This is a genomic window from Psychrobacter sp. DWR1-2-3 (genome assembly GCF_049896465.1).
GTDB lineage: Bacteria > Pseudomonadota > Gammaproteobacteria > Pseudomonadales > Moraxellaceae > Psychrobacter > Psychrobacter maritimus.
Map to the genome: position 1 here is coordinate 57,672 of NZ_JAFCUJ010000003.1, position 461,373 is coordinate 519,044.

Below are 461,373 nucleotides of genomic sequence, written 5' to 3' on the forward strand. Positions count from 1 at the left end.
TTCAAACCAACGTACTGGACGCTGACAGACGTATAGGTCAAGCTCTTGACGTAGCGCGACGTTTAGCGAACGCATACCGCCGCCAACTGGCGTGGTCAATGGACCTTTGATACTCACCACGTATTCGCGCAGAACCTCGAGCGTTTCGGTCGGTAGATATTCGCCATCATAAATTTTCGACGCTTTTTCGCCGCAATATACTTCCATCCAAACGATGGACTTTTTGCCTTGATAGGCTTTTGATACCGCGGCATCGACGACTTTAATCATCACCGGTGTGATATCCACACCGATACCATCACCTTCGATAAAGGGAATAATTGGATGATTGGGTACGTTTAGGGTTAAATCAGCATTAACGGTTACTTTTTCGCCGTCTCTTGGGACGATTACCTTTTCATATGGCATGGGTCAAACTCCTTGATTGTATTTTTATAGTAGATAGCTCAAGCATCGTTGGCATCATGGCATCATTGGCATTCCGTTATCTTCGCTAGCTATTTATGTTTTGCTTTTGGCTTTAGCTAAGCAGCAGCGTAGCGAGTTAAACGCTAATTATTTGAGCAGAACATGCTGAGCAGTACATATTGCGCAGAACGTACTCAGTAGAATATAGCTAAGCCGACATGCTTGGCGAGGTGATGTATAATAGTTTTAAGAGTAATATTTAAAGATATTGTTGATGATGTGATTAACACTTATTTTAATAATCATGGAAAAAATCAAAGCTACTGCAAAAATTGCTTGGTCATTTATCGACAAAATCAGATGTTATTACAATAAGTAAAATGACAAAAAAACTTTATAAAAAATTCATGAAATTTTTCAGATTTTGCGAATTAAGTCATACAAAAAACTGAAAGCTGCCTTAGCCATTGTACTAAGATAAAGCCTGCTTGATGATTTTTGTTTTGCATGAGCCATTTTTAGTTATCATTATGATAAATACCACAATCATAACATGGTTATTGATAATTATAAGAACAGCCTTACATTATGCTCATGTTGTATCAGAAGCTTACTCTTTTAATACTACTTCTATTTACCCTACATTCAGTTTTTTATCTTCGGGAAACGCTATTTTATGTCGACCTCCAGCCTGATTCTATTCAACAAGCCTTACGGAGTACAAAGTCAATTTCGTGATGACAGCAATAATGACCACAGTACCCTATCGCAGTATTTCACCGATAAATCCCTACGTGTTGCCGGTCGACTGGATGCCACCTCAGAAGGCTTGCTGATTTTGACCAGTGACGGACGGGTTAATAAAGCCATTACCCAGCCGCCTGCTGCCAAGAATTTTGCGCAAAATAAGCAAAAACAAGGTAAGACTTATTTGGTACAAGTAGAAGGTCTGGTAAGTGCTGACCAACTAAAGCAATTGGCTGCTGGAGTCCAGTTAAAAGATGGCAAAACCTTACCGGCAACGGCGCTACTGGTTGATGAAGCGGATTTACCGATTGCGCTATGGCAACGCGATCCACCTATTCGTGAGCGCAAAAGTGTGCCGACTTCATGGCTTATGCTGACCATCTATGAAGGTAAAAATCGCCAAGTCAGGCGTATGACCGCGCATGTAGGCTTACCTTGCTTGCGTCTTATTCGTTGGTCAGTGGCTGGATTCGAGCTTGGGTCGCTTGGCGTTGGTGAATTTGTGCGTATTCATTTAAGTCGTGAGCGTTGTCAGCAATTAGGCGTTATTGATTAGGGGTGTTAATAAGGTATTTAGCCTTATAGCTTGTTAATGCCTACTCACTTCAAGTACCTATTAATCAATTTTGCTATTGAGCTTGTTAAAGATATTACGACTTGTTAAACATAGCGTCTCGAATGAGCAAGGTTTATCTGCTAAGCTACAAAACCATGTTATCTTTGGGCGATATCTGTATTTAATATAGCGGATATCGCCTGCAGCTTGCTTATTGTTTGTCTGGTTTGTTATTTTTTATTGATAGTAAGGATATATCATGATTGCTTCTCGTCGTTTTACCTTGTTTGCCACTAGTATCTCTGCGGCGTTGCTGCTGAGTGCTTGCCAGCCCGCAACAGAGGATACCGAGGTAATACCGGCAGAAGAAGCAATAACAACCACGACTGAGCCGTCTGAAGCGGCTGACGATATGGACGCCCATGCTGGCCATGATATGTCTGAGAGTGGCGATGTAGTAGACGAAGCACAAATGACCGACATGCTAAAAGACTATACGAAGTCGATGACCAGTATGCATAATGAGATGATGGTTGGTATGGGTTATAACGATCCCGATACCGCCTTTGCCAAAGGGATGCTCGGTCACCATCGCGGCGCGGTCGATATGGCAAAGATTGAGCTGAAGTATGGGACCGATGAGACCATGCGCAAACTTGCCCAAGACATTATCGACTCACAGCAAATTGAAATCGATATCATGAATAAATGGCTGGCTAGCCACCCTGATGCGCCCAAACCCAAACCCAATACCGAGGCCATGCAAGCGGCTTATGCTAAAGGGATGAATACCATGCATAGTGATATGATGCTTGGTATTGCCGAACCTGAGGCTGATATGGCCTTTGCGCGCGGTATGCTGCCGCATCATATTGGCGCCGTAGATATGGCAAAAGTACAGCTTCAATACGGTACGGATGAAGAGATGCGCAAGTTAGCCCAAGACATTATCGATGCTCAGCAGCCTGAGATTGCGCTGATGCAAAATTGGATTACGGCTCATAAAGTTAGTCAGGCGACGGTTAATGATAATGCTGAAGCCGTTACTGAAGATGAAAAAGAGATTAAAGAGAATACTAAATCTTAAGGGTAAATATTTAGGGCAGTAACATTTTTACCTAATTTTTGCTGATAACGCTTTAAGCCTTAAAAACATAAAACCCTTGCTAAGCTGCGTCACTTAGCAAGGGTTTTTTAATATCTAAATGTCTAATCGCTTTTAACCTGCCTAGCTACTCTAGCTATTAATTTTTATAGCGCGCTATCGCATTAAGCCAAGCGTTTTCAGTATTTGCATAGTCTGCATATTCACCATCGTCTTCGCAGTCGGTACTAGTCCTTGCTAAACGTAAGCTGACGCTATGCGGAAATGCTTTTTCATTATCGTCATACGCGTCTTTATCAGCGAAATCAGATTTAGGCAAAACTTTCACCGTCATCAGCTCATCACGGCGAAATAAATGGCATTCCACAGCGCGCGTGGCCTTACTAAGCGTTGCTAATTGCTTAGTGTCTGCTTTGATACCATCGATTGCGACGACGACATCATGGGCTGAAATGCCAGCCTTAGCAGCGATACTGTCACGTGTCACGCGATTAACCTTAAGACCCAGTGGCGTCTCACTACAGCGCATGCCCCATGGCACATGTTTATCCGCAGTCTCTTTGGTATTAGGGTAGATTTTAATACCATTTGCTGTGAGCAGCGCCTCTAGGGGCAGCTCTTCAACGCCATTAACATAACGGCGCTCAAACTCTTCCCAATCGGCTAATGGCATAAACTGCCCGATAACTGCCCCCATATCAGCACTACTGATACCGATGCGCTTATTATCACTTTGCTTTGCTTGACTATAAAACGCTTTGACGACATCAAACAAACGATAACGACCAGCGCTTTTTTCTAGTAAGGTTAAATCTAAGCATAACGCCACCAAAGCACCTTTATTGTAATAGCTGATACCTGCATTACCAGTGTTTTCATCGTTGCGATAGAGCTTAATCCAAGCGTCAAAGCTCGACTCGGCAACGCTTTGATGCGCGCGCCCAGGGGTTTGGTAATAGCGATTGATTTGTTCGTCGAGTAATTTAAGATAGCTTGCCTTATCAATGACGCCTGACGCTTGCAAAATAAAATCATCGATATAAGAGGTAAAACCTTCAAACACCCATAGCAATGGCGTAAAGGCTTCGCGGCGCAAATCCACATCCAACATCACATCTGGACGGACAGTTTTCACCCACCACGCATGAAAGTATTCATGGCTGCATAAGCCCAAAAAGCGTTGATAATCGGTACTTGGTACTTTTGGCTCATCAGCATTGGGCAAATCGCGACGCGGGGTAATCAAACTGGTCGAATTGATATGCTCCAGACCACCGTAATCCTGACCACTGGCAAAGGTCATAAAGGTGTAATCATTAAATGGCGCATCGCCGAGCCAATCTAGATAAGTTTGACAGATTTGAGTGACGTCTTGCTGCAAGCGTCCCATATTGGCGCTATGCTTACCGGCAAGATAAAAATGATGGCCAATCGTCTGGTGCTTATCATCTTGAATAATAAAATCAAAGCTATCTTGTTCAGCAATCTCAAACGGATAATCGATAAGCTCGTGATAGCTGTCTGCTTGTAGAGTATATATTCGCTGTTTATCACCTTGTGATTGTACTGCCTCAAGTCCACAGGCCAAGCGCACATGACTGGCATCTTTGTCGGCTAAAAATACCGCTGGCACGATTAAATCAACCTCTACCGCTTTTTGCTCTTGTCCTTCAATCGCTAAAGCGAGCGAGGTAAAATTGCCATATAAACGCTGCTGGTCTACATACGCAGTACGTACGGATAAATCATAACAATACACTTCATAATGGACATGTATGCTCTGCCCTGCGCGCACTTGTGGCAGCTGCCAAGTATTTTTATCTATTTTTTGCGCGCGGTACGTGTTTGTTTTTTTATCAATGTCCGTGAGTTGACTATCTAATGTTTGATTGTTTAGAGTTTGGCTATCTAAAATCTCATAGTGCACCGCGGTGATATTACGGGCAAATTCGCGCATCAAATAACTACCCGGTATCCATGCTGGCAACCACAAACTTGGCGCGTCAGTATCAGCGGTAAAGGTCAGCGCTACATCGACCAAATGCTCTAAAAAGCGTGTAAAGTCGAATTGGTAAGAGATAGGAGCGGTTTGCTGATTTAGAGTGCTGCTCAAAGTACTATTAGGCAAAGCTTGAGAAGATGCAGTCATAATTGTTTCTTATCCTTATAATCGTCACTATTATTAGTCATTACTATTTATTCGCTACTATTATTATTGTTATGCTCGTCTCTATGGTAGGAGTCATTATGCAAAAACGCAACTGGCAAACCTTACGCTACTTATATTAAAGAGAGAAGAAATCGCTAAAGAGCGTAAAAATCATATTTATTTACATTAATTCGCCGATTAATTGGCATTTTTTATGCTTTTAACCTTGAAACCGATGGGAGGCATCGCAATTAAAGATGCTAACTGCTAAAGTTACCCTAATAAACTGATGATAATTGACTAATGACGTGGCTATTTGGCTGGCTGATTGGCTTTTTTAGGTTTATTCCAACCGTATTTAAATTTTAATATCGACATATTTAGGATAATTTATGACTACTATCGCAAAAGACACTGCCGTCAAGTTCAACTACACTCTAAAAGACGACGAAGGTAACATCCTTGACCAGTCTCCAGAAGGTCAACCGCTTGCTTATTTGCATGGCCATAGCAACATCATCCCAGGTCTTGAGCAACAACTAGAAGGCAAATCTGCTGGCGAAAGAGTCAATGCCGTTGTAGAGCCTGCTGATGGTTACGGCGAATACCAAGAACAAGCGGTACAACATGTACCACGTGAAAACTTCCAAGGCGTTGAAGATATCCAGCCTGGTATGCAATTTCAGTCAGAAGCTGGCGGTCAAGTTATGCTAGTGACCGTTACTGATGTAAACGACAAAGAAGTGACTGTTGATGCAAACCATCCATTGGCTGGTAAGCGTTTGACGTTTGACGTTGAAATCCAAGAAGTACGTGCAGCAACTGAAGACGAATTAAACCATGGCCATATCCATGGCGCTGGTGGCGTTGAGCACTAATCTCTTTTTGAGTTTAGCGTACCATCGTTAGTATGCTTAACATAGTTAGACGAATACTTAGTTATGAACGATGGTGTTTTCGTCTAACTAAAAAAGGTCAGTAGAGCAATCTACTGACCTTTTTTGTAAGCTGATTTTAACAAATTTTTGTCATACAAGTTTTCTGAAAAGACTATTCTTACAAGCATTATCGAGATTGCAGACGTAACAAAGCCGCATAACGACAAGCATTATGCGGCTTTTATCACTAACCATCCATGTTAATGTTATTAGATACTTAATCCCGGAGCATCTTATAACGTTCAGGCTTCCAGCCTTATCATCCCTAATCAGCAAACCACCTATCCCTGATGCGACCTTTAAGATACCAATCCCTAGTACCTATGAACCTTTTCGTTCAATCGTGCCGTACAGTTATAATCGCAGATTGACCCAAGGTTAGTAAGAGGTCTAAACGTCAATGCGTGTAAGCATATGCTTACACGCATTTTTAGTGATAACAGAGATAGCCTAAAGAATACTATTTACTATAACTTTTCTTCTGGGCTAGCGAGTACTTTTGCATCAGCGCTGAGCATGATATAAGCGGCTTCATTAATAAAGGCTTCGTCTTCAGGTAGCTCAGGGCGCTCACTTTCTTTCATCTGACTGCGCTCTTCAAATTTTGCATCCATCGCGGCTTGATAAGTATTCCAATTGGCATAAGGACGCTCACCTGTTGCGATAAGGCGCTTATTTTCAGCTTCCAATGAACGCTTCTCTATCAGCTGCATCTTGGCACGGCGGCTATTGATATCAAGAGGAATTGGTTTTTTCTCATCTTCCATATTGCGAATATCGTTTAGCGTTGATAAATAAACAAACTGCGGGTTTTTCTGCTGACGGATTTTTGATTGCTGGTTTAGCGTCGCTAACGTATTGGCAGAAAATTTACCTTCAGGCTTATAAGGCGCGGTTTTAATGGTATCCCACGGCAAAGCTTTTTTCTGTGCGCGCTCGCCAAAGGTCGCATCATCATAGATATTGACCAATTCAACATCAGGTACTACGCCTTTATTTTGCGTACTACCACCGGTGATACGATAGAATTTACGCTGCGTTAAGGTCGCTGAACCCAAAGCTAAGCTATCTAATTGAATTTGCGCCGAGCCTTTACCAGTCGTTGTACTACCGACAACTAGGCCACGACCATAATCCTGAATCGCTGCGGCAAAAATCTCACTGGCAGATGCCGATGCTAAGTTAGTAATAACGACCATCTTGCCATCATATAACTGCTCGCCGCCATCGTCATCACGATAGACTTGGATATTGCCGCGATTGTCGCGAATCTGGACCAGCGGACCGCTCTTGATAAAGAAGCCAAGCATCTTGGCAACTTCATCGAGCGAGCCGCCTGGATTGTTACGTAAATCAACCACTAGACCGTCGATATTTTTTTTATTCAACTCTTTAAGAGCTTTTTCTGTATCGACACTGACGCTACGGTACTCTTCGCCGTTACGACGGGCGCGATAGTTGAGATAAAAACTTGGTATCTCAAGGACGCCGATACGTTTGGGCGTTTTATCGATATTAGGGCGCTGAACTTCAACGACGCGCTGGGTGACGCCAGACTCTTCTTGTTGAATAATATCGCGAACTACGGTTACGTTACGGGCGCTAGCGTCTGGGGTGTTCGGTTGACGTACTTTAATAGTCACTGAAGTGCCGCGCTTACCACGAATCAAACCGACAATTTCACGCGTTGACCAGCCGACCACATCGGTCATGGTTTCGCCGTCTTTGGCGATACCGATAATCAAATCATTGGGTTTAATCTGACCTGATTTTGCCGCTGGACCACCGTCTACCAAGGTCACAATGCGAGTATAGTCTGGGTTTTTACGGTCAGGGCGAATAGAAACCCCAATGCCTTCTAATTGTAAACTGGACTGAATTTGCAGCTCATTGGCTTGAATCGGCGCATAATAATTACTGTGCGGATCATAAGTTAGCATCGCCGTATTCAAGATGGTTTCCATGATTTCGTCGTTTTTTAGACGGGTAAACTGCTCTTGCTGGCGTGATAAACGATTGAGCAAAATCTCACTTGGCGTGCGCTCATCATTACGCACCAAATCTTGTCCGCGCGTGATATCAGGATTGTCTAAAAAGACTTTTTCTTTCGCCTTTTCATCTTCTTGACCCAAAGTAATACTCATCAGCTGAAACTTTAACTGACGCGTCCAATAATCACGCTGCTCTTTTTTGGTTTTAAAATGACTCAGCTTTTCGCGGTCAAGTACAATGCTATCTTTACTGGTCAAATCAAGATTTGTGTTTAGCAGCTTCTTTGCCATGGCGAAGTATTCATTAGAGCGTTTACGATAGCGCTCAAAAACTTCTACGCCAGCAGATAAGTCGCCGCGTTTTAAGCGGGCACCAAATTCATCGGCATATTTTTTCTTAAATTCATCGACATCAGATTGCAAAAACAAGGTATGGTTTGGGTCAAGGCTATCGATATACATGGATAGAATCTCACTACCCGTTGCACTATCGAGCGGCTGATTGAGATAATGGCTACGATCTAGCAATGCCGCTACCTGACGGGTGGTGACCTGTTGCTCAGGAGTGGCTTTAAAGCCTTCAGTATTGCTATCAGCTACTGCGGTGCCATAGCTTTGGGTAAGAATAAGACCAGCGATACCCATTGACGCTGCACTGAGTAACCACTGTGCTGGTTGTTTTTTCATCATATATACCTAATTATTTTAAGTGAAAAGTATGCAAAATATGCTTAGTTGTTATTCATATTAAAAGTTATCTAATAAACGGCTATCCACAAATCTGACTGTTTTTAACTGTATTATATTTACCATTAAACCATGCGATACGCTAGCATTAAAAGCGCGCAAACACATGATAGTTATTTTAGTTTTATCGTTAAAAAATCAATCAATACTAGCATGGCTATAAATACGCTGCTGTCTCAAACTGTATAAATAATCTTACCCGCCATGGCGCTGTGGCGCTGTGTCTTATGAGCCAACGAACGAACTTTCTATCAAACCTATTTATTGCTCTAACTAAATAAATACTCATTAGCTCATCAACATAACTGTTTTAAATCAATTAAGCCGCGACATTATGCTCATCTTATAATAACTGTCATAATATAACCAACATGGCAATGAACAGCGATAGCGAATAATGACGATAAATCATGCAGCTCATGGCTTAGAGCTTCTTTGAGCTTAAATGTTTTTGACCATAAACGATAATATAACAAGGTATAGCCTAATAAGGATCACGCAATGTACGGCGTCTTAATGATTGATATCGATAGTACCGCACTGACCGCTGAAGATGTCAGTTTAATCAAACAAGCACAAGTCGGCGGGGTCATATTATTTGCCCGTAATGTGGCAGACGCGGCGCAAGTGCGCTCCTTATGTGACGATATACGCTATCACAATGCCGATATATTGATTGGCGTTGATCAAGAAGGTGGGCGCGTTGCTAGATTACGTAACGGTTTTACCCCATTGCCCGCGATGGGCAGACTTGGTGAGTTATTTAATCAAGACCCTAACCGCGCCCTGAGCCTTGCTTACGACTGCGGTTATTTGATGGCGGCCGAAGTATTGGCAGTCGGCATTGATTTAAGTTTTGCGCCCGTGCTCGATAGAGATGGTATCAGCCAAGTCATCGGCGACCGTAGCTTTCATCATGAGCCGCAAGCGATTATTGCCCTAGCCAGCCAGTTTATGCGCGGCATGAAAGACGCCGGTATGGCGACCACCGGTAAGCACTTTCCCGGCCATGGTGCCATCGCCCCTGATTCACATGTGGCAGAAGCCATCGATACGCGTAGCTTAGATGAGATTATGAATAGTGATATGCAGCCTTTTGCGCAGACACTACCTTGGCTTGATGCCTTAATGCCAGCGCATGTGATTTTCTCCCAAGTCGATAATAAACCCGCAGGATTTTCAAAAATTTGGCTCAAAGACATCATTCGTGATCAGCTTAATTTTGATGGGGTGTTATTTTCTGATGATTTATCGATGGCAGGCGCACAAGCAGCAGGCGATGTTAGCGCCCGTGTCAAAGCGGCGATTGAAGCAGGCTGCGATATTGCCTTGGTCTGTAATGACCGCGTTGCTGCTCACGATGCTGCCGCAGCAGCACAAGAGCTGCCCTATCCTGACCAAAAACGTATCAAGACCATGTGTGGACAGATACCTGTTTGGCAGGGCAATCTTGAGTCAACATGCCAGCAGTTTGATTATTGGCAACAAGCAAAAGATAACGTTTTACAGACTTTCTTTCCGGTTCAAACAGAAGTGCAAGCGGTTTTAAAAGACCCCACTGCTTATAAATAATGCAGCTAACAAAAAAATTGATTTAACAGAATAAAAAACCGCACCTTATGAAGATGCGGTTTTTTTGCTATTAAAGTCTTATTTAAAGCTTACTGGTTATCCATCAGCGCGTCTAAAATGATACTAATTACTGGTACTTGCTTGTGGGTCTAATGCCGTACCACGACTGGCATCATCAGCATCAGGCATTAAATCATCATTGTCACTGTCTAATGGATTTAAGTCCGGGTCAAGGGCACTGTTACTAATCGCCATGCCATCGTTTGCATTTGCTGTCTCATCATAGACCACAAACTCAATACGGCGGTTACGGAAACGACCTTGCTCAGTGGCGTTTTCAGCAATAGGATCAGTCTCACCCATACCTTTAGTCATCAGCTTAGTTGGATCAACGCCTTGCGCGACCAAATAATCTTTCATAGATTGAGCGCGCTCTTCTGACAGCTTCATATTGTAAGCCGCATCAGCAGTTTTGTCAGTATGACCAATAATCATCAACTTCATATCTGGTACTTGTTCCATCAATTTTACAGCGCGGTCTAATAGCGCTTTATTGGCATCAGGAATCACCGCTTTATCTACTTCAAAATTCACTACTTGTAGGCTGAGCGCACGAGCCACATCCTGAGGGTCAGGATTTTGGCCAAGGTTATCCATCGCTGCTTGAGAAGCTGTTAAGCTATTATCAATCTCAGCTTGGGCATCTAATGGCGCTTCTGGCTTGACGGTCATCGCTGGCGCAGCCGCTTGTAAATCTGCAACCAATTTATCTAATGCCGCAGCGTCAGGCGCATTAACGGTAATCGTATCGCCTTTGATTAACATGCTCGCATTCGGTACGTTTTTGACGATAGGTAATATAGACGCAAGCTGAGCGGCAGCAGGCATGTCAATTGAGAAGTTATCATCGACATCCGCACGGCAATTATTGGCTTCATCGCCAAATGTAGCGGTCAGAGCGTCCATGACATTGCCCTGTAGCGTCTCATTACCAACGTTCATACGGCAAGCGTATAGCTCACTGTTTTCACCAGTCGCAATACGCAATGACGCAGGTTCGATATCCGCAGCAACCACTGATTGCCCATCATCATTAACGGCTTGCTGCTCGGTAGCAACAGGCTTGCCGACTGGCTCAGGGTTGTCTTGGCAACCTCTTAGTAGCGCCCACGCCAACGCACCCAAGATAATCAAGCCAATAATCGGTAGCAGCGCTTTCATAAAGCTGCCTTTTTCTTCCTCTTCGCGGTGGATGGGCGCGGTAGTGACCGTATCAGACACGCGAGCGCCAGCAGGTGCAGCCGCAATCATACCAGCAGGTAAAATTGCACTCGCCCATGCCGGGATATGATGCTGATAACTGGCAAGATTGTCATTTAAAAACTGCGGTACAGGCGTCGTTCCTGCCAAGCTTTTGATTTCGTGATAGGCCAGTGGCGCGGCCATCGCAATTAAACCGCGCGCAGCAGTAGCGTCAACATTATGTTTACCAGCCAGCTCACGAGCGATTTGGTCACGGTGCGCGCCATCTGTCCATACCCGATCATAAAACCCTTGATCATCACGGGCGATATTTTCATTAGCAAAACGATTATAGGTATCGTTATCGGCTAGGCGCGCGGCAAAAATAGCATAGAACTGTTCAAGTAAATTTTTCTTAGCAGGAGTGCGGTCATCTCCTAGCACTGCTGGACTGACCGTCCGCGTTAAGTGACTGATAATATCCATAATGTCATTCCTCAATGAATTGTTATTTTAAATGGCTTGTTTTATATAGCGTGCATTCTCAAAAAGTAGAGCGTTGATATTGATATTTTATGGCTGCTATTTAATATGAGCTCATGCGATTAATATTAAGTTAATAGTATTAGATAGCAGCCGTAACTAGATTCAACTTTTGTTATTATAAAAGTATTAAGTATGTGTTCACAATCGACAGGCTGTTGTGCAATTGCTACGATAAGTAATGTTTCGGTTGTTACTCGTAACTGCAATGCTCAGAAAGTACAAATTACTAACATATGAACCGCTAATCGCTTAATTTTCAATGTAGTTGGTAAGTTAAATAGAAATTTGCATTCACTGTTTTAGGTATAGTCAGTTCAAAATAAAAACGATGCGTTAATAGTTATGGGCGACTGCTATAAATTTTCCTTGCTTGCTGTTATCACAGAGGCTACGAAAAATTCATCCCAGTCGCACTGTATCTGTTTTTCCAAATCTGTTTTTAAAGTTAATTCACTATAATACTTTTTTATTCTTATGCTCTTTATTTAGCGGCAAATAAAAAAGGAGTGCCGTCAATCATTGATACTACACTCCTTTTAGCTTTTTATTTTCTACGCGTTTATTATAAACATTCCATTTATCATCTGACTTGAGCAGGCTCCGCCACGATAACACTGTTTGCCATATCATCGACTTCCGATACTGAGAAAGGGCCTGGTGGTTGCTTTGATGCTGGGCGGTCGTTATTCATAGCAGCGTTATTGCTAGGTTGGTCATACATCGGCGGATTATTAAAGTCATTATTACGGCTAGGCGCTGGCATCACACTATCCCCCGTATCGTCGTCCGCTGCTTGGTAATCACTATTGCTGTTAACATTATCATTAATATTGCTATTCGCATCGTACTGATTATTGGTGCCATTCATAGCCGCCATATCAGCTGCTCCCATAGCGCTATCATTATTAGGTAGTAGTAGCGGCGCGTTACTATCAACCATCATCGCCGGTACCAAAGTACGGATATCGGTGGCCAATTTTTGCAGCTGCATACTATCTGGCGCCTCCAAAGTCATGCGGTCATTTTGCAGCTGTAAACGAGCAAATGGAGTCGCTCTTAATAAAGTCAAAATATTGGGTAGCGCCTCGATAGGCATATTGGCAATATTATTGGCCACGCCTTCTTGCACCGTAAACTGACACATCGCCGCCTGCTCACCGAAGCTACTATTAAGCGCTTGTTGCAGCGTACTTTGGAGCGCGGTATCACCGACAGAGGCGCTACAAGTATATAGATTGCCGCCATTATCGACGCCAACGATAAGCGCAACGGGCGTTGATACTTGCGCTGGCGGTTCAGCGACAGGTGGTATAACTGTGGGCGCTGTTACCACTGGCTCTACAGGCGGTGCGTTATTAGGCCTAATTAACAATGCCCATACCAGCCCAATCGCTGCCATTGCCGCCAATAATAAAAACACCCGAATCAATAAATCATTGCGTTGGTTGCGGGTACGTACTTTTTCTCGTTTTAGGCTGCTGTTTTCTTCTAGATGATGGGCTGCGGGATTGGCGTGGATAGCACCTGTATCGATAGCCGCTGTACTTAGACTGTTATCAAAACTTTCATTAGCAAGTTCTGTTGCCGTGTTCGGCTCTGTTATCAAGTTCGCAGAAGGGTTTGTCCTACTTGCTTCAGTGGCATCATGCTTATTTAATAAAACAGGCGTAGCAGCTATCTCAGTTAGCGTGCTTTGAGCATTAAACAATTCATCCTCAGCATGTTGCGCCGCGGTAATCACTGGTGCCGCCCATATCGGCAGATAATGGCGAAATGTAGGTTGCTGGCTTTGCAAAAATGCCGGCAAGAACTGCCCATTTGCCATTATTTTGAGCTCACGATAAACCAGCGGTGCAGCATTCATAATAAGCTTTTTGGTGGTGAGCTCATCAATATGATGAGTAGCCGCAAGCTCTTGAATAATAACTTGGCGCGCGTTCGGTGCTTGCCATAACTGCTCAAATAACGGCGTCTCTATCATATTTTCATTAGCAATCGGCTGATCATCACGCAGTAACTGCGAGTAAACTTGTGGCAACGCCAAACGCGCCGCCAAAATGGCATAAAACTGCTCTAATAAGCTGACATGGGACACATTACCATTATCAGCCTGATTAGTATGGTCGTCATTACTATAGCCACCCAACACCGCTGAGGTCACCGTTTGTTCTAATTGGTCGATAATATTCATAAATTATTGCCTCTGTCGGCGTTGATTTAGGTTGTATAACGGAGATGTATTTTTTTTAATTTAACTTTATATTCTAAAAATTGTGGGAAGCTGAACGCGTCACAAGCAATATTGGTATATAAATTGCCTATCATTTATAACTTTCATTACCTTTTAAATGACTATAAATTAAATAACAATGAATTTGACAACGCTTAATACGATAAACCTAAACGACTGCCAGACCTTTATTATTAATTTTTAGGTCTATTATTAACTATTATGTTTGGTCTTTATGCTGTCGTGAATCGTTACGGTCAGTATACGAAGCATTACTCATTCTGCCTGCTACGCTGTTATATTATTTAATATAAACGATTATTAAAGCACAATTTTGTCGTGTATTGGTTTTTTGCCTCGGCATCGCTGTTATTATTGCTAATATCATGCCTGAATGCTTTATCATTACTCATATTTAGTGGCTACTTATATTAGTAGCTATTTACCGTTTTAGCGTTATTATCATTAATAGTAGTTGTTATTGAGCCAAGACACTTGGGCTTTAAGCGTTACGATTTATATCATTGCCATCTATCAGGCTCGGCCTAAGGATTCCCCTTTGTTTAACCATACGACGCTTATTATTATCATCACCGTTATTGTCAGTTTATTGGCATGGCAAAACAAAGCCGTGTTTAATCGACTTATTTTCTATCCGCCAGCGGTGAAAAATGGTCAATGGGATCGCTTTGTGACGCATGGTTTTATTCATGCTGATGGGATGCATTTGCTGTTTAATATGTTTACCCTATACTTTTTTGGTCGGGCTATCGAAGGCTTATATCAGTCGTTTTTATTCGGTTATGGTTTCGTGGTTTTTTATGTGTTGGCTATCGTTGTCGCGATGGTTCCAAGCTATATTAAACATAAAGATAGTGCCAGCTACCTAAGCCTCGGGGCGTCAGGCGGTGTATCGGCGGTCTTATTTGCTTTTATTCTGCTGGCACCATGGGAAAAGATTTATCTATTTGCTGTTGTCCCTATCCCAGCGATATTATTTGCGGTCGCTTACGTCGCTTATAGTATTTATGCGGACAAACGTGGTGGCTCTAATATCAATCATATGGCACATATGTGGGGCGGCGCATTCGGGGTAATTGCGACGATTATTTTAGAACCTCAAGTATTACCGCACTTTTTAAATGCGCTCTTATCTCCTGGGTTTTAGAGGTGCTATTAAAACCAAGTCATAAAAAGCTCAGTGGTAAAATTAACAAATAAAAATAAAAGCTTAGTTCATTAACGCAGTTTAAATAGCCAAGTAATGCTTCATTTATATCGCTATTTAGATCGCTTGGTATTGCTTAGTATTGCTTAGTATCTTGCGCAAACTTATATTTAATAAAATATTTAAGAATTTGATAATTATTATGATTATAGATGTTATTGGTGATATTCACGGTTATGCTGACAAGTTGGTCGGACTCCTAAAGCAGTTAGGCTATGTTCATAATGGCACCTATTTTGTACCGCCAGCGGGTCATCGGGCGCTATTTATTGGTGATTTCATTGACCGTGGGCCGCAGCAAGTAGCTTCACTAGAGATAGTCTTTGCTATGCTAGATGCAGGCGTTGCCGATGCGGTGATGGGCAATCATGAATACAATGCGCTCACCTTTGCCATGCTTGACCCAGAGCAACCTGAGCGCTATTTACGCTCGCATAGCGATGTTCACGTGCGCCAGCATGAAACCTTTTTAGCCGAAGTCCCGTTTGGCTCAGAAGCGCATCAATATTGGTTGCAGCGCTTTTATGAGACTCCATTGTGGCTTGAGACTGAATACGCTTGCTTTGTACACGCTTGCTGGGATGTCGATAGCATGGCGGTATTAAAGCCGCTATTGACCGCCGATAATTGCTTGACGCCTGACGCCGTTGTCGCCACGGCGCAAAAGCATAGCCCTGCTTATGAAGCGCTTGAGCGCGTGCTAAAGGGCGTAGAAACGGCGTTACCCGATGGTTTAGTCATGGTCGATAAAGATGGGGCAGCGCGCTCGCAAGTACGCGTGCGTTGGTGGCTTGATGAGCTGAATAAACGTACTATTCATGAGATTGCCCGTGCGCCAAGCTCAGGATTGGCACAGATTCCAAGCGATGCCCTAGCAGAAAATATCGAATTTGCCCTTAAAACTCATAAACCGGTATTCGTCGGTCATTATTGGCTAACAGGCGCGCCGCAACCCCTTAGCCCGCAGGTTGCTTGTACCGATTATTCGGCAGCGATTGATAGCGGTTATTTAACCTGTTATCAGCTCGATACCGAGCAGCCATTACCACTAAAAGCCCATAACTTCGTACAGTATCGTCATGATGAAGACTCAAAGATAAAGGCATAAAAAAGATAAATGCATAAAATCAGCGTTATTTAGCCAGCTTTGCCATTAAACAGCAAACTTGGCTTTACGAAGGCAGCAAAACTTTTGTATGATGGTCCTTTTGAGGATATCAAAGCATGAGCACCACATCGGCTACCGTTACCCCTGTTGAGCAAAACAGCCCAATCACCTCTCCTGCTGGTCAGCCAAAAGTAGGTATTATCATGGGCTCGCAGTCTGACTGGGCAACCATGAGTGCCGCAGCGCAATTACTTGCCGACTTTGATATTGCCTTTGAATGTGAAGTGGTGTCAGCGCATCGTACCCCTGATAGATTGTTTGATTATGCCAAAAGCGCCAAAGGCAACGGCTTGCAGGTGATTATCGCTGGGGCTGGTGGTGCCGCGCATCTGCCCGGTATGTGTGCCAGTCAAACGCCGCTACCTGTCTTTGGTGTCCCTGTTAAATCATCAATGCTCAGTGGTTGGGATAGCTTACTTTCTATCGTACAAATGCCAAAAGGCGTGGCCGTTGGGACATTAGCGATTGGTGCAGCTGGCGCCTATAACGCTGCTCTCCTTGCTATTCAGGTGTTAGCATTGCATGATGAATCAATTGCGACTAAGCTGGATAATATGCGTCAAGCGCAAACCGATACCATTCTTGCCAGCCCAACACCCGGTATTATCAATCAATAAAGTAAGTAAACTCAGCCAGATGGCGTTAAGTTTTGACAAAAACACCCTTAGCAGAACTGCAATATTAACCAAGAGAAATTAAGCGCAATCATCTGGTTTTTAACTCTCAATATCAAACCTGAATACCAAATTAACGAGCAATGTTCTAAACTTGATATTTTTACTCAGATGCGTTCTACTAAATACAAGGTGCATACAGTGCACCTTTTCCTATTTTAATCGCATAAGTTTTATCCCGTAAATTTTAGATATTAGTACTCAAAATCCCTTATTCATTTTTAATGTAAAGAGCCTGCCATGACTACAGCGAACGCTTATCCTGTAACCCAAACCATTCGTACCATCGGTATTTTAGGCGGTGGTCAGCTTGGCATGATGCTCGCCGAAGCCGCCATGCCGCTCGGTTATCAGTGCGTATTTTTAGAAGACAATGCCGAATGTCCTGCCAGCCTATACGGAAAAGTTTTTCATAGCGAGCAATTAGAAGCATTTATTGCCGCAGCTAACGTCTTTACCTTAGAGTTTGAAAATACGCCTACTGCTACCGTTGAACAGCTAGCCAGCTTGTCAAAATCTGGCAGCAAGCAAGGCATGTTTCCGCCACCAATTGCCCTTGATATCGCCCAAGATCGCTTAAAAGAAAAAGGCATGTTTAATGAGCTTGATATCGCCACCGTACCATTTATGGCGGTTAATTCTGAAGCAGAATTAAAGCAAGCTTGCGACGAGCTAGGATTGCCTATCGTCCTAAAGACTAGCCGCGGTGGTTATGATGGTAAAGGTCAGTTTGTCATCAAAGAAGAAAGTGATATTACCGTTGCTTGGCATGAGCTTAAAGATGCAGTTAGTGGTAAAGGCGCACTAACGCCAACGTCTGCTCCCCTCATTGCAGAAGGCTTTATTAACTTTAGCCGTGAAGTATCTATCATTGCTGCACGCGCCCAAAACGGTCAAGTACGCTGCTATGATTTGGTCGAAAACCATCATCATAACGGTATATTGGCCAAAACGCGCGCGCCTGCCGTTGGTACTAGCCATTTGTTCCAACAAGCAACCGATGCCATTACCACTGTGATGAATCATTTAGGTTATGTTGGTGTGATGGCGCTTGAGCTATTTGTGACTAAAGATACGCGTGGTAACGACTATCTGCTGGCCAACGAGATTGCCCCACGCGTTCATAACTCTGGACATTGGAGTATCGAAGGCGCGATTACCAGTCAGTTTGAGAACCATATTCGCGCGGTGGTCAATCTACCCTTAGGCGATACCGATAACGTCCACCCAGCGATTATGCTGAATGTGTTGGGTCAATATCCTGATATCAGCGCGGTGCTCAATATCGATGGCGCCCATTATCATAGCTACCATAAGGCTGAGCGCGAGGATCGTAAAATTGCGCATATTACCTTGATGCCAAATGACGTTGCTGACTTAGATATTGCCCTCGCTAAGCTGGTTGCTGTCTTGCCTAATAAAGTCGGTCTTGATAAAAAGTTAGCGCCTATGGTTACCGAGAACCAAGCAAAAACACCAGAGCAAACAGCCAGCACGGAAACTGACCAAGCTGTAGAAGATGCTGCTATCAATGTTAAAGAGAGCCAACCAGAGGGTTTAGGAGATATAGACCAGCTATCAAACGACCAGCTATCAAATACAGATAAGGCTCAGAAATAATGCAGATTTGGGTAGATGCTGATTCGGTGCCTCTGATTGCCAAAGACTTGATTATCAAAACGGCTGAACGTACGCAAACCATGGCGATATTTGTCGCCAATCAGCCGATTAAACTGCGCAAATCACCGCTGCTCGTCATGACAGTGGTGCCATCAGGGTTTGATAAAGCCGATGATTATATCGTTGAGCAAATCCAGCCAGGCGATTTAGCCATCACTAGCGACATTCCCTTGGCCAATGATATTTTGGATAAAGGCGGTATGGTTTTAACCACCCGCGGTATGGTCTATGATAAAAATAACATCAAGCAAAAGCTTAATATGCGCGATTTTATGGATACCATGCGTGGCACGGGCGTGCTCGAGCTGCAAGAAATGAGTGGCCAGAAACCTTATGGCGACCGCGATAAAAAAGCCTTTGCCGATGGTCTTAATCGCTTAGTACGTTAATTTTCTTACGCATTATTGGACAGCTACCCTTTCTAACCCTTGTTATAACTTTCTTATTCTTATGAATAGCCGCTTTTATAAATAGCAATTTTTATAGAGAGCACCTTTATAAAGAACAGTTTTTATAAAGCACAGGCTTGCAAACCGTATACACTCCATAACCAAACACTATGCAAACGGCACGCTTCATAACGAAGTGTGCTCATCATTCTTGTTACGCTATATGCAGCTTTCAAAACAATCGGTTTTTGAATAATTGGTTTTTAAACAAATGATTTTTAAACGATAAATTTTAAAATAACGATAACGTATAGGAAACGTATATAAAAATAGGAATGAATATGAAAATTTTAGTGATTGGCGCCAGTGGTCGAGTGGGTACAGATTTGGTTAAGCAGCTATTAGCAAATAACCATCAAGTGATTGGCACCACCCGTCAGGAGGAAAAACTCTTTACTGATGATAATTACAGCCAATTAGATTTGGATATCACTGCTGAAAAAGACGCAATTCAACATCAAATTGAATCAGATATCGATGCCGTTTACTTTGTTGCTGGTTCAGGTGGTAAAGATGTCTTAGAAGTTGATTTACATGGTGCGGTCAAAACCATGCAGGCAACAGAAGATAAAGGTATTAAACGCTATATCATGCTTAGTACGGTGTTTTCATTAGACACTAGCAAATGGGACAATCCTGGTATTGCTGACTTAAAAGAATACTATATCTGTAAGCATTACGCCGATCAGTGGTTGGTTAATAACAGCAAACTTGATTATACTATCGTGCAAGCAGGTGCACTAAAAGAGCGTGAAGCAACGGGTAAAATCACTATTAATGATGACAATGCGGGTGAAAACTCAATTGCAGATGTGGCTACGACGTTGGCAGCTGTACTCAATGCTGATAATACCAATAAGAAAGTCTTTAGCATGCATAATGGCGAAACTACCATTGATGCAGCGCTTGCTAAACTGTAATAAACAAAAGTTATAACAAACAATATGCAGCTTTGCAGCATTATAAAAAGCCGTACAGAAATAGAAAAGCGCCTAAGCCTTCCGGTTTACGCGCTTTTTTCTGATAGATTGTTTAAAAATTAACGGTTACGTTAAACGATATCAAAGAGCAACTAAGCTAAGCCACTGGGAAAAGGAATCACATCCTCTAAGCTGCTAGCGCCTGTTATAACCATCAACAATCTATCAATACCGACTGCGATACCACTACAAGGTATTAAATCATCAGACGCTGCTAATAAATGCTCATCAATTGGCATTTGTGGCAAGTTATGATGCTGACGCAATTGATTGTCGCGCTCAAAGCGCGCTCTTAACGCCTGCCCATCTGCCAGCTCATCGTAAGCATTGGCAATCTCAATACCATTAATATAGAGCTCAAAGCGCTTAGCAACTGTATTACCGTCTTTATCCTTAGCCATTTTTGCCAATGCCGCCGTTGCAGGTGGATATTCTATAATCAGCGTCGGCAAATCATGACCCAAATTTGGCTCGACGGCATGACTAAATAGTAAATCTAACCAGCTTTGACGAATATCTTCTTCACTATTGGTGGCGCCATTTTCTGCACTATTAAAATCAAACCCTGTCGAACCCTTATCTTCTGCCACCGCTTGTAGCGCCGCAATACTGGCCGTTAACGGATGGATACCAACGAAATCCATAAAGGCATCGACGTAACGGTAATGACTCAGCACAATCGGATAACCGTAAAGCGCTTCAAGTAACTCGCCCAATTCAGCAGCCATATCATCTAAGCTGTAGTTCGGCTGATACCATTCGAGCATGGTGAATTCAATATTATGACGCACGCCTATCTCATTATCTCGAAATACCGGACAAATCTGATAAATGGGCACCTGCCAGCTGGCAAGTAGCCGCTTCATGGCGAACTCAGGCGACGTATGCAGATAATAGGTGCAAGGTTTATCTTGGTAAGTGACCTGCGCCGCTACTGACTGCAAAAAGGTATCAGTATTGCCTGCTTGCGATAACAAGGGCGTCTGTACTTCGAGCACGTGACGCGTGGCAAAAAACTGCCGAATAGCACTCATGAATTGCGCACGCTTTTGTGCCATTGATACGGTCATGGTCGGCGCATAGCTGGGTTTAGAAAAGAAATTACTTGCTTGAGTCATTATTATTTACTGCAACTTAAGGATAAAAAATAGATTTTAAAATGATGTTTTAAGTTTTAAGGCTGCCTGACTTTTAAAACCAGCTAACTTTTAAAAACGCCTAATTTTTACGATTGCCATTCACGGCGTAAATGATAATCTCGGCGCAATTGATCAAAGTCGGCGCCCTTTACTTGACCATCAGCTAACTTACTTCGCAGTGCAGCATCATCTTGCATGATATTATAAAATTTAATCAGTCTCTCAGGATGCGCCTTGAGCTCAGACCATAAAAACATATTGAGCGGCAATAGCGTATGCATAGACTGCGCCGGTGTGACCGCCAGTTTTTCACAAAGCGCATCATAGATAATTTGCGTACCACGCAGTTTACCTTCGACCGTGTAGCCTGCGATATGCGGTGTGGCAATCGCAAGTTTGGACAGTAAGCGCTCAGCAATCTCTGGCTCATGTTCAAACACATCGAGCACCACTTGGCGACCCGTACGTTCAATATCAGCTACTAAGTCATGCGCATTAATAACCGGTCCGCGCGCGCTATTGATTAATAATGTATCTGCAGGCATCACATCCAAGGCATTGTTATCGATTAAATACCGGGTTGGATAGTCGCTGCCATTAGGATTAGCATTATCTTTTTTATCGGTTAACGGCACATGCAAGCTGATTACATCACTTTGGCTAATTACCTGCCCAAAGCTGGCATTATTAATATTCGATGCAGGCAGCAGCGGATCGTAACCCCATACCTGCCAACCTAAATCATGAGCATATTGCGCAAGGGTGCTGCCAATATTACCCAGTCCGATAATGCCTAAGGTTACGGGCGGTATCGATGGCTGCCAATACTGCGGGCGTAAGGTTAAGGCCGCAGTTAGTACATATTGCGCAACCGAATGCTTACTACAGCCAGCGGCATTAGCAAAGGTTATATTGCGTGCTACCAAATAATCTTGATCGACATGATCGGTACCGATGGTCGCCGAACCAACAAACTTCACACTGTTATTATCTGCCAATAGTGACGCGCCTACTGGCGTCACCGAACGTATCAATAGTACATCAGGTTGCAACTCTGCGAGCAACTGGGCATTGATATCACGTCCAGCGACGGCAAAAATCTTCACCGTGCGCTTCGTCTCTTGCCCAAGCGTTGATGCATTAAAAAACTCATTAAGGCTGGCGATATTGCTATCAGCAACAATGGTCAGAGGACGCATATTATCGTTATTCGTAGTGCTGGCATTAGGCATCTTTAAATATCCCTATTTATAAAGGTTTCTTATCAACCATCGCATCATTAGGACAGTGTGTTTTTTATTATCAAACTCTATGCGCTTCTCTTTTTAACCTTCTGTTTGGTCAGTAGAAACGGTATTTTCGTCTTTATTTTGCTCAGGCATTTTTTTCTCCGTAGCTTTTTGCTCAGTAGCTTTAGGTTGCAGTGGACCGTCAACCAACATCCCTTCTTGCTGGGCAAACAACTCATTCTTATGCTGCGATATCCATTCACGCCATACGGCAAGGCCGATTGCCAATACCACAGGACCAATAAATAAACCAACAAAACCAAACGCGGTTAAACCGCCCAATACCCCGATAAAAATAATGATAAAAGGAATTTTGGTGGCGCCGCTAATGACGATAGGACGGATAAGGTTATCAACCCAACTGATAACCAGTATACCCCAAAGCGCTAAGCCAATCCCTTCTACGGTATGTCCTTGGCTCAATAACCAAATCGATACCGCGCCCCAAACAAATGGCGTACCAAAGGGAATTAAGGCAATGATAAAAGTCACAATGGTAAGTAAGATAGGACTTGGCGCGCCAGCGAAATAGTAACCAATACCCGCGAGCAATGCCTGCGCCAATGCAGTCAAGCCGATACCATAGACGACCGCGCGCGTGGTCGTACCGACCGAATCAATGTAACCATCGATACGATTGCCAATGATATTACGCAGCGCTTGACGGATTTGACGTACCAAACTGGTGCCATCGCGATAAAAGAAAAACAACGTCATCAACGCCATACCAAGTTTGGCCAAACCACTGAAGACGACATCAAAAGCGACTTTGCCATAATATAGATGCGACTGTACCCAAAGACGAAAAGCCTCTAGCGTCCCCTCAGGGTTTTTATTGATTCTCCATAGCACATCTTTGACTTGCTGACCGATGATGGGCAAATCTTTGACAGAATCAGGCACATCCAAATAGCCCACTTTGATGCGATAGACTAAATTACTAATAAGACTTAACGCTTCTTGCTGCAAAATAAAGATACCAACGACGAGCGGCACACCAATCATAAGCGTGATGCTCACCGTCATAATAGCGGCGCTAAAGTTTGAGCTGAATCGAACTCTTTGGTGAAAAAAATTATAAATAGGAAAAGTCACGTAGGCTAAAATCGCTGCCCATAGCGCTGGTACAATAAAAAACTGTACGACTTGGAAACATAATACGAACAGCACCACCAATAAGGTAATGGCCAATAAGCGCTGAATAAGAAATTCTTTTGTCCAGTTTTCAATCATAGCGTATAAACCAAGAGCAGGCAGCAAAAAGCCAATCCGGCTTTGCTGTAACGTTTATAAATAGGTGGATAAAAATCACAGAGCTTGTCCGTTCCCGAACATGTCTATTATTGGTATCCCTTAGCGAGTATGTTAAGTGGTAAATATTAGGTAATAATTAATATTGGATAATAAGTTTCGTCGTAACTGCAGCGTAAAAAAGTTGCTGTCAATAGCGCGCGCAATAGAGCTACCGTACCATACAGCACCTTTATAAACATCATATTTGGCAAGCAAAACAGCATTAATTTCTAAAAATAATCTTTGCTGATTAAAATAGCGTTAATTTGATATTTACCTGCGCTTAAATGAGGTAACCCGCCGACAGTAACGGTTTATTATGCAATAAAACAAACCCAATAAATAAGACTATGTTGTAATCTTTACTTACATTTATCTGTACGCATTATCAGTGAATATGGGTGCTTGCACGTAAAAATTCCCAAGCAGATTTATCCCTGTAGCATAACGGCTATCTAGCACCTTTTTAGTCAATTATGCTGTGATATCTTGCCAGCTAAATCACTGCTCAGTTCTATTAGTACGGACAATTGATGTTATACTAAAGGGATTAATCTGAACGCTCGAATGCTGTTAAGTTAGTATGACCTTATAGGTTTTTAGCATTATCAGCCTTGGCGTTTTGAAAATTACTTCTTGCAATCCTCATCTGCCACCCTACTCTAGACTGTCTTAATCACGGGTATTTAGAGCGGCGCTGCATATTTTGGTATTGTCGATAAGCATTATATTGATGCCTATCCAAGCTTGGCGCTCATTATTTCGACTCACTATTCAAGCGTCGTGTTTTGAGTGCCTGATTAAACACTTATATTTTGCGTTACTTTTATAAATTACTTTGATTTGGTTTTATTTGAAACCAAGACGGATTCAACACATTTACACAACCTATTGATAGGAACAATAACAATGTCAAGAGACACTGCAAAAGATACTGATAATCCCAATTCTACTGCCTCAAATGACGCCAATACGGCATCTAAACCACAAGACAGCGTGACTTTTGCGCTAGCGCAATCGCATTTTTTGGTTGGTGATATCACTGCTAACGCTGAAAAAATGCGCACGCTTGCACTACAAGCCCGTGAGCAAGGCGCTGATGTGATTATCTTCCCAGAGTTAGCATTATTGGGCTACCCACCACAAGATTTATTGCTACGTCCTAGCCTTTCAGGACGTATCAAAAGCGCGCTGTCGTCTTTAAGTGATATCGATGATATCGTGATGATTGTAGGCTATCCGCATGTTGACCATCATGGCACCTTTAACTCGGCTGCGATTTTGCATAATGGTCATCAGAAAGGCTTTTATCATAAACAAATCTTGCCAAATTATGGCGTATTTGATGAGCGCCGTTATTTTGATAAAGGTCGCAACCAAGTCTTGTTTGACTATAAAGGCATTACCATCGGTTTGCTTATCTGCGAAGATTTATGGGAAAAAGGTCCGATTGCCGAGCTTAAAAAACAAGGCGCTGACCTGATTGTGAGCTTAAACGCCTCACCGTTTGAGATTGAAAAACAAGACAACCGTAAAACCATGCTGGCCAAACGTAGTCGAGAAAATAACTTGCCTATCGTTTATCTAAACGCTGTTGGCGGTCAAGATGACTTGGTCTTTGACGGCGGCTCTATGGCGATTCAAGCCGATGGCAGCGTAGCTCACGAAGCCTCGCGCTTTATGAATCAGCTTATGCTAGCGACATTTAATGTAAAGACGGCAAAATTTGATACGCAAGCAAAAGCGCCTTTATCATTAAGCCGTGAGTCAGAGATGTACCAAGCGCTGGTCGTTGGTCTACGTGATTATGTCAATCTTTCAGGCTTTACTGGCATCATCGTTGGCTTATCAGGCGGTATCGATTCAGCCTTGACCTTGTGTATTGCCGTCGACGCTCTGGGCGCTGATAAAGTCTATGCGGTGATGATGCCGTACGAATACACTTCACAAATCAGCTTAGAAGATGCGCAAGCACAAGCACGTCGCTTAAATGTTTCTTATACCGTTTGCCCGATTTTTGATGCGGTTGAAGGTATCCGTCATACCTTAGCGCCACTATTTAACAAGTCACCTGCTGATACTACCGAAGAGAATATCCAAGCGCGCGCACGCGGTGTGGTGCTGATGGCATTGTCTAATAAATTTGGTCATTTGGTCATCACTACGGGTAATAAATCAGAGTTAGCGGTTGGTTATTCAACGTTATACGGTGACATGGCTGGCGGCTTTGATGTGCTAAAAGACGTTTATAAATCACAAGTTTATAAGCTTGCCAGCTACCGTAACCGCTTAGAAGATACGCCGGTTATCCCTGAGCGTGTGATTACGCGTCCGCCATCGGCTGAGCTGCGTCCTGATCAAAAAGACCAAGACAGCCTGCCTGATTATGACGTTTTAGATGGTATCTTAATGTCGTATATCGATGAAGATATGGGTTATCAAGATATCGTCGATAAAGGCTTTGATGCTGATTTGGTCGCCAAGGTTATCAAAATGGTTGATAACAGCGAGTATAAACGCTCGCAAGCACCGATTGGCACTAAGATTAGCCATAAAGCCTTTGGTCGCGAGCGTCGTTTCCCATTGGTGAATAAATGGTCAATAAAAGGCTAAGCTTTAACTACTGATTTATCATTACAACCTTTTAGATATGCCGTTGTTTTTTAGATTAACCTCTATTTAAATTACAAACTAAAAGGTTGGATAGATTTAAGTTTTTATATAACTTTATTCAAGTGTTTTATAATTAGCTGGGTGCTTACCCAGCTTTTTTAGTTTTTATTGATAAATAATCTTCGCTATCTGCTACTTGCCCCAAATTTTTATACATAATCTCTTACTTCACCTTATTCCAACTACTGTTTTTAATTTAGCTACCCTACCTATTTTTATCCGAGTCCGTCATGAGTTTGATCACCGCTACTATCTTCCTTCTTTTATTACTTACCTTGAGTGCCTTTGTCTCTGCCGCCGAGATTGCCATCGCTGCTGGTCGCAAGATTAAGCTCCAAATCATGGCAAAAGAAGGCGAAGTCCGCGCCCTTGATGTCCTGCATATGCAAGAAAATCCTGGTGGATTTATTACTGTGGTGCAAGTTGTTCTGAACGCCGTCGCCATTTCAGCCGGTGCGGTTGGTGAGTCAGCCATTAGCCCTTATTTGCAGCTGTTGATTAAGCATGAAGCGGCGGCATCTATTATCTCGTTCGTGCTTATTACCAGTTTATTTTCCTTACTTGCTGATTTGATGCCTAGGCGCTTGGCGATGTCTAATGCAGAAATCTTTGCTGTGCGACTGGTACGCCCTATGATGGCGTTGACTTTTATTTTTAAGCCGGTTATTTGGGTCTTTGATGGCGCTGCAAACCTTATCTTTGAGCTTTTTGACATATCAACCATTCGCCAAGATGACATTACTCCAGAAGATATCTATGCAGTAATGGACGCTGGCGCTGAAGCTGGTGTGCTCAAAAAACAAGAGCACCATTTGATCGAAAACATCTTTGAGATGCAAGAGCGTACCGTCACCTCAGTGATGAATCCGCGTGAGCATATCGTCTATTTTGATAGCAAGACCAGTACCGAAGAAGTGGTCGAGGTGATGATTGCGCAGCCGCATAATAAGTTTTTGGTCTGTGAGGAAGACGATTTAGAACAAATTATCGGTTATGTAGAGTCGCGCAGCTTTTTAGCCTTGGTACTTAACCAACAAGAGGTTAGCCTAACTGACAAAGCGCTATTAAAGCCGGCGTTATTTGTACCCGATACCTTGTCTTTGTTTGAAGTCTTAGAGATGTTTAAATCGACCGGCGCTGACTTTGCGGTTATCGTTAATGAATATGGCTTGGTGGTTGGCGTCATTACCCTACGCGATGTGATGAGTATTGTCATGGGTGAGCTGGTGACGGTTGAAGAGCAGCCTATCGTGCAGCGTACGGATAACTCTTGGCTTATCGATGGTATGACGCCGATTGAAGACGTCATTCGGGCGCTAGATATTGTTAATTTACCGCGCAGTCAGAACTATGAAACCATCAGCGGCTTTATGATGTATATGCTGCGCAAAATTCCTAAAAAAACCGATACCATCGAATATGCCAATTATCGTTTTGAGATTATCGCTACTGATAACCTTAAAATTACCCAGCTACTCGTCACCAAACTTGAAGAAACGGTGAAGTAAAAAAAGCAGTTCAAATTTGCTATTAATATGTGATGAATCAATTGAGTGTCAGCTTAGTAGTTTAATGCTTTAACAGTCAATTAATAACAAGCTCAAAATCAGGCACGCGCGCCAAATATTGCCGTGCCGACGCGCACCATAGTAGAGCCATTGGCAATGGCTTCACCCATGTCACCACTCATGCCCATGCTCAGCGTATCCCACTGCGGTAACTCTGGATGCTCAATCTTGATATCTTCAAATAACTGCTTGGTTCGAGCAAAGGCATCGGTGTTGGCTTTTGCCGGAATAATCATCAAACCACGTAATTGCAAACGCTCGTAATGTTTAATGGCAGATATCAATGCGGGCAATTCGGCTGGTAAACAGCCGGACTTACTGTCTTCATTATCGATATTAACTTGTATCAGCACATTAAGCGGCGGCAGCTCGGCTGGGCGTTGCTCATTAAGGCGCTTGGCAATAATCTCGCGCTCCAGCGTTTGCACCCAATCAAAATGCTCAGCAATATCACGGGTCTTATTACGCTGAATACTACCAATATAATGCCAAATGATAGATTCGCATTCTGGCTGTTCTCGCAAAACTTGTATTTTTTCAAGCGCTTCTTGCAGATAATTTTCACCAAAATCACGCTGCCCTTGCCGCACTAATGTCGCAACCATCTCAGCAGGCTTGGTTTTAGATACCGCCAGTAAAGTGACTTCATTATGCTGCCTTGGCGCTTGGGCACACGCCTGCGCCACCTGTTTATTAACCTGCTGCCAACTTTCAATTAGATTTATATTATTGACATCACTTTCTTCATTTTGCGTATCAAATGCAGTCACAACAGTAGGAATATTATTTTTATGGGTTTGCTTAGAGATATCGTTCATAAAAGGCTCACAGGGATAAAGGATGCTATAGTTAAGTCGTTATAAAATCGATACAGCCCATATCATGAAACAGTTTAGGTAGATTATTCTCCATCCACCCTTGGCGTAGAAACTTAGCCTGTGCCCACTTCTTCTCGATAGGGTTCAGATCAGGGCTGTACGGCGGTAGCCAAAGAATACGATGGCCATGTCTGTTGAGTAGCTTTTGAATACGTTTGCTTTTATGAAACCGAGCATTATCCATGACAATCACGCATTTAGTCTTGAGACTTGGAATAAGTGTGAACTTACACCAATCATAAAATATATTGCTATTGATATTCTGCTCAACGTACTCAAGCGCAAATAGCATTTTTTCATAGAGAGCTCCGATGACATTCGTACGCTTCTTTGCTTGCCAGTTGTGGCTATCGATACAGGGTTTACCAATCGGTGCATAGCCATGAGAACGAATGGTTTCAGCCTCAAAGCCGCTTTCATCCATATAGACAATGGGATAGCCTTGCTGCGTAAAGCGATCAAGCCTACTCTGGAATATCGCTCTTTTTATCGGACACGCTTTTGGATGTTCTAAGGTCTTTTTTTTGACTGATACCAAGACGCTTTAAAGCATTAAAGATACCCGTTTTACTACAGTTTAAGCGACGAGCTCTTTCATAGTTATAATCATCTGGGTATCTTTTTACGTCTTCAATCAAGGCGTCATCAGGTATTTTAGTCGGTGCTTTATTTCTGGTTGTTTTAGGCGCTAATTTCTTCTGCCAGCTGTGAATGGTGCTGGTGCTAAGTCCATAAAATAGCGCAGCTTCTCGTATGGTCATACCATCAGCTATGCTAGAAAGTACCTGTTTGCGATAGTCTATTGAATAAGTCATCGTTTATTTCATTAAATGCAATTGTTAATAGGATTGTATCGGTTTTATTTGGATTAGACTATATTGTCTTAGATCATTATTTTTATAAGTCATTTTAACTTTTGATAAATACTCTTTTAATAGAGAAATAATAAATCAATATTCGTAAAACAAAGAATTACTGAACTATTTTTGCATTTTATTTATATAGTAGATGGTTAAATAGCCATAGTCTTGTTATGATATTGTTACATGGTCTAACATTTACTACTAAAGACAGTAGTAATGGTAACAAATACAGCGAAGATCAACATATTTTTAAGATGATTGGCTTAGATGGCGTTATAGAATACGTATCCATTATACATTCTATACGCTTTTTGGCTCACCCTTATTTATTGATAGGAATATCCGATTATGGCTGAAAAGAATAATTTAAGCATTGAAGACTTGCTGCGCTTTACGGTCAAGCATAAAGCCTCAGATTTACATATTTCAGCCGGTATGCCAGCGATGATTCGTGTCGATGGTGAGATGACCCGTATCAATATGCCAGAGATGAGCCATCAGGTTGTGCATCAGCTTATTTATGACATCATGAATGATAAGCAGCGCGCCGACTTTGAAGAGTTTTTTGAGACCGATTTCTCTTTTGAGATTCCAAATTTAGCGCGCTTTCGTGTTAACGCTTTTAACCAAAATCGCGGTGCAGGCGCGGTCTTTCGTACCATTCCCTCTAAAGTCCTTACCATGGAAGACTTGGGTATGGGCGAGGTTTTCAAACGTGTGTCTGACTTTAAACGCGGCGTGGTATTGGTTACAGGTCCGACGGGTTCAGGGAAGTCTACCACGCTGGCGGCCATGATTGACTATATCAATGAAACGCGTAAAGAGCATATTTTAACCATTGAAGACCCGATTGAATTTGTCCACGAGTCTAAAAAGAGCTTGATTAACCAACGTGAAGTCCACCGCGATACTTTAGGTTTCGAGCCTGCGTTGCGTTCTGCGTTACGTGAAGATCCAGACGTTATCCTCGTTGGTGAGCTACGTGACCTTGAGACTATTCGCTTAGCCTTGACCGCCGCAGAAACAGGGCACTTAGTCTTTGGTACTTTGCACACTAGCTCAGCGGCAAAAACCATTGACCGTGTGATTGACGTCTTCCCTGCTGCTGAAAAAGACATGATTCGAGCGATGCTTTCAGAATCGTTGCAAGCGGTCATCTCACAGACTCTTTTGCGTCGTCAAACCGGCGGGCGAATTGCCGCGCATGAGATTATGCTAGGCACGCCTGCTATTCGTAACTTGATACGTGAAAATAAAATCGCCCAGATGTACTCCTCTATTCAGACGGGTGCTGGTGATGGCATGATTACCCTTGACCAAACACTTAAAAACCTTGTCTCAAAAGGTACTATTAGCAAAGATGTTGCACGTCCTTATGCCAAGCAGCCTGAGGCGTTTATTTAGTACTGTTTTTCAAAGTATTAAACCTTTATAGCACTAAGTTTTAATAACATTACAAATTGACAATCATAGATTTTTAATCTGCTTTATTCATTTTTAATGGTCGTTATTGGCAGTCTTTAAAAGTTTATTGAAGCACCTTTTAATCTATATATTCCAAGTGTAGGTACGTTATGGACATTGATAAACTTTTACAGTTAATGATCAATAAAAACGGCTCTGACCTTTTTATTACCGCTGACGTTGCGCCATCCATGAAAATTAATGGCAAAATTCTGCCCGTGGGCAAAACGCCATTAACGGCTGAGCAAACCATGAGATTGGTTAAAGGCGTGATGACGCCAAACCAACAAAAAGAATTCGACGAAACCAATGAGTGTCAGTTTGCGATTACAGACCAAGCTCAGCAAGCGCGTTTTCGGGTTAGTGCCTTTATACAGCGCGACATGGCGGGAATGATTTTACGGAAAATTGAGAATAAAATTCCGACGGTCGAAGAACTGCGCCTGCCACCAGCATTAAAAGAGCTGGCGATGAAAAAGCGCGGTATTATCTTGTTGGTTGGTGCAACGGGGACGGGTAAATCCACCACCCTTGCGGCAATGATTGGGCATCGTAACCAGAACTCACACGGTCATATTATTACCATCGAAGATCCTATCGAGTTTGTGCATAAGCATCGCGGTTGTATTATTACTCAGCGTGAAGTCGGTATCGATACCCACTCTTTTGAAGCGGGGCTGAAAAACACCTTACGCCAAGCGCCTGATGTTATTTTGATTGGCGAGATTCGTAACCGCGAGGTTATGAGCTACGCGATTCAATATGCTGAGACCGGACACTTGGTCTTTGCTACCTTACACGCCAATAACGCCAACCAAGCCATTGACCGTATTATTCACTTCTTTGAAACCAGTCGCCATAATCAGTTGTTTATGGATTTATCGCTGAACTTACAAGCCATTATCGCCCAGCAACTGATTCCAACGCCTGATGGCAAAGGACGACGCGCTGCTATTGAGATTTTATTAAACTCACAGCTGATTAGTGACTATATCCGTAAGGGTGAGGTTCATGAAATCAAAGATGTGATGACGCGCTCACGCGAGAGTGGTATGCAGACCTTTGACCAAGCGCTGTTTGATTTATATGAACAGGGCGAAATCACCTATAAAGAAGCCATTCTGCACGCCGACTCTCCTAATGATTTGCGCTTAAAAATCAAATTGAGCAATAAAAACGGTACTGCCAATTTAGATGAGGGCGCTGATAGTTTATCGCTTGATATTACTTAGTTTTATATTACTTAGCTTGATCCTACTTATTAATTTATTCAGTATTTTTCCATAAAAAAGCCCTCATCGAATGTGAGGGCTTTTTTATAGCTTTAAAATTAGCAGCATCAGCTATTTTTTTGAAACGCTTATTTTGCGTTGTCTTTACAAGCCTGGTTGTCACAAATACCGTAGAGCACTAAAGAATGACCAGATAATTTAAAGCCATGTTCTGCTGCTACTTTGGTCTGCTCTTCTTCGATGATTTCATTATGGAATTCGATAATCTTACCACAGACATCACAAACCAGATGGTCGTGATGCTCTTCTTGGGTAATCTCAAATACCGATAGATTGTTCTCAAAATTATGACGCTCAACGATACCCGCTTGCTCAAACTGCGTCAGCACGCGATAAACGGTGGCGAGACCCACATCCTCACCTTGCTCGATCAGCGCCTTGTACACCTCTTCTGCACTCATATGATGCAGCTCTGCGCTTTCAAGCAGCTCTAAAATTTTAATACGCGGTAACGTTACTTTCAAACCCGCTTTACGTAAGTCTTGATTGGTAAAAGAAGCCATAATATCCCTTCTGACTATGAAAGTCTTAGCAAATAAATTCAAAAAACACGAGTTAAAAATCATTAATCATGAGTAATAATAGCGGATAAAGAAATATCAGCCATAAAAACCTAGCCACTCTCAGGCGAATTTCTAGAGCAATTTTTTATAAAAATTTGATGCCAAGTCTATGAATTTAAAATATAAATAATAAATACCGCCAGATAGCGTTTGGTAAATAATGTCGTAAGTGGTAGGCAATTGCAAGTAAATGACGTATCATTTGTCCAAGATTGCCTGCAAGACCAGCCTTATCGGTTCTTAGCTGCGCCTAACCCATTTTTTATGAGTCATCTTACCATGATAAAGACATTGAATTTTCGTTCGTTAAGCTCTGCAAGCGCAGTACGCAAGATTGCCATTACCAGTATGCTTAGTGCCGCTGTCGCTATGTCTGGCTGCTCATTACTAAGTGTGTATAAGATTGATTTGCCACAAGGTACCGCTATTACCCAAACCCAAGCACAAAAACTACAAGTGGGTATGAATCAAAATCAGGTACTTTATATTCTTGGCAGTCCGGCAATTAAAGATACATTAGAGCCTAAGCGCTGGGATTATATTTACGATTATAAAGCAGGGACAGAAGGTCGCCGCAAAGGTATCGCCGATGTTAAAAATGCCAGCCAGCACTTAATTGTCTATTTTGATGATAATGGTATAGTAACTCGTATCGAAGGTATCGACAGCTTACCGGCATCGTAAATCTGTTCGCAGACCATAACGACTGGCTAGTAAATTATAGCGACTGACGGTTAACCCCGAGATTTATTTTTGCGCTGAGACATAGGATCAGCGCTTAAGCTGCGATATACCTCTACCCGATCAAAAGGCTGCAATATATAATTTAGCGGCTGTTTTTGCGCATATACCCCGACACGCCAACGCTTAGCCGTTGGCGTCGTCATATCAGCCACTTGTTCGCACCATATTGCCAGCTCTTCGAACTGTGTCAGCCAACCCACTTGCGCCAAAGCCTCATATAGAGTAGCACCTTGACTGAGTTTAACGGTTAGGTAGTGCTGACGCTCTGCTTCTTCGGCATACGCCAGATATACCGTCATCAAATTGCTCTGTTCAGACTGAGACATATTAATGTTAGCTTCACTGTTGCTAGCTGCATGATTATTAGCAGCATGGTTATTAGCAGCGTTCATTAGCTTAACCACTGCATTACCCAACCGATTAACGCTAATAGTAATGCCAATGGCACAATCAAGCGTATCGCAACCCGCCATAAGTTATAAAAAGCTTCATTGCCAAAGTTTAAAGACTTACGCAAATGGCTAATTTTCATTTGCCAACCGGCAAAAACTGACAGTAATAACACGGCGATACTACTGATAATCACCAAAATGCCAACCAGCCAATTGGTCGGTATCGCAACTACTAGCAGCAGGGCTATTACAAAGGTTAATAGCACACTGACCAATAAGCCAAATTTATACGCCAATTGCTGCGTGCTATAGTGTAGTAAGTAGCTGGCCACAAACAATACGCCGACCCAATAAAGTAACTGCCCAATCGGTGGCAATGCCATACCGCTGATAAATAAGGCGACAACACCAACCACCAGCTGTAATATCCAAATCGGTAGGACAAGCTTAGTTGCCCGATATTCTTGCGTAGCATGATGACGAGAAGGTTTTTGGGCGTTATGATTATCCACCCCTACCGCAGTAACGGCTTGCTTGCTGACTAAATGCTGACCAAACCAATATAAGCCAGTACCTGCACCCACACTGACTAATGCCAAGGCAACAGCGCGTGCCCACTCGCTTAAGCTGACATCGGTCATCGTAAAAGCAACATTTGGTAAACCGTTTGCTACTCCTAGTAGTAAGCCAATCAACATTAAGCCCAAGCCAATCGGTAAAGGAGCGACGCCCAGTAAGCTTAATAAGACAGCAATAACCATTAAGCCTGCCGCAATGGCAAAGCTTGGTACATCAGGCGCGCTATTTAATTCCGTTAGAGCGGCTAAAATACCAGTACTTGCACCAGATATGACCAGTGCTGCAATAATAATAGACACCAATGCGGCGAGCCAACCAAAACCGCGCCATAAAGAGCTGGCATCTGCCTCGCGCGTGAGCTTTTGCATACCCGCTAAAGGCGCCTCGGCACTACGATAGGCCAAGGCAATCTCAGCATACACGACCGGTAATGAGACCAGCACCATGGCTAACAGCCAAAGCAACCAAAAATCGATCTCACCTATAGATGCGGGTGCAAACCAACGAAACAGTAGTAGCGGTAGCAGCGCGGCGATAAAGTAAGAAGCATAGCGAATCATCATAATTTAAATCCAAGCGATTCAAAGTGAATAACATTTAATGATATAAAGCCCTGATAAGCGCCGATACTTTTTCTATTAGCTTTATATACAGGCGACTTATTTAATACAAGTTTTATAAAAGATTATGCAAATTATATAAGGACTGACAGTTATAAAAAAACCCCGAAATCGGGGTTTAATAGCTAAAGCATAACGGCTGCATGAAAGTACATAAGTTAGTATTTCATTTAAACATGCAACAAATTAGTGGATAGCACTCACATAATCTGACAAGATGCGAATATCGCGATCAGACAGTTTTGAAGCAACGGTTTGCATCATACCCATCTCGCCTTCTTTTGCCGCATCGTTGACACGTTTTTGCTCATCGCTGTCGATATCATCTACACGACCAGCCGCACGGAAAAGCTTTAATTGAGTGGCGATATATTCAGCATGCTGTCCACCTAAACGTGGAAATGCAGCCCAAGCGTTACCCGCTGCATCTGGACCATGACAACCTGCACAACCGATGACACCGCGTGTCTTATCGCCGCCTAAAAACAGCTTAGTCGCTTCTTGTGTGGTTGCAGGATTACCGAATGCTACACCCCAAGGTTTTTGGCTCGCATAATATCCTGACACGTTGGCCAAATCTTGCTGAGATAAATTGGCAACTTGTGATTGCATGATACCGTTTTTACGATAGCCCGATTTAAAATCAACCAATTGTTTGTATAAGTACTTCACGTTTTGACCGCCAAGATTTGGCTGGGCTGGTATAGGACTCACACCATTAACACCGTGACAAGCAGCACAAACCGTTTCGGCGACTTGTTTACCAGCGTTAAGATCATATTCAGGAACAGTGATAGCAGCTTGTACGCTGAAACTTGCAACACATAAGCTGGCGGCAGCGATTAACTTTTTCATTGATACAAATCCTACTAACTCGGCGTAAGCATTATCTAGCATGATTGTATTATTTAAAGACGAAAGATATACAGAGCCATCATTTAGCCAGCTAAGCCATATATTCTGCGGTCTTTATCACAAGCAGCCCGAAAGTACTTACTAATATCAGGGTTTATTTTGGATTATTATAGCAAGACTTTTTACTATTTGCCTACTTAATCGTAGCATTGGGGATTTTTTCTATTCATATCCTAATCACCTGCTTCATAAAAACAAAAAAGCGCAACAGGTTTAGCAACCTTGCGCCTTATATATTTTTATAAACAATGATTGATAGCTTTATAACTTAGGCATGACCTATACACAGGTTGAACGCTATTTACTCATATATTCGATAAGTTTACGGTAATCATCATCGCTGCAATCTGTGCACAATCCACCGGCGGGCATTTGAATCATGCCACTTTTCACCGATTTAATCAGCGCTGGCATGCCCTTTTGTTTGATGAGCTGTTGCCATTTGGCACTGTCGCCTTTTTTAATGGCATTGAGCGCGCCACTATCGTGACAAGCGGCACATGAGTTATTATAGGACGTTGCAATATCAGCCGCACTGGCAGTACTTAGCATTGCCGTACCAATTATGAGCGCGGTTGCCGTACTGGCTAATAAGCGATAGCTTTTGGCAACTGTTGTGGTGATTGAGAACATGGGACACCTCACATCGTTTTTCATTCGCTTAATCAATAATTTTATTAAACGTCTTTCATTCAATCTGTCTTACTAAAGATTGTAACAATATATGTCGTATTAATATATATAAATATAGTTTAGCTTTGTTAACGGCTGCTCATGAGGCAGAAGACTGCCCTAAGAGCCAATTTACTTAAAAGCTATTTTAAGACTATGTCGCCAATAGGTTGTAATTAATATAAGGGTAATGGCCGTTATTTCAATAACTAAGCGCCGTAATAGTATAGAATAGGCGGTATCCTAAAACCCTTATATGATTGAAGTCTTATTTTTGCAGCGCACCTATTCCATACGCTGCTGTAAGCACTACTTAATTCAAAAACTTTTATTACCGTATCCAATTTTTCAAGATTAATGAGTCACTTATGAGTACCCCGTTCAAAGATGTCGCCGCTGAACACGCGGATTTTAATACCAAAGCCCGTCAACGCATTCAGCAAACTGAATTTCTCATGTCTGCGCCAACTTTTCGCCTTTGTCCGCCTGATGTTGGGCTAGAGATTGCCTTTGCTGGACGTTCAAACGCTGGTAAATCGTCCGCTATTAATGCACTGACCAATCAGCGCCAATTGGCACGCTCGTCTAAAACGCCTGGCCGTACGCAGATGATTAACTTTTTCAGTATTGGCGATAGTGATAGACGTTTGGTTGATTTACCCGGTTACGGTTATGCGGCCGTACCGCTTGAGATGAAAAAAGAATGGCAGGTTGAGCTAGAGGAATATCTGGTATCACGCTCAAGCCTTGCAGGTTTGGTGCTGATGTCAGATATTCGTCATCCACTGAAGTTCTTTGATGAGCAAATGCTGCATTGGGCAAAAGATGGCGATCTGCCAGTGCATATCTTGCTGACTAAAGCCGATAAGCTTAAATATGGTGCTTCCAAAAACGCGCTACTGAATACCCGTAAGAGACTGAAGCAATTGAGCTTAAACTGTACCATTCAGCTATTTTCAGCGTTAAGAAAAGAAGGGCTTGATGAATTGGCCGGCGTCATGGGCAACTGGTATGAGTATCAGCTGGATGCTAATAAAATTATTGAATCCTCTTTTGCTTTGCTAGAAGGTGCTGAGCTAGAAGACGCGATTGCAAAGGACGCTGCTCAAACAGGCAATGTTGAGAAAGATAGTGCTAGAAAAGATAGTGCTGAACAAGATAATGTTGAAAAGGACAGTACTGAATAAGACGGCAAGTAAACCTCATGGTTTTCTTCGCCAGTCCTACTTTTTAACCAGTCACAGTTTTTAACCAGTCACAGTTTTTAACCAGTCACAGTTTTTAACCAGTCACAGTTTCAGCCAAAAAGGGTTTATCGCTAATAACGATAAACCCTTTTTGATTTTTATGACCCTCTTTTACCATTTAAACGAATGCTTATTTAAGCACACAATAGCTCAGCCAAGGCTTGCGGGGTATCCACTTGATAAGTTGGCTGCTCGGCAGCAAGCTCGCCACTCGACGCCGTACCATAATTGACCGCAATACTGGTCATGCCCAAACGGTTGGCCATTTGGATATCATAAATACTGTCGCCGATAAATACCGCCTGCGAGATTGGCTGCTTGGTATGGTCTAAAATATCACTGAGCATTTGTGGGTCAGGTTTTGAGCCTGACTCATCAGCGCAGCGCGTGATGGCAAAATAATGATGACTGTCAGAACCATCTAATACCCGATCTAAACCCTTTCTTTTCTTACCAGTGGCGACCGCCAGCTGCTTATCTTGCTGTTGCAAGGTTTGCAGCATAGTTTCGATAGGCGCAAAAAACGGCGTACGATGGCTGTTCGGAATATAATAATCCGCATAACTTTGCTGAATCGCTAGCTTCTGCGCAGCGGTTGCTTGCGGATATAAAATCTCAATACCATTCATTAGACTCAGGCCGATGATGTCTTTGACGGCCTGATCGGTGGTGGTAAAGCCATGCGCCTCGCCTGCCACATGCATTGACTCAACGATTAAGCCAATCGAATCCATCAAGGTGCCATCCCAATCAAAAATAATCAGCGTTTTATTGGCTAAGTGATGCTCGGCTGCTAATTTAGAAGTATTGGCTGTTGCTAATGTATGAGCGAGTGCTGCTGCTGTCATGAACTAACCCTTAACGATTCATCGTAAATGGCGGATATGAAAACGTCACGGTCACTTATTTGGATAAAACATGCCCTTATAAGTCACTGTGACGTTTGTGCTTCATACTGAATATTAATATAAAAACTGAGAATGGAATATCAGTCCTTTAAGCTTATTCAGGTAGTTTAATGTCTGCTGGTAACCAAGCTACCATCTCATCTGGTAATGGTGCGGTAATGGTCTCATAGCCGGGAATATCCAAACGCCACGCATGTAAGCACAGACGATGCACGCCAGACTTGTCATGCACGTTGTATTTATCATCACCTAAGATAGCATGACCAATATGTGCCAAATGCACGCGGATTTGATGAGTACGACCGGTCAGTGGCTTAGCTTCAATCAAGCTGACTGGCTGATTGGCCAGCATAAAACGACCATGAACGATAATATCTGTCTGACTTTCTTTAGCTTGGGCATCTTGTGCATCTACTTTTACGCGGCGCTCACCACTAGCCAGTGTATAGCGCAATAATGGCGCGTCGATACGCTGCTCGTTCAGTGCAGGCTGACCTTTGGCGATACATAGATAGTGTTTTTGGATGGTTTTGTCGACCAGATGCTGTTGCAGGGCTTTTAGCGCTGAGCGTTTCTTAGAAATCATCAGCAGACCTGAGGTATCTTTATCGATACGATGAATCAGCTCTAAGTACTTTTTGCCCGTCACTTCGCGCATGGCTTCAATAACGCCAAAATCTAAACCACTACCGCCATGAACGGCGATACCCGATGGTTTATTCAATACGATTAAACCTTCATCTTCGTAGACCACACGTGCCAATAAACTCTTGGCAAATTCGGTACTGATAATAGGTTTATCGCGGGTGGCTAGCTGGACAGGCGCAATACGCACCACGTCTTCACGCTGTAATCTGTCATGCGCTTTACAACGTTTATTATTGACGCGCACTTCATCAGAGCGAATCATTTTATAGATATGCGGTTTAGGCAAGCCCTTTAGACGATTGAGCAAAAAGTTGTCCAAGCGCTGATCATGCTGATGGCGAGTAACTTCAAGGTAGTTGACCTTTTCAAAGTTACTAATTTCGTCATCGGCACTTTGCGGGCGCGTTTTGCTATTAAAGATAGCCGGAGCTTCGTGGATAGGTTCGTCGTTTGTCATTTTGTCGTTTGTCATTTTTAGTTAGGTATTTACATAAAGATTTGCTATAGTTTAGCATGTTGAGCGCCAATTAAGCAGAGGCTGCGACAATAATTCATTGTTGTTACAGACAGTGTAGCGCCATTTTTACTGCTGGTCAGTACTGGTTAGTTAAGCGCTGCCTGCTATAAAATCTGCCAAGCTTGTGTGTTTCATCTGATTTTAAGGGTGTTATATCCCTTGATATACCCTATAATGCCCCATAAATTGTAAGAACAACGCTGACATTTATTAGTACAAAACAGTATTAGTACCAGATAAGTTATCAGCATAAGATTGTTTATCATTACAGAATATTGTGACATTAGACAAAATCGCTTTGATAGATTTTTAAAACATTTTTATCAAACGATAACAACATAACATTTACTCACTACCGCATAACCACGACTTGCCTTGATAACTATTTATGATCATACATAATTATTTATCATCCAGTCCTTTAGGCGCGCAGATGAGCAAGTATGGGTCGTTTAGAGCCAGAATCGAGCATCATTAACTGATTGTCGATAGCTGCCTGAGTATTGGTGGTCAAACAGAGGACGATAAGTAGAATAGACAAGAGACACCGTGCCGATAAGCCGGTCATTTATTCTGTTTGCCAAGTACGCCCCGCTGATGACGAAAGCAGCGCCACCTAGCTTTGAGATACCCCAGATATATTGACGTTATACCCAAAAGAACGATAAATAAAGAATGACCAATTGCTTCACCTAAAAGGATAACCGCTGCACGGCACTATTTTATACGATAACACTTATATAATAGTCCTTAATGACAGCGATATTATTGCTAGACCTTGATTGATTACTGTGACAGCACGATGCTTTTTTAGTACCTGTGACCTCTTGACTCTCAGTCACTATCCACTGCCACCCTTACAACGTGCGCTGCCTACAAAACTGGATAAGACGACTGATAATAAAAGACCACTAACTTGCTCCTGCATTAATCATTAGAACAAGCCTATTCATAATAACTCTATAGATAGATAGTAGCCTTACACCCTATCTTATCTATATGAATGTTACCGACATTAGCATACCTTATCGCTAATACATTTTAGGTCAAAAAGCGATTGCGAAAAGCCCGCGCGCTTAACTGCATTTATGATTTACGTTCTACCGCTCATTAACGTCTGCTCAGGCTAATTGTATTATTAGCCACACTTGCCACCCTGCCCTAAAGCCTGTCTCGTCGTTGTTCTGCGTACTCATAGGATATAAATATGAAACGCATTTTAATCAACGCCACTCAAAACGAAGAAATTCGTGTTGCCCTTTGTAAAGGCAATCATCTTTATGATTTCGATTTAGAAAACCGTACCCGCGAACAAAAAAAATCCAACATTTATAAAGGTCATGTGACCCGTGTCGAGCCTTCGCTTGAAGCGGTATTTGTCGAATATGGCTCACAGCGTCAAGGTTTCTTACCGATTCGTGAAATTTCTGCTGAATATTTAAGCGGCAATCCACGCGATGAAAACATCAAAAAACTGATCAAAGAAGGTGACGAGCTCATCGTCCAAGTTGAAAAAGAAGAGCGCGGTAATAAAGGCGCGGCTTTATCAACTTATGTGTCATTGGCTGGTCGTTATTTAGTGTTAATGCCAAACAACCCTCGTGGCGGCGGTATTTCACGTCAAATCTCGGGGAAATTGCGCGAAGATATGAAGCGTATGCTTGGCAGCTTAGATTTGCCAAAAGGCATGAGCGTTATCATTCGTACTGCTGGTATTGGCAAAACCCAAGAAGACTTGCAGCATGACTTAAACCACTTGCTTAATATCTGGCAAGCTATTCAAGAACAAAATCAAAAATATCCTTCACCGCGTTTGGTGCATCAAGAAGCTGGCGTCGTGACGCGCGCCGTGCGTGATTATCTACGTGATGATATTGCTGAGATTTGGATCGATAACGAAAACGCTTATATCGAAGCGGCAGGTTTTATCGACGCGGTGATGCCAAAACAAGCTGAAAAGCTACGTAAATACACCGATTATGAGCCAATGTTTTCACGCTTTAATATCGAAAAACAAATCGAAACGGCCTATCAGCGTGAAGTACGTTTGCCATCAGGTGGCTCAATCGTTATTGACCAGACTGAAGCCTTGGTGTCTATCGATATTAACTCCGCCAAGTCGACCAAAGGTTCAGACGTTGCTGAAACTGCTTATCATACCAACTTAGAAGCCGCCGATGAGATTGCTCGTCAATTGCGTCTACGTGATATGGGCGGCTTGATTGTCATTGATTTCATCGATATGAATGACAATAAGCATCAAAAAGAAGTTGAAAAACGTTTGGTTGATGCCACCAAATATGACCGTGCCCGCGTACAGTTCGGTGATATCTCTAAATTTGGTTTGATGGAAATGAGCCGTCAGCGTCTGCGTCCATCACTAGAAGAATCGACTGGTTATATTTGCCCACGCTGTCATGGCAATGGCATGATTCGTGATTTGCGCTCGCTGTCACTATCTATTATGCGTCAAATTGAGCAAATCGCCTTAAAAGAACGTCAAGGTGAAGTACAGGCAGAAGTACCGACTGATATCGCTGCTTTCTTATTAAATGAAAAGCGCGATGCCTTGGTTTACTTGGAACAAGACAGTGGTACGCGTATTACCATTTTGCCGCACGCGCATTTAGAATCGCCAAACTTTAAGCTGCACTTTAACCGTGACGGCTTTGCCCCATCAAGCTATGAGCGTATTACGGATACAGCCCAAGAACATAGCGATTTGGGTTATGAAGTTGACTGGCAAACCGCTGAAAAAGAGCGTCCTGAGCAGCAGCCGACGCGCCAGCCACGCCAAATAGCCGATAACAGCAGTAATAATAACGGTAATAACAGTCAAGCGAATACGAGCGCCAATACCCAGCAAAGTGCGCCGAGCCAGCAGCAGAGTACGACCAGTCATAGTAATGACCATCGTAGCAATACCAATGCTAGCAATGTTTCATCAGCGCGGGCGCCACAAACACAGCCACAAACACATCCACAAACACAAGCGCCGACACAAAGTGCACCGGCTGTTGCGGCTACAGCTGCGCCAGTAGCGACCCAAACTGCTCCTGTTGCTGCTGCCCAACCGCAAGCCGTTGCTTGGTTGTCTAATTTATTTGCGCAAGCACCGCAGGCACAGACCACTCATAGCGTCAGTAGTCGTGACGCCGCTGAAGCCATTGAAGCGCTGGTCAATACAGGCGCGCAAAGCTTAGGCTCGTTTGGGCAAGTTGATAACAGTGTGCTTACTGATAACAATCAAGCTACAGCTGCGCCGCAAGAGAGCAATCAACAAGCCAATAACCAGCCGTCAAACGCCAATCGTCAGCAGGCTGCTAACAACACAGCTGATGACAATAACGATGCTGAAGAAAGAAGAAGACGTAAGCCACGTAAATCACGCCCTTCTAAGACGCGCCAAAGAAAAGAGCCGTCAGATGAAACGAGTGATAACGTCGCTGGCGATACGACAGACAGCAGCATCAGTAGCGCTGATAACAAAGAATCGAACAGCCAAGATAAACGTCAGCAGGATAACAGACGTCCTAACGACCGTAATCGTAATAATCGTCAAGACAGCGCTCGCAATGGTAATGAGAGCAGCGAAAATAGCAAAGGCAATGAACGTCATGAGCGCACCGACGCTGACGACAAAAGCGCTAATGCTGCAGACGAGCAAACTCGTGCTAAGCGTAAATCAAATAGCCAACGTCACTCACGCGGCAAACTTCAGCGCGGTGAGACGTTAAGCGCTGATAATGCACAACAAAATGCTCAGCTAAGCACTAAAGAGGCTAATAATGGCAATGGTAGAAGTCAATCCAGCTCACGCCGCAACCAAGACCCTAACGAAGTTATATTACAGGTCAATGAAGCAGCCACGGAACTCAAATCGCCAGAAGTTGTACATTTATCCTTAGATGACAGTAAATCTGTAACAGCTACTCGCCAAGCGCCTGCAAAGCAAAACGCTGAGAAAGCTAGCAATGACGCTGATAAGCAGAAAGCACGTCAAGAAGACAGCACGCCGAAAAATGTAGACAAGCCGGAAGCTGTTGAGCAAAAGACTGACAGTCAAGCTACTAAAAACAGCCGTGAATCGGTTGATAACAGTGAAAAAAACAGTCAGCAAGTTGATATAGCTGAAGCTGTTAACAGTGATGCAGCTCATCTAAAAGAAGCAAAAATAGCAGAGCCAAAAGCAGACCAAGCACAACCAAGCGCTACTGAAGCTAAAGTGCAAGTGTCTAATACTAATTCTGTAGACGACAGTAAAGTCGCCGCTAAAAAAGGTGCTGCTGAAGAAGCAGGGACAGATGAGCAAGCAACGTCTAACAGCAGTGATGTTAAAACTGACCGTCCAGCTGAAAGTCAAAAGCCAGTAGACGCCATCGTTGAAAATAAAGCAGCTACAGAGAAAACTCAGGAAACCGCTTCTGATGTTGCCACTGATGCTAATTCTAAGGCTGACGATGATGCTAGCAATAGCAAGCAACCAGCGTTTGAGCTTAACCATGACGCCTTGTTTGCTAAACGCTATGTGACGGCCAATAAGTTTGGTCAAGCCAGCAATGACCCACGTCTGGTTCGTCGTCAGCAGGCTCAAGCACCGACAACTAAAACGTCGGTCGCTGAAATACCTCAGGCAAGTCAGCAAGACAAGCCAACCGCTGTAAATATGCCAGCTATCCGTGGTACGGTTGGTGAATTTATCCGTGCGACGCTACCAGAGGCGCAAGCGCGCTTAGCAGCAGAGGGCGTTATCAACTGCTTTAATGCAGCCATTGCCTTGCATGTTGAGCAAGCGCAAGCCGCTACTACTGACGAGGACAAGGTTAAAGTCGATAGCAGTAATGAGCCTAAAGTAGTGACTGGCGAAGCTGCCAATCAAGATTTCAACTTTAGCAACTATGGTTATCAACCTTTAGCAGCAGATTATATCGCCCGCTTTGAGAAGATGACGCAAGCGGTCAGTCAGTTTGCCGCCGCGCAAGGTAAAACAGCCGTTGAACCACGCGCTATTAGCAAACGGGCAAGCAACGACCCACGCGGTCAGCATCCTGACTATCAGGAACTAGCTGTAGTTACCACTTCTGAAGCGCCTGCAGATAACGCTTTAGCTGCCGACAGCGACGTCGATGCTCATGTAGATGCCCATAAAGTAGAAGCAACTGCGCTTGCAAATCAAGGTCAGACAGATGATGTCAGCGCCGATAGTGAGCAGCTGTTAAAGGTTGAGCAAGCACTAGAAGAAGGAAACGCGGAGCAATCTGAAGTTGAAGCAGCGAAGGCGGAAGATGTTAAAGCAGAAGATGCTGAGGTTAAAGATGCTGATTCTGAAACTACTGTTTCTGATGTTGAGCAAAGCGAAACTGAGCAAGCGCCTGAGGCAACTGAACAAGTATCAGAGCCTGCGACAAAAGAAGAAATTCAGGCGGCGAAATCAAAAACAACCATCGCCAGTTATAAAAATATGATTGAAAATGTGGCTGAGCAGTTGTTGCCACAAAAAGGCATGTTTAACTTAACCACGCCAAAAGTACCTAAAGCGCGCACGCGTAAGCCGAAGACTGAGCATAAGAAGCCAACGCAGGCGGAAAAATCAGAATCTGATGATACTGATAGCGAAAGCTAATCGCCTTTTATAAATAGTCTTTTATAAAATGTAAAAGCCCCAAAGTTGTTAGCAACTTTGGGGCTTTATCTTGTTCAATGTAGTTGTTTATCAATAGCGGTTTTTATCAACAGCGATTGTTATAAATACGGCTCTCTAATAGTCAGAACCTTGAAGACTCAGCGTTTTTGAGAATAAGCTTAATGTGCAGAAGTCGCGTCTTTATTGCGTATTTTGTTAATCACCGTCAACAAAGCAACGATAGCAGCACCAATAATAAAGCCGATAACACCATTTAATAACGCCGTGGTAAAGCTCTCAAAAATGCCCGTTAAATGGGCGATATCTTCAACTTCATGGTGTAAAAAATTAATACCGTGTACCAAGATACCACCACCGACTAAGAACATCGCCAAAGTACCAGCGATCGACAAAAACTTCATCAATTTAGGTGCTGCCGCAAATAAAACCTTACCGACTTTTTGAGTAAACTTGCCGTCTTTCTCCATCATATGTAGGCCCACGTCATCGATTTTAACGATACCGGCGACCAAACCATAAATACCAACGGTAATACCAATGGCTAAAATAGACAGCACTAAGCTGCGCTGTAACAAAGTAGCCGTTGCCGTCGCGCCTAACGCGATGACGATAATCTCTGCCGATAAAATAAAATCGGTACGTACCGCCCCTTTGATTTTTTCTTTTTCAAAGGCGACCAAATCGACCGTTTCATCGGCGTTGGCTTGTCGGCGTGCATTTTGTTCTTCATCATCAGGTATGGCATGCGGCCAAAATCGGTGAATGACTTTTTCAGCACCCTCATAAACCAAAAACAAGCCGCCACACATAAGCAAAAAGGTGATTAAAGGCGGATAAATGGCACTAATAAGAATTGCCGCTGGCACCAAAATAAGCTTATTGATAAATGAGCCTTTGGCGACCGCCCAAATTACTGGAAGCTCACGATTTGCTTTGACACCCGACACTTGCTCAGCGTTAAGCGCTAAATCGTCACCCAACACCCCCGCGGTTTTTTTGGCGGCGACCTTAGTCATGACCGACACGTCATCTAATATCACACTGATATCATCAAGTAGGGTTAATAAACTGGCACCTGCCATATGGGCTCCTTAGAAAATTAGAAAGAAAATTAGAAAAATTGTTTTAGTAAATGATTGAGATATAGTTTAATTAAGAGATAGCTTATAAGAAACGGTTATAAATAGTAGCCTACCTAGACATAAGCCGAGATGAAATAGTGCAAATGTATTTTATTTCTGCTCTTGTAACATTTATCTATAAATTGTAGATTTGACAATGCTAAAACTCACCTTTAGTGGTTATTTATAAAAATATGCTAATATGACAGCTATTGCCACTTATCTTTTATTATCAATAAATTGTATATCACCATTGCAATATATCGCCCTGATAACAAAATCCAGTGAATATGCGGCAAGCGTTTACATACTTTTTATTGCCCTTTACTGCCCTCTTTTTTATATCTATATCTTGCTTAGGCACGACTGCCTAAAGGAACACCCTATGTTTTTACCTTCTTTTTCTAAAACCACCGCTATTCGTGATACATTTTCTCGCAAGCCTTTATCTCGTATGATGATGGGTGCGTTGCTAGTCGTGGTTGCGGCGGGCTGCTCTAATAATGCGGCTGATGCAACCAGTAATACAGGCATCGTCAATAGTGCAGAAGCCAAAGTCAGTACCGCGCAGGTGGCAGCCGATAGCGATTCAGCAGTGGTAAAATCCTTACAAGCAAACTTAAAAGCTTCAGGCATTGAAGAAAACATTCTTTCAGCCGTACCAACGGACATGAAAGATATTTACTGGGTAACGGCATCGGGCTTACCGTCTTTCTTTACTGATAAATCTGGCAAACATATTATCCAAGGGCAAATTATCGCCGTTGGCGCAGAAGCACCGGTTGATATCAGTGGCGCTTTGGTTGCCAAAACCGCGCAAGAGGCGCTAAAAGCAGTCGACAAAAAAGACATGATTATTTATCCGGCTAAAGGCGAAACCAAATCTGTCGTGTATTCCTTTACCGATGCCGATTGTCCTTATTGCACCAAGCTCCATGAAGAGATAGATGACATCAATGCGCGTGGTATTGAAGTGCGTTATTTGGCATGGCCGCGCAGCGAAGGCAGTATTCCAAAGATGGAAGCCATCTGGTGTAGCGAAGACCGTAATGCGGCGATGGATCAGGCAAAAATGGGCGCTAACGTCCAAGCCCCTAGCTGTAATAGTCCGGTAAAATCGCAAATCGAGCTTGGTATGGCACTGGGCGTTCGTGGTACACCCGCTATCTTTACCGAGTCTGGACAACAAATCGGTGGTTATTTACCAGCTGCACAATTGGCACAAACAGCGATTGATGCCAGCTAGTCGTTTGCCCTGATATTATTGACTTTGGCGACAGTGAGTTTGGGTAGACGCCACAAGCGCTTGTCGGTATGATACGATAAAGCGCTTGGCGATATTAGTCGTATATTTTTACACCGTTCTTCCTTATATCAGCACTCTTTATATCAACCCTTTTATATCAGCGTTTTTATGTAAGAGCCTGTATAGAAGCATTCTTATCCAACTCTATAATCTCTTGAGGATACTGTGAGCAAATCCATCAAACTAGCGATACTTGGTCTCGGCACCGTCGGAACGGGCGTGATCAACCTAATCAATGATAATTTAGATGAGTTAAAACGCCGTAGCGGACGCGATATTGTGATTACCGAAGTCGGTACCCGTCGTCAGCGCGATGATATCGACCCTAACATTATTCAAAACAGTGACTTGATGGCAGCCGCTGCCAGTGACAATGTCGATATTGTCATCGAAGTGATTGGCGGTACGACGCTGGCTAAAGACGTGATTATGCATGCCATCAAAAACGGCAAACATGTGGTTACTGCCAATAAAGCGCTGCTCGCTGAACACGGTAATGAGATTTTTGCCTTTGCGGAAGCCCACAACGTCCATGTCGCTTATGAAGCAGCAGTGGCAGGCGGCATCCCAATTATTAAAGTCATGCGTGAAGGCCTTGCTGCCAATAAAATTGAGTGGTTAGCAGGTATCATTAATGGTACTGGCAACTTTATCATGACCGAAATGCGTGATAAAGGTCGCCCGTTTGCCGATGTATTGACCGAGGCGCAAGAGCTTGGCTATGCTGAAGCCGATCCGACTTTTGATGTTGAAGGCATTGATGCTGCTCATAAACTAGCGTTACTTGCTTCTATTGCCTTTGGGATTCCGCTACAGTTTGATAAAGTTTACTGTGAAGGTATTACTGCTATCACTTTACAGGACGTCAACTACGCTGAAGAGCTTGGCTATCGTATCAAGCATATAGGCTTTGCTGTACGCCGTGAAGGCGATGGCTCAGGTGACAATAGTACGGCTGGTATTGAGCTGCGCGTCCACCCGACGCTTATTCCACAAAATGCCCTACTTGCCAACGTCAATGGCGTCAAAAATGCGGTACTGGTCAACTCTCATCCGCTTGGACAAACGCTATATTGCGGCGATGGCGCAGGTGCCGGTGCAACCGCTTCTGCGGTGATGGCTGATGTGATGGATTTGGTTCGCGTTCTTGGTAGTAAAGATAGCAACAATGAAAGCACGAATGGTCATCATGTGCCACATCTAGCCTTTATCCCTGAGCAATTATCAGACACGCCTATCTTGCGCGCTGAGCAAATGATTACCGGTTATTATCTGCGTGTGCATGCGCATGACAATCCTGGGGTATTGGCTGATATCACGCGTATCTTAAGCGACGCGGGTATCAATATCGATGCGATTTTACAAAAACCTGCCCATAAACTTGGTCAAGTGCCGGTAATTATCTTGACGCTACCTGTGGTTGAAAGTCAGATGAATATTGCCATTGAAAAAATCGAAAAGCTCGATACTATTACTGATAAAGTAGTGCGTATCCGCTTAGATGAGCTGGCGTAATTTATCCAGCGCTTAAGCTGTATGACTCATTAAGCCAGACCGCTATTAGTACCTAAGCGGTTGGCTTTAGCTTAACTGTTTTATTTTAACTATGAAAAATAGCACTTTCGTTTCAAAACCTAAAAGGGAAGAAGAATAATGTCAAATGATGCAATTGTAATTTTAAACGGCGCACGTACTCCAATGGGTGGCTTTCAAGGCGCACTTAAAGACATGAGCGCCACAGAATTGGGCGCTGCTGCTATTAAAGCCGCTGTTGAGCGTTCAGGCGTAAGCGTTGATAATATTGATGAAGTCATCATGGGCTGTATCTTGACCGCCGGTCTTGGTCAAGGCCCTGCTCGTCAAGCCATGCGTAAAGCAGGTCTAAATGATGCTACTGGTGCCGTTACCATTAATAAACTTTGTGGTTCAGGTCTAAAAGCGGTTATGCAAGCGCACGATGGTATTAAAGCGGGCAGCTTTAACGTGGCAGTTGCAGGTGGCATGGAATCGATGACCAATGCTCCTTATATCATGCCAGGGTCGCGCGGCGGCTATCGCATGGGACATAAAGAAGTCAAAGACCATATGTTCTTAGACGGTCTAGAAGACGCTGAAACTGGTAAGCTGATGGGTCAATTTGCCCAAGAAATGGCCAATGAAAAAGGCTATACGCGTGAGCAAATGGATGATTTTGCCATTGAGTCGCTTAACCGTGCGTTGACAGCCATTAAAGATGGTCATTTTAAAGATGAAGTTACGCCAGTTACTTTCAAAACTCGTAAAGGCGAGCAAAGCGTCGATACTGATGAGCAGCCAGCCCTTGCCAATGCTGAACGTATTCCTACCCTACGCCCTGCCTTTGCTAAAGACGGTACGATTACCGCGGCAAATGCCAGCTCAATCTCAGACGGCGCTGCAGCTGTTGTGATGATGAAAGAGTCACAAGCAAAAGAGGAAGGCTTAGATTATCAAGCACGCATCGTAGCCGCTGCTTCTAATTCACGTCATCCAAGCGAATTTACCATTGCTCCAGTTGGCGCGATTGAAAAAGTATTGGACAAAGCCGGCTGGTCAGTTGCTGATGTCGACCTATGGGAAATCAACGAAGCGTTTGCGATGGTCACGATGGCTGCGATGGATGAGCTCAACATCGAACATGCTAAAGTCAACGTTGAAGGCGGCGCTTGTGCCCTTGGCCATCCAGTCGGCTGTTCAGGTGCGCGTATCTTAGTCACCCTTATCAACTCGCTAAAACGTACGGGCGGCAAAAAAGGCGTCGCAACCTTATGTATCGGTGGTGGTGAAGCCGTTGCTGTAGCAATTGAACTGGCTTAATTTTAGGCTATTTAACCTTTTAACTTCTTAAATTTTAGCGCCTTAAAAAATTTTAAGACTTTAATATTAAGTTAATAGTTCTAAGCATTAACTGATTTTCTTACTATTTAAAAGCCGCATGGCATTTGGCTATGCGGTTTTTTTATGCGTGAAATTTACAAATCACAGAAATTTGTTTATTGCTGTAATAAAGCCTTAACTTAAATTTATATAGTGATAGTGAGTTTTACAGCCTATTACACGCACTTACCTCAAGCGCACACTTTGCTACCTTGCTCATATATCTCATTGAAAATCGCACTGTTACGATATGAACAAGTTGATGGACAGGCTATTTACTAGAGTTGTTAATTAAATTAACAATTTAGCTATCCACTAGAGCCGTGTTGGCTTAAGACAACAACTTACCAGTTTCTCAGTAATGCGATTGTTTATCGCATTTTATTTTAAAAAAATAATTACTAATTTATTTAAATAAAATTTACTCATATAAAAGGAAGATAATAATGAGCCAACTAATTCGTTTAAGAGATATCCAAGCGACTCACCGCGACCTTATCGGTGATGACTATTATGACCCAACAGGCAAAACAGCCTATGGTGTTAATGAAGAAAAAATCGGTAAAATCGAAGGCGCTTTAGTAGAAGATACCACCGGTCGCATTCGTTATCTAATCGTTGACGCAGGCGGTTGGTTTAGCTCAAAAGAAGTATTGGTACCAGCAGGTTTAGCACGTATCGTTGGTGATGATGTATTTTTTGATAGCCTAACGCAAGCGCAAGTCGAAGCGATGGAAGTATACGATCACGACTATCAATACAGCTATAAAGAGCAGTATGAAAAAGATCGCCAATCATTTGTGGCTGATAGCATTCCAGAAGCTGAGCGTATGGAAATTGCAGACCATGCCTATAATGCCCCAAATACGTTAGAGCTATTAGAAGAGCGCTTGACAGTTAATAAAGACCGCATCGTAGCGGGTTTGGTAAAAGTCGGTAAGCACGTGGTGACCGAAGAGCGTAATATCGACGTCGAGCTAGAAGAAGAGCACGCTAATATCCAGCGTACCAATGTAGACCGCCCAACAGACCGCCGTATCGGCGATATTGATGGCAACCAAACCGTGGAAGTTGAGTTAGAAGCGGAACGTGCCCGCGTTAATAAAGAAACTTATGTCTCTGAAGAAGTAAATGTCGGTAAGACAACTGAGCGTCATACTGAAACGATTGCTGAAACCATTCAACGTGAAGAGTTAGATATCGATGGTGATGGTAACGTGGTTGACCGCGATGGTAATCTTTTTGACCGCGATGATATCACTGCTGAAGATGTACGCCGCGCTCGTGGTATGTAATAAGCAATTCTTTCGCATAGTTCCACCATCTTTGATAAGCAATTCTTCATAAGATGAATACATACTATGTGACCGTAATTAGCAGCTGAGTGTTATGCTCAGTAGATAAGACCAGAGCTCGCCTCTGGTCTTTTTTTATACCTATTTATTATATCTGCCCATAAGGAATATGACCATGAACGCCGACGACAATGACATGAAACAGCAGCAAATTAAGCAAGATGCACACTTATCAACAACGAATACTTCTTCTTTAGATAGAATAGCCAACCATAGTGGTGAGAATAAATTACCCGCGCCTGATGTAGCTGCATCTACCTTATCTACTTCCTCCCCTACTTCTAAGTCCAATCAGCAGCAAGCACTAATGGGCAGTGGGCAAGATGGTTTATCCAATAATTCAGCAAATAATCTGTCAAATAATCGAGAAGACACGAAAAATGGTGGTTATCTAGAGCTATTAGAAGAACGTCCTGTCATTAACAAAGAACGCTTGGATGTCGGCAAAGTAACGGTCACTAAGCATACGCGCACAAAAACCATCGACGTACCTATTGAATTGGTAGAAGAATATATTACTGTACGCACTGATTATTATGATGCAGAAAGTCAGGATTTATTATCAGGTAAGTACGATGATAAAGACATATTACGTCATGTGGAGCCATCGCTAGATAGCAGAGCTGTTATAACCATTAATGGTAAACAGATTGAGATGGGCGCTGAGCCAATTGAGATTATTTTATCGCGTCAAGTGGCGACGATTACCAAAGATACTCATGTGATTCAAGAAGTAGAGATTAATAAAACCACCCATACGCATACCGATAGCATTCAAGTAGAAGTTAAGCATGAAGAGCTAGAGGTTACCGAAGAGGGTTTTTTAGCACATGAACGTGAACATAGTACATCGTATAAAGAATAAAGTTATATAAAATCGAGCATTTATTCTAAGAGCTTCAAAAGTTAGACCCAAAAAAAGCAACGTCACTGTTGCTTTTTTTTATAAGGTTTTATCTAAATTTAATCAGAAAAAACCTCATTTTATAAACCTACTTTTATACTGCTGCTTCTACAGTTGCAGCATCTTCGGCTTTCTTACACTCATACGTGCTGACGTTGGTTGCATCTGCACCCGCCGTACGCATCACACCTGTTTCGCGCTCTTTATGAGCCACGCGCCACTGTACAAAGCCTTCACCACCATCGATGGCAGTTTTTGCTTCAAACACTTCAGGGTTAGTCGCATCGTTGGTTTTCGTTAAAGTCGCTGTACCTTGGGCAGTTGCAATAATGACCTGATTATCAGTATCTTTATACGTCGCTTCAACGGCGAGCGCAGGTGAACACGAATAACTTATTTGATTGACGCCGGTATTAACAGAAGCAATCGTATCATCTTCTACGTCGCTGGCAGGCGCATCTACCACCACATCACTAGGCTCGGCAGGATCAGCGGACATGGGTACAGACTGCTCTTCACTAATACTGTCTTCTAGGCTTGGCTCTGTCTCTTGCTGTTGTTGACAAGCGCTAAGCGTCATGGCACCAGCCAGTAAACCGGTTAGGACGATAGAGGTACGCAATTTTTTTAATAATTCTACATTCATCACACTCTCCCAAATAAAGATGTTAAACACTATAGCGCGCCCGTAAATTCACGCCTATGTTGGATTTGTAATTAATCGCCAAAAAGACACTGATACTTTTATAATCGTAATTCTCATACTCATACTTATACTCATATTAATTATTCGATATAAGTACTAAGGCTATATCTATAAAAAAAGCCCCTATCTATTTTAGATAGGGACTTTTTATCATAACTTAACAATGGTTGATTATCAATGTTTAGATTTTACCATGGCATTGTTTATATTTCAGTCCTGAGCCACAAGGACATGGGGCGTTACGACTGATATTCATACCAGCGTATGGGTCTGGCTCATTTGCACCACCACTACCCGCCACAGCGCCTGCTGCGGTCGCACCAGCAAGATTGCGGTTTTGTGCAGCGGCTCTATCGGCGCCGCTGTCCATGTTATCAATATCGCTGTGCTCAAACTGCATTTGCATCTGTGCTGCATTTTCACGCTGCTGCGCTTCTAATGCAGCAAGCTCTTCTTTGGTCGGGATATGTACGCGTGATAAATCTTGTACCGTCTCAGATTTAATTGCCCCAAGCATCATTTGGAATAATTCAAACGACTCACGCTTATATTCTTGCTCAGGGTTTTTTTGTGCATAACCGCGCAGATGAATACCTTTACGCAGCTGATCCATTTGGGTTAAATGCTCTTTCCAATGCTTATCTAGGCTTTGCAGCATAAAATGACGCTCAAGCTGGGCGGCATCTTTTTCGCCCATTTGCTCACGGCGGCTATGATAACGATCCAATGCCGTTTGGATGATTTTGGCACGTAAGCCTTCTTCATCTAGGCGGCGATCTTCATCCAGCCAATCGTTAATGGGCATCGCAATCTTGAATTCGTCCTCAAGCTCATCTTCTAAACCATCGATATTCCACTGGTCATCGATAGAGCCCGGCGGGATAAACTGGTTAATCATGGCATTATAAACTTCATGATGCATGACTTCGATGGCCTCTAACAAATCTAACTCTGCCAGTAAATCATCACGCTGACTATAGATGACTTTACGCTGCTCATTAGCGACGTCATCATATTTCAACAGGTTTTTACGCGCATCAAAATCGCGGCTTTCTACTTTACCTTGGGCATTTTCAATCGATTTAGAAACCATTTTATGTTCAATGGCTTCGTCTTCTTTAAGACCCATGGCGCGCATCATGTTAACGACGCGGTCACCGGCAAAGATACGCATCAAGTCATCTTCAAGCGATAAGAAGAAGCGCGACATCCCAGGGTCACCTTGACGACCGGCACGACCACGCAGCTGGTTATCAATACGGCGTGATTCATGACGCTCAGAACCGATAATATGTAGACCGCCAGCGGCAACGACTTGGTCGTGCTTAACTTGCCATTGGGCTTTTAGGCGCGCCATCTCTTCTGGACTAACCGAATCAATATCTTCGATAAATGATTGCCAGTTACCACCAAGGATAATGTCGGTACCACGACCTGCCATGTTGGTCGCAATCGTTACAGCCTTTGGACTACCAGCCTGCGCGATGATCTCTGCTTCACGCTCATGTTGCTTGGCGTTTAGGACGTTATGCTTGACGCCTTCTTGGTCGAGCAGATAAGACAATTCTTCACTGGCTTCAATCGTCGCCGTACCAACCAAGACTGGTGCGCCTTTGGCTTGAATCTCTTTAATCTCGCGGATGATACCTTTATATTTCCCTAACTTGGTTAAGAAAATCTGATCATCCATATCGATACGCGCAATTGGCTCATGGGTTGGAATCACGATGACATCTAAATCATAAGTTGATTTAAATTCTGCCGCTTCGGTATCAGCCGTACCCGTCATACCTGATAATTTGTCATAGAGACGGAAGTAATTCTGGAATGTCGTGGTTGCAAGCGTTTGGTTCTCTGCTTGAATTTCAACATTTTCTTTGGCTTCTACCGCTTGATGCAAACCTTCTGACCAACGGCGACCGGGCATGGTACGACCAGTGTTTTCATCAACGATAACCACTTCGCCATCATCGACGATATAATGGACGTTTTTAACGAAAACATGGTGGGCACGAATCGCTGCTTGGACGTGCGCCAATAGTGGCAAACGGCTTGGGCTATATAGGCTTTCGTTTTCACCAAGCTCGCCAACTTCAATTAAGAAGCGCTCAATTTTCTCATAGCCTTTTTCGCTAATCTCGATTTGACGGTTTTTCTCATCAATCCAAAAATCTTCTTCTTCGTTATTCTTATTGGCTTCTTCATCTTTTGAACGAATAAGCACCGGAATAATGGTGTTAATCAGCGCATACATACGTGATGAATCTTCGGCTTGACCCGAGATAATCAATGGCGTACGCGCCTCATCAATTAAAATAGAGTCAATCTCATCAATAATACAGAAGTTAAGCGGGCGCTGTTTTTTCTCAGCGAGGCTAAAAACCATATTATCGCGCAGATAATCAAAACCGTATTCGTTATTGGTACCGTACGTTATATCTGCTTGATAAGCGTCAATTTTTTCTTGCGGTGGCTGCTGTGAGTAAATCACCCCAACCGTCATACCCAAAAAGCTGAATAATGGACGGTTTAATTCCGCATCACGCGCGGCCAAATAATCGTTGACCGTGACCAGATGGACGCCTTTGCCACTGATAGCGTTAAGATACATGGCCAAGGTACCCATCAGGGTTTTACCTTCACCAGTTTTCATCTCAGCGATTTTGCCTTCGTGCAGGGTGATACCACCGATTAGCTGCACATCATAGTGACGCATGCCGTTGACGCGTAGCGATGCTTCGCGGCAGACCGCAAACGCTTCTGGTAATAATGCATCTAAGCTTTCACCTTTTTGGTGTCTTGCTTTAAACTCTTCGGTTTTTTGTTGTAATTGCTCATCAGACAGGGCTTGTATCGTGGCCTCATGTGCGTTGATTTTGCTGACCACTTTGCGCATGCGCTTTAATTCGCGGTCATTTTTAGTGCCAACGACACTGCCTATAATCTTTGATAACATAATTTTTTGACCTATGGAAATATTCGATAATTAGTGCGCATTAGCCAAGGCTTCATATGCTGCCGCCTTGTCATCATAGCTATCATAGTCATCACCCGACCAACGTACCACTTAATGAAGTACTGACTAATGACGTGTCGCCTAATGAAGTATCGCCCAATTAAGTGTGACGTCATTATATATGGTTATGACGCCGATGGATACAAGGGCAATGAGTAGATATTTGCCGACGTAAAAACCTAGTAGGACGTGTTAAAATAGCGCTTATAGTCTTAATATCTCAAGCTTTTCCCTGCAACATTTAACGGAATAATTTACTAACCCTCAGCCGTTATTTATTCTTATAAAAACCAGCATTTCACCCCACGTAAACCCATTTAAGCATCATAAGAGACCCTGCATGACCGTTAAGCCGTCCGCTCAAAATCCTCATTTAGCTGAACCATTAATCATAGGTGATGCCGTTTATCACTTGGCAGACCATACGCCGATGATGGTGCAATATCTAACCATGAAAGCCAATTATCCACAAGCGCTACTGCTGTACCGGATGGGTGATTTTTATGAGTTATTTTTTGATGATGCCAAGCGCGCGGCGCAGATACTCGATATTACGCTCACTCGCCGTGGTACGGATAAAGCAGGCAATACCATTGCGATGGCAGGCGTCCCCTTTCATGCGGCTGACAGCTATATGGCACGGCTGATTGCGGCTGGACAGACTGTGGTTGTTTGTGAGCAAATTGACGAGTCAGTTACTAGCAGCCCGTCCAATACACCGACAATGGGCGAGAAGCAAAAGAAAGATAAAAGTAAATCGGCAGCTGGCACTATCATGCGCCGTGAAGTAGTTAAAACCCTGACCGCTGGTACGATTACTGATGACGCCTTAATTGCACCCAACCACACCCCGACTGTCGTTGCCATTGATATCGAAATTCCTAAATCGAACAGTAAACAACCACTACAAGCTGCCATTAGCCAAATGGACTTGGCCGCCGGCACGTTGACCACGCAAACACTAAGCGCCAGCTCGAATAACAGCCATGATGATATTGAAGGACTTCAAACCCAAATGCTGACGGTGCTGGCACGTTTTGCGCCGAGTGAATGTATTATTAGCGAGGCACTTGGCAACAGTTTTGACAGTAGTAATATTAATGGCGAAGATTGGCTGCTATGGCTACGGAAAAATCTTGACTGCCCTATTATTGAAGTCGCTGCCAATGACTTTCATCGTGAGCATGCCAGTGCGACCCTTTGCCAGCAGTTTGACGTGCAACGTCTTGATGGACTAGGTATTAGTGACGCGCCACTTGCCCAATCTAGCTGCGCCGCACTAATCCATTATGCACGGCAAACCCAGCAGCGCCATGTGCCACAAGTTAATCAGCTTATCGTCGAATATAATGATGACTATTTAATCATTGATGCTAATAGTCAGCAAAACCTAGAGCTGTTTACCCCCGTTAGCAGCAATGGTACATCATTAATATCGGTACTTAATCATTGTCAAACGCCAATGGGACGCCGCTTACTTGTGCAGCAAATGAAGCGTCCGCTGCGTCAGCATACACGTATTAATCTGCGTTTAGATGCAATCTCTAGCCTTTTGCAGTCAGATAATCAGTCTGACGGAAACAAACAGCTTAAGCAAAATTTAGACAATAGCTCATTAGTGAGTAGCTTACGCGAGACTTTGAATGCTATCGGTGATATCGAACGTATTAGTAGCCGTATCGGACTGATGAGTGCCAAACCACGTGATTTGCGTAAACTTGCTGATGGTATCGCTAATAGCGCCCAGCTGACTACCCTATTGATAAATGCAGGTATTAGCCATGAGCAGGCAGGACTGTTGCCCATGCTGATGCAACAATTGCCTGCGCAGCTACCTGCGGTGCAATCCGTTGCTGAGCTGATTGAGCGCGCTATTATCGTAGAGCCACCGGCGCATATTCGTGACGGCGGTATGCTAGCAGCTGGCTACGATGCAGAGTTTGATCGCCTGACTCATTTACATGACAATATCCAAGTAACATTAGATAAGATGGTAGAGCGTGCGCGTCAAGAGAACCAATTACCCAGCCTAAAAGTCGGCTTTAATAAAGTCAGCGGCTTTTACTTTGAATTGCCAAAAATGCAGGCGAGAAATGCACCGGCGCATTTTATCCGGCGGCAAACACTTAAAAGCAGCGAGCGTTTTATCACTGATGAGTTAAAAGAAGTCGAGACTGAATATTTAAGCGCGCAGACGTTAGCATTGACTCGTGAAAAACAGCTATATCATGAGCTGTTAACCATATTAGGTAGCTACTTGGCTGAACTCCAACAGCTGAGCGCGGCTATCGCGCAAATAGATGTCCTCAGTAATTGGGCACAACTTGCAAAGACTTATAACTGGCAGCGTCCAGCCATGGGTAACGATTCAAACAATGGCAGTTATTTGGAGAATGGCAACCAAACCAGTATCGATATTAAACAAGGTCGTCATGTCGTTGTCGAAGCGGCTTTAAATCCAATCCATACGAGCAATAATGTTCATCAAAGCAGTACCAAACATAGCAGCCATTTTGTCGCCAATGACTGTGCGCTCGGCAGCGCTTCAAATCCTGAACGCCTCCTCATGATTACCGGTCCTAATATGGGCGGTAAATCGACCTATATGCGCCAAACTGCACTCATTGTCCTACTTGCCCATTGTGGCAGCTTTGTCCCCGCAGCGAGTGCCCATATCGGTGATATTGACCGTATCTTTACTCGTATTGGCTCAGCTGATGATTTGGCAGGTGGCAAATCAACCTTTATGGTGGAAATGATTGAAACCGCTAATATCCTGAATCAAGCAACCAATAAATCGCTGGTGCTGATGGATGAAGTCGGACGCGGTACGGCGACCACTGATGGTTTAGCAATCGCCCATGCTTGCGTCAATCGATTGGTAGAGATTGGCTGCCTGACATTATTTGCCACCCATTATTTTGAGCTGACAAAATTGGCGCAAAATAACACAGAAAAAAATATAGAAAATAATGCAAGCAATCATGCCAATATCCGCAATGTGCATGTCGCCGCCAGTGAAGTCGATGGTCAATTATTATTACTCCATCAAATCAAAGATGGTGCTGCAAGCTCTAGCTTTGGATTGCATGTGGCAAAGATGGCTGGTATTCCTACTCAGGTATTAAATGATGCTAAGCGTTATTTAATAGACAATTTAAAAGCGGAAAAAGAAAACAACATTGATGATAAAAATGAATTAGCTAAGTCGTTAAACGATAAACAGCAACAGAATCATGAGAGTAAAGTAGAAGGTGTAAGTATCAGTAACATTACTCAAACTCAAAAATCAGGTGACAATTCAAAACAAAATCAGTTATTTAGCCTACAAGATGAGCTAAGCGCGATCAACCCTGATAACCTGACACCAAAGCAAGCGCATGACTTACTTTATCATATAAAGGAAATCATTAGTCATTAAAGGGAATTGTCAATTAGTGGTAAAAGCGCTAAAATGTGCCTTATTTTTAATCTATTCTATTTCGCCCAATCCAATAACAGGTAGACAGTACTATGACCTTTGTCGTTACAGAGAACTGCATTCTTTGCAAATACACCGACTGTGTGGAAGTCTGTCCTGTAGACTGCTTTTATGAAGGACCGAACTTCCTCGTTATCGACCCTGATGAGTGTATCGACTGCGCGCTATGCGAGCCTGAATGTCCCGCCAATGCGATCTTTTCAGAAGATGAGGTGCCAAAAGGGCAAGAGGTGTTCACCCAGCTAAATGAAGAGCTGGCACAAAAATGGCCAAACATCACTGAGATGAAAGGTCAATTGCCAGAAGCTGAAAAGTGGGATGGCGTGGAAGGTAAAATTCAGTATTTAGAGAAGTAGCTCAATAGCTACAAAAATTATTTATAATAAAAAAGGCTGATGCAAATGTATCAGCCTTTTTTGTTGCTTTCTGTCATCTATCAAAATGATTCGTCAAACACATACTTTTATTTAGTAGGTATCAATAAGCCCCTCTGCAAGAGTTAGGTAAATACCTATCAGGAATAGTAGTGCCATCTATAGATGAACCACAACGCCAATTTCCAATATTCTTACTGTTACTCGTAATACCAACTATCGGATTAGCATTACTCCCCATCTGAATCGGTGCAAGCGTTAAAGTATTTGTACTAGTAGTTAATGAAGATAATTGACTTTCGTTAACTTGCACGTTAATAATACCATTGGTACTGACCACAATGTTTTTCACATATTTAGTATGAATCGAGTCACAAACATGTGGTAAGGCTGTAGCCAAATTTGATGACGGAGAATCTACAACCTCTATTACTGAGATACGACATGCCGTAGCAGCTAAAATCACCTCTGAGAGCTTGGCTTGCATAGTGTAGTTTTGATAAGCAGGGAATGCGACTGCGGAGAGAATCCCCACAACAGCAATGACTATCATTAGCTCTATTAAGGTAAAGCCTGACTGTGGTCTATAAGTTTGATTTAGGAGAAATAACAGCATCACAGCAAACCATATTAATATTGAATCTATGCTGTTGCATGCGACATGCCACTTTTATTTACTACATACATTTTTTAGGTCACATAAGTAATTTCAAAAATGATTTTCTATCGGTTTATAGAGTGTGTTACACAGCTTAAGCCATAATCTTTTTAGCTAAAGGGTAGCATAAGGTAGTTAATATGCCCCATACTAGCCAACCAAACGGTAATATGTTTTGGGCAGGTTTAAATCCAGTTGCACTGATAAGTAAAGCAACTATAAAAAAGATAAGAGAGCTAATCAGTAAGGCACCGATGATATATTTCATGGCGATTCCTAAATCTATCTATAAAAATATTTGGAGAATAAATGTCGCTTACCAAGGTCTTAGATTTACAATATTCACAACCTTGTCAGCCTCCGCTTTATCGATTAGTACTACCATATTGATGGCACTTGCCTTTAAAGGTAAATATCTGGTCGCAGTCGGATATTTAGAGAGTATGTTATCAACGTCTGATTTATCGTTATAATTATATAGCTCCTCAATAGGTTTTGACTTAGTAACTAACAACGCAGCTACTGTATCAAGCGGCTGATAAAGCTCTGGGCGCTGCGATGGTGCTATACCATAGCCTATTTCATCGAACAGTATCTGCTGGCTAACCTCTTTATCATCTTTAGGAATCACAGCAGCAACATATTTCGGCCCAGTATTGCTTAGTATTTGGAATTCAGGCTTGGCCTGTGCTATCTTTCGAGTGTCTATCTCATTGACACGAACCAAATCAAAGCGATCGACATTATAAGCAATCCATACAGGTCGACCTTCATAGACATGATATAAACCATACACTAAGGCAATAAGCTGCAATAAGCCAATGACAAATAAATCAAACTTTAAGGTTTTTTTGCCCTTTTTGTAGACAATAAAAGTCAGCAATGGCCCAAGTACCAAATCAATACCAAGCATTAATAGGAAAATTTTGGTAATACCGGTTGCTGTATATAATGGGGCTGGATTCCATACTAAATAAACTAGCACTAAACTCATTGTTGCAATCAGTATACTAATAGCTAAATGTATCAAAAAAGCTTTAACTTTATCTTTAAACACTTATTCCCCCAAAATACTTAAATTTTTTAAATAGCTATCACATTCTAAAATAATTAAATCGCAACTTCTATTATTAACGACTATTAAGTCCAAATAAAAACCCTTGCCGAAGCAAGGGTCTTAATATAATTGCACATCAATTTATATAAGCGATTCATCTAATCTTAAATTAACCTAGGATTAGCGACATTGTGCTGGAGCTAAATTAGTAGGAATACCGGCAGTCAAGACTGCAGGTACAGTGGCATTAGGTAATTGTGCAGTTGCCGTGGCGTTACCCGCACTCACACATGCCCAGTCGATTGTACCTTTAGCACCTGCTGCTAGCGCAGCACCCAATGCGGTAGTTGTAGTATCATCAACTTGTACGAAAGGCGCAATTAGCAACTCATTACTTGTTGCTGGTAGACCAACTGCATCTGCGTTATAAGTAATTGTGATATCACCGTCACCTGCTGCAGTAGTGCCAGCTGCTGCAGGAGCGGTCATAAGTACACTAGTAACATATTTAGAAGTTGCACCAACATTATTAGCTTGGCTATTCCAAGTGTCAGCTACTGTGAACAAGTCAGCTTGTGAAGTTGCTTCTGAACTGATCATTGATTTGGCTGAATTAGCTAAGTTTAAGCCTTCAGTTACGCGTGAACGTACAGTATAGTCTTGATAAGCAGGTAGAGCGATCGCAGCTAGAATACCGATAATAGCGATAACGATCATTAGCTCGATTAAGGTAAAACCTTTTTGTGCAGTGTTCATAAGAACTCCTTTGGGGTATATAAAGATAGCTGATTATTAGCAGCTTCTATCTTTAGGGATATTGTCTATTTCTTTCTTACTATAAATATTGCAGTTATTATGCCAATATCCAAATTACACTGGTTCTACCTTCAAAAACACCTTTAACAGCATGATTTACTATGTTTAGTTTACAAACAATCGTAAGTTTGACGCTAAATGTTACACTTAAGATACTGAAAATTGTCAGTTCACCTATAATAAGTAATATAAGGTAAAGATGACTGACAATTTTTGTCAGATTATTCATATATCTATTCAGTTAATGCTATTTGGTCCACTCATCGCCAGTACCACATTTCTTATTTACCCCCGTACCTCGACACTTAATACCCTGATAATTTAGCGTTAAAATACCATCATTAGTCATTTGACTAGTAGGCTTAGGGGTGGCAGTAACATTCCATTTATCCGTCAAAGTATTGTCCGGTGGCGCTAAAGGAATGGGGTTAATAGTAACGTCATATAGCTTATCGCCCTGCCTCGGGTATTCGATGGCAAACTCATCTTTTATACCTACACTAATCGCACTATAACTGCCCTCAGCCAGTTTACGACTTTCAATTTGCAAGCCAATGTTTTGCATCTCGCTCATCATGTCGGTACGTTTGGTTTTGACGATGTAACGTTCATAACTCGGATAAGCAACGGCTGCTAACACCGCAATGATAGCAACGACAATCATTATCTCAATCAGTGTAAAGCCTTGCTGTTTGGATAGTACTCTAGATGATTTTATTGTAGCGGACATCACCAGCTCTCCTTTCCAGTGCCACAATCAGTTGAAGCAGCAGTAATCGTTCTATCCTTGCTTTTGCATTTGACTCCTCTGCTACTGATCATCAAAATATGCGCATCTGATTTTTTAAACGACGTATTTGGCTCAGCGAACATACGCCATGAGCTACCCGCCATAGAGTAGCCAGAGCTTGCAGGAGCTAAAGTATTACCTGTACTCGCGTCCACCAAGGTGATTTTGTAATGGAAATTGGTACTATCGCTGCCTTTTGGGACGTAGATGGTTTTGTTATCAGTCTCATCGTAGGCATAACTGACATCGCCATTACTGGCTACCTTTTTGGGTGTGAAGCCTTTATAAGTCAGAGCACTAGCGCGCCAGCGATTGAGCTCTATATCGAGCTCCTGCATTCTTGCCTGTACCTGTGACTCAGCATTACGTACCACAAATTGCCGATAAGAGGGAACCGCAATCGCCGCTAAGATAGCCACTATCATGATGACGATCATCAGCTCTATGAGCGTAAAGCCTACTTGTTGTTTTAACGCCTTCATATTCATGCGACTATCCTATCAGTCTACTTCATACCAAGTTTTAGGCTGCAGCGTATAACGTTCATTAAATATCATGTCAGGTGCTGTGCCATCGCCAATAAGTTGATCAGCGTCGGTTAAATTCTGTCGTAGGCCCTGCTCCTTCTTGCCTCCCCCTGCTACAGGAGTATCATAAAAGAATTTACCATCATCGCTGCCGAAGTTTACACGGTCATTAGCACGTTCGGTCAATGTCCGTGTACCGATAAGCAGACGCTGATTTGATAGACTCGAGCTACGTGGCCCGAGTGTCAACTCTTGAATGCCTTTACCTGCCCGTACATATCCAGCAGTTCCATTCTTGGAAGCATCATCGGTACAAATACCATAAGGTAGGCAATAAAGTTGTCTTTCTGAACCGCCCGTTACTTTGGCAGAGCAAGAATCGGTAGCACCATAACTCATATCTGGATTATAAACAGTCGTATAGATAAAACTATCTACTACTTCAGATTTACCAATACCTTTGCTATATCTCACATTACCGTAGCCATCAAAGCGGGTCAGAGGATAGTACCAACCTTTTTTTGTACCAGCTTTTAGGGTATTTATGACGGTGGTTTTTTGCGCTAAGGTATAACCTGCAGCGGTAAGCGTACCGATTGCAGAGGGCAGCTCGGCTAAACTGCTATCTGCTAAATCGTTGATTGTTTGACCACCTGCTGTTCCTGCTGTCGTAAAGTTACTGGCATAAAAAACGTTATCTAGCTTAGTAACATCACTGTCTATAATACCGTAGAGGCGATCGGCCTTGGTATTATCACGTATTTTTGATAAAGGTGAACTGCGATCGCCTGAGATAGCGTTAACTAAGGCAAATAAGCTGTTGCTACTATCATTACGATAGAAACTGACCATAGGGCGTTCATAGAAGCGATAGTTATACTTTTTATCATTATCTGTATAGGCACTTTTAAGTATGCGCGTGACTCTGGTATTGCTAAAAGAAGTCTCAGGTGATGGTGTGCCTGATGCAACTGGTTTTTTAAAGCCCGCATTGGTAAAGTCAGCACGGAATATCTGACCCCCTAAATCTGCAAAATAGATATGATCCATAAAGCCATCATTATCGCGGTCTAAGGTAGTGACGCCAGCGACAATACTATTGGTCATACTACTGACCGTCTTAGTCGGTGAGCCCTCAGCGGATGCTGACCATATTAACGCACCGGTTTTAGCATTGATAATATATACCGCGTTGCCTTTAGTAGTTGGGATATTTGAGCAAGCACCTAATGCCGTATCTGTAACACCCACTTGAAAGGCTTCATTTTCATAGCACATATCATAACCGCCACCAAAAACCAATACATCGGTACCAGTATCAGTAGTACTGGTTTTTATTTTGGCTTTGGTTGGTTTTTTCCAAATTTGTCCCATACGGCTAAAGCCCGATGTATCTGGCGTAATGGTAAAAATCATTCTCGGATTGTTATTATCATTAAGGTTTAGCCCATAAAATGCCTCACCGCCCATACGCAGTCCACCATAAGCAAATACTCCTTTACCGCCTGTGGTATTAACATTTACTCTATTATTGGACAAATTGTACTGATAATCGGCAGTGACCAACCAAGGGGCATCTATACCAAAGTTCGGTGATCCTATCTCAGCTTTGGTGGCGCCTTTAACGAGCGCATCAGAGTTACTAGTATTTTTTAGCATTTCTCTTGGAATAACAACGAATTTCTCTTTGCCTCCATTACCGCTGCCTTGATCACCTGCATCTACTAAATGCAAGCCACCTTCTGATGAACCGAATAATACATAATCATCGCGTGCATCCGTGACTCTACCTGTGTCAGCGTCAAGAGTAGCAGAATAAGAAACAGCGGCTGGTGTAGAGTGAATAGTAGCGCCTAGTACTTTGATAGGCTCAGGTACATTTGCGCTGCTAAGCGTCATATCCTTTACTAATGTAGAAGTACTTGGAAGATTTTTAAATCCTAAAAAGTTTAATAATTTTCTTAAAGTGGCTTCATTATTTCCATAATATGTATTAGTATCTTTAAATGTGGTGTTAGTCAATGCAACTCCATCAACTACTACCTTACCAGCAGCATCTACGCCGAATTTTCTCAATATGGGTTTTTTATCGGTAGCATTATCCCAATCTTCTACATATAGCGTTCTAACGGAAGTGACGCCAGTGGCTGGTGTGTTTAATTGCGCATAAAAACCACCGTTTTCTACCTTGTCATTAGCACCAGGGTAGTTTTTATCCGACCACATATCTTGTGTCGCTGGATCCAAATCACCTGCGATACTTTTAAATAGCTTAGAGCTGCCTTTTCCATATAAGGTACCTTCATTTAAGGTATACTTTTTTAAATTACCTTCCCAAATAACTGCGTTTTCCGCTACTTTGGGTTGTAACGTAGGATAATAAGCAACAGCAAGTTGACTATCAGCACGATACGGGTCATCAGGTATGATAATCGTACCTGATGGTACCGACGGTAAGGTTTGGTTTAAATCACTGACAAAGTTGACGATACTATTGACGATATCGTCTGTTGACTGTGCTGAGTAGAAGCCGCCTTCACCAAAACCACCCACACCTGGTAACTTGGTATTGGCTTTCTCTCCCCAGTTACAGGCGTTCTTTGCATCGATATTTGTAATGTTTTCACAGTTATAAAAATCGCGATCTGCTGTCACACCCGTTTTCGGATTGGTATAAGGCAATCTACGAATAACTCTCTGCTCTAGAGGTTTTCTTGCATCTGCTACTCTATCTACATCAAAGACTGAACCAAAACCAACGACTGCCGTAAAGATCTCTCTATCTGTACCTAGCGGGTTGATAGTCGGGTCACGTAAGGCTTTCGCAAATGCCCCAACCTCAGGCATACCATGACCGCTTTGACTACCAATAGGCAGCGTGACTGTTGGTAAACTGAAAGTGGTGGAACCTAAAGCTGATTTCATCAAGGGCAAAGGAAAAGGAGAGCTGTTTGGCTCACCATCCGTTAAGAAGTATATACCGCGACCGTCACAGCTAGAGGGGTTTGACAATGGGCTAGTATAATTAGCACCAGTTTTAGAAGCAGTAACAGACTTGGCAAAGCCACTATAACCTAACTCTTGTGCGGTTTTAGTATCATACTCTTTAGATAAACACGTTAAAGAATCATTGTTTTGACAGGGTACAAAGGTATAACTAAAAGTGTTAGTTATATAATTATTATTACTATAGCTCGAACAGCTCAAGCCGCCATTGCTCCACTCTGTACATTTATAGTATCTATTAGTATTATTAATTTTTATATATTCTTCTCTAAATCTTTTAATCAAAGCTGAAGTGTTTTTACCTAACATGTAGGCGCCCACCTCTGCATAAGCATTCGCAGTAGGAGTACCATTACCCCCTCTCGCATCGGCTACAGCAGCTTTGATCTTGGCACGTTGAGCATCATCTACTAAAGCAGCAGGAACTAGTATCTTGCCGCTAGAGCCATCAGCATCTTTGGCAGTCCCATCAGATGAGGTTCTCACTACATTATCACTATCGCTTTGTGACGAGTACTGGCCGATACCAATAGATACCTTATTTGGATCTAATAGGCTACTGTCCATCAAAGCGAAAATAGCATCTTTTAATCGAGTCAGTCGATCGTAAACTTTACCCTTGTTCGTTGAGCAATAATCTCTTCTATATACGGGTGTGGTATCTGAATATTCAAATCCTTTACTATACGAGGTACCAGACGGAAGATCGCAAGTACTTGCGTTATTTACCTGATTTAGGGTCATACTACCCGAGGTATCGAGCATCATGGTAATTGTAGTCTTACCACCTTCGGCGGCTTTATAAATCTCTAAATCACCAATTTTTTTGCCTGCTACATCTGCCTGTGAGATCGGCATTGCCATCATCGATGCCATGACAACGACCAGATACTTTAATGGCACCGTAATCATATTAGTCGTTGTCGGTACGTTGTCAAATCGTTTCATGACATTTGTCCTTATATTATTTCAAAGCAATGAATAAGCAAGTTAAGGCGTAGCTGTTGAAAGCACACACAGCGGATCTAGGGTTCCTTTGCCAAAGGGATAACACTTGGTAGAAGATGAAAGATTTTCAATATCCGCTTGCTCATATAGCATTTTGCTCGGTGTACTAGCCGCTAAGAGACAATCACTTAATGATTCGTCACTCCTAAGTACAGCATTATTACTAATACTAGTCTTAGCAAAACAAGATCCTTCTGAGTCCACAGGCTCACTATAAGCTGGTAGTGAAGACGTTGCCCGAATATCAAATTGATACTTTTTACTGGTTCTGTTCTCTATCTCTTTACCAATTACAACATGTTCAAACGGATCTGCGTTGGCACTAGGAGGCGTCAGTGCAATACTCATCTGTGTCATCACGGCTTGCCTCTCGCTAGTATAATCATCCGCTTCTGTATAATCACATATACCATTATTGATACCATCTACATACCCACCTGCCGGTACACTAACGGTTGCACTATTGGTTAAATATCGTTGGGTGCGCGGATTAAAGCAATAAACGAACTCATTAACTTTATTCTCTTCAAACAATATAAAATGACCGAGTGCACCTGTTGCACTCGTGACATCTTTATATCCTTCAGATGCTGGACTACCATTTACCATCGTCTCTAGTTTTTGATTGGCGCTATCTGCTGATTGCAGTAATACCGTATTAATCTGATCGCTGGTTGCAACTTTAAGATCGGTCGTACTCTGTCTAACTGCGATAGCGCCCGCCAACATAATAAGTACTAAAAACAATAAGACTACTATCAGCGTCGCCCCTTGCTCGTCACTTCCGTATGCCAAACCTATATTGATAGGTCTTTGTGTCGAACTTGATAAATCCTGATGTCGAATCATTTTTAGTCTCCTTACCAATATGCTATAGGCTAGTGTTAATATTTACGACACGGGCGTTACGTAATAATGTTGTGGTTTCATAAGTACTACGAACTTTCTTTTTGCTACTAGCATCTGTTTTTAACTGGTTATCTGTAGGTAATTGCCCTAATAAAGCAAATTTCGACTGCTCAGCACTCCCTATAATGGGTGTACTGCCGTGAACAATTAAACCAATCTTCACAGCTGTTATAGCTGCCTTATCAGGAGTTGTTATTAATGAATAGGCGCTACTAGGTAGATAAATAAGTTGTCCTGCATTAGTTCCAGTGGTGTACTGGGCACCTAACAACACCTTAAACTGATCGACATTAACGATAAACTCTTGCCCTGCTTGTCCAAAGTTTTTTGAATCTGTTGTTGGCGTGAAAGTAGCTATTCCACCAGCGTTATTGACGCGTCCGGCGTCACATGCCAATACTAAGTCCTTAATAGCGGTAGTACTGGTATTACTTGTTGCCAGACGTACAAAATAGCGCTCGATAACGATATCATTGACAGCAGCAGTTGCCCCTTCACAATCTGTCATTGGAGCGCCTGTTATGTTGGTATATTGAATTGTCAGCTGATCGCTATCGGTATTGGTATTGGATATACCTGACCATGCATTGTCATCAGCAGACTTACTATCTCCTGCTCGTCTGGTCAGATATCCTGTATGGGAATAAGGATCTGGTTCACTCGGATTCGGAACGCCGATATTAACGCCTGTTAAGACAATACCGCCATTGAGTGTAGTACCATCAATGCTGGTGGTTGGATTACCAAGATTCGCTAAACGAATACTTTTCTCCAGTTGCTGCAATCCAAACACACTGGCATCCTGTAACTCACTACCACTTGCCTGAATACTGCTTGTCTTCACATTGATTAGGTATACTTGAATAACGGCTGCAGAGACGATTAAACCAAGTACTAAAGAAATCATCAGCTCTATTAACGTAAAGCCTGCTTGATGGTCATTCATATGCTCGTTTTGATAATTATATGACATCAGTAAGCCTCCATAATAAAGCACTCGGCACCATTCTTATAACTCCCATTTGCCTTGGCGCAAGCCTTAGGTTCAGTATCACTTAATTCAACTGTGGTATCGCCCCAACTTGCCACAAAACATTGAAGTTCTTGGTTACCAGATGTACCAGGACAGCCGCCTGGAACCATACCAATATTAATATCATTCGCGCGTGCATATGATTTTAATAATAATCCGTCACGGGTGGCAAGCTGCTCGATAGTACAGCTGGCGTTAGCGGCAGGGGCGTCAGCGGTATTTTGTACACAACTGTCTTTGGTGATACCGCCAATAGCTGTCGTTTCTTTTTCACTATTTATCGCTATCTTAAAAGCAGAAATACCACTAGGATTAGTACGCATCGTCTCTGCGCCGCCTCGCATAATAGCTAACGATCGTGTACGCATCAGACTTTCGTCTGTTGCTTTAATCGCTGACATTTGCATAGCACTAAACCCTAATACAGCTACAGCTAATAAAAGCAATGCAACCATCACTTCTATTAAACCTACGCCTGCCTGTGCAGATTCAATCTTCATTAGCAGCTCCCAGCATTTACAATATTTACATTAGCAATATTGGTAAGATTTACTTGTTTAGGTATCTCACTATTAGAGCCACTATCACAGATGGTATATACTACTGTGACATTGTCAGCTATTTTCTTATTGGGTTGAAAAACAATGCTAGTTACATCGGATGGTGTAATCGTTTGGGTAACAGTACTTTTATCGCTAAGATTATAGGTAGATATATCATCACCACCAGCTTGCAATTTGATTGTTTTAGGTGTGCTAGTATTCGTATATATAACAGTTACATTTTGACGACGGAGTATACTTTCTACTTTCGCTTCTTTTAACGCATTAGCCAGTGTAGCTGTCGTCGATTTTACGCGCTGATTGGCAAGCTGAGTACTAATACTAGGGGCTGCGATACCGACAATAATAGCAAGCACGGCAATCGTTACCATCAGCTCAATCAGCGTGAACCCTGAGCTAGTCATTCGTAATTTTTGTGCTACCTTATTTGCAGATGCGTTCACATCAAGTCCCTATCTATAGCTGTTACTATCTTTGATAAATCCTAGGTCTGTCATAGTAATAATTACCGTACCTAGCCCTTCTAAAGCCTACTCTCAGCTTATTATTTTTTAACTATATTCATTAAAATACATGCAATTTTTGTTCCAATAGAAACAATCGTCATACAGTAACGATACTTTTGTTCAATGTATTTTTTGATTTAAGCGTTTAGAACACGAATCGGAGTTATAGCATTTTATTTAAACGATAAAAAATCGAAATATGTAGGTAAAATGTGTCAATAATATAACGTTAAGGCAACATATTAGCAACATAATAGTTATTATAAATGAATAGAAGTAATTTTTGATAGGAAGAGATTTTACGATTGACTGCCGTGCGCTAACGCATAGGCTGATAGGTGATATTGATTAGAGTTTTGATAGGCAATGGCTGCTAGGCTTATAGACTGACCGCTTAAAGCATGACCTAATGCTTGTAGGCTCGCACCTGTAGTCGCGACATCATCAAATAATAATAAGCGTTTAACCGGAGGGTTTTCGATTAGCGCAAAGGCGTTTTCTAAGTTGGTCAAGCGCTCGGCACGTGTCAGCCCTTGTTGACTGATAGTATCATCGATACGTTCTACCCCTTGCCAAAGTGGAATGTGCCAATGCTTAGACAATTGCGCGGCTAAAATACTGACCGGGTCAAAACCTCGTTTAACTAAACGTTGCTCTGTCGTTGGCATCGCAACAATGACACTATTATCCTGATGGCAGCCGTGCGGCCTAGGCAATTGACGTAATACATGTAGCAATAACGGCAACTTGGTCATATCTTCATGATGCTTAAAAGCACGGATAGCTTGGCGTATTGGATAATCGTAATAGGTCGCTGCTTGAATAGAGAGAACAGTACCAGCTGCGATATCAACTTCGAAAGGTTTGGGTAGCCATGCGAGACTGTGATGACAATGTGAGCAGAGCAAGCCGCTATTAAAACGGTTATCAACTTGCTGGCGCAGTTTGGTAAAGAATGAATGCTTGTTTGGCGGACTTGATGAGGAATGAGTTGGTATGAGTTGTGATTGCGGCGTACTGCGATAAATACGGCATAACTGGCAGCGTATGTCTCCATACTCTGCCAGCCATAGTCCGCTTTGATAAGGCGCTAAATGGCGCATCGGACGATGCCTATAGACGCGCTTATATTAGAATCCTTTCCAATCGTTAAGCATGATACCAAAACCAATAGAGGTGTTTTCATGATTATAATCAATAATGGACTCGCCATAACCTTGGAATAGCTGTACATAGGCATTGACGTTTTTGCTTAATGGATAGACATAATCGACTTGCGCCGCGCCTTTATTGGTGCTTGGGTTATAGCGCAAGGTACCGCTGATACTCTGTTGCGCAGGTAAGTCATATAAGAATTTGATATCACCATAACCCATGTAATCTTCAATATCTGGATTGTCTTCACTGCTAGAGCTCTCATTATTAACGCGGGCCCATAGACGCGGTATAACCGACAGCTTGCCCCACTCTGCCCCTGCCATGAGATACGCACGATTCCACGAGCGTGATAAGGGATCATCTTGCCCATTAGAGTGGTGAATTGCCCCCGCGCCCAACATGCGTAAACGGCCACCAAAAGGCAAGTCGGCTGACACTGGCTGAGTCAAAAATATCTCAGGCTGATAGTCGGTCGCGCGAAATGGTCGCGAGTTGTCTTCATTATAAACTTGCCAATGCGACTCTTGGGTATAACCGAACCATAAATCCGCACTGGTATCGAACAAATCTTCCATGACTTTGGTCTTTAAAGACAGCTGGAATTTTAGCTCAGTATTACGCGTATCATTAGACGTTAAAGGCTCTGCAGGTTGCGACGGTGTATTTGGGCCTAAATTGGGATCAAAGGTATAAAATATCGGTAGTATATAGGTCGGTCGGTACGGTCTAGCCGTCCACTTCCCGCGCTCACTGTTTTTATCCAAATCATAAGACAAGCTTAGCGGGGTGAATTTTTCGATGTCCGTTTGGGTGACCCCCACGCTTTCTAATACCTCAGCTTCTCTTTGCGTCAGTCCAACGGTATCTAAGCTTTCTGTATCCGCAGGCTGACTGTCTGCCGCACCATTGGCTGCCGCATTGCCATTCGTCATGACGGTGCTATTTTCTTCTACAAGGACAACTTGTGGATTACCGGCAAGCGTGCTTTGAAAGGTTTTTGCCAAATCTACTGGCTGCTTAGTGGTGGTATAGCTTGGCTTTTTGCCTTCTTCTGCCACTTTATCAAAGCAAGCCAAACGGGCCGCACTGGTCTGAACTTGGGTACATTCATAAAACAATCGTGCTTGCTGCGCGACGAAATCTTTACTTATCACTTTATCGCTTTGCGCGGCAGCATTTGGATTTACGACGCGCTTATTGACACTTTTTGAGGACTTATCCACTTCAGCTTCAAATGCGATATCCTCTACAGGCAAATCCTCATAAATTTCACCGCCATTTGCCGCATGGCCTTGCAGCGTAAAACAAGTAAGCGCCATACCGACCGCTATCGTTAAATAGCGTTTAGGCATCTGAGAGTTGGTGTGTTTTCGCGCTTTAATAAAGGGCAAAGAGGTGCGCTGCGGAGTAATATGGAAAAGCATAAGTGTCCTTTATCTAACTGACACCATCGTCAGCAGAGTATATGAGATAATTAATATAGCCATTAGCATTAACGCTAAAATAGAATAAGAACTAAAAGAAAATCAATAAATTGGGACATAAAAGGCAGCCATTACGTATGGTAATGCTCCTGCGGCAATGTTGCTTTATTGTAATGAAAATATGTGTACTATACTAGCGTTATCGCTGCATAATACCAGTATAAATAATAAGCTAAATAAGAATAAGTGCCGCGAAACCAAGACTTTAGCGCATAAACTAAACACGCTATTTAATAAAAGTAAAAAAGCCAACGCCCTATTATTAAAGGACGTTGGCTTTTTTCTATTAAGAATAAAGAAAGACTTATCTAAATGGCATTATTGGTTTAGTGTCGTTAAGGTTTGTTCAAACTCTGAGCGACCAATCTCACCAACTTGCTGATTGGTCAATTGACCGTCTTGATAATACAGCAATGCTGGCGGACCAAATAATTTATAACGCGCTAAGATAGCTTTAGAATCGGCTGTGGTTTCTGTGATATCAAGTCGCACCAACTGCCAGTCTTGCATCTGTGCTGGACGATTATGAAATAAATTCTTATCCATAATCCGGCATTCAACACACCAGTCAGCGGTCAAATCGACAATGACTTTGGGGTTGGCAGCGATAATTGTATCGAGCTCGGCAAGGGTGGTGATATGTTCGTCTGTCGCATTATTATTGGCCAGTGGCTGACCTGACGTCGTTTGCATCATCGGCGCGGCGCTTAATGACGCCAGCGGATGTAAGCTATCATCATTACCCAATGCGGCACCAATAATTAAACAAGCCGCCCAAATACCGGCAATCAGCCCCAGCGCTTGGGTCAGCATACGACCTTTACCCAACCAGCTCCACGCCCACATTGCCACGACCATAAACCATAGTGCCCATACCATCAGCATCACAGGCGAGATAAAGACGCGCTCAATCAATAACAGTGCAACGGCAAAGAGTAATAAAGCAAAACCTTGCTTAACCCAGTTCATCCACTCGCCAGCTTTGGGCATGATTTTACCTTGGGTCGCACCGATTAAGATAAGCGGCGCTGATAAACCAAAACCCAGCATGAATAAGGCGGCAAACCCAAGTAGCGGACTACCAATCGTCGATACCGCAAGCAGCGCACCAAATAATGGCGCAGAAACACACGGCGATACTACTAAAGCAGATAAGAAACCGGCGATTAAACTACCGCCCGTACTACCAAGTTTGCTATCCCCTGCTTGGCTTAAGCCCTGCATTTTACGGCTAATAAAACTTGGCAGACGAATGCTAAACACACCTAGCATATATAACGCCAGTAGGACAAAGACAATGGCAAAGCTAATCAAGATAATAGGGTTTTGCAGCCAACCGATAATACCTAAGGATTCGCCAAACACAGCGATGACCGCACCCAAAATACCATAAGCCGTTGCGACACCAATAGCATAACTGCTGGTCAAAATAACACCGCGTTTCACCGTTGGGTTATCTTCGCGAGCAACGATATTGGCGACAATCGGTAGCATCGGCAACACGCATGGTGTCAATGCCAAACCTAACCCTGCCAAAAATAATAATACTAATGCTAACCACGGATGAGAAGCCAAACCAAATGGATCGCTATCAACCGCATTATTGCCAGTCACTGTATTTTTGTCTGTTGCAGCAGCATTATTTATTGCAGCGCCAACGCTTACTGCCTCACTTGTGACATTGCCACCTACCACCTGTTCATCGGCGCCAGAAATGGTATTGCTAGCACCAAGCTCTGCCTCTAAAGCCTCATCATCTAGCAAGGCATAATCAACCACTTCATCATCTGACGGATTTTGCTCTACAGCAGCATTATTAGTATCAGTTGCACTTGTAGATAACTGGGCACTGTCTGCAACGCTATCATTCGTTGCAGAATTTGTAGCGGAAGTACTGGCGCTATTTGCGGCAGAATTTGGCGTTGCGGCAGCAATATTAACCGTGGTGTTGATTTTTTCAGGTGGATAGCACAGCCCTGCTTTGGCGCAGCCTTGCCAACCAATCGTCACAGCAGCATTATCCAAGCTCTTGCCATTACTATTGGTCAAAATGGTGCTGGCAACTATATTGGTTTGATCAAATACCGGTACGCGCCCGAAAGTTGGATCATCGATTGAAATTGGCTTTTGGCTAAAGGTAAAAGGTGCAGCAGTAACGCCCGCTGGCAGGGTCAGTTTAATTTTGTCTTTATAAACATAATGCTCAGGCGTAATGTCAAAATTAATCGCTAAGCGCGTGCCATTAGCGGCAGGTTTGCTACTAGTGCTGACCTGAAAAGCTTGATCAACTGACAAAAACTTCGGTTGGGCAGCGCTTTTATTACCGAATAAATCACCCAGTCCTGCCGCTTGCGTGGACATGGAGGTCGCGCTCACTCCAGTAGCAACTAGCGCAGTCAGTCCCGTCGGTAAAAGACCGGTAAATAACGAGCCACTGGCGATAGTAAATGCTAAGAGATACGACTTTTTGGAAGCACGAATCGTTGTTTGCGATGAAGTTTTTTCTGCTGTCTTAATGGACATGAAACGCTACCTATTGATGACTAATATGCTATGTATTACCTATGCTTGCTTGAATTGAAGCGCTATCTATTTACGTGATTATTTGCTTAGGAGATTATTTATTTACGTACCGTAGCAATATTTACCGTGGTTTTGATTTTCTCTGGCGGATAGCATAGCCCCGCTTTGGAGCAGCCTTGCCAGCCAATGATAACCGGTACATTTTTGGCGCCTTTGCCATTATTGGTGGTCAGCGTGGTGGTTGCGACCATATTTTTTTGCGTAAAGACAGGCACTTTACCAAAGGTTGGATCATCAATAGACACTGGCGACTGACTGAAGCTAAACGGCGTGGCACTGATGCCCTTAGGAAAACTGACAGTAAGCTTGTCTTTATAAACGTAATGCCCGGGCGTAATATCAAAAGTAATCGATAACTGCGTACCTTTAGAGGTCGCTTTGGTAATACTGCCCACTTGAAAGGCTTTATCGACCGGCAAAAACTTCGATTGCGCTGCATTATTATTGCCAAACAGCTCACCCAGTCCTGCTGCTTGCGCGCTCATTGAAATTGTTGATAATCCTGTCATCAACGAAGTGCTTATAAGCACCATTGAAAATAGATGGGATTTTTTAGCAAGGCGTTTATTGATAACTGGCGTGGCTGTTTTGATAAACATAAATAACTACCTTTGATAGCGGGTTTTAAAGGTTACTTTTAATAACTGTTTGTAATGAATTTTGATTAAAAAGGCTGAACGTATATGGTGGGCGTCTATTTAGCATGGTACTTACTAACATAATACTTATTTTATGCTTTCATAAAAAATATCAACCAATAAAGCCTTATTGGTTGATATATAGAAATTCTAACGCCGCTTTAATCAGTAAAGTGTTAGAAAACGCTATGTTGCTCAGCGCTAATCACTTTAATCTAATAACCTTAAGGCGCAGCTTATAACTGGGCATAAATATCGGCGTCTTGCCCTTCGCCGCCTTGCTGCCCATCAGCCCCTAATGAAAATAAATCATAAGGACGACCTTCGCTACCTGGCGCGACATATTGCAACTCGTTTTCCCAACCATCAGTCGGATAGCCACCTTTGATATAACCGCCATCGGGATAGTTTTTGGCGTCAGCAGGCGGTGTGGTTAGGGCTTCTAAACCTTGCGCCGTCGTCGGATAACGTGAATTATCAACTTTGTACATATCAAGGGCATTGGAGACCGTAGCAAGCGCCGTTTCAGTGGTTTTGACGCGAGCTTTATCACTTTGCCCGACCACTTTTGGCACCACTAAACCTGCAAGGATAGCCAAAATCACAATCACCACCATAATCTCAATGAGGGTAAATCCAGACTGGCTACTGCGCATTGGCTGATGGCCGCGCACCGTCGTTTTGCTATCATCATTCACAATAGCGACAGGTGTTTGAGCGTTATTAATAACAGTCTGCGTCATTATATTTACTTGGTTTTTTTTAGTCATAATCATCGCTTTTATCGTCACAGTTATATAAGTGGTCAGGAGCGCTCAGGTAATATTAGCGGGGTCTTAATAAATATTGAATCGATTATCACTATAGACCATGATTTTATTTTTATCTAGCGCTGCGATTAGATTATCCTTACGGTTACTGATTTTGCCAATGTAAACCTGACAAAAGCGGAAAATCTCATATAAGTAGATAATAAATAATATAAAACCTTTAGAATACAAAGTGAAAGTCAAAGCGGATTGACGTTAGCTACTATAACCCAATGCCTAAGCGGACTGAAGTATATAGCCCACGTCTTCAACAATGTACAACAGTGAGCAAAGCTTAAGAAAGCTAGCGCAGGATTTAGTAAGGTAGATAAAAGGAAAGTTTAAGTCGGATAAAAGTAAACCAAGTAAGTTCAAGCGATTTAGATATATAAGAAACAGTGTTTACTAGCCTGCCAAATCATTCATATTCACAATCGGTAGCATTACCGCCATCACAATAATCATCACCACCACGCCCATGAGCACTAGCATTAACGGCTCAAGTAACGACAGTAAGGTGCTGATAAAATTGGTCGCTTCCGCTTCTTGCATATTAGCCGCGCGGCTGAGCATATTTTCAAGCTCACCCGAGTTTTCCCCACTTTTAATCATTTGTACCATCATTGGTGGAAAGTAGCTGGACTTGTCTAATTGACTTGATAAGCTTGAGCCTTCTGTCACCCTATCAGCTGCGGTGATAATGGTTTTTTGAATGTGTAAGTTAGTGGTGACCGCCGCGCCAATATGTAATGCTTCGATTAGCGGCACACCCGAGCGCACCAATATCGCAAGCGTACTGGCAAAGCGCGCTGCATTAAGCCCTTTTGATAAGCGCGCCAATATCGGTAGCCTGAGCACAATACTGTCTATCGCTAATTTACCCGCTTGGGTTTGGGCAAAGCGATAAAACAAAAACGCCGCTCCTGCCAATACCAAAAGCATCAACCACCACCACTGGGTAATGATATTTGATAAGCTCAGGACAATTTGGGTAATCAGCGGTAGTGCTTGTTCAGATTGCTCAAAGACTTTGACAATCTTGGGCACCACAAAGCTCATCAAGCCCATAATCACCCCGACTGCCATTACCATCAACACAATCGGATAGACCATCGCCCCTTGGATTTTCTTTTGTAGGGCAAAACGGTTTTCAGTGTAATCTGCCAATTGGTTGAGAATTAAATCTAAGTGACCTGATTTTTCCCCTGCCGCAATGGTGGCAATATAAAGCGGCGGAAAACTGGCCGCTTGTTGCAACGCCCGTGCTAAGCTTAAACCTTCTAGCACATGCGAGCGCACCGCAAGCATAAGTGATTTTATGTGAGTTTTTGGTGATTGCTTAGCAACTGCTGCTAAGGTTTCTTCGAGCGGAATACCGGCGGCAAGTAATACTGATAATTGACGGGTCAGCAATGCCAATTCATAAGCCGATGGTTTTTTATAGCGGTTTTTATTTTGGCTTTGTCGGTCATTGACGGCGGTGACTTCAACGGGCGTCCATTGTTTATCACGCAGTTGCTGGCGCACTTGCCGCGCAGAATCGCCTTCAAGTAAGCCTTTTTGGACACTGCCATGGTCGTCTAACGCTTTATAATGATAAGCGGGCATAGCAGCGAATATCCTAAGGTGGTCAGTTAAAAAGGGTGATAAATCGACGTTTTAAAATAAATTTTAGAGAATTAATATCTTAAAAAAGCGGCGTAGAATCACTACTATCCGGCATTAAACCTTGTAATAATAAAACATCTAAATGCTGTTGTTGCAGCTTTTTATCGAAATCATTGACCTCAGCTATCAGCATTCGCTCGATACGCTTATCACTGGCAAATACGCTCAACCTTGCACAAATAACTGCGAGCTGATAAATACGTTTTTTGCAATAACCGTCTAAGCCTTGTAGCAGTCGCACCATATGCGGCGTCTCTAAACTGGCGTATTCATAGTCACTCACAACCTGCGGGCCCAGCGCTGTAACCCCATAACTGATAGACAAATGGGCGCAGAAGTAACAGCTAAACAAGTAACCAACCACATGACCAATATAATAGCCGCGGTCATAAGTAAAGCTGCTAACCCCAAAGTGCCCAAGAACATAGCTGTTCAAACTGCCTTGATCTAGAATAGGCTTGCCATGTTTGAGCTTACCGATGGTAGCAAAGCGTAGTGGATTGTGTCCATCTTGCGTCGTCAACTGCCAACCAGCAGGCTGCTGCGCGGGCATATGACGCACAATATCTTCGATAATATCATCAACCACATGCAGCTGCTGCCATAGGCGCTCTAGCCCATCGGTATCCATAAGACCACGTTTATCCAGCTGCTGCGCCAGTAAATATTGCTGATATTCTGCAAACTGTGTTTTTAGCGTTTGTACCAAATAAGTAGGACGGGTCGCAGCAGACGCCATATAGAGCTGGCGCGTACGCTCATGCTGAGCACGATAAAGCGCCACTCGCTGAGCGGCGACATTGTTCTCTGTGTTGGCAGTACTTAGGGTTTGATGGGCAGGTAGTTGGTTAGTAGATATTTGATTAGCAGGTATTTCGTTGTCACTATTTATACCAGCTTGTTCAAGCGGTAATTGTTTAGATGCTGATTTTTCAGCGGCTAGATTTTCGCCTGATAATTCGTCAGAGTTATGCTCAGCATTTGGCAAAGTAAATAATGCTAATAATGCCGCTTTATCAAGCGCAGCCGTCACTTGACCTTTTTGCTTATTTTTTACCGTTCGCTGACTGTTTTTTACCTTACTTTTAACGTCTTTTTGATTAACGCCTTTTTTATTAACGTCGTCTGTATGATTAGTAGGCATAGTAGCGCCTTGAGCATCATTTAAGGTTACGGTTGGTTTAGCGGTCGGTTCAGTCATAAAATACCATCAGCTGCAAAAAATCAACATTACCCAAGTCATATTAGCTATCACCATCGCATGGCTGTCATACCATGAGATTGAGATATTACCTGCTAAGAAATCAACGCATCAACGCGCATCAGTACATCTAGTCTTGGGCAACTCATGTTTCTATAGTACCTGAACCTCAGTACATTGTCAGCTGTCCATCACCGAAATACTAGGCATCAAACTCAGTGATAAAGGGTCTGTTAAGCAGTAAAAACATCCAATTAATAATGAGTTTTCAATAAAAAAAGCGCTCAGGCAAATAAATAGCCTGAGCGCTTTTTAAAGATGCACGACAGCTAAGAGCTGACTAAGCAAGCGTTTGCTGTTGATACTGCTGGCGATAGGCTTTTGGCGAGACACCATACACACGCTTAAAGGCTTGGCTAAAGGTCGAATCTGAGGCGTAACCGACCAATTCGCTGATACGGCTAATACTATTTTGCTGCAACCGCAAATAACGGGCAGCTAAGCGCAGGCGATAATCCATCAAATAGGTCAATGGCGGTATGCCGACCACTTCCTTGAAACGCTGCGCAAAGCTTGAGCGTGACATTCCTGCCACCTCAGCAAGCTTATGAATCGTCCAATTTTTGCTTGGCGACTCATGCATCGCTACCAGCGCTTTGGTCAAAAACGGGTCTTTCATGGCTATGAGCCAATTATCAGTCGCTTCAGGTAGGCTTTCAATATATACCCGCAGGCACTCAATCATCATAATACTTGCCCAATGATTGATGACCGCAGCTTTGCCCATACGTTCGTGTTCAGTCTCTAACGTCAGCAGCCGAATCTCGACATCAATGACTTCAAACCGACCATCAGCTTCTTCGCTAATTTCAGGCAATATCGCTGGCAAGACGGACAATAAAGGCCGAATCATCGCCTTATCGTACTTACATTCAATCAGTATCAGCGATGAATTGGGCTCACCGTCAAGCTCACCCTGAAGATCCAGTGTATGCTTTTGACAATTTGCCAATGACGCATCTAACGATGCAGCATTATCACCATGATGATTCAGCGCGTAACTGACATGCTTATGCGCACTTGGAACCATAATCATGTCGCCAGCATGCACTTCTCGCGGGCCATTGCCGACATCAATAACAAAACCACCCGACATCACCAAATAAAATAAAATCGTATCCTGTCTTGTGATTGAATAAGACCAATGACCAGCGCCATTTAAACGATAATATTTCGTTTCGAATAAATGCACATTTTGTAGCAACACGCTCAGTGCGTCCATCCATCACTTCCTCAGTAATATGTACGTAATAGACATCAGATTTAAAAAGAGACAAAGCGCTTATCACTGCAAAATCTCTTAAAGTATTCAAGGTGCAATTTTTATTTTCTATAAAGGATTCACTTTAAAACCGATACAGTGTAATTGGGATAAATTTTTCCTAGCCGCTGTGATAGCAGCAAGTAAGAAGGATTTATACCCGTCGCATCGCCCATCACTATTAACGTATCAATTTTATTTTGAACTGACGATAGAAGTTTTATGTTTGATAAAGTCGAAGCAAAAAAACGTCTAAAAATACCTAAAAACATGAAGCAAATAATTTGATTTAACAGCTGGATTTAAGAAGAGTTATCAAACATTTATTTGACAACCCTAGCAAGTCAGCAAAAACATCTATCATAAGAAAAAAAGCGAAAAAAGGCTAGCAGGCGCTTATATAATTAAATGCCTAGGAAGTTTATAACTGATAAGAATTAAAACAGCAGAATAGTTTGCATAGCATCATAACTTAGAGAGCATGGAGAACACGCATGAATATTAAACAGACAGGCACGAAAAAATGCCAGTAATGGCAAATAGAGTTATTTTAATATTTTTTGAAGGTAGTGAGGAAGGTAATGCAGAATAAAATATGGGGCGACTGATGGGACTCGAACCCACGACAACCGAGATCACAACCCGGGGCTCTACCAACTGAGCTACAACCGCCATAACTGTTGCCAAAAAGGCAAGATTGACAGGCTAAATGGTGCGCCTGGCAGGATTCGAACCTGCGGCCACCTCCTTAGAAGGGAGATGCTCTATCCAACTGAGCTACAGGCGCTCTTAGAGGACTTTTATATATCTTGGTAAATTTAGCATAGCAGAAACTAAACCATTATACATAAAAAAAAGCCTGTAAGGCTCTTTAAATAGATGGTCGGAGTGATAGGATTCGAACCTACGACCCTCTGGTCCCAAACCAGATGCGCTACCAAACTGCGCCACACTCCGAAATTTTCTATTATCACGATAGTTTGTTGCTTAACTTATTATCGGTAATACCGCTAACTTGTTAATGTTACTTGCTATCGAGGTGCATATATTAAGGGTTAAAGCCGGTTGTGTCAACACTTATTTTTGATTATTTTCAAAGAATCGTTAAACTCTTTTAAAAACCTTAAATCTTAATGCAAATAGCGTTAACGCAATATTGGTTTTCACCAACCATAATACATACTGTCGTTTTCGACAGCGCTCATTATACTACATTTACGTCTGGAAGCAAGCTACCATTTATCTTTCCAGTAATAACATTAAAAGGTATCAGCCATAATCGGGCGGGATTTGACTGCCGATCAGGTGTTTTACGGCACTCTGTACGATCACCTTTATCATACGCTTGTTGTTTAAGCTCAACGGGTTGCCTGATATCATCTTGCACCGGATAAACCAACCATACTTGCTCTGCACGATAAGCCTGCGCATAACTGGTCAACTGATAGGCGTCATTGGCGCTAATCGCACCGGCGTGCGCTAGGTGCTTCCATTTCATATCAATCACGTGGCTATAATGACCTAAGCTATAATCACCTGCGTTCTCACTCTCACTGACTTCTATATCATCCTGATTTTGAAGTTGACCTAAACCGAGATAAGCACCATTGTCAGCAGCTGCTTTATATATCAATAAATCGGGACGAATAGACAGACATGCCCGCCCTTCTGCATCGTTTAGCCAGACGCTTTGCGTTTGAAATAAGGGCTGATAAGCCAAATTGACTTGCTGAAATATTGTCGCTATACGCAAGCTTGCCCATTGCTCAAACGCTTGATTCATATCAATCAATAAACATAAGCGTGGTTGAGAGGGATTGAGAGCGGCTGATGGATTCGGATCAATACCATTACCGGTATGGGCGTTAGATTGTTGCAATAGCCAATAAGCCAAATCTAGTAACTGCTGCGCCGCTTGTAATTGCTGTCGAGATAAAGGCTGTAGCGTTAACTGGTGTTTTGCTTGCTGATATAGCAGCTCGAGCCGCTGCAGCTCATAGCGACTTAATACTGCTACTTGTTGCCACTGCTGTAATGATGGCGGTGATGCTGAAAATAGCGGTGCAAGTAAAACCAGCGCACTTTTAATCAATCTATTACTAAGCATCTCTTGGCTCAGCACACTGCTCTCACAGACGAACTTATGCGGCTGCATACTATTGTGGCGTAATTGCTCTTTGATAAGCAAGCGACCTTGTAGCGCTGCTTGGTTATGAATTTGTGCCTGATAGTGCTTGGTCGGTCGATAGTGAGATAAGCGCTGTAAAAACTGCGCAATCAGCCAGTCTGATAATGGCAGTGCTGTGAGTGGTAGCGCGGCTAACTGATTGCTAAATTGACCTAAGTTTTTTGTATTAGGGAGCTTGCTTTGAGAATGGCTGTTATTGGTTAAGTCAGCCAACATATCCTGCACCCATTGGCGCGTCTGATTGATAGCGCTAGATTTGGATGGCTCGTATGGTTGCTGCTGATTGTGCTTAGTAGACGTTCTTGCCATCAACTTGGGCAATATCTCAAGTGTCATACCACTTGGCAATAAAATAATACCAATATAATGGCCAACCTTTAGCTGCCATTGTCCTTGCTGGCGTTTAATACTAAAAACGGCATATTCCTGCGCCATTAACCAGTGAAAATCCGCTACGTGCATGAAATCACGCGCTGTTAAACGCTGATGTTCAAATACCGTAATAATATGAGTATCAGTCGTAGTTGCATTGACGCTATTAGTACTATTAGCGCTATTAGCACCATTAATGCTGCTACCTATCGCTGTATCCTCAGACTGTAATACTCTACTCATCACTAGCTAGCAACCTTGTTAATATAAACGCTGATAGACAAACGGCTTTGTAAACTCAGCGCTGTTATCTAGTAAATCAGTATTAATTTTATAATTGCCACTGCTTATAGACTGACCGAGAAAGGATTGATGTCCTGCAAACAGTTGACTTGGACTATTTGGATTAACCGAATTATTTGCATCATTATTGATGAGCGCTTGGCTATCTTGTATAAACTGCGCACTTATCGGCTGCTGCTCATCTTGGAAGATATATTGCAAAATAGTCACTTGTCCAGCCGCGGCTTGCGCCAATTGCGGAATGATTTGCTCAATAAGCACCGTTTGCAATTGCTCAAGACTGTCTACTGACCATAAAAATGCATGACCTAGTTGCGCCTCTGCCCCTAGCGTTTGGGTGATGCGATTATTTAAACCCGTTAAGAGTTTCGCTAAATCAATGGTTTCTGTTGGATAACGGTTTTCTGCTGGATTAGCTGTTTTTGTATTAAGCGTTACTGAATTAACTGCTTCTGAGTCTTGATTGAGATTAAGATAAAGATAAAGAATAGGCAATAATTTAGGCTGCGGCGGGCAGTCAATAAAGCGAAAACGCCTTCGTAATGCCATATCAAGCGGCGCTAATGAATGGTCTTGGGTATTCATGGTGGCATAAATATCAACGTTGGCAGGAACGCTAAAGGTTCGCCCTGAATAAGCCAAATGGACCGTCATCGCGTTTGACATGCCAGCACGTTTGTCTGATTCAATCAAACTCAATAGCTCGCCAAAGACGCGTGACACGTTAGCCCGATTGATCTCATCAATCAGCATCGCATAACGCTGATCAGGGTCATTGGCAGCGCGTTGGCACAATTTTAAAAATGCGCCGTCTTGAATGGCGTAACTCATTTGCGACGAACTATTCGTTGCAGGACTGGTCGCCGCCATCACAGGGCGGATACCTTCGACAAACTCCTCATAACCATAGGCCTGATGGAAGCTGACCATACTAAAACGCTGTTGGCGAAACTCTTGATTTTGGCTATTATTCTCGCGCTTCGCCTGCTGAAACTCGGCTAATTGCTGCGCTAAATCGCTTAACAAATCCATGCTTTCTGGGAGCAGATACCATGCGCCGCTATTATCTTTATCAAAATAGGCTTGGCTGGCTCTATTTTTATAACTCACCGTTTGTGAGCTAGCAGGCGTATGCATTTGCAGCACAGACCAAGCGGTATTGCTTAAGTTTTTCTCGCGCGCATTTTGCGCCGCTTTGCCAACAAAAAACTCATGATTGACAATTTCTGGCACCTTGACTAAGTCCTGTCTTTTGGACTTAAAATCCAAAAATATTAAACAAACGACATCACGCCAGTTTAATTCCTGCAGCAGTTGTCCCAATAAATCCTTGTCATTTATCCTTGGTAAATAGTCGGTATATTGCTGCGCGATTTGTAGCAAGCGATAGGTTTTACCCGTACCAGCGACGCCGGTATAAATGATATTGGTCGGTTTTTGAGGAGACATATCCGGCATAGCCTTATCCAGTATTAAAAAATCACGGCAACCATACTTCAGCATTTTAGCCACGTGAAAGTCTAGCTATTATAACGTAGCTCTTTTGCATTAGATGACCTAACATTCAGTGATGCTGTTTTTCAGTCGTACCATTTTTAGCAACCTTACTGTTAGCGATGTTATTACTAATATTTATTGCGAACATTTAAGGTATCGTTACGTTAGTCATATTTTATAAGCGCAGCAGTTCATGTTAATAATAGTAGCGATACGGCACTTAATGTACCATAGTTAGAAATTTACTAAGTTAGAAATGCGCCAGCGTTAAAATAGCTGCTAGGATAAAGCTGGTTACTTTTCTCATTTAGCGCTTATTTTCTAACCATCCGTTAATTAACCCAGTTGGCTAGCCTAATGAACCAGCTTGGTTAATTAATATGATTCAACCACTCCAAATTGAGGAATGTTGTATGTCAGGATTATTAAAAAAACTCCCTACCAAGCTGACCAATAAACGAGCAGCCAAAGTAGCTGACAACACAAGATTGCCAGTCGAAAAACCAAATAGCACCTTAAAACCTATCAGCAACCAATTTACCAAACTGCTATCTGTCACCAAGTATTTACCGGCGGGTGCGCGCGCCAGCATTTTATCGAAAGCCTTTGGTAAGGTGGTGCCGTATGTGGGCACAACGGGTATCTATTATGAGACTGTCGACCCCAATCAAGTGGTGGTCAGCTTAAATAATACCAAAGCGGTGCAAAATCATATTGGCTCAGTCCATGCCGTTGCCATCACTTTACTTGCTGAAACCGCAACAGGGTTTATTTTGGGTTTAAACCTACCCTCTGACCGCGTATTATTAATTAAATCTTATTCGGTAAATTTTTATCGTCCGATTAAAAAAGGTCAGATTGCTGCCGTGGCGTCATTATCAGACGAGCAGCGCTTGGATATTTTGAACACGCCAAAGGGTGAAATGGTAATTCCTTGCGTGATTCATGACCGTGAGTCAGATAGCGACCGTGACCCTATCGTCGTTGAGATGACGTGGGCTTGGATACCCAAATCTGAGCTAGAAGCGCGCCGTCAAGGTAAAGCCGCTAAAGCGCTAGAGAGTAATCAAGTTGACAATAAAAAAACTGAAGATGAGCCGTCTGAAGACCAACCATCTGAAGACAAGCAACCTAAAACAGAGCAACCTGAGAGTGAAGAAAGCAGTAAGCACTCGACGCCAGAACTCGAGAGCAATTAATTTCAATTTGTTAGAGAAGCAAATAGCTACCAAAAAATGGATTTAAGAAATACCACTATAATAAGGAGACAAGCATGTCTATATATATTAATAAACTGACCACTCAATTATCTAAAGCAGTGCTGATTAGCGCCTGTTTATTAGGCTTGGGCTTTGCGGTTACTGCCAATGCAGCGCCAACGACTAATAATGCAACCGTCACCAAATCTAGCCCAGTCTTTCTCGGTGATGGTGGCAATTATCCATTTTCAGAAGCGGTACGTGTTGGCGATACGCTCTATATGTCAGGACAGATTGGTTTTAAAGACGGCAAATTGGTCAAAGGCGGCGTAAAAGCGGAAGCCAAACAAGCGCTCGATAATATCCATGAAACCTTGTTAAAGTACGGCTATCAAAAATCAGACATCGTCAAATGTATGGCGATGCTGACCGATATGGATGATTTTGATGACTTTAATAAAGTCTATAAAGCAGAGTTGGCTAAGCCATACCCTGCACGCTCAGCCTTTGGTGTTTCAGAGCTGGCAGCGGGCGCAAGCGTCGAAGTTGAGTGTATCGCCGCAAAATAGCAGCGCTATTACAAATAAACCAAACTAACTTTTTGATTACGCGGTTATTGAGCCAATTGCACTGACTTTTGACTCAATAACCGTTTTTCTTTATACAATAATAGCATCATCGGTTAGGGCGCTTTCTTTGGTTACCCGCAGTACCTCTTCTAACGTCGTCCGTCCCTCTATGACCTTGCGTAGTCCATCAGCTCGTATCGATGGCGTCTGCTGACGGGCGTATTCTTCTAACTCGTACTCGGCAGTATTACTATGAATCATCCGGCGCAAGGTATCGTCAATCGGCACCACTTCATAAATTGCCGTCCGCCCTTTAAAGCCTGAATTATTACATTTATCACAGCCAACGGGTTTCGGCAAATTAATAGTATTCTCTACTAATTTTTCAGTAGCCGTATTTTTAGCATTCGACGCTATACCAATTTCAGTAAATAATTTGGCCTGTTCATTATCAGCAGCTTGCCAGCCATGACAATGTGTACATAACGTCCGTACCAAGCGCTGAGCGACGACACCAATCAGCGATGACGATAACAAAAATGGCTCTACGCCCATATCCTGCAAACGTGTGACCGCACCGATGGCGGTATTGGTATGCAGTGTCGATAATACCAAATGTCCTGTCAAAGACGCTTGCACGGCAATTTCAGCGGTTTCTAAATCGCGAATCTCACCAACCATCACCACATCTGGATCTTGTCGCAACATGGCGCGTAAACTCTTAGCAAAGGTCATATCGACTTTATTATTAACCTGCGTTTGCCCAATGCCATCGAGCTGAAATTCAATAGGGTCTTCAGCAGTCAAGATATTGCGGGTTTGATCGTTCAAATCGGTCAATGCCGAATATAGCGTCGTGGTTTTCCCCGAGCCCGTTGGTCCAGTCACCAAGATAATGCCATGCGGGCGATGGATTAAGCGCTTAAGCTCGCTATAGTCATTATCAGATAGACCGAGATACGTCATATTCAGACGACCCGCTTGTTTATCGAGCAGGCGCATTACTACCCGCTCACCAAAGCTTGACGGCAGCGTCGATACCCGCACATCGACCTCACGCCCTGCCAGCCTTAAACTGATACGACCGTCTTGTGGTACGCGCTTTTCGGCGATATCCAATTTGGCCATGACCTTGATACGCGAGACCAGTAACGGCGCCAATTGGCGTTTTGGCGTAATGATTTCTTTTAGTTCACCATCGACACGGAAGCGTACCACTAGCCGCTTCTCAAAAGTTTCAATATGAATATCTGAGGCATTTAAACGTATCGCTTCCGACAATAGCGCATTAATCAGACGAATAATTGGCGCATCGTCTTGTTGGTCCATCAAGTCTTCCGTTTCGGGGACGCTATCTGCCAAGCTATCAAGGTCAGGATGGTCTTCAATCCCAGCGGCGATATGCTGCGACTCACCCGTATTACCGGCATAAGCAGCATTCATGCGTTTTTCAAAATCATCAGCGCTAATACTTTCGTAATTTGGTACGCCGCGCACGCCTTGCTGCTGTAAAAAACGCACCGCTTCATTAATGGCGGATAGTGGCGTGGTTTTGGTCAACACCAGTGTCGGCGGCAACTCGGGATCAATAGCAAGAATGGCCAAAATTTGATGGCGTTTTGCAAAACTGTACGGCAGCTGCAGCATAAAGACGACCTAGTGAGTGGCTAATTTAAAAAAGAACTTATAAAACAGTTTATAAAATAACTTTGAAAATGGCTTTGAAAACAGCCTTGAAAACACAATCTAATACATGCTAAAAAATACTACTGACTTGACTATTTAAAGCCGCCTGCCTAAATCGTTAAACTGGGTAAAGATTGTCAGTAAGCGCGCATGAGTTTGTTATAATAACATTTTGTTTTAGGCAAGTAGCAAGGCTTTGTTTGGATTTATGACTTTGCTATTTAGGCAGTTATATTATTAGCATTTAACATCGCAAGCATTTAGACCCATAATGCCTATCTATGTTTTGCCTCTGCTAATATTTGATAAAAATTCTTATTGACCACAGTAACACCCTTGTTATTGTCATTAATAACACCTTTGTTCGCCCGCTATTAGGATTATCCTTATGTCACAAGCCGCAAACTCTCCTGCCAACGCTCAGTCATTTTCACAAGAGTCCTTGTCAAAAGATACTTTTACTGTCGGCAGTCGTACATTCTCTTCTCGATTGTTGGTCGGTACCGGTAAATATAAAGACATGGCTGAAACGGGTGCTGCTATTGGTGCCTCAGAAGCTGAGATTGTCACCGTTGCTATTCGCCGCACCAATATTGGTCAAAATAGCAATGAGCCAAATTTATTAGATGTCATTTCACCGGATAAATATACTATCTTGCCCAATACCGCAGGCTGTTTTGATGCCGAAACCGCGATTCGTACGTGTAAGCTTGCTCGTGAGCTATTAGGCGGGCATAATCTGGTTAAGCTAGAAGTTTTGGGCGATGAAAAGACCCTTTATCCAAATGTGATGGAAACTTTAAAAGCAGCAAAAGTGTTAATCGATGATGGCTTTGAGGTCATGGTTTATACCTCTGACGACCCTATTGTCGCTCAAGAATTAGAGAGCATGGGTTGCGTGGCAATTATGCCGCTTGGTAGCTTGATTGGCTCTGGCCTTGGTTTGCTCAATCGCCATACGCTTAGCCTCATTATCGAGAATGCTAATGTACCGGTATTGGTTGATGCTGGCGTCGGTACCGCTTCTGATGCCGCGATTGCTATGGAGCTTGGCTGTGATGGCGTGCTGATGAACTCAGCCATTGCCAATGCGCAAAATCCAGTGATGATGGCAAATGCTATGAAACATGCTATTTGGGCAGGACGTCAAGCATTTTTGGCCGGTCGTATGCCGATGCGCAAAATGGCCGCTGCCAGCTCGCCGCAGACCGGATACTTTTTTCAGTAGCTTTTTAGCTTAAGCTTTTAAACTTTAGCCTATAATTTTCTTGATTTTATAAGCTTAAGCCGCTAAAAATATGGGTTATGGCATAATTAAATAATAAAAGTCTCGTGATCCATGATTTTTATATTAAGATGTTTTTGTGACTACTTTTAGGTTTTTAATCGTTTTTGCTAAATGCTTTATTCTAGTTACGCTTTACCTTTGTTTAACTGAATACCTATTTATTTTATTGCCATTTTTCATTCATCGTCATAAAAGGATTTATTATGCGACTTCTCACAGCAGTCGACCAGTTGTTCTTACTTCTTGAGTCGCGTAAACAACCCATGCATGTTGGGGGTCTATTCCTATTTGAATTGCCAGAAAATGCCGATAACAGTTTTGTTTGTCAATTGGTCAAACAAATGCAACACTCTGAGGTGCCGCCAACCTTTCCTTTTAACCAAGTGCTCGAGCATTCAATATTCTGGAAAAAAGACAAGCACTTTGATGTTGAGCATCACTTGCATCATGTGGCACTACCAAAGCCCGCCCGTGTACGCGAGCTCTTGATGTACGTTTCAAGAGAGCATGGCCGTCTCTTAGACCGTGCGATGCCGCTATGGGAATGTCACGTCATTGAAGGTATTGAGCCAGAAAACGAAGGCGCTCCTGAGCGTTTTGCTTTATATTTTAAAATCCACCATTCGTTGGTTGATGGCATCGCGGCGATGCGACTGGTCAAAAAATCCTTATCTCAATCACCGACCGAACCGGTTACATTACCAATTTGGTCGTTAATGGCACGCCATCGCAACCAAGTTGATGCGATTTTACCTAAAGAGCGCTCTGCTTTGGGTATCATTAAAGAGCAAGTTTCCACCATTAAGCCAGTATTTACAGAATTGCTCGATAATTTAAAAAATTATGGCGACGACAGTTATGTCAGCACCTTTGCCGCGCCGATGAGTGTGCTCAATAAACGCATTTCAGCCTCACGGCGCATTGCTGCCCAGTCGTATGAGATACAGCGCTTTAATGATATTGCTGAGCGCTTAAACATCAGTAAAAATGATGTGGTACTGGCTGTTTGTGCTGGTGCTATTCGTCGCTATTTACTATCGATAGATGCCCTACCGAGTAAGCCCTTGATTGCTTTTGTACCGATGTCATTACGTACCGATAATAGCGTTGCCGGCAATCAGTTGTCCTTTGTACTGGCCAATTTAGGCACCCATTTAGACGATCCACTCAGCAGAATCGAGCTGATTCATCGCAGTATGAATAATGGTAAACGCCGCTTCCGCCGTATGAATCAAGCGCAGGTTATCAATTACAGTGTCGTCTCTTATGCATGGGAAGGCATCAATTTGGCAACCGGTCTGTTCCCTAAAAAGCAGGCATTTAACCTGATTATCTCAAATGTTCCTGGTTCGGAAAAACCGCTATATTGGAATGGCGCGCGCCTGCAGTCTTTATACCCAGCCTCTATTGTATTCGACGGTCAAGCGATGAATATTACCCTTGCTAGCTACTTGGACAAGATTGAATTTGGGATTACCGCTTGTAGTAAAGCCTTGCCGCACGTACAAGATATGCTGATACTAATTGAAGAAGAGTTACAGCTGTTGGAGCGCACCAGTAAGGAGCTTGAGTTCCAAGGGATCACGGTTGAAGATAAAATTAGCCATAAAGGTAATGGCAAAACAAGAAAGCTGGCTCCATAACGGAACCAGCTTTTTAATATTAAGTTGTCTCAATAACTATACTTAGATGATGCTTAGAGTTGACGCTTAGGCGGTGCTTAAAACGCATCACCCCAAGTTGGGACAACCACTTGCATCAATGGTTTTAATAGTTTGATATTACAAGCGAAAATAGAGCCTGAGGTCATCGAGTTGTGCGCGCCTGTATGGTCAACCACCACGCCGCGTGCTTCGGTCACGATTAGCTCACCGGCAGCAATATCCCAAGGCTTAATAGACATCTCAAAATAACCGTCAAAACGACCCGCTGCCACATAACATAAATCAAGCGCAGCTGAACCTAAACGGCGAACTTGACCACCTTCTTCAGAGATTTTCTGTAAGCTCTCAAAATGCTGCTTGGCATAAGAGATGACTTCACCATTGCGTTTACGCTCAAGCGGATGACCGGTAGTAAATAAACCACCATCAATCGTTTTACGCTCACTAACGTTGATACGGCGTTGGTTTAGACGCGCGCCTTTACCACGGCTGGCAGAAAACATCTCATCACGGACAGGATCATAGATGACGCCGTGTTGGGTCACACCTTTATGCTGCACAGCGATAGATACACAAAACTGCGGCACACCATGGACGAAGTTTTTGGTGCCATCTAACGGATCAATAATCCAGCACCAGTCAGCATCTTCGCCGCGACCTTCTTGCATACCAAACTCTTCACCCAAGAATGAATGATTTGGATAGCTGGCTTTTAGCGTCTCAATCGTCAGCTCTTCACTGAAACGATCAATACGGGTGACCAAACCATCAAGTCCTTTTGACTCGATATCTAGCTCGATTTTGTGGCGGTTTTGATGCGCGTATAAAATCTCTTTACCGACTTTTTCAGCAGCACGCGCTGCGATGACGACCATGGGTTCCATAAATAACCTATTTGCTTGATGAATGAATACTACTTAAGAGATGTGACTTATAAAATGTACGAAAAATAAAATCTGCTTCAAAACTGACGCATAGTAATAATTAATAAAACCCCATAGCCGCCTAGCAAACCAAATATATGGTTGCCCGCAGTTGTACCGCCCAAGTTGTCAAATAATTCACACCTACGGCAAGTAGGCGAGGTTTAAGCAAGGTCTAAGCAAGAAAGCAGACATGCTTTATTTTTCAATCCGCTATTTTAGCAATTTTTTATGAATGATAGGGTTTTATTTTAGCAATTGCTGGAGCTGACTGACGACCCCTGCAACATCTAGACCACAATCAGCCATTTGTTCTGCTGGCGAACCATGGGCGATAAAGCGATCAGAGATACCGATATTACAGATAACTGGGTGGCTATTTTTGAAGGCTGGCGATTCGTTCAGTAAATACTCATTTACCGCACTGCCCGCGCCGCCCATAATCATATGCTCTTCTAAAGTAGCGATATGAGTAACACCTTGCTCGATTAAGGTTTCAAGCAAATGGGTATCTAAAGGTTTTACCCAGCGCATATTCACCACATGTACCTGACAGTGTGATTTTATATTATCGTTAATCAGGCTTTCTGCCGCTTGCTGAGCCGTCGCAACCATCGTACCAAAGGCTAATAACGCTAATTTATTAGGCGCGTCATCTTGACCTAATACCGACTCTACTACCGCTTTGCCAATGGGATAAACTTGTACTGGCTGAGTAATGACTGCGCCTGTACCAACGCCGCGCGGATAGCGTACAGCCGTGCAGCCTTGATACTCATAGCAAGTATTGAGCAAGTGATAACATTCATTTTCGTCTTTTGGCGCGGCAATCAGCATATTAGGCACGCAGCGTAAAAAAGAAAAATCGAATACCCCTGCATGGGTTGCACCGTCTTCACCGACCAAACCGGCGCGATCAATGGCAAACATCACGTCAAGATTTTGTAAAGCCACATCATGGATAAGTTGATCGTAGCCACGCTGCAAAAAGGTTGAATAAATCGCTACGATAGGTTTGACGTCTTGGGTTGCCATTCCACCGGCTAAAGTTACCGCATGTTGCTCAGCTATCGCCACATCAAAAAAACGCTTAGGAAATTGACGGGCAAACTCAATCATTCCCGAGCCTTCTTCCATCGCTGGGGTAATGGCAAGCAATTTCTCGTCAGTAGCAGCTTTATCGCATAAAAACTGGCCAAATACTTGCGAGTATTTTAAGAGCGGTGTGCTTTCTTTTGGACTGTCTTTTACTGCTTCCTTCTCGCTATCTTCAGCAGGTAGTTTACTGATAGCGTGATAGCCGACTGGGTCTAATTCGGCAGGCGCAAAACCTTTACCTTTAGTGGTATAAATATGGACTAAAACAGGGCCTTTTAACTGCTTGGCAAGCGATAGTACGCGCAGCAGCTCAGGAATATCATGCCCATCAAATGGACCAAAATAGGTAAAACCAATTGCTTTAAATAAATTGTCTTCTAATTGCGGGACATCACGCAGCTCTTTATGACGTTTACGGCGGTCAAAGGCTTGCATATCAGGGCGCTGACACAGTACTGGCTCGCCTGCATCAGAGATATCAACCTGATAACCCGACTCCCATAGCGTCGCTAAATGCCGCGAGAAGCCACCGATAGAGCAAGATATTGACATATCATTGTCATTTAAAACCACTAGCAAATCAGCATCTTGTTGTACGGCGTCATTCATCGCTTCAAAAGCCATGCCACCGGTCATCGCCCCATCACCAATAATACAGGCAACCGTTTGTTTAAGGCCTTGGTAACGAAGCGCTAAGCTCATACCCAAAGCTGCTGAGATAGACGTCGATGAATGCCCAACCCCAAAAGTATCATAGACCGACTCAGCGCGTTCTGGAAAAGCGGTCAAACCGTCTTTTGAGCGTATGGTGCCAAGCTTATCACGGCGACCGGTCAATACTTTATGGGCATAGGCTTGATGACCTACATCCCAAACAATCTGATCTTGCGGCGCATCTAGCAGATAATGCAGCGCAATGGTCAACTCAATCACGCCTAAGTTGGCACCAAAATGACCGCCACTTTGACCAGCTGAATAAAGCAAAAAAAGCCGCAGCTCATCCGCTAAGGTAATTAGCTGACTCTCGCTAAACGCTTTTAAATCAATCGGTGCGTCTACCGTATCAAGTAGCGGCGTATGCGGACGCTCACGTGGAATGGCTGCATACGTTTGCTGCAGGTTTGATAGCGATGCAGCAGAATCAATGGCTGACGCAGATAATGACTTAGACTGTGGGGAATGAGTTGACTGCTGCATAAAACGTACGATACCTACCATTCTGCTACCTTAGAATACATCGAGGACGATAATAAGGCTGATATTCTAAGTGGCGTTAATAATAGCGCGGCATCATAAAATACTTGATACCACAGGCTATATAATTATTAATACAGCTTTTAATATAGCTGTGAATAACGAAAAATACGCTATTTAATATAAGGCGTTACTTTTAATCTTATGTTGCTTTTAATCTTATAATGCTAAAGGCAGTGATAAAGATGGTTATCAATGCTGCTATAAATCATGGCAATGTTTAATGATGATGCTTAATGACAATGTTTACCATGCTCAATGATTTTGCATACATATCGGACCTTGGTGACGACATAGTAATGTAAGGGCAAAGACTTGTCACTGTATCCGTCAAAATAGTATGGCATAATAGCATTTATTTTTAATTGTCGCTTTAATCATCGTGCGCCGTCTGTGAACTTTGTGTGTTTTTCCAATAAATATCAGCCACCTGCTATTTAAATCAGCAGCGCCTAGGCAATACCTTAGCTATTATTATAAAGCTTTAACAGATACCACAAAGCTTAAATAGACCTCTAGCGCCACGATGATCGGCTTATGCAGGACATTAATGTCATATCAATTTATTACTACTGCCAAACTACCTACTCGTCACGGCGAGTTTGATATTCATATCTTTGAAAATGAAGACGGTCAAGAGCATGTCATGCTTACCGTAGGTTTACCTGTGGTCAATCAAGCTGATGTTGTAAATCAGGCTGACACAGCGCTAAACCAACAAGGCGCGGCGCCAGCAGAGCCCCTTATCCCGCTGATACGTATTCATTCGGAATGTCTCACGGGTGATGCCTTTAGCTCACTAAAATGCGATTGCGGTCCACAGCTGAACACTGCCATGCACGCGATACAAGAGACTGGCTGCGGGGCGATATTATACCTGCGTCAAGAAGGTCGCGGGATTGGTCTGACCAATAAAATCCGCGCTTATGCCTTGCAAGATCAAGGTCATGATACCTTAGATGCCAATCTCATGTTAGGCTTACCGGCTGATGCGCGCGTTTATGATATGTGCGGACCGATGCTTGCCCATGTCGGTGTTGATAGCGTACGCTTGATTACCAATAACCCCGATAAAGTCGCTTACTTAACGCAGCACGGTATCGATGTTGTTGAACGAGTGCCATTATTGGTTGGGGTTAACGATATGAATGCTGAATATCTAGCAACCAAACGCGATCGTATGGGTCATCTACTAGATAAAGACTTTAATACTGCCTTACACCTTAATAAATAGTAAATAATTAGATATTTTATGAGTATGCCAAATATAGAGAGTAATACCAATCCTCTCACAACAGATTCTATGTCAAATGCAACAACGACACCGACCCATAACGACATCATGCGTGTGCGTGAGTTTCTGGTCGATTTGCAAGCACGTATCTGTCAAGCATTAGAAGTGCAAGAGCGTGATGGCAGTAGCAATGATAAACCAGCTACTTTCGTGCCTGATGATTGGGAACGTCCTGAAGGCGGCGGCGGTCGCTCGTGCGTCCTAGCTGATGGTGAGGTGATTGAAAAAGCGGGTGTGATGTTCAGTCATATTCATGTGCAGAACTTGCCCGCCTCGGCAACTGCGCGCCATCCTGATATCGCTGGTCGTAAAGCACAAGCGATGGGCGTCTCTTTGGTTGTGCATCCTAAAAACCCTAACGTCCCAACCAGCCATGCCAACGTGCGTTTATTCGTGGCAGAAAAAGAGGGCGAAGATCCTATTTGGTGGTTTGGCGGCGGTTTTGATTTGACGCCATTTTATCCGGTATTGGCTGACTGCGTGCATTGGCATCAGGTCTGTCATGACCTTTGCGCACCGTTTGGCGATAGCGTCTATCCTGACTTTAAACAATGGTGTGATGAATATTTCCATCTGCGTCATCGTGATGAGCAACGCGGGATTGGCGGTTTATTTTATGATGACGTCAATCTTGAGAGTCGTGGTTGGGATTTTGAGACCTGCTTTAATTTTATGAAGGCGGTCGGTAATGGCTATCTTGAAGGTATATTGCCCATCTTTGAGCAGCGTAAAAATACCCCCTACACCGAAGCACAGCGCGAATTTCAACTCTATCGCCGTGGACGCTATGTCGAATATAACCTCGTTTATGACCGCGGCACCCTGTTTGGGCTACAGAGTAATGGACGCATCGAATCTATCTTAGTCAGCATGCCACCGCTTGCTAGCTGGCATTATCGCTTTGAGCCTACTGAAGGGTCGCCTGAGTTTGAATTGACCGATTTTTATCTAAAACCTCGTGATTGGTTGACTTTGTAATCATCATTGGCATAATAAACCACAGACGGCGTCAATGTTTACATCAGTAATAGGTTATTTTTAATCTATATAAGCTATAAAATAACAAGGGTCAGCGATAGATGCTGACCCTTGTTATTTAAGCAACAGCGATATGGGTTAAAAACAAGCTATTAAGTACAGAGCAGATATCGTCGTCTTTAATACTTAAAACAACAACATAACATTTATTCTAATAGTCGCAATTTAATCAGGTGGCGAGCATGAAGATGCTACGGCGCCTTTTTATTAGCCACGTATAAAGGAGCAATACAGATGGCACAGGTTTCTAATAACAAATCATTTAAGTCTATCGTTGGCATCACCTTGATGGCAGCCGCTTTAGGTCTGACGGCTTGTAGCACGCCAGTTGACCCTGACGTTAAAGCGCGCCAAGACAGCATGAAAAGCTGGGGTGATGCAATGGGTATCATGGGTGATATGGCTGAAGCACCTGATACGTTTGATGCCGAAGTATTTAAAGAACAAGCGGCATTTTTGGCGAAGGACTCTGCCAGCCCTTGGAGCCATTTTGAAAACCAAGAAGCGACTGGTAACGCCACTGAAGCGGTTTGGAACAACGTTGATGGTTTCCGTACTAAAGCAGATAACTTTCAAAAAGCCACTGCTGAATTAAATACCGTGGCACAAACAGCGACCAGTATGGATCAGGTCCTACCAGCATTCGGTCAAGTGGGTGAAAGCTGTAAATCATGCCATACCGACTTTAAAGTAAAAAAAGACTAATGAGCCTTTGCTATCACCAATAAGAAAGCCGCTATTTTAACGATAGCGGCTTTTTTATTGGTGATTTCTCAAACCTACAAACTTGTTTAGATAATCCATCTTATTAATAGGTTTATCAAGCTTTTAAAAAATTAGCCCATTAAATCTGCTTGCACGATTTCAATCCAGTAGCCGTCAATATCTTTAATAAAGACGATATTTTTCATACTGCCCTCATCTGGGCGTTTTTTAAACTCAACGTTATTTTCATCGAACCAAGCAACCGCTTCATCCAAATTGGGCACACTAAAGCAGATATGACCAAAACCTTGCGGTTCAGCATTGCCATCATGATAACTAAAATCCGCTTGGGTTTCAGTACCGTAGTTATGAGTCAATTCTAAAATACCGCGTTGACGGAAGGCAAAAATCTCTAAATCAGCACCAGCTGGCAAGTTTTCACGCTCGCTTTCAGTCAGCTTGGCTAAAAAGTACAAATCAAAACCCATCGCTGGGAATTTTTTCACCGCCAATAAGGTCATTCCTAAGACGCCGGTATAAAACGCCAATGACTTAGCAGGATCTTTTACCCGCAGCATCGTATGATTAAACGTATAGCCTGTTGTCTGAGCTGAAATCGGCTGAACGCCGTCAGTTTTTACGCTGCTTGCAGGTTGGGCTATGGCGTTTTGATGATTAGTGGCTTGATTGCTATTTAAGCTTTCTAAATCAGTCATAATTTCCCCAATATTTCAGTATTTTTAATCGTTAATAGTGGATACGGCGTCGATGTTATCGCGTATCAGCCAGCCGTATCCTAACTATGATAGACATTTCATGCTAAATGTCTATTAAACATTTAAAAACCGTACCTTGCCTGTCTCTAAATTATACTCGGCACCCACAACAAGCAGCTGATCGCTATTGGTGAGGTCTTCTAGCGCGCGCGAACCGTGTTTTAATTGGCTAACCGACATGCGTACATTGGCGCGGATAGAGCGATCGACCAGCTCATCTGCATCGACATCTTGACCATTGGCAGTAGCAAGTTCATGCAAGTTATAGACACTGGGACGGATACGATCAACGATTGATTGTAAGTTTGGTGAGTAGTTTTGCTCAGGATTAATCAGCGCCTCAACACATGCGGTCACCGCGCCGCAATGCGAATGCCCAAGCACTACCACCAACTTGGTGCCAAATTTTTCGGCGGCAAACTCAACCGAACCAATTTGCGATGGCGCAACCACATTGCCCGCCACGCGTATGACAAACAAATCGCCCAAGCCCTGATCAAATACAATCTCAACCGGCACACGTGCATCCGAGCAGCCCAAAATAATCGCTAACGGGTCTTGATCACTGATTAATTCTGGACGTTTTTGGGTACAGGGGTCGGTGCTGGTCAAACTATCGACATAGCGTGCATTACCTTCTTTAAGCAGCGCTAATGCTTCTTGACCAGTTTTTGGGCGGGTATCGTTAGGCATAAAAAGGGATCCTTGATTATTAATGTGGGTAATATTCTACATTGCGCTAGCGTACTGCTTTTGACATTGACTTATCTTTAAGCTCAGCCGTTTGCTATGGCAAATATCACTGTATTTAGCATACATAAAATGATTGTATAGGAAGCAAGCCAAAAAAATGGTAAAAATTCTTTATTTTAATATCACTTGTTAGCTTGCCGATTTATTGACAACTATGAGATAACTTTGGCACATAGATACAGCCCCTATGCTAAAAATGAACAAGCGCCATCAACCAACGGATAACGAACTTGCACTAATTTACCGCAAGGGTTTGTTATAATACGCAGCAAGCAGACCTCATATATAGCCGCAGCTTATCGCCATGCCAAATAATTCGCGATACCAAATGACTTAATAAGCCATTAGCTACCTTAAATAATCCGTTAGACCAAAAAGCCATTATGCTACTGACATTGCTGACAGTATCTAATATTCATAACGCTACTGAGCGTTTGGTATTTTAGGAATCAACCTTATGACCGAATCAAATTTACAAACGCAGTCCACGCCTGCCTCAACCCATACTGACAAGGTGCTGCTGCAACTGACTGGTCTAAAAAAAATCTATGACCAAACCGAAGTATTAAAGGACATTAACCTTGATATTCAGCATGGTGAATTTATCACCCTGCTTGGTCCATCAGGCTGCGGTAAAACGACGTTATTACGGTTGATTGCCGGTTTTGAGCAGCCTAATGCTGGGGCGATTTATCTCGATGGCGTCCAGATGGCAGGCTTGCCCGCGGATAAGCGTCCGGTCAATACCGTGTTTCAGCAATATGCGCTATTTCCGCATATGACGGTGGCGCAAAACGTCGCTTACGGACTTAAATTAAAAAAAGTGCCAAAAGATGAGATTCAAACGCGGGTGCGTGAGATGCTAGCGATGGTACAACTTGAGCATTTGGCCAATCGCAAACCGCAAGATTTATCCGGTGGTCAGCAGCAGCGCGTAGCGATTGCGCGCGCGGTGATTAATCGTCCTAAACTGCTATTGCTCGATGAGCCCTTATCGGCGCTCGATCATAAATTGCGCCTGCAAATGCAATCTGAGCTTAAACGTCTGCAACGGGAGCTTGGCATTACTTTTGTCTTTGTCACCCACGATCAAGAAGAAGCGCTGTCGATGTCAGACCGCATTGCGGTAATGAAAGACGGCAGATTTCAGCAAATTGGTACGCCTATTGAGATTTATGAAACGCCTGCCAATTTATTTACCGCCAAATTTATCGGTGAGACCAACTTGTTTAAGGCAGAAGTCAAAGGCGTTTATCCTGAGCAGCCTGATCGTGATGGGCGCGTGACCAACGGGCGGATTGAAGTCGAGGTCTGCGAGGCACAAGCGCAAGAGGGTCCGACGACCTTACGTAATCTGCGCCGTCCTGATTTTGCCAATGACGTGCAAGTTGGTGATATCGTCAATTTATTACTACGTCCGGAAGATTTGCGCATTTATGATCCCAATGATAAAGAGCATGGCGGCTTACTTGGGCGGGTGATTGAAAGTAATTATAAAGGCAGTACCTTAGACTCCATTATTGAGCTAACGAACGGTCATATTATTAAAGCCTCGGAATTTTTTGATGAAGATGACCCAAGTTTTGATTATAAGCTTAACGAAGGCGTTAAAGTATCGTGGGTAGATGGCTGGGAATGGGTGTTGCCAGAAGAACAAGATGCTACGCTTGATAGCGGCATTGATAATGGGATGAATAATAGTACTAGCAAATTAGCTGTCCAAAAGGATATCAGCTAATGGCGCGTCCTAACTTAAGCAACAACAGCCCTTTCCGTACCGCAACGCTATGGCTGATTTGGGGTTGGCTGCTCATCTTTGCCTTATTGCCAAATATACTGGTGATTGCGGTCAGCTTTTTGACGCGTGATAGCACTGCTTTTATTAGTTTGCCGGTCACTATCGACAGCTATGTGCGCATGATTGACCCGCTTTATTTCGATGTCTTTGTGCATTCATTATGGATGGCGGGCATCACTACGGTCATCTGCTTATTACTCGGCTACCCGTTTGCTTGGTTTGTATCTCGAGTCAGTAAACGCTGGCAGCCACTGTTGATGCTCATGCTGATACTGCCATTTTGGACCAATTCTTTGGTACGAACTTATGCGCTAAAACTATTATTTGCCAGTAATGGCTTGATTAATAAATCCTTATTGGCCATCGGCATTATCGATGCGCCCATTGATATTTTATATACTCAAGGCGCGGTCATTGCAGGTTTAACCTATTTATTATTTCCTTTTATGGTGCTGCCTTTATATGCGGTATTTAGCGACTTACGCAATGATATGCTGCTTGCTTCGCAAGATTTGGGCGCCTCAAAACGACAAACCTTTTGGCATGTGGTACTACCCTTGACCACACCGGGGATTATCTCAGGGGTGCTGTTGGTACTACTGCCAGCGATGGGTATGTTTTACGTCGCCGATATTTTGGGCGGCTCGCGTAATTTGCTCGTTGGTAATATTATCAAAAACCAGTTTTTAGATGCGCGTGATTGGCCATTTGGTGCGGCCGCCAGTGTGCTCTTGACGCTTGCCATGGCGGTATTATTACTCGCTTATCGCGCCAGTAGCCGCCGTATTGGCAAGACTGATTTTAGCGAGGTGGCTTAATGTCTGGTAATTCATCTAATAACTCGTCAATCAATAGCTCACCCATAAAAACCAAACGCTCTATCAAGCCATCTAGCATCGGTAGTATGGCCGCCAAAGGCTATCTTGGTCTGATTTACACTTTATTATATCTGCCCATCATCGTATTGGTGGTGATGTCATTTAATAAGTCAAAAATTGGATATAACTGGGGCGGCTTTAGTTTAAAGTGGTACGAGTCGCTATTTAATAATCAGGCGATGCTAGATGCCTTTTGGCATTCTATTGTCTTGGGCTTGGTTGCCGCCACGGTTTCGACCGTTATCGGCACCCTGACTGCTCTTGCGCTACATCGCTATGACTTTCGCGGTAAAGGGCTGCTAAACGGGCTGCTATTTGTGCTGATGATGTCACCTGAGATTGTCCTAGCGATATCGCTATTGGCGCTGTTTTTATTAATCGGCCTGCAGCTCGGTTTTGTCTCGCTATTATTGGCTCATATAACTTTTTGCCTGCCGTTTGTGGTCATTACCGTTTTTGCGCGCTTAAGTAGTTTGGATGAGCGTTTAATGGAAGCGGCGCGAGATTTGGGTGCCAGCGAATCTATGATGGTACGTACGGTCTTGATTCCAGTGATTTTCCCTGCGGTGATGGCAGGATGGTTACTTGCCTTTACCTTATCGCTTGATGATGTGGTGGTATCGACCTTTGTCACCGGTCCTAGCTATGAGATTTTACCGCTACGTATTTATTCTATGGTGCGTGTGGGACTTAAGCCTGAGGTCAATGCTATTGGGACCATTTTACTGGTTGCTTCGTTAATTTTGGTGGTTATCTCACAATTGCTCCTACGTCGGCGCTGATGTTAAATTTTACTTTCATAACCGCTTTAACATCATTAGATAAAAAGCTTTAACCGTTTTTTCAGCCTTTATTTTTAAGCCTTTATAAGTCGCAATTGCTTATTTCTTTAACGTCAGTGGTTAGGTCATTTTATGCTAGAGCTTCGTCATCTTAATACACTAACTGCGCTGCGAGCCCATGGCTCATTGGCCGCTGCTGCCGATGAGCTGCATGTCACCGCCTCTGCGGTCTCCCATCAGTTAAAAGAGCTGGAAAATTACTACGATATCAGTTTGGTCAACCGTCGCACGCGTCCGCTGACCTTTACGCCAGCGGGCAAAACGGTATTGGCGCTGGCAGACAGTATCATGCCGCAGGTCACGCGCACCAAAGCAAACTTAAAACGCTTAGCCCATGGTCAAGCGGGCAGATTGCGCTTAGCGTCTGAATGCCATAGCTGCTTTGACTGGTTGATGCCGATTCTCAATCACTATCGCCGTGAATGGTCGGATGTCGAATTGGATTTTGCCACCGGTTTTGAGCCTGAGCCGCATCATTTATTGATGGAAGGTGATATCGATTTATTGATTACCACCAGTAATTTACCGATAGAAGGTATCAGCTATCAGCCATTATTTGAGTATGAGAGCCGCTTAGTGCTGTCACCTACCCACGACTTGGCTGAGCAGACATTTATTCACGCCAAAGACTTGGTCGATGAAACTTTGATTGCCTATCCGGTGGAGGCTAAGCGCCTCGATATCATTGCTAATTTTATGACGCCAGCACAGGTCAGCTTTAAAAGCATGCGTACCACCGAGCTGACTGCGATGCTTATTCAGTTGGTTGCTAGTGAACGCGGGGTGGCGGCATTACCTGATTGGGTGGTCGCTGAATATGAGAAAAAAGGCTGGGTAGTCTCGCGGCCATTAGGCAGTGGCGTCTACTGTCAGCTCTATGCGGCGACGCGCACCTCGAGCCAAGATACGGCGTATATGCAAGGGTTTGCGAGTTTATTAGAAGGAATTGTGAAGCCGGTATAGTTTCATTACCAATTAGTTTTTTATAGTTATGAAATATTAGCCACTTTTTCATATCATAACGACTATTATGGTAAATGATGGTTCCCTAGTGAGGACTTGAAGGTTTGGCTGTAGGCTAAGACTATCAAATGGTTTTGGTTGTTTACTTTATTGATAATATACTTAACAGATAATTTTTAATTACTGAGACAAACCTATGATTTTTCCTATAATCAAGTTAACCGCCACTTTTTGCGTTGTCTTCTTATCGCCTATGCTACTTATAGGGTGTCATAAAATGCATAGCACAACGAGTCCACAAATTTCTCAGGTGCAACCGCTAATCGAAGAAAGTGGTGAGATTATAAAACTAAAAAGATTTGCTGAAAAAGGCAATGCTGAGGCACAGTATAAACTTGGCTTGATGTATGACATGGGTGAAGACGTAGATCAGGACTATGGCAAAGCGTTTGGATGGTATGAAAAATCTGCTAACCAAGGACTCGCAAGTTCACAAAGTAAACTGGGTTCAATGTATCGGTATGGCAAAGGAGTAGAGGTAAATCATGCCAAAGCTAGTGAATGGTACTGGAAAGCCTATGAACAAGGAAATGAAGAAGCTCATTATCAGCTTGGCACGATATATATCTCAAACAAAGACAAATTTAGCCATTAAAAAAAACATTCTTTTGTCACATGAGTCGATTTTCACTGGGGTATACCCTACAGGAACTAGCTAAACAGACTTCTTAAACTATTAATAGACCACCCAAAATAGACTGTTAATTGAATGATATTTATTAAAGCTCAAAGCACCAACTTAAAGAAGTAAAAGCCAATTGCCGTTGCTAATAACGTCAGCCCCACATGTAGCCCAATCAGTCCTAAGCCCGCCAGCAGTTTGCCATTATGGATAAAGGTAAATACTTCAACGCTAAAGGTGCTAAAAGTCGTCAGCCCGCCCAAAAAACCAGTAATCACAAACAATCTGATATTGGGAGACAAACCGCTGCCCACACGTTCAAACCACACCAAGGCTAGCCCTATCAATAGCCCACCTAAGACATTAGCGCCAAGCGTCCCAAGTGGTATCCAGTGATGTAGCGGATTAAAACGCGCCAGCCACCCTCGCAGGCAAGCGCCAATGGCAGCACCTAGTCCAATTGCAAGCCACTGCATAAGTCATCCTTGAGTGAGATAAAGTTTAATAAATTGGATACAAGCGACCTTATAGCGCTTATACCGCAGGCAACTCGGTCATCGGCCAACGTGGTACGCAGCTGACAGCCAAATCATCTGCTTGACCCGCTTGCAAACGCTCGTAACCTGCATAAGCAATCATCGCCCCATTATCGGTACATAAAGCTGGTGGCGCGTAATGAACCGTAGCATTTATTTTAGCAAGCTCGCTTTCTAAGGTTTCACGCAAATGGCTATTGGCACTGACGCCGCCGGCAATGACCAAGCGGCTCATATCGACTTGTTTAAGGGCTTTAACGCATTTTTTCACCAAGGTATCGACCACGGCATGCTGGAAACTGGCGGCAATATCGGCGCGAACTTGCGGATCACTAGCAGAGTTATTGCCTGAGCCCCCTGAGCATGGGGTGTCCTTGATAAGATTATGTACCGCAGTTTTCATACCGCTAAAAGAAAAATCCAAACCACGATGTAGCATCGGGCGCGGTAAATCATAAGCGTTTTGATTGCCTGTTTCCGCTAATTTAGCGATGTTTGGACCACCCGGATATGGCAAACCGAGCATTTTCGCCGCTTTATCGAAACACTCACCCGCCGCATCATCGATGGACTCGCCAAGGATTTCATATTGTCCGATACCATGGGCGGCAATCAGTAAAGTATGACCGCCAGAAACCAGTAAGGAGACAAATGGAAACGCTGGCGGATTCGCACCCATCAGCGGTGCCAATAAATGCCCTTCCATGTGGTGAACGCCAATCGCTGGAATATCTAACCCATAAGCCAAGCTGCGACCAAATAATGCGCCCGTCATCAGCGCACCGATAAGCCCCGGCCCTTTGGTATAAGCAATGGCATCAATCTCATCTTTAGTAATATTGCACTGCTCTAGCAATTCGTTAAATAAAGGCACCAGCTTACGAATATGGTCGCGGCTGGCAAGTTCAGGTACCACACCGCCATAAAGGGCGTGCAACTCTATTTGTGAATACAGTACCTGCCCAAGCAAGCCTTTATTGTCGCTCGTTATCTGCTCGCTATCAAAAATCGCCAGACCAGTCTCATCGCAAGAGGTCTCTAAACCCAATACTTTCATCTATATGCCTTTATATTTTGCCTTGTGGCATTAATAAAAAAACCGCCACTGTTAGCTTACAATGGCGGTCAGTCGAGCAAATTTCAACAAGCAGAATTAGCTGGCTGCAGCGACCATATAATCAACTGCGGCATGCACTTGCGCTTCACTCACTTCAGCATTTGCCTGCGCCGGCATTTTGTTAAAGCCTTTGGCAGAATGCATACGTAGCGTATCTATGTCTTTAGCAAGGTGCGGCGCCCAATCTTCTTTATTACCAAATTTCGGCGCTTCTAACAAACCGCTTTCATGGCAAACCTTACACTGTTTTTCATACAGCTTTGCACCAGCATCAGCGGCTAGCACTTCTGTCTCAGCGGCAGCTGCAGGCTCGGCTTCTACTGCTTCAGTTGCTTCTGCTTCAACGGCAGGTTCAGTGGCTACTTCAGTTTCTGCAACTGGCGCTTCAGGTTCTACAACCACTGTCTCTGTTTCATTGACAGCAGCAGGTTCTTCAGCCGCCGTATTGTCGCCGCCACTACAAGCACTGAGTGTTAATAACGCACTAAGACTCAGGCCAGACAGCACCAATTTCACAACTGATTTTTTCTTCATGGTATTTTGTTTCATGGTTATTCCCTCGTCTATAGCTTGTTAGTAAAACAGCTTGTTAATAAAATAGCTTGTTAATAAAATAGCTGGCTAGTGGCTGTCCCTACCTTCATCACAACGTACTTTTATCGTAAAAGCTACTAATTCGCTACTGCTGTTGCGTCCGTAGTTGCTGAATCCGTAGCTGGCGCCTCTGTACTTTTAGTCTCAGTTTCAGTACTAGCCACTTCGGTATCCGCGCTTGCAGTCGCAGTCGCTTCTGATGTAGCAGCAGCGCCTTCTTCTGTGCTGGTTGTGGTGGCTTCAGTACTTGCCGCGGCGTCTGCTTCAGCCGCTGGCATTGGCGCTGTTTCTGGGAAATTCAGCTCTTCTGCTTCAGGTGCGTTTTTACGCGCAAGCTCTGCCGCTTCATCGACGCGGTCTTTTGCTAAGACTTCGTGCGACTCGCCTTCTTTATCCCCACTGCAAGCACTGATACCAAAGCCAAGGGCGACGATAAATGCTGTGCTTAGCGCCGTGTTTAGTACTGATTTCTTCATTGCAACATCCTTAATAAAGTGCACATAAAACGATTGATATTATGCAAATTATCATAGCATAAACTCTGCCTAAACCGTTATAGACAGTAGGGTTTTTTATTTCTGTTTGTACCATGCAGTAAATTTATCCATTCATACACTTTTAAAGAGCACTATGTTAAGGGCAAGCAAATCATGAGTCTAAATGAGTTACGACCGTTATTGCTGATAATAGCGTGCAACTTAATGATAATTATGGATTAATGCGCAAAAGCCTTTGACTTTACTGCCATTTTTGATTAAAATAAGCGCCCTTGTGCTATTGCGCAAGACTATCCTAGTTTGAGCTGATGCCGATAATCTTGAGATATTACGGCTAAATACTAATACACAGCCAAACTAATGCCCTTACATCTCATCCTAATAAAGGAGCTTTCATGCCTGCAGTTAAGGTTAAAGAAAACGAACCAGTTGACATCGCTATCCGTCGTTTTAAGCGTGCTTGTGAAAAAGCCGGCGTTCTATCAGACGTACGTAAGCGTGAATTTTATGAAAAACCAACGCAAGTACGCAAGCGCAAAAAAGCCGCTGCTGTAAAGCGTTATAAAAAGAAATTACAACGCGAAACTATTCGTACCACTCGTATGTACTAATCACTAATACGATTAGCTAAATACCAGCGCTACACTAACGCCACTGTTATCGATGAATAACAGTGGCGTTTTTTATGCTACAATTTTTGTTATTCATGCTGATAAATGCTCAGCAGATTTTTATTTAACACTTACCAAAAACTATTTTATCCATACTCATAAGGAATAATAACAATGAGCCAACTTAAACAGAGCTTGTCTGACAGTATCAAAACTTCGATGAAAGCGCGTGAGCTTGAGCGCGTTAAAGTATTGCGCAACGTCCAATCGGTGGTCAAACAAATTGAGATTGACCGCCAGACCGAACTTGATGATGCGCAAGTATTGGAAGTGCTACAAAAGCAGCTAAAACAACGCCATGAGTCACTGACTATTTTTACCGAAAATGGCCGTGATGATTTGGCAAATAAAGAGCAGTTTGAAATCGATATCATCAACGAGTTTATGCCAAAACAAATGGACGATGCCGAGCTTGCCGCTTTGGTCAATGCCGAAATCGCTGAGCAAGGTGCCACATCGATGCGTGATATGGGCAGCGTGATGGGTGTGTTAAAAAATAAAACCGCGGGCCGTGCTGACCCTGCACTCATCTCTAAACTGGTAAAAGATGCCCTGCAGGGTTAATCAAAGTTAAGAAAAGTTATATATTCTTAATCTGCGTATCAACCCAAGCGATAAAAACAACCGCCTAAGGCTTAAAGTCTTTGGCGGTTTTTACGGCTTTGATTTCGGCATTGATATTGGCAAGTAACGGACGAGCGCTGCTCGCTTGCGCGGTTTTTTGCATTTGCTCAGTCAATTGCTTGGCTTGCGTCAACGAAGTCAGCGCGCGGTCATAGCGGCCACTCCATAGCTGGTCATGACTGCGATAACGCAGCGCATTAATAGTGGCGATTTTTGCCAGCGACGCTGAATCAGTCGTTTTAGCAATTTTTTCATTGGCTAATTGCAAACTTTGCCACGCATAGCGGTCGCTTGGCTGCTGCTCAGTCAAGGGCTTAAGCAGTGCTTGCGCTTTGGTTGGCTGATTGCTATTGGTCAGTGCTTCAGCCAAATAAAGACGCAGGTCGCGGCGCTCAGGATAAAGGCGCTGCTGACTCTCTAACAGTTCAGCCGCTTGTTGCCATTGATTTTGCTCAGTAAGGATTTGGCTTTGGGTAATAGACAATAAAGGCTCTAATACTTGGCGCTGCGGCGCGGGCAACGCTGATAGCTCAGTATATAGCTCATTGGCCTCTTTAAAACGCTGCTGCTCGCCATACCAATACATCAGCGCCAATTTTGCGCCAACGCTATTTTTAGCGGCGGTCGTCAGTGCAGTTTCAGAGACGTGTTTGCCGGTACTTTGTACACGCCAATACAGCAAATCAAACAACGCTTGATGGCGCTGCTGCTGGTTTAATGACAACGAGGTATAACGCTGAGCGCGGCTTTGCGACTCACTTAAGCGCTCATTACTTAAAGGATGCGAGCGCACAAAACTGGGTAAGAATTGATTGGCGGTTTGGTTTAATTGGCTTTGTTGATTCATCGTCGCAAAAAAGCGTGGCATCGCGCGTGGATCATAACCAGCTTGGTTCATGATTTGCATCCCAACGCGGTCAGCTTCACGCTCATTATTACGGCTAAAAGCCATACTGCTATTCATCGTCGCCGTTTGGCTGCCCATCATGACGGCAGCGGCGGCATCACCATCGACCGCTGACGCCGCAATCGCTGCGAGCATTCCGCCTATTTGCATTAGCAGGGCTTTTTTGCGCTCATCCGCCCCGCTCTCATAATGGTTTTGGCTAATATGTGCTACTTCATGCGCGATGACGCTGGCAAGCTCATCCATACTGCTTGCCGCGAGTATCGTCCCGGTATTTAGCCCGATAACCCCGCCGGGCGCTGCAAAAGCATTGATACTGGGATTATCAATAATGACCAAGCCGAGTGGTGCTTGCTGGCGTGCTTGAGCATTTAGCCGCCAGGTGATGTCTTTGACCGTTTCGTGTATCCAAGGGTCATGCTCCATCTTAGTGCGACCATTGATGTTTCTTAACGACCATTCGCCAAGCAGTTTATTTTGATACTGCTCGGCAAAGCTTAATCCTTGTCCACGCAAATTAGGCAAATCTAACTCGTCTGCATTGCTAGACTGCCATGAATCATAAGCAAAGGGCGCAGCTTGTGTGCTGATAGCGTTGGCAGTGGTTACCAGCGCCAATAAGGTAGCAGACATACCTAACTTTAGCGCAAACGCGCCTTCTGCCAATGTCTTTACTGGTTTTTTAAGCAGCGATGGTCTATGAGAATAATACAAGTGCGTATCCTATACGAGTAATCATAACGTCTTTTTGACTATACGAGCTTGTTTATCCAAGGTCAATTGTCGTCTGCTTCTGGCTACCAATCACGCTGCCGTGCGTCACGATTGTGCAACATGGTTGTGTAAATCTAGACGGTGTAAATTTATAGTCCGAATTTGAAGTTTAAAGCATAAATTTATTGCTTAATGCTAATAAGGTGTTCTGATTGACCAAACATTATGATGACTATATTCAACTGCAATTACATAGTGGCAATTTGCTATAATGGTAGGCCTTGATAAAGGCTTCTGGGCAGTACTATACAAAGCTAAGCTCTCTTAATCAGCCGTACTGTCTTAAATACTGCTACCTTAAACATTGATATCTTAAAACGCCAATCTCAACTTATCGTAGGCTTTTGATTTTTATAGAATTTAAAATTCTAATTGTTTTAACTGAAATTTTAAAAACTAAGTAAACCAATACCTTAGAAAAACAAGTTGAGAGTGGGGTATCTTAAAGGTTAATTTTATGTCTGCTGATAACCAATCCATCATTGTACAAGGCTCGCATGCTATGCATCTGTCAGAAGCTTTATCAGATACCTTGCCTGAAGCAAAGCAGCAAGCGATAAGGCAGCTATTGGAATTGTTGCTAGCAGATACCCTTAGCGCAACCGATAACGGTAAACTAAATGATAGCGCAGGTTTGAAGCACGAGACGATTATTATTAAAGATATGGTAGACGGGCGCGGACTTGCCTGCCCGATGCCACTATTAAAAACCAAAGTGGCGCTGCGTCATGTGGCCGCAGGTGAGTCGTTATATGTGGTTGCAACCGACCCAAACTCGCAAGCGGATATCACTGCGTTTTGTGAGCAGAGCCAAAAAACAGATACCGTAAACCCATTATTATTGGTCATCAATCAGGCAACAGCAGCAAATAGCGAAGAGACTACAGCAACAAAATCTAAATATTCTGTTGATACAATATATCACTTCATCATTACCAAAACTGATAGCAACTAAGCGGCGCTATCCTTTACAATTACAACTATAAAGATTTTTATCTGACTCATTGCTTATCTATTTAACCAAGGTCAAGAATATGGCTAATACTTCTACTAACGCTGCAAATTCCCGTAAAAAAGACAGCGCAGCGCCCGAAAAAAACGAAGCACGCGATGCGGCGCTAAAAGCTGCAGCGGCGCGTCCGCCTTATGACGCCAGCGCGCTTGGTGATACTAGTACTCGCGATTTGGTGCCTGCGATGCCAACGCATTTATCTGCGCCTGGGGTAAATTTGGGTGCATATATCAATACTGTGCATCAAATACCGATTTTGACACCGACCCAAGAGCAAGAGCTTGCCCATCGCTATTACGATGAAGGCGATGTCGAAGCGGCGCGTTTACTTGTCATGTCGCACCTGCGCTTTGTGATTCATATTGCACGCAGTTACTCAGGCTACGGTCTGCCACAAGCCGATTTAATCCAAGAAGGCAATTTAGGGCTAATGAAAGCGGTAAAACGCTTTGACCCTAATAAAGGTGTACGTTTGGTATCCTTTGCCGTGCATTGGATTAAGGCTGAAATTCACGAATTTGTCATTCGTAACTGGCGCATTGTTAAAGTTGCGACTACCAAGGCGCATCGTAAACTATTCTTTAACTTACGTAGCCTTAAAAAGACCAACAACCAGCTAACGCTTGAAGAAGCTGATGCCATTGCCAACGACTTAAATGTGACGCGCAAGCAAGTGCTTGAAATGGAGTCACGTTTGACGTCGTATGATGCGTCATTTGAAGCGCAGTCAAGCGATGATGACGATGGACGCTATGCGCCGCAGCTGTTCTTAGAGGACGGTATTGACCCTGCCGAGATGGTTGAAGAATCTGATTGGGAAGAAAATAACTCATCTGCACTACTTGCGGCGATGGATACCTTGGATGATCGTTCGCGCGATATCGTCGAGCAGCGTTGGCTTTCTGAGCAAAAATCAACTTTGCATGAATTGGCAGCGGTCTACTCTATCTCAGCAGAGCGTGTGCGCCAGATCGAGAAAAATGCCATGGATAAAATCCGTGAAGCCATGACCATCGATAGTGTGATATTACCTGATGATATTCAGTAACCCATTTATCAGATAAAAACCACTATTAAAGCCCTATTTATAACACGAGTTTGACCATGCTAAATTGGATAAGTATTGCGGCGCTTAATATGGCTATCGCCGTGGCTCTGGGTGCCTTTGGGGCTCATGGTCTTAAAGCTATCGTCAGTACTCAGCAGCTTGAATGGTGGCAAACAGCAACCTTATACTGGTTTATACATGGGCTTGGGTTATTACTGGTGGGCATTCTTATTCGGCTAAATTATGCGACTCAAACCACGGCTTGGTTATTGCAGGTCGGGGTGATTATCTTCGCCGGCAGTTTATATGCCATGACGCTTGGTGCACCGCGCTGGTTTGGGGCGATTACTCCTATTGGCGGTGTATTGATGATTGCAGGTTGGTTATGGCTTGCAGTAACGACGTCTCGTTTAAATCACGCCGGTATTTAATAGCTACTTTGGTTTCAATAATTAAAACGCACAATCAGTCGTTTAAAATGAATAACACAGCTAACCGTCATCGATAAAATTTCAGTTACAGATAAACATAGATTAAAGATAATTGGATAAAAAGGAATCTCAAGTCATTAGGGAGCACATACTATGAGTAATATTAATGTAAACGGTAAGACACTGCAGACCACCCATCAAACGGTACAATTGGTCGTCAATGAACTTGGGCTTAGTACTGGACGCTACGCCGTTGAAGTCGATGGCGAGCTGATACCAAAAAGCGAGCTTGATAAACTGCGTATCGTTGAAGGTATGAATATTGAAGTCGTACAAGCGGTTGGCGGCGGCTAAGATTTATAAGCCAACCGTTTAAAAAAGACAATAAAAAAGACCTCAACGATAATACGTTAGAGGTCCTTTTTTTGCTTAGCTTATCGTTTGTTCCATTTCAATCATCAACACTATTAATCGTCTATCATTAACAATCCTGCTATTTATACTATTTATTTATGAGCTAAGAATTATCAATGGTTACGACAATAAAGCTTATATGATAGAAAATTTACATGATATGGCAGCTAAACATTGCTATTAAACCGTGTGGCACTTAAACCTAAACCGCAGGCGCTGCCTCTACATCGGTTAAATCTTCATAGCGTTCATCGCGCCCTGGACCCTGAGTTTTCTTACGGTCTTGACGGGTTTTATATTTACGCACTTGTCTATCAAGTTTGTCTGCCATGTCGTTAATAGCTTTATACATATCGTCTTCAAGGGCTTGGACAAACATCTCTTGACCTGCGACTCGCATAATTGCTTCGGCTTTATGAGTCTTTTTACCGCCATCACTTGCGCCGCTGTTGTCTAGCGATAATATCACTTTAATACTTTGAATCTGATCGAAGTGACGTTCTACTTTTTCAAGTTTTTCGCGAACCGCTTTGTCCATGGCATCGGTAATACTGATATGGTGACCACTGATAGAAACATTCATATTATTGTCCTTTTATTATTGCTTATATTGCTACTTATAATCAACAGATGAGTCAGCACTTATGCTTTTATCACCCTGCCTTACCAATAACTGACCTAGTATCTTTCATATTTAATAAGCATATTTAATAAGATTTAACACTTAGCTTTTTTAATCATTAACGTCTTTATCCCTCTACTCCTTTAGTAAAATATAAACGCATTTTTATCATATTTTTGATGGATGATTTATACAAATAAGCCAAATCGATACTTGGTTTTCGTTGTTGGTATGACTCTAATTTGTCATGAAAAGCGAATAGTAGCAAGACACTAAACTGTAACTAAATGTAATAAAAACTGATGTTTCCTGCATGTTTCTATATAATCAAAAAATTTTATTTTTTATATTTACGAAAAAACATATTGATAAGAGCAGTACTGCATTGATAAGCCATTGAATCACAACATTTAATACTTTTGTTTGCGCTGGGTAGAGGAGCCGATATTCATCGCTTCACGATATTTGGCCACCGTTCGTCTGGCGATATCGATACCTTCTGCCAATAAAAAATCTTTTATGCGACTGTCAGATAAGGGCTTTTTAGGGTCTTCATCAGCGATCAGCTGCTTAATCATGGCGCTGATGGCGGTTGAGGAGATATCACCGTCGCTACTGCTGACGTGAGATGAGAAGAAGTGCTTGAGGGAAAACAACCCTTGTGGCGTCAAGATGGTCTTACTTGTAGTCAGGCGCGAGACGGTCGATTCATGCAAATCAACTTCTGCGGCAATGGCTTTTAGAATAAGCGGCTGCATGGCGGTTGCACCATGTTGCAAAAACTCTTGCTGGTAGCGCACGATACTGGTCACTACTTTTAACAGGTTTTGATTGCGCTCCTCGATACTACGAATAAACAAGCGCGCATCGGTGAGGTTTTCACGCAGATACTGATTGTCAGGGCTGTCATCACCGCGTTTGACTAAACTGGCATATTCTTGATTGACCCGCAGCTTGGGCAAGGTTTCAGGATTAAGACGTACCTGCCAGCCATCTACTTGGGCAGTAATATCACCTCTGTTGCTATTATTGCTATTGTGGCGACGAATAGGCGTAACCAACACATCAGGAATATCATAGCTTGCTGATGGCTGCATATAATCAGGCTGACTGCTTTGGAATAATAAACCGGGTGATGGATTCAGAGTGCGTAATAGAGTAAGAGCGGGTGTGATGTATTCAGGCGCGAGTCCCGTCTGCTCAGTCAAGGCTTTGATATTATTACTAACTAAATGCTCACTGGCTGAGAGAAGTGCTTTGGCTTCTTTAAGATACTTTGTATTCGTATCAAGCTTGGATAATTGCAGCGCTAAGCATTCATTGAGATTGCGCGCCCCAACACCAAGCGGGTCACACGATTGAATAATGCGCAGTACCGCCATGACTTCATCATGCTCAACGCGCTCATCCCATTGATAAAAGCTTGCCATGGTATCAAAGCTCTGTAACAACTCATCGATATCAAGGCGCACAAAGCCCATATCATCCATAGAGTCCATCAAGTATTCAGCAATGAGCGTATCTGTCTCGGAGAGATGTTTGAAATTTAGCTGCCAGCGCACATGGTCTTGAATGGTCGCGCTGGTGCTGCCCTGATAGCTATCAAAGTCTTCATCGCCTCCGCGACCTGAATGATTGGACAGACTGCCAGCGCTTGGCGCAGCAGAGGCATAATTACTGCTTTCAAAACCACTATAGTCCTCGCCATCTAGCGCATAGTTGTCTATCGCTTCATCATCAAAACTGGCCTGCTGTAACTTATCTAAGCTGTCGCTGCTATATTCATCAGTGATAGTGTCATCACTGCTATTGTCAACATAGTCAAAACCATCATCTGATAAATGGGTAGAGGTAGAAAACGTATCAACGCTAGCGTGTTGATTCCAACTATCCAGCGTTAATGATTCGCCAAACTCATTGAGCGCCTCATCATCACTCTTGTCGTACTCATCATTATCATCATCGTCATCTTCGATACGTTCAAGCAATGGATTGCTATCGAGCTTCGCCTGTACCTCCTGCGCGAGCTCAAGACTAGAGAGCTGCAACAATTTAATAGCTTGCTGCATTTGCGGGGTCAGTTTTTGTGAGGTGCTCAGCGTGGTCGCCAATCCAAACGACATACTCATGGGTGACTTATTACACTCCGATTAGGGTAAGATTCTATATGTTATGCTGGTTAAAGCCTGCGCTTATTAACGCTTATCATCACTAATAAGCGCTTTAGCCTATCAGGTCATGACGATAGCATTTTTTGCTACAATGTTGCTACGATAATTTATACCCTGTCCAGATAAGCTATTTTTAGCTCTTGCTCAAATTATAAAAACATCAATAGCTGTGTAGGGCTGCTAAGTGCTTAATCATGTAAGATCAATGCAAAACCTATGCATAAAAGTCGTGAATAACAATAGGATAAAAGAGCAGATAAAAGGGAAACTCAATACAGCTTAAAATCGGGAAGAATACTATGAATGATTTGAGAAATAACGGACAACTAACCGTTGCTGCTGTGCAGATGAACAGCCAGCAAAATATCGAGGACAATTTAGCAGATATAAAAGCCGCCATTATCGATGCACGCGCACAAGACGCACAGTTGGTAGTGCTACCAGAAAACTGCTGTAGCATGGGTCGACAGTTTGCCACTGCTGAGCATTTTGATGAGCTGTCAGCAACGATAGCTGACTATGCGCGTACTTATGGTATCTATGTACTTGCAGGCTCACTGCCCTGCCCTTACCGCCCTGATGGTGTCATCGTACCCGATGGTAGATTACGCCAAGTCAGTCAGCTGTTTGCCCCCGATGGTACGCGAGTAGCGCGCTACGATAAGATTCACCTGTTTACTGCGACTGTCGCCGATAAGCAAGGCAGCTATAATGAAGCGGCGACCTTTGAGCCCGGCACCCAAACAGTCGTTACGACACTCGAAGCAAATGATGGTATTTATCAGCTCGGTATGATGGTTTGCTTTGATTTACGCTTTCCAGCATTGGCGCAGCGGCTACGGCAAGCGGGCGCGGATTTGCTAAGCGCGCCATCAGCCTTTACTTATTTGACCGGGCAAGCGCACTGGTCGCTGTTACTACGCGCGCGGGCGTTAGACAGTCAGTGTATGGTGATTGGCGCAGCACAAGGCGGTGAGCATGCTTATAAGGATGGCAGTAGCCGTCAGACATGGGGTCATAGCACGATTACCGCTTATGATGGCACGATTATCAACAGCTATGAAGATAGTGACTTAAAAGACCCTGCTAATAAAAATTATGCTTTAGTCTTGGCATCCTTAGATAAAGCCGCCCAAGTGCAAGGACGACAAAAGATGCCTATCTTTGACTGCCATCGTTTGGCATAGATGTAGGTTTAAATGATTAAAAATGAAACTGGCACTAGATCTGTAACTGCAAATTAAGTAGCTTCAACTTAAGTAACTGTAACTTAAGTAATATCGCTGTCACTGTTATTTTGCGCATGAGTCGCGCGCGGATGGGCTCGGTCATAGACTTGGGTCAATTTAGCAAAATCAACATGAGTATAAATTTGCGTGGTGCTGATATCACTATGACCAAGCATTTCTTGTACCGCGCGCAAATCGCCACTACCAGATAACATATGCGACGCAAAGCAGTGGCGTAATAAATGAGGATACATATTTTGCGCAATGCCCGCACGTGTAGCCGCAACTTTGAGGCGTTGCTGTACTGCCCGTGTTGATAAGCGTGTACCTAATTTTTCACTGATAAACAAGGCGCTATCCATCTGCTCTACCCACAGATTTCGGTGCGGCAGATAACGTTTAATCGCCTCGGCAGCTTTGATACCTAATGGCACCAAGCGCGTTTTATTGCCTTTACCCGTCACGCGCACGCGCAGGTCAGCCAAATCGATATCTGCCATATCGAGCGCCACCAACTCGCCGACACGCAGACCGCTGCTATAAAGCAGTTCAAACATTGCTTTATCGCGCAACCATAAGCGTGCTTGTTCGGGCGTATCAGGTATCTCTTGGTCAAGCAATTGCGTTAATAAATCCACATCGGCGATAGATGGCAGCGGTCTAGGGCTGCGCTTAAGCTGATAGCCGGTGGTTGGGTTAATACGTGCTAAATCCTCTTCTATCAGCCAGCCATAAAAATGACGGATAGCCGATAACTCTTGCTGGACGCTGGCAAGCGCCAGCTTGTCTTCATCGAGGCGCTGGCTGATATGCTGGGCTAATTGGCGCTTATCACAGCGCGTCCACGTCAAACGTTTGCCGCGTAAAAATAGCGCCAACTGGTTCAGGCCCGCAAAATAAGCCACCAGCGTATGTTCGGAGTGATTACGCACCGACAGCGTATTAAGCCAACGATGTACCGGCGCTAACAATTCTCGTAGTGCGGCATCCGACTCTATAGCAGCAGCGTGCTCAACTGATAGCCAAGCTTTCGACTCAGAATCTGAGGTAGGCTCTGTCATCTGACGGTTTTTACTGAACACAGCCTTCTTAGAGATGACCATAGCATTTACCTAGCAGCAAACCTACACCGCTTGTCATTGTTCATTAACCTATTGTCAATTAACCTTCTGGAATAGGCTTGATACCCGCTTGCGCCATCAGACCATCTGGGCTAAAAACGCCTTCATAGACGAACGCCGTTGGACCGGTCATCATCACTGAATAACCCGGCTGCCATTTGATAATCATGCTGCCGCCATAAAGCTGGGCGCGTACGTCTTCGCCTTCATCAAGCCAGCCTTCACGGATACCGACCGCCACTGCGGCACAGGCGCCGGTCCCACAGGCTTGCGTCTCACCAACACCGCGCTCATAGACACGCAAACGAATATGACGCTGGTTCATCACTTGCATAAAGCCGACATTGACGCGCTCTGGAAAAGCAGGATGCGATTCGATAGCTTTGCCCAAGGTTGCAACGTCGGCATCGAGCACGTCATCAACTTTGATAACCGCATGTGGGTTGCCCATATTGGCAACATAAAGCTGCACTGGCGTGCCATTAACATCCAGATGATAGGCGTTTTGGATTTTGGTCGTCGCTCTTGGGGTAAAGGGAATCTCGCTTGGCTCGAACTTTGGTTTACCCATATCGACTTCAACCCAGCCATAACGGTCTGTCGTCAGCGAAATAATGCCGCTTGCCGTCTCAACCCGCAGGCGCTGTTTAAATGACAGCTTACGCGCTTGCACAAAACGGGCAAAACAGCGCGCGCCATTACCACACTGCTCGACCTCTGTGCCATCGGTATTAAAAATGCGATAACTAAAATCAACGTCAGGACGCATCGGCGGCTCAACAACGAGCAATTGATCAAAGCCAATGCCCAAATGACGATCGCCCAACAGTTGCACCAAATCCTTGGTTAACTCTAAGCGCTGGGTCACCAAATCGATGACCATAAAGTCATTACCCAGCCCATGCATCTTTGTAAATTCTATTAGCATATCCTTGTTATCCTATCCTATTTTTATGTATGCCTTATATTAGCACGCTGTCAGATACAATCATAATTATCACCGCTATCAAAGGCTAAGTTAGTACTCTACAACCGAACAAATATTTTTAATTAGACTTTGAATTAAAGCAGGCCATAAAAAACCCATTGTCGTTATAACAATGGGTCATTTTTAATTATTAAGCTTTAATCATTAAGCTTTAATCATTAAGCTTTCATCATAAAACTTTAATTATTAAACATCGCGGCGTTTTTAATAGGCTACTTATCTTGCCACAACATTTCATCAGCATATAACGCTTCAAGCGTTTCACGCTTACGAATCAATTGATGATTATCATCGGCTACCATCACCTCGCTGGCACGACCGCGCGAGTTGTAATTGCTACTCATGGTAAAGCCGTACGCGCCAGCACCCGTTATCGCTAAGATATCGCCCGTTGCTAATGACAACAAACGGTCTTTTGCTAAAAAGTCACCGGTTTCACAAATCGCACCAACAATATCCCACGTTTGTGTGCCATCGGTATCGATACCATTCTCAGGTAAAACGCTTGGAATCACGGCCATTTCAGCTTGATATAAAGCCGGACGAATCAAATCATTCATTGCGGCATCGACAATAGCAAAGTTTTTATGTTCAGTTGGTTTTAACACATCAACCTTAGTTAAGAGCACGCCCGCATTAGCCACGATACTGCGACCGGGCTCAAAGAATACCGTTAAACCAAGCTCACTAAGTTTTGGTAATAACGCTTGGGCAAATTCATCGATAGATACGGGCGTCTCATCGATATAACGCACGCCGAGACCACCGCCCAAATCAATATGACGCAGCTGAATGCCTTTATCACGCAGGCTATGTATCAGCTCAATCACTTTATCTAAAGCTGCTACAAATGGCGCAACTTCCGTCAATTGCGAACCAATATGACAGTCGATACCAACGATATCGATATGCGATAATTGCGCCGCTTGCTCATAGACAGCGACGGCATTTTCATGACTGATGCCAAATTTATTGTCTTTTAACCCTGTTGAAATATACGGATGGGTTTTGGCATCGACATTGGGATTGACCCGTAGCGAGATTGGTGCCGATTTATCCAACTGCTTTGCGACATCGTTGATTAAGGTCAGCTCGCTAATCGACTCAACGTTAAAGCAGCCAATACCTTGGGTCAGTGCATACTCAATATCGCTATAGGTTTTGCCAACGCCTGAGAATACAACGCGCGCAGCTTCGCCGCCTGCCGCCAATACGCGCATAAGCTCACCACGTGAAACGATATCAAACCCTGCCCCTGCTTGCGCCAAGATACCAAGTACCGCCAAATTAGAGTTTGCCTTTACCGCATAGCAAATCTGATGCTTTAGGCTGGCAAAGCTTGTGGTATAAGCTTGATAAACATCTAAAATCGCTTGTTTTGAATAGACATAACACGGCGTACCATAGTTTTTAACTAATTCATCAATACTGACCTGCTCCATATACAAGGCACCGCCTCGATAATCTAGCGCGGGCAAATGGGCGGTTAGGGCTTCAGGATGCACATACAATCCCTGCTCGGTTTGGGTAGTGACTGACTGACTCATATAAGTACCTCTAATATAATCAATGTATTAAGGTTTTAAGGCATAAAGGCATAAAGGTAAATAGCTTGCCGAATACGCTAAAAATCGTTTGAGCGTTTGTATTGTAATAAGCAATAATCAACGATTAATAATCGTTGGGATCGGTGCTCGGTTTAGGCAACTGAAAATTATCTGCGTTTTGCTCGCTATTTTGATTGTCGTCAATTTTAGCAAAGGCGGCATCTTGCGGATGACTGCTGCTATCAAGCACCGGACTATTAGTCTCAACTGTTTGGCTGCTAGGTTCTACTAAATACAAATCGCCTTTTTGCCCGCAGCCTGTCAATACTGTAGAACCTATCACCAGAGTAGCTGCGATAAGTTTATAAGTAGCAGGGCGACTGGCGCTTATACTTGAAGCAGTGCTTAAGTCAGCGCTTTTAATCTTAGAAGTGCGATGTATAGTAAACATAGAATGGCTAACCTGTAATCTTGCAAAATTTTGACTTGCAACGGTTTAGATAGAATATGAATAAAATAACTATCCATAAAAAACAACCAAGGCTGCAATAAGGAAATAGGACAATTTTTTAATCATAGCATTATTCGTTAAAGCTGTGCGCCTACCACTTCTGTTTGAGCCATAAATTTATTCGAATAAATGACTGAACGTATGAATATATGGCTTTGATAGATAGGTCTTACAGCATTAATAAAGCATCAATCTATTAACCCAGAAAAATTTACTTACAATTTTTATAGAGTGCATTTTTGTCTCATTATAGCTGATAAACACTCGCGACCTTCGGTGTACACTTGTATTAAGCACTTATGAGATTGCTGATTAAAACCTTATAGTTATCGTGGTATACGCGCAAAAATATGGTACATTATACTTAACCCTTGTGGCTGTGACGAGGCGCTAGCATGCGTCTTATTAACCTTTAAAAGTACGAAAACCTAAGTTTTGCAAGACCAGATTTCTAAAAACTGGTTTCTAAAAACAGATAGATGCAAACCTTTAACGTCCTTTAAAGCAGTCCCAGCCCAAGAACAATAAAAATCAGCGATGTCATTGTTTATGTATGTCAGCTGTTCGGCGTACGCCAGCAAGGATATGGCTGGTTTTTGTTTATACAACCGGTGATAATCGATGACGATTCACCACTTACAAAATATAATCTAAGGATAGAGTATGAGTGCCAGCCTAACCACGACTTTTGATGACAAAAACACTGAAACATCAAACCTGACCAACCCCACCTTAGTCCTCAACTGCGGTTCCTCTTCTATCAAATACGCGCTCATCAGCGAAGACAATTCTACTCGTATCACAGGTTTGGCCGAAAACTTAGGCCTCGACACCGCCCGTATCAAACACACGACGTTAAATGGTGAAAAACTAGAAATCGCCATTGCTGGTGGTCGTCACGAACTTGCCTTAAAAAGAATCCTTGAGCTCTTAGAGCAGTATCACTTTATCGCTGTTGGTCATCGCGTGGTACACGGCGGCCGTGAATATTCAGAAGCGGTACGGGTCAATCAGCATGTGCTAGAAGAAGTGAAGCGCTTAAAAGTGCTAGCACCCTTACATAACCCTGCCAATGCTTTGGGTATCGAAGCGGTACAGGCCATTTATCCTGAGATTCCACAAGTGGTGGTCTTTGATACTGCTTTCCACCAAACCATGCCGCCGGTGGCATTCCGTTATCCGCTACCAAAAGCCCTTTATGACGAACATAAAATCCGTCGTTATGGCTTCCATGGTACCTCGCACGCCTATGTATCAGAGCGTGCCAGCGAAATTACCAGCGCCAAAGGCCCGCATGGTTGGTTAACAGCGCATTTAGGCAATGGTTGCTCGGCAACGGCTGTTTACGATGGCAAAAGTCTTGATACCAGTATGGGTCTGACCCCGCTTGAAGGGCTAATGATGGGCACGCGCAGCGGTGATGTAGATCCAAGCTTACATATCCATCTTAAACGCCAACTCGGTATGAGCTTAGAAGAAATTGATAAAGTACTTAATAACGAAAGTGGTCTGCTCGGTATCTCAGGCTTATCAAATGACTTGCGTACTATTGAGCAAGCAGCCAACGAAGGTCATCAAGACGCCAAGCTTGCTATTGAGATGTTCTGCTACCGTGTCGCTAAATACCTTGCTAGCTTAAGCTGTGCCCTACCTAACTTTACGGGTATTGTCTTTACCGGTGGTATTGGCGAAAACTCGGTCACCACGCGGACGCGTATCTTAGAGATGATGCCGCATTTTGGTATCAAAGTAGATGCCGCTAAAAACGCCAGCTTGGTCGGTGGCCGCGAAGGCAGTTTCCAAGCCGACGATAGCAGCATTGAGCTGTGGGTAGTACCGACCGATGAAGAATGCCGTATCGCTCAAGAAACGCGTCAAGCCTTGGGTTTACAGTAAGATTGGTAGCAACGTATAAAGAGTAGTACCACCTCGTTAAAAATATAATAAACAGTAGGATATATTATGCAAACTATTTTACTTGTGCCCATCAGCCGCGGTATCGGCGTGACGTCAGCGGCGTTAGGCTTGATTCGTGCTTTTGATTATAACGGCATTAAAGCGGGCTTTATGAAGCCGTTTTTGCAAGATGACACGCTCGATAAGCAAAACAGCTTGGACAGCTCAAGCGCTTTGGCAATGCATGCTTTTGGGCTTAAGCCGCCAGCATCTATCAGCCGTCAACGGGTTGAGCGCATGATAGGTGACGACAATCTTGATGACTTGATGGAAGAAGTGGTCGTCAACTACCATACCCTTGGCGATGACTATGATGTGGTCATTTGCGAAGGCTTGGTATCAACGACTGAAACCTCTTATGCCGCCCAAATAAACCGTGCGATTGCCCATGCGCTCGATGCCAAGATTATTTTTGTCAGCACCGCTGATACCAGTAAGCCCGCCTATTTGGCCGATAAGCTCGATGTCCATGCTCGCGAATTTGGCGGTATGGCAAGCGACCGTACGCTTGGCTGTATCTTGATGCGCATGCATGATTTGCCAAACGTACAAAGCACCATAGAAAATCAAATAGTCGCACCGGGTGAAGCGGTTTTGAGCTTGGATGAAGGCTTTATGCAAGAAGTCCAGCGCCTATCACCACACTTTAATACCGAAGAGTTTCGCTTAATCGGAGTGGTGCCATTTAGCGATTCATTATCTGTGCCGCGGACGTGGGATATCGCCGCTGAGCTCGACGCTACTTGGCTCAATGTTGGTGAAGCAAAATCACGCCGTATCAACCGTATCAGCTTGACCGCGCGCTCGGTTGCGCGTGTCGATGAAGTATTTAAACGTGGCACGCTTATCGTCGTGCCCGGTGACCGTGATGATGTATTATTGGCAGCGGGACTTGCCTGTATCAACGGCATTCCACTGGCAGGCTTGGTATTAACCGGTGGCGTAGTACCAAGCCCAACGGTCGCTGAGCTATGGCAATCTGCGCTCAAAACCGGTATCCCTGTGATGAGTGTCGAAGATGACAGCTTTGAGACGGTACAAAGTCTATTACATATGAGCGCTGAGATTCCAAGCGATGATACGGAGCGCGCTGAAGAAGTGGCGCGTTATGTCGCCGCGCATTTGGACTTGAGCTGGATTAAAGCCTACTTTAGCCAAAACCATGAGCCTCGCCTGTCACCATCAGCTTTCCGTCATCAAGTGGTGAAAAAAGCGCAAAATGCTAAAAAACGCATCGTGCTACCAGAAGGCTCGGAACCACGTACGGTCGAAGCTGCCTGTATTTGCCAAAGCCGCGGTATTGCCAATTGTGTATTGCTCGCGAAGCGTAGCGACGTCGAACAGGTCGCTAAAAACCGTGACTTAGTCTTGCCAGAAGGGCTTGAGATTATCGATCCTGACAGCCTTGATATGGATAAATATATTGCTGCTGTGGTCGAACGCCGTAAAGGCAAAACCAATGCCGAAGTCGCTGCTGAATACCTAAAAGATACGGTTTATTTGGGTACGACCATGCTACAGATGGATGAAGTTGATGGCTTGGTTTCTGGGGCGATACATACCACGGCAAATACCGTGCGCCCAGCGTTCCAGTTGATTAAAACGGCACCGGAATACTCACTCGTGTCGTCAGTATTCTTTATGCTGTTACCTGAACAAGTGGTCGTTTATGGTGACTGTGCCATCAATCCTGACCCGAATGCCGAAGAGTTGGCCGAAATTGCTATTCAATCGGCGCAGTCTGCCGCAGCCTTTGGTATCAACCCAAAAGTTGCCATGATTAGTTACTCAACCGGTTCATCTGGTACTGGTGCGGATGTCGAAAAAGTCATCCGTGCGACTGAAATCGTCCGCCAGCGTGCGCCGCACCTCGCTGTCGATGGACCTTTGCAGTATGATGCTGCCTCTGTCATGAGCGTTGGTAAGCAAAAAGCGCCTGACTCACCCGTCGCTGGACAAGCAAACGTCTTTATCTTCCCAGACCTAAATACCGGTAACACCACGTATAAAGCGGTACAACGTAGCGCCAATGTGGTCAGTGTCGGACCGATGTTGCAAGGCTTAAATAAGCCCGTTAATGACTTATCGCGTGGGGCATTAGTCGATGATATTATTTATACCATCGCCCTGACTGCTATCCAAGCGCATAGCGATGCGATTTAATTGTCTTAAAACTTATCAGTAATCAGTAATCACTCTATATTTAACCGATTATCATTATGATGGTCGGTTTTTTTATGGCTGTTCAACGCTATAGTTAGGCATAATAAAATCGATAAGCGAGATAAGTGCGATAAGTGCGATAAGTGATTAGCCACATGCTATAGTCCATCTACAATAAATTAACCTTAACTACCTTCTTATTTACTTTTTCACTCACTTATTTATGCCAAATACTGTTAAGCATCTCCCTATAGCCAATACTGCCCCAGCCATTCGCGCTTATTTGGGCGGCTCATTTGATCCTGTACATAACGGTCATCTGCAACTGGCGATGTACGTTTATCAAAGTTTACTGCCACTAGCTGAGCAGCAACAGCGCGAGCTACAGGTGTCATTATTACCCAATGCGCGCTCACCCTTTAAAGAAGACAGCACCAACCCTGAGCACCGATTGGCGATGTTAAAGCTGGCAACGCAAGAGTCGCCGCTACAAATTAACGAGCTTGAGCTCTGGCAAGCGCCGCCCGTTTATACCATCGATAGCGTACAGACCTTGCGCGCCCGCTATCCAAATGACAGTTTGATATTTATCATGGGCATGGACAGTGCGCGCAGTTTGGATAAATGGAAAAACGGTTTGGCGCTGACTGATTATGTCAATCTATGGGTGTTTAATCGTGAGGAAACCCCCGATTTTAATAAAAACATCCTTAAGACTGATTGGCAAAATCCCTTAAAATCGCAACTTCCTATGCCGCTGCAACCTTTAACTGTCGATTCAATCCCTGAGTTATTAATACATAACATTCAACCTTTAACGGGTAGCAGTGTATTGAAAAACACTTACCAAGGTCGCATTTATATAGACCCGCGCCCTGTGGCAGCGATATCGAGCACGCAAGTAAGGCGGCAATTGCAGCAACAACTTTACCAACCACTGCCGCAAGTATCTCAATCGCTAAATATAAAGCACGCTGCCGAAACGCAAATCACATCTTTACAGCCAATAAATGCTATCATTAGCGATACTGCACCCAATTCATTCGCTAAATGGCTAAATCCTGCTGTTTATCAATATATTATTACCCATCAGCTATATTCTGCTGCCCAATTCCGTTAAAATCGCCTTATACTTTTAATTTTGCCCACTTTGTCCGTTTTGTCTTAAAAAACGTCTGCCTATCTACCTATATATTAAGGGGCACGTTAGAGAAGGCATTGTGACGATTTACCATTTTATTTTTAATATTGACGATTCAAGAGATTACAATTTATGACTAACACCATGACTGACGAACGCTTACAAGAGTGCTTAACCCTTGTCCAAAGCGCTCTAGAAGATATGAAAGCGAAAAACATCACCGTGATGAATGTAGAAAGTTTGACTGACGTGATGGAGCGTATCGTCATCGCTGACGGTACCTCTAAGCGCCATGTACGCGCCATGGCTGACAGTGTCGGCGCTGAAGCCAAGCAAGCGGGTTTTATGCCACTTGGCCGTGAAGGCGGTATTGATTCTGACTGGACCCTAATCGATTTGGGTGCCGTTGTCGTACATATGATGACGCCACAAGCCCGTGATTTCTATGACTTAGAAGGCCTATGGTCATCGCCTGAGCAATTGGCTGAGCTGGTCGCTGTGCCACGTGAAAAGAAAACCGTTGGTCGCCGCAATAAAAACAAATAAGATTATCGATTGCGATAATTGTTCAACACTTAAAAAGCACAAGAAAAAAGACCAGATAAATACTCTGGTCTTTTTTTGTTTAAAAATTAGGTGTAATGGACAAAATTCATGCTAAAAAGCAGAAGGTAGTCGCTAATGGACATAATTCATGCTATTTGAGTGACTTTGACCCTAAAAAGTCTTTAATAAACCGCAACTTACGCTGCTCACTTAGACCGTGATGACTGTGTAATTGTCGCTTTAACTCACTGAATAAACCTTCAAGAGAATTGGTGGTATTTGGTATATCTAAATGCCCATATTCTTGGTAAGTAAATAGCCAATCGCTATTGGTTCTGAGGCTGCGATAAGCACTTCTAAGACGTTTGTGAGTGTACCAACTTCTACCAGTATCTTCATTGGTACTACGCTCACTCAGATAGTCTTCATGAGTTAACAACCAATAATCTAAGTGCTCTATGAAGTCAGCTTTATTAAGCTTAGTTAAGTCTAAAGTGAGCCGTCTAAGCTCAATACTTGCGATATTCTTAGGTCGACGAGTGAGATAGCGAGTTACTATTTGCACCTGATGAAACTGGCACATCTGGCAAGGGGTGTGGGTAAATAACGTACGCAGTCCTCGTCTACCATCACAGGTAATGCTTTGTACATCAACGCCTAACGATGCTAGATGATCAATTCCTTGTTTGTAGGCACTGTTGGTTTCATGACTGACTATCGCGTAGTAAAGAACGGCTTTAGTGGTATTGTCCATAAAAACCATTAAACCGAACTTACGACCGAAGTAAGTGGTATCCATAATGATATTAGCAGTATTCGGTCGCTTAACTTGATACTGGGTACTGACTTTGTCTAAGCGTCTTTGAATGGTTTTAAGACTACAGCTATACTTGTCAGCCAGTTGTTTGTAGGTCTGTTTTCCTTGGGTGTATTCAGTCCAAAGGGTTTGGTTATTGAGTCTTTTGCCACCTAAAAACTGCCGTCTGCAAACTAGACATTGGTACTGTTGTTTGCCTAGCTTGCGTCCATTCTTTTTGATGTGTTTATCACGACAAAAAGGGCAGTTTTTTGATTCATGGCGTTGATTCCTTGCAAATATAGACAGTATATAGCTTTAGACCCTATGCCAGCATGAATAATGTCCATTACACCAAAAATTAGCACTCATAAATCTTAAGGTGCTGATAAACTTTAAAATGCTGCAACCGTATAATCAGCCGCTTGATTAGGCTAAGATAATATGCAGCATTAACATCAGTAATGAATTAGCCACTCGCCTAATAAATCCCTATCGATTAGGATATTCCATGAGCATAGAGCAAACAGCATCTTCTAGCCAAAAAAATAGCGCTGATTTCAATCAACCCTTACCGCTACATATCGCCAATCTAATCTGCGTCCGTGCTGGCAAAGCCATGCCATTCGCCCGTGAACAGATGAGCGCGATTGATAAAGCACCCATCAAAGCTCCTGTTGCGGTCAATTTTATGGGTCTCACCACCGATGAACAAGCCGACCGACGCCATCATGGCGGCCCGCTAAAAGCCGTGCATCAACTAGCGGTGGCGACTTACGATAAGATTAACGCTGAGTTTGGTCTAAAGGTACGCGTTGGTACATTAGGTGAAAACCTAACGACCGAAGCGGTAAATGGTCTGCTAGAAATGACGGAAGCCACGGTTTGTATCGGTGACGTTTTTCAGTATGGTCAAGATGAAATCATTGATGGGAATGGTGGCGATAGTGTGCAATTACGCATCGTGCAACCGCGCCGTCCGTGCTACAAAATCAATGACCAAATCGGGCAATTTAGTAAAGTGCCTAATATCGCCTCTTGGGTAACTAAGCAAGGTATCGCTGGCTGGTATTTTCAGGTCGTACGTGACGGTATGATTAACGCTGATTTGCCGGTATATTTAATCGAACGCCCCTATCCTTTTGCAACGCTGGAAAAGTTATGGCAATTGGCCAATTCAAAAGAGAAATTTGACGCTGAGGTTATCGAGCCGTGGCTTGCGATTGAATGTTTGGAGGACAGTTGGAAAACGGTGTTGGCGAAGAAAATGCGCAAGGATTAAAAAGCTGTAAAAATATCTCAATCTTATCTATCTACTATCAATATCAGATAAAGGTAAGCATCATCGCCTACCCTTATTCATACAGAGCATTTCATGGCAAAAAATATCTTTTTAGCATTAGCATGTGCCTTAACGCTACCCCTAATTGGCTGCGCGACGACTAATAACACCCAAATAGCGAATACTGAACCCTTCGTCATTGATAGCGAAACCTACCAAGCCACTGGTAAAAGTGAACGTATTAAAACCATTATTCTGCATTATACGGTGAGCAATAATGCCCGCGCTATTAAGCTTTTGAGCACTGGTGACGTTAGCGCCCACTATCTAATTTTGGATAATAACGATAATAAAATTTATAACTTAGTGCCCGAGGGCGAACGCGCTTGGCATGCTGGCGCGGGCGGTTTTGCCGGTAGAACGATACTCAACGATACCTCTATCGGTATCGAGATTGTCAATGCAGGCATTAAGCCTGAATATCGAGATGCCTTAAAAAACGGCGCGCTCGACTATCATCCTTATGAGCACTATGTCGAATTTGATGAATTGCAGATTAAAAAAGTGGCGCAGCTGGTGCAAGACTTGGCAAAAAGATATAATATCCCAGAAAATAATATCATCGGCCATGCCGATATGGCACCCTCGCGTAAGATTGACCCCGGTGCAAAATTTCCTTGGCAGCGACTCTATAAAGAGTACGGCATTGGCGCTTGGTATGATGAATTTGATAAGCAATTCTTTATGAATCAAGACGCGTTTGCAGTGGCAACGATACCCGAGATTAAGCAAGCGTTTCGCGATTATGGTTATCAAATCAATGACACAGACGCGTGGGATAAAGCCAGTCGCGATGTCGTTTATGCCTTTCAATTGCATTTCAGACCACAGCAGCCAACGGGCGAGCTTGATTTAGAAACGTATGCGATACTACGCGCACTCAATAAGAAGTATGCTGGTCGTGATGACTTTTATTAATGAATAAAAATATTAGGAGACATAAGCCATGAGTAACTCACAATACAACGAGCAAAATGAACAAGACGAGCTTCAGAAATATCTAGAAGAAAAAGCCAAACAGGAGCAAGAAAAAGAGCAGGAAGCCGAGCCGCTCTCTGCGTATGAGGCTTGTGTGCTAAAAGAAAGCGCTAAGATTCATGAGTTGATTGCTGAGGCTCGAAAAGAAGGTAAAGATAGTTCAGAAGGTGATTAGCCTTTATAAAGATACATTAAAGCTCCTAGATTCCACAGAACAAGAGTCACTCTTCTTATAGATTGGCTCTTTTTTTGTAGTAAACTTAATACAAATAAAAATCTCGAATAATGTAGGTAATCTCATTGGTTTAAAAGGGCTACTATGAATATAAGTGAAGAAGTTATTTCAAGGTTGAGAGATTGTCAAAAGAAAAGCATAGAAACTGTATCAACATATCTTAACTCACGGAGTAAGAAGTCTTGTCTAATCAGCTTACCAACTGGAGCCGGTAAAAGTGGCGTTATTTGTATAACTAGCCATAGCTTTAAATCTAAACGAGTATTAGTTCTTACTCACAGAAGAGCTGTTTGCGACCAGCTGGCAAAACAACTAAAAGGTGATTTTTATAAAAAAATTCTAGATGACCTAGCTGATATACCAAACCTTAAATCTGTATTCAAAAATATCAATAGCTTCGAAAAGGAAGGTATTTACTGTACTACAGTCCAAATGATTACAGCACTTTCTGAATCGGAGTTAGACTCTATAAAAGATAAGATTGATTTAGTAATATTCGATGAAGGGCATGCTGAGCCAGCTTCGAAATGGAGCAAAGCTGTTAGAAAGTTTAAATGTAAAAAGTTAATTATTACAGCTACACCCTATAGAAACGATTTATTTAGCTTCGATATTGATGTAAAACACCATTATATATATACGTTTAAAAAGGCGGTTGAGAATCACGATATTGTAGATCCAAACTTTGAAGTAGTTAATAAAGATAGGTTAATTGAAAGAATTAAAGAGATAAAAAGCTCACAACCAGAGTCAGTATGCATAGTCAAATGTAAAGAGTTTTCAGATGTCGAACTGTATTTAGAATTGTTAAAAACCGAATTCAATACTGTAGCAATCCATGATAGTTATGCAAAGTCAGATGATAAAAACACATTACAGAATGTTCCTGCAAATATCCATGAAAAAGACTACGAAGTAATAATTCATCAAAGGAAATTAGATGAAGGCGTTGATTTACCTCAGGCTAAAATACTTATCCTCACTTATCCTGTAGCTAGCGGTAGAGAATTAGTTCAAACAGTGGGTAGAGTGGTAAGAAAGTACAAACAATACCAACCTTATGTTATAGGACTGGATAATAACAATAATCTCGATTTATGGAGTAATTTTAAAGTATTTGACGAAGATTTATCTAATGAAAAAACTGCTAGGAAGTTTATTAAAACTCTAGATACGGCTATTCTAATTGAGAGCTATATCGATGAGTTTCCTGAACATAGTTATTATAACTCTGGCTTCAAGAAAAAATTTGATTTTAAAGGATTTAATCCTATTGAATCTCTTGAAATCCCGTTGGCATCAGTTTGCTTTTACAAGAAAAATCCAGATTTTAATTTAGCTGATTGTTTGGATAAATTATATTGGGAATTTAACCGTCAAGGTGCTCTATCAAAATATGACGCTGAACTTGGTGTAGTAACCTCAATAGTCTTTAATAACTCAAGGTTTCTAAAAGATAGCCTATTTTTTGAACCATCATTAGAAATAATGGTCGTAAAAGAACTAGATCAAAAATATATAGCTATTTTCGACAGCCAAGGAAGGAAATTTAGTGATGATGATGAGTTAGGCATTGGAAGAGCAGTAGACATGGATACACTATTTAAAGTGATTTCCGAAACTAACAATACAACTCATACGAAGCAAGCAAATACTAGAGCCTTACAGAAAAGTGAGCATCGACCTGAAGGCATTTCGTACATAGGCAATTTAGAGGCTATCAACCATCCTGCAACTAATTCAAATTATGCAATTACAACTGGAGTATTTAATAGTATTAATACCGTAAAAAATACGATTGATAATTCATTTTATTTAGGTGTGGGGTCTGGAAGAGTTTCTGATCAAAAAAAACGTAGATTTAGCTATCATGAGTTTATGGCTTGGCTAGATGAAATATCTGATAAATTTAAAATGGATAGTGCATTACAAAGTAATTTCGTAAGCTCCTTTGCTAAGCCTGCTGACTCTGCCCCATTAGGAAATCCTTCAGCTTGTATCTTAGATTTCACAATCTTTGATGATTTATCTTTTTATTATAAAAATATAGAACATACTCTCACTAATGATTATATCTATAAAATTTATGACCAAGGTTTTTGTCTTTTAGATGTTTGCGACTTAAGCCCCGTACTTAATTACTCAACTAAAATATTACCTTCGGCAATTTTTACTCTTTGTATGGATAAATCTCATGCTGAACGAGCTAAAATCCAACTTTCCTTTGATGATAAAAATAAACTCTGTATGGATATTAGTGATGAGTTAAGTTTTTATAATAATAATGAATTATTAGAAGATGAAGAAATATTTAATGAAGATACTATTAAACTCTTATATAACAACGGTATAACTTTCTTAAGAGGGGAGTTTTTTGAACAGCGATTGCCTACCGAGAATGGATGGTTCAATAAAAACTTAATGTCAAAGATAATACCGTTAAACTGTCTTTTGAAGGACGAATTGTCAGAAAAAGATGAGGCAAATACCACTAAAGATAATTTTGGAGACAACTCAATATTTCATGAAATTGATAAACTATCAAACGTAAAAAACGATGATCCTAATTTATCAGTTTTGGGTAGTTTTTATCAGTACTTACCGAATGTAGACCTTATCTTATGTACAGACTTAGGTACAGAACCTGCAGACTTTATATTATCCTCACCAGATAAGTTAGTTATGGCTCATGTAAAATGTGGAGGTTCTGAAAAAAAACCTCAATCATCCGCTGGAGCAATAGCTGAAGTAGGAAGTCAGGCAACTAAGAATATTGAGGCTTTGGTAGGACAAAAGTTTGAGGAATACTATAATCAGACCCACTTAAATAATCCATGGAAGGTCGGCAATAATATTGCTTTAAATAGTCGTATTAGACTTTATAATGAAGAATACGATCCAAACACTAACGGAACATCTGACGAGCTACAACAGGTTTTAGAGAAAATAAGAAATCGACGTAATGATATTTTAGTACAAAAAGAGATGTGGATTATAGTAGGTAATGGTTTTTCGGCGAATCATTTCAAAAGTGGTATGGAAAACATCTCTAGCGCCAAAGGTACAAGTAAGCAAGCCTATCAACTTATCGATACATGGCTAACTCAGCTCTCAAATTATGAAGTAGACTTAAAGCTATTTGTATCTCCTTAGACTTTAATCACAATGGTTATCTTTAAGTGTAGTTTAGCCCAGACTGGCAGATACAAGCGGAAGGCGGGAAATAGCACCCCTACTTCTCAAAAACCCAAACCCCAAACACAAAAAAGGTGAGCCTAAGCCCACCTTTTTTATTATCTAAGATTGATTCAAATTATCCTAACGCAACCAAGCGCGAGCGTTACGGAACATACGCATCCACGCGCCGTCCTCGTCCCACTCTTCTGGCTTCCAGCTATGATTGTAGGCACGTAGCGTACGCTCAGGGTGCGGCATCATGATGGTGACGCGACCGTCGGTGCTACACAGACCTGTGACACCGCCGAGCGAACCGTTTGGATTGAGCGGATAGGTCTCGGTTGGATGACCTTGGCTGTCAACAAAACGCATGGCGAGCTGACCGTGTTTTGCCATACCGTCGATCTCAGTATTGTCCAACGTGGCATAGCCTTCACCGTGCGCGACAGCGATTGGTAAGATACTGTCTTGCATACCTTTGAACAGGATAGACTTGGTACGCTCGACTTTTACGTTGACCGTACGCGCTTCAAAGCGGGCTGATTTATTGGCAATAAATCTTGGAAAGTTTTCCGCACCTGGGATGAGATCTTTCAATTGCGCCATCATCTGACAACCGTTACAGACACCAAGTGAGAAGGTATCAGGACGGGCAAAGAAGCGCACAAATTGCATGCGCAATTCGTCATGGAACAAAATAGAATTCGCCCAGCCCGAGCCTGCGCCGAGTACATCACCGTAACTAAAGCCACCACAAGCGACTAAACCGTCGAAGTCACGTAGATTAATGCGACCTTCTAGCAGGTCGCTCATGTGCACATCGACCGCTTCAAAGCCGGCTTGGGTAAAGCCTGCTGCCATTTCTGTCTGACCATTGACGCCTTGCTCACGCAATATAGCGACTCTTGGCTTAGTTTCGCGGCTGTTTAAGTACGGTTCTTCAACCTTTTGATTGAGGTCAAAGTTTGGCGCTGCGATAAGACCTTTATGGCTAGCATCGCTAATCAAGTCATACTCTTGCTGTACGCAAGCTGGATTATCACGGCGGCGGGCGATTTGATAGCTGACCTGACTCCATTCTTGTTGTAGCTCAGAACGCTTAAAGCGTAAGGTATCATCACCCATGAGTGTTGGCGTTTGGATTAGTAGGCTATCTTCTTCTGAGCTTTGACCGACGAGGCTCATCATTTCGCTCACGTTAAATTCTTCTGCCAATTGCATTAAAGCGGCAACGTTTTCTGGTAAGACTTGAATCACTGCGCCTAGCTCTTCACTGAACAGCTGACCGAGCAAGTTATCATCAGTCAATGACAGCTTGATACCTTGGCGGCTGGTGAACTGCATCTCTGCGATGGTCGCAAGCAAACCACCATCACCGATATCGTGATAAGCGCTGATGACGCCTTGCGCGTTACCCGCTTGGATAAAGTTAAAGAAGTCGACCAAGTCACTTGGCTGCGCTAAATCTGGGCAGTCATTACCTAATTGGCTAAGCGTTTGCGCCAGGATTGAACCGCCTAGACGCAATTGACCTTTTGATAAATCAATACGATAAAAGGCGCTATCACCATTGATTAGCTCTGGCGTTAGGGTTTTTGCCACGTCAATAACAGGCGCAAAAGCCGTAATAACCAAGCTCATTGGCGAAACGACTGATTTGTCTTGGCTACCGTTATCGTCTTCATCTGTCCAATTAGCACGCATCGATAGCGAATCTTTACCAACGGGGATAGCGATACCAAGCGCAGGACATAGCTCTTCACCAACGGTATGGACGGCGTCAAATAATGCAGCGTCTTCTACGTCTTCGCCACAAGCTGCCATCCAGTTCGCTGACATAGTAATGTCAGATAGCTGAGTAATGCGCGCGCCTGCGATATTGGTAATCGCCTCACCAACAGCCAAGCGTGCAGACGCTTTTGGATTAATCAAAGCAACAGGCGTACGTTCACCAACACTCATCGCTTCACCGCTCATTGGCTGACCATCTAACGCAATCAAGCCTGAAGCCGTCACGGCGCAATCTGCTACGGGCACTTGATAGCGACCTACATACTGATCGCGAACGACCATGCCTGTGATAGAGCGGTCACCAATGCTAATGAGGAATGACTTGCTAGCGACGGTTGGATGACGCAATACATCGGTAATAGACTCAGCTAGATTGACGTCGCCAAGCTCTAATGCTGGTAAAGTAGTTTCTTGACGCTCAAAGCTACGCTGCATTTGCGGTGTACCACCAAGCAATACTTGCATTGGCATATCGACTGGCTGCTCAGGGAGCAATTCATCATTAACGACAAGCTGACGGATTTCCGTGGCTTCACCCAAGATGGCATACGGGCAGCGCTCACGGGCACAGATGGCATCGAATTGCTCTTTGCTCTCAGGGCGAATCGCGAGGACATAACGCTCTTGTGCTTCGTTTGACCAAATCGCCATTGGTGACATACCAGCTTCTAGCGACGGAATTTTACGTAGATTGAGCACCGCGCCCATCTCATGGTCATTGACCAGTTCTGGCATGGCATTTGATAGACCGCCTGCACCAACATCATGTAGCGAAACGATTGGGTTGCCATCTTTACTGTTGTTGCTTGCGTCAATATCGTTCCCAGACTGTCCATTACCAGCTAAGGCCCAGCAGCGATCGATAACTTCTTGACAGCGACGCTCCATCTCAGCGTTATCACGCTGTACAGAAGCAAAGTCCAAGCCTTCATCTAATGAACCACTATCGACCGAAGATGCTGCACCGCCACCAAGACCAATTTGCATCGCAGGGCCACCAAGGACGATTAATAAATCACCTTGTTGAATGGCATTTTTTTCAATCAGATTACGTTTGATATTGCCGTAACCACCTGCCAGCATGATTGGCTTATGATAGCCGCGCATTTGGCTACCGTCTTTTGCCGCTGAGGTGTCCAATTGGAAGCTACGGAAATAACCGCATAAGTTTGGACGACCAAATTCGTTAGAGAAATTGGCTGAGCCTAATGGGGCTTCGGTCATAATTTCAAGACTGGTTGCCATACGATCCGGCGTACCATAATCCTGCGTACTTAATTGACCTGACTGCTCCCATTTTTCTGCAAGCTCTGGGATATGTAAATGTGACACATGAAAGCCCGTTAAACCGGCTTTGGGCTTACCGCCACGACCCGTTGCGCCTTCATCACGAATCTCACCGCCCGCGCCCGTCGCTGCACCGGCATAAGGGGCAATCGCCGTTGGATGGTTATGGGTTTCGACTTTCATTAAGATGTCGATTTCTTCTTGATGGAAATCGTAAGGATGCGCTGAATTGGCATCCATTGCATCAGTAGGAATTGGGTAGAAGCGCATACCCTCAGAACCTGCCATTACCGCAGCATTGTCTTTATAAGCAGACAAAATGCCTTGTGGATTGGCTTTATAAGTATTCTTAATCATTTGGAACAGTGACTTTGGCTGTACCGCGCCATCAACTGTCCATTCGGCATTGAAAATCTTATGACGGCAATGCTCTGAGTTTGCTTGGGCAAACATCATGAGCTCAACGTCGGTTGGATTGCGCTTTAGCTCATTGACATACGCATTCATCAAGTAATCAATATCTTCGCTCGATAGCGCAAAGCCAAATTCTGTATTGGCTGCTTCAAGCGCCGACTGACCTTGTCCAATCACATCGATATGATTAAGCGATGCCGGCTTTTCATCGCCAAACAATTTATTCACATCGTTTAAATCATAGACCAAGCTTTGGGTCATGCGGTCAAACAATAATTGCTCAGCGGCTTTAGGTAGCGTTGCACCCATTTCGCCGTCTGCTTTTCCATCAATGGTTAGCGTATAAACAATGACGCGCTCAACACGGTTAATCTCAATATCACAGTTATTAAAAATATCGGTCGCTTTACTTGCCCACGGCGATATGGTGCCAAAACGCGGGCCTACGATGACTTGTAATTGGTTGTTTTGTGGAGCGGCAAGTTGGGTGTCTGCCTTAACCCCAAATAGGTCCAGCGCTTTTTTCTGCTCATCACCTTCAAGCGTCCGTGATAGCACATAAACTTGCTGAGTATGGATGTGGCTGACATTTAGCTCGGTTTTTTGCTGAAACTGACTGATGAGTTGCTGCGTCTGAAAATCGGTAAGAAACGGTTGTCCGGCGATGGTCATCATAAAGGCATAATCCGTAAGATCAAGGCATCTCTGCCATGCAAAGTAAATGGTCTGCGTATTATAACAAGAAGCCCCGTAATAAGCAGGCCAAAACCGAGATAAATTGCTGAAAAGCTCAGTGAGTAAGTAAGCTAGCAAGTCAGTTATCGAACTAACAACAGCTATAGATAGCACTTAGCAGATAACTGTTCTGAGTTATTTTTAAACAGCCTTTTCAATTGCTTTATTAACTGCCCTTTTAAACCTCCCTATTAAGCTGCAAATCTTATAAATAATTTTTCTCAACAGAAAGCCTTAATGAATGAAGTCTGGCGTCACAATTTTTACCCAATGCTTATAGTCCTTACAAACACTCACATCGCATTACTGGCAGCCTATATAAATCTCCTAGCGGTAATCGTTATCCTAGATGGCAGTTGCTGGCGAGTTAAGCGCTTATCTATTTGCTTATCTAGCTAAAGCTTGACCATTTAAACTAAAGATTCAATGAAACAAAAACGTAATCAATAACAATAATCCATTAACGAAAAATCAATCACTATAATGAAAAAGGATAATCACCATGAGTAACCAAGAGCATATCGCTAAAATTCAAGACGTTATTAAAGATGTGAAGTTCGCCATGATGAGTACCACCAATAAAAAAGGCGATATCCATGCTTGGCCGATGACCACTAATGAGGTCAATCTCGATAAGAAAGAAATTTGGTTTATCGGCGATAAATCCTCAGACGTCGTCAAAGACATTCAGGATGATGCAAGAATCGGTCTGACTTATGCCACCCAAGATGAAAAGAACTTCGTTTCTATTAGTGCTAACGCTGAATTGCCGACAGACAAAGCTAAATTAGATGAGCTTTGGTCGCCGGTTTATAATGCTTTCTTTGAGCATGGTAAAGAAGATGAAAACGTACAATTGATTAAAGTCGTGCCTCATGGTGCAGAATGCTGGCTTAGCGGCAGTACCGTCGTGAATATGTTTAAGATGGCAGCCGCAGCGGTACAAGATGGCAAAACTGCTGAAGATATGGGTGAAACCTTTTCAGTTTCTTTATAAACTATCGCTATAAACCATCGCTAAAATATGGGACGTCTCTAATCCCCATTAAAAAAACGCCAGTCGTATAATGCGACTGGCGTTTTTTATTATGCTTATTTTTAATCTATATTAACCGCTTTGTTTTAAATAAGGCCACGCGGCTTTTAGATAAATGAGCATCGACCATAAGGTTAAAATCACTGCAGCAACCATTAATACATAACCTATCATCTCAAGCGATTGCCAGTTTAATAATAAAACGGTGATGGCTATCATCTGAAAAGTGGTTTTGAGTTTGCCGACATAAGAGACCGCCACACTGGTGCTCTTACCGAGCTCAGCCATCCATTCACGTAGCGCCGATACGGCGATTTCACGCGAGATAATCACAATCGCGGCAATCGCCATAATGATATTGGGATGCCACTGCACTAAGATAATTAATGCAGCTGCGACCATTAATTTATCGGCAACAGGGTCCAAAAAGCGCCCAAAGGCCGATACTACATTGAGCTTACGAGCAAAATAACCATCAAGCCAATCGGTAATTGCCGCAATAATAAAGACACCGGTCAGCAATAAATGGCGCAGTAAACTGTCGCTAAATTCACTCATGCCGACCCGAGCGATGACGTTATCTGAAATCGCGGGCATTCCAATACCTAGGGCGGGTGGCCAATAGGCAATCGCCACAAAGAGCGGAATCATTAAAATACGCGCAATCGTTAGATTATTGGGCAGATTAAAAATACTTTTGTCATTTTGCGCCGGTAGCGGTTTTTGTTCTGGCGTGTGCAGCTGTGTACTCTCGGTCATGGCAAACCCAGTTGATAGTGAACGATAAGAATGTGGTTAGCTTAGCATTTTTACGGCATGGCGTCATGCCATCTCTATAGGTTGGTTTTGGCTTTGATGCGTTACCCTTTATTTTGACCCATAAACGCTTATAAATAGAGATTTATAAGAGCCTTATTATTTTACTACTTCTTGACAATATAGGCAGGTATAACGCCCTCAAAACGTAATGACATGTAAGCAAACTAGGTAAATCAGCCATTTTCAGTTATCATGGTCAAATAAATACAGTTGTACACTGATAGTTGTAAGCAGATGTAAGAAATTCTTGAAATAGCGGATTCTGACATCATCTTTATATTAACAATAATAAATCTTGATCAATTTATTTGTGACTCGTTTACATCAAAATCGTTAATAGCAAAAGTAACTCGATCGCATGATAAGTTTCCTCAGCCCACGACACCTCCTTCGTGGGCTCTTTTTTTGCCTGCGCTTTAGTATTAATCAATCTTATTATTCCTATAGCCTAATATTACTATCTTGACTGTTAAATACTGTCAAGCATTAAAGCTTATGTTTAGACTTAAATGGCTCTGAGAACTGCAAAATTAAAAAGCCCACAAAAGATAAAATAATGGCAATCTCATAGCGACCGTAGGCGACCGAGATACCTATAGCGCCCGTATTCCAAAGACTGGCTGCCGTCGCCGTGCCTTTTGAGCCTTCTTCGTTTTTAAAAATCGCCCCACCACCGATAAAACCCATACCTGTGATAATGGCGTACATGATTCTCGCCTCCCCAGCTGAATCATAAATATCCATGCCTACGAGCATAAAAGCACAGGAAGCAATCGTTACGAGCGGAAAGGTTCTAAGCCCTGCGCCGTTGTCTTTCATTTCACGGTTTAAGGCAATCGGTAAGGAGAGAATAAAGGCTATACCCAATTGAAAAAAATGATATTGCATCAGCTCTATATCGATATCAAATCCAAACATGGCGTCCTACCTCCTTTTATTTAGTTCGCACAGATGACTTAACCCGCACTAATTAATGAGTGCGCGCAAATCCTTGCCACTGTTTGTGTTGCCATCTGATAACAGCTTTCGATATTGCCCTGCCCGCACCAGTCGCCGCTGACAATCCACTGCTGCTCGTTATCAACCAATATGCCTACTGCTTCTTTATTAGCATCTGTATTATTAGAGTCTGTATTAGAAACCTTGACGGTCGCCGCATAACGCCAGCGATGACAGTCAATTTGGCTCGGTGTACTGTCTGCATTCCAACCTAAAGCTTGCTTGGCGGCGGCTAATAACTGCGTTTTTATGGTATCAATATCGGCATCAACGTGCTGCTCTGACCAGTCGTTGCGCGCATGAATAGTAATACTGGGTAATAGCTCATTATGCGCAGGCTTTTGCTGCTCGATAAAGATTCTATCAAGTATAGAATCCTGCACATACGCCACATCCCATACCATTTCCTGATGCTTTAATGATTCAGGTAATGGCTGCTTATCATCCCAGCCAAGCATCAAGGTATAGCAGGCTTGCATTTGTGGCTCAGTGATTTTTGCTAATTCAGAAAAACCAGTATTTGCCATCAGTTCTACAGCTTGAGCATTTGGCGCGGTACAAATGACCCAATCAAAACTGCCAAGACTATTGTCATTTTCATCAAACAGTTCAGTTTTCTGACTGGTTTTTTTGCTGACTTTATTAGCGAGAGTTTGATTATGTTCTGCCAAAGGTGCCACGCGGGTTTTAAATTCTATGGTCGTATACTGTAACTCATCGGCTAATGCTCGCCCCCAACTGGTCATTTTTGGTGTGCTGATATAGCGCGCCTGAACCCTACTCCATTGCTCTTTAGCTTGAATATCAGCTGTCTGATTATTCGCATCTATTGGCGTTAACCTCACTACTTGCGCGCACCAAGGCTGTAGCAAAGCTGTCTGTATCCAAGGCTTAATAAACTGCTGAAAGCTTGTACTCTTGGCGGTAAAAAACTGCGCACCAAATGCCCATTGCCAGTTTTTATTAGTGTGGCTATCGGTGCGATAACGAGTAGCCAAACGACCGACGCTGCGCGATTTTTCGAAAATAGTAATTTCTGGTATTAAGGCTCTATCATTAATTTTCTGGTCATTAATTTGCTGGTCATTCATTTGGCTAAAAGCACGCTCTAATAAGGTTGCGGTAAATAAGCCCGTTAAGCCGCCACCAATAATGGCAATTTTTGGCGATGATGTCTGAGCAAGCGGCAAAGAAGAGTCAGGCATAATGACAGTAAACCTTATAAAGTAGGGAGCAAAATATAGTAGATTCAATGTAAAAAAACACCGTACTGCTGGGATGAATTTTTCGAAGCCTCTGGAGTGCGAAGCACACAGCAAGCGAGGAAAATTTATACCAGCAGAAGATTGTTTTGAACGTGGCTCTTTTATCTTGAACTGACTATAGAAACCATAGAAGCTAGAGCCATAAAACAGCGCAGCTATATTAAATATATTGAACCTTTAAAGCCGGTCAATATCAATAACGTCTACGTAAAAGAGCCATGCTATTTTTGCTAACATGGCTCTTTATTGTTTTACTTACACTTATAATAATTTATTTATAAGCCTAATTATTGGCTATTGGCGCTAAAAAATCACTTTTGACGATTTTATCTATCGATAATTATTCGATACCTATTAGATAGCTATCTAATAGCTACTATCAGTCTCCGCGTTCAGCTTTCACCACATCAACTAGCTCATTGATAACGGCGCTATCGGCAAGGGTCGATAAATCACCCAGTCCAACATATTGCCCTGCTGCAAGATTGCGCAAGATACGGCGCATGATTTTCCCAGAGCGCGTCTTGGGTAGCACATTGACCATATAGATAGCATCTAAATTGGCAATCGGACCAATCTCCATACGCACATGGCGGTTAAGCTCTGATTTTAGGGATTCGGTGGCAGTTTCGCCCGATTTTAGGATAATAAAGGCGCAAATACCCATACCGCGAATGTCGTGCGGCATACCAACGATAGCCGCCTCAGCGGTCGCCGGATGCGCCACTACCGCGCTCTCAATCTCTGCAGTGCCCAATCGATGTCCTGAGACATTGAGCACGTCATCTACCCGTCCGGTAATCCAATAGTGCCCGTCTTCGTCACGCTGCGCGCCATCACCCGTAAAGTAGTAGCCCGGATATTCTGTAAAATAGGTTTTTAAAAAGCGCTCATGATCATTATAAATGGTACGCATCTGCCCCGGCCAACCGCCGCTAATCGCAAGATTGCCTTCCGCCGAACCTTCAAGTATCTCGCCATCACCGTCAACGACGACGGGTACAATACCGTACAAGGGATTCATCGCCGCACCCGGTTTCATATCTACCGTGCCCGGTATCGGCGCCAGTAAAATACCGCCGGTTTCCGTCTGCCACCAAGTATCAACAATCGGACATTTACCGCCGCCGACGACATGATAATACCAATCCCACGCTTCCGGATTAATCGGCTCACCAACGGTGCCGAGCAAGCGCAAACTTGAACGATTCGACTCACGGACAAAGGTGTCGCCTTCTTTCATCATGGCGCGAATCGCCGTCGGTGCCGTGTACAAGACTGTGACTTGGTGTTTATCAATAATATGACCGATACGCGCCCACGTTGGATATTCTGGTACGCCTTCAAACATAACGGTCGTCGTGCCATTGGCAAGCGGCGCGTAAGTGGCATAGGTATGACCCGTCACCCAGCCGACATCCGCCGTACACCAGTAGACATCGTCTTCTTTAATATCAAACACATCACGGAAGGTAGAAAGCGCATAAGTGATATAACCACCGGTGGTATGCAACACGCCTTTGGGCTTGCCCGTTGAGCCTGAGGTATATAATAAAAACAGTGGGTCTTCGGCATTCATCACTTCAGGTTCGCAATGCTTTGATTCACCATCGACCAAACTGTGATACCAAACATCGCGGCGACCACTCATTGGGACAGAATTACCCGTACGATGCACGACAATGACGTTGGTCACACTATCGGTGCCATCCATATCCAAAGCGCGGTCGACACTGGCTTTGAGCGGCGTGCGCTTATTACCACGGATACCTTCGTCAGCGGTAATGACCAGTTTAGATTGACTGTCAATAATACGGTTGCCCAAACTTTCAGCAGAAAAACCACCGAACACCACCGAATGCACCGCCCCAATACGCGTACACGCCAGCATTGCCACCATCGCTTCTGGTATCATAGGCATATATAAAGTGACGCGATCGCCCTTTTTCACCCCAAGTTTGCGCATGGCATTGCCTAGGCGACAAACCGCTTCATGCAGCTCTTTAAATGAGATGATTTTATGCAGTGACGGATGGTCACCTTCCCAAATAATCGCCGGTTTATAGGGATTGTTTTTAACATGGCGGTCAAGGCAGTTGACTGAAATATTAAGCTCACCATCTTCATACCATTTAATATGAAAATCTTCTAAGTCATAATTAACATTGCTAATTTTGGTGGGTTTTTTTATCCAATCAATCAGCTCGGCGCGCTTCGCCCAAAAGGCATCGTTTGCCTCAGGTGAGGCAATGGATTGTTGGTATTCTTTAGTGTATTGTTCGGCGGTGGTATTGGCAGCGGCGACAAATTCAGCCGTGATAGGAAATGATTTCTGAGTCATCGTAGTCATCCTTTTCTAATTATTATGACCTATAGCGGCTTTCATGAAGCGATTGACGTCGAACGCCAGTCATCAAACAACAATCGCTGCTACAGGTGATAAGCGTCATCTTCCATAATGTGACACCTAAGGATAGTTTGACAAATAAGCACGAGGGTTGCAAGACATCAACCGTGAATCACAACAATTCCGCTGCACAGCTGTATACTTGATAAGGCCACGCTTATTTCGTCTTTTGCTTAATTATTCAATAATATTCTCCATACCTGCCTATTTAGAATCTTTGGCAGTTTTAGGTGCATAGAGAATCTCTCATCGCCTTATTTAATCCTTGTAAGCTGAAAGAAAACATGGACAATGGCTAGCCTAAAGATAGGCTTCAAAATAGCGGCAAGCTATAGTCAATAGCCTGCTATTTCTTTGCCTCAAAACCTACTATTTGTTTTACTGCTAATTTTATTGTTAATGTTATAGCTACTTTTATTACTGCCTTTATAGCTACCTTTTATTTTAACCTTTATAACCTCTCGCTTTTTGGAACATATCGTCATGGAAAATACCTGCAATGCACCATCACACAATCACTATGATGTCATCGTCATCGGCGCTGGTGCGTCAGGGTTATATTGTGCGCTCACCGCTGGTCGCCGTGGTCGCCGCGTCTTGGTGCTCGACCATGCCAATAAAGCCGGTAAAAAAATCCTCATGTCAGGTGGCGGACGCTGCAACTTTACCAATTACTTCGTCGAGCCTGAGCATTTTATCGGTAGCAATGCGCATTTTTGTAAATCAGCACTGAGCCGTTATCCGAGTTGGGAATTCATCGGCATGGTTGAGCAGCATAAAATCCCTTACCATGAGCGCGAGCACGGGCAGCTATTTTGTGATGATTCGGCGCAAGATATTTTAACCATGCTCCTTGATGAATGCGCCGCTGTGGGCGTGCAAGTCAGACTCAATACCCAAGTCGAACAAGTAAACACTCACGAGAGTCATCAAAAATCTCGCTTTGAATTAATTACTAGCAAACAGCTGAGTAAAAAAGAGAAGCAAGAGAGAAAAGACAGCGGCAATCAAAGCAAGCTGCCGCAAACCAGCTATCGCTGCGAGTCGCTCGTGGTAGCGACGGGCGGCTTATCGATTCCGACACTCGGCGCGAGCGGATTTGGTTACGAGCTTGCGCAGCAGTTTGGACATACGCTGGTAGCAACCGATGCCAGCCTTGTACCTTTTACCTTTACCGATAAAACCGGTGAGCTGATTCGCACGCTTGCCGGTATCAGTCTGCCGGTGATTGCCAGTAATGAGCGCATCTCCTTTAAGCTGCCGCTGCTTTTTACCCATCGCGGACTGTCTGGCCCGGCTATGCTGCAACTGTCCAACTATTGGCATCTTGGCGAAACCATCAGCATCAATTTGCTGCCTGATATAGATATGACGGCGCTTTTTCTTGCCCATAAAAAATCTCATCCACGCCAGCTTATCCGGACAGTTTTGGCAGACAATACCGACAATGCTTTGCCGAAAAAACTGCTGGCAGCGCTACAAACGCATTTGTGGGACGATATCAAAGATACCGAGCTTGCCAATATTAAAGATGAGCGCTTGATAGAGCTTGGGGCAACGCTGAACGGCTGGCAGCTAAAACCGTCTGGTACCGAAGGCTATCGAACCGCTGAAGTCACGCGCGGCGGTATCACAACCGATGAAGTTTCGTCAAAGACCATGCAAAGCAAACATCAAGACGGGCTATATTTTATCGGTGAAGTGCTCGACGTCACCGGTTGGCTTGGTGGCTATAACTTTCAATGGGCATGGGCCAGCGGTTTTGTTTGCGGTGAAGTGGTTTGATATTAAGGCATAACTTTAATTTAAACGCTAGCTATTCAAATTCTAGCTATTCAAACACCAGTTATCTAAACGCAGGTTATCCAAATGGGATAGAAACCACTAAACGCTTGATAACTGTGAATATAATCATTATATAGACTCATATAAATTTAGAATTACTTAATAGTTAGCAGATTATTATTGAAGCATTATTATTTAATCATGAGCATTTAAATAACTCGTGTTAGATAATTGTGGCTAAAGAATAGCTGTTAACTAGATGGGTATCTATTAATACGCTTAGGCTTACGAGGTGTTCAATGCGTTCCATCAAACATATTCATGGCGATAAAGAGCCGCATTGGGTCGGCGACGGTTTTTATGTCAAAACCTTGTTCAATCACCTAGATGACGATCCTGATTTTAATTATCGTCATACCGACCCGTTTTTATTATTAGATTATGGTCAGCCGACCAACTTTGCCCCAAATCCAAACTATAAGACGCAGCCGCACGGCGTCGGGCAGCATCCGCATAAAGGTTTTGAGACGGTAACGCTTGCCTACGCCGGCGAGATTAGTCATGCTGATTCGGCCGGTGGTTATGGCGTCATCCAAGAAGGCGATGTGCAATGGATGACCGCAGGGCGCGGTATTATGCACGAAGAGTTCCACTCGCCAGCCTTTGGTCAGCGTGGCGGTCCTTTTAGCATGGTGCAATTATGGGTCAATTTGCCAAGCGCCCATAAGCTGACTGAGCCCAAATATCAGACGCTGAAACGCGATGACTTACCTATCGTTAATTTAACCGATAATGAAAACGGAAATGAGATAGGTAAAGCAGCGATTATTGCAGGCGAGTGGCAAGATACGACAGGCGCGGCAAGTACCTTTACGCCTATCAATATGTGGGATATTGCATTGCATAGCGCTGGCTCAACGACGCTGCAAGTGCCAAACAGCCATAATGTCATGATATTGGTACAAGAAGGTACGCTACTGATTAATGATACCCCAGTGAGCGCAGGTAGTCTGATTCAGTTTGCCACGCCAAGTGATACTGATCTTGATTCTGATATCAATGCTGCCAATGAACCATCAGCAACGCCGGTAAGCGATAGCATTAAGCTGACATACCCTAAGCTCTCTGATGATGAGCACGCGCCAAGTACGGTTAAGTTATTACTACTAAGTGGTGAGCCTATCGGTGAGCCAGTAGCAGGCTATGGGCCGTTTGTTATGAATACCCAAGCAGAGTTAAAGCAAACGTTTCGTGACTATCAAATGGGTAACTTTGGTAAATAGCCAAATATTACCCATTAAAAAAGCCACCTTGCTGATTATCGCAGGGTGGCTTTTTTATGCATTGTCACTTTATCCTAATCAATAAAGCCCGTTGAATGATTTATCCGATCAACATTTATGCTTGGTTTAAAAATGGATAATCAGTATAGCCTTCCGTACCACCACCATAAAAGGTTTGCGGATGTTGCTCATTAAGCGGCGCACCTTCACGGATACGTTCCGCTAAGTCAGGATTGGCAATATAGTCACGACCAAAAGCAACCGCATCGATATAGCCATCTTTGATGTTCTGCTCTGCTTTTTCAGCGGTATAGCCACCAGCAGCAATAATCATCTGCCCAAAAGCATCACGAACGCGCTGACGGAATTCAGGGCTATAAGGCGTACCACCCGCCCAGTCAGGCTCAGAGAGATGCAGATACATCAAACCGCGCTTATTAATCTGCTCAATTAGCCAGATGTTTTCGTCTTCATTGTAGCCCGCTTCGACATTATTAAACGTACCAAGCGGTGATACGCGAATACCAACATGGTCAGCATCCCACGCAGCGACACAAGCATCGATGACATCAAGGGTCAAACGCGCACGATTCTCGCGGCTACCGCCATATTCATCATCACGCTGGTTGGTTTGCTCAACCCAAAACTGATGCAGTAAATAACCATGCGCGCCATGAATCTCTACGCCATCAAAGCCTGCTTCTTTGGCATTTTTGGTCGCAAGCCCAAAGTCAGCGATAACTTGTTGCACTTCCTCAAGCGTGGCTGGGCGTGGCGGTGTAGCAGCAACGCGAATCGCTTGATTATTACTGTCACGCAATGAGGTACGTACACCAACATCGATATCAGACGCTGAGATAGGTGCTTTGCCATCTGGTTGGACGCTTTCGTGGGCTACCAAACCCGTGTGCCATAACTGGACGACAATTTTGCCGCCTTTAGCATGAACATTATCAACGATGGTTTTCCATGCCGTCGTTTGGTCTTGGGTATGAATACCTGGCGCGCCCGCATAGCCCTTTGCTTGAAAAGATACCTGCGTCGCTTCGGTAATGACCAATCCTGCACCACTACGCTGCGCATAATATTCACTTGCTAACGCCGTAGGAACATCGCCCGGTTCAACCGCACGTAAGCGGGTCAACGGTGCCATGATGATGCGATTTTTTAGAGTTTGAGTGCCCATTTTTACGGGTTCGAATAAGTTATCGTGTGCCATGAGATGCCTTGTTTGTTGTTATAAAAATACGGATTTAACAGTGGTTAAATATTGATAAATAGCGCTTGTCATTGTCACTTATCATATTGTCACTTATCATTATGAAGCCGTCTATTTATCAGCCGTGTTCTTTATAGGGGGTAGAGAGGAGGATTCCAAGGAAAACTTACAAACAAAAACACCGACACAAGTATATTTTCAACCTTTTAAACGCTATTATTTATATAACCTTATAAGGGTATTAAGCTAATAAAATCAGTGGAAATTTTATTAAACGTTATATGCGCCACCCACTCTTCTTTTGCCAATTTTATAAATAACTATCACCATTATTAGCCTTCACTTTTTTGGCATTTACTTAAGGGATAGAGTCCATGCAAAAAACCATATTATCACTTACGATAGGACTCATTTTCCTCTTGGGTGTGAGCGCTTGCCAACCCAAATCAGATGCGTTATCTGAAGCAAATGAGGCGAAAAATACAGAACAAGTCAATAAGCAGGCATCCTTAGAAAAATCAGCAACCAAAACGACTACCGCAACAGACTCAGCGCTAGACGCAAAAACCTGCTTAGCATTGAGCAAATCCATGGGAAAAGTGGATGACAGCAGCAAGATTGACGCTATTTATGCCATCCAAAAACAATTAACAGCCTGTTTGCCAACGGCCAGTAATGCCGAAGTATTGAATTTGCTAAAAGACTATCAAGCGATGTATGGGCGTTTTTTATGGCAGGAAACTGATATTAGTAATTCAGAATTTGACCAAGATTTTTTTGACGTGATGAATGCCTTAGAGGAAGGCGAAAAAGTAGCGGAAGAAAAACTAAACAATCTGAGCCCACGCGTACGCTACTTGATTGGCCTCATCCAAAATGATGCTGATGTTAGAGTTTACAATTTAGGCGAAGGTTACTATGCCTTTAATCATGATTTGAAAGCAATGGCAGATATTTTTACCCCTTATTTGCGCCAAGACCAAAAAGCATTTATCCAGCGGATGGCAATAGAAAATCAAGACATTTTTTTGAGTGATGCCGCCATTACTACCTCTTTTGAAGAGTTGGTTGAGCGTGCGGTATTTTGGGAAGATTATATAACGCGTTATCCAAATGGCTATGCTGTACAAGATGCAAAGATGCTACTAGATTCGTATCGCTATTACTTATTTTTTGGCTCAGACAATACCGGATGGACGGATGATGATATTCGTGAGTTTCTAGAACCAGAGTATAAGCAGACGATGGTTGCACTCAGCAAACGTCCCGATAGTATTTTAGCAAAAGATGCAAAAAACTATCTTAACTTTATGGCGTTATCCGATAATGAGCGTCAACAGCTTTATCCAGCGCCTAGTACCGATGAAGATGGTGACGAGATGCATTATAGGTCAATGACCTACTATCGATTAAATCAAGCGATGCAGATACCATCCATTTGGCATACTGAGGGTGATAATCGAGAATGCTTGGAAGAGCTGTTTTGCCAAGATATCAGCGTTGATTAATAAAGCGCATTTCAAGCAATAAAAAAGCACCTGCTTTTTAAAGTAAGTGCTTGTTCTAATCGTTATTTTTAACAAACAATCTTAGGGCGTGTCCTCAATTCAATCGATAGACATCTAAATGGTCTAAAAATGGCTAAATTTTGCCAAACTTCGTCAAATAGCTGGGTAATATCCCGATATTAACTGCACTATTTTCCTTGTTTGGCTACAATTTATCTCATTTTTATCACCATTTTTAAAATGAGGACACGCCCTAGTCAATTTTTTAAAAATGATAACCAAGCTTCATGCCAAGTGCGTAGCCCGTTCCATCATCGATATTGGCCACCCGACCATCAACCTTAGTATCGACTGGACCACCTTCAAACCACATATACTGACCGCCCGCAGAAACACTAAGCTGCTCGGTCAATTTGTATTGCGCGCTTAATCCCAAGCTTTTGATAGAGTCATAAGGTCCTAATAAACTGAGCGGCGCACCGGTGCCATGGTCATAACCCAAACGTACTTCGCCTGAGACTTTTGGATTAAACTGCTTACCCAATGCCACCTCAACCGCATAACCGTCTTTTTTATAGGCCGCTAAGGGCTCTTGAGTGGCGTCTAGTGCCAAAGGCGGGGTAACGTTGAATGCACTCCAATCTACCCAGCGTGCGTTGACCATACCCAAGAGCTGATAACGCTCGCTAAGACCCGTTTGGAAGTCTAAATTGACCGACTGCGGCATCTTAACTTCGGTCTTACCCGCTAACGGTAAGGACAACTTATCAGTAGCTGGTCCCGGTGTTACCCCATCACCGCCAGCGATAGGCGGCAAAATAACTTGTAAGTTCTCTACCCCAGATACCTAATATTTGGCGGGCGCGCCGCGCCTATTCAAGGCGTTGAGCATGCCATTGTGTTTGCTGGAGAAAAGCGCAGCTATTTGGAGCAGAGCGCCAAGAGAGATCGTGAGTTTATTGATATTTTAGAGCAAGTGGATTTGGCTTATTTTTCCTTTAAGCCCATGCCGGCATTCAATGCGCCATATTTTAGAATAAGAATAGGCGAGCAAGGCTGCACATCAGAGCAAGGATGCATTGCCACCATACTATGGTTTGAAAAACCGACCCATCTACTAGCCGCCGGTGAAACGGCTAAGCTTGAAGGGTTTGATTTTACTTGTCATGACGGCTTTGCAGGTGGTATGACGCGCTGTACAAAAAATCTCTGGCGCCTCCCTGTGACGGTGGCTCCGGCGGTGAAAAATATTGAGACGCTCGCCTATTGCTTGCCGCAACCGACCACGCTAAAGTTTTATCATTATCAACCAGACAAAGTATTAGCAGAAGAAAAAAGACTGAAAGCACTGATGCCATTTGCCAAGGCGTTTGACATCATTACCTTTCCCATTCAATTTATTATGGTAGAAGATGTTAAATAAGTGCCATTGATTAAAAGGCTACTAATCAATTCAAGATAAAAGAGATATCTTAGGATTTCAGCATCTTTTTGATAGACAACTCTAAAGACAAATACGTACCAAATAATATCACCACCGAGCCGATAATCGCTGGCGTGTCCAAAGCTTCACCAAGCAGCAGATAGCCTAAAATAATGGCAAAAATTGGAATTACTAAGGTAATACTAGTCGCTCGCATCGGACCGATACTTTTAATGAGTTGATTCATAAAAATCAGCGCGATGGCGGTTGAAAAGACACCAATACAAATCACTGATACCCAAGCAGTGAGGCTAATGGTTTTGCCATAGGGAAACTCATACACCGCTATCGGCAGCATGATAATACTGGCAATGATAAGCGAGCCTGCGGTAATCGCGACCGGTGAGACATCGTATAAATAGTTTCTGGTGATATTGGCGCCGACCGCATAACCGACACAGGCCAATAATGCGTAGCCCATCGGCAGTAACCCTGAGCCTGACTCAGCGCCCTGCCCGCTGCCGCCAAATAAGTTCTCACTCATCAAAATAATCACGCCGATCACGCCAATAATTAAGCCGATAATTTGTTTTTTTGACAGTCGGTCTTTAAAAAAGGTGCTGGCGATAAAACCGCTCATCATCGGTACAGAGGCATTAAGCACCGCCAACACCCCAGCATTGACCGAGCGCGCTGAAAAGGCAAACAGGATAAAAGGGATAGCGGCAGAAAATAGTCCGACTAGGGTCAAAACTTTCCAGTTATCACGTATGCCTGCTCTGTTTTTTGAGCTGATTAAAACAAAAACCAACATCACTAAACCGGCAAATACCACCCGCAAACTGGCAAACGCTAGCGAGCCAAATTCCGGCACGCCGATACGGTAAAAAATAAAAGACAGCGACCACATAAAGGACAATGTCATAAAAATAATGAGGTCGCGGTTGGACATGGGTGAATCCTATCAAGCGTTAGACGTTAAAAAAACCACGATGATAACTTTTTAAACGCTTGAGAGCTGTTGTCTTTTTATACTGTTTGCAGATTTTTTATAGCTTTACCTTATCCAAAATAAAATCAATATCTTTATCGCCGCGCCCTGACAAGTTGACCAAAATTGTCTCATCCGCTGACATATCCTTGGCAATTTTCATCGCATAGGCAATGGCGTGTGCTGACTCTAAAGCAGGAATGATACCTTCAAGGCGTGATAGCGCCATATAGGCTTCTAAACATTCTGCATCAGTCGCTGATTCATACGTAGCCAGTTGCAAGTCTCGTAAATGCGAATGCTGTGGCCCAACGCCCGGATAATCTAGACCAGAGGCAATCGAATGTACCGGTGCAGGCTCGTCTTTTTCATCGAGCAATACATAACACTTAAAGCCGTGAATCTCGCCTTTGACGCCGAGCGACATCGTCGCCGCATGATTGGGTGTATCCAAGCCCTCACCTGCAGGTTCTACGCCAATTTTTTGTACCTCTGCATCGTCAAAAAAGCCGCTAAACATGCCAATAGCATTGGAGCCGCCGCCAACACAAGCGACCACCTTATTAGGCAACTTACCCGTCGTTGCTAAGAACTGCGCCCGTGCTTCATGTCCGACCACTGACTGAAAGTAGCTGACCATTTCAGGATATGGCGCCGGCCCCAATGCCGAGCCAATCGCAAACATACTGGTATCAAGCTCATTCAAATAAGTTTCAAAAGCGCTATCGACTGCTTCTTTTAGCGTCCCTGCGCCGCGTGAGACTGGCACGATATTGGCACCCAAAATCTTCATCCGGCTGACGTTTGGATGTTCTTTTTTAATATCAACCACACCCATGTGAATCTCACACTCCATACCCATCAAGGCCGCTGCCGTTGCCAATGCGACGCCGTGTTGCCCCGCGCCCGTCTCGGCAATCACCTTTTTTTTGCCTAATTTTTTGGCTAACAACACTTCACCCAAACAGTGATTAATCTTGTGTGCACCCGTATGGTTTAAATCTTCACGTTTAAAATAAATCTGCGCGCCGCCGCAATGCTGGGTCAAACGCTGCGCATGATAAATGGGACTTGGACGACCGACATAAGTCTCACGCAAGCGCTTCATCTCTTTGATAAAGTCGTCGTCTTTGATAATTTCACGAAAACCTACTTCGATCTCACTCATGGCTTTGGCAAGCTCAGGATGACCGATTTTGCCACCGAACTCACCATATAAACCCTCGCTATTCGGCAAGATGGATTGATGTAAACCGTAGCCCGTGGCGGTATTTTTCGTTGTCATAGTTAAACCTTATCGTTTTAAATGGAATATTAATATTGTTGTCTTTGCCGAATTATTTAGCTTTTTTAAGGATAAAAATAATTGAATGTATTTGTGTTCTAGTACATTGAAACAAGATAATAAGGTAAATTCTCTATTTGGTCAAGTTTACGCCTTACTCTAAAAACAATTTGCTAAGTCATTAGCTAAACCATTGACTAAAAACTGGCAAGAATAATCGATGAACGAAAGCCCGATTTGCCTATAAGTATTACAGCAATCGTGTGACTGAAATAACAACGCAACCTTTGTTTGTTAATATAGCGCTCTTTTACCTTGTCGCACCTTTTTGGTCGAAAGCGAATAGTATTCAATATGAGCTTTTTTTAGCTTAAATATCAAATTAGGATACACCATGCAACGACGCCAACTGATTAAAGCGATGGGTTTAAGCTTAGGCGCTATCAGCACCTCCGCTGCGGTGAGTGGCTGCCAAACGCTTGCCAAGCAGCCAAAACTACCAAGCACCATCACCCAAGCTGGATACTTTCCCAATATCATCGTCGGTAGTGGCTATGGCGGCGCGGTATCAGCGCTACGATTAAGCGAAAAAGGTCATAAAGTATTGATACTTGAGATGGGTATGCGCTGGGATAGAACGCCAAATCACGACACCTTTTGCAAAATGATTAGCGTCGATAAACGCTCAAGCTGGTTTAGCAATATGCCAAACGCCCCTATCCCGATTCCAATTCCTATCAGAAAATACCCGGGAGTTTTGGATTTAATCGAATACGACGATATGAAAGTATTCGCAGGGCGTGCTTATGGCGGCGGCTCCATCGTCAATGGCGCGATTGCCATTCAGCCAAGACGCGCGCATTTTGAAGCAGTGTTTCCTTGGATTGATTCTAATGAGATGTACGATACTTATTTTCCCCGTGCCATGAAAAATCTGAAAGTCAGTAAAATCCCTGAATCGTTTTTTAATGAGTCCGAGCATTATGAATACACTCGCGCAGCTGAACGCCAAGCAGCAAAAGCGGGACTAAAAACAGAGTTCTTTGGTAATAGCTATGACTTTGATTATATGCAAAAGGAAGCGCGCGGCGAAGTCTATGCGTCGGCATTGGGCGGCGAAGTCATTTATGGCAATAACGCTGGCAAGTTTTCACTTGATTTAACCTACCTAAAAGACGCTGAAGCAACGGGGAACATTACAGTCAAAACCTTACGCAAAGTTAATAGCATCCAAGCGCTCGACAATGAGCAACTGCGCCTAGAAGTGCATGTCATCAATAAAACTGGCGGCGTGGATAAAGTTGAGCATTACACTTGCGATAAGCTCTTCCTTAATGCGGGCAGTGCTGGCACCTCAGAGTTACTGCTTAAAAGCCAAGCCGAAGGCAAGCTTAATAACCTAAACGAACACATCGGCAAACATTGGGGACCCAACGGTAACATCATGACGGGACGCAATTTCGTCCACGCGGCTGGCACCACCCAATCCACCATTCCGGTCAAAGGCATCAATATGTGGGACGGCGATAGAGGTGGCTCAAAGTACAAAATCTTTGCCGAACTCGCGCCCTTACCACTAGGACTTGAGACTTGGACGACGCTCTATCTCGCCATCACTGACAATCCAGAACGCGGCAACTATTACTATGATAAAGCCAGCAAAACCGTCAAGCTGAACTGGAAACGCGAGCAAAACGAATACTCGGTGAATGCTGCTAAAGAGCTGATAGAAAAGCTCGCCAAAGTAAATGGTGGATCAACTTCAAGTTTGCTGTTTACCAAAGGCTTCGGCGATAACTTCTGCTATCACCCACTTGGCGGTTGCGTACTTGGCAAAGCGACCGATGAGGTTGGTCGCGTCAAAGGGCACAAAAACATTTATGTGCAAGATGGCGCGTTAATCCCCGGTAGCGCTGGCGTCAATCCATATGTCTTTATCACGGGACTTGCTGAGCGGAATATGGCGACTATTCTGAAGGAAGATTTTGGGTAGGGTTTAGTAGGATTAAAACGCTTTTTAGGAGCGTTTTTTGGGTTTGATGAATTTGACCTTGCTACCCACTTCTATCTGCTCATGTGAGAGATTGTTTATTGAAGTAAATGATCGATATTATATGATGCTTTATGCTATCAGCAAATTATCCAACACACTTTTATTAATGACCAGTTTACGTATACCATCAAAAGCAAGCACGTTACCTTCTAGCATCGTCCTGTATTTTTTGTTTGTTATAGTACTTTATCTTCTACTAGGATGAATACGTTCTTTTAGAATCTTAGCTAAATCTTCAACAGATAATGGACCAAAATTCATAGTTTCTTGTATTTCTTTAAACATATTAAGCATTCTTTCATGACCATCTAAAGAAGGAAAATGTGAGTTGAAGTTTCGACCTTTAAACTCTTCAAATCGATCCAATTCATTTACAATGAATGATGCTATCCCCATATAAGATGATTCATTATTACCATCGAAGCCAGGGAACTTAGGATTCTCACCAAATGGCTTAGCAACAGTTTCCTGTAAGTATTCTTTTTCTTTTTCTGAAAGTTGTTCATAGCTATATTCTATAGAGCTCCACATACCTAAAATATCAAGGACTTCTTTAACAATCTCTGGATCGTCTTGATCTTCAAAAGGTATTCCAGAATACTTCCAAGGTATCGCCCAGATATTGTTACTAAAGATTGCAGAGCGAATAAATTCTGACTCAATTTCTCCATTAATTTCTAATCGATCATATAGCTCACTAAGCATTAAAAGTATAAGCTTTTCACCATCTGAAATTTTCATGATATTTACCAAATTTATTTAGCTGAAACAGGATACTCTCGCTGCTCATCAGCGAGATCTTTAACAAAAGGCATAAAGCTATTTATCTTATAATATATGCGCTTTCCTACATTTTTTATGACTTCAGGACTGGATGCTTCTGATAGATCCTCAATATCTTTTTTCAACTCATCGCATAGTAAACTAGCCTTGTTCACGAAATCATTAGAAAAGTTTGAGCTTTGCTCATTAATAAACCTTGCATACTCTTCAACATCCTTTGCAATACTATGAAAATCAATACCTTTAAGATTTTTCGTATTGCATGAAGGTCCTATTCTTGAAACGACAGATAATATTCTATCTGTTTGTGCATGAACCTTTGACACTTCACCTAATCGTCTTCGATCAATCATTTCGTTTCTAGCTTCCTCTGCTTTAGAGGCTGATGCAGCGGCTTTCTTCGCTTCCAAGAATGCCCATACAGCAGCTCCTATAGATGCAACCGAACCAAATATCGATAATAAGCTTTCCATCTATACCTCGAATTTCCTTTACACTTCACTAACGCAATATCTAACAGAATAATACTAGCGAGAATATATGGTTTTTTATGTTGCAAGAGATCGTTATATACTTTTCCACTCATTCATTCTTTGTCGAGATATTTCTACTGCACTCTCAGAGAATAGTTCAGGATAGCGAAGTATTACTGCTTCGAAAGCATAGGCTTCCAAGCCCATCTCTAATAATGCGGTATAACCTTTTGTCTCAGATTTACGATCAACAGCGCGCTCGACAGCATTAATTATTCCGTATTTTTGAATCATTGGCCAAGTTCTAGATGCGCGTGTTTTCTTACCATTTTTGGCACTTAGCACCTCTTCATAAGCATAGACTGCTTTTATAGCTTCTTTCTCTGCCGACGTTTCAGCACCATGATTTTCAGCTTTTAAGTGAATAGCTCGTTCTTTTGCTTGTTTTACCAAATCTTCTCTGCCTGCATTCAAAGCATTTTTAGCAAAAATCTCACATTTCTTAGGAGTGTCTAAGTTTTTTATCCTTTCATTCATAACCAAACCTCTTCTTATGCATCAGTTAGCTGGTTTGAACCAATGCTATTTGTTACTTAATATCAGTCATAATCATAACAGAAAGACTAAAAATAAGTTAACTTCTTAAAACCTCAGACTTAAACCGCTCCCATACCACACACCCATTGAAATCCAATCTCGCATCGGCAACAATGACAGTACTTATTTATAAAAGCCAAACTAAAAATCTCTGCCCAAAAGGACAAGTAATGAAACTGCGCATCTTAAAATCTAGCGTTACCAACCCTTGGTTTAACCTCGCGACCGAGGATTGGATATTTAATACGCTCAATCCCGACTCGCACACGCTATTCTTATGGCGCAATAGCGAGACCGTGGTCATTGGGCGCTCGCAAAATCCGTGGGTAGAATGCAAAATCGATAAGATGGAAGCCGACGATGTGTTTTTGGCGCGGCGTCAGAGTGGCGGTGGCGCAGTGTTTCATGATTTAGACAATACCAACTTTACCTTTTTGTCGCCCAAAGCCGACTACGACCAAGACGCGAACTTCACCATTATTATTAATGCGCTAAAAAAGTTAGGCATAGACGCGGATTTATCTGGCCGTAACGACATGCAAGTCGGTGATAAGAAAATATCAGGCAGCGCTTTTAAACATGCGGCGAATCGTAGCTTTCATCACGGGACATTACTGGTAAATGCCAACATGCAAAAGCTGGGCGATTATCTCAATCCGCATCCGCTTAAGCTAAAAGCCAAAGGCATCAAGTCCGTGCGTGCGCGCGTCGCTAACTTGGTTGAGTTTAATGAAGACATCAATCACGAGACGTTATCTGAGGCGATTATCGAAGCGTTTTGTGAATACTATCGTGACAAAGATTATGGCGACACTACGCCAGTCGAAGAATTGGATGAAGCGACGCTCGCAAAAGAGCCATCATTAAATAAATACTATGAGCAAATGGCAGATTGGGATTGGCGCTTTGGCAAAACCCCTGAATTCAGCCATCATATTGAGACGCGCTTTGATTGGGGCATTATTGATTTGCACCTTGATGTGAAGCAAGCAGTGATACGCGATGTTGTCATCTTCTCTGATGCGCTAAACGTTGAATTGATTGAGCTATTAAAAGACACGCTGACTGACATTAAATATAATAAAGTCGACATCAAAACCAACCTTGATGAATTAGGCAAAGCGCATGCGGATTTGGTGGCGCAGATTGATGATGTGTCTAAATGGTTGATTGGGCAGATGGAAGGTTAGATTTTTGCTTGTTATTTATAGTAAGTAAAGAGACTCAAGTTCCTCTTGTAGCCGATTGCTCAAACGCTTTTATGCCTTACGCTGACTGAGCTTACCGTATAAATCATACCTTTAGACAAACTTAAGTTTGATATTTTACGCTGTAGCCATCTATAATGTGATGCAAATAATAGATCCGCTATAAAAGTCCAAACTTTAAACGTTTAAGCAAGGTAGCACTATGGCAGCCTATATCACCGTCGGCGCAAAGACCTCTCATGGTGGGACGGTCATCTCCGGCTCACCGCACACCACTCATAACGGTATCCCAGTCGCGCGTAAAGGCGATAAAGTCATCTGTAAAAAATGCAAAAAGGTCACCACTATTCTTAGTGGTGACCCATCCTTTATTGTCGATGGTGCGCCTATTGCACGCGGCGGTGATGTCACCAGCTGCGGTGCTAAGCTGATTGCTAGTCAGCAGTCGTTTTGTGAATCGAATTTTGAGGTAATGGGAGTTGAGCAGGCGGTGCCTTTAGTGTTTGCGAAGTCGGATGTAGATAGTTTATTTGATGAAAAGATAGAAGATGAGATTTACGATGATAGATTTCAATTACTTGATAAAGTTACTCAACTACCATTAGCTCATGCAAATTATAGACTAGTTTATGATGGAAAATCAGTTGAGGGTCAGACAAACGTTGAAGGCTTTACAGAGATAATTGAAGCAAACTATTCAGCAGAAGTAAATATCTATTTATTGGTAGGTAAGGACCAATAACATGGCACAAAGAGAGATTAGCTGCGGTAGTTACCATTTAACTAGAGCTGATAACAATGGTAATAAATGCATAGATGTGGAGATAGGAAGGAAGCTAACTTCGGGTGAAACAAACCTTGCTAAAGAAATGTTTGGTAATAGCATAGATTACACTAAAGTACATATCTATGACAAAAAATGGGCTTTTTTTCAGGGTAAGAGAGTAGCTATGACTCCTGATGGTAATATATATTTTGCTCCTGATGTCTACACGAAAGACTTTTCTTTAGCCTCAGCTAGTACTAAGCATTTCTTTATACATGAAATGACTCATGTTTGGCAATATCAAAATGGACAAGCCGTATTAACACGTGCTGGTACTTCGCAAGTGTTGATAGAACTTCCAAGTAAAATTGGTTTAGGAAATGGTGCATATACATATCAGCTTGATGTCCGAAAAGATTTACTTGATTATGGAGTTGAACAACAAGCGTCTATCGTTGCGGATTATTGGGCTATGAAGAATGGGGTCATTGACAAAGTTAAGCAAAGAGCTACTAATCGTAGCGAAGCATATTTAGCTCATTATTCAATAGTAGTAGATACAGTAATCAAGAAATAATTGTTATTTACTTTGGTTATGAACTTTTTACAATAATTTTTTCAAAAGGTCTTAAAAATATGACTAAACTTATGAATAATTTTTCATATTACCTTTTAAATTCAATTGTTTTATTGATATCACTTAGTATATCTGGCTGTATCTTTAATAATCCTGCACATAGTCCTTCTATCACTGGGGATATTGAAATATTAAAAGATAGTAAAGGTGACTTATGTTTTATGCCTTTGCTTGACTCTGCTACATTTATGGAAGAATCTGTAAACGTAAGGAGTATAAATATGGAGTATCTTACTATTTCCGACCCTAATTCAACAGGAGGGGATCGAATCAAAATAAATATTGAGCCTAGAAATCAGGAATATTTTACTTTGAAAGATGGACAAAAAATATGTCTGAATTCTGACAATTCTAAATTAGAAGAAACTGTTTACACACCGTTAGACAAGCAATCATTGTCAGTCTCAATTGCTGGTCTAGATCACAAGAAAGAACTCTCGGTAATTTTCTACAAAGAATTTGACTATCCTTACCTATTTGAGTAATGAGGAATTTCTAGATGCTATTATTGATACAAAAAAGTAAAATAAGGTATTTAGATCGAGTAATGAAGCCTCATACCTTCTATATCTTTAAATTAAACTTTGTACTTTTAGTAGTTAGTCTTTCTGGATGTTTTCAAGATTATCCTACACATAGGCCTCCTATTGAAGGCAGTGTTGATATATCTAAAAATAGCCAAGGTGACTTATGTTTTATGCCAGTGTTTAGCTCTGCCACTGTTATGGAAAATCCTATAAATTTTAATTATATTAAAATGGAAGAGCTTGTTGTATTAGATCCCCATGTAGAAGTAAGTAGTCATGTCAAAATACAAATTAAACCTACGAATAAAGATTACTTCACTTTGAGAGATGGTCAGAAGGTATGCTTAAACTCTGATAACGTCAATTTAAAACAGACTGTTTACTCCAAGTTAGATAAGCAATTATTAGTAGTTTCAATCGGAGGCTTGGATGACAAGGAAGAACACTTTATAAGTTTTCAAAGAAAATTTGACTATCCTTATACACCTGAGTGACAAGAAAAATTAAATGTATCAAAAAAAATTCTATACCTTAACTCAATCTATATTGCTAGCGACAGTGCTATCCAGTAGCTTAATAACTTCTGCTTGTTCAGCGGAGTCTTCAAACACACCTATATTATCTAATCAAAGCCCCCCTACTGAAATATATAAACTCGGACTAGCCTACTATGAAGGTGACTCAGTCCCTGAAGATGATGACAAAGCTTTTGAACTGTTTCAAAAAGCTGCTAATCAAGGTTATGTTCCTGCTAAACATTATCTAGGTATTATGTATTATGAAGGGCTGGGCGTAGATCAAAATTATCAAAAAGCATTTGAATGGATCGAGCAAGCTGCCAACCAAGGATATGCTAATGCTCAATTCGATCTTGGAGTTATATATCATGAAGGTATTGCTGTCGAACAAGATGAGATAAAAAAACTTGAATGGTTTCAACAAGCTGCTAACCAAGGATACACTGATGCTCAATTCAATCTCGGGATTATGTATCATGAGAGTATTGGTATTGAGCAAGATTATCAAAAAGCAATGCAGTGGTATCTATTAGCAGCTAACAATGGATCTTTTGACGCTCAAAATAATATTGGTAATTTTTACGAAAACGGTTATGGTGTGACGCAAGACTATGACAAAGCTTTTGAGTGGTATACCAAAGCGGCTGACCAAGGGTTAGATGTGGCACAACTTAATATTGGTGATCTCTACGAGAATGGCTATGGCGTGCCGCAAGATTATGATAAAGCTTTTGAATGGTACAAAAAAGCGGCCGAGCAAGGCAATCAAGAAGCCAGCAATCGCATTGGTAGATTGGTCATGAACGATAAAATTGACGATACTGGAATTACCATTTACAGCACACAAGAAACTGGTCTCACCTTGGGTTATATTGAAGATAGCTTGAGGAACTAAACAAAGTCATAACTTATAATTAAACAAACAGCAGGAAATCGCTTCCCTGCCGTTTCTTAATTTCTTACTTTAAACTAAACCCTAAATCGCTGCCGCAACCTCAGCCCCATCACGAATCGCCCGTTTGGCATCTAGCTCAGCGGCCAATTTTGCACCACCAATGAGATGGTATTGCGCATCTGGCGCATCGCCAACGTTTGGCATCAGCTCAACGACTGACTCTTGACCCGCACAAACCACAACGCTATCGACACGTAACAGCTGGCTTTGACCTTGGTTATTGGTGATCCAAATACCTTCATTGGTAATTTTATCGTACTGTGCGCCTGATACTTGGATGACGCCGTGTGATTTAACATGGGCGCGGTGTACCCAGCCTGAGGTTTTATTCAGCCCACTGCCCAGGCGACCTTTGCTACGCTGCATCAAATAGACCTGGCGCACAGGCTTGATGGCTTCAGGCTTAATCAAACCACCCTCAGTTTGATAGTTAGTATCATCAGTCACGCCCCACTCTTCGCGCCACTCGCTAATTGACTGCGCTTTTGGACGATAGCTTGGGTCTTTTAATAACTCAGGACCTAGCTCATCTAATGGCTGACCATGCTTGGCGGTCAGATATTCACTAACATCAAAGCCAATACCGCCAGCACCGATGACAGCAACGGTATCACCGACAGATTTTTCACCAGAGAGCAATTCAGCATAGCTCATCACTTGTGGTAAATCAGCACCTTCTAGCTTACCTGCTAGACTTCTAGGAACAACACCAGTCGCAACGATGACATGATGGAATTTGGCTTTCTCTAGCATCGCTTTATCAACCTTAGTATTGAGTTTAATCTCAACGCCTAAGTGCTCAAGCTCATTGATATAGTAGCGAATAGTCTCAAAGAACTCCTCTTTACCTGGGATGACTTTAGCGTAGTTAAACTGTCCACCCAAGATATCTTTGGCTTCAAATAACGTGACCTTATGACCACGCAAGGCGGCAACGTGCGCAGCTGACATACCAGCGACCCCGCCACCGATGACCGCCACCTTTTTAGGTTTTGTGGTTTTCTTATAAACCAATTCCGTCTCATAACACGCTTGCGGATTGACCAGACACGTTGAGCGTTTATTTTCAAAGGTATGGTCGAGGCAAGCTTGGTTACAGGCGATACAGGTATTAATACGATCCGCTTGACCATCTTTGGCTTTATTCACCCAATGGGCATCGGCTAAGAATGGACGCGCCATTTGAATCATATCGGCTTGACCACTGGCGACAATCTCTTCTGCGGTTTCTGGCATATTGATACGGTTGGCGGCCATCATCGGAATATTGATATGCTTCTTAATTTCAGCGGTGAAATCAACAAAAGCGGCACGCGGCACACTGGTGACAATCGTCGGAACACGCGCTTCATGCCAGCCGATACCAGTATTCATAATGGTAACGCCCGCTTCTTCTAAGGCTTTAGCGACAGTGATGACTTCATCCATGACGTTACCGTCTTTGACCAAATCAATCACTGACAAGCGGAATAGGATAATAAAATCTTCACCCGTCGCTTCGCGTACCGCCTTAACGACATCGACCGCAAACTTCATACGATTTTGAATGTTACCGCCGTACTCATCGGTACGTTTATTGACATGACGCGATAAAAATTGATTGAGCAAATAGCCTTCTGAGCCCATGATTTCGACGCCATCATAACCGGCTTGCTTAGCCAATTTTGCACAGCGGGCGTAATCTTTAACCGTTTGCTCGATGTTTTTGATGCTCATCTTACGTGGTTTAAATGGCGAGATTGGCGATTTAATCGGGCTTGCTGACACTGCAAACGGATGATAACCATAGCGACCGCTGTGCAAGATTTGCATGATGATTTTACTATCATATTTATGCGCTGCACGGGTGACGCGTTGATGATTAAGGACATCAGCGCGCGTGTTCATCGTACCGCCAGCCGGTAGCAACCAACCTTCACGATTGGGTGAAATACCGCCCGTAATCATCATTGCCACGCCGCCTTTGGCACGTTCGGCAAAATACGCCGCCAGTTTACCGTAATTATAAAAACGGTCTTCAAGCCCCGTATGCATCGAGCCCATCACCATGCGATTTTTAAGCGTGGTAAAGCCCAAATCGAGCGGCTCAAATAAATGCGGATAGTGCTCGTTGGTGCTGGCGGTCTCAATGGTGTTGGCAGTGCGGCTGGCGGTCATATCATTTTCCTTATGAATGGTTTGTGGGATTACTTCTAAAGAGAGTCAGGCTTTATAAATACAGTCAAGCGATTTAAAAGCAATCGGGATTCTCAAAATTATTCAACTGCGGGATTTAGTATTACCGTTATCCTAACACACCGCTATTCTTATCAGCTATGCGGACAAGCGACTGATGAGTGAGCAATATATTGATGCGAATGTTCAGCAACTTGGTTTATGACTCGATTTTATGGCATTTAGCAAAGCAAACCCCACAAAACCTGCCCAATTTTTAGTTCGATTGGCTATAATAGCTAGGGCATTGTTATAGAAATACGCTATAAGCATGAGCTATGACATGCTAAATATATAAAGCATATACTCAGCGAAATACGAGTTTTCTTGAGTATCAGCAACCGCTTCGCTAAATCCCTGCACCATCGAATACTAGCAATACGATAAAGGACTATCCTAATGACAGACTTCCACACCGGTCTTGGCAAAAACGCTGCCAACTATCAACCGCTTACCCCTATTGACTTCATCATCCGTAGCGCGCAGGTTTATCCTGATAAAACCGCTATCATCTATGACGATTTAGAACACAATAACCTCACGCAAACGTGGCAGCAGACTTATGACCGTTGTCGTCAATTGGCTGATGGTCTGCGTAAATTGGGGATTGATAAAAATGACACCGTGGCGGTCATGATGCCAAACACCCCAGCGATGGTCGAATGTGCTTTTGGCGTACCCATGTCAGGTGGCGTACTTTGCACGCTTAATACCCGTCTAGATATCAATGCGTTAAGTTTTTGTTTGCAACATTCAGAAGCCAAAGTATTAATCTTAGACAGCGAATTTGCTGAGCATGCTGAGATGATTGATGAAGCTTTTCCCAATCTAATCGTGATTCATGCAACCGATGCGGCGCTCGATATTGAACGTTTTGGTAGTATGAGCTATGAAGAATTAATCGCCAGCTCAGACAGCTTGGATAATTGGGAAAAACCATTAGATGAATGGGATGCTATCGCGCTCAACTATACCTCTGGCACCACTGGCAAACCCAAAGGTGTGGTCTACCATCACCGCGGTGCCACGCTCAATGCCGTGTCCAATATTTTAGATTGGGATATGCCCAAGCACCCGATGTATCTATGGACACTGCCATTGTTCCACTGTAATGGTTGGTGTTTCCCATGGACCATCGCTGAGCGCGCGGGCGTCAACGTCTGCTTGCGCAAGATTGACGCTGATTTAATTTTGCAGCTGATTGCCAAGCATAAAGTCACGCACTATTGCTCAGCGCCGGTAGTACACAATATGATTGCCGGCGGCAAACCTGAATATAAAGAAGCCATTAACCATGAAGTCAAAGGCTGGGTCGCTGGTGCGCCGCCGTCTGAAACCATGCTTGCCGCTATGGAAGCGATGGGCTTTCATATCTCGCACGTTTATGGTCTTACCGAAGTCTATGGACCGGTCACTGTTTGCGCTGAGCAAGAAGAATGGGATGCGCTTGATGTCGCTGCTCGCGCGCAAAAGAAATCACGCCAAGGTGTGACGTCGCATTTGATGACAGGCTTTGAGCTGTTTAAACAAGGGACTACTGAGCCAGTTGCTGCAGATGGCGAAGAGATGGGTGAGCTGGCACTGCGCGGTAATATGGTGATGAAAGGTTACCTAAAAAGCCGTAAAGCCACCGAAGAAGCCTTTGCTGATGGTTGGTTCCGCACCGGTGATTTGGGCGTCAAATACCCTGATGGCTATATCAAAATCATGGATAGGCTTAAAGACATCATCATCTCAGGTGGCGAAAATATCTCTAGTATCGAAGTCGAAAACGTCTTATATAAAATGCCTGAAGTGCAAAGCTGTGCTGTCGTCGCCGCGCCGCATGACAAATGGGGCGAAGTGCCTGTCGCCTTTATCGAGATTCATGCTGGTAGCACCTTACAACGCGATAATGTGATGGCGCATTGCAAGCAGCATTTGGCTGGATTTAAAGTGCCAAAATATATTATCTTTGCTGAAATCCCTAAAACCAGCACCGGTAAAGTGCAGAAGTTTGAGCTGCGTCAGGCGGCAAAATCATTGGCACATGAGACGCCAAAAGTCAGCCCAAGTACCACGTAGGACAATGCAATATAAGCTTTTTGTATGCTAAGTCATTGAGTATAAAAAAGGTCACCCTAATGAATGTAGGCTGACCTTTTTGCTTAGCTATTATTAACCAAACGACTAATTAAGCTTTGGCTCAAGCCATTGATAGACCAGCATGCCGATTATCATCGCTGGGATAAAGACGTAAGCTTGCCATTGTCCGGTACCTAGCAGCACGATACCCGGTCCTGGGCAAATACCCACCAAGCCCCAACCGATACCGAATAGCATCGCGCCGATTAGCAGTTTTTTATTGATGGTGGTTTTGGTTGGCATCTCAATCAAGGTGCCAATCCAGCTATTCTTTTGTCGCTTAGCCAGTTGCACGCCGACTATCGCTACTGCAAGACCGCCGCCCATCACCAGTGCTAGAGAAATATCCCACGCACCAAAGACGTCCAAAAAGCCCTGTACTTTAGCAGGGTCGGTCATCCCTGATATCAGCAGTCCAAAACCGAATAATAACCCTGCCAGTAATCCAATTATATTTTTTAGCATGTTTGTTTCTCGCACCTAATGTGTTAATCCAAGCTGTTATAACAATCTATTATGATTAGCTGTTATAAACAATATTCATCGCTGTCTTCGCAACGTGCTGTCTATATGACTTTTAAATCAAGCCCAAGACATGGCGACCAACATAAACGGTCACAATACCAAACAACATAAAGGTCGCCGTCGCCGCCATCGAACGTGGTGACAGTCGCGCATTACCGCAGATACCATGGCCGCTAGTACAGCCTGAACCTAAACGCGTGCCAAAGCCGACCAGCAAACCTGCGCCAATTAATAACGGTATAGAAGTACTTACTTCTATCACTGGTAACGGATTGACCAAACGATATAATAACGGCGAGATAACAAGACCGGCGATAAATAACACCTGCCACATCTCAACGCGCTTGGGTTTTAAGAGACTTGAGAAAATACCACTAATACCCGCAATACGACCAATACCCAATAGCAGAATAACGGTCGCCACCCCTAGCATAAGACCGCCTACCAAGGAGATTGGCGTAAATGCCTGCCAGTCTATTTGTATACTCATAATGTTTACCTAAGCCAATTTTTATCAAATATAGATTTAAATTCGTTTTATATAAATACATTATATAATAAAATATAATAAATAGGTAAAAAAATACTGAACCCTCGTTACACAGGCTCAGTATCCTTTTTACTATAAAAACAGCTTAATAAATACAGTCATTATTATAAATATAGTAATTATTTAAACTATTTAGCCAATACTTCATCAAGCGCTTTTTCAAAACGTTGTACCGCACCGTCGACATCAGTCAATTTATCAAGACCAAATAAACCTAAGCGGAAGGTTTTAAAGTTATCAGGCTCGCCTACTTTTAACGGTACACCAGCAGCGATTTGCATGCCAGCTTCAGCAAAGGCGCTCCCTTTATGCATATCATCGCGGTCGGTATAAGCAACCACGACGCCCGGCGCTTCAAAACCTTTTGCTGCAACGCTCTCAATACCTTTAGCGGCCAATACTTCACGGACGCGCTTACCAAGCTCCCACTGTGCCGCACATAGTTTATCAAAGCCCACTTCTTTGGCCTCATTAACGGTATCGCGGAACTGGCGTAAGCTATCGGTTGGCATCGTTGCATGGTAAGCATGACCGCCATTTTCATAGGCGCGCATGATGTTTAACCACTGTTTTAAATCTAGGCTAAAGCTATCAGACTCGGTGCTGTCTACTTTTTGCACCGCAGCGGCGCTCAGCATGACCAAACCTGCACCCGGTGTGCTGCTCCAGCCCTTTTGCGGCGCGCTAATAAGCACGTCAATGCCCAAGTCTTTCATATCGAGCCAGACGCAACCTGAAGCGATACAGTCAATGACTAATAAGCCGCCAACGCTATGAACAGCCTCGGCCAATGCTTTGATATAGTCTTCTGATAAAATAATGCCAGATGAGGTTTCAACGTGTGGAGCAAAAACCATGGCGGGTTTTTCTGCTTTAATTTTAGCAACGGCTTCATCGATAGCAACTGGAGAAAACGGCTTTGGGGTATCACCTTCTTCACGATTGGCAGTCAATACCGTAGACGACTTGGCAATTTTGCCTTTTTCTAAAATTTGCGTCCAACGATAGCTAAACCAACCGTTACGGATAATCAGGCAATCTTCATCATTGGCCAATTGACGCGCCACAGCTTCCATCCCATACGTACCAGAACCAGGAACGATAGCAACGGCATCAGCGTTATAGACTGATTTTAAGTCGCTAGATAAGTCGTTCATGACTTGCTGAAAGACTTTTGACATGTGGTTTAGGGCACGGTCAGTATAGACCACTGAGTATTCTAATAAGCCGTTTGGATCAATATCTTGACGTAATGCAGTCATAGGACGCTCCTAGTATAATAAGAGAAAATTTGGTTACTGAGTTTTGGGCATGGCTGAGATTTTGCCACATCACTGATGTTTTTTGCTCTATCGATTATAGGGGGTAATTTAGCAAAAAACCAACCCGTGTTTAGCAAATCATTTAGCGGCTAGTTAGATAAGTGGTTTGATAAATGGCTTAACGACCGCGATGCGCCTCTTGTAATCCCGACACCACAAAATCTAGCAACTCATTATCCCCTTCACGGGCCGCTTTACGCATCAGCTTAGACGGTGCATGGGTCAGCGTCTGGGTTAAACGTCGCGACAGTTCAATGAGAATATCCTCAGGGCTGGCATTATCCTGTTGCAGCTTAGCAATGGACTCATGCAGCAGTTTATCGACTTGGTCATGGGTGCGCGCGCGATACTGCTGAATATCTTTGCCGACTTGGCGCACTTGAAAGCGTCGATCCATCTCAACGACCAATTGACTGACGAGCAGCTCAGCATCGACCGCCGCTTGCCTGCGCTGCTCAATATTACCGGCAATCACGTGTTGCAAATCATCGACAGAATACAGATAAACATCATCGATACGGCTAATGGTCGAATCAATATCGCGCGGCACCGCCAAGTCAATCATCAGCATCGGCTGATAGCGACGGCTTTTAAGCGCGCGCAAGGTCATGGTTTTATCAATCAGCACATCCATGCTGCCACTACAGCTACTGACAATATCGGCTTCTGCCAATACTTGCGGCAATTCTTGTAGCGCTCTCACCTCTATAATGCGATCAGGTCGACGCAATTCAGCGGCCAATGCTTCAGCACGCTCAGGATTACGGTTACAAATAATAACCCGACCGACCCCAAGCCCTGCAATATGAGTCGCCACCAAGCGATTCATCTCGCCTGCTGCGACGACTAATAAGGTACGACTGGGCAAATCGTCAAATATTTGCGTGACCAATTTAGCAGCGGCATAGCTAAGGGATACCGCTTGAGCGCCCACTTGGGTCTCGTTACGCACGCGTTTGGCGGCGGCAAATACTTGATCGACAATCCAGCCGAGCTGGTTGCTTAGGGCCTTTTGATCCTGCGCCAAATGCACAGAGCGCTTGATTTGACCAAGTATCTGCGGCTCACCCAATATCATCGAGTCAAGACCAGCGGCGACTCTGAGCCAATGGGTCAATGCATGAGTATCACGGTGCACATAAAGATAAGGGTCAATCTCATCTAAAGACAACTGCTTAAAATCCGCCAGCCATGTTTTGATTTTTAGAATATGGGCGCTGATAGCCGCTGAAGCAGTCTGCGTAGCGACTGCATTATTGCTGGCAATAGTAGCAACTTGCGGCTCTGCTAAATGTCCGCCTGATTCTGGCGGTAATGAGATTTGCGGGACGAGCGCATAAATCTCAGTACGGTTACAAGTAGAGACAATGACGCTACCATCGGTAAAGCGCTCTAGCTGTTTAAGGGCGATATTCACATCGTCACCAACAAGCGCCAAGCGCTCTCGTAGAGCGACTGGTGCGGTTTTGTGATTGACCCCAATGACCACTAATCTCATTATTGATAGACCATAAATATAACGTTTACCTGCCAGCCAAACGCTCTTAGAATGTTAAGAAATCCTATTCAATCAGCAGTGCTAAAAAACAGCTTTTCACAGACAGCGCTTGATAAACTGCCTTTGATAAACCACGCGTACGATAGACACAGTGTAAACGCCTAAAAAGCGCTTATTATATCATTATTGCCAGCTTTATTTAACAGGCAACGCTTGGCGATGGTATTTGTCTGTATCTGGGCATGGCCGCGATAAATCAACTGCTATGACGGCTTTTCAAGTAAATGCTGCTAAATAGCTAAGTTTAAAGAACACTAGTAGTGTTCATCTTGTTTATTAGCAATGACTGGCAGCAATGGCTAGCAATGACCGGCGGTGATGACTATCAACAACGGGTTATTCAATAATTGAGTGATTGCCGCCAACTTAGGATAATTTAGCAGTTACTTAATCCTCTAAATATTGCTAATATCTGAGTAACACGGACGCTATTGTTTATCCCCTCAATCTACTCTTATAATGCTAGTGACAGGTTTTCTTCGCAGCTATTTCTAAAATAATAACAATAAAATCACCTTGTTATGCTGCAAACGATTTGACGGGTAAATAATGGGTAACCACTGCTAGCTATGATTTTTTTTGGCTCATCCTTTAGATTGCAACCTATGCATCATGATCAGTCTCGCCTGCGCGCTTTACTGCACGCTATTATTGAGCGGCTATGCCAGCGCCATCAGCTAACTTTATCGTTGGCCGTTTGCTTATGCCTAGGATTACCTACCCACGCCAAATATATCAGCCCCTCACTACATATCAGCTCCTATGACATCTCTGCCGTCGTCGCCAGTGATGCCAATACTAATAATGTAAATATTAGTGATGTAAACATTAATGATGCTAGTAGTGAAAATTCTATTAATACTCCTGCTTATAACACGCTTACCAAGCAATCATTTAATCAACAGCCACAAACCACTGAAAACGTGGCTAATGTCAACAGTCTAGCACCGACAAGCGGCGGGCAAGTGACGCTTAGCGAGCCAAGTCTGTACGCGCTTTTAGATGCAGAGTTTGCCGCAGATCGCGATGATACCGAGCGCGCGCTGACCATCTATAAGCAGCAGTCTTTTAAGCAAGATGCGACGGCGGTATTTGAGCGCGCGCTAAGCCTATCTTTACGTAATGAGAGTGTTGAGGATTCGCTGCGCTTTGCCAAAACTTGGCAAGACCAAAACCCCGACCACGTGCCCGCGTGGTTTTATGTGGCGCACTTAGCCTTGCGCGCTCATGATTATGAATTGGCAGGCGAAAGCCTGAATCGTATTTTAAGCTATGATCCGCGTGCCGATCTTAGCGAAATTCTGATTGGCATTTATCCTAGTACTGATGAAGACAAACGCGAATTACTTGCTGCCCTGCAACCTATCGATAGTGAGCAAAACGCTTCTTTGTCAGTGTTAAAAGCCGGTTTGCTGTATCAGTTTAATGAGCCTGAGGTTGCCATTGTCCATATCGATCGCGCTTTAGCCCGTCAACCTGATTATGTGCCTTTCATTACTTTAAGAGCCGATATATTGCGCAAGACTGAGCCATCAGAGGCAGTCATTCACTATATTAGCCAAGCCCGCCTACGTAATCCTGATAGCAAGAGCTTATATTTATATGAGATTCGCTACTTACTTGATTTAAAACAAAGCGAGCAGGCTTGGCAGCTGTTACTTGACGCCCATGAGCGCTTTGTCGATGATGAAGAGATTACCTTGCTGGCCGCACTGGTCAGCTTAGACGTTGAAGAGTACGCCAGCGCTGATCAGCTACTCAATATGTTGGCCAAAAGTCCGGCTTACCTTGACCAAGCCTACTACTATCTTGGTATCAGTGCCGAGCGCCAGCAGCGCTTTGAGCAAGCAAAGCACTATCTCAATGGCGTCATGCAAGAGGACTTGGTATTAGAAGCGCGTCGAAAAGTGGTTTCGTTTGAGCTGCTCAATGATGACGTCGAGGCAGCCATCGCAACTTTAGAGAAGCTGCGTAAAGACTTTAGCGTCTTCGCCCCTGACAGCTTTGTGATGCAAGCGGATATCTTATGGCAGCAAAACGAAGCCGATGAAGCGCTACGGTTATTAACGCGTGCTGCTCGCAAATATCCTAATAATGAGATGCTGCTATTTGCCCGCGTCCAACTCCTTGATGACAAAAACGATTATATCGTTAAGCGTACTTTGCTCAATCACTTGCAAGCGCTTGACCCGACCAATCTCTCCTATCAGCTTAGTTACGCGCAGCTATTGCTAGCCAATGAGCGCAGCTCTGAGCAAGGTTTAGCGCTGGCAACGTCTATTATCCAAATCCGTTATGATGACCCGCGCTATGACAATGAGCTGCATCTGCAAGCACTCAACATACTGGCAGCAGATGCTTTAGCGACCGAGGAATACCAGCAGGTCATCGACTATCTACAAACGCCGTATGACGTCTTCCCGACCCTACGTTCAGGTACGCTGTTACTACGCGCTTATCAAGGTTTGGGCAATAATGAAAAAGTCGAAGCATTACTGGCAGATTTACAACAGCGCTTCTCATTTGGTCAACGCAATATCAACGACCGGATACAGCTTTATTAATGCGTTTTTTGCTTAAAACTTATTTAATACTCATCATAAAATGCGCATAAAAATAAAAAACGCTTGCCATAAAAGCTACAAGTCAGTTATAAGAAATGAACAGCCGCGCATCAGCGAGTAACAAATAACGCTTAAGCTAAGCTCTGTTCTACAAAACAATTTCTAAATATCAAAACATTGATTTTGTAGATTTGTCACTTTTGAGGAATAACCATGACCGTATTAAAAAAAAGCCAGCCAACTAAACTGGTGCTATTCACCGCTTTAACCACCGCGCTTATGATTACCTCTGGCTGCCAGTCATTAAAAACCGCCAATGCTACCAATCAGCCTATTGGCACGGTACAAGAACAACCAAAAAAACTTGAGAGCTTTAATATCACGGGCAAAATCGGGGTCACAACCCCTAGTAAGGACAATTCAGGAAACCAAGGCGGTAGTGCGTTTTATGCATGGGGTCAACAAAATGACCGTTTTGCTATCGAATTGATTGGTGCGCTTGGCATTGGCAAAACCAATATCGAATATAATGGTCAGTCGGCGACTTTAGTCAGTGAAAAAACCGGTACTTTAACCGCCGATGACCCTGAAACTTTGCTCAAAAAAGCCACAGGCTGGCAGGCGCCGATTTCGCAAATGCCGTATTGGATATCGGGTCGCCCAGCGCCTTCAGACAGCGCGCCACAGCTTGATGACCAAAACCGTTTGATTAGCTCGGTCAATGGTGAATGGCAAGCGAACTTTAGTTATAAAGGTAACGACAAATTGCCAAATAAAATCAGTGCGATGCAGTCACAAGGCAATAAAGTGGTGATGACCATCGATCATCAAAAACAATAGTAATACGCAGAAAGCAGAATACATTGTGATATTTACGAACAATTCATAAAGACATTTATTTATGACTGAACGCCCCACAACAACATCGGTTATCACGCGCTTATCACCGGCAAAGATTAATTTATTTTTGCATATCACCGGTAAGCGCATTGATGGCTATCATAATCTGCAAACCGTCTTTCGCCTGCTCAACTGGGGCGATTATCTGCATTTTACGCTTGTAGACGACGCAGCATTTTCTATTATAGATAAGCTATTAGACGCTGATAAGCTATGTCATCAGCTTCTTACCCTTTCTGGTGCGGACACCATAACCAGCAGTATCAATGATAATCTGATTTTTAAAGCTGCTAGTGCGTTATTAGTATTTGCTATCCAAGCAAACAGACTACCTAAGCAACTAGCGCCAGTACAAATCACCTTAGATAAACACCTACCGATGGGTGCAGGCTTGGGCGGTGGCTCATCCAATGCGGCAACGACCTTATTAGTCTTAAATGAGATTTGGCAGCTTAACATTACTAAAAATGAGCTGATAAAAATCGCTGCTACTATCGGCGCCGATGTGCCGATATTTATCTTTGGGCAAGATGCGATTGCCATGGGTATTGGCGAGGAGCTGACAGCCATTGATTTGCCAGAACAGCAGTATTTAGTGTTAACGCCTAATGCGCATGTGAGTACTGCTCAGCTGTTCACCCATCCACAACTACAACGAGATATCGCCCCGCTATCGATTGCAACCATTCAAAGCCAGTGCAATGAGTATGTGCAACATTTGAACTCGCCTTATCAAAATGTCTTTACGCCAGTAGTCACCAGTCTCGCTCCTGCTGTCGATGAAGCGTTACGTTATTTACAAGGGTTAGAGTCACAAGCATTGGGCACAGCACGCATGACTGGCTCTGGTAGCGCAGTGTTTTTGCCATTGGATACGAGTGTCACGACTGATAAAGCGCTGTTGGCAAAATGGATTAAAGATGCGCCTTGTGCAGGCTATCTGGTGAGGAATTTATAAAATGGACGTGCCCTACTCAAACTCTCAAATAAGTTGCTATTAATATGAACCATTCATATCTAAATAAGAATCTAATAGCCGCCACCGTTTTTATTTGCTTATCATCAAGTTTGACTGGGTGTACATTACTATCTAAATCTCAAGATGAGTCTAATGCTAATCGCTTATCCGATAAAATAACTTTGCCACAACAGCCAGACATAAAAGCAAAAGACAACCCTCGAAATGTAGAGGTTTCTCAGCAGGATTCCAAGGTCAGCTCGCCTACTGAACTATTCACTTATGCTGCTACTCTATCAATGCGCGAGATCAATTTTGTTTTCAAAGGTAAATACGTTATCAAAAATAACTGCTTATACTTTGTCAAAAATGATAATGAGTATCTTAGCCCTATTTTTTATCCCGATAGAGCCATTCTTTTTGAAAATGAACAAGCCATTTCTCTAAATGGAACTAAAGTTAAGCTCGGTGAGGAGGTTATCACTAGCGGTATAATTAAAGAGCAAATAGGTAGTTACTATTTACGAAAAGGGGATATTGTCATTGAAGACCCAGAGAATACAGCTTGTTTGACAGAACCTGCAATATTTATGAGTGGTAGAGTGGTCAATCCTCTCGTCTAAAAGAAAGTCGCACAGCATCAGCTTACGATTGACAAACTTAATAAAAAACCTCTATTCACTACAATAGTAGCTATGCAACTCAGGCTAATTCACTTACTTTCGAATAAAAGCCATAAAAACACCTAAAGACCTTGCATATTCTGAAAACTTATTTATAATAGGTCGCCTCAATAGGGGTATAGCCAAGTTGGTAAGGCATCAGGTTTTGATCCTGACATCCGTTGGTTCGAGTCCAGCTACCCCTGCCATTTTTAAGCTCAAAGCGTTTGATAGGTAGTTATTATAAGCAGTGTTTAAATAAACGCTTATTTTATTGACATTGACAACGTTATCCCAGTTTCGGTATAGTTCGCAATGAACACCGTTAGGGAAAAGTTATGTTGTAGACGGTTTATCCGTTTATAAAATAACGAACAGGTCGTGACGCTATTCTAAGCGTAATTTTATTTAAAGTTGCTATTAGATATCGACGTACACAGCCTAGACATTACAGGGGTATAGCCAAGTTGGTAAGGCATCAGGTTTTGATCCTGACATCCGTTGGTTCGAGTCCAGCTACCCCTGCCATTTTTTACTGTAATAGTAGTCATCAATACTTTTCAATACTCTTTTCTTAATTTGAGCAGTTTGACACTGCTTAGCGGTCGCTGCTTGAGTCAATCAATAGGACTTCTGTCATGCCTTATTTGGCGATTTTTACGGGTAATGCTCACCCTGAATTAGCAAAAACCGTAGCCGATCATCTTCATATACCTCTTGGTAAAGCTGACATCACGCGTTTTTCTGATGGCGAAATTGCCGTGGAAATCAAAGAACACGTACGCGGTAAAGACGTGTTTATCATGCAGCCTACTTGTGCACCGACCAACGACAATTTGATGGAAATCATGATGATGGCCGACGCCTTGCGTCGTTCTAGTGCTGGCCGTATCACCGCTGTCATGCCTTACTTCGGTTATGCCCGTCAAGACCGTCGTCCGCGTTCAGCTCGTGTACCTATCTCTGCTAAAGTCGTCGCTGACATGCTAAACATCGTCAGTATCGATCGCGTCATGACCGTTGATTTGCACTCAGATCAGATTCAGGGCTTCTTTGATATCCCAGTCGATAACATCTACGGTACCCCTGTATTATTGAACGATCTTAAAAAACAAGATTATGACAACATCATGGTGGTTTCACCTGACGTTGGTGGTGTGGTGCGTGCGCGTGCCATGGCTAAGCAATTGGGCGATACAGATATGGCGATTATTGATAAACGCCGTGCCCGTGCCAATGAGTCACAAGTGATGCATATCATCGGTGATGTTCGTGACCGTGATTGCGTCATCGTTGACGATATGGTCGATACCGCAGGTACGTTATGCAAAGCCGCTGAAGCACTAAAAGCAAACGGCGCGCGCCGCGTATTGGCTTATATTACCCACCCTGTCCTATCGGGTAATGCGCTGAAAAACATCAGCGAATCGGCATTGGATGAGATTGTGGTTACTGATACCATCCCATTGTCTGACGCTGCTAAAGCCTGTAGCAAAATTCGTCAAGTGAGCATCGCACCGATGCTGGCTGAAAGCTTACGCCGTATCAATAACGAAGAATCAATCAGCGCCATGTTTGATGCCTAGTTGACGCTTAAGATTTTCTGCTGCTAGAAAAAGCGCTAAGTTTTATTACTTGGCGCTTTTTTTTATATCCTAATTTTGAGCGGCTTTGATACGTAGGCTTTGTCTTTATAAGCACAGCAAGCAAGAAAAACCTATTTCCGTAGCGCTTTATAACTTTTATCTTTCTTTTATTTATAATTGACTATAGTTTTCTGCCGAGGCGTTTTATATAGCCATTTCACGTAGGTCTTTATTATTACTACAAAAGCACGTATAATGCGCGCCTGTACTGACCGTTTTTTATGATTTAAGACAGTCGGTATACTTAAAAGTGCTGATCACGCTAAAAACCCATAACTTTCCTCATTACTATGATGCTGAAAATTGGTTATTAGCGAATGGCTTAAGAGAATAGTGGTTGATTTTAATTAACGCTTATTTCTTTTAGCTATCATCACCCATTAGTGGATTGGTCGCAAATCCACTTTTTTATGACCAGACACTTCCTCATTCTTTTTATAGGATTATATCCATGAGCATTAATCATTTTGAATTAAACGCAGTTGATCGTTCTGCTGAGCTACAAGGTAAAGGTGCGAGCCGCCGCCTACGTAAGCAGAACCTAGTTCCTGCTATCATCTATGGTGGTAACGAAGAGCCAGCCGCTATCTCTATCAAAATCAACGAGCTAGTAAAATCTCTTGAATTTGAAGCGTTCTTCTCACACATTTTGACGCTAAATGTAGATGGCGAAGCACATCAAGTGGTTATCAAAGACCTACAACGCCATCCAGCTAAAGGCTTCCCAATGCATGCTGATTTCCAGCGCGTTGTGAAAGGTCAGAAAATCAACATGAACGTTCCACTACATTTTGCTGGTCGTGAAGAAGCGCCTGGTACTAAAGCTGGCGGTGTTCTATCTACGCTAGTGACTGATATCGAAATCGTTTGCCTACCATCACAACTACCTGAATACTTAGAAGTTGACGTATCAGGCATGGAAATCGGTGATCTATTCCGTCTATCAGACATCAAACTACCTGAAGGCGTTATCATCTTTGATCTTGACATGGAAGATGCACACGACCGTACTATCGTTAACATGCAGCCACCAACTGTTGAAGAAGTTGACGAAGACGCTACAGAAGTTGATGCCGCTGACGTACCTGCGACTGAGCAAGCTACTGAAAACAAAGACGGCGAATAATAAACCACCGTTACATAGAGACTGCAATCTAGCGTTTACTATGTAATACAAGGTTCGTTTAGTCAAAAAAATAGCAGGTGATGAATATCTCCTGCTGTTTTTGTAAGTAAGGTTTGAAAAATAACAGTTGTGCTATCAATAAATAGCATCATCACAAACCTTACCACTCATTTATTAAATTTAAGCAGGGTGTTTTTATGGCCATAAAGCTTATTGTCGGTCTTGGTAATCCTGGTCAGCAGTATATGTTTACGCGTCATAATGCAGGATTTTGGTTCGTGCATCATTTGGCTCAGCAGTTTAATATCGCCCTCGCCCCTGACAAAAAATTCCACGGGGTGACAGGACGTGGGCAAATTCATGGTCATGACGTGCGTCTGCTGATGCCACTAACCTTTATGAATAAATCCGGTCAGTCAGTGGTGCCGATGGTTAATTTTTATGGCATTAAAAATGATGAATTGCTGATTGCCCATGATGAGCTCGATATTCCAGCCGGCAGCATCAAGCTCAAAACCGATGGCGGTCATGGCGGTCATAATGGTCTACGTGATATCACGCCGCATATAGGCAACGACTTTCATCGTCTACGTGTCGGCATTGGTCATCCTGGTCATAAGTCTAAAGTCAGCGGTCACGTGTTATCGAAAGCATCTCCCGATGAGCAAATCGCCATTGATAGTGCCTTAAGTGCTGCTTTTGATGCCTTGCCATTGCTATTAGATGGCGATATTGAAAAAGCGCGTTCACAGATTAATGGCTTTAAAGTACCGGAATAAGCTGCCGTTATTTGCATTACTTTAAGTCATTTAAATTACTAACACGTAAATTTAGCAGTGACTTTTAGGCAAATAACTTTTATTCTAGCAACCTTGTCCCCATTAAGCTTTTGATTTGACTCATTTATATCAGTTACCCTAAGGAAGCAACCTATGCTACTTAACATGCTCAAGTGCAAATTACATCGCGCCCGTGTTACTCATGCTGAGCTGCACTACGAAGGCTCATGCGGTATCGACGGTGACTTACTCGACCTTGCTGGTCTACGCGAAAACGAATCTATCGACATCTATAATGTCACCAACGGCAAACGCTTTCGCACCTATGCGATTCGCGCTGAAGCGGGCTCTGGTATTATCTCGTTAAATGGTGCCGCCGCCCATATGGCAGATTTAGGCGATATCGTCATCATCTGTGCTTATGCCCATTTTGATGAAGTAGAAGCCGCAACTTATCAGCCAAAGCTGGTTTATTGCAACGAAGACAATACCGTCAAAGACACTGCCAATATCATTCCGGTACAAGTGGCTTAATAACTATTGATGTTAAGGTGTTTATTTTCACAAAAACACGCTTAACGCTAATAAATAGCAGATGGTTAGCTACGTAAATACGGTATTTTAATAAGAAAGCCGAATCTAAATAGGATTCGGCTTTTTTTACATTTATTTATTCATTTATCCATTTATAAGAAAGGAAATTACTGATGTGGTTGGCGGTTGTTGCAGTATTGCTTGGTTTGGCAATTTTGGTTTGGAGCGCGGATGTTTTTATTGATGGTGCGACCGCACTGGCAAAAAAGCTAAATGTGCCAAGTTTTTTGATTGGGGTGATTATTTTAGGGCTTGGCACTTCTGCCCCTGAAATGGTGGTATCAGTATTAGCCGCAATAGAAGGCAGCCCTGAGTTGGCATTAGGTAACGCTTACGGCTCAAATATCATCAATATCGCTTTGGTATTGGGTGCAACGGTACTGATAAGCCCCATTATCATCCATAAAGGCATCGTCAAGCGTGATCTACCGATACTGGTAGCGATTACTGCTCTGGCGGCGTGGCAGCTGCGTGACGGGCTACTAAGCTTTAATGATGGATTGGTGCTGTTGGCGTTGCTGGTGGTGGTTTTGACTATTCAAATCGTGATGAGCTTACGTGAAGGCAGCTCAAAACACGTAGATGAAATCAGTCACGGTAATATCGTAGATAGTGAGACATTAGAAAGCCAAGCAGAAAAATTAGATAATACTGAACCCAGTTTAATACGGGGTTTGGGTGGGCTATTTCTTGGATTATTGATGTTGGTTGCCAGCTCGCGGGCGATTGTTTGGGGTGCGGTTGAATTGGCGACTTTTTGGGGATTGAGTGAGCTGATTATTGGCTTGACCATCGTCGCTATCGGGACGTCATTGCCTGAACTGGTCGCAAGCTTATCCGCCGCTCGTAAAGGCGAGCATGATATGGCATTGGGCAATATTATTGGCTCTAATATCTTTAATACCTTGGGCGTTGTTGGGCTTGCAACACTCATTGCACCAATTACAGCCAATCCAATCATCTTATCGCGTGATGTGCTGACGATGGGCGTCATCACCTTATTGCTTGTCGTTTTATCTCTCTTTGCCTTTATCAGCAAACGCCCATTTGGTCGCACATCTGGCGCAACGCTGATGCTATTCTTTGTCGGCTATACACTATGGCTGATGCAAACTGCTAATCTGTAAAGCCGTTTGATTTTATAACCTTTTAACGTTAAAGCCTCTTAACGTTAAAAGCTCTTAACACTAAAGATTTTAAATACTGAGCATCTTATTTATTGGCTTTGCGATTTCTAATCACCCGCCATAACCCTTCATTCTCAGTTTTTGGCATTTTTAAGGTGATGGTATTCGAGAGCATGTCTTGTACCGCAAGACCGCGACGATTAAACAGACAAAAGGCATAGTTAAAAATAAAGCCCAAAAAGGCACTGGTCAATAAGATAGCCCGTGAGCCACCGATGACACTACCAATAAGGCCAAATATCAGCGGCATAAGACTTGCGGCCAAGATACGCTTAAACGACTGTCCCCACGTTAGTAGGTGACCGCTGTTATTGACCGTTTTTAAGCGCCACGTTTGCATGCCTAATGTTTGCCCGCCGCGCCGCCAAAACAATCCATAGAAGCCCACTAGCGTCAGTATAAATGACGGTGTCATTATGGCATTCTGATACCACGTCGGCAGCGATCTGGCTTGTTGCGATTGCGTGCCCGTCTCCATCGTCAATAGCGTACCAATCACGGTCAGTATGGTCCCGACCAAAAACAATAAAGCCAAAATCAACATACCATCATAAAGAATAGCCGCCAAGCGCGTGCCAGGTTTGGCAACCATCGCTTCTTCAACGACAGAGGTTTGATGCGCTGATTGTTTGCGTGGCGATTTTGCTTTAGTAGCAGCTTTTGGTGACGATTTTGACATGATACAAGCCCATAACAAGCGGAAAATAGAGCGCTCATTGTACCGTAATTCAGGCACTTAGCGTACATTATGATAAGACAACACTTCTGATGCAAAAGGCTGTTGACTGAAACTTAGAAGGAAGGGAGCAAATTGAGGTAGAAGCTCATTAAAATAGCAACTCTACAAAAACGACAGACATAAAAAAATCGCCAAATTGTCATAAGACAGGCGATTGATTTAGTTTTAGCTTAATAGTTACATGAACAAATAAGCTGGTATGCAAATGGTGCGCTTGGAGAGATTCGAACTCCCGACCCCTTAGTTCGTAGCCAAGTGCTCTATCCAACTGAGCTACAAGCGCGTACTTTGCACATTATCTACTGAATTATTCAAGAACAATTGCAGTAAATTAGGTTGGTCATTATATAGATAATCTCGCTTGTGTCAACATCTTTTTTAGTTAAATTCAAATTATTTTTAAACTTGATACTAAAAAAATCATTAACGCCAATTTCTGCGTTATTACTCTTTATAACAACTGAATAAATGGCGGTGAAGGAGGGATTCGAACCCTCGATACGCTTACACGTATGGTTCCTTAGCAGGGAACTGGTTTCAGCCACTCACCCACTTCACCGAACGATTTAAGACACTTATCGGAATATTCTTATTAAAAAATGCTTTTTAAGCCAAATATCCTTTTAAACACAGTATCGATGCTAATGATACGTCTTATGCCGTGGGCGGTATTATAGCAAAGCCGAAACGAATTGCAAGCGTTGTCTACAGATTTAACCCTACATTTGCCATAATTATCGATTTAAATGGCTTTATTATTTTTTAAGGGTGAAAATCGCCTGATTTAGCCATGAAAAGCCAATTTTATTTTAGGTTTTACTATTGATTAACGAGAATCTAATGGCTATGGCTTTTTGGGCAATGGATGGCTATAGTATTTATGATTCATTGTAGAATAAATAAAAGGAAGGCTTATGCGACCAGTGGTACTGTGTTTTTCAGGATTGGATCCGTCAGGCGGTGCTGGATTACAAGCGGATATCGAGGCGATTGGCCAAGCAGGCGCTCATGCTGCCATCGCTTGTACGGCAATCACCATACAAAACTCGCAGCAAGTATTTGGTTTTGAGGCTTGTGCTGCCGCCTTGCTAGAAGCGCAGGCGACCACAGTGCTCGATGATTTACCTGTGCGCGTGATTAAGTCAGGTATGCTTGGCACCACTGACAATATCGCGATGCTGACGCGTTTATTTGCTGAACAGGTTATCGCAGCTGAGACGCCATTTGTACTCGACCCGGTATTGGTTGCCAATAGCGGCGGTAGCTTAGGTGATGAGCAAACCTTGGTAACGGCTTTTAGAGAGCTGCTCCCCTATGCCACATTAATCACCCCAAATACCCATGAGCTACGGGCTTTAAGCGGTGAGCAAGATTTGCATATCGGTGCGCAAAAACTATGCGCCAAAGGGTGTCATGCGGTATTGGTTAAGACCTCACACGACTTTGATAGCGGTGATATTGAGCAGTATTTATATATCAAAGGCGAGATGGTACATAAAAGTGTTCTGCCACGCCTAAAAGGCGAATTTCATGGCTCTGGCTGCTCATTAGCAAGCTTTATCGCCGGACGCTTAGCAATGGGCGATGCGCTTGTCGAGGCGGTAAAAGCGGCGGATAGTTGGATTACCCAAACGCTGCGTGCCGCTGATGCGCCGCACCCTGATAATGCTAACGCCCAATTGATACCCAATCGTTTTGTAGAATTTTAGAATAATCTATAGATGGTAAATAAAAAAAGGCGCTCTATATTTTATAGAGCGCCTTTTTATTCAGTGTTCGATTTTATACTAACTTTAACTTAATGAATTTAACTTAGCCCACCATTGGCATTTAGCCCAACATTGGCATAAAGCTTGATGCCAATCCACCGATAAATATCTCAAGTAAATAAAAGGCGAAAAAGGCAACCATCGGTGATAAATCAATCATACCTAGGTTTGGCGTAATGCGGCGAAACGGCGCTAAAATTGGCTCCGCTAAATTAACAATAATGCCAATAATCGGATGCTGAGATTGGGTAAACACCACAATCCAGCTGACAATGATAGAACCAATAACGAGATAACGGCACATACGCAAAAAGTCTAATACCAAGCTGATAGTACCAGTAAAAAATAGCGGCACAGGCGCAATGCCTTTATGTGTCAAAGCCGCCTTACCAGAGATATCAATCAGGCGAATTAATAACATCAATACAATGGCAGCAATACTAATACGACCTTGGGCGACGGTTGGGAAAATACGCCCAAAGACATCGACGATATGGGTGGCTTTATAAGCAGGGGCAACCATAGGATTGCTGGCATCCATTCCAGCAAACTGCAGCATAAAACGGATAAACACCAACATCATGGCGAAGGTAGTGACCAAATCAAAAATTTGCAATAACAGGTTGTTCATGAAGTGCTACTCAATGTGACATTATTAACGGGATTTAGGATGACGAATGTCATTATCAGGCATTTTTATGACTTTAAGTTTTTTATGACTTTAAATTTTTATAATTTTAAATAGGGTATCTCATAAATCATGATATACCCTATTTATAAAGGGTTAATGACAAGTAGCGACTGGCTATTTACTCATCTCATCTCTTCACTCAGCGCTTGGCTACGATCGGCACAGGCTTGCATGGCTTCAACTATTTGACGACTGATGTCATTGGCCTGCATGGACTCAATGGCTGCTTGGGTCGTGCCGTTTGGTGAAGTGACTTTACGACGTAGCTCGCTTGGTGCGTCTTCACTACCCAGCGCCATTTTTGCCGCGCCCAGCATGGTTTGCATCGCCAGTGCTGACGCTTGTTCTTTATCCAATCCTAAAGCGACTGCGCCATCGACCATCGCTTCGATAAAGTAAAACATATAAGCGGGCGCTGAGCCTGATACGGCGGTGACCGCATGCATGTGTTCTTCATTATCGACCCACATGACCAAACCTGAGGCTTCCATCACTGCGGTTGCCAATTGCTTTTGTTCGGCAGAAATATGATCCGTGCCGTACAGACCAGTCGCGCCCATTTGAATCATCGCCGGCGTATTTGGCATCGCACGGACGATATTGCCATAGCCACCTAGCATATTTGATAACAGCGCAGTCGACAATCCTGCTGCCACTGAAATCACCAGCTGCGTGTCCAAAACATCAGCAAAACCACTGACCACTGCTTTCATGACTTGCGGCTTTACCGCCAATACCACGATGTCAGCACCGATAACCGCCGCTTTTGCATCGGCAGTTGGATCAACCGTATTCAATCCTTTAGCAGCCAATTGCTCGCGCGCTTCACTACTCGGATCAGCAACGGTAATCAGACTCGGTTTGACGCCGCAGCTGACTAGCCCGCTAATCAAAGCCTGCGCCATATTTCCGCCACCGATAAAGCTGATTTTCTTATTATCTAATACTGACATACGTGTCTCCTATTCAAAAAATGCAAAGGCATTCAAACTAACATAATGATAGGTAAAATGACACTCAGTTTACCATACTGCTACTGGCGTCGTTTGATAAATTGAAAGGCTAAGTAATGGCGTTGCGGTTTAAGTAATCATCACTATAGAACGTCGCATATTTATTATTTAACAGGTTTTATGCAGAGTTAAATGGCTGTTGATAAATGCGGCAAGCTGTTTTACATCTACATTAATATTCGCCTGCTCAGCATTCAACACCCAGCTTTCAAAAGGTGATAATAATAAAATAGGCAATACTATCGGATGCTCATTTTCCAAAAGCCCATTTTTATTGTTTTTTTCATTTATAAAAGCCACCCTGACTACTACCAAGCTCTCACGCATCCATAATGGAATAGCCAAGTTTTGATAGAGCTTTTTACCAGATTGTGGACGTGATGCTAATGCAGTTTGCACACGCTGATTGCGACCTAATGGCGCAAAGGTAATCTTAAGCTTATCTTTATCGCTTTCTACGTTATAGCTTTCTAATAGCTGCGCTACTTCATTTGGCAGAATCTGTAATTGCCAAGTAAATTTATCATCATTACGTAAATTAATTGGAACAGGTTGTATTCCAATTGCATGAACATCAGCCCCAATAGGATTAGATTCAGTAAAATTAAATAAGGTTTGCGTCTGCTCGGTAAGCGGCAACTCAAGCCATGTCAACCAATCGCTGCTGAGACGAAAAAGCTGCTGACGATAGCGGCGAATGCTATAAGACGCTTTGCGACCTTGCCAAAATAGCGCCGTTTGATGGTCATTATCATCACGTTGGCTTAGGCTTAAGACATCATCGACAAGCTGTTTAGCGGGCGGTAATGGCTCATCTTGACCAAGCCAATAATGCAATAATTGCCGCTGACGATAAATCGGTAGTTTTTGCAATTTATCTATATTTAGCGCGCGCTGGGCAGGTGGTAGCTGTAATGAGGCAACCTCTGTGTGCTGCAAATCCTCGCCTGCTTGGGCATTGATTATTAATTGCGCATCACTTAGTAACTGCACGCTACGAGCAATATTATCAATGACATTGGAGTTATAGCTCGCCAATATCGGCATAATATCTCGACGTAGGCCGCTACGCACATTATCACCAGCATCGTTGGTCGGGTCATCGATATAGGGCAGCTTTAAACGCTGGGCATAGGCGCTGATATTGGCGCGTTTGATAGTCAGCCACGGTCGCCATAATGCTATACGATCCGCACCCTGCGTTTGAATGCGCCACGGCTGCATAGCTGATAAACCATTTACCCCAGCGCCTTGAATCAGGCGCATTAAAACCGTTTCCGCTTGGTCATCGGCATGATGGGCTAATAATAAAACATCATCTTGATTAAGTTGCGCGCGCATCACATCATAACGGGCTTGGCGTGCGGCTTGTTCATCATGACCGTCCACTTGGGCGCGTAAAATCCGACAAGGTATCTTTTGCACCTTTGCCCACTGAGCCACATGCTGCGCCCAAGCGTCACTAGCCGCTTGTAGACCATGATTCACATGCAGTAATTGCGGCAAAAATGGCAATTTACCTTGGCGATAAAGCTGTACGCAAATTGCTGCCAGTGCCAACGAATCACGCCCACCACTACAGGCCAGCCAAAGTCGGCGACCATGTAGTTGTTCACCATATTCAGCCAGACTGCTTAATAACGCTTCTGCTAAAGCATTATCAATAGGCAGGGTGGCTATCGGCTCAATAGGATGGGAAAAGATTGCACTATTCGTCATTACTAACCTTATTAATCTTAAACTTATTAACAATCAAACCATCATAAAGCCGATGATTGATTATCATATAAATAAGCTTGTGCATAAATTAACAGCCACAAAAAAACGCGCCATAAAATGACACGTTTTTATTTTAGCATTAAGCGTAAATTGATATCGTTAAAAGCCAAGTTTAAGTAACCTAGCAATATAAACTCTTAGCAAGGCAACATCACTTCTGAGTTAAAGGATTTTAACTTCTCGTAACGCAGCTCGCAACGCTCATGCGCATCCATATCTTTAATCTCATTTAGTTGCTCAACGATTAATGCTTTTAGCGCCGTCATGACTGGCTGCGGCTGAATATGGGCGCCCTCACCTTCATCGATAACCGCATCAATTAAACCCATTTGATAGAGATTAATGGCATTTAACTTTAATGCTTCACTGGCATCTTGGGCTTTTTCAGCAGTTTTCCACAGGATAGACGCACAGCCTTCTGGAGAGATAACCGAATAAATACTGTTTTGCAGCATATTTACCTTATCGCCAACGCCTATTGCCAATGCGCCGCCTGAACCACCTTCACCGATAATGGTAACGATGATAGGCACTTTAAGGCTAGAAAACACGGCGATACTTTCAGCGATGGCTTGCGCTTGGCCGCGCTCTTCAGCACCGATACCGGGGTAAGCGCCTTGGGTATCGACAAAGGTCATTACCGGAATGTTAAAACGCTCAGCCATTTTCACCAAGCGAATGACTTTACGATAACCTTCGGGGTTTGCCATGCCAAAATTATGGGCAATACGCTCGCGCGTACTACGACCACGATGCTGACCAATCACCATCACAGGCTGGCCGTCTAGGCGCGCAAGACCGCCAAGGATAGCTTTATCATCTGCATAAGCACGGTCGCCATGCAACTCATCAAATTCGGTAAACAGCTGATTCACATAGTCCATAAACAATGGACGTTTGGCATGCCGTGCAAGCTGAACGCTATCCCAGACGGTACTCATAGACGCTTCCCTTTCGTAATTCTATATAATGTAGTGATATTTAATAATGACACTGTTAAACGACAATGTTAGATGACAAAGCTAAATAACAGGATTATCGGCGCTATCGGTTTTTGAATAACCGATAATCAAAGTACAGTTGTAAACTCAATAGAAGCTATAGTAGCACATCTTAAATAGCATGACATTACCGACAACGCCGCTTTTGTTACGTTAATCTGTAGCGCAATTATTACAATAGTAACGGCTTAGCGTTAAACATCAATGTTAAAAATCAGTGTTAAAAGCCAGTATCAAGAATTAGCACTGATGCCTCAATCACACTCGGCCTCAACCACGCTCAGTTTCACGCCCCATTTAGCAAACTGCTCAACCTCAGTATGCAAATCTGATAGTAAGAAAGCATAGTGCTCACTACTCTCGCCAACTGTGATTTGCCAGCGATTATCATCAATTACTTTCAGCTCTAGTTCTGGTAACTCATGATCGCTGCGACTATGATGCGCCAGTACCGCTAAGCGTAACAGCAAACACAGATAAACGAGCGAATCACCGCCGATGGTACACGTTTGCTCTAGCATATCCGCTTTAAGCTTACGGCGATGATTAAGCATCAATTGTGCCATCCGCTTTTGATCCACTTGCGAAAACCCTGGAATATCAGAGTATTCAATCAAATAAGCACTGTGCTTATGGTAGCTGCTATGAGCAATCGCCAAACCTATTTCGTGTAAGGACGCCGCCCGTCTGAGCAAATCGCCATCTTCGCTATTGAGTGCAAGCTTGGCTTTGACTTGTTCAAATAAATTAAGGCTGGTTTTAACCACTTGTTTGGCTTGTTTTTTATCGCCTGAATAACGCTTTATCAGTGCCAAAACACTGCGGTCACGCACGTCTTCACTTGCAAAGCGGCCGAGCATATCGTACATGACGCCTTCGCGTAGCGCGCCATCTGAGTACACCATGGTCTCGATGCCGAGCACCTTCATGATGGCTCGCAATACCGCAACGCCCGCTGGAAAGACGGCTTTACGGTGTTCTTTCACGCCTTCTAAATCAATGTCATCGACGTTGCCAATTTTAAGCAATAATTTCTCTAACTTTTTAACACCTTTATAAGTGATGCGTTCTTGCTCGTCTGCCCAACCTTTTGAAACAAGGACGTTGCGCACCGCCTTAATCGTGCCACTCGAGCCAACGACACTACTCCAGCCGACTTTTTGATAGCGCCCATTAATCGCTAGCACCTCTTTACGCGCAGCTGAAATGGCATTATTAAAAGCGTCTTTGGTAATCAAGCCATCCGAAAAATACTTCTGGGTAAAGGCGACACAGCCCATCTGTAAGCTTTCGGTCAATAACGGATCGAACTCTTGCCCAATGATAAACTCTGTCGAACCACCACCAATATCAATGACCAAGCGTTTGTCACTACTGGCATTGGTGTGCGAGACGCCCAAATAAATCAAACGCGCCTCTTCTCGTCCAGCGATAATCTCAATCGGTTTGGGCAAAATTTTATTGGCACGGCTGATAAAGTCATTGGCATTTTTGGCTTGGCGTAAGGCGTTGGTCGCGACGACGCGAATACGCTCAGGTGGCACCGAATCTAAACGCGCAACAAAGCGGCTTAAACATTCAAGACCGCGCTTTTCAGCCGCAGCGCCCAAGATATTATTCTCATCGAGTCCGGCAGCAAGCTGCACCTTTTCAGACATAGACACCACTTTTCGCACCTCACCATGGTCGAGGCGTGCAATGGCTAAATGAAAACTGTTGGAGCCAATATCAATGGCTGCCATCATTTCATCATCAGCAAGTGGTGGGTTTTTCAGGTAGTCTTTGGGCATAAGCGAGATCGTTACCGTGTCAGATAAAAAGATATTTAAGAGCGCCAAGGCTTTTAAAATAGAGAATACATGGAATGGAACTTAAGTTTTTTATATAAGGCTTTTTATATAAGGTTTTCTTATATAAACCAGAGCTTTTATAATAAGGCTTTTGTATATTGAAACTATTATTATGCGGATTATAGCAAGTTTTGCCATTAAAACATTTATGCAAAACGCTGGCAAGTAAGACGCTAGCACTACTACCTACGGATTAAACCGAAAATAAACACTCTTTAACATTAGAAAACAGCGACCACTTCTCATACTTTTTTTATATAGCCTATTTAACAATATGGGCTTGCTACAGCCGTAATTCTCTATATTATAATAGAGAACAAGCACTTACTTATGGCGATAAGTGTTCGATAGATATAATTCGATATATATAATAAGCACCCATTTTTACCATTAAAGCCCATCATGGAATGATGACGCTCAATCAATAACAACCTGCAAGGAAGCAGAAATCATGAATCAGACAACCGCCCAAGCCGCAAAAACCAACGCTCCTGCTGGCACGGAAAAAACCAGTCATAGCAGCCTTATCCATATAAAACGTCCAGCCAAGCTGAAATTTTACGATTTTTATTTAAATGAACATCAGAATATCGCTTGCCGCCGTTTGCATTTCGCCGGTAGTAGCTTTGGACTGTTGGGATTGGCAAAATCTGTTAAGAACCGCTCGGCAAAGCCACTACTGAAAGGTATTGCGGCAGGATATGCCTGCGCGTGGGTCGGACATTTTTTCTTTGAGAAGAACAAACCGGCCTCTTTTAAATTCCCTCTACAGAGCTTTGTCAGTGACTTTCGCATGTATAGCGATGTGCTACGCGGTAGACTCAGCTTAAAAGACCGTAAGTTTGATAAAATTTAATTGGCCTAATTCAATAGACTCAATTTAATTGGTTTAATTTAACAAACACGAAAAAGCCAGCATAATAAATCATGCTGGCTTTTTATTTAACTACATTAAGAGTCAAATACTCTTAATGTAGTTAAATAGTTTTCAAACTAAGCGTTTGCCATTTCTGCAAAAATCTCGTCAGCGGCTTTAATAGACGCTTCAATGTCTGCATCACTATGCTTGATTGACATAAAGCCCGCTTCATAAGCAGATGGCGCGAGATAAATACCGCGGTCTAGCATGCCATGGAAGAAGGTATTAAATACGTCCATATCGCACTCGGTGACTTCATCGAAATTTTGCGGTACGTTTGTCGCCTTGTCTTTAACAAAGAACATACCAAACATGCCGCCCAGTTTATTAGTGCGCAAGTTAATACCATGCTTATCCGCAGCAGCTTGGAAGCCATCAACGAGCTGATCTACTTTCGCTGATAATTCCGCATAAAAACCATCGACGGTTAAGTCTTCAAACATCGCAATACCGGCGCGCATTGCCAGTGGGTTACCTGATAACGTACCCGCTTGATAAACGCCGCCAAGTGGCGCGATACAAGACATCACGTCTTTTTTACCACCGAAAGCACCAACGGGTAAGCCGACACCGATGATTTTACCAAAGCAAGTCAAATCAGGGTCAATGCCAAAATGCGCTTGCGCGCCGCCAAGTCCGACACGAAAACCGGTCATCACTTCATCAAAAATCAATACCGCGCCGTTGGCGGTACACTCTGCACGCAAAGTATCATGGAATTCTTGCGTCGGAATGACCATATTCATGTTGCCGGCGATTGGTTCCACAATCACGCAAGCAATCTCACTACCCCATTTCGCAAAGCACTCTTTAATCGCTTGCGGGTCATTATAAGGAATGGTAATCGTATGCTTAGCAAAATCTGCTGGCACGCCTTTTGACGTTGGTTCGCCAATATCCAGCATGCCTGAGCCCGCTTTTACCAGTAAGCTGTCTGAATGACCATGGTAACAGCCTTCAAACTTAACGATTTTGTCACGCTCAGTAAAGCCGCGCGCCAAACGAATCGCGCTCATGGTCGCTTCCGTACCAGAGCTTGTCATTCGAATCATCTCAACACTTGGGACGATTTCGCAAATCTTATCAGCAACGGTGGTTTCAAATGGCGTTGGTGTACCAAAGCTCAAACCATCATCAGCGGCTTTTTTAACCGCATCAATGACTTTTGGATGCGCATGACCCAAAATCATCGGGCCCCAAGAGCCAACATAATCGATATAAGCGTTGTCTTCGGTGTCATAGATTTTGCTGCCGTTAGCACGGTGCATAAAGATAGGCGTACCACCGACACCGGCAAAGGCGCGAACCGGTGAGTTTACGCCGCCAGGAATATGCTTACGTGCTTGCGCAAATAGTTGTTCATTTTTAGTGCTCATAATTATTCTCTACTTATTCATTCGGTCTTATTTTATTAACAATCACTTAATTAACAAAAACTTAGGCTTTTTTAACCACTGATGATTTCAGCTTCATTGGTCCATAGCCATCCAGTTTACAGTCGATATCATGACCATCAGACGCATCTGGCAATAGGCGGATACCTTTTGCTCTCGTACCGACTTTGATGATAGTTGATGAACCTTTGACCTTTAAGTCTTTAATCACGGTGACGGTATCGCCATCTTGCAGCTCATTACCGACCGCATCACGAATGACCGCATCTTGCGCTTCAGCTTGCGCCGCATCGGTTTCAGCCGCGGTCCACTCATGCGCACACATAGGACATACCAGTAACGCACCATCTTCGTACGTATATTCAGCATCGCATTTTGGGCAATTGGGTAAGCTCATAATTTCCTCGTCAGCCGTGATAAATTGGGTGTATTCTAGAGCTAACATTGTACCGTAACTCGCCAGCTTTAACCAATCGCTTCGGCTGTGAATACTGTGCTGTGCTCAATTGTCATATTTGCTTATGCGGTAAAGCGGACATTTTTTATCATGTGGTTTTTTATGGTACTCTGCTTTAACCAAATTTGGTTTGATAGCCATTTGTTTTTAGATGGTGAAAACCTCAAACACTACTTTAAGTATTATTTTACCAACTACGTGAACAACCACTTTAATAACTCAGTATTAACCCTAATATCTGAGGCTATAGCGACTGATAAATAGGACAACAATAATGACTCAATCAACATTGCCACAATTTGCCCAGCTAACAATTCAAGGTGAAGATGCGGAAAAATTCTTACAAGGGCAGCTGACCTCTGATGTCACCAAGCTCGGACTTAGCTATCAAGCAACGGCGCTTAGCAATTTAAAAGGTCGTATCGATTTTGGACTATGGATTAAAAAACAAGAAGAAAAGCATTTTGACGTGGTTATCAGTGCCGATTGTGCTGATGCTTTTCAAGCCCATTTAAAAAAATTCGGGGCCTTTTCAAAGTTTGATACCAGCGCGCCGGCGCCCATTTATCCTTGCGTGGTTGCCGATGAGCCGACCTTTAGCCATAAAGAGGAACATAATACGCCAGCAGACACCCAAGCGTGGATGCAAGCAAGTCTAGCCATTGGTAACTACTGGATAGTTGCTGCAACGCAAGGACTGTTTCAACCGCAAGAGCTGCGTCTGCATCAGCGCGGCGGTATGGACTACGATAAAGGCTGTTACTTGGGTCAAGAAGTCATCGCCCGTATTTACTTTAAAGCGGCACCAAAAGCGTTTTTACATTATGTTAGCGGCACAGGTGATGTACCAGCAGCAGGTGATAAGTTAGAAAAGATTCAGGTGGTTAATGCGCTTGCCGATAACAATATTAACGGTAATGGTTTCAAAGCATTGGTTGTTGCCCGCCCTGAGCATCTAGCAGACAGCGAGCTTACGATATTAGACTTACCACCAGCACTGCAAGCCGATGTCGCGCGCCAAAAATAACGCGGAATAATCGATAACACAAAACAGTAAGCACTTTTTAAAATCCTTTAGTAAAAACGCAGCAGAGCAATCTATGACCCATATTGCGGTACTCGGAGCAGGCGTGGTGGGCGTGACCACCGCATGGTATCTTCGCCAAGCAGGCTACGATGTGACCGTGATTGAGCGTGAGCCAGCCGCCGGTATGCAGACCTCATTTGCCAATGGTGGGCAGATATCCGTCTCGCACGCGACGCCTTGGGCCAATCCTGCGGCTCCTATGAAAGCGCTTAAATGGCTATTTAAGGAAGATGCGCCGCTGCTCTACCGCTTGCGTGCTGATAAAGCGCAACTCAGATGGGCGATGCAGTTTTTACAAGAGTGCCGCGCAGATAAAGCCGATGCCAATTTGGTACAAATGGTACGCTTAGGATTGTATTCGCGTGACGCTCTACAACAGCTGCGTGCTGATATCGGTATTGATTACGAGCAGCAAACGCGCGGTATCATGCATTTTTATACCAACCAAGCTGAGTTTGATGCCGCCATTGCGCCAACGGCACGTATGCAAGAGCTCGGCTGTGAGCGTCATATCATTGATATTAATAACGCGGTTAGCCTCGAACCTGCGCTTTATCCTATTGCTCATAAGCTCAAAGGCGCGACTTATACCAGCCGTGATGAATCGGGTAATGCCCATTTATTTACCCAACGTTTGGCTCAGTGCTGCATCGATGCTGGCGTGCAGTTTTTATACGATACCGAAATTTTGACGTTAAACACCGATGCCCATTCTGCTCGCCCGCATGTGCATAGTATGACTATTCGACCCAAAGGTGAAAACGCGCAGACCTTTAGCGCCGACAATTATGTACTGGCACTTGGCAGCTATAGCGTATCACTCATGAAACCGCTGCATGTTCACCTGCCAATTTTCCCTGCCAAAGGTTATTCAGCTACTTATCAAATCAATCCACGTGCGCCGCATTTAGCACCTTTCGTTAGTCTCATTGATGATGAGTTTAAGCTGGTAACCTCACGCCTTGGCGATAAATTACGCGTAGCAGGAACGGCAGAGTTTAACGGCTACAATTTGGATTTGAATGCCACACGCTGTGAAGCCATCACGCGCCGTGTACAGCAGCTATTTCCCAAAGGCATCATTGCCGATTCTGTGCAATATTGGACGGGACTGCGCCCGATGACCCCTTCTAATGTGCCGTTAATAGGACGCGCGCATAGAGGTCAAGTCCGTCATGGTAGTCACAATATAGACGCTAGTTTTGATAATTTATGGCTCAATACTGGTCATGGCACGCTTGGCTGGACCCATGCTTGCGGTTCGGCAAAGGCTCTCAGCTTATTGATACAGGGTGAGACGCCGCCAGTCGACTTTGATTTTGTTGGCTTAAGAACGTAAAAATAAGGAACGTAAAAACTAGGAACGTAAAAAAAGGCACTTTTATAAGTGCCTTTTTATTTATATTAAAGAATTTTTAGAGCTATTTTATGCAGCGCTTCCTGACTTAATATCGGCATTAATGTCAGAATCAACGCTTGAATCGGTAATCTCCAAATTAGCCACTTCTAGCGGAATTGCTTCCAATTGCACAGGTACGCCATTGACCGCTGCATTACCACTTAACTGATCGATTAAGGTATCGTCCGTCAAATCATTGACACTGACGCCGGCATGCGCTTGCGCAACCTTTTGCTTCACGCCTTTACGCCCATGACCCCAGCCATGCGGGATACTCACCACTTTTGGCATCAGCTCATCGGTTACTTCTGCGGTAATAATCACGCTACCAACGCGCGAGGTAACTTTTACGTTTTGACCGTCCTCGATACCGTATTCTTTCGCCGTTTCAGGATGCAACATAAGCGTGCAGCGCGGCTTACCTTTTACCAAGCGATAGCTGTTATGTAGCCACGAATTATTACTACGGACATGGCGACGACCGATGAGTAAAATTTTCTTATCATCATAATCCTGCATCATCTCCTGTACGCGCTCTAAATCTGCTTGATAAAAATCAACATTAAGATGAATCTGCTTGTCTTTATGCTTTAATGCTTGCGGTAGCATCCTTTTCAAAGGCCCTAAGTCAAACCCATGCGGATTTTTCTTAAGTTTATTCAATGTCATGCCAGCATAAGGTCCACGTCTTAATCCTTGATCAAGCATAAATTTTGGTCCTAAAGTCTTGACCAATCGGCGCTCAATTTTGGTTGCAAGCGCTGCTTTTTTATCTAGACGTTTTGCCAGCTCTAGATAAATCTGCCAATCATGTTTGGCACTTTTTTTCTTAGCAAACAATGCTTTTGAATACTTAGCGACGTTATGCACAGCAAAATTATTAAAGGTAACATCATAATGGTCACGCTCTAGTGGCGAGACGGGTGGCAAAATGATATTGGCATGACGACTGGTTTCAGTAACGAAATAATCAATCGCAACCATAAAATCCAAGTTAGCAAACGCCTCATCTAATTTTTCACCATTTGGCGTACTCAAGACAGGGTTGCCAGCGACAGTCATAAAGCCCTTTAATTGCCCCGCGCCTTCTACTAGCATCTCATCCGCCATCGCCACGACGGGATAATCACCATTAAAATCAGGCAAGTTACTCACTCGACTATGGCGTTTACCTAAATAACCTGGGCCTGAGTTATTGACCACATCGACCGCAGGATTGGGGAACATCAGACCACCCACTTCATCCAAGCGCCCTGTGACAATATTAATCACCATGATCAGATACTGGCTTAATAAGCCAAACTCTTGCACCGAGACACCCATGCGTCCGTAACAGACCGAGCTTTCGGCTTCACAAAACTCTTTCACGAGTCGTTTAATTTCGCTTGCCGCAATGCCAGTAATATCAGCTACGGATTCGGCGCTATAATCTTTGGCGAAGTCTGCAATGCGCGCAATCTCTGGCGCGAGCGCCGCCGCTCTATTATTTTTAGCGCGCGCCTTGCCTGCATAACCTTGGAGATAGATTTCATTGAGCATGGCAAGCAAGAGTAAGACATCCGTCGCTGGACGAATAAAATGATGCTCGCTCGCAATATCTGCGGTTTCGGTGCGCCTTGGATCAATCACTACCACCTTGCCATCGCGGGCTTTGATGTCTTTTAGCTTTTGGCGCATATTTGGCGCGGTCATAATACTGCCGTTAGACGCTAGCGGATTGCCGCCAATGATAAGCATATATTGGGTACGATTGACGTCAGGCACGGGGATACGCAGCATATGCCCAAACAGATGCATACTGACAATATGGTGCGGCAATTGGTCGATAGAGGTCGCAGAAAAACGACTGCGCGTCTTTATACTGCTTAATAAATGCTTAATCGTTAACATGCCGCCCAAATTATGAACGTTGGGATTACCTAGATAAATACCAAAGGCGTTTTGACCATGTTTCTTTTGTACCGACTGAATACCCGCGACCACTTTATCGAGAGCTTCAGACCAGCTAATCTCTTTCCAACCGTTAGCCGTTCTCTCAACGGGATGACGCAAGCGATCACTGTCTTCATGCAAATCTTGTAAAGCAGTTGCTTTTGGACAAATATAACCTTTCGAGAATGGATCGTCTTTATCGCCTTTAATCGATAGCACTTTTTCACCATCGTGCTGGATGACGATACCGCACATCGCTTCGCATAAATTGCAGGTTCTAAAATGTGTTTGCTCATTCGTCTTGCTTTGTTCACTAGCCATGGTCGCGCTCCCTGTTATTTTTTACTATCGCTTTCACTATCTAAATTCCGTTTTATAGGTTTAATAAAGGTAGTAAATTTACTCATCTTAAAAATATTGAGCGTTAGCCAAAGTTAAGCATTGATAAGCTCAATAACTAACCTTCCACTCTGTGCATCTCTTTAGCGAAAAAACTGCTAAAAAGTCCATCAAAGTTTTTGCACAACATGGCAATGGCTTGCTGCTGTGAATAGCGCTGTTGATGACAACCTAATATCAACTCATGTACTTGGGCGGCAGCGATATCAACGCAGAGATGAACGTCAAACGCCTCAAAAGAACACTCAGCTGAATGCAAGCCCTGCATAAATATCTTGGTCCATTCTTCGCGTATTTCTGTGATCAGACTCTCCAAGCCTTTATTTTCTGCTTGCAAGTCAAAGCGCAGACTGTCTTCCATTAAACGTTGAAATAAAGCGATATTCTGAAATGCCGCATCAAAAATCATGGTTAAGCAATGCTGGCAACGCTGATTAAATGCCTCTTTAGACAACATTGCATAGTCTTTAAGCATATCGACCCACGCCATACGCATCGGTGATAAATAGTTGTCTTTCAGCTGTGCGCCTAACTCCTGCTGCAACGCCTCTAAGCTATCAAAGTGATTATAAAAACTTGGCTGGGCAATACCGGCACCTTTGGCGATTTTATTCATGCTCATACCACAAGCGCCTTCCAAGCTATACAGCTGCAAGGCACTTTTTAACAGCACATGGCGCGTCTTTGCTTTTGCCAAATCACGCTTCGATTCTACTTTTGTAGAACTTACTACCTTAAGTGCATTCACTGTCAATCTACCGTAGATGAATCAATCGTATAACGTATTTATTATTTCAACTATAAGGCTATAGCCATTTAAACGATAAGTCTATATTTAAATACTCAGATAGGTTTAAATACCGAAGCAAAGGATTATTAACAGTCAATCGTTACCTATCATGCTGAGAAAACGCCCTATCTCTTACACAACTATGCGGCCCATAACATAGGAGTGGCTTTTATCATAATTGAGTAACACTGCAAACATTGGCCATACAGACAAGGCGCGCTGAAATTCATATATTGGTAGCACAAGTTAGCCACTGGCTAGTTGTAGAGTACTGAAACGCAGTACTGAAAGTGTCATAAGAATCATAAATAATAATCTACACACTAAAGCGTCATACAAACTGTTGATTTAACTTTTATAACAGCTTTATCAAGACGCAATAACGAGAATAAGGAATATCACAATGAATGAACATACCCTAAAAGGTGATTGGAATCAGATGAAAGGTACAGTTAAGCAGAAGTGGGCTGACCTGACTGATGATGACTTACTACATATCGAAGGTAGCCGTGATAAGCTTGTGGGTAAAGTCCAAGAGCGTTATGGTCATAGTAAAGATGACGCTGAGCGCGAAGTTGATACATGGCGCAATGAAAACAAATACTAATTAATAATTGCTCTTATAAAACCTTGTCGTAAATACAGATTTTTATAAGTAAGTAACTAATTAAAAAAACCGCATTGATTATAATGCGGTTTTTTATTGCTCATTGCTCATTGACAGCTGTGTCAATATATAGAATGCTGGATAGCAGGTTTGAATAAAAAACAAACAGTGTAAAATAATTAACACCCAGACACGATAAAACCGCATAGCAATTAATTGTTATGCGGTTTTATTGTTAACGATCCTTGTTACCCATCACCACTCTCATCACTGCATCCTTGCAGGATATTGAGTACATTGTGATAGCCGGGCATCCTGCCCATTTCTTCACACTACTATTGGCATCATCTGCCTGCAACACGGGTCATGTGTCCTTATTCCAATCGCTATTATCATCCTGATGCCAGCAAATCGAACTATTATCCTTAATACGGTCAACTCAATCCTTGAGTCACATTCCCTTATGCCGTGTGTGTATAGTGTCAAATTATAAGGCTGCTGTTAAGTCGCGTAAGCGTCATTGCGTGTAAGCATATGCTTACGTCAGTTATAAAAATGACCAGTAATATCAGCCAAGTTATTGATAATAATAATATTATCGTTAAACAACTTATTTGATGATTTTCTATAAACTGTTTATATACTAAAAGTGTTATCGATGTTCGCTAACGTTAGCAACACCTTAGTCACCTAAAGTGTCGAATGCTTACGCAAATATTTGCAAAATTTACAACTTATTAACACCAAAGACATGTATTAATGAGTTTTAAGTCTTACTATGTCTATGTAAGAAAATATTTCAAGATTAAGAGACAAATATCGATTCTATAAGAATGTTGCTCCGTAATCTTTTGCTTCATAACCTTTATGGAGTCTTTAGCTGTTTATATATAACAGATATATAAACAGTCACTATTAGACAGCCTGATAAATACCAGTATGACAAGTATAAGTTGGATTAATATAAGGCTGATTAATAACAGTGCCTTACTCAGATATGCTATACCAAAGGAGATTTTATCGTGAAAATTCTACCCGCTTTCTCATTTAAGACAGCAATATCTGCCGGTCTGGCGCTGACGATGTTAGGGACCGTTGCCGGTTGTGCGGTTGTCGGTTCAGGTTACGAAGATTACCCAATATATGGCGGTAACAGCGATTATGGCAATGTTGACTATAAGCGTGTTAACCAAACCCTGCGCAATGACTTACGTCGCAAAGGCTATCAGGTTATGGATATCCGTGCTGATAACTATCGTGGCAATCGAGCCATCACTGCCATTGCCAGAAAGAACAATCAAACTTATGAGTTGAAATATACCTATCCTGACTTAAGACTCATTAGCTCAAATAAAAGAGCCTCTACTAGCATCTGGCAAGATGATAGATATGATAAAAACGACTATAAGAAAGACAAATATAAAAATAACAAGCATTATAAAAACGATGATATTGAAGACAGTATCAAAAGAGATTCGCGCTATCCCGCCATCAAACAACGAGCTATTAATAAGGTAAGATCAATGGGTTACCGCGTCGAAGATATTGAGCTGAAAGAAAAGAACGGTCGCGGCGTGTTTGAGATTGAAGCCAAACGCGGCTCACAAGAATATGAGATTTTTCTTGACTATCCAAACTTGAATGTGATTAAGATTAAAAAAGACTAATCTTTAAACAGTCCATTTTTATACGTTAGCTTTTCTTATGCAACGTTATTGTGGTAGTGCAACATTAAGATCAGTAATTAAATACCAGTAATCGCCACATTACTGATAAGTAATAGGAATTAATAAGATAATAGGAATATTCATTATGAAGATATTAAGCTTCTCAACTTTAAAAACCGCTTTTTCTGCTGGTATTGTGCTTGCTTTATTGGGCACTACCTTTGGTTGTACCGTCACGCCAAGACATGATGGTCAAAGAGTTTATTACCCAAACGGTCCGTATCAGGGTAACGGCAAGTATAACAATAATGGTCGTTATAATAATGGCGGCCATAAAGTCAATCATGCTCACCGCGATAGCAAAAAAGGCAAACATAAGAATAAAAACGGTCATCACAAAAATAAAAACGGTAAGCATAAAAAAGATAATAGCCGCTACAACAATAATGGTCGCTATAATAATAACCATTATCGCTACAAGTAACTTAACCTCTCAACAATTTATAGAAATAGCGCATAGCGCATAATGGCTAGGTGTTTGGGTTTTTGGGTCTGTGCTCTCGTTATTTGACGACGTTTGACAAAATTTAGCTATTTTAGATGAGTACGATTCAATTAAGAACACGCCTTGTACGTACAGATAAGATTTTGGCATCGTTGATGACTTGATGCCCTTGGTCAAATAAGCCAGCCCTTGGTTTAGTTGACCATTTTTTTATTGTGTCGTTTTTAGCATAGAACCTTGCTTATATAGACGAGCTACCAATACCTTTAATAGCATAGCATGAGAGAATATTATGAAAAAATATACGTTATTAAAAACCACGGCGGCGAGCAGTATGATTGCCGCGTTACTGTCCATAACGACTGGCTGCGTCACCGCGCCCGGCTACAATGCTTATGGTGACCTTTATGAAGACATTTACAAAGATACTAAAATTTATAAGAAACACAAGAAAACCATCAAGTCTATTGATAAAGAGCTTTATCAGCCTGCTATCGAGCAGCGCGCGGCCAATCAGGTCAGCAATATGGGTTATCGGGTCAAAGACGTCAAATATAAAAAAGGCGACAGTAAAATAAAAGTAAAAGCCCGACGCGGCAGTGAAGACTATAAAATCGAGCTTGGCTATCCGAGCTATAACGTGATTAAAATCAAAGAAGATTGATAACAGGTGTTAAAAGTCTAACACCTCAATCACATCATAAGCAGGCGTCTCATAAGGATGCGCCTGCTTTAATGCCTCGATAACTGCTTTAATACGAGCAGTAGCAACGACCATCTCTACTCGCCATTCATCAACGGTTTCAAGTTTATCTTGCGCTCCAATATTTGGCTGACTGCCTGCCAATGGCATAAACTGTCCGCTCCCCTGCACTTGCCAGCAGCATTGTTCATAATTGCCAATCTTACCAGCACCCGCTGCAAACAAGGCAGACTTTACTGGTTCTAACGCCGAATCTGGAATAAAAACGGTTAATTTATACATAGATTACCTCCTTTGAGCCTATTTAGAAAAATTACTATCAGCTATAAACTTACTATTTTTTAGATAATGAAGGATGGTCGGTCCAGATATAGCGCAATAACCAATCTTTCGCCTCGCCTGCATAATCAATTCCAATCCGTGGACGTAGTGATATTGGCGGCTGACAGCCATCGTCTTCAATCCAAACTTCTGACGCAGGTGTAATGGGTTCGCCGTATAAATCACGGTTGATTTGCAAGTGTTTGGTCAACTTGCCGGGACCGGCCAATTGTTTTATTTCTTTTAGAGGACTTAGTGGTTTATCTGCGCTCAGTAATTGCTCGTCAAGCAAGCGCTCGCTATTCTCTGTAAAAAAACCTGCCCGTATCAACACCGCTTCTGGTGACTCTGCCGGCCCACTTACTAAATTAAGCATATGATGGATACCGTAAGTCAGATAAACGTAAAACACGCCGCCTTGGCTATACATAATCTCAGTACGCACAGTACGCGTACCGGCGTGCGCATGACAGGCGGCATCACCCTCTCCAATATAGGCTTCAGTTTCTGAGATACGCATGCGCAGTATTTTTTGCTTGCCGTCACTATCGGTTAGCTGTCGACATAAAACCTTACCAATCAAGTCAGCCGCGACCACACAGGTTGGACGACTAAACCATACAGGTTTTAAAATTATGGATTGAATATCGGATTGCTTAGGTACTCGCATCAATGATGACCTTTTGATTTATAACGGTATTTTTATATTGACGGTATAAATTTAGCATAAAAACTCACCGAAAGACGTTAGGTGATAGACGCTATTACCTATTGCAACTGATGCTATACAGACAGTTAACTCATTCTAATAGTAATCTTGACTCTCGCTATTTAAGATTAAAAACATCCAATACTAAAATACATAATCAAAAGGATATAACAATGAGTAACTCTAATGCGAGTGATAATAAACACAATAATAAGCAGCACAATAATGATGAAAAGAACACGGATCAGAACGCAGCGATGAAAGATAACGATGCTGCTAATGACTCTAAAGACAACAACGCTAATAAAGATACTAATAGCAAAAACGATAAACAGAACAATCAATCAGACAGCAAAGACAGCAAAGACAGCAAAGACAGCAAAGACAGCAAAGATGATAAAACGTCAGATAAGAATGGTAATAAAGACGATAAATCATCAGACAAAAACAGCAGTAAAGATAAAGACGCTTCTGATAAGGAAGGTAAAGACAGTAAAAATAATGACTCTAAATCTAAAGACGATAAAGAATCCTCTTTAAAAGACACTGCGACAACTAAAGCTAAAGAGGTAGTCGGCTCATTAGCTGATAAAGCCGCAGATGCGATGGAGCTGGCAGCGAAAAAAATCAAAGAAGTGCGTAAAGACAAATAATATAGCTGTCTTTAACATAACCGTTTTTAAAATGATTATCCCCATAAAAAAACTGAGCACATGGCTCAGTTTTTTATTACTTAAATATTGAAGTTTGGATATATTTAGCTTAATGGCACGCCAATACGTTTTGCCACTTCTTCATAGCCTTCAATCACGTCACCCAATGACTGACGGAAACGGTCTTTATCCAGTTTTTTCTTGGTAGCTTTGTCCCAGATACGGCAACCATCAGGCGAAAACTCATCACCTAAGACGATACGGTCATGGAATACGCCAAATTCAAGTTTAAAATCTACCAGTATTAAATCACCAGCATCAAACAAAGTTTTTAATACTTCATTTACTTGATGGCTCAGCTCTTTCATTTTTGCCAATTGTGCTTCATTAGCCCAATCAAGAGAGATAGAGATTGACTCATTGACCATCGGATCACCAAGCGCATCATCTTTATAGAACAGCTCATAAGTAGGCGGCGTTAAAGCTTGACCTTCTTCTAGACCTAGACGACGCACTAGACTGCCAGCGGCAAAATTACGTACCACACATTCAACTGGAATCATCTCTAAGCGCTTAACCAGCACTTCATCATCTGATAATTGCTTTTCGAAATGGGTTTCAATACCAGCATCAGCCAGCTTTTGCATGATAAAGGCGTTAAAGCGGTTGTTCACCACGCCTTTACGGGCGAGCTGCTCGATACGCTTACCATCAAGCGCTGAGGTATCGTCACGGAAATGTAAAATCAGCAGATCGTTGTCTTCTGTTTCATAAACAGATTTGGCTTTGCCTTTATACAGCAGTTCTTGCTTTTGCATGAGAGGAGTTCCTGTTCGTTCAAGCTTATGTGGTAAAAACGCGCAGCGACCGCTAAGCGCTTTATATTAAGGTGTTAAGAAAAAATGCTTAACCATAATAAAAAACCAGCGGTACAGATAGGGATAAAAAAGGGTTTATTCTGAAACTTGGGTAACGGCAACAGCACGCTGAGGTTTCGGCAATTGATACTGCTTACCTGACTCGTTTTGCAACTTTAGCGTATTTGTGCCCGCACTAGGGGTTGGGTATAACGGCACAAATGGTGCGGTTTCTTGCTCAGCAGGTAGCTGTAGCGGCGCCAGTTTTTTGCTTTGCTGATACTCAAGACTACCGTTATCACGCTTGCCAAACACTTCTTTTGTCGCTTGGCAACCGCTCAATACCAACGTACTACCCAAAACTACCGTTAGCAGCGCCGGGAATATCTTTGCAGGGGTTGATGATACTGTCATCATATTATCTCTCTGAGTTAGCCGTTATTGCTTATTTGGTGCGTATTTGGGTAATGCGCTTATAGTTAAAATACTTAATAGACTCTTGCTAAGCTATAAGCGACATTTTATTGAATTGCCAAAAATCTAGAGTAAGTTGGCACGAATCAAGGCTTCATCAATCGTTGCATGGTGCTTTTCAGCCAACCATACCAATGGTAGACGAATACCTGTGTCTATCATGCCCATTTTATGTAGGGCATATTTGGCAGGAATAGGACTTGACTCGATAAATAGGTCGCGGTGTAAGTGTTTTACCACGTCATGGACTTTATGAGCGGCATCAAAATCACCGCGTAAACCCGCACTAAAGGTCTCGCTCATGGCTTTTGGGGCAACGTTGGCAGTCACTGAAATATTGCCTTTACCACCCAGTTTCATCAGCTCAAGGGCAGTACCATCATCACCAGATAGCACCACCATTCTGTCACCGACCGCTTTGATTAATTGCTCGCCGCGAATCGTAGAACCTGTGGCGTCTTTAATGGCGACGATGTTATCAATATCAGCAAGGCGTTCAACCGTTTCTTGAGCAATATCAACAACGGTACGACCCGGTACGTTATAAAGCATCTGCGGTATTTTTACGGCTTCAGCGATGGCTTTATAATGCTGAAATAAGCCTTCTTGTGGCGGCTTATTATAATAAGGAGCAACCAATAGCGCACAGTCTGCACCCGCATCTGCGGCATCTTGAGTCAGCTTAATGGCTTCAGTGGTGTTATTGGCACCAGTACCTGCAATCACCGGGACGCGACCTTTGACATGCTGCACAAAATAGCGAATCACATCGCTGTGCTCTTGCATCGACAAAGTCGCTGATTCACCAGTGGTACCGACAGCAACAAGGCAATGCGTGCCCTGCTCAATCTGCCAATCTATGAGGTCTGCCAGACGTTTATAATCGACCGTGCCGTCAGGATGCATGGGCGTTACCAAGGCTACCATTGAGCCTTGTAGTCGGGTTTTGATATCGTCGTATGCTGTGCTCATAACCGTGCCTTACTGTATTATCCTAGCTTTTATTAAAGCTATCACATGATAAGTCGTATGCAAGTGCCCTGATAAAGATAATCGTCATAAACACAAATCCATAATGATTTATGTTATTGAAAATAACGTTAAAGGTCATACCTTGCTTGATGGTGATATTCATGATTTATAATAACGTCATGAACGCTATTTTTATCTGCTGCCAATCTGATTGATGCTTAGCCATAAAAACGCCTGTTAGTGTAGCATATTTTGGCTCTATCGCTATCAATCAATTAACCCCTAAGCTCTTTATAAAGCAAAAAATCGCCTACCTATTGAGAGACTAAGCGCTACTTTATTATGCCAATTTTGCAGCAAACATCGAGAGGATTTCAATGTAAGCTTGGCATTATTTGACCTTCAAGCCTAGCCTGAAAAATAAACAGTTAGTGTAGCGTAATTACGGATTAGCGCTAAAACCTTTTCCGGTATTTTAACGAATCGTCAACACATCGATGGTCGGGCGATACAAGCAAGCCAATTATCGCCTTATTATTTATTTTAATCATCATCTATGATTCTAATAGCTCAGCTTCTCTACTCTGTATTTTTTACTCAATCCGCAAACCGATAATACCCGGAATACCTTGACGCATCATCTCAAGCGTCACCACCCCTTTTTTAGGTAATAATGAAACGGCACTAGAAAAATCGTTGACCGTTTTAATAGGTTTTTGATGCAAGTTAGTGATAACGTCGCCCGCCAATATGCCAGAGCGTGCTGCCAATCCTGTCGGCTCAATGGCGGTGACCAATACACCCGTCTTATTATCAGACGCCAGCTCTCTTTGCTCCTCTGGCGTTAAGTTGCGCAGCGCCAACCCTAAGCTTATGCCGTTAGTTTGCTGAGCAGAACTTTGTGACTGGATATCGTTTGAGGCGTTACTGAGCTTGCCTGTTACGATAGATTGCTTACCATCGCGCTGAATCTGGACGCGAAATGTATCATTAGGTCGGGCCCGATTAATGAGGTTTAATAAGTCTGATGCTTCCACAATTTGGATATCATTATACTTTAAAATAATGTCGCCTGATTTTAGCCCAGCCTTTTGCGCTGGCGAATCTGGTGACACGCGTGTCAATAACGCCCCTTGTGGACGCGCCAAGTTATAAGCTTCAGCTAAATTACGGTCAATATCTTGGGGATAAATGCCCAAATAGGCGCGTGCGACCTCACCATTATTTTTTAGCTGCTCATAAATATCCATCGCCGCATCAATCGGGATGGAAAATGACAGCCCCATATAGCCGCCTGTACCACTAAAAATACGCGAGTTTATGCCAATCACTTCGCCGCGCTGATTAAATAATGGGCCACCTGAGTTACCAGGGTTTAAGGCAACGTCAGTTTGGATAAAGGGCACGCTGGTTTCACGCGAAAAATTACGGGACTTAGCACTAACAATACCCGCCGATGCCGAATAATCAAAACCAAAAGGCGAGCCAATTGCCAATACCGGCTCCCCTACTTTTAAAGCATTGGAATCACCGATTGGCAACGAAGGGAACTGACGACCCGTGACCTTTAATACTGCCACATCAGAGCGCTCATCACTGCCTACTAAAGTCGCGTCAAGCTCGGTTCTATCATTAAGCGTGACGCTGATTTTGTCCGCGCCCGCCACCACATGATGGTTGGTCAGCATATAACCATCAGCGGTGACAAAAAATGCCGTGCCATAAGCATGCTCAATCGCTGGCGTCGCTGCTTGATCAGGAATACGCAAACGATCACCAAAGAATTTACGCAGCAGCTCAGCGGTCTGCGCTTTGGCAAGCTCAGCCTCACTAACGGTTTTGGTCACATTTACGCGCGCTACCGCTGGGGTAACTTGCTGAACCAAACCCGAAAAATCTGCGGTGGTAACGGCAGCTTCAGCATTCGGTACGGTAGCTATATTGATACCCGCAACCATGGTAGTGGCTACGGCAAGTGCCAACGTGCTCTGTTGTAACCAACGCGTCAAATTGCGCGTATTCGGTACTTTAGACATATTGATAGGCATATTTTTAGGCATGTTACCCTCCATATAATGGGTCTTATAGTCGTTATAAACTAATTGTTATAAACGGTTTAAATAGGACCGTTATTAAGCATAATTTTGGCGTATCTCATCAAGGTATCGTACTAATTTATTTATTCTAATAACTATGGCTTAGCTTGCTTATTCACTAAAATCTAAAGAAATGGTCTTTATATTTTTAGATTAAAAATTTACTGAATGCTTTTATCGCAGGTTTTTATCATCAACTTTTAATAATGCAAGCTTGCAAAGTAGACTGTTTGTTAGTTTACAGTCCATTTTAGACTTATGGTATAAAACTTTCTCTTTTCTCTCATAAGGATGGTCAATGTCATTACCTACTTCTGTTTTAAAGTGAATCCACTATATGCTAGCAATGCTAAAAAATAACGCAAGCCTGCCTTATTTATAACATGCGCTTAGTAGCTGCTTTGATAAAGCTTTATGGGCAGATAGTAAAGCCGCTCAGAGCGCTCAGAAAAAAGAGCCTCGAAATACATAAAATAAAACCATGTTATGATAACAAGCCAAATAATTTATATGGCAAACAAAAGTTAATTTTTGTAGGTCGTTAGGTTATTAGATTGGCTATCATCACCTTATTTTTCATCTTTTGCTTTTTTAGATTATGCTTACTAATCTGGGAAAGCTTTTGTCTTTACTGCGATATCGTATATATATCATATCTCACTTTGTTTTGAGCAATGCTATGGCTCATGCTGCCATTGACGTTACTGATTGATGCTTTGATTTATATGCGACAGCTCATGAAGGCGAATTTTGCCACAACTTATGACAGCAGCGTCTATAGCCTGTGGCGCGCCTCTTAATAGATATAAAATATGACAAGATTATAAAAGGATTAATTTATGGATACCGCCCTATTGTTATCCGGCGTGGTTGGGCTTGGCATCGCCGCCCAATGGTTGGCTTGGTATTTAAAGCAACCGTCCATTTTGTTTTTATTACTGATTGGTATTATTGTTGGCCCGATATTGGGCGCTTTTGACCCTGACTTGGTGCTCGGCGAGCTGATGTTCCCTTTTATCTCGTTGGGCGTGGCGATTATTTTATTTGAAGGCTCGCTGACTTTAGAGTTTGATGAGATTAAACAGCACGGCTCTGTGGTACAGATGCTGGTGTCGGTCGGTGTACTTATTACCATTGCGATTGTGGCGCTATCGACTTACCTGTTGTTTGATGTCGACCCTTTGATTGCTTTACTATTCGGTGCGCTGGTCTGTGTGACTGGCCCAACGGTTATTATGCCGTTACTGCGCAGTGTGCGCCCCAATAAAACCATTTCTAACATTTTGAAATGGGAAGGTATCATCATCGACCCTATCGGCGCGATTGCGGTGGTATTGGTCTATGAATATATCATCTCAGGCGGTGAAGCCAGTAGTATCTTGCTGTTTGCTAAAATTGTGGTCTTGGCAGTAGCGATGGGCTTAGCGGGCGCGTGGGCATTGGCATTTTTAATGCGCCGCCATATGATTCCTGAGTTTTTGCGCAATGTCTTTACCCTTGCCTTTGTGCTGCTACTGTTTTCTATCTCCAACCATTTAGAACACGAGTCTGGCTTATTAACGGTCACCGTACTTGGGGTGGCGCTGGCTAACTGGCCAAAATTCCCACGTGAGACTATTTTAGAGTTTAATGAGTCATTAACCATTTTATTGGTATCGGTATTATTTATCATTCTAGCTGCCCGCGTTGAGCTTGAAAGTTTGCTAAGCGTCGGCTTTGCTGGATTGGTGCTACTCGCCATTGTGATGTTTGTCGCGCGTCCTTTATCGGTATGGGCGTCGTCTATTGGCTCCAATCTAAAAACCAATGAAAAGCTGATGATTAGCTGGATTGGCCCACGCGGTATCGTTGCCGCAGCTATCTCATCCTTATTTGCTATTCGCTTGCAAGAGTATGATATTCAAGGTGTTGAGCTGCTCGTACCCTTGGTATTCCTCGTCATTATTGGAACAGTAATGATTCAGGGCTTAGGCGCAAAAATGGTTGGGAATTTCTTGGGCGTACGTGAGCCTGAAACCAACGGTATCTTGGTCGTTGGCTCCAACCCTATCGCTTTATTGGTGGCAACGTCTTTAAAAGATCAAGGTTTTGATGTCATCGTCGCGCACAATAACTACACCAATATTGCCCGCGCGCGCATGAGCGGTTTGCGTACCTACTTTGGCAATCCCATCTCTGACCATGCCGATCATCACTTAGACCTTATCGGTATCGGGCGCCTGTTTGCCATGAGTATGGATAAAGAGATGAATACCTTGTCCGAGATTCATTATCGTCATGAGTTCGGCGAGCGCAAACTGTATCGCCTTAAATTCAGTGATGAGAAAGTCAAAAGTGAGCGCGATGACAAGCAAGGCAACTTTCATTCGCAGTGGTTATTTGGCAAAGATGTCACTTATACCAAGCTTGCCAGTATGCTGTCGAAAAAAGCGCGTATTAAAATCACCAATATCACGGACAGCTATAGCTTTGAGCAATATAAAGCTGATAATAAGCAATTTGTGCCGCTTTATACGGTCGACAAAGAAGGTAAGCTACACGTGATTACCGATAATTTTGATGGCACGGTACCACGTGATCGTAAGCTAATTTCATTGGTCGTTGACGATGAAGTACAACCAAAACCGGTCGACGTAACACCAAAACAAGAACAAGCACGGGCGGCGGCAGATGCCAGCTTTGAGTCGAGCTCGAAAGCGCCTGAAAAGCGTCAAGAAACAGAGCTCACGGATGCTAGTAATGACACTACAATGCCGGAATCTACCTCAACCACGACGAAAGAAGTCGATAATGAGGTAACAAAGGATACTGATATAAAAACTGCGCAAGAAAATCCGTCCGATACTGTTACGCATACGCCTAATAAAACTCCAGCATCAGAGGTTAATGCTAAAAAAGTAGAGACTCAAACGGCAGAGTCTGATGCTACTGGTGCTGCTAATTCTACTAACGTTACCAATGCTCATAAAACTAAAGGTGTAATGTCGGATAATTCGACCGCAACTTCGAAAACCAAAACCTCTAGCAATACCAATGGTAATGGCAGCGCGCCGAAAACCAAAAAAGGCGCGCTTGACCCCAATCGTTTACCCGACTCCAGTGGTGACAACATTGATAGCATTGATATAAATAAAGACTAGCGCAGTTTTTAAAAATTTTTCCATAAACTATAAAAGCCCCAACTGCTGAGTTGGGGCTTTTTGCTTAATTGCTGTAGGGTAAAAATAGTAATGCTAAATAGTATTAATCTGCTAGCTTTAAAACAGCGTTAGCTTAGCGCAAATTTTTCCTGAACGGTTTGCCAGATACGTTGACTGACTTCCTCGGCGCTACCTGACGCATCAATACGCTGGATACGCTCAGGCTGTTCGCTGGCAAGGACGCTAAAACCTTGATGCACTCTAGTAAAAAACTCCGTCGCCTGCTGCTCAAAACGGTCAGCGGCGCTACGTTTATTGGCGCGCGCCATCCCTTCTAATACTGGTAAGTCTAACCATAAAGTTAGCTCTGGTAACTGTACGACAAACTGGCGGATAAGCGACTCAATTTTAGCGCGTACAGCACTATCACCATGCGCACGCCCAAAACCTTGGTAGGCAATGGTCGAATCGGTAAAGCGATCACATATCACCCAAGTACCACGTTGTAGTGCTGGTAAAATAACTTGCTGCAAATGGTCACAGCGCGCGGCAAACATGAGTAACAGCTCGGTATCATCATTAATCGTGGTATCAGGGTCTAATAAAATAGCACGTAATTGCTCAGCAAACGGACTACCGCCCGGCTCGCGGGTACGCAGATAGTCGATGCCCTTTGCTTGTAGTCGATTGCAAAGCTGCTCGATAGCGGTGGTCTTGCCAACGCCTTCAGTACCTTCAAAGCTAATAAAGCGCCCTTGAATGGACGCTGTATTAGTAGACGCTGGATTAATAGAATGGTTAGACGCGTTTATTTGCGATGATTTTTCTTCTGGCAATGCTGACATGATATGACCTTATGTCATTGATGAGCGTTATGCAGTTATATAAATAGCTATATAACGACATAACGCTCAGTACACGATAGGTTTTTGGAAATATAGACGATTAAATTACGGTGGCGGCGTTTGTGCTTTCTTTTGACGCATGACGCTCAGATAGCCTCTGACCGCTTGGTTATGCTCATTTAAGCTATTGGTAAATTTGTGCCCGCCGTTACCGGTTGCCACAAAATATAACGCTGCGCTATCGGCAGGATGCAAGGTTGCTTCGATAGAGGCAGCAGATGGCAGCGCAATTGGCGTAGGCGGTAAACCATCGATTTGATAGGTATTATAAGCCGTCTTTTCATCGATGTCTTTGCGGCGAATATTGCCTTCATAACGGCTACCCATACCATAAATAATGGTCGGATCGGTCTGCAAGCGCATACTTTTATTCAAACGATTATTAAATACCGCCGATACCAAAGGACGCTCTTCTGCCACACTGGTTTCTTTTTCAATAATCGACGCCATCACTAGCGCTTCGTATGGACTGTTATAAGGTAAGTTAGGGGCACGATTCTCCCACGCCTTGGTTAATGCTTGCTGCTGACGCTTATACAAATCGGTCAGTACCTGCTTATCCGTGCTCCCTTCACCATAATAATAAGTATCAGGGGCAAACCAACCTTCAAGATTGTGATTGACGATAGGGTCATTACTATTGACCACCGAATCTGGCAAGATGCCGACCAAATCCAAGGCCTGCGCAATACCGGCATTGTCTCTATTATTACCACTCTCATCAATCAGCACTTCTTTTTTGATGCCTTTATTATCACGTAGCGCCTGATATAAATCTTTTGAGGTTTTACCTTCGATGATTTGTACTTTTACCATCGCCGCCTTTACCCCTTGCCCAAGCACGTGCAGCGTTTCAGCAAAGGTCGGGTTTTCTGGTAATTGATAAATGCCAGCATGCAGTGGACCATCGACTTGTGATTTGATATACAGCTTAGCCACGCTGGCAGAAAACAGCGGTATCTGCTGTTGCCACTGCGGCAGTAGCCCATAATACGTCTGACCCGCCTCAATCGTCACCATCTGCTGCGGCTGCTCAATGCGTCCAAACAGCGTCTGATAAACCATCACCAAAAAAAACGCTGCAATCAGCCCAAGCACCAGTAATACCTGATAGCCGCGCTGCATAAAAAACGACGGATTATCGGCTTTATAGTGGCGCGGTTTATTATCACCGCTAATGAGCGAGATATCCGTCGCCGGTATTTCCTCTGCGGCAACGTCGTCAATGACGGGTTTTTTGTCCAACGCTGTGGTATCGACAGGCTGATCAGCTGTGCCATCATGGTCATTTATTGGTGGCTCATCAGGACGTTCAGGCGGTATTTCAGGGGTTGGCTTGCTCATGGCAACTCGCGAGGCAGAAGTTTGCTAGAATTTAGCACTGAACTGGGTGATTTTCAATGGTATTTGCTTAGCTTATCGATTAACTTACTATTTGGCTTGAGAGCGATGGCTTAATATTCATCCTCTTTTATTGTTATTTCCTCGCTTGCCCATTGGTCACGAAAACTTATTATGAATCTAAATTTCAATCAAAGTCTTGCCAAAAACTATAAGTCACCAAGCCAAATCATTAGAGTGCTTAGTGAAGATTGGGTCGCTAAACAAAGTTATTGCCCTAATTGTAATGCCGAACCATTGGCTGAATTTACGAACGGCAAGCCTGTTGCTGATTTTTATTGCAGACATTGCAGCGAGGAATATGAGCTAAAAAGTAAAAAGGCAAAATTAAGTCAGATTATTAATGATGGCGCTTATGACACCATGATTGAACGTATCAACAGTGACAACAATCCAAACTTTTTCTTTTTAACGTATTCTCAAGCATTGAGCGTGAATAACTTTTTAATCATTCCCAAACAGTTCTTTAAGCCGGACATGATTATAAAACGCAAGCCTTTATCCATCACTGCCAAACGTGCCGGCTGGGTTGGCTGTAATATTGATTTGCGTAAAGTACCTGAATCGGGAAAAGTGTTTTTGGTCAAAGACCAGCAAGTCATACCACGCGATGATGTCACCGAGCAATTTCAAAAAACTTTGTTTCTGCGTCAGCAATCACAGCAGACACGCGGTTGGACGTTAGATATTTGGCAGTGTATCGATAAACTGGATGCTAATTTTTTTCTCAATCAGGTTTATGCGTTTGCCGACTTATTAAAACTCAAACATCCTGAAAACAACCATATTAAAGATAAAATCCGTCAGCAATTACAAGTATTACGCGATAAAGGCATTATTGAATTTACCGGTCGTGGGCACTATCGCAAATTATATTAAACGCTTTTCATTATAACGCTCAGCTCTCGGTTGCCCTTTCTTATCGCGATAGACATCAGCTATCAACTCATCCCTATCGTCCCATAATGGTAAACGTGCCGTTGCAACTAAACGGTCATGAAACTTATGCGGCGGATACTCCCAATCAATTTCATCATTGATTTTAAAAAAGTGCTCTTCTCGATAATCTACATAAGCGTGCATTCTATTTTTAACATAGTTATTCCAATGCCATACTAGCTGCAAGGATGTGCGAGCAGGCTTAGTAAACTGCTTTAAATTGACCGTTAACGCACGCCTTACTGGTTCATCATTAGGAAAGACTTTAATACGTTGTTCGATAACTTCTTCTTGTGTTTCTGCATACTCAAACACACCGCCAAAGGCAATAAATTTCTTAAAGTCTTTTAAATACATAACGCCGAGCGATAATTGGGTATAAGGCGATAAATGAATAATTTCATCAGGTTGTTCTTTTGCTAATTTGCAAATTTCATCAAAAACCATCAAGCGACGAATTTGTATTGGAATTCTGCTTTCTTCATAAATTGGATGCATCGATATTCCTCCTTTTAAAAGGCGCTATTGAACCTTTATGATTGAGAAAATATCATTGATCGATTTGCCTGAGTGCAAAAGTCTTTGTCACAAAAGACGATCACTTCTTTTTAAGCGCCTTTGCTAAGCTAGCGGATATAAATCCCCAAGAAATTTTGATAAGCATGTATTGAGAATAATGGTGATAAAAAGCGATAAGACAGTAGAGAAAGTCTTTCAGATAGAGATTGTCGAGACGCTAAGTAACCTCGTGGAAATTAGCGCAGAGAACGAGCAAGAAGCACTATTAAAAGCGCAAGAACTGTATCGCAATGAAGAGGTTGTTTTATATCCTGATGACTTAATTGATACCAAATTTAATATTTTTAAATACGATTAAATCGCTTCAAAACCCACCACTTCACCCGATAATAACCTCAGACTGGTCATTGGCATAATACCGCGTAGCGCATTGCAAAAGAACAGCTGGCTTAAATGGGGCAAATCCTCATCTTGTAACGACCTAATGATAACGGGGTTTTTGCTATTCGATAACCCATTGATAATAACTTGCCGCATGACCCCAGCGACGCCCGATTGCGCCATCGACGGCGTATACCATTGGCCTTGGGTTAAATAGTTTGCGTTGGGTTTCTGACCATTATTTTTATTAGCATTAACGGTAGCGCTTGTCTTTGATGATGGTGATTCTAGCAAGCGTGAATCGGATAGCTGATAGAACACATTGCTCATCGTTCCCTCAACCCAGTGTCCGCTCATATCGCGTAGCAGACCTTCACCGATGCTTGGTTTGATATTATCTTCCAATGCTTTGGCTTTGATAGCGTGCAGCTCGCCGCTTGCCAGCACATTATCCAAACGATTTAAGCTTTTTAATCCAGCTAGCGGTGGCGGTAGGCAAGCAATTTGAGAAGATAAGCAAATGGCGGTGGCGGTAGGTTGTAATGGAATTAGTTTTCCATCAGGCAGAGACAGCGATTGCACAGTAGCAATACTCATTGGCGAGGATTTTAGCCAAACCTGGCAAGCACTGCCGGATTTACTTGGCGTATAACCATAACCGCGAACTTCTTGGGCAGCGCGCGTCACAATCAGTTTTAGCATACCTTGCTGTAATTGCTTGGCATGCATTTTTAATATTGTTAATAATGCGTCGCTGTCCAGCTGCAGTTGTAAGGCAATCGCATGGGAGACTAGGCGCTGTTGATGATAGTCCAACCACAATATCTGTCCATCAATGACGCCCATAGTGGTAAAAAAACCATCGCCATATGCCAGCCCGCGATTGTCTAATGACATGGCGAGCTTTGCAGCATCTGTCGTAGCGTTTGATGGATGTAAGCATATCCAGCTATTGGGCGACATCAAGGCTAGCCCCGCTTATTTATCAGCGGTTTGAGCAGCGGATTTATTAATCACCAGCATACAGCTATAAAACTCGCATTTTGCCAACTCTACTTTTTGACCGCCAATGACTTTATTTTTGACGATTTGACCGTTGAGCATATCAGCGACCAGCTTACCGCCTTCATCACCCATCAATTGGCGCGCCAGCTGATAAGACTTTTTGGCATGGTTTTTACTAAGCTTTTTTTCATTATCGGAGTCTGTTGGATTGGCAAAATACCAGCCAAGCTCGAGATATTTTTCAGAATCAATCAGGTCTAAATACGGCGCATCGGCCTTCATAAAGCGATATTTGGACGCCGGATTACTAGCATAATCTAAGCTGTTTTCATCGGTGCTAACCACTTTACCAAATGCTGATTTTATCTCGCTCAGCTCGTCAACGTTGAGGGTTTTTACTTTGCCCGTGCCCCATGAGGCGACATCATATTTTACTGGCGTACCTTGTTGGGCGGTTGCGCCATCTAAATCAGCATGCGCGGTGGTGTTCTCTTCTTTAGTCGTCTCAGCGACGGTCTGCTCGCTCTTCTCGGCGCTGGCGTCTTCAATTGTGACGCTCTCTTTGTTGCTATCACAGGCGCTCAAAGACACGCCAACTGCCATTATCGTACTGACCATAAGGGTCTGTAGGCTATTATTCCACATGGGCAATTTACTCACACTTTTATAAAGGTCTGAAAATGGTATTAACGAGCGGGCAGCGATGCCGCTGATAATGAACAATGTCTGTTAAGATTGTATCGTGATACGTTTTATTATTAACCTGTTGATACGCGCTTTTTTAGCAACTGGGTTTTTATCATATTCTTATATTTTCTTATCTTGCTTTTACACTTCTACAATTCATTGGCTTGTTCACAATGGCTTTTTTATCATGACTTGTTCATAAGAACTAGGGCAGCCTGAAATCTTAATGCTCCCTAGTTTACCCAACTGCTTAACACTTGACCACCCTTTACGTTACGGATAGCACTCCCACAGAGTACAGATTTGTTAAAGACCTCACGAGGTAAAAACACTCTTTATTTCACGATTTATTGGCGCAGCACACGTTTGTGAAAGATAGCGTTATCCCTTATGATAAATGGGTTATCTATTTTTATAAATTATCGCCTGTTAATTTTGCCACTGTTTTGCCTCTTTCACTATTTTGCCTCTTCTAGCCAGCGGACCTTTTATGACCCAGCATTTTATCGTTATCGGCAATCCGATTGCCCACAGTAAATCCCCTGAAATCCATACGCAATTTGCAGCGCAGGCAGGTATCGAGATTAGCTATCAACGTCAGTATTGTCCTGATGATGCGGCGAGTTTTACGGCGGTGATTGAGGCGTTTTTTCAAGGTGGCGGCGTTGGTGCCAATGTGACTGTACCATTTAAACAAGTTGCTTATGATTGCTGCGTGGCGCGTGGCGGCTTGTCTGAGCACGCCAAGGTCGCTGGCGCAGTCAATACATTACTGCTCAATAAAGCGCTGTTAAAAAGTGGCGCGCCGATAGCCGAGGCAATATATGGTGATAATACCGATGGTCAAGGTTTGGTCAATCACATCACAAGCTTAGGCTGGCCGTTAAAGGGTGCACGCGTGGCAATTATCGGTGCAGGCGGCGCGGCACGTGGGGTGATACTGCCATTGATTGAAGCGGGTATCGCCGAGCTAACCCTTGCCAATCGCACATTAAGCAAAGCAACTACACTCGTCAACGAGCTGAGCGCAGCAAGTGAGACGATTGCTAAGCAGCAGATTAAAACCTGTAGCACCGATGGGTTAAGCGGCACGTTTGATATCATCATCAATGCCACCTCGATTGGTTTATCAGGAGATACGCTGCCGCTTAACGATAAGCTCAGCGGCCATTATGCTTACGATATGATGTATGGCCGCGCGTTGCCGTTTTTGCAGCATTTTGCCGAGCGCGGCGCACAAACATCTGATGGTTATGGCATGCTTATCGGGCAAGCGGCGTTAAGTTTTGAGCGTTGGACGGGACAGGTGATTGATGTGGTAAAAGTCACTGAAATTTTACAAGCCCATTAATTGACAGCCTCAATAGCATGGAAATTAACAAAAGCATTAAAGTAACGATTAAAAAAGCCGTATGCATCTTGCGCATACGGCTTTTTAATTATCTATATTCTCATTTAAAAAGCGTTCCTTTATCCAAAACGAGCCAGTAACCAATTTTCCATTCGGCGCATTGGCACCCGTAAATTGGTAGAATGTATCACTACCCCGCCGCTTAGGCCGACCAAGCAACCAATAATAGTATCAAACAAACGTGCCAAAATGACTTCTTGATAGGCTTGCTCCGTAAAGGGTAAACCACTGCCGTATTCAGCAATAAATATCGTCAGCGGCGTAATAAATATCACGGCTAAGCCATAATGGCGGTCGACCAAGGTTTCGATACAGAGCATCAAGCCCAATATCGCCAGCGCCACGCCCCATATCGACAAGCCCCATGAGAGCATCCAACCTGCCAGCCCCACGCCTAATAAAGTGCCAAGCAAGCGATGAATTTGCTTAATCCACATGGTACGCAAATGGATACCTTGGACAATCAAAAAGCAGCTAACCGCCGCCCAATACGGATTAGATAATTGTAGCGTGGTGGCGATAAGTAACGCTAAGCTGACAAAACCGGCGACAATGATACTTTCAGTAATGGTATCGGGTTCATAACGATAAGTGGGCGTTGGGGTCGCCGGACGCGTCGCTAATAAAAACAGCGAATATAGCAGCGACATCACTAAGGCAAAACCACTACCGAGCATCACCAGTCCCGTGGCGGGCATAATGTCTTCTAAAGGCAGCGGTATAAATAACGCAATCGCACCCGCCATCATCACGAACAATCCTGCCGGCGGCGGCTGGCGATAATAACGCCCAAAAATCACGATACCAAAAGCCATCAAGGTAAATATCGGCAATTTTAATATTGGAATCTGCTGCCCTATCAAACCGAGGGCAAAACACAGCGACATGGCAAAGCCCCACGCCATCACCGTCACCAAGCGATACGGCAGCTTACCGACTAAGGGGACGTTCAAAATAACCATCGCCCCCAAAGACGCTTTGATACCGGACGGTAAGGCGTCAAAGTAAGCACCCGCAAACACCGGGAAGCTAATCGCAATCGCGGCAATAATTGGCATATGCCAAGGTCGCTTGCTGCGGTTGACGGTGAGCAAGTGATTGAGCTCACCGTCGATGAGACTTTTTAGGCGCGCAAATAGTGCTGTTAGCCAAAATGCTGGCGTTACCTTGCGCTTTGATGCGCTCATAATTGGCTTTCCTTTATTCATCATTCATCTTATTCTTTCATGTAAATCATATTCTTAAATATTTTTGCCACTATCATCTATCTTTAAACCACATTATGCGAGTTATAGACAGTTCAAAATAAAAAGGCTCATTCAAAACAATATTCTATATTTATAACCAAATGTTTTGTTTTTATTATCTAATAATGAATATTAGTTATTAGTTGTATATTTGTCGCTATAGAAGATTTATACTGACATCAATGCCACAACAGCTAATTTTTATCAAGGACGCCTTAACGGTTCTCTAAATGGATAAGCTGTTCTTAATAAAACTGCATGACAATCTATAATCTTGTCAACCTTTACCCCAAATAATTGAACAACCGTTTACATAAGCCGTGGCTCACATATTGAGCTGACCGTCTATGATAGCGAATAACCAAAGAGAGCGACTATGTTAACTTACAAAGCACCTTTGCGTGATATCAAGTTTTTGATAAATGATGTTTTCGACTTCCAAACGCATTATAAAGATTTGGACAATGGCGAAAACGCTGACCCTGAAACGGTCGATATGATTTTGCAGGGCATGGCTGATTTTGCCGAAAACGTCCTTGCACCACTTTATCAGCCAGCAGATGCAGAAGGCTGTCATTTCGAAAATGGTGTAGTGACCACGCCAAAAGGCTTTAAAGAAGCTTATGATCAGTTCGTTGAAGGCGGCTGGCAAGGTATCTCGTACCCTGAAGAGTACGGCGGTATGAACTTACCGATGTCAATCAACCTTATTAAAGCTGAGATGATTGGTACGGCTAACTGGCCATGGGCGATGTATCCTGGTCTATCAACGGGTTGTATCAATACTTTACTACAGTATGGTACGGACGAGCAAAAAGCGACTTACTTACCTAAATTGGTCGAAGGCACTTGGGCCGGTACCATGTGTTTGACTGAGCCACAGTGTGGTACCGATTTGGGACAAGTTAAATCAAAAGCTATCCCGCAAGATGACGGTACTTATAAAATTAGCGGTACTAAGATTTTCATCTCAAGCGGTGAGCATGACTTAACCGATAACATCGTCCATATCGTTTTAGCCCGTCTACCAAATGCGCCAGAAGGCACGCGTGGTATCTCACTATTTATCGTACCAAAATTCTTACCAACTGCTGAAGGCGAATCAGGCGAGCGTAACGGCGTAGCTTGTGGTTCTATTGAACACAAAATGGGTATCAACTCATCATCAACCTGTGTCTTAAACTTTGATGACGCGGTTGGTTACTTAATCGGTGAGCCAAACAAAGGCCTAAAAGCCATGTTTACCTTTATGAATACCGCCCGTATCGGTACTGGTATCCAAGGTCTAGCGCACACTGAGCTGTCTTTCCAAAACGCCCTACCATATGCGAAAGACCGTCGTTCTATGCGTACCTTATCAGGTACCAAAGACCCTGAAAAAGTTGCTGATGCGATCATTCATCATGCCGACGTACGTCGTATGCTATTGACCCAAAAAGCCTTTGCTGAAGGTGGTCGCTCGATGATTTATCACTCAGCGCGCTATGCCGATAAAATGTCGCAAGGCGTTGCCAACGGTGATGATGCTGAGTTTGAAAAATGGGATGATAAACTAGGCTTCTATACGCCTATCCTAAAAGGCTTCTTAACTGAGCTAGGTATCGAAGCGGCAAAACACGGTCAGCAAATCTACGGTGGTCACGGCTATATCAAAGAATGGGGCATGGAGCTTATCGCTCGTGATGCTCGTATTGCGACTATGTACGAAGGTACCACTGGCGTTCAAGCGCTTGATTTATTAGGTCGTAAGGTTATCTTACAGTCTAAAGGTAAAATCATCCGTGATTACACCTCAAGCATCATGAAATGGTGTGGCGAGTACGCGCTTGATAAAGACATGCGTAAATTCGTTTGGGCACTGACCAAACTATGTGCTGAGTGGAATACTTTGACGGTACGCTTGATGCTGATGGCACGTAAAGACCGTGAAATCATCTCAGCGGCTTCAGACGATTTCTTGATGTACTCAGGCTATGTAATGATGGGTTATCACTGGGCGCGTATGGCGGCTGTTGCTTATGACAAGCTTAAAAATGGCGGCACTGAATCTCCAGAATTCTATAAAGCCAAAATCCAAACCGCTGAATTCTATTTCGATAAACTGTTGCCACGTACTTCAGGTCACGCTGAAGCCATGGTCGCACCAAGCGATAGCATGACAGCGATGAAGATTGAGAACTTTGCTTTCTTAGATTAAAATTATGACTAAGATTGCAAACGCATTAATTGACTGATTAATTGGTTAATAATTGATAAGAAAAGCGCCTATTATTTAGGCGCTTTTTTATGCTTAACTGAAAGTCAGAATATCCTAAAACTGGAAATACTAAAGCTAGAAATACAGTCAATTCAAAATACAGTCAATACGTTAATATCCTCGTGCTGTTGGGATAAATTTTTCTTGCTTGCTGTTCGCAAGCGTGACAGAGGCTACAAAAAACTTATCCCATCAGCACTTTGCTTCGGTTTTACATCGAATAGATTACAGCGAATAAACTTAATTAGGAGACGATGATGTTTGCCATTAATAACAAAACTATTTTATTAAGCGCACGAGTGATAAAAACACTGTTGCTTAGTGCGACGTTAATAGGCGTTAGCGCAAATAGTGCACTGGCTAAAAGTAGCGACACCCCTATTCATTTTGCGAAAGGCGCTATTAGTAGTACGGTGACTGGTAAATTAAAACCCAATGAAAACGAACGCTGGTATCGCTTTGATGCCAACAGTGGGCAATATGCCATTATTAATATTGCGCCACTTGCTGGCACGCCTGAGACGGCCAATGTCGGCGTATTGCATATGCCAAACGGTACACAAGATGGCACCAAAGGCGGTATCATTTATCAAGGTTGCTTACCCGCAACTGGAGAATATCGCTTACGTATCGCCCGTAATTTAATGGCCACTCATGGTAAAACGGCAGGTTATAAGGTTGAAGTAATGATATTACCTAAATATGCCAGTGAATCCTTATGCGAGTCTTTATAAGTTTATCAAAATAATAGCGACATACTAGCGACGGAAAAAAAAGCGCGCGGTAAATACTCGTAAGCACTCATAAGCACCCATTAGTCATCAAGCATTTTCTTATGATAAATCGCGCTGATTTCTTCCACCTCGACACAGATTTGTATGCCTACGCGCCCTGATTGCTCGTCATCTAATGCCTCTTCTATAGCAGCCGTTAATAACTCGGCGAGCTGATGACGTATGACCTCGTCACGACCGTTTATTATCTTTAGATACGCATAAACAAAGCCATTAACTTGCTCATCGTCTGCGACACCAACCAAAAACGTCTCAATCGGTACGATACGCGCTTTGATATCAGCGGGCTTAGCAAAATGCCCACTGTCCCATAATGCTTGATTTAATGCTTTAAGAAATGACGCTTCATGAGCAATCGTGACATTTGGCGTTACTTGAATGGTTAAATGCGGCATTGGTAAAATCCTTAAAAAAGTAGCAAAACTTGTTAAACACTAATCGTCAACAATATCTGCAAAGCGCGCCGCAAGGGTGTTTGCCAATTGCTCAGGCGGCAGTTCAATCTCCAAACCTCGGCGACCGCCACTGACATAGATACTACTTTGCTCTTGCGCCGAGGCATGTATGAGAGTCGCTAAGCGCTTTTTTTGACCTAAAGGACTGACACCGCCGAGCACATAGCCGGTAGTTCGTTCGACTTGCTTGGGGTCGGCCATTTGCACTTTTTTGCAGGGCAGCATTTTATGAGCAGATAGCGCCTTGGCCATTTTTTTGAAATTTAAAGTTTTATCCACGGATAAAATAGCCACCGCCAGAATGCCAGTATCGGTTGTGACCACCAAGGTTTTAAACACACGCTCGGCAGCAATGGCCAGTTTTTCAGCAGCTTCCAAACCAAAAGACGCAGCATTACTGTCGTGAGTATATTCGTGTAATTTATAATCAAGGTTACGTTGTTTGGCAAGTTTGATAGCAGGCGTCATAATATTTTAGCTTCGATAAAGAAAGGGTAGAGAATAAATTTTAAAAATATTTAAACAACAATGTACGATTTCATTTTAATTCTGGCTTAATCTTATCGCTAGTTTAGCAGATATAGTATTGCGCGAAATGGCTGATATTTCCACCTATGACTTCAAGTAATTGTGCCTCTTAATAGCCATCTTAGCTGATATATTCTCTGGTGATATTGTTAATATTAACAGTATATACAGACACCATATATCGCTTTGATGGCTTTTATGGCATCATAAGCGCAACACATTTGACTAATTTTGATACTCATTATGATACCGAAGTTCTTAAAAAAACGGATTTTTAAAGCGCCCGTAACGACTGGCGACACGGCAACCACTAAAGACTTAGACAGCGATATCCGCCCAGTCGTACCAAAGCCTTATTCTAATGCCCCGATTAATCAGCTATATCGTAAGCTCTCGGGGCAGATGCTTGATGTTGCCGTCAAGCCAAAGCTATTGGGCGAATTACCTGAGTTTGATGACGACGACAACATTCTCAGATTTTATGTGCTGCAAGACTATTCGCGCTCCAACAGTATTTTGATTGACCTGCAAACACAAGAGCATAATCTGCCACCAGCGTTAGTCGGGGTACAAGATATTGCTCACGACATTAAAGAAAACGCGGCGATTATATTTTTACATCATCCGCATGCCAAAGACAGCCAACTGTCACCTCGCCTATCGCGCTTGGTTTCCGCCGTTTTACAATATCCAGAATTAAAGGTGCGTTTGGTACCAGTCTCCATCCTGTGGGGACGCGCGCCAGAAAAAGAAGACTCATTATTTAAGCTTTTGACTGCCGATAACTGGCAAGACCCCAGTATCACCAAGCAGTTATTTAATATCGGCGTGATGGGACGCGATACCTTTGTTCAATTCCATCCACCGCAAGATTTGCGTACCCTTATCAATGATAGCCTTAAAGGCGATGGCGTAGGATTTTCTGTCTTTGATTCAGTAGCCAGTGATTTAAAAGACAGTCTTGCACAAGATACTTTATTAGAAGACCGTTTATTAAAAGACACTTTATTAACAGAAGGTGCTTTAGAAGATAGCGAATTAACAGCTAATATTCTAAATAACAGTGCTGTAAAGAATAGCAACAGTATCACAAATGAAGTCGACGAAGCGCCAAGCTATGCCATGGTTGCCGCAGCCGATGGCAACCGTGAACTGGTGCGCTCATTGCAACAACAGCTTAATATTTATTTAGACAAACAGCGTGCCAGTATGCTTGGCCCTGATTTGTCAGACAGACGTAACTTGGTCGACAAGTTGGTATATTCGCCAGCTATTAAAAACGCCATAGAAGCCGAAGCAGAGGCTTCTGGTATCAGCGTCCGTGAAGCCCGTGCCTTGGCAAAAGGCTATGCCAATGAGATGGTCAATGACTATTCGCACTCTATCGTGCGCGGTTTTTATAAGTTCCTTACTTGGCTATGGACGCAACTTTATGATGGCGTCGAAGTACATCATTTTGAGCGTGTACGCGAGCTGGCAGCAGATTACGAGCTGGTTTATGTACCTTGTCACCGTAGCCATGTCGACTACCTGCTGCTGTCTTATGTCATCTATAAGCGCGGCCTGAGTATTCCTTATGTTGCTGCTGGTGACAATTTAGATGTGCCAGTATTAGGGCCGTTATTGCGCGGCGCGGTTGCCTTTTATATTCGTCGTAGCTTCCGTGGCAATGCGCTTTATACCGCGGTACTCCGTGAATATATGCACACGCTGATTACCCGTAACACGCCGATTGAATACTTTATCGAGGGCGGACGCTCGCGTTCAGGACGTCTATTACCGCCAAAAATGGGTATGCTGGCGATGACTGTCCATAGTCAATTACGTCACTCTGAGAAACCAGTGGTATTTATACCGACTTATATTGGTTACGAGCGCATCATGGAAGGCGGCACCTATGTCGGTGAGCTAAAAGGCAAACCAAAAGAGTCTGAATCATTAATAGGCTTACTCAAAGTTGGGCGTAAGATTGAGCGTATCTTTGGCAATGTGCATCTAAGTTTTGGCACACCGCTGCATCTTAGCGACTTTATGCAAAAATTTGACGTACCAGCCAATAGCCTGCCTGCCGATCGCACCGATACCCCGCTTGATGATAAAGCCAGCGCCATGGTCGATAATATCGGCGTCAAAGTCATGCAGCATATCAATAAAGCGGCAGTCATTACTCCTGTATCCCTATTATCGTTGGTACTATTATCCGCACCGAAATCGGCGCTTGATGAAGATATTTGCCGTGAGCAAATTGCCCTATATCAAGGTCTGGCTCAGCAGCTACCTTACTCAGCTGATACCGTCATCACCGATATGTCGCCGCAGCAAATTATTGATTATGGGATTAAGCTAAAGCTAATCGAGCGTAGACCGCATATCTTGGGTGATATTATTCAGATTGCCGGTAAGCAAGCTGCTCTGCTCAGCTATTTCCGTAACAATATCCTGCATGTCTTTATTTTATTATCATTCCTATCGGCCTTAGTAGCACGTAATGGTCGCATCGAACGCAGTCGTCTAAATAGCATTGCCGAACAATTATATCCGTTCCTTCAAAGCGAGCTGTTCCTATACTATCCAGCCCACGGCCTGACAGAAACGCTCAATAAAAAAGTCGATAGCTTGCTGGCAAATGGCCTGATTGTAGAATTGAGCGATGGCATGCTGAGCGTCCCTGAGACAAATAGTAAATGCTATCAGCAGCTACAAGTGCTGGCGACGCCTGTTGAACAAAGCCTTGAGCGTTACTTTATGACCCTTGCTCTACTTGCCCAGCAAGGCTCAGGCAATCTGACCGAAAATGAAGTCGTTGACCTCTGTCATCTGCTTGGACAGCGTTTGTCGGTATTGTATGCCGATGATATTCCTGATTTCTTTGACCGTGCTTTATTTACCAGCTTTATCAGTGCCTTGACTCGTCTTGACTACTTGCAGAAAGACGAAGAAACGGGCATCTTAACCTTTGATCAGCGTATCGACCTTATTGCCCATCATGCAAAATATGTACTCAGTCCTGATATGATGCAAATTTTACAGCAAGTAGCTAGCCTCAATGAAGAAGAGATTGCCCACGCCATTACTGAGATTAGTAATAAGAAGCAGCGTAAATTTGGTCGTAAGCGTTAAGTTATATCTCGCAACACTCAATCATTTAGAAAAAAAAGACCTCTAATGGATTAGAGGTCTTTTTTTATATCTAAATTATTGTCCAAAAATACTTATGACAAACACAGTTTTTAGCAAAGATTCTAGGTAGAAATCTTTTTATACTTCATACGCTTCGGACTGGCGTCATCACCCATGGTCTTTTTACGATAAGTTTCAAACTCAGAATAGTTACCATCGAACCAAACTGGGCCTTCATCTTCGAATGCCAAGATATGGGTCGCTATACGGTCAAGGAACCAGCGATCATGCGACACCACCATCACCGTACCTGGGAATACTTGAATAGCATCCTCTAGCGCACGTAAGGTTTCGATATCCAAATCGTTTGATGGTTCATCAAGGAGCAAGACGTTAGCGCCCTGTTTTAGCGTTTTTGCTAATTGTAAGCGGTTACGCTCACCACCTGATAATTGACCGACGTGCTTTTGTTGGTCTGAACCTTTAAAGTTGAAGCGGCCAATATAAGCGCGGCTTGGGGTTTCATAGTCGCCTACTTTGATGATATCAAGGCCGTCAGAGACTTCTTCCCAGACAGTCTTTTTGTCATCTAAGTTATCACGTACCTGTCCGACGTAAGCGACTTTGACACTTTCACCCAAATCGACTGAGCCGGTATCTGGCGTATCACGTTCGGTAATCATGTTAAATAGCGTGGTTTTACCCGCACCGTTTGGACCGATAATACCGACGATAGCGCCCGCTGGCACATTAAAGCTGAGGTTTTCATACAGCAGACGATCGCCAAACGATTTAGAAATATCGTTGACTTCGATGACTTTATTACCCAAACGAGGGCCTGGTGGAATATAAATCTCAGAGGTCTCATTACGCTGCTGGAACTCTTTTGAGTTCAATTCCTCAAAACGCTGCACGCGAGATTTAGACTTAGCCTGTTGACCTTTTTGGTTTTTACGAATCCACTCAAGCTCTTTTTTCAGCGCTTTCGCAAACGATTCTTCTTGTTTATTTTGCTGTTCTAAACGGGTGTTCTTTTGCTCGAGCCATTCAGTGTAGTTGCCTTCGTACGGATAGCCATGGCCACGGTCAAGCTCCAAAATCCACTGAGCGACATTATCCAAGAAATAACGGTCATGGGTAATGGCGACGATGGTACCGCTGTAGTTTTGCAAGAACTGCTCAAGCCAAGCAACCGATTCAGCGTCCAAATGGTTGGTCGGTTCGTCTAGTAACAGCATATCAGGACGTGATAACAGCAGACGGCAAAGTGCCACACGGCGTTTTTCACCACCTGATAGTTTGCTAACGTCAGCATCCCATGGCGGTAGACGCAAAGCATCAGCGGCTTTTTCTAGTTGGGTATTTAAGTTATGCGCATCCCATGCTTGGATGATGTCTTCCATCTTGCCTTGTTCTTCGGCAAGCTTATCAAAGTCGGCATCAGGTTCAGCATATTCGGCATAAATGGCATCAAGGCGTGACAGCGCATCTAAAGCTTCACGCATACCATCTTCGACGTTGCCACGGACGTCTTTGCTATCATCAAGCTGTGGTTCTTGCGGTAGATAACCAACCTTCGTACCTGCTTGCGCGCGTGCTTCGCCGCTAAAGTCTTTATCCACGCCCGCCATGATACGTAGCAAAGTTGATTTACCTGAACCGTTAATACCTAAAACACCGATTTTGGCGCCAGGGAAAAACGACAGGTTGATGTTTTTTAAAATCTCGCGCTTAGGTGGAACAAGTTTTGACACGTTGTTCATCGTGTAGATATATTGAGCCATTAACACTCCGATAGACTGCATAGACGAGACGTGCAAACCAGACTTAGCAATCATGCCAAATGGACTGCGCCTCAAAAATCAGGGTTATAAATTGTTTACCATTATCGCATTGTGGCGCAACCCCTGCAAGCTAACGGACTGTTTTACCTGTCTTTATATGCCTTTTAACTTTTTTTGCAGACTTTTTATTGCGAGTTGCCTATTTTATCCGCCTTCTCTGCCAAAACCTTTATACAAAATCCTCCCTTACAAACTCTTGTCGCAATGTTTGAGCTAAAGCAAGGCTATTAACATTCGTCCTATCTAGCCTTACGGTAAATGACTAGAAAATTCATTTAAAAAAGCTCACAATAAGTGCAATAAAAGGTTAAAACTAAGCAGATCATGCATATGACAGTTATTTAATAATTAATACTTAAATAATCAATATTCAAGAATAGCCAGTTTATCAACCGCTAGGAATAATTATAAATATCAATAATTGGAGAATTTCTATGAGTAATAACGACAAACAGAATCTAGATATCGTACACAATGAGCAAGCTAAGCGTTTTGAAACGACAATCGACGGTCATACGGGTTATATCAGCTATCAAGAGCGCGGCGATCAACTCGTATACGACCATACCATCGTGCCACAAGAATTGGGTGGTCGCGGTATTGGGTCTGCATTGGTTAAGCATGCTTTAAAGTACGCGCAGGATAATAATAAAAAAGTGGTGCCACAGTGCTCGTTTGTCGCCTCATATATTGATAAACACCCTGAATATAAAGGGTTGCTTTAAGCTTAAGAAAACAAGCCAATGATAGGTAAAGCTTTATAGTAGTAACTATATCGTAGTAATTATGCTATAAAAGCATTATCTTGACTTAAGCGCTAAAACGTACGACTACCCTCCTATTTATCTGACGATAATTATTATATTTTTGCTTGCAATGATGTAATAAAAACAATCAGGATTAGGTGGGTTTTTTGTCCTATGTGCTTTGTGTCATAACATTAGGTAAGAGAAGATATATAAAATGAAATAAAAACCCGCAAACTGATAACCCTCCCTAATAATAATAAAGGATATCACCATGAGTAGTTTATCTAACCAACAAATCGACTTACAATTGGAAGACCTGGCTGGCTGGCGGCGCGACGGCAATAGTATTGTCAAAAGCTATCATTTCAGCGATTTTATTGAAGCGATGAGCTTTATGAATCAAGCCGCTTTTTATGCCGAAGCGCTCGAACATCACCCTGAATGGAGTAATACTTATAACGTTGTTGATGTCCGCCTGACCACGCACGATACGGGTGGTATCACAAGCCTAGATATTCGCCTTGCAAAACGTATGGAACATATTATCCAGCCTAAAACTTTCTAGAACCGCATAAGACGTTTGGTACCAAAAGTAATCAAAATAGTCAAAATAGTCAAATTTTAGCCATAAAAAAAGTCCTCAATCGAGGACTTTTTCTTATTACCAATATGGAAAATTACGACCTAAGCAGTCACTGTTCTCTATTACATACGGCGACTAACAAATGCGACAATGAATAGAATCACAGCAATGGCTAGTAGAATATAAGCAAAGTTTGCCGATAGACCAGCGACACCGCCAAAGCCTAGGAAACTTGCAATCAACGCGATTACCGCAAAAATAATGGCCCAACGAAACATAATATTCTCCTCAAATTATGGTTAGAAACTAGATATACAGCTAGCAGTTTTGGTTATTAATGAACTTTCTATCTATCAACCGTTTTACCACTGCACTCTTTTCTTCCTGAAAATCTTCTTTTTGTTTTGATACAACTTATTACTGCGTACGAATATAGATTAGCAATGATTTTCTCTAAAGAACGTTCATTTTGGTAATAATGTCGATAGGTTATGTAAACTTTGTAGCAAATCTTACCATTTTTAAGTTTTTACTTGGCTTTTCAAGACTTATGTGTAGAGATAGTGAATAGTTACTTAAATTCGCTTATTTTTATGACAAAATCTGCTATAAACCTAAATCGGCTACTCTCTGCAGATTACATATCTAATGTCAGTTGCATAATGAATAGAAACAGCTATTTAGCAATTTCACAATAATCGCTATTTAATAAGGAAAATAACTATGAATACGGAAAACTCAAACGAAACAGTGGCATCAAAACAAGCATCAACAAATCAAGAGCCTGCAAACCCTAGTAACAATCGTCCTTATGCAGTAGTTCTTTATGGAGCAACCAGCTTTGTGGGACAGATTACAGCACATTATCTAACAGAATTTTTATCAAATGCTAGAGATAAAAATGGCGCAAACGTTACTTGGGCGATAGCCGGTCGTGATAAAGAAAAACTCAATGAGCTGCAATCTAAACTTGCTAGCAAAGTCGATATTATTATTGCGAATAGTGACGATGCGGCGAGCCTCGATAAAATGACCAAGCAAACCCAAGTTATTATCTCAACCGTTGGCCCTTACCTAAAATATGGCGAGCCTTTGGTTAAGTCTTGCGCGGAAAACGGTACCGATTATGTCGATCTGACCGGTGAAGCCATCTTTATCAAAGATATGATGGATAAGTATCAGGATACGGCAAAACAAAGTGGCGCGCGTATTGTCAACTCATGTGGTTTTGACTCTATCCCATCTGACTTGGGCGTTTACTTTACCCAGCAGCAAGCAGAAGAAAAATTTGGCAGCACCTGTGATGTTATCCATATGCGCGTCAAAGCAGCAAAAGGTGGTTTATCGGGTGGTACAATTGCCTCGATGGCAACTATCTTTGAAGAAGTCGGCCAAGATAAATCCCGCCGTAAGCAAGTAGCAAATCCTTATTTACTCAATGATGATAAAGATGCGCCAAACGTGCGCCAAGCCAATGTCAGCAAACCTGAATACGATGACGAGCATAAACGCTGGCTGGCACCCTTTGTGATGGCAAGTATCAATACTCGCATCGTGCATCGCAGTAACCAACTGCTGGGCTATGAATATGGTCGCGACTTTAAGTATGACGAAGCAATGTGGATGAAAGATGGCCTTAAAGGTAAGCTATCAAGCTATGCGATGAGTGCAGGCTTATTAGGTTTTGCCACTGCCATGATGATTACGCCAAGTCGCGAGCTTTTATCTAAGCACGTATTGCCTAAATCAGGCTCGGGTCCTTCTAAAGAAGAGCAAGAAAATGGCTATTTTGATATTCGTCTATTTGGCCAGACCGCCGATAAAGATAGCATCAATACTAAAGTCACCGGTGACAAAGATCCTGGTTATGGCAGCACCTCGCGCATGTTGGCCCAAGCAGCATTATGCTTAGCACAGGATATAAGTAAAGAAGAGGTTGGTGGCGGTTTTTGGACGCCCGCCTCCGCCATGGGCGATAGCTTATTAACGCGTTTAGAAGCGCACGCTGGTCTTAGCTTTGAAGTCGTCGATGCTTAATAACATTCATGCTTAAAACCAAGGTAATGTGATTTTAACTAATATAGTACTGACCGCCTCTTAGTAATAAGAGGCGGTTTTTTTATTGTCTATACTTTTTCGGCTTATTTTTTATCTGACAATAACCATACAGTAGTTGCACAAAATCACCTATAAACATCCATCTGTTAGACTTTTAATTTATGTACTACTGAATCAACGCTTGTTTAGTTGGTATTCTCCCCTCTAGATTTTTATAACGGCTTTAATTTGGCTTATAAAACTCTTTATCCAAATCGATCATGATAATCGCTTACTGGTTATCATGATTTTATTTTTCCTATAGATTAGATGTTAGTTATATTAAATATATAGATTCAAAATATTAAATAAATCTCGATATTTGGCTGTTATATACAGCACACAAAATAGGCGTCAAGTTTGAAATGCTTTAAACTGACATGATAAGACTATAAATTAAGGAATTAATTCATGAAAAAAAGTACTTTATCTTTATCGCTACTCATTGGCGCTGCACTCACTATCCCAAGTTTGGCTATGGCAGTACCTGCTGATAAAGCAGCAGCAGAGAAGCAAACGGCGGTTGCTGCAACCACACTTGAGACTGCAAGCGAAAACACCAGTAGTAAGTCAGTAGCCAATCAAGCTAATCCAATTCAAATTAGCGAAACTCAAACTATCTCAAGATCAAAGGTCAGTGTTAACAATAGCGCTAGCCAACAGCCGATGACCACTGAGCTACAAGCTGAGCAAGCGGCTATGCAAAATCCAGAAGATGCGCTGCAGCCACAAGCACAAGCACAAGCACAAGCACAAGATGAAATGCTAGAAGAAGAAGCTGTATTAGAAGAAGAGACAGAAGAAGACGTAGAAGTAACGGAAGATTTATAAATTATAGGTCAAACGCTTGTATGAGTAGATAAAACCTTAAAGTTCTTTATTGCTAACTGAGCTATTACCAACAAGGCTATTATCAACAAGCCAAACCACTCCTAAAGGGACTCCTCCAATATATTCCCAATAAAAAAGGCAGCCATCGATGGCTGCCTTTTTTAGTTGTTTATCGTTAAATAAAACCCTTATAACCATAAACAGTCATTACTATGAACTACCCACTACCTAAAGATGTAGGGGTTTCTTGGGTAATACCGATACTTATTTGCGGTGTTTTGCAATAGCGGTTAGGCAAATTTACCGAGCTATCCCCCTCGCACCGAGGGTTCACAATTATTGCTGTTTTCAAGCAATTCGGATACAGACTAACGCTGATGTTATTAGATTGCTCTAAAGGTCTGAAATGCTGTCCTAGAGTAGAATTTATCAACTAAGCGGTAGGCTGTCAAGACGTATTCATCACACTACCTTAGAGGCAGGGGATTTCTACGCAGTTTTTGTTAAACAGACACTATTTTTTAGCTTTGGTCACGCCAGCTTCTTGTAATAATGCCCCAAGCGTACCCATTTTACTAGGTGCTTCTGCTTTCTCAGCTCTAGGCGCTTTACTGCGGTTATTGGCGCTGTCTTTATCTTGACGATTGCCACGCGGTTTTGTTACACGCTTATCAGCCGCTGGACGGTTACTAGCTGGACGATTGCTGCGTGGACGGCTAGCCTTATCGTCATTACCTGTACCTTCTGCAGTCGACTTCGCAGCTGGGCGTACTGGTTTTTCAGACTCAGGCTTCATGCTAAAGCCGATACGGCCACGTTTTTCATCGATAGAAATCACACGTACCGAGACGATATCGCCTGGCTTAACGCGGTTCATCGGGTCAGCGACGAAGTCATTGGCCATCTGTGAGATATGGACCAGACCATCTTGATGAACACCGACATCGACGAAGCAACCAAAGGCTGTGACGTTGGTAACAACGCCTTCAAGCTGCATACCTTCGCTCAAGTCTTTAATACTATTAACGTCTTCACGGAAGTTAGCCGTTTTAAACTCAGGACGTGGGTCGCGTGCAGGCTTGGCAAGCTCTTCAATGATGGCTTTAACACTGATATTGTCATCGTTAGCAGCAAGCGCAGTGGTATCGATGCTGTTTAGCACACCATCGTTACCGATGACTTCTGGCAACGTTTTACCGGTTTGCTCAAGTAAGCTGTCAACCAGCGCATAGCTTTCTGGATGCACGCCTGTCGCATCAAGTGGATTGCTACCGCCATGGACGCGTAAGAAACCTGCGGCTTGCTCAAAGGTTTTTACCCCTAAGCGTGGGACGTTCTTTAATGCTTCACGGCTATCAAAGGCGCCATGCTCTTTACGATAGGTGACGATTTGCTGGGCGACATTTTTATTCAAACCAGCAATATGCGCCAAAATAGCAGGACTTGCCGTATTTACATCAACACCAACGGCGTTTACGCTGTCTTGGGTGACTTTATCAAGGCTATCTGCTAATTGAGTTTGATTGACATCATGCTGATATTGACCAACGCCAATCGCTTTTGGATCAACTTTAACCAATTCTGATAGCGGATCTTGCAAGCGACGAGCGATAGAAACCGCACCGCGTACAGAGACATCTAAATTAGCAAGCTCGTCACTGGCAAGCTCACTCGCCGAATAAACTGATGCGCCTGATTCATTAACGATAACGGCTTTGGCTTTTAACTCAGCGTTGGCGGCCAGAATCTCTTTAATCATCGCGTCTGTTTCGCGGCTCGCCGTACCATTACCGATAGCCACCAAATCTACACTATAAGTGCTTAATAATTCATCGATGACTTTTTTGGCTTCATCCATCTTATTATCAGGGGCGAATGGATAAACGGTTGCGACGACAGGCTTGTCTTCGATGTCTAGCATGACATGGCCTTGGGCATCGACAATCGCCATTTTAACGCCATGACGGATACCCGGATCAACACCTAAAATCACTTTACGGCCAGCAGGCGCTGACATGAGTAAATGCTGTAAATTATTGGCAAATACATCAATCGCATCGGCTTCAGCGGTCAGACGTTTTTCTGTCAATAAACGATGCTCGATATGCGGACGCCATTTTTCTTTCCATAAACTGGTCGCCGCCTCCACTAAAAATTCTTGACGTTCTGCTGGCGCTTTGGCATCAATCTCAAAGTGCTTGACGATTTTTTCGATAAATGGAGCGTCTTCGCCTTCGATTTTAAGACCTAAAACGTTTTCTTGGCGACCGCGCAGCATCGCTAATAGGCGATGATTTGGCAGACGCGCCAAGCTTTCACTATGCTCAAAGTAGTCTTTGAATTTTTCGCCAACTTCACGTTTTTCTTCACTAGCAACAGCAGAGACGATACTGGCGGTTTTAGCAAAGCCACTGCGCAGATTATCGAGTAAATCCAACGCCTGCGTCCATTCATCAACGATGATGGCTTGTACGCCTGCCAATTGCTTGTCGATATCGCTGAAGTCGACTTCAATCTCATTACCGCTATCATCGGTAATGCTAGATTGTGCTTGATAGTCGGCCAGTGCTGCTGTCGGCGTAATCTCTTGCGTTAAGACCGCTTGTGCGGCCACATCAAGACCGGCGGCACGGGCTTTAGCAGCCGGTGAACGGCGACGTGGACGGTATGGCAAGTAGATGTCTTCAAGCTCAAGTTTCGACGTCGCATTATCAATGCGCGTCTGCAGCTCGTCAGTCAAATTACCCTGCGTGCTCAGCAGCTCGGTAATTTTGAGGCGACGGGTTGCCATGTCACGCTCATAATTGAGCGACTTCTCTAAAGCTCGCAGCTGCGCATCGTCAAGATTCTGCGTCTTTTCTTTACGGTAACGGGCAATAAACGGAACGGTCGCACCTTCATCGTAAAGTTTGACAAACGCATTGACTTGAGCAGTCTTAATGCCAAGCGCGCGAGCAAGCTTGTCGTGAATATTCGCGTGTGTGGTTGCATCCAAAACCTGTGCATTTGTCGAGGTTTGAGATGGCGTTAAGGTATCAGTGCTACTCATAGACGTATCAATCGTTGAGAAATGTAGTTTTGCATTATAGCAAAAGCTGCATGAATAAAAATCCTTTTTATCTTTTCGTTATTTATCGCCTGTTTTATGGCAAAAATCGTCTGATATCGTTCTTTCTAACGCCTTGTTAAACAAACGCATACAGCATTTATCCGTATCAGTGATGCAATTGCGCCTGCAATCTTATACACTAAAGTATCAAGGGCACAAATATGGCTAAGCCCTGCCATATTGAACAAAAGTCTTTATTTTTATAGGTTTTTTCGACGACTATATTTTTTATGACAACTAATGGTTTGCTAATCATGATTTACTTATCAACGGATTGATCATTAAATAACAATAAGATTTTTACCCGCGTTTTTAATGGTATTTTTATAAACGTTTTTTACTAAAAACTGCTACTAATAATAATTTTTATAAGAGGATGACTGTATGACAGATAATAACAGCCCTGACACCTTAAACCAGCGCATTTTGGTCGTTGATGACGATGCACGCTTGCGCTCTTTATTACAACGCTTTCTAGAAGACGATGGTTTTGTTGTCCGTACGGCCCATGATGGTAATCAGATGGACAAATTGATGCAACGTGAGCTGTTCTCATTGGTGGTTTTGGATTTGATGCTACCAGGCGAAGACGGTATTAGTATCTGTAAGCGCTTGCGTGAAGATAATGGTGATATCCCGATTATCATGCTTACTGCCAAAGGTGGCGATGCCGATCGTATCGCTGGCCTTGAAGCCGGCGCTGATGACTATCTGCCAAAGCCATTTAACCCAAAAGAGCTATTGGCCCGTATCAAAGCGGTGCTGCGTCGTCAAAATCGTGAGCTACCGGGTGCGCCAAGTCATCAGCTAGAAGTGGTTGAGTTTGGACCATGGACGCTTGATTTATCGACCCGTACCCTTAAACGTGATGGCAATGTTGTCACTTTGACGACCGGTGAATTTTCAGTATTAAAAGCTTTGGTACAGCATCCACGTGAGCCATTAACACGTGATAAATTGATGAACCTTGCCCGTGGTCGTGAATGGGGCGCGATGGAGCGCTCTATCGATGTACAAGTGTCACGTTTGCGCCGTCTGATTGAAGACAATCCTTCACAAGCGCGTTATATTCAAACCGTTTGGGGCGTAGGTTATGTATTCGTACCAGACGAAGCAGAAGTTGAAGCGGCCAAAAATGAGTCGTTATAAACTCATAAATGCTGCTTGCGGCTATTGATACCTCAGATGGTTAATATCTCATCCTATTAATATCACGGGCGCAACATTGAAATCACCTATTATGCTTCAAAACATACCCTGCACCTTGGTGACAGGGTTTTTGGGTTCTGGCAAAACCACCCTCATTAATCAATTAATTGCGACCAAACCAACAGGTGAACGCTGGGCGTTATTAATCAATGAGTTTGGTCGTATCGGGATCGATGGCGCGCTACTAGCCAGCTCACAAGATAGCCATACGACACATGACATCGCCATTCGTGAAGTGAGCGGCGGCTGCATTTGTTGTACCAGTCAGTTGCCACTACAAATCGCTCTGAGTCGCCTGCTCAGTGACCATCATCCAAAGCGTCTGCTTATCGAGCCAACAGGGCTTGCCCATCCGCGTGAGCTTGTCCAACAGCTTAGCGCGCCGCATTGGCAAACGGCTTTAAAGATGCAAGCGGTCATCACGGTGCTTAGCGCCCTGCAATGGCAACAAGAAAAGTATCGTACTCATGAAGGTTTTCAGGCGCATGTCCGCGATGCCGATGTTTTGGTCATTAATCGCTATACTCAATTAAGCACTGACGAAAGACAAGCGCTTCAAGCATGGGTAGCCAAGCTCAATGCACAGATTTCTATTATTTGGGCAGAATCTGACAAGCAGATAACCACTCATACGATAAATACATCCACAGGCTATTCAGCAGCATTAAGTGCACAGCTATCCAAACCCAGTTTTGTCATCTCAAAGCAGCAAAGAGTCAATATCGCTGAGCCATACAGAGCTGTTGTGGGCTTAAAGCCAAATCCGCTGAGTCATTCTTTAACAGCTAATACCTTCCACAATCCTAAAAGCAATGACGATAATAAGCCCGATACAAGTGTAGAGCTGCCCTATCGTTATCATGAGCAACAGCAAGATATTCTACTGGCAGGGTGGCGACTACCAGCAGAATATGTATTAGATGCCGATAAGTTACAGGATTGGCTGTTAAAGCTGCCAAATTGGCAACGTATCAAAGGCATTGTGCATACCTCTCATGGCTGGCTACAAATCAATTTTACTCCTGATAGCTTGTCCACAAAGACAGTGAGCGCACAAGCAGATAACCGACTAGAGATTATTTTGCAAGCAAGTACTGAGCAAGAAGATGCGACAGCGGTTAAGGTAGATTGGGAAGTGTATGACCTTGAGCTGATGGCATTGATGTTATAGATAGTTATAGTTATTGATTGCCTAGCCAGCTATCGGCAGTGATAGACAGATTATTGATAATAATTGCCAGTAATGATAATGCTGATAAAGATAAAACCGATAAAAATCCCCCACTATCAACATAATGGGGGATTTTCTATTAACGCAATTGACTGTCTTTACTACCGCGGCGATTAAATAGCTCAGTCGCCTTTGCTTCTTGTTCAAGCTCCGTTTGACAGCCGACGCAGTGCTGCACGCCTGGCACGGCAATACGCCGCGCTTCTGGAATCGGATTGCCGCATTCATCACAGAACTCAGCACTTGTACCCGTTGGCAGCGCACGCCGTGCCCGCTCTAACGCATCGTTGACAGTCGCATCCATTTGCTCATGCTCTGCCCCATCTCTTGACCAGCCACCTGCCATAATCCCATCCTATTTTCTTATTAACGATATTTAAATCATAATTTATAAAAGTCTTTAATAACAAATAGATGGGGTTATAAGTCGCTTATTTCAATAAATACGCAATTTTATAAACAATTATAAAAATACTGCCCTATAAGACTACAGGTGCTGATTAATATTAATCTTTTGGTTGGAGCTCAACCACTTGACCGCGCACACCGATGCTCTCATCACTCATCAAAAACACATAACCGCCCATAATATCTTCCGGGGTTTTTAGGCTCATCGGATTTTCACCGGGAAAGGCATGGGCGCGCATATTGGTACGGGTACCACCAGGATTGATACAGTTAAAGCGCAAGTTAGTGGTATTCTGCGTTTCTTGGGTAAAGATATCGCTCATGCCTTCTACCGCTTGCTTAGAGAGTGCATACGCGCCCCAAAATGCGCGAGGATGGGTGCCGACGCTACTAGAGGTAAAGACAATCGAACCATGTGCTGCGTCCTTAAGTAAAGGCAGCAGCGCTTGTGTGAGCATAAAGGTTGACGTAAAGTTGACCTTCATTACTTGGGCAAACATATCAACATCGTACATCTCAAGTGGCGTCAAAGCCCCAAGCATGCCCGCATTATGCAAAATACCATCAAGCTGACCAACTTCTTTAGCAATCAAGTTCTCTAACTTTTGCATCTCAGCATAGGTTGCGCCTTCTAGATTCATCGGTAGCATGGCTGGCTGCTTGCCACCAAAGCTCTCAATTTCATCATAAACGTATTCAAGCTTACTGCTAGTACGCCCCAACAATAATACCGTCGCGCCATAGCGCGCATAGGTTAAGGCGGCGATACGCCCGATACCATCACCGGCACCCGTTACCAAGATAGTTTTACCATCTAAACAGTCATCAGGCGGTATAAAATTACGAATATCGTCGTGCGATACAGCTGGCACAGAAGCTTGCGCCGCTGATGGCATCTGTTGCTGGCTAGTAGGCTGATTAGTATTGTCACTCATGGCATTACTCACTGCTTATTATTTAATAGGTAGGGTGCTTAATAGCTATTTCGTTAAATGGTTTATTTGCTTTATAAGGCTTATTTGCTTTATAAATAGTCAAACTTGCCAGAAGAAAGCAATAATTTATTCAAGTCTGCAGGGGTTTCGGTAATATAATCTGCACCCCATTTCTTAAGGTTTTTTTGATCTTCAGGTGGAATATAACCGTAAGCGGCTAAGATAGTCGGCATACCCGCAGCCTTGCCAGCTTCGATGTCGCGTATATGATCGCCGACATAAAGCACGCTTTCAGCGGCACCGCGCGGGATAGAGAGTCTTTCTAATGCTGCATACATAGGCTCTGGATCGGGTTTAGAGCGCGATACATCATCTGGACACACCAGTACCGAACAGCGCCCGTCTAACTGCATTTTTTCTAATAACTGCTCAGCGAGATAACGCGGCTTATTGGTCACAATACCCCATGGCACGCTTTTTTCTTCTAATGCGCGCAGCACCTCTTCAAGCTCGCTAAAAACGCAACTATCGACACAGATTTCCGCTTCATAATCGTCTAAGAACTGCTGACGAAACTCCAGTAACTCAGATTCGCTGACCTCAAGTTGGTCGTTATGACGCAGCATCAACTGTACCATCGCCGAGGCACCGGCAGAGACTTGCTCACGAATTTCGGCTTCAGGTGGCGCTTGCCAATCATTTTCGCCGCTCATTTTACCAATAATGCGGACGAAATCAGCGGCAGTATCGATTAATGTGCCATCAAGGTCAAACAAGACAGCTTTTACAAATTGGCTCATAACGGGCGCTCTTAATATTAATTTAAAACATTGATTTAAAAAGTGGTCAAAAAGGAATGCTTATAAAAGGCGATTTACGCCAGTGGCTTTTGTACCGCCATCATATAATTAACATCGACGTTTTGTGCCAACCAATAACGCTTGGTCAATGGATTATAATGCAGTCCAATGATGTCTTGACGGGTAAAGCCTGCCGTTATCGCCATTTTATCCAATTCAGCTGGGGTGATAAATTTGGCGTAATCATGGGTGCCGCGATCAAGCAGGCGCAATACATACTCTGCCCCAACGATGGCAAACAGGTACGATTTAGGATTGCGGTTAATCGTCGATAGCACGCAAACGCCGCCCGGTGCCAATAGCGTAAAGCACGCCTCGACAATGGCAGCTGGGTCTGGCACATGCTCAAGCATCTCCATACAGGTCACAACATCAAATTGACCAGCATGGGTAGCCGCTAACTGCTCAATAGGAATATGCTGATAACGCAAGGTAGCATTTAAGTTGCTTTGCTCAGCATGTAAGGCCGCCGCTTTGAGGTTTTCGGTACCGAGGTCGATACCGGTGACATCAGCACCGCGACGTGCCATTGATTCTGCCAAGATACCGCCGCCGCAACCGACATCAAGGACTTTTTTAGCCGCCAAGCCCATCTCTGCCGTTTTACTGCTATCAGCACTCATAAAGCCGCGCTTCACGTTTTCTTCTATCCAGTTAAGGCGTAGCGGATTGATTTCGTGCAAAGTAGCAAAAGCGCCAGTTTTATTCCACCACTCGCTTGCCAAGTTATTGAATTTTTCCACTTCGCTGGCATCGACATTGATAGCAGTATTTTGGTTAAAGTCACTAGTAGCAGTATTGGTAGCTGGCTCGTTATTTGCGTAATCGTTTGAATCGTTGTTTGACTGATGATTCACAGGCTGGGCAGAAGAGAAAGCTTGGCTCATAGGGTTTTTCCTTTATGGGTATTATAGTTATTATCGTTTATAGGCATGTTGACATGCTCAATAGCAGTATGCCCAATATTAGCATGAGAGCGGCGACTTTGTCGTGAGTACATCGTCACCGATTGTGAATCGCGGCAGTAAATACTTAAGTTTTAATGAACATGTCAGCGTTATGATTGTTAAGCAGCAGACCTTTATACAAGCGGAAAATATGAAACTGTTTTATAACTTTGAATATTATTAATAAGTCTTTCTTAATAAGTCTTAGTGAATAATCACCTTTCTCTGTGACAAAACTTAATAGCTGTCAGCTTAAAACTAGCCGCTTAAAAATGATAAGTAAGATACCTTAAATAATAGCTCACAGCTTTACAACCGTTAGTTAAGAATCGGGTTCACAAGTGCGGGCATTTTACGCTATTATAGTCCGTACTCTATTATAGGTCGATTTAGCAAAGACAATTTAGATAATGCATTGTCGTTTATCTACTTTCAAACCTATATAAATGCGCTAAGCAACTTTTGATCTGAAAATTTGCACCAAACATTTTAAATTTTGACACCTCAAGGAACAAGTATGAAACGTATCATCGCATTGACTGGTCTGGCTTGTGCTATTGGGCTGGCCAATATGGGCGCGCAAGCCGCCAATTATGTCGCAGGAAAAGATTACCGTGTGCTAGACAATCCAGAAAAAATCAGCGGTGATGCTATCATTGTGCGTGAATTTTTCTGGTATGGCTGCCCGCATTGTAACGTCCTAAATCCGCATATGGAAAAATGGGCAAAAACCAAAGATAAAGACGTGGCATTCTTTAAAACCCCAGCAGCGCTTAACCCAGTTTGGGAAGCCAGTGCCCGTGGTTTTTATGCCGCGCAATTATTAGGTTATGAAAACAAGACCCATGATGCGCTATTTGATGCGGTACATAAAGACGGCAAGCAATTATTTGACCAAGCGTCATTGAGCAAATGGTATGCCTCACAAGGCGTCAACGAAAAGAAATTTAACAGCCTATATAACTCATTTGCGGTTGGAACAAAAATTGGTCGCTCACAAGCAGGCGCCAAGCGTTATCAGCTTTCAGGTGTCCCAGCGGTTGTCGTCCATGGTAAATATGTAGTGACCGGCGAAAGCGCCACTGTACCTAAAGTAGTTGATTATCTGGTCGATAAAGTACGTGCAGAGAAAAAATAAGTCAGTCTGCACAATTGATTAACCAGTATTAGTTTATAGAAAAATATAAAAAGCCAATCATCACTGATTGGCTTTTTTATGGGTCGTTATTATGAACGGCAACGCCGCTTTATAGCCAACATAATTGGCTACATTTTTAGCTGCGACAATATCGCCACTTCCCGAATATAACTGGCCAAATCCTCTTTAGACTCTGCCATCAGCTCATCGTCTTGCATATGCTTGGCGTACTCAATCCAAAGCAGCAGCTGATACATACTATTGCGCTCAGAGGCTTTGTACTGTTTAACAAACTGCTTAAGCGTGCCTTCATCATTGATATTTAAGCGCTCAAACCAACTCTCGATTTTAGAAACCTGCTCTTTTGGGAAAAAGGCATCAAACAAGGCTTTGACCAATTCATGGCGATTTTCTTCACTGATAAGTTTACCGACGCGCTTGGTTTGGCGATTACGCGCATTGGCACTGGTGATATCAGCAAGCGCCATCAGCTCCGCCATAAAGTAATCACTTGCTGGCAGGTTTTTGAGCTGTTTTTTCGATAAGCTGGCAAGCGGTATCGACAGTGCTTGCAAGCGCTCATGAGCTTTTTTGAGCTCTGTGCGCGAGACGCGCATATCATGTTCTGACCAGTCAATCATAAAAGCTTTCCATTTTTCGAGATAATAAATAATAGATAGTAAATAATAAAGTTAATCGCATTTTTGCCATTTATACCTTGCAGCTTATAAGTTTTAGCGACAAAGAAAGCATCACCAACGATTCTTTTCACGGTGTTTAGCAACAACGGTCAAACCTTCAGGCAAGCTGGCCGTCAGCTTATCTTGTAAATGCTTGGTGATAAATACCGAGCGATGTTTGCCGCCCGTACATCCAATAGCGACCGTGACCGTATGGCGATTGTTATGCAGAAAATCAGGCAGCCAACGATTAAGAAATTTTGCGATATCTTCAGTCATCTCAGCAACTTCTGGATAATCGGCAAAAAAATCAGCAACCTCAGGGTCAAGACCGGTTGCGGCTCGTAACGTTGGATTCCAATGTGGATTTGGCAAAATACGCACATCAAAGACGAAATCTGCATCGATTGGGCTGCCGTATTTAAAGCCAAACGATAGCAGGTTAATCACTATTTGATTATCGACCCCAACATAATCACGCAAGCGCTCTTTCAACTGATGAATATTTAGCATAGTGGTATCGATTTTGACATCCGCCTGCTTAAATATCGGCTGCAAAAGCTGAATTTCTCTTTCAATCGCTGCTGGCAGATTATAAGTGGTATTTTCTATACCCTTAGTATCTTGCACCATCAGCGGATGAATGCGGCGGGTAGCATTAAAGCGCGCAACCAAGGTTTCTTCTTGCGCCGTCACATAGACCACAGTGACCGCTTCTTCACCATACCTCTGCTTTAACGCATCATGAGTTTCAGCGAAATTAGACAAATCCGCACGTGGTGTACGAATATCGACACCCAGCGCGATGCGTTTAATCCCACTATCGCAGACCAATTTTTGCGCCGCTTCAGGAACCAATGACAAAGGCAAATTATCAATAGAATAATAGCCTAAATCTTCTAAGATATTGAGTACTGAGGTTTTACCTGAACCTGAGCGCCCTGATACTACTAAGATATTTAATCTATCTTTATTTTCTACTTTCGCGTTTATAGGCTTTGCTAAATTGTCATTTGCCTGTGCTTGCTTGTCATCCTTACTTGCACTCATGATCCGTCATCCTAATAATTGCGTCTGGCGAATTATTCTGTCAGCACGGCAGCTTGACCGTCACTAACTGATTGTCTAATAAACGTGCACGGCCCAACCAAGCCGCAACCAAGATCACCAAATCCTGCTGATTCCCATTGAAAATTGCAGAGGCAGCATCTGTCTCTAAAGAATCGAGCTGAGCCGTTTTAACTTCTAAATAATCAATTTTAAAGCCCGCCTCAGAGATGCGTGCCCGTGTCTCTGTTAATAAAGGCGCAAGCCTTTTTTCGAGATGCTGACCCTGCATTAACTGCTCAGCTAAGCGGAGCAATTCTTTATGCAGCACAGGAGCAACATTGCGCTCAGCTTCGGTTAGATACTGATTGCGCGAAGATAATGCTAAACCATCAGCAGCACGTACGATAGGCGCACCTATAATTTCAATTGGATAGCTTAAATCACGCACGATTTGCTGGATAATTGCCAATTGCTGATAGTCTTTTTGGCCAAATACGGCCACCTCAGGCTGAATGATATTAAAGAGCTTAGAGACCACGATGCCGACGCCATCAAAGTGATTGGGGCGCGATTGACCACATAGTTGGGTGGTAATTTCCCCAGCGCGGACTGACGTTGGTGGCGGTAATACTGGATACATCTCATCAATACTTGGGGCAAATACATAATCAGCACCAACGGTAGCAAGCTTGGCAACATCTGCATCTAAGGTACGTGGATAACTGTCAAAATCTTCACCGACGCCAAATTGGGTAGGATTGACAAAGATACTCACCACGACAATATTGGCATGCTGCTTGGCAAGCTTTACCAGCTCAAGATGACCGTCATGTAGATTGCCCATGGTTGGTACTAACGCAATACGCTGCTGGCTATCTTCCTGACCACGATAAGGCTTTAAGGCAGCACGCAATGCTGAGATATGATGATGAATAATTGGCATGGTAAATACTCTTATCCTGATAGCTTTTTCTACTGATAATCGTCAAAACACTAAATTTAAAGCATTAAATTCAAAGCGCTAAATACTAAGCACCAAATTCAAAGTTTTAAATTAAAGACCACTAGCTAAATTGGTGCTGCTCAGTCGGAAAGCTGCCATCGCGTACCGCTTGCTGATATAGGGCAAATGCGCCTTCAATACTACGCGCGCTATTACGCTCATCGGTTAAAAAGTCATGGACAAAGCGCGGCACACGACCGTGCACCATACCAAGCATGTCATGCATGACTAAGACTTGACCATCAGTATCGGCACCAGCGCCAATACCAATTACCGGTACGGCAACCGCTTGGGTTACAGCTTTTGCAAGTTCAGCAGGTACGCATTCTAGTACCAAAAGTGCAGCACCTGCCTCGACCACCGCTTTGGCATCAGTAAGCAGCTTATCCGCCGCTGCATCACCGCGCCCTTGGATTTTATAACCGCCAAAGACATTGACTGATTGTGGGGTTAAGCCAAGATGTACGCAAGTGGGCGTACCTGCTTGCGCTAATGTCGTGACTAAATCGCAAAGCTCACTACCGCCTTCAATCTTAATCACATGCGCGCCCGCCTGCATCAGCTTACGGCTATTGGCAACCGCTTCTGGGAGCGTCACATAACTCATAAACGGCAAGTCGGCTAAAATCAGTGCGTGCTTATTACTACGGGCAATATTGGCCGTATGATAAGCCATATCATCGACGCTGACCGGTAAGGTTGAATCATGACCTTGTACCACCATGCCCAGACTATCACCAATCAATATCGTATCGATTTGTGCTTTATCCATCATGCGCGCAAACATCGCGTCATAGCAGGTCAGACAGGTAAATTTGGTACCGTCTTTTTTAAATTTATTTAAAGTCGATAACGTCGTCATATCGTTACATCATCCTCAATGCTTTCAATCATCAATACGTTTAACAATCAATGACTGGAAATGCTGCTAAATGCCAATTTTCTGCTACTTTTTAGTAGTTAATAAATATATTTAACGGTTAATACATCAATCATCTGATAGTAACTTTAACCCTGTCCAATCGTTACTCAGCGGATAATCCTTTATAGGTTTACCTTTAATAATCAACTCTGGCGCTAGCTCTCGCAGTGGTATCAAAACAAAATTACGTTCAGGCAAGCCAGCATGCGGTATGGTTAATTGCGGCTCTGATATTTGCGCGTCACCATATAATAAGATATCGACATCAAGGCTACGCTCGCCCCAACGGCGCAAACGGGCGCGTTTGGCTTGCTGCTCTAGCGCTTGGCAAAAATCAAGCAGCTCAAACGCAGTCAAAGTGGTCTCAAATCCTGCGACCGCATTGATAAAATCAGGTTGGTCTTGCGGTCCCATCGGTGCTGAAGCATAAAAGGAAGACACCTGTACCGCGCGTATCTGCTCGTGATTTTGCATAGTGGCAACGGCTTGCTGCAAATGCTCGACAGGCGAACCTAGCTCATTTGTCAGATTGCTACCTAAGCCTACATAGCAGGTAACCCAAGTTGCGGCTGCATAGCTCTCATTGTTACCGCTAGCATCAAAGTGCGTATTCATAGTTATCACTTTACTCTATTGTCCGCTCATAAGCTTAAACGTTATTAACGCTTGGCTGACGGCGGCGACGCTTCGATGGTACAGGGCCTTTTTGCTCATTCATTTTACTAGCAGCTGTTTGATTCTTAGCTGACTGACTTTGACTGGTCTGGCTCTTCGTATCTTGACTGGTTTTAGTAGGTTTTGCTGCTGAAGCTTTGGTTGCCTTCTTAGCATTATTTTCAACGTCACTAGTTTCAGTTTTACTAACAGCTTCAGTCGCTAGCTTCGGCGCTTTTTTTGCGTATCTCGCCGCTTTTTGCGCTTTGTTATCGACTGCTTTAGCCTCTACTACGCTATTGCTATCAGCTGAGCTATTTCCATTGTCATTTTCTACAACAGTAGGCTGACGGCGGCGACGCTTATGCGGTATCGGCTCATTATTCATACTGACGAGCGCCGGTGTTCTGGCTACCGTACGCGTAGCATACTCGGTCGTATGCGCTTTAGCAGAAGCTGAGTCACTACTAACATTGGCATCAGTTTGCTTTGACTTCGTATGATGACTTTCTACTTTGTCAGATTGTTCCTTCTTAGACGCTGCAGTATTATTTACTACTTTCTGAGTCGCTGCGTTGTCAGTAACAGCGTTTTTTTCTACAAACGCTTGGCTAGCCGGTTTAGATTTAGAAGGCGACTTAGATGACGATTGCGACTGTGCATCACTTGGCAATTGCTTGCGTAATGGCGGTACAACCTTCTCATGCTCTATGACAAACAACGGTGCAGGCTTGGCATTGTGGCGTTTAGTTGCCGCTTGATGACCTATGTTAGCAAGTGATAACTGCTGCAATTGCGCCAGCTCATTATTATCTTGTGTCGCTTGCTGCTTATCATAGCCCTGATTATGACTATTATTGCTGACACTATGATTACCATTGTTATTAGCCTGCTGAGTAGACTGACTGGCGGCGCGGCGACGGCGTGATGGCACGTTTAAGGCATCATTAACCGCCTGCTTGCTATGACCATTGCCGTTTACTTTATCTTGCTGATCGTTTTCTATGTGATTCACCTTGCCATTATCGTTCGAGGTTTGCTGTTTTTGACGATTACGCCCGCGACCGCGCTGCCCTTGCTTATAAGCACCGCGACGAATATTTTCATCAAAGTCATCAATCGCTTGTTGCTGCTGCTGTTCGGTCAAGGTTTGATAGTTGTGCCACCACTCGCCCATACCGTTGGTCGATTCTGATAGTGGATGTTCGGCATCGCCGCACTGCTCACGCAATAGCAAGAAATCAAAACCGGCGCGGAAACGTGGGTGCTCAGACAGCTGGACAATTTGTTTACTACGTGGGGCGGCCAATTTTGGCTGCAATATCCAGATATCACGAATAAACTGTTCAGCGAATTTTGGAATAGCAGTTTTGATACGCTGACGGTCGATGACTTTGCCCGCTGCATGCATTTGTGCATCGGCAAAAGGCATATTGCGCTTTTTGGCTTTTTCTAATTGATGTAAGTAGTTTTCCCACAGCAACGCGGCGTAAAAGAAGGCAGGGTTAATACTTTTGCCAGCACCGATACGTTTGTCGGTATTAATAGCGACTTGTTTCACTAAAGCACTTGGCTCAGCAGGTGGGTAAATGATTAAACTATCAATCGCACCAGACTCAAATAATAGCGGCAATAGTGGCACTAAATAGCCACCAGTAAACATCTTTTGCGTTTCATCATACAGACGATGCGGAGAGATTTGCTCAAGTAGCGCCCAATTACCATCATGGAACTGTGCGGCTAGTTCGCTATCAAAATCAAAGCCCAACTTAGCTTTAAAACGTAAGGCGCGCAGCAATCTGACCGGATCTTCTTCGATACGAGTCGGCGCATTGCCTAACAGGCGAATAATTTTATTATCAATATCTTCAAGTGCACCGCAAAAATCATGCACCACGCCTTTAAGTGGTTGATAATAAAGGGCATTGATAGAAAAGTCGCGACGGGCAAAGTCTTGTTTGATATCGCCCCAGACATTGTCGCGCAGAATCATACCATCTTGATTGGTATTGGAATCATTAAGCGGTGGTCCACGGAAAGTAGCCACTTCGATAAGCTCGCGCCCAGAGTAGACATGCGCCAATTGAAAGCGGCGACCGATAATACGGCAGCGCTTGCCAAAGACATCTTTAATCTCATGGGGCTTAGCATCAGTGACCGCGTCGAAGTCTTTTGGACGCAGGCCTAGCAAGGTGTCGCGCACGCCGCCACCGACGATATAGGCATCAAACCCAGCTCGGGTTAGGGTTGCAATCACTTCGGTAATGGAATTTGGTAATTCAGATTTATTCAGTTCTAACTGCTTGGCGGCACGCTCGGCCATGCATCTACTCCTCGCCTTTATTCTTAACCACCCCTGACGAACACAGCGTCTATCAGGCGGATGTACCTGCTAGTTTAACAAATTTTGGCCATGGTGGGTGTGTTATGACATTTACTTACATGCTATTTTGTCAATATTGGGGTTAATTAATACAAAATATCCTGATTAATACCGTGATTAATCCTGCACCCTTAAACGTCTGCGATTCTTCTCAACGGTTTTTGCACCGATGCCTTTTACCTTAGTTAATTCATCAACGCTCTTAAAGCCGCCAAACATCTCACGATATAAAATAATGGCCTGCGCTTTACTGCTGCCAACACCGTCTAATGCCACCAGCTCGGCTTCGGTCGCCCGATTGATATTAATACTGGTCTGCGTACGCGCTTGGCTTTGCGCTGTTTCTTGCGTTAATAGATAATTATAAGCACTTTGGGCGTTATCAAAACAAGGGGCGGCAAGGACAGAATGAGATAGCATAGCCATGATAGAAACTATGCCTACTAAAGAAATGGCTGCATTTTTAAACAAATTAACATGCTGCCATTTAATAAACGACCATTTGATGGCTAACCATTTAGTAAGCAAGCTTTTATTAGTCGCGTTCATGTTGTTTCGCCGCTTCCCATAACGCATCCATCTCATTGATATCGCTATCTTCTAAACGCTTGCCAGCGGCAGCTAACTGGTCTTCAATATAGCCAAAACGCGATTTAAACTTATGCACACAAGTTAAAGTTGCAGTTTCAGCGTCGAGGTTTAGTTTACGGGCGACATTGACCAGCGCAAACATGCAATCGCCAAGCTCCTTTTCAATCTCTCTGATATTGGTTTTGCTTATATTATATTTAGCAGCATCTTTTGGCTTATCTAAAATCTCGGCCTTTAGCTCGGCAATTTCTTCATCGAGTTTATCAAATGCGCCACTGACACCTTCCCAATCAAAACCCAGTTTTGACGCCTGTTTTTGCACATCCTGCGCTTGCATGAGCGCGCTGCCGGCTTTGGTATTGTCCAAACGGCGCTGTGGTTTACCACGTGCAGCGCGGGCTTGTTGCTCCTCCGCCTTAATCTCATCCCAGCGTTCTTTTACCGCTGCTTCATCTTGTAGCGTTTCTGCTTCAAACACATGTGGATGCCGGCGAATCAGCTTTTCTTGTAAAGTGGTAATCACATCGCTCATATCAAAGCGTCCTTGTTCAGCGTACATCTGACAATGAAAAACCACTTGCAGCAACACATCACCAAGCTCGCCTTTGATGTCTTCATCATCATCACCTTGTACCGCTTCACCAAGCTCATAGGCTTCTTCAATCGCATAAGGAATGAGGCTATGGTTGCTTTGCTTTTTATCCCACGGACAATCTGCTCGCAGCCGTGCCATTAAGGACAACAAATCCGCTAACTCGCCACTTGCTTCTGGCGTTCCTGGTACCGGTATTGGCGCTGTTATTTTATTTTCTAAGCTATTCATAAAAAACACTCTTATATTTTTATTGGTTATTCAATAGAACCCTGTTAAGTTTATAACGATTTTGTCGTTAGTGTAGCATTGAACGCTGATTAGCTTATAATTGGGTGACTTACTTAATTATCATCTCACTGCTTAAACGCAAGGATTTTATCGTTATGCCCACATCCGATACCAATAATGCTAGCTATGCGACTCAAACCCAGTTCGCGCCGATTAACATTGATTCATTTAAAGCTTACGATATCCGCGGCGAGCTTGGTGTCAATCTCGATGAAGCTATCGCTTACCGTATCGGCCGTGCTTTCGCGCAAATTTTATTCGAGCGCTATAACAGTGCCGATAGTGATGCTACCGCTGAACTGAAAAACTTAAAACCAGCTATCGTTATTGGTAGCGATATCCGTCATTCAAGTGAGCAGCTAAAACAAGCGACAATCAAAGGTATGCTAGATGCCGGCGTCGATGTGATTGATTTGGGTATGACAGGTACGGAAGAGGTTTATTTTGCCACCAGCTACTATCAAGCGTTGGGCGGTATCGAAGTCACTGCCAGTCATAATCCGATTAACTATAATGGCTTAAAATTGGTCAAAGAGCATTCAAAACCGATTAGCGCCGATGATGGTTTGGCAGAAATTCAAGCATTGGCAGAATCGGGACAATTTACCACTGCTAGAACTTTAGGCAATTTAGAATTAATGACGGATAAAAGCGCCTATATCAATCATGTGATGACTTTTATTGATACTGACAAATTAAAACCACTTAAACTGGTTATTAATTCAGGAAATGGCAGCGCAGGTCCGGTGGTTGATTTATTAATCGATAAGTTAGCACAAGCTGGCGCACCGATTGAAGTCATCAAATTGCATCATGAGCCTGATGGTAGTTTTCCAAATGGCATCCCTAACCCGATGATTTTGGCTAATAGAACCGCCACCCAGCAAGCGGTGTTAGAAAATAAAGCCGAACTTGGGATTGCCTTTGATGGCGATTTTGACCGTTGCTTTTTATTCGATGAATACGGCGAATTTATCGATGGTAGCTATGTCGTTGGGATGCTGGCGCAAGCGTTTTTAAATAAGTATACGGGCGAGTCGATCGTTTATGATCCACGGGTAATTTATAACACCGAAGCTGTCATTCATGAGCATAATGGTAAGGCGGTTATTAGTAAATCTGGGCACTCATTTATTAAGCAAGTCATGCGTGATTCTGGCGCGGTTTATGGCGGCGAGATGTCAGCGCATCATTATTTCCGCGATTTTTTCTACTGCGATAGCGGTATGATTCCTTGGCTGCTGACCATTGAGTTATTATCGATTACCGGTAAAACATTGTCAGAATTGGTCAGCGGTTATATTGCAGCCTATCCAAGCTCAGGCGAGCTGAATTTTCATCTGACCACGCATGATGCGCAGGCGATTATTAAGGCAATTGAAGATAAGTTCAGCGCTGAAAATCCAACCAAATCGATGCTCGATGGTTTGAGTTTAAACTTTGGCGAATGGCGTTTTAACTTACGCGCCTCAAATACTGAACCATTAATTCGGTTAAATATTGAAAGTCGCGGTAATGAAGATTTACTACGGACCAAAACCCAAGCCATTCAACAATGGCTTGCCAGTAAAGGTGCGGTACCTGCTTAATATGAATAGCTGCTGTGCTGAATAAAGACATTCTAAACCTGTGAAAATAAAAAAAGCGCCGATTAATTTTTATATTAATTGGCGCTTTTATTTGGATTTAATCTAATAACTGTCTTTTGCTGCACTAATTTTCTATCGAGTTACTACCTAATAGAAAGCCTTATTTGGCGCGACCAATCCCCATATAGTCGCCGACTAGACCATCTATCTGCGGTCGTGACAAGGCATTTTGCGCATCGAATATGGGCATCGCTTGCTCATTAAGCTTGGCAATATCTAGTCGATTTTCTGGCAACCAGCTGATAATAAAGATTGCCTGCGCCTCATTAAGCTGTTGATACGGATTGTTTATCAACTGAAGTAATGACTGCTGCTTATAAAGTGCGGCAAGCTCCGTTTGCGCTTTATCACTATAAACCAGCGTTCGGATATTATAAGACCATAATAATGCCAATAAAGGATGAATCGCCGACTCTGCCGTCCGTCCCGAGCCTGCTTTATAACTACCGCCCCAAATCATGACGGTTTTATTATCGATAAAACCATCAAAATATTGCCAAAACTTACGGAATATCAGCTCTTTTTGGTCTTCATTAATATGGATAACCGATTGCAATAGCGGCATGGCTAGGCTCTGCGCTTGACTTGATTGCTGCAGCTGAAGCAATTCGGTCGGAAGTGTATTGCCACCAAAACCCCAGCCCGCTTGCAAGTAGCTACTGCCCACACGCTCATCGAGTCCCATAATGTGGCTGACCTGCTGGATATCAACCTGATGACTGTCGGCCAAACGCGACATTTCATTCATAAAGCTGACCCGCGTTGCCAGCATCGCCATGATGCTGCTACGCGCAAATTCTATCGTCGCAATATCGGCATGATACGTTGCACGCGCATGCTGCATTAATGGTTGAAGCATATGTAGATGATAGCTGCTGTTTGGCGTTTTTTCACCGAGTAGCCATAACGACGGATTCAACATCGAGCTATAGGCATCACCGTCTTTTAAGAAGACGAATGGTAAATAATATACCCAAGCGCGCTGTAAAAGCTTGGATAATGCGGCAACCACACCCAACTGTTTAATACCACTCATAATGAGCGCTAATGCTTGCTGATGACTATGATTAAAGGCGGTAATCCAACTGTCTTCTAGCCATACTGAGCTAATACTATCTAAAAACAGCCAATATAGCGCAACTGATTTTTTCTCATCATTATCATTCGCCACTTCATAACGCTGTATAAGCTCATCAGCACTCTTTGGCAGCGCATAACTGACAATCTGTTGCTGCTGATCATACATCTGCCAAAGCGCTTGCAGATGATGCTCAAAACCATATTGTTGTAACTGCTGCGCCAATATATCTTTATCGGCATAGAGATGAACCGCATGACCGAGACTTGCCAGCACCACGGCACTGGTAATAGCCTCAATACTATGACCGACAAGGACACAAACGTTAGTATTTATCGCCGTATTATTAAACGAATTGGGTACAGATTTATGCTTATGTGTATTTATGGCATCAGCGCTCATGAGTTTACCTTTGATTATTGGTGAATTAGCAGCGTGAATAAATTAATAGCAGGCACTCTTAAGAAAGCAGCTTAATATGCTGTAATAGCTGATTGGTAGAGCTGTCGAACTGCTCACCACCCTCTTGCTGCATAGCGGTATGCACTGACTCTGCCATCTGCTTACCCATCTCGACACCCCACTGGTCAAACGGATTGATATCCCAAATGCTGGCCATCACATAAACCTTATGCTCATAAAGCGCGATTAATGCCCCCAAACTATGCGGGGTCAGCTCGTCAATCAGTAAAGTCGTTGAGGGCTGATTGCCGCGGTAGTATTTATACTTATCAGCATCAGAAGCGATTTGTATATCAGCATCAGCAATCGCCGCATTGCCAAAAGCCAGTACCCGACTTTGTGCTAGACAGTTAGCTAAAGACAATTCATGCTGCTGCTGTAGCGAGGCATTGGTCGCTTTATCACTATAACGACGCACACAGGCGATAAAATCACAAGAGACTTGCTGCGTTCCTTGATGCAAGAGCTGATAAAAAGCATGCTGCGCGTTTGAACCAATCTCACCCCACAAAATCGGACAAGTATCATAATCAAGGCGCTCACCATGCAGCGTCACCGATTTACCATTACTTTCCATTTCAAGCTGGGTCAAGTAGCTTGGCAAATACTCTAAACGCCCATCATAAGGCAATACCGTATGGGCATTTACCTGTAAAAAGGTACTGTTCCAAACGGCAAGCAAACCTAATAATACCGGTAAATTTTCTGCAAAATCCGCTTGCGCGAAATGCTCATCCATACTATGAGCGCCGGCTAATAATGCTTTAAAGCCATCGATACCGATACGAATGGCAATAGCCAATCCAATCGCTGACCATAAAGAAAAACGGCCGCCAACCCATTCCCAAAGCTGCAATTGATGCTCAAGATGAATGCCCCACGCGCTCATTTTCTCGCTGTTGGCTGAAATACCAATAAAATGGCGACGTAATACACTGTCCTCCGTACCCGCCCGCAGTTTTGCGGTTGCAAGCAACCATGACAGCGCGGTTTTGGCATTGGATAACGTATCAACGGTACCAAAAGACTTAGAGGATATAATAAATAAAGTGGTTTCAGGATTTAAGTGCTTCAGCAAATTATCAAGCTGCGTGCCGTCCATATTGGAGACAAAATGCACTTCGATAGCAGTATCCGCCCACTCATCAAGCGCCGTGGTCGCCATCAGCGGACCCAAATCAGAACCACCAACGCCGATATTAACCACATCGGTAATCGCCTTGCCGGAAAATCCGCGCCACGTACCACTGCGTACCCGCTCGGACAATCTTGCAACTTGTGCCAAGCTCTGATGCACATCAGCCACAACATCTTGCGTATTAACTTGCAGTTTCGCAGTAACTGGTAAACGCAGCGCCGTATGCAACGCCGCACGCTCTTCACTGGTATTAACCATTGCGCCTTGCAACAAGGATTTAATACGGTCTGACAATTCACAACTATTCGCCAAGTTTAATAAATTTTCTAGCACAGCATCATTAATACACTGCTTACTATAATCCATATATAGCGCGCCAGCTTGCGTACTAAAACGGCTCGTACGCTCAGCATCTTGCGCAAACAGTTCATCAAGCGACCACGGCTGTGCCGCCAATTCCTGTAGCTGCTGCCAGTATTTAGAGCTGCGCGCGCTGCTATAACGGTTATTATCTTTTATATCGTTCATTCATTACTCTTCATCTGCTAATTGCTGCTGCGCGAAATAAATAAACGCCTGCATATAAGAGCGCATATCTCCGGCATCATAACTATCACCCCGCATCGTCGTGACATTGACGCCATATTGACTAATCAACGCATCGATAGCATCAGTCAGTTGAATTTCACCGCCAATCGATGCCTTGGTATTGGCTAGATAATCAAAAATATGGTTACTAAAGACATAACGCCCAACCACGGCCAATCTAGAAGGTGCATCAGCTAAGTTGGGCTTTTCTACAAAACCGGCGACTTTAAAACTGGTATTTGCATCTGCTTTATTATCTATATCATGATGTACACTGTTATCAAATTCGCTTAATTGAGCGATGCCGTATTTATGGACCTCTTCATCGGCGACTTTATCAACCAATATCTGTGAATGCTTGTCTTTAGCGAAAGACTCAATCATAAAGGCTAAGTTATCAGCCGTCATATCGGTGGTAAAGGGATCAAGCACCACATCGGGCAGCAGTACCGCAAAATCATTCATACCTATAATTGGTCGCGCGGCAAGCACCGCATGCCCTAAACCTAATGGCTTGCCTTGGCGTATCATCGATATCGTCACATCATCTGGTAGCCAATTTAAGCTATCGGCTAGCTCATCTTTACCTTTAGCACGCAATTGGTTATCCAGCTCAGCATTGATATCGAAGTAATTTTCAATGGCGCTTTTTTGTGCATGACCGACCAACACAATATGCTTGATACCAGCAGCAATCGCTTCTTCAACGACATAATGAATCGAAGGACGATTACCAAGTGGCAATAGCTCTTTCGGCACCGATTTCGATAATGGCAACATACGCGTGCCAAAGCCTGCAACTGGAATAACGGCGTGGATAATTTTTTTCATATCATTCTCAATTCATCCAAACTTATATTGTATAATTTATCTAATCAAATTTTTTAGGTCTAAGAGAATTGATATATCCAGCGCCGCCCGTAACCAATATCTTGTTTTTCATAATTTCTACATTTTAGTCAATGAAAAATATTTTTAGTATAAAAAAAGACACCCCATTGTAGGGGTGCCTTGTATTTTTTTCAACGACGTTTCGGTATTAGATTATCCATCAATATCTAAATTACCAACCAGTCACTTCTTTTAGCTTATCACCGATTTTTGATGGATCGCGAGTATAAGCAATACCAGCGTCTTCAAAGGCTTTAAATTTCTCTTCAGCAGTACCTTGACCACCAGAGATAATCGCACCAGCATGACCCATACGCTTACCAGCAGGCGCGGTAACACCAGCGATATAACCAACAACTGGCTTAGTCACGTGCTCTTTGATATAAGCAGCGGCTTCTTCTTCAGCAGTACCACCAATCTCACCGATTAACACGATAGCTTCAGTTTGTGGATCGTCTTGGAACAGTTTTAGCGCGTCAATCTGATTCATACCAGGGATAGGATCGCCACCGATACCGATACAAGTTGACTGGCCAAAGCCAAGCTTAGTAGTCTGTGCAACCGCTTCATAAGTCAACGTACCAGAGCGTGAGATGATACCTACTTTACCTGGTAGATGGATATGACCTGGCATGATACCGATTTTGCACTGACCTGGAGTGATAACGCCTGGGCAGTTTGGACCGACCATACGTACGCCGTCTGCTTCTTCGATGTAACGCTTAGCTTTTAGCATATCGATAGTCGGTACGCCTTCAGTGATCACAACGATCAACTTTACACCGGCATCGACCGCTTCAACGATAGAATCTAGTACAAATGGTGCAGGTACGTAGATAACTGATGCGTCAGCTTGGGTCGCTTCCATCGCTTCCGCCATGGTGTTAAATACTGGCAGACCTAGGTGCGTTTGACCGCCTTTACCTGGAGTTACGCCGCCAACAACTTTAGTGCCGTATTCAATCGCTTGTTCAGAGTGGAATGTACCGTTCTTACCGGTAAAACCTTGTACCAATACTTTGGTATCTTTATCAATTAATACACTCATTATTTTTTCCTTATTCGGTTGTCTTGCAATAGCAGTTTGCTAGCCCATCTATCGTTAAATGTTAACAAGAGATGCTTATACTAAAAAACTGCCATCACGCTTTGACTATAATGCTTAATCGTTTTTTAGGCGCATATTAATAAAATAGCACTTATTTTAACGACTTATATTAAAGACTTACGCTTTAACCGCATCGACAATTTTTTGCGCCGCGTCTGCTAGGCCTTGGGCTGAAGTCAATTTCAGACCAGATTCTTCTAGAATCTGTAAGCCCAATTCAGCGTTGTTACCTTCTAGACGTACAACGACAGGTACTTTTACGTCGACTTCTTTAACCGCAGCGATAATGGCTTCTGCAATCATGTCACAACGTACGATACCGCCAAAGATGTTGATTAAAACACCTTCAACACTGCTGTCTTCTAGAATGATTTTGAACGCTTCAACAACGCGATCTTTGGTTGCACCGCCGCCAACGTCCAAGAAGTTAGCAGGTTTGCCGCCATACAATTTGATGATGTCCATGGTCGCCATTGCAAGACCAGCACCGTTGACCATACAACCGATGTTACCTTCTAGCGCAACATAGTTTAAGTCAAATTCAGCTGCTTTAAGCTCACGCTCATTTTCTTGCGTTTTGTCTTGTAGCGCAGCTATTTTAGGCAAACGATATAGGGCGTTTGAGTCGATACCAATTTTGCCATCGACACAAACGATTTCGCCATTTTCGCGAACCGCTAATGGGTTAATCTCTAGTAACGCAAAATCATTGTCAATGAATGCTTGATAAGCACCGCTCATCAATTTTACAAACTGGTTGATTTGCTTGCCTTCAAGGCCCAGTTTAAATGCCACTTCACGTGCTTGGTAAGGCATTAAACCGACTAATGGATCAACGCTTACTTTAAAGATTTTTTCTGGGGTTTCGCTTGCTACTTCTTCGATATCAACGCCGCCTTCGGTTGATGCCATAAAAGTCACGCGACGCGTAGAACGGTCAACAACCGCGCCAAGATATAGCTCAGTTTGTACTGGGTACATATCTTCTGCAACCAATACAAAGTTTACTGGTTGGCCATCAGCGTCAGTCTGGAATGTAACCAGATTGGTACCGATAAGCGCTTCAGCAACTTGCTTAGCTTCTTCACGAGTCTTAACCAATTTAACACCGCCCGCTTTACCACGGCCGCCAGCATGTACTTGCGCTTTAATAACCGCAATGTCTGTAGGCGTTTTATCAAAAGCCGCAGCAGCTTCGTCGCCGTTATAGGCGATAATGCCTTCTTGAATGGGCAAACCGTAGCTTTTTAATAGCTCTTTTGCTTGATACTCATGTAAATTCATTGATTGTATCCTTTATTTTTTACAATTAATAAAAAGTGAAATCAAGTGCGTAGAAGAATATATCTGAGCACTTATGATGATGGCGACCATTATCTCAATAATGATAGCGGTCGCCCCATCCGGTTAAACTTGATATTTACTTAAATTGTCTTAGCTTTAATCATTTTAATTTTAAAAGCTACTTACGCTTTTTACGCTGGATGGCGTGAATCGCGCGACCATCTGCAGAAAGAGCCGCTTCGTGAACCGCTTCAGAAATGGTTGGATGCGCAAAGGTCATTAACTGCAAATCTTCGATGCTTGATACAAATTCCATCGCAATCATACCTTGATGGACGATATCGCCAGCACCAGCAGAGATAGCATGCATACCTAATAAACGGTCTGTTTTAGCATCAGCAACGACTTTGATAGAGCCTTGTGCTTCACTTTGGGCAAGCGCACGGCCGTTAGCGGCTAGGTTAAATGAACCCGTTTTTACTTCATAACCCGCTTCAGTCGCTGCTTGTTCAGTCAAACCAACCCATGCGATTTCTGGATGGGTATAAATGACGTTAATGATAGTGTCATAGTTAACTTGTGCTTTTTCGCCATGAATACGCTCAACCGCCATCATGCCTTCTTCCATTGCTTTATGCGCAAGCATAGGGCCACGGACCAAGTCACCGATAGCATAAACGCCATCAAGGTTGGTTTTACATTGGTCATCGACATCGATTAGACCGCGTTCAGTCAAGGTGATACCGCTGTCTGCGCCCAATAGTTTTTCAGAGTAGGCACGGCGACCGACGCAAACGATTAGCTTATCAAAGCTTTCCTCGCTCGACTCGCCTTTAGCTTCGCTAGTAACGACAACTTGGTCGCCTTTCACTTCAGCATTGGTCACTTTGGTATCGACACGGATATCAAGGCCTTGCTTCTTCAGCATTTTGCCCGCTTCTTTAGCGATGTCTTTGTCAGCGGCGGCTAAGAAACTTGGTAGCGCTTCATAAACAACCACTTCTGAGCCCAAACGACGCCATACTGAACCTAGCTCTAGACCGATAACACCGGCACCAATCACGCCTAAACGTTTAGGTACTTCAGTGAAATCAAGCGCGCCGGTAGAATCAACGATGCGATCGCCATCAGTTTTTGCCACAGGAATATCGATAGGAACAGAACCTGCTGCAAGAATCACGTTTTTAGCCGTGATAATGGTTTCTGCTTCGTCAGCAAGGGCGGTAAATTTAACTTTTTTATCTGCGCCTTTACCATCTTCCAACGTGCCCCAACCTTGAAGCCAGTCAACGCCATTACCTTTTAACAATGCCGCAACGCCGCCGGTCAATTGCTTAACGATGCCTTCTTTACGGGCAATCATTTGCTCGATATCGATAGCAACGTCGCCGGTGCTGATACCATGTTCAGCAAGGTCATGCTTAGTCGCTTCATAACGGTGTGATGAATCAAGCAAGGCTTTTGATGGGATACAACCGACGTTTAAACAAGTACCGCCAAGTGCTGGCTCGCCTTTATAAACGCGTTTTTCGATACAAGCAACGCTCATACCCAGTTGGCCTGCACGAATAGCGGCTTCATAACCACCAGGACCGCCGCCGATGACGACTAGATCATAATTGTCTTTCATAGTACGTTCCTATTTCTAATTCTAATTTCAGTTAGGATTTGAATGATTAATTAAGCTTATGATAAATAAATGGACATTTTATTCTGTCGTTAATACACGCTAAGAACAAAGGTTTATCCAGCATTTATCAATAAACCACAATCACCTATTCCAAAGTTAAAAAGCTTGTATCAGTGGTTACCGATACAAGCTCATAGGCTTAAAGGTCTAATAGCAACATGGTTGGATCTTCGACCAACTCTTTGATAGTTACTAAGAACTGCACTGCCTCTTTACCGTCAATCATACGGTGGTCATAAGAAAGTGCTAGGTACATCATTGGTAAAATCTCAACTTTACCATCGACTGCCATCGGACGATCATTGATAGCATGCATACCTAAGATAGCGGTTTGCGGTGGATTCAAGATAGGTGTTGACATGAGTGAACCAAATACGCCGCCGTTTGAGATAGTGAACGTACCACCAGTCATCTCATCTAGACCAAGCTTACCTTTTTGTGCTTTACCACCCAATTCACGAATCTTAGCTTCAACATCAGCCATGCTCATGCGGTCAGCATCACGTAGTACAGGAACAACCAAACCACGATCTGAAGATACGGCAACACCGATATCATAGTAGCCATGATAAACGATATCATCACCATCTAGCGAGGCGTTAACCGCTGGGAAGCGTTTCAATGCTTCAGTCGCCGCTTTTACGAACAACGACATAAAGCCTAGACGTACGCCGTGACGCTTTTCAAACTGCTCTTTATACTTAGCACGCATGTCCATCAACGGTTTCATGTTGACTTCGTTAAACGTGGTTAGCATCGCTGTTTCTTGCGAAGCAGCTAACAGACGATTGGCAACTGTTTTACGTAGGCGTGTCATTGGTACGCGTTTTTCAGTACGCTCACCTGTTGACTCAGCGACTGGACGACCGCTATCAGATTTGATAGAGCTGTCAGCTTTTAGCGTTGGGTTCGCCATATCGGTTTTGGTCACACGACCGCCGCGGCCACTGCCTTCGACGTCTTTAGGATCAACGCCAGACTCTTTCGCCGCTTTACGTACTGCAGGGCTTTGATCTTTATGATCGGCTTCGTCTTTTTTATCTGTCGCTTGGACTGGCTCACCGCCATCAGTACCTTGCTTTGCTTGTACTGGCGCTGCTGGCTGGTCTGGATCAACTGCAGGAGCATCACCTTTATCAGCGCTACCACTATCTGTACTACCGCTGGCACCTGCTTCAAATTCTGCGATTAACTCGTCAGACAAAACAGTATCGTCAACTTGCTTAACGATTTTAGTCACAACACCGTTATCAGGTGCAACAACTTCTAATACCACTTTATCAGTTTCGATTTCAGCCAATAAGTCATCACGGCTAACTTCTTGACCTTCAGTGACATGCCATTCCACGATGGTGCCGTCGGCAACCGATTCTGGAAACACGGGGGCTTTAATTTCAGCCATCGATATACTCCTTAGATGTTGATATTACTATTTATTATTAAGTCGTGATAAGCAGTCAGTACCGTTTTAAATTGTCTTGCTGAAATGGTCATACCGAGTACTGACTGTTATCGCCTGATTCATGTATCTTGAATAATCTGTTACGTAAACGAGTCGCTATTTAGACAGCTCATCCACACTGATGCCAAGGCTACCAGCAATCAAATCTTGTTGCTGTTTGACATGCAGTTTTGCCGAACCTGTCGCTGGTGCTGCACTAGCAGGACGCGCCACTGGCTCCATGACTTTCGCCTTGGTTGGGTGCGGCACGACAATGCGGAACATGTGCGGCGCTAAATAATACCAAGCACCTTGGTTCAATGGCTCTTCTTGCGTCCAAACGATTTCAGCCAAATTGCTATATTTCTCAATTTCAGCAATCAAACGTTTCTCTGGCAATGGATAAAGCTGCTCAATACGCACAATCGCAACATGGTCAAGACCTAACGCACGGCGCTGCTCTAGCAAGTCATAATAGACTTTACCGCCACATAGCACCATACGAGTCACGTTGTCCGGATTTTGCTGATCCATCTCTGGCAATACCGTTTCAAACTTACCGTTTGCCAATTCTTCAAGGTTTGACGTCGCAAGCTTATGACGTAGCAAACTCTTCGGTGACATAACGATCAACGGCTTACGAATCGGACGTACCGCTTGACGGCGTAGCGCATGATAAATTTGCGCTGGCGTCGTTGGCGTAATCACTTGCATATTGTCTTCAGCACATAGCTGCAAGAAGCGCTCAAGACGAGCAGATGAATGCTCAGGACCTTGACCTTCATAGCCGTGTGGTAACAACATGGTTAGACCACAAACACGCTGCCATTTGGTCTCGCCACTTGAGATAAATTGGTCAATGACCACTTGTGCGCCGTTGACAAAGTCACCGAACTGGGCTTCCCAAACGATTAGGGCGTTTGGCACAGTGGTTGCGTAGCCATATTCAAAGGCCAATACCGCTTCTTCTGACAATAATGAGTTATAAGTGGCAAAACGTGCTTGTTTTTCACTGATATGTGACAGTGGCACATACATGCTGCCGTCATTAACGTTATAGATTTCACTATGGCGATGCGAGAATGTACCACGGCCAACGTCTTCACCAGTAATACGAACCAATACCCCATCATGATCAACCAATGAGGCATAAGCCAAGGTTTCAGCTGCACCCCAGTTAAGAGGCTCTTCACCGGTTTGCATGGCTAAGCGCTGCTCGACCATTTTTTGTACTTGGCGTTGCAGCTTGTAGCCTTCTGGCATCTCGGCCATACGGCGACCATAACCTTTTAATATTTCGATATCGACGCTGGTATCCCAGTCATCGACCAAGTCATGACCCAAATAAGGTTTCCAGTCGACAAACAGCTCTTCGTTAGGCTGACTAACTAAAGAGTTGGCAACATAATCACCACGGTCTAACGACTCACGATATTCATCTTCGTAGCGTTTTTCATCTTCTTGGTTAAGCAGACCTTCTTCAATCAGCTTTTGCGCATAGATAGTACGAGTCGTTGGTAGCTTCTTAATAACGGCATACATCAATGGCTGAGTTGCTGATGGCTCATCGGCTTCGTTATGACCGTTACGACGGTAGCAGAACAAGTCAATGATAATGTCTTTATCAAACTCATGACGATAATCTAATGCCAATTGAGCGGCAAATACCACTGACTCAGGATCATCACCGTTTACGTGCAAGATAGGTGCATGCACCATTTTTGCCACGTCAGTACAATATTCCGTTGAACGCGCATCTTCTTGACGGCTGGTGGTGAAACCAACTTGGTTATTGATAACAATATGAACCGTACCGCCCGTGGTATAAGCACGAGTCTGTGACATCTGGAAGGTTTCTTGTACCACACCTTGACCAGCAAAAGCAGCGTCACCATGGATAACGATTGGCAATACTGAATTACCGGTTTTATTGTCTTGTAATGGCTGATCGTTACGACGAACTTGACGTGCGCGTACCGACCCTTGCAGTACAGGTGCCACAATCTCAAGATGCGATGGGTTAAACGCCAATGCTAAATGCACCTCACCACCTGGCGTCATCACGTTCGATGAAAAACCGTTATGGTATTTAACGTCGCCTGAGCCTTTTTCTGGCTGTACTTTACCATCGAACTCATCGAACAAATCGGCAGGGTTTTTACCCAAGATATTAACCAGTAAGTTCAAGCGTCCACGGTGAGCCATACCAATAACCATCTCTTTAGTGCCATAACCGCCAGCACGTTGGATGATTTCATTGATAGCAGGGATAAAGCTCTCGCCGCCTTCTAGACCAAAACGCTTAACGCCCGTATATTTACGAGCCAAGTATTTCTCTAAGCCTTCAGCAGCAGTCAGACGCTCAAGAATTGATAAACGTTTTTCTTTATCAAACTCGATGTAACCTAAGTTGGTCTCTAGATATTTTTCCATCCAGCGTTTTTCTGTGCTGGTGGTCACGTGCATATACTCGACACCCATGTAGCGGCAGTACACGCGCTCCATTATTTCGATAATTTCACGTAACGTCGCTTCATCCTTACCAATATTTAAATCATTGGTTGGGAATACCGTATCAAGGTCAGCTTCTGACAGGTTGTGATAAGCAAGGGTTAAATCTTCCACTTCTGCACGTGGATGTAGTTCTAAGGGATCAAGCTTAGCGCGGCGATGACCACGGCGACGGTACGCTGAAATCAGCTGCTGCACGCCCATTTGTTTCGGGTCAGCACAGTTACCGGGATCGTTAGCGGTTGCGCCAGACGTATCAGTACTTACTTTATTAGCAGTCTGATTACGTGCTAACAATAAGAACTGGTCTTTAATCGCATTATGCGCGGCATCGTTTGGTGATTTGTATTGTTCAAAATACGCTTGCCAATCGCCATCAACGCTACTAGGATCTTCTAGATATTGCTCATAGAGCGCTTCGATGTAACTGGCATTATCAGCGGCCAGTTCAGTATGATCTACGCTCACTGCTTCTTTAGTTATACTATTCATAATAATCGTCTATTTGATAGATAAATGAATGGAATCGTGCTTATTATTGTGTCATGCGTTGTAGATTGGCGATATTTACCATCAGTTTTTAATACTCTCTATTAGTTTTTAAAACTAAAGCGTTGACACCAAAAGCTATCTAACGATAAAAAAGCCTGATTGCAATACCAATCTTACAATTACAATTATTTGTGAACGGCCGGTTTTCTTAATCGTCTCGTTTCACAACATTAATTTATATATAATGCTGTCAGCTATAACCGAATTGTTAATGATAAGGTTTTTAGCCCAGCATTTTTCTTTCAGTTAGCCTATCAATTGGCTATTTTTACTGAAATGTCTTCCTATGGTAGAAAATTGGCGTATATTCCGCCAAACATACATTGCCGTATAGAGTAACATGCCTACCCTATGGGCCATAGTTTGTTTGTTCAATACTAGGTATTTACGTAATGAATATCTATTATCATTTTTCGCAACTTTGTTCTTAAAATTGCTTAGTATTTGTAAAACCTTCATCTTTGCAACACCTTCGTCTTCGCAAATCTAAGTCTCTATAACACTAAACAATATTACCATATTCAATTATATAGGGAGACGGGCGATATAGCATGTCTTCTTACATACAAGCAACGTATTGTTAATACAGCCTTACTTACCCTCACGGATTTGCCACTGGCCCTCAACAATACCGCTCACGATATCAATATGGTCGTGTTAATAAGAAAAACAATGGCTTATCACTTAAAAAATAGCTAAATGCTAATATTTTTTAATAAAAAACACCACCTAATGATAGGTGGTGTTTTTGATGGCGCTATTATAAAGCTAATTGACCATAAAAGGTAGACTAACCTGCATGATCAAGCAGTAAATTACGTAGATGACCAATGGCTTTGGTTGGATTCAAACCTTTTGGACAGACTGAAACACAGTTCATAATACCGCGGCAACGGAACAAGCTGAACGGATCGTCTAAACGTGCTAGACGCGCACGAGTGTCAGTATCACGGCTGTCAGAAACGAAACGGTTGGCATTCAATAGTGCTGCTGGACCCAAGAACTTATCAGGGTTCCACCAGAACGATGGGCAGCTGGTTGAACAGCATGCACATAAGATACACTCATACAAACCGTTCAATTTCTCACGTTGCTCAGGTGACTGCAAACGCTCTGTTGCTGGCGCTGGCTGGTCATTGATTAAGAACGGATGAACTTTTTCGTACTGCTCGTAAAATTGGTTCATATCGACGACCAAATCACGAACAACCGGTAAACCTGGTAATGGACGAACCGTTACTTTTTCAGGCAAGGTATTCATGTTGATTAGACATGCAAGACCATTTTTACCATTGATGTTCATGCCGTCAGAACCGCAAATACCTTCACGGCATGAGCGACGGAAGGTAAGTGTTTCATCTTCCTTTTTTAGGCGTAATAACACGTCAAGCAACATACGATCTGAGTCTAACAACTCAACCGTATAAGTTTGCATACGCGGCGCTGCGTCCAAATCAGGATCGTAGCGATAGATTTCGATGGTGCGAGTACCTCGGCTCATAATGCTAAACTCCACACGTAGATGATGGCGGGCTGACAAACCTTACAATCTAAAGACTGTAAACGATCAGCGCTGGTATGTCTAAATCTCAGCGCTGATAGCGGCCTGTCGCTGGCGGTCACCTTTTTAATAAATTAATAAGGGATAAAACGTTTTTTACAGTGCGTAAAAATCATGCGCACCCAGTCTAGAATTAATAGACGCGGACTTTTGGCTCGATATAATCGACGGTCAATGGCACTTTACGAACCGGCTTATAGATAATTTTATTGCCTTCAGAATACCATAAGGTATGCTTCATCCATTCTCTATCGTTACGGCCGTTTGGTGCGTATTCATCATCTTCTGGACGATCATAGTCAGATACACTGTGCGCGCCGCGGCTTTCGTGACGCTTAGCCGCTGATATCATCGTAGCTTTTGCCACTTCATACAAGTTAGCAACTTCGAACGCTTCAATACGCGCAGTGTTAAAGACTTGTGATTTATCCGCCAAATGGATTTGGTCGATTTTTTCACCTAGCGCTAGGATTTTCTCAACGCCTTCGTCCATCATCGCTTGCGTACGGAATACGCTGGCATGCGTTTGCATGGTTGCACGAATCTCGTCAGCGACGTCTTGTGCATTATAGCCCGAGGTTGATTGTTGCAGTTTGTCTAAACGACGCACGGTAAAATCAAGAACACGTGGATCTAATGGCTTGTAGTTATGATCTGCATGATGGAATTCATCAACGATATGCTTACCAGCAGCGCGACCAAAGACTAATAAATCAAGCAGTGAGTTAGTACCTAAACGGTTAGCACCATGAACACTCACACAAGCACACTCACCGATAGCATAAAGACCTTTAACGACGTTGCCTTTAGCATATAAACCGTCTTCATCGGTACCCGCTTCTAGATCCGGAACAATCACTTGACCATGAATCGTGGTTGGAATACCACCCATCATATAGTGAATGGTTGGGATAACTGGAATTGGCTCTTTAGTGATATCAACGTTGGCGAAGTTCTTACCAATCTCAAATACTGATGGTAGACGCTTCATGATGGTTTCAACGCCTAAATGCGTCATATCCATTACGATATGGTCAGCATTTGGACCACAACCACGGCCTTCTTTGATTTCTTGGTCCATAGAGCGTGATACTAAATCACGTGGTGCCAAGTCTTTTACGGTTGGGGCATAACGCTCCATAAAGGCTTCGCCATCTTTATTACGTAAGATAGCGCCTTCACCGCGGCAACCTTCGGTCAATAGTACGCCGGCACCATGAACGCCCGTTGGGTGGAACTGCCAGAATTCCATATCTTGGAGTGGAATACCTGCGCGAACCGCCATGCCAATACCGTCACCAGTATTGATATAAGCGTTGGTAGAGGCAGCAAAGATACGACCTGCGCCGCCTGTCGCTAATACAGTGATTGGCGACTGGAATACCGCAACAGTACCCGTTTCTTGCTCAATCGCGATGACGCCATTGATATTACCAGCGTCGTCTTTGATCAAATCAAGGGCAATCCACTCGATAAAGAACTCAGTACCTTGCTGTAGGTTTTTTTGATATAGCGTATGTAGTAGCGCGTGACCGGTACGGTCAGCAGCAGCACAAGCACGCTGTACGGCTTTTTCGCCATAGTTTGAGGTATGACCACCGAATGGGCGCTGATAAATCGTGCCATCTTCGTTACGGTCAAACGGCATACCCATGTGCTCAAGCTCATACACTACTTTTGGCGCTTCACGGCACATGTATTCAATGGCGTCTTGGTCACCTAACCAATCTGACCCTTTAACGGTGTCATAAAAGTGAAAGTGCCAGTTATCATTGCTCATGTTACCCAAACTTGCACCGATACCACCTTGAGCAGCAACGGTATGCGAACGGGTTGGGAATACTTTGGTCAAGACTGCAACCTTCATGCCCGCTTCCGCTAAATGCAATGAAGCACGCATACCTGAGCCGCCGCCACCAACGATGACCGCGTCGTAGTTCAGGGTTTTAATATTACTAATGGTATTATCTTGTCTAGTTGCCATTACGGTTTTCCTAATGCCTGTTAATGCTTAGAAGTAAATAAAAAGGGTGGTCTGCATCTTATTGTGCGCTAACGCTAGCAAGCTTTTGCTGCAACGCTACTGACAGTAATCAAAATACAATACAGACAGCCTTCAACCACTTAATTTGCATATCTATCGTTATATTGGGCTTGCTCACTTTTTCACAGCTTTTATCTATTAAATAAGCGTCATTTACCGTATCAGTAATTGTGAATTTAGTGTGCGCCCAACGCTATGATTAGCTATGACTATTTTGGCTACTAACGGATGTCTATTACCTAAGCACTTTAAAGTACGTTATTTAAAATAAGCACTTTAAAATAAGCGAATCATCACCAATGCTGTCAGCTTTATCCGTTGTTATGGTTAGATATTCAATTTATAAAAATCAAATAAATCAATATCTAAACCTATGATTAATGGTTAAACCGCAACAACACCGAAGCCGTTACCCCAAAAAATCATAATGCCCCAAAATAGGAAAACTAAAATAGCGATAATCATTAATGACTGTAGCACTAAACGTAGACCTGCTGCGCTTGAGCCCAGTTTACCAGTGGTAATATAGTCAGTAAATACCGTCCACATACCAACCCAAGCATGACCAGCCAACGCCAAAACGGCCAATAAGCTGAACAGACGCATCGGTAAACTGGTCATAAATTCTGACCATTCAACGAAGCTTACATTGCCATGAGTTAAGAAGAAGCCCAGTAATACCACACTGTATACGGCTAAAACCACACCACTGATACGCTGGATAATCCAATCACGTGAACCTGAGCCGGTTAGACCAGTAGCGCTTTTGATTCCTGAATCATTTTTCATTAGAACATCACCCATACAAATGACGCGACAATTAAGATTGCTGCAATTACAAAGCTAATCATAGAAGCGGCACGGCCAGATTTTAGCTCCTCATTCATGCCCATATCAGCAAATAAATGCTTGATACCCATCACAAAGTGATAAGCGATGGCGGCGACAAAAATCCACGCCAAAAAGCGAACAAGGACATTGTCAAATATGGCTTCAAAACTCTCAGGCGACGCCAAAGAATTCTGTAATATCCATAACATGACAGGAATAAGTAGAAATAAAATAATGCCAGAGATACGATGCAAGATTGAAGCTATCGCAATCGGTGAGCGATTAACGCTAATCACTTGGCTTAAGGGCAGATCAATAGGTCGGTTGCTTTTCACAGCGGGCATCCTTTTTGCGGTTATACTCCTGTATCTGCTATCAACGCTTGGTACAAATACACTTCTATAAGCGGCGAGCAACACATGAGATGAATAAGGTAAGGAAGGGCTAGCTGACGTTATTTCATTTGCGCTAAATTTGATAGATAGATTTTATATAGTAAACACGCTCTCTATATATCGTTTCTATGAGACCTTTTTCTATAAGGCTTCTATAGATTTCTATAAGGACTCTATAGACGGCTCAACCTCGCTTGTGGAACAGATAATCCCTACCAATAACAAGCTGTCTGCGTGTTTTATAATAGTAAGCACGCAGCATGGGATAAATCGATTAACTAGTCTATTTTTACTGCTTGCCATCAACAAAAAAAGATAACGCCAGGGTGTCATCTCTATATTATCATTTTTTATTAAGGTAAACTTCACTGTTGGATATCTAAAAATAGAACAGTTAACAAGAATATTTAAGCGATAAGCTGGGTTCTGGTCTATAAAGCGAACGTCCAATCATAAAAAAGCAGCAGTAAAGCTAGGCTTTATCAGCGACTTAATTACGTTGATTTATCAATTTGCGCAAAGCTAGTGCCAGTTAAATCCCTCTAATTATAAAATGACTGGCCGCTAATTACAAATTTATCCCCTAAATAGTGGTTATTAGAGATTAAATAACAAAAAGCTGGCTATTAGTAAGATGAATTCATTAGTATTACTCAATCAAAATAATTCGTCGCATTAAGCCAATTTGTCAGTTACGCATACTCTGTCTGTTTTATAGTATAGCGCCTTACAGATTAAAATGGCTTATCTTAGCAAAAACACTGTAATATTATAATGTTAATGATAATCATTATTTTCATATTAGCATGATGCTTTACAGCCAAATTACTAAGCAGACATATTTTGATACAAAGTTTACAGTCGCTAATGACGACTACAGCACTCCTATTACAGACATTACTGCTAAAAGTCTTTTCAAAACTTAGCTAATAACTGCTAATATAGCCTGCATCTTAAATGGGTTAAATTTATTTGACCCTTTGACTGTTTTACCGTTTGATTAGTGATGACGCGAGGGTGTGCGTCGATATATTTTTATTCTAACAAGTTAAAAAATGGAGAGCAATTTATGGCTGACAACAATGCCAAACTAACCGTAAATGGTGAAGAATACGAACTTCCTATTATTGAAGGTACTTTAGGGCCGTCAGTTATCGAAGTTGCTGCTTTTCAAAAAGCGGGCTACTGGACCTACGATCCAGGTTTTATGGCAACTGCGCCTGTTGAGTCAAAAATCACCTTCATTGATGGCGGTAAAGGCGAGCTGTTGCATCGCGGCTATCCTATCGATGAGCTTGCAAATAATGCTGAATACTTAGAAGTGGCGTATGCGCTGATTCATGGTGATTTACCAAACGCTGAGCAAAAAGCAGATTTCTACGAAAAAATCCGTAAGCATACCGGTGTTCATGACCAATTACGCAAATTCTTTGAAGGCTTCCGCCGTGATGCCCATCCTATGGCTATTATGGTTGGTGTCGTTGGTGCTTTATCAGCTTTCTATCATGAAAATCTAGATGTGAGCAATGAAGAGCATCGTGAAATCACCGCTATTCGCCTAATCGCTAAAATGCCAACGCTTGCGGCCATGAGTTATAAATACTCACAGGGCGAACCGTTCATGTATCCACGTAATGATTTCAATTATGCGGAAAACTTCTTATACATGATGTTTGCAACGCCTGCTGATGTTGACTACAAAACCAATGACGTTATCACCCGTGCAATGGACAAAATCTTTACCTTGCATGCTGATCACGAACAAAATGCTTCGACGTCTACCGTACGTCTAGCGGGTTCTACTGGCGCCAATCCTTACGCTTGTATCGCTGCTGGTATTGCAGCCCTTTGGGGACCATCACATGGCGGCGCTAATGAAGCCGTACTCACTATGTTAGATGAAATTGGTACAGTTGAAAACGTACCAGCATTCATGGAAAAAGTGAAAAGCCGTGAAGTGAAATTGATGGGCTTTGGTCACCGTGTTTACAAAAACTTTGATCCACGTGCACAAGTGATGAAAGAGACTTGTGACGAAGTACTAGGCGCATTGGGTATCAATGATCCTAAGCTTGAGCTTGCCATGGCACTTGAGAAAATTGCTTTAGAAGACCCGTTCTTCGTTGAGCGTAACTTGTATCCAAACGTTGATTTTTACTCTGGCATTATCCTTAAAGCCATCGGTATTCCAACGTCAATGTTTACTGTTATCTTCTCATTGGCACGTACCTCTGGTTGGATCAGCCATTGGCTTGAGATGCACAGCGCACCGTTCAAAATCGGTCGTCCACGTCAGTTATATACTGGTGAGACAAAACGCGAATTCGTTAAAGTCGAAGACCGCAAGTAGTCAGTCTTTTGTTTTAAAAGTATAAAAGTTAGACAGATAAAAATCCCGCTATCGTAGCGGGATTTTTTTGGTTTGCCTTTAATAAGAGGCATTAAGCAAAACAGCTCTAAATATCTAACGCTTTACTGAAACTCTTTTAACGTTTGCTCGTATTTGGCAATTTGTTCATCATAGCCTTTAATGGTTTCGTTAAATTTCGCCATCAGCGTTTCAAACTCTTGCTGCTGGGTAATTTTCATCTGCTGCATATCAATGACTTGCTGGGCTTCTATTTGTTCCCAAACTTGATGCTGAATAATCAAACGCGCCAGCGCTGGGCTTTTCGCACTAAGTCTACCGGCGATTTCTGCATGTTCGAATACCTGCGGCACCAATGTCGCGATATTGATTAAAGTATCAACATCTTCCGCACTAAGCGGCGTGGTCACAGGTTGATAAAGGGTTTCCATCGCTTGCTGATAGCTTTCTATAATCTGCTCATCCGTCAACATCACTGGTTTACGCGGCTCAAGGCTGATACGCTTAAGCACGGTTAAATCGCGCTCGCCAACCTCGGTACTGGTATTGATATCAGCCTCTGCAGTAGCATCGATATCAGAGTTGCTATTAGCATTAGACTCACTATTATTATTCGCCGTAGCGACTGCTGCTGAATCCGTGGTCGCTGGTTTTGCTATTTGCTCAGATGCTGTATTAGTGGAAACTGTGCTAGATGGACTATTTTCAGTCGCTAGAGCTTCAGTTGTAGCACTATCAGCCAACAAGTCATTGCCACTGTCTGACGCATCTGCCGCTTGTAGCGATTCATATTCTGCTTGCAAGCGCTGCTGCAGTCCTTTCGCTTGCGCAAGATACAAAGGCTGGAGCTGCTCTATACGGGCAGCAGCCGAATCGCTTTTACGCATAGGCTGACTGTCCTCTGCGCTGGTTTTCTCTTTGGTTTGACTGCTATCAGATACTGGCTCTTCTGCTTGCTGCTGACAGCCGCTCACTAACAATACGCCAGTCAGTGCTACCGCAAGCAATGTCGGTGCTTTATAAGGGCGAATCATCGTTTTATTGATAGAGCGATGACGGGTATCAATGTCAATGTCAGGTTTTACTGGTAAAAGTTTAAACATCCGAATTCATATCCTTGTTAAAAGCAGAAAGAGTAAAAGCCAACGTGATAACACCGTCCATGACTGATGGTATTTTTAGAAGCGCTATTGAGTCAATTGAGTGATAAAGTATCGAGCTTTTTATTACCATGTTTTTTATTATAATTCCTGTTGCTAATGCCTAGCCTCTCTACTTATTTTGTTTATATATTAACTGTCTATAATAAGAGAAAGCTTAAGCCATCATATAAATATTCCAGCATAATAGAAAGATTAAACTTTCAACGAGCTGTGACTGTCAGGGGTATCATGATTGCTATTGAGCGTTTGTGCCTTTAAAAATGGAATACAAGTTTCAAAATCACGACAGTCATGACCATGATGACGACGGACAAAATAGTCTTGCACCATACGCGCCTGCTGCTCAATCCCGTAGTTAAAAAAGGACTTACCTGCTTCAAGTACATAATCATAACGGCGATTGATGATAGCGCCGCGTACAACTTTAAGACCTTGCTGCAATTGCCAAACGTGGGTCAATTCATGGATAAGCCAGCTTTGCTTACCCAAGGAACACTGGCTAAAATCCGTAACCCAGTCGGCCGGATGGAAATAAATATTACCATTAGGGCTCACAGCATAATGCTTTAGTACCCACCACGCGGTCTTAAGCTGCACACCATCAAGCTTAAGACTGTCACCGAACACTGAGCGTGCCAGTGCTATCTCTCCCTCAGTCAGCTGGCGTGACTGTTGCTTTGAGCCTTTAGCAGCTATAGAGTGCTTAAATAAGCGCTTGAAAGTCGACTGCAACCTCATTACTGTCTTACCTTATATTCAAAAATTAAGCATTTATAGATGCTATTTTATAAGTACGATTTTTATAGAGCTATAAGCCTTTAATAGGGCTAAAAACCTAAAAAATAAAGTCTATAAGACATAAGCTGTACACTTAGCTGACTTTTATTAACGTAAATCTGCGTTAGCCTAGCTAGAAGGACATGAGTCATTGTTTTTAGCGTTAAGCTTAAAATGAAGATACACCCTAATAAGAATTGAAAATATTTAATTGATAATAGAGACCTTTATGCCACCTAATTTTCATGCTGATACGCCCCTTGCTCAGCGTATTCGCCCTGCAACACTTGATGCCATTATCGGTCAAGAGCACTTATTAGCAGCGGGTGCACCGTTACGGCGCTTGGTCGAACAAGGACATTTGCCATCGATTATTCTGCATGGCGAAGCGGGCATCGGTAAAACCACCATCGCGATGTTGTTGGCTGATGCCGTTGGACGACCCTTTCATGCGCTATCAGCATTAAATACTGGCGTTAAGCAATTACGTGAAGTATTAGATACTAAGGATTCGTTAAGCTTTGAATCACCGGTTGTGTTTATCGATGAGATTCATCGTTTTAATAAAGCCCAGCAAGATGCCTTACTCGGCGCAGTAGAGTCAGGTGACATCACTTTAATTGGGGCGACAACCGAAAATCCGTCATTCAGCGTTAATAATGCGCTGCTATCGCGCTGCCAAGTTTATCGTCTAGAGCCGCTGACGCCTGAACAAATCAGTGCCGTATTACATCGCGCGCTTTTAGAAGATAACATTCTCAAAAATTTAACCGTCGATCTGCAGGCGCAACAAACGATAAGCCAGTTGGCACATGGTGATGCTAGAAAAGCGCTCAATTTATTAGAGCTTGCTATTCAAACGGCGGATACCAAGCAATCACCATTAATTATCGATGATGAATTGGTCGCCCGTGTCGCCCAAACGGCGCTCGTACGCTACGATAAAGATGGCGAGCAGCATTACGATATTATATCTGCCATGATAAAATCCGTACGCGGCTCCGACCCTGATGCGGCGCTATATTGGATGGCGCGGATGCTCGTTGGCGGCGAACCTGCTGATTTTATCGCGCGGCGCTTGGTGATTTTGGCCAGCGAAGATATCGGTAATGCCAATCCTAATGCCCTACTTCTTGCGGATGCCGCTTTGCGTAGCGTGCAATCCATCGGTATGCCAGAAGCACGTATTATCTTAGGGCAAGTGGTGGTTTATTTGGCGACCAGCGCCAAAAGCAATAGTACATATAAAGCCATCAATGCGGCGATGGCCTTGGCAGAAAAAGACGCCTCGCCTGTGCCGCTACATTTGCGTAATGGCGTGACCAAACTGATGCGCAATCAAGGTTATGGTCAAGGCTACGCTTATCCGCACGATTATCCCAACCACTATTATCCGCAAAGCTATTTGCCCGACAATTTAGTCGGGACAAGTTTTTATGAATTTGCTGACAATCAGCGCGAGCAACACAGTAAGCAGTTTATGGACTGGCTAAAGGGGCAAGCGGCCAGTAACGAATAAAGGCTATGCGTTTGCATCATTGATAATACTTATGATTATTTTTAACCTATTAACTGACATATTGGCAAGATGACGCAGCACGCTGGGGTGAAAAGCGTTAAAATGTCCTCATAATGATATATACAAACCAGTTGATCGGAAACTTTTATAGCACATTGCTTCTACTTATGTGGCTCTTATCAAGGCATGCTTTGCTTTACCGCAACAGTGTTTTTGTCAATCTACTGCTACAATAGGCAGATGATGATTTATATCCCTAATTAAACCTATCTATACATAATAAAATATTGAGACTTCCTATGAGTTTAAATACGATTCCTGAGATTATCGAAGATATTCGTGCCGGAAAAATGGTCATCTTAATGGATGACGAAGATCGCGAAAACGAAGGCGATATCATTATGGCAGCGACCCATGTGCGCCCTGATGATATCAACTTTATGATTACCCATGCTCGCGGTTTGGTTTGTTTAACCTTGTCAGAAGCACGCTGTAAACAGTTGGCACTGCCACTGATGTCAGACCGCAATGAGGCAAAATTTAGCACCAACTTTACCGTGTCTATTGAAGCCGCTGAAGGCGTGACGACAGGTATTTCTGCCGCTGACCGTGCGCGTACCATTCAAGCAGCGGTGTCCTCTTCAGCAAAACCAGAAGATATCGTCCAGCCTGGGCATATTTTCCCAATTATGGCTCAAAACGGTGGCGTCCTGCATCGTGCCGGTCATACCGAAGCCGGTTGTGATTTGGCGCGCCTAGCGGGGTTGGAGCCAGCAGCGGTGATCGTTGAAATCATCAATGATGATGGGACGATGGCGCGCCGTGATGACCTTGAGATATTTGCCAAAGAGCATGGTATTAAAATCGGTACGATTGCAGACTTAATTAACTATCGCATTGCCAATGAGCAAACGGTCGAAGAAATTGAATCACATCCGTTTGAGACAGAATATGGCACTTTCACGCTGCATCGTTTCCGCGAATTTGGCGCTGACGAAACTCATTTAGCCTTGGTAAAAGGCGATGTGAGCGAAGGCGTCAGTACCGTTCGTGTCCATGGTTTCCATCCATTACGCGACTTATTTGCCGCTAAAAATGACACCACTGGTCGTAGCGGCTGGAGCGTACGCTCAGCATTAGAAGAAATACAAGAATCAGAACGCGGCGTGCTGGTTTGGATTGGCAATCATCAGCCGATTGATTTAGGAGAGGCGCTTGATAAAGCCGCTGAAAATCAATCAATCTCAACCATTGCGCAGCAGCCGTATCGCAGCATTGGGGTTGGCGCACAGATTTTACGCCATTTAGGGGTTCGTGATATGCGCTTATTGTCATCACCAATGAAGTTTTATGCCTTGTCAGGGTTTGAGTTGAACGTCGTTGACTTTGTTCACGCACCTAAGCAAAAATAAAGACCAACAGTAAAAGTAAGCAGTAGAAATAGAACAAAAAAGGCGCGCTAATCATTTAGCGTGCCTTTTTTTATGAATTTTTTATGAATTTTTTATTGATGATGTTTTTTATCGGTATCATTTTGGTAGCATTTATAACCTACTAAATAAGCCGGCTTTTTAAAGTTTTTAAAGCTCGGGCATATGACCAACGCTTGCTTCTAATGCCACTAAGCGCTCACGCTCCTCATTGGTCCAAGGCAACTTATCCTTGCCATCACTGTCTAAACGGACAATGACCGCATCAGCGGTTGCGACAATCACCTTTTGAGCGCAGCTATAATAGCTGTATTCGATTACTATGCTGGTATTGCCCAAACGCTGACAACGCACGCCTAATAATAAGGTATCGGGATAAGTCACAGGGCGTAGATATTGGCAACTTGATTGCGCTAAGACCGTGACCATACTGCCATCAAACATGCCAAGCGCCTGCAAATAGCCAATCCGTGCAGACTCCGCATAGCGATAAAACACTACGTTATTTAGATGGTTAAAGGCATCCATCTCACCCCAATGGATCGGCTGATGATGAATAATTGGATAGTGCGCCAACTCGTCAGGACGGGCATTACTTAAACTTTCATTACTTAAAGCTGTATTTTTCTCAAAACTATTCATCACTTGCTTTCTCTTGTTTTTATCTTATAGAGTTTTAAAAACCACCATTAACGTTTAGGCTTATCTAAAATTTGCTTGGTTAATAATGGCGTAGGTTTTGGCGCATTAGCAATCAATCGATCTAGCCAGTCTATAACCTCGGTAATGTCATTAGGAGACGATTTGGTTTGTACCTTATCTTTATTAGCGGTCGTACTATTGGCTGTTTGAGAGTTTTTATTATCGGTAGATATTGTTTTTGGCGTTGACGTTTGTGGTACTAGGGTTTGTAGCTGCTTGCGCGCTTGACGCAGATAACCGACCAGCTGCTCTTTTTCACGCATATTGCTGGCTTGAGTGGCAAGATTCAAGGTCATAATGACTTCGTGAATCATAAGCTGGCGGCGCGTTAAGCTCATATTATTATCAAGGTTTTGCGTCAAATCGCTGCCATTAGCAGGATGTTCACGCTCGTAACTATGTAAAAACTCTTGGATATTTTGAATGGCTATGTTTTGTAGCTGCCACGGACTCGGCTGCGAGCTTCTTGCCTGCAGGCGCTCGATATCCTTTGCCAAGCTCTGTTTAATCACCACGGTCAGCGCTGGGGCAATCTCATTACTGCTTTGGGACAATTGCCAATGCAGGCCACGCAATAATTCAATCGCCGCACTCTCGTTATTGTCTGCCAACAATCTATCAGCCGCTTGTATTTGAATACGTAATAAATCGAGCTGGTTTTGGGCTTGGCTACTGGCGGCGGTACGCGGTGCTGGCAAGGTTTGCTGGCTCATCGCAAAAATGCGATCGTCCATCTCATTGAGGCGACTGACCACTTGCTCATTGCTTTGCAAGCGCTCATTGACATTATGCTCAAAACGCTGCTGACTGATATAAAGCCAGAGTAAAGCGGCGATAAGCAATAAAATCATTAACCATTGCAGGCGCACCAAAAACATATTTGCTTGCCGGCGCTGCTGAATAGCAGAAGGTTCCTGAGATAACGATTCAGAATTCATGGACATAAGGCAGCACCGTTAGTGATTGATAATTTTTAAGCAAATATAAAATAAGTAGATTAATAAAAGTCTGTGTTCTTGCTTACCCTTTTTTCTTACTTACATTGAACCCACTATTGGCGAATGGATTACCGCAAGAATAGTGGCCGGAGCCAAATCTTCCACCCGCCAATAGCTTAACTGCTGACGCGCGACCATATTGGCTAAGCGCTCACCTAATACCACGTAAGCAAAATCATTAAGCTGCAGCGGTGAACTGGCTATTTTGTCTTTCTTTGACTCTGAAACTTTTGCGGCAACTGCCTTAACAATCGCTTCCCAATGCTCAAACGCCGTGCCACTACTGACAATCACAATGGGCTTTGGCTGTGCTACTGAGGTTGTCTGCTGCAAAGACTGCTGCGCGAGAAACTGCGTTTGCCATTGCTCATACTGCGTCATAGCATCGGCAGGCATCTTGCGCTCATACCAAGCGATGCTATCGATATGGACGCCGCGCGCCTGTAAGGTATCGACCAATAAGCGCCGCCCACCAAGCCCGCGCCAGACCAAGAGCTTATCGCCAGCTTGAAGACTGTCAATTTCAGGCATGGCTAGCATACCTTCGTTATTGGCAATTAAAGGCTGCAATACTTGATAGCTTGATGCAGCCAACTTTGCATCATTTAACACTGCCGCAGTCGCTTCCCCAACCGCTATCAGATGGCTTGGCGCTTTTAAACCTGTAAACCCTGTCTCTTTTTGCGCGCTAGCATTTTCGCTAGATTTTTGAGCATGGCGTTCATGCTCAAGTGCTTGCCAAACAGACAGCCCTGAAGCTGCTGCTGTCGGGCTCACGATAACGAGTGCTTGATAGTCACCTGCAAACCATTGGCGCATCAATCCCATATCCTGCTCGGTAGTTGTACGCGCCTCTAAGGTCAACATCGGCATATCAATTACCGATATCCCTGCCGCTTGTAAATGTTCGGTCAGCGGCGCTGCACGCTCAACTGGGCGCGTATTGATGATGACTTGCGGCAGCAATGCTGGCTTATCAATAGGTTGATTTGAATCAGTGGACTTCGGTGATGACCAAGACATAAACATACCGTGACAAAAGGCTTAGGAAGAAAGGACGCTGAATCATAGAGCCATCTAAGTAAAGATAGCGCTATGATTGAGATGACAATAATAGTTAAATATTATTAAATATAGGTGCTATTTAGGATTATAAATGGCGGATAAGATATCACCAGCACCTATTTCTAGTAGCATTTCAGCGACTTCAATACCTAGCTGGTTGGCTTGCGCTTCTTGTTCAGCTTGGCTGCCGCTTAAAGTCAGACGTTTATCAGCTTTGAGCAGCTCGCTACCGTCCTCTTGACCGACGCGGCCACGTAGCCACAATGTATCACCGGCATCATTATTGCCGTTTTGGCTATTGTTTTTGCTACTGCTACTGCTATTGTCGTCTGCATCAGCCATTTGCAATACTGCATAAGCCGCAATCGGTACTTGGCAGCCACCTTGTAAATGACGGTTTAGCGCGCGCTCAGCGATTAGGCGGATACGAGCTTTGTCATCATTTAACGGTGCTAGTAATTTTAGAACCTCATCATCGCCTTCACGGCATTCAATCGCTAGCGCACCTTGTCCAACCGCGGGCAAGCAAATATCAATATCCAACTCACTACGAATGCGCTCATCAAGCTCAATACGCTGCAAACCACTGGTTGCCAAAATAATGGCATCATACTCGCCCGCATCAAGCTTCCCTAAGCGCGTACCGACGTTGCCGCGCAGGGTCTTAATTTGCAAATCAGGACGATAAGCCTTGATTTGGCATTGGCGACGTAGACTTGCGGTACCGACTACCGCGCCTTGTGGCAACTCATCGATACTATGATAAGTGTTAGAAACAAAGGCGTCGGTTGGCGAGGCACGTTTACAATAGACACCCAGCGTCAAGCCTTCTGGCAATTCCATCGGTACGTCTTTTAAAGAATGCACCGCAATATCAGCCTGCTTGTCATACAACGCTTGCTCAAGCTCTTTAACGAACAAACCCTTGCCGCCAATTTTCGCCAGCGGCGTATCTAAAATCTTATCCCCTTTAGTGACAATCTTTAGCAGGTTAATCGTCATCTCAGGATACAGCGCCAATAGACGGTCACGGATATGCTCAGCTTGCCATAATGCCAATGGGCTTTGGCGGGTGGCGATATTTAAGGTAGTCAAAGCAGGTGGCTGCATGGTGCTCATAAAAGGCCTCAATAAGTTCGATACTAGAATGTCAGTGCGCAACAATAATGCAAATTTGGTACCCAAAACGGGGGCTACAAACGATATATAAAGCAGAATGATGCAAAAAAATACCCCTATTTAAGCATAAATAAGGGTTTGATGATATGGCATGATTATGTCAACAGCATGAAGCCCTTATCACTACATGCTTTGAATCTTTTCACGGAGTGCCGGTAGATGGCGACGACTGACTGCTAGCGTCTCATCAATCCCTTTAAAGTGCAGTTGAAACTGTCCTGCATCCAAGGCTTCTAAAAAATCTAGATATTTGATATTGATAATCGCGTTACGATGCACGCGAAAAAGCCTGTCTTCAAATTCTTGCTCAAGCTCTTTTAGGGTGTCATCAATAAGGACAACGCCTTCTTTATGGCGTACTTTGACGTATTTTTGATCGGCGGTAAAGTAGTAGATATCTTTGAGCTCAATCAGCTCAACCCCGCGGTGGGTACGCGCTGCTATATGTTCACGCACTGGACGGGCAGTTGGATTTTCGAATTTGCGAATCTCATTTAATTGCGCGGCATTGAGATTGGTGGCTTTATGCAGTGCTTCTAGTAGCTCATCTTTATTGGCTGGTTTTAATAAATAACCGATGGCATTGGCTTTTAACGCCGCAATCGCATAATGGTCGTAAGCCGTTACAAAGATGATGGCGGGTGGATGGTTCAGCTTCGCAAGCTCTTGGGCACACTCAACCCCATCCATCTCAGGCATGCGAATATCGAGCAGTATGATGTCCGGCTGCTGAGATTTTACGGCAATAATGGCCTCGATGCCCGTCTTTGCTTGGGCAACCACCTCATGACCTGATTCTTGGACAATCCTAACCAAACGTTCACGGGCTAATGGCTCATCATCACAAACAACAATCCGCATGCAAACTCCTTTATAAGTGCAGACTTAACAATCTTTAATAGTATTTATCATATATCAGCATTTATTAGGATTTATCATTATTTAAAGCTCACCACTTAGCAAAAAATACCATACGCCTTTTAGCAAAGGCAATGCACCTTACTTCAGTTATAAACCAACCGTCCCATTTCTGCAAGCCACCAATAGCGCTTGAGCGTTTCAACGCCTTTTTTAGCATTTAAGCACTGCTAATATTTAAGCATTGGTAATAGTTAAGCATTGGTAATTCTAAAAATTGGTGAGTTTAAAAACTGATAATCATCAACAATATGATAAACAGTGCAATAAATATGCCACGCTACCCGCCTACGATGGCTGGTTTATTATTACTAGCCAAAGAAAGCGCTTTCAAAAGCAAAGATTATAAACTGACATCTTGTAGCGGGTAATGAATAATAGTAATAATTTGTTTACTCGTCACGCGACTTTGGATATCAGCGCTGTCACCAAAATAAGCTCGCAGACGTTCTGCCTGAATATAAAAATCCATATGCTGGCGTAAGTCATGGTTAATCATCAAGGTTTTTTTAGGCAGTTGCACACTAATGGTAATCTCGACACGATGCTGCAGCCAACTGACTTTAATATCGATATAAATGGTGTCGGTGGTCATCTCAACCACATTGAGTAGCATTTTTTCAATCACGCTTTGTAAAGTCAAAGCAGTGATGACCATGTCATACATCACATCTTCGTCAGGTAGCCGCCAGTTTACTGCCAGTTTATCCTCCAAGCGGATGGATTCGATGGCCAAATAATGCTCGCAAAGGGCAATCTCTTCCTCAAAACTAATCTCACGCGCACCATTAAAACTGGCTCGGAATAACGCTGAAACGTGCTGCAACAAATAAGCAGCGCGGGTTGGGTTAGTTTCAATCAGCGACATCAGGGTATTGATGGTGTTAAAAAAGAAATGCGGCGCTAAGCGAGCTTTTAATATATCGTTTTGGGCGCTCAATTTTTGCTCAAATGATTGCTTCAGCGCATTCAGCTCACGGTAGCGCCGTAAAAAAATTAGCAAAGTGGCAATAGTAAAACCGGCGGTAATGACGGTATTAAACACCACCGTTGAGACAAAGACGCGAATACTATAATCAAACCAACCAAAATTTATCATAATCAGCAGGACCAACATCATGGTCACTGCTGTGGCGCTCGTTAAGATAAGCAAGACATACATGCTGGCTGTTGAGACGCTTAAACGCTTTAATATAGGGCGCAGATAATCAATTAAATAAAAAGAAGGTATCAAGGTTAAGCTGGTTTGGATAAACCTTGCGATAAATTTGATGATAAATTGCGCTTGGTTGGCCACACTATGGCGATCGACTATCGCTACAAACAGCGACCAAAAAAAGATTGCCAGTAGCCACTGCCAAGCCTTCATGATTTCCATGAGCTTGGGCATAAAAAACTCTAAGCGCTCCGCTAGTAAGGCAACCTCATCATTTGCTATACTTGAGTTCTTATTCTCTTGACTTGTCTTGTACCGATATGAACGCCAATTCTTCAAATAGTAATAATCCCGATTCAAATAAAAATGCAGCTGTTTCTGATTCTAGCACAGAAGCTTCTCCAACAAATACTGCCGCAGCGCAAAGCCCTACCAGTAGTCAGGGTCAGCAGATGTGGGGCGGTCGCTTTAGTGAAGCGACGGACAGCTTTGTCGCCGCCTTTACCGCTTCTGTCGGCTTTGACCAGCGCTTTGCCCGCCACGATATTCAAGGCTCAATTGCGCATGCCACCATGCTTAAAGAGTGTGGCATCTTAAGCGCTGACGACGTTGCGACTATTATCGATGGTCTACAGCAAGTGTTACGTGAGATTGAAGCGGGCGAGTTTAACTGGTCTATCGCGCTTGAAGACGTGCACATGAACGTCGAATCACGCCTAACTGATATTGTCGGCGCGGTAGGGAAAAAATTGCATACAGGCCGTAGCCGTAATGATCAGGTTGCGACCGATATTCGTCTATGGTTGCGTGAAGAAACCGACAATATCATTGCGCTATTGGTACGTTTGCAAAGCGGCTTGTTAGATTTGGCGGAGCAGCATACCGATACCATCATGCCAGGTTTTACCCATCTGCAAACCGCGCAGCCCGTCAGCTTCGGTCATCACGTGATGGCATGGTTTGAGATGTTATATCGCGATACTGAACGTCTTGTCGATGCGCGCCGCCGTATCAATCAGATGCCGCTTGGTAGCGCCGCCCTTGCTGGTACGACTTTCCCAATTGATCGCACCATCACTGCCAAATTACTAGGTTTCGAAGGTATTTGCCAAAACTCACTCGATGCCGTCTCAGACCGTGATTTTGCTATTGAGTTTACCTCAGCGGCTTCTATCTTGATGATGCATATGTCACGTATGAGCGAAGAGATTATCCTATGGATGTCAGCGCAATTTAACTTTGTGCAAATCCCTGATCGCTTCTGTACTGGCTCATCTATCATGCCGCAAAAGAAAAACCCTGATGTGCCTGAATTGGTACGCGGTAAAGCGGCGCGTGTCTTTGGGCAATTGATGACATTGTTAAGCCTGATGAAAAGTCAGCCGCTTGCTTATAATAAAGACAATCAAGAAGACAAAGAGCCGCTATTTGATTGCGTTGACACCTTAACGGGTTCGCTATTAGCATTTGCTGATATGCTACCGAACATCACACCAAATAAAGAAAATATGCGTGCAGCCACCATGAAAGGCTATGCGACAGCCACCGATTTGGCTGATTATTTGGTTCGCCGCGGTGTGGCTTTCCGTGATGCCCATGAAGTGGTCGGTAATGCCGTTGCTTTGGGTATTAAAGAAGGCGTCGATTTAAGTGATTTGTCTTTAGCGCAGCTGCAGCAGTTTAGCGATGCGATTGGCGATGATGTTTTTGAGTATCTAACGCTAGAAGGTTCATTGGCCGCCCGTGACCACTTAGGTGGTACTGCGCCAAATCAAGTGAAGCAAGCTGTCGTTAATGGTCGTGTGCGCTTAAAAGTATTTGCGTAAAACTAGCAGCGCCATACAAGGTTTAATTACAGTACTAATCCATGCATAAAAATACCCGCATCAATCGCGGGTATTTTTATGCAGATAATTTTAGAAATATGGTTTTATAAATATCGTTATGAACATCAGTAGCTATATGGGCTGTTACCTTCTCTACACCTGATATCCTTGGATAAATCTTCGAAGACCGTTATCATAGGTCAATACCAATATTGCACTTAATAATTTAATACCATTAACTAATAAGGATTGCTTTATGACTGAGACTTTTAATCCGCAAGCCAATACCGTCTTTTGCCGCAAATATAAGCAAGAATTACCAAAAATGCCGCATCCACCTTTTCCTAATAAAAAAGGTCAAGAGCTGCAAGAAACCGTCTCGGACAAAGCATGGAAAGAGTGGCTTGAGCAGCAAACGATGCTGATTAACGAAAACCATCTCAGCATGCTAGACCCTGCAGCCAAAAAGTTCTTAACCGAGCAACGTGAGAAGTTCTTAGATAACGAAGACTACGAGCGTGCGCAGGGCTGGACACCAGAAAAATAATGCGCATGATGGTTGTTATTAATCAAAAAAAACTGTCATTGATTAAAAGACAGTTATTAAATTAAAAATATCGAAACTGCCTCTCAACTAACAAACGGCAAATGACTAGGCAGCACCCTTATAGTTTGTTAGTATGAGACTGATTTACAACACTGACAGACTCGGGGTGCGGTGTATGACAAGCTTACTTTCTAAGCTTTTTAATACATTCGCTGAGAGATCACCCGCCGAACCTGATGCGGTTAGTACCGACGCAGGGAAGTCTTAAGCCTATGTTATATATGAACAAAGGGCGCGCAGAAATGCCTTTTTATTATTGCCGATATCTTATGTCTGACAGCGTTTTTACGCTGCTGTATGGCAATTAATAAAAAGCTGCGCCTACCAATCATTTAAAAACGGCATTAGATTGAGTTTCAATGAAAGTTGAATCTAATAATAGTGCACGTGTTTGATGATTGAATTTGTCTATCTTGCATCGTCTTGCCCCGCAGCTACTGGCGGTGTTGCTTTTATTCAAAAAACCAACACGCTAGGACAGCATATGAACCTCACACAGAATACTTCAACTCCTATTGTCAAAACTTCTGACAAAAAAGCCGACGCCCTCAAAACGCCTGCTCACCGTACCGCCAATGATGCGCGGTTTGAAGAAGACGCCCGCGACTTACACCGCATCTTACCCGCTTCTAAAAAAGTCTATATCGAGGGCTCACGTCCTGACATTCAAGTACCGATGCGCGAGATCACCCTTGACCCTACCCCCATACAAGGGGCAAGCGAGTCCGAATGGGAACAAAATCCACCGTTTTACGTCTATGATACCTCAGGCGTTTATACCGATCCCAATGTCGAGATTGATTTGACCAAAGGCTTACCAAAGCTACGCGAAGGCTGGATAGCTGAGCGTGACGATACTGAACAGTTAGACGGCTTATCTAGCTCATACGGACAAGCGCGCGCCCGCGATATCAGTACCGCTAATTTAAGATTTGCGCATATCGATAAACCACGTCGCGCCTTAGCAGGAAAGAACGTCACGCAAATGCATTACGCGCGTCGCGGTATTATCACGCCTGAAATGGAATATATCGCCATTCGTGAAACGCAAAAGCAGCACGAATCGACCGATATGCGCCAACATGACGGCGAAAGCTTTGGTGCCAACACGCCAAAAATCATCACCCCTGAATTTGTCCGTGATGAAGTGGCTGCTGGTCGCGCAATTATTCCAAATAACATCAATCACCCTGAATCCGAGCCGATGATTATCGGGCGTAATTTCTTAGTCAAAATTAATGCCAATATCGGTAACTCAGCGCTCGGTTCTTCTATCGATGAAGAAGTGTCAAAAATGACGTGGGCAACGCGCTGGGGTGCAGACACCATCATGGATTTATCGACGGGCAATCATATCCATGAAACCCGTGAATGGTTGATTCGTAACTCGCCAGTGCCTATTGGTACCGTACCGATTTATCAAGCGTTAGAGAAAGTCGATGGCGTTGCCGAAGATTTAACGTGGGAGATATTCCGCGATACGCTCATTGAGCAAGCCGAACAAGGCGTTGATTACTTTACCATTCACGCCGGCGTACTATTACGTTATGTACCGCTAACCGCCAATCGCTTGACGGGCATCGTCTCGCGTGGCGGCTCTATCATGGCGCAGTGGTGCCTTGCCCATCATAAAGAAAGCTTTTTATACACCCACTTTGAAGATATCTGCGAGATTATGAAGCAGTATGACGTGGCATTTAGCTTAGGTGATGGTCTGCGTCCGGGTTGTTTACAAGACGCCAATGACGAAGCACAGTTTGGTGAGCTGCGTACCCTTGGCGAGCTAACCAAAGTCGCTTGGAAGCACGATGTGCAGGTGATGATTGAAGGTCCTGGGCACGTAGCGATGAACCGTATTAAAGAAAATATGGACTTGCAGCTTGAGCTATGTGCTGACGCCCCTTTTTATACCTTAGGGCCTTTGACCACGGACATTGCTCCCGGTTATGACCATATCACCAGCGCTATTGGTGCGGCGATGATTGGTTGGTTTGGTACGGCAATGCTTTGCTATGTAACACCAAAAGAGCATTTAGGTCTGCCAAATAAAAAGGACGTCAAAGACGGCATTATCACTTATAAAATTGCTGCTCATGCTGCCGACCTTGCCAAAGGTCATCCGGGTGCACAAGCACGTGATAATGCTTTGTCCAAAGCCCGTTTTGAGTTCCGCTGGGATGATCAATTTAATCTGGCCCTTGATCCTGATACCGCGCGTGAATATCATGACGAAACCTTGCCAAAAGACGCCCATAAGTCGGCGCACTTTTGCTCGATGTGTGGACCAAAGTTTTGCTCAATGAAAATCACCCAAAACGTGCGTGAATATGCAGCAGGACTGGATAAAGACGCCGCTAATAAACAAGTCACCCCGCAAACGGGCGATTTAACTAATGCAGGTCATATGATTAAAGAAGTGGATACTGAGCTGGTTGGACAAGTAGGCGAAGCCAGCCTCGATGAGATTCATAAAGGCATGGCTGAAATGAGCGAAAAATATCATAAAGAAGGTCGTCAATTGTATAAAGAGATTTGATTTTAAGTATTGAATAATGGCTAAAATAAAAAGCTTGCCTCTCGTCAAATTAGGGGCAAGCTTTTTTTATTGGTCTTAATTGAATATTAGAGATATTTGGTTGCTTAACTAACGACGCTAAATACATATGCTTCTTTATTATCGTCATTAACGAGTATTAAAGTTTTAGAGTCGTAACGATCTTTAGTCACAAGACCATGTACCTTACCCGCTTCTAGAGGACAAGTTATGGCTGGATTGTCAACGTTCCCATCTACACGCAGATAAATAGATTTTGGATCAAAGATAATATAGCCGTCAATAGTACAACCCTGCTCATCAACGATGCTGTATTTCATCCTTCCTTGTGAGATATTATTTGTAACCAAGCTAGCCTTATTACGCGTGTTAGTAGTTACTAGTGCGCCTTGATACATTCCTTTGTAATCTTCTAATTTATCTGTAGAGTTGCCTTCATTATAGTTTAAAAATACTGGGTATCGAAGCTCCTCTTGAAAGCCTTCTGGATTAGACACATCTTCAACAATGATATTTTCAAAAAAAGTAAAATCAGCACCACCGTTGCTTCTAGAGTCAAGGTCAATTGATCTTGTGCTGACGCTGTTACTGGTGAAGCTATAGTCAGTAGCATTTGATGACAATGAGGTAAAATTTGGATTACTGCTTTTTTCAAATGTACCATTTACCAAACCAAACACTAAATCTCCAGCACTATAAAGAAAGCCATTGTTGGTATATATCATCCAAAATTCGCCATCATTGTTGACTATAGTGCTCATAAATAAATCTGTTTTATAAATATCTTTCAAATCACTATTAATTACTGCACCGTAAGAGCCAGCAAAAGGTTTGGGCACTTGACGCTTTTGCGTAGTATCAGTATTGTGCTCTATAGAAGGAATATCCGTATTAGGAATAATCGAAGAGCCACCACTATCCGAGTCACCACCGCCGCCACAACCAGATACACCTAACATAGAAATTAGGACCAAGCTTAAGTAACGTACATGCATTAGAAGATCTCCATTTTATGATATATAAGCTCATAAAATGATGAACTTAATTCGAATTATAATAAGTTTATTATAAAATTAAAGCAATAAAAAAATCCCAGCAAACCTAAGGTCAGCTGGGATTAAAAATCAATTATAAAGCTTTAAGACATTATACCTTTGACGCCTCGTAAATCTCTTCAATAGAAGCGTTAATAGTATTAGCAAACTCTTCGTCACTTTGTTGCTTGCTTAAACCTTCGGTAAAGGCACGCGAGAAACTGGCAATCATACCAGGGTTTTGCTTGAGCTTTTCGCAGGCATCATAACGACTATAACCACCAGACAATGCCACCACTTTTAGTACTTTTGGATGGTCAACCAACTCTTGATAAAAACCCTCTTCTTCTGGCAAGGTCAGTTTTAGCATCACTTGATGACCGTCGTTTAAGCGCTCAAGATTATGCAAAATACTGGTTTTAAGGATGATTTCGCAATCATGTTTTTTGCTACTGTTGATATCTACTTCAGGCTCAACGATAGGCATCAAACCTTTAGAGATAATCTGTTTTGCCACATCAAACTGCTGCTGTACGACTAGCTCAATACCATCGACACTTGGCTCATAAATGACTGAACGCATTTTAGTGCCAAATACCGGATAATTTTTTGCCTTATCTAATAACGAGTTTAAATTGGGCATCGGGCGCATCACTTGCACGCCATCCATTTGCTCAGCCAAACCCTTATCCACCTTCAAAAAAGGCACGATATTTTTATCTTCCCATAGATAGTTGGCGGTTGGCTTGCCATTGACCTCGCGCTCCATCGTATCTTCAAATAAAATTGCGCCAAGGACACGCTCATTATCAAAGGCATCACAAGTCATGATACGGGCGCGCATCTCATGTACCAAGTCAAACATGGCTTCATCGTTGTCATAAGCATCGCCGCTAACGCCATAATTTTCTAGCGCTTTTGGCGTACTGCCACCGCTTTGATCAAGGGCGGCGATAAAACCTGAACCATTTTTGATACGCTGTAGTTGTTTTTCGTATTCCATTGAGTAGATATCCTATCCTAATTAATAAGGGTCAAACATTATTATAATAAGTCAATCAGCCCGCAGCTAACGTGAGCTTGACTATAAATAACCTTAACATAGGACATCGCGCGTGCCTATCGTTGATAAGTTAAAATTTTGCTCACTTACAAGCGGCGAAGTTAAGCCAAAAACAATACTGCCACACAGCAAACTGCCAATAATAAACCGACGATATTGATACGATTAAGCTGCTCTTTAAATATGCCGACGCCTATCAACGTTGCCACCGCAATCACACCGACGTTCATACCCGTAAAGACGATGCTTGGCGATTCAGACAATACTTGATGGGCACGGACATAAGCATAGATATTGCCCATATTTAGCGCGCCGAGTAATAGCCCTGCGCTAAGGGCATTACCCTGCCAGCGGACGCGCGTGACAAGCAGGTAAACGAGTAGCAGCAATCCCGCCAACCCAAACGTCACAAATAAGGTTAAAGGAAAAGCCGCCCCTTGCTTGGCAACTTGCTTAAATAAGATATCAATAACGCCGTAGCCTAACCAAACGCCAAACAGCCACAGCGGCGTCTGCTTTGCTTGGGTATTTATAATTCCATGCTGCGGGCGATAGACCAAAGCAGCAAGCGCCAAAAACCCTAACACTAGCCCAAGGACTCGCGTACCTGTCAGTACTTCGCCAAATAATAAAAAAGCGGCAACAATAGGAATGATAAGCGATAAACGCTGAGCGGCATCGGTTGCGACCATACCGACCGCATCAATCGCACGCCCAAGGATGATAAATACCGCCGGCAATAACACCCCAAGCGCAATAATGATGCCCCATGCATTACCAAGTGCGCCGATGCTACTGACATCTGGTTTTAATAACACCCAAGTTAATAAAAATGCCACGGGATATCCCGCCACGATGGTTTGGCGAATATCGATATTTTTTTGGCGTAGTATTTTTAAAAGTACGGAAACAGCGACGCTACAGAGCACCGCTATTATGAGATACATCATTAAGGTCATCCTTGTTAAATTACAATATGGCGTGTTTATTATTGGTATTTAAAACAGCTATCAGTATCGCCTTTACCTTGTACTCTATTACTGTTTAAGCTTTTGTTAGTTTTAATATCGATGATGCTAAATCAAATAAAACCCTAGAATGTAACAAAATATTTCCCACAGGGCAATCTATTTATCTTGCTGGTTTTTAGTATTGTTTATTTAATATGGATGGCTCATGCTCGATACAGTCATAAAGAATCAGCAAAATTATCAAGTCAAATCACCAAGTCAAATCACCAAGTCAATAATTAAGATAGAGTTGAGTATTAGCGATACCCTGCAGCTTACAATTAGCATGCAGCCATTAGAGTGAAGTTTGTTAAAATAACAAACAATCCTAATCACAAAAGTAAAGATTCAAGATAACACCTTATCGTGCTTATTTTGGCGTACTGCTATTGATGCTTTATCACTGCCTATGAATGCTCTATTTCGTTTTTTTGAAACTCGTCTGCCCGCCTTTCCCGATACGCCTATGCCGCTGCCATCCCCAAGTGATGGCATGCTAAAGTTTTTGTGGGCCTGTACCAAAGGTCTGCGCGGTTGGCTATTGTTGTTTATGATTTTGTCTGCCGGTATCGGTATCTACGAGGCCATGCTATTTGCGTGGATTGGCAATATTGTCGATTGGCTTGGGGTATATACCCCACAAAATCTGTGGACAGAAAAAGGCGATATGCTGCTCATGATGTTGGCCGTGATGATTGTCAGCCCACTCTGGATTGCCTTGTCATCATTTATTCATTTTCAAACCTTGCAAGGCGTTTTTCCGATGCAAATGCGCTGGCGTTTTCATCAGCGCATGCTTGGGCAGTCGATGCAGTTTTATCAAGACGAATTCTCTGGTCGCGTATCGGCTAAGGTGATGCAAACGGCGTTGGCAGTGCGTGATACCGTGATGACGGTCACCGATATGTTTATGTATGTCGCCGTCTACTTTATTACCACCGGTGTGATTTTATTTAATTTAGACAGCTTGTTATTAATCCCATTTATCGCTTGGTTCGTCTTAGTGTGGCTGGCGATGTGGTACTTTATTCCCAAACTGAAACAAACGGCGATTGTACAAGCCGATGCCCGCGCTTTAATGACAGGGCGCATAACCGACGCTTATGCCAATATCATGACCGTGAAGCTATTTAGTCATTCGCGCCGCGAGCTTGGTTATGCCAAAAACGCCATGGGACAATTTTTGGGCACTGTCCATGCACAGATGCGCTGGGTCAGTTATTTAGAAGTATCAACCCACTTAATTAGTGTGGTTCTAGTCAGCTCGACTGCTGGTATCAGCTTGTATTTATGGCAACAAGGCGCGGTCGGTGTTGGGGCGATTGCTGCAGCGACGGCGATGGCTCTGCGCTTAAACGGTCTGACACGCTGGATTATGTGGCAAACTGCCAGTTTGTTTGAAAGTATTGGTACGGTACAAGACGGCATGCGCACTTTATCAGCGCCGCAAACCATCGTTGATAAACCAAACGCGCCCGCACTTAAAGTTACCGAGGGTCGTATCGTCTTTGACCATGTTGATTTTAGTTATGAAGGCGAAGACAATGACACAGGTTTAAATACCAATACATCAGGCAAACGTTTTGATGATGGTAATAATGATGTTAATAGCAATGACACCGACTTAGCGAATAATACTTCATACGCCAAGCTACTAGATAATTTTTATTTAGATATCAAACCGGGTGAGAAAATCGGTTTGGTCGGGCGTTCTGGTGCGGGTAAATCGACCTTGGTTAACCTTCTCTTACGCTTCTTTGACGTCGATAAAGGTAAAGTCTATATCGATGGGCAAGCGATTGATGAAGTTACGCAAGAATCTTTACGTCAGCAAATCGGTATGGTTACCCAAGATACCTCTTTACTGCATCGTACCGTCCGTGAAAATATCGCTTATGGTCGTCCTGACGCAACCGATGAGGAAATCATTACGGCTGCTAAGCAAGCACAAGCATGGGACTTTATCGAAGGCTTGTATGATGATAAGGGCAATACTGGTCTTGATACCCAAGTCGGCGAGCGCGGCGTTAAGCTGTCTGGCGGTCAACGTCAGCGCATTGCTATCTCGCGCGTCATGCTTAAAAACGCCCCGATTTTACTGTTAGATGAGGCGACCAGTGCGCTTGATTCTGAGATTGAATTTGCCATTACCGAAAGCCTAAATGACATCATGACGGGCAAAACTGTTATTGCGATTGCCCATAGACTATCTACCATTGCCGCCCTTGATAGACTGGTGGTTATGGATAAAGGTCATATCATTGAGCAAGGCAGTCATGATGAGCTATTGGCATTAAATGGCGTTTATGCCCGTCTATGGCAGCGTCAAAGTGGTGGCTTCTTAGGTGAAGACAGCTAATAAGAATTCTATGATAAAAGCTAATGATAGAAGTTAATAAAGGTCAAAAAAACCGTCACAAGGAAGTTTTATTCTTATGGAAGCATTTACCAAGCGTATTAATATAGATGGCAAACAAGCACGCTATTATGACTTGCAGCCGCTGAATCTGTCAGAAGAATCGGGTTCTCTTAAACGCCAGCCTGCCCATTTTTATGGCGGCAATAGTTTCACTGTTGGTACTTATGCACCTTTATTAAATGAGTTGGCAACGGATTTTGATTTATCGGCGCTGGCGCTACGGGGTTATTGGTATGACAAACCGCAAGCGCCGCGTCTGACCCGTGAGCAAGATGCCGATATACTGATTGAGTTTTTAGAGAAAACCCAAGACGCGCCTATCGTTGGTATTGGGCATTCACAAGGGGCGACCGCCACCGCCATGGCAGCGGCCAAACGCCCTGAGCTATTCTCACAGTTATACCTTATTGAGCCTGTCACCTTTACTAAAAAGCAAGCGACACTTTATAACTTGCTGCCACGTCAATTTTTGCTAAGCCGTGAACCCTTTAAAAGCACGCTTACCAAGCAATCTACTTGGGCTAGTATCGATGATTACTATGAGAGTTTACGCGCGCAACGGGCTTATAAGCGTATCAGTAATGAGCATCTAAAGGTATTTGCTGAGCAAAGCTTGTCTGCTAACGATGATGGCAGCTATAGCTTGATGTTCGCCCCCGAGCAAGAGCTTGCCAATTATTTTGGTGCGCCCCATATCGATGCAGCATTAAAAAAACTCAGCTGTCCTTATACCCTAATCACGGGCAAACCGACCTTATTTATCAATGATAAAGTACGCAAACAATGGCAAAAATTTGTCCCTGATGGCAGCGTTATCTCCTTGCCAGACTACGGTCATCTATTACCGATGGAAGCGCCTAAATTGTGTGCGCAGATTATCAATAAACATTATAAGAGCGCTAAATAAGCTGAGCGATGTGGGATGTGAGTTATGACTGACCTTTTTGCACCGCCGCCGACCGATAATTTATTGCCTAATGATGGCAAGGTAAATGATTTAGGTGTCGTTATTGATTACCCAAGTGCCTTATATTATGCCTTATTAACGACGCTACCTTGGCAGCCTGATATCGTAACGCTATTTGGCAAGACGCATGTCACCACTCGTCAAATAGTATGGATGGGCGATAGTGATGCCAGTTATCAATATTCGGGGCACACGCGTCAAGCCATTGCATGGACAGATTCAGTGTTTCATGTGAAACATCATATTGAGCAGCAATTATCCAAAATCGGTATTAACGCTGAGTTTAATTCTTGTTTGCTCAACTACTATCCATCTGGCGATGACGGTATGGGCTATCATGCAGACGATGAAAAAGAGCTGGGTCATCAGCCAGTTATTGCCTCTTTGTCACTGGGTGCCACGCGCAAGTTTGTCTTTAAGCATAAAAAAACTCAAGATAAAGTCGAGCTTTATCTTGAGTCCGGTCAGCTTATCGTCATGCATGGTGCTACGCAACAATATTGGAAGCATAGCATTACTAAAACCAAAACAGTCGATGAAGGGCGTATTAGCTTAACCTTCCGGCAAATGGCATTAAACTAGGCAAGGTTGGCTTAATTTAAGCAAGTTTGGCCTAGCTTGCTTTTAGCACAATCTTACCGAAGGTATTACCTTTTTCTAGCTCACGGTGAGCAGCCACTACTTCAGATAATGGATACGTTTGCTGAATTTGTAAGGTCAGCTTGCCATCGGCAACAAGCTGTAAAACCCGCGCCATGTCCTCCCCACTACGCTGCGCTTTATAACCTGCCACCTTTAAGCTCTTTTGACTACCCGCTGCTTTTAGTTTATCTACCCAAATCGTTGGCAAGACATTGACGCGGCCGCCAGACTTTATAACGTTCAGCGCGCGTACGCCAGCTTCATCGCCGACCAAATCTAGGAGCACATCGGCTTGTAAGTCAGGAAAAGCGTCGTCTTTGGTATAATCAATCCAACCTGCCAGCTTATTTTTATCTATTAAGCCACCCAGTTTGTCGTACTTCTCAGGTGAGCAAATAACCGTTACTTTTACATCATCTTGCGTCACTTTATCCATCAATAGCTGAATAGCCAAATGTCCAACACCGCCAGCTGGGGCATTGATAACGACATGCTCATCTTTTTTGATATCAGCAAACTCGACAAATTGTAGCGCCGTTTGTCCAATACAAGGTAGCGCGCCTGCTTGCTGCAAAGTGACTGACTCAGGTACTTTTGCCAATAAGTTGGCATCGACTGCGACATACTCTGCATAACCGCCACCGTCAAAGGTCAATGCCGCGACTTGCTCACCGACAGCAAACTCATCACTAGTACTTTTAACCACGATACCGGCGACATCACAGCCTAAAATAGCCGGCTCGTTCTTATCGAACTTGTCTTTTTGAATCGCCTCAGCGCCCCAACCTTTACCTTGACGGGTTTTGTAATCGACGGGATTGATACCGGCATAAGCGATTTTTATCAATACTTGATTGTCCGTTAATTCAGGAATAGCCACGCCATCTTGATATATCATGACTTCAGGCTCGCCAAATTCACGTATAAGAGCGGCATGTTGCGTCGTTGGTATTTTTTTATCAGACATGATTGATCATCCTTGTATTGTTCTCATATTTTTTTTTGATTGGTTTACAGCTTTTTTTAGCGAATAGTTTTCTTATATAACAGCTTTTTAGATAATAGCTGCTTTGGTTACTGATTTCTTTACTTACCGATTCATGATGCTAAGGCAATGCCAACTCGGCACTAAGCGGTAGATGATCCGATAACGTAGACCAAGGCTTGCCGGTATGTACCCAAGCATCCTTCACCCTTAGGTTACGCACGTAAATACGGTCCAAGCTTAGCACCGGCAGTTTGGCAGGAAAGGTCGGTAATAACTTACCATGACAATGTTTAAATGCTTCGGTCATGCCTAAGCTCGATGCGAGTCGGTCGCAAGACATTTTCTTCCAGTCATTAAAATCACCTGCCAATATCAAAGGTTGGTCAGGCGCAATCTCATTACGCACATAATTGGAAATGGCTTCATATTGTTTGATACGATCGCGCTCAAAAAGGTTTAGATGAGCGCATAACACCACAACTGGCATTTCCCACCCTATCGGCTGTACCTCGCAGTGCAGAACACCACGCTGCTCAAGCTTATTAACCGTGATATTGACATTATGTTTGGGATCAAGCGGAAAACGACTTAGGACGGCATTACCATGATGACCATTTTCATATTCTGAATTTTTACCATAGCTGTTTTGCAGTTGCAGATATTCACCAAACCATTCATGTTGGGATTGGTCAGGGTATTCGTTGTATTGCATATTGCGCTTCAGATTTTGACCTTGTACTTCTTGAAGACAGAGTATGTCGGAGCCAATGATATCAAGCGCTTGGGCGATACCTTGTATTTTGACCTCCCGATTCATCGGCGACATGCCTTTGTGAATGTTATAGCTGGTCAAAACAAAAGAGGCGGTGTTATTCATAAATTTATTTATCATATTTGGGTGCGAAGGAGGTGATTGATTCAATCATCATTATATCTATGATATTAAAAGATTAGATGAACTTGCAGCAGCTCACAATCATTATAAATTGAATAAAATATCAGAAACATAAGTCTCCAATAATGCTGCGACAATTATCATAGGTAATACTAAGATAGTATACACCCTTATTATTTTTAGAGATTTTTGCATAACAAAAGCTGATCGATGCGGCTTTTGATAAATATTTTTTATCTTAGTTCTGATAGCTTTGTTTAGCTCAAATAATACCGCGGCAAGTAAACAAAAAGCCATAATCTCAACAATAAAATAAGGCAATGTAGAAAGAATTAATTTTACACCGTCTCTAATATTTTCTCGTAAGATGGCACCAAATAATATACCTACAGTACCCACAGTCACTATGATATTCATCATATATAAGTAAGGGATGGGAATCAAAGCTAATAGCAACATTTGCATAGGAACTTTGAAGCCATTATTGACTATATAAAGCCCTGCCTTTTTCATACCTGTTGATGTAGTAACTTCCTCTACTACCTTACCTTCAACACTTTTTAACATTGCCTCAATATTAGGATCAATTACATAGATAATTAGCGCGACTATAAAAGTCAATAGCCCTGAAAAGCCTAAAAATATAATTGTCCTTTTATAGAGCTTTTTATTTTCGATAAGATTGTTATAGATCGTATTTCTCATCGTTTCCCTTTATTTATGGACTATTATCCTGTCAAAAAAGCATTGGCCCTTAGCGAACCAATGCTTTTATGTATTGATACTAAATCATAATTACTGAATTAATTCATTAACGAATATCAGCAACCGATTAATAGCGCGTTACCAGAGCAATTGGTTGATCTGCACTCATAATATCTTGCGGCATAAAGACCGCTTTACCACCATTATGAATGACATGCTCGATGATTTCACCAATTGCATCATCGGTAACACCTTCTGCCGTCGCATCATCTGCCATACTCAAGGTTTGTGCTTTTTCATCAATCTTCGCAGGTTGCATATAACCGCGACGGATATATAACGTCTCGCCTACACCCTGAAATGCACTGCGATAGACTTCTTGTAAATCCGTCTGCAGCATATTTGCACCGCGCGCTTTATCAATCTCACCCAAGGCAGCTTGATGTAATGAGGTGCGATAGCCCTCTACCGCTTCTTGTACGCTATCAACGATATGCTGGGCACTGCCTTCTTCTAACTTGGTCGCGTTTGAAACCGTGGCAATAATATTTTCTGGACGGTCACAGATATCTTTATAATAACCGATATTTTTGGCATCACCAACGATGACAAGTGGCATTTTATTCTCGCCCCATATCTCTTGCACGCTTTTATCTACTTGGTTAAAGAAGGCTTTTAGATAACTGCTTTCGTTGTTCGCTGAGCGATCTGAACCGCCGTCACTGGTATTATAAAGACCGTTATTTTCGATAGGGAATGGGATATTTTCCATATTATTTTGTGCATCATCGTCTTTATCAAATTCTTTGATAACACGGTCATTAGACGCTTCAATCAAACGGGCATTATCACGGGTCAATACCACCGTATAATAATGAACCGCACTTGCCATATCTCGCACCAAGTCGCGCGTGGCAAAACGGTCTGAAATAATGACACGCTCTTTGGTATCAATCGGCATACGGATAACTTGGACATCGTCAGTACTGGCAAATATCGCCAACGTATCTAAATTATAATTGTGGTTAAAATCGCTGGTTTTATTTTTGATATTTTCTAATATAGTGGTCGCGGTACGCTTATCATACTCATTGGTTAAGCGCTCTTCGACGACTTTTAATTGGTTTTTTAGGGCGATAGGGTCTTTTTCATTATCAGGATGCTCACGGTGCGTTTTGACAAAAATACTCACGGCTGGATTGGCTTTTGTCTCACGTAAACTTTTTAGAGTTGCTTTCATAAATACTGCTCCTTGTTTTATTATCATTGGTTTGCGCGTTGAAATAGATTTTTTATATTTATTGGTTATCTTTGAAACTGCTTTTATTAAAAATTGTTTTTAAAAGTCATCAATCTATAGTTATTCTTAAAATCCGTTTGAGCGGTTTAAACAATACCTATTAATACCCTTTTTAATCAATTTACTCAAGTATTTCAGGTAGTAGAAAAATCCATTTTTGCTATTCTCTTACTACGATGCTAACAATTTAACCCCACTGCCTATAGGGTTAATTTGCAAGCAAATGATGGCGCTTTGTAAGTGAAGCTTAATTAACTTTAAGTATAGGCGATAATTAAAGTAGTGAAATAATGATAGTTATCAATAATGACAGTGATAGTGATAGTGATAGTCAATGTATCGCTATCTACCATAATCTCATAAGCGCACCACTTTAAAACGATATCTGCCGAACTGGGTTGTATTCCAAGCGATTGATACCCATCTTTTAGATACCCTATATAACAACCCTATATAACAACCCTTGTATAACAAAACTTGTCATTAATAATAATTCTCTCATTACTATTGGATACTTTTATGACCTCTATTTCTGCAAATTTACGCCTTGTCGATTTTGACAATGTCGCACCAGACACCTTACAAAACCAAGTTATCAGTGCCATCGATACTGCCAATGCCTTTTTAGATAATATGAGCGCAACTACTGATGATATTACAGCTAAGCAAGCATTAGCCGATATCATGACCTTTGACCATATTAATCTTGCTTTAGATCGCAGTTGGGGGATTTTGTCGCACCTCAATAGCGTGATGAGTAATGATGAAATCCGTCATGTCCATCACGAGCTGCTACCTAAACTGTCCGCTTATGGCACACGGGTAGGACAGCATCAACCGTTATTTAGTCGTTATCAAACTATCGTTAATGATACAGCGTTTTTTGCTGACCTAGAGCCAGCACGAGCGCGTGCTATTGAGCTTGCGCTACGTAGCTTTGAGCTATCAGGTGTTGCACTGCCAAAAGCTGAACAGGAAAAGTTTGCTGCTATCCAAAGTGAGCTGTCAACCTTATCGGCAACATTCTCAGACCATATATTGGACGCCACCCAAGCGTATGCTCTAGCGCTTAAACCAGAGCAATTAGCCGGTCTAACCGAAAGTGGACTGGCGCTCTTGGCTGATGCTGGCGAACAATATAAAGCTCGCGAGCTTGCCAGCGCTGCGCTCACCCAAGCAGAAATCGATGCTTTGCCGACGCCTTATTATGTTGCCAGCTTAAACATCCCTGTTTACCTTGCTGTCATGACCCATGCCGATGACCGCAATCTGCGTGAAACGCTTTACCGCGCTTATGTTACCCGCGCCTCTGAGTTTGATAAGCACACCAATGCCAAAGGTGAATCGCTCAATAATGCCGACATCATGAGTCAAATCCTACAATTACGGGTGCAAAAGGCCAAGCTATTAGGTTTTGATAATTATGCAGAAGTTTCGCTATCGACCAAAATGGCAGATAGCGTAACGGAAGTGGAAACCTTTTTACGGGATTTGGCTGAGCAAGCGACCCCAGCGGCTAAGCAAGATTTAGCACAGCTGCAAAAGTATGCGCAGGATTATGGCATTACTGAGCTACAGCCGTGGGACAGCGCTTATGTCGCTGAGAAAGTAAAACAAAGCGAGTTCAGCTTATCGCAAGAAGAAATCCGCCCGTATTTCCCACTGCCAAAAGTGATTAGCGGATTATTTGCTATCGTTGAGCGTTTATACGGTATCAAAGTACAAGAGCACAGTGAATCTGTATCACGCTGGCACGATGAGGTAAGTTTTTATCAGTTATTTGATGCTGATAACAACTTGCTTGGTGGTTTTTACTTTGACTTGTTTGCCCGTAGTGGCAAACGTGGCGGCGCGTGGATGAGTGGTTTTCAGTCGCGTTATACCTATGCTGAGCAAAACCATGAACAGCTGCCCGTATGCTTTATGGTCGGCAACTTCACCCCTGCCCTCGATGGCAAACCAAGCTTATTGACCCACGATGAAGTATTGACCTTGTTCCACGAGTTTGGTCATGGTCTACATCATTTATTAACCCAAGTGACAGTTAGTGATGTCGCTGGGGTGAATGGCGTTGAATGGGACGCGGTCGAGCTACCTAGTCAGTTTATGGAAAACTGGGCATGGGATGCCGAAGGTATTGCGCTGATTAGTAGTCATGTCGAAACTGGTGAGCCATTACCGAAAGACAAACTTGCAGCCTTACTGGCGGTCAAAAACTTCCAAAGCGGCATGCAAACCTTACGTCAAATCGAATTCGCTCTTTTTGACTTATTGATTCATGCGCAGACGCCAGCGCTTGATTATGACGGTATCCTTGCGACGCTAAATACCGTGCGCGATGATATTGCTATCATGCAGACACCTGACTATAACCGCTTTGCCAATGGCTTTAGTCATATTTTTGCCGGTGGTTATGCGGCAGGTTATTACTCTTATAAATGGGCAGAGCTGTTATCAGCAGATGCCTTTAGTAAGTTTGAAGAAGAAGGTATTTTTAACCCAATAACCGGTAAAGCTTTCCGTGAAACCATCTTATCAGTGGGTGGTAGTTTCCCTGCCAAGGCCAACTTTGAGAACTTCCGTGGTCGCAGCGCCAGCATTGATGCCTTACTACGCCATAGCGGTTTTGATAATGTTAAAAATGTCGATGCTGCCAATATTGAAAGCAATGCCCAAACGACGCGCGAGGTTATCTAAATGCGCTATCAATCATCAACCCCAAAACGTCGGTTTTTAGCGGGCGTTCGTTGCCCTAAATGTCAGGCGATGGATGCGGTGGTGCAAGTCAATATCCTCGAGCCTGCGCCAGATGAGTATATCGAATGTACTAAGTGCGGACATGCGGAGCATCGCCCCGACCCTGATGTAATCAGTGCCAAAAATCATGCAGAAGACCAAATCGCTCGTGATGCGATGGTGACCGGCACCAGCGGTACGGTCAAGTTCAAACCATAAGTAACAAAATCCGTATCGTCAAGCCTTAATAGCTACTAGCCTATCTAATGATATATATCCAGTTAGATAGGCTTTTTATTTTGAGTTTGTTATAGTATGCCTACTTATACTTTTAACATAAATCGACCCTTTTATGAATAAAAAACAAATACGTCCTTTACCCGTTAAGACACTAAAAAAACAACCTAATAAATCACGGCAAAAATGGTTGCCAATCATTATCTTGGCAGTACTATTAATTGGTTATTTGGTTTGGAAAAATAGTTCGCCTGACGCTAATACCTCGCCTATCGAAAGCACGCCAACGCCTACTGAGCAAAATAGCGCTGCGCAATCAGATACTACATCCTTAGATAATAATGCGTTAGATACAAGTGCGTCGATTTTAGATACCGATGCTGCTAGCACAGATAGTCAGACCCCTGATCCCGACGCTATCTTAAACGCGCCTTTACCAGAAACAGATAGCTTAGCGAAAGAAGAAATTGATCGCTTAGCGGACGAGCGTAAACGCTTAGCAGAACAAGAAAAGCTAGCGGCTGAGCAATTGACAATGAATAAACAGCTGACAGAGATGAAGGCTGAGCAAATCGCCTTGCTTGAGGAACAAATTGCTCAGTTAGAAGCCGCTGAAGGGGCTAAAACCAGCGCAAAATAATAACATTTTTATAAAGGGGCTAATAAATGGCACATCTACAACTCACCCATGCCCCTATTTTAAATAGCAGCACTCAGCTGCTGATACTGCCTGTGAATAACGCCGGTATCCTTTTAGACCCTATCCTTACGCGAAGCAAAAACCTATATCCAGATAACTACCAACGCTACTATCGTGCTTGCCGTGATGGTAGCCTAATGGTTGGTAGCTGCTTAGTGCATAAACGCTCACGCGAGCAAGCGGGACTTGGCGTCAGCAGTAATGGCAATCAGCCAAGTTATATCGCCAATCTTGTGATATCAGACCACCCCTATCATCCAACCAGATCTCGTTGGCTGACCGCAGCTTTAGTCGATTTACAACAGCAGCTGATACCTTTAATACGTTATCAAGGGATTCGTAGGGTTGCGCTATTAGCGCGTCCGCTTATTACTAGTCATGCGCAGAACCCTTCTGCTCAAAATAATGCTATTGACAACGCCGAACTAGCAAAATCAATTGCTCTAGATTGGTATAACGATATCCTGCCCCTTGTCGCCCATCACCTAGAAGATTTGCCCAAGCTGCGCATTGATATCCACCTTCCTAAAGATATCAACATATAGATTATTTTCTCATTGTCATTATTTTTTTGAGCGCATAAAAAAACCGCCTTGATTGCTAATTATCAGCAACCAAAGCGGTTTTTTAGGTTTGACTATATTAAATTACGTCAAATATCGAGGATTAGCTTTGCTCGATACCTTTCATAGTCAGTTTGATACGACCACGGTTATCAACGTCTTGTACCAATACTTTAACGATTTGACCTTCTTTTAGATAGTCAGATACGTTTTCTACGCGCTCGTCTGCGATTTGCGAGATATGCACGAGGCCGTCAGTGTTTGGCAGTACGTTAACGAATGCGCCGAAGTCGACGATACGAGCAACTGTACCTTCATAAGTTTTACCAACTTCCACTTCTGCGGTAATTGCTTCGATTTTACCGATAGCCGCTTTGGTTGCTGCTTTGTTTTCACCAAAGATACGAATCGTACCAGCGTCATCGATATCGATAACCGCGCCAGTTTCTTCGGTTAGCTGACGAATCGTTGCGCCGCCTTTACCGATGACATCACGGATTTTGTCTGGGTTGATTTCGATAACCGCATAGTTAGGTGCATGGGCGTTAATTTCAGTACGGCTTGCAGGCAATACTTTGTTCATCGCATCTAAGATATGGATACGGCCAGCATGGGCTTGCTTAAGCGCTTGCTCCATGATATCGGCAGTAATACCTTCGATTTTGATATCCATCTGTAGTGCTGTGATACCGTCTTTTGAACCCGCTACTTTAAAGTCCATATCGCCAAGATGATCTTCATCACCTAGGATGTCAGACAATACGGCAAAGCGCTCGCCTTCTTTAACCAGACCCATCGCGATACCAGCAACCGGTGCTTTTAATGGTACGCCAGCGTCCATCAATGCCAAGCTTGCGCCGCAAACCGAAGCCATTGAAGATGAACCGTTTGATTCAGTGATTTCTGATACCACACGAATCACATACGGGAAGCGTTCGCTATCTGGAAGCATCGCTTCAACACCGCGGCGCGCTAGGCGACCATGACCGATTTCACGACGTTTTGGAATACCTTCACGACCGGTTTCACCGACTGAGAAATGTGGGAAGTTATAATGCAACATGAAATGGTCACGAATCGTGCCAGCCAATGAATCAATCATGTTTACGTCGCGCGTGTTACCAAGCGTAGTAGTCACTAATGCTTGCGTTTCACCGCGGGTAAATAGTGCTGAACCATGGGTAAATGGTAATACGCCTACTTGGACATCTAGAGCACGAACGGTCTCAAGATCACGGCCATCAATACGTGGCTTACCTGACAAGATATTGTCACGAACAGTGCGGTATTTTAGGTCATTGTAAATCTCTTTTAGCTCAGAAACAGTATCATTATAAGTTTCTGCTTCCGTATCACCCGCCAATGCATCGATAATGGCTTGTTTGATTTCATCAAGCTTGGTGTAGCGTTCTTGCTTATCGGTGATGGTATAAGCGTCAGCAACTTGCTCACCAAACTGCGCTTTCATGCTGGTCTCTAACGCTTGGTCGCGAACAGGTACAGTATACTCTTGCTTAGCAGTACCAATTTCTGCGGCCATTGACGCAATGTTATCGATGACGATTTGTTGTTGCTGATGACCGTATAAAACCGCACCTAGCATTTGGTCTTCAGACAACTCTTTCGCTTCTGATTCAACCATCAAAACGGCAGATTTAGTACCAGCAACTACTAAGTCAAGGTCGCTCTCTTTAAGCTGCTCAAGCGTTGGGTTCAGAACGTATTGGCCATTGATAAAGCCAACACGGGCAGCAGCCACAGGGCCATTAAAGGGCGCATCAGAGATAGCGAGTGCTGCTGAAGCACCAATTAGCGCAGCAATATCTGCAGACTGGCTTTTATCTGATGAAACAACCGTTGCCGTGATTTGAATCTCGTTCACATAACCTTCAGGGAACAATGGACGAATTGGACGGTCAATCAGGCGCGAGGTTAGCGTTTCAGCTTCGCTGGCACGGCCTTCACGTTTGCCATAAGCACCAGGAATTTTACCGGCTGCATACATTTTTTCTTGATAGTTGACGGTCAATGGAAAGAAGTTTTGACCTTCTTTAGCATCAGACTTTACCACGGCTGCTACTAGTACAGACACGCCGCCCATGTGGACTAAAATAGAGTTTGCTTGACGAGCGATACGGCCCGTTTCGATAACGACCTGCTGGTCGCCGTATTGGAATTCACGCTTAATGGTATTAAACATTGTCATATAATTTTCCTAATATTGACTGACGAAAGTGATATCAGCGCTATAACAAGCTGATATCTGTCATTTAAAATTCTTTGGATGTAGCCGCTAATTTAGCTACTAACTGGCAGTGATTCAGTTAAAAACTGCGTCAATTAGCGCGGGTTTCATCATCTATATATCTGATGCATCTGCAATTTATTTAAAATAGAGCACGTACTTCTGATATGTTGCTTGTTTACATTCGGTCTTGTGCCAATCTGGTCTTGTTTAATTCTGGTTTTTTATACTTACAATTAAAGGGGTTACCAAATCAAAATACCTTAGCATCCGATACGGCACTGTTTGCTGCCTATCTTTAGTAAAATACTTACAGTGTCTTCCATGCCGTCTAAACAGTCATCAGCTAATGGTAAGCTATACAAATATTTGCGCGCCAGTATGTCTCTAAAACGCACAAGGCATTATTTTACAGTGATTTATAACCATTGACCAATGAAATACAAAACCGTCTGTTTACTCATAATGACCACTCAATAGCTGCTCATAAATCATTTTTACGCTGCAATCATCGTATGGCATACGCTTTTAGTATTTAAGCCCAGCGCGCAAGCCAATGCACCATCCTAATAAGCATAAAAAAACGGCGTGAAACTATTCCACACCGTCTTTAGAAAAAATCTATTTTATCGAGTTCAACAAGCAAGTTCCAAATGGTTTGGCAAAAAATCTAAAATCTTGCCACATTCTGGCATATTCTATATTAGCGACCACTCGTACTATTGTCGCCAAATTAACGACGTAGACCTAATTGGCTAATAAGGGTGGTATAGCGACCAAGATCTTTACCTTTTAGGTAGTCAAGTAGTTTACGACGCGTGTTAACCATACGGATAAGACCGCGACGGCTATGATGGTCAGCTTTGTGTGCTTTAAAATGGTTTTGTAAGTCATTAATACGCGCACTTAACAAAGCTACTTGAACTTCTGGTGAGCCTGTGTCGTTTTCGCCACGTTGGTACTGAGCAATAATTTGTTCGCGATCGGTATTAGTTAGCATAAATCTCTCCGGCAATGCTATAAGCGCCAAGATGTACTTAACATTTAAGCATCAAGGGGCAATAGAATAATAAATAAAATAGTTTGACCGTCATTCAGGACAACCCTGCATTACTAGAGTTGACCTAGTGTACGACAAACTTATCAATGATAACGTTTATTTAAATACGGCTTAGAATAAGATAAAACATCCATTAACTTGGACTTCTATCCAAGCAAAGATAAGCTCTATCTAAAACGATATTTAAATATGACAGCGATTATAACAAAAAACTACTGAACTAGCAGCAGTTTTTTATAGGAGATTTACAGTTTAACTTTTAAAGATGCAGAGGCTAGCAGTGATAGCTATAAACTTATAATAGCTTACTTTTTAACGTCATCTTGCGTGGCAGTACCACCAAGGGCATCGTCATCAAGCGGCGCTGTCGTTGCTTCTGCTAGGCTATCAGGACTAGTACTCTCACTAGGATTGATATCTTCCGCCTGCTGTTTAATTTTTTGCTCTTGTGCATCTAAATGTTTTTCTGAATCAGTCATAGTAACTCCTAATTATAATTATTCTTTGTATTTACTAAGCATTTACGGTTATTAATATTTACGGTTATTAATATAGCTACTAAAGTAATAGCCCTTTGCTAACGCTAAAGCATTAGCAAATTCACTATTTTTCTTCTTTGGCATCTTTTAAATTATCGGCAATACGCTCGGCAGCGGCTTCTGAATCTTCGGTATGATAGTTTTCAGTTTGACCTTTTAATGCCGCTTTTGCTGATTCAGAACGTTGTTGCTCAAATTTGGTATCGTTTGGGTTAGAGTTTGACATAATAGCTTCCTTTTTATGATTGTCATTGATGATAGAAATTAATTTATATTTGCAGCATTTACTGAGACGCAATGACTTGCTACTTCACTGACTGCTAGCTGCTAAATCTCGTGGCTAAGATAATGCCTTATCAATAGCGGCAACAAAGTCTGTGATATCGTCTGGATTACGTGAAGTAATCAGATTACCGTTTACTTGCACGCTTTTATCTACGAAAGTTGCGCCAGCGTTTTCTAAATCTAGCTGTAATGTATGATAGGCGGTCAGCGTTTTACCTTTAGCTATGCCAGTATTAATCAGCGCCCAAGGTGCATGACAGATTACCGCTAAGGGCTTACCAGCCTCGTTGATGGCATTGATAATAGTATGTGCTTCTTTATTGCCGCGTATGGTATCGGCATTGACCGTCCCACCTGGCAACACTAGCGCATCATAATCAGCAACTTCGGCGTCTTTAGCAAATATATCAGCGCTAAAGGTAGCGCCTTTATTAACATCCTGCTGCATCGCTTGGACTTGTTTGTCTTTATTGGTGGTAATTAAAAGGGTTTTATAGCCTTTTTCTTTTAGCTGGTTATTTACCTCTTCGTATTCAGCTTGTTCGAAGTTATTGTGTAATAAAAAGGCAATGGTTTTCATAATAATCCTTATACTTTAATTCATACGTTATGCTTTAATTCGTACGTTGATTCGTTAATTTTATTATTTTTTATATGCATCTTTAATTTAAAATCTAAAATTATATTAGTTGATGTCTTTTTATTTTTATAGAGACAGCTTTTTATAATTATATTTCAATAAACAACTATTCAATTATTCTTATCATCCTATTATTTTTCTATCCTTGTCGTGCTTTCCTTAGCTGACTTAACTAAGGTACAAAAAAAGCAGGTTTCACTATAGGCGAAACCTGCAATTAAATGTGACGATATGTGATTAGTGTAAACTCTTAGTAAGCTTTACCTAGTTTCAGTTAAGCTGCTTTGAAAAGCTACATCATAACTGAATCAGCTTTTTAGGTTGTAGTCGACCGTTTAAACTTACCGCGCCTAGGCCAATAAACTGCCCTTGCTCATTTACTAGACGGATATCTACCGGTATTTCATAAGGCAACAAAGCCTCACTATTACCTTGACGATCATCACCTTTACTATCATCGCCATTTTTTTGAGTAACGCTATTCTCATCATGAGTATGCTGTTGCTCGAAGGCAGCTGAAATGTAGCTTCGTAAATCGTCGTTTAACTGCTCAATGACATTTAGGCGCTGACCCATTTGCACACGGGCGCACTGTTCAGCCGTTAATGTAAGCTCAGCCTCAAGATTGATGCAGGCATCCACGGGCAATAAATGCGCCTGACGTCCATCTAAAGCCAACGATTCTAAATCCGCCAAAGCAATCGCCGCGTCAATATGAAAGTCGCCGACTTGGACACGTCGTAGAGCGGTTAGATGTCCTAAGGTGCCTAGCACTTTAGCAATATCTTCTGCTAATACGCGTACGTATGTACCTTTAGAACAAGTCACCGTTAACTGGAGTTGCTTAGCGTCTAGCTCTGTTAAGTTGATTGCTTTGATAACAATATCTCGTGGTGGGCGATCAATCTCAATACCCGCGCGCGCATACTCATATAGCTTCTTGCCATCTTTTTTTAACGCCGAATACATCGGTGGAATCTGCTGCTGAGCGCCTAAAAACTGCTGCGCAACCTCTTCTAACCTCGCTGCATCAAATGATGGAATATCTTCTTGAGTGACAATCTGCCCATCGGCATCACCTGTATCTGTCTGGCTACCTAATAGAATGGTTGCTTGATAAGATTTATCGGCATCAAGTTGGTAGTGACTAAACTTAGTGGCTTCACCTAAGCAAATAGGTAATAAACCGGTTGCCATCGGATCAAGCGTCCCCGTATGACCGGCTTTTTTACTGTCATGATTGGGCGACTTAAACAGGTATTTTACCTTTGACACCACTTGCTGTGAGGTCATACCTTGAGGTTTATCCACTAAAATCACGCCATTGACTTTTATCTTATCAGGCATCTTATTGGTCTTGGTAGCAGCTATCGACATAATGGCTTTTACTCTTGTATTTCTTGCTCATCAGATTCATTTTGCTCAGTTTTAATGACGGCTTTACTAATCAAATCCATCATATAGTTACCACGAGCAGTGACTTCATCATAATGAAAACGTAGGCGCGGCGTGGTGCGAGTTTTTAGACTGTGGCTGAGCTCAGTACGCAAAAAGCCAGCAGCTTTATTAAGGACTTTAATACTGTCTTCATGGTTAGATTTAGTCATGGCATCGTTGAGCTCAGGCTCCATAATGGTGACATAAATATCAGCGTAGCCCAAGTCTGGGCTGACTTTAACACTAGAGATAGTGACAAAACCCGTCAAACGCGGGTCATTGACGGCATCACGGATAAGGACAGCAAGCTCACGCTGAATCTGATCTGCTAAGCGTTGTAAACGTTGGTTCATGTTATTACCCTGTTGGTCATACGACTTATTTTTATTGATTAAAATACGGCTTTTTATTAAAAAATATCGTTCAAAAACACAGGTCTTTATAGCTAATAAACTGTTATAAAAAGACGCAGTTTTTGATAAAAAAGGCCTAGCAGGGTGTACCTGTTAGGCCTAAGTACAGCTGAATAGTATGAAGCTACCCAATTGACTCTATTATTTAGATCATAGAACAATTGGATAACTTTATTATCATGCAACCAATTTAGATTGTACGTTCGAACTCTTGGATTTCAAAGACTTCGATTTTATCGCCAGCTTCGACGTCATAACCACGAACGGCCAGACCACATTCCATACCGGTACGTACTTCATTGACGTCTTCTTTATAGCGACGTAATGATTGCAATTGACCAGTAAAGATAACTTGGTCATCACGCAATACACGGATAGGTTTGTTGCGATAAATAGTACCTTCAACCACCATACAACCAGCAGCTGCACCAAATTTACTAGAGCGGAACACTTCACGAACGTCTGCAACACCCAAGATTTTCTCACGATGTTCAGGTGCAAGCATACCGCTCATCGCTGCTTTAACATCATCAATCAAGCCATAGATAACACTATAATAGCGGATATCCATCTTAGCAGCGTCAGCTTTACGGCGGGCGGTTGCATCTGCACGGACGTTGAAACCTAACAATACTGCTTCACTAGATTCTGCTAATGTCACATCAGACTCAGAGATTGGACCAACCCCTGAGCTAATGACTCTGACTTTAACTTCATCAGTTGATAGCTCATTTAATGCAGCAAGTAAGGCTTCAAGTGAACCACGAACATCAGTTTTTAGTACGATATTCAAGAATGACACATCGCCTTGTTCCATCTGATCGAACATGCTCTCTAGACGCATGGAATTCTGACGCTCAAGCTGACGCTCACGCTCACGATTGGTTCTAAAGTCAGCCACTTCACGGGCTTTTTTCTCGTCGGTTAAGACTAAGAATTCGCTACCAGCGGCTGGCGTTTCAGGCAATCCTAATATTTCTACTGGAATAGAAGGACCTGCTGACTGAATACGCTTGCCATGTTCATCGGTCATCGCACGAACTTTACCGTAATGCTCGCCTGCTAATACTAAGTCGCCTTGTTTCAGCGTACCTTTTTTGACAAGGACACTAACAACTGGACCGCGACCTTTTTCAAGTCTTGACTCAATAACCACACCTTGAGCAGCACCATCTAACGGCGCTTCTAGCTCCATCAGTTCAGCTTGTAGGCTAATAAGCTCTAATAACTCATCAATACCATCACCTGTTTTGGCTGAGATACGAGCCATTGGAGTATCGCCGCCCCACTCTTCTGAAACCACTTCTTTAGCAGTCAATTCATTAAGGACGCGATCAGGATCGGCACTTGGCTTATCCATCTTGTTGATAGCAACAATGATAGGTGTACCAGCAGCGCGCGCATGATCAATCGCTTCTTCCGTTTGTGGCATCATACCATCATCAGCAGCGACCACAACTACAACAATATCCGTCGCTTGGGCACCGCGTGAACGCATGGCACTAAAGGCTGCGTGACCCGGGGTATCAAGGAAGGTGATAACACCGCGACCAGTTTTCACATGATAGGCACCGATATGCTGGGTAATACCACCGGCTTCGCCAGTTGCAACCTTAGTTTCACGGATTTTATCTAATAGTGAGGTCTTACCATGGTCAACGTGACCCATAATAGTAACAACTGGTGGACGCGTTTGTACGTTACTGCTGCGCTCATCAACCGCATCTTGTAGATCATCTTCAACTTTCGTATCACTAACTGGTACTGGGTTGTGACCCATTTCTTCAACGATCAGACTGGCTGTCGCTTGATCAATGGTATCTTCTTCGCGAGCAATTTCACCCATTTTCATAAGTAATTTAGTCACTTCGCGAGCTTTAACCGCCATACGCTGCGCCAAATCAGAAACCGTAATGTGTTCACTGATTTCGACATCATAAATGATTTTATCGAGCGGCTTTTCAAACTTATGCTGTGAGGCTTGCGTTGAACGTAAACCGTTTTTGCGGTTTTTAATTTCACGCTCATCTTGATTCTTACGACGACCACGACCACGGGCACTAGTGCTACTAGTACCGCGTTTGATTTCACGACGTTCTTTTTCAAATGACTCTTCTAAAGCGTCACCGACCAAACCTTCTGCTAATGGCTCATCTTTACGAACTTCAGTAGCAGGCTGATCGGTATATTTACCAGCCATTTTGCGCATTTGCTCAAGCGTACGCTTTTGAGCTTCTTCGGCTTGCGCGCGGCGTGTTTCGGTTTCGATTTCACGTAGACGCGCTTCTTCTTTCTCACGCGCTTCGCGAGCTTTACGCTCAACAGCCGTTTCGACTTTTGGTTTCGTCGCTGCAACTTTTTTCTTCGGTTGGTCTTTAGGCTTAACTTCTACCGCCGTTTTACCACCCTTTTTCACAACCACTGAGGTTGAGATATCGTCATTCTTATCGTCTGACTTTTTGCTAGAGCCCAAGCTTGCGCGCATCGCTGCTAAGGTCGCTGCTTGACGTTCTTCAGCTTTTTTCTTAGTAGCCGCACGTTCTTCAGCGTCTTTAGTAGCACGCTCTTGTGCCTCAATCATTGCTTGCTCGCGAGCAGCCAACTCTTCAGCCATTTTTTCTGGGTCAGGTTTTTCGAATACTTTCTTTTTACGCACTTCCACATTGACGCTCTTAGATTTACCTGAAGAGCCAGTCACGCGCGCGGTGCTAGTCGTTTTAGATTTAAGACTAATACGACGCTTTTCTTGCTGACCATGACTTTGCTTTAAATACGTCACCAACTTCTCTTGCTCAAGCTCGGTGACTAGGTCACCCTCTGCGCGAGCAGGCAGTCCAGCGTCTACCAGTTGCTGTTGTACAGCACTTGCGGTTTTGCCTACCATATCTGCCAGTTCTTTGACGGTCTTATCTGCCATTTATTATCACCTACTGTCTATTATTTGCTATATGTTCAATTCAGTTGTTGGCTACAAATGATTGGGTTAAGGCTGGTATGTATTGAATTTGACTATGTTACGTCGCACCAGCCCTTATTATCGATAGCATATCACTAAAAGACAGCGATATGCAGTTACCGCTTATTCATTGAACCAAGATTCCCGAGCTTTCATGATGAGTTTTCCTGCGGTTTCAGAGTCTAAACCTTCGATATCTTCTAAATCGAAGACGGCTTGTTCTGCCAAGTCATCCACGGTAATGATGTCTTTTTGCGCCATTTTATAAGCCCAACTGACCGTCATTCCTTCAAGATCTTGTAGTTCTTGACTTGGCTCTTTCATGTTCTGTTGTTTGACCAATTCATCGGCGATGACAACTTCTTTCGCACGCTCTTGAATCATGTCAATCGCTTCGTCGTCTAACCCTTCGATATCATAGAAAGTTTCGACAGGTACATAAGCGACTTCTTCAATACTGGTAAAACCGATATCGACAAGCGCTTGTGCTAAGTCTTTATCGACTTCTAGGCGCTCATAGAATAATTCAATAAAGGCTTTCGATTCGTTTGCTTGACGCTGCTGATACTCTTCTTCTAGCATCATATTAAGCTTATAGCCTGTTAGCTCAGAAGCTAGGCGAACGTTTTGACCTTGTGAGCCAATCGCACGCGCCAATTGATCATTGGTGCTAAAGATAATATCCGCAGTTTTAGTATCTTCATCTAAGATGATACTACTAACGTCAGCTGGCTCTAAAGCGCTGATGATAAATTGGGCAGGGTCATCTGACCATACCACCACATCAATACGCTCGCCATCAAGCTCTTGCTGTACGGCTTGGATACGTGTACCACGCATACCGATACAAGCACCAACGGGATCGATACGATGATCGTTGGTCTTCACGGCTATTTTAGCACGCGTACCCGGCAAGCGAGCAACGTTGCGAATTTCAATAATTTGTTCTGCAATCTCAGGCACTTCTTTTTGCATTAAGGCTGAGAGCATTTCAGGATGGGTACGTGATAACAATAACTGGGCACCGCGATTTTCACGGTTGACATGATATAAAATGGCATTGATACGCGATTTTGCGCGTAATTGCTCACGTGGCAGCATCTGATCACGTGATAAATAGCCTTCAGCGTTATCACCTAAATCAATGATATAACCATCGCGTGTCTGTTTTTTGACTTCGCCATACATCATCTCGCCAACACGTGGCTCAAACGCGTCTGCTACTAAATTGCGCTCCGCTTCACGGATTTTTTGGATGATGACCTGTTTGGCTTGAGTGGCAGCAATACGACCAAATTCGATTGATTCGATCTGCTCTTCTTTGATATCACCAATTGACCATTCATCTTGGTCAAGATCGGTAATAGCCAGCTGACATGCAGGCATCTCATGGTCTTCATCTGCAACCACTGTCCAGTAACGATAAGTATCGTAATCACCGGTTGCACGGTCAATTGACACCCGCACTTCTACTTCCGGCTGATCGGTATATACTTTTTTCTTAGTGGATACCACCAAAGCATCTTCGATTGCTTCAAAGATATCTTCAGGATTTAAGCCCTTTTCATTACTGACAGTTTCTACTACCGTTAAGATTTCACGACTCATGCTATACCTGTCCTATCGTTTTATAATTGACTTAAACTTTATCGTTAGTGTGTTGACGCTATATTTTCACCGTCAGCCATAAGCTGCTTGGAGATTAAAATACCAATTTATAAGGAAGCTATTTTAAGAGAAGCTGTTTTAAAACCAGTCTTTAAGATTAAGCATCTTCATAAATCAGGTTGGCTTTATCAATATTGCTTAACGCAATCTCAAACTGCTCACCATCGGTAGCAGTTAGTTTTAAAGTGGTCGCATCGATACTGTCTAAAGTACCGGTGGCTTTACGGCGTTTTTTATCGCCTTCGCCAATCGCTTGTATCAAACGTAAGCTTACTGTTTGACCCACATAGGCATGCATTTGCTCATCTGAGAAGAACGCACGGTCAAAACCCGGTGACGACACTTCTAAAATATACTCGCCAGCAATCGGGTCATGAACCTCAAGAATACCGCTCACTTGATGATTCACCGCTGCACAGTCCTCAATCGTTACTTGTTTATCTTGCGCTTGCTCTTCTGGCAATGCCTCAATATAAATGCGTAATAACGAGCGACGGCCTTGAGGTGCAAATTCAATACCCCATAGCGCCACATCACAAGCAGCAACTGCAGGAGCAATAATATTGGTCAGTTCTGTAACTTTTGTCGAAAGCTTCATAATCTATTTATCTTTTCCTATTCACTTCTCGAACATAGCGAGTTAAGTGTTTTTAATTTTATGCATCGAACTTTTATAAGTTCAAAATTTATTAACAGCGCTTTATTAATCAAAATCTTATGAATCAGAGTCTTATCAATCAAAGCTTTATTAAGCATTGTCTTATATAGACAAGAATATTACTTCAGCAATAATTATCATTCTATTCTTAAAACGTAAACACGTCACTATTATGCATAGCCTTATATACTAGGCGTTTTATGACTCGTGCTTTTATATAGGGATGAGCATAAAAAACATCAAGCTCAACCAGACAATGCCTTTATTATTTATAAAGCAGAACTATCGATAAAAGCGTGAGGAGTAAAGGATAGTATGCTTACCAAGCATCGCACCGGTCGCGGCAGATGATGGTTAGTAACGAATAGCATCGCACTCTATAGAGATAGAGCTTAGCATAAGTAGGATAGATATCGCGATAACACCGACCATCAGATACAAAAAAACCCACAAACATAATGGTGGGCTAATCGTTACTGACAAATTTAGTGTACAAAACATCAGTATAAAAAGTGGTAGCGGGGGCTGGATTTGAACCAACGACCTTCGGGTTATGAGCCCGACGAGCTACCAGACTGCTCCACCCCGCATCAATCTAGAACGCGTATTATAGGGAGGTTTTATAGAAGTGTCAACACTTATTTTAAATAAATACTAAATTAAGTATTGTCGACGATAATTCCAATCTTATACCGTTCAAGTAAAACATCGTACAAATAAAGCTTGGTGCGATTGGGGGGACTTGAACCCCCACAGCTTGCGCCACCACCCCCTCAAGATGGCGTGTCTACCAATTCCACCACAATCGCATCTTTCTCACTGTGCTGTTTTTCACCTTTAACCCTTTATAACAGATGCTTAAGGAGGGCATCGAAGGTTAAAGACTGCTAAAAACAGAGAAGCATTGTAAAACTAACCTCTTAAAATAGCAAGTACTGCCTGCAGCAAAAGCCACTTAACAACCACTCTATTCAAAATCAGCTATTGTTAACTTATAAACAGTCACTAATGATAGCCAATAAATACTGACTATCAACTATCAAAAACAGCTACTGAGGATTTTGCGTCAAAGGACGTGGCGTTTGTGGTGCTGACACTGGTGCATCTAAACGAAACTGGTCTTCTGCCTGTTTACGCGCATGCACGGCAAGCGTCATACTGGTGATAAAAAATATCACCGTTAATACGGCGGTCGCACGCGTTAGAAAGTTTGCAGTCCCTGCGGCGCCAAAAACCGTGCCTGATGAGCCAGCACCAAAAGAAGCCCCAGCATCTGCCCCTTTACCATGCTGTATCAAAATCAAGCCAATCATGGCAATCGCCACGATAATGTGCAGGGCTAATATAAACGTAAACATGGTGGCCTCTTTTGCCGCGTAATGACGACTGATAACGAAAAATAAATCGTAGGGATTAATAGTAAAAATGAGTGATGTTTAACAATTGACATCTAATATTGCCAAACCAGTTGTATAAACAGAGCGATTATATAAATAAGGCGCATTGTACACGATTGCAAGGGCACTGTTAAAGCCACTTTTGCCAACTGCTAAAGACATTTTTTGAATAAAGTAGCCATTCAGTATTTATTAAACGGCTGTTTTATTTGATTTTATTAAGCCATAGCACGGCTAAAGGCCTGAGCAATAGCTAAAAAGCTTTCTGCTTTTAATGATGCACCGCCGACTAATGCACCATCAATCATGCTATCGGCGGCAAAGCTATCGGCATTATCAGCATTGACACTACCACCATATAAAACAGTCATGTTGTCTAATGCAGCATTAAAGCTCGCAAGCGTTTGCTTAATATGTTGATGCGTTGCACTCACCTCTGCCACGGTCGGTACTTTGCCAGTGCCAATCGCCCAAACTGGCTCATACGCGATGATTAAACGCGCTGGTAAACCTGCAATAAGTTCTGGTTGCTGAGTAAGCAAATCCTTAATAACGGCTAATTGCGCATCAATGACGGCCAGCGTTTGCTTTGCATCGTACTGCGCTTGGGTTTCGCCAATACAAAATATCACGCCTAAATTTTGCGTGAGCGCATGAGTCATTTTTTGCAATAAGCAATCATGCGATTCTTGATGGTACTGGCGGCGCTCAGAGTGACCTAGTATCGTCCATGTTGCGCCAGCGTCTACCACTTGTTGCGCTGAACAATCGCCTGTATAAGCGCCTGTGCTTGCACTATGCGCGCTGATATCTTGAGCAGCGCACAACACCGAGCTACCTTTTAGACGCTCACTGACAGCTGTTAAATGAATAAAACTTGGTGCAACCATTAATTGACAGGCAGCGATATCAGATTGCTCTTTGGTGCTAACGGCAGTTAATAGGTCGTCTAGTAGCGCCTTGACGTCATGGCTCGTTGCTGGATTCTGCTTCCAATTTCCAATTACCCACGCTTGCATACTTATATACCTTGTCTTATCTATTGCTGCCAATATGGCTCATATGCGCGCAAGTATAACAAATATTTCCCAAGTGCTATAGTATAGTGCGGTCAGAATCGAAACTGATGTTTTGCCGACTCTTACATTATATTTTTTCTAAGTGGTTATTTCTTATAGACTAACAGTCTCATACCCTATATAAAGTCTTTTAACAGCAGTAAATTTGGATATCATTCTATTTATAATAAATAAAACCAAGACAATCAATCATCTGTATGATTGACTAGCAATAATTACAACAAGTTAGATACAACTGATTGGCACTCGCTTATTAGACATAACTATATAAGTCATGGTCGATCGTTGGTTATTAACTATATATAGTTGATTTAAAATAAAATTGATACGCTATATATGCTAATAGTTATGTGCGAGTTCAAAGTGAATGCGCTATAAATATTATGATGATGCGGTTTCGGTAAAATTCAGTCTAAAAAATAAAGCCTATTTGATATCAAGCAAAGAGAGGTCTTAATGTCTATTACAGCCAGTAAATACGGCGGTTTAGCACAGCAGTTGATTAGTGAAGGTATTGTGAGCGAAGCGCATATGAAAACCGCGCAAACGGAGTCACAACAACAGCAAATAGGGCTAGTGCCTTATTTGGTCGACCACAAGCTTGCCAATGCTTATCAGTTGGCACAGATGTTGTCACAAGCGTTTGGCGATCCTCTTTTTGATCTTAATGCGCTCAGCTCAGACGTCATACCAAAAGACTTGGTCGATGAAAAAATCGTGCGCAAGTTTAATGCCTTACCGCTTTTTAAGCGCGGACAGCGCTTGTTTGTGGCATTGAGTGACCCGACCCGTATTGATGCCATCGACGCCATTGCCTTTAACTCACGCCTATCTATTGAAACCGTCGTCGTTGAAGAAGATAAGTTAAAAAAGCGTATTGAAAACCTTTACGCCGATACCATGCAAAGCTTTGATAGCTTTTCTGATAACGATTTAAATATTGGATTTGATGAAAGCGAAGAAGACGAAGGTGAAACCAAGCTTAGTGACGGTGTCGATGAAGCACCGGTTGTAAAGTTTGTCAATAAAATGCTGGTTGACGCCATTCGTATGGGCGCATCAGACTTACATTTTGAGCCCTACGAGAAAACCTTTCGGGTGCGCTTCCGTGTCGATGGTGTGATGCAAAAGATGGCCAGCCCGCCGGTACAACTGGCGAGTAAGATTGCGGCACGCTTAAAAGTGATGTCGCAGATGGACATCTCCGAGCGCCGTATACCGCAGGATGGCCGTATTAAGCTTAAAATCTCTAAAGATAAAGCCATCGACTTCCGGGTAAACTCTTTACCTACCTTATTTGGCGAAAAACTGGTTTTACGTATCTTGGATCCTTCATCAGCCATGCTTGGTATTGAAGCATTGGGTTATGAGCCCGATCAAAAAGAGATGTTCTTAGAAGCCTTACATAAGCCGCAAGGTATGTTACTTATCACCGGTCCTACCGGCTCTGGTAAAACTGTCTCGCTCTATACGGGTATTAATATTTTAAATACCGGCGAGACCAATATTTCCACTGCCGAAGATCCGGTCGAGATTAACCTTGAAGGTATCAATCAGGTCAACGTCAACCCGAAGGTGGGTTTGACCTTTGCCAATGCGCTTAAATCATTCTTACGGCAAGATCCTGATATCGTTATGGTCGGTGAGATTCGTGACCTTGAAACCGCCGAAATTGCGATCAAAGCGGCACAAACGGGACATATGGTGCTGTCGACCCTGCATACAAACTCTGCACCTGAAACTTTAACCCGTTTACGTAATATGGGTGTTGCCTCATTTAATATCGCAACGTCAGTAAACTTGGTCATTGCTCAGCGGTTGGCACGGCGCTTATGTAAGAACTGTAAAAAACCAATCAATATCCCGCGTCAAAGCCTGCTTGAACTGGGCTTTACCGATGCTGATTTAGACAATCCAGACAATATTATTTATGAGCCTGTCGGCTGTAACGAATGCCGTGAAGGTTATAAAGGGCGTGTTGGTATTTACGAAGTGATGAAAGTCAGCCCTGATATCTCCCGTATTATTATGGAAGATGGTAACGCGATAGACATTAAAGATGCGGCACTAAGAAACGGCTTTAGAGACTTACGCCGCTCTGGTGTTTTAAAGGTGTTACAAGGGGTGACCAGTATTCAGGAAATGATGCGCGTGACCTCTGAATAACTATCGTAGAACATAAAAACGCCACGAGTGATAGTTTTAAGCATGGATTTTTATAAACCAGCAATATTACCTAACAGATGTACTTAAATATAAAACAGATATATACTGGCTTTTTATGCTAAAACAAAGTATGCCACATCCAAAATGAGGATCAGGTATCTTTTTATAGTTTGGCAATTTTTTATAGCTTGGCAGTATCTCTATTAGACAATTTTTGAGGGTAGTAACATGGCAAAAGCTAAAACCGACATGCTGTTAGACTTTGTCTATGATGGGGTAAACCGGCGCGGACAAAAAGTGAAAGGCGAGACCACCAGTCGTAGCTTGGAGCTGGCAAAAGCCACCTTGCGCAAACAAGGTATTACGGTTAAAGGCATCAAGAAAAAGCCAAAGCCACTCTATACCTTCAAAAAATCTATCAAACCTATTGATATTGCCATTTTTGCCCGTCAATTGGCCACCATGATGAAAGCAGGTGTGCCGCTGACCCAGTCTTTTGAGATTGTCGCCGACTCACTTGATAATCCAAGCATGAAAGACTTGGTTCTGCAAATCAAAGCTGATATTGAAGCAGGTGGTACCTTTGCGTCGGCATTACGTAAGCATCCGCGTTACTTTGATGATCTGTTTTGTTCTCTTGTCGACTCTGGTGAGCAATCAGGTGCACTTGAAACCATGTTAGAGCGTGTTGCGACCTATAAAGAGAAAAGCGAGCTGTTAAAAGCCAAAATTAAAAAAGCAATGAAATATCCGATTGCGGTTGTTGTCGTTGCCATTATCGTTACTATGATTCTACTGATTAAAGTGGTTCCTGTATTTTCGGATTTATTCGAGTCTTTTGGTGCTGAACTACCCGCTTTTACTCAAATGGTCGTTAATATGTCTGAGTGGATGCAGGCATGGTGGTTTATTTTAATCGTGGTTATTGGCGGTGCTATTATTGGCTTTTCAGAGGCCAAAAAACGGTCTAAGAAATTTCGTGATTTCTTAGACCGTGCGGTTTTAAAAGCGCCAATATTTGGTAATATTGCTTACCAAGCCGTTATCGCCCGTTTTGCACGCACGCTATCAACCACCTTTGCTGCTGGTGTCCCGCTTATCGATGCCTTAGACTCTACCGCTGGTGCAGCAAATAACGTGGTATTTTATAATGCCATTCAGCAAATAAAAAATGATGTCTCAACAGGACAGCAACTACAGTTTGCCATACGCTCAACCAATATCTTTCCAAGTATGGCGATTCAAATGGTCGGTATCGGTGAAGAGTCAGGTAGCTTAGAAGAGATGCTCGATAAAGTGGCTGTCTATTACGAAAATGAAGTCGATAATGCGGTTGATGGGTTGACCAGCTTGATGGAACCTATGATTATGGCAGTGCTAGGTGTACTAGTCGGCGGCTTAGTGATTGCCATGTACTTACCAATCTTCCAAATGGGCGCAGTAGTAGGCTAAAATCTACTACAAGGACAACGACTTCATGCAATTTATTCAGTTATTACAAGAAAATATGACTCTTGCTTTAGTCGTATTTGGTCTACTCGGTCTTTGTGTCGGCAGTTTTTTAAATGTCGTCATTCATCGGTTACCGCTTATGATGGTAGCGGCTTGGCGACAAGAGTGTAGCCAGTTTATGGCTGAGCAGATAGACATGCCGCGTGAACATACGATGCCAGTCGCAAACATTGTCGCCACCGATACGCCTATCACATTAAGCACACCTGCTTCACGCTGTCCTCATTGCGCCCATAAAATAAAATGGTATGAGAATATCCCTTTGATAAGTTGGCTTGCATTACGGGGACGCTGCTCGGACTGTAAAGCCCCTATTGGGCTGCGTTATCCTATTGTTGAGTTGGCGTCCGCCCTACTATCTATCTTGGTCATTTACCAGTTTGGCGTCAGCGCCGCTGGATTATCTGCCCTAATTTTGGTCTGGACGCTGGTAGCATTGACCGGTATCGACTTTGATACCCAGCTACTGCCTGACCGCCTGACTTTTCCATTAGCAGGATTAGGCTTGGCGGTAAACTCTCAAGGCTGGTTTGTATCCCCTACTCAGTCCATTTGGGGGCTATTGCTTGGGTTTCTATCTTTGTGGGTTGTGGTCAAAGTCTTTTATCTCATCACTAAAAAACATGGCATGGGACAAGGTGACTTTAAATTATTGGCGGTGTTAGGTGCTTGGCTTGGCCCTATGATGTTGCCGTTAATTATTCTACTGTCGTCACTGCTTGGTTCAATCGTTGGGCTTATTCTAATGAAAAAACAAGGGGAAAGTCGTCCTTTTGCCTTTGGTCCCTACATCGCGATTGCCGGTATCATCGCTTTACTATACGGCTCAGACATCGTCAATTGGTACCTAGGGATGTATACTTAGCCATCTATCCTATGCAAGTAGACCCGCAATTTCTAAAAACAGGGTCTTTAACCTGCTAGAATAGGTTATTGCTGTATTACGGTCATCCCTCTTTTATCAGTTAAATAAGTCATCATTATGTCAAATTACGCCTCATCTTCGTCTTATTTCTTTCAACCACAGCCTCACCAAGCCAAAAGTAAGACATTGGTCATCGGTTTAACCGGTGGTATCGGCAGCGGCAAGTCGGCGGCAAGCGACTGGTTTGCCCAGCAAGGGATTGATATTATTGATGCGGATGTGATTGCTCATCAAGTTGTCGCTAAAGGTAGTACCACTTTACGCAAAATCAAGAGAAAATTTGGCGATTGGGTGTTAAAGGCCGATGGTGAAATGGATCGTGCCGCTGTTCGCACCCATGTCTTTACTCATCCTGAAGCGTTAATTGAGCTTGAAGCAATCACCCATCCAGCGATACGTGAAGCGGCGAAACTGCAACTAGCAGCCAGCACGTCACCGTACGTGGTGCTATCAGCGCCGCTACTCATTGAAGGCGCTGAAGCTGGGCTTGCCAATTTATGCCACCGTATTTTGGTAATGGATGCCACCGAGGACACCCAACTTGCGCGTGCCAGCCAGCGTGACGAGCAAAGCGTACAAAAGATTAAAGCCATTATGGTCAATCAGCTAAGCCGCGAAGAGCGTAATCGTTATGCAGATGATGTGGTACTCAACGAGAGCGATCTTGCGGCGTTATATGTACAGCTTGAGCCTTTACACCAAGACTATCTTACGCTTGCCCAGCAGCTAAAGTTCGCTGCCGATTAATCTCATAGAGCGCCATACCGGTAGCAACACTCACATTTAAACTCTGTAAATTACCATGCTCGTTGCCTGACATCGGAATATAAACCAGCTCATCGCAGCTCTCTGTTGTCAGGCGACGCATGCCCTCGCCCTCTGATCCCATAATAATCGCGGTTTTGCCCGTCAAATCTGCCTCATGTATTGGCTTAGCCTCTGCATTTAAGGCAGTACCAAAGACAAATACACCAGCGTTTTTAATTTTGCTTAGCGTACGTGCCAAATTGGTCACACTGACGATAGGCATCATCTCTGCTGCTCCTACCGATACTTTAGCAACGGTTGGCGTCAAGCTTGCCGCATGGTGTTTTGGACAAATGACCGCATCAACGCCCATGGCCACTGCGGTACGTAAACACGCACCAAAGTTATGCGCATCGGTAATTTGATCAAGCACCAACAATAAACACTGCTCACGTCCAGCAATGGTATCGAGCAAGCCTTCGTCAGCGAACCCTAATGGACGCGCATTAAGCACCACGCCTTGGTGCTGCGGGCTGCCGCACAGTTGCGTGAGCTTGTCTTTTTGCGTCGGTTGAATGCTAATGCCATTATCACGTGCTTGCGCCATAATCGCTTGTACGTGGCTGTCAGTCTCACGTCCTTGCTGCACAAATAAGCTGAGTCCATCAAGCGGACGGTGTTCGAGTAAGGCATCAATTGCATGAATACCATAAAAATAGCTAGGTTTTGCCATAATAGGCCTATTGATTATAAAGTGGGTATCGCGCGCGGCGATAAAGAAGAAAAATATAACGATAATTGTAGCAACTAATCAGCCGCTAAACGAAATATTATTATTAAAAAAATCGTCAAAAAAAAGAAACAAACCTTATTTAAGATTTATCTCTTTTTAAGTGCTTCGTTTTAGGTGTCAGAAGTAGCCTTTTAACACCCTTATCCGCATTGACTTTTGATAGTATGAATTTTTAAGAGCTTTATCTTTTAATAGAACTAAGCTTAAATAGCATTAACCTTCTAAATGACAGATATACTGCACGATTTCTTCCGTGCGTAAGTTAAAACCACTATTGCCTTCGACCACGAATGATTGGCCTGCGCGGTAGTAGCTGAATTCTTCTTCACCGTTTATTTTGACCTCACACTCACCGCTGATGATTTCGATACGTTCGGAGGTATTGGTGCTAAAGTGATAGTGTTCGACCAAATTGTCGCAAGGCAAAATAACTCCTAACGTTTTATGGCGACCGTCCTCAAACATAATGGTATGGCTTGAGCAACGACCATCGTAGGATATCGTGGCTTGAGCATTGACTGTTACATTGGTAAATTGCGCCGCTGTCATAGTGGCTTCCTTATCAAATAATTATTGCCAAACTAAAAAACCAAATTGAAAAACCAAATTGAAAAACCGAATTGAAAAACCGAATTGAAAAACCAGAGATTAATTCACTGCCTAAATGACAGTTAAAAAACCTCTTTTTAATGACTAATTTTTAACGACTAACACTATATTTAGCTTAATGTCACTAGCAGCTAAACATAGCGTCCGGCTGAGCTTACATTGTCTGAAATATTTATGCACCTCTGACTTTGACCGTCATAGTACTGTCTTTGTTTATCTATAAGACCAATCTTGTAGCGCAGATTGTATAAAAATCTGGTGGTAAGAGTTTATCATTATGTGAGATTATGCTACCACATTATATCTATAAAGTTTGTTACAGCGACTAGGAAAGTTTGCTTTATTATTAAATGCACGACCATACTTTGATTACCTTTAAAATTTGTATTTACTGTCTTTTGCCACCATAATATTTGCCAATCCCCTTTATCTCATTAGCACCATTAACCAAAGCCATTTATTTCCTTATTTACCTATTTTAGACATGAATTATCAGCATAATTGGTGAAGTTCATTGTCTGCCATGAGAGGCGTTGATGCTCGTATCATTAACTTTACATCAGTTTGCATTGATTGCTCAGCATGAGCTGAGTGTGGCTGAAGGCTTCAATGTCATCACCGGTGAGACGGGTGCTGGCAAGTCGTTATTATTGGATGCACTATCCTTATGCGCAGGCGAGCGCGCCGACAGTGCGATGGTCAGACATGGCGCTGCGCACGCCGATATTTATGCCCAGTTTGATGTGGAAAATAATGACGTCGTTGCCGAATGGTTTGCCAAAAACGACCGACCCTTAGAAGAACCTGAAGTCTTGATTCGTCGTCAGCTTAGTAATACAGGGCGCTCAAAAGCGTGGTTAAATGGCACGCCGGTCAGCTTGGCGGAGCTTAAAAGCTTGGGCGCCTTACTGGTTAATATTCATAGTCAACATGCCCAGCAAGCATTACTTAAGCCGCAGTTTGTGGTGCAATGGCTGGACGAGATGGCACAAATCACGCCACTTGCAGAACAAACGGCCAGCAGCTACCAAGCTTATCAGCAGCTTAAACGCCGAGCTGCTGATATCGCAAGCCGCGAAGCCCAGCGCCAAGACCGTATGCAACTGTTGCAAAGCCAGCTTGCCGACATTGAGCCACTACTCGCCGTTGATTATGCAGAAGTTGAAGCGGAGCACGAAGAGTTATCCAATATTGAAGCATTAATGCAAGAGGCCAGTCATGGCTTGCACCTACTCGATAATGATAGCGATGAGCCAGATGTCATGACCTTGCTCGGGCAAGCGATTAAGCTTTGTGACAACCAAATGGGCGTCAGTCAAACCTTTGAGCAGGCTTCCGAACAGTTGCATTTAGCACAGCAGCAAATCACTGAGGTCACGGGCTTACTATCGGATTATGCTGAGCAACAGCTACCTGACCCTGAGCGCCTGCAAACACTCGATAGCTTAATCAGTCTCGGGCATCGTTTGTCACGTAAGCATGGCTTGCCAGCAAATGATTTAATCGATGAAGCAAAAGGTTGGGAAGCACAATTAGAGCAATTAGAAGACGAGCCAAGCAGCGATGCGATGGCGGCGCAAATCGAGCAAGCATGGCAAGACTATCTCACGCTCGCAACGCAGTTAAATAAAGAGCGCTCAAAAGCGGCGCCAATGGTCAGTAAGCAGCTGATTAAGCAATTACAACCGCTTGCCCTGCCCAACGCCCGCTGCGAGTTTGTCTTTACCAAAAAGGCCGATACGAGCCAATATAGTGCGCAAGGCTGCTATGATATTGATTTATTATTTAGCGCCAACGTCGGTATGCCGATGCAGCCATTACACAAGATTGCCTCGGGCGGTGAGCTGTCACGAATGGCGCTGGTGATGCAAGTATTGCAAGCGACCAATGCTGATAATAATGCCGCCAAGCCGATGCTCGTCTTTGATGAAGTCGATGTCGGTATCAGTGGCGGCACCGCGCAAGTGGTCGGTGAGTTATTACGCGCGCTTGGGCAGACGCAGCAGCTGCTTGCCATTACCCACCAAGCACAAGTTGCGGCACAAGCACATCAACATATCTTGGTACAAAAACATCATGATGAACAAACCGAAAGCGAGCTGTTAATATTGACCGATAGTGCGCAAGTCGATGAGCTGGCACGTATGTCTGGCGGTGTGACCATTACTGATGTCACCCGTGACCATGCCCGTAGTTTATTGACCGATGTTAAATAAACATTTACGGTGCACCATTAATGTCGAATAAGCGCTAAATATTTGCTTTGGTTGATTTTTTACTCAGTATCGCCATATAGTGGTGTGTCATCTCTGTTATTTTACCATTCACATTAGGTTGCGTTTTTTGCTATGTCCAAAGCCAATTTGACCCATCATTTCTTAATTGCGGCACCCGAGCTGTCAGACCCACGGTTTGAGCAGGCGCTGATTTATATCTGTCGTCACGATAAACATGGCGCACTCGGTCTGATGGTCAATCGGCCATTAGAGCAGTCGCGCGTCGGCAAACTGTTAGAGGATTTAGACATTGAAGTGACTGACCCACAAGTGATGGAAGATGTGGCGTTAGAAGGTGGTCCTATGTATCCAGAAGTTGGCTTTGTCCTGCATACGGGGCAGCCAGAATGGGCATCGTCTTTTGCAATCTCAGAAAACGTCTGTATCACTACCAGTCAAGATATCCTAAAACGTATCGCCGCCGGTCAAGGTGTTGGGCATTATCAGCTGTGCTTAGGTCATGCCAGTTGGGGTAAAAAACAGCTCGACCAAGAGCTCAATAACGGCGACTGGCTCGTCTGCCCTGCTGATTTAAACTTATTGTTTGATACGCCATTTGAAGAACGTTGGCAAATCGCGGCCGATAAGATTGGCGTTAATTTTGACTATTTAAGTAGCGATATTGGTCATGCCTAGCGTTATATATTGAGTGCTATATACTTAGCAGCATTTTCTTAATAAAGACAGAAATAGGAAGTACCCCTGATTATGGTAGATAGCACGCTTATAACAGATACGACAGCTGTCGATCCAGCCATTAAGCCGCATCTTATTTTGGCACTCGATTATGGCGTCAAAAAGATGGGCATGGCGTTGGGTAATACCATTACCGAAACTGCGCGCGCCTTTGATATCTTGGCGATGAATAACGGTCAGCCTGATTGGGATAATCTGCTCGGTATTATCAAGGTTTGGGGCGTGGCAAAAGTGGTGGTCGGATTGCCACTGAATATGGATGGTAGCAGCTCAATGCTGTCTAAGCGGGCGCACAAATTTGCCCGCCGCTTAGCGCATAGAGTTATGGAGCAGCATCTGCCGGTAGTCGTGAGTCTTTGCGATGAGCGCCTGACCTCGGTGGCAGCAAGGGAAATTGCGTGGGAAAACGGTTGGATTAAAAACGAGCGCGACCCGATTGATGATATCTCCGCCTGTATCCTGATGTCGACTTACTTTGCTGATCCCAGTAGCAGTATCGCCATCGACGCGATTAAAGCGGATTAAGATAGCAGTAAGTCCATTGCTAACATACCGCGCCTCTTTGCTATATTATCTAAACGAATAAATGACTGATTAATATGACCACTGTCTCAGACCAATCTTTGCAAAACAAGTCGCAACGTGGCTTTGCGCCGCTAGCGATTGCGCGTATCAAAGGCGCTCAGCGAGCAAACCAAATAGCGATTTATCTTATTTATGCCGCTATTCTCGCCTTTATGGTCTTTGGCACTATTGCCAGTATCAGAGCCTTTCATGACAATCAGCTGCTTTATCAACTTTTCTATAACTTGCCCTATGCTTTGGTTGCGCTCACGATTCCTATTACTATCTATGATGCATTGGTGATTTATCGTTATCGCTTAAATCAGCCATCGATGATTGCTATGAGTATTGGCGTATCGACGGTTATATTACTTGGCGGGCTATTATTTGCTGATACTGCTTGGTTAGGATTGGCGTGTTGGCTTGGGGTGGCGTTTTTATTTAAGGTGAGCTTTAAACGCTTTTTTAACTTTTTAGAAGCTGAAGAAGAAGCCGAAATCGCTGAAGAAGTGTAAAACAGCTGAACAGAAAATAATGCTAAGCAATAGATAGCAAAGAACTTTTTTAACCATACTTTATTAATTTAAAACGACGACTATGACAACTTCAATATCTGATAGCACGATTCAACATCATCTAGATACCCAAGGGCTTATTTGCCCTGAGCCAGTGATGATGCTGCATCGAATCATTCGTAAAGCCGAAGCCGGTGCGGTGATTGAGATACTCGCCACCGACCCTGCAACCACTCGCGATATTCCTAATTTTTGCCGTCATTTGGGCCATGAGCTTGTGCAGCAAGAAACGCTTGCTGAAAATGTACCTTTAAATGTCGATCCGGATGAAATCACGGTTGCTGACGATAATAACGCGCCAATCAGCGCCACGCTTTATCGGTATTTGGTCAAGAAAAAGAATGCTTAAATGTATTTGATTGACCCTAGAAAATTAGTAACCTAAGAGCACTAAGAACGTCAGTACGTTAATAAAGTAACAGCAGTAATAGCATCAAGATATCTTTGCTTTGTACGAAACATATCATTCACAAATTAAAGGTAGATAGCGTGTTAGCAACCCAAAAGCAGTATGTGCAGTGGCAGGAAAACAAAGACGGAAACGAAACCTTACATCAAGCCCGCTGGTTGTCGGAAAGCAATCATGTGCCGCCTGCACGTATTGTATTGATTGATGATAAAACGACCGCAGATGAGGCTTACCGTTTGGCTTGCGAGGGCACATCACTACTGTGGCGCGGTGACTTTCATAATGCCAAGCAATTGCTACAAGCGCTCAACCGACGTATCGAGCGTACCAATGAGCGCTCTGAGCAGCGTAAAATAAAAAAAGCAGCAAATCAGTCTGCTAAGTCTAATAAAACTGCAGCTGAATCTTCAGAGTTATCCAAAGACATTCCCAACTTATTTCATCAGCAGCGCCAAATCCAAGCCCAGCGTGCGCGTATCTTAAGCCGCTTGCTATTAGAACTTGATGCCAATTATGTCAGCCAGTTACGCCGCGCTCCCGATGTGAGTGCAGCTTGTATAGCTGCTTTTGGCGAGCTGAAAGAGTTGTGTGTGCTGTCATTTCGTGACCTACAAGGGGCGCTTGGCGCAGCACAGTGGCGCGAAAAAGGCGTCCCAATTGAAAGTTTAGGTCTATCGATTTTCCCGCATTATGGTGTTTTTGCGCCAACACGGCATGAGTATGTGCAGCTATTGCTCGATGCGCCATTGCCGAAAATTCATGATGTCGCCTATGATATTGGTACGGGCACTGGGTTGCTGGCAATTATCTTAGCGCAGCGCGGTGTCAAACAGGTGATTGCTACGGACTTAAATCCGCGGGCTTTGGCCTGCGCCAGCGAAAACTTTACGCGCCAAGGGCTAGCTAACGTGCAGTTGCAGCAAGCAGACCTTTATCCGACTGATGCGCCACTTGCCAATTTAATTGTCTGTAATCCACCTTGGTTGCCTGCTAAGCCGAGCTCGCCGTTAGAGTTCGCCGTTTATGATGCCAACAGTGCAATGCTGCGTGGGTTTTTGCAAGGCGCGAAATCTCATTTAGCTAAGCAAGGAGAAATCTGGTTGATTCTGTCGGATTTGGCTGAGCATTTACAATTACGTACTCGTGAGGAATTATTAGGCTGGTTTGCAGATAGCGGTTTGAAAGTAAAGTACCGTCTCGATACCAAACCTAAGCATGGTCGCAGCCAAGATAATACCGATCCGCTATTTGCAGCGAGGAGTAGCGAGGTTACTTCGTTATGGTGCTTAGAAGCTGCCTAATCTTTAATAATTGATAATTAATAATTGAGTATCAAATTATGAGCCGCGACCGTGCTGTGCAACAGCGCCAACCTAAAGCGCTAGCCGTTGATGATGAACCTACTTATATCACTGAGTTTCGTCAAGCGATGCTTGCCCGCGGACTTGCAACGCGGACGCGTAACGCTTATGTGCGCGATTTGCGTTCTTGCGAGTTGACCAATCCTATCGCGCTGACGAAATGGCAGCCTGAAGACGTGCTGCACTGTCTATCAACCCTTACCCAAGAAGGCAAAACGCCGCGCACGCAAGCACGTATGCTGTCAAGCTTGCGCCAGTTCTACCTTTGGATGATTGCCAGTAATCTGCGCGAAGATAATCCGTGCGAGCGTATCAAAAGCCCCAAATTAGGTCGTCCACTGCCAAAAGATTTGAGCGAGGCAGATGTCGATAACCTATTGGCGGCACCTGATAGCAGCACGGCGCTCGGTCTGCGTGATAAAGCCATGTTAGAGGTGCTCTATGCGTGCGGTCTACGGGTTAGCGAGTTGATTAATCTATCGCTTGAGCAAGTCAATCTAAACTCTGGTTGGCTACAAATTACCGGTAAAGGTAATAAAACCCGACTGGTGCCACTCGGCGAATACGCAGCAGATGCACTGGAAGATTATCTAACGCATGCTCGTGGCGATTTGATTGCGCATTTGAAATCGGGTAATTGCCAAGCGGTGTTCTTGACCGCGCAAGGTGGTTATATGACACGGCAGAACTTTTGGTATCTATTAAAGAAATACGCCAAAGTTGCCAGCATTGATAAAGAATTATCACCGCATACTTTACGTCACGCCTTTGCTACGCATTTATTAAATCATGGTGCGGACTTGCGTAGCGTGCAGTTATTACTGGGGCACAGTGATTTATCAACGACACAGATTTATACCCATGTGGCGACGGCAAGATTACAGAAGTTGCATGCCGAGCATCATCCGCGCGGTTAAAGTTAAAACTGACTATTTATTGATGATTGTAAAAGGAATATAACGTGTTGCAAGCTCAGCCATCTACTCTGCCTACCCTAACAAAAGGGCAAAATTCTGCCCTCAAAAACCTTACCATTATGGGTTACTTAGAAGGCACTTCTTTTTTATTATTGCTTGGTATCGCCATGCCACTAAAATATATGATGGGCATTCCTGAGGCAGTGAAATATATCGGTATGGCGCATGGAGCATTGTTTATCGCCTATATTTTGATGCTGTTGATTGCAACTAGCAAAATCAAAATGCCGCTATGGGCAATGCCTGCAGGTGTGCTCGGCTCATTTTTACCATTTGGTCCGTTTATATTTGATCATTTATTAAAAAAGAACCTGAGAAAGTAGAATTAAAGGTTTTTCGGTAACAAAGATGTGCTGAATTTCTATAATTTCTTAGATGTAGGGTGCGCCTTGTGGACAAATTTTAGACATCATTTTGATTAAGGTGCGCATGACACACCCTACTCATCTTCAAATGACGCAATCATATATTTGCAGTCATGTAATAGTCGCCTTGCGATGCGGTTTAGCCCTGATAGTAGCGGATAGCAGGATTGGCTCCCATCACAATTTTTGCAATAACAACTTCCCATAATACAATTCTAGCAATAGGATGCTGCAAACCTGCCCTTTTCTCGTTACAATAGCCTCAATAAAGTGCATCATGATATGCACGCTGTCCGATTGAGCAGCGCACCCCTTTTAATTATCCAATATCCGAGAATCCCATGAGCCATAGACCCCCTGCTGACCTATTAAAAAGCGCTGAACACTGGCGTGAAGATATTAACTTTCGCCAAGATGTGCTTGGCAAACCGTTTGATTTTGCGACCACGTGGGGTATTTTTTCACCGCAAAAGCTCGATGATGGCAGCTTGATGCTACTTGATTATGTGGATTTTCAAGCGGATGATGATTCGATCGATTTGGGCTGTGGCTATGGCGTGCTTGGCATGACAGCAGCGCGTGAATGCCCGAATGGTCTGCATACCTTGATTGATAAAGATTTTATGGCGGTAGAATATGCGCGCCTGAATTGTGAGAAAAACGGTCTAAAAAATGTCGATGTGCATTTATCAAATGGCTTTAATCATGTGGCAAAAGACAAAGACTTTAGCCTTGTGATGTCGAACTTGCCCGCCAAAGTAGGTAAAGAGCAGCACTATTTATACTTCCTTGATGCTTATGCACGTATGCGTCAAGGTGGGCGTTTTTATGTGGTGACCATTAATGGCTTACGTCAGTTTATGAAACGCTCGTTTACCGAAGTATTTGGCAATAGCGAAAAAGTCAAACAAGGTAAAACCTATACCATTACCATGGCGACCAAAGACTAAGCTTAAGCAACTTAAAAGCTGAGCAAACAAAAAGCCCGCTAACACAATGATGTGTTAGCGGGCTTTTTTATGGCTAAATTTTTAGAACTATATTTTTAAAGTTATATTTTTAGAACTATATTTTTAGAACTATATTTTTAAAACTACATTTGCCGCTTAAGCAAGTATCCACCCAATATCGCACTGGCGATAATTGGCAATAGCACCATTAATAATGGCGAAAAACCAGTCGCCAATGAGACAAAGCCAACCAAGTCTTGCACATAACTAAACAGCAAGCCAAATAGTAATGCCACGACGATACGCAAGCCCAAGCTATGCGTGCGTAGTGAGCCAAAGACGAATGAGCAAGCAACAATCACTAGCGATAAAATCGATAACGGTGAAAGCAGCTTTTGCCAAAATGCCAACTCATGACTTAACGAGCGCGTGCCTTGTTGGCGCATAAATTGACGATGCTCATACAGCTGGGTTAATGACAAGTCTTCGGCCTTACGAGTGAGTAAATACACCGACTCAGGCGCAAAAGGCAAACTCAAGGTATCTGACGGTGCGATAGCTTGGCTACTCTCAAAGCCCTGGCCAATCATCAGCTTGGTCATATTATTCAGCTGCCACTCGTAACGGTATTGCTCGCTCGGCTTGCTGCTATTAGTATCTATCGGTTCGCGGCCGATATATTTGCCGCCCTCAGCATGAATAGCAGTTTGCAGATTGCCATTATTATCCAAATGCCAACGTTTAACTTCGCCGATATTGCCTTGCACATCGGCATAATCGATATACAAAATATCGCTACCATCTGGCTTGGCACTGCCGTCTTTTGTACTCTCAAAGCGCGGCTGTACCGTCCAATAACCACGTACCGAGGTGACAAGCGAGCTATTATCTTCATCGTTAATCTCTTGCGCCAATTGATTCGAATACGGCAGGACAAACTGATTAATCACCAATGCCAATAGCACAAAAATCAAGGCAGGCTGCAACACCCAACCGACGATACGATAAACACTGACGCCAGCGGCGCGCATGACGACCAGCTCGCTTTTATTGGCAAGTAAACCCAAACCGACCACGGCGCCAAGTAACGCGCCCGTTGGGATAAACTGCTCTAAGAAGTACGGCGAGCGATAAAAGATATATTTAATCGCCTCGCCCATCGTATAGTTATCATCTAACGAATCTAACTCAGACAAATAAGAAAATACCAGCTGCAATGCCCACAAGCCTATAACCGCGCCGATGATAGCAAGCAAAGCGTTTAGTTTAACGTAACGGCTGAGCACTTTTAGATTGGTTGGTTTTGGCGCAAGTTTTAGCTTATGGCTTGGCGAATTTGGCTTTGATGAATTAGACGATGATGATTTAGAGAATAAAGCGCTCATTAGGATTGTCCTCCTTGTGAGCCATTGCTTTTATGGTCAATATTGCCTTGATGCTCGCTAACGGTTAACAGCTCATCTGGTTTGCGAAAGCGCAAACGATGTTGGACGCGGCTGCCCCAGTTCATATAAAGCGCCAATGCCATAAAGCCTAATACCAACCATGCATACGCCCAAACGCTAACACTGCCTTTACTCACCGCATTTTTGAGAGAAATAATACCCAATGCACAGCTGACAAATAATAAAATCGATGGGAACAAGCGCAACCAGCGACCTTGACGCGGACGTACTTGCGCCAGTGGCACGGCCAGCATTGGTGCAATAATCATGAGCCAAGGCAAGGCCAAGCGATAGCCAAGCTCTCCTTGCGCTGCTCGAAGTGCATTTTCACTATTCACTGCTGTACTGCCCGTTGCGGCTTGCCATAATGGACCAATTGCTTGGGTTTCGATATTGGCTTCGGTGATAACTTCTTTGGAGGATTCGGTCAAGGTGATACGGTAGCGATCAAAGCCCACTTGATTGTATTTTAGGCTGCCCGCGCCGACTTCATAGCGGCGACCTTGGAACAAATCTAGTTGAGTAACGCCGCTACTGCCGGTATCTACTTGCTGAGCGCGTTTAGCAAGGGTAATGGTATCCTTACTGATACTATTATCGCTTATAAGCGCATTTGGCAGCTCTGGGATATTGAGTTGCTCAGCGGTTTCTGGGTCGATATTGTTATTAACATCAACGGCCGCATTTTTTGCCGCACTGCCTTTAGGCTTAGGCTCAGATTGAATCAATATCACATCTTGCAATTGTTTTTTATCATCACTCAAGCTGCCGACATACAAATGATAATTGCCACTACTGATAAACTGATTGGGACGTATCAAATCAAAAGCACTGGTCAACGCTTGCTGCTGCCAAACACTTTCTGATGAGCGCACGCCCCACGGTTTACCAACAATAGATAAGGCTGCCTCTCCCACAAATAATGCCAATATCAATGGTGTCATCAACCGCCCAAGCTTACCACGCGACACGCCGCTGGCATTAATCACCGCCATTTCTTGGTCAACATACAAGCGCCCAAATACTAGCATGAGTGCGATAAAAAACGCCAACGGTAGGATAAGCTCTAAAAAGTAGGGCAAATTATAACCAATGATGGTAAATAATAAGCTGATGTCTAAATTGCCTTCTGCGGCAATACCAAAATAACGGATTAAACGGCCGCCGAGCATCATCACCACTAAAAACCCCAACACCAAAGCGGTCGTTGAGGCAACTTGTTGAGTCATATAGCGGCGTAATATCACAATAGGCACTCTTTAAGAAAGGTTGGTATGCGCACAATTTAGCGCAGTTTGACTGGCGCTACGTTATAAATAGTAGCGATAAAGATAACCGCTAATCCTAGCATATTTTGCTCAAAAATGGCTGTAAAATGTGTTGGAAAACATTGCCTCTATCTTGCTATAACGCTAGATTAGCTAGCAGATTATAGATAAAAACGAGAAAGCATATAGTGTATATAAGTTATAAGCCTCACTTAATATCAGAGCAACTCTATTAAGTATTTGGCCTATATTTTTGCTTTATGTCATTTAGAAAAGTTTGTTTGTCCTTGGTATCCTTGTTCGCCTATCTTTAAATTTCATTGCTAGACTGAATACCTGCAAAATTTATACTTATAACGCTCAACGGAGAATACTAATGACAAACAAACTCACTTCTACGCCCGCTACTTTACTTGAACTTGCTGGTGGTCAATTTGATGCACTTGATTGGTCAAATTGCGCTATCGTCTTTATTGACTATCAAAACGAATACGTCGATGGGGCGATGCCATTGGGGCAAGCTGGTGCTAACGCCATTAAAAATGCGCGTCTGTTATTAGATAAAGCCCGCGCGCAAGACATTCCTATTGTCCATATCGCCCATCACGGCGCCGATAATGATAAAGTTTTTGATCCTTTATCATCAAATGTCGATATTGTCGCTGAATTACAACCAAAGACTGGTGAAACCGTCATCGTCAAAAAACATCCTAATGCTTTTTACGATACCAAGCTACAAACGCTAATAGCAGGCACGCAAAAGCAGCAAATTATTTTCGCAGGTTTTATGAGTCATATGTGCGTCAGCTCAAGTGTCAGAGCGGCGTTTGATTTAGGCTTTGACAGTTTTGTCTGCCATGATGCCTGTGCCACTCGCGCCTTGCCGAATGATAAAAAAGAAGCCATAAGTGCAGAAGTAATGCACGAGACCGCGATGGCCGCATTACAAGATAGATTTGCCGCTTTAGTCACGACCGCTGAGTTAGTTAAAAGCTAATTTAATAGCTAGATAAAATCTACAACAAGGTCTATAACAGAATATAGAAAACAACCTTGTCTTGTACCTAGATAACTACAAAGACAAACTAGATAAAAAGACCAGCGCTAATGAACGTAGCGAGCATAGCAAAATTGTGCAAATATATTACCTAAGCCTTGCTCACTGCGCACTCGCCTTGCAATATGCTACACTATTGCGATGGCTCATTAGCCCAAACGATTTAACAGGTATAAGCAATTTAAATAAAACCTGCCGTTTTTATCATGCTAATTTCATAACTCTAATAAGGATAATTATATGAATATTAAATTAACCCAAACCCTACCAAAGACGCATACGCAAAAAATTCTTAAAAAAGAAGCCAAAAGTAAAGACGCGGCCTGCCTTGTGGTGCTTATCGATGATAAGAAAAACATCTTAGCTGAAGCCGCATTAAGCGATTATCAAACGCGCATTAAGCAATTGATGGAAGTATCACATTTTAATGGTAAAGCTTGCGAAACCGTCGCTGATTATGCCTTGGCTGGTGATAAAAAAACGGCTAAAGAAAATCCAGTACAGCTGTTATTGGTCGGTGTTGGTAATATTGATAAGCTTGGTCATAGCGTATTGCAAAAAATTGCCAATACCATTTATCAAAGCACGCAAAAACGTGTCGATTCTATTACCGTCGCCCTAGGTGATGCATTAGAAGAAAATCACTTCGGTCAGTTTGCTTTGAATTTACTGGCAGCAAGCTACCGTTTCGATAAATATAAATCTGAGCAAACCACGCCAGTTTTAACCGATATCTATTTATTGGCTGACGAGTCATTAGAAGCTGCGTTAACATTTGCTGAAGCAGTATTCGCTGGTCAAAGCTTAACCCGTGATGTCGCCAATGAGCCGGGTAATATTTGCTTCCCAGCTTATATGGCTGAACAAGCACAAGAATTGGCCACAACCTATCCTGACCTATTAAAAGTCACCGTATTGGGTGAAGATGAGATGTCGGCGCTTGGCATGGGTTGCTTCTTAGCAGTTGCGCAAGGTTCTGCTAAAGAAGGCAAATTGGTACTCATGGAATACCGTGGTAAATCAAACTTCAGCGCTAACGCTAATAAAGGCAGCACTAACAGCGCCAAAGTCGCAGGCGGTCTAAAAGCCTTAGCGGATAAACTACCAACCAAACTGCCTAAGAAATCATCTAAAAATGCCGATGCAAATAGCGAGGTACAAGTTGCCAATGATGACGCGCCTATCGTCTTAGTCGGTAAAGGCGTCACCTTTGATTCAGGCGGTATCTCAATCAAACCGGGTGCGGCAATGGATGAGATGAAGTTTGATATGGGCGGTTCAGCATCGGTACTCGGTACGATTAAAGCTTTATGTGAAGCGCGTCTACCGATTAACGTCGTTGGTGCCCTTGCTTGTGCAGAAAACATGCCATCAGGTGATGCTACGCGCCCTGGTGATATCGTGAAAGCCATGAACGGCAAATCGGTTGAAATCTTAAATACCGATGCAGAAGGTCGTTTGGTATTAGCCGATACTTTATGCTACGTACAACGCTATAATCCAAAAGCGATTATCGATGTAGCAACTTTGACCGGTGCTTGTGTGGTTGCCTTAGGTCACGTACGCTCAGCGGTATTTAGTAATGACGAAGACGTGTTGTTTGAATTAGAAAACGCCAGTCACTTATCGGGCGATTTAATCTGGCATATGCCAATGGATGACGACTATCAAGCGCAGCTTGACTCGCCTATTGCTGATATGCAAAACATCGGTGGTAAAGGCGCTGGTGCTGTGACTGCGGCTTGCTTCTTATCGCGCTTCGTCGAAGAAGGTCAAGCATGGGCGCATTTGGATATCGCTGGCACGGCATGGAATTCAGGTAAAGACAAAGCGGCAACCGGTCGTCCTGTACCATTGTTTATGCAATACCTCAAAAACAGCGCAAACATGGCTTAATCAGTTGTGAATAATTCATTGATGAAGACCAGTTTATGAAAGTTAGTTTTTATGTTTTAAGTGAGAGTAAAGCCCAAGATTTCTTGGGCTTTATTTGTCAGTTGACCCAAACGGCGCTTAATAAAAGCAGCCAGTCGTTACTGATTCTTATCGACAAACAAGATGCCTTGCTATCGACGCTTGATGAAGCACTATGGTCACATGATGCCACAAGCTTTATACCGCATCAGCGGCTTTTAGATTCTAATATTGGTGATGGTACTGATACTGATACTGGCCATAGCGAAAATACGGCTATTAACCCTATTAACAGTCAACCGTTAGCACCCGTTTTATTGGGCAGCTATATGCCCGCCGATTTTAAAGGTATTGTCCTGAATACCACCATCTATCCTGTTAATGACTTTATGGCAGCAACTAATAATACCCAGCCTACTCGGGTACTTGAGCTGATAAAACCTGATGCCAATAGCGTGCAAGAAGGTCGTCACAAATATAAAAGTTATCAACAATTAGGCTATGAGCTCACGCACTTTAAAGTTTAATTTATTGATTTTTATCTTTATTTTCTCACCTTGCTAGCGCCCTTTATTTGCCTAGCGTGCCACGCTTTTTCACTACCCTATAACCCCATGTCTACGTGGGTTAGAGGTAGGCGCTTATCGCAAAAAATGCTACCATCCTTCGATTACTTTTCCGTTCTATTATAAATTTTATATTTATTGACAAAGTCGAGGGTGTATAGATGCGTTCATTGATTGCGATGTATCAGCGTATAGGGCTGGTACCGCTCATTATTATTGGTTTAATATTGGGGGTTTTGATTGGCTGGCTGGCACCAAATATCGGTATTGCGTTAGGATTATTAGGGACGCTATTTGTCGGGGCGCTAAAAGCAGTCGCGCCGATACTGGTATTTATCTTGGTCATGGCAGCCATTAGCCAACACCGTAGCGGCAATGAAGTGTATGTCAAACCTGTGCTTATTATGTATATGTTCGGCACTTTTTTGGCTGCATTAACAGCGGTTGCGGCAAGTTTTTTATTCCCGACAGAGCTGATATTGGTCAATGCCACCATTGAGCAAGTACCACCTGCCAACCTTCAAGAAGTATTGACCAACTTGCTGATGAATTTGGTCGCCAACCCTGTTCAGGCTATCGCTGAAGCCAATTATATTGGTATCTTAGCGTGGGCAATTATCATTGGTTTTGCCCTACGTCAAGCCAGCGATACCGCGCGTACCGTGGTCAGCGATTTTTCTGACGCCATCTCACAAGTGGTCAAATGGGTTATCGCCCTAGCGCCTTTTGGTATTTTAGGCTTGGTTGCCAATACCGTTGCTGAGACAGGCTTTGCCGCGTTGGCGGGCTATGCTCATATCTTGATGGTATTGGTCGGCTGTATGCTATTTATCGCTTTAATCGTCAACCCGCTGATTGTATTGGTTAAAACCGGTAAAAACCCTTATCCATTAGTGTTTGCCTGCTTACGTGAGTCAGGGATTACCGCATTCTTTACCCGTAGTTCGGCGGCCAACATCCCTGTCAATATGAACCTTGCGCGCAAATTGGGTCTACATGAAGACACTTATTCGGTCACCATTCCACTCGGTGCAACCATTAATATGGCAGGCGCTGCTATTACGATTAACGTCTTAACCCTTGCTGCAGCGCATACGCTTGGTATCGAAGTATCGTTTGCATCAGCGCTATTATTAAGTTTGGTTGCGACGATTAGTGCTTGCGGCGCCTCAGGTGTTGCTGGTGGCTCATTACTCTTGATTCCATTAGCAGCAAGCTTATTTAGTATTCCAAACGATATTGCCATGCAAGTAGTGGCGCTTGGCTTTATCATCGGTGTGGTACAGGACTCTGCAGAAACTGCACTGAACTCATCAACAGACGTGTTATTTACTGCCGCTGCTGATCCAAAATATGCGCGCTAGTTTTTAAAACGATACTTGTAAATAATAAATTGTATTTGCAATACCATAAAGGGTCTCATTATAGAGACCCTTTTTTTGTGTTGAATATTGGGTGATTTATTAATTTAAACAGTGATTTTAAATAACTGCTTTAGACTGTTATTGTAAAAACTATTTTAAATGATCGACATCTACTTCAATCACTGGTGTCTGCATGTCTAGCTGGCGTTTAAATTGACGCAATTGTTCCACCTCATCTAATAGCTCAAGTATCAGTCCAATTGCCGGTACGCTCGCTTCAAAGTCGCGGCTAAGGCGTGAGGCACGGCGCACGGTGGTCAATTGATAACCGGTAAATTGCTGACGCTCTGGCACATCATATTCGATGATATTTTCTTCAATCAATTCGATGACCCATTGGCGCTCTTGACCACAGGCAGATACAAGCTCATCTAAGCTCAAGATAATGTCGGTAAATTCAGGCGAGTGTTTCATGGCGATTATCCTCGTTTGCTCTTTATTTTATCGTTATCGTATGGTCTTCATCTCTGCTGTTTGCTTTGTTATATTGCTGCTATTTTCGTAGCTTTTGGCGTTTTTAAATGTGATTTAGTTAACGGCTGATATTGGTCTCAGCAAAGGCTTCTTTAAGCTGCTCGTAGGCTTTGGTAGCGGACTCGCTGCTGATATCAGGGTTAACGATGTTTAAGGTTAAATATAAATCGCCCGCTTGCTTAGCAGGAATACCCTTACCTCTTAAACGTAAATTGCTACCTGATTTGCTATTTTTAGGAATCGTCACGCCAAGCGTTCCTGCTGGGGTACTGACGTTAATTTTTTCGCCCAGTGCCGCTTCCCATGGCGCTACATTGACCGTCTGATAGACATCAGCGCCTTCGATACGGATATTATCCGCATGACGGATTTTTACCTTTAAAAACAAATCACCGTTTTTACCGCCACCAATACCGGCCGCACCTTGCCCTGCTAAACGAATTTGCTTGCCATCAGTAATGCCTTTTGGAATTTTAATTTTCAGGGTTTTATTTTCGTAATCGACGCTGCCATTTGGCTGGCGAACGGGAACGTTTAATTTAATACTATAGTCATCGCCGCTGTAGACTGATGACAAATCAACGGTAATCTCTGCATGTTGGTCTTGACCTTGGCTATTTTGCGACCTAAAACCACCCTGCTGCGATTGTCCGCGCGCGCCGCCGCCACCAAAAGCGGAGAAAATATCGTCGAAGCGAAAACCGCCATCGCCATAAGCTTGGCCTTCGCCAAACTGATCTTTGATATCTTCCCAGCGGAAACCACCCTGACCACCGCTCGCTGATTGCCCACCGAAGCCACCTGCACCGCCCTGACCGGCAAAGGGATTGTTGAGCATGGCATCGTATTCCGCCCGCTTATCTTTATCTCTAATAGTTTCGTAAGCGTTGTTAATTTCCGCGATTTTATTATCAGCGTCTGGATCGTCGCTGACATCAGGGTGGTATTGCCGCACAAGCTTACGATATTTCTTTTTAATCTCAGCATCCGTGGCGTCTTTTTTGACCCCTAAAATGTCATAGTAATTTTTTTCTGCCATGTTATTTTTCCTTCTTATAGTATTTATTACTGATCATTTACTTAATACATAATATGGGGGCAATGAATAAATATTTCATTTTTAGCATACGGCTGCACGACCCTCTCGTTTAGAAGCAATATAAGACAACACAGTACTTTGTTTGTCATGCTTAGCGCAAACCAAACTTGATGGCTATATGTGCATGTATATCTGTATGTCTATCTGCATATTGTTTTTGATTCATAAACCGTCACATTTACCATAGCATAGCTAAGTATGTGCTTGCCAAACTTTGCGCTCGCCTGCCTAAACATAAGAGCTATGTCAATCTTCTAGATGGTTAACTAATTACAAAGTAATTATTCTCACAAAACGCTAAATACTGTGATTTCTTCAGAAATAGTAAGAATATAGCAAGATTCTATTACATTATTTTCAATATTATCTCATTTTACTTTTTCAAATATTAAATTTATTAAATATAAGCCTTTAGCCCTTATATAGTGCATCTTTACGACAGTCCTAACTACGCAGGCAGAATTAGTTTTTATATTTACTGAAGCACTATAACCAATTTTTTTGATGTAAAAATTACTTTATCAGCACTGGCAGTGTTTATCTATTCACTTAACCTAATAAATAAGTTTCACAGAATTGGCCATATATACCAAGGTCTACAGGATTGGTAGCAAGACTCACTAGTGATTATAAAAACGTCTTCTACTGCTCTATTATGAGGTATTTGAACTGGGGCGTTTTTTACAGAGCCGTAAGAACGAAGTAAGCTCCTTATTGTAAAATACCCATATTATTCAAGCTGATAGGGGCATGGATAACATAGGCAAGAGTATCTGTCTATCTCATCAATAGAAAAAAGGTATTAAATGTCTTATTTAATCAAGTCTTTAGTCATCACTTTATCACTGCTGCTCAGTACCACCGTTTTTGCCGGTAACACCAGTTACTATGGTAGTAAGTTTCACGGCAAACGTACCGCAAGTGGCAGTATCTTCAATATGAACTCGCTAACCGCCGCGCATAAGACGCTGCCGTTTGGTACGAAGGTGCAAGTGACCAATAAAAAGACAAAGCAGAGCGTGATCGTAAAAATTACCGATAGAGGACCTTTTATTAGAGGTCGCATTTTGGATTTATCGAAAGCCGCTGCTGGTAAAATAAACTGTGAACTTTGTACCACCACCATGAAGATACTATCTTATGGTGATGGTAAATACCGTATGGAATAATGTAATAAAAAAGGGAGAGCTCACGCTCTCCCTTTTTTATGCTCGATGATTTTAAAACACTGGTTTGTATCGCTAAATAATTCTTCAGTAGCCTATAGAGTCAGTTTAAAATAAAAAGTTACGGCAGAAATAGTATTCTGCTGGTATAAATCTTCCTCGCTTGCTGTGCGGTTTGCCCTCCAGAGGCTACGGAAAATTCATACCAGCAGTGTGTACTTTTAAAATGAACCTACTACTTCAAAATAATTATATTTGCCAACTGACTGCCGCCTATTTAACAGCCGCTTCCATTTCTTCTAGCGTCGTCATCGCGAGCAATAATTTCTCTTCATTATCGCTATGCTGCTGTTGTAGAGCCGTCTGTTCATTGAGCAACACCAGCAAATCAGCCTTACGGCTTTCTTCATATAGCTCAGTATCAGCAAGCTTGGTCTCTAAACTGCCCAATTTATCCGTAATCTTAGCCAAGGCTTTTTCTGTGTCTTCAATCTCACGGCGAATAGGCGCGGTAAGTTTGCGTTGCTCAGCAGCCAATTTGCGTTGTTCTTCTTTGCTAAGCGCAGGCTGAGCAGCTTTTTCTGGGGCAGTAGCAGCTTTATTACTAATTTGATTACTAGCTAAACTGGTTTTTGTTTCACGTGAAACAAACTTCTTATTGTCCTTTTTGCTCTTTTTCTTACTATTGCTTTTATCGGGCGTATTTTCTTGCTTACGCTTTTCAGCAAGCCACTTACCATAGTCGCTGATATCACCATCAAACTCTTCGATTTGACCGTCATGGACCAAAAACAGCTCATCGCAAACGTTGGCAATCAGCTCGCGGTCATGCGATACCAGTACCACTGCTCCTTCAAAACCCTGTAAAGCGATGGTCAAAGCTTGACGCATTTGTAAGTCTAAATGGTTGGTTGGCTCATCGAGCACCAGCACGTTTGGACGTTGCCAGACGATTAATGCCAAGGTTAAACGTGCACGCTCGCCACCAGAAAACAGCTCGCTTGGCGTGTCGATACGCTCACCGCGAAAGTCAAAGCTGCCGAGGAACGAGCGCAACTCTGCATCAGAGGTTTTGCCCGCTAGGCGGCGTAGCATTTGCATCGGCGTTGCTGCTGCATCCAAAGCATCCATTTGATGCTGGTTAAAATAACCGAGCTTTAGGGTATCAGAAACGCGATAACTGCCTGATAAAATACCAAGCTCGCCGACCAAGGCTTTAATCAAGGTCGATTTACCAGCGCCATTCATCCCAAGCAAACCGATGCGCGTATCCGGCGTCACTTGGATATTGGCATTATGCAGTAGCGCGGTATCGGTATAACCAATATCGGCATTGCTCAGCTCAATCAAGGGCGAGCTCATATTTGCCGGCTCGTAAAAGCGGAATGAGAACGGGTTGTCCGCCATCATCGGTGACAGCTCCGCCATACGCTCAAGCTGCTTAATACGGCTTTGCGCCTGTTTGGCTTTACTGGCCTTGGCACGGAAGCGACGAATAAAGTCATCCAAATGCGCTTTGGTCGCTTGCTGCTTCTCAAACGCTTGCTGCTGCTGCGCCATACGCTCATGACGGGTACGAATAAACTGCTGATAATTACCGGTATAAAGGGTGATTTTTTGTTGTTCGACGTGCAAAATATGACCGACGGTGGCGTCCAAAAACGCTTGGTCATGCGAGATAACAATGACTAAACCACTAAAGGCATTAATCCACGTTTCAAGCCAAAGAATGGCATCCAAATCCAAATGGTTGGTTGGCTCATCAAGCAGCATTAAATCTGCGCGGCTCATCAAGGTTTTGGCAAGGTTTAAACGCATACGCCAACCACCAGAAAAGCCTTCGACGGGCAGCTCATGCTGGCTGGTATTAAAACCAAGACCTGCCATGATTTGTGCGGCTTTGGTCGGGGTACGGTAACCATCAATCTCATCAAACTGCTGATGCAATACGCCAATTTGGTCGTCACTGACGCTGCTCAAATCATTTAACGCCGCATTAATCTCATACCACTGCTCATCGCCACTTAAAACATAATCAATCGCCGTTTGGGTACTGGCGCCCACTTCCTGCGCCATGTGTGCCACATGCCAGCTATCAGGAATGCTGACCTCACCTTTATCAAGCGTCACTTCGGTATCACCGGTGCCCATACGCGTCAATAATAAGGCAAATAAGGTTGATTTGCCTGTGCCGTTATTGCCCGTTAAGCCAACTTTATGGCCCGGATGTAGCTGGAAGCTTGCCCCTGCAAACAACTCACGACCATCACGGCGAACACCAACGTCTTTAAATTCGATCATATAATTTCTTCATCTCAACAATAATGTAAAACTTAAGGCAATAAAAAACACACGTCTGGCATGTTTACTGGCGGCTATTATTTCAAACGCTTGCCGCATAGGCAAACAATTAAATAAGTATTTTAAATTCAAACCTTTATACTGCTAAAAACCGCTTGTTATGATAATGACGGGTAGGCTATTTAAAAGTTTGCAGTTTCAATCACTTTTTTGGTCGTGAACGCTGTTGTTACCCTTGACAAATCAATCATCAGCCCAATTATGCTATACTAGTAAAACACTATTGACATCATGCAGTTAAGTGCTAATAGCCATGATAGTATGGGCTTCAGCGTATGCCACCATGACAGCTCGATATGAGCGTCTAACGTCTTGTGCCAAATATGCCTACCCCAAACTATGAATGTCTATATGTCTAGTAGTGACCCAATCTCATTAATGTTACCGTAGCCTATGCGTATCAGCCGCTACGGATCAGTCGCCCTATCCTGTATAAATAGACGACCTCGCATCAATAAAAAACAATATCATTTGATTTTAGCAACTGAGGTAGATATGAACGAATCAGCCAACCAATTTAACCCAAGCTCAAGCCAACCCGTTGATCCAACTGTTTTAAACCTAACGGACAGTGCCGCACAAAAGGTGCGTCGTCTGCGTGAAGAAGAAGGTGACAGCAACCTGATGCTGCGTGTATATGTGACGGGTGGTGGCTGCTCAGGCTTCTCTTATGGTTTCAACTTTGCCAACGAGCTCAATGAGGACGATGCGAATTTTGATAATGACGATGTGACCCTAGTCGTCGATTCGCTGAGCTATCAGTATCTACAAGGCTCTACAGTTGACTATACCGAAGGCTTAGAAGGTGCGCGCTTTATCGTCACCAATCCGAACGCCACCACCACTTGTGGCTGTGGCTCATCGTTTTCTATCTAAATCACTGTTTTTTAAATCAATAATTTTTGAATCATTTTTCTTTATTTTATTAAGGCACCTATCTTATCGTTAGGTGCTTTTTAGTCTACCGCTTTATGAGTAATAGATAATATTAGACGGTTTGATATTGATAAAGCGGTCATGACGCACCATACAAGCTATGGGAAAGTAAAGCCCAAGAAGTACAACCGACCCTCTTTATCTTAGGTTTTTGCGGCTATTTTATCGCCAGTTTTTGCATTAAAACTGTTCGAATTGAACGCTGGCAAAGCTTACTGTATTTGTAATTGCACGTGGTTTTTAGGGTCGCTTTGGGCTAAACTGACGTGATTCTCTAACCCCTTTTTGCGGTCGGACCGCCTGTGTTTCGACCGAACATAACTAATAACAACAGATGACTATTATGAGTAATTTTGCGAGCAGCTTTGTCGATTTTGAAATTCCAAACTGGTTTGACAGTCAGCACCTAGCGGGTATGCTCCGCGGTATCGAAAAAGAAGGGCTGCGTGTCAAACCTGATGGTTATTTGGCACAAACGCCGCATCCGACTAAGCTTGGCTCCAAACTTACCCATCCGTTTATCACCACGGATTATTCAGAAAGCCTGCTTGAGCTTATCACTGACCCCAAGACCTCGCCAAAAGAAACCTTAAACATGCTGCGCCAACTGCATTTATTGGTCTATCAAGGTATGCCTGAAGGTGAGCTGATGTGGCCACTATCGATGCCGTGTATGCTGTCGTCCAATGATGAAGATATCCCACTGGCCGATTATGGCAGCTCTAATACCGGTAAGCTGAAAACGCTATATCGTAGTGGACTTGGTATTCGTTATGGTCGCCGTATGCAGACGATTGCTGGTTTACATTATAACCTATCGTTTGGCGATGATTTATTTGCCGCGTGGCAAGCGCAAACGCCAACCGCACAAGACCTGACCCTGACAGAATTTAGAAACGATAAGTATCTGGGATTGATTCGTAACTTTAAACGTCTGACCAGTTTGGTGCTGTATTTATTGGGTGCAAGTCCCAGTGTCTGCCCTTGCTTTGTTTCAGGGGTTGAGCATGACCTTGAGCTGCTCAATGATTCGACCTATTATAAGCCGACTGCGACCAGCCTACGTATGGGTAAGCTCGGTTATACCAACAGCGTGCAAGAACATCTCGATATCCGCTATAACAATTTACCCGAGTATATCAAGGGGCTACGCCGCGCGATTCAAACCCCGCATGCAAGCTTTGAGAAACTGGGCTTAAATGATGCCGATGGCAATCCGATTCAAATCAATGATCATATTCTACAAATAGAAAATGAATACTATAGCCCTATTCGCCCAAAACAAATCGCCGAAAGTGGCGAGAGCCCAACCGAAGCGCTTGAGCGTCGCGGGATTGCTTACGTTGAGTTTCGCGCCATTGACCTTGACCCTTATAGCGATATTGGTATTCGCTTATCTAGCGCCTGCTTTTTAGAAGTGATGGCGCTATATTGCTTACTGAGTGATTCCCCAGAGCTGCTGCCTGCAGAAGAAGAAGCCTTGGCTGTTAATCTTGAGCGCGTGGTCAATGAAGGTCGCCGTGAAAACTTACAGATTATTAATAACGGCGCTGAGCAAACTCTTGAAAGCTGGATGCTCACCCATTTAAGCCGTATGCAGCCATTGGCAGCCCTGCTTGATGCACATTATGGTGGTAATGACTATCGTGCGGCGGTTGCGTTGATGCAAGGTAAAGCAGGACACTCTGAGTCAACCATCTCAGCGCAAGTTAACTCTGATAGTAAGCATTTGGGCAGTTTATGGCAGCTTGGCTTTACTTTAGCGCAGCAGCATCGTGAGTCGTTATTACAGCAGACTTTGAGTCCAAACACGCAAGCCAAATATGAAGTACTTGCCGAAAAATCTATCTTGCAGCAAGCGGAGCTTGAAGCAGCTGAAACTGAAGATTTTATGGACTTTTTACAGCAATATCGCTAAATTTTTATAATTTTACCTTTCATCAATAAGCACTTTATAAGAGTATGCGCCCCATGCGACAGCTGACCACTTACCGTAATCTGCAAGTGTTTTTAGTGATAATGACCGTAATAGGCATGAGTTTTGCGTTGTTTTTTTTGCAGCGTTATATGGGGTTTTCGCCTTGTCCGCTGTGTATCTTTCAGCGTATTGGGCTGATGGTGATGGGCGGCTTTGCGCTCATCGCGGCGGTATTTAATCCAAAATCAATGGTGACACGCTTGCTACTATGGCTGGGTAGCTTGGCAGGTATTGGCTGGGCCGCGATAGTAGCAGGGCGTCATGTCTGGCTACAGCATCTACCGGCTGACCAAGTGCCGTCATGTGGCCCAGGTTTAGATTACTGGCTCGATACCCTACCTATGCAGCAGGTACTAAAAGAAGTGTTTGCCGGTTCTGGTGAATGTGCTTCTATCGACTGGACGTTTATGGGGCTGAGTATCCCAGAGCAATCTTTGATTTTATTTAGTATTTTGATATTAACGCATGTGCTTATATTGTGGCGCATTGTTCGTCCTGCGCGTCCTGTGCGCTAGAGTACTCATAAGCCATTTTGCTATTTGCTTTAATGAATAACCAACTAAAACCGTCATGCTTAATTACACTGACGGTTTTTATTTTTGCGCTTTTTTTGTATCTTATTTTGCAGCTGATAAAGGTATTTATTCGCCCTTATGATTATAGAGTTCACCTAAAGAGCCTCCTTAGTCACTTTTACGCTTTGATATCTTTGCAGGGTTTATTTACCCTATTGGAATAAAGGGCGGCTTTATAACGCTTTAATCGTATATAGAAAGTATTTATCGTACGGTTTTTGTGGCGCCTAAATGCGCTACTATTTATCTACTCGCTTACTCTTCTCACATAAATTAACGAAGTCAAGGTCGCACACTTTAGCTATTGCCGTTAAGCTTGTTTTTCTTATCTTCTTTGATTTCTCTCAAAGCTTTAGCTCATTTATTATACTGATAGCGTCTGGCCATACTATTTAAAAAACTGTTTTTGGTAATACTATGATAACTTTTTGGTCTACTTCCTTCTCTGCTGTTACGACTATCAGACGCTGTATGCGCCCATTATTGGCGTTACCCGTCTGTTTGCTGCTCATGAGCTGTGACAGTGCGTCCTCATCTACCAATAATAAAACGACGCAAGGTGCGCCGATTAACGCTACGCAGCAAGCTGAGGTGCCAAACGATGAGTCTCAAAAGAGCAGTGCGAACAAGGTAGCAGATAAGGCAAATAGCGAAGAAGGCACCTCGCTTATTGCGGCGGCCAATATAAATGATAATGCTCGTCGTACGCCGATGATTTCTGCATCAAATAACGAAAGCACGCTACAGGCAACCTTAATGGGTGATTATGGCGGCATCGTGCCATGCGAATCTTGCGCTAATATCGATATTATCCTAAACCTGTTTTCTGATGGCTCCGTACTAAAAACCAGTATCTTTAATCACGCAGAACCTGCGCGCGCGCCTTTATTAGAATCTGGCGTCTATCGCCAAGATGACGATATGATTACGATTGTTTATGAGAGAAAAAATATTGAAACCTATCATATCAAAGACAACCTTTTGATTAAGTTAGACGCAGATAAAAATCCTGATGATGACTATAGCTTGGCGCGCAAATAAACGTGTCAATGGATAAGCACATAACGCCTACTTGCTAGGCGTTTTTTATTGGTCATCTTCTGGTGTTTACTTTACAATAAGCCTTTGTCTATTGAGCTGTCTGCTGCACTAATATGTGTTGCCTAATATTCAAGCTCAATTCCCTTTTTCAAGCTCGTACGGAACGTCTATGCATATTCATATTCTTGGTATTTGTGGTACTTTTATGGGCTCGCTGGCATTATTGGCACGCGCGCTCGGGCATACGGTCACAGGCTCTGATGCCAATGTTTATCCACCGATGTCCACCCAACTTGAAAATGCAGGCGTCACGATTGCCGAAGGCTATTTGGTAGAACATTTGCAGCCAGCGCCTGATTTGGTGGTGGTTGGTAATGCGATGAAACGTGGCATGGATGTCATCGAGTATATGCTAGATAGCGGCCTGCGCTACACCTCAGGCCCACAATTTTTATCCGAGCAAGTATTGCAATCTCGCCACGTCATCGCGGTAGCAGGTACCCATGGTAAGACCACAACGACGACCATGCTGGCATGGATACTACATTATGCAGGTATTGATGTAGGGTTCTTGATTGGCGGCGTACCATTGGTCGATACCACTGATGCGCACTTACAGCAAGTCTTTTCCCATAGCAGCTACTTGGGCGCTGAAAAAAATAATGATGACGCAGAAAAAACAGGCTACTTTGTTATCGAAGCCGATGAGTACGATTCGGCATTTTTTGATAAGCGCTCAAAGTTCGTCCATTATCGTCCGCGTACGGCGATTTTAAATAACCTTGAATTTGACCATGCCGATATTTTCGCTGACCTAAACGCCATCCAAACCCAGTTTCACCATATGGTGCGCATGATTCCAAGCACGGGCAAAATTATTATGCCAGCGGCGACTATCAGTTTAGAAGACACCTTGGCAAAAGGTGTTTGGACACCGATTTGGCGTACTGCCGTGCTGGATTCAGCGGCAGATAATACCAATACAGAAGAGCAGGCGTTAAAAAATAACAGCGACTGGCAAGCTGAGCTTATCAGCGCCGATGGCGGTCAATTCAATATTAGTTTCACGGCTGATAAAGAAGCTAAAGCGCTCGTCAATTGGTCAATGAGCGGTATTCATAACGTCAATAATGCCTTGGTTGCGGTCGCCGCCGCTTATAACGTTGGTGTTGATGTCAAAACCGCGTGCGCTGCATTGTCAGCCTTTGCCGGTATCAAACGCCGCATGGAGCTGATTGGCGATGTAAATGACATCTTGGTATTTGATGATTTTGCCCATCATCCGACCGCCATTACCACCACCTTAGATGGTGCAAAAAAGAAACTGGCAGACAGACGCATTTGGGCGATTATTGAGCCGCGCAGCAACACTATGAAAATGGGCATTCATCAAGACAGCTTGGCTGAGTCCGCTGCCCTCGCCGACCATACTTTATGGTATGAGCCGACGGGACTTGAATGGGGCTTAAGAGAAGTCATTGAAAATGCCAATATGGTAAATCCAAATATGGGTAACCAACAGGTACTTTCTAGCGTCGATACTATTATTGAGCATATCCGCACTCATGCCAAAGCGGGCGATGCTATTGTGATTATGTCCAATGGTGGTTTTGAGGGCATCCATCAGCGTCTATTGACAGCACTACGCACCCAATAAGACTTGGTCGAAAAACTAAGCATATTAACAATGCTTAAAAGCGTGGTTCGTTAAATGAGCCGCGCTTTTTTTATGTCTAATAATCTACAATAAAAATCCTACCTCGCTTCTATCACTTCTATCACTTCTATCACTTCTATCACTTCTATCGCTTAATTTTCCCTAACTTGTCCCCCTAACCTGCCTATGTTACTGCGTTCCATTAAATAAAACCTCCCTCTTAGAACGCTGTACATTAGCACTACTAACTATTAAGTCTGTTAGCGACTTTACTACCTTTGTAACCTACTGTTTACCTATCTCATCTGCTTAATAGCAAATATGGCTTTTTCCTCACATAGCCCGTACACAGATAACATTTTGTCCTTACTTTTTGGTTTCAGGAATGACTACAATGAATTCATTAAAAGAAAGCAATATAAATAAGTAACACATTATAAATGACAACATAAATGGCAACATATTAGGAGAATAAAATGAGCTTTATTTGGATGATTATTGTAGGTCTGGTCGCAGGTTTATTGGCACGTGCTATCAAGCCAGGTAGCGACCCTATGGGTTGGATTATGACCATCGTTTTGGGTATCGTTGGTGCGATGCTGGGTGGTTTTGTTGCAGGCTTAATCGGTATCAACGCTGATGGCGGCTTTATCGGTCTTATCTTCTCAGTAATCGGTGCGATTATCTTACTGTTTATCTATGAGATGATTATGAGTAAGCGTAACGTATAATATTATTTTAGTTTTGATGTATTTCAATTTAAATGGATTTTAATTTAGATGTCAGCTGACTTAGCTACCAATTTAATTGAACATTTAACAGGCTCCATCGTAAAGAAATAATAAAGAAAAGGTCCTGCTCTATGCAGGACCTTTTTTATGGCGCGAGTTTTATTTTTTATATTCTGTCTTAACGATTAATCATAAGTTTTGCTTATGTTATCAAACAAGGATATAAAGCGTCGTGTATTGATAAGCATTACTTTTGTCCCCATTTATCTTATAATATCAGACCTATTTTATCTTTATCATTGAGGTGAGCCCTATGGCGTTACTCCCTATTTTAAGTTATCCCGACCCGCGCTTGCGCACGATTGCCAAGCCTGTCAAGGAAGTCACGGCTGAAATCAAAACCTTAATCGCCGATATGATTGAGACGATGTATGATGCCCAAGGTATTGGTTTGGCAGCAAGCCAAGTCGATCGCCATATTCAGCTTATCGTGATGGATTTATCTGAAGATAAAGACAGCCCAAGGGTATTTATTAATCCTAAAGTCACGCCATTGGTAGAAGAAAAGCAGCCGTACGAAGAGGGTTGTTTGTCGGTACCTGAAGTCTATGATAAGGTTGAGCGTCCGAATAAAGTGCGTATCGAAGCCTTAGATGAGAATGGCAATAAGATTGATGAAGAAGTCGAAGGCTTACTTGCCGTTTGCATTCAACATGAAATGGACCACTTAAATGGGGTTATCTTCGTCGATTATTTATCGCGTCTTAAGCAAACGCGTGCGCGTGATAAAGTCCGTAAAGTGCTTAAAATACGTGAAAAACAGGGTGAGCAAATCGCGGATAAACAGCCGCAAACGACCAGCTCTTAATTTATTCATTTTTTAAGCCGTGTTTGCTGTTATTTTATTATCATTAAGAAATATCGTTAATAAAGTACGATTGTTATTAAGCTTTATTAATGACAAGACTTATGATGATAAGCTTATGACGTTGATATTGGCTTTTACTCTCTGACGTTTTTATTCTCTGACATCTAGTGTCTTCATTAAAGGTTTCCAACCATGACCATGATCAAAATTGACCAATATTTTGACCCTGCCGGCTGGCAGAAATTCACCAAAGCTGCCGAAGGTCGCGAAACCCCGTTCTTGGTCGTCGACCTTAGCCGTATTAAAACCAAATATGCGGAAATGGTCGGTTTTTTCCCGAAAGCGAAAATTCATTATGCAATGAAGGCAAGTCCTGCGGTTGAAGTGATTAACTTGCTTGCTGAGCTTGGTTCAAACTTTGACTGTGCGTCAATCTACGAGCTTGATCGCGTGCTCGATTGCGGCGTTGAGCCATCACGTATCTCTTATGGCAATACCATTAAAAAAGCGCAGCATGTGAAGTATGCTTTTGAGAAAGGCATTGATTTATATGCGACTGACTCAGAAGCGGATTTAAAAAATATCGCTAAGCACGCGCCTGGTTCAAGAATCTTTGTACGTATTTTAGTACAAGGGTCTGAAACCGCTGAATGGCCGCTATCACGTAAATTTGGTTGCCATCCAAATATGGCAATTGACCTGTTGATTCAAGCGCGCGATTTAGGCTTAGTGCCGTATGGCATCTCGTTCCACGTCGGTAGCCAGCAAAAAGACGTTGCTGCTTGGGATGATGCGCTTGCCAAGGTCAAATATATGTTTGATTGGATGAAGAACGAAGAAGGCATTAAGCTACAATTGATTAATTTGGGTGGCGGCTTTCCAGCGAACTATATCAGCGAAGTCAATCCGGTAAAAGTCTACGCGGAAGAGATTACCCGTTATCTGACCGATGATTATAATGAAGATGAGATGCCTGATATTATTTTGGAACCCGGTCGTTCATTGGTTGGTGGTTCGGGTGTATTGGTCAGTGATGTGGTACTTATCTCACGTAAATCGGATACGGATTTGACGCGTTGGGTCTATACCGATGTGGGCTTATTTCAAGGCTTAATCGAGACTTTGGGTGAAGCTATCAAATATCCTGTCTATACGCCTAAAATGGAAACGTCAACCAGCGAAGGTACGGTTGTATTAGCCGGTCCAACTTGTGACTCAACCGATATCATGTATGAAGAAGCCGGTTATCAGTTGCCAGAAGAGCTTGAGATTGGCGATAAAATCTTTTGGTTAACCACGGGCGCGTATACCAACTCGTATTCGTCGGTTGAGTTCAATGGTTTCCCGCCGTTAGAAGTGGTTTATATTGATTAGTTTTTAAACAATCAATGTCAATAAAAAAGTGCGGTACTGTGATAAGCAGTGCCGCGCTTTTTTATGTCTATTTTAATATGTCCAGCGAGGTGGCATTAGTAAATACTAGCTATTGTACTAAGAGCGAGATAGGCACACTATTGCTGCTAATAACTCGGTTACTGCCATAACCTGAGCTTTGGCTTTGATTATTTTGTGAGATTTTTCCAATATTAACCCACTGTCCGCGTGGTACGATGATGGTGCTATGTAATCTTTGCCCTTGCACGCTATTATTATAACCATAGCGATTATAAGAAGGATTAGCGCGCACGAGCTGCTCTTCTACTTGGGATAATGTTACTTCAACTTGCCCATTTGGCAATAGCCTTGGCGTAACGGCAATCCCTTGCGTTGTTGGTAATAATACTTGCTGCTGAATAACAATTTGTCCTGACGGGCCATGATAAATCGGATAGGCTGGATAATTTGGATAACTATTAGCAATATAGGTTTGATTCAGCGAATACAGCGTGCCTGTGCTGATACTTGCTGCACTGCCAGACAGCGTTTGTACTTGATATAAATTATTGCCTTGTTGCTGACTGCTACGTTGGTTAATTACGCCTGTGCCTTGAATACCGCGATTGCTAATAATGACCTGACCTTGCTGGATATTACCTTGGGATTGACTACTATTACCGACACGTACTGCAACGGTCAACGCTTGTGGTTGACCATCAATTTGGCTAAGTAATTGTTGTACGGCTTGATAATTAGCAGTAGTGGTATGCAATACTAATTTATCTTGATAAGTCGACACAGTGCCGCCGTCGCGACTGGCATTTAACTGCTGACGAACGGCTGGTAATAACGCCTCACCGCCATAGGTATGAATGACATAGGTTTGATAAGCAGCTGCTTGTACGACTATTGGCAATATAGTTAAACTTAGGGTAAATGCTATCGGGAGCGCATAACTTATGGTTTTGGCCGTTTTGATATTTTTAACAGTGTTAAGTATAGTCACTGTGCGACCAAAACGCGCTATTAGATTTTCACTAAACTTATTCATAATCGACCTCTAGCAATAGTTAAACGCTATCAAAAGCCATATCAAGCAGCCATTAGGCAACAAGCAAAAAAACTTAGTCATTCGAATCTTTCTGGTTTAAAACCTACATTTAGAAACTAGTCATTTAATCCTAAAACATCTTGCATATTATATTGACCAACTTCCTGCTTAATAACCCAAGTAGCCGCACGTACCGCACCAGCGGCAAAGGTCATACGCGCACGCGCACGGTGGGTAATTTCAACCACTTCACCATCTGCAATAAACATCACGGTATGATCGCCGATGATTTCACCGCCACGTATCGCATGAATACCAATCGTACCGGCTTTACGCTCGCCGGTCTGCCCTTCGCGGCCATAAACGGCAACGTCCTTTAGGTTTTGCCCGCGCGCTTCTGCGACCGCTTCTGCCATCATATAAGCAGTACCCGATGGCGCATCGATTTTATGCTTATGATGGGCTTCGATGACTTCTACATCAGCATCACTGCCAAAGGCTTTCGCCGCCATACCGAGCAATTTTAAGGACAGATTGACGCCTGTTGAATAATTACCGGCATAGACGATAGCGATTTGCTTACTTGCTTCTGTTAGCACCTGCTCTTGCTGCTCATTAAAGCCTGTGGTGCCGATGACCATCGCAACCTTATTTGCTGCGCAGATTTGCATATTTTGTTCGGTCGCATCAGGCAAGCTAAAATCAATCAGCACATCAATGTCATTAATAACGGCTTTTAAATCATCGACAATCTGCACATCTAGACGACCAATCGCTGCGACTTCGCCAGCGTCGGCACCGACAAGGCTTGAACCTTGACGTTCAATCGCCGCGTTTAGTGTTGTTTGCGGGTTTTCCTGTACCGCTTCGATAAGCATACGCCCCATACGCCCACCAGCACCAATAACGCCGACGTTAATGCTTTGTTTATTTTCTTGCTGAGTCATATAACTACCCTAGATATTCTATTTTTGATAGATTGGTTTTTAAATTTATGAGGTTAAGTTTAACAAATATAATGTATAAATGGTTTTTTATAGCATCAACAAAAAGGCCTATTGTTTCACGTGAAACAATAGGCCTTAAAATTACATAAACGGTTAAACTTAGCTATCAATCAAATAAATCGCCAATCTTTTTAAAGAATGATTTTTTATGTGGTGACTGCTGATGCTTGCTATCGCCATCAAGTGTATCTTGGAATTGACGTAACAAGTCTTTTTGCTCGCGAGTCAGGTTCACTGGCGTTTCGATAACCACACGGCAAATCAAATCACCTTTCATCGTCGTGCGCACTGGTGTCACCCCTTTACCGCGTACACGCAACAATTTACCACTTTGCGTACCTTCGGCAACCTTGATTTTGACCTTGCCATCTAAGGTTGGGATTTCAACTTCTTTACCGAGTGCCGCATCAGTGATACTCACTGGCACGTCCATATAGAGGTCGGCGCCTTGACGGGTAAAGACATCATGCGGTTTCACGCGTACTTCGACGTATAAATCGCCGTTTTGTACACCAGCACCACCTGCTTCGCCTTCACCTGCTAGACGGACGCGGTCACCATCATCGACGCCCGCTGGAATAGACACTTCAAGCGTACGTGATTTGTCCTTAACGCCATTACCATGACAGTCAGAGCAAGGATTTTTAATCTGTTTACCAGAGCCGCCACACTGTGGGCACGCTTGCTGTACGGCAAAGAAGCCTTGCTGCATACGTACTTGACCTTGACCATGACAGGTCTGACAAGTGACGATATCAGAGGCATCTTTGGCGCCCTTACCATCACAAGTATCACAAGGCGCAGGAGCCGTAAAGCTGATTTCTTTTTTGCAGCCACGTACCGCTTCTTCTAGGGTTAGCTCAATGACATAACGCAGGTCTGAGCCGCGACGTGAACGTCCACCGCCGCCACGCGACTGACCAAAGATATCGCCAAAGTTGCCAAAGATATCGCCAAAGATATCTTGGAAATTGCCACCGCCGCCGCCGAAACCACCACCGCCCATGCCGTTTTCAAACGCAGCATGACCCATACGGTCATAAGCTGAGCGTTTTTCTTCGTTGCTCAGTACTTCATAAGCCATCGATGCTTCTTTGAATTTATCCTCAGAATCAGGATCTTCAGAGTTACGGTCTGGATGGTATTTCATGGCCAGCTTGCGGTAGGCTCGCTTAATTTCCTTGCTATCAGCAGTCTTACTGACACCTAATACTTCATAAAAATCGCGCTTACTCATGGGCTCTCCTATCGTCTTCACAGTCCACCGGTCGGTCGATTCATCAACCCGAGTCAATCACCCTACTTATCATTCTACCTACACTCGCACTAAAAGGTTTCACATGAAACACAGCGAAATACGTGGCGGCAAAGAGGATGGTTTATAAATCTTGCAAGCGAATACGGCGGGATGCTGCTTAGCCAAATCAATTTATTAAAAGTTTGCGCTATTTATGGAGATGCCAACATGATTTATCAAGCGCTTGGATACTGAAATTCTGACTTATGAGGTTTTAAGCCTGCTAAAAAAGGTTTTATTAAGAATTGAGCAAAGGTTTTTATACCTTTATAAAGGCCGGACATGCTAATATTTAGCGCCATATTGATGGGGTTTTAAATCCTATTTTTGAGATTTACCGCCATTGCGTTTGCGCTAAGGTAGCAATTTTTATGAAAAAGCTGATTGTTTTATTAATTGTCATTGCAGTCGCTGTTTATGGCGGCTCGCCTTACTATAGCGCTTATCAGCTGAAAAACGCCTATGATGCTAAAGATGGCGCGACTATCGCGGCGGCGATTGATTATGAACAGGTACGTCCAAGTATCCAAAATCAGCTGACCAGCCAGTTTGCGCTAACCATGACCAAATATCCACTGGTTGCGGAACTTGGCGGCGCGCCATTAACGGAAGCGGCCAATGGCTTTATCACCCAAGCAGTCGATGGCGCCATTACCCCGCAAAATATCGAAAAACTGATTAATACCCAAGGTCAGGCCAATACCGCGACCAAGGAGCTTGCCGCCGCATGGGCAATCGCCAGTAATCAAGTCGATTTAAAGAACCTGATTCAAAACTTAATCATCAATCGCGGCGACGTTAATGCAGTCGTCAAAAACCAGATGCAGCAAATCATGCAAAAGCAAGCGGCGGAACTGGAGCAACAAGCAGCGCAAGGTACGGATAGCGATAAGCCAACACTGAGCTATTGCGGTATTAATTGCTTTACTATCAGCGGTCAGGTTAAAGGTTATCCGCTTACTATCGAGATGCAGCGAGATGGTTTGATAAATTGGCAAATCGTTGATATCGTCTTGCCGCAATAGCTGTTGCTGCAATAGCTGTCACTGAGATAGACGGATAGAATCAATCATTAAGCGCAATAAAAAAACTGCCCTATGAGCTAAGTTCATAAGGCAGTTTTTTTATGAGTTATTTTTATTAAAGACTTTATCTCATAGACTTAAAATAGTTAACACTAACTACTCTACGCCCAAAAACTCTAAAAACTCAGGGCTCTCAAAGCTTGCTTGATACAACACGCCATCTTCACGATAAATAGCAGGCGTCGCCATTACCGCAAGCCCTGCCGCTTTTTCACGGTTAGGAGTCACATAATCGACGTTACAACTTGCTGGCGCAGCGGTCATCTCTCCCTTTAACATTGCCTTATCAAAAGCACTGCGACGACTGTCTTCATTGCCCTGACACCAGATAGCGCGCATCTGCTTAGGCGACTGCTCATATATCGGATAACCGATGGTTTTTACCGTCACACCTTTGGCATTAAGCATGGGCAGCTGTTGATGCAAGCGGCGGCAGTATGGACAATTGACGTCATTGGCCACATAAATGACCGCTTTTTCAGGGCCGGTCGCTGGATAATTAATCAGCTGGCTATCATCTAAAGTCGCAAATACCGATTGATTTTTACGCTTTTCAAACTCTTGATCGAGCCCGATAAACTGACCGTTTTCAATCACGGATATCTCACCATCGGTAATATACTGCGCATCATCTGATAATAAAAAAGGCACGCCTTCTAACGTTGCGCCCCAAATGACACCCGGTACGGCGGTATAAAAGAACGGCGTCTTGGCACTCATGTTTTTTAGCGCATCCATATTGGCGAGGATGGCAGATTTGACGCTGGCGCTAACCGGTTTACCAACTTGTGCACTGCTACTACGCGCTGGCGTTTTGGTCACTACCCGTTTGCTTGGGTTCTTTTGCAGCTCGCCTTGAATGACATATTTGCCATCTCCGGTAATATGTAGCGGCGGCTGTCCTGCCAAATTCACCTGATACATATTGGGCAATTTAGATACTACGATAGAGGTAACTTGCGTTTTGATACCAGCTTTAGTCAGCAGTTGGCGTAATTGACTATCGACAGACTTGGTTATACTGCCAGCCGCTTGGGCGGTCTGAGGCGCTTGGCTGGTATTTTTCTTGATAGCGTCAGTGGCGCTTGGCTGCGCACAAGCGGTGGTCGTCAGCAATATGGCGCTGATTAAGCTGGCAGATTTTAATACAGGTAATTTCACAGAGACAGTCCTATTGGTTTTTAATAATAGTTGTGTTTAATAGTAAGGATTTTCAAATTCACCTTATTAATAAAGACAACCATATTATGTAAAAACATAGATTAAAAATAATAAACAGACTGTAGCACATGGGATGATTTTGCAAAGCCTTAAGCCGTCAATTTTGCAAAACTGCTACTGAGCTTTAAGAGATAGGCAACACAGACAGCTGGCAGAAATAACCACGGCAAACGATAAGCAGAAAAAAGCAGCACACTTTTCAGTGGCTGCTGATTTTGGAAAAATATGTTAATAGCTTATTCTAGGGCGTGTCCTCAATTCAATCGATAGACATCTATATGGTCTAAAAATGGCTAAATTTTGCCAAAATTCGTCAAATAGCTGGGTAATATCCCGATATTAACTGCACTATTTTCCTTGTTTGGCTACAATTTATCTCATTTTTATCACCATTTTTAAAATGAGGACACGCCCTAAGGTTTAGCAAAGCTTAAATTTAGAATTTAGCCACTTCTTCTGGTGTTAGGAAACGACTGTCGCCTTTATCCAAACCGTCTAAAGTGATATGCCCAATACTGGCGCGATGCAGCTCGGTGACTCTGTTGCCAAAGTAACCCATCATACGTTTTACTTGATGGTATTTACCCTGCTCTAAGGTTAAACGCGCATGGGTTTCATCAATAAATTCAAGAATCGCAGGCTTGGTTTCTTCGTGCTCGCCTTCTAATAAGATACCTTCAGCCACTTCTTTAACAGCATTGGCTTGAGCGTCGCTATCCATTGCTTCAGCTAAGGTCAGCTCATAAATTTTGGCATGTTCATGTTTAGGGCTGGTGACACGGTGCAACCATTTGCCATCATCACTGATTAACAACGCACCCGTGGTATCGACATCGAGACGACCCGCGATACGTAAGCTGCCAAGCTCTGGTACGGCAATCAGCTCAGTGACGATAGGATGTTCTTTAACCTTTAAGGTACATTCAAAGCCTTCAGGCTTATGCAGGAGGATATAACGATTGCCAGCCGCAACTGACAATGGCTCGCCTGCCCACATCACTTCGTCGTTGACGATATCGACGTGTAACCCCGGGTCTTTGACCACAGTGTCATTTACCGTCACTTCACCGGCGTGCAGAATCTTTTTTGATTCTTTACGCGACAGCTCAGTGGCTTTACTAAGAAATTTATCTAGACGCATACTATTTACTACCATCCGTTTTATGTGACCCACCCTAAATCAGAAGCCAACGTCATTAGCATTCAAGCGTGACCTGCTCGTTATCTTCACTGGTTAGAAATGGTACTATAATAAAAAATTAATGAACACTGTGCCAAATACGGACAACAGTGAAAGTCAGACCAGTTTACCATATCCAACCTAAGCCTGATGAAATATGAGCTATCAAACGCTAAAACATGCCGTCACTACTCGCTTGGAAATTAAAAAATCCGACTTTATTACTTATGCTTATCCTGTGACCTCACGTGAGCAGGCGATGTTTCACGTGGAACAACTACGTCAAAAATATGCCGATGCCCGCCATCACTGCTGGGCGTATATCATTGGTGACCCTAATAATACCACCAGTGCCGGCTTTGACGACGATGGCGAGCCAAATGGCACCGCAGGAAGACCGATATTAAATGTTTTGCAGCATAAATCTATCGGTAACGTCATTATCATCGTGGTGCGTTACTTTGGTGGTATCAAACTCGGTGCCGGTGGTCTCACCCGCGCTTATGCAGGCTCAGCGCAAGCGGCCGTCGATGAGATGGTTTTGCTGCCTTATGTGCCGATGATACAAGTACAAATATTGGCAGAATTCGCCACCGAAGCCCAGTGCCGCTATGTAGTAGAAAGCTTAAATGGCAGTATCGATGATGTGACTTATAGTAAGCAAGTGACATTGACCATAACGCTCGCTGAGGCAGATATCGACAGCTTAAAAGAACGTCTTGCGATGGATGGGCGTGTCTTAGATAAACCGTAAGATATGCGTATTTTTGATTAGCTGTTTTTAACGAACTATTTTGAGTAGAATTGTTTTGAATAATATTGTTTTGAGTAACCATGCGTTCACTGAAAATCATTGGTTTTAACCTTGGCAGTCGGTATGATAAGTCACTGTTTTTTATAACAACTCATATAAGACTGTCCTATGCCAACTTCAAAACCAACCAAACCTTTCTCGCCCGCGCCGTTTAAACCGCCCTTTTGGCTGAGCAACCCGCATTTGCAAAGCATCTTGCCGAAGTTTTTTGCGCCTAAGACGCCAAGCTACCGCCGTGTGATTAAGCAAGATTCATTGTGTGAAACTGATATCGCTTATGACTTTTACGATGCCCATCCTGTCCAAGTTTTAGAAGATTCAGAAAACGGCAAACTTGAGCAAACACCACTAATCGTGCTATTTCATGGTATGGAAGGCAGCAGCGATAGCCATTATGCGCGCGCCTTGGCGTATCAGATGCATGCGCAAGGGTGGCATTTTGTTGTGGCGCACTTTCGTAGTTGTGGCGGTATTCCCGCTAACGGCAGCGTTTTTTATAACGCTGGCGACACGGGCGAGGTGCATCATATGTTAGAAAACTTGCGCGAAAATTACGCGCATATTTACGCAGTGGGCGTGTCACTTGGCGGCAATGCCTTAGCAAAATATATGGGCGAATATGGCGATAACACGCTATGCGAGGGTGCAGCCGTGATTTCTGCGCCGGTCGATATGTCGTCCGCTGCGATTACCATGCACAGCTTTTTAAGCCACCGGATTTATACGCCGTATTTGCTCAATCCCATCATAAAAAAAGCACTGGCCAATGATTTAAGCCAAGACGAAATCAACTCTATCAAAGCGGCCAATCGCATCAGTGATTTTGACGATATCTTCACCGCCCCGCGTCATGGCTATCGCTCTAAAAACGACTATTATCACTCATCTTCTGCCTTGCCATATCTAAGGAATGTCACGCGCCCGCTACTACTCATTAGCGCCAAAGATGACCCCTTTATTGGTTTTACCGCCACGCCAAATGATGTCTCAGATAGCGTCACCATTTTAGATACCGAACACGGTGGCCATATTGGCTATTTACGCTATCGTTCAGACAGTCAGGCAAAAAACGCCCAATCGACTAACGCCCAATCAACTAATGATAATGCTAAAACCAAGCAAGCGGGCAGCAATGGTAAAAAAGCAAAAACCTCAAAATTCGATATCAATTGGATACCCGAAACCGTCAGTGCTTATTTTAATCATATTGGTGTAGCCTCTAAGACTTATAATAACGATTGATAATTTGGCAAACCGCAATTCTATTATTTAAACTTTAACCCTTTGAGACTGTGCTATGTATCCATTTATCCGTTATGCCAGCACCATCGCCCATGCCGCGCTGCAAGTAAAAAAAGGCAATACCTTAACGTTTAAAGATACCAGCGAGATTACCTTTCGCTGTCGTTTGACGGACATTGATAATTTTTTAGAGATGAATAATGGACGCGTGCTGACCCTTTATGATTTGGGGCGTACCGACTTTGCGGTACGGAGCGGGCTTGGTAGTCAACTGCTTAAGCAGCGTTGGGGTTTGGTCGTTGCTGGTAGTACCATCCAATATCGCAAACGCATTCGCGCTTTTGATAAGGTAACGATGAAAACTCATATCGTCGGTTTCGATGAGCGCTGGATATATATCGAGCAGTCGATGTGGGTAAAGGGCAAGCCTTGCTCATCCGCCCTACTACGTACCGGCGTCACCGAAGGCGGCAAAGTCATCGAGACCTCGCGTATCTTAGCGGCGTTAGATCAGGCGGATTGGCAGCTACCGCCGAGCGGCTATGTGGCAGAATGGATAGTCAGTGATGCCGACCGCCCGTGGCCGCCGCAAGCTTAAAGCCAATTATTCAATGGTATTGGTAAGTCACAAGCAAATATTCACAACTACGTAACCTTATAGCTACTGTATAGCTACTATTTTCTAACAGGACATTATATAAATACATATAGTAAATGTTAGGATAGTAGTGAGTTCCCTACTCAACTGAATACTCTTTAATTAGAAAATAGTCTAATTAAAAAGAAGCTAATTAAAAACAGTCTAATAAGGAAAATAACATGGTTAATAATACGGATTATGTCGGAACATTATTTGATAATAGTGACTCAAACCCAAGTAAAATCACCTTAGCCTTTACCATGGCAGGTGTCGCGCTTAAAAAAGGTCACTCTGCCTCAGTAATATTGATGGTAGACGCGGTACATTTGGCCTTACCGAACGCTTTAGATAATGTCAATATTGGCGCGCCATTTGAACCTGCGGGCGAGTTGCTAGAAGCTTTTATTGAAAAAGGTGGTCAGGTATTGGTCTGCGGCGCGTGTATGAAACACAATGGCGTAGAAGAATCAGCCATTGATAAACGCTTCACCGTCATCAGTGGTGATGATATGGTTGAGCTGCTGATGAATGCGAAGGGTTCTTTACAGTTGAATTAAATTGTAGTTAAATCAAGCACTTAATCTAAGTAAATAGTTTATAAAAATGGGTCGGCTTTCTTAATTATCTTTTTGATGGTTGGGAACTGACCATTTTTTTATCTTTTGACTAAGCACAATTAGTTTAGCGACTAAGTTTTAATTATCTTTTCTAATTTCGTGTGTTTCCAATAAGTATATAGCTAAGGTAGAGGCTGCTCCGACTGCTAACTTAGCGTGCCTAGGTTGTAAACCTTTAAATTCACTATCTTTACCGTGACCACTGCCGTATTCATTTCTAACTTCTGCAATTCCTTGAACTACAGAGGATAAGCTGCCTAAAATCTGTCTTATTGAACTCGCTGCTTTTGCTTCGTTTGATATATCATCAGGCGTAAGTTTAAGCAGTTTTGTAGTCTCTCTCATCAATTTAGATAAGTCCCAGTTTTTATTGCATACTTCTTGCCTACTTTTGAATATGGATTTACAGGCAGTTTCAATCAACTCTTTCGCTATTCCTATAGCCTGATAAGGAGAAGTTTCAATTGATGATTCCATTAGATTAATCTGCTGGGAAACATAGTCAGCATTAAAAATAATCTTTATTTCGTTACCTTTTCTCTCGATTGATGCTTTGCCCGTATACTTTATTCTGCCACTAAAAACTGGTTTATTAGAGATACGTGTTCTCTCGACAATTTCAAATCCATCATTACTTAGGCTCTCATTGAATATATTGTGAATTTTCTCCACTTCATGTAAGTGTCCCCTTACTACGGGATGTATCATTTCACATAAAAAGTTTAGAAAAGAATCATCTTCACATTTTAACAAATTAAACCTTTCATCATTAAAGATCCAGTTGTCCTCCCAATCATTGTTATTAAATCTGTGTTGCCAGATATCACCTGCTGCGTTCGAAAACCTAGGGTCTGTTGAAGGCATACTTTCCAAATCGTAAAGCCTAGATAAAAATTCTGTTTCATCTAGCTTTCCTGCCCACCATATATCTTCTATACTTAAAATATCAAATATATCACGTCGAGTAATTTGAGAGATTTTATTCATTATTTATTTCAACTTTCTTTGGTTAGATACTTTGACGATATCAAGTATATGAGTTAATAGCTTTTAACTACAGTTTTATAGTCAATTTTCTTAACTACAAAACTGTAGTCAAAGCCCACCCTTCCTATTCAGCAACTAAATACACATTATCTAACACGCACGCCGTTCAGCTTTGCTAAAGTAAGTCATGCAAACCTCCTCATAAAATAACAAGGAAGCCGGTCATGACCTTACTAAACACCTTTGATTTAACCTATCCTATCGTGCAAGCACCGATGGCAGGTGCCACCACGCCTGAGCTGGCGGCAACGGTCAGTAACTTTGGTGGTCTGGGTTCATTGGGAAGTGGCACGACGGCGCCAAATGTTTTAAATGAACATATTAATACTCTTAAATCGCTCACCAACCGCCCTTTTATGATTAATCTGATGGTGTTATCCGAGCATGACTCTAATACCTTGGACAGTCCAATTCCTGCTTGGCTAACTAAGTACTATCAAGAACAAAATATCGAAATGGCGTTACCTAAACGTCCTGCGCTAAGCTTTGCAGAGCAGCTACAAGTGCTGTATGACAATCCAGTTCCTGTCGCTAGCTTCACCTTTGGTATTATCAGCGCCGAGCAAGTTCAGAGCTTAAAGGATTTAGGCACGCGCGTCATTGGTACTGCCAATCACCCGATGGAGGCGAAAGCATGGGCGGAGATTGGCGTCGATGCGGTATGTGTACAAGGCGTAGAAGCTGGCGGCCATCGCGGTGGCTGGTTGCCACAAAGCGCAAACGATCCAATGGGATTATTGACGTTGATTAGTCAAACGCGGGCTTGCACCGATATTCCTTTGATTGCAGCAGGCGGGATTATGACGGGGCAAGCGATTAAAGCGATTCAAACAGCAGGTGCTGAGCTGGCGCAAATAGGCACGGCTTTTTTGACTACCGATACATGCGGTATTAATGATACGTATAAACAAGCGCTACTCGATGCCGGTCTGGGTAAGCGCAGTAGCGAGACACGTTTGACGCGGCTGTTTTCAGGTAAGCAAGCGCGCGGGTTGTTAAATGACTATTTGCGCGATTTTGGTCAATTTGAGAGCGCGCATGAGTTACCGCCCTACCCACAATTAAATGCGATGACCAAAAACTTGCGTGCTCATGCAAAAAGCAACCTCGATGCAGAACATCAGTCTTTATGGGCAGGACAAGGGGTCGCTTTGGTCAGACAAGAGAGCACGATTGAATTACTAGAGCGACTGGTAAAAGATTTATAATTTAATTAAGGTAGGCTAAGTTTTTAACCCAGCCTACCTTAATTTAAACCAACTTATTCAATCTAGATTATTACTTATTAAGCTTCTCACGAAACGCTTTGTAGTCATCCGCAGTCTTCTCAAGTGCTTCGACCATCGGTACATGACCGACTTCTGGCATCATAATGACTTCTGATTGCGGGATGATTTCTTTTATCAGCTTGACCGTTTCGGGCTTGATGATCTGATCTTTCTCGCCCCACACCACTAGCGTCGGAATCTTATATTGTGCGATGATTTTGGCGCGCTCTTCGACATTATCGGTGACGATTTGCTCGAGGATTTTGGCGTGCAGTTCTTTATTAGCGATACGTTCTTGGGCAAATACCGCTTTGACCGATTTTGGCAAATATGGCGGCTTATACATGACAAAATCGTACATTTTATAGAAGTCTTCATTACTATTAATCAATAGCGGATTGTTCTCTAACGTTGCGCCTGCAAGTGCTTCGTGAATACCAGCCGACCAAAACCCCGCGCTATCGACCAACCATAAGCTTTTGACCTCTTTAGGATATTTCGCGGCGTAAGCAACACTGATAGCGCCGCCCATCGAGTTGCCACCGACATGAATGTTGGATACTAAGCCTTTAGCTTGTAGCAGCTCGTGTAAGCGCGTTGCTTGCGCCTCCGAGCGATAATCGGTGCTCATCGGTTTGCTCGACGCACCAAAACCAAGCAGATCAGGAATGATCAGATGATAGCCGTCTAACTGACGCGCGATACGGGTAAAATTGTCTTTATTACCGCCGAAGCCATGAATCAGTAATAAAGGCTCGCCAGTAACGTTGCCGTTTTCTGCATAGACCATCTTATCGCCAGAGGCTAACGTTAGCGATTTAATTTCTAAATCAGACTTGTTACGCTCATATTGGATAATCTTTTGCGTGGTATTGACCGCTAACTGATTGGGCGCGGTGGTACAACCGACCATAGAAAGACTAAAAACCGCGGCAAGGCACAGGCGTTTTAAGAGCATCGAAACATCCTTGTTATAGTTGGTAGATAGAGATAAAAAAGTTAAAATCGCAATCTTAGCATAAGAGTATTAATAACTAGCTTACTGGGTCAACAACTTATCACTATTTATCATCGTTTAATTTTAATACTACTATCACCTATCAATACATTATATAAAAAAACGTTACCAGTCTAACCAAGATGCTATAGGCAAGGTCATCTATAATAAGGGTTTTTATGTCATAAAATACGGCCAATCTGGATGGCGCACAAGGATAAACATTGAGTAAAACAACTGCCTCTACTGCCAAAAGCCATGACCTCACCCAAGGGTCAATTGCCAAAACCATGCTACTATTTGCCTTGCCAACCCTTGGCTCATCGGCCTTGCAGTCGTTGAACGGCTCGATTAATGCCGTCTGGGTAGGTCGATTTTTAGGGGAAGAAGCGCTGGCTGCGACGGCAAATGGCAACATCTTGATGTTTATCCTCATCTCCTTCGTTTTCGGTTTTGGTATGGCGGCGACTATTTTGATTGGTCAAGCCATGGGGCGCCGTAACGATACGATGGTGAAAAGAACCATGGGCACCGCGCTGGGTAGTATTATTCCAATCAGTATATTGGTGTCGGCAATCGGCTGGCTATTTGCTCCACTGCTGCTTAACCTGCTTGGTACGCCAGCAAGTGCGGTAGAGCTTGCGCTGACCTATCTGCGGATGATTTTTGTAGCGATGCCTGTCACTTTAACTTTTACGCTGATCATGATGGCACTACGCGGAACGGGCGACTCTACCACGCCGCTTTGGTTTATCATTATTTCGGTGATTATCGACCTGATTTTGACGCCGGTGTTGATTTTGGGTATCGGCCCCTTCCCTAAATGGGGTATCTTTGGCTCGGCTTTTGCAACTGCTGTCGCCAATGCTCTAGCGCTGATTGGTATGATTGTCACTATGTATTTGCGTGGTTCTGTGCTGACACTTAAGTTACCCGAGCTGCGTTTTTTACGCGCAGACCGAGATATCCTAAAGTCGATGTTTTCAAAGGGTCTGCCGATGGGGCTGCAGATGATTGTTATCTCATCAGCAGCGCTCACAATGCTGTCGCTCATTAACCGCGAGGGCGTACAGACAACGGCCGCTTATAGCGCGACGCAGCAGCTTTGGACCTACGTGCAGATGCCAGCAATGGCGCTAAGTGCCGCAGCCAGTGCGATGGTTGCACAGAACATCGGTGCCAATCAATGGCATAGGGTTGCAGGTATCACGCGTTGGGGGCTTATCTTTAACGTGATATTGACGGGCGCTATGATTGGGGTGCTGAGCATTTTTGATGAAACTATTTTGGGGCTTTTCCTCGGTAGTGACAGCGAAGCAGTGCCGATTGGACGACATATCCAATTAATGGCGACATGGGGCTTTGTCTTTTTTGGCATCGCGCAAGTGCTGTTCGGTACCATGCGTGCCAATGGCTATGTGATTTGGCCGCTGATCGTTATGGTGATTTCGATGTATCCGGTGCGTCTTGGCTTTGCGTTCGGGCTTTATCCCCTACTCGGCACCGATGCGCTTTGGCTATCATTTCCAGCAGGCATGGTAGCAACCGCTGTGATGGGAGCGGGACTATATCTATACGGCGGCTGGCGCAAAGGTAAAAACATGCCCGCCGAAGAAGCGGCGCAAAGATCGGAGGAGTTTCGCGCCCAAACTGGCACCAGTGCATCGTTTCGTGATATTTTACCGACCACGGTGTGGAAACTGTCCCCTATACGCCGTATCACAAGGTTGCATCGTCGACTACAAAAACGCCTGCAAAAACACCGTATGAGAAGAAAGCATAAACGCTCATCGCGTGGTTTATAGATAGTAAATTCAATTGGTTTAAGCTCAAGTGTTTTAAAATCAATGACTGAGTAAAAAATCCACCGCCGCTGCTGCATGAATAGCGGTGGTATCAAATACGGCTATTGGGCTGTCTGCTTGCTGAATAAGCAGTCCAATTTCGGTACAACCTAAAATGACGCCTTCTGCACCTTCATTCGCTAAGTCTTTAATCACTTGGCTATAATACTGGCGTGAGCTATCAAGAAACTGCCCTTGGCACAGCTCATCATAGATAATCCGATGCACCTCTGCCCGAGCATCATTTTCCGGTATCAAAACTTGCAAACCAGCATTAATAAGGCGCTGCTTATAAAAGTCTTGCGTCATCGTAAACTGCGTACCCAAGAGCGCAATCTTAGTCAAACCTTGCGCTTGAATAGCTTTAGCTGTGGCATCAACGATATGAATAATCGGCAGATTGGTCGCGGCTTGGACGTCATCGATGACTTTATGCATGGTGTTAGTGGCAATTAATAAGCCTTGCGCGCCAGCTGCTTGCAGACGTTTGCCGCTATTGGCCAATACTTTGCCCATTTCATCCCATGCGCCTTTTGCTTGCAGTATCTCAATCGGTGCAAAGTCCACGCTATGAATCAGTAAATCTGCTGAATGTAAATTGCCAAGTCTAGCTTTGATACCTTCATTTATCAGTCGATAATAGCTTTCGGTACTCTCCCAACTCATACCGCCGATGATGCCAAGCGTCCTTTGTTTACATGAGTTTTTGGATAAATGTTTTTCTACGTTCTGCGCTAAATTACTTGGATTGGCAGACATTTTTGTCATGATAGAGTTGTTTTGGATAGTGCTAAGTTTACTTCATCAGCATGAACAGCGACAAATTACTAAAACTGAATGATAACAATATAATAAGGCGAACTTGATGATTGATAATAACCATTTTACCTCGCCGTCATCACGCGTTATCATAGTCGCCGCTAAGCATGAGCAATGCTTTATATCATCCTCTCTCATCGCAAAATATCACGTTTACAGCAGCAGTGAAACGTGGCTCTCATCAAGCAGGACAACAGAATATTATGGCAAACTTCCCGACCGTCAGAATACGCACGCGGCGCAAATACTATCGGCTGATTTTCACCTTTTTAATGGCGCTGATGATGTCGACGATTATCTCGACGGCCCTGCTACTGATCAATGTAGGATTTGTCGAAGGCTTTTTTATCACGCTGTTTAATTCGTGGAAATATGCCTTTATGGTCGCTTGGCCGAGCGCCTATATTTGCGCCTATTTAATCCAAGAGCACCTGCTGAGTAGGATTGAGTTTTATTAAAACCTTTATAAAAGTTAGTAAACCATAAAATTTAGTAATTTATAAACTTTAGTACATTATGCCAGCGTAAAAACAGCTAAGATAGGCTACAAACCGTTTTTAATCAGAGGCGACTATGAGCCAAGCACGGCGTACTATCGAGCAGTTGCTACATCAAGGTCTTCTTCCCCTTAAAAATACCGAGGCGGCAGCAACGCACCTAGAAGTCTATCCTAGCAAACGCACCTGGCTGATATTTTTTGATAAAGCGCTGCTGATTATTGGCACGGTGGCGCTGGTACTATCCCTAGTGTTTTTTATCGCTTATAACTGGCAAAGCTTGGGCAAAATAGGTAAATTCGCCTTGGTTGAAGGGGCGCTGGTGATTACCATCGCGCTTTACGTAGCACTGTCTTTTAGGCAACTTAAACAACGGTTTCAGCTGATTCGGCAGTTATTATTGCTCATTGCTAGCATTATCACCGGTAGCTTATTGGCATTATTTGGGCAAGTGTATCAAACGGGCGCTGATACCTGGCAGCTGTTTTTTGGCTGGGCGCTATTGATTACGCCTTGGGTTTTGATTGCACGTTTCCCTGCGCTTTGGCTGCTGTGGTTAGGCTTAATCAATGCCTGTTTGCTACTCTATTTGGATGTCGCAAATCTGCGATTTATCAACCATCGCCTGCAAAACGTCTCTCAAGTAGCCATCCTTGCGCTATTTAATTTTATTGCCTTTTATAGTTGGCTTATTAGCTGCGACAATAAAAAACCTTTCTCTGCTAGCAAGTTCTTCAATCGTATTAATCCTAAAAAGTCCACCGCTGATATAACCACTAATGACGTTAAGCTTCCTCTAAACAGCTCTAAAATAAACAGCTCACCAACCAAACCCAGCTTGCACTGGAGTACTTATGTCGTCGGTTCATTAAGTACGTTTTTTATGACGTATCTGGCGATTGTCACAGTCTTTGATAATGGCGATATCTGGGCAACGCTTATCGCTATCATAGTGTGGTTAGGTTGGTGCGGCTTTATGTTTTGGCACTTTTATCAGCGCCGTCTTGATTTACTGATGCTGACTTATTTGTCATTTTCTATCATTACTGTGGTGATGTTTTGGGTCGGTAAATGGCTGTTGGAGGGTTTTGACGCGGGTGGGTTTTTGATATTAGCCTTGCTACTTATTGGCATGAGCTCGTCGGCAGTTATGTGGCTACGTAAAATTGCCCGTATCAAGAACGATGACACTGCTCCTCATACTGTAATCAAGGGGAACAGTGATGAACAATGAGATGAATAATAATATCAACCATAACGAGCAAAATCGTGACCTTTTGCTATTGCAACAGCAGGGATTGATCGACGCGCAAAATGTCAGTGATGAGCTTTTAAGTAGTGCTGAATCTGAAGCGCGCAGCCCGTGGTTTATCAGCTTACTTTTTGGTATGAGTGGTGTATTAGCCAGTCTGTTTTTTATCGGGTTTTTGACCTTATTATTAGATAACACCGGTTTGCTGGATAGTACGCTAGCGGTATTTATTATCGGCGGCATATTAAGCGGCATTGGTGGATTCTTATTTTATAACGCGCGCAGTCGCCATAGCGCTTTTTGGAATAGCTTAGCCTTTGCAATTACGCTAGCAGGTCAAGGTTATATTGCCTATGCTTTACTGGCGAGTGAGATTACAGAGCCACTCAATATAGGGCTACTGCTCCTTGTGCAACTGTTGATGACTGTTGTAATAGCCAATTTTATCTATCGTTTATTGAGCGCAACCTTAGCCTTAAGCTGCCTATTTTACTTATTAAATTATTATCATTTATCCGAAGTCAGTTTAGGATTATTGGCATTAATCACTAGCGTGACTCATTTACAACGCTATAGGCTAGCTGCATTTATCCCGACCAAATGGCGAATGGACGCTCTAGAAATTACCAATGCTATTGGCTATGCGAGCGCCTATGTTTTGCTCAGTGTTTCCGTCTATTTTATCGCTGCTGAATATGGCAATAGCTTTGCCAACTTTAATAGCCTTGATAGTGATGGAGAAGCCTTTAGCTATAACTACTACCTAGCACAAGGGCTATTAACGCTTGCCAGCCTTTATGCCGCTTATTTCATTCTAAAGCGCTATCACATCAAACTACTATCAGCAGCAGGACGGCTCATTAGCGCTGCGATTGTATTACTTGGGATAATGTCTATTTATGTCTCAGGCTTATTGGCCACCAGTTTGATTATCATTATCGCCACTGCCAATAGCCAGCGCGTGCTGTTAGGACTGGGCATTATTGCCTTGGTCGGTTATATCTTTTGGTATTACTATCAGCTCGATACTTCTTTATTGGTCAAATCCGCATCTATGCTGGTCATCGGTATCGCGCTATTACTGCTGCGCTGGGTGCTTATCAAAGGCTATTTTGCGCATATAAAACCGAGTGCTAACGACAATCAGGAGCGGCTGTCATGAATAATAAAATTTTGACCAAACGCTTGATTAAGGACACATCGAGTGCGCATTGGCTACAAAAACCGGCAGTCACGATTATTATTGCCCTCCTTGGATTGGCGCTCGTATTGGTGGTGATGACGAGGAATATTATTAAATATGAAGCCCATCTTACGACTGGCGATACTGTCTTATTAGCGCTTGCACCCGTTGATCCACGCGGCTTTATGCAAGGCGACTATATGACGCTTAGCTATGCGCTAGAGCGTGACGTATTTGCCGCCTTAAATAGAGACCCCGGTAGCTATCCTACTAATGAAGATGGCTATGTCATTGTTGCCTTAGATAACAATAAAGTCGCACAGTTTATGCGCTTAGCGGCTAATCAGCCTAAAGGTTTAGCGACTAATGAGATGGCGATTCACTATCGTATCCGTAACGGCGCAATGCAGCTTGCGACCAATGCTTTTTTCTTCCAAGAAGGTCATGGCGAAGCGTTTGAGGCGGCAGAATATGGGCTGTTTCGGGTTAATGATAAAGGCGAGCCGCTACTGACCAATTTAGTAGATGACAACTTTAAAGTGATTAGTCCAAAAAATGATTAATCCAAAAAGGGATTAATCTAAAGTAGCCTAATATAGTTGATTCAAGTCAAAAAGAATACAGCGCTGTTTTTAACGTGCCTTTTTTTATATTGAACTAACTATACCGCGCAAATTGCTAATAACTCAAAATCAATGCTGCTGTAAATGCTACCAATTGTCGCGCTAAAACCTTTATAACTGTCAATCGATGACAACCCTGCTTTACCAAAGTGATATTGCGATAAGTAAGCAGGGTTTGTTACTGTTGATGGCTGCAAATTCATTAGCTCGTTAAAAACATTTGAAAAAACTTAAAAATTAAAAAAGGATTTATCATGCGTAGTGCAACTTATAACGAATTTGGCAAACCAACTGAAGTACTAAGCCTCGGCGACCGCCCTATCCCAGAGCCCAAGGCTAATGAAGTCCGCGTCAAAACCATTCTCGCCTCCATCCATAATCATGATCTGCTTACCATTCGTGGTAAATATGGCTTTAAGCCTGAGATGCCGGCTATCGGCGGTAGCGAAGCGTTGGGTATCATCGACGCCGTTGGTAGCGACGTTAAAGACTTAAAAGTCGGACAGCGCGTGGCTGCTGCCAGTGTGCAAGCAACGTGGGCAGAGTATTTTGTCGCATCCGCCGATATGGTCTTTGCTGTCCCTGATAGCTTAAAAGATGAAATGGCGGCGCAGTTAATTGCCATGCCGCTCAGTGCTTTAATGCTGCTGGAATTCTTAGAAGTAGAAAGCGGTCAATGGGTTATTCATAACGCCGCAAATGGTGCCGTTGGTAAATCACTTGCGATGTTGGCTGCCGCGCGCGGCGTTAATACCATTAATCTGGTACGCAGTAGCGATGCGATTAAAGAGTTAGACACCCTTGGTATCAAAAATAACATCAATACCGAAGATGACGATTGGAAAGAGCAAGTCCGACAAATCATCGGCGATGATAGCATCAGCGCAGCGGTCGACTCTGTCGGCGGAGAAGCAAGCGGTGACTTATTATCGCTACTCGGTCATGGTGGCACTTTGGCATCTTTTGGCATCATGTCAGGCCAGCCAATGGTGCTTAATCCGACGCATCTAATCTTTAAACAAGCCATCGTAAAAGGGTTTTGGGGCAGTAAAATCAGCCAAGAGATGAGTGTCGAAAATAAACAGCGCTTAATCGATGAGCTTATCGAACGGGCAACCAGTGATAAATTGCATTTGCCTGTTGAGGCTGTGTTTGATTTAGCTGATATCACCAAAGCTGTCGATGGCAAATTGCAGTCAGGCAAAAAAGGTAAGGTATTGCTAAAGCCTTAAACTATCATTCATTTATCATTTAGCTAGCCTTCGTTTTATTGACAATGGCAGCGTTCTTTATAGTGAGAGCGCTGCCATTTTTTATGGCTTATTTTGCGGTTATAACTCTGCACCTTCTTCAGCTTGCACCTTTTTATAACATTTTACCGTTCTAAACAGCGGGCAACGTTCATTTACCAAAGTCAGGTTGCGGGTATCAATCCCTACTTGTTAAGGTTGATGAGTGATTAATTATCATCGTTTCAAAATTAATAATTAACGATATTTATCTAACAATAAAAAAGGATATAAATATGCGCAGCGTAACCTATAACGAATTTGGCAAACCGTCAGAGGTACTCACCATCACTGATAGCCCGATGCCAGAGCCAAAGGACAACGAAGTCCGTATCAAGACTATTCTATCTTCCATCCATAACCACGACCTCATCACTATTCAAGGCCAATATGGCACCAAGCCAAAACTGCCCGCACTCGCTGGCAGCGAAGCCGTGGGTACTATTGAGGCTATCGGCGCTGGCGTCAAAGGTATGCAAGCGGGTCAGCGTGTGGTGGTCACCGGTGTCGAAGGCACGTGGGCCGAGTACTTCACCGCCCCTGCTAGCAGCGTCATCCCTATACCGGATGCCATCGATGATGAAATGGCCGCGCAGCTTATCGCCATGCCGATGAGCGCCTTGATGCTCATTGAGTTTTTAGAATTAGAAGAAGGTCAATGGGTCATTCAAAACGCTGCCAATGGCGCAGTTGGCGAATCGCTTGCGATGTTGGCTGCTGAGCGCGGTATCAATACCATCAACGTCGTGCGTAGTAAAGAGTCAGCAAACGAGCTGACCGAAATTGGTATCACTGAAAATAACGTGGTGAGCGATGATGACGACTGGAAAGATCAAGTCCGTCAAATTATCGGTGATGCAAAAATAAGCGGCGCGGTCGACTCTGTCGGCGGTCAATCTGGCGGCGACTTACTAAGCTTACTCGGTCATGGCGGCATCATGGCAGCGGTGGGTGCGATGTCTGGTCAGCCACTCGTGCTCAATCCGACTCATCTTATCTTTAAGCAAGCGACACTCAAGGGGTTTTGGGGCGGTGCATTGATGCAAAAGATGGATTCGGATAATAAAAGCCGTTTAATAAAAGAGCTTATCAAGCGCGCTGCCAGCGGTAAATTAAAGCTACCAACAGGCGGCATCTATACGCTGGATAATATTAAAGAAGCGGTATCTGGCAAGGTGCAATCTGGCAAAAAAGGCAAAGTATTGTTAAAGCCATAATATAGTTCGTTATAAATCCACTCAAATAAAAGTGCAATACAAAAGGATTGAGACAATGTCGAATAACAAAACTTTTAAAGCCTTAATAGTCGAAGAAACCAGCAACGGTGAATTTAAAAAAAGTATTGAGCAGCGCAGTGCCAGCGACTTGCCTGACAATGATTTATTAATCGAAGTCCATTACTCATCATTAAACTTCAAAGACGCGATGTCAGCTTCGGGCAATAAAAGAATCACCAAACACTACCCGCACACACCCGGTATTGATGCCGCAGGCGTGGTGGTAAGCGACAAGTCTGGCACGTTTTCTGAAGGCCAAGAAGTCGTGGTCTTTGGTTATGATTTGGGCATGGATACCGATGGCGGCTTAAGCCAGATGATATCTATCCCTGCTGATTGGGCAGTCGAATGTCCGTCTTCTTTAACGCTAAAAGAAGCCATGATTTATGGTACGGGCGGCTTAACCGCAGCCTTAAGCGTGCAAAAGTTAGAGAAAATGGGCGCAAAACCTGAAGACGGTCCAGTCGCGGTCACGGGTGCAACGGGCGGCGTCGGTAGTATCAGTATCGCGATATTAAGTCAGCTTGGCTATGAGGTCATCGCCTTCTCTGGCAAGCCTGAGCAAAGCGACTATCTAAAAGAACTTGGTGCAAGCGAAGTACGTCATCGCGATACCATCAATGAAATCGGTGATAAACCCGTCGGCCGCGAGCTGTGGGCAAACGCTATTGATACCATCGGTGGCGATTATCTAGCCAACTTGCTCAAACAAACCAAAGCAGGCGGTGCGGTTACCTCCTGCGGCCTAGCGGGCGGCGCTGAGTTTACGATGACGGTCATGCCCTTTATCACTCGCGCGGTGTCTCTACTCGGTATCGATTCGGTCTATATTCCACTGGACGATAAAAAGGCTATTTGGCAGCGTGTCGCCACCGATATGAAGTTACCTAATCTCGAAAAGTACGCTGAAGAAATCACGCTTGAGCAAACGACCGAATACTTAGATCGTTTTATGGCGAGTCAAACGGTTGGTCGTTATGTGGTGAATATGCGGGGTTAGGTTTTAGCTTAGAAGATGGTTTTTAGATAATGGCAGCGCTCCTTTTGGGGTGCTGCCTTTTTTTAAAATATAGTGTAGAGTTTAGTTTTGCAGTAAAATAATTTAAAATTAATGTTAGTTGAAAACGATAATTTTAATCATAGAACTGCCTAGCAAATATACTTGTCTTATTTAGATTTACTTTAGGATACTCTTCATAAATGAATTTACACAAATCATCATGCAAGGGCATGAATTCACTCATAATATCTACTATATCTTTCCAAATAATGTCTTCTTCAGAATCGGAGCTATTAGAAAATTTGAAAACAAGGTTATCTGTACTCACATTATAGATATAAGGAGCTTTTCTAATTAAAAAATATAGTTCAAACCACTTGCTCGCCCATGTAATAATTTTGTTCTCAAGTTCTTTATCATATAGATAAAAAGTAGGATTACTTATCATTCTATGAATATGAGGTACATGCTCTAAAAAATTCATTTTAATGTATTTTGGTGCGCTTTCTAAGTAATGATGTACTGAATCCATATCTATGCAATTCATCAATTTACAAAGATTTTCTGTATCTTTCTTTTGCGTTTCTTCGTAATCTAGTTTTGAATCGCTTAAGATATTAAAAAACTGCGGGTAAAACCTTTTAAGTTCGTTAATATCTTTAGATAACTCTTGCTCAATGTCCGTCCAAAATAAAACGCCTATTGCAAAATTTCCTTGCGCCACTCTCTGATTTTATATTTTTTGTATGAAGCTTTGAAGAGGGGCGTCAGGTGGTCTAGTTGTAGCGATATATAGAGTTGATAAACGAGGAGCGAAGGATTCGGCTTTAACAATTTCATCTTCTATTATTTTTTCGGTCAATAAATTTAAAGTATTTTTACATTGCACTCCTATTGAAAATCCAAAGTGATCTTTTCCCGTAATATCTACACCATTCTGTTTCTGACCAGCTCTTCCATATCTATTAAAGTTTGTACTTTTGCATTTTACTTTTATAACTGATAGACATATATCCTCAAACTCATCCCAACTTTTAGGTGTAGGGAAGTTACTACTGGCAATTGTCGGCATTTTTATAACCTTACATACTTAAAATTAAAAACTCACATACTATACAATATTAGTTTTGCATATAAAAAAAGAAAAAAAGCCAGTAGAGTTTATTATCTACTGGCTTTTTCTATATATGGTGCGGGTAGAGGGAGCGAACCCTCAGGGACTATTGGTAACATGGTATATAACATCTGAGCAATAACTGAATCATTTGGCACCCGCAGTACCCCTCCGCACCATTCAATCATTGTGTTCAAGTCCATTACTGGCACTCCCATAATTGTACAAAACAAACCTAAAATTGCGCCTGCGTATACACTCAGAGACAAGATACCGCTCTTCAGTCCTTCAACCAATGCTTTTTCATTACCCAACTTGGTGTGTTTATGTTGCCTAAAACACTTACGTATGCACAATACACTAATTTCACCTAACTTCCAATCTAATATAAATTCATAGCTAAGTTAATGTTTTATCAAAATTCGAGTAAAAACACCCAACCAAGTTGAGTGTTTTTTTTATTTCAGCTAAAGACTAAGTAGAGATTATTCCCACTCAATCGTCGCAGGTGGCTTGCTCGACACATCATAAGTGACGCGTGAGACTTCAGCGATTTCATTCATAATGCGATTCGATACCGTCTCAATCAAATCATATGGCAGATGGGCAAAGCGCGCGGTCATAAAGTCGACAGTTTCAACCGCACGTAGCGCAATCACCCACGCATAGCGGCGGCCATCGCCAACCACGCCGACTGATTTAATCGGTTGGAATACCGCAAACGCTTGCGCAGTCTTATCATACCAGCCTGATTTTTCTAATTCTGCCATAAAGATTGCATCGGCTTGACGTAAGATATCGGCATATTCTTTTTTCACTTCACCCAAGATACGCACGCCCAAACCTGGACCTGGGAACGGATGACGATAAATCATTTTTGCTGGTAATCCAAGTGTGATACCAAGTTTACGTACTTCATCTTTGAACAAATCGCGTAATGGCTCGACCAACTCAAACGCCAAGTCATCTGGCAGACCGCCGACGTTATGATGGCTCTTAATCACGTGTGCCTTGCCTTGATGCGACTTCGCTGACTCGATAACGTCAGGATAAATCGTACCTTGTGCCAAGAACTCAATGACTTTACCGTCGCTCTGCTCGCTGATTTCACGGGCGCTATTGGCAAAGACATCGATAAAGGTTTTACCGATAATTTTACGTTTGGCTTCTGGATCAGACTCACCTGCTAATGCATTTAAGAATAAATCTTCGGCATCGACACGGATGACTTTTACGCCCATGTTTTCAGCAAAGATTTGCATCACTTGATCGCCTTCATGCAGACGCAGCAGACCATTATCAACGAACACACACGTTAGCTGATCACCAATCGCTTTATGCAATAGCGCGGCAACCACTGAGCTATCGACGCCGCCTGATAGACCAAGCAATACTTGCTTGTCACCGATTTGCTCTTTTAACTGTGCCACACGCATATCGACGATATTGTCTGGCGTCCAATCACCCGCACAGTCGCAAATTTGATGTACGAAACGACCCAGTAACGCTTGACCTTGTAAAGTATGCGTCACTTCAGGATGGAACTGTAGACCATAGTACTGCTTGGCATCATCGGCCATAATCGCAATCGGACAGCTCGGCGTACTGGCGATAATATCGAAACCTTGTGGCGCTTCAATGACCTTATCGCCATGACTCATCCACACATCTAGCTTGGCGGTGTTGTTTTCCGTCACGCTATCTTCAATACCATCAGTGAGCTGCGACTGACCATTAACTTCAATCGTCGCTGCGCCAAACTCATGGATATCACTGGCATGAACCTGCCCGCCAAAACGATCCGCCATTGCCTGCATACCGTAGCAAATGCCCAGTACTGGTACACCAAGCTCAAATACCGCCTCGTTGATACGTGGGCTATTCTCTGCATGAACGCTCTCAGGACCACCCGATAGGATGATACCTTTGGCACCAAAATCATGGATACGCTGAGTGTCGATATCATAAGGGAACATCTCACAGAAAACGCCAGAATCGCGCACACGGCGAGCGATTAACTGGCTGTACTGCGAGCCAAAATCGAGAATGAGGATGCGGTCTTCTTTGATAGTAGGCATAGTAGGTAATGCAGAAGTGGCAGCGGCAGTGGTCATAAATCGATGTCCATCAAGAAAAAATTAGTGCCCTATTTTAACAAGTTTGCGCCCATTAATGGCTATTAGATGGTTAATTATTCACGTTTTTTGCGAGTTATTGATGGTTATGAATATTTATTGCTAATGAATGCCGGATATTTAGGATTGTTTGAATATTACCAAGGCAAGAGTCAAAACAGAAAGGTAATAATTTCAAGACTAAATGACAGACTTAACGAGAGGTTTTTTAGCCCATTAAAATGTAACAACTATACAAACAGTATGAATTTTTATTATACAAATGACGAGTCTGTATAAATTTTTCGTTTATATTGTGCTATGCTCAGAGAATAAGCAATTTGGCTTTAACACGATAGATTTAGCAGGGTTGGTTCAAGCTAATTATCAGTCGTTCAGCTATCGTTAAATTGCTCCTGATTATGAAAACCAGACCTAAATCTCACCCTAATAAAAGTGATAGTCGGTTCAAGATAATTTGGATACAGGGAAGACGAGTGAAATGACTACAGGATAGTAGACTGCGCGCGTGTGACCCGTGTCCGATTTATATAAGTTTGACTATATAATAAATTGACAGGTATGTCCCTATGAGCAAAATCAAATCCCTTATTGGTAAAAAACCTACCTCTACCGCAGTAGCCATCAATGATGCTGACAGCAGCGCTTTAGATGCTGCAAAAGATAATGACTCTGCCAATACATCCAATAGTACGTCCGCCAACACGCCGATAGAGCAAACGCGCTGGAATGGCTGGGGCAATATCAGTATCAATAAAAAAGTCTCGCCGCATGGCGCAAAACTTATCAAATCACATATCGGCAAAACAAAAAAGCTCTCCTCTGTTAGCTTACAACAGGTACTCAAAACTGTGCCAAAATCGCGCCTGCCTGCTGCGATGACTAAGCTTGCAACCGTATCTATCGATAAAGAAGTGAGACTCAGACACGCACGCGGTCAAAGCTTCCCAGATTGGATAGCCATGCACAGCGGCGCTTTTGAAGTGTTCCCTGACGGTGTCGCCTTCCCTGAATCGACCGCTGATGTCGAGACTTTATTGACGCTCGCCAGTGAGCATGACCTAATTGTCATTCCGTTTGGTGGTGGCACCTCAGTCGTTGGACATATCAATCCGCAAAAGGGCTCACGCCCGGTACTCACCATTGCCATGAGCAAGATGGATCAGCTTATCGACTTAGATAGCGAGAGCCAAATTGCTACCTTTGGCGCGGGTACACAAGGCCCCTCGGTTGAAGCACAATTAGACGCACAGGGTTACCGCTTAGGGCATTATCCGCAGTCTTGGGAATTATCGACGCTTGGCGGTTGGATTGCCGCGCGCTCTAGTGGTCAGCAGTCATTGGGCTACGGGCGTATCGAGCAGATGTTTGCTGGCGGTACGTTGGTCACGCCGCAGGGTGTACTCAACATCGCTGATATTCCGGCATCATCAGCAGGTCCTGATTTGCGCGAAATGATGATGGGCACCGAAGGCCGTGCTGGTATTTTTACCGAAGTCAAAATGCGCGTACAGCCGCAGCCTGAGGAAGAACTGTTTAAAGTGGCTTTCCTACCCAATTGGGAAGCTGGTAAAGAAGTACTTAGACAAGCCGTGCAAAAAAATATTCGTTTGTCCATGCTACGTTTAAGTAATGCTGTCGAAACTGATGCGCATCTACATTTAGGCACGTCACCGAGCCAGTTTTTAGCCATTAGCGCTTATCTAAAAGCCCGCGGACTAGATTCTCAAAAAGTTATGCTCACTTATGGCGTGTCAAGCGATAAGGCGCAGAATAAATTGGCGCTAACGCAGTTTAATAAGCTGTTGAAGCAGCACGGTAGTGTCACTGGTAAAATCACCGATATTATGGGTAGCGTGTGGGCGCATGGACGTTTTAAATTCCCTTACTTGCGTGGCACTTTATGGGACAAAGGCATCATGGTCGATACCTTTGAGACGGCAACCAATTGGAACAACATCGACGAGCAAATGCAGCAGATGCAAGAAGCGGTGAGAACTTCTTTAACAGATGAAGGCGAGGAGGTCATGGCCTTTACCCATATCTCACACGTCTATAAGCAAGGCGCTAGTCTTTATACCACTTACTTCTTTCGCGCAGCTAAAGACCACGCCACAACCTTAAAACGCTGGCAAAAAATCAAACAGGCAGCCAGTTTAAGTTTGGCCAATGGCACGGCAACGATATCGCATCAGCATGGTGTCGGTCGTGATCATGCGCCTTATCTAGCAGCTGAAAAAGGGAAGCTTGGCATTCAAGTGACTCATGATATGCTCAAAAGCTTAGACCCTGAGCAGCGTATGAACCCCGGCGTTTTAATCGAAGATTAAAAGATAGCCTTAGTACCATTAAATGACTTACCCATTTTAAGTCATTGATTCATTTAAATGTCATGTGAGATAGACCGTTTATGAACCCTACTAAGCCCAATCCGCCCCATCAGCAACGCCAGCAAGCACTAGCGCCTTTATCTCATCGCTCGTCTCAAGTAGAACCGTGGGATATGCTGATTATAGGTGGCGGTATCACAGGCGCTGGAATTGCTCGCGAAGCGGCACGGCGCGGCTTAGCGGTGTTGTTAATTGAGCAAAAAGACTTTGCTTGGGGCACGTCCAGCCGCTCTAGTAAAATGGTACATGGCGGGCTACGTTACATTGCTTCAGGTGATTATAAAACCACCTTGCTTAGCGTGCGTGAGCGTGAACGTATGCTCAGTGAAGCGAGTGGCCTTGTGAATGAGATGCACTATGTTATGCCGCATTATAAAGGCAAGTTCCCACCGCCATGGATATTTAATACCTTGCTACGAGTTTACGATAGGCTTGCGGGTAAGCGTTATTTTACCTACTTTAAAAGAGAGGCTTTTTTAAGCCTAAATCCGCATATCAAGCAAGACAAGTTTTTGGGAGCCAGTCAATTTAGCGATGCGGTGACCGATGACTCGCGGCTGGTGATGCGCGTACTTGATGAGGCAATTAACGACGGCGCGCAGGCGATTAACTACCTAAAAGCAGAATCATTGATTACCAATGAGCAAGGATTGGTGGTAGGCGCAACACTCAAAGATACCTCTTCTGAAGACAACGGCCAAAATTACGATGTTTATGCCAAAGTGGTAGTCAGTGCCACGGGCGCTTGGGCTGACACCTTACGTATGCAAGCCAGCAAGCAATCTGAGCAAAACTTTCATAAACAAATCCGTCCGTCACGCGGCAGTCACTTGGTTATCAGTCAAGAACGTTTACCTCTCAAGCAAGCCTATACCTTTTTGCATCCTGTCGATAAAAGAGCGGTATTTGTCTTTCCATGGGAAAACCGTACCGTCCTTGGCACCACCGATTTGGATCATCCGCCTTTGGACGATAGTGAAGTTGGTATTACTAACGACGAGGTCGATTATCTATTAGCTGCGACTAACGATCTTTTTAGTGATGCTGACCTTAATCGAGAAGATGTCATCAGTACGTGGGCAGGCGTGCGTCCGCTGATTTCAGAAGGTGGCGATGGCAAGCGCGTGAGCCCTAGTAAAGAAAAGCGCGACCACAGCGTGTGGCTCGATAATAATCTGGTGACCGTCAGCGGCGGCAAGCTAACAACCTTTCGCCTTATTGCTTTAGATGTCCTTGAAAAGTGTCAAGAAGTGCTCGCGCTCGATAAATCTGTCATTCAAAATCAAACCATAAATGGCGATCACGTCTTTAGCGATACCACACCAACCAATCCTAAATTTTCTACTTTACCAAAAGATCTACAACAACGCTTACAAGGGTTTTACGGCTTACAGCTCGATACCTTACTTGAGCTAGCGCATGACGAAGATTTGGCTTATATCACCGACAGCAATACCATTTGGGCAGAGATTCGTTTTGCCGCGCGCCATGAGCAGGTTATTCATTTAGATGATTTATTACTGCGACGTACACGCTTGGGTTTAATCCTACCGCATGGCGCAATGACGCCGCTTATCAGCACAAGACTAAAGCAAATATGTCAGCAAGAGCTCGGCTGGGATGAGCAAAAATGGCAACAAGAAGTTGCTCGCTATCAGGACTTGTGGCAGCGCTACTACCATTTGCCTGCGGCTTAATTTATATGACTACATAGTTAAGGACGACTATGACCACGAACCTTGATGACCCTATTTATTTCTTAGCCATTGATAATGGTACCCAAAGCGTCAGAGCGCTTATCTTTGATCAGTTTGGCAGCGAGATTGCCAAAGCCCGCGTCCCTATCGAGCCGTATTTCTCTCTCCAGCCCAATTTTGCCGAGCAACATGCCGATTATTATTGGCAAAAGCTAAGCGAGGCTTGTCAGCAGTTGTGGCAAACCAGCGCTATAAGCCCTGAGCAAATCGCAGGCGTCAGCCTCGCCACCCAGCGCTATACCATGATATGTCTGGATAAAGACAAGCAACCGCTGCGCCCTGCTATTGTTTGGATGGATTTGCGCCGCGGCGAAACCAACGATATCGGCTTTCTTAGTCCATTAACCAAAATCATTGGTATGGGCGAACTGGTAAAAGAAGCACAGCAAAAAGCCCGCTGTAATTGGCTTGCACACCATGAGCCAGAGATGTGGGCAAAGACCGCTCATTACGTCAATCTATCAGCGTACCTTACCTATCAGCTCACAGGCGAATTAGCCGATTCCAATGGTCACGCCCTAGGCTATCTGCCTTATGACTATAAGGCGCAAACATGGCTAAAACCTAAAGATTTAAAATGGCGTTTATTCAGCTGTCGACCTGAGCAAATGCCTAAGATAGTGCCGCCAGGTCAGCCACTTGGCCATATCAGCACCAAAGCAGCTAAAGCCACAGGGATTTTAGAAGGTACGCCGATGATTGCTGCTGCTAGCGATAAAGCTTGCGAAGCGTTGGGCTCTGCTGGTCTGGCAGCCGATACTGCCTGTTTAAGCTTTGGCACTACTGCGACTATCAATACCACGTCGAGCAATTACGTCGAAATCCTTAAGCATATGCCCGCTTACACCGCTGCTGCGCCGAAATACTACAACCATGAGTACATGATCTATCGCGGCTTTTGGATGGTTAGCTGGTTTAAGGAACAATTTGCTCACTATGAAGAGCAGCTAGCAAAGACCCAAGGCATCGATACCGAAAAGCTCCTCGATCAGGCAGTCAAAGACATTCCAGCCGGCTGTATGGGGCTAATGATGCAGCCGTATTGGTCACCCGGCGTCCGTCATCCGGGACTTGAAGGTAAAGGCGCGCTTATTGGGTTTGGCGATGTGCACACGCGGGCGCATGTTTATCGCGCTATCTTAGAGGGGCTGGCTTATGAGCTTAAGCTTGGCTTCAATACCATTGAAAAGCGCACAGGCAAAACCATTAAACACCTGCGTGTCTCTGGTGGCGGCTCCCAAAGTGACTCAGCGATGCAGCTTACTGCCGATATCTTTGGTATGCCCGCTTATCGCCCGCACACTTACGAGGCTTCAGGATTAGGCGCTGCCATCAACTGCGCAGTCGGAATCGGCGTCTATCCTAATCACGCGACTGCAAGTGAGGCAATGACCCATTTAGGCGATGAGTTCTTGCCTATTGACGCCAATGTCCAACTCTACAAACGCCTTTATAATGAGGTTTATCTAAAAATGTATGAGCGCCTAAAACCTTTATATCAAAGCATACAAGATATTACTGGTTATCCTGCAAAGTGAATTAAGCCTCTAAGTTAACTTTATTACTTCTATAGACTCAAGCTTAAGATAATAATAACGGAGACTAAGCTATGACTACACCAAAGTCTGCACTCAAAAACACTCAGCATTACGTCCTAACCAAATCCAATATTGAAAACACCCCTGCAACCAAACACGTCCATCAGTTTAACGACAATGCCATTCGCCATACGGTTTCATTAAGTGATATTGTCGGTCTTACCAAATTCGGTCTGCATCTCGTACGTGTTGAATCGGGTGATGAAACCACGCAACACCACTATCATGAAAATTCAGACGAGTTCATTTATATGCTATCTGGCGAGCTTTCACTACATTATGGCGATGAAGTTTATCAACTACATGCAGGAGATTTTGTCGGTTTCCCCGCACACGGTGCAGCGCATTCTATGCGTAATAATAGTGATACGGACGCTACCTACTTAATGGGAGGCAACAGACCAGCGTTTGATATCTGTAATTATCCAGACATCAAACGCAGAATGTATACTATCCATGGCAAAAAGGAGTTTGTAGACTTAGAGAATTTAGGTCAAATAGAGCATTGAGAACATTAAATCTCGTCTCGCTTTATAAATCCTTATTAACCAATAAACGCCGCATAAACTCGATTTAATCCCTCGCGCAGCAGTGCCTCAGGACACGCCACATTTAGGCGCATTTTAAGATGTCCCTCAGTGCCGTATTTGATACCCGCATTGAGCTCAACCTTCGCCTCTCTTAACTTATCATAAAGCTTCTGATTATCTTGTACATAAGCCGAACAATCCAGCCAAATTAAATACGAGGCTTCTGGGCGCATAATCTTGATATCGGGCAAATGCTCTTCTAAAAAGCTAATGGTTAAGTCAATATTGGCTTCAATATAATTAAGCGCCTGCTCCAACCACTCACCACCCTCTTCATAAGCACTTTGCATCACGGTATAGGCAAATAAATTGAGCTCATATTCATCATTTAACTGCTGCTGCTGACTGATTTTTTTGATTAATGCATCGTCTTTAGCAAATATCATCGAGCCTTTAATACCTGCTACGTTAAAGGTTTTGGTCATCGAGGTCAGGCTGACGACTTTATGCTCGTAACCTTTTGCGAGGGTTAAAAGAGGTGTAAAAGTATAACCACTCAAGGTTAAATCTTGATGAATCTCATCACTGACAATCGCCACATCATGCTTTTTGCAAAGTGCCAGTAACGCTTCAAGCTCCTGCCTCGTCCACACGCGCCCGCCCGGATTGTGCGGATTGCATAATAAATATAGCTTAACCTTATGCTCGATTATCTTGGCTTCGATATCAGCCAAATCCAGACGATACTTCCCCTCGACCTCCTTTAATAGCGATGTCACAAGCGCGCGACCATTTTGCTCAACCTTGGTCATAAAAGGCGTATAAATGGGGTCATTAACCAGTACCGCATCGCCTACTTCAGTAAATACGTTCATCATCAGCGCTAAACTTGGCACGACGCCCGGCGAGAACAAGATATTTTCTTTATCTAGCTGTAAATTATAACGACTGCCATGCCACTGAATAATAGACTCGTACAATGCCTCAGTCGGTTTGGTATAACCCAATATGCCATGCTGCGCAACTTGCTCAATCGCCTTTAAGATAGGCTGGGCGGCCTTAAAGTCCATGTCCGCGACCCATAGCGGGATGGTATCATCGTTATAATGCCATTTGACTGACCCTGTATCACGTCTATCTATTATTTCATCGAAATTGTATTGCACCATCAGTCTCCTAAAGCATAGATCTTTGAATTATTAACGCCCCTTAAACTCAGCCTCCCTTCTCTCTACCATCGCCATCGCACCCTCTTTCGCATCTTCTGAATGAAATAAATGCGGCAAATAGCTATGAATATTAGCCAATGCAGCGGCAGTTCCACTACGACTGACATCTTGTGCTGAGGACAGTAACCCTTGTACGCCAAGCGGTGCAGCTTTACAAATCTCTTGCGCAATAGTTATTGCTCGTTCGTATTCTTCGCCATTCGGCACTACTTCACTGACCAGATTTAGTCTATCAGCAGTTTGCGCGTCAAAGGCTTTACCAGTAAGCAAATACGGCATAGCTTTTTGCCAACCTGCTGCCTGTATGAAACGTACCGTTGCACCGCCAAACGGCATGATACCGCGCTGGACTTCCATTTGTGCAAAGTTGCAGTTATCACTTGCGATGACCACATCACTGTTTAGCATCAGTTCAATGCCCGCGGTAAAGCAGGTGCCTTGTACCGCAACGACGACAGGTTTGCTGCGTAATTTACCACCGATACCCCACGGGTCAATCTCATTATCATTAAAATCAAACGCACCTTTATCCCATTTATCTTGTAGCTCCATTAAATCAAGCCCTGCGGTAAAGTGCTCGCCATGGGCAAATATTAAGGCACAGCGTAAGTTATCGTCACTTTCATAATTCGTCAGTGCTTCGGATAACTGCTGAATCATATGACTATCAAAGGCGTTGCGTTTATCGGCGCGATTGAGCCCAATCAGGCAGATATAGCTGTCGGTTTCATAGGTAATGCGGTTATCAGTGCTGTGGTTATTACTTTCCGTCATCATATTTTTATCCTTTTAAATGTATTATTGTCATCTGCTGCGCTTATAAAATAGCCGCTTTATGTTCATTTAGCTTAGTTTCAATATAGACACCCCTATGCTATAACGCAAGGACAGATATAAGCGCACAGGCAGATTGCTATTTTTTATTCGCTATAGGTAATTCGGTCGCAATGGATAAACAGATAGATGAACGCGAAATCTGCTAAACTGGGTGATTATATTCAAACATTGCAGTCCGAAACTATGACCAGTAAGCCCATCACCAATACATCAAACGTCCGTAGAGCAAGTGCTAATAATCATCGCAATCGCTCACCTGAGACCGCCAAAAAACTCGGCAAGCTACATCCGCGCAATCCCCATCAAGGGCGCTATGACTTTGCGCTATTGACCCGTGCCCTGCCTGAATTGGCCAAGCACACCATCACCAACCCGAATGGCGAGCCGACCATTAACTTCTCTGATAGTGAAGCGGTACGCGTCCTGAATCAGGCGTTACTCGCTCATTATTATGGTGTTAAATTTTGGGACATTCCAGAAGGCTATCTCTGCCCGCCGATACCGGGTCGCGCAGATTACATCCATTATATTGCCGACTTATTGGCGCAAACCACGCACGTTAATGACGACAATACACCGCCGACTGGTAAAGAAATCCACGCCCTTGATATTGGTACCGGTGCCAGTGCCATTTATCCAATTATTGGTAGTCAGAGCTATGGCTGGCGTTTTACCGCGAGTGATATCGACCCTATTTCGGTCAATACCGCCGCGCTTATTTGCGAGTCTAACCCCAAGCTAAAAAGCGCCGTTAAAGTAAAACTACAGCCTGAGCCTAAGTTTATTTTTAAAAACATCATCGGTCGTCAAGATTACTTCGATGTGGTCGTTTGCAACCCACCGTTTCATGCGTCATTAGAAGAAGCGATGCAAGCCAATACCCGCAAGCAGCATAATCTGCAACGCCATCGTGGTAAGAATGAAAACGAGCAAATCAGCCGCCATTCAACCAAGGCTGGAAATGCTGCGCAAAATCTCAACTTTGGTGGTCAGCATAAAGAGCTGTGGTCTGAGGGCGGCGAAATTGCCTTTTTGACCAAAATGATAAAAGAAAGTCAAGATTTTGCCGAGCACGTTGGCTGGTTTACCAGCTTGGTATCAAAGTCAGAGAACGTGAAACCATTACAACTGTTATTAAAACAGCTTGATGTTGCCCAAATGCGCATCATCGAGATGAGCCAAGGTCAAAAGAACACCCGTGTTCTAGCGTGGCGCTTTAATATTGACGAAGCGTAATTAATAAAAAATGACTATCTAAAAAATATTTATTTAACGTTTCACGTGAAACAAAAAAAACCGCTTTGTTTATCAAGGCGGTTTTCTTATAAGTAAGAACTTGAGGTTAATAAACTAGCTAAAGAAAATCACTTTTAAGCCAATGAGTATAAGTACAAATCCGCCAAGCGCTTCCGCCTTATCCTCAAGATACGTACCTGATTTTTTACCCAAATAAACACCAAAAACGCTAAAAATAGCAGTAATAATAGCGATAATCAAACAGGCTAGCCACGCATTAAGCGCCAACAAATTCAGCGTAAAGCCAGCTGCCATGGCATCAATACTGGTCGCTATCGCAAGGGTAAACATGGTGCGATGATTGATATTTTTCTTTAGGTTGTCATTTACAGAAACTGTCTCACTATTTATATGCAGGGCTTTATCTACAACCTCTTCTCCATCTCCAAAAAACACTTCATAAAGCATTTTTCCGCCAAGACCGATAAGGATAAAGCCACCAATCCAAGGTGCAGCCGCAGCCAACCAGCCTAATAAAGCGGCGCCCAATAAATAACCAATCAACGGCATCACGCCCTGCGCAATGCCAAAATACAAGCCCGCATAAATTGCCAAATGCAACACATAACGATGATGTTGTTTTTGTGATTTAGCTCCTAACCCAATCGCAACAGCAAACGCATCCATCGCAAGAGCAATAGCAAGTAATATAACTTCAATCATTTTATTCTTCGCTTATTTCTGCTTATTGCCATAAGTTTCACGTGAAACACTATATCAATCTAATCGTTTACCTTTTCCCAAAAACTACGCTTTTTACCATGCTTGTCTTTAAGGGTAATGACATATTCTTTATGGGTCGCAAGTTCACTGTAAGGCTTAGACGATTTACTAATAACCGTATCAAGTTTGGTTAGACGATCGAAGTAGCGAGCGGCGTGACCATAAGCTTTGCTGCGAGAGCTGTCTAGAATATCGTTAAGTAAAGTGCGGTAAATAATAACTTGAAGTAAATCTGTCTTAGTTGGCAAATCTTTTAACATGCTTGTGAGATCTGTGTAATGCACATCAGCAAACTGGGAATGACGGGCAACTGCAACCTCATTAGCAAGCTCAATCTCTCCTATTTCTAGCAGTAGCGATGTGGCCATAAATACATTTTCTTGTTGTTCTGCCAGCTCATAAGCTCTTTTTCGCCACTTAGATTGCTGAGCAGGACTGGCCACAGCCATGATAGCTTTTAACCGCGAAGGGGTTGATTGTAGCTCAAACGCCTCGCCTAGCACCTCCATGAGCGCGTCGGTATCTTTTTGCATGTGATATATGTGACTCAGCCAATCCAAACGTCTGATCTTATCTAACAGACCATCGCTTTGCCACTCTTCATTTAAGTAGTGTAATGCCTTATCAAAAGCTCTTTGATTTAGCAGAAATGTTAGCAACTCTTCTAATCTTCGAGGATGAACCGGTCTAGTCTCTTGCATCTCAAAGAATATGGTTTCAAAAAAACCCACATCACCTAGCGCCCTTGTTAGGTTTTTTATGGCGATCTCAATTACCATTTTTTCATAGTTAATTGAAAAAGCATCATCACTTAAAGGGCTGTTTTGCCTTTCATTGAGCGTATCTTTAATTGCTTTTTTTGTTTGGATATTCTCACGCTCTTGTTGATAATCACCGATCAATCCACGTATCTCAGTCTCAGATAACAGTTGATCAATATTTTCTAATAAACTATCTTTGGTACCATAATCATTATCGTCAGCCAGCACTTTTACTTTCTTTATCCAAGCTTGACTGAGTATATCGCGCTCATCAACAAGTATGTCTCGCTTTTCTTGCTCATAGCAAGTGCTAGCCACTGCTAGCCAAAATGACGTCAAACTCCTATAAATATCACCGATATAACCGTTGGAATCATCAGCACGTTCTAGGCTAGCATTAGTAGACTCTATAAATAACTCAAGTAACGTCAAGCACTCTTTTGGTTGCTCAGGATAAAGGCTCATTATATCGCTGGCTAAGTGCTGAAGCTCAGTAGCAAATTCACTAGATTCCCAGTAATCTACAAACTTCCTTCGTCTTCTAAGTCCTTTTAGTGTAGTGGTTAACTTTTTTATAAGTTTAGGTTTATCTGATTGTAATAGCAGACGCTCAATTTTTTTATCGAGCATTTTATCTATACCATACACCTCAGAGACAAAATCAATCAAGGTCTTTTTTGATAGTTGTGACAAATACTTCTTTTGTTCTGCGTTTAGCATAGTATTCCCTTCACTACTTTATTGATAATATTTCACATGAAAAAAGCCACCTTGCGAGCAAGATGACTTTATACCAATAAACAATTATATTCAAACTTCAAAACTATAACTTCAAGGTCTATAAACTAAAAGCTTAAAAGCTAAATATCCAAATTAGACACGGTCAGCGCATTCTCTTCAATGAAAATACGACGTGGCTCGACATGGTCACCCATTAGGCAGGTAAACATATGGTCAGCGGCAATCGCATCTTCAATTGTCACGCGTAACATACGGCGGTTTTCAGGATCCATGGTGGTATCCCAAAGCTGATCAGCATTCATCTCGCCCAGCCCTTTATAACGCTGAATCGCCAAACCACGACGCGCCTCAAGCATCATTTGTTGCCAGAGATAATCAAAATCGCGTACTGGGATATCTTTGGTCGTACCTGCGCTTGCTTCACGGCGGATAAAGGCATCTTCTGCAAGCAAGGTATTCCATTCAGCGGATAAGCGCAGCAGCTTGGTATACTCACCTGAATTGATAAAGCTGGCATCTAACAAATAATGATGCGCCAATTGATGCACATAAACAGTGATACGCGGTAACCATTGAGCTTTGGCAGATAAAGAATCACTGTCATCAGCAGTTGTTTCACTTTCATCAGGTTCTACCACTGCGGTCATACCCAATAAATCAGCAGCGGCAGCATCCATATTTTTTGGTTGCGGCGCATGGATATTGACCAGTTCAATCTCAGGATTTAAATCACTACCAAAGTGCTCAAGCTGTGTTTGTAATGACGCTTTCCACGCTTCCATTACTGACTTATCATAAGTCATATCGGTGCTAAGCTTCGGCGTATGCGTCAATGCATCCAATAATACCGCTGGATAACGAATCTGCAAACGCGCTTTGATCAGCTGGGTTTGGTTATAGTCATTGAGCAAGGTCTCAAGCGCTTGCCCAGTAATAGCAGGCGCATCAGCACTGATATGCAACTTAGTATTATCGATCGTCGAGGATAATAAATACGCTTTTAAGGCTTCATCGTCTTTTAAATACAGCTCTTGACGACCTTTTTTTACTTTATAAAGTGGTGGCTGAGCGATATAAATATAACCGCGCTCAATCAATTCTGGCGTTTGACGGAAGAAAAAGGTCAACAGCAGCGTACGAATATGCGAGCCATCGACGTCCGCATCGGTCATGATAATGATTTTATGATAGCGTACTTTATCAGGATTATATTCATCCGGGCCAATGCCGCAACCAAGCGCGGTAATCAAGTTACCAACTTCAGCAGAAGACAGCATTTTGTCAAAACGAGCACGCTCAACGTTAAGAATTTTACCTTTTAGTGGCAAAATTGCTTGGGTCTTACGGCTACGACCTTGCTTGGCTGAACCACCAGCAGAATCCCCTTCGACAATATAAAGCTCTGATAATGCTGGATCTTTTTCTTGGCAATCCGCCAATTTACCCGGTAAACCTGCGATATCTAGCGTGGTTTTACGGCGGGTCATCTCGCGGGCTTTACGCGCGGCATCACGCGCACGGGCGGCATCGATAATCTTATTGGCAATTGCTTTACCAGCACTTGGGTTTTCAAGCAAATAGTCGTTAAACTTATCATGCATGGCCGATTCAACGGCAGATTTCACTTCGCTTGAAACCAGCTTATCTTTAGTCTGACTGGAAAACTTAGGATCAGGTACTTTTACCGAGACAATCGCTGTCAAACCTTCACGCGCATCATCACCCGTGGCGACGATTTTCTCTTTTTTGAATAAATTTTCGCGATCCATATAGCTGTTAAGACCGCGCGTCAAAGCTGAGCGGAAGCCAGATAAATGCGTCCCACCATCACGCTGTGGAATATTATTGGTAAAACACAATACTTTTTCGTTATAGGTGTCCGTCCACTGTAGTGCCACTTCGACACTGATGCCGTCGTCTTGCTCACTAGTGAAATGGAATACTTCATTGATACCGTCTTTGCCAGCATTAATGTAGCTGACAAATTCAGACAAGCCGCCCTTATGCTCAAACTCATGACGTTTATCGATGCGCTCATCGGTTAGGACAATGCGCACTCCAGAGTTTAAAAATGATAGCTCACGTAAGCGTTTGGCTAAAATATCGTACTCAAAAATGGTACCAGTAAAGACATCGTTACTTGGATAAAAACGGATTTGCGTACCGGTTTTATCGGTCGCCTCCATCTGCTGAATATCGGCATCAGGAACGCCATCGGTATAGGTTTGATGATAATGATAGCCTTCGCGCCAAATATTCATCTCAAGCTTTTTAGACAAGGCGTTTACAACTGAAACACCGACGCCGTGTAGGCCGCCCGATACTTTATAGCTGTTGTCATCAAATTTACCGCCAGCATGCAGTACGGTCATAATAACCTGTGCTGCCGATACGCCCTCTTCTGGATGGATATCCACAGGGACGCCGCGACCGTTATCCATGACACTGACCGACTCGTCTTCATGGATAATGATATCAATTTGGTCGCAATGACCAGCCAGCGCCTCATCGATAGAGTTATCCACCACCTCAAAGACCATATGATGCAAGCCGGTACCATCATCGGTATCACCAATATACATACCCGGACGTACGCGCACCGCTTCTAGTCCGCGCAATACACGAATATCTTTGGAGCTATAATCAGAGGGCATTCCTTCAGGGACTGCAGCAGGCGCAGTAATCTCTACAGCGCTGTCGCTCATCAATTGTTCGTGGTCGGTAGGTAATGAATCACTCATGTGTATTCCTTAATCTAGCCATTATCAGCTATATGTCATCTGCTCACCACAATGGCAACGCTCGACGACGTTATCTTAAATTTAACGTTTCATGGTCAAAATATGTAGTTATAGAGTTAGCAAAAGTTTTATCAAAGGTCGTTTAAAAGAAGATAAAACAGTATTAAACAAGTGGACTTAAATACAGCCAATTTCTCAAAGACTGTTTTTAATATACGCTGTCATTTCTTTTACGCTTCATTAAAACAGCTTAGAAGTAAGCATATATCTATCAAGCACTTAGAAGCTGAATATTATCAAACAACCCTTAAACAATACTGATAAAACTTTGTAAGATAACTTGCTGAGAACAGGGCAAAAATAAAGCTCTATTTTAACATTTTTCTAGCGCTAAGTCACTGTTTACTGACAGTTTTCTCGGTATTAAGCAAGTATTTTAGAAAAGCCACTTTTCTGCTAAACACATAAGCATAATAATGAAATTTTGCGGAGAATATGAAGCGTGGTTGATAAAAATGAAGCACAAACTTAGCGGATATTGACGAAACTATTTCTAAAAAACGTTTCTCTAAAACATCTTTATAAAGGCCTTAGGCTTCCTTGTTTCACGTGAAACAAATTAGGTTCTGACCAATATACATGCACCAAAGGTAAAATATCGTCGGTTAAGCTGGTCATAAATACCTGACATGGCAGCTGCGCCAATGTCGACAACAGAATCTCTATCGCCCTAGCATCAAGTTCAGCGGTAATATCGTCTAGTAGCACTACTGGCGTGGCTCGCGCTTTATTATGGTCATTTGGCAAAATAACACTGCTATTGTCCTTTTCTATCGCATGGGTAGAAGTGTTTTCATTAAGCAATAACGGCAATTGTGATAAGCGTAGAGCGGTAATTAACAGTTTTTTCTCGCCGCGAGAGAGAACGTTAGCAGCCTGTTCTTTTATAGTCGGTAGTTTGGCCGCGGTGTCTGCTTTTTCTATGGTTTTTGATACTGCGTTCGCATTGCTGTCTGCTTCGTTGTTAGCATGCTCTGATAAATCACTAGAGCGCCAATGTACATGAATATCGGCGCGGTGATTACCTATCCGCGTATAACCCAGCTGCAAATCCTGCTCCAAACGCTCGTTAAGCTGGATATCTAACGGGATATTGGTGTCGTAGCCAGCGTTATAGCTTAAGCTTAGTTGCTCAGCGTAGGTAGGCAATAACTGCGTGATATTCTTCGCAAAGTAAGGCTGCCAATCGCTAAAGACTCGCTCACGATAATGATGAATAAGCGCCGCATGACTAGCAAGCCCTTTGTCCCATGATTTTAACTCAGCAAGCTGCACTGGCGTTAAGTAACGGCTCTTTTTTAGCAAACTATTGCGCTGTTTTAGTAAACGCTGATAAGCGACCCATTGCGGATGGAAACCCTGTTTCATGTGAAACACTAGCCAATCTAATAGCTGCCGGCGACTGGCACTGCCCTGCTCTAACATATCCATCGACGACGGATCTATCAGTAATGTGGGTAGTTGCTCGGTTAAGATACTTTGGTTATAAACCGTGTTTTGATTCAGCCGTAGAACCGTCGTCGCATCTGTTTGCTTTTGAATAGCTAAGGTATTGCTATCATTGAGCTTAGCGTGCACCGTTGCCGCATTTTGATGGTGCTGAATATAGCGTTTAGGCTGATGATGGCGGAAGCTTTTACCTCTTGAAAGCAAGAATATCGCTTCAAGTAACGAGGTTTTGCCACTGCCATTTGCACCGATAATAACGTTGCAAGCAGCAGTATTTAAACTGATCTGGGTTAGATTACGCAGGTGTGAAATTTGTAGACGTTCAATCATAAGGGTGACAGCCGCCTATATTACGCCCACTATTTAGTAAGCAAAAGTTTATTACTGTTATTTTTCATAAGGTCACCAAGTTATATACGCATAGGCATAATAACATACTGATGAAAGTCATCATTGAGCTGATTGACCAATACCGAGGCATTGGATTGGCTCATATGCATTTGCAAATCACCTTGAATCACGCCCAAAACGTCTTGTAGATACGCCGCATTAAATGACAACTCCATCGGCTCGCCTTGGTACTTTGCTTGTATCATCTCGACTGCCTCGTCTTGCTCAGCATTATTAGCACGAACTTCTACCATGCCATCACTGGCAAAATTAAACACCACACCGCGAGATTTCTCATTACTTAAAATTGCCACACGGCGCAGCACATCAGTCATTTTTTCTTGGTTAAATAGTGCCAATTTATCTGTATTACTTGGCATGACACGGCGATAATCCGGGAATTTACCATCGATAAGACGCGCGGTAAAGGTCACCATTAAATCATCACTCACCTGCCCTGTACTATCCACATCACCAAAGGGTAAGCTTACTTGTAAGAATTCACGGCCAAAACTCAATGTCACAGCGTTATCTTTGTCGCCCAGCATCTTGCCAAGCTCAGAAGCCAAACGCTCAAGCTCAATCACAGCTTTACGCGGCAAAATCGCCTGCATATTTAAGTCGCTACTAACGTCAATAACGCTACGAGCTAACGCCAATCTATGGCCGTCGGTGGCAACCGTAGTCAGCTGCTGCTGTGAAACATCAAACAACATACCCGTTAGATAGTAACGGACATCTTGAATCGCCATCGCAAATTGGGTTTTATGAATCAAATCCGTCAAACGGCTACGGCTAATGGTTAAAGGTGTGATATTTTCAGGATTACCAAGACTTGGATAGTCTTCGCTAGGTAATGTCCCTAAAGTGAAACGACTTTTGCCACTGGTCAACAAACAACGCTCATTTTCTTGCGTGGTAAGATTGACTTGCGCTTGCGACGGCAGTGATTTACAAATATCTTTGAGCTTAGTCGCAGGTAACGTCGTTGTACCTGCTTCAATACAAGCACCGGCAGGCAATTTCAACGTCGATGTCAGCTCTACTTCTAAATCAGATGCGGTCAAAATCAGCGCTGATTCAGACAACTGTAGCTTAATATTACCCAAGATAACCATATTATGGCGCTTATCAGCAGCCTTGGCGATCAAGTTAATAGCTTTTAGTAACGACTCTCGATTAATCGATAATTGCATGCTTAGTTACTCTTGTTTATTAGTTGCTCTTATTAAAAGGATTTTTTATAGGGTTTTAATTTATATAATTTTAAAATAATAGCTTAATAATACCCTGTCTACTAACGATAATCCATACGGCTTGTGTCTACTGCTACTCAAAGTATTATAAACCATATCTGCTTACGACAACATTGCGATACCACAAGCCTCTAACCCGCTTGCAGCATTAAAGCCAAGGTCTTGTAATCCTTATCAAACGCCGGATCGGCAGCGCGTAGCTCATTTACTTTATCACAAGCATGCATCACGGTCGTATGGTCGCGGCCGCCAAATGACTGTCCAATCTCAGGAAAGCTCTCACTCGTTAGCTCACGTGACAATGCCATCGCAATTTGACGCGGTCTTGCGATACTGCGCGTACGTTTGCGTCCCATCATATCTTTGATTGTAATATCGTAATATTCAGCAACCACTTTACGAATATTGTCCATATTCACGGCTTGCACGCGCATCGCAACGATATCTTTTAGCGCGTATTGCACCATCTCAAGCGTAATGGGCGCGCCCGTAAGGTTGGCATTGGCAAATACCTGATTGAGCGCACCTTCTAACCGCCTGACGTTAGAAACCACATTTTGAGCGATAAATAAAGCACATTCTTTAGGAAGACTCATTCCGTACGATGCCGCTTTTCTCTGTAAGATTTGTACACGTGTATCAATCTCAGGAGGATCAACCGCAACCGTCAAACCCCACGAAAAACGCGACCTAAAACGTTCATCAAACTCCGTCATCTGTGATGGATGGCGATCTGATGCCAAAATCAATTGCTTATCACCACTGGTAAAATCTGCAAATAAAGTCAAAAACTCATTACTACTTTTTGTCTTTCCTGCTAATACGTGAATATCATCTACAATTAATAAGTCTACTTTTTTTATTTTCTTTTTAAAATCTTCTATTTTATTATTTCTTAATGAATAAACTAATTGATTAATAAATTTCTCAGAAGTGAAATAATAAAAACTTAGATTATTTTTTAAATAGCGATGCGCTACAGAATGCATTAAATGTGTTTTTCCCAAACCAGAAGGTCCGTATATAAATAAAGGATTATGCCGATTTTTTGATTGGCGTTTTCCAAGCTCATAACAGGCCTTGTAAGCCAGATTATTGGACTTACCAGTGACAAAGGTTTCAAAGGTGAAGTCGGGATTTAGATAGCTTAATGATTTGGCATCGGCAGACTCGATCAGTTCTGCATGACGCATATTGGCATCAATATCTGCTCTAGCAATATTATTATGCGTGGTTTGAAAACTGTGATCTACCGGGGGAGGGGAGGGCTTATCGTCTTCAAACAATGAGCCTGACTGTGATTGATGGCTGTCATCCATGTCACGACCCGCATTATCAACACGAACAATCACCTCTTCGATACTACCTTGGCTATGTTTAGCGACCAGCTGTTGGATATCTTGCAGATGATTCTTTTTAATGTAGGTCACAAAGTAATCATTAGGAGCAAGAATAATCAAGCTATTGGCTTCTTGATGCGCCGATAATGGTCTTAACCACATCGTAAAGACGTTGTCTTTAACGTGATAACGTAAGTCATTTAGGCATTTATCCCAAATAGATGCTGTATCAATCATGAAAAGTACTAACCCCATAGTCCAAAATAATTGATCAAAAGAACAATTTTTTTATTGTTAAAATCACTGAATCTTTACCTATAGAGTGAATCGTTTCTTACCTAAGAGACTCTATGGTGAGATTACTCAAAACCATACATCAGCTAGGGGGCTAATCTAACACAAACAGCCTGTGGATAACACCTTGTTTTTTGTGGATAAGGCTGTGGATAGTTTTGTGGACAAGTAAACAACGCGAGTTATCCATATTTCACCCACAGGTTATCCACAACCTTACCCATAGTCTAATATTTTGATATTAAAAGAAAAAACTGAGTTAGCCACAGATAATACGGCTCCCAATAACAACAATACTTATATATATTAATAGTTAATTATTATAGAGACCGACAAAAATTGTGGATAACTTTTAAAATTCAATTATCAAAACAGATGTTTTCAGTGGGTAAATTGGTATTAGAAATCAGTGTTTTTTAACAATGAATAATTGAAAAGACTATTTTCTCTGATATAAAACTTATCTGTATAAACACAGACTTAATTAGTTTATTGACCAAGATACTATGCGGTGGTATAATCCTCCGTTATTACGAATTTAGTCCATTATTTTGATAGGTGAGTTATGAAACGTACATTCCAACCAAGCGTGATCAAGCGTAAACGTACTCACGGTTTCCGTGCTCGTATGGCAACTAAAAAAGGCCGTCAGGTCTTAGCTCGTCGCCGCGCTAAAGGACGTCATCGCCTTACTGTATAATCAGTAGATTGCGATAAGCATGGCTCATAGTGCTTGTTGTGTTTCTATTATTTATAGATTGCGATCGTCAATCATCACAACTGACACTTAGCCATATATTAAAAGCGCCCACATCGGCGCTTTTTTTGTCTCTATACTTTATGATTATTTCTACGCTACTATTTCTGCTATTGTTATCAGCTCTTATACTAGGTTGTACTATGTCTAATACTGTTTCAGCGCCACCTAATGCTCGCTTCACCAAAGCGCAGCGCTTACTCACGCCTGCAGCCTTTCGTGAGGTGTTTGATGCACCTGAGCGTAAGCTTCATCAGAGCCATCTAATGGCGTTTGTGCGTACCAATACCCATGAGCAGCCTCGAGTCGGTATGGCCATTACTAAACGTAAAGTGCCCACTGCTGTTGCGCGAAATTTAATTAAGCGTCAAGTACGTGAACAGTTTCGCATAAAAGCTAGTAACTTAGAAAATAAAGATATTGTTTTTATTATTAAACAATCTATAAAAGGTTTAAGTAATAAAGAATTGATTAATGAGATTAATAATATATTTAAAAAAATAGAAAAAAAATAAAATGAATTATTTATTAAAAACAATAAATAAAATTTTCTATAATTTGTTTTATTGTTTTATTGTGTTTTATCAAAAGATAATTAGTCCTATATTACCTGCTCGCTGTCGTTATTATCCAACTTGCTCAAATTACGGTAAACAAGCTTTAGCTTGGCATGGTGTTTGGTCAGGTAGTTGGCTGTTATTAAAACGTATTGGCCGCTGTCATCCTTTGGGCGGACATGGCATTGATTTTGTGCCGTTACCTTTATCTACTTATTATTACCAATATTTAGCCCCTATCGCACTTGCTGACGTCAGAGGGCAAGGTTTATATGTTTTTAGAGATACGACAAGCTATGTTTCGCGCCTAAATCATATGATGAAACGGGCCTAAATCTTATTAGTAACAAGGCCGTTGTGGATATCTATTTAGTTACCCACAAGTTATCCACACTCTTGGTATCATTTAGAGTGGTTTTTTAGTAAAATGATGAACATTTTATGTGATTGACTGCTGATATTGCCGCTAGGAATACGGGTTAATACTCTGTGGTGGTCATGACACATGCCTGATTTTTCATTCCCTAATTTTTTAATCTAGGAAAGGTTTATGCAAAAGATATTTCGGGTGATGATCATCATTGCGATGCTAATCACCGCTTATCTGCTGATTTTGGCATGGCGAGATGATTATGCCGATGCGCCAGCTGTAGACACGGTGCCAAAAACTGCAACATCGGTAGGAGCGGATATTCCTTCGACCAGCGGCGCAGCAGGCGACATTCCAGTACAGACGTTACCAGTAAATACGGGTGCGGTAGCAGCAACACCTGCTGCTAATACCGGTCTTATCACGGTAACTACCGATCGCTATGACATCAAAATCAATCCAGAAGGCGGTGATATCGTTTATGCTGCACTAAAGCAGTATGATGCGACGCTCGATAGTGATAAGCCTTTTGTGTTGTTAGAAAATAATAGCAATCGCGTTTATGTCGCACAGTCTGGTCTGATTGGTCAAAATGGTATCGATACCGCAGAAGGCCGCGCTAAATACAGCCACACTGCTAACAACTATGTGATGGAGAAAGGTCAGCAAACGCTGTCAGTACCGCTTACCTATAAAAAAGACGGCGTAACGGTTACTAAGACCTTTACCTTTACCCAAGACAAATATCCGATTGATATCAGCTATCAAATTCAAAACGCTTCTGCCAATGCCTGGCAAGGGCAGATGTTTGCACAGTTAAAACGTGATGATAGTAAAGATCCTGGAATGTCTGATAAAGGCGCGCTAAGCATGGCGACTTATTTGGGCGGGGCTTGGGGCACACCTGATGACCCTTATAATAAGCTAAAATTCGGCAAGTTTAATGATGGTGAGTTGACCACCACCAGCGATAAAGGTTGGGTTGGCATCGTACAGCATTACTTCGTATCTGCTTGGACGCCGGAAAACTTTACGGGTAAATTCTTTAGCCGCGAAACGGGTGATGAGTATTTTATCGGCTTTAACAGTCAACCTGTCAATGTGGCGCCAAATAAGCAAGTGACTTTGAATGCAACCTTATATGCTGGTCCAAAAGTACAGTCTGAGCTCAAAGAAGTCGCAGTAGGTTTGAACCAAACCGTCGATTATGGCTTGTTATGGCCAATATCGAAGATATTATTTGCCGTTTTGGATGGTATTCATAAAGTTATCGGTAACTGGGGTTGGTCAATTATTTTACTGACTATCTTAGTGAAAATTGCCCTGATGTGGTTCTCGAATAAGAGCTACTATTCAATGGCAAAAATGCGTGCTATCGCGCCACGACTAGCGGTATTGAAAGAAGAGCACGGCGACGATCGCATGAAAATGTCGCAAGAAATGATGGCAATTTATAAAGAAGAAAAGGTCAATCCGATGGCGGGTTGTTTGCCAATTCTGATGCAAATGCCAATTTTCCTAGCGCTATATTGGGTGTTGGTTGAAAGTGTTGAGCTGCGTCATGCGCCTTGGATTTTGTGGATTCAAGATTTATCAGCGATGGATCCGTGGTTCATTTTACCATTGCTCATGGGTGCGTCGATGTTTGTACAGCAGCAGCTAAACCCGCAGCCAGCTGATCCAATGCAAGCGAAAGTGATGAAGTTTTTACCGATTATCTTCACCGCATTTATGTTATTCTTCCCAGCAGGTTTGGTTCTATACTGGACCGTGAATAACTTATTCAGTATGACACAGCAGTACTTAATCAACCGCAAAGTTGAAGAAGAGCAAAAACGTCGTACCGTTAAAGTTCTGGACTAAGCAGCTTATTGATTGATAAAAACCATCGCTCCGGCGGTGGTTTTTTTGTGCTAAAAAATGGCGTTTTATTGCATTCATAACCGAGGAAAATAGGCATGCGTCACGGTTTTGAAAATTGCTCATAGAAGTTTGCTTTGTCAGTGTGCATCAAGCCGTCTATAATGGGGTTTTTGCTTATTGAGAATGATTGTGGATTCTTTAGAGATAGCACAAGCCGCCGATAATTTAGATGAGTCACCTAAAAAGTCTAATCTATCTAGCCTTCCAACCATTGCGGCGATTGCCACACCGCTTGGGCGAGGTGGCGTCGGGGTGATTCGTCTGTCGGGCGCACGTGCTTATGATATTGCGTGTCAGCTCACGGGTAAGTTGGCTTTTACGCCGCGTATGGCCAGTTTTTGCCGTTTTTATCAGGCTGATGGCACGACCATTGATGAAGGTTTGGTGCTTTATTTCAAAGGTCCGCACTCGTTTACCGGCGAAGATGTGATTGAGCTGCAAGGTCATGGCGGCATGATTTTGCAAAATCAGCTGTTAGCGCGGGTGTTTGAATTGGGCGCAAAACAAGCGGGCGCAGGGGAATTCTCTTACCGTGCTTTTGATAACGATAAACTGGATTTGGTGCAAGCAGAAGCTATCGCTGACGCTATTGATGCCACTAGTGTCGCCGCTGCCAGTAGTGCGATTCGCTCGCTTAGCGGTGAGTTTTCACAAAAAATTAACCAGTTACTTGAGCAGTTGATTCATCTGCGCTTGCACGTTGAAGCGGCGATTGATTTTCCCGATGAAGAAGACGTTGATTTTTTATCTGATGGGGTTATCCAAGATAAGCTTGAGCAAACGCAAGCTAAAATACAGCAAGTGCTAGCGACTGCCAAGCAAGGTCAGCTATTACGCGATGGCATTCATGTGGTGCTTGCAGGCAGACCCAATGCCGGTAAATCAAGCTTGCTGAATCGCTTAGCAGGGCAAGAGCGTGCTATCGTTACCGACGTTGCTGGGACAACGCGCGATACGCTGCAAGAAACCGTCGTGCTGAACGGTTTGACGCTGCATTTGACCGATACCGCAGGTTTGCGCGAGACTGAAGATACGGTCGAGCGTATCGGTATTGAACGTGCCCGTACCGCTATCACGCAGGCTGATATGCTGCTGATGGTTTATGATGTGACTCGTGACCTTGAAAGCGATAGCACACCGCTACAGTTGGCTGAACAGCTATTTGGTGAGTTGCCAGAAGCCAAGCGCTTACTGATTATTGCCAATAAAAGCGATTTATTAAACGATAGCAGCAGTAATGAGATAACTTCTATTTCGCAAGCAGAAGTCAAAAGTCGTGGCTACGAACAGGTCAATGTTTCATGTGAAACAGGCGCGGGCATTGATGACTTAGTCGAAACCTTATGTGCTAAAGTAGGTTTTCATCCGCCAGAAAATAGCTTAATCGCCCGTACGCGTCATTTAGATGCGTTAAGAAGAACGGCTGAATATTTAGCAGAAGCTCATGAGCAGCTGACAGTTTTTAAAGCCGGAGAGTTAGTCGCAGAAAGCTTACGCCAAGCGCAGCATAGTTTGGGTGAGATTACTGGTGAATTTAGCGCTGATGATTTATTAGGTAAGATTTTCGGTAGCTTCTGTATTGGTAAATGATGTCATTATTGATGTCTTTAAGTTGCTTAGCCTCAAATTGCTTAGCCTTAAATATGTTTCATATTAATCATTAAATCTATTGTTCAGATACCATTGTTTATGCCGTAATTGCTCCTATAGCGCTTAATATTAAGACAAGGAATAGAGTATGCATTGCCCCTATTGTAATGCGTCAGATACCAAGGTTATCGACTCACGGCTGGCTGCTGAAGGCGCGCAGGTGCGTCGCCGTCGCTCATGTAATAGCTGTCAGGAACGCTTTACGACCTTTGAGGTGGTAGAAGTGGTGATGCCACGTATTATCAAATCAAGTGGCAAAATCGAACCTTATGATAATGATAAATTGCGCCGCTCGATTTTATTACCCTTACAAAAACGCCCGATTACCATTGATGAACAAGAAGCGATGATTAGCCGTATTGAAAAGCGCGTACGGCAAATGGGCGAGCGCGAAGTCAGTAGTAAAGTGCTAGGTGAAATTATCATGAGTGAGCTTAAAACGCTCGATGATGTCGCTTATGTGCGCTTTGCCAGTGTCTATCGTGACTTTCAAGATATCGACGCTTTTCATCAAGAGATTGCCAATATCCGTCCTAACGAAAAATAAGCATGACTCATGCTAAGTGTTTAGCCTGCTTGCAAGTTTATATTTCTTATTCGCTCTACTCTATAAAATCTTTAATAATAATTATCAATCATTGATTAAGTCCACCTTTATGCCAAACTCAAATCATTCTAAAGATGCCAAAGATCGCTATTTTATGATGCTTGCCATTGAGCAGGCCAAGCGTGGTTTGTATACGACGCGTCCCAATCCGGCTGTCGGTTGCGTGTTGGTGCAAGCAGACGAGGTAGTGGGTCAAGGTTTTCATCCTAAAGCGGGGCAGCCGCATGCTGAGGTTTTCGCCCTAAAAGATGCCGGTACGCGAGCCATGGGCGCAACTGCTTATGTGACTTTAGAGCCTTGTAGTCATACTGGGCGCACACCGCCTTGCGCGCGAGCACTTATTGAATCCGGTGTAAAACGTGTCGTCATCGCTGGTCTCGACCCCAATCCTCAAGTGGCTGGTCGCGGTGTGAAACTATTAGAACAAGCGGGCATAGCCGTAACCGTTGGCGTGCTAACCGCGCAAGCAGAAGCCTTAAATAAAGGTTTTTTAAAGGCGATGCGCAGCCAAATGCCTTATGTCAGGCTTAAGATTGCCACCAGTCTTGACGGTCGGACGGCCATGGCGTCTGGAGAGTCTAAATGGATTACGGGCACGGCTGCGCGTGAAGATGTACAGAAACTACGCGCGCAAAGTGGCGCTATTATCACGGGTAGCGAAACGGTCATCGTTGATAATCCGCAATTAAACGTACGCTCAAACCAGTTGGGTGTCGCGCCTGAGCAAGTGCCGCCGCCTAAAGTAGTGATACTGGATAGACGAGGGCGACTAAAACACGATTTGCAGTCTGACTATCCGCTATGCCATCGCTCAGATACATTATATTGGCGGGAAGAGAATTTAATCGAATTATTAAAAAGCCTAGTGCGCGACTATCAATGTTATGACGTACTGGTAGAGGCAGGGGCAAGTGTCGCTGGTAGTTTTTTACAACAGCAACTGGTAGATGAGCTCATTGTCTATCAAGCACCTTGCTTATTAGGCACGCAAGCACGGCCTATGGTTGCTATCAATCCGTTATCGTTAGCGCAGCAGCTACGTTTTGAGATTTATTGTTATGAGCAATTGGGCGCTGACCTTAAGCTGACCTTGTACCCTTTATAAGCCTTCTGCTAGATACTCTTGTTTTTCAATGTTTTATCCACAAGATTAGACCTATTAATAGGGTATGTGGATAAACATAATAGTTTAATGAAGGTTTCACATGAAACTGTGTATAACTTTGTTTCACATGAAACTTGTTAGTGGTTATTGATAATAGTGTTTATAATTAATTCATTTAGAATCAATAACTTATGTATGTTTTTTATTTCTAATAAAAAATTAGCAAGAAATAGACTTTCTGTGGATAACTCTTTAAACACCAATGTTTTAACCCTGCTATGTCTTGAATTATCCTTAGTTATCCACAACTTATCCCATAATTCTTCTTATTCTCGCTAGGTTTATAATAAACGTCATAGCTATCATAAAATCTAATAGTTGCCATTATTGACGAATTTATTGATGGATTCACATGAAACAATAGGCTTAAATAATATATTCTGCCTTTAACGGCAATAAAAAATGAAAAGAGGTTGATATGTTTACCGGAATTATAGAAAGCGTCGGCAAAGTAAAGTCTATGCAGCCGACTGGCGGTGATATCCGTCTAACGATAGAATCTGACGGTTTGGATTTTAGTGATGTAAAACTGGGAGATTCGATCGCTTCTAATGGCATCTGTTTGACCGTGGTCGAGTTTGGTAGTAATTACTACTCTGTTGATGTTTCACGTGAAACGATTGCTCGTACGGCTTTAGCGGAATTAAAGCCGGGTCATATTGTGAACCTAGAGAAAGCAATGCTACCGACCACCCGTTTTGGTGGGCATATCGTCGCCGGTCACGTCGATGGCGTAGGCGTGGTCAGTAAGCTGCAAAAAGATGCGCGTTCACTTTATATCGAAGTTGAGATACCACACGAGCTGGCGCATTATACGGCGACCAAAGGTTCTATTACCCTTGATGGTATCAGCCTGACCACCAATTTAGTACACGATAATATCGTTGCGCTGAATATCATTCCGCATACCGCGCAAGTGACCAATATAGCGCAGCATTGGTTGCTAGGAGCTAAGGTCAATGTAGAAGTGGATATCGTGGCGCGCTATTTAGAGCGTTTGTTGAATAAATCGCAAGCAGATAGCTCAAATACAAGCAGTCCACAGAGCAAGATTACCGAGGCGTTTTTGGCAGATAATGGTTTTATGAAATAACGGCTAAAGTCTAAATTTATAACTGTCCTTCTGGTGATTTAGCTGTGATGCTGCTTTAATAAGGCTGGCAAATATTGCAAACGCATACTAGAGCGTGTCTTCAATTCAATCGATGGACATCTAAATGGTCTAAAAATGGCTAAATTTTGCCAAACTTCGTCAAATAGCTGGGTAATATCCCGATATTAACTGCACTAATTTCCTTGTTTGGCTACAATTTATCTCATTTTTATCACCATTTTTAAAATGAGGACATGACCTAGTTTTTAATAAACGTTTGCAAAATCTCTTGCAGTTTAAGTTTATTAATAGGCTTGGCTAAAAACTCATCCATGCCAACTTGCAAGCAGGCGCTGCGATCCTCTTCGGTATTATTTGCCGTCAGTGCAACGATAGGAATATCATCCCCTTGCGCACGAATAGCTTGGGTCGCTTGTAGTCCATCCATCACTGGCATTCGGCAGTCCATCAGAATAAGCGCAATTTCTTGGCGCTGCTCTTTTAACTTATCTAGCGCTTGCTGCCCATCTTCTGCGACCACACTACGATAGCCAAGTTTCGCCAATATTTTACAGGCTATTTTTTGGTTGGTTAAACTGTCTTCTACCACTAAAATTAATGGCGCCAGAGTTTCGCTGCTAGCTTCATCTACAGCTGTGACTAATTGGCTACTATTTTCTTGGGTATTTTCTTTAGTGTCCTCTTCAATATTTTCTGGTTGACTCAAGGTTTGCCTAACAGCCAAGGTCAAACGCAGTAATTCAGAGAGTAACAATGCCACATCGATTGGCTTGTTTAAAAAGCCGTCACACCTATCTAATAGCATAGACGGAATACGGCGTTCAGCTTTCATGCTAACCAATATCTTTGGCAGTGCAGTATCGGCAAGCAAACTGTTTAAAGCCTGTTGTCTATCGATATAAACAGACAGTTCATCTTCCGCTTTTTTATGCAAAGCTGCTATATTTTCTGTGTTTATGCTTTTTATTTTTTCAAAGTCTATATCTTTATCACTGGCTAAGGCTTGATTGGAAAGCGCGATATTTACCTCTTCATAGTATTCATAATCTAGCAGCAAGATAGGGGCGAGGCTCTGCTTCTCTTTTGCTAACCTCTCTCTCAGTTGCTGTAGCGTGCTTCTGTCTATAAAAGTCGAGATGGTGGCTGGTATCGATAAATAGGCGCATAAACGGCGCAGATAGTCAGCTCGCAGCGGTTGTTTGATTACCGCAAGCAGATGAATCTGGGTCAGATGGGGATTAAGGTGGTAGACCGGCTGATAATTTGGCCGCTTGCAAGGCAGGTAAAGATTAAAAGTACTGCCTTTAGCTACCGTGCTTTTTATTTCAATAAAACCACCTAGTAAGCGCGCAAAACTATTGGCATTATTTAACCCGAGCCCTTTCTCAGTGCTGTTATTTTGAATGTAGTTAAGGTTCTGATTTTTGCTTGGGTTATTGGCTTGGCTGCTATTTTGGCTTTGGCGGTTATTTTGATTATTGTTCTGATTAAGATAAGTCAATAGCTGATGTTGCTTTGCTATATCGATGCCTATACCGCTGTCTTTTATACTAAATCGAACCCAATCGTGTGCGGCATGACTGGCGTTTTCTTTATTAATGTCAGTGTTTTCAGGCGTGTTAGTATCTTTATTAACGTCTATCAAAGTTCTGTTTTTGATGGATAATACTTCTGTATTGCTCACCGTATCAATGGTCAATGCCACGTAGCCGGCCGTGGTAAATTTGACCGCATTGTCTAGTAAATTGCGTAATATTTGTTGCAGGCGTTTATGGTCAGTATCAATGCAACGCGGACTGTCCGGTGTAAAAAAGTAAAGGAGCTCTAGCCCTTGGTTTTTCGTCCTTTCTACGACTGATTGACTGACTTCTTGCCCAAGTTTATACAGGTCAACCGCCTCAATATTTAGGCGGGTTTTCCGCACCTCTATCTCACCGATATCTAGCATGTCATTAAGCATGGTAAGCATAGAATGACTGGTTTGAATTAAAATTGTGACAGTTTTATTTTGTTTAGCGGTTAAGGTGCTAGGGTCAATCGGCTCTAAGGTGTCAATCATCGCCTCTAACGGCAGGCGTAAATCATGGCCCATCGTCGATTTAAGGGTATTAAACTCATCAAGTTGGCGTTGTAGCTGCTGGTTTCGTTGTTGTAAGTCCGCGCTTTGATTGACCATCTCATTGATATTATTCAGCAGTACTGTAAAGCCATGTACTTGCCCGTGCTCACCAAACCACGGGGTAATATGCAATTGATAGGCTTTTTTATTATGTAATCCATACACCAATAAGGTACGAGTGACACGCAGCTCTACCAGTTTATATAATAATGCCTGAGTTGTTTCGTCTTCTGCAAAGACAAAATCCGTCAATTGATAATTGCTATCGCTTTGAAAGGGCGTTGCAAATACTTGCTCAAAACGCTGATTAAAAAAGCTGATTTGACCATGTCTCATAATCATCAGCATGGGCAGCGGCGCATGATCAACCAAACGCTCGAGACGATGTTTTAGGGTGGTAATGCGTCGGTGATTATTATGCAGCTGATAACTGATGCGGCTAAGCGCGTGCCCTAAGCGCAAAAACTCAGCCGTGGTTTTATTTTCAATAAACGGCGGCGTGATGTAGGCATCTTTGGCATGGCTGCTTAACTCATCGGTATAAACGAGGAGCTGTTCCCAGTTGGCACGGCGTTTGAGCATATAGAGTAATGCCATGGTAAAAAACATGATGGCTATCATTAAAGGCAGCCAATAGCGATACGATATCCAATTGATATCGAGTGGCTTATGACGCAGGATGGTATAAATCTTATGACCACTTTCAAGCTCAATAGTGCCGATTAAGGCATTATTGTTTACCGTAGAGGCACTAGAATGATTGCTACTAGAAGGCAGTGAAGCGATGACTTTGGGAAAGGTAATACCCCTAAAATCACGCTCATTAGGACGGGTATGACGATGAATATAAGTCTGTCCAGATGGCATCATAAAAATCAGCTGATAGCTGATGTCTTTTAGAAACGGCTTTTTTAAAACCTTTTTAATGTCAGTATTGTCAGGGTTGGCAAGCTCAGAAATCTCATACTGCAATGCATAAAAGCTCTCTATGCTGTCTTGCTTACTATCCTGCCTTATCTCATAAAACATGGTGAAGTAATACACTGACAACATCGCCAATAATGTCAGCGTATAAAAAATCAGCAAGCGTTGGAGAGACTGAAATTGTTGCATAAAAGCATGACCCTAAATCGACCGTAAGTCGGTGTGATGGCGCATCGTAAAATAATGATAAATCTGACAGATTTGCTTGCTATGGCTTATTTGATGAATAAGTAGCTGAGCCTGCTTACTATTATAGAGATAAATAGCACCATTAATAGCGCTGGATGGCTGCTATTACAATCATGGCACAACACCACAAACTCACCTATAATAGGCAAATTAACCATAAATAATGCCTGACTATGACCACACTTGCTGCACAATCTGATATATCTATTGACGCCAATCAAGCTGAGCAAAGCGCCGTAACCGAAATACCAACAGTCGCTAAGCCGCTAAGAGTGATATTTGCCGGTACACCTGAGTTTGCTGCTGTCAGCCTTGAAGCGCTTATCAAGCAGCAAGATGCGTTGAATATAGATATCGTTGCGGTCTATACCCAGCCTGATCGCAAAGCAGGGCGCGGGCAAAAGTTATCAGCGTCTGCCGTCAAGCAAGTGGCATTGGCGCATGGTATTGCGGTTGAGCAGCCTCTCACCTTTAAAAAATCCAGCACAGAAGGTATGGCTGCACGTGAGAATTTACGTACTTATCAGCCAGATGTGATGATTGTTGCGGCTTATGGTCTGATTTTACCGATTGGCGTATTGACCACGCCTACTTATGGCTGTCTAAATATTCATGCTTCGCTGTTGCCACGCTGGCGCGGTGCGGCACCTATTCACCGTGCATTACTGGGTGGCGATTCTGAGACCGGCATTACTATTATGCAGATGGATAAGGGGCTCGATACCGGTGACATGCTCCACAAGGTCAGCGCGCCTATTGAAGCCAATGATACGGCTGCGAGCCTACATGATAAGATGGCTGAGCTTGGCGCTGCGGCCATTAATACGGTATTAAAAGACTTGGCGCATTATCAAGCGCAGGCAGTAGCCCAAGATGACAGCCAAGCCAATTATGCTGAAAAATTGGTCAAAACCGAAGGCGGAATTGACTGGACGCAATCCGCTACAAAGATTGAACGACAAATTCGTGGGCTGACGCCGTGGCCAGGTGCTTATACTTTTTTAGCAGGGCAGCGGGTTAAAATTTTAGCCAGCTTGCCTGTGAACCCATCACAGCAAACCAATGAGCCTGCTGGCACTGTCATCAGCGTTGGCCGCAAAGCGATATTAGTAGCTTGTGGCAAAGAAGATGAGACCAAACAAAAAAGCAATGAAGAATCAGCCAGTACTTTGGCTATCACTAACTTGCAGTTCGCTGGTGGTAAGCCGATGACCGCTGAGCAAATTTGCCATGGTAATCAGTTAAATGATGGCGACCAGTTTACGACCGATTCGAAATAACCTACGCCAAATTAAATCTGTATATTTTAATATCGGTAATTTAATACCAAATAATCCAACTTTTATCAGACGCGATCGACCAGACGTCAAGGAAATCCAATTTAATGAGACAAACCAACACTGCGCCAAGAAACAATAAGCTCAAACCATCAAGCAACCTGATTATGAATGGTAGCGTACGTGTACGGGTCATTCGCACTTTACTGGCCATTCAAAACGGTCAGTCGCTTGCCAGCGTTCTTGATCCGTTACTCAACAGTCTACATGATGGCGATAAAGGTTTTGCCCATGCGCTATTACTAACGACATTGCGTCAATGGCACGCGCTGGCGCGTTTGCTCGATACCTTAGCAGATAATCCTATCGATGAAGTTGAAGTTCGAACCACCATTCAAGTGGGCTTAGTGCAGTTGCTGTATTTGGAAGTCGCTGACCATGCGGCGATTCATGAAACGGTTGAAGCGGCAAAAGAGATTGATTTTGCCCATGCAACAGGTTTGATTAATGCTATCTTGCGTAAAGTGGCTAAGAATCCTAGTAAGTTCCGTAAGAAGTGCGATAAAAAGCATAGTCTACCGAATTGGCTCGCCTATCAGCTTAAGCAAGACTGGAGCGAGCAGTATGATGAGCTTACCCAAGGTTTGCGCCACGCGGCACCGATGTTTTTACGCGTAAACTCGGCTGTTAGCTCAGTAGAGGATTATCAGCAAGCACTTGATGGGGCAGAAATTGACGCAGACATCGTTGAGCTAACGACTGGTTTTAATTTACCTAACGCATCAGATACAGCTATAGCAACAACGCTATCCACCAAAGGTCTTAGACTGCATCAAAGCACAGCCGTTAACGCTTTGCCTGATTTTGCTTTTGGAGTTGCCAGCGTACAAGACATGCATGCCCAACTTGCTGCGCCGATTATTAATAAGGCGTTAATGGCTAAAATAAGCACTGATAAATCTCATACAGACATTGATTCAGAAGCCAATAATAATGAGCTGCATATCTTAGATGCTTGTGCGGCACCCGGTGGTAAATTGGCTCACTGGTTAGAGCTCATAAGCGCTAATAACGAATCATCGTTGTTTCACGTGAAACAAGATGATGCAGAAGCGACACCAGTAATTACTGATATCAAGGTAACGGCTATCGATAATGAAGCGCCGCGTATTGAGCGTATTCGTGAGAACTTACAGCGCTTAAATTTAAGTCAGCACGATTTGCAGCAAGCAGAGAAAAGTGTCGCACTGAATATCGTCTGTGCTGATGCCACCAGATGGCAGCATGGGAAAAATAAAAAAGCGGCTACCAATGAACCGGTATTTGATGCAATATTACTCGATTCCCCTTGTACTGCGACAGGCGTGATTCGCCGTCATCCTGATATCAGTATTTTGCGTACCGAAGAAGACGTTGAGCAAACCGCATTGTTGCAAGCCGATATTTTGCATAATTTATGGCCACAATTGAAAGCGGGTGGTTATCTATTGTATGTGACCTGCTCTATCTTAAAGCAAGAAAACGTCGAGCAAATGCAGGATTTTATCAGTCATCATAATGATGCGGTAGCGATTGAGTTTACCGAAGACTGCAGTTGGGGCATCGCGCAAGCAATCGGTCGTCAATGCTTGCCGATTGATAGCGAAAGTGGTGATGGGTTTTATTATGCGTTGCTTCATAAGACAATGGCATAAAACTGCTGAATAAACCGTTTTAAATATTGAATAACCTCATTATAGACAGGACAATCTAATGAAATATATCAGTACCCGTGGTCAGACAGCGCCGATGGATTTTAGTGATGTACTATTGATGGGTCTTGCGCCAGATGGCGGTTTGATGCTGCCTGAGCACTATCCAAATATAGATAGCACGACCCTTGATGAATGGCGTACGCTCAGCTATCCACAGCTTGCCATGGCGATTATGCAGCGCTTTGCCACTGATATTCCTGCCGCTGATTTGCAAGATATCATTGAGCGTACTTATACCGCTAAGGTATTTGGTTCTGATGAGATTGTCCCTGTGCGTAAGCTTGAGGATAGTTTATACATTTTAGGACTATCAAACGGTCCGACATTGGCATTTAAAGATGTTGCCATGCAGTTCTTGGGCAATGCCTTTGAATACGTACTCAAAAGAAAAGACGCGCGTATTACCATCATTGGTGCAACCAGTGGTGACACGGGCAGTGCAGCAGAATATGCCCTACGTGGTAAAGACAATATCGAAGTCTTTATGCTGTCACCGCACGGTAAAATGAGTGAATTCCAGCGTGCGCAAATGTATAGTTTGACCGATGATAATATTCATAATATCGCCATCGATGGTATGTTTGATGATTGCCAAGATATTGTCAAAGCGCTGCAACAAGATGCTGAATTTAAAGCGGCTTATAATCTAGGTACGGTTAACTCTATTAACTGGGGTCGTATCCTTGCGCAAATCGTTTATTACTTTAAAGCCTACTTTGCCGTTACTACAAGCAACGATGAAAAAGTCAGCTTTAGTGTCCCATCAGGCAACTTTGGTAATATTTGCGCTGGTCATATTGCTCGCGAAATGGGCTTGCCAATTGACCGCCTCATTGTTGCGACTAACGAAAACGATGTACTCAACGACTTCTTTAATCAAGGGGCTTATCAGCCGCGTCCGACCGATAAAACTTACGTAACGTCCAGCCCATCAATGGATATCTCTAAAGCCTCTAACTTTGAGCGCTTTGTCTATCTACTACTCGACAAAGACAGCGCCCGTGTCAGCGAGTTATTTGAAGGGGTGAAATCTGGGCAAGGTTTTGATTTGTCTGACTTGATGGAGGCGGTCAATACGCGTTATGGCTTTGCTGCGGGTAAATCGACCCATAGTGACCGCTTGCAAACTATTAAGGCACTTTATGAGCAGCATGGTGAGCTAGTCGATCCGCACACAGCCGACGGTATTAAAGTCGCTAAAGAATTACAGCGCGAAGGTGAAGTGATAGTTTGTGCAGAAACGGCATTACCGGTTAAGTTTGCCGATACGATTGTCGAAGCTATTGGTCCAATAGAGATTACTCGCCCTGCTCATACCGAAGGCTTAGAGGACTTACCACAACATGTGGTGGTACTAGATAACAAGGCTGAACTGGTCGCTGAGCAAATCCGTCAGCACGTGACGCCAAATCTTGCGTAGGTAGCTTATTTATATAAAGTATTCATTGAAATTAATATCCAATTAAAGGTTACGCTATTGTAATAAAGTGTTTATGATTGTGTTATGGTAGATATAATTGTAATATTAGAAACAGCGTCGGCGAGTCATCATCATGCTCGGCGCTTTTTTAGCAATCAAACCCGTCAATCATATCAGTCGACAACACTGAACAGCTGCTCTAGAAGCTTTATGATGGTGATACTTAAGCCTTTTATGTTTTTATTTTCTAATCGTTATTTAATGACTAGAATGAGATTTTAAACCTAAGTAATAGACTTAAGTAGACCAGATTCGACGCTAATAGCGCTACATATTGTGGATATAACAATGAAGATGAGCTTAAAAAATATAGCAAAAGCACTATTGGTGACGACATTTAGTGGTGCAATGCTGATGACCACTGCCCACGCTAATAATCCACCGCCGACCATTAAAGCGGACGCACCCAATCGCTATATCGTCAAAAAAGGCGATACGTTGTGGGATATCTCAGGTCGCTATTTAGACAGCCCATGGCGCTGGAAAGAGATTTGGGCGACCAATAAGCAAATCAAAAATCCCAACCTTATTTATCCTAATGACATTCTTATTTTATGTGTGATACAAGGTAAGACTTTAATTGGCGTTGATACAGGCGAGGGCTGTGTGGGCGTTGAAAAGCAGTTGACGGGTAATGTAGTGTCTAGCACAGTTTCGGTCACTTCGAGCGCTAATAGTATTCCGCCTATTCCATGGTCTGCGATTCAGCATTGGCTCGATAAGACCATCATTGTTAATCCAGCAGATTTTAATACCACGCCCTATATTTTAGCTTCTAAAAAAGGCAATTTAATTACCGCAAGCGGCGATAAAGTCTATGCTAAAGGCGTACCACTTATCGTTGGACAGCGTTATGGTATTTACCGTGAAGGCGAGAAATATGTCGAGCCTAAAACGCAAAAAATCATCGGTTTAGAAGTCACCCAAGTTGCTACCGGTTTGGTCACCTCTACAGAAACCAATGGTGTGACTAGTTTGCAGCTGATTGACAGTTATGGCAAAGAAGTCCGTGAAGGTGATCGCGTTTTTGTAGAATTAAACAATTCTATCCCGCCAGTATTTTATCCAACGCCTGCCACCGTCAACCGTGGCGGTATGATTGTCCGCGTCATGGACTCTATCAGCTCAGCTGCTAAAGGCAGTGTGGTTGCTATCAATTTAGGTAGCACGCACGGTGCTAAACCTGGTGATGTGTTGACCGTTTATCAAAAAGGCGCGGTCATACGCGATATCAAGGACAACGATACCCCAGTACGCTTACCAAGTGAGCCTAGTGGCATGGTCATGGTGTTTAATACCTTTGATAATATCAGTTATGCGTATGTGCTTGACTCTGAGCTACCGCTCAACGTCGGTGATCAGCTCTTACCACCGCCTTACTTATAATTGACTTGAGCCTCTATTGAGTCATTATCCCCGTCAGTTACTATGAGTTAAGCGCTTATGACCGTGACCGCAATCTCCTCTCTTTTATCCGATGAGCAGCGCGCAGTATTGGCGCTGTGGACTGAGGTCAATGCGTCATTATCGGCTTATCATAAGCTTGTTACTTCTTTTGGTAATGCCGAGCTTGCTTGGTGTGCCAAAGTAGAGGCGTGGCGGCAGCTTGGCATTCATAGTACACATCTTAAGCGTCACGAACAGCCACAGCAAACGCAAGCCACTATCGATACCATCCAACAGGCATTGCTAGATAACAAATACGGTCTGCTATTTGCCGATCAGTCCGACTATCCTCCGCAGTTACTAGACATCTATGACCCACCACCTTTATTGTTTTATCGTGGCGATAAAGCACGTTTGCAACAAGCGCAAATCGCCATCGTTGGGAGCCGAAAACCTACCACTCATGCCCAAAAAATCACCTTTGATATGGCGCAGTATTTAGCGCAAGCTGGTTATATTATCACTAGCGGCCTTGCTATGGGTGTCGATAAGCGTGCACATTTAGGTGCTTTGGCTCAAGTTGAGGCAGAATATCAAGGTCGTACGGTAGGCGTGATGGGCACAGGGATTGATGTCAATTATCCCAATCATCATGACAAGTTATTTAGCCAGATTATCGAGCAAGGTGGCTGTATCATCAGCGAGCTGCTACCGCATACGCAGCCACATAAGCATACCTTTCCGCGCCGTAATCGCTTAGTTGCAGGACTCAGCCTCGCGACAATTGTCACTGAAGCGACGATTCAAAGTGGTTCGCTTATTACTGCGCGCCTAACCTCTGAGCAAGGCAAGCAAGTCTTTGCGATTCCAAGTCATATCGATAATAATAATGCTGAAGGTTGTCATCACTTGATACGTGAGGGCGCAACTTTAATTTATCATCCACAGCAAGTACTCGAAGATATTAACAGTCAATTAGGCTATCAAAGCCGTAACTACAATTCATCGGATAACGCAGAACTTAATATTGAGCAAGCAAATCTTAGCCAAAGCTCTCATTCTATAAATACAGACAGAACTTCTACCACCACTATTGGTCACGCGCCGCAGTCTAATCTCAAATCTTCTTCCAATGCTATCGTTATTCCCGAGCATTTAACGCAGGTTTATGAGCAGCTTGACTGGCATGGACAAGATTTGGATGCATTATTAAGCACTACTAACCTGACGCCACCGCAATTGATTGGGCAACTTATGGAGCTTGAATTATTAGGGGTTATCAGTGTGCAAGGTGGGCGTTATTTGCGGGTTTAGAGTTATGTTTTCTTTACTGTTAAGCTCCTCTATTTGCTAGTTTTTGAGTCTTTAGCCGAAAAGATTTTGGCAGTTTTAAACGCTACTTTTCGAGTCTTTCCGTGTCCTGTGTTATTATAAATGCTTAAATCTCTATCCTCTTGAAGCATTTAAACCATGAAAGAATCCCTGTCATTTATTACTCATTCTGTCGTTCAAGCTGCTCAGTGGCTAAAAGAAGGCGAGTTACTTGCTTATCCAACCGAAAGCGTCTGGGGTATCGGCTGTGATGCTTATGATAAAGCAGCAGTCCAGCGTATTTTAGATATTAAGCAGCGTCCACAAGCAAAGGGCATGATTGTGATTACTGATAGTGCAGAGCGTTTAGCGCCTTTATTAGACGCTTTAAAAGATCGTCAGCGCCAGCAAATCATCAAGAGTTGGCAGGCAGATAGTGACAATATAGCGCTACAATGCAAGCAAGCCCATACATGGTTATTGCCCATTCCGAGCACACTTACCACAACCATTCCTTCTTGGATAACGGGCCAACATCAGACTGTCGCGGTTAGAGTTATCGCCCATCCTACTATTCGTCAGTTGTGCCAGCAGATGGTTAGTGCTGATAACCCATTTGGGTTGTTGGTTTCCACAAGTTGCAACCGGTCTGGTCATCAGCCTGCCAGTACCTTTGATGAAGCCTATGCTTATTTCGGTGAGCAAATAAGCTACTTGCAGACTGAAACGTTAGGTTATACGTTACCGAGCCAAATCCGTGATGCCACCACAGGTCTAATCGTTCGTTAGGGGGTAGCAATCATTCAAACAGACAGTATTACTACTTAGTTTCACTATTGACAGAAATAAAAGAATAGCGCACTATGAGTCAAGAAGGCAGTTATAAATTATAGAAAATAGTGAGTAGATATCAATCATGAAACTAAATCCTGTGACCGAAAAGTTTATCTTACATTGGGGCGAAATGGGTTCGCAATGGGGCGTTAATCGTACCATGTCACAAATTCATGCATTGTTATATATCATCGGTAAGCCGTTAGATGCTGAAGAAATTACCGAAACCCTTGGTGTTGCTCGCTCTAATGTGTCAAACAGTATTAGAGAATTACAAAATTGGGGATTGGTACAAAAGGTTTCGATATTGGGCGACAGGCGTGATCATTTTACGACTAATACAGATGTTTGGGAGCTCGCACGTATCATTGTAGTTGAACGCCAAAAGCGTGAGCTGGATCCAACAGTACAGTTTTTACAAGAACTGATGGATAGTCCTGAGTTTGAACATGAAAATAGCGAAGTAAAAGCACGTATTCGTGATACCCAAGAATTCGTTGATACAGTCACCACTTGGTCATCTGAGATGCTTAGACTACCGACTAACGCCCTTAAAAAAGTTTTGAAACTAGGCGCGAGTATAAAAAAGGTTCTAGGGTAATCTAACTATGTAAAAATAAAAATTTTTCAGTATATATTTCTGTTTTGACAGGAATTAATGTAAGTATGTAAGGCTTATATAAACCCCCTTTATTAGCAGTAATGACAAATGGATGTGTGAAATGAAAGCAAATAAAATACATAGTAATAAAAAGCAATCGATCAAAAATGCTGTTAGCTCAGTAGAGTGGCAAGACTTACGCCAACTGACTCGCGGCCAAATTGCTTACAACCTCATTTTGCCTTATCCGTTTTTATTGCTGTCGTGGTGGTTTGCCAGTCAATCTTGGTATGTAATGGCGTGCGTCGCGTCGTATCTATTTTTTGCTGCGGCCTTTCGCCAAGCTCACGATGGCTATCATCATAGCTTAGGTACGGGTAAACGTACGACTACCGCCATATTGCTGTTGCTTAGTGTGCTATTGATGACCAGCTTGCATAGCATTCGAGCTACTCATATGGCGCATCATCGTGACCCTCTAGGCGATAGTGATATTGAGGGCAGTTTGGCAAAAGTGTCATGGTGGCAAGCGATGTTAGGCGGCATAACCTATCGGCTCAATATCTATCGTCAAGGATTGCGTCTAAGCAGCCGTCGCAATCAAAACTTGGCTTGGTTAGAGTTTGGCTTAATTGCATTAGCCGTCTTAGTTGCCCTTGTATTGACCGCGCTTACTATCCCAACTCTTGCTATGTTAGCGCAAGTGTTGATGTATCACCTACTGACCATGATGTTGGCGAATGCTAGTGTTGGAATCATTGCTGTTTGGGGTGTGCATCATGATTGTGATGAAACGATAGCCCGCACTGAGCGTAACCCATTGGTCAATATATTGACTTTTAACTTACTCTATCACGTAGAGCATCATCTATTTCCTGCTGTGCCGTCCAATCATTTACCTGAGCTAGCCAAGCGTTTAGATGCAGTAGCGCCACACCTAACCAAGCAGCATGTATTGCCCAATATATCTGCTGTTATGAACTTTATAAATAATAGATGGAACAAACTAAAAGATAATTATCACCATAGCAACGATAAGAACGGGTGTCCTATTCGTAAGCGTTTTGCATAATAGGCAGGCTATATAAAACTGAGATAATTAATTATCTATCAATTATTCATAATGAATTCACCACCCACTACCGTAGCCATATTTATACTAAGTTAATCATTAACTTTTATAGGATAAATATAATGAAAATGAATGACAGGGTTGATGCTTATCCTTATTTACAAGTCATTATCTTATTTGCAGGGATTGGTAGTGTTATTGGTGGGCTAATTGTAGAGCTGTGCGTTTTATTGATATTTAGAAAAGTATACGTACATCTTTTTTAATTGGATTTATGACATCCGAATTTTACATGGGCTCAATTGTCATCTATTTAGGCATAAATTCATGGATGGAAATGGGAGTTTCGTTCGCTTTTATGTTTATCGTAGGTCTGTTCGGCGCTGTGAATGCTACTATCGCCAGCTGTATGGCTTTACCAAAAGTATGTAAAAGTGGTTTTGATATAACATCCGAAAAGGAAGAGGATAGTTACAAAGGATTAATTTTAATTGAATGATAAGCAAAAAATACAGGGAGTAGGGCATGAATATTCTAATCAGTGGTGGCTCAGGATTCTTAGGTAGCGCGTTCAGTGAAGCCCTTATCAAGCGCTATCGAAGTGAGAATAAGGAAGTGCATATTACGTGGCTGACCCGTAATAGTAGTCAGCCACATCCTGTCGATATTAAGATGATGACTTATGATGAGCTGACGAAATCCGATAAAAGCTTTGATGTCATTTTAAATCTAGCGGGCGCAGGGATTGCAGATAAGCGTTGGAGCGCTGCACGTAAAGAGCAACTGCTTACCAGCCGTGTACAGCCTACCGAAGCGCTACTTGCTTTTATAGCGCGTAGTAGCACTAAACCTAAATTATTGGTTAGCGGTTCAGCGATTGGCTGGTATGGCGCTCAAGGTGATAAGCCTTTAATTGAGAGCAGTGATTTTAATACTGATTTTTCGCATAAATTATGTGACGATTGGGAACAGTTGGCATTGAAAGCTACCGATTATGGCGTTCCTGTTGCTATCGTGCGCACCGGTGTCGTTATCCATCCTGAGGGCGGCATGGTTAGTAAGTTATTAACACCCTTTAAAATGGGCGTTGGCGGTCAATTGGCTGATGGTAAGCAAATCATGAGTTGGATTAGTCGTGAAGATTGGGTAAGGGCAGTTATTTTTATCATTGAGCAGCATCTTACTGTTCAGCAGCAAGCTCAGTTAAATAATACGGGCAATACTTTAAACACAGCAAGTGATACGCCAGCCGTGGTCTATAATTTAACCGCGCCTAACCCTGTGACCAATCGTACTTTTACCAAGACGCTTGGCGCGTGGCTGCATCGTCCGACGTTTTTTACTTTACCAAAATTTTTATTAAAATTGATGTTTGGTGAGATGTCGACCTTGCTGATTGATGGGCAAAAAGTATTGCCACAAGCGCTACTCAATGCAGATTTTAAATTCAAACAGCCAACCCTTAAGCAGGCTTTAGAGCAGCAGGTATAAACTTATCTGATGGATTGTTTCACATGAAACAATCCATTCCTGAAGAAAACCATTTCTTGAGCATATTCTTTTAAAACCTTTGTCCAGTTTCAATAAAAAATGATGCTGTCTATAACAGGTAAGAATATTGGCGTACTATAAGCCCGTCTTTGTCTGATTCAATTTTATTATGTGGCTTTTTATCATCCTTACCCAGCTGCTCGCGATGATGAGTAGCGGGATATTGTACGGGTTCATCAAACCAAAACAGCGCTTGGCTAAGACGGCTTTAGTCTTAAGCGTTTTTGTCATTAATAATGCTTTTCTTTTCTACGGACTGAGTGAGTTTTGGCACGAGCGCTTCCATGTCTACTTGGTTGTCAGTATTCTGCAAGGCTTTATGTTCTATGCAGGCTTAATAACCGCTGTCATTACCCTAGTTTATCTCTATATCCTGAAGAAAAAATACCATCCAATTCTCATTAGAGCCGTTGCTGCTGTGGTTTATGCTGGTCTTGTAGGTTTAACAGTATTTAATGCTTATTCGCCTGTCGTACATCATCTGAAAGTAACGACAGATAAGCCACTCAATAAGCCAATGCAGATAGCTTTGGTGTCTGATACTCATTTAGGTAGATGGTTTGGTAATCGGCAGATAGATAAGATGGTGAAGCTGATAGATGCCCAAAGTCCAGATGTGGTGGTTATCGCGGGCGATGTCATGAATGATTCCACTGACGCTTATGACAATACCAATATGCATGAGCATTTATCAAAACTAAGAGCACCGCTCGGTGTCTATGCTACTTTGGGCAATCACGATTATTCAGGTAATCAAGTTGCTATTGCTAAAGCAGTCGAGCGGGCAGGTATTCAAGTGATTGATAATAAAAGTGTCTGGTTGGATGACTCAGTGTTGCTGATAGGGCGTTCGGATGAAACCGATCCTGCACGCCCCGCCGCCACAGAGTTACTTAGTGAAGTGAGGGCGGATAAACCGGTGATATTTTTAGAGCATAGCCCTGCCGATTTAGCACAAATAAAAGGCTTGCCCATTGATTTACATTTATCAGGGCATACCCATGGTGGGCAGATATTTCCTTTAACGACATTGCTAAAATGGTTCACACCACTGGTTTATGGCGCCAAACAACTAGAAGGCACGCAGTTTTTGGTGACTTCAGGTTATGGTATCGGCGCGGTGCCATTTAGATTGGGTACGCGTTCTGAGGTTTGGCTAATTACTTTGACAGGTCAAGCTGGTTCATAGTAATTAGCCTTGCTGATACTTTTATGACTTCCGTTCTTGGTTAATTCTTATTTTAACTTTTAGCCTACTTTAACAACGAACTATACGTAGACCCAGCTAGTATTCATTTAGTCATGCAGCCACTAAGTCTTGGGTGCTGATGATCTCACGTACGAAGCTGGAAAAACCATTAATAATATGATGCGTTTCCTGTCCAAGCCCTTGATGGACGCTCATAAAATGGATAAACCCATGCGGTGCGCCATAAACAGTATAGGTTTTGACCGCAATACCATAGCTTTCTAACTGCTTAGCATAAGCAAAAGCCTCATCACGCAAGACATCTAATTCGGCCGCGACGATATAAGTAGGGCAGATATGGCTATTGTCACCGAGCATAGGTGAAGTCAAGATATGCTGGCGCGGTAACGGGCTGTTTTCTAAACAAGCGGCGTCGAATACCGCCACATCAGCATGATCTAATAATAAACCCTCGCCATATAACTCCCAGCTAGGATAATCATTTTCAACATCCGTCACAGGATACAGAGGCATTTGCGCCATTGGCGATGGCACGCGCTGCAATATCTCAAAAGTTTTTTGCCCATTAATGCCCAAATCTTGCCATGCTTCTGCCGTTGGGGTGATGACTTGTTGAGCAACCATGGTTGATAACCCGCCGCCCGCACTATCACCTGCCAATACGATACGCGATGGCAAGGCGCCAAATGCTTGGCAATTTTCAGCCAACCATCCATAAGCAGCAATACAATCTTGTAACGCTGTCGGTGCAGGATATTCGGGTGCTAAGCGATAATCAACACTGATCACTGGCCAGCCCGTTTGCTCACAGACGGCATGACAAAATTCATGATGGGTGTCGACATCACCGATACAAAATCCGCCACCATGAAAAAATAACATCACGGTTTCATCAGGATTGCGTTTCGGTTTCTTTTTAAAGCTAAAGCCTGTTGCACTTACTTGTTTTTGATAGCAACGGATGGTCATGTCGCCATCATCAGCATTGGCAATGGTTTTGTCTTCCCACTCTACGGTAGGGCTATCTTTTTTGACAAAAGGTTTAATACTATTAAATAAGGTAGAGCTTGGCTGTTGCCAGACGGTTGGCGCTTGCATCGCAACGACGTCGGCCGCAAAGCGTTTGCGCAACTCGACCATGTCTACAAGGTGTAATGGCGTTTTAAGCTTGCTATTGACTGCAAGGATTAAGCGTAAATGGGCATCGACGTGTTCGTATTGCTTAGCGGTCGGTCCATCCAAATAGCCGACCAAGCTTTCTAATACTGACTCTGGTAAGCAGCCGATACCTTTCATAGCGTAATGCAGTAGGTGCGGCTGATAGCTGGTCATTAGGTTATGATAAAGCACCTTATCTTTGATGGATAATGGCTTATCCTCAGCGCTGGTTGCAATCTCTGCATTCTTTATTGGCAAAGTTGGTAAGTTTTCTGGTTTATGATTGTTTAAAGAGCTATCACGTGCACTTTCAGGCTTTTCTTGAGCCAAAGCGGTCAGGTTAAGTGACCTCACTGCTTTATTAAGTAAGGTGTTGATTGATAATACTGTTGAATTAGGCATAACACCTCCTATAAATGATAGATAATATTTGCAGCCATCATATGATAAGTGGAAATAAAGTTGAGTATTCTTTGGTAATGGTTTAGGAGTGAGTAGTAATTTATTTGGAATAACTGACGGTGTTCTGTTGGTTTTGTTAGCGAAATTAACCACTTATTGACAATAAGCGTAAAGGCAATGCGGTAATTTTAGGGCATAGTTGATAAGTATTATCCCAACATTAATGGATATCGAGAAAAATTCCTTAGATTAGGCTTGAAATTTGCCCTCATCACCTTTATCAAGCAGCTATCAGAAGAGGTTAAAAAAGCGATTGCTAAAAATCCGTGAGTGATAAAAAAGTGAGTGATAACGGCTAGATGATTGTTAAAAGCCGATAAACCTATTAAGTAAGCAATGGAGAAAAACACAGTTTGGCTAGTCAGTAGCCGCTTTATTGCGTTTTTCAATCCATCATCATTAAGTTAACAACCCCATTAATAATTATATCCCTATTAAGGAGCTATCATGAGCGAGCAGAATAATAACCACGAATCTAATGAGCAAAATATGCCACACGACAACGTTTCGCACGATAATGTCGAACACGACGACAGTATTTTAAATGAAACCTTGCAAGAATTTGATCCACAAAATAATTCAGGTGCAGAGAGCACGATTGCAAACGATATCGATTTAGATACGTTTAAAGCGCGTATCGCTGAGCTAGAAAGCGAAGTCAAGCAAGCCAAAGAAGGCACCGCTCGCGCCAATGCCGAAGCATACAACGCGCAAAAACGCATGGAGCAAGAAGCCGATAAAAGCAAAAGATTTGCCCTGCAAAAATTTGCCAAAGAGCTATTAGAGGTGGTCGATAATTTAGAGCGCGCTATCGAAAACGCTCATGCAGATGACCCTGTTATCGAAGGGGTAAGATTGACTCATAAAGCGTTGTTAGATGTATTGAATAAAAATGGCGTTGAAGTCGTCGAGCCACAAGGCGAGAAATTTAACGCTGATTTGCATGAAGCGGTCGGTATCGATGCCGATGCGCCAGCCGATACAGTAGGTACGGTCTTGCAAAAAGGCTATAGCTTAAACGGTCGTCTGTTGCGCCCAGCGATGGTACGCGTTGGTCAGTAGCAATCAAATATAGAAGATTTAAGGTATTAGTATTTAAAAAATAAGTCTTTAATTGTACTAAACCCTATTATTAATGGGGTTTTACACAAAAAATCACACAAAAGGCAATATTTAGCTGTGGATTGACTTGAAAAAACGAAGCCTTAAACCGATATAAAGCAACAAGTGACCGATTAGATGTCGATAGTTTTCATAATCTAGGGTCTGATGATATAGATATTTTTATTTAAAAATAAATTAGGAGCAATTAATTATGGGTAAAGTAATTGGTATTGATTTAGGTACAACTAACTCATGTGTGGCAGTGATGGAAGGTGATAAAGTTAAAATCATCGAAAACGCTGAAGGTACACGTACCACGCCATCGATTGTCGCTTATAAAGATGACGAGATCCTTGTTGGTCAGTCAGCCAAGCGTCAAGCGGTCACCAACCCAAACAACACCCTATTTGCCATTAAGCGTCTGATTGGTCGTCGTTTTGATGACAAAGTCGTGCAAAAAGACATCGGTATGGTGCCTTATAAAATCGCCAAAGCTGATAACGGTGATGCGTGGGTCGAAATCAATGGTAAAAAATTAGCGCCACCACAGGTTTCTGCTGAAATCTTGAAAAAAATGAAAAAAACAGCCGAAGACTATCTTGGTGAAGCCGTTACTGAAGCTGTTGTTACTGTCCCAGCTTACTTTAATGACTCACAGCGTCAAGCAACCAAAGACGCCGGTAAAATTGCGGGTCTTGATGTAAAACGTATTATTAACGAGCCAACCGCTGCCGCACTTGCTTATGGTATGGATAAAAAGCAAGGCGATAGCACCGTTGCTGTATATGACTTGGGTGGTGGTACTTTTGACGTATCAATCATCGAAATCGCTGATGTCGATGGTGAACAGCAATTTGAAGTACTAGCAACCAACGGTGATACATTCCTTGGTGGTGAAGACTTTGACTCAGCGCTAATTGACTTTTTAGTAGCCGAATTCAAAAAAGACCAAGACGTCAACCTAAAAGGTGACTCTCTTGCGATGCAGCGTCTAAAAGAAGCGGCAGAAAAAGCGAAAATTGAGCTATCAAGTGCCCAAAGCACGGAAGTGAATTTGCCATATATCACTGCCGATAGCAGTGGTCCTAAGCATTTGGTTGTCACTATCAGCCGCTCAAAACTTGAGAGCTTAACGGAAGAATTGGTACAACGTACCATGGGTCCTTGTAAAACAGCTCTAGAAGATGCTGGTCTAAAAATCGGCGATGTCGATGACGTTATCTTGGTAGGTGGTCAGACTCGTATGCCTCTGGTACAGCAAAAAGTACAAGAGTTCTTCGGTCAAGAGCCACGTAAAGACGTCAACCCTGACGAAGCAGTTGCCGCTGGTGCAGCGATTCAAGGTGCGGTATTGTCTGGTGACAAAACTGACGTCCTATTGCTTGACGTAACGCCATTGACGCTAGGTATCGAAACAATGGGCGGTGTTATGACGCCAATCATTGAGAAAAACACCATGATTCCGACTAAGAAATCACAGGTATTCTCAACGGCAGAAGACAACCAACCAGCAGTAACCATTCAGGTTTATCAAGGTGAGCGTAAAATCGCTAACCAAAATAAACAGCTCGGCCGTTTTGACTTGACCGATATTCCACCAGCACCACGTGGTCTACCACAAATCGAAGTGACTTTTGACATCAACGCTGACGGTATCATGAATATCTCAGCGAAAGATAAAGGTACTGGTAAAGCACAAAGTATCCAAATTAAAGCGGATTCTGGTTTGTCGGACGAAGAAGTCGAACAAATGGTGCGTGATGCCGAAGCGAACGCTGCTGAAGACGAGAAATTCGCTAACTTAGCACAAGTTCGTAACGAAGCAGATGGTCGTATCCATGCGGTACAAAAAGCATTGAAAGACGCCGAAGATAAAGTGACTGAAGATGAAAAATCAACAGTAGAAACAGCTATCTCTGAGCTTGAAGCGGCTGCTAAAGAAGACGATCATGACGAAATCAAAGCCAAGCTTGAAGCGTTAGACAATGCCTTCTTGCCAGTTAGCCAAAAGATTTATGCAGATAGTGGTGCAGGCGCAGAAGGTATGGATCCAAGCCAGTTCCAACAAGGTGGGGATAATGCTGGCAACAGCAACCAAGCTGACGATGACGTCGTCGATGCTGAGTTTACTGAAGTAGACGAAGACAAAAAATAAGCCAGATTAAAAGCTAAAATTGACGTCTGATTTATAATAAAGAACGCACCTTTCGAGGTGCGTTCTTTTATTTTGCAAACTTAGGCTCGGGCTAATGAGTAGGAAGTATTACCCAAAACCGGTGGTTGTAACAAAAGATTTCATATATCAGCCTTTGTAACCCGAGTGCTGACAAACACTTGCAAAACTTAACTTTCTTACCATTAAACACTGACAGAGTCTTTGACATAGTTTGTTACTATGTATACATCGTTAGCAAACAAGGCGATATGGCTAAAAAAGCCCACATAAATAAATAACTTGTTTGTCCAAATTGATTTTAAGGAGCTACATATGAAAACTCTACAAAAAACTCTACTTGCACTAGCCGCTGGTTCTTTAGTAAGCATGGGTGCACAAGCAGCTGTATCTTATGGCAACGGCTATACTGGTCAACCATACGTCGGCGTAAAAGTCGGTCAGTTTGACTTGGATTATGCTGGTACTGATAAGCCAACAGCTTATGGTATATATGGCGGTTATAACTTTGATCCTAACTTCGGTATTGAAGCTGAATACGTAGGCTCAGATGATGCTGATTATAGTAGCTTTGGCCAAAATGGTGACGTAGATGCCAAGTCTTATGGTGCTTACGGTACATACCGTTATGCTTTCCCAAACACTGGTCTATATGCTAAAGGTAAGCTAGGCGTTGCTAAAACTGAAGTGGAAGGCAAAAATACTTTGACACAAAACTTCTCGGATAGTGATACTAGCCTAGCTGGTGGTGTAGGTCTTGGATATTCAGTAAACCCTAACTTCAGTGTTGAAGCTGAGTATGACAAGTTAGGTAGTGATGTTGATCTTATGACCGTTGGTGCACAACTTAAATTCTAATTATTTGAATCTTAAGTTCTTTAATCAGCAATAGCTTAAATAGTTAGTAAAATAAAAAACGATCACTTTGGTGGTCGTTTTTTTATGCGAAAAGAAAAAGTGCTGTAAGCGTCATTAAAAAAACGAGCATTACTAAAATTGTTCTGTTAGTATTGCGCGTCCAACAATAGTTGAACCAATTTGTATGCTTTGTAATACTCATCCAAATTGTATTTTAGTTTATTTAACAGGAACATATATGAATACTCTACAAAAAGTTTTGCTCGCATTATCAGTTGGTTCTTTGATGAGTGTAAGCGCGCAAGCGGCACTTAACTATGCAGGTCAGCCGTACGCTGGTGTAAAAATCGGTCAGTATAGCCCAGATGAAGCAGAAGATGACGCTGTATCGTATGGTGTTTATGGTGGCTATAAATTTACACCAGAGTTTGGTATTGAAGCTGAGTATCTAACTACTAGCGATACTGATGCATATGAAGACCGCTTTGAAAAATCAGAATATAGTGCTGATGTTTATGGTTTGTATGCTACTTATGATTATGCATTTCCAAATACTGCTTTATATGTAAAAGGTCGTTTAGGCGTAGCAAAAAATGAAATAGAGGTTGAGATTACTGATAAAGTATCCTCTGTTTTTAATGAGAGCTTTAGTGTTTCTGACTCAGGTGTGGCTGGTGGTTTAGGTTTGGGTTATAACATCACTCCTATGGCTAGTATTGAAGCTATGTACAATTTTTATCCAACGATAGAATTTGATGATGGGGAAGATTTAGATTCGAATGGTATTACGTTAGGTGCACACTTTAAATTTTAAATAGTTAGTAAAATAAAAAACGATCACTTCGGTGGTCGTTTTTTTATGCGTATAACTTTTAAGGCGCTGTTTGATAACAAAATGTGCTACATTGAAAGCTAGATTGGCAAGAATAGGGAATATAACAATAATGGAGATGCTTTGGATGATTGAACCTTGGCACTGGCTCGTATTAGGCTTTGTGCTGCTGATCGTCGAGATGTTTGTGCCGACGTTTGCCAGCCTTTGGTTTGGGGCAGCCGCTATTATCGTTGCCGCCCTCTTATGGTTAATACCTATCCCTGTCTCCGTCCAAATCATTATTTGGTTGGTACTTTCGGCTATCTTTTTAGTAGCGTGGTTTAAATTTATCAAACCCTTGTCTGTCGATCGCACCAAAGCGGGATTGGGCGGCAGTGTGATTATCGGTGAGACCGGTATGATTATCGTCGCGCCGCAACCTGAGAGAGCTGGTATGGTACGTTTTAGCGTGCCTATCGTTGGTGCTGCCGAATGGATGTGCCGTACCAGAGGCGAGCAAGTAGCGGTTGGTGATCGGGTGGTGGTAACAGATATCGTCGGTAATGAGCTGATTGTCAGTACGATGACATCGCAAGCGGTCATTAATAAAAATAGTTAAGCAGAATAATAGGGGTGGAACATGGAAAGTTTTAGTATTGTGATGGTGGTATTGATTGCATTGGTGGTATTTACAGTGTTTAAAGGGGTGCGCATTGTCCCACAAGGCTATAAATGGGTGGTGCAGAGACTGGGTAAATATAGCCAAACCCTAGAGCCGGGACTCAATATTATTATTCCTTATGTCGATAATGTCGCTTATAAAGTCACAACCAAAGACATCGTGCTTGATATTCCCTCACAAGAGGTTATTACCCGAGATAACGTGGTGATTATCGCCAACGCTGTTGCTTATATTAATATTGTCCGTCCTGATAAAGCCGTTTATGGTATCGAAGATTATGAATACGGTATTCGTAATTTGGTACAGACGTCTTTGCGCTCAATCATTGGTGAGATGGATTTGGACAGCGCTTTATCAAGCCGTGATGAAATCAAAACCAAGCTAAAACACGCCATCTCAGAAGATATTGCTGATTGGGGTATTACCCTAAAAACGGTAGAAATCCAAGATATTAACCCTTCGCAGACTATGCAAGCGTCAATGGAAGAGCAAGCGGCGGCAGAGCGTTTACGTCGTGCGACCGTGACCCGTGCTGATGGTCAAAAGCAAGCGGCTATCTTAGAGGCTGATGGTCGTTTGGAAGCCTCACGCCGCGATGCTGAAGCGCAAGTGGTATTGGCGAAAGGTTCAGAAGAGTCCATTCGCCTTATTACCGCGGCGATGGGCAAAGAAGAAATGCCGATTGTATACCTATTGGGTGAGCAATATATTAAGTCGATTCGCCAGTTAGCAGAATCGGATAACGCGAAAATGGTGGTATTACCCGCCGATATTTTAAGCACTATTAAAGGTATGGTTGGCGATAAGCTTAAGGTTTAATCAAGCATATTTTAAGTTGTTATAAAAATAACTCTTAAAAGCAGCCAGCGAGTAAAAATAGTCAGTGAGCGTTTTACGTGCTGGCTATTTTTTTAACTTTAATTTACCCCTAATCATGTCAGTGGTTTTTTAGCGTACGATGTTCTTGTTGTTTAATAATAAAAATACGCCTATAAAATAAATGTATAAGGAAAATAATAATGACCACGAAAGATAGAAATGCTGTAATTATTGCTATGAATGAATTTGCGCAAGGCAGCCCATTGCCTTATACCGTACTTGATGCGACGCATATTAATGCCGCTTATCCTGAGCAGAAGTTAGAGATTCGGGGCGGCGGCTACGGTTCAGATGCGGCGGCACATCCAACCAAGGCCAATCAATTTTATGCCCTTACCGATCGTGGTCCTAATGCAGACTTTGATGGGGTTGCCGGTAAAGGTAAGCAGTTTCTTGTGCCAAATTATACGCCGTCTATTGGGTTGTTTGAATTGCAAGCTGACGGCAAAATTATCAAAGTAAAAGAGCTGCTGCTGAAAGACAGGCAAGGCAATCCCATCTCTGGGTTACCGAATCCAAAGGCACTGGGCGGCACCAATGAAGTACCTTATGATATCGATGGGCAGCCGATGACCGTTAATCCAAATTTGCCTTTTGATGCGGTGACCAATCCTATTAAAACCGATATTAATGGTTTAGATCCTGAAGGGCTAGCGGCGCTGCAAGATGGTAGTTTTTGGGTCAGTGATGAATATGGTCCACACCTTGTGCATTATGATGCCAATGGGATAGAGATAGCGCGTATCAATGCCTTTGCCAATGATGAGCGTAATAATGTAATTATCAATGGTAAGCAGGTTCTGTTACCGACAGAATTTACCAAGCGTCGTGTCAATCGGGGTATGGAGGCATTAACGATGACGCCAGACCAAACGACATTGGTCGGCATCATGGAGTCCTCTATGGACAATCCTGATAAGTCAGGATTGTCCTCTTTGGTGCGTATGGTAACGATAAATTTGGTTTCGGGACAAATAGCCCAGTATCTATATCGATTAGATAAAGCGGAGCACGTGACTTCTGGCATCGCGGCCTTAAGTAGTCATGAGTTTTATCTGATTGAACATGATCGCAAGTTCCCACTACAAGATAAGTCAGCGCAAAAACTAATCTACAAAATAGATATCGCGCAAGCAACAGATATCGAAACTATTTTAAATGATGAGAATATTAAGCAAGATGAAACGCTTGGCTTGCTAGTCAATGGACAAACGCTTGAGCAGTTGATTGCAGTAGATGAGAAAAACTGGCAAATGCTTGAGAAGATAAAAATTATACCTGTTAAAAAAACCTTGGTCGTCGATGTGTTAGCTACTTTAGATTATCCGCATGATAAGCTTGAAGGCTTATGGTTACGGCAAGATGGATCATTGGGTTTACTCAATGATGATGATTTTGCCATGACTGATTCAGAGGTCATCAACCCAAAAAGCACGGTTGAGCAAAAGTATCTCGATAAAGATAAAACGATAGAAGATGCCAATCGCTTATATATCGTCATGCCGACTGAATAGAGTAGCGTGATTTTTCGTAACTATTTATTCTTAACCACCTATTCTTAACTATTTATTCTTACTACAGACAATAAAAAAGACCTCACACAAGTGAGGTCTTTTTTATTGTTAAGTATTGACTCAGTGTATTTTAGATGACCTTGGAGAAGCGGTTTTTATGTTTTTTCTCAAGGTATTCATCAAATACCATAGCGACGTTGCGACCTAATAAACGACCTCTGGGTAATACGCGAATGCCAGCAGCATCCATATCAATCAAGCGGTCTTCTTGCATTTCACCAAGCTGTTGAATCTCATTAATAAAGTAGGTAATAGCATCGATGCCAAATTTCTGATTGATGTCTCTAAAGTCCATATAATCGTGACACAATAAATTCATAATCACGTACTCACGTAAGCGATCTTTGATAGAGGTTTTAATCACATTGACCGCGGGCATGACGGTTGGGTTATTACGTGCTGCGTCGATATTATCTTTATATACCTGCAAATCGGTGTGGTTTTGCAAGATATAGCTGCTATTAGCATTAGAGATTTGACTGATTGACGACACCCCAAAGCCCAATAAATCACAATCGCCCATGATGGTATAACCCTGAAAATTGCGATGTAATTTGCCTTCGCGCTGGGCGATGGCAAGCTCATCATCAGGTTTGGCAAAATGGTCAATACCAATATATTGATAACCGGCTTCGGTTAAGGTGTTGATGGTATTGCCGAGCATCGTAAGTTTGGCGGCTGGCGTCGGTAAGTCAGCTTCTTTAATCTGGCGTTGAGATTTAAAACGCTCAGGCAGATGGGCATAGTTAAATACCGATAAGCGATCGGGCGCCATCTCAATAATGCGGCGTACCGTTGTATCCAAAGTTTCAGGCGTTTGATGCGGTAAGCCGTAAATCAGGTCGACGTTGGTAGAGTGAAAGCCCAGCGCGCGCGCTTCAGCAAGCACATTTTCAATAAGTTCAGCAGAATTTATACGGTTGACGGCAATTTGTACTTTTTCATCTAAGTCTTGTACGCCCAAACTTACGCGGTTAAAACCCAAGTTGCGTAGTACTGTTAATGTTTCGTCGCCCAGCTCGCGCGGGTCGATTTCAATAGAGTAATCGCCTTGGTCTTCTGGCAAAAATTCAAACTGGGTCTGCAAAAACTCCCACAGTTGTACCAATTCATTATCTTGTAAAAAGGTTGGCGTACCACCACCGAAATGCAGCTGTTTGACCAGTGGTTTTTTGCCGTCTTCTGGTGTTTGTAATAAGCTACGTTTATGCTTAATTTCCGCCATCAAATATTCTAAATAATCACCAGCATCGCTATTTTTTTTGGTGATGATTTTATTACAAGCACAGTAATAGCAAAGGTGCCGACAAAACGGAATATGAAAATATAGCGATAAGGGCGCATGGGCTTCGCGTTCTTGTAGAATCTTAGTCTCGAGTCCTGCTGGCATCGGTGAGAATTCTAAAGCGGTCGGGTAGGAGGTATAGCGCGGCCCAGAACGATTGTATTTATTAATAATCTCTTCATCGAATGCTGGCAGCTGCTTACTGGTGATGCTGCCACGGGTACTGGCATACGGATTGTCCGGCTGCGTCACAGGGCGTACCGTGGTCGGCTGCTCGCTGGCATGAGCGAAAGACGTTTGGTCGCTATTGATATCGGATGGTTCTGACATGCGAGATTCCTCGGTTTAACTGTATAAATCGCCATTTAAGTAACAAGCAGTATAACAAATCATTGGTTATAGTGGCATGGATGGCAAGTTTTCGTATATACCCATAAAGTTGTATTGTTATCTGGAATAAAAAAAGACCTCAGGATTGGCCTAAAGTCTTTTTTATAATGCTTAACGATTTGGTTATGACTCTTCCCTTAATTTAATCACTTCACCAACGGCTTTTTGGGAGATTTCGCTGCTGCTGAAAGGCACACGAATCCACTCTTTAGCTGAATAACGATGCGTCTGATCGCGATGATAAGGACGCGTACTATCCCCTGCTTGTGAATAGGCAAGCAGCGCCTCTACGACAGGACCTTTAGCATCAAAAGTCACCGCTTGCATGTAGGTTGGCCCATTATTAATAATATAATGACCAACCTCATTAACTCCTTCACCTCGGGCAGCGTTAAAGATACCTTCGCTACCATAACCACCATGCATAGGGATACGCTGATTATTCTTGCCAGCATCTAGCACATATTGTAGCTCACCTAAGCTGGCATCAAGTGCAATGCCTTTATTTTGGAAATAGGCAATCGCATCGCCCAAGGCTTGGCGAGTTTGTGGCGTAATTTTCAGCTCGCGAGGCGTATTGATAGGGTCTGCCTCGTTAAATGGCACTTCAAATGCGGTATTCGTGTATTCGCTAACACCAGCCTTGCTCCAAAACTCTCTAAACACATGAGCGCCTCGGCTGTCGATATTGTTGCGACGATCCCAATTACTCAGGATGCTACAGGCTTGTTTGCCATCGATAGTTCCGCCACCTGTCAGAGGTAACATAGCGTTGGCGTTACAGTCCGCTAAGACATCATCGAGAACCAACTCGGCAGCATAGCTACGGTTGCCATAAACGACGTCTTGCATATTGTTTAAGGTAAAGGTAGTGCCACCCAAGCCATCTGAGTTATCAAGACGGTCTAATACTTGCTGAAATGCCATGCGTGTACGCAGAGAAAGTGGCACGCCCTCTGGGCTAGTTGCACTAGGGAATGGCGTTAAACGACGACGTAGCAGCGGTGAAAACCCTGTTAAAGGCTCATCTAAGTTGCTCAACCAATAAGTATCGTTTGAGTTAAGCACATAGTCATCACGAATTAAGAAAGGCAGATTTGAGCGTCCAAAGATGCCCGCTTGCGGCGAATCGGCATCATTACCCCATTCGCAATCAGCCTTGCTACCATCCAATGCTGGTAGACCAAAACTGACGATAGCTTGTAAATAAGGCTTACCAGCAGTACAGCTATTTAATTTATCTGCGGTGACATGCGGCACGGTTGAGATATCAGTATAAAGCGCTTTACCATAGCGGTCGGTGGCAATGGTATTAACAAATCCTAGCCCAACCATATCTTGCATTTTATCGACCAAATCCTCGACACTGGTGGCTTGATTCATACTGCGCCATTGGTTTAATGAGCGGGCGTTTTCTGCCGCGGCATCACGGATAGTAAAGGCGATATTGTTTGCGCCCCAAGGTGGCAGTAAGCCATTGACTTGATTGACGGCTATCATAGGGCCAAAATGTGACGAATAAACCGATCTTACCAGCGTCTTATTATCTGGCAGTTGAATAGTGACGTCATCCTTTTTAATATCACGTTGCTCAACGACGCCTGCACTATTGGTATAGTTGTACTTCATTGGGTCGCCATCTACTAAGCTGAGCTGATACAGGGTAAAACGCTTGGCGGTAGAAACCGTATGGCTCCAAGCGACGTCTTTATTAAAGCCAATGTTAGGGAAAGGCTGTCCTTGCTGTCCTGCTCCCATGACGTCAAGCTCGCCTGGCATCGTCAAATGAAACTCATAAAAGCGCTGTAAACCTTCCCATGGCTCATGGGGATTGCCATAAAGGATACCGCTTTTGGTGCCAGTGACTTCACTACCAAAAGCATAGGCGTTACTGCCGCCATCAGTCACATTGATGGTTTTCATATCAAAATCAAAGCCTGAGGCCAAATCCGCTGCCGACTCTGGCGATAAGTCGCTCTCTGGTTCTATAGAAAGCGTACGCATTCGAGAGCTACCCATGATACCTTTTTCGACTGGAGGCGCCGCAGTGGCGATAGGCGTAACAAAGTTTGATAGACCACCGCGCAAATTGGCCTTGCCGTAAAGCGCTAGCAAATCATCGGTAGTGATTTCGCGAACCCATTCAGCGCCTGCACAGTCAGGATCGATATTGTCGACGCCTTTATCACGTAAATAGCGGCTATAGCCCGCAGCATAGCCTGCTACCGCATCCAAAACCTCAGGCTCTTGCGCATCTAAAAACTGTTTACGCTTAGCGTCTGAGTTATACCAGGTATAAAAAACATCACTATCGACATCGCCTTTATCACCCAGATAACGCATACTCTGACCTTTGGCTATCACGATTTCGCGCGCCAGTGAGCAGATATTATCTTCAGCAAAGGCATAGCCGACGCCGTAACCCAAGCCTTTATAGTTCTTGGCGGTGATATGCGGTATCCCAAACTCAGTGCGCTGGATATCCGCCGCCTAGCTGTCATCGTTATCTATATTGCCATTAAAATTATCGTTATCCGAACAGCCAAACAATCCCAACGAGACTGCCATCGTTAATAGCGTGAGTGTGTGTACACGCCGATTCAGCATATTGATGCTCATAAGCTTACCCATCCATGGTTAATTACGATTTTATAAAGCGTCGACAAAAACCACCATCAAGCTTTATATGTCAATAAATTCCTTTTATTGCCATGCTTTTTTATGCCTTATATTGCATTTATTATGCTTGATGATAGATAAGATAAATTAAAAAGCATTTATCAATCATATAACAATTTCAAACCTCTATGCTAGCGAATAAACCAACGGATTTAACGGCTGATATTTGGCTTAAAGCTAGGCAGAAATGTCCTTTATATAGCTAACTAATAGGCTGGGAACAATACTATTCATACAGATTGATAAATTATAAGACACGACATTTGCGCACTGATTAATAATACTCTATTATCGATAAATATCTATATTAGGAAACGCTCATGTCGTTTGCCCAAGTTTATACGCGCTCAGTCGTCGGACTGCATGCCCCGCAGGTCATTATCGAGGTGCATTTATCACAAGGCTTGCCAGCATTAACCATTGTCGGTTTGCCTGCTGCTGCCGTACGTGAGAGTAAAGATAGGGTGCGCTCGGCGATTCTGAATTCGGGCTTTCAATTCCCTAATCGCCGCTTGACGATTAATTTAGCACCAGCAGACTTGCCAAAAGATGGTGCAAGGCTAGATTTGCCGATTGCCATCGGTATTTTAGCGGCAAGCGGACAACTTGAGCCAGAAGTACTATCAGGGTTTGAGTTTATCGGCGAGTTAGCATTGAATGGCGAGCTGCGGCAGGTAAGTGGTAGCTTGGCGGTTGCACGGGCAATGAAAGCAGAGTCACTAGTGGCAAAGTCTGCAATAGCTGACGAACAAGAGCCGCGCCAGTTACAGCAATTACGTCAATTAATAGTACCGATTGATAATGGCACGGAAGCCAGCCGTGTTGAAGGCGTCGAGATATTAGGCGCTCAAAGCCTAAAAGCGGTTTGTAACCACTTACAATCGTTAGCTGACCCAAGCGTCATCAATGAGAGACTGGAGATAGTCACGCCCAGTCCGGCGCAGCAGTATATTGGTTATCAGGTAGATTTGGCGGATGTAAAAGGTCAACATCATGCTAGGCGGGCGTTAGAGATTGCCGCCGCCGGTGGTCATTCACTGTTATTCACCGGGCCACCCGGTTCGGGCAAGACGTTAATGGCGTCACGGCTACCGACTATCTTGCCTGATTTGAGTGATGAGGATGCATTAGAAGTCGCCAGTACCTATTCAGTAGCAGACAGCGACTATGATTATGGTACGCGGCCATTTCGTCAAGTTCACCATACTATATCAGCGGTAGCATTGGTCGGTGGTGGTTCTCGTCCCAAACCTGGCGAGATTACCCTTGCCAATAAGGGCGTTTTATTTTTGGACGAATTACCAGAGTTTGACCGTACTGTGTTAGAAGTTTTGCGTCAGCCGTTGGAAGCCAAGCAAATCACCATTAGCCGTGCCAATTCACAAATGACTTTTCCGGCAAATTTTCAACTGGTGGCGGCGATGAATCCTTGTCCGTGTGGCTATGATGGCGACGGATCAGGACGATGTCGCTGCCGACCGGAGCAAATCAAGCGCTATCAAGATAAGCTATCAGGGCCACTGCTTGATCGCATTGATTTGCATATTACCGTGCCAGCACTGCCAATAGCTGATTTGCAAAATGCTCAAGCTGGTGAAACCTCGGCACAAGTGCGAATTCGAGTCTCTGCTGCGCATAAGCAGCAATTAAAACGCCAAAAAAAGGTTAATAACGAGCTGAGTCCTAGCGAGATTGATAAATATATTCGGCTAGGCGCGGGCGAGCAGCAGTTATTACAGCTCGCTCAGCAACGTCTTAATCTATCTGCCCGTGGCTATCATCGTGTATTACGCGTCGCGCGTACCATTGCTGATTTGGCTGATAGTACTGATATTACCAGCGCTCATGTATCAGAGGCGCTGAGTTATCGTAGTAAATAACTTACTTGAAGTTCAATTATTTATAATCTCCTTTTTTAAAAGGTATTTAACCAATGCCGCAAAGTCATCAAATGCTGCGATAGGATTGAGCTCGCGAATATCTTGCCCGTAGTTATAACCATAAGACAGTCCAAGGGTGTCTATATTGGCATTTTGTCCGGCTAATATATCGTTTCTAGAATCACCAATCATGACCGCTTGTGCTGGAGTCACATTCAACGCCTCACAGACATGCAATAGCGGCGCGGGGTCTGGTTTCTTAAGGGGCAGGCTATCTCCGCCCAGTACTTCAGAAAATAGATCCTGCCAACCAAAGGATTGCAGTATTTTAGGGACAAAGCGAATCGGTTTATTGGTCACTAATGCCAACGTATAGCCCGCGGCTTTGAGCTTTTTTAGTCCGCTATCGACATCTGGGTAGGCGACGGTTTTGCTGCCGCTAATATTTTTATAAGCGTCAAAAAATACTTGCTCGGCGTGATCGGCTTCCTCGACCGTTAACTCACCTTCTAGTACTTCTATTTTACCCACCAACGCGCGTTCGACCAGCATTCTTGAGCCATTACCGACCCAGTTACGTATGGTGCTAATCGGATAGGTCTCTTTACCAAGCGTGGTTAGCATGGCGTTCGTCGCATCAGCCAAATCTGGTACGCTATCAATCAATGTGCCATCAAAGTCAAAAATTAAAAGCTGCTTATCCATTATTTCTCGCCTTTCGGGTTATCACGTCTGTATCTTAGATTTATGTTTTAACCATAGCATAAGAAGCCATTAAAGCGTATGCAAAGCGCGTTTTTGCTCGATTATTTAACCTCTTTATAGCGCTCACGGTGTGCCGCTTTCATCTTTAGATAGGTTTTATTTTTACGGCACTCATCCCATTTTTGTTTAAAAATACGCGCAGATTCTGCTTTGATAGGGTCTTCGCTTTGCCGTGGTAATTCTTCGCGTCCATGCGCGCCGCTTTGGCCTTTTTTATCATTGGGCACGGGTCCCTTATACTTTTTGCCGCCTTTATGATTGGCATAGCGGCGGGCGCGGGTATAACCCATTTGGATAAATTTGCGCGCCATATCGGCACCGACAAAGTCATCAGCAGCTAAATAATCTAAAAACATCTGATAAATAATTTCGCTACTCTCAAGCGCGATATCAGGCGTCGCAAAGCGCCAGTGCGGCAGGATTTCGGATTTATAAGGCTCGACCAATAACACGCCTTGCTCACCGCGACCGACGCGATACAGCTCAGGCTGCGCGCGTAAGTTTAGGTTTTTATAATCCAAATCATAATCAAACTCTCTCATGGCTTCTACCTCTTGCAGCTAATTGGTTGTTTTAGTATAGAGAGCATTTGCACTTCAAAAACAGCCTAAAAATGTTATGTATTAGTGTGGGTATCAGATGTTATTGATAGGTATCCCTGTAATGTTTATAAAATTTTAAGCATAAAAAAAGCCCCAAACATAAATGTTCGGGGCTTTTTAGAATTCTTAAACGAATGGTGGCTCGAGGCAGGTTCGAACTGCCGACACACGGATTTTCAATCCGTTGCTCTACCGACTGAGCTATCGAGCCGTCTTCGTTGAGGCGCTATTAAACTAAATATCGGCGTTACTGTCAAGTGGTTTTTGCATAATATGCGATAAAAAGGCATAAATAGTCAAATATAAGCCAAATTCAAGCTTTTAACCTCACATTTAATCCTTAACGCGCAGTAGCTCATACTCGCTCATGATACGATGAATATCGGCATCGACTGGGACAAACTCACGGACGCCTTTTTTCACTTCGGCATCATAGACCAGTTTGATAAATTTAGCATCGATAGCGCGACCTCGATTTTGGCTATGGACAGTGAGATATTGCAAGCGCTTGGCATCCGTTTGTCCATCATCAAAGCAGGCAACGGCAGCGATAGGCTTGTCATTAAACATACCGACATACAGGGTTTGACCACGCTTAAACCCTTGTTCAACGAGATTTAGTACTTCTGCGCCACTTGGCTGGTTCTCATCGCTGTCATATAAGGCATGCAGGCGCTCGGATAGTTCGTTTTCACGCGCAGGCTTTTTAATCAGTGGCGCATCCAAGCTGTTGATGGCGATCGCTTCTAAAGGCATAATCAGTTCCTATAAATAATCGGTTGCTATAAGGTGATACAGCGTGGCATCGAGTGTAGCATTGTAGAGTCGGTGCGGTTCATGATTGATAATACTGAACTCACTATTTTAGCAGAATGACAGGATTTTGTGCGTGGTTTACTGCTTGGTCGTGGCAGTAAATGCTAGGGTTTGCTATGATGAAGATAGATGATGCTTTTTATGCATAAAAGCTAATACTTTGGCTTTTATGCATAAGCTTTTTGAATAAGCATTGAACCCATTTTTAGCTTAGCTTTTTATATTTTTTATTCATTGTTTTATCATTTGCTTTAGACGCTAGTAAGAATGACTTGGGCGCTTTTTCGCCCTATTTTATTGACCGCTTTTCATTTATAGAGAGTAGCCATGACTGCCAATTCTACGACGACAACCAATACCGCCGATACAACTGGGCAAAACCAATCTGCCAATCTAAATTTACATGGTCGCCCAGCCCGTACCGCTACCGTTGAGCGTAATACTGCTGAAACGCAAGTGACTTGCACCGTCAATCTTGATGGAACGGGACAAGGAACTGTAGATACTGGCGTGCCATTTCTAGACCATATGATTGATCAAATCAAGCGTCATGGTTTGTTTGACTTAGACATCAAATGTACCGGCGACACCTTTATCGATGATCACCATAGTGTCGAAGATACGGGTATTACGCTTGGGCAAGCATTCAATAAAGCATTGGGCGATAAAAAAGGCATCCGTCGTTATGGCCACTTTTACGCGCCACTCGATGAGTCACTAACGCGCGCAGTTGTTGATTTATCAGGCCGTCCCGGTTTACATATGGACATTCCTTTTACCCGCTCGCATGTTGGTAACTTTGATGTCGATTTATTTAGCGAATTCTTCTATGGCTTCGTCAACCATTCATGGATGACGGTGCATTTGGATAATCTTAAAGGTAAAAACAGCCATCACCAGATCGAATCTACCTTTAAAGCCTTTGCTCGTGCGCTGCGTATGGCTTGCGAATATGATGAGCGTGCGCTGAATACGCTACCGTCGACCAAAGAGGCTTTTTAGATGAGTAGAGCCACAAAGGTTGCACTATTAGATTATGGCATGGGTAATCTGCACTCGGCCAGCAAGGCATTGTCAGCGGTAGGCGCGGAAGTCTCTATTACCAATGACCCAAAAGTGGTCGCGGCGGCTGATAAGATTTTCTTCCCCGGCGTCGGTGCGATGCGTGATTGTATTGCTGGCATGCAAGATGCGGGTATTGACGAGGTCATACGTCAGGCGATATTTAATAAGCCTGTTATGGCCATCTGTGTTGGCATGCAGGCGTTGTTTGAGCAGTCCGCTGAGAATGGTGGTACAAAATGTTTGGGCATCTTAGATGGCAATGTAGAAGCGTTTGACCCGACGTGGAAGGATGAGCAAGGGGCGACCATTAAAGTGCCGCACATGGGCTGGAATACTATTAACGGTATGGATTTCGAGCATCCATTGTGGAATGGCATCGAGGACAATGCGCATTTTTACTTTGTACATAGTTATTACTGCGCGCCTAGCGATAACGCGCAAGTAGCGGCCGTTTGTGATTATGGTCAGCCGTTTTGTGCCAGTATTTTGCAAGATAATTTATTTGCCACCCAATTCCATCCAGAAAAAAGCCACACCGCGGGCTTAAAGCTATTAAAGAACTTTGTCGATTGGAATATTTAACAAGTATGCATTAAATGTTTGACTGGACCGTTTTGATTAAACAGCTTCGATTAAACAGGAAGGTAGGTTAGCAAATGCATAATCTACCTTTTTTATTTTTAATTTATACTTAGTTGTTTTTTTTATTTATACTCAGCTATCTTCTATCTCTTATACGCGGAATAAAATCGTGGATTTTTATCTCTTCAAAAACGGTGTCGTGGCTGCTACAGGATTAGACAAAGACGCCTTACATATGTATGTGGGCATTGGTGTCTACCTATTAAGTTTACTCTTGCTACGTCCAATTTTTAAAAAATACAGCGTCAGGGCGTTTATCGCTTTAATTATGGTGACCGCCATCGCCTTATTGGGCGAATATTTGGATAATCGCCAGACGATTACCGAGCTGGGTATCACAGCGATAGGCAGCACGGAGCTAAAAGCCAGTATTCATGATTTGATTAATACCTGTCTGCTGTCGTATGTGCTCTATGGCTTTACCGTATGGACAAAGACGTTTCAGTCAATCAATACCGTCAAACCTATGATTAAAAGGCAGAAAAAAACGGACTATTCATAAGTCCGTTTTTTTTATTTCTATCATTAACACTTTGCTTAATAAAAACTTTAATAGTTCTGACTATTAGCCTCATCATACAGCTCGCGCACCACTTCACCAATGACTTTAATACCATCCGTTAAGGTCTGTTCGTCAGCGGCGATACTCATACGGATACATTCATGGGCATGCTGATAATTACTCACATCGACACCAGGGAAGAAGTATTCACTTGGTACAATCAATGTGCCTTTTTCTTTAAGGCGCTCGTATAGCTCAAGCGTGCTAATTGGCAAGTCTTTAAACCACAACCATAAGAATATCGCGCCCTCAGGCTTATGAATCATTAACGGATAATCACCCAAAGCATCTTTTAAAAGCTTTACCGCTAACGAGGCTTGCTTTTGATAAAAGGGTTTAATCTCATTATCAGCTAACTGCTTGATACGGTCATCGTTAACCAATGGCGTGGCAATTGCCGCCCCAAAGCGGGTCGGTGCTAGATTGACTACCGCATTCATCGCGCTGACTGCTTCAATCACTTTAGCATCTGCCACGATAATGCCGGTACGCATACCGGGCAAGCCAATTTTAGACAGGCTAAAGCAAAGAATCGTATTGTTATCCCAACTTAATTGCGCGTCTGAATAAATGATATTAGGGAAGGGCATACCGTAGGCGTTATCGATGATTAGCGGTATCTCATAACGCTTGGCAATCTCAGATAAATGCGCCATTTCCTCATCGGTCAACACATTGCCCGTTGGATTGGTCGGACGCGAACAGCAAATCGCGCCAATGCGACCTTCTTTTAGCGCTGGCAAGTTCTCTAACGCCTCAAAATCCACACGATATTTAAAGAAACCTGCTTCGCCATCATGAGTCACTTCATCGATATGCGGCAATACGGCTGCAAAATGTTGACCTTCGACATGCACATCACTATAGCCAATATATTCAGGGGTTAATGGCAGTAGAATTGATTTATCGATAGACTGGCTTTCTTTATCTTGGCTCTTTTCATCAGCGAACGCCCCACCAAATAAATTAAACAAATAGAAAAAAGCATTCTGTGAACCGTTGGTCAAAGCGATATTTTCTGCGCTCAAATTCCAATCATAATGACGGTTAAAGAAGCCAACCAAAGCCTCGATAAAGGCGGCGTCACCCTGCGGATTGGAGTAATTTGCCATACTAATAATCGCGCTACTATTGGCTTCACCGGTATCGTTATCAACGCCAAGCGCCTTATAAGTCTCTAAAAATAGCTCATTGACGGCATCAATCTTGGCAGGATTACCACCGCCCAGCATATTGACAGGCTGATCGCTTTTTAGCGCATCGCCCAAGTCATCCATCAGTTGTGAGATGCCAGTTGGCTGGGTAAATTTTTGACCGAACTTTGAGAATTTCATAAGGCTACCATGCTATTTTTGAGGGTTTATAAAGTGTTATTTAATCCATAAAGTTGGGCTAGTATAGCAAATGAAGGCTAGGTAATCCGCCCAATAAATAAGCAAAGCGCATGGCCGATATTGGTTTATATAGTGATAAAAATGTAAATTTTTGCTAAGAATGAGATTTGGTATAGAGTAGCGTTAGATTTGAAAAATTCTCATAGAAAACGAAACTAAAACATAACCCATCCAATACATAGTTTCTATTAAATTAAATTTGGTACTGAACATATATTAATGATAAAGTCATAAATAATATTTTTAGAAAGGTATATATATGGACAAGAATAAGATATTTGAAACAAAGACTTCAAGTGATTGGGATCATACTGATAGTTTCGGAACCAAAAGAAATTTTAAAGTTTCTTTGACTGGATACTACGATGATAAAGAAAGACGGATTACTATAGAGGAAGATTTGGTAACTTCACCATTAATAAATAAGCATGAAGATAGTTACTTGTATGAAACAATATTTAATAGAATGAAATTTGAATTAAAGGAGACTATAAAACTTAAGCAGAAAAATTCATCAAATCAAAAGGCGTAACTCACCTAAAATGTAACTTGGTGGGTTACGCTATCGTTAGACTAGACTAGACTAGACTAGACTAGACTTATCACTCTTACGTAAATTATGGAAGCTGCATAATAATTGAGCATTATTTAAAATAGTTTCGCCACCCTTTGAGTGAGGTATTACATGATCAGCTTGATAGTCAGACCATGAAACTTCTGCCTCTCGTCTAGACTTACCTTCTTCAAGGCAAAGCTGGCAAGCTCCATGAGCCTCTCTATATATCTTGATTCGTTCTAATTCTGAAAAGCTTCTTTTCAAGTCTTTATCAACGAATTTGAAGTCATTTGTGTTTATATATTCAAAAAATAATTGGCGCATAACACGATCGCGAGTTGCTAAATCGTTTTCCCCTTGCTGTCGATGATTGCTAAAAGTTAGCATATCAAAATCAGTCGACTCGTCATAGTTACGCCATCTATCATGGAAATATAGTATAAAACCCCTAATATCTTCACGCTCTTTATCTCCAATGACATAATACTTTTTGAGGTGTCTTATTAATAAGTATAAAGAAATAACAAAGTATTCTACTGATAGCTCTTTAACTGGAGAGCCATCTTGTATCATTGGGTCATTCTTAAATATTTTATAGAACTCATCTAGGTTACGAATGACTGATTTACTTTCAGATCTATTCTCATAATCATAATTACCTATACCTGCATCTTTTTTCTCGTCGTTAATAAACTGTTCTATTTTTTTGTCACTTAAATCTGTGTAGCCTGTCTTAGCGTTTTCAATCATAGTGAAACGAGCCATGAATTGAAGGTGTTTCATTCTTTCGTTGCTAACATTTAGTAATTGGAAGAAATCCAGTTTATTAGGGTTGAAGTCAACAGGATGGTACTCTTTGAAGTTAAATGTTTGGTCGTCCGAGTATTTGACAATAAAATTTCTTGATAGACTTGAAAGTTGAGCGTGAGCTATTTCCATATAATTTAGGTTTTCACCTTCTTGTAGTCTCCTAAAAATTTCGGTAGCAATAATCTGGTGCTCGACATTTTCTTTTTCTTCAATATTTTTAATTATGTCTGTTTTGAAGTATAGTTTATCAATAAATCTTTTATGATCATTGCTAATCTCACTGTATTTTTTACCTACTAGTTCAGAATCGATGTCTTCTAAGCTTTTTGGTAAAGCATACTCATCTTTGAAGAAATCTACAACTGTTGTAATGCGTTGCTGTCCGTCTATAACTTCAAATACTGAACTACTTTCTGATACTCTAACCTCTCTTAATACTAATTGTGGAATATAGTATTTTCTTATCAAGCTATCCATAAGTGATTGTTTCTTCTTGGTAGACCAAACAGCTTTTCTTTGATAAGGAGGTCTAGTAACGAATTCAGAAGGATATTCATGAAAATCCTTAATATCGTAGTTTCTTTGCTCTATGGTATATTCCGTTTTGGGATTGAAAGCCATTTTAAATCCGTTAATTAAGTTGGTTTTTATTTGAAATTTTCTTTAAGTAACTATCAGTATTATATTTTGCCTAGTTCAATTAAGCAAAGTATAGGTTATCCTATACGATATTGATTTTGCTACATACCCTAAATCATCGCTCTTACCCGCGCCATAATCCCACGCCCAATCACCAATCTCACATAAATAATGGCAATAGCAAACAGCAAACCAACTAACGCTACACCGCCGATACCCAAGCTTGCCCACGGCACGCTAAAGCGCAGATTAAACCATTGGGTGATAGCAGCCCACGCCCCGATATTAGCGATAATAACTGCAAATAAAGCGGCACTAATGCCAAGTATGCCAAGCTCTAAGATATTGAGCATATATAGGTCGCGCTTTTGCATGCCAAGCAGCCTAAATGATGCGCTATCTGCCATGCGATCTTGTGAGGTGGAGAGTAGCGAGCTAATCAAAACCATAATACCGGTCAGTAATGCCAGTAAGGTGAAGACATAAACCAAACGGCTCATTTGCACGACTAACTCTTGGACTTGCTGCGCGATTGCTGTGCCGTCGATGGTCGTTACCGCAGGAAACTCGCGTACTAGCTGACCTTGGAGCTTTGGAATATCCTCTGCTGCAACATGAGCGGTAGCAAATTGGATTTGCGGGGCAGCCGATAAAACCGCTGGCTCAAATAAAAAGTAAAAATAGGGGCTGGGTCCTTTTTCATAGCGCGAGCGGATACTGGTGATTTGCCCGACAATCTCAATCCCTTGGATATTAAAGCGCACCTGATCACCCATGCCAACGTTTAGCAAACTTGCTGCAGTATCCAAAATCGATAACGGCGCAACGGTTTGTGCTGAGTCACTATCTGCAGTTTCAATAGATGCATAAAGCTTGTCATCTGCTAGCGATTCCGTAATAAACTCAGTATCCATCACCGTATCGGCATAGCTTAAATTAAAAACACGCGTAGGGTCATCAAAGCCGTCAGCAGGTTCGATATCTTGTACGGGTACATTATCAGCAGTGACGACGCGGGCACGAATGACAGGATAATAGCTGACAGGTGCAGCAATGATATTATCAATCTCATCATGCTGGTCGCTTTGAATATCGAGCAAAAATAAATTGGGCGCATCTTCAGGATAGGCATTAATAAACTGGGTATTGATACTATGATTGAGCGTGGTAATCAGGGTTAAGACCGCCACTGACAGCGATAAAGTGACAAAGAATAATGCCGACTGATTGCCTTTACGGGCAAGGTTATGGATAGCGATACGCTGCATCCAGCTGATATTAGAATGCTTGGCAAACTTAGTCAGCAGCCATAACCAACCGCGTGCCAAGAGCCAAAATATCGCTACGAAGGCAGTTAAGCCTATCAAGAGCTGCGCACCTAGTATCAGAGAATCTACTTCATAAGCAAAAAACGCATACAGCCCGATTAGCGTCAGTCCATACCATAATAATGGCAGACGTCGATACCACGGCAGATTTTGCGAGTTTGCGCTCGCACCTTGATTAAGTAAAGTAGCAGGCTTGGTCGTACTTAACGTACTTAAACCACGTTGAGCGATAAGCAATGTTAGCACTAACGCGATAATAATGGTTTTAATGGCGCTGATAGGATTGATAGCTAAACCAACATCAGTAGGCAAGATAGCAATCAGATACGGCTGACCAACTTTCAGTAAGCCAAAACTTAGAGCAATTGCTGCCACACAAGCGATGATAGTGGTTACAATCAACAGCTGATAGTAGCTGCGTTTCAGCGACCTAAGCGGCTCACCTAATGCCAAGCGAATGGCATTACTAGACTGCTGCTTGGTCAAAAAAGCCGTAATGACGCCATACATCGCCACCGCAGATAATAACAGCACGGCGATGACGAGCAACTTTAAAAACATCAAGACATTGTCAGAGATACGCGAGACAGAGGTATCTGCTGACTCGGCATCAGAGAGCTCAATATCAGGATAATTGCTTAGTATTTGCGTGAGCTTATCTCGCTGTACTACCATTAACTCTGGCTCACCAGCCAGCTCAATACGATAATTAATGCGGCTACGCTGTCCCAATAAATTGGTTGCTGCGAGCGCATCTTGATGCATCAAAACCCGCCCACCAAAACCAAAGGCGGTCAACGGACGGTCAGGCTCTTTGGTCAGCACGTCGCTAATAGTGAACTCAGCATCACCAATGGTGATTTGGTCACCGACACTGGCATTTAAGCTATTCAATACTTCAGGCGCGACAACGACATTATCAGCGCTTAATTGCTCCCATAACGGTTGCCCTGAAGCAAGCTCAGCTTCCCCATATAACGGATAAGCTGGAGAGACGGCTTTGACGCTGGCAAGTAAGGTTTGCTCATCGGTCACCACCATCGCGCTAAACTGATAGTCATATACTATTTGCGTATCAGTAACCGTCTCTACCTGTGTTAATACTTCGCTTGGCCACTCTTGCTTGCTGTTTAATATTAAATCGCCGCCAACGAGCGCACGCTGATTGTCGTTGATATAGGTATCAACCGATTGCTGCACGGAGTCGAGGGTCAAGTAGGTTGCAAGCGATAACGTTAGCGTCAATAAAAATAATAGCGGATAAATCCAGCGTTGCCACCAACTGCGACTTAAGGCTTGTGCGCCCAATCCTTGTAAGCCCAATATGGGCAAATTCAGAATACCGCTAAACAACTGGCGCATGATACCGCCAGTATAGTCTGACTCTTTTGCCATGCGAGTATCAGTCGTAGCAGTAGCATCGATGGCTGAATGTTTCTCTGTTTGCTTATTATTCTTCAAGTTATTCATCAAGAAATAATCCGCCCGTCGTGCATGGTAATGACACGATCTGCCATCTCCGCAAGCGCGGCATCATGGGTTACAACAACCAATGCTGAACCAACTTGCTGGCGTAAATCTAATAGTAGCTGCATCACTTGATTGGCATTTTGCTCATCTAAGTTACCCGTTGGTTCATCGGCAAAGACGATTTTTGGCTGCGAAACCAACGCGCGGGCAACGGCAGTACGCTGCTGTTCACCACCGGATAATTGGTTGGGTAAGCTATCACGCCTATGCCCCAAATCAACCGCTTCAATCAGCTCATTTACCCGTGCTTTATTCGGACGGCGGGCGATATCAAGAGGAAAGGCAATATTTTCTGCTACCGTCAATGTCGGTAATAGATGAAACGACTGAAAGACAAAACCCATATCACGTTGGCGAATAACCGCCAGCGCATCTTCATCAAGGCTGCTTAAGGTTTGCCCCGCTAACTCAACCGAGCCACTATCAGGATAATCTAACGCCGCTAATAGACCTAACAAGGTAGATTTACCGGAGCCAGATTTACCCATAATGACCACAAACTCGCCCGCATTGACATATATATCGACGTCTTTGATGATAGATAGCTTTTGCTCACCGACTTGCACGGTTTTATTCAGCTTGGAGGCGGTAAGTAGTGCTTTGTTATTGGGTGTAGCGGTCATTGGGTAGTCTCAGTAGGTGTGCTAGATTTCGTTGCTGTATTGGCGTGATTAGCTTCTAACTTTTCAATTTTAGGCTGTAAAATTGGCAAAATATTATCATTAACGATAATGGTATAGCCTTCTTTGGTTGGATGAATCGCATCGGCTTGGTTGAGCTTAGGGTCGCCGCCCACACCATCCAAAAAGAAAGGAATCAGCGTCACATTCATATCTTTAGCCACTCTTGGGTATATCGCGGCAAACGACTCTACATAGTCCGAGCCAAGGTTGTCATAAATCTGCATGCCACCTAAGATAACCTCACTACCATTATCCTGCAGGCGTTTAACAGCGGTGCGAATATTGGCTTCGACCGTTGCTACATCAATACCGCGGATGGCGTCATTAGCTCCAACGGTTAAAATCGTAATATCAGGTTTGGTTTGCAATACCCAATCTAGGCGATTGACAAGCCCCGTACTGGTTTCGCCACTTAAGCCTGAATTGACTACTTTGACATTTTTATAGCCAAGCTCTTGTAAGCGTGCTTCTAGCTGAGCGGGATAATTGGCATCATTATCAACGCCCAATCCTTCGGTTAATGAATCGCCCAATGCCAATATCGTTAATGGCGCTTGCTGCTGCTCAGTTGCCTCTGTTACTTTCTGAGTTTCATTAGTTTGGATGCTAGTGCTTTGAGTGCTGGTAGTTTGCGTACTATCATCAGCTGTATTGCTATCAGGCTCTTTTTGACAGCCGCTAACCACAAGGGTAACGCTTAATGCCGCCGCTATTATTAAAGGTTTAGTCAAATAAGAAGAGATATTTATCATGATTTTGCTGTCCTGTTTACAATCAAACCAGTGTAGCAAACTAAGCTTATGAGCAATATGGCGCGACAGTTAACGATATTGCGCGCCTGTCAGTTGATATTAACGGTAAAAATTAAATTTTCTTACCATCGACCATGACTGGACGGCTGACCATCCAAGCAAAACCCACGTTTACCACCATCAAAACCAACATGATTAATAAAGGCAAATCCCAGCTATCCGTTGCTTCATGCAACCAGCCGGTGCCCAGCGGACCAAAGAACGCAATCAGATAACCGACTGCTTGCGCCATGCCTGACAGCTCGCTCGATTGATTGGCAGTATAAGTCCGCATCGAAAATAGCATCATACTTAAGGTAAAAATCGCTGAACAACCAATGCCCATCAGCGCTGACCATAACCATGCTAAATCAGCTGATAAATAGCTGACTCCTAAAATACCAATCACGTTTAAGACGGCAGCAAATACCGCCAACGCCTGAATAGGGCGTCCGCGATTGACCAGCCAAGTTAAGCTTAAAATCGCTACCGGTGCCATAAACTGGAAGACCGAGTTCATCTGCCCCGCGCTTACCGCTGATAGCCCTTTACTGAGCCAAATCGAGGGTAAAAAACTGGCAACGGTATAAAAAAGCAGTGACTGTAAGCCCATGAATACCGCAATTTGCCAAGCAAAAGGTGTACGCCACATAGAAATAGGTGACGGTGCTTGCACCCCTTCAGCAAGCGGTACTATTGGTTGATGGTTTGATGAACCCAAACGCAAGCGTAGCAGCACCCAAATCATTAAGGCAAACACGCCCAAAATCGACCAACCACCAAGCGCCCATTGCCAGCCAACTTGTTCAGATAATGGCAAGACCACGCCAGCGACAATCCCTGCCGACACCGTCATGGTGAGACTAAATAGACCCGTAATCAACGGAATATGATTTGGTGTACGCTGCTTGATAACAGGCGCAGCAAGGGTATTGGCAAAGCCAATCGCTAACGTTAGCAATAACGTGCCGCCTAAAAAGCCAATCCAAGTAGGAATAACGCTGCGAATAATCATGCCCGTGGTTAAGAGGGCAATCATCGCAATCAAGGTGTTTTCAAGGCCAAAACGCTTCCCAATCGCTGGCGAAATAAACGCCCCAAGCGCAAAGGTTAGCATCGGCACCGCGCCAAGCCAGCCAATTTGGGTTTCGGAGATATTAAGCGCCCCTTGAACCACCGGCGCAATAGAACCCAGCGCCACAATCGGCGAGCGCATATTGGTCGCCAATAAAATCATGGCACATAGCACCAGCCAAAACGTAAAGCGCGAAGAGGGTAGCTTAAAGTTTGACGGCGCACCCGACTGAGAAGCGGGAGACTGGGACGGCAAATCAGTTTGCAAATTAGGAGAGGTAGACATAGCAGCACGACTATCAGCATAAGAAAAAGGACACGTCATTAAAAAGCGCTGGCGCACCATCGCTTATAAAATAACACCAGAGTACGTCACTAAGACGGCAATTAATGCTAAGACAATATATTAGAATGTACGAGTTTAGGATATAAAAACACTAGCAGAAAGCCCGTCATATAAGCTTACCACCCATTTAATTTAGCAGGGCAAGCTTAGTGTATGAGTAGTGAATTTTAGTTTTTGCTTTCGCTTATAAATAGGTTTTGCTTATCAAGCGCTTATGATAGAAATCGTCTTAAAAAATACTCTATATAAAGGCTAAGCTATAAAGGACTAAGCGCACAAAAAAATAGCGCCAGTCCCTGTTAGCTTGCAACGTTAAATTGCAAAGGGCTAGACGCTATTATAGGAATACAGGTTAGGTGAATACTACCAGCGTATGGTAACAAATAAGACGTTTAGACAGACTTGCTTAGTTCTATACAGACTTACCTAGTTGGGCAGCTTTAAGGGCGGTTTCTTGCTGTTGGTCGACCAGTGAATCGCATTTATTGGGATCGTTACCACAAAATGAGCAATGCTCGTCGCCCATCAATTTTGCCACACCGCCGCAAGAACCTCTAAGCGGCTTTTTCTTGACCATATAACCGATGCCCATGAAGATAAAAAACAGCATGAAGACGGTAAAGGTGATAGCAAGCATGGGGAGCAATTGGTTAAGCATAGAGGGAACCTCTCGTTTAAAATATAGGACAGTCATCTAGTCGATAACTTGCTTATAGTATAGCAAAATTTCGCCTGCCCCGTTTGTGCTTAGCAGGCATAGTAAAGCCCATGCTTTTGATATTAGGACTTTTTGTCGGCACGTAAGGCTTTCATCGCAGGGGTTTCTACTACTTGCCAATCATCGATACTGTCGGCCGCTGCACCGAGATTTACATTATCAGCCAAGATAACAAATAAGGCGGCGATATTGTGCTCTTTGGCAGTGGCAAGGGCTTTTTCATAAGGCATCGCGGTTAAGGCGGTTGCCCAAGCATCAGCCAGTGCGACTGTTTCTGCTGCCACAGTCATTGATGGCGCGCCACCAACAATGGGCTCACCTGTGGTTGGGTCAATGGTATGGCTGTAATGCTTACCATCAAAAACGACGGAATTGCGATAGTTGCCAGAGGTTGCTAGCGACATAGTAGAGCCATTATTAATAGGCTGGCGAATCACTGCCATGGTTTGGCGCGCGCTCACCGTGCTGCCTTCGATGGGCGCATCAATAGCGATTTGCCACGGTTGCTGCTGAGCGCTGACCCCAGAGGTCGCCACTTCGCCGCCAATTTCAACCATGTAATTGCGAATCTGATAGTCATCTCGGAGTACATCGGCAATGACGTCAACGCCATAACCTTTAGCAACCGCCGAAAAATCAAGCTCGACGCCATCTTTGGTTTTATAGATAGTTTGCTCTTTTTGTATCACGCTTTTAAAGTCAACCAAGGCTTTGGCTTGTGCAATCTCAAGCGCTGTCGGTGGACTTTGTAAGCGTTCAACCGTCATGGTACTGCCAAAGCCCCATGTTTCAATCAATGGCATTACCGTCGGATCAAACGCGCCGCCTGACAGCTCATAAACTTGCCTAGACGCTTCCAACACATGGCTAAAATCGGCGTCGATAGCAATGGGCGTATCTTTGCCTAATTGATTAAATTTAGAAATAGTTGAGTCTGCTTGATAAGTGGACATGCTGTCATTGATGTCTTGCAAGCGCTTATCGATAGCGGCTTGTATGGCAGCTTCATCGGCGCCTTTGGGCAATTGATAACTAATATGGTAGCTGGTACCCATGGTTTCGCCGCTGAGATTGTTATAATCGGTTTTTTGCTGGCAGGCGCTAAGCGTAAGTACAGAGCCGATAGCTATTATAGATATAAAGGCGGGTTTTATGAATTTGTTAGCAGAAGAAAACGCGGTTAAATTTGTCATATAAGTCATCACAGCTTGATAAAGCGAAGGGGTGAGTGGGGGCGTTAGCTAGTAGAGAGTGGTCAGTAAAGAATGGTTAGTAAAGAACCACTAATAAACAACTAACTAAGCTAAGCGCTGCCTATTTTACACCCCTTGTCACCCATAACGCCAATCATCGACTTAAAACCTAATTGCTGAGTTTATTAGATTTATTTTACTTTCGACTCACGGATGAGCTTATAAAGCTTTGGCGGCGATAAACGATTGACTCTAGTAGCGAGTTTTTCTTTATTACCAGCAACGATAATATATTCTTCACCTTTAGTCAGCGCTTTGACGACTTGTTTGGCAAATGTAGTCGCCGTCAGTCCTTTATTGGTTGCTTCGTCCATCGTACCCTGCGCGCTCCCATCACCCGTTAAGGCATTTATAGAGATATTGGTTTGAATAAACCCTGGAAATATCGTCGCCACCTCGATACCTTGGTGATGCAGTTCTGCACGCAAACTGTTTGCCCACATATGGATAGCGGCTTTGGCAGCACCATAAGCGCCGCGATATTGGGTGCCAAGTAAACCTGCCACGCTCGATACCATGACAACTTTGCCGCCGCCTTGCGCAATCATATCGGGCAATACCAGTCTGGTCAGCCGCGTTTGCGCGAAATAATCTATCTCCATCAGCTTACGCTCAACTTCCTCGGTCGTTTCCATAATAAGCGCGCGTTGACTGATGCCCGCATTATTAATCAGCCAATCTACTTTTTCAGTTTTAGCCTTGATTGTTTCATAGGCTTCTTTTGCTTGCTTGGCATCGGCGATATCAAAGGGGACGACGATATGTTTTTTGCTGTTTTTGCAGCGACTTTTAACCGCTTCTAACTTATCCTTATCACGGCCACTTAAAATAATGCGGGCACCACGTTTGGCAAAGGCAATTGATAATGCTTCGCCGATACCGCTAGATGCGCCAGTAATCCAAATGGTCAAATCTTTCGCTTTGGTTTTCATAAGAATCCTTTCTGATTAAAAAATGGTTTATTTAGCGCATAAAAAAAGAGCCTCCATTGAGACTCTTAATTTATCATATATTTTTAGTTTAACGATACTTGTTGAATAAATAGGTTTTATCAACCGATTTAAATAATCGGCTTAGCCACCAAAGTCATCAAGCATGATATTTTCATCTTCCACGCCCAAGCTGTGTAGCATGTCGATTACCGCCGCGTTCATCATCGGTGGCCCGCACATGTAGTATTCACAGTCTTCTGGGCTTGGATGGTCTTTAAGATAATTTTCAAGTAGCACGTTATGGATAAAGCCGGTTGGACCTTCCCAATTGTCTTCAGGTAATGGGTCAGACAAGGCCACATGCCACTCAAAGTTATCAAACTCTTCTTCTAGTTGATCATAATCTTCAACGTAGAACATCTCACGAATCGAGCGCGCACCATACCAAAAGCTAATCTTACGGTCGGTATGTAAGCGTTTGAGCTGATCGAAGATGTGCGAGCGCATCGGTGCCATACCCGCACCACCACCGACGAAAATCATTTCAGCGTCCGTCTTTTTGGCAAAGAATTCACCATAAGGCCCAGAAACTGTCACTTTATCGCCAGGTACGAGGCTAAATACCCAAGAGGACATTTTGCCAGGTGGAATACCGTCAGGACCACGTGGCGGTGGGCTGGCGATACGGATATTAAACTTGATAAGGCCTTTTTCTTCAGGGTAGTTGGCCATCGAATACGCACGAATCACCGGCTCATCAACTTTTGACACATAGTTGAAGATACCAAATTTTTCCCAGTCTTCGCGATACTCTTCGTCAATCACAAAGTCTTTATAATGCACTTCATGCGGTGGCGCCTCTAACTGTACATAACCACCGGCACGGAAGTTAACTTCTTCGCCATCTGGAATTTTAAGCACCAACTCTTTAATAAAGGTGGCAACGTTATCATTAGAGATAACTTCACATTCCCACTTTTGTACATCAAAGAATTCAGGGTCAATCTCGATTTTCATGTCTTGCTTTACCGCAACCTGACAGGCAAGACGCATGTGGTTACGGATTTCACCTTGGGTAAAGTACCCTTCTTCGGTGGGCAGGATAGATCCGCCCCCTTCAATAACGCGGCAACGACACTGCGCACACGTACCACCACCACCACAGGCCGAAGATAAGAAAATACCTTCGCTCGCCAGTGTTTGTAGCAGTTTACCGCCTGCGGGTGTCACGACGTCATTATCGGGATTATCATTAATATGGATAGTAACATCGCCTGAACTGACCAGTCTTGAGCGCGCCGCCAAAATAATGGCAACGAGTCCCATGATGATCAAGGTAAACATAGCAACGCCACCAATCGCCGTAGCGTAATCCATGGTAGGTATCCTTAATCTATGGAGTAGGGGTGCGAAAAGACGTCATTGCGTGTTTCCTGAACCCCTACCGAATAAATGAATTAAATAGGTCAAATCGCTAAATAGGCTTTTAAGCGTAGCGGTTTAAATTGACATACCGCCGAAAGACATAAAGCCAAGTGACATCAGACCAACCGTGATAAAGGTAATACCAAGACCACGCAGCGGTGCTGGAATGTCTGAGTATTTTAGCTTTTCACGGATACCCGCCAATGCGGTAATTGCCAATGCCCAACCGAAGCCTGCGCCGACGCCATAGACGACTGATTCGCCAAAATTATAATCACGCTCAACCATAAACAGTACGCCACCTAAGATGGCACAGTTGACGGTAATCAGGGGTAAGAATACCCCTAGGGCGTTATACAGACTTGGAACGAACTTATCCAAGAACATCTCTAGAATCTGTACTGTGGCAGCAATCAAACCGATATAACTGAGTAGGCC

Annotated in this window: 385 protein-coding genes, 10 tRNA genes and 1 riboswitch (2 of these 396 running past the window's edge); of the genes, 188 read left to right on the forward strand and 207 right to left on the reverse strand. The window is 43.3% G+C overall.

What is annotated here, in order from left to right; all coding sequences use genetic code 11:
• Nucleotides 1-408 carry the start of an NADP-dependent isocitrate dehydrogenase gene (gene icd / locus ACP7AA_RS06590; RefSeq protein WP_426223019.1) on the reverse strand. It extends 852 nt beyond the left edge of the window, so only the first 408 of its 1,260 coding nucleotides appear in the window; the start codon lies at nt 406-408; its stop codon lies beyond the left edge, outside the window.
• A gap of 676 nt (nt 409-1,084) precedes the next feature.
• Between icd and ACP7AA_RS06595 the strand changes: the two genes are divergently transcribed.
• Together ACP7AA_RS06595 and copM are read left to right on the forward strand one after the other, a co-directional pair.
• Nucleotides 1,085-1,711 (forward strand): pseudouridine synthase, encoded by a 627-nt coding sequence (locus ACP7AA_RS06595; protein ID WP_413500845.1) that lies wholly within the window; start codon nt 1,085-1,087, stop codon nt 1,709-1,711.
• A gap of 259 nt (nt 1,712-1,970) precedes the next feature.
• Complete coding sequence (copM, locus tag ACP7AA_RS06600) at nt 1,971-2,798, forward strand: CopM family metallochaperone (protein ID WP_426223020.1); 828 nt, start codon at nt 1,971-1,973, stop codon at nt 2,796-2,798.
• A gap of 157 nt (nt 2,799-2,955) precedes the next feature.
• On the opposite strand, the gene ACP7AA_RS06605 is transcribed toward copM, so the two are convergent.
• Complete coding sequence (locus tag ACP7AA_RS06605) at nt 2,956-4,965, reverse strand: M61 family metallopeptidase (RefSeq protein WP_426223021.1); 2,010 nt, start codon at nt 4,963-4,965, stop codon at nt 2,956-2,958.
• 392 nt (nt 4,966-5,357) lie between these two features.
• Here ACP7AA_RS06605 and ACP7AA_RS06610 point away from each other — a divergent pair, with 392 nt between their 5' ends.
• On the forward strand, nt 5,358-5,843 hold the full coding sequence (locus ACP7AA_RS06610) for an FKBP-type peptidyl-prolyl cis-trans isomerase (RefSeq protein WP_149490575.1): 486 nt from the start codon (nt 5,358-5,360) through the stop codon (nt 5,841-5,843).
• Between the two features lie 527 nt (nt 5,844-6,370).
• Here the strand turns inward: ACP7AA_RS06610 and ACP7AA_RS06615 are convergent.
• Nucleotides 6,371-8,581, reverse strand: a complete 2,211-nt coding sequence (locus ACP7AA_RS06615; RefSeq protein WP_426223022.1) for a carboxy terminal-processing peptidase — start codon at nt 8,579-8,581, stop codon at nt 6,371-6,373.
• A 561-nt stretch (nt 8,582-9,142) separates the two neighbouring features.
• On the opposite strand from ACP7AA_RS06615, the gene nagZ reads away from it, so the two are divergent.
• Nucleotides 9,143-10,213 (forward strand): beta-N-acetylhexosaminidase, encoded by a 1,071-nt coding sequence (gene nagZ, locus ACP7AA_RS06620; RefSeq protein WP_426223023.1) that lies wholly within the window; start codon nt 9,143-9,145, stop codon nt 10,211-10,213.
• A gap of 123 nt (nt 10,214-10,336) precedes the next feature.
• Here the strand turns inward: nagZ and ACP7AA_RS06625 are convergent, their stop codons facing one another.
• Both ACP7AA_RS06625 and ACP7AA_RS06630 read right to left on the reverse strand, forming a co-directional pair.
• Complete coding sequence (locus tag ACP7AA_RS06625; RefSeq protein ID WP_201562335.1) at nt 10,337-11,941, reverse strand: OmpA family protein; 1,605 nt, start codon at nt 11,939-11,941, stop codon at nt 10,337-10,339.
• 640 nt (nt 11,942-12,581) lie between these two features.
• Nucleotides 12,582-14,192 carry a hypothetical protein gene (locus ACP7AA_RS06630; RefSeq protein ID WP_426223024.1) on the reverse strand — a complete coding sequence of 537 codons (1,611 nt, stop codon included), beginning with the start codon at nt 14,190-14,192 and terminating at the stop codon, nt 12,582-12,584.
• Between the two features lie 598 nt (nt 14,193-14,790).
• Between ACP7AA_RS06630 and ACP7AA_RS06635 the strand changes: the two genes are divergently transcribed.
• The 6 genes from ACP7AA_RS06635 to ACP7AA_RS06660 all read left to right on the forward strand — a co-directional run bounded on the left by ACP7AA_RS06635 (nt 14,791) and on the right by ACP7AA_RS06660 (nt 20,350).
• Nucleotides 14,791-15,399, forward strand: coding sequence for a rhomboid family intramembrane serine protease (locus ACP7AA_RS06635; RefSeq protein WP_201562339.1), 609 nt, complete (start codon nt 14,791-14,793; stop codon nt 15,397-15,399).
• Nucleotides 15,400-15,601: 202 nt separating this feature from the next.
• Entirely contained in the window at nt 15,602-16,567 is a 966-nt protein-coding gene (locus ACP7AA_RS06640; RefSeq protein WP_426223025.1) for a metallophosphoesterase, read from the forward strand.
• Nucleotides 16,568-16,683: 116 nt separating this feature from the next.
• On the forward strand, nt 16,684-17,244 hold the full coding sequence (gene purE / locus ACP7AA_RS06645) for a 5-(carboxyamino)imidazole ribonucleotide mutase (protein WP_288726591.1): 561 nt from the start codon (nt 16,684-16,686) through the stop codon (nt 17,242-17,244).
• A gap of 297 nt (nt 17,245-17,541) precedes the next feature.
• Nucleotides 17,542-18,921: a 5-(carboxyamino)imidazole ribonucleotide synthase gene (locus tag ACP7AA_RS06650; protein WP_426223026.1), complete on the forward strand. Its 1,380-nt coding sequence runs from the start codon at nt 17,542-17,544 to the stop codon at nt 18,919-18,921.
• Nucleotides 18,921-19,370, forward strand: coding sequence for a YaiI/YqxD family protein (locus tag ACP7AA_RS06655; protein WP_021814375.1), 450 nt, complete (start codon nt 18,921-18,923; stop codon nt 19,368-19,370). The genes ACP7AA_RS06650 and ACP7AA_RS06655 overlap by 1 nt, the downstream gene beginning before the upstream one ends.
• Nucleotides 19,371-19,711: 341 nt before the next feature.
• A complete protein-coding gene (locus ACP7AA_RS06660) occupies nt 19,712-20,350 on the forward strand; it encodes an NAD(P)H-binding protein (protein ID WP_426223027.1) in 639 nt (212 codons plus the stop codon).
• 152 nt (nt 20,351-20,502) lie between these two features.
• Here ACP7AA_RS06660 and epmA read toward each other — a convergent pair whose 3' ends face one another.
• From epmA to ACP7AA_RS06675, 3 genes are all read right to left on the reverse strand, one after another.
• Nucleotides 20,503-21,528, reverse strand: coding sequence for an EF-P lysine aminoacylase EpmA (gene epmA / locus ACP7AA_RS06665; RefSeq protein ID WP_426223028.1), 1,026 nt, complete (start codon nt 21,526-21,528; stop codon nt 20,503-20,505).
• 107 nt (nt 21,529-21,635) lie between these two features.
• On the reverse strand, nt 21,636-22,748 hold the full coding sequence (locus tag ACP7AA_RS06670) for a 4-phosphoerythronate dehydrogenase (RefSeq protein WP_426223272.1): 1,113 nt from the start codon (nt 22,746-22,748) through the stop codon (nt 21,636-21,638).
• A gap of 126 nt (nt 22,749-22,874) precedes the next feature.
• Nucleotides 22,875-24,071, reverse strand: a complete 1,197-nt coding sequence (locus ACP7AA_RS06675; RefSeq protein ID WP_298908120.1) for an AI-2E family transporter — start codon at nt 24,069-24,071, stop codon at nt 22,875-22,877.
• A 969-nt stretch (nt 24,072-25,040) separates the two neighbouring features.
• Between ACP7AA_RS06675 and ACP7AA_RS06680 the strand changes: the two genes are divergently transcribed.
• The gene (locus ACP7AA_RS06680) at nt 25,041-26,744 is read left to right on the forward strand and encodes an NAD+ synthase (protein WP_201562350.1); all 1,704 of its coding nucleotides are present in this window, start codon (nt 25,041-25,043) and stop codon (nt 26,742-26,744) included.
• Nucleotides 26,745-27,034: 290 nt separating this feature from the next.
• Entirely contained in the window at nt 27,035-28,312 is a 1,278-nt protein-coding gene (locus tag ACP7AA_RS06685) for a hemolysin family protein (protein ID WP_298908117.1), read from the forward strand.
• 98 nt (nt 28,313-28,410) lie between these two features.
• On the opposite strand, the gene ACP7AA_RS06690 is transcribed toward ACP7AA_RS06685, so the two are convergent.
• The 3 genes from ACP7AA_RS06690 to ACP7AA_RS06700 form a co-directional block, all read right to left on the reverse strand.
• The gene (locus tag ACP7AA_RS06690; RefSeq protein WP_426223273.1) at nt 28,411-29,142 is read right to left on the reverse strand and encodes a YggS family pyridoxal phosphate-dependent enzyme; all 732 of its coding nucleotides are present in this window, start codon (nt 29,140-29,142) and stop codon (nt 28,411-28,413) included.
• 79 nt (nt 29,143-29,221) lie between these two features.
• Nucleotides 29,222-29,788 carry an IS630 family transposase gene (locus ACP7AA_RS06695; RefSeq protein WP_426223029.1) on the reverse strand — a complete coding sequence of 189 codons (567 nt, stop codon included), beginning with the start codon at nt 29,786-29,788 and terminating at the stop codon, nt 29,222-29,224.
• Nucleotides 29,715-30,065, reverse strand: a complete 351-nt coding sequence (locus ACP7AA_RS06700) for an IS630 transposase-related protein (protein WP_426223030.1) — start codon at nt 30,063-30,065, stop codon at nt 29,715-29,717. The genes ACP7AA_RS06695 and ACP7AA_RS06700 overlap by 74 nt, the downstream gene beginning before the upstream one ends.
• Before the next feature lie 396 nt (nt 30,066-30,461).
• On the opposite strand from ACP7AA_RS06700, the gene ACP7AA_RS06705 reads away from it, so the two are divergent.
• Entirely contained in the window at nt 30,462-31,517 is a 1,056-nt protein-coding gene (locus tag ACP7AA_RS06705; protein WP_149490560.1) for a type IV pilus twitching motility protein PilT, read from the forward strand.
• A gap of 170 nt (nt 31,518-31,687) precedes the next feature.
• Nucleotides 31,688-32,809, forward strand: coding sequence for a PilT/PilU family type 4a pilus ATPase (locus tag ACP7AA_RS06710; protein WP_426223031.1), 1,122 nt, complete (start codon nt 31,688-31,690; stop codon nt 32,807-32,809).
• A 128-nt stretch (nt 32,810-32,937) separates the two neighbouring features.
• Here ACP7AA_RS06710 and fur read toward each other — a convergent pair whose 3' ends face one another.
• Complete coding sequence (gene fur / locus ACP7AA_RS06715) at nt 32,938-33,372, reverse strand: ferric iron uptake transcriptional regulator (protein ID WP_201562358.1); 435 nt, start codon at nt 33,370-33,372, stop codon at nt 32,938-32,940.
• A gap of 324 nt (nt 33,373-33,696) precedes the next feature.
• Between fur and ACP7AA_RS06720 the strand changes: the two genes are divergently transcribed.
• Nucleotides 33,697-34,116, forward strand: coding sequence for an outer membrane protein assembly factor BamE (locus ACP7AA_RS06720; protein ID WP_183619781.1), 420 nt, complete (start codon nt 33,697-33,699; stop codon nt 34,114-34,116).
• A gap of 50 nt (nt 34,117-34,166) precedes the next feature.
• Here the strand turns inward: ACP7AA_RS06720 and ACP7AA_RS06725 are convergent, their stop codons facing one another.
• The 4 genes from ACP7AA_RS06725 to ACP7AA_RS06740 all read right to left on the reverse strand — a co-directional run bounded on the left by ACP7AA_RS06725 (nt 34,167) and on the right by ACP7AA_RS06740 (nt 37,315).
• A complete protein-coding gene (locus tag ACP7AA_RS06725) occupies nt 34,167-34,568 on the reverse strand; it encodes an RnfH family protein (RefSeq protein WP_426223032.1) in 402 nt (133 codons plus the stop codon).
• Entirely contained in the window at nt 34,568-35,710 is a 1,143-nt protein-coding gene (locus ACP7AA_RS06730; protein WP_426223033.1) for a hypothetical protein, read from the reverse strand. The genes ACP7AA_RS06725 and ACP7AA_RS06730 overlap by 1 nt, the downstream gene beginning before the upstream one ends.
• Nucleotides 35,711-35,953: 243 nt before the next feature.
• On the reverse strand, nt 35,954-36,622 hold the full coding sequence (locus ACP7AA_RS06735; RefSeq protein WP_201562362.1) for a c-type cytochrome: 669 nt from the start codon (nt 36,620-36,622) through the stop codon (nt 35,954-35,956).
• 357 nt (nt 36,623-36,979) lie between these two features.
• The gene (locus ACP7AA_RS06740; RefSeq protein WP_201619096.1) at nt 36,980-37,315 is read right to left on the reverse strand and encodes a c-type cytochrome; all 336 of its coding nucleotides are present in this window, start codon (nt 37,313-37,315) and stop codon (nt 36,980-36,982) included.
• A 407-nt stretch (nt 37,316-37,722) separates the two neighbouring features.
• Between ACP7AA_RS06740 and yihA the strand changes: the two genes are divergently transcribed.
• Nucleotides 37,723-38,541: a ribosome biogenesis GTP-binding protein YihA/YsxC gene (yihA, locus tag ACP7AA_RS06745; protein ID WP_426223034.1), complete on the forward strand. Its 819-nt coding sequence runs from the start codon at nt 37,723-37,725 to the stop codon at nt 38,539-38,541.
• 194 nt (nt 38,542-38,735) lie between these two features.
• On the opposite strand, the gene ACP7AA_RS06750 is transcribed toward yihA, so the two are convergent.
• Together ACP7AA_RS06750 and ACP7AA_RS06755 are read right to left on the reverse strand one after the other, a co-directional pair.
• Entirely contained in the window at nt 38,736-39,449 is a 714-nt protein-coding gene (locus ACP7AA_RS06750) for an HAD family hydrolase (protein WP_426223035.1), read from the reverse strand.
• A gap of 154 nt (nt 39,450-39,603) precedes the next feature.
• A complete protein-coding gene (locus ACP7AA_RS06755; protein WP_201562370.1) occupies nt 39,604-40,614 on the reverse strand; it encodes an RluA family pseudouridine synthase in 1,011 nt (336 codons plus the stop codon).
• A gap of 1,267 nt (nt 40,615-41,881) precedes the next feature.
• Here ACP7AA_RS06755 and ACP7AA_RS06760 point away from each other — a divergent pair.
• Complete coding sequence (locus tag ACP7AA_RS06760) at nt 41,882-46,297, forward strand: Rne/Rng family ribonuclease (protein WP_426223036.1); 4,416 nt, start codon at nt 41,882-41,884, stop codon at nt 46,295-46,297.
• Between the two features lie 179 nt (nt 46,298-46,476).
• Here the strand turns inward: ACP7AA_RS06760 and ACP7AA_RS06765 are convergent, their stop codons facing one another.
• Nucleotides 46,477-47,400 (reverse strand): DUF808 domain-containing protein, encoded by a 924-nt coding sequence (locus tag ACP7AA_RS06765; protein WP_281490459.1) that lies wholly within the window; start codon nt 47,398-47,400, stop codon nt 46,477-46,479.
• 424 nt (nt 47,401-47,824) lie between these two features.
• Between ACP7AA_RS06765 and ACP7AA_RS06770 the strand changes: the two genes are divergently transcribed.
• The 5 genes from ACP7AA_RS06770 (at nt 47,825) to ACP7AA_RS06790 (ending at nt 53,860) form a co-directional block, all read left to right on the forward strand.
• Nucleotides 47,825-48,685, forward strand: coding sequence for a DsbC family protein (locus ACP7AA_RS06770; protein WP_201624698.1), 861 nt, complete (start codon nt 47,825-47,827; stop codon nt 48,683-48,685).
• A gap of 225 nt (nt 48,686-48,910) precedes the next feature.
• Nucleotides 48,911-50,260 carry a homoserine dehydrogenase gene (locus ACP7AA_RS06775; protein ID WP_426223037.1) on the forward strand — a complete coding sequence of 450 codons (1,350 nt, stop codon included), beginning with the start codon at nt 48,911-48,913 and terminating at the stop codon, nt 50,258-50,260.
• 138 nt (nt 50,261-50,398) lie between these two features.
• The gene (locus tag ACP7AA_RS06780; protein ID WP_201619088.1) at nt 50,399-51,580 is read left to right on the forward strand and encodes a thiolase family protein; all 1,182 of its coding nucleotides are present in this window, start codon (nt 50,399-50,401) and stop codon (nt 51,578-51,580) included.
• A gap of 506 nt (nt 51,581-52,086) precedes the next feature.
• Nucleotides 52,087-52,935, forward strand: coding sequence for a DUF2382 domain-containing protein (locus tag ACP7AA_RS06785; protein ID WP_201562382.1), 849 nt, complete (start codon nt 52,087-52,089; stop codon nt 52,933-52,935).
• Nucleotides 52,936-53,110: 175 nt separating this feature from the next.
• On the forward strand, nt 53,111-53,860 hold the full coding sequence (locus tag ACP7AA_RS06790) for a YsnF/AvaK domain-containing protein (protein ID WP_426223038.1): 750 nt from the start codon (nt 53,111-53,113) through the stop codon (nt 53,858-53,860).
• A 133-nt stretch (nt 53,861-53,993) separates the two neighbouring features.
• Here the strand turns inward: ACP7AA_RS06790 and ACP7AA_RS06795 are convergent, their stop codons facing one another.
• Both ACP7AA_RS06795 and secA read right to left on the reverse strand, forming a co-directional pair.
• The gene (locus ACP7AA_RS06795; protein WP_426223039.1) at nt 53,994-54,545 is read right to left on the reverse strand and encodes a hypothetical protein; all 552 of its coding nucleotides are present in this window, start codon (nt 54,543-54,545) and stop codon (nt 53,994-53,996) included.
• Nucleotides 54,546-54,786: 241 nt separating this feature from the next.
• The gene (gene secA, locus ACP7AA_RS06800) at nt 54,787-57,561 is read right to left on the reverse strand and encodes a preprotein translocase subunit SecA (RefSeq protein ID WP_201562386.1); all 2,775 of its coding nucleotides are present in this window, start codon (nt 57,559-57,561) and stop codon (nt 54,787-54,789) included.
• A 400-nt stretch (nt 57,562-57,961) separates the two neighbouring features.
• Here secA and mutS point away from each other — a divergent pair, with 400 nt between their 5' ends.
• Together mutS and fdxA are read left to right on the forward strand one after the other, a co-directional pair.
• Entirely contained in the window at nt 57,962-61,042 is a 3,081-nt protein-coding gene (mutS, locus tag ACP7AA_RS06805) for a DNA mismatch repair protein MutS (protein WP_426223040.1), read from the forward strand.
• 92 nt (nt 61,043-61,134) lie between these two features.
• Nucleotides 61,135-61,458: a ferredoxin FdxA gene (gene fdxA / locus ACP7AA_RS06810; protein WP_149492489.1), complete on the forward strand. Its 324-nt coding sequence runs from the start codon at nt 61,135-61,137 to the stop codon at nt 61,456-61,458.
• 121 nt (nt 61,459-61,579) lie between these two features.
• On the opposite strand, the gene ACP7AA_RS06815 is transcribed toward fdxA, so the two are convergent.
• The 24 genes from ACP7AA_RS06815 to ACP7AA_RS06930 form a co-directional block, all read right to left on the reverse strand.
• Nucleotides 61,580-62,092 (reverse strand): pilin, encoded by a 513-nt coding sequence (locus tag ACP7AA_RS06815; protein ID WP_426223041.1) that lies wholly within the window; start codon nt 62,090-62,092, stop codon nt 61,580-61,582.
• Nucleotides 62,093-62,228: 136 nt separating this feature from the next.
• A complete protein-coding gene (locus ACP7AA_RS06820; RefSeq protein WP_426223042.1) occupies nt 62,229-62,402 on the reverse strand; it encodes a hypothetical protein in 174 nt (57 codons plus the stop codon).
• A 48-nt stretch (nt 62,403-62,450) separates the two neighbouring features.
• On the reverse strand, nt 62,451-63,191 hold the full coding sequence (gene tfpZ, locus ACP7AA_RS06825) for a TfpX/TfpZ family type IV pilin accessory protein (protein ID WP_426223043.1): 741 nt from the start codon (nt 63,189-63,191) through the stop codon (nt 62,451-62,453).
• A gap of 180 nt (nt 63,192-63,371) precedes the next feature.
• Nucleotides 63,372-63,947: a pilin gene (locus tag ACP7AA_RS06830; RefSeq protein ID WP_426223044.1), complete on the reverse strand. Its 576-nt coding sequence runs from the start codon at nt 63,945-63,947 to the stop codon at nt 63,372-63,374.
• A gap of 307 nt (nt 63,948-64,254) precedes the next feature.
• Entirely contained in the window at nt 64,255-64,737 is a 483-nt protein-coding gene (locus tag ACP7AA_RS06835) for a type IV pilin protein (protein ID WP_426223045.1), read from the reverse strand.
• Entirely contained in the window at nt 64,737-65,285 is a 549-nt protein-coding gene (locus ACP7AA_RS06840; protein ID WP_426223046.1) for a type IV pilin protein, read from the reverse strand. Before ACP7AA_RS06840 ends, ACP7AA_RS06835 begins: the two co-directional genes overlap by 1 nt.
• Before the next feature lie 12 nt (nt 65,286-65,297).
• Complete coding sequence (locus ACP7AA_RS06845; protein ID WP_426223047.1) at nt 65,298-69,278, reverse strand: pilus assembly protein PilY; 3,981 nt, start codon at nt 69,276-69,278, stop codon at nt 65,298-65,300.
• Between the two features lie 42 nt (nt 69,279-69,320).
• Nucleotides 69,321-70,133 carry a PilX N-terminal domain-containing pilus assembly protein gene (locus ACP7AA_RS06850; RefSeq protein WP_426223048.1) on the reverse strand — a complete coding sequence of 271 codons (813 nt, stop codon included), beginning with the start codon at nt 70,131-70,133 and terminating at the stop codon, nt 69,321-69,323.
• Between the two features lie 76 nt (nt 70,134-70,209).
• Nucleotides 70,210-71,220, reverse strand: coding sequence for a prepilin-type N-terminal cleavage/methylation domain-containing protein (locus tag ACP7AA_RS06855; RefSeq protein WP_426223049.1), 1,011 nt, complete (start codon nt 71,218-71,220; stop codon nt 70,210-70,212).
• Nucleotides 71,220-71,780: a type IV pilus modification protein PilV gene (pilV, locus tag ACP7AA_RS06860; RefSeq protein WP_426223050.1), complete on the reverse strand. Its 561-nt coding sequence runs from the start codon at nt 71,778-71,780 to the stop codon at nt 71,220-71,222. The genes ACP7AA_RS06855 and pilV overlap by 1 nt, the downstream gene beginning before the upstream one ends.
• Entirely contained in the window at nt 71,780-72,286 is a 507-nt protein-coding gene (locus tag ACP7AA_RS06865; protein WP_426223051.1) for a GspH/FimT family pseudopilin, read from the reverse strand. The genes pilV and ACP7AA_RS06865 overlap by 1 nt, the downstream gene beginning before the upstream one ends.
• Before the next feature lie 362 nt (nt 72,287-72,648).
• Nucleotides 72,649-73,452 (reverse strand): ComF family protein, encoded by an 804-nt coding sequence (locus ACP7AA_RS06870; RefSeq protein WP_426223052.1) that lies wholly within the window; start codon nt 73,450-73,452, stop codon nt 72,649-72,651.
• Between the two features lie 27 nt (nt 73,453-73,479).
• On the reverse strand, nt 73,480-74,931 hold the full coding sequence (locus tag ACP7AA_RS06875) for a phospholipase A (protein WP_426223053.1): 1,452 nt from the start codon (nt 74,929-74,931) through the stop codon (nt 73,480-73,482).
• 378 nt (nt 74,932-75,309) lie between these two features.
• Nucleotides 75,310-77,514 carry a protein-disulfide reductase DsbD gene (gene dsbD, locus ACP7AA_RS06880; RefSeq protein WP_426223054.1) on the reverse strand — a complete coding sequence of 735 codons (2,205 nt, stop codon included), beginning with the start codon at nt 77,512-77,514 and terminating at the stop codon, nt 75,310-75,312.
• Nucleotides 77,515-77,612: 98 nt separating this feature from the next.
• A complete protein-coding gene (locus ACP7AA_RS06885) occupies nt 77,613-78,173 on the reverse strand; it encodes a protein-disulfide reductase DsbD domain-containing protein (protein ID WP_426223055.1) in 561 nt (186 codons plus the stop codon).
• A gap of 275 nt (nt 78,174-78,448) precedes the next feature.
• The gene (gene gspG, locus ACP7AA_RS06890; protein WP_426223274.1) at nt 78,449-78,868 is read right to left on the reverse strand and encodes a type II secretion system major pseudopilin GspG; all 420 of its coding nucleotides are present in this window, start codon (nt 78,866-78,868) and stop codon (nt 78,449-78,451) included.
• A 558-nt stretch (nt 78,869-79,426) separates the two neighbouring features.
• Nucleotides 79,427-80,629 carry a type II secretion system inner membrane protein GspF gene (gene gspF, locus ACP7AA_RS06895; protein WP_281490478.1) on the reverse strand — a complete coding sequence of 401 codons (1,203 nt, stop codon included), beginning with the start codon at nt 80,627-80,629 and terminating at the stop codon, nt 79,427-79,429.
• Nucleotides 80,630-80,708: 79 nt separating this feature from the next.
• Nucleotides 80,709-81,890, reverse strand: coding sequence for a hypothetical protein (locus ACP7AA_RS06900; protein ID WP_426223056.1), 1,182 nt, complete (start codon nt 81,888-81,890; stop codon nt 80,709-80,711).
• Nucleotides 81,891-82,230: 340 nt separating this feature from the next.
• A complete protein-coding gene (locus ACP7AA_RS06905; protein ID WP_426223057.1) occupies nt 82,231-83,172 on the reverse strand; it encodes an AraC family transcriptional regulator in 942 nt (313 codons plus the stop codon).
• Nucleotides 83,173-83,807: 635 nt separating this feature from the next.
• A tRNA-His gene (locus ACP7AA_RS06910) sits at nt 83,808-83,883 on the reverse strand.
• Between the two features lie 38 nt (nt 83,884-83,921).
• Nucleotides 83,922-83,998 (reverse strand) — tRNA-Arg (locus ACP7AA_RS06915).
• A gap of 93 nt (nt 83,999-84,091) precedes the next feature.
• Nucleotides 84,092-84,168: transfer RNA gene (locus ACP7AA_RS06920), tRNA-Pro, on the reverse strand.
• A gap of 247 nt (nt 84,169-84,415) precedes the next feature.
• On the reverse strand, nt 84,416-86,014 hold the full coding sequence (locus ACP7AA_RS06925) for an McrC family protein (RefSeq protein ID WP_426223058.1): 1,599 nt from the start codon (nt 86,012-86,014) through the stop codon (nt 84,416-84,418).
• Between the two features lie 18 nt (nt 86,015-86,032).
• Nucleotides 86,033-87,523 (reverse strand): McrB family protein, encoded by a 1,491-nt coding sequence (locus ACP7AA_RS06930; protein ID WP_426223059.1) that lies wholly within the window; start codon nt 87,521-87,523, stop codon nt 86,033-86,035.
• A 461-nt stretch (nt 87,524-87,984) separates the two neighbouring features.
• On the opposite strand from ACP7AA_RS06930, the gene ACP7AA_RS06935 reads away from it, so the two are divergent.
• Entirely contained in the window at nt 87,985-88,770 is a 786-nt protein-coding gene (locus ACP7AA_RS06935) for a DUF4442 domain-containing protein (protein WP_426223060.1), read from the forward strand.
• Nucleotides 88,771-88,844: 74 nt separating this feature from the next.
• The gene (locus tag ACP7AA_RS06940; RefSeq protein WP_426223061.1) at nt 88,845-89,339 is read left to right on the forward strand and encodes a RidA family protein; all 495 of its coding nucleotides are present in this window, start codon (nt 88,845-88,847) and stop codon (nt 89,337-89,339) included.
• 90 nt (nt 89,340-89,429) lie between these two features.
• On the opposite strand, the gene gspE is transcribed toward ACP7AA_RS06940, so the two are convergent.
• Nucleotides 89,430-90,986 (reverse strand): type II secretion system ATPase GspE, encoded by a 1,557-nt coding sequence (gspE, locus tag ACP7AA_RS06945; protein WP_426223062.1) that lies wholly within the window; start codon nt 90,984-90,986, stop codon nt 89,430-89,432.
• A 427-nt stretch (nt 90,987-91,413) separates the two neighbouring features.
• Here gspE and ACP7AA_RS06950 point away from each other — a divergent pair, with 427 nt between their 5' ends.
• Nucleotides 91,414-92,253 (forward strand): thiazole synthase, encoded by an 840-nt coding sequence (locus ACP7AA_RS06950; protein WP_426223063.1) that lies wholly within the window; start codon nt 91,414-91,416, stop codon nt 92,251-92,253.
• Between the two features lie 263 nt (nt 92,254-92,516).
• Nucleotides 92,517-93,956, forward strand: coding sequence for a WS/DGAT/MGAT family O-acyltransferase (locus ACP7AA_RS06955; protein WP_426223064.1), 1,440 nt, complete (start codon nt 92,517-92,519; stop codon nt 93,954-93,956).
• Nucleotides 93,957-94,033: 77 nt separating this feature from the next.
• Here ACP7AA_RS06955 and ACP7AA_RS06960 read toward each other — a convergent pair whose 3' ends face one another.
• Nucleotides 94,034-94,861 carry an inositol monophosphatase family protein gene (locus ACP7AA_RS06960; RefSeq protein WP_201562429.1) on the reverse strand — a complete coding sequence of 276 codons (828 nt, stop codon included), beginning with the start codon at nt 94,859-94,861 and terminating at the stop codon, nt 94,034-94,036.
• A 285-nt stretch (nt 94,862-95,146) separates the two neighbouring features.
• Nucleotides 95,147-97,195 (reverse strand): 1-deoxy-D-xylulose-5-phosphate synthase, encoded by a 2,049-nt coding sequence (dxs, locus tag ACP7AA_RS06965; RefSeq protein ID WP_426223275.1) that lies wholly within the window; start codon nt 97,193-97,195, stop codon nt 95,147-95,149.
• A 607-nt stretch (nt 97,196-97,802) separates the two neighbouring features.
• Between dxs and ribA the strand changes: the two genes are divergently transcribed.
• The 3 genes from ribA (at nt 97,803) to ACP7AA_RS06980 (ending at nt 100,289) form a co-directional block, all read left to right on the forward strand.
• Nucleotides 97,803-98,486 carry a GTP cyclohydrolase II gene (ribA, locus tag ACP7AA_RS06970; protein WP_281490489.1) on the forward strand — a complete coding sequence of 228 codons (684 nt, stop codon included), beginning with the start codon at nt 97,803-97,805 and terminating at the stop codon, nt 98,484-98,486.
• A gap of 69 nt (nt 98,487-98,555) precedes the next feature.
• Nucleotides 98,556-99,524 (forward strand): oxygen-dependent coproporphyrinogen oxidase, encoded by a 969-nt coding sequence (gene hemF, locus ACP7AA_RS06975; RefSeq protein ID WP_426223276.1) that lies wholly within the window; start codon nt 98,556-98,558, stop codon nt 99,522-99,524.
• 294 nt (nt 99,525-99,818) lie between these two features.
• Entirely contained in the window at nt 99,819-100,289 is a 471-nt protein-coding gene (locus tag ACP7AA_RS06980) for a c-type cytochrome (protein WP_201629169.1), read from the forward strand.
• A 131-nt stretch (nt 100,290-100,420) separates the two neighbouring features.
• Here ACP7AA_RS06980 and gloA read toward each other — a convergent pair whose 3' ends face one another.
• The gene (gene gloA, locus ACP7AA_RS06985) at nt 100,421-101,005 is read right to left on the reverse strand and encodes a lactoylglutathione lyase (RefSeq protein WP_426223065.1); all 585 of its coding nucleotides are present in this window, start codon (nt 101,003-101,005) and stop codon (nt 100,421-100,423) included.
• Between the two features lie 114 nt (nt 101,006-101,119).
• Nucleotides 101,120-101,758, reverse strand: a complete 639-nt coding sequence (locus tag ACP7AA_RS06990) for a carbonic anhydrase (RefSeq protein ID WP_426223066.1) — start codon at nt 101,756-101,758, stop codon at nt 101,120-101,122.
• Between the two features lie 517 nt (nt 101,759-102,275).
• Between ACP7AA_RS06990 and potA the strand changes: the two genes are divergently transcribed.
• The 5 genes from potA (at nt 102,276) to ACP7AA_RS07015 (ending at nt 106,954) form a co-directional block, all read left to right on the forward strand.
• Entirely contained in the window at nt 102,276-103,556 is a 1,281-nt protein-coding gene (potA, locus tag ACP7AA_RS06995; RefSeq protein WP_426223067.1) for a spermidine/putrescine ABC transporter ATP-binding protein PotA, read from the forward strand.
• The gene (gene potB, locus ACP7AA_RS07000; protein ID WP_201625296.1) at nt 103,556-104,434 is read left to right on the forward strand and encodes a spermidine/putrescine ABC transporter permease PotB; all 879 of its coding nucleotides are present in this window, start codon (nt 103,556-103,558) and stop codon (nt 104,432-104,434) included. The genes potA and potB overlap by 1 nt, the downstream gene beginning before the upstream one ends.
• Complete coding sequence (gene potC / locus ACP7AA_RS07005) at nt 104,434-105,276, forward strand: spermidine/putrescine ABC transporter permease PotC (protein ID WP_426223068.1); 843 nt, start codon at nt 104,434-104,436, stop codon at nt 105,274-105,276. The genes potB and potC overlap by 1 nt, the downstream gene beginning before the upstream one ends.
• A 132-nt stretch (nt 105,277-105,408) precedes the next feature.
• A complete protein-coding gene (locus ACP7AA_RS07010; protein ID WP_298908006.1) occupies nt 105,409-106,299 on the forward strand; it encodes a LysR family transcriptional regulator in 891 nt (296 codons plus the stop codon).
• A gap of 277 nt (nt 106,300-106,576) precedes the next feature.
• Nucleotides 106,577-106,954 (forward strand): tetratricopeptide repeat protein, encoded by a 378-nt coding sequence (locus tag ACP7AA_RS07015; RefSeq protein ID WP_426223069.1) that lies wholly within the window; start codon nt 106,577-106,579, stop codon nt 106,952-106,954.
• A gap of 131 nt (nt 106,955-107,085) precedes the next feature.
• Here the strand turns inward: ACP7AA_RS07015 and ACP7AA_RS07020 are convergent, their stop codons facing one another.
• From ACP7AA_RS07020 to ACP7AA_RS07035, 4 genes are all read right to left on the reverse strand, one after another.
• On the reverse strand, nt 107,086-107,457 hold the full coding sequence (locus tag ACP7AA_RS07020) for a CrcB family protein (protein ID WP_201619043.1): 372 nt from the start codon (nt 107,455-107,457) through the stop codon (nt 107,086-107,088).
• A gap of 58 nt (nt 107,458-107,515) precedes the next feature.
• The gene (gene tsaD, locus ACP7AA_RS07025) at nt 107,516-108,574 is read right to left on the reverse strand and encodes a tRNA (adenosine(37)-N6)-threonylcarbamoyltransferase complex transferase subunit TsaD (protein WP_426223070.1); all 1,059 of its coding nucleotides are present in this window, start codon (nt 108,572-108,574) and stop codon (nt 107,516-107,518) included.
• A gap of 96 nt (nt 108,575-108,670) precedes the next feature.
• Nucleotides 108,671-109,183 carry a c-type cytochrome gene (locus ACP7AA_RS07030; protein ID WP_271133852.1) on the reverse strand — a complete coding sequence of 171 codons (513 nt, stop codon included), beginning with the start codon at nt 109,181-109,183 and terminating at the stop codon, nt 108,671-108,673.
• A gap of 122 nt (nt 109,184-109,305) precedes the next feature.
• Complete coding sequence (locus ACP7AA_RS07035; protein ID WP_426223071.1) at nt 109,306-109,704, reverse strand: hypothetical protein; 399 nt, start codon at nt 109,702-109,704, stop codon at nt 109,306-109,308.
• A gap of 416 nt (nt 109,705-110,120) precedes the next feature.
• Here ACP7AA_RS07035 and rpsU point away from each other — a divergent pair, with 416 nt between their 5' ends.
• Both rpsU and ACP7AA_RS07045 read left to right on the forward strand, forming a co-directional pair.
• Nucleotides 110,121-110,336, forward strand: a complete 216-nt coding sequence (gene rpsU / locus ACP7AA_RS07040) for a 30S ribosomal protein S21 (RefSeq protein ID WP_010195908.1) — start codon at nt 110,121-110,123, stop codon at nt 110,334-110,336.
• A gap of 174 nt (nt 110,337-110,510) precedes the next feature.
• Nucleotides 110,511-110,960 carry a GatB/YqeY domain-containing protein gene (locus ACP7AA_RS07045; RefSeq protein ID WP_296172989.1) on the forward strand — a complete coding sequence of 150 codons (450 nt, stop codon included), beginning with the start codon at nt 110,511-110,513 and terminating at the stop codon, nt 110,958-110,960.
• Between the two features lie 64 nt (nt 110,961-111,024).
• On the opposite strand, the gene ACP7AA_RS07050 is transcribed toward ACP7AA_RS07045, so the two are convergent.
• The gene (locus ACP7AA_RS07050; protein ID WP_426223072.1) at nt 111,025-112,641 is read right to left on the reverse strand and encodes a M48 family metalloprotease; all 1,617 of its coding nucleotides are present in this window, start codon (nt 112,639-112,641) and stop codon (nt 111,025-111,027) included.
• 517 nt (nt 112,642-113,158) lie between these two features.
• Here ACP7AA_RS07050 and ACP7AA_RS07055 point away from each other — a divergent pair.
• The 4 genes from ACP7AA_RS07055 (at nt 113,159) to thiS (ending at nt 115,546) form a co-directional block, all read left to right on the forward strand.
• Nucleotides 113,159-113,656 (forward strand): sulfurtransferase TusA family protein, encoded by a 498-nt coding sequence (locus ACP7AA_RS07055; RefSeq protein ID WP_426223073.1) that lies wholly within the window; start codon nt 113,159-113,161, stop codon nt 113,654-113,656.
• Between the two features lie 241 nt (nt 113,657-113,897).
• Entirely contained in the window at nt 113,898-114,761 is an 864-nt protein-coding gene (gene rpoH, locus ACP7AA_RS07060) for an RNA polymerase sigma factor RpoH (protein ID WP_201545792.1), read from the forward strand.
• 56 nt (nt 114,762-114,817) lie between these two features.
• Complete coding sequence (locus ACP7AA_RS07065) at nt 114,818-115,192, forward strand: DUF423 domain-containing protein (RefSeq protein WP_201629177.1); 375 nt, start codon at nt 114,818-114,820, stop codon at nt 115,190-115,192.
• 153 nt (nt 115,193-115,345) lie between these two features.
• Nucleotides 115,346-115,546: a sulfur carrier protein ThiS gene (gene thiS, locus ACP7AA_RS07070; protein ID WP_201564603.1), complete on the forward strand. Its 201-nt coding sequence runs from the start codon at nt 115,346-115,348 to the stop codon at nt 115,544-115,546.
• Between the two features lie 262 nt (nt 115,547-115,808).
• Here thiS and hpf read toward each other — a convergent pair whose 3' ends face one another.
• Nucleotides 115,809-116,189: a ribosome hibernation-promoting factor, HPF/YfiA family gene (gene hpf, locus ACP7AA_RS07075; protein WP_201564601.1), complete on the reverse strand. Its 381-nt coding sequence runs from the start codon at nt 116,187-116,189 to the stop codon at nt 115,809-115,811.
• Nucleotides 116,190-116,638: 449 nt separating this feature from the next.
• A complete protein-coding gene (gene rpoN / locus ACP7AA_RS07080; protein WP_426223074.1) occupies nt 116,639-118,357 on the reverse strand; it encodes an RNA polymerase factor sigma-54 in 1,719 nt (572 codons plus the stop codon).
• 341 nt (nt 118,358-118,698) lie between these two features.
• Between rpoN and ACP7AA_RS07085 the strand changes: the two genes are divergently transcribed.
• On the forward strand, nt 118,699-119,586 hold the full coding sequence (locus tag ACP7AA_RS07085) for a nitrilase-related carbon-nitrogen hydrolase (protein ID WP_426223075.1): 888 nt from the start codon (nt 118,699-118,701) through the stop codon (nt 119,584-119,586).
• An 83-nt stretch (nt 119,587-119,669) separates the two neighbouring features.
• Here the strand turns inward: ACP7AA_RS07085 and ACP7AA_RS07090 are convergent, their stop codons facing one another.
• The 4 genes from ACP7AA_RS07090 to lptM form a co-directional block, all read right to left on the reverse strand.
• Nucleotides 119,670-120,689 carry a tyrosine recombinase XerC gene (locus ACP7AA_RS07090; RefSeq protein ID WP_426223277.1) on the reverse strand — a complete coding sequence of 340 codons (1,020 nt, stop codon included), beginning with the start codon at nt 120,687-120,689 and terminating at the stop codon, nt 119,670-119,672.
• 100 nt (nt 120,690-120,789) lie between these two features.
• Complete coding sequence (dapF, locus tag ACP7AA_RS07095) at nt 120,790-121,677, reverse strand: diaminopimelate epimerase (RefSeq protein WP_201564588.1); 888 nt, start codon at nt 121,675-121,677, stop codon at nt 120,790-120,792.
• Between the two features lie 272 nt (nt 121,678-121,949).
• Nucleotides 121,950-123,284 (reverse strand): diaminopimelate decarboxylase, encoded by a 1,335-nt coding sequence (gene lysA / locus ACP7AA_RS07100; protein ID WP_426223076.1) that lies wholly within the window; start codon nt 123,282-123,284, stop codon nt 121,950-121,952.
• Nucleotides 123,285-123,408: 124 nt separating this feature from the next.
• A complete protein-coding gene (gene lptM / locus ACP7AA_RS07105; RefSeq protein ID WP_426223077.1) occupies nt 123,409-123,735 on the reverse strand; it encodes an LPS translocon maturation chaperone LptM in 327 nt (108 codons plus the stop codon).
• A 723-nt stretch (nt 123,736-124,458) separates the two neighbouring features.
• Here lptM and ACP7AA_RS07110 point away from each other — a divergent pair.
• The 4 genes from ACP7AA_RS07110 (at nt 124,459) to rsfS (ending at nt 129,601) form a co-directional block, all read left to right on the forward strand.
• Complete coding sequence (locus ACP7AA_RS07110) at nt 124,459-125,691, forward strand: acetate/propionate family kinase (RefSeq protein WP_372845085.1); 1,233 nt, start codon at nt 124,459-124,461, stop codon at nt 125,689-125,691.
• Between the two features lie 66 nt (nt 125,692-125,757).
• Complete coding sequence (gene pta, locus ACP7AA_RS07115; protein WP_426223078.1) at nt 125,758-127,914, forward strand: phosphate acetyltransferase; 2,157 nt, start codon at nt 125,758-125,760, stop codon at nt 127,912-127,914.
• A 223-nt stretch (nt 127,915-128,137) separates the two neighbouring features.
• Nucleotides 128,138-129,034, forward strand: a complete 897-nt coding sequence (locus ACP7AA_RS07120) for a nicotinate-nicotinamide nucleotide adenylyltransferase (RefSeq protein ID WP_426223079.1) — start codon at nt 128,138-128,140, stop codon at nt 129,032-129,034.
• Between the two features lie 153 nt (nt 129,035-129,187).
• The gene (gene rsfS, locus ACP7AA_RS07125; RefSeq protein ID WP_201564570.1) at nt 129,188-129,601 is read left to right on the forward strand and encodes a ribosome silencing factor; all 414 of its coding nucleotides are present in this window, start codon (nt 129,188-129,190) and stop codon (nt 129,599-129,601) included.
• 151 nt (nt 129,602-129,752) lie between these two features.
• On the opposite strand, the gene ACP7AA_RS07130 is transcribed toward rsfS, so the two are convergent.
• Complete coding sequence (locus ACP7AA_RS07130) at nt 129,753-130,700, reverse strand: IS256 family transposase, variant Zn-binding type (RefSeq protein WP_426223278.1); 948 nt, start codon at nt 130,698-130,700, stop codon at nt 129,753-129,755.
• 208 nt (nt 130,701-130,908) lie between these two features.
• Here ACP7AA_RS07130 and ACP7AA_RS07135 point away from each other — a divergent pair, with 208 nt between their 5' ends.
• The 4 genes from ACP7AA_RS07135 to ACP7AA_RS07150 all read left to right on the forward strand — a co-directional run bounded on the left by ACP7AA_RS07135 (nt 130,909) and on the right by ACP7AA_RS07150 (nt 136,105).
• Complete coding sequence (locus ACP7AA_RS07135; RefSeq protein WP_426223080.1) at nt 130,909-131,679, forward strand: MOSC domain-containing protein; 771 nt, start codon at nt 130,909-130,911, stop codon at nt 131,677-131,679.
• A 93-nt stretch (nt 131,680-131,772) separates the two neighbouring features.
• Nucleotides 131,773-132,657 (forward strand): N-acetylmuramoyl-L-alanine amidase, encoded by an 885-nt coding sequence (locus ACP7AA_RS07140; RefSeq protein ID WP_426223081.1) that lies wholly within the window; start codon nt 131,773-131,775, stop codon nt 132,655-132,657.
• 28 nt (nt 132,658-132,685) lie between these two features.
• Nucleotides 132,686-132,892, forward strand: coding sequence for a hypothetical protein (locus ACP7AA_RS07145; RefSeq protein ID WP_426223082.1), 207 nt, complete (start codon nt 132,686-132,688; stop codon nt 132,890-132,892).
• Between the two features lie 144 nt (nt 132,893-133,036).
• A complete protein-coding gene (locus ACP7AA_RS07150; protein ID WP_426223083.1) occupies nt 133,037-136,105 on the forward strand; it encodes a DEAD/DEAH box helicase in 3,069 nt (1,022 codons plus the stop codon).
• A gap of 165 nt (nt 136,106-136,270) precedes the next feature.
• On the opposite strand, the gene purL is transcribed toward ACP7AA_RS07150, so the two are convergent.
• Nucleotides 136,271-140,296, reverse strand: coding sequence for a phosphoribosylformylglycinamidine synthase (gene purL / locus ACP7AA_RS07155; protein WP_426223084.1), 4,026 nt, complete (start codon nt 140,294-140,296; stop codon nt 136,271-136,273).
• A gap of 562 nt (nt 140,297-140,858) precedes the next feature.
• On the opposite strand from purL, the gene ACP7AA_RS07160 reads away from it, so the two are divergent.
• Nucleotides 140,859-141,353 carry a pyridoxamine 5'-phosphate oxidase family protein gene (locus tag ACP7AA_RS07160; RefSeq protein WP_201629190.1) on the forward strand — a complete coding sequence of 165 codons (495 nt, stop codon included), beginning with the start codon at nt 140,859-140,861 and terminating at the stop codon, nt 141,351-141,353.
• 111 nt (nt 141,354-141,464) lie between these two features.
• Here ACP7AA_RS07160 and pgsA read toward each other — a convergent pair whose 3' ends face one another.
• From pgsA to acs, 4 genes are all read right to left on the reverse strand, one after another.
• A complete protein-coding gene (pgsA, locus tag ACP7AA_RS07165) occupies nt 141,465-142,151 on the reverse strand; it encodes a CDP-diacylglycerol--glycerol-3-phosphate 3-phosphatidyltransferase (protein WP_183619641.1) in 687 nt (228 codons plus the stop codon).
• A 546-nt stretch (nt 142,152-142,697) separates the two neighbouring features.
• A complete protein-coding gene (locus tag ACP7AA_RS07170) occupies nt 142,698-143,129 on the reverse strand; it encodes an MgtC/SapB family protein (protein WP_183619640.1) in 432 nt (143 codons plus the stop codon).
• Between the two features lie 38 nt (nt 143,130-143,167).
• Nucleotides 143,168-144,415 (reverse strand): NAD(P)/FAD-dependent oxidoreductase, encoded by a 1,248-nt coding sequence (locus ACP7AA_RS07175; RefSeq protein WP_426223085.1) that lies wholly within the window; start codon nt 144,413-144,415, stop codon nt 143,168-143,170.
• A 439-nt stretch (nt 144,416-144,854) separates the two neighbouring features.
• Nucleotides 144,855-146,816 carry an acetate--CoA ligase gene (acs, locus tag ACP7AA_RS07180; RefSeq protein ID WP_426223086.1) on the reverse strand — a complete coding sequence of 654 codons (1,962 nt, stop codon included), beginning with the start codon at nt 146,814-146,816 and terminating at the stop codon, nt 144,855-144,857.
• A gap of 549 nt (nt 146,817-147,365) precedes the next feature.
• Between acs and ACP7AA_RS07185 the strand changes: the two genes are divergently transcribed.
• Nucleotides 147,366-148,667, forward strand: coding sequence for an NAD(P)/FAD-dependent oxidoreductase (locus tag ACP7AA_RS07185; RefSeq protein WP_426223087.1), 1,302 nt, complete (start codon nt 147,366-147,368; stop codon nt 148,665-148,667).
• A gap of 299 nt (nt 148,668-148,966) precedes the next feature.
• Nucleotides 148,967-149,950: a pirin family protein gene (locus tag ACP7AA_RS07190; protein WP_426223088.1), complete on the forward strand. Its 984-nt coding sequence runs from the start codon at nt 148,967-148,969 to the stop codon at nt 149,948-149,950.
• A 115-nt stretch (nt 149,951-150,065) separates the two neighbouring features.
• Here ACP7AA_RS07190 and ACP7AA_RS07195 read toward each other — a convergent pair whose 3' ends face one another.
• A complete protein-coding gene (locus ACP7AA_RS07195; RefSeq protein WP_426223089.1) occupies nt 150,066-151,169 on the reverse strand; it encodes an alkene reductase in 1,104 nt (367 codons plus the stop codon).
• A 374-nt stretch (nt 151,170-151,543) separates the two neighbouring features.
• Between ACP7AA_RS07195 and ACP7AA_RS07200 the strand changes: the two genes are divergently transcribed.
• On the forward strand, nt 151,544-152,677 hold the full coding sequence (locus ACP7AA_RS07200; protein WP_426223090.1) for a hypothetical protein: 1,134 nt from the start codon (nt 151,544-151,546) through the stop codon (nt 152,675-152,677).
• 265 nt (nt 152,678-152,942) lie between these two features.
• On the opposite strand, the gene ACP7AA_RS07205 is transcribed toward ACP7AA_RS07200, so the two are convergent.
• Complete coding sequence (locus ACP7AA_RS07205; RefSeq protein ID WP_426223091.1) at nt 152,943-153,494, reverse strand: hypothetical protein; 552 nt, start codon at nt 153,492-153,494, stop codon at nt 152,943-152,945.
• An 81-nt stretch (nt 153,495-153,575) separates the two neighbouring features.
• Here ACP7AA_RS07205 and ACP7AA_RS07210 point away from each other — a divergent pair, with 81 nt between their 5' ends.
• Nucleotides 153,576-154,100 carry a hypothetical protein gene (locus tag ACP7AA_RS07210; RefSeq protein ID WP_426223092.1) on the forward strand — a complete coding sequence of 175 codons (525 nt, stop codon included), beginning with the start codon at nt 153,576-153,578 and terminating at the stop codon, nt 154,098-154,100.
• Nucleotides 154,101-154,149: 49 nt separating this feature from the next.
• Here ACP7AA_RS07210 and ACP7AA_RS07215 read toward each other — a convergent pair whose 3' ends face one another.
• A complete protein-coding gene (locus ACP7AA_RS07215; RefSeq protein ID WP_298869988.1) occupies nt 154,150-155,052 on the reverse strand; it encodes a DMT family transporter in 903 nt (300 codons plus the stop codon).
• Nucleotides 155,053-155,149: 97 nt separating this feature from the next.
• Complete coding sequence (gene trpB / locus ACP7AA_RS07220) at nt 155,150-156,376, reverse strand: tryptophan synthase subunit beta (RefSeq protein ID WP_426223093.1); 1,227 nt, start codon at nt 156,374-156,376, stop codon at nt 155,150-155,152.
• A gap of 394 nt (nt 156,377-156,770) precedes the next feature.
• Between trpB and ACP7AA_RS07225 the strand changes: the two genes are divergently transcribed.
• Entirely contained in the window at nt 156,771-158,369 is a 1,599-nt protein-coding gene (locus ACP7AA_RS07225) for a GMC oxidoreductase (RefSeq protein ID WP_426223094.1), read from the forward strand.
• Nucleotides 158,370-158,615: 246 nt separating this feature from the next.
• Here ACP7AA_RS07225 and ACP7AA_RS07230 read toward each other — a convergent pair whose 3' ends face one another.
• The 3 genes from ACP7AA_RS07230 to ACP7AA_RS07240 form a co-directional block, all read right to left on the reverse strand.
• Complete coding sequence (locus tag ACP7AA_RS07230; protein WP_087814528.1) at nt 158,616-159,170, reverse strand: YfbU family protein; 555 nt, start codon at nt 159,168-159,170, stop codon at nt 158,616-158,618.
• Nucleotides 159,171-159,184: 14 nt separating this feature from the next.
• Nucleotides 159,185-159,685, reverse strand: a complete 501-nt coding sequence (locus tag ACP7AA_RS07235) for a hypothetical protein (RefSeq protein ID WP_087814527.1) — start codon at nt 159,683-159,685, stop codon at nt 159,185-159,187.
• Between the two features lie 93 nt (nt 159,686-159,778).
• Complete coding sequence (locus ACP7AA_RS07240) at nt 159,779-160,222, reverse strand: hypothetical protein (RefSeq protein ID WP_087814526.1); 444 nt, start codon at nt 160,220-160,222, stop codon at nt 159,779-159,781.
• Nucleotides 160,223-160,452: 230 nt separating this feature from the next.
• Here ACP7AA_RS07240 and ACP7AA_RS07245 point away from each other — a divergent pair, with 230 nt between their 5' ends.
• The 6 genes from ACP7AA_RS07245 (at nt 160,453) to ACP7AA_RS07270 (ending at nt 164,833) form a co-directional block, all read left to right on the forward strand.
• Complete coding sequence (locus ACP7AA_RS07245) at nt 160,453-161,472, forward strand: lipoate--protein ligase (RefSeq protein ID WP_426223095.1); 1,020 nt, start codon at nt 160,453-160,455, stop codon at nt 161,470-161,472.
• A gap of 220 nt (nt 161,473-161,692) precedes the next feature.
• Nucleotides 161,693-162,232, forward strand: a complete 540-nt coding sequence (locus ACP7AA_RS07250; protein ID WP_426223096.1) for a PAAR domain-containing protein — start codon at nt 161,693-161,695, stop codon at nt 162,230-162,232.
• A gap of 1 nt (nt 162,233) precedes the next feature.
• Complete coding sequence (locus tag ACP7AA_RS07255) at nt 162,234-162,833, forward strand: hypothetical protein (RefSeq protein WP_298905698.1); 600 nt, start codon at nt 162,234-162,236, stop codon at nt 162,831-162,833.
• Between the two features lie 59 nt (nt 162,834-162,892).
• Entirely contained in the window at nt 162,893-163,378 is a 486-nt protein-coding gene (locus ACP7AA_RS07260; RefSeq protein ID WP_426223097.1) for a hypothetical protein, read from the forward strand.
• Nucleotides 163,379-163,440: 62 nt separating this feature from the next.
• On the forward strand, nt 163,441-163,914 hold the full coding sequence (locus ACP7AA_RS07265; protein ID WP_426223098.1) for a hypothetical protein: 474 nt from the start codon (nt 163,441-163,443) through the stop codon (nt 163,912-163,914).
• A gap of 13 nt (nt 163,915-163,927) precedes the next feature.
• A complete protein-coding gene (locus ACP7AA_RS07270; protein WP_298905704.1) occupies nt 163,928-164,833 on the forward strand; it encodes a tetratricopeptide repeat protein in 906 nt (301 codons plus the stop codon).
• A gap of 81 nt (nt 164,834-164,914) precedes the next feature.
• Here ACP7AA_RS07270 and ACP7AA_RS07275 read toward each other — a convergent pair whose 3' ends face one another.
• On the reverse strand, nt 164,915-167,050 hold the full coding sequence (locus ACP7AA_RS07275; RefSeq protein WP_426223099.1) for an FAD-dependent oxidoreductase: 2,136 nt from the start codon (nt 167,048-167,050) through the stop codon (nt 164,915-164,917).
• 456 nt (nt 167,051-167,506) lie between these two features.
• Here ACP7AA_RS07275 and ACP7AA_RS07280 point away from each other — a divergent pair, with 456 nt between their 5' ends.
• Nucleotides 167,507-169,171 carry an AMP-binding protein gene (locus ACP7AA_RS07280; protein ID WP_426223100.1) on the forward strand — a complete coding sequence of 555 codons (1,665 nt, stop codon included), beginning with the start codon at nt 167,507-167,509 and terminating at the stop codon, nt 169,169-169,171.
• 105 nt (nt 169,172-169,276) lie between these two features.
• Here the strand turns inward: ACP7AA_RS07280 and ACP7AA_RS07285 are convergent, their stop codons facing one another.
• The 4 genes from ACP7AA_RS07285 to hemA all read right to left on the reverse strand — a co-directional run bounded on the left by ACP7AA_RS07285 (nt 169,277) and on the right by hemA (nt 173,126).
• Nucleotides 169,277-169,696, reverse strand: coding sequence for a DUF6691 family protein (locus ACP7AA_RS07285; protein ID WP_201618990.1), 420 nt, complete (start codon nt 169,694-169,696; stop codon nt 169,277-169,279).
• Nucleotides 169,697-169,808: 112 nt separating this feature from the next.
• Nucleotides 169,809-170,246, reverse strand: coding sequence for a YeeE/YedE family protein (locus ACP7AA_RS07290; RefSeq protein ID WP_201564499.1), 438 nt, complete (start codon nt 170,244-170,246; stop codon nt 169,809-169,811).
• A gap of 188 nt (nt 170,247-170,434) precedes the next feature.
• Nucleotides 170,435-171,568 (reverse strand): aminotransferase class V-fold PLP-dependent enzyme, encoded by a 1,134-nt coding sequence (locus tag ACP7AA_RS07295; RefSeq protein ID WP_426223101.1) that lies wholly within the window; start codon nt 171,566-171,568, stop codon nt 170,435-170,437.
• Between the two features lie 178 nt (nt 171,569-171,746).
• Nucleotides 171,747-173,126, reverse strand: coding sequence for a glutamyl-tRNA reductase (gene hemA, locus ACP7AA_RS07300; RefSeq protein WP_426223102.1), 1,380 nt, complete (start codon nt 173,124-173,126; stop codon nt 171,747-171,749).
• Nucleotides 173,127-173,791: 665 nt separating this feature from the next.
• Here hemA and ACP7AA_RS07305 point away from each other — a divergent pair.
• From ACP7AA_RS07305 to ACP7AA_RS07355, 11 genes are all read left to right on the forward strand, one after another.
• On the forward strand, nt 173,792-175,750 hold the full coding sequence (locus tag ACP7AA_RS07305; RefSeq protein ID WP_426223103.1) for a tetratricopeptide repeat protein: 1,959 nt from the start codon (nt 173,792-173,794) through the stop codon (nt 175,748-175,750).
• A 213-nt stretch (nt 175,751-175,963) separates the two neighbouring features.
• Entirely contained in the window at nt 175,964-176,590 is a 627-nt protein-coding gene (gene lolB, locus ACP7AA_RS07310; RefSeq protein ID WP_426223104.1) for a lipoprotein insertase outer membrane protein LolB, read from the forward strand.
• A gap of 61 nt (nt 176,591-176,651) precedes the next feature.
• A complete protein-coding gene (ispE, locus tag ACP7AA_RS07315; protein ID WP_426223105.1) occupies nt 176,652-177,608 on the forward strand; it encodes a 4-(cytidine 5'-diphospho)-2-C-methyl-D-erythritol kinase in 957 nt (318 codons plus the stop codon).
• Between the two features lie 44 nt (nt 177,609-177,652).
• On the forward strand, nt 177,653-178,231 hold the full coding sequence (locus ACP7AA_RS07320; protein ID WP_298869490.1) for a hypothetical protein: 579 nt from the start codon (nt 177,653-177,655) through the stop codon (nt 178,229-178,231).
• 172 nt (nt 178,232-178,403) lie between these two features.
• Nucleotides 178,404-178,479: transfer RNA gene (locus ACP7AA_RS07325), tRNA-Gln, on the forward strand.
• Between the two features lie 243 nt (nt 178,480-178,722).
• Nucleotides 178,723-178,798, forward strand: a tRNA-Gln gene (locus tag ACP7AA_RS07330).
• Nucleotides 178,799-178,908: 110 nt separating this feature from the next.
• Nucleotides 178,909-179,856 carry a ribose-phosphate pyrophosphokinase gene (locus ACP7AA_RS07335; RefSeq protein WP_149490452.1) on the forward strand — a complete coding sequence of 316 codons (948 nt, stop codon included), beginning with the start codon at nt 178,909-178,911 and terminating at the stop codon, nt 179,854-179,856.
• A gap of 511 nt (nt 179,857-180,367) precedes the next feature.
• The gene (locus ACP7AA_RS07340; protein WP_426223106.1) at nt 180,368-181,042 is read left to right on the forward strand and encodes a 50S ribosomal protein L25/general stress protein Ctc; all 675 of its coding nucleotides are present in this window, start codon (nt 180,368-180,370) and stop codon (nt 181,040-181,042) included.
• 197 nt (nt 181,043-181,239) lie between these two features.
• Nucleotides 181,240-181,821, forward strand: a complete 582-nt coding sequence (gene pth, locus ACP7AA_RS07345; RefSeq protein ID WP_201618983.1) for an aminoacyl-tRNA hydrolase — start codon at nt 181,240-181,242, stop codon at nt 181,819-181,821.
• 153 nt (nt 181,822-181,974) lie between these two features.
• Nucleotides 181,975-182,355, forward strand: a complete 381-nt coding sequence (panD, locus tag ACP7AA_RS07350; RefSeq protein WP_045443274.1) for an aspartate 1-decarboxylase — start codon at nt 181,975-181,977, stop codon at nt 182,353-182,355.
• A 173-nt stretch (nt 182,356-182,528) separates the two neighbouring features.
• A complete protein-coding gene (locus tag ACP7AA_RS07355) occupies nt 182,529-183,542 on the forward strand; it encodes a calcium/sodium antiporter (RefSeq protein ID WP_426223107.1) in 1,014 nt (337 codons plus the stop codon).
• Nucleotides 183,543-183,627: 85 nt separating this feature from the next.
• Here ACP7AA_RS07355 and ACP7AA_RS07360 read toward each other — a convergent pair whose 3' ends face one another.
• The 3 genes from ACP7AA_RS07360 to ACP7AA_RS07370 form a co-directional block, all read right to left on the reverse strand.
• Complete coding sequence (locus tag ACP7AA_RS07360) at nt 183,628-184,281, reverse strand: RDD family protein (protein ID WP_426223108.1); 654 nt, start codon at nt 184,279-184,281, stop codon at nt 183,628-183,630.
• Nucleotides 184,282-184,547: 266 nt separating this feature from the next.
• A tRNA-Arg gene (locus ACP7AA_RS07365) sits at nt 184,548-184,624 on the reverse strand.
• 186 nt (nt 184,625-184,810) lie between these two features.
• A tRNA-Ser gene (locus ACP7AA_RS07370) sits at nt 184,811-184,900 on the reverse strand.
• A 355-nt stretch (nt 184,901-185,255) separates the two neighbouring features.
• On the opposite strand from ACP7AA_RS07370, the gene ACP7AA_RS07375 reads away from it, so the two are divergent.
• Nucleotides 185,256-186,050 carry a hydroxymethylpyrimidine/phosphomethylpyrimidine kinase gene (locus tag ACP7AA_RS07375; RefSeq protein ID WP_298871504.1) on the forward strand — a complete coding sequence of 265 codons (795 nt, stop codon included), beginning with the start codon at nt 185,256-185,258 and terminating at the stop codon, nt 186,048-186,050.
• 121 nt (nt 186,051-186,171) lie between these two features.
• Here the strand turns inward: ACP7AA_RS07375 and ACP7AA_RS07380 are convergent, their stop codons facing one another.
• The 5 genes from ACP7AA_RS07380 to ppx all read right to left on the reverse strand — a co-directional run bounded on the left by ACP7AA_RS07380 (nt 186,172) and on the right by ppx (nt 192,384).
• A complete protein-coding gene (locus ACP7AA_RS07380) occupies nt 186,172-186,741 on the reverse strand; it encodes a YggT family protein (protein ID WP_426223109.1) in 570 nt (189 codons plus the stop codon).
• Nucleotides 186,742-186,923: 182 nt separating this feature from the next.
• Nucleotides 186,924-187,754, reverse strand: a complete 831-nt coding sequence (proC, locus tag ACP7AA_RS07385) for a pyrroline-5-carboxylate reductase (protein ID WP_426223110.1) — start codon at nt 187,752-187,754, stop codon at nt 186,924-186,926.
• Between the two features lie 168 nt (nt 187,755-187,922).
• Nucleotides 187,923-189,533 carry a tRNA lysidine(34) synthetase TilS gene (gene tilS / locus ACP7AA_RS07390; protein ID WP_426223111.1) on the reverse strand — a complete coding sequence of 537 codons (1,611 nt, stop codon included), beginning with the start codon at nt 189,531-189,533 and terminating at the stop codon, nt 187,923-187,925.
• Nucleotides 189,534-189,730: 197 nt separating this feature from the next.
• The gene (locus ACP7AA_RS07395; RefSeq protein WP_201564458.1) at nt 189,731-190,534 is read right to left on the reverse strand and encodes an acetyl-CoA carboxylase carboxyltransferase subunit alpha; all 804 of its coding nucleotides are present in this window, start codon (nt 190,532-190,534) and stop codon (nt 189,731-189,733) included.
• A gap of 314 nt (nt 190,535-190,848) precedes the next feature.
• Nucleotides 190,849-192,384, reverse strand: coding sequence for an exopolyphosphatase (gene ppx / locus ACP7AA_RS07400; protein WP_426223112.1), 1,536 nt, complete (start codon nt 192,382-192,384; stop codon nt 190,849-190,851).
• Nucleotides 192,385-192,895: 511 nt separating this feature from the next.
• On the opposite strand from ppx, the gene ACP7AA_RS07405 reads away from it, so the two are divergent.
• Complete coding sequence (locus ACP7AA_RS07405) at nt 192,896-193,300, forward strand: DUF962 domain-containing protein (RefSeq protein WP_201629222.1); 405 nt, start codon at nt 192,896-192,898, stop codon at nt 193,298-193,300.
• Between the two features lie 137 nt (nt 193,301-193,437).
• Here the strand turns inward: ACP7AA_RS07405 and hemL are convergent, their stop codons facing one another.
• Both hemL and ACP7AA_RS07415 read right to left on the reverse strand, forming a co-directional pair.
• Nucleotides 193,438-194,739, reverse strand: a complete 1,302-nt coding sequence (hemL, locus tag ACP7AA_RS07410) for a glutamate-1-semialdehyde 2,1-aminomutase (protein ID WP_426223113.1) — start codon at nt 194,737-194,739, stop codon at nt 193,438-193,440.
• A gap of 61 nt (nt 194,740-194,800) precedes the next feature.
• The gene (locus ACP7AA_RS07415) at nt 194,801-195,154 is read right to left on the reverse strand and encodes a zinc ribbon domain-containing protein YjdM (RefSeq protein WP_270896626.1); all 354 of its coding nucleotides are present in this window, start codon (nt 195,152-195,154) and stop codon (nt 194,801-194,803) included.
• Nucleotides 195,155-195,488: 334 nt separating this feature from the next.
• Between ACP7AA_RS07415 and ACP7AA_RS07420 the strand changes: the two genes are divergently transcribed.
• A complete protein-coding gene (locus ACP7AA_RS07420; RefSeq protein WP_426223114.1) occupies nt 195,489-196,241 on the forward strand; it encodes a YgfZ/GcvT domain-containing protein in 753 nt (250 codons plus the stop codon).
• A gap of 13 nt (nt 196,242-196,254) precedes the next feature.
• Entirely contained in the window at nt 196,255-197,640 is a 1,386-nt protein-coding gene (locus tag ACP7AA_RS07425; protein WP_426223279.1) for a D-amino acid dehydrogenase, read from the forward strand.
• 87 nt (nt 197,641-197,727) lie between these two features.
• On the opposite strand, the gene ACP7AA_RS07430 is transcribed toward ACP7AA_RS07425, so the two are convergent.
• Nucleotides 197,728-199,953: a molybdopterin oxidoreductase family protein gene (locus tag ACP7AA_RS07430; RefSeq protein ID WP_426223115.1), complete on the reverse strand. Its 2,226-nt coding sequence runs from the start codon at nt 199,951-199,953 to the stop codon at nt 197,728-197,730.
• A 136-nt stretch (nt 199,954-200,089) separates the two neighbouring features.
• Nucleotides 200,090-200,779: a TetR/AcrR family transcriptional regulator gene (locus tag ACP7AA_RS07435; protein ID WP_426223116.1), complete on the reverse strand. Its 690-nt coding sequence runs from the start codon at nt 200,777-200,779 to the stop codon at nt 200,090-200,092.
• Between the two features lie 445 nt (nt 200,780-201,224).
• On the opposite strand from ACP7AA_RS07435, the gene ACP7AA_RS07440 reads away from it, so the two are divergent.
• From ACP7AA_RS07440 to ACP7AA_RS07455, 4 genes are all read left to right on the forward strand, one after another.
• Complete coding sequence (locus ACP7AA_RS07440; RefSeq protein ID WP_201564442.1) at nt 201,225-201,428, forward strand: CsbD family protein; 204 nt, start codon at nt 201,225-201,227, stop codon at nt 201,426-201,428.
• Nucleotides 201,429-202,450: 1,022 nt separating this feature from the next.
• A complete protein-coding gene (locus ACP7AA_RS07445; protein WP_426223117.1) occupies nt 202,451-203,095 on the forward strand; it encodes a PepSY domain-containing protein in 645 nt (214 codons plus the stop codon).
• 145 nt (nt 203,096-203,240) lie between these two features.
• Complete coding sequence (locus ACP7AA_RS07450; protein ID WP_068405824.1) at nt 203,241-203,579, forward strand: hypothetical protein; 339 nt, start codon at nt 203,241-203,243, stop codon at nt 203,577-203,579.
• Nucleotides 203,580-203,892: 313 nt separating this feature from the next.
• Entirely contained in the window at nt 203,893-204,264 is a 372-nt protein-coding gene (locus ACP7AA_RS07455; RefSeq protein WP_426223118.1) for a hypothetical protein, read from the forward strand.
• A 9-nt stretch (nt 204,265-204,273) separates the two neighbouring features.
• On the opposite strand, the gene ACP7AA_RS07460 is transcribed toward ACP7AA_RS07455, so the two are convergent.
• Both ACP7AA_RS07460 and ACP7AA_RS07465 read right to left on the reverse strand, forming a co-directional pair.
• Complete coding sequence (locus tag ACP7AA_RS07460) at nt 204,274-204,585, reverse strand: NGG1p interacting factor NIF3 (RefSeq protein WP_426223119.1); 312 nt, start codon at nt 204,583-204,585, stop codon at nt 204,274-204,276.
• A 52-nt stretch (nt 204,586-204,637) separates the two neighbouring features.
• The gene (locus ACP7AA_RS07465) at nt 204,638-205,294 is read right to left on the reverse strand and encodes a DNA-3-methyladenine glycosylase (RefSeq protein WP_426223120.1); all 657 of its coding nucleotides are present in this window, start codon (nt 205,292-205,294) and stop codon (nt 204,638-204,640) included.
• Nucleotides 205,295-205,506: 212 nt separating this feature from the next.
• On the opposite strand from ACP7AA_RS07465, the gene ACP7AA_RS07470 reads away from it, so the two are divergent.
• The gene (locus tag ACP7AA_RS07470; RefSeq protein WP_426223121.1) at nt 205,507-205,986 is read left to right on the forward strand and encodes a hypothetical protein; all 480 of its coding nucleotides are present in this window, start codon (nt 205,507-205,509) and stop codon (nt 205,984-205,986) included.
• Between the two features lie 104 nt (nt 205,987-206,090).
• Here the strand turns inward: ACP7AA_RS07470 and purC are convergent, their stop codons facing one another.
• From purC to ACP7AA_RS07490, 4 genes are all read right to left on the reverse strand, one after another.
• Nucleotides 206,091-206,804 (reverse strand): phosphoribosylaminoimidazolesuccinocarboxamide synthase, encoded by a 714-nt coding sequence (gene purC, locus ACP7AA_RS07475; RefSeq protein ID WP_201618963.1) that lies wholly within the window; start codon nt 206,802-206,804, stop codon nt 206,091-206,093.
• 135 nt (nt 206,805-206,939) lie between these two features.
• Nucleotides 206,940-207,260 carry a hypothetical protein gene (locus tag ACP7AA_RS07480; protein WP_201618962.1) on the reverse strand — a complete coding sequence of 107 codons (321 nt, stop codon included), beginning with the start codon at nt 207,258-207,260 and terminating at the stop codon, nt 206,940-206,942.
• Nucleotides 207,261-207,383: 123 nt separating this feature from the next.
• Entirely contained in the window at nt 207,384-208,289 is a 906-nt protein-coding gene (gene dapA / locus ACP7AA_RS07485; protein ID WP_201564411.1) for a 4-hydroxy-tetrahydrodipicolinate synthase, read from the reverse strand.
• Between the two features lie 593 nt (nt 208,290-208,882).
• Entirely contained in the window at nt 208,883-210,337 is a 1,455-nt protein-coding gene (locus tag ACP7AA_RS07490; protein ID WP_201564659.1) for a Do family serine endopeptidase, read from the reverse strand.
• Nucleotides 210,338-211,224: 887 nt separating this feature from the next.
• On the opposite strand from ACP7AA_RS07490, the gene ACP7AA_RS07495 reads away from it, so the two are divergent.
• On the forward strand, nt 211,225-213,525 hold the full coding sequence (locus tag ACP7AA_RS07495) for a cation:proton antiporter (RefSeq protein ID WP_426223122.1): 2,301 nt from the start codon (nt 211,225-211,227) through the stop codon (nt 213,523-213,525).
• Nucleotides 213,526-213,653: 128 nt separating this feature from the next.
• Here the strand turns inward: ACP7AA_RS07495 and tmk are convergent, their stop codons facing one another.
• Together tmk and mltG are read right to left on the reverse strand one after the other, a co-directional pair.
• Nucleotides 213,654-214,286, reverse strand: a complete 633-nt coding sequence (gene tmk / locus ACP7AA_RS07500) for a dTMP kinase (protein ID WP_426223280.1) — start codon at nt 214,284-214,286, stop codon at nt 213,654-213,656.
• A gap of 189 nt (nt 214,287-214,475) precedes the next feature.
• Nucleotides 214,476-215,774: an endolytic transglycosylase MltG gene (mltG, locus tag ACP7AA_RS07505; RefSeq protein WP_426223123.1), complete on the reverse strand. Its 1,299-nt coding sequence runs from the start codon at nt 215,772-215,774 to the stop codon at nt 214,476-214,478.
• A 171-nt stretch (nt 215,775-215,945) separates the two neighbouring features.
• Here mltG and ACP7AA_RS07510 point away from each other — a divergent pair, with 171 nt between their 5' ends.
• Complete coding sequence (locus tag ACP7AA_RS07510; protein ID WP_426223124.1) at nt 215,946-216,710, forward strand: DpnI domain-containing protein; 765 nt, start codon at nt 215,946-215,948, stop codon at nt 216,708-216,710.
• Here ACP7AA_RS07510 and ACP7AA_RS07515 read toward each other — a convergent pair.
• Nucleotides 216,702-217,268, reverse strand: coding sequence for a hypothetical protein (locus ACP7AA_RS07515; protein WP_426223125.1), 567 nt, complete (start codon nt 217,266-217,268; stop codon nt 216,702-216,704). The two genes, ACP7AA_RS07510 and ACP7AA_RS07515, sit on opposite strands and share 9 nt — an antisense overlap.
• 178 nt (nt 217,269-217,446) lie before the next feature.
• Here ACP7AA_RS07515 and ACP7AA_RS07520 point away from each other — a divergent pair, with 178 nt between their 5' ends.
• Nucleotides 217,447-217,647, forward strand: a complete 201-nt coding sequence (locus tag ACP7AA_RS07520; RefSeq protein WP_426223126.1) for a DpnD/PcfM family protein — start codon at nt 217,447-217,449, stop codon at nt 217,645-217,647.
• Here the strand turns inward: ACP7AA_RS07520 and ACP7AA_RS07525 are convergent.
• A complete protein-coding gene (locus tag ACP7AA_RS07525; RefSeq protein WP_426223127.1) occupies nt 217,644-218,633 on the reverse strand; it encodes an aminotransferase class IV in 990 nt (329 codons plus the stop codon). The two genes, ACP7AA_RS07520 and ACP7AA_RS07525, sit on opposite strands and share 4 nt — an antisense overlap.
• Nucleotides 218,634-218,648: 15 nt before the next feature.
• Complete coding sequence (locus tag ACP7AA_RS07530) at nt 218,649-219,320, reverse strand: hypothetical protein (RefSeq protein WP_201624469.1); 672 nt, start codon at nt 219,318-219,320, stop codon at nt 218,649-218,651.
• A gap of 532 nt (nt 219,321-219,852) precedes the next feature.
• Between ACP7AA_RS07530 and aroE the strand changes: the two genes are divergently transcribed.
• A complete protein-coding gene (aroE, locus tag ACP7AA_RS07535) occupies nt 219,853-220,713 on the forward strand; it encodes a shikimate dehydrogenase (protein ID WP_426223128.1) in 861 nt (286 codons plus the stop codon).
• 119 nt (nt 220,714-220,832) lie between these two features.
• Here the strand turns inward: aroE and ACP7AA_RS07540 are convergent, their stop codons facing one another.
• The gene (locus tag ACP7AA_RS07540; protein ID WP_426223129.1) at nt 220,833-221,960 is read right to left on the reverse strand and encodes an FUSC family protein; all 1,128 of its coding nucleotides are present in this window, start codon (nt 221,958-221,960) and stop codon (nt 220,833-220,835) included.
• Nucleotides 221,961-222,396: 436 nt separating this feature from the next.
• On the opposite strand from ACP7AA_RS07540, the gene ACP7AA_RS07545 reads away from it, so the two are divergent.
• Both ACP7AA_RS07545 and ACP7AA_RS07550 read left to right on the forward strand, forming a co-directional pair.
• Nucleotides 222,397-224,217 (forward strand): acyl-CoA dehydrogenase C-terminal domain-containing protein, encoded by a 1,821-nt coding sequence (locus tag ACP7AA_RS07545; protein WP_201629243.1) that lies wholly within the window; start codon nt 222,397-222,399, stop codon nt 224,215-224,217.
• Nucleotides 224,218-224,534: 317 nt separating this feature from the next.
• A complete protein-coding gene (locus ACP7AA_RS07550; RefSeq protein ID WP_426223130.1) occupies nt 224,535-225,011 on the forward strand; it encodes a hypothetical protein in 477 nt (158 codons plus the stop codon).
• 80 nt (nt 225,012-225,091) lie between these two features.
• Here the strand turns inward: ACP7AA_RS07550 and ACP7AA_RS07555 are convergent, their stop codons facing one another.
• A complete protein-coding gene (locus ACP7AA_RS07555; RefSeq protein ID WP_426223131.1) occupies nt 225,092-225,466 on the reverse strand; it encodes a 5-carboxymethyl-2-hydroxymuconate Delta-isomerase in 375 nt (124 codons plus the stop codon).
• A 39-nt stretch (nt 225,467-225,505) separates the two neighbouring features.
• Complete coding sequence (gene ybaK, locus ACP7AA_RS07560; protein WP_426223132.1) at nt 225,506-225,994, reverse strand: Cys-tRNA(Pro) deacylase; 489 nt, start codon at nt 225,992-225,994, stop codon at nt 225,506-225,508.
• 303 nt (nt 225,995-226,297) lie between these two features.
• Between ybaK and plsB the strand changes: the two genes are divergently transcribed.
• The gene (plsB, locus tag ACP7AA_RS07565; protein WP_426223133.1) at nt 226,298-229,174 is read left to right on the forward strand and encodes a glycerol-3-phosphate 1-O-acyltransferase PlsB; all 2,877 of its coding nucleotides are present in this window, start codon (nt 226,298-226,300) and stop codon (nt 229,172-229,174) included.
• Nucleotides 229,175-229,296: 122 nt separating this feature from the next.
• On the opposite strand, the gene ettA is transcribed toward plsB, so the two are convergent.
• Nucleotides 229,297-230,958 carry an energy-dependent translational throttle protein EttA gene (gene ettA / locus ACP7AA_RS07570; protein WP_068407755.1) on the reverse strand — a complete coding sequence of 554 codons (1,662 nt, stop codon included), beginning with the start codon at nt 230,956-230,958 and terminating at the stop codon, nt 229,297-229,299.
• Between the two features lie 494 nt (nt 230,959-231,452).
• On the opposite strand from ettA, the gene ACP7AA_RS07575 reads away from it, so the two are divergent.
• The gene (locus ACP7AA_RS07575) at nt 231,453-231,743 is read left to right on the forward strand and encodes a GNAT family N-acetyltransferase (protein ID WP_426223134.1); all 291 of its coding nucleotides are present in this window, start codon (nt 231,453-231,455) and stop codon (nt 231,741-231,743) included.
• Nucleotides 231,744-232,038: 295 nt separating this feature from the next.
• Complete coding sequence (locus ACP7AA_RS07580; RefSeq protein WP_068407727.1) at nt 232,039-232,332, forward strand: 4a-hydroxytetrahydrobiopterin dehydratase; 294 nt, start codon at nt 232,039-232,041, stop codon at nt 232,330-232,332.
• A 140-nt stretch (nt 232,333-232,472) separates the two neighbouring features.
• Here the strand turns inward: ACP7AA_RS07580 and ACP7AA_RS07585 are convergent, their stop codons facing one another.
• On the reverse strand, nt 232,473-232,628 hold the full coding sequence (locus tag ACP7AA_RS07585; protein ID WP_068407724.1) for a DUF1328 domain-containing protein: 156 nt from the start codon (nt 232,626-232,628) through the stop codon (nt 232,473-232,475).
• A 445-nt stretch (nt 232,629-233,073) separates the two neighbouring features.
• Here ACP7AA_RS07585 and ACP7AA_RS07590 point away from each other — a divergent pair, with 445 nt between their 5' ends.
• On the forward strand, nt 233,074-234,387 hold the full coding sequence (locus ACP7AA_RS07590) for a saccharopine dehydrogenase family protein (RefSeq protein ID WP_426223135.1): 1,314 nt from the start codon (nt 233,074-233,076) through the stop codon (nt 234,385-234,387).
• A gap of 471 nt (nt 234,388-234,858) precedes the next feature.
• Nucleotides 234,859-235,278, forward strand: a complete 420-nt coding sequence (locus ACP7AA_RS07595; RefSeq protein WP_426223136.1) for a hypothetical protein — start codon at nt 234,859-234,861, stop codon at nt 235,276-235,278.
• 514 nt (nt 235,279-235,792) lie between these two features.
• Here the strand turns inward: ACP7AA_RS07595 and ACP7AA_RS07600 are convergent.
• Nucleotides 235,793-238,327, reverse strand: a complete 2,535-nt coding sequence (locus ACP7AA_RS07600; protein WP_426223137.1) for a helix-hairpin-helix domain-containing protein — start codon at nt 238,325-238,327, stop codon at nt 235,793-235,795.
• Between the two features lie 444 nt (nt 238,328-238,771).
• Between ACP7AA_RS07600 and ompR the strand changes: the two genes are divergently transcribed.
• Both ompR and ACP7AA_RS07610 read left to right on the forward strand, forming a co-directional pair.
• Nucleotides 238,772-239,536, forward strand: a complete 765-nt coding sequence (ompR, locus tag ACP7AA_RS07605; protein ID WP_201565950.1) for a two-component system response regulator OmpR — start codon at nt 238,772-238,774, stop codon at nt 239,534-239,536.
• 91 nt (nt 239,537-239,627) lie between these two features.
• Nucleotides 239,628-240,767, forward strand: coding sequence for a CobW family GTP-binding protein (locus tag ACP7AA_RS07610; protein ID WP_426223138.1), 1,140 nt, complete (start codon nt 239,628-239,630; stop codon nt 240,765-240,767).
• 139 nt (nt 240,768-240,906) lie between these two features.
• Here the strand turns inward: ACP7AA_RS07610 and ACP7AA_RS07615 are convergent, their stop codons facing one another.
• From ACP7AA_RS07615 to ubiG, 4 genes are all read right to left on the reverse strand, one after another.
• A complete protein-coding gene (locus ACP7AA_RS07615; RefSeq protein WP_426223139.1) occupies nt 240,907-241,173 on the reverse strand; it encodes a DksA/TraR family C4-type zinc finger protein in 267 nt (88 codons plus the stop codon).
• A 160-nt stretch (nt 241,174-241,333) separates the two neighbouring features.
• Nucleotides 241,334-242,131 carry a YciK family oxidoreductase gene (locus tag ACP7AA_RS07620; protein WP_201564389.1) on the reverse strand — a complete coding sequence of 266 codons (798 nt, stop codon included), beginning with the start codon at nt 242,129-242,131 and terminating at the stop codon, nt 241,334-241,336.
• A 128-nt stretch (nt 242,132-242,259) separates the two neighbouring features.
• Nucleotides 242,260-242,970, reverse strand: coding sequence for an HAD family hydrolase (locus tag ACP7AA_RS07625; protein WP_426223140.1), 711 nt, complete (start codon nt 242,968-242,970; stop codon nt 242,260-242,262).
• 74 nt (nt 242,971-243,044) lie between these two features.
• Nucleotides 243,045-243,917 carry a bifunctional 2-polyprenyl-6-hydroxyphenol methylase/3-demethylubiquinol 3-O-methyltransferase UbiG gene (gene ubiG / locus ACP7AA_RS07630; protein ID WP_426223141.1) on the reverse strand — a complete coding sequence of 291 codons (873 nt, stop codon included), beginning with the start codon at nt 243,915-243,917 and terminating at the stop codon, nt 243,045-243,047.
• A 103-nt stretch (nt 243,918-244,020) separates the two neighbouring features.
• On the opposite strand from ubiG, the gene ACP7AA_RS07635 reads away from it, so the two are divergent.
• Both ACP7AA_RS07635 and ACP7AA_RS07640 read left to right on the forward strand, forming a co-directional pair.
• On the forward strand, nt 244,021-244,161 hold the full coding sequence (locus ACP7AA_RS07635) for a hypothetical protein (RefSeq protein ID WP_426223142.1): 141 nt from the start codon (nt 244,021-244,023) through the stop codon (nt 244,159-244,161).
• A gap of 333 nt (nt 244,162-244,494) precedes the next feature.
• Nucleotides 244,495-245,115: a thiol:disulfide interchange protein DsbA/DsbL gene (locus ACP7AA_RS07640; protein WP_183619492.1), complete on the forward strand. Its 621-nt coding sequence runs from the start codon at nt 244,495-244,497 to the stop codon at nt 245,113-245,115.
• Nucleotides 245,116-245,243: 128 nt separating this feature from the next.
• On the opposite strand, the gene yjgA is transcribed toward ACP7AA_RS07640, so the two are convergent.
• The 8 genes from yjgA to mazG form a co-directional block, all read right to left on the reverse strand.
• Nucleotides 245,244-245,756 (reverse strand): ribosome biogenesis factor YjgA, encoded by a 513-nt coding sequence (gene yjgA, locus ACP7AA_RS07645; protein ID WP_201564375.1) that lies wholly within the window; start codon nt 245,754-245,756, stop codon nt 245,244-245,246.
• Nucleotides 245,757-245,867: 111 nt separating this feature from the next.
• Nucleotides 245,868-246,845: an RNase adapter RapZ gene (gene rapZ, locus ACP7AA_RS07650; protein ID WP_426223143.1), complete on the reverse strand. Its 978-nt coding sequence runs from the start codon at nt 246,843-246,845 to the stop codon at nt 245,868-245,870.
• 40 nt (nt 246,846-246,885) lie between these two features.
• A complete protein-coding gene (gene panC / locus ACP7AA_RS07655; protein ID WP_426223144.1) occupies nt 246,886-247,788 on the reverse strand; it encodes a pantoate--beta-alanine ligase in 903 nt (300 codons plus the stop codon).
• Nucleotides 247,789-247,909: 121 nt separating this feature from the next.
• Nucleotides 247,910-248,710 carry a 3-methyl-2-oxobutanoate hydroxymethyltransferase gene (gene panB, locus ACP7AA_RS07660; RefSeq protein WP_426223145.1) on the reverse strand — a complete coding sequence of 267 codons (801 nt, stop codon included), beginning with the start codon at nt 248,708-248,710 and terminating at the stop codon, nt 247,910-247,912.
• 126 nt (nt 248,711-248,836) lie between these two features.
• Nucleotides 248,837-249,385 (reverse strand): 2-amino-4-hydroxy-6-hydroxymethyldihydropteridine diphosphokinase, encoded by a 549-nt coding sequence (gene folK, locus ACP7AA_RS07665; protein WP_426223146.1) that lies wholly within the window; start codon nt 249,383-249,385, stop codon nt 248,837-248,839.
• Nucleotides 249,386-249,419: 34 nt separating this feature from the next.
• On the reverse strand, nt 249,420-251,747 hold the full coding sequence (pcnB, locus tag ACP7AA_RS07670; protein ID WP_426223147.1) for a polynucleotide adenylyltransferase PcnB: 2,328 nt from the start codon (nt 251,745-251,747) through the stop codon (nt 249,420-249,422).
• A 177-nt stretch (nt 251,748-251,924) separates the two neighbouring features.
• Nucleotides 251,925-252,233, reverse strand: coding sequence for a ComEA family DNA-binding protein (locus ACP7AA_RS07675; RefSeq protein ID WP_426223148.1), 309 nt, complete (start codon nt 252,231-252,233; stop codon nt 251,925-251,927).
• A 109-nt stretch (nt 252,234-252,342) separates the two neighbouring features.
• Nucleotides 252,343-253,221 (reverse strand): nucleoside triphosphate pyrophosphohydrolase, encoded by an 879-nt coding sequence (mazG, locus tag ACP7AA_RS07680; RefSeq protein ID WP_426223149.1) that lies wholly within the window; start codon nt 253,219-253,221, stop codon nt 252,343-252,345.
• A gap of 155 nt (nt 253,222-253,376) precedes the next feature.
• On the opposite strand from mazG, the gene ACP7AA_RS07685 reads away from it, so the two are divergent.
• Nucleotides 253,377-254,870, forward strand: coding sequence for a phosphomannomutase CpsG (locus ACP7AA_RS07685; RefSeq protein WP_426223150.1), 1,494 nt, complete (start codon nt 253,377-253,379; stop codon nt 254,868-254,870).
• A 160-nt stretch (nt 254,871-255,030) separates the two neighbouring features.
• On the opposite strand, the gene ACP7AA_RS07690 is transcribed toward ACP7AA_RS07685, so the two are convergent.
• The 12 genes from ACP7AA_RS07690 to sdhC form a co-directional block, all read right to left on the reverse strand.
• Nucleotides 255,031-256,410 (reverse strand): UDP-glucose/GDP-mannose dehydrogenase family protein, encoded by a 1,380-nt coding sequence (locus tag ACP7AA_RS07690; protein ID WP_426223151.1) that lies wholly within the window; start codon nt 256,408-256,410, stop codon nt 255,031-255,033.
• Nucleotides 256,411-256,468: 58 nt separating this feature from the next.
• Entirely contained in the window at nt 256,469-258,136 is a 1,668-nt protein-coding gene (gene pgi, locus ACP7AA_RS07695; protein ID WP_426223152.1) for a glucose-6-phosphate isomerase, read from the reverse strand.
• A 3-nt stretch (nt 258,137-258,139) separates the two neighbouring features.
• The gene (locus ACP7AA_RS07700) at nt 258,140-259,027 is read right to left on the reverse strand and encodes a UTP--glucose-1-phosphate uridylyltransferase (RefSeq protein ID WP_426223153.1); all 888 of its coding nucleotides are present in this window, start codon (nt 259,025-259,027) and stop codon (nt 258,140-258,142) included.
• Between the two features lie 232 nt (nt 259,028-259,259).
• Nucleotides 259,260-260,135, reverse strand: coding sequence for a succinate--CoA ligase subunit alpha (gene sucD / locus ACP7AA_RS07705; RefSeq protein WP_201542416.1), 876 nt, complete (start codon nt 260,133-260,135; stop codon nt 259,260-259,262).
• Between the two features lie 177 nt (nt 260,136-260,312).
• The gene (sucC, locus tag ACP7AA_RS07710) at nt 260,313-261,479 is read right to left on the reverse strand and encodes an ADP-forming succinate--CoA ligase subunit beta (protein WP_201564349.1); all 1,167 of its coding nucleotides are present in this window, start codon (nt 261,477-261,479) and stop codon (nt 260,313-260,315) included.
• A 178-nt stretch (nt 261,480-261,657) separates the two neighbouring features.
• On the reverse strand, nt 261,658-263,109 hold the full coding sequence (lpdA, locus tag ACP7AA_RS07715) for a dihydrolipoyl dehydrogenase (RefSeq protein ID WP_201618932.1): 1,452 nt from the start codon (nt 263,107-263,109) through the stop codon (nt 261,658-261,660).
• A gap of 199 nt (nt 263,110-263,308) precedes the next feature.
• The gene (odhB, locus tag ACP7AA_RS07720; RefSeq protein ID WP_201564345.1) at nt 263,309-264,571 is read right to left on the reverse strand and encodes a 2-oxoglutarate dehydrogenase complex dihydrolipoyllysine-residue succinyltransferase; all 1,263 of its coding nucleotides are present in this window, start codon (nt 264,569-264,571) and stop codon (nt 263,309-263,311) included.
• Nucleotides 264,572-264,727: 156 nt separating this feature from the next.
• Nucleotides 264,728-267,613 carry a 2-oxoglutarate dehydrogenase E1 component gene (locus tag ACP7AA_RS07725; protein WP_426223154.1) on the reverse strand — a complete coding sequence of 962 codons (2,886 nt, stop codon included), beginning with the start codon at nt 267,611-267,613 and terminating at the stop codon, nt 264,728-264,730.
• An 850-nt stretch (nt 267,614-268,463) separates the two neighbouring features.
• A complete protein-coding gene (locus ACP7AA_RS07730) occupies nt 268,464-269,174 on the reverse strand; it encodes a succinate dehydrogenase iron-sulfur subunit (protein ID WP_426223155.1) in 711 nt (236 codons plus the stop codon).
• 193 nt (nt 269,175-269,367) lie between these two features.
• On the reverse strand, nt 269,368-271,218 hold the full coding sequence (sdhA, locus tag ACP7AA_RS07735) for a succinate dehydrogenase flavoprotein subunit (RefSeq protein WP_201564341.1): 1,851 nt from the start codon (nt 271,216-271,218) through the stop codon (nt 269,368-269,370).
• A 444-nt stretch (nt 271,219-271,662) separates the two neighbouring features.
• Nucleotides 271,663-272,049, reverse strand: coding sequence for a succinate dehydrogenase, hydrophobic membrane anchor protein (gene sdhD / locus ACP7AA_RS07740; protein ID WP_227670405.1), 387 nt, complete (start codon nt 272,047-272,049; stop codon nt 271,663-271,665).
• A 17-nt stretch (nt 272,050-272,066) separates the two neighbouring features.
• Nucleotides 272,067-272,453: a succinate dehydrogenase, cytochrome b556 subunit gene (gene sdhC, locus ACP7AA_RS07745; RefSeq protein ID WP_191691306.1), complete on the reverse strand. Its 387-nt coding sequence runs from the start codon at nt 272,451-272,453 to the stop codon at nt 272,067-272,069.
• A gap of 1,120 nt (nt 272,454-273,573) precedes the next feature.
• Here sdhC and gltA point away from each other — a divergent pair.
• Complete coding sequence (gltA, locus tag ACP7AA_RS07750) at nt 273,574-274,854, forward strand: citrate synthase (RefSeq protein ID WP_201564339.1); 1,281 nt, start codon at nt 273,574-273,576, stop codon at nt 274,852-274,854.
• A gap of 122 nt (nt 274,855-274,976) precedes the next feature.
• On the opposite strand, the gene ACP7AA_RS07755 is transcribed toward gltA, so the two are convergent.
• Together ACP7AA_RS07755 and ACP7AA_RS07760 are read right to left on the reverse strand one after the other, a co-directional pair.
• Nucleotides 274,977-275,975 carry a hypothetical protein gene (locus ACP7AA_RS07755; protein ID WP_426223156.1) on the reverse strand — a complete coding sequence of 333 codons (999 nt, stop codon included), beginning with the start codon at nt 275,973-275,975 and terminating at the stop codon, nt 274,977-274,979.
• 252 nt (nt 275,976-276,227) lie between these two features.
• On the reverse strand, nt 276,228-276,773 hold the full coding sequence (locus ACP7AA_RS07760; protein ID WP_426223157.1) for a type IV secretion protein Rhs: 546 nt from the start codon (nt 276,771-276,773) through the stop codon (nt 276,228-276,230).
• 268 nt (nt 276,774-277,041) lie between these two features.
• On the opposite strand from ACP7AA_RS07760, the gene ACP7AA_RS07765 reads away from it, so the two are divergent.
• Together ACP7AA_RS07765 and ribBA are read left to right on the forward strand one after the other, a co-directional pair.
• Nucleotides 277,042-278,331, forward strand: a complete 1,290-nt coding sequence (locus ACP7AA_RS07765) for a replication-associated recombination protein A (protein WP_426223158.1) — start codon at nt 277,042-277,044, stop codon at nt 278,329-278,331.
• Between the two features lie 299 nt (nt 278,332-278,630).
• Nucleotides 278,631-279,743 carry a bifunctional 3,4-dihydroxy-2-butanone-4-phosphate synthase/GTP cyclohydrolase II gene (gene ribBA, locus ACP7AA_RS07770; RefSeq protein WP_201623874.1) on the forward strand — a complete coding sequence of 371 codons (1,113 nt, stop codon included), beginning with the start codon at nt 278,631-278,633 and terminating at the stop codon, nt 279,741-279,743.
• Nucleotides 279,744-279,911: 168 nt separating this feature from the next.
• On the opposite strand, the gene ACP7AA_RS07775 is transcribed toward ribBA, so the two are convergent.
• The 6 genes from ACP7AA_RS07775 to ACP7AA_RS07800 form a co-directional block, all read right to left on the reverse strand.
• On the reverse strand, nt 279,912-280,403 hold the full coding sequence (locus tag ACP7AA_RS07775) for an acyl-CoA thioesterase (protein WP_426223159.1): 492 nt from the start codon (nt 280,401-280,403) through the stop codon (nt 279,912-279,914).
• A gap of 47 nt (nt 280,404-280,450) precedes the next feature.
• Nucleotides 280,451-281,407, reverse strand: coding sequence for a hypothetical protein (locus tag ACP7AA_RS07780; protein ID WP_426223160.1), 957 nt, complete (start codon nt 281,405-281,407; stop codon nt 280,451-280,453).
• A gap of 93 nt (nt 281,408-281,500) precedes the next feature.
• A complete protein-coding gene (locus ACP7AA_RS07785; RefSeq protein ID WP_426223161.1) occupies nt 281,501-282,484 on the reverse strand; it encodes a uroporphyrinogen-III synthase in 984 nt (327 codons plus the stop codon).
• 117 nt (nt 282,485-282,601) lie between these two features.
• Complete coding sequence (gene hemC / locus ACP7AA_RS07790; protein WP_426223162.1) at nt 282,602-283,645, reverse strand: hydroxymethylbilane synthase; 1,044 nt, start codon at nt 283,643-283,645, stop codon at nt 282,602-282,604.
• A gap of 183 nt (nt 283,646-283,828) precedes the next feature.
• Nucleotides 283,829-284,566 (reverse strand): LytR/AlgR family response regulator transcription factor, encoded by a 738-nt coding sequence (locus tag ACP7AA_RS07795; RefSeq protein WP_426223163.1) that lies wholly within the window; start codon nt 284,564-284,566, stop codon nt 283,829-283,831.
• A gap of 400 nt (nt 284,567-284,966) precedes the next feature.
• Nucleotides 284,967-286,013: a sensor histidine kinase gene (locus ACP7AA_RS07800; protein ID WP_426223164.1), complete on the reverse strand. Its 1,047-nt coding sequence runs from the start codon at nt 286,011-286,013 to the stop codon at nt 284,967-284,969.
• Nucleotides 286,014-286,231: 218 nt separating this feature from the next.
• On the opposite strand from ACP7AA_RS07800, the gene argH reads away from it, so the two are divergent.
• From argH to thiC, 3 genes are all read left to right on the forward strand, one after another.
• A complete protein-coding gene (gene argH / locus ACP7AA_RS07805; RefSeq protein ID WP_426223281.1) occupies nt 286,232-287,605 on the forward strand; it encodes an argininosuccinate lyase in 1,374 nt (457 codons plus the stop codon).
• Nucleotides 287,606-287,861: 256 nt separating this feature from the next.
• A complete protein-coding gene (locus ACP7AA_RS07810) occupies nt 287,862-288,152 on the forward strand; it encodes an oxidative damage protection protein (RefSeq protein WP_201564319.1) in 291 nt (96 codons plus the stop codon).
• Between the two features lie 152 nt (nt 288,153-288,304).
• Nucleotides 288,305-288,429, forward strand: a riboswitch (TPP riboswitch).
• 267 nt (nt 288,430-288,696) lie between these two features.
• Nucleotides 288,697-290,748: a phosphomethylpyrimidine synthase ThiC gene (thiC, locus tag ACP7AA_RS07815; RefSeq protein ID WP_426223165.1), complete on the forward strand. Its 2,052-nt coding sequence runs from the start codon at nt 288,697-288,699 to the stop codon at nt 290,746-290,748.
• 104 nt (nt 290,749-290,852) lie between these two features.
• Here the strand turns inward: thiC and ACP7AA_RS07820 are convergent, their stop codons facing one another.
• The 3 genes from ACP7AA_RS07820 to ACP7AA_RS07830 all read right to left on the reverse strand — a co-directional run bounded on the left by ACP7AA_RS07820 (nt 290,853) and on the right by ACP7AA_RS07830 (nt 293,813).
• On the reverse strand, nt 290,853-291,725 hold the full coding sequence (locus ACP7AA_RS07820; protein WP_426223166.1) for a hypothetical protein: 873 nt from the start codon (nt 291,723-291,725) through the stop codon (nt 290,853-290,855).
• Between the two features lie 187 nt (nt 291,726-291,912).
• Nucleotides 291,913-292,803, reverse strand: a complete 891-nt coding sequence (locus tag ACP7AA_RS07825; protein WP_426223167.1) for a fructose bisphosphate aldolase — start codon at nt 292,801-292,803, stop codon at nt 291,913-291,915.
• Between the two features lie 161 nt (nt 292,804-292,964).
• Nucleotides 292,965-293,813: an EamA/RhaT family transporter gene (locus tag ACP7AA_RS07830; RefSeq protein ID WP_426223168.1), complete on the reverse strand. Its 849-nt coding sequence runs from the start codon at nt 293,811-293,813 to the stop codon at nt 292,965-292,967.
• 469 nt (nt 293,814-294,282) lie between these two features.
• On the opposite strand from ACP7AA_RS07830, the gene ACP7AA_RS07835 reads away from it, so the two are divergent.
• The 3 genes from ACP7AA_RS07835 to ACP7AA_RS07845 all read left to right on the forward strand — a co-directional run bounded on the left by ACP7AA_RS07835 (nt 294,283) and on the right by ACP7AA_RS07845 (nt 297,841).
• On the forward strand, nt 294,283-296,232 hold the full coding sequence (locus tag ACP7AA_RS07835; RefSeq protein ID WP_426223169.1) for an ABC transporter ATP-binding protein: 1,950 nt from the start codon (nt 294,283-294,285) through the stop codon (nt 296,230-296,232).
• A 76-nt stretch (nt 296,233-296,308) separates the two neighbouring features.
• Entirely contained in the window at nt 296,309-297,199 is an 891-nt protein-coding gene (locus ACP7AA_RS07840; protein WP_426223170.1) for an alpha/beta fold hydrolase, read from the forward strand.
• A gap of 24 nt (nt 297,200-297,223) precedes the next feature.
• Nucleotides 297,224-297,841: an alpha-ketoglutarate-dependent dioxygenase AlkB family protein gene (locus ACP7AA_RS07845; RefSeq protein ID WP_426223171.1), complete on the forward strand. Its 618-nt coding sequence runs from the start codon at nt 297,224-297,226 to the stop codon at nt 297,839-297,841.
• 31 nt (nt 297,842-297,872) lie between these two features.
• Here the strand turns inward: ACP7AA_RS07845 and ACP7AA_RS07850 are convergent, their stop codons facing one another.
• From ACP7AA_RS07850 to ACP7AA_RS07865, 4 genes are all read right to left on the reverse strand, one after another.
• Nucleotides 297,873-298,868, reverse strand: a complete 996-nt coding sequence (locus tag ACP7AA_RS07850) for an NADP-dependent oxidoreductase (RefSeq protein WP_426223172.1) — start codon at nt 298,866-298,868, stop codon at nt 297,873-297,875.
• Between the two features lie 139 nt (nt 298,869-299,007).
• Nucleotides 299,008-299,766 carry an endonuclease/exonuclease/phosphatase family protein gene (locus tag ACP7AA_RS07855; protein WP_201564385.1) on the reverse strand — a complete coding sequence of 253 codons (759 nt, stop codon included), beginning with the start codon at nt 299,764-299,766 and terminating at the stop codon, nt 299,008-299,010.
• Between the two features lie 102 nt (nt 299,767-299,868).
• On the reverse strand, nt 299,869-300,489 hold the full coding sequence (locus ACP7AA_RS07860; protein ID WP_426223173.1) for a stage II sporulation protein M: 621 nt from the start codon (nt 300,487-300,489) through the stop codon (nt 299,869-299,871).
• Between the two features lie 127 nt (nt 300,490-300,616).
• Entirely contained in the window at nt 300,617-301,729 is a 1,113-nt protein-coding gene (locus ACP7AA_RS07865; protein ID WP_271133746.1) for a hypothetical protein, read from the reverse strand.
• A 579-nt stretch (nt 301,730-302,308) separates the two neighbouring features.
• Between ACP7AA_RS07865 and ACP7AA_RS07870 the strand changes: the two genes are divergently transcribed.
• The 4 genes from ACP7AA_RS07870 (at nt 302,309) to ACP7AA_RS07885 (ending at nt 306,007) form a co-directional block, all read left to right on the forward strand.
• The gene (locus ACP7AA_RS07870; RefSeq protein WP_426223174.1) at nt 302,309-304,486 is read left to right on the forward strand and encodes a M3 family metallopeptidase; all 2,178 of its coding nucleotides are present in this window, start codon (nt 302,309-302,311) and stop codon (nt 304,484-304,486) included.
• Complete coding sequence (locus ACP7AA_RS07875; RefSeq protein ID WP_271133744.1) at nt 304,487-304,744, forward strand: YheV family putative metal-binding protein; 258 nt, start codon at nt 304,487-304,489, stop codon at nt 304,742-304,744. It abuts the gene before it with no gap.
• A gap of 133 nt (nt 304,745-304,877) precedes the next feature.
• Entirely contained in the window at nt 304,878-305,402 is a 525-nt protein-coding gene (locus ACP7AA_RS07880; protein WP_426223175.1) for a hypothetical protein, read from the forward strand.
• A gap of 26 nt (nt 305,403-305,428) precedes the next feature.
• Nucleotides 305,429-306,007, forward strand: a complete 579-nt coding sequence (locus ACP7AA_RS07885) for a hypothetical protein (protein ID WP_426223176.1) — start codon at nt 305,429-305,431, stop codon at nt 306,005-306,007.
• Between the two features lie 121 nt (nt 306,008-306,128).
• Here the strand turns inward: ACP7AA_RS07885 and pnp are convergent, their stop codons facing one another.
• The 14 genes from pnp to tpiA form a co-directional block, all read right to left on the reverse strand.
• Nucleotides 306,129-308,231 carry a polyribonucleotide nucleotidyltransferase gene (gene pnp, locus ACP7AA_RS07890; RefSeq protein ID WP_426223177.1) on the reverse strand — a complete coding sequence of 701 codons (2,103 nt, stop codon included), beginning with the start codon at nt 308,229-308,231 and terminating at the stop codon, nt 306,129-306,131.
• A gap of 772 nt (nt 308,232-309,003) precedes the next feature.
• Complete coding sequence (gene rpsO, locus ACP7AA_RS07895; protein WP_045443035.1) at nt 309,004-309,270, reverse strand: 30S ribosomal protein S15; 267 nt, start codon at nt 309,268-309,270, stop codon at nt 309,004-309,006.
• A gap of 365 nt (nt 309,271-309,635) precedes the next feature.
• A complete protein-coding gene (locus tag ACP7AA_RS07900) occupies nt 309,636-309,809 on the reverse strand; it encodes a hypothetical protein (protein ID WP_201629285.1) in 174 nt (57 codons plus the stop codon).
• A 124-nt stretch (nt 309,810-309,933) separates the two neighbouring features.
• The gene (locus ACP7AA_RS07905; RefSeq protein WP_426223178.1) at nt 309,934-310,095 is read right to left on the reverse strand and encodes a hypothetical protein; all 162 of its coding nucleotides are present in this window, start codon (nt 310,093-310,095) and stop codon (nt 309,934-309,936) included.
• A gap of 114 nt (nt 310,096-310,209) precedes the next feature.
• Complete coding sequence (locus ACP7AA_RS07910; protein ID WP_426223179.1) at nt 310,210-310,734, reverse strand: type 1 glutamine amidotransferase domain-containing protein; 525 nt, start codon at nt 310,732-310,734, stop codon at nt 310,210-310,212.
• A gap of 357 nt (nt 310,735-311,091) precedes the next feature.
• Nucleotides 311,092-312,171 (reverse strand): tRNA pseudouridine(55) synthase TruB, encoded by a 1,080-nt coding sequence (gene truB / locus ACP7AA_RS07915; protein WP_426223180.1) that lies wholly within the window; start codon nt 312,169-312,171, stop codon nt 311,092-311,094.
• A gap of 8 nt (nt 312,172-312,179) precedes the next feature.
• A complete protein-coding gene (locus ACP7AA_RS07920; RefSeq protein WP_201564288.1) occupies nt 312,180-312,584 on the reverse strand; it encodes a ribosome-binding factor A in 405 nt (134 codons plus the stop codon).
• A gap of 250 nt (nt 312,585-312,834) precedes the next feature.
• Nucleotides 312,835-315,561 carry a translation initiation factor IF-2 gene (infB, locus tag ACP7AA_RS07925; RefSeq protein ID WP_426223181.1) on the reverse strand — a complete coding sequence of 909 codons (2,727 nt, stop codon included), beginning with the start codon at nt 315,559-315,561 and terminating at the stop codon, nt 312,835-312,837.
• A 162-nt stretch (nt 315,562-315,723) separates the two neighbouring features.
• The gene (gene nusA, locus ACP7AA_RS07930) at nt 315,724-317,208 is read right to left on the reverse strand and encodes a transcription termination factor NusA (RefSeq protein ID WP_149490341.1); all 1,485 of its coding nucleotides are present in this window, start codon (nt 317,206-317,208) and stop codon (nt 315,724-315,726) included.
• Nucleotides 317,209-317,365: 157 nt separating this feature from the next.
• On the reverse strand, nt 317,366-317,866 hold the full coding sequence (gene rimP, locus ACP7AA_RS07935) for a ribosome maturation factor RimP (RefSeq protein ID WP_201564284.1): 501 nt from the start codon (nt 317,864-317,866) through the stop codon (nt 317,366-317,368).
• 573 nt (nt 317,867-318,439) lie between these two features.
• A tRNA-Met gene (locus ACP7AA_RS07940) sits at nt 318,440-318,516 on the reverse strand.
• Between the two features lie 134 nt (nt 318,517-318,650).
• A tRNA-Leu gene (locus ACP7AA_RS07945) sits at nt 318,651-318,735 on the reverse strand.
• 240 nt (nt 318,736-318,975) lie between these two features.
• Entirely contained in the window at nt 318,976-319,284 is a 309-nt protein-coding gene (secG, locus tag ACP7AA_RS07950) for a preprotein translocase subunit SecG (RefSeq protein WP_025652589.1), read from the reverse strand.
• A 257-nt stretch (nt 319,285-319,541) separates the two neighbouring features.
• Nucleotides 319,542-320,342 carry a triose-phosphate isomerase gene (tpiA, locus tag ACP7AA_RS07955; RefSeq protein ID WP_426223182.1) on the reverse strand — a complete coding sequence of 267 codons (801 nt, stop codon included), beginning with the start codon at nt 320,340-320,342 and terminating at the stop codon, nt 319,542-319,544.
• Nucleotides 320,343-320,858: 516 nt separating this feature from the next.
• On the opposite strand from tpiA, the gene pilB reads away from it, so the two are divergent.
• From pilB to coaE, 4 genes are all read left to right on the forward strand, one after another.
• Nucleotides 320,859-322,568 carry a type IV-A pilus assembly ATPase PilB gene (gene pilB, locus ACP7AA_RS07960; protein WP_426223183.1) on the forward strand — a complete coding sequence of 570 codons (1,710 nt, stop codon included), beginning with the start codon at nt 320,859-320,861 and terminating at the stop codon, nt 322,566-322,568.
• A 228-nt stretch (nt 322,569-322,796) separates the two neighbouring features.
• On the forward strand, nt 322,797-324,020 hold the full coding sequence (locus ACP7AA_RS07965) for a type II secretion system F family protein (protein ID WP_298905912.1): 1,224 nt from the start codon (nt 322,797-322,799) through the stop codon (nt 324,018-324,020).
• A 25-nt stretch (nt 324,021-324,045) separates the two neighbouring features.
• A complete protein-coding gene (locus ACP7AA_RS07970) occupies nt 324,046-324,945 on the forward strand; it encodes a prepilin peptidase (RefSeq protein WP_426223184.1) in 900 nt (299 codons plus the stop codon).
• A gap of 117 nt (nt 324,946-325,062) precedes the next feature.
• Nucleotides 325,063-325,752 carry a dephospho-CoA kinase gene (gene coaE / locus ACP7AA_RS07975; protein ID WP_426223185.1) on the forward strand — a complete coding sequence of 230 codons (690 nt, stop codon included), beginning with the start codon at nt 325,063-325,065 and terminating at the stop codon, nt 325,750-325,752.
• On the opposite strand, the gene rlmB is transcribed toward coaE, so the two are convergent.
• Nucleotides 325,715-326,485, reverse strand: coding sequence for a 23S rRNA (guanosine(2251)-2'-O)-methyltransferase RlmB (gene rlmB, locus ACP7AA_RS07980; protein ID WP_372829532.1), 771 nt, complete (start codon nt 326,483-326,485; stop codon nt 325,715-325,717). The two genes, coaE and rlmB, sit on opposite strands and share 38 nt — an antisense overlap.
• 273 nt (nt 326,486-326,758) lie before the next feature.
• A complete protein-coding gene (locus ACP7AA_RS07985) occupies nt 326,759-327,094 on the reverse strand; it encodes a pyrimidine/purine nucleoside phosphorylase (RefSeq protein ID WP_068407914.1) in 336 nt (111 codons plus the stop codon).
• 596 nt (nt 327,095-327,690) lie between these two features.
• Between ACP7AA_RS07985 and recN the strand changes: the two genes are divergently transcribed.
• From recN to ACP7AA_RS08030, 9 genes are all read left to right on the forward strand, one after another.
• Complete coding sequence (recN, locus tag ACP7AA_RS07990; RefSeq protein ID WP_426223186.1) at nt 327,691-329,370, forward strand: DNA repair protein RecN; 1,680 nt, start codon at nt 327,691-327,693, stop codon at nt 329,368-329,370.
• 132 nt (nt 329,371-329,502) lie between these two features.
• Nucleotides 329,503-330,066: a YqgE/AlgH family protein gene (locus ACP7AA_RS07995; protein ID WP_183619385.1), complete on the forward strand. Its 564-nt coding sequence runs from the start codon at nt 329,503-329,505 to the stop codon at nt 330,064-330,066.
• Nucleotides 330,067-330,138: 72 nt separating this feature from the next.
• Nucleotides 330,139-330,651: a Holliday junction resolvase RuvX gene (gene ruvX, locus ACP7AA_RS08000; RefSeq protein WP_426223187.1), complete on the forward strand. Its 513-nt coding sequence runs from the start codon at nt 330,139-330,141 to the stop codon at nt 330,649-330,651.
• Nucleotides 330,652-330,725: 74 nt separating this feature from the next.
• On the forward strand, nt 330,726-331,205 hold the full coding sequence (locus ACP7AA_RS08005) for a hypothetical protein (RefSeq protein ID WP_426223188.1): 480 nt from the start codon (nt 330,726-330,728) through the stop codon (nt 331,203-331,205).
• Nucleotides 331,206-331,287: 82 nt separating this feature from the next.
• Nucleotides 331,288-331,614 carry a sulfurtransferase TusA gene (gene tusA, locus ACP7AA_RS08010; protein ID WP_068033657.1) on the forward strand — a complete coding sequence of 109 codons (327 nt, stop codon included), beginning with the start codon at nt 331,288-331,290 and terminating at the stop codon, nt 331,612-331,614.
• Between the two features lie 140 nt (nt 331,615-331,754).
• Complete coding sequence (locus ACP7AA_RS08015; protein ID WP_426223189.1) at nt 331,755-332,975, forward strand: methyltransferase; 1,221 nt, start codon at nt 331,755-331,757, stop codon at nt 332,973-332,975.
• 38 nt (nt 332,976-333,013) lie between these two features.
• Nucleotides 333,014-333,952 (forward strand): site-specific tyrosine recombinase XerD, encoded by a 939-nt coding sequence (gene xerD, locus ACP7AA_RS08020; RefSeq protein ID WP_426223190.1) that lies wholly within the window; start codon nt 333,014-333,016, stop codon nt 333,950-333,952.
• Between the two features lie 44 nt (nt 333,953-333,996).
• Nucleotides 333,997-334,335 (forward strand): DUF3817 domain-containing protein, encoded by a 339-nt coding sequence (locus ACP7AA_RS08025; RefSeq protein ID WP_201629553.1) that lies wholly within the window; start codon nt 333,997-333,999, stop codon nt 334,333-334,335.
• Nucleotides 334,336-334,718: 383 nt separating this feature from the next.
• The gene (locus ACP7AA_RS08030) at nt 334,719-335,327 is read left to right on the forward strand and encodes a class I SAM-dependent methyltransferase (protein WP_413500283.1); all 609 of its coding nucleotides are present in this window, start codon (nt 334,719-334,721) and stop codon (nt 335,325-335,327) included.
• Nucleotides 335,328-335,470: 143 nt separating this feature from the next.
• On the opposite strand, the gene lptG is transcribed toward ACP7AA_RS08030, so the two are convergent.
• Complete coding sequence (lptG, locus tag ACP7AA_RS08035) at nt 335,471-336,712, reverse strand: LPS export ABC transporter permease LptG (RefSeq protein ID WP_426223191.1); 1,242 nt, start codon at nt 336,710-336,712, stop codon at nt 335,471-335,473.
• Nucleotides 336,712-338,001: an LPS export ABC transporter permease LptF gene (locus ACP7AA_RS08040; RefSeq protein ID WP_296176688.1), complete on the reverse strand. Its 1,290-nt coding sequence runs from the start codon at nt 337,999-338,001 to the stop codon at nt 336,712-336,714. Before ACP7AA_RS08040 ends, lptG begins: the two co-directional genes overlap by 1 nt.
• A gap of 415 nt (nt 338,002-338,416) precedes the next feature.
• Between ACP7AA_RS08040 and ACP7AA_RS08045 the strand changes: the two genes are divergently transcribed.
• The 4 genes from ACP7AA_RS08045 to sstT all read left to right on the forward strand — a co-directional run bounded on the left by ACP7AA_RS08045 (nt 338,417) and on the right by sstT (nt 342,941).
• On the forward strand, nt 338,417-339,037 hold the full coding sequence (locus tag ACP7AA_RS08045) for a cysteine hydrolase family protein (protein WP_426223192.1): 621 nt from the start codon (nt 338,417-338,419) through the stop codon (nt 339,035-339,037).
• Between the two features lie 300 nt (nt 339,038-339,337).
• Nucleotides 339,338-340,993 (forward strand): leucyl aminopeptidase, encoded by a 1,656-nt coding sequence (locus tag ACP7AA_RS08050; RefSeq protein ID WP_426223193.1) that lies wholly within the window; start codon nt 339,338-339,340, stop codon nt 340,991-340,993.
• Between the two features lie 35 nt (nt 340,994-341,028).
• Nucleotides 341,029-341,538, forward strand: coding sequence for a DNA polymerase III subunit chi (locus ACP7AA_RS08055; RefSeq protein ID WP_426223194.1), 510 nt, complete (start codon nt 341,029-341,031; stop codon nt 341,536-341,538).
• Nucleotides 341,539-341,738: 200 nt separating this feature from the next.
• A complete protein-coding gene (gene sstT / locus ACP7AA_RS08060; RefSeq protein WP_201629547.1) occupies nt 341,739-342,941 on the forward strand; it encodes a serine/threonine transporter SstT in 1,203 nt (400 codons plus the stop codon).
• A 150-nt stretch (nt 342,942-343,091) separates the two neighbouring features.
• Here the strand turns inward: sstT and ACP7AA_RS08065 are convergent, their stop codons facing one another.
• On the reverse strand, nt 343,092-343,415 hold the full coding sequence (locus ACP7AA_RS08065; RefSeq protein WP_201564015.1) for a chaperone modulator CbpM: 324 nt from the start codon (nt 343,413-343,415) through the stop codon (nt 343,092-343,094).
• A gap of 118 nt (nt 343,416-343,533) precedes the next feature.
• A complete protein-coding gene (locus tag ACP7AA_RS08070) occupies nt 343,534-344,514 on the reverse strand; it encodes a DnaJ C-terminal domain-containing protein (protein WP_281490636.1) in 981 nt (326 codons plus the stop codon).
• 866 nt (nt 344,515-345,380) lie between these two features.
• Here ACP7AA_RS08070 and ACP7AA_RS08075 point away from each other — a divergent pair.
• Complete coding sequence (locus tag ACP7AA_RS08075) at nt 345,381-345,743, forward strand: septal ring lytic transglycosylase RlpA family protein (protein WP_201564246.1); 363 nt, start codon at nt 345,381-345,383, stop codon at nt 345,741-345,743.
• A gap of 270 nt (nt 345,744-346,013) precedes the next feature.
• Here the strand turns inward: ACP7AA_RS08075 and ACP7AA_RS08080 are convergent, their stop codons facing one another.
• A complete protein-coding gene (locus ACP7AA_RS08080; protein WP_426223195.1) occupies nt 346,014-348,041 on the reverse strand; it encodes an ATP-binding cassette domain-containing protein in 2,028 nt (675 codons plus the stop codon).
• A 555-nt stretch (nt 348,042-348,596) separates the two neighbouring features.
• Here ACP7AA_RS08080 and erpA point away from each other — a divergent pair.
• The 8 genes from erpA (at nt 348,597) to ACP7AA_RS08120 (ending at nt 357,261) form a co-directional block, all read left to right on the forward strand.
• Nucleotides 348,597-348,977 (forward strand): iron-sulfur cluster insertion protein ErpA, encoded by a 381-nt coding sequence (erpA, locus tag ACP7AA_RS08085; RefSeq protein ID WP_149490319.1) that lies wholly within the window; start codon nt 348,597-348,599, stop codon nt 348,975-348,977.
• Between the two features lie 394 nt (nt 348,978-349,371).
• Nucleotides 349,372-350,955 carry a glutamate--cysteine ligase gene (gshA, locus tag ACP7AA_RS08090; RefSeq protein ID WP_426223196.1) on the forward strand — a complete coding sequence of 528 codons (1,584 nt, stop codon included), beginning with the start codon at nt 349,372-349,374 and terminating at the stop codon, nt 350,953-350,955.
• 53 nt (nt 350,956-351,008) lie between these two features.
• Nucleotides 351,009-351,530 (forward strand): disulfide bond formation protein B, encoded by a 522-nt coding sequence (locus tag ACP7AA_RS08095; RefSeq protein ID WP_201623961.1) that lies wholly within the window; start codon nt 351,009-351,011, stop codon nt 351,528-351,530.
• A gap of 477 nt (nt 351,531-352,007) precedes the next feature.
• Complete coding sequence (locus ACP7AA_RS08100) at nt 352,008-352,631, forward strand: copper resistance protein NlpE N-terminal domain-containing protein (RefSeq protein ID WP_426223197.1); 624 nt, start codon at nt 352,008-352,010, stop codon at nt 352,629-352,631.
• Between the two features lie 169 nt (nt 352,632-352,800).
• Complete coding sequence (gene mpl, locus ACP7AA_RS08105; RefSeq protein WP_426223198.1) at nt 352,801-354,288, forward strand: UDP-N-acetylmuramate:L-alanyl-gamma-D-glutamyl-meso-diaminopimelate ligase; 1,488 nt, start codon at nt 352,801-352,803, stop codon at nt 354,286-354,288.
• 476 nt (nt 354,289-354,764) lie between these two features.
• The gene (locus tag ACP7AA_RS08110; RefSeq protein WP_201564232.1) at nt 354,765-355,019 is read left to right on the forward strand and encodes a GlsB/YeaQ/YmgE family stress response membrane protein; all 255 of its coding nucleotides are present in this window, start codon (nt 354,765-354,767) and stop codon (nt 355,017-355,019) included.
• A gap of 313 nt (nt 355,020-355,332) precedes the next feature.
• Nucleotides 355,333-355,887, forward strand: coding sequence for a peptide deformylase (def, locus tag ACP7AA_RS08115; protein ID WP_201629540.1), 555 nt, complete (start codon nt 355,333-355,335; stop codon nt 355,885-355,887).
• A gap of 198 nt (nt 355,888-356,085) precedes the next feature.
• Nucleotides 356,086-357,261: a type III PLP-dependent enzyme gene (locus ACP7AA_RS08120; protein ID WP_426223282.1), complete on the forward strand. Its 1,176-nt coding sequence runs from the start codon at nt 356,086-356,088 to the stop codon at nt 357,259-357,261.
• A 109-nt stretch (nt 357,262-357,370) separates the two neighbouring features.
• Here ACP7AA_RS08120 and ACP7AA_RS08125 read toward each other — a convergent pair whose 3' ends face one another.
• From ACP7AA_RS08125 to dnaJ, 3 genes are all read right to left on the reverse strand, one after another.
• Nucleotides 357,371-358,315 (reverse strand): hypothetical protein, encoded by a 945-nt coding sequence (locus ACP7AA_RS08125; protein WP_426223199.1) that lies wholly within the window; start codon nt 358,313-358,315, stop codon nt 357,371-357,373.
• 116 nt (nt 358,316-358,431) lie between these two features.
• On the reverse strand, nt 358,432-359,262 hold the full coding sequence (gene dapB, locus ACP7AA_RS08130) for a 4-hydroxy-tetrahydrodipicolinate reductase (protein WP_426223200.1): 831 nt from the start codon (nt 359,260-359,262) through the stop codon (nt 358,432-358,434).
• A gap of 166 nt (nt 359,263-359,428) precedes the next feature.
• Nucleotides 359,429-360,559, reverse strand: a complete 1,131-nt coding sequence (dnaJ, locus tag ACP7AA_RS08135; RefSeq protein WP_426223201.1) for a molecular chaperone DnaJ — start codon at nt 360,557-360,559, stop codon at nt 359,429-359,431.
• 431 nt (nt 360,560-360,990) lie between these two features.
• On the opposite strand from dnaJ, the gene ACP7AA_RS08140 reads away from it, so the two are divergent.
• Complete coding sequence (locus ACP7AA_RS08140) at nt 360,991-361,644, forward strand: DUF2939 domain-containing protein (protein WP_201564222.1); 654 nt, start codon at nt 360,991-360,993, stop codon at nt 361,642-361,644.
• 156 nt (nt 361,645-361,800) lie between these two features.
• On the opposite strand, the gene ACP7AA_RS08145 is transcribed toward ACP7AA_RS08140, so the two are convergent.
• Nucleotides 361,801-362,865 (reverse strand): disulfide isomerase DsbC N-terminal domain-containing protein, encoded by a 1,065-nt coding sequence (locus tag ACP7AA_RS08145; RefSeq protein WP_426223202.1) that lies wholly within the window; start codon nt 362,863-362,865, stop codon nt 361,801-361,803.
• A 496-nt stretch (nt 362,866-363,361) separates the two neighbouring features.
• The gene (locus ACP7AA_RS08150; RefSeq protein WP_201564218.1) at nt 363,362-364,066 is read right to left on the reverse strand and encodes a pseudouridine synthase; all 705 of its coding nucleotides are present in this window, start codon (nt 364,064-364,066) and stop codon (nt 363,362-363,364) included.
• Nucleotides 364,067-364,262: 196 nt separating this feature from the next.
• On the opposite strand from ACP7AA_RS08150, the gene ACP7AA_RS08155 reads away from it, so the two are divergent.
• The 4 genes from ACP7AA_RS08155 (at nt 364,263) to ACP7AA_RS08170 (ending at nt 367,358) form a co-directional block, all read left to right on the forward strand.
• Complete coding sequence (locus tag ACP7AA_RS08155; protein WP_426223203.1) at nt 364,263-364,859, forward strand: YigZ family protein; 597 nt, start codon at nt 364,263-364,265, stop codon at nt 364,857-364,859.
• A gap of 168 nt (nt 364,860-365,027) precedes the next feature.
• Nucleotides 365,028-366,161 (forward strand): YheT family hydrolase, encoded by a 1,134-nt coding sequence (locus ACP7AA_RS08160; protein ID WP_426223204.1) that lies wholly within the window; start codon nt 365,028-365,030, stop codon nt 366,159-366,161.
• 55 nt (nt 366,162-366,216) lie between these two features.
• Complete coding sequence (locus ACP7AA_RS08165; protein WP_201564213.1) at nt 366,217-366,759, forward strand: acyl-CoA thioesterase; 543 nt, start codon at nt 366,217-366,219, stop codon at nt 366,757-366,759.
• Between the two features lie 221 nt (nt 366,760-366,980).
• Nucleotides 366,981-367,358 carry a DsrE family protein gene (locus ACP7AA_RS08170; protein WP_426223205.1) on the forward strand — a complete coding sequence of 126 codons (378 nt, stop codon included), beginning with the start codon at nt 366,981-366,983 and terminating at the stop codon, nt 367,356-367,358.
• Nucleotides 367,359-367,496: 138 nt separating this feature from the next.
• Here the strand turns inward: ACP7AA_RS08170 and ACP7AA_RS08175 are convergent, their stop codons facing one another.
• Nucleotides 367,497-368,405, reverse strand: a complete 909-nt coding sequence (locus ACP7AA_RS08175) for an abortive infection family protein (protein ID WP_426223206.1) — start codon at nt 368,403-368,405, stop codon at nt 367,497-367,499.
• A 224-nt stretch (nt 368,406-368,629) separates the two neighbouring features.
• Between ACP7AA_RS08175 and ACP7AA_RS08180 the strand changes: the two genes are divergently transcribed.
• Nucleotides 368,630-369,673, forward strand: coding sequence for an NAD(P)H-dependent flavin oxidoreductase (locus ACP7AA_RS08180; RefSeq protein ID WP_426223207.1), 1,044 nt, complete (start codon nt 368,630-368,632; stop codon nt 369,671-369,673).
• Nucleotides 369,674-369,743: 70 nt separating this feature from the next.
• Here the strand turns inward: ACP7AA_RS08180 and ACP7AA_RS08185 are convergent, their stop codons facing one another.
• Nucleotides 369,744-370,691 carry an alpha/beta fold hydrolase gene (locus ACP7AA_RS08185; protein WP_426223208.1) on the reverse strand — a complete coding sequence of 316 codons (948 nt, stop codon included), beginning with the start codon at nt 370,689-370,691 and terminating at the stop codon, nt 369,744-369,746.
• A 263-nt stretch (nt 370,692-370,954) separates the two neighbouring features.
• On the opposite strand from ACP7AA_RS08185, the gene ACP7AA_RS08190 reads away from it, so the two are divergent.
• Nucleotides 370,955-372,535, forward strand: a complete 1,581-nt coding sequence (locus ACP7AA_RS08190) for an MATE family efflux transporter (protein ID WP_426223209.1) — start codon at nt 370,955-370,957, stop codon at nt 372,533-372,535.
• Nucleotides 372,536-372,574: 39 nt separating this feature from the next.
• Here ACP7AA_RS08190 and ACP7AA_RS08195 read toward each other — a convergent pair whose 3' ends face one another.
• Nucleotides 372,575-373,342 carry an aspartate/glutamate racemase family protein gene (locus ACP7AA_RS08195; protein ID WP_426223210.1) on the reverse strand — a complete coding sequence of 256 codons (768 nt, stop codon included), beginning with the start codon at nt 373,340-373,342 and terminating at the stop codon, nt 372,575-372,577.
• A 158-nt stretch (nt 373,343-373,500) separates the two neighbouring features.
• On the opposite strand from ACP7AA_RS08195, the gene ACP7AA_RS08200 reads away from it, so the two are divergent.
• From ACP7AA_RS08200 to ACP7AA_RS08230, 7 genes are all read left to right on the forward strand, one after another.
• The gene (locus ACP7AA_RS08200) at nt 373,501-373,851 is read left to right on the forward strand and encodes a DUF2798 domain-containing protein (RefSeq protein ID WP_226928786.1); all 351 of its coding nucleotides are present in this window, start codon (nt 373,501-373,503) and stop codon (nt 373,849-373,851) included.
• A 115-nt stretch (nt 373,852-373,966) separates the two neighbouring features.
• Nucleotides 373,967-375,124 (forward strand): DUF2157 domain-containing protein, encoded by a 1,158-nt coding sequence (locus tag ACP7AA_RS08205; RefSeq protein WP_426223211.1) that lies wholly within the window; start codon nt 373,967-373,969, stop codon nt 375,122-375,124.
• Nucleotides 375,114-376,304, forward strand: a complete 1,191-nt coding sequence (locus ACP7AA_RS08210; RefSeq protein ID WP_426223212.1) for a DUF4401 domain-containing protein — start codon at nt 375,114-375,116, stop codon at nt 376,302-376,304. Before ACP7AA_RS08205 ends, ACP7AA_RS08210 begins: the two co-directional genes overlap by 11 nt.
• Nucleotides 376,301-376,888: a GDYXXLXY domain-containing protein gene (locus ACP7AA_RS08215; RefSeq protein ID WP_426223213.1), complete on the forward strand. Its 588-nt coding sequence runs from the start codon at nt 376,301-376,303 to the stop codon at nt 376,886-376,888. Before ACP7AA_RS08210 ends, ACP7AA_RS08215 begins: the two co-directional genes overlap by 4 nt.
• Before the next feature lie 314 nt (nt 376,889-377,202).
• The gene (locus ACP7AA_RS08220) at nt 377,203-378,180 is read left to right on the forward strand and encodes a zinc-binding dehydrogenase (protein WP_201623992.1); all 978 of its coding nucleotides are present in this window, start codon (nt 377,203-377,205) and stop codon (nt 378,178-378,180) included.
• Nucleotides 378,181-378,473: 293 nt separating this feature from the next.
• The gene (locus tag ACP7AA_RS08225; protein ID WP_426223214.1) at nt 378,474-379,454 is read left to right on the forward strand and encodes a zinc-binding dehydrogenase; all 981 of its coding nucleotides are present in this window, start codon (nt 378,474-378,476) and stop codon (nt 379,452-379,454) included.
• A 55-nt stretch (nt 379,455-379,509) separates the two neighbouring features.
• Nucleotides 379,510-380,514, forward strand: a complete 1,005-nt coding sequence (locus ACP7AA_RS08230; protein ID WP_426223215.1) for a YhdH/YhfP family quinone oxidoreductase — start codon at nt 379,510-379,512, stop codon at nt 380,512-380,514.
• Between the two features lie 133 nt (nt 380,515-380,647).
• On the opposite strand, the gene ACP7AA_RS08235 is transcribed toward ACP7AA_RS08230, so the two are convergent.
• From ACP7AA_RS08235 to guaA, 3 genes are all read right to left on the reverse strand, one after another.
• On the reverse strand, nt 380,648-381,238 hold the full coding sequence (locus tag ACP7AA_RS08235) for a hypothetical protein (protein ID WP_426223216.1): 591 nt from the start codon (nt 381,236-381,238) through the stop codon (nt 380,648-380,650).
• 9 nt (nt 381,239-381,247) lie between these two features.
• A complete protein-coding gene (locus ACP7AA_RS08240; RefSeq protein WP_426223217.1) occupies nt 381,248-381,586 on the reverse strand; it encodes a hypothetical protein in 339 nt (112 codons plus the stop codon).
• A 527-nt stretch (nt 381,587-382,113) separates the two neighbouring features.
• Nucleotides 382,114-383,742, reverse strand: a complete 1,629-nt coding sequence (guaA, locus tag ACP7AA_RS08245; RefSeq protein ID WP_426223218.1) for a glutamine-hydrolyzing GMP synthase — start codon at nt 383,740-383,742, stop codon at nt 382,114-382,116.
• Nucleotides 383,743-384,332: 590 nt separating this feature from the next.
• Here guaA and ACP7AA_RS08250 point away from each other — a divergent pair.
• From ACP7AA_RS08250 to ACP7AA_RS08265, 4 genes are all read left to right on the forward strand, one after another.
• Nucleotides 384,333-386,093 carry an FAD-binding oxidoreductase gene (locus ACP7AA_RS08250; protein ID WP_426223219.1) on the forward strand — a complete coding sequence of 587 codons (1,761 nt, stop codon included), beginning with the start codon at nt 384,333-384,335 and terminating at the stop codon, nt 386,091-386,093.
• Nucleotides 386,094-386,173: 80 nt separating this feature from the next.
• Nucleotides 386,174-387,850, forward strand: a complete 1,677-nt coding sequence (locus ACP7AA_RS08255; RefSeq protein WP_426223220.1) for a glycerol-3-phosphate dehydrogenase/oxidase — start codon at nt 386,174-386,176, stop codon at nt 387,848-387,850.
• A 29-nt stretch (nt 387,851-387,879) separates the two neighbouring features.
• Nucleotides 387,880-389,448 carry an FGGY-family carbohydrate kinase gene (locus ACP7AA_RS08260; RefSeq protein WP_426223221.1) on the forward strand — a complete coding sequence of 523 codons (1,569 nt, stop codon included), beginning with the start codon at nt 387,880-387,882 and terminating at the stop codon, nt 389,446-389,448.
• A 71-nt stretch (nt 389,449-389,519) separates the two neighbouring features.
• Nucleotides 389,520-390,017, forward strand: coding sequence for a cupin domain-containing protein (locus ACP7AA_RS08265; protein ID WP_201589845.1), 498 nt, complete (start codon nt 389,520-389,522; stop codon nt 390,015-390,017).
• A 35-nt stretch (nt 390,018-390,052) separates the two neighbouring features.
• On the opposite strand, the gene ACP7AA_RS08270 is transcribed toward ACP7AA_RS08265, so the two are convergent.
• Both ACP7AA_RS08270 and ACP7AA_RS08275 read right to left on the reverse strand, forming a co-directional pair.
• Nucleotides 390,053-391,210, reverse strand: coding sequence for a MalY/PatB family protein (locus tag ACP7AA_RS08270; RefSeq protein WP_201590583.1), 1,158 nt, complete (start codon nt 391,208-391,210; stop codon nt 390,053-390,055).
• Nucleotides 391,211-391,237: 27 nt separating this feature from the next.
• Nucleotides 391,238-392,044 (reverse strand): crotonase/enoyl-CoA hydratase family protein, encoded by an 807-nt coding sequence (locus ACP7AA_RS08275; RefSeq protein ID WP_426223222.1) that lies wholly within the window; start codon nt 392,042-392,044, stop codon nt 391,238-391,240.
• Nucleotides 392,045-392,287: 243 nt separating this feature from the next.
• Here ACP7AA_RS08275 and rlmF point away from each other — a divergent pair, with 243 nt between their 5' ends.
• Nucleotides 392,288-393,340, forward strand: coding sequence for a 23S rRNA (adenine(1618)-N(6))-methyltransferase RlmF (gene rlmF, locus ACP7AA_RS08280; protein WP_426223283.1), 1,053 nt, complete (start codon nt 392,288-392,290; stop codon nt 393,338-393,340).
• A gap of 114 nt (nt 393,341-393,454) precedes the next feature.
• Here the strand turns inward: rlmF and ACP7AA_RS08285 are convergent, their stop codons facing one another.
• From ACP7AA_RS08285 to dnaA, 6 genes are all read right to left on the reverse strand, one after another.
• Complete coding sequence (locus ACP7AA_RS08285; RefSeq protein ID WP_144297356.1) at nt 393,455-394,063, reverse strand: manganese efflux pump MntP family protein; 609 nt, start codon at nt 394,061-394,063, stop codon at nt 393,455-393,457.
• 59 nt (nt 394,064-394,122) lie between these two features.
• Nucleotides 394,123-395,604, reverse strand: a complete 1,482-nt coding sequence (locus tag ACP7AA_RS08290; protein ID WP_426223223.1) for a DUF6880 family protein — start codon at nt 395,602-395,604, stop codon at nt 394,123-394,125.
• A gap of 140 nt (nt 395,605-395,744) precedes the next feature.
• Nucleotides 395,745-398,279: a DNA topoisomerase (ATP-hydrolyzing) subunit B gene (gyrB, locus tag ACP7AA_RS08295; protein WP_426223284.1), complete on the reverse strand. Its 2,535-nt coding sequence runs from the start codon at nt 398,277-398,279 to the stop codon at nt 395,745-395,747.
• A 666-nt stretch (nt 398,280-398,945) separates the two neighbouring features.
• A complete protein-coding gene (gene recF, locus ACP7AA_RS08300; RefSeq protein ID WP_426223224.1) occupies nt 398,946-400,205 on the reverse strand; it encodes a DNA replication/repair protein RecF in 1,260 nt (419 codons plus the stop codon).
• 80 nt (nt 400,206-400,285) lie between these two features.
• A complete protein-coding gene (gene dnaN, locus ACP7AA_RS08305) occupies nt 400,286-401,461 on the reverse strand; it encodes a DNA polymerase III subunit beta (RefSeq protein WP_426223225.1) in 1,176 nt (391 codons plus the stop codon).
• Nucleotides 401,462-401,652: 191 nt separating this feature from the next.
• A complete protein-coding gene (gene dnaA / locus ACP7AA_RS08310) occupies nt 401,653-403,098 on the reverse strand; it encodes a chromosomal replication initiator protein DnaA (protein WP_426223226.1) in 1,446 nt (481 codons plus the stop codon).
• A gap of 622 nt (nt 403,099-403,720) precedes the next feature.
• Here dnaA and rpmH point away from each other — a divergent pair.
• The 8 genes from rpmH to ACP7AA_RS08350 all read left to right on the forward strand — a co-directional run bounded on the left by rpmH (nt 403,721) and on the right by ACP7AA_RS08350 (nt 411,277).
• Nucleotides 403,721-403,855 (forward strand): 50S ribosomal protein L34, encoded by a 135-nt coding sequence (gene rpmH / locus ACP7AA_RS08315; RefSeq protein WP_007394757.1) that lies wholly within the window; start codon nt 403,721-403,723, stop codon nt 403,853-403,855.
• Nucleotides 403,856-404,055: 200 nt separating this feature from the next.
• The gene (gene rnpA, locus ACP7AA_RS08320; RefSeq protein WP_426223227.1) at nt 404,056-404,427 is read left to right on the forward strand and encodes a ribonuclease P protein component; all 372 of its coding nucleotides are present in this window, start codon (nt 404,056-404,058) and stop codon (nt 404,425-404,427) included.
• Nucleotide 404,428: 1 nt separating this feature from the next.
• Nucleotides 404,429-404,803, forward strand: a complete 375-nt coding sequence (yidD, locus tag ACP7AA_RS08325) for a membrane protein insertion efficiency factor YidD (RefSeq protein WP_426223228.1) — start codon at nt 404,429-404,431, stop codon at nt 404,801-404,803.
• Between the two features lie 216 nt (nt 404,804-405,019).
• A complete protein-coding gene (gene yidC, locus ACP7AA_RS08330; RefSeq protein WP_426223229.1) occupies nt 405,020-406,702 on the forward strand; it encodes a membrane protein insertase YidC in 1,683 nt (560 codons plus the stop codon).
• A 183-nt stretch (nt 406,703-406,885) separates the two neighbouring features.
• A complete protein-coding gene (gene mnmE, locus ACP7AA_RS08335; protein ID WP_426223230.1) occupies nt 406,886-408,352 on the forward strand; it encodes a tRNA uridine-5-carboxymethylaminomethyl(34) synthesis GTPase MnmE in 1,467 nt (488 codons plus the stop codon).
• Nucleotides 408,353-408,500: 148 nt separating this feature from the next.
• Nucleotides 408,501-408,959 (forward strand): transcriptional regulator NrdR, encoded by a 459-nt coding sequence (gene nrdR, locus ACP7AA_RS08340; RefSeq protein WP_149490272.1) that lies wholly within the window; start codon nt 408,501-408,503, stop codon nt 408,957-408,959.
• Between the two features lie 109 nt (nt 408,960-409,068).
• Nucleotides 409,069-410,124, forward strand: coding sequence for a bifunctional diaminohydroxyphosphoribosylaminopyrimidine deaminase/5-amino-6-(5-phosphoribosylamino)uracil reductase RibD (gene ribD / locus ACP7AA_RS08345; RefSeq protein WP_426223231.1), 1,056 nt, complete (start codon nt 409,069-409,071; stop codon nt 410,122-410,124).
• A gap of 478 nt (nt 410,125-410,602) precedes the next feature.
• A complete protein-coding gene (locus ACP7AA_RS08350) occupies nt 410,603-411,277 on the forward strand; it encodes a riboflavin synthase (RefSeq protein WP_426223232.1) in 675 nt (224 codons plus the stop codon).
• Between the two features lie 259 nt (nt 411,278-411,536).
• Here ACP7AA_RS08350 and ACP7AA_RS08355 read toward each other — a convergent pair whose 3' ends face one another.
• Nucleotides 411,537-414,530, reverse strand: a complete 2,994-nt coding sequence (locus ACP7AA_RS08355; RefSeq protein WP_426223233.1) for a response regulator — start codon at nt 414,528-414,530, stop codon at nt 411,537-411,539.
• 233 nt (nt 414,531-414,763) lie between these two features.
• On the opposite strand from ACP7AA_RS08355, the gene fmt reads away from it, so the two are divergent.
• The 10 genes from fmt to ACP7AA_RS08405 all read left to right on the forward strand — a co-directional run bounded on the left by fmt (nt 414,764) and on the right by ACP7AA_RS08405 (nt 427,045).
• Nucleotides 414,764-415,870: a methionyl-tRNA formyltransferase gene (gene fmt / locus ACP7AA_RS08360; RefSeq protein WP_288727437.1), complete on the forward strand. Its 1,107-nt coding sequence runs from the start codon at nt 414,764-414,766 to the stop codon at nt 415,868-415,870.
• Between the two features lie 104 nt (nt 415,871-415,974).
• The gene (locus tag ACP7AA_RS08365) at nt 415,975-417,561 is read left to right on the forward strand and encodes a transcription antitermination factor NusB (RefSeq protein WP_426223234.1); all 1,587 of its coding nucleotides are present in this window, start codon (nt 415,975-415,977) and stop codon (nt 417,559-417,561) included.
• A 58-nt stretch (nt 417,562-417,619) separates the two neighbouring features.
• Nucleotides 417,620-419,041 (forward strand): threonine synthase, encoded by a 1,422-nt coding sequence (thrC, locus tag ACP7AA_RS08370; protein WP_426223235.1) that lies wholly within the window; start codon nt 417,620-417,622, stop codon nt 419,039-419,041.
• A gap of 348 nt (nt 419,042-419,389) precedes the next feature.
• On the forward strand, nt 419,390-420,487 hold the full coding sequence (locus tag ACP7AA_RS08375; RefSeq protein ID WP_426223236.1) for a LysM peptidoglycan-binding domain-containing protein: 1,098 nt from the start codon (nt 419,390-419,392) through the stop codon (nt 420,485-420,487).
• Between the two features lie 57 nt (nt 420,488-420,544).
• The gene (dprA, locus tag ACP7AA_RS08380) at nt 420,545-421,801 is read left to right on the forward strand and encodes a DNA-processing protein DprA (protein ID WP_426223237.1); all 1,257 of its coding nucleotides are present in this window, start codon (nt 420,545-420,547) and stop codon (nt 421,799-421,801) included.
• A 156-nt stretch (nt 421,802-421,957) separates the two neighbouring features.
• Nucleotides 421,958-422,587, forward strand: a complete 630-nt coding sequence (locus ACP7AA_RS08385) for an L-threonylcarbamoyladenylate synthase (RefSeq protein ID WP_426223238.1) — start codon at nt 421,958-421,960, stop codon at nt 422,585-422,587.
• Between the two features lie 127 nt (nt 422,588-422,714).
• Nucleotides 422,715-423,233 carry a GbsR/MarR family transcriptional regulator gene (locus tag ACP7AA_RS08390; protein WP_426223239.1) on the forward strand — a complete coding sequence of 173 codons (519 nt, stop codon included), beginning with the start codon at nt 422,715-422,717 and terminating at the stop codon, nt 423,231-423,233.
• A gap of 121 nt (nt 423,234-423,354) precedes the next feature.
• Nucleotides 423,355-424,305 (forward strand): fatty acid desaturase family protein, encoded by a 951-nt coding sequence (locus ACP7AA_RS08395; RefSeq protein ID WP_426223240.1) that lies wholly within the window; start codon nt 423,355-423,357, stop codon nt 424,303-424,305.
• A 525-nt stretch (nt 424,306-424,830) separates the two neighbouring features.
• Nucleotides 424,831-425,796 carry a TIGR01777 family oxidoreductase gene (locus ACP7AA_RS08400; protein ID WP_426223241.1) on the forward strand — a complete coding sequence of 322 codons (966 nt, stop codon included), beginning with the start codon at nt 424,831-424,833 and terminating at the stop codon, nt 425,794-425,796.
• 169 nt (nt 425,797-425,965) lie between these two features.
• The gene (locus ACP7AA_RS08405) at nt 425,966-427,045 is read left to right on the forward strand and encodes a metallophosphoesterase (RefSeq protein ID WP_426223242.1); all 1,080 of its coding nucleotides are present in this window, start codon (nt 425,966-425,968) and stop codon (nt 427,043-427,045) included.
• 111 nt (nt 427,046-427,156) lie between these two features.
• On the opposite strand, the gene ACP7AA_RS08410 is transcribed toward ACP7AA_RS08405, so the two are convergent.
• Nucleotides 427,157-428,626 carry an alpha/beta hydrolase gene (locus ACP7AA_RS08410; RefSeq protein WP_426223243.1) on the reverse strand — a complete coding sequence of 490 codons (1,470 nt, stop codon included), beginning with the start codon at nt 428,624-428,626 and terminating at the stop codon, nt 427,157-427,159.
• A 507-nt stretch (nt 428,627-429,133) separates the two neighbouring features.
• Here ACP7AA_RS08410 and grpE point away from each other — a divergent pair.
• From grpE to ACP7AA_RS08445, 7 genes are all read left to right on the forward strand, one after another.
• On the forward strand, nt 429,134-429,748 hold the full coding sequence (gene grpE / locus ACP7AA_RS08415) for a nucleotide exchange factor GrpE (protein WP_426223244.1): 615 nt from the start codon (nt 429,134-429,136) through the stop codon (nt 429,746-429,748).
• A 253-nt stretch (nt 429,749-430,001) separates the two neighbouring features.
• Complete coding sequence (gene dnaK / locus ACP7AA_RS08420) at nt 430,002-431,945, forward strand: molecular chaperone DnaK (protein WP_426223245.1); 1,944 nt, start codon at nt 430,002-430,004, stop codon at nt 431,943-431,945.
• A 333-nt stretch (nt 431,946-432,278) separates the two neighbouring features.
• Nucleotides 432,279-432,821: a porin family protein gene (locus ACP7AA_RS08425; protein WP_183619232.1), complete on the forward strand. Its 543-nt coding sequence runs from the start codon at nt 432,279-432,281 to the stop codon at nt 432,819-432,821.
• A gap of 238 nt (nt 432,822-433,059) precedes the next feature.
• Complete coding sequence (locus tag ACP7AA_RS08430; protein WP_426223246.1) at nt 433,060-433,635, forward strand: porin family protein; 576 nt, start codon at nt 433,060-433,062, stop codon at nt 433,633-433,635.
• Between the two features lie 145 nt (nt 433,636-433,780).
• Entirely contained in the window at nt 433,781-434,254 is a 474-nt protein-coding gene (locus tag ACP7AA_RS08435; protein ID WP_201625830.1) for an NfeD family protein, read from the forward strand.
• A gap of 21 nt (nt 434,255-434,275) precedes the next feature.
• Nucleotides 434,276-435,136, forward strand: a complete 861-nt coding sequence (locus tag ACP7AA_RS08440; protein WP_201563875.1) for an SPFH domain-containing protein — start codon at nt 434,276-434,278, stop codon at nt 435,134-435,136.
• 200 nt (nt 435,137-435,336) lie between these two features.
• Nucleotides 435,337-436,710 (forward strand): esterase-like activity of phytase family protein, encoded by a 1,374-nt coding sequence (locus ACP7AA_RS08445; RefSeq protein WP_426223247.1) that lies wholly within the window; start codon nt 435,337-435,339, stop codon nt 436,708-436,710.
• A 130-nt stretch (nt 436,711-436,840) separates the two neighbouring features.
• On the opposite strand, the gene hemN is transcribed toward ACP7AA_RS08445, so the two are convergent.
• The 3 genes from hemN to ACP7AA_RS08460 form a co-directional block, all read right to left on the reverse strand.
• The gene (hemN, locus tag ACP7AA_RS08450; RefSeq protein WP_426223248.1) at nt 436,841-438,385 is read right to left on the reverse strand and encodes an oxygen-independent coproporphyrinogen III oxidase; all 1,545 of its coding nucleotides are present in this window, start codon (nt 438,383-438,385) and stop codon (nt 436,841-436,843) included.
• A 183-nt stretch (nt 438,386-438,568) separates the two neighbouring features.
• The gene (locus ACP7AA_RS08455) at nt 438,569-440,926 is read right to left on the reverse strand and encodes a penicillin acylase family protein (RefSeq protein WP_426223285.1); all 2,358 of its coding nucleotides are present in this window, start codon (nt 440,924-440,926) and stop codon (nt 438,569-438,571) included.
• 9 nt (nt 440,927-440,935) lie between these two features.
• A complete protein-coding gene (locus ACP7AA_RS08460; protein ID WP_426223249.1) occupies nt 440,936-441,064 on the reverse strand; it encodes a hypothetical protein in 129 nt (42 codons plus the stop codon).
• A 380-nt stretch (nt 441,065-441,444) separates the two neighbouring features.
• Here ACP7AA_RS08460 and ACP7AA_RS08465 point away from each other — a divergent pair, with 380 nt between their 5' ends.
• Nucleotides 441,445-443,004: a YifB family Mg chelatase-like AAA ATPase gene (locus ACP7AA_RS08465; protein ID WP_426223250.1), complete on the forward strand. Its 1,560-nt coding sequence runs from the start codon at nt 441,445-441,447 to the stop codon at nt 443,002-443,004.
• Between the two features lie 12 nt (nt 443,005-443,016).
• On the opposite strand, the gene ACP7AA_RS08470 is transcribed toward ACP7AA_RS08465, so the two are convergent.
• The 4 genes from ACP7AA_RS08470 to ACP7AA_RS08485 form a co-directional block, all read right to left on the reverse strand.
• Nucleotides 443,017-443,709, reverse strand: a complete 693-nt coding sequence (locus tag ACP7AA_RS08470; protein ID WP_426223251.1) for a phosphoglycolate phosphatase — start codon at nt 443,707-443,709, stop codon at nt 443,017-443,019.
• 101 nt (nt 443,710-443,810) lie between these two features.
• Nucleotides 443,811-444,311 carry a DUF4385 domain-containing protein gene (locus ACP7AA_RS08475; protein WP_426223252.1) on the reverse strand — a complete coding sequence of 167 codons (501 nt, stop codon included), beginning with the start codon at nt 444,309-444,311 and terminating at the stop codon, nt 443,811-443,813.
• A 195-nt stretch (nt 444,312-444,506) separates the two neighbouring features.
• Nucleotides 444,507-444,582: transfer RNA gene (locus ACP7AA_RS08480), tRNA-Phe, on the reverse strand.
• Nucleotides 444,583-444,704: 122 nt separating this feature from the next.
• Complete coding sequence (locus ACP7AA_RS08485; RefSeq protein WP_201629809.1) at nt 444,705-445,127, reverse strand: hypothetical protein; 423 nt, start codon at nt 445,125-445,127, stop codon at nt 444,705-444,707.
• Nucleotides 445,128-445,514: 387 nt separating this feature from the next.
• Between ACP7AA_RS08485 and hisB the strand changes: the two genes are divergently transcribed.
• From hisB to ACP7AA_RS08500, 3 genes are all read left to right on the forward strand, one after another.
• Nucleotides 445,515-446,189: an imidazoleglycerol-phosphate dehydratase HisB gene (gene hisB, locus ACP7AA_RS08490; protein WP_271133658.1), complete on the forward strand. Its 675-nt coding sequence runs from the start codon at nt 445,515-445,517 to the stop codon at nt 446,187-446,189.
• Nucleotides 446,190-446,834: an imidazole glycerol phosphate synthase subunit HisH gene (hisH, locus tag ACP7AA_RS08495; RefSeq protein WP_426223253.1), complete on the forward strand. Its 645-nt coding sequence runs from the start codon at nt 446,190-446,192 to the stop codon at nt 446,832-446,834.
• Nucleotides 446,835-447,003: 169 nt separating this feature from the next.
• Nucleotides 447,004-447,396 (forward strand): hypothetical protein, encoded by a 393-nt coding sequence (locus ACP7AA_RS08500; RefSeq protein WP_426223254.1) that lies wholly within the window; start codon nt 447,004-447,006, stop codon nt 447,394-447,396.
• 47 nt (nt 447,397-447,443) lie between these two features.
• Here the strand turns inward: ACP7AA_RS08500 and ACP7AA_RS08505 are convergent, their stop codons facing one another.
• Entirely contained in the window at nt 447,444-448,790 is a 1,347-nt protein-coding gene (locus ACP7AA_RS08505) for a valine--pyruvate transaminase (protein WP_426223255.1), read from the reverse strand.
• Nucleotides 448,791-449,109: 319 nt separating this feature from the next.
• Here ACP7AA_RS08505 and ACP7AA_RS08510 point away from each other — a divergent pair, with 319 nt between their 5' ends.
• On the forward strand, nt 449,110-449,382 hold the full coding sequence (locus tag ACP7AA_RS08510) for a hypothetical protein (protein WP_426223256.1): 273 nt from the start codon (nt 449,110-449,112) through the stop codon (nt 449,380-449,382).
• A 51-nt stretch (nt 449,383-449,433) separates the two neighbouring features.
• On the opposite strand, the gene ACP7AA_RS08515 is transcribed toward ACP7AA_RS08510, so the two are convergent.
• The 10 genes from ACP7AA_RS08515 to nqrE form a co-directional block, all read right to left on the reverse strand.
• Complete coding sequence (locus ACP7AA_RS08515) at nt 449,434-450,837, reverse strand: HNH endonuclease family protein (RefSeq protein ID WP_426223257.1); 1,404 nt, start codon at nt 450,835-450,837, stop codon at nt 449,434-449,436.
• Nucleotides 450,838-450,965: 128 nt separating this feature from the next.
• Complete coding sequence (locus tag ACP7AA_RS08520) at nt 450,966-453,653, reverse strand: ABC transporter permease (protein WP_426223258.1); 2,688 nt, start codon at nt 453,651-453,653, stop codon at nt 450,966-450,968.
• A complete protein-coding gene (locus tag ACP7AA_RS08525; RefSeq protein ID WP_201612092.1) occupies nt 453,653-454,336 on the reverse strand; it encodes an ABC transporter ATP-binding protein in 684 nt (227 codons plus the stop codon). Before ACP7AA_RS08525 ends, ACP7AA_RS08520 begins: the two co-directional genes overlap by 1 nt.
• Complete coding sequence (locus tag ACP7AA_RS08530; RefSeq protein ID WP_281490702.1) at nt 454,333-455,148, reverse strand: arylesterase; 816 nt, start codon at nt 455,146-455,148, stop codon at nt 454,333-454,335. Before ACP7AA_RS08530 ends, ACP7AA_RS08525 begins: the two co-directional genes overlap by 4 nt.
• A gap of 112 nt (nt 455,149-455,260) precedes the next feature.
• Nucleotides 455,261-456,586: a CynX/NimT family MFS transporter gene (locus ACP7AA_RS08535; RefSeq protein WP_426223259.1), complete on the reverse strand. Its 1,326-nt coding sequence runs from the start codon at nt 456,584-456,586 to the stop codon at nt 455,261-455,263.
• Between the two features lie 433 nt (nt 456,587-457,019).
• Complete coding sequence (nqrM, locus tag ACP7AA_RS08540; RefSeq protein WP_201563905.1) at nt 457,020-457,265, reverse strand: (Na+)-NQR maturation NqrM; 246 nt, start codon at nt 457,263-457,265, stop codon at nt 457,020-457,022.
• 122 nt (nt 457,266-457,387) lie between these two features.
• Nucleotides 457,388-458,518, reverse strand: coding sequence for an FAD:protein FMN transferase (locus tag ACP7AA_RS08545; RefSeq protein ID WP_426223260.1), 1,131 nt, complete (start codon nt 458,516-458,518; stop codon nt 457,388-457,390).
• Nucleotides 458,519-458,709: 191 nt separating this feature from the next.
• Nucleotides 458,710-459,510, reverse strand: coding sequence for an SDR family NAD(P)-dependent oxidoreductase (locus tag ACP7AA_RS08550; RefSeq protein WP_426223261.1), 801 nt, complete (start codon nt 459,508-459,510; stop codon nt 458,710-458,712).
• Nucleotides 459,511-459,651: 141 nt separating this feature from the next.
• Nucleotides 459,652-460,887 (reverse strand): NADH:ubiquinone reductase (Na(+)-transporting) subunit F, encoded by a 1,236-nt coding sequence (gene nqrF / locus ACP7AA_RS08555; RefSeq protein ID WP_426223262.1) that lies wholly within the window; start codon nt 460,885-460,887, stop codon nt 459,652-459,654.
• A gap of 123 nt (nt 460,888-461,010) precedes the next feature.
• Nucleotides 461,011-461,373: the 3' portion of an NADH:ubiquinone reductase (Na(+)-transporting) subunit E gene (gene nqrE / locus ACP7AA_RS08560; RefSeq protein WP_011281361.1), read on the reverse strand. It continues 246 nt past the right edge of the window; only the last 363 of its 609 coding nucleotides appear in the window; its start codon lies beyond the right edge, outside the window — the gene reads right to left on this strand; its stop codon occupies nt 461,011-461,013.

Bases quoted from the DNA above. Each gene is read 5' to 3' on its own strand.
- ompR (WP_201565950.1), top strand. From the start codon at position 238,772: ATGACAGATAATAACAGCCCTGACACCTTAAACCAGCGCATTTTGGTC.
- ACP7AA_RS07590 (WP_426223135.1), top strand. From the start codon at position 233,074: ATGAATACGGAAAACTCAAACGAAACAGTGGCATCAAAACAAGCATCA.
- hisB (WP_271133658.1), top strand. From the start codon at position 445,515: ATGACTGCCAATTCTACGACGACAACCAATACCGCCGATACAACTGGG.
- ACP7AA_RS06900 (WP_426223056.1), bottom strand. From the start codon at position 81,890: ATGACTGAACCGACCGCTAAACCAACCGTAACCTTAAATGATGCTCAA.
- thiS (WP_201564603.1), top strand. From the start codon at position 115,346: ATGAGTAATATTAATGTAAACGGTAAGACACTGCAGACCACCCATCAA.
- ACP7AA_RS08150 (WP_201564218.1), bottom strand. From the start codon at position 364,066: ATGCGTCTAGATAAATTTCTTAGTAAAGCCACTGAGCTGTCGCGTAAA.
- ACP7AA_RS08080 (WP_426223195.1), bottom strand. From the start codon at position 348,041: ATGATCGAATTTAAAGACGTTGGTGTTCGCCGTGATGGTCGTGAGTTG.
- ACP7AA_RS07595 (WP_426223136.1), top strand. From the start codon at position 234,859: ATGAAAAAAAGTACTTTATCTTTATCGCTACTCATTGGCGCTGCACTC.
- thiC (WP_426223165.1), top strand. From the start codon at position 288,697: ATGAACCTCACACAGAATACTTCAACTCCTATTGTCAAAACTTCTGAC.
- ACP7AA_RS07575 (WP_426223134.1), top strand. From the start codon at position 231,453: ATGAGTAATAACGACAAACAGAATCTAGATATCGTACACAATGAGCAA.
- ACP7AA_RS08430 (WP_426223246.1), top strand. From the start codon at position 433,060: ATGAATACTCTACAAAAAGTTTTGCTCGCATTATCAGTTGGTTCTTTG.
- ACP7AA_RS07845 (WP_426223171.1), top strand. From the start codon at position 297,224: ATGACTGACCTTTTTGCACCGCCGCCGACCGATAATTTATTGCCTAAT.
- ACP7AA_RS06835 (WP_426223045.1), bottom strand. From the start codon at position 64,737: ATGTCCGCTACAATAAAATCATCTAGAGTACTATCCAAACAGCAAGGC.
- ACP7AA_RS06770 (WP_201624698.1), top strand. From the start codon at position 47,825: ATGTTTTTACCTTCTTTTTCTAAAACCACCGCTATTCGTGATACATTT.
- gltA (WP_201564339.1), top strand. From the start codon at position 273,574: ATGGCTGACAACAATGCCAAACTAACCGTAAATGGTGAAGAATACGAA.
- ACP7AA_RS07010 (WP_298908006.1), top strand. From the start codon at position 105,409: ATGCTAGAGCTTCGTCATCTTAATACACTAACTGCGCTGCGAGCCCAT.
- ACP7AA_RS07415 (WP_270896626.1), bottom strand. From the start codon at position 195,154: ATGAGCTTACCCAATTGCCCAAAATGCGATGCTGAATATACGTACGAA.
- ACP7AA_RS08180 (WP_426223207.1), top strand. From the start codon at position 368,630: ATGACCTTACTAAACACCTTTGATTTAACCTATCCTATCGTGCAAGCA.
- pgi (WP_426223152.1), bottom strand. From the start codon at position 258,136: ATGAACGATATAAAAGATAATAACCGTTATAGCAGCGCGCGCAGCTCT.
- ACP7AA_RS07675 (WP_426223148.1), bottom strand. From the start codon at position 252,233: ATGGCTATGCTATCTCATTCTGTCCTTGCCGCCCCTTGTTTTGATAAC.
- ACP7AA_RS06605 (WP_426223021.1), bottom strand. From the start codon at position 4,965: ATGACTGCATCTTCTCAAGCTTTGCCTAATAGTACTTTGAGCAGCACT.
- hemN (WP_426223248.1), bottom strand. From the start codon at position 438,385: ATGTCAGAACCATCCGATATCAATAGCGACCAAACGTCTTTCGCTCAT.
- ACP7AA_RS07175 (WP_426223085.1), bottom strand. From the start codon at position 144,415: ATGCCTGACTCTTCTTTGCCGCTTGCTCAGACATCATCGCCAAAAATT.
- grpE (WP_426223244.1), top strand. From the start codon at position 429,134: ATGAGCGAGCAGAATAATAACCACGAATCTAATGAGCAAAATATGCCA.
- ACP7AA_RS06925 (WP_426223058.1), bottom strand. From the start codon at position 86,014: ATGAGTAGAGTATTACAGTCTGAGGATACAGCGATAGGTAGCAGCATT.
- rpsO (WP_045443035.1), bottom strand. From the start codon at position 309,270: ATGCTAACTAATACCGATCGCGAACAAATTATTGCTCAGTACCAACGT.
- rpoN (WP_426223074.1), bottom strand. From the start codon at position 118,357: ATGAGTATGTCGTTTGGATTGGCGACCACGCTGAGCACCTCACAAAAA.
- ACP7AA_RS07055 (WP_426223073.1), top strand. From the start codon at position 113,159: ATGTCTGCTGATAACCAATCCATCATTGTACAAGGCTCGCATGCTATG.
- ACP7AA_RS07580 (WP_068407727.1), top strand. From the start codon at position 232,039: ATGAGTAGTTTATCTAACCAACAAATCGACTTACAATTGGAAGACCTG.
- ACP7AA_RS08055 (WP_426223194.1), top strand. From the start codon at position 341,029: ATGAAAGTTAGTTTTTATGTTTTAAGTGAGAGTAAAGCCCAAGATTTC.
- ACP7AA_RS08225 (WP_426223214.1), top strand. From the start codon at position 378,474: ATGCGCAGCGTAACCTATAACGAATTTGGCAAACCGTCAGAGGTACTC.
- ACP7AA_RS08210 (WP_426223212.1), top strand. From the start codon at position 375,114: ATGAACAATGAGATGAATAATAATATCAACCATAACGAGCAAAATCGT.
- ACP7AA_RS08005 (WP_426223188.1), top strand. From the start codon at position 330,726: ATGACCACTGTCTCAGACCAATCTTTGCAAAACAAGTCGCAACGTGGC.
- ACP7AA_RS08365 (WP_426223234.1), top strand. From the start codon at position 415,975: ATGAGACAAACCAACACTGCGCCAAGAAACAATAAGCTCAAACCATCA.
- ACP7AA_RS08515 (WP_426223257.1), bottom strand. From the start codon at position 450,837: ATGGCTTTCAATCCCAAAACGGAATATACCATAGAGCAAAGAAACTAC.
- gspF (WP_281490478.1), bottom strand. From the start codon at position 80,629: ATGCCCGCTTATCATTATAAAGCGTTAGACGACCATGGCAGTGTCCAA.
- nusA (WP_149490341.1), bottom strand. From the start codon at position 317,208: ATGAGTCGTGAAATCTTAACGGTAGTAGAAACTGTCAGTAATGAAAAG.
- ACP7AA_RS06660 (WP_426223027.1), top strand. From the start codon at position 19,712: ATGAAAATTTTAGTGATTGGCGCCAGTGGTCGAGTGGGTACAGATTTG.
- gshA (WP_426223196.1), top strand. From the start codon at position 349,372: ATGACTATTATGAGTAATTTTGCGAGCAGCTTTGTCGATTTTGAAATT.
- ACP7AA_RS08510 (WP_426223256.1), top strand. From the start codon at position 449,110: ATGGACAAGAATAAGATATTTGAAACAAAGACTTCAAGTGATTGGGAT.
- ACP7AA_RS07920 (WP_201564288.1), bottom strand. From the start codon at position 312,584: ATGAACCAACGTTTACAACGCTTAGCAGATCAGATTCAGCGTGAGCTT.
- dnaJ (WP_426223201.1), bottom strand. From the start codon at position 360,559: ATGAGTAAGCGCGATTTTTATGAAGTATTAGGTGTCAGTAAGACTGCT.
- ACP7AA_RS08260 (WP_426223221.1), top strand. From the start codon at position 387,880: ATGACCACGAACCTTGATGACCCTATTTATTTCTTAGCCATTGATAAT.
- pta (WP_426223078.1), top strand. From the start codon at position 125,758: ATGCAAACTATTTTACTTGTGCCCATCAGCCGCGGTATCGGCGTGACG.
- ACP7AA_RS08125 (WP_426223199.1), bottom strand. From the start codon at position 358,315: ATGAATAAGTTTAGTGAAAATCTAATAGCGCGTTTTGGTCGCACAGTG.
- ACP7AA_RS07250 (WP_426223096.1), top strand. From the start codon at position 161,693: ATGGCAGCCTATATCACCGTCGGCGCAAAGACCTCTCATGGTGGGACG.
- ACP7AA_RS06930 (WP_426223059.1), bottom strand. From the start codon at position 87,523: ATGTCTCCTCAAAAACCGACCAATATCATTTATACCGGCGTCGCTGGT.
- ACP7AA_RS08485 (WP_201629809.1), bottom strand. From the start codon at position 445,127: ATGCCTTTAGAAGCGATCGCCATCAACAGCTTGGATGCGCCACTGATT.
- dapF (WP_201564588.1), bottom strand. From the start codon at position 121,677: ATGCTAATAGAATTTACAAAGATGCATGGGCTGGGTAATGACTTTATG.
- ACP7AA_RS07625 (WP_426223140.1), bottom strand. From the start codon at position 242,970: ATGAGCCAATTTGTAAAAGCTGTCTTGTTTGACCTTGATGGCACATTA.
- ACP7AA_RS06840 (WP_426223046.1), bottom strand. From the start codon at position 65,285: ATGAATATGAAGGCGTTAAAACAACAAGTAGGCTTTACGCTCATAGAG.
- ACP7AA_RS06655 (WP_021814375.1), top strand. From the start codon at position 18,921: ATGCAGATTTGGGTAGATGCTGATTCGGTGCCTCTGATTGCCAAAGAC.
- ACP7AA_RS06905 (WP_426223057.1), bottom strand. From the start codon at position 83,172: ATGGACGCACTGAGCGTGTTGCTACAAAATGTGCATTTATTCGAAACG.
- ACP7AA_RS07520 (WP_426223126.1), top strand. From the start codon at position 217,447: ATGGTGATAAAAAGCGATAAGACAGTAGAGAAAGTCTTTCAGATAGAG.
- ACP7AA_RS07275 (WP_426223099.1), bottom strand. From the start codon at position 167,050: ATGACCGCCAGCCGCACTGCCAACACCATTGAGACCGCCAGCACCAAC.
- ACP7AA_RS07855 (WP_201564385.1), bottom strand. From the start codon at position 299,766: ATGAATAACACCGCCTCTTTTGTTTTGACCAGCTATAACATTCACAAA.
- hemF (WP_426223276.1), top strand. From the start codon at position 98,556: ATGTCAAATGCAACAACGACACCGACCCATAACGACATCATGCGTGTG.
- dxs (WP_426223275.1), bottom strand. From the start codon at position 97,195: ATGCAGCAGTCAACTCATTCCCCACAGTCTAAGTCATTATCTGCGTCA.
- ACP7AA_RS07465 (WP_426223120.1), bottom strand. From the start codon at position 205,294: ATGCGAGTACCTAAGCAATCCGATATTCAATCCATAATTTTAAAACCT.
- proC (WP_426223110.1), bottom strand. From the start codon at position 187,754: ATGTCAGTATTAGATAATAAGAAAATCAGCTTTATCGGTGGCGGAAAT.
- ribA (WP_281490489.1), top strand. From the start codon at position 97,803: ATGTCATATCAATTTATTACTACTGCCAAACTACCTACTCGTCACGGC.
- panC (WP_426223144.1), bottom strand. From the start codon at position 247,788: ATGCCAATTATTCATCATCATATCTCAGCATTGCGTGCTGCCTTAAAG.
- ispE (WP_426223105.1), top strand. From the start codon at position 176,652: ATGACTGAACGCCCCACAACAACATCGGTTATCACGCGCTTATCACCG.
- panB (WP_426223145.1), bottom strand. From the start codon at position 248,710: ATGACGACGTTATCGACTTTAAATAAATTTAAAAAAGACGGTACCAAA.
- ACP7AA_RS06685 (WP_298908117.1), top strand. From the start codon at position 27,035: ATGAGTTTGATCACCGCTACTATCTTCCTTCTTTTATTACTTACCTTG.
- ACP7AA_RS07200 (WP_426223090.1), top strand. From the start codon at position 151,544: ATGCAAAAAACCATATTATCACTTACGATAGGACTCATTTTCCTCTTG.
- ACP7AA_RS07405 (WP_201629222.1), top strand. From the start codon at position 192,896: ATGAATCAGACAACCGCCCAAGCCGCAAAAACCAACGCTCCTGCTGGC.
- ACP7AA_RS07900 (WP_201629285.1), bottom strand. From the start codon at position 309,809: ATGACTGATTCAGAAAAACATTTAGATGCACAAGAGCAAAAAATTAAA.
- ACP7AA_RS07785 (WP_426223161.1), bottom strand. From the start codon at position 282,484: ATGTCTTGGTCATCACCGAAGTCCACTGATTCAAATCAACCTATTGAT.
- ACP7AA_RS07600 (WP_426223137.1), bottom strand. From the start codon at position 238,327: ATGAGTAGCACTGATACCTTAACGCCATCTCAAACCTCGACAAATGCA.
- ACP7AA_RS06615 (WP_426223022.1), bottom strand. From the start codon at position 8,581: ATGAAAAAACAACCAGCACAGTGGTTACTCAGTGCAGCGTCAATGGGT.
- ACP7AA_RS07795 (WP_426223163.1), bottom strand. From the start codon at position 284,566: ATGCGGATTGTTGTTTGTGATGATGAGCCATTAGCCCGTGAACGTTTG.
- recN (WP_426223186.1), top strand. From the start codon at position 327,691: ATGCTCGTATCATTAACTTTACATCAGTTTGCATTGATTGCTCAGCAT.
- ACP7AA_RS07085 (WP_426223075.1), top strand. From the start codon at position 118,699: ATGAATGATTTGAGAAATAACGGACAACTAACCGTTGCTGCTGTGCAG.
- guaA (WP_426223218.1), bottom strand. From the start codon at position 383,742: ATGACCACTGCCGCTGCCACTTCTGCATTACCTACTATGCCTACTATC.
- ybaK (WP_426223132.1), bottom strand. From the start codon at position 225,994: ATGACGCCTGCTATCAAACTTGCCAAACAACGTAACCTTGATTATAAA.
- thrC (WP_426223235.1), top strand. From the start codon at position 417,620: ATGAAATATATCAGTACCCGTGGTCAGACAGCGCCGATGGATTTTAGT.
- ACP7AA_RS06610 (WP_149490575.1), top strand. From the start codon at position 5,358: ATGACTACTATCGCAAAAGACACTGCCGTCAAGTTCAACTACACTCTA.
- ACP7AA_RS07355 (WP_426223107.1), top strand. From the start codon at position 182,529: ATGTGGTTGGCGGTTGTTGCAGTATTGCTTGGTTTGGCAATTTTGGTT.
- ACP7AA_RS06960 (WP_201562429.1), bottom strand. From the start codon at position 94,861: ATGGAACCCATGGTCGTCATCGCAGCGCGTGCTGCTGAAAAAGTCGGT.
- ACP7AA_RS07690 (WP_426223151.1), bottom strand. From the start codon at position 256,410: ATGAGCGCTGATGCCATAAATACACATAAGCATAAATCTGTACCCAAT.
- tusA (WP_068033657.1), top strand. From the start codon at position 331,288: ATGACAACTTCAATATCTGATAGCACGATTCAACATCATCTAGATACC.
- ACP7AA_RS08175 (WP_426223206.1), bottom strand. From the start codon at position 368,405: ATGAATAAAATCTCTCAAATTACTCGACGTGATATATTTGATATTTTA.
- ppx (WP_426223112.1), bottom strand. From the start codon at position 192,384: ATGCCCAAAGACTACCTGAAAAACCCACCACTTGCTGATGATGAAATG.
- ACP7AA_RS08070 (WP_281490636.1), bottom strand. From the start codon at position 344,514: ATGGCAGAAAAAAATTACTATGACATTTTAGGGGTCAAAAAAGACGCC.
- ACP7AA_RS08460 (WP_426223249.1), bottom strand. From the start codon at position 441,064: ATGAGCATCAATATGCTGAATCGGCGTGTACACACACTCACGCTATTA.
- ACP7AA_RS07255 (WP_298905698.1), top strand. From the start codon at position 162,234: ATGGCACAAAGAGAGATTAGCTGCGGTAGTTACCATTTAACTAGAGCT.
- truB (WP_426223180.1), bottom strand. From the start codon at position 312,171: ATGTCGATAGCTGCTACCAAGACCAATAAGATGCCTGATAAGATAAAA.
- ACP7AA_RS08230 (WP_426223215.1), top strand. From the start codon at position 379,510: ATGTCGAATAACAAAACTTTTAAAGCCTTAATAGTCGAAGAAACCAGC.
- tsaD (WP_426223070.1), bottom strand. From the start codon at position 108,574: ATGAAAGTATTGGGTTTAGAGACCTCTTGCGATGAGACTGGTCTGGCG.
- panD (WP_045443274.1), top strand. From the start codon at position 181,975: ATGCTACTTAACATGCTCAAGTGCAAATTACATCGCGCCCGTGTTACT.
- ACP7AA_RS07840 (WP_426223170.1), top strand. From the start codon at position 296,309: ATGGAAGCATTTACCAAGCGTATTAATATAGATGGCAAACAAGCACGC.
- ACP7AA_RS07480 (WP_201618962.1), bottom strand. From the start codon at position 207,260: ATGATGACAGTATCATCAACCCCTGCAAAGATATTCCCGGCGCTGCTA.
- ACP7AA_RS08065 (WP_201564015.1), bottom strand. From the start codon at position 343,415: ATGAAACACTCGCCTGAATTTACCGACATTATCTTGAGCTTAGATGAG.
- ACP7AA_RS07970 (WP_426223184.1), top strand. From the start codon at position 324,046: ATGCAATTTATTCAGTTATTACAAGAAAATATGACTCTTGCTTTAGTC.
- ACP7AA_RS07540 (WP_426223129.1), bottom strand. From the start codon at position 221,960: ATGAGCGCATCAAAGCGCAAGGTAACGCCAGCATTTTGGCTAACAGCA.
- ACP7AA_RS07725 (WP_426223154.1), bottom strand. From the start codon at position 267,613: ATGAATAGTATAACTAAAGAAGCAGTGAGCGTAGATCATACTGAACTG.
- ACP7AA_RS07260 (WP_426223097.1), top strand. From the start codon at position 162,893: ATGACTAAACTTATGAATAATTTTTCATATTACCTTTTAAATTCAATT.
- ACP7AA_RS07120 (WP_426223079.1), top strand. From the start codon at position 128,138: ATGCCAAATACTGTTAAGCATCTCCCTATAGCCAATACTGCCCCAGCC.
- ACP7AA_RS07215 (WP_298869988.1), bottom strand. From the start codon at position 155,052: ATGTCCAACCGCGACCTCATTATTTTTATGACATTGTCCTTTATGTGG.
- ACP7AA_RS06710 (WP_426223031.1), top strand. From the start codon at position 31,688: ATGGACATTGATAAACTTTTACAGTTAATGATCAATAAAAACGGCTCT.
- ACP7AA_RS08285 (WP_144297356.1), bottom strand. From the start codon at position 394,063: ATGATTGAAGTTATATTACTTGCTATTGCTCTTGCGATGGATGCGTTT.
- hemC (WP_426223162.1), bottom strand. From the start codon at position 283,645: ATGAGCACCATGCAGCCACCTGCTTTGACTACCTTAAATATCGCCACC.
- xerD (WP_426223190.1), top strand. From the start codon at position 333,014: ATGAGCCGCGACCGTGCTGTGCAACAGCGCCAACCTAAAGCGCTAGCC.
- mazG (WP_426223149.1), bottom strand. From the start codon at position 253,221: ATGAATAGCTTAGAAAATAAAATAACAGCGCCAATACCGGTACCAGGA.
- ribBA (WP_201623874.1), top strand. From the start codon at position 278,631: ATGAGTTTAAATACGATTCCTGAGATTATCGAAGATATTCGTGCCGGA.
- ACP7AA_RS08505 (WP_426223255.1), bottom strand. From the start codon at position 448,790: ATGAAATTCTCAAAGTTCGGTCAAAAATTTACCCAGCCAACTGGCATC.
- ACP7AA_RS06990 (WP_426223066.1), bottom strand. From the start codon at position 101,758: ATGCCTAACGATACCCGCCCAAAAACTGGTCAAGAAGCATTAGCGCTG.
- ACP7AA_RS07760 (WP_426223157.1), bottom strand. From the start codon at position 276,773: ATGAGGTTGCAGTCGACTTTCAAGCGCTTATTTAAGCACTCTATAGCT.
- recF (WP_426223224.1), bottom strand. From the start codon at position 400,205: ATGATTGAACGTCTACAAATTTCACACCTGCGTAATCTAACCCAGATC.
- rlmB (WP_372829532.1), bottom strand. From the start codon at position 326,485: ATGGCAAAACCTAGCTATTTTTATGGTATTCATGCAATTGATGCCTTA.
- dprA (WP_426223237.1), top strand. From the start codon at position 420,545: ATGACCGTGACCGCAATCTCCTCTCTTTTATCCGATGAGCAGCGCGCA.
- odhB (WP_201564345.1), bottom strand. From the start codon at position 264,571: ATGGCTGAAATTAAAGCCCCCGTGTTTCCAGAATCGGTTGCCGACGGC.
- ACP7AA_RS07170 (WP_183619640.1), bottom strand. From the start codon at position 143,129: ATGTTTGGATTTGATATCGATATAGAGCTGATGCAATATCATTTTTTT.
- fmt (WP_288727437.1), top strand. From the start codon at position 414,764: ATGACCACACTTGCTGCACAATCTGATATATCTATTGACGCCAATCAA.
- ACP7AA_RS08220 (WP_201623992.1), top strand. From the start codon at position 377,203: ATGCGTAGTGCAACTTATAACGAATTTGGCAAACCAACTGAAGTACTA.
- ACP7AA_RS06830 (WP_426223044.1), bottom strand. From the start codon at position 63,947: ATGAACACTGCACAAAAAGGTTTTACCTTAATCGAGCTAATGATCGTT.
- ACP7AA_RS07450 (WP_068405824.1), top strand. From the start codon at position 203,241: ATGAAGATATTAAGCTTCTCAACTTTAAAAACCGCTTTTTCTGCTGGT.
- ACP7AA_RS07825 (WP_426223167.1), bottom strand. From the start codon at position 292,803: ATGGAATACGAAAAACAACTACAGCGTATCAAAAATGGTTCAGGTTTT.
- ACP7AA_RS07885 (WP_426223176.1), top strand. From the start codon at position 305,429: ATGGCACATCTACAACTCACCCATGCCCCTATTTTAAATAGCAGCACT.
- ACP7AA_RS07235 (WP_087814527.1), bottom strand. From the start codon at position 159,685: ATGGAAAGCTTATTATCGATATTTGGTTCGGTTGCATCTATAGGAGCT.
- ACP7AA_RS06845 (WP_426223047.1), bottom strand. From the start codon at position 69,278: ATGAAACGATTTGACAACGTACCGACAACGACTAATATGATTACGGTG.
- ACP7AA_RS06935 (WP_426223060.1), top strand. From the start codon at position 87,985: ATGTCAGGATTATTAAAAAAACTCCCTACCAAGCTGACCAATAAACGA.
- ACP7AA_RS07375 (WP_298871504.1), top strand. From the start codon at position 185,256: ATGCGACCAGTGGTACTGTGTTTTTCAGGATTGGATCCGTCAGGCGGT.
- ACP7AA_RS07730 (WP_426223155.1), bottom strand. From the start codon at position 269,174: ATGAGCCGAGGTACTCGCACCATCGAAATCTATCGCTACGATCCTGAT.
- erpA (WP_149490319.1), top strand. From the start codon at position 348,597: ATGAACGAATCAGCCAACCAATTTAACCCAAGCTCAAGCCAACCCGTT.
- dnaN (WP_426223225.1), bottom strand. From the start codon at position 401,461: ATGCAATTATCGATTAATCGAGAGTCGTTACTAAAAGCTATTAACTTG.
- ACP7AA_RS07030 (WP_271133852.1), bottom strand. From the start codon at position 109,183: ATGAAACAAAATACCATGAAGAAAAAATCAGTTGTGAAATTGGTGCTG.
- ACP7AA_RS08550 (WP_426223261.1), bottom strand. From the start codon at position 459,510: ATGAAAACCAAAGCGAAAGATTTGACCATTTGGATTACTGGCGCATCT.
- ACP7AA_RS07910 (WP_426223179.1), bottom strand. From the start codon at position 310,734: ATGAAAACCATTGCCTTTTTATTACACAATAACTTCGAACAAGCTGAA.
- ACP7AA_RS06950 (WP_426223063.1), top strand. From the start codon at position 91,414: ATGTCACAAGCCGCAAACTCTCCTGCCAACGCTCAGTCATTTTCACAA.
- ribD (WP_426223231.1), top strand. From the start codon at position 409,069: ATGCCAAACTCAAATCATTCTAAAGATGCCAAAGATCGCTATTTTATG.
- ACP7AA_RS07835 (WP_426223169.1), top strand. From the start codon at position 294,283: ATGAATGCTCTATTTCGTTTTTTTGAAACTCGTCTGCCCGCCTTTCCC.
- ACP7AA_RS07065 (WP_201629177.1), top strand. From the start codon at position 114,818: ATGCTAAATTGGATAAGTATTGCGGCGCTTAATATGGCTATCGCCGTG.
- ACP7AA_RS07150 (WP_426223083.1), top strand. From the start codon at position 133,037: ATGAATATAAGTGAAGAAGTTATTTCAAGGTTGAGAGATTGTCAAAAG.
- ACP7AA_RS08535 (WP_426223259.1), bottom strand. From the start codon at position 456,586: ATGACGTGTCCTTTTTCTTATGCTGATAGTCGTGCTGCTATGTCTACC.
- ACP7AA_RS07270 (WP_298905704.1), top strand. From the start codon at position 163,928: ATGTATCAAAAAAAATTCTATACCTTAACTCAATCTATATTGCTAGCG.
- lptM (WP_426223077.1), bottom strand. From the start codon at position 123,735: ATGTTTACTATACATCGCACTTCTAAGATTAAAAGCGCTGACTTAAGC.
- ACP7AA_RS07830 (WP_426223168.1), bottom strand. From the start codon at position 293,813: ATGATGTATCTCATAATAGCGGTGCTCTGTAGCGTCGCTGTTTCCGTA.
- ACP7AA_RS06885 (WP_426223055.1), bottom strand. From the start codon at position 78,173: ATGTTTATCAAAACAGCCACGCCAGTTATCAATAAACGCCTTGCTAAA.
- tilS (WP_426223111.1), bottom strand. From the start codon at position 189,533: ATGACGAATAGTGCAATCTTTTCCCATCCTATTGAGCCGATAGCCACC.
- ACP7AA_RS07995 (WP_183619385.1), top strand. From the start codon at position 329,503: ATGTCCAAAGCCAATTTGACCCATCATTTCTTAATTGCGGCACCCGAG.
- ACP7AA_RS07585 (WP_068407724.1), bottom strand. From the start codon at position 232,628: ATGTTTCGTTGGGCCATTATTTTTGCGGTAATCGCGTTGATTGCAAGT.
- ACP7AA_RS07195 (WP_426223089.1), bottom strand. From the start codon at position 151,169: ATGGCACACGATAACTTATTCGAACCCGTAAAAATGGGCACTCAAACT.
- fur (WP_201562358.1), bottom strand. From the start codon at position 33,372: ATGGCTTCTTTTACCAATCAAGACTTACGTAAAGCGGGTTTGAAAGTA.
- ACP7AA_RS06735 (WP_201562362.1), bottom strand. From the start codon at position 36,622: ATGAAAAAGTTAATCGCTGCCGCCAGCTTATGTGTTGCAAGTTTCAGC.
- copM (WP_426223020.1), top strand. From the start codon at position 1,971: ATGATTGCTTCTCGTCGTTTTACCTTGTTTGCCACTAGTATCTCTGCG.
- ACP7AA_RS07530 (WP_201624469.1), bottom strand. From the start codon at position 219,320: ATGTGGAATAATAGCCTACAGACCCTTATGGTCAGTACGATAATGGCA.
- ACP7AA_RS08355 (WP_426223233.1), bottom strand. From the start codon at position 414,530: ATGCAACAATTTCAGTCTCTCCAACGCTTGCTGATTTTTTATACGCTG.
- ACP7AA_RS08215 (WP_426223213.1), top strand. From the start codon at position 376,301: ATGAATAATAAAATTTTGACCAAACGCTTGATTAAGGACACATCGAGT.
- gspG (WP_426223274.1), bottom strand. From the start codon at position 78,868: ATGCGCAGTAGCCAGTCTGGATTTACCCTCATTGAGATTATGGTGGTG.
- hisH (WP_426223253.1), top strand. From the start codon at position 446,190: ATGAGTAGAGCCACAAAGGTTGCACTATTAGATTATGGCATGGGTAAT.
- ACP7AA_RS08445 (WP_426223247.1), top strand. From the start codon at position 435,337: ATGACCACGAAAGATAGAAATGCTGTAATTATTGCTATGAATGAATTT.
- potA (WP_426223067.1), top strand. From the start codon at position 102,276: ATGACCGAATCAAATTTACAAACGCAGTCCACGCCTGCCTCAACCCAT.
- ACP7AA_RS07335 (WP_149490452.1), top strand. From the start codon at position 178,909: ATGCCTTATTTGGCGATTTTTACGGGTAATGCTCACCCTGAATTAGCA.
- rapZ (WP_426223143.1), bottom strand. From the start codon at position 246,845: ATGAGTGCAAGTAAGGATGACAAGCAAGCACAGGCAAATGACAATTTA.
- epmA (WP_426223028.1), bottom strand. From the start codon at position 21,528: ATGACTCAAGCAAGTAATTTCTTTTCTAAACCCAGCTATGCGCCGACC.
- ACP7AA_RS07820 (WP_426223166.1), bottom strand. From the start codon at position 291,725: ATGTTAGGTGTATCTGGTTGTGGCGGCGGTGGTGACTCGGATAGTGGT.
- ACP7AA_RS07965 (WP_298905912.1), top strand. From the start codon at position 322,797: ATGGCAAAAGCTAAAACCGACATGCTGTTAGACTTTGTCTATGATGGG.
- folK (WP_426223146.1), bottom strand. From the start codon at position 249,385: ATGAATACGCACTTTGATGCTAGCGGTAACAATGAGAGCTATGCAGCC.
- ACP7AA_RS08040 (WP_296176688.1), bottom strand. From the start codon at position 338,001: ATGACTCAACAAGTTGCCTCAACGACCGCTTTGGTGTTGGGGTTTTTA.
- pnp (WP_426223177.1), bottom strand. From the start codon at position 308,231: ATGACAATGTTTAATACCATTAAGCGTGAATTCCAATACGGCGACCAG.
- ACP7AA_RS06855 (WP_426223049.1), bottom strand. From the start codon at position 71,220: ATGTCATATAATTATCAAAACGAGCATATGAATGACCATCAAGCAGGC.
- dnaK (WP_426223245.1), top strand. From the start codon at position 430,002: ATGGGTAAAGTAATTGGTATTGATTTAGGTACAACTAACTCATGTGTG.
- ACP7AA_RS07360 (WP_426223108.1), bottom strand. From the start codon at position 184,281: ATGTCAAAATCGTCACCAAAAGCTGCTACTAAAGCAAAATCGCCACGC.
- pilV (WP_426223050.1), bottom strand. From the start codon at position 71,780: ATGAAGATTGAATCTGCACAGGCAGGCGTAGGTTTAATAGAAGTGATG.
- ACP7AA_RS06700 (WP_426223030.1), bottom strand. From the start codon at position 30,065: ATGACTTATTCAATAGACTATCGCAAACAGGTACTTTCTAGCATAGCT.
- ACP7AA_RS07905 (WP_426223178.1), bottom strand. From the start codon at position 310,095: ATGTCAAACTCTAACCCAAACGATACCAAATTTGAGCAACAACGTTCT.
- ACP7AA_RS07495 (WP_426223122.1), top strand. From the start codon at position 211,225: ATGGATACCGCCCTATTGTTATCCGGCGTGGTTGGGCTTGGCATCGCC.
- ACP7AA_RS07230 (WP_087814528.1), bottom strand. From the start codon at position 159,170: ATGAAAATTTCAGATGGTGAAAAGCTTATACTTTTAATGCTTAGTGAG.
- ACP7AA_RS06785 (WP_201562382.1), top strand. From the start codon at position 52,087: ATGAGCCAACTAATTCGTTTAAGAGATATCCAAGCGACTCACCGCGAC.
- lpdA (WP_201618932.1), bottom strand. From the start codon at position 263,109: ATGAAAGACAATTATGATCTAGTCGTCATCGGCGGCGGTCCTGGTGGT.
- gloA (WP_426223065.1), bottom strand. From the start codon at position 101,005: ATGACTGATTTAGAAAGCTTAAATAGCAATCAAGCCACTAATCATCAA.
- ACP7AA_RS07870 (WP_426223174.1), top strand. From the start codon at position 302,309: ATGACCTCTATTTCTGCAAATTTACGCCTTGTCGATTTTGACAATGTC.
- ACP7AA_RS08255 (WP_426223220.1), top strand. From the start codon at position 386,174: ATGAACCCTACTAAGCCCAATCCGCCCCATCAGCAACGCCAGCAAGCA.
- ACP7AA_RS06680 (WP_201562350.1), top strand. From the start codon at position 25,041: ATGTCAAGAGACACTGCAAAAGATACTGATAATCCCAATTCTACTGCC.
- ACP7AA_RS08265 (WP_201589845.1), top strand. From the start codon at position 389,520: ATGACTACACCAAAGTCTGCACTCAAAAACACTCAGCATTACGTCCTA.
- sucD (WP_201542416.1), bottom strand. From the start codon at position 260,135: ATGAGTGTATTAATTGATAAAGATACCAAAGTATTGGTACAAGGTTTT.
- hemA (WP_426223102.1), bottom strand. From the start codon at position 173,126: ATGAGATTAGTGGTCATTGGGGTCAATCACAAAACCGCACCAGTCGCT.
- ACP7AA_RS08520 (WP_426223258.1), bottom strand. From the start codon at position 453,653: ATGAATAACTTGAAGAATAATAAGCAAACAGAGAAACATTCAGCCATC.
- ACP7AA_RS06670 (WP_426223272.1), bottom strand. From the start codon at position 22,748: ATGCGTCCTCTGACCATTGTTGCTGATAGCAATATCGCCAGCCTTAAT.
- ACP7AA_RS07265 (WP_426223098.1), top strand. From the start codon at position 163,441: ATGAAGCCTCATACCTTCTATATCTTTAAATTAAACTTTGTACTTTTA.
- nagZ (WP_426223023.1), top strand. From the start codon at position 9,143: ATGTACGGCGTCTTAATGATTGATATCGATAGTACCGCACTGACCGCT.
- yjgA (WP_201564375.1), bottom strand. From the start codon at position 245,756: ATGATTGACTGGTCAGAACATGATATGCGCGTCTCGCGCACAGAGCTC.
- ACP7AA_RS08195 (WP_426223210.1), bottom strand. From the start codon at position 373,342: ATGACAAAAATGTCTGCCAATCCAAGTAATTTAGCGCAGAACGTAGAA.
- lysA (WP_426223076.1), bottom strand. From the start codon at position 123,284: ATGAGTCAGTCAGTCACTACCCAAACCGAGCAGGGATTGTATGTGCAT.
- ACP7AA_RS06595 (WP_413500845.1), top strand. From the start codon at position 1,085: ATGTCGACCTCCAGCCTGATTCTATTCAACAAGCCTTACGGAGTACAA.
- secG (WP_025652589.1), bottom strand. From the start codon at position 319,284: ATGTTTACGTTTATATTAGCCCTGCACATTATCGTGGCGATTGCCATG.
- rpmH (WP_007394757.1), top strand. From the start codon at position 403,721: ATGAAACGTACATTCCAACCAAGCGTGATCAAGCGTAAACGTACTCAC.
- nqrF (WP_426223262.1), bottom strand. From the start codon at position 460,887: ATGGATTACGCTACGGCGATTGGTGGCGTTGCTATGTTTACCTTGATC.
- ACP7AA_RS07490 (WP_201564659.1), bottom strand. From the start codon at position 210,337: ATGCCTATCAATATGTCTAAAGTACCGAATACGCGCAATTTGACGCGT.
- ACP7AA_RS07865 (WP_271133746.1), bottom strand. From the start codon at position 301,729: ATGAAAGCAACTCTAAAAAGTTTACGTGAGACAAAAGCCAATCCAGCC.
- ACP7AA_RS07555 (WP_426223131.1), bottom strand. From the start codon at position 225,466: ATGCCGCATTTAACCATTCAAGTAACGCCAAATGTCACGATTGCTCAT.
- ACP7AA_RS08275 (WP_426223222.1), bottom strand. From the start codon at position 392,044: ATGATGACGGAAAGTAATAACCACAGCACTGATAACCGCATTACCTAT.
- ACP7AA_RS07525 (WP_426223127.1), bottom strand. From the start codon at position 218,633: ATGTCGCCCAATAGCTGGATATGCTTACATCCATCAAACGCTACGACA.
- ACP7AA_RS07305 (WP_426223103.1), top strand. From the start codon at position 173,792: ATGCATCATGATCAGTCTCGCCTGCGCGCTTTACTGCACGCTATTATT.
- ACP7AA_RS08425 (WP_183619232.1), top strand. From the start codon at position 432,279: ATGAAAACTCTACAAAAAACTCTACTTGCACTAGCCGCTGGTTCTTTA.
- pcnB (WP_426223147.1), bottom strand. From the start codon at position 251,747: ATGGCCGAGCGTGCCGCCAAGCAGTTAGAACTGAATAAATCTGAATTA.
- gyrB (WP_426223284.1), bottom strand. From the start codon at position 398,279: ATGCCCTCTGATTATAGCTCCAAAGATATTCGTGTATTGCGCGGACTA.
- ACP7AA_RS08435 (WP_201625830.1), top strand. From the start codon at position 433,781: ATGATTGAACCTTGGCACTGGCTCGTATTAGGCTTTGTGCTGCTGATC.
- ACP7AA_RS06730 (WP_426223033.1), bottom strand. From the start codon at position 35,710: ATGATGATTCGCTATGCTTCTTACTTTATCGCCGCGCTGCTACCGCTA.
- nqrM (WP_201563905.1), bottom strand. From the start codon at position 457,265: ATGCTTAACCAATTGCTCCCCATGCTTGCTATCACCTTTACCGTCTTC.
- sstT (WP_201629547.1), top strand. From the start codon at position 341,739: ATGCGTTCATTGATTGCGATGTATCAGCGTATAGGGCTGGTACCGCTC.
- ACP7AA_RS06625 (WP_201562335.1), bottom strand. From the start codon at position 11,941: ATGGATATTATCAGTCACTTAACGCGGACGGTCAGTCCAGCAGTGCTA.
- dapA (WP_201564411.1), bottom strand. From the start codon at position 208,289: ATGAGCACAGCATACGACGATATCAAAACCCGACTACAAGGCTCAATG.
- acs (WP_426223086.1), bottom strand. From the start codon at position 146,816: ATGACTCAGAAATCATTTCCTATCACGGCTGAATTTGTCGCCGCTGCC.
- ACP7AA_RS07225 (WP_426223094.1), top strand. From the start codon at position 156,771: ATGCAACGACGCCAACTGATTAAAGCGATGGGTTTAAGCTTAGGCGCT.
- ACP7AA_RS07880 (WP_426223175.1), top strand. From the start codon at position 304,878: ATGAATAAAAAACAAATACGTCCTTTACCCGTTAAGACACTAAAAAAA.
- ACP7AA_RS06750 (WP_426223035.1), bottom strand. From the start codon at position 39,449: ATGACAGCAGCAGCACTCGCTCATACATTAGCAACAGCCAATACTTCT.
- ACP7AA_RS07700 (WP_426223153.1), bottom strand. From the start codon at position 259,027: ATGAAAAAAATTATCCACGCCGTTATTCCAGTTGCAGGCTTTGGCACG.
- rimP (WP_201564284.1), bottom strand. From the start codon at position 317,866: ATGAAGCTTTCGACAAAAGTTACAGAACTGACCAATATTATTGCTCCT.
- purL (WP_426223084.1), bottom strand. From the start codon at position 140,296: ATGATGACCATCGCCGGACAACCGTTTCTTACCGATTTTCAGACGCAG.
- ACP7AA_RS08120 (WP_426223282.1), top strand. From the start codon at position 356,086: ATGATCAAAATTGACCAATATTTTGACCCTGCCGGCTGGCAGAAATTC.
- nrdR (WP_149490272.1), top strand. From the start codon at position 408,501: ATGCATTGCCCCTATTGTAATGCGTCAGATACCAAGGTTATCGACTCA.
- ACP7AA_RS07810 (WP_201564319.1), top strand. From the start codon at position 287,862: ATGACTGAGACTTTTAATCCGCAAGCCAATACCGTCTTTTGCCGCAAA.
- ACP7AA_RS07640 (WP_183619492.1), top strand. From the start codon at position 244,495: ATGAAACGTATCATCGCATTGACTGGTCTGGCTTGTGCTATTGGGCTG.
- secA (WP_201562386.1), bottom strand. From the start codon at position 57,561: ATGTTATCAAAGATTATAGGCAGTGTCGTTGGCACTAAAAATGACCGC.
- ACP7AA_RS07020 (WP_201619043.1), bottom strand. From the start codon at position 107,457: ATGCAGTGGCTTGCAATTGGACTAGGTGCTGCCATTGGCGCTTGCCTG.
- mnmE (WP_426223230.1), top strand. From the start codon at position 406,886: ATGATTGTGGATTCTTTAGAGATAGCACAAGCCGCCGATAATTTAGAT.
- hpf (WP_201564601.1), bottom strand. From the start codon at position 116,189: ATGAATGTTTCTATCAGTGGTCACCATATCAGTATTACCGATGCCATG.
- ACP7AA_RS08465 (WP_426223250.1), top strand. From the start codon at position 441,445: ATGTCGTTTGCCCAAGTTTATACGCGCTCAGTCGTCGGACTGCATGCC.
- fdxA (WP_149492489.1), top strand. From the start codon at position 61,135: ATGACCTTTGTCGTTACAGAGAACTGCATTCTTTGCAAATACACCGAC.
- ACP7AA_RS08045 (WP_426223192.1), top strand. From the start codon at position 338,417: ATGACAAACAAACTCACTTCTACGCCCGCTACTTTACTTGAACTTGCT.
- ACP7AA_RS08205 (WP_426223211.1), top strand. From the start codon at position 373,967: ATGAGCCAAGCACGGCGTACTATCGAGCAGTTGCTACATCAAGGTCTT.
- ACP7AA_RS07110 (WP_372845085.1), top strand. From the start codon at position 124,459: ATGAGTGCCAGCCTAACCACGACTTTTGATGACAAAAACACTGAAACA.
- ACP7AA_RS07285 (WP_201618990.1), bottom strand. From the start codon at position 169,696: ATGCTAAAAAATATAATTGGATTACTGGCAGGGTTATTATTCGGTTTT.
- ACP7AA_RS08390 (WP_426223239.1), top strand. From the start codon at position 422,715: ATGAAACTAAATCCTGTGACCGAAAAGTTTATCTTACATTGGGGCGAA.
- rsfS (WP_201564570.1), top strand. From the start codon at position 129,188: ATGACTAACACCATGACTGACGAACGCTTACAAGAGTGCTTAACCCTT.
- ACP7AA_RS08530 (WP_281490702.1), bottom strand. From the start codon at position 455,148: ATGATAAATATCTCTTCTTATTTGACTAAACCTTTAATAATAGCGGCG.
- ACP7AA_RS06740 (WP_201619096.1), bottom strand. From the start codon at position 37,315: ATGTTCTCAATCACCACAACAGTTGCCAAAAGCTATCGCTTATTAGCC.
- ACP7AA_RS08400 (WP_426223241.1), top strand. From the start codon at position 424,831: ATGAATATTCTAATCAGTGGTGGCTCAGGATTCTTAGGTAGCGCGTTC.
- ACP7AA_RS08545 (WP_426223260.1), bottom strand. From the start codon at position 458,518: ATGACAAATTTAACCGCGTTTTCTTCTGCTAACAAATTCATAAAACCC.
- ACP7AA_RS06675 (WP_298908120.1), bottom strand. From the start codon at position 24,071: ATGATTGAAAACTGGACAAAAGAATTTCTTATTCAGCGCTTATTGGCC.
- ACP7AA_RS07015 (WP_426223069.1), top strand. From the start codon at position 106,577: ATGCATAGCACAACGAGTCCACAAATTTCTCAGGTGCAACCGCTAATC.
- pilB (WP_426223183.1), top strand. From the start codon at position 320,859: ATGTCTATTACAGCCAGTAAATACGGCGGTTTAGCACAGCAGTTGATT.
- mutS (WP_426223040.1), top strand. From the start codon at position 57,962: ATGACCGTTAAGCCGTCCGCTCAAAATCCTCATTTAGCTGAACCATTA.
- ACP7AA_RS07395 (WP_201564458.1), bottom strand. From the start codon at position 190,534: ATGAGTACCGTCTGGGATAGCGTTCAGCTTGCACGGCATGCCAAACGT.
- rnpA (WP_426223227.1), top strand. From the start codon at position 404,056: ATGTCTAATACTGTTTCAGCGCCACCTAATGCTCGCTTCACCAAAGCG.
- ACP7AA_RS07620 (WP_201564389.1), bottom strand. From the start codon at position 242,131: ATGCCATCAGCGGCGCAAGCTTCTGTGCCAGCTGTATCGCACGACGAT.
- ACP7AA_RS06760 (WP_426223036.1), top strand. From the start codon at position 41,882: ATGAAACGCATTTTAATCAACGCCACTCAAAACGAAGAAATTCGTGTT.
- ACP7AA_RS07190 (WP_426223088.1), top strand. From the start codon at position 148,967: ATGCGTTCCATCAAACATATTCATGGCGATAAAGAGCCGCATTGGGTC.
- ACP7AA_RS06720 (WP_183619781.1), top strand. From the start codon at position 33,697: ATGAGTCATCTTACCATGATAAAGACATTGAATTTTCGTTCGTTAAGC.
- ACP7AA_RS08050 (WP_426223193.1), top strand. From the start codon at position 339,338: ATGAATATTAAATTAACCCAAACCCTACCAAAGACGCATACGCAAAAA.
- lptG (WP_426223191.1), bottom strand. From the start codon at position 336,712: ATGAGCGCTTTATTCTCTAAATCATCATCGTCTAATTCATCAAAGCCA.
- ACP7AA_RS08385 (WP_426223238.1), top strand. From the start codon at position 421,958: ATGAAAGAATCCCTGTCATTTATTACTCATTCTGTCGTTCAAGCTGCT.
- ACP7AA_RS08405 (WP_426223242.1), top strand. From the start codon at position 425,966: ATGTGGCTTTTTATCATCCTTACCCAGCTGCTCGCGATGATGAGTAGC.
- ACP7AA_RS07455 (WP_426223118.1), top strand. From the start codon at position 203,893: ATGAAAAAATATACGTTATTAAAAACCACGGCGGCGAGCAGTATGATT.
- ACP7AA_RS08095 (WP_201623961.1), top strand. From the start codon at position 351,009: ATGCGACAGCTGACCACTTACCGTAATCTGCAAGTGTTTTTAGTGATA.
- ACP7AA_RS08200 (WP_226928786.1), top strand. From the start codon at position 373,501: ATGAGCAATGCTTTATATCATCCTCTCTCATCGCAAAATATCACGTTT.
- ACP7AA_RS06790 (WP_426223038.1), top strand. From the start codon at position 53,111: ATGAACGCCGACGACAATGACATGAAACAGCAGCAAATTAAGCAAGAT.
- ACP7AA_RS07515 (WP_426223125.1), bottom strand. From the start codon at position 217,268: ATGCATCCAATTTATGAAGAAAGCAGAATTCCAATACAAATTCGTCGC.
- ubiG (WP_426223141.1), bottom strand. From the start codon at position 243,917: ATGAGCCAAGCTTTCTCTTCTGCCCAGCCTGTGAATCATCAGTCAAAC.
- ACP7AA_RS07090 (WP_426223277.1), bottom strand. From the start codon at position 120,689: ATGACAGAGCCTACCTCAGATTCTGAGTCGAAAGCTTGGCTATCAGTT.
- rpoH (WP_201545792.1), top strand. From the start codon at position 113,898: ATGCCAACGCATTTATCTGCGCCTGGGGTAAATTTGGGTGCATATATC.
- yihA (WP_426223034.1), top strand. From the start codon at position 37,723: ATGAGTACCCCGTTCAAAGATGTCGCCGCTGAACACGCGGATTTTAAT.
- rpsU (WP_010195908.1), top strand. From the start codon at position 110,121: ATGCCTGCAGTTAAGGTTAAAGAAAACGAACCAGTTGACATCGCTATC.
- tpiA (WP_426223182.1), bottom strand. From the start codon at position 320,342: ATGCAAGCGTGGGTAATTGGAAATTGGAAGCAGAATCCAGCAACGAGC.
- ACP7AA_RS07610 (WP_426223138.1), top strand. From the start codon at position 239,628: ATGCTTCAAAACATACCCTGCACCTTGGTGACAGGGTTTTTGGGTTCT.
- ACP7AA_RS06650 (WP_426223026.1), top strand. From the start codon at position 17,542: ATGACTACAGCGAACGCTTATCCTGTAACCCAAACCATTCGTACCATC.
- ACP7AA_RS07380 (WP_426223109.1), bottom strand. From the start codon at position 186,741: ATGAACAACCTGTTATTGCAAATTTTTGATTTGGTCACTACCTTCGCC.
- ACP7AA_RS07550 (WP_426223130.1), top strand. From the start codon at position 224,535: ATGTTTGCCATTAATAACAAAACTATTTTATTAAGCGCACGAGTGATA.
- ACP7AA_RS07440 (WP_201564442.1), top strand. From the start codon at position 201,225: ATGAATGAACATACCCTAAAAGGTGATTGGAATCAGATGAAAGGTACA.
- ACP7AA_RS08375 (WP_426223236.1), top strand. From the start codon at position 419,390: ATGAAGATGAGCTTAAAAAATATAGCAAAAGCACTATTGGTGACGACA.
- ACP7AA_RS08395 (WP_426223240.1), top strand. From the start codon at position 423,355: ATGAAAGCAAATAAAATACATAGTAATAAAAAGCAATCGATCAAAAAT.
- ACP7AA_RS07780 (WP_426223160.1), bottom strand. From the start codon at position 281,407: ATGTCCATGAATTCTGAATCGTTATCTCAGGAACCTTCTGCTATTCAG.
- ACP7AA_RS08350 (WP_426223232.1), top strand. From the start codon at position 410,603: ATGTTTACCGGAATTATAGAAAGCGTCGGCAAAGTAAAGTCTATGCAG.
- ACP7AA_RS07185 (WP_426223087.1), top strand. From the start codon at position 147,366: ATGGAAAATACCTGCAATGCACCATCACACAATCACTATGATGTCATC.
- ACP7AA_RS07875 (WP_271133744.1), top strand. From the start codon at position 304,487: ATGCGCTATCAATCATCAACCCCAAAACGTCGGTTTTTAGCGGGCGTT.
- dapB (WP_426223200.1), bottom strand. From the start codon at position 359,262: ATGACTCAGCAAGAAAATAAACAAAGCATTAACGTCGGCGTTATTGGT.
- ACP7AA_RS06765 (WP_281490459.1), bottom strand. From the start codon at position 47,400: ATGGCAGGTGCCAGTTTATTAACCCTACTTGATGATATCAGTGTGATA.
- ACP7AA_RS08440 (WP_201563875.1), top strand. From the start codon at position 434,276: ATGGAAAGTTTTAGTATTGTGATGGTGGTATTGATTGCATTGGTGGTA.
- lolB (WP_426223104.1), top strand. From the start codon at position 175,964: ATGACCGTATTAAAAAAAAGCCAGCCAACTAAACTGGTGCTATTCACC.
- dsbD (WP_426223054.1), bottom strand. From the start codon at position 77,514: ATGTCCATTAAGACAGCAGAAAAAACTTCATCGCAAACAACGATTCGT.
- ACP7AA_RS08410 (WP_426223243.1), bottom strand. From the start codon at position 428,626: ATGCCTAATTCAACAGTATTATCAATCAACACCTTACTTAATAAAGCA.
- ACP7AA_RS06955 (WP_426223064.1), top strand. From the start codon at position 92,517: ATGCGACTTCTCACAGCAGTCGACCAGTTGTTCTTACTTCTTGAGTCG.
- sdhC (WP_191691306.1), bottom strand. From the start codon at position 272,453: ATGCCCGCTGTGAAAAGCAACCGACCTATTGATCTGCCCTTAAGCCAA.
- ACP7AA_RS07430 (WP_426223115.1), bottom strand. From the start codon at position 199,953: ATGGCTAGTGAACAAAGCAAGACGAATGAGCAAACACATTTTAGAACC.
- ACP7AA_RS06870 (WP_426223052.1), bottom strand. From the start codon at position 73,452: ATGCGCCATTTAGCGCCTTATCAAAGCGGACTATGGCTGGCAGAGTAT.
- ACP7AA_RS06875 (WP_426223053.1), bottom strand. From the start codon at position 74,931: ATGCTTTTCCATATTACTCCGCAGCGCACCTCTTTGCCCTTTATTAAA.
- ACP7AA_RS08240 (WP_426223217.1), bottom strand. From the start codon at position 381,586: ATGCCGACAATTGCCAGTAGTAACTTCCCTACACCTAAAAGTTGGGAT.
- purC (WP_201618963.1), bottom strand. From the start codon at position 206,804: ATGCAAAAGCAAGAACTGCTGTATAAAGGCAAAGCCAAATCTGTTTAT.
- ACP7AA_RS08100 (WP_426223197.1), top strand. From the start codon at position 352,008: ATGATAACTTTTTGGTCTACTTCCTTCTCTGCTGTTACGACTATCAGA.
- infB (WP_426223181.1), bottom strand. From the start codon at position 315,561: ATGGCAGATAAGACCGTCAAAGAACTGGCAGATATGGTAGGCAAAACC.
- ACP7AA_RS08525 (WP_201612092.1), bottom strand. From the start codon at position 454,336: ATGACCGCTACACCCAATAACAAAGCACTACTTACCGCCTCCAAGCTG.
- ACP7AA_RS07755 (WP_426223156.1), bottom strand. From the start codon at position 275,975: ATGTTTAAACTTTTACCAGTAAAACCTGACATTGACATTGATACCCGT.
- ACP7AA_RS07135 (WP_426223080.1), top strand. From the start codon at position 130,909: ATGAGCATAGAGCAAACAGCATCTTCTAGCCAAAAAAATAGCGCTGAT.
- ACP7AA_RS08110 (WP_201564232.1), top strand. From the start codon at position 354,765: ATGAGCTTTATTTGGATGATTATTGTAGGTCTGGTCGCAGGTTTATTG.
- ACP7AA_RS07545 (WP_201629243.1), top strand. From the start codon at position 222,397: ATGTTAACTTACAAAGCACCTTTGCGTGATATCAAGTTTTTGATAAAT.
- ACP7AA_RS08475 (WP_426223252.1), bottom strand. From the start codon at position 444,311: ATGAGAGAGTTTGATTATGATTTGGATTATAAAAACCTAAACTTACGC.
- ACP7AA_RS07295 (WP_426223101.1), bottom strand. From the start codon at position 171,568: ATGACTGCATTACGTCAAGATATTGATCCAAACGGCTTATTAGAATAC.
- purE (WP_288726591.1), top strand. From the start codon at position 16,684: ATGAGCACCACATCGGCTACCGTTACCCCTGTTGAGCAAAACAGCCCA.
- ACP7AA_RS07145 (WP_426223082.1), top strand. From the start codon at position 132,686: ATGAGTAACTCACAATACAACGAGCAAAATGAACAAGACGAGCTTCAG.
- ACP7AA_RS07775 (WP_426223159.1), bottom strand. From the start codon at position 280,403: ATGAATAGTTTTGAGAAAAATACAGCTTTAAGTAATGAAAGTTTAAGT.
- rlmF (WP_426223283.1), top strand. From the start codon at position 392,288: ATGACCAGTAAGCCCATCACCAATACATCAAACGTCCGTAGAGCAAGT.
- ACP7AA_RS07245 (WP_426223095.1), top strand. From the start codon at position 160,453: ATGAAACTGCGCATCTTAAAATCTAGCGTTACCAACCCTTGGTTTAAC.
- ACP7AA_RS07470 (WP_426223121.1), top strand. From the start codon at position 205,507: ATGAGTAACTCTAATGCGAGTGATAATAAACACAATAATAAGCAGCAC.
- sucC (WP_201564349.1), bottom strand. From the start codon at position 261,479: ATGAATTTACATGAGTATCAAGCAAAAGAGCTATTAAAAAGCTACGGT.
- dnaA (WP_426223226.1), bottom strand. From the start codon at position 403,098: ATGATTGATACAGCATCTATTTGGGATAAATGCCTAAATGACTTACGT.
- ACP7AA_RS07850 (WP_426223172.1), bottom strand. From the start codon at position 298,868: ATGTCTGATAAAAAAATACCAACGACGCAACATGCCGCTCTTATACGT.
- ACP7AA_RS08155 (WP_426223203.1), top strand. From the start codon at position 364,263: ATGAGCTATCAAACGCTAAAACATGCCGTCACTACTCGCTTGGAAATT.
- ACP7AA_RS07510 (WP_426223124.1), top strand. From the start codon at position 215,946: ATGAATCTAAATTTCAATCAAAGTCTTGCCAAAAACTATAAGTCACCA.
- pth (WP_201618983.1), top strand. From the start codon at position 181,240: ATGGCCATAAAGCTTATTGTCGGTCTTGGTAATCCTGGTCAGCAGTAT.
- ACP7AA_RS07140 (WP_426223081.1), top strand. From the start codon at position 131,773: ATGGCAAAAAATATCTTTTTAGCATTAGCATGTGCCTTAACGCTACCC.
- ACP7AA_RS08075 (WP_201564246.1), top strand. From the start codon at position 345,381: ATGTCTTATTTAATCAAGTCTTTAGTCATCACTTTATCACTGCTGCTC.
- mpl (WP_426223198.1), top strand. From the start codon at position 352,801: ATGCATATTCATATTCTTGGTATTTGTGGTACTTTTATGGGCTCGCTG.
- ACP7AA_RS06815 (WP_426223041.1), bottom strand. From the start codon at position 62,092: ATGCTGTTATTTCTCCTAAATCAAACTTATAGACCACAGTCAGGCTTT.
- ACP7AA_RS07160 (WP_201629190.1), top strand. From the start codon at position 140,859: ATGAGTAACCAAGAGCATATCGCTAAAATTCAAGACGTTATTAAAGAT.
- ACP7AA_RS07685 (WP_426223150.1), top strand. From the start codon at position 253,377: ATGCCCACATCCGATACCAATAATGCTAGCTATGCGACTCAAACCCAG.
- ettA (WP_068407755.1), bottom strand. From the start codon at position 230,958: ATGGCTCAATATATCTACACGATGAACAACGTGTCAAAACTTGTTCCA.
- hemL (WP_426223113.1), bottom strand. From the start codon at position 194,739: ATGAGCACTAAAAATGAACAACTATTTGCGCAAGCACGTAAGCATATT.
- ACP7AA_RS07765 (WP_426223158.1), top strand. From the start codon at position 277,042: ATGCCACCTAATTTTCATGCTGATACGCCCCTTGCTCAGCGTATTCGC.
- ACP7AA_RS07800 (WP_426223164.1), bottom strand. From the start codon at position 286,013: ATGCCCAAGCTCATGGAAATCATGAAGGCTTGGCAGTGGCTACTGGCA.
- ACP7AA_RS06980 (WP_201629169.1), top strand. From the start codon at position 99,819: ATGGCACAGGTTTCTAATAACAAATCATTTAAGTCTATCGTTGGCATC.
- mltG (WP_426223123.1), bottom strand. From the start codon at position 215,774: ATGAGCAAGCCAACCCCTGAAATACCGCCTGAACGTCCTGATGAGCCA.
- def (WP_201629540.1), top strand. From the start codon at position 355,333: ATGGCGTTACTCCCTATTTTAAGTTATCCCGACCCGCGCTTGCGCACG.
- ACP7AA_RS07420 (WP_426223114.1), top strand. From the start codon at position 195,489: ATGACTCAATCAACATTGCCACAATTTGCCCAGCTAACAATTCAAGGT.
- ACP7AA_RS06820 (WP_426223042.1), bottom strand. From the start codon at position 62,402: ATGAAATATATCATCGGTGCCTTACTGATTAGCTCTCTTATCTTTTTT.
- ACP7AA_RS07035 (WP_426223071.1), bottom strand. From the start codon at position 109,704: ATGAAGAAATCAGTACTAAACACGGCGCTAAGCACAGCATTTATCGTC.
- coaE (WP_426223185.1), top strand. From the start codon at position 325,063: ATGTCAAATTACGCCTCATCTTCGTCTTATTTCTTTCAACCACAGCCT.
- aroE (WP_426223128.1), top strand. From the start codon at position 219,853: ATGACCCAGCATTTTATCGTTATCGGCAATCCGATTGCCCACAGTAAA.
- ACP7AA_RS06795 (WP_426223039.1), bottom strand. From the start codon at position 54,545: ATGAATGTAGAATTATTAAAAAAATTGCGTACCTCTATCGTCCTAACC.
- yidD (WP_426223228.1), top strand. From the start codon at position 404,429: ATGAATTATTTATTAAAAACAATAAATAAAATTTTCTATAATTTGTTT.
- ACP7AA_RS07280 (WP_426223100.1), top strand. From the start codon at position 167,507: ATGACAGACTTCCACACCGGTCTTGGCAAAAACGCTGCCAACTATCAA.
- ACP7AA_RS06725 (WP_426223032.1), bottom strand. From the start codon at position 34,568: ATGAACGCTGCTAATAACCATGCTGCTAATAATCATGCAGCTAGCAAC.
- pgsA (WP_183619641.1), bottom strand. From the start codon at position 142,151: ATGACCGAGAGTACACAGCTGCACACGCCAGAACAAAAACCGCTACCG.
- ACP7AA_RS06640 (WP_426223025.1), top strand. From the start codon at position 15,602: ATGATTATAGATGTTATTGGTGATATTCACGGTTATGCTGACAAGTTG.
- ACP7AA_RS08290 (WP_426223223.1), bottom strand. From the start codon at position 395,604: ATGCTAAACGCAGAACAAAAGAAGTATTTGTCACAACTATCAAAAAAG.
- ACP7AA_RS07045 (WP_296172989.1), top strand. From the start codon at position 110,511: ATGAGCCAACTTAAACAGAGCTTGTCTGACAGTATCAAAACTTCGATG.
- ACP7AA_RS08470 (WP_426223251.1), bottom strand. From the start codon at position 443,709: ATGGATAAGCAGCTTTTAATTTTTGACTTTGATGGCACATTGATTGAT.
- ACP7AA_RS06755 (WP_201562370.1), bottom strand. From the start codon at position 40,614: ATGACAAACGACGAACCTATCCACGAAGCTCCGGCTATCTTTAATAGC.
- sdhA (WP_201564341.1), bottom strand. From the start codon at position 271,218: ATGGCAACTAGACAAGATAATACCATTAGTAATATTAAAACCCTGAAC.
- ACP7AA_RS08185 (WP_426223208.1), bottom strand. From the start codon at position 370,691: ATGCTCTTAAAACGCCTGTGCCTTGCCGCGGTTTTTAGTCTTTCTATG.
- ACP7AA_RS08250 (WP_426223219.1), top strand. From the start codon at position 384,333: ATGAGCAAAATCAAATCCCTTATTGGTAAAAAACCTACCTCTACCGCA.
- ACP7AA_RS07340 (WP_426223106.1), top strand. From the start codon at position 180,368: ATGAGCATTAATCATTTTGAATTAAACGCAGTTGATCGTTCTGCTGAG.
- gspE (WP_426223062.1), bottom strand. From the start codon at position 90,986: ATGCTGCAGCTGCCGTACAGTTTTGCAAAACGCCATCAAATTTTGGCC.
- trpB (WP_426223093.1), bottom strand. From the start codon at position 156,376: ATGACAACGAAAAATACCGCCACGGGCTACGGTTTACATCAATCCATC.
- ACP7AA_RS07290 (WP_201564499.1), bottom strand. From the start codon at position 170,246: ATGAGTATACAAATAGACTGGCAGGCATTTACGCCAATCTCCTTGGTA.
- plsB (WP_426223133.1), top strand. From the start codon at position 226,298: ATGATACCGAAGTTCTTAAAAAAACGGATTTTTAAAGCGCCCGTAACG.
- yidC (WP_426223229.1), top strand. From the start codon at position 405,020: ATGCAAAAGATATTTCGGGTGATGATCATCATTGCGATGCTAATCACC.
- ACP7AA_RS08030 (WP_413500283.1), top strand. From the start codon at position 334,719: ATGAGCCATAGACCCCCTGCTGACCTATTAAAAAGCGCTGAACACTGG.
- ACP7AA_RS07460 (WP_426223119.1), bottom strand. From the start codon at position 204,585: ATGTATAAATTAACCGTTTTTATTCCAGATTCGGCGTTAGAACCAGTA.
- potC (WP_426223068.1), top strand. From the start codon at position 104,434: ATGTCTGGTAATTCATCTAATAACTCGTCAATCAATAGCTCACCCATA.
- ACP7AA_RS06705 (WP_149490560.1), top strand. From the start codon at position 30,462: ATGGCTGAAAAGAATAATTTAAGCATTGAAGACTTGCTGCGCTTTACG.
- ACP7AA_RS07240 (WP_087814526.1), bottom strand. From the start codon at position 160,222: ATGAATGAAAGGATAAAAAACTTAGACACTCCTAAGAAATGTGAGATT.
- potB (WP_201625296.1), top strand. From the start codon at position 103,556: ATGGCGCGTCCTAACTTAAGCAACAACAGCCCTTTCCGTACCGCAACG.
- ACP7AA_RS06780 (WP_201619088.1), top strand. From the start codon at position 50,399: ATGTCAAATGATGCAATTGTAATTTTAAACGGCGCACGTACTCCAATG.
- ACP7AA_RS06630 (WP_426223024.1), bottom strand. From the start codon at position 14,192: ATGAATATTATCGACCAATTAGAACAAACGGTGACCTCAGCGGTGTTG.
- ACP7AA_RS07320 (WP_298869490.1), top strand. From the start codon at position 177,653: ATGAACCATTCATATCTAAATAAGAATCTAATAGCCGCCACCGTTTTT.
- ACP7AA_RS06940 (WP_426223061.1), top strand. From the start codon at position 88,845: ATGTCTATATATATTAATAAACTGACCACTCAATTATCTAAAGCAGTG.
- ACP7AA_RS07860 (WP_426223173.1), bottom strand. From the start codon at position 300,489: ATGAGAAATACGATCTATAACAATCTTATCGAAAATAAAAAGCTCTAT.
- ACP7AA_RS08140 (WP_201564222.1), top strand. From the start codon at position 360,991: ATGAAAAAGCTGATTGTTTTATTAATTGTCATTGCAGTCGCTGTTTAT.
- ruvX (WP_426223187.1), top strand. From the start codon at position 330,139: ATGGTAGATAGCACGCTTATAACAGATACGACAGCTGTCGATCCAGCC.
- ACP7AA_RS08165 (WP_201564213.1), top strand. From the start codon at position 366,217: ATGTATCCATTTATCCGTTATGCCAGCACCATCGCCCATGCCGCGCTG.
- ACP7AA_RS07615 (WP_426223139.1), bottom strand. From the start codon at position 241,173: ATGGCAGGTGGCTGGTCAAGAGATGGGGCAGAGCATGAGCAAATGGAT.
- ACP7AA_RS08170 (WP_426223205.1), top strand. From the start codon at position 366,981: ATGGTTAATAATACGGATTATGTCGGAACATTATTTGATAATAGTGAC.
- ACP7AA_RS07985 (WP_068407914.1), bottom strand. From the start codon at position 327,094: ATGACAGCGGCGCAATTTACCAATGTAACAGTCAATGCTCAAGCCACG.
- argH (WP_426223281.1), top strand. From the start codon at position 286,232: ATGTGGGGCGGTCGCTTTAGTGAAGCGACGGACAGCTTTGTCGCCGCC.
- ACP7AA_RS08160 (WP_426223204.1), top strand. From the start codon at position 365,028: ATGCCAACTTCAAAACCAACCAAACCTTTCTCGCCCGCGCCGTTTAAA.